The sequence below is a fragment of the Vibrio hepatarius genome, assembly GCF_011806575.1.
Lineage (GTDB): Bacteria > Pseudomonadota > Gammaproteobacteria > Enterobacterales > Vibrionaceae > Vibrio > Vibrio hepatarius_A.
Map to the genome: position 1 here is coordinate 1 of NZ_JAATOO010000001.1, position 344,553 is coordinate 344,553.

General features: G+C 45.6%; 298 protein-coding genes, 2 tRNA genes, 1 other RNA gene, 2 pseudogenes and 1 other annotated feature. Of the genes and pseudogenes, 128 read left to right on the top strand and 175 right to left on the bottom strand.

What is annotated here, in order from left to right; translation table 11 throughout:
• From HCZ42_RS00005 to HCZ42_RS00020, 4 genes and pseudogenes are all read left to right on the top strand, one after another.
• Positions 1-100, top strand: a pseudogene (locus HCZ42_RS00005) (molybdenum cofactor guanylyltransferase MobA); the annotation flags it as partial.
• The gene (locus tag HCZ42_RS00010) at positions 97-1,875 is read left to right on the top strand and encodes a bifunctional molybdopterin-guanine dinucleotide biosynthesis adaptor protein MobB/molybdopterin molybdotransferase MoeA (RefSeq protein WP_167418751.1); all 1,779 of its coding nucleotides are present in this window, start codon (positions 97-99) and stop codon (positions 1,873-1,875) included. The pseudogene HCZ42_RS00005 and the gene HCZ42_RS00010, both read left to right, overlap by 4 nt.
• Positions 1,876-1,937: 62 nt before the next feature.
• A complete protein-coding gene (locus HCZ42_RS00015; protein WP_167418752.1) occupies positions 1,938-2,204 on the top strand; it encodes a DUF2960 domain-containing protein in 267 nt (88 codons plus the stop codon).
• A gap of 259 nt (positions 2,205-2,463) precedes the next feature.
• Positions 2,464-4,938, top strand: a complete 2,475-nt coding sequence (locus HCZ42_RS00020; RefSeq protein WP_167418753.1) for a putative bifunctional diguanylate cyclase/phosphodiesterase — start codon at positions 2,464-2,466, stop codon at positions 4,936-4,938.
• 50 nt (positions 4,939-4,988) lie between these two features.
• On the opposite strand, the gene HCZ42_RS00025 is transcribed toward HCZ42_RS00020, so the two are convergent.
• From HCZ42_RS00025 to HCZ42_RS00035, 3 genes are all read right to left on the bottom strand, one after another.
• Positions 4,989-5,468 carry a GNAT family N-acetyltransferase gene (locus HCZ42_RS00025; RefSeq protein WP_167418754.1) on the bottom strand — a complete coding sequence of 160 codons (480 nt, stop codon included), beginning with the start codon at positions 5,466-5,468 and terminating at the stop codon, positions 4,989-4,991.
• Between the two features lie 67 nt (positions 5,469-5,535).
• Entirely contained in the window at positions 5,536-6,444 is a 909-nt protein-coding gene (nagK, locus tag HCZ42_RS00030) for an N-acetylglucosamine kinase (RefSeq protein WP_167418755.1), read from the bottom strand.
• Between the two features lie 145 nt (positions 6,445-6,589).
• A complete protein-coding gene (locus tag HCZ42_RS00035; protein WP_175579338.1) occupies positions 6,590-7,336 on the bottom strand; it encodes a tRNA-uridine aminocarboxypropyltransferase in 747 nt (248 codons plus the stop codon).
• A gap of 76 nt (positions 7,337-7,412) precedes the next feature.
• Between HCZ42_RS00035 and HCZ42_RS00040 the strand changes: the two genes are divergently transcribed.
• Positions 7,413-8,201, top strand: coding sequence for a sterol desaturase family protein (locus tag HCZ42_RS00040; RefSeq protein WP_167418757.1), 789 nt, complete (start codon positions 7,413-7,415; stop codon positions 8,199-8,201).
• A 12-nt stretch (positions 8,202-8,213) separates the two neighbouring features.
• On the opposite strand, the gene HCZ42_RS00045 is transcribed toward HCZ42_RS00040, so the two are convergent.
• Positions 8,214-10,253, bottom strand: a complete 2,040-nt coding sequence (locus tag HCZ42_RS00045) for a methyl-accepting chemotaxis protein (protein WP_167418758.1) — start codon at positions 10,251-10,253, stop codon at positions 8,214-8,216.
• Between the two features lie 95 nt (positions 10,254-10,348).
• On the opposite strand from HCZ42_RS00045, the gene HCZ42_RS00050 reads away from it, so the two are divergent.
• Entirely contained in the window at positions 10,349-10,843 is a 495-nt protein-coding gene (locus HCZ42_RS00050; protein ID WP_167418759.1) for an NlpC/P60 family protein, read from the top strand.
• A 14-nt stretch (positions 10,844-10,857) separates the two neighbouring features.
• Here the strand turns inward: HCZ42_RS00050 and HCZ42_RS00055 are convergent, their stop codons facing one another.
• Positions 10,858-11,202 (bottom strand): DUF3802 family protein, encoded by a 345-nt coding sequence (locus tag HCZ42_RS00055; protein ID WP_053408542.1) that lies wholly within the window; start codon positions 11,200-11,202, stop codon positions 10,858-10,860.
• 346 nt (positions 11,203-11,548) lie between these two features.
• Between HCZ42_RS00055 and HCZ42_RS00060 the strand changes: the two genes are divergently transcribed.
• Both HCZ42_RS00060 and HCZ42_RS00065 read left to right on the top strand, forming a co-directional pair.
• Positions 11,549-12,415: a fructosamine kinase family protein gene (locus HCZ42_RS00060; RefSeq protein WP_167418760.1), complete on the top strand. Its 867-nt coding sequence runs from the start codon at positions 11,549-11,551 to the stop codon at positions 12,413-12,415.
• A gap of 189 nt (positions 12,416-12,604) precedes the next feature.
• Positions 12,605-12,808: a CPXCG motif-containing cysteine-rich protein gene (locus HCZ42_RS00065; RefSeq protein WP_167418761.1), complete on the top strand. Its 204-nt coding sequence runs from the start codon at positions 12,605-12,607 to the stop codon at positions 12,806-12,808.
• A gap of 54 nt (positions 12,809-12,862) precedes the next feature.
• On the opposite strand, the gene HCZ42_RS00070 is transcribed toward HCZ42_RS00065, so the two are convergent.
• A complete protein-coding gene (locus HCZ42_RS00070; RefSeq protein WP_167418762.1) occupies positions 12,863-13,474 on the bottom strand; it encodes a riboflavin synthase subunit alpha in 612 nt (203 codons plus the stop codon).
• A gap of 144 nt (positions 13,475-13,618) precedes the next feature.
• On the opposite strand from HCZ42_RS00070, the gene HCZ42_RS00075 reads away from it, so the two are divergent.
• Positions 13,619-14,989 carry an MATE family efflux transporter gene (locus HCZ42_RS00075; RefSeq protein WP_167418763.1) on the top strand — a complete coding sequence of 457 codons (1,371 nt, stop codon included), beginning with the start codon at positions 13,619-13,621 and terminating at the stop codon, positions 14,987-14,989.
• A 105-nt stretch (positions 14,990-15,094) separates the two neighbouring features.
• On the top strand, positions 15,095-16,093 hold the full coding sequence (locus HCZ42_RS00080) for a DUF3080 domain-containing protein (protein WP_175579340.1): 999 nt from the start codon (positions 15,095-15,097) through the stop codon (positions 16,091-16,093).
• Between the two features lie 105 nt (positions 16,094-16,198).
• Here HCZ42_RS00080 and HCZ42_RS00085 read toward each other — a convergent pair whose 3' ends face one another.
• A complete protein-coding gene (locus tag HCZ42_RS00085) occupies positions 16,199-17,044 on the bottom strand; it encodes a DNA ligase (RefSeq protein WP_167418764.1) in 846 nt (281 codons plus the stop codon).
• A 340-nt stretch (positions 17,045-17,384) separates the two neighbouring features.
• Between HCZ42_RS00085 and HCZ42_RS00090 the strand changes: the two genes are divergently transcribed.
• From HCZ42_RS00090 to HCZ42_RS00100, 3 genes are all read left to right on the top strand, one after another.
• Positions 17,385-17,461, top strand: a tRNA-Val gene (locus HCZ42_RS00090).
• A gap of 35 nt (positions 17,462-17,496) precedes the next feature.
• Positions 17,497-17,573 (top strand) — tRNA-Val (locus tag HCZ42_RS00095).
• 205 nt (positions 17,574-17,778) lie between these two features.
• The gene (locus HCZ42_RS00100) at positions 17,779-17,958 is read left to right on the top strand and encodes a DUF2986 domain-containing protein (protein WP_167418765.1); all 180 of its coding nucleotides are present in this window, start codon (positions 17,779-17,781) and stop codon (positions 17,956-17,958) included.
• Here the strand turns inward: HCZ42_RS00100 and HCZ42_RS00105 are convergent.
• Complete coding sequence (locus HCZ42_RS00105; protein WP_167419021.1) at positions 17,944-18,426, bottom strand: LabA-like NYN domain-containing protein; 483 nt, start codon at positions 18,424-18,426, stop codon at positions 17,944-17,946. The genes HCZ42_RS00100 and HCZ42_RS00105 overlap by 15 nt on opposite strands.
• 318 nt (positions 18,427-18,744) lie before the next feature.
• On the opposite strand from HCZ42_RS00105, the gene HCZ42_RS00110 reads away from it, so the two are divergent.
• A complete protein-coding gene (locus HCZ42_RS00110) occupies positions 18,745-20,292 on the top strand; it encodes a methyl-accepting chemotaxis protein (RefSeq protein WP_167418766.1) in 1,548 nt (515 codons plus the stop codon).
• 336 nt (positions 20,293-20,628) lie between these two features.
• On the top strand, positions 20,629-21,660 hold the full coding sequence (locus tag HCZ42_RS00115; protein WP_167418767.1) for a GGDEF domain-containing protein: 1,032 nt from the start codon (positions 20,629-20,631) through the stop codon (positions 21,658-21,660).
• A 79-nt stretch (positions 21,661-21,739) separates the two neighbouring features.
• Here the strand turns inward: HCZ42_RS00115 and HCZ42_RS00120 are convergent, their stop codons facing one another.
• The 3 genes from HCZ42_RS00120 to HCZ42_RS00130 form a co-directional block, all read right to left on the bottom strand.
• Positions 21,740-22,402, bottom strand: coding sequence for a DUF2726 domain-containing protein (locus HCZ42_RS00120; RefSeq protein WP_167418768.1), 663 nt, complete (start codon positions 22,400-22,402; stop codon positions 21,740-21,742).
• Between the two features lie 120 nt (positions 22,403-22,522).
• Positions 22,523-23,215: a response regulator gene (locus tag HCZ42_RS00125; RefSeq protein WP_167418769.1), complete on the bottom strand. Its 693-nt coding sequence runs from the start codon at positions 23,213-23,215 to the stop codon at positions 22,523-22,525.
• Positions 23,212-24,831 carry an ATP-binding protein gene (locus HCZ42_RS00130; protein ID WP_167418770.1) on the bottom strand — a complete coding sequence of 540 codons (1,620 nt, stop codon included), beginning with the start codon at positions 24,829-24,831 and terminating at the stop codon, positions 23,212-23,214. The genes HCZ42_RS00125 and HCZ42_RS00130 overlap by 4 nt, the downstream gene beginning before the upstream one ends.
• Before the next feature lie 336 nt (positions 24,832-25,167).
• On the opposite strand from HCZ42_RS00130, the gene HCZ42_RS00135 reads away from it, so the two are divergent.
• Complete coding sequence (locus HCZ42_RS00135; protein WP_167418771.1) at positions 25,168-25,392, top strand: hypothetical protein; 225 nt, start codon at positions 25,168-25,170, stop codon at positions 25,390-25,392.
• Positions 25,393-25,427: 35 nt separating this feature from the next.
• On the opposite strand, the gene HCZ42_RS00140 is transcribed toward HCZ42_RS00135, so the two are convergent.
• The 9 genes from HCZ42_RS00140 to HCZ42_RS00180 all read right to left on the bottom strand — a co-directional run bounded on the left by HCZ42_RS00140 (position 25,428) and on the right by HCZ42_RS00180 (position 33,331).
• Complete coding sequence (locus HCZ42_RS00140) at positions 25,428-26,603, bottom strand: tetratricopeptide repeat protein (RefSeq protein ID WP_167418772.1); 1,176 nt, start codon at positions 26,601-26,603, stop codon at positions 25,428-25,430.
• Positions 26,600-27,226 carry an energy transducer TonB gene (locus HCZ42_RS00145; protein ID WP_167418773.1) on the bottom strand — a complete coding sequence of 209 codons (627 nt, stop codon included), beginning with the start codon at positions 27,224-27,226 and terminating at the stop codon, positions 26,600-26,602. Before HCZ42_RS00145 ends, HCZ42_RS00140 begins: the two co-directional genes overlap by 4 nt.
• On the bottom strand, positions 27,226-27,630 hold the full coding sequence (locus HCZ42_RS00150; RefSeq protein WP_167418774.1) for an ExbD/TolR family protein: 405 nt from the start codon (positions 27,628-27,630) through the stop codon (positions 27,226-27,228). Before HCZ42_RS00150 ends, HCZ42_RS00145 begins: the two co-directional genes overlap by 1 nt.
• Positions 27,627-28,184 (bottom strand): MotA/TolQ/ExbB proton channel family protein, encoded by a 558-nt coding sequence (locus HCZ42_RS00155; protein ID WP_167418775.1) that lies wholly within the window; start codon positions 28,182-28,184, stop codon positions 27,627-27,629. Before HCZ42_RS00155 ends, HCZ42_RS00150 begins: the two co-directional genes overlap by 4 nt.
• Before the next feature lie 2 nt (positions 28,185-28,186).
• A complete protein-coding gene (locus tag HCZ42_RS00160) occupies positions 28,187-29,521 on the bottom strand; it encodes a MotA/TolQ/ExbB proton channel family protein (protein ID WP_439848976.1) in 1,335 nt (444 codons plus the stop codon).
• 9 nt (positions 29,522-29,530) lie between these two features.
• Positions 29,531-30,289: a DUF3450 domain-containing protein gene (locus tag HCZ42_RS00165; protein ID WP_167418777.1), complete on the bottom strand. Its 759-nt coding sequence runs from the start codon at positions 30,287-30,289 to the stop codon at positions 29,531-29,533.
• A gap of 278 nt (positions 30,290-30,567) precedes the next feature.
• Positions 30,568-31,344 (bottom strand): MBL fold metallo-hydrolase, encoded by a 777-nt coding sequence (locus HCZ42_RS00170; protein WP_167418778.1) that lies wholly within the window; start codon positions 31,342-31,344, stop codon positions 30,568-30,570.
• A 100-nt stretch (positions 31,345-31,444) separates the two neighbouring features.
• Positions 31,445-32,398 (bottom strand): lactate/malate family dehydrogenase, encoded by a 954-nt coding sequence (locus tag HCZ42_RS00175; protein WP_167418779.1) that lies wholly within the window; start codon positions 32,396-32,398, stop codon positions 31,445-31,447.
• Positions 32,399-32,458: 60 nt separating this feature from the next.
• Positions 32,459-33,331 carry a DMT family transporter gene (locus tag HCZ42_RS00180; RefSeq protein ID WP_167418780.1) on the bottom strand — a complete coding sequence of 291 codons (873 nt, stop codon included), beginning with the start codon at positions 33,329-33,331 and terminating at the stop codon, positions 32,459-32,461.
• 142 nt (positions 33,332-33,473) lie between these two features.
• Between HCZ42_RS00180 and HCZ42_RS00185 the strand changes: the two genes are divergently transcribed.
• The 3 genes from HCZ42_RS00185 to HCZ42_RS00195 all read left to right on the top strand — a co-directional run bounded on the left by HCZ42_RS00185 (position 33,474) and on the right by HCZ42_RS00195 (position 36,199).
• Complete coding sequence (locus HCZ42_RS00185; RefSeq protein ID WP_167418781.1) at positions 33,474-34,178, top strand: glycerophosphodiester phosphodiesterase family protein; 705 nt, start codon at positions 33,474-33,476, stop codon at positions 34,176-34,178.
• A 308-nt stretch (positions 34,179-34,486) separates the two neighbouring features.
• Positions 34,487-34,882: a SulA-like leucine-rich domain-containing protein gene (locus HCZ42_RS00190; protein ID WP_167418782.1), complete on the top strand. Its 396-nt coding sequence runs from the start codon at positions 34,487-34,489 to the stop codon at positions 34,880-34,882.
• A gap of 213 nt (positions 34,883-35,095) precedes the next feature.
• The gene (locus HCZ42_RS00195) at positions 35,096-36,199 is read left to right on the top strand and encodes a phosphoribosylaminoimidazolesuccinocarboxamide synthase (RefSeq protein ID WP_167418783.1); all 1,104 of its coding nucleotides are present in this window, start codon (positions 35,096-35,098) and stop codon (positions 36,197-36,199) included.
• A gap of 48 nt (positions 36,200-36,247) precedes the next feature.
• Here the strand turns inward: HCZ42_RS00195 and HCZ42_RS00200 are convergent, their stop codons facing one another.
• Positions 36,248-36,718 carry an EF-hand domain-containing protein gene (locus HCZ42_RS00200; RefSeq protein ID WP_254868854.1) on the bottom strand — a complete coding sequence of 157 codons (471 nt, stop codon included), beginning with the start codon at positions 36,716-36,718 and terminating at the stop codon, positions 36,248-36,250.
• Positions 36,719-36,991: 273 nt separating this feature from the next.
• Here HCZ42_RS00200 and HCZ42_RS00205 point away from each other — a divergent pair, with 273 nt between their 5' ends.
• Positions 36,992-37,213, top strand: a complete 222-nt coding sequence (locus HCZ42_RS00205) for a VF530 family DNA-binding protein (protein WP_167418784.1) — start codon at positions 36,992-36,994, stop codon at positions 37,211-37,213.
• 212 nt (positions 37,214-37,425) lie between these two features.
• On the opposite strand, the gene HCZ42_RS00210 is transcribed toward HCZ42_RS00205, so the two are convergent.
• Together HCZ42_RS00210 and gyrA are read right to left on the bottom strand one after the other, a co-directional pair.
• Positions 37,426-39,309 (bottom strand): methyl-accepting chemotaxis protein, encoded by a 1,884-nt coding sequence (locus tag HCZ42_RS00210; protein WP_167418785.1) that lies wholly within the window; start codon positions 39,307-39,309, stop codon positions 37,426-37,428.
• Between the two features lie 240 nt (positions 39,310-39,549).
• On the bottom strand, positions 39,550-42,255 hold the full coding sequence (gene gyrA / locus HCZ42_RS00215; protein ID WP_167418786.1) for a DNA topoisomerase (ATP-hydrolyzing) subunit A: 2,706 nt from the start codon (positions 42,253-42,255) through the stop codon (positions 39,550-39,552).
• 286 nt (positions 42,256-42,541) lie between these two features.
• Here gyrA and ubiG point away from each other — a divergent pair, with 286 nt between their 5' ends.
• The 4 genes from ubiG (at position 42,542) to yfaE (ending at position 47,494) form a co-directional block, all read left to right on the top strand.
• Positions 42,542-43,249 carry a bifunctional 2-polyprenyl-6-hydroxyphenol methylase/3-demethylubiquinol 3-O-methyltransferase UbiG gene (gene ubiG / locus HCZ42_RS00220; protein WP_167418787.1) on the top strand — a complete coding sequence of 236 codons (708 nt, stop codon included), beginning with the start codon at positions 42,542-42,544 and terminating at the stop codon, positions 43,247-43,249.
• A gap of 468 nt (positions 43,250-43,717) precedes the next feature.
• A complete protein-coding gene (gene nrdA, locus HCZ42_RS00230) occupies positions 43,718-46,000 on the top strand; it encodes a class 1a ribonucleoside-diphosphate reductase subunit alpha (protein ID WP_167418789.1) in 2,283 nt (760 codons plus the stop codon).
• Between the two features lie 82 nt (positions 46,001-46,082).
• Entirely contained in the window at positions 46,083-47,216 is a 1,134-nt protein-coding gene (gene nrdB / locus HCZ42_RS00235) for a class Ia ribonucleoside-diphosphate reductase subunit beta (RefSeq protein ID WP_167418790.1), read from the top strand.
• Complete coding sequence (yfaE, locus tag HCZ42_RS00240) at positions 47,216-47,494, top strand: class I ribonucleotide reductase maintenance protein YfaE (RefSeq protein WP_053408511.1); 279 nt, start codon at positions 47,216-47,218, stop codon at positions 47,492-47,494. The genes nrdB and yfaE overlap by 1 nt, the downstream gene beginning before the upstream one ends.
• A gap of 63 nt (positions 47,495-47,557) precedes the next feature.
• Here yfaE and HCZ42_RS00245 read toward each other — a convergent pair whose 3' ends face one another.
• Together HCZ42_RS00245 and HCZ42_RS00250 are read right to left on the bottom strand one after the other, a co-directional pair.
• Positions 47,558-47,809, bottom strand: a complete 252-nt coding sequence (locus HCZ42_RS00245) for a 30S ribosomal protein S6 modification protein (protein WP_167418791.1) — start codon at positions 47,807-47,809, stop codon at positions 47,558-47,560.
• A 223-nt stretch (positions 47,810-48,032) separates the two neighbouring features.
• Positions 48,033-49,277: a CinA family nicotinamide mononucleotide deamidase-related protein gene (locus HCZ42_RS00250; RefSeq protein WP_167418792.1), complete on the bottom strand. Its 1,245-nt coding sequence runs from the start codon at positions 49,275-49,277 to the stop codon at positions 48,033-48,035.
• A 169-nt stretch (positions 49,278-49,446) separates the two neighbouring features.
• Here HCZ42_RS00250 and HCZ42_RS00255 point away from each other — a divergent pair, with 169 nt between their 5' ends.
• Together HCZ42_RS00255 and HCZ42_RS00260 are read left to right on the top strand one after the other, a co-directional pair.
• Positions 49,447-50,343 carry a DUF3943 domain-containing protein gene (locus tag HCZ42_RS00255; protein WP_167418793.1) on the top strand — a complete coding sequence of 299 codons (897 nt, stop codon included), beginning with the start codon at positions 49,447-49,449 and terminating at the stop codon, positions 50,341-50,343.
• A gap of 185 nt (positions 50,344-50,528) precedes the next feature.
• A complete protein-coding gene (locus tag HCZ42_RS00260; protein ID WP_167418794.1) occupies positions 50,529-51,041 on the top strand; it encodes a glycine cleavage system protein R in 513 nt (170 codons plus the stop codon).
• Between the two features lie 43 nt (positions 51,042-51,084).
• On the opposite strand, the gene nspC is transcribed toward HCZ42_RS00260, so the two are convergent.
• From nspC to HCZ42_RS00280, 4 genes are all read right to left on the bottom strand, one after another.
• Positions 51,085-52,218, bottom strand: a complete 1,134-nt coding sequence (gene nspC / locus HCZ42_RS00265) for a carboxynorspermidine decarboxylase (protein WP_167418795.1) — start codon at positions 52,216-52,218, stop codon at positions 51,085-51,087.
• Positions 52,219-52,332: 114 nt separating this feature from the next.
• Positions 52,333-53,586, bottom strand: a complete 1,254-nt coding sequence (locus tag HCZ42_RS00270) for a carboxynorspermidine synthase (RefSeq protein WP_167418796.1) — start codon at positions 53,584-53,586, stop codon at positions 52,333-52,335.
• Between the two features lie 15 nt (positions 53,587-53,601).
• Positions 53,602-56,490 (bottom strand): pyridoxal phosphate-dependent class III aminotransferase, encoded by a 2,889-nt coding sequence (locus HCZ42_RS00275; protein WP_167418797.1) that lies wholly within the window; start codon positions 56,488-56,490, stop codon positions 53,602-53,604.
• A 518-nt stretch (positions 56,491-57,008) separates the two neighbouring features.
• A complete protein-coding gene (locus tag HCZ42_RS00280) occupies positions 57,009-59,495 on the bottom strand; it encodes a VCBS domain-containing protein (RefSeq protein ID WP_167418798.1) in 2,487 nt (828 codons plus the stop codon).
• Between the two features lie 334 nt (positions 59,496-59,829).
• Between HCZ42_RS00280 and HCZ42_RS00285 the strand changes: the two genes are divergently transcribed.
• The gene (locus HCZ42_RS00285) at positions 59,830-61,095 is read left to right on the top strand and encodes a TolC family outer membrane protein (protein ID WP_175579351.1); all 1,266 of its coding nucleotides are present in this window, start codon (positions 59,830-59,832) and stop codon (positions 61,093-61,095) included.
• A gap of 1 nt (position 61,096) precedes the next feature.
• Complete coding sequence (locus tag HCZ42_RS00290) at positions 61,097-61,711, top strand: OmpA family protein (RefSeq protein ID WP_167418800.1); 615 nt, start codon at positions 61,097-61,099, stop codon at positions 61,709-61,711.
• Positions 61,712-61,778: 67 nt separating this feature from the next.
• Here the strand turns inward: HCZ42_RS00290 and nhaA are convergent, their stop codons facing one another.
• From nhaA to HCZ42_RS00315, 5 genes are all read right to left on the bottom strand, one after another.
• The gene (gene nhaA / locus HCZ42_RS00295; protein ID WP_167418801.1) at positions 61,779-62,930 is read right to left on the bottom strand and encodes a Na+/H+ antiporter NhaA; all 1,152 of its coding nucleotides are present in this window, start codon (positions 62,928-62,930) and stop codon (positions 61,779-61,781) included.
• A 256-nt stretch (positions 62,931-63,186) separates the two neighbouring features.
• Complete coding sequence (locus HCZ42_RS00300; protein ID WP_254868864.1) at positions 63,187-64,221, bottom strand: lipocalin-like domain-containing protein; 1,035 nt, start codon at positions 64,219-64,221, stop codon at positions 63,187-63,189.
• Between the two features lie 89 nt (positions 64,222-64,310).
• Positions 64,311-66,764, bottom strand: a complete 2,454-nt coding sequence (locus tag HCZ42_RS00305; protein WP_167418803.1) for an ABC transporter permease — start codon at positions 66,762-66,764, stop codon at positions 64,311-64,313.
• Positions 66,745-67,416, bottom strand: coding sequence for an ABC transporter ATP-binding protein (locus HCZ42_RS00310; protein WP_167418804.1), 672 nt, complete (start codon positions 67,414-67,416; stop codon positions 66,745-66,747). Before HCZ42_RS00310 ends, HCZ42_RS00305 begins: the two co-directional genes overlap by 20 nt.
• A gap of 124 nt (positions 67,417-67,540) precedes the next feature.
• Positions 67,541-68,911, bottom strand: a complete 1,371-nt coding sequence (locus tag HCZ42_RS00315) for an MATE family efflux transporter (protein WP_167418805.1) — start codon at positions 68,909-68,911, stop codon at positions 67,541-67,543.
• Positions 68,912-69,019: 108 nt separating this feature from the next.
• Between HCZ42_RS00315 and HCZ42_RS00320 the strand changes: the two genes are divergently transcribed.
• Complete coding sequence (locus HCZ42_RS00320) at positions 69,020-70,444, top strand: DUF2867 domain-containing protein (RefSeq protein WP_167418806.1); 1,425 nt, start codon at positions 69,020-69,022, stop codon at positions 70,442-70,444.
• A gap of 82 nt (positions 70,445-70,526) precedes the next feature.
• Here the strand turns inward: HCZ42_RS00320 and HCZ42_RS00325 are convergent, their stop codons facing one another.
• The 3 genes from HCZ42_RS00325 to rsuA all read right to left on the bottom strand — a co-directional run bounded on the left by HCZ42_RS00325 (position 70,527) and on the right by rsuA (position 73,248).
• On the bottom strand, positions 70,527-71,186 hold the full coding sequence (locus tag HCZ42_RS00325) for a DUF2913 family protein (RefSeq protein WP_167418807.1): 660 nt from the start codon (positions 71,184-71,186) through the stop codon (positions 70,527-70,529).
• Positions 71,186-72,391: a Bcr/CflA family multidrug efflux MFS transporter gene (locus HCZ42_RS00330; RefSeq protein ID WP_167418808.1), complete on the bottom strand. Its 1,206-nt coding sequence runs from the start codon at positions 72,389-72,391 to the stop codon at positions 71,186-71,188. Before HCZ42_RS00330 ends, HCZ42_RS00325 begins: the two co-directional genes overlap by 1 nt.
• 155 nt (positions 72,392-72,546) lie before the next feature.
• Positions 72,547-73,248, bottom strand: a complete 702-nt coding sequence (rsuA, locus tag HCZ42_RS00335) for a 16S rRNA pseudouridine(516) synthase RsuA (protein WP_167418809.1) — start codon at positions 73,246-73,248, stop codon at positions 72,547-72,549.
• 73 nt (positions 73,249-73,321) lie between these two features.
• Between rsuA and HCZ42_RS00340 the strand changes: the two genes are divergently transcribed.
• The 6 genes from HCZ42_RS00340 (at position 73,322) to HCZ42_RS00365 (ending at position 80,128) form a co-directional block, all read left to right on the top strand.
• The gene (locus HCZ42_RS00340) at positions 73,322-75,064 is read left to right on the top strand and encodes a DEAD/DEAH box helicase (RefSeq protein WP_167418810.1); all 1,743 of its coding nucleotides are present in this window, start codon (positions 73,322-73,324) and stop codon (positions 75,062-75,064) included.
• A 119-nt stretch (positions 75,065-75,183) separates the two neighbouring features.
• On the top strand, positions 75,184-75,522 hold the full coding sequence (locus HCZ42_RS00345) for a PepSY domain-containing protein (RefSeq protein WP_254868865.1): 339 nt from the start codon (positions 75,184-75,186) through the stop codon (positions 75,520-75,522).
• Between the two features lie 12 nt (positions 75,523-75,534).
• Complete coding sequence (locus HCZ42_RS00350; RefSeq protein WP_167418812.1) at positions 75,535-76,194, top strand: response regulator transcription factor; 660 nt, start codon at positions 75,535-75,537, stop codon at positions 76,192-76,194.
• On the top strand, positions 76,184-77,530 hold the full coding sequence (locus HCZ42_RS00355; protein ID WP_167418813.1) for an ATP-binding protein: 1,347 nt from the start codon (positions 76,184-76,186) through the stop codon (positions 77,528-77,530). Before HCZ42_RS00350 ends, HCZ42_RS00355 begins: the two co-directional genes overlap by 11 nt.
• Positions 77,531-77,809: 279 nt before the next feature.
• Entirely contained in the window at positions 77,810-78,088 is a 279-nt protein-coding gene (gene rplY, locus HCZ42_RS00360; RefSeq protein WP_167418814.1) for a 50S ribosomal protein L25, read from the top strand.
• Between the two features lie 405 nt (positions 78,089-78,493).
• The gene (locus HCZ42_RS00365; RefSeq protein ID WP_167418815.1) at positions 78,494-80,128 is read left to right on the top strand and encodes a methyl-accepting chemotaxis protein; all 1,635 of its coding nucleotides are present in this window, start codon (positions 78,494-78,496) and stop codon (positions 80,126-80,128) included.
• Positions 80,129-80,198: 70 nt separating this feature from the next.
• On the opposite strand, the gene HCZ42_RS00370 is transcribed toward HCZ42_RS00365, so the two are convergent.
• Positions 80,199-80,564, bottom strand: coding sequence for a PilZ domain-containing protein (locus tag HCZ42_RS00370; protein ID WP_167418816.1), 366 nt, complete (start codon positions 80,562-80,564; stop codon positions 80,199-80,201).
• 272 nt (positions 80,565-80,836) lie between these two features.
• On the opposite strand from HCZ42_RS00370, the gene rarD reads away from it, so the two are divergent.
• Entirely contained in the window at positions 80,837-81,727 is an 891-nt protein-coding gene (gene rarD / locus HCZ42_RS00375) for an EamA family transporter RarD (protein ID WP_167418817.1), read from the top strand.
• Positions 81,728-81,769: 42 nt separating this feature from the next.
• Here the strand turns inward: rarD and HCZ42_RS00380 are convergent, their stop codons facing one another.
• The 3 genes from HCZ42_RS00380 to HCZ42_RS00390 all read right to left on the bottom strand — a co-directional run bounded on the left by HCZ42_RS00380 (position 81,770) and on the right by HCZ42_RS00390 (position 84,553).
• Complete coding sequence (locus HCZ42_RS00380) at positions 81,770-83,182, bottom strand: basic amino acid/polyamine antiporter (protein ID WP_167418818.1); 1,413 nt, start codon at positions 83,180-83,182, stop codon at positions 81,770-81,772.
• A 589-nt stretch (positions 83,183-83,771) separates the two neighbouring features.
• Positions 83,772-83,993, bottom strand: a complete 222-nt coding sequence (locus tag HCZ42_RS00385; protein WP_053408484.1) for a hypothetical protein — start codon at positions 83,991-83,993, stop codon at positions 83,772-83,774.
• 83 nt (positions 83,994-84,076) lie between these two features.
• Positions 84,077-84,553 (bottom strand): Dps family protein, encoded by a 477-nt coding sequence (locus HCZ42_RS00390; RefSeq protein WP_167418819.1) that lies wholly within the window; start codon positions 84,551-84,553, stop codon positions 84,077-84,079.
• A gap of 210 nt (positions 84,554-84,763) precedes the next feature.
• On the opposite strand from HCZ42_RS00390, the gene HCZ42_RS00395 reads away from it, so the two are divergent.
• Complete coding sequence (locus tag HCZ42_RS00395; RefSeq protein ID WP_167418820.1) at positions 84,764-85,630, top strand: patatin-like phospholipase family protein; 867 nt, start codon at positions 84,764-84,766, stop codon at positions 85,628-85,630.
• A gap of 47 nt (positions 85,631-85,677) precedes the next feature.
• Here HCZ42_RS00395 and HCZ42_RS00400 read toward each other — a convergent pair whose 3' ends face one another.
• From HCZ42_RS00400 to HCZ42_RS00435, 8 genes are all read right to left on the bottom strand, one after another.
• Complete coding sequence (locus HCZ42_RS00400) at positions 85,678-86,280, bottom strand: 2OG-Fe(II) oxygenase (protein WP_167418821.1); 603 nt, start codon at positions 86,278-86,280, stop codon at positions 85,678-85,680.
• Positions 86,281-86,384: 104 nt separating this feature from the next.
• Complete coding sequence (locus tag HCZ42_RS00405) at positions 86,385-86,723, bottom strand: DOPA 4,5-dioxygenase family protein (protein ID WP_167418822.1); 339 nt, start codon at positions 86,721-86,723, stop codon at positions 86,385-86,387.
• 56 nt (positions 86,724-86,779) lie between these two features.
• Positions 86,780-87,418 carry a response regulator transcription factor gene (locus HCZ42_RS00410; RefSeq protein ID WP_167418823.1) on the bottom strand — a complete coding sequence of 213 codons (639 nt, stop codon included), beginning with the start codon at positions 87,416-87,418 and terminating at the stop codon, positions 86,780-86,782.
• Positions 87,411-88,766, bottom strand: a complete 1,356-nt coding sequence (locus HCZ42_RS00415; RefSeq protein ID WP_167418824.1) for a cache domain-containing protein — start codon at positions 88,764-88,766, stop codon at positions 87,411-87,413. Before HCZ42_RS00415 ends, HCZ42_RS00410 begins: the two co-directional genes overlap by 8 nt.
• An 89-nt stretch (positions 88,767-88,855) precedes the next feature.
• Positions 88,856-90,139, bottom strand: a complete 1,284-nt coding sequence (locus HCZ42_RS00420; protein ID WP_167418825.1) for a TRAP transporter large permease — start codon at positions 90,137-90,139, stop codon at positions 88,856-88,858.
• A gap of 9 nt (positions 90,140-90,148) precedes the next feature.
• Positions 90,149-90,688 carry a TRAP transporter small permease subunit gene (locus HCZ42_RS00425; protein WP_167418826.1) on the bottom strand — a complete coding sequence of 180 codons (540 nt, stop codon included), beginning with the start codon at positions 90,686-90,688 and terminating at the stop codon, positions 90,149-90,151.
• Between the two features lie 114 nt (positions 90,689-90,802).
• Positions 90,803-91,903 (bottom strand): TRAP transporter substrate-binding protein, encoded by a 1,101-nt coding sequence (locus HCZ42_RS00430; RefSeq protein WP_053408475.1) that lies wholly within the window; start codon positions 91,901-91,903, stop codon positions 90,803-90,805.
• Between the two features lie 392 nt (positions 91,904-92,295).
• Positions 92,296-92,667, bottom strand: a complete 372-nt coding sequence (locus tag HCZ42_RS00435; protein ID WP_167418827.1) for a MarR family transcriptional regulator — start codon at positions 92,665-92,667, stop codon at positions 92,296-92,298.
• A gap of 218 nt (positions 92,668-92,885) precedes the next feature.
• Here HCZ42_RS00435 and HCZ42_RS00440 point away from each other — a divergent pair, with 218 nt between their 5' ends.
• Positions 92,886-93,554: a DUF2982 domain-containing protein gene (locus tag HCZ42_RS00440; RefSeq protein ID WP_167418828.1), complete on the top strand. Its 669-nt coding sequence runs from the start codon at positions 92,886-92,888 to the stop codon at positions 93,552-93,554.
• 59 nt (positions 93,555-93,613) lie between these two features.
• On the opposite strand, the gene HCZ42_RS00445 is transcribed toward HCZ42_RS00440, so the two are convergent.
• The 17 genes from HCZ42_RS00445 to HCZ42_RS00525 all read right to left on the bottom strand — a co-directional run bounded on the left by HCZ42_RS00445 (position 93,614) and on the right by HCZ42_RS00525 (position 110,994).
• Positions 93,614-94,270 carry an MBL fold metallo-hydrolase gene (locus HCZ42_RS00445; protein ID WP_167418829.1) on the bottom strand — a complete coding sequence of 219 codons (657 nt, stop codon included), beginning with the start codon at positions 94,268-94,270 and terminating at the stop codon, positions 93,614-93,616.
• A gap of 75 nt (positions 94,271-94,345) precedes the next feature.
• Positions 94,346-94,888 carry a YcbK family protein gene (locus HCZ42_RS00450; RefSeq protein ID WP_053408471.1) on the bottom strand — a complete coding sequence of 181 codons (543 nt, stop codon included), beginning with the start codon at positions 94,886-94,888 and terminating at the stop codon, positions 94,346-94,348.
• A 180-nt stretch (positions 94,889-95,068) separates the two neighbouring features.
• The gene (locus HCZ42_RS00455) at positions 95,069-96,622 is read right to left on the bottom strand and encodes a L,D-transpeptidase family protein (RefSeq protein ID WP_167418830.1); all 1,554 of its coding nucleotides are present in this window, start codon (positions 96,620-96,622) and stop codon (positions 95,069-95,071) included.
• Positions 96,623-96,729: 107 nt separating this feature from the next.
• Entirely contained in the window at positions 96,730-97,821 is a 1,092-nt protein-coding gene (locus HCZ42_RS00460) for a DUF1513 domain-containing protein (protein WP_175579342.1), read from the bottom strand.
• Positions 97,802-98,830 (bottom strand): imelysin family protein, encoded by a 1,029-nt coding sequence (locus HCZ42_RS00465; protein ID WP_167418832.1) that lies wholly within the window; start codon positions 98,828-98,830, stop codon positions 97,802-97,804. Before HCZ42_RS00465 ends, HCZ42_RS00460 begins: the two co-directional genes overlap by 20 nt.
• Positions 98,831-98,839: 9 nt before the next feature.
• Complete coding sequence (locus tag HCZ42_RS00470; RefSeq protein WP_167418833.1) at positions 98,840-100,228, bottom strand: di-heme oxidoreductase family protein; 1,389 nt, start codon at positions 100,226-100,228, stop codon at positions 98,840-98,842.
• 112 nt (positions 100,229-100,340) lie between these two features.
• Positions 100,341-101,603, bottom strand: coding sequence for an imelysin family protein (locus tag HCZ42_RS00475; protein WP_167418834.1), 1,263 nt, complete (start codon positions 101,601-101,603; stop codon positions 100,341-100,343).
• A gap of 167 nt (positions 101,604-101,770) precedes the next feature.
• Positions 101,771-102,367, bottom strand: coding sequence for a GTP cyclohydrolase II (locus HCZ42_RS00480; RefSeq protein ID WP_167418835.1), 597 nt, complete (start codon positions 102,365-102,367; stop codon positions 101,771-101,773).
• 198 nt (positions 102,368-102,565) lie between these two features.
• Positions 102,566-102,742, bottom strand: coding sequence for a hypothetical protein (locus HCZ42_RS00485; RefSeq protein WP_167418836.1), 177 nt, complete (start codon positions 102,740-102,742; stop codon positions 102,566-102,568).
• A gap of 381 nt (positions 102,743-103,123) precedes the next feature.
• Positions 103,124-103,597: a DUF2947 domain-containing protein gene (locus HCZ42_RS00490; protein ID WP_167418837.1), complete on the bottom strand. Its 474-nt coding sequence runs from the start codon at positions 103,595-103,597 to the stop codon at positions 103,124-103,126.
• A gap of 25 nt (positions 103,598-103,622) precedes the next feature.
• Positions 103,623-104,210, bottom strand: a complete 588-nt coding sequence (locus HCZ42_RS00495; protein WP_167418838.1) for an HD domain-containing protein — start codon at positions 104,208-104,210, stop codon at positions 103,623-103,625.
• 4 nt (positions 104,211-104,214) lie between these two features.
• Positions 104,215-104,790, bottom strand: a complete 576-nt coding sequence (rimJ, locus tag HCZ42_RS00500) for a ribosomal protein S5-alanine N-acetyltransferase (protein ID WP_167418839.1) — start codon at positions 104,788-104,790, stop codon at positions 104,215-104,217.
• Complete coding sequence (tyrR, locus tag HCZ42_RS00505; protein ID WP_167418840.1) at positions 104,791-106,335, bottom strand: transcriptional regulator TyrR; 1,545 nt, start codon at positions 106,333-106,335, stop codon at positions 104,791-104,793.
• Positions 106,336-106,436: 101 nt separating this feature from the next.
• A complete protein-coding gene (locus tag HCZ42_RS00510) occupies positions 106,437-107,486 on the bottom strand; it encodes a YcjF family protein (RefSeq protein ID WP_167418841.1) in 1,050 nt (349 codons plus the stop codon).
• The gene (locus HCZ42_RS00515; RefSeq protein WP_167418842.1) at positions 107,483-108,859 is read right to left on the bottom strand and encodes a YcjX family protein; all 1,377 of its coding nucleotides are present in this window, start codon (positions 108,857-108,859) and stop codon (positions 107,483-107,485) included. Before HCZ42_RS00515 ends, HCZ42_RS00510 begins: the two co-directional genes overlap by 4 nt.
• Positions 108,860-109,167: 308 nt before the next feature.
• Positions 109,168-109,353, bottom strand: a complete 186-nt coding sequence (locus tag HCZ42_RS00520) for a hypothetical protein (RefSeq protein ID WP_053408459.1) — start codon at positions 109,351-109,353, stop codon at positions 109,168-109,170.
• A 117-nt stretch (positions 109,354-109,470) separates the two neighbouring features.
• Positions 109,471-110,994: a fumarate hydratase gene (locus tag HCZ42_RS00525; protein WP_053408458.1), complete on the bottom strand. Its 1,524-nt coding sequence runs from the start codon at positions 110,992-110,994 to the stop codon at positions 109,471-109,473.
• Positions 110,995-111,150: 156 nt separating this feature from the next.
• Between HCZ42_RS00525 and pabB the strand changes: the two genes are divergently transcribed.
• The 4 genes from pabB (at position 111,151) to HCZ42_RS00545 (ending at position 116,351) form a co-directional block, all read left to right on the top strand.
• Positions 111,151-112,554: an aminodeoxychorismate synthase component 1 gene (gene pabB / locus HCZ42_RS00530; RefSeq protein ID WP_167418843.1), complete on the top strand. Its 1,404-nt coding sequence runs from the start codon at positions 111,151-111,153 to the stop codon at positions 112,552-112,554.
• 200 nt (positions 112,555-112,754) lie between these two features.
• Complete coding sequence (locus HCZ42_RS00535; RefSeq protein ID WP_167418844.1) at positions 112,755-113,363, top strand: CoA pyrophosphatase; 609 nt, start codon at positions 112,755-112,757, stop codon at positions 113,361-113,363.
• Between the two features lie 290 nt (positions 113,364-113,653).
• Complete coding sequence (locus tag HCZ42_RS00540) at positions 113,654-114,907, top strand: aromatic amino acid transport family protein (RefSeq protein WP_167418845.1); 1,254 nt, start codon at positions 113,654-113,656, stop codon at positions 114,905-114,907.
• A gap of 82 nt (positions 114,908-114,989) precedes the next feature.
• Positions 114,990-116,351 carry an L-serine ammonia-lyase gene (locus tag HCZ42_RS00545; protein ID WP_167418846.1) on the top strand — a complete coding sequence of 454 codons (1,362 nt, stop codon included), beginning with the start codon at positions 114,990-114,992 and terminating at the stop codon, positions 116,349-116,351.
• A 51-nt stretch (positions 116,352-116,402) separates the two neighbouring features.
• Here HCZ42_RS00545 and HCZ42_RS00550 read toward each other — a convergent pair whose 3' ends face one another.
• Positions 116,403-117,563 (bottom strand): amino acid permease, encoded by a 1,161-nt coding sequence (locus HCZ42_RS00550; protein WP_167418847.1) that lies wholly within the window; start codon positions 117,561-117,563, stop codon positions 116,403-116,405.
• A 481-nt stretch (positions 117,564-118,044) separates the two neighbouring features.
• Positions 118,045-118,407: a 6-carboxytetrahydropterin synthase QueD gene (gene queD / locus HCZ42_RS00555; protein ID WP_167418848.1), complete on the bottom strand. Its 363-nt coding sequence runs from the start codon at positions 118,405-118,407 to the stop codon at positions 118,045-118,047.
• A 291-nt stretch (positions 118,408-118,698) separates the two neighbouring features.
• Here queD and HCZ42_RS00560 point away from each other — a divergent pair, with 291 nt between their 5' ends.
• The 4 genes from HCZ42_RS00560 (at position 118,699) to HCZ42_RS00575 (ending at position 122,559) form a co-directional block, all read left to right on the top strand.
• Positions 118,699-120,312 (top strand): methyl-accepting chemotaxis protein, encoded by a 1,614-nt coding sequence (locus tag HCZ42_RS00560; protein ID WP_167418849.1) that lies wholly within the window; start codon positions 118,699-118,701, stop codon positions 120,310-120,312.
• A gap of 182 nt (positions 120,313-120,494) precedes the next feature.
• On the top strand, positions 120,495-121,895 hold the full coding sequence (asnS, locus tag HCZ42_RS00565; RefSeq protein WP_167418850.1) for an asparagine--tRNA ligase: 1,401 nt from the start codon (positions 120,495-120,497) through the stop codon (positions 121,893-121,895).
• Between the two features lie 119 nt (positions 121,896-122,014).
• Positions 122,015-122,257 (top strand): hypothetical protein, encoded by a 243-nt coding sequence (locus HCZ42_RS00570; RefSeq protein WP_167418851.1) that lies wholly within the window; start codon positions 122,015-122,017, stop codon positions 122,255-122,257.
• Positions 122,258-122,364: 107 nt separating this feature from the next.
• Positions 122,365-122,559 (top strand): hypothetical protein, encoded by a 195-nt coding sequence (locus HCZ42_RS00575; protein ID WP_167418852.1) that lies wholly within the window; start codon positions 122,365-122,367, stop codon positions 122,557-122,559.
• Between the two features lie 52 nt (positions 122,560-122,611).
• Here HCZ42_RS00575 and HCZ42_RS00580 read toward each other — a convergent pair whose 3' ends face one another.
• On the bottom strand, positions 122,612-122,821 hold the full coding sequence (locus tag HCZ42_RS00580) for a hypothetical protein (protein WP_167418853.1): 210 nt from the start codon (positions 122,819-122,821) through the stop codon (positions 122,612-122,614).
• Positions 122,822-122,888: 67 nt separating this feature from the next.
• On the bottom strand, positions 122,889-124,301 hold the full coding sequence (locus HCZ42_RS00585) for a PLP-dependent aminotransferase family protein (protein WP_167418854.1): 1,413 nt from the start codon (positions 124,299-124,301) through the stop codon (positions 122,889-122,891).
• A 372-nt stretch (positions 124,302-124,673) separates the two neighbouring features.
• On the opposite strand from HCZ42_RS00585, the gene HCZ42_RS00590 reads away from it, so the two are divergent.
• Both HCZ42_RS00590 and HCZ42_RS00595 read left to right on the top strand, forming a co-directional pair.
• Complete coding sequence (locus tag HCZ42_RS00590; RefSeq protein WP_167418855.1) at positions 124,674-126,167, top strand: HD-GYP domain-containing protein; 1,494 nt, start codon at positions 124,674-124,676, stop codon at positions 126,165-126,167.
• A 220-nt stretch (positions 126,168-126,387) separates the two neighbouring features.
• On the top strand, positions 126,388-127,578 hold the full coding sequence (locus tag HCZ42_RS00595) for an amino acid aminotransferase (RefSeq protein ID WP_167418856.1): 1,191 nt from the start codon (positions 126,388-126,390) through the stop codon (positions 127,576-127,578).
• Positions 127,579-127,672: 94 nt separating this feature from the next.
• Here HCZ42_RS00595 and HCZ42_RS00600 read toward each other — a convergent pair whose 3' ends face one another.
• The 3 genes from HCZ42_RS00600 to HCZ42_RS00610 form a co-directional block, all read right to left on the bottom strand.
• The gene (locus HCZ42_RS00600) at positions 127,673-128,308 is read right to left on the bottom strand and encodes a porin family protein (protein ID WP_167418857.1); all 636 of its coding nucleotides are present in this window, start codon (positions 128,306-128,308) and stop codon (positions 127,673-127,675) included.
• Positions 128,309-128,473: 165 nt separating this feature from the next.
• Positions 128,474-128,851: a transporter gene (locus HCZ42_RS00605; RefSeq protein WP_167418858.1), complete on the bottom strand. Its 378-nt coding sequence runs from the start codon at positions 128,849-128,851 to the stop codon at positions 128,474-128,476.
• A 202-nt stretch (positions 128,852-129,053) separates the two neighbouring features.
• Positions 129,054-131,399: a helicase-related protein gene (locus HCZ42_RS00610; RefSeq protein WP_167418859.1), complete on the bottom strand. Its 2,346-nt coding sequence runs from the start codon at positions 131,397-131,399 to the stop codon at positions 129,054-129,056.
• 155 nt (positions 131,400-131,554) lie between these two features.
• On the opposite strand from HCZ42_RS00610, the gene HCZ42_RS00615 reads away from it, so the two are divergent.
• Genes HCZ42_RS00615 through HCZ42_RS00625 form a run of 3 tightly spaced genes read left to right on the top strand, consistent with a single transcriptional unit; the run spans position 131,555 to position 134,421 of the window.
• Positions 131,555-133,243 carry an NAD-dependent malic enzyme gene (locus HCZ42_RS00615; RefSeq protein WP_167418860.1) on the top strand — a complete coding sequence of 563 codons (1,689 nt, stop codon included), beginning with the start codon at positions 131,555-131,557 and terminating at the stop codon, positions 133,241-133,243.
• 54 nt (positions 133,244-133,297) lie between these two features.
• The gene (locus HCZ42_RS00620) at positions 133,298-133,621 is read left to right on the top strand and encodes a DUF3392 domain-containing protein (protein ID WP_167418861.1); all 324 of its coding nucleotides are present in this window, start codon (positions 133,298-133,300) and stop codon (positions 133,619-133,621) included.
• Positions 133,594-134,421: an ElyC/SanA/YdcF family protein gene (locus HCZ42_RS00625; RefSeq protein ID WP_167418862.1), complete on the top strand. Its 828-nt coding sequence runs from the start codon at positions 133,594-133,596 to the stop codon at positions 134,419-134,421. Before HCZ42_RS00620 ends, HCZ42_RS00625 begins: the two co-directional genes overlap by 28 nt.
• Here the strand turns inward: HCZ42_RS00625 and HCZ42_RS00630 are convergent.
• Complete coding sequence (locus HCZ42_RS00630) at positions 134,402-135,715, bottom strand: GGDEF domain-containing protein (RefSeq protein WP_175579343.1); 1,314 nt, start codon at positions 135,713-135,715, stop codon at positions 134,402-134,404. The genes HCZ42_RS00625 and HCZ42_RS00630 overlap by 20 nt on opposite strands.
• A 359-nt stretch (positions 135,716-136,074) precedes the next feature.
• Between HCZ42_RS00630 and HCZ42_RS00635 the strand changes: the two genes are divergently transcribed.
• The gene (locus tag HCZ42_RS00635; RefSeq protein ID WP_167418863.1) at positions 136,075-136,899 is read left to right on the top strand and encodes a DUF2797 domain-containing protein; all 825 of its coding nucleotides are present in this window, start codon (positions 136,075-136,077) and stop codon (positions 136,897-136,899) included.
• 39 nt (positions 136,900-136,938) lie between these two features.
• Here HCZ42_RS00635 and HCZ42_RS00640 read toward each other — a convergent pair whose 3' ends face one another.
• A complete protein-coding gene (locus tag HCZ42_RS00640; RefSeq protein ID WP_167418864.1) occupies positions 136,939-138,171 on the bottom strand; it encodes a cysteine desulfurase-like protein in 1,233 nt (410 codons plus the stop codon).
• On the bottom strand, positions 138,155-138,814 hold the full coding sequence (locus HCZ42_RS00645; protein ID WP_167418865.1) for a 2OG-Fe dioxygenase family protein: 660 nt from the start codon (positions 138,812-138,814) through the stop codon (positions 138,155-138,157). The genes HCZ42_RS00640 and HCZ42_RS00645 overlap by 17 nt, the downstream gene beginning before the upstream one ends.
• A 381-nt stretch (positions 138,815-139,195) precedes the next feature.
• Between HCZ42_RS00645 and trxB the strand changes: the two genes are divergently transcribed.
• From trxB to cydC, 3 genes are all read left to right on the top strand, one after another.
• Positions 139,196-140,158, top strand: a complete 963-nt coding sequence (gene trxB / locus HCZ42_RS00650; protein WP_167418866.1) for a thioredoxin-disulfide reductase — start codon at positions 139,196-139,198, stop codon at positions 140,156-140,158.
• 110 nt (positions 140,159-140,268) lie between these two features.
• Positions 140,269-142,056, top strand: a complete 1,788-nt coding sequence (gene cydD / locus HCZ42_RS00655; protein WP_167418867.1) for a heme ABC transporter permease/ATP-binding protein CydD — start codon at positions 140,269-140,271, stop codon at positions 142,054-142,056.
• Positions 142,049-143,770 (top strand): heme ABC transporter ATP-binding protein/permease CydC, encoded by a 1,722-nt coding sequence (cydC, locus tag HCZ42_RS00660; protein WP_167418868.1) that lies wholly within the window; start codon positions 142,049-142,051, stop codon positions 143,768-143,770. Before cydD ends, cydC begins: the two co-directional genes overlap by 8 nt.
• 126 nt (positions 143,771-143,896) lie before the next feature.
• Here cydC and rluB read toward each other — a convergent pair whose 3' ends face one another.
• From rluB to rnm, 3 genes are all read right to left on the bottom strand, one after another.
• Positions 143,897-144,844, bottom strand: a complete 948-nt coding sequence (gene rluB / locus HCZ42_RS00665) for a 23S rRNA pseudouridine(2605) synthase RluB (protein WP_167418869.1) — start codon at positions 144,842-144,844, stop codon at positions 143,897-143,899.
• Between the two features lie 105 nt (positions 144,845-144,949).
• Positions 144,950-145,570, bottom strand: a complete 621-nt coding sequence (locus HCZ42_RS00670; protein ID WP_167418870.1) for an L-threonylcarbamoyladenylate synthase — start codon at positions 145,568-145,570, stop codon at positions 144,950-144,952.
• 73 nt (positions 145,571-145,643) lie between these two features.
• Positions 145,644-146,504, bottom strand: coding sequence for an RNase RNM (gene rnm, locus HCZ42_RS00675; RefSeq protein ID WP_167418871.1), 861 nt, complete (start codon positions 146,502-146,504; stop codon positions 145,644-145,646).
• An 82-nt stretch (positions 146,505-146,586) separates the two neighbouring features.
• Between rnm and HCZ42_RS00680 the strand changes: the two genes are divergently transcribed.
• The 11 genes from HCZ42_RS00680 to HCZ42_RS00730 all read left to right on the top strand — a co-directional run bounded on the left by HCZ42_RS00680 (position 146,587) and on the right by HCZ42_RS00730 (position 157,724).
• Entirely contained in the window at positions 146,587-146,712 is a 126-nt protein-coding gene (locus HCZ42_RS00680; protein WP_053408428.1) for a Trp operon leader peptide, read from the top strand.
• Positions 146,659-146,763: a sequence feature (Trp leader region), on the top strand. It overlaps the preceding gene by 54 nt.
• A 127-nt stretch (positions 146,764-146,890) precedes the next feature.
• On the top strand, positions 146,891-148,453 hold the full coding sequence (locus HCZ42_RS00685; RefSeq protein ID WP_167418872.1) for an anthranilate synthase component 1: 1,563 nt from the start codon (positions 146,891-146,893) through the stop codon (positions 148,451-148,453).
• Between the two features lie 5 nt (positions 148,454-148,458).
• The gene (locus HCZ42_RS00690; protein WP_167418873.1) at positions 148,459-149,052 is read left to right on the top strand and encodes an aminodeoxychorismate/anthranilate synthase component II; all 594 of its coding nucleotides are present in this window, start codon (positions 148,459-148,461) and stop codon (positions 149,050-149,052) included.
• Between the two features lie 11 nt (positions 149,053-149,063).
• Positions 149,064-150,062: an anthranilate phosphoribosyltransferase gene (trpD, locus tag HCZ42_RS00695; protein WP_167418874.1), complete on the top strand. Its 999-nt coding sequence runs from the start codon at positions 149,064-149,066 to the stop codon at positions 150,060-150,062.
• Between the two features lie 24 nt (positions 150,063-150,086).
• Entirely contained in the window at positions 150,087-151,514 is a 1,428-nt protein-coding gene (gene trpCF, locus HCZ42_RS00700) for a bifunctional indole-3-glycerol-phosphate synthase TrpC/phosphoribosylanthranilate isomerase TrpF (RefSeq protein WP_167418875.1), read from the top strand.
• Positions 151,515-151,571: 57 nt separating this feature from the next.
• A complete protein-coding gene (gene trpB / locus HCZ42_RS00705) occupies positions 151,572-152,762 on the top strand; it encodes a tryptophan synthase subunit beta (protein ID WP_167418876.1) in 1,191 nt (396 codons plus the stop codon).
• Complete coding sequence (gene trpA, locus HCZ42_RS00710; RefSeq protein ID WP_167418877.1) at positions 152,762-153,568, top strand: tryptophan synthase subunit alpha; 807 nt, start codon at positions 152,762-152,764, stop codon at positions 153,566-153,568. Before trpB ends, trpA begins: the two co-directional genes overlap by 1 nt.
• 458 nt (positions 153,569-154,026) lie before the next feature.
• The gene (locus HCZ42_RS00715) at positions 154,027-155,283 is read left to right on the top strand and encodes a dicarboxylate/amino acid:cation symporter (RefSeq protein WP_167418878.1); all 1,257 of its coding nucleotides are present in this window, start codon (positions 154,027-154,029) and stop codon (positions 155,281-155,283) included.
• A gap of 181 nt (positions 155,284-155,464) precedes the next feature.
• Positions 155,465-156,145, top strand: coding sequence for a CDP-alcohol phosphatidyltransferase family protein (locus HCZ42_RS00720; RefSeq protein ID WP_167418879.1), 681 nt, complete (start codon positions 155,465-155,467; stop codon positions 156,143-156,145).
• Positions 156,138-157,070: a phosphatidate cytidylyltransferase gene (locus HCZ42_RS00725; RefSeq protein ID WP_167418880.1), complete on the top strand. Its 933-nt coding sequence runs from the start codon at positions 156,138-156,140 to the stop codon at positions 157,068-157,070. Before HCZ42_RS00720 ends, HCZ42_RS00725 begins: the two co-directional genes overlap by 8 nt.
• A gap of 9 nt (positions 157,071-157,079) precedes the next feature.
• Positions 157,080-157,724 (top strand): lysophospholipid acyltransferase family protein, encoded by a 645-nt coding sequence (locus HCZ42_RS00730; protein WP_167418881.1) that lies wholly within the window; start codon positions 157,080-157,082, stop codon positions 157,722-157,724.
• 55 nt (positions 157,725-157,779) lie between these two features.
• Here HCZ42_RS00730 and HCZ42_RS00735 read toward each other — a convergent pair whose 3' ends face one another.
• The 3 genes from HCZ42_RS00735 to HCZ42_RS00745 form a co-directional block, all read right to left on the bottom strand.
• Positions 157,780-158,277: a porin family protein gene (locus HCZ42_RS00735; RefSeq protein ID WP_053408417.1), complete on the bottom strand. Its 498-nt coding sequence runs from the start codon at positions 158,275-158,277 to the stop codon at positions 157,780-157,782.
• Between the two features lie 101 nt (positions 158,278-158,378).
• Positions 158,379-162,314 (bottom strand): ATP-dependent RNA helicase HrpA, encoded by a 3,936-nt coding sequence (gene hrpA / locus HCZ42_RS00740; protein ID WP_167418882.1) that lies wholly within the window; start codon positions 162,312-162,314, stop codon positions 158,379-158,381.
• A 122-nt stretch (positions 162,315-162,436) separates the two neighbouring features.
• Positions 162,437-163,765 carry a MipA/OmpV family protein gene (locus tag HCZ42_RS00745; RefSeq protein ID WP_167418883.1) on the bottom strand — a complete coding sequence of 443 codons (1,329 nt, stop codon included), beginning with the start codon at positions 163,763-163,765 and terminating at the stop codon, positions 162,437-162,439.
• 109 nt (positions 163,766-163,874) lie between these two features.
• Between HCZ42_RS00745 and HCZ42_RS00750 the strand changes: the two genes are divergently transcribed.
• The 3 genes from HCZ42_RS00750 (at position 163,875) to HCZ42_RS00760 (ending at position 166,676) form a co-directional block, all read left to right on the top strand.
• Positions 163,875-164,240, top strand: coding sequence for a hypothetical protein (locus tag HCZ42_RS00750; RefSeq protein WP_167418884.1), 366 nt, complete (start codon positions 163,875-163,877; stop codon positions 164,238-164,240).
• 3 nt (positions 164,241-164,243) lie between these two features.
• Positions 164,244-166,148: an alkaline phosphatase D family protein gene (locus HCZ42_RS00755; RefSeq protein WP_167418885.1), complete on the top strand. Its 1,905-nt coding sequence runs from the start codon at positions 164,244-164,246 to the stop codon at positions 166,146-166,148.
• A gap of 75 nt (positions 166,149-166,223) precedes the next feature.
• Entirely contained in the window at positions 166,224-166,676 is a 453-nt protein-coding gene (locus HCZ42_RS00760; RefSeq protein WP_167418886.1) for a TerB family tellurite resistance protein, read from the top strand.
• A gap of 74 nt (positions 166,677-166,750) precedes the next feature.
• On the opposite strand, the gene HCZ42_RS00765 is transcribed toward HCZ42_RS00760, so the two are convergent.
• The gene (locus HCZ42_RS00765) at positions 166,751-167,281 is read right to left on the bottom strand and encodes a 3'-5' exonuclease (protein ID WP_167418887.1); all 531 of its coding nucleotides are present in this window, start codon (positions 167,279-167,281) and stop codon (positions 166,751-166,753) included.
• An 89-nt stretch (positions 167,282-167,370) separates the two neighbouring features.
• Positions 167,371-168,933, bottom strand: coding sequence for a CHASE domain-containing protein (locus HCZ42_RS00770; RefSeq protein ID WP_254868857.1), 1,563 nt, complete (start codon positions 168,931-168,933; stop codon positions 167,371-167,373).
• 286 nt (positions 168,934-169,219) lie between these two features.
• Between HCZ42_RS00770 and HCZ42_RS00775 the strand changes: the two genes are divergently transcribed.
• The 6 genes and pseudogenes from HCZ42_RS00775 to HCZ42_RS00795 all read left to right on the top strand — a co-directional run bounded on the left by HCZ42_RS00775 (position 169,220) and on the right by HCZ42_RS00795 (position 176,565).
• A complete protein-coding gene (locus HCZ42_RS00775) occupies positions 169,220-169,852 on the top strand; it encodes a DUF2760 domain-containing protein (protein ID WP_167418888.1) in 633 nt (210 codons plus the stop codon).
• On the top strand, positions 169,852-171,795 hold the full coding sequence (locus tag HCZ42_RS00780; protein ID WP_167418889.1) for an Hsp70 family protein: 1,944 nt from the start codon (positions 169,852-169,854) through the stop codon (positions 171,793-171,795). The genes HCZ42_RS00775 and HCZ42_RS00780 overlap by 1 nt, the downstream gene beginning before the upstream one ends.
• A gap of 51 nt (positions 171,796-171,846) precedes the next feature.
• Positions 171,847-174,654 (top strand): Hsp70 family protein, encoded by a 2,808-nt coding sequence (locus tag HCZ42_RS00785; protein ID WP_167418890.1) that lies wholly within the window; start codon positions 171,847-171,849, stop codon positions 174,652-174,654.
• Between the two features lie 358 nt (positions 174,655-175,012).
• Positions 175,013-175,699: pseudogene (locus HCZ42_RS22165) on the top strand (PAS domain-containing protein); the annotation flags it as partial.
• Between the two features lie 129 nt (positions 175,700-175,828).
• Positions 175,829-176,233: a methyl-accepting chemotaxis protein gene (locus HCZ42_RS22170; RefSeq protein WP_439848977.1), complete on the top strand. Its 405-nt coding sequence runs from the start codon at positions 175,829-175,831 to the stop codon at positions 176,231-176,233.
• Between the two features lie 188 nt (positions 176,234-176,421).
• Entirely contained in the window at positions 176,422-176,565 is a 144-nt protein-coding gene (locus HCZ42_RS00795) for a hypothetical protein (protein ID WP_167418892.1), read from the top strand.
• Between the two features lie 35 nt (positions 176,566-176,600).
• Here the strand turns inward: HCZ42_RS00795 and HCZ42_RS00800 are convergent, their stop codons facing one another.
• Positions 176,601-176,786 (bottom strand): hypothetical protein, encoded by a 186-nt coding sequence (locus HCZ42_RS00800; RefSeq protein WP_167418893.1) that lies wholly within the window; start codon positions 176,784-176,786, stop codon positions 176,601-176,603.
• Positions 176,787-176,902: 116 nt separating this feature from the next.
• On the opposite strand from HCZ42_RS00800, the gene HCZ42_RS00805 reads away from it, so the two are divergent.
• Entirely contained in the window at positions 176,903-177,604 is a 702-nt protein-coding gene (locus tag HCZ42_RS00805; RefSeq protein ID WP_167418894.1) for a DNA-3-methyladenine glycosylase I, read from the top strand.
• Between the two features lie 93 nt (positions 177,605-177,697).
• Here HCZ42_RS00805 and HCZ42_RS00810 read toward each other — a convergent pair whose 3' ends face one another.
• On the bottom strand, positions 177,698-178,156 hold the full coding sequence (locus HCZ42_RS00810; protein WP_167418895.1) for a MarR family winged helix-turn-helix transcriptional regulator: 459 nt from the start codon (positions 178,154-178,156) through the stop codon (positions 177,698-177,700).
• 114 nt (positions 178,157-178,270) lie between these two features.
• On the opposite strand from HCZ42_RS00810, the gene HCZ42_RS00815 reads away from it, so the two are divergent.
• Positions 178,271-178,693, top strand: a complete 423-nt coding sequence (locus tag HCZ42_RS00815) for an organic hydroperoxide resistance protein (RefSeq protein ID WP_167418896.1) — start codon at positions 178,271-178,273, stop codon at positions 178,691-178,693.
• Positions 178,694-178,765: 72 nt separating this feature from the next.
• Here the strand turns inward: HCZ42_RS00815 and metE are convergent, their stop codons facing one another.
• Positions 178,766-181,060: a 5-methyltetrahydropteroyltriglutamate--homocysteine S-methyltransferase gene (gene metE / locus HCZ42_RS00820; protein WP_167418897.1), complete on the bottom strand. Its 2,295-nt coding sequence runs from the start codon at positions 181,058-181,060 to the stop codon at positions 178,766-178,768.
• A gap of 292 nt (positions 181,061-181,352) precedes the next feature.
• Between metE and metR the strand changes: the two genes are divergently transcribed.
• A complete protein-coding gene (metR, locus tag HCZ42_RS00825; RefSeq protein ID WP_167418898.1) occupies positions 181,353-182,264 on the top strand; it encodes an HTH-type transcriptional regulator MetR in 912 nt (303 codons plus the stop codon).
• A 58-nt stretch (positions 182,265-182,322) separates the two neighbouring features.
• Here metR and HCZ42_RS00830 read toward each other — a convergent pair whose 3' ends face one another.
• The 3 genes from HCZ42_RS00830 to HCZ42_RS00840 form a co-directional block, all read right to left on the bottom strand.
• Complete coding sequence (locus HCZ42_RS00830; protein WP_053408399.1) at positions 182,323-182,523, bottom strand: DUF4250 domain-containing protein; 201 nt, start codon at positions 182,521-182,523, stop codon at positions 182,323-182,325.
• Between the two features lie 71 nt (positions 182,524-182,594).
• Positions 182,595-183,275 (bottom strand): hypothetical protein, encoded by a 681-nt coding sequence (locus HCZ42_RS00835; protein ID WP_167418899.1) that lies wholly within the window; start codon positions 183,273-183,275, stop codon positions 182,595-182,597.
• Positions 183,276-183,382: 107 nt separating this feature from the next.
• The gene (locus HCZ42_RS00840; RefSeq protein WP_167418900.1) at positions 183,383-185,842 is read right to left on the bottom strand and encodes an EAL domain-containing protein; all 2,460 of its coding nucleotides are present in this window, start codon (positions 185,840-185,842) and stop codon (positions 183,383-183,385) included.
• A 263-nt stretch (positions 185,843-186,105) separates the two neighbouring features.
• Here HCZ42_RS00840 and HCZ42_RS00845 point away from each other — a divergent pair, with 263 nt between their 5' ends.
• Complete coding sequence (locus HCZ42_RS00845; protein WP_167418901.1) at positions 186,106-188,412, top strand: YgiQ family radical SAM protein; 2,307 nt, start codon at positions 186,106-186,108, stop codon at positions 188,410-188,412.
• Positions 188,413-188,525: 113 nt separating this feature from the next.
• Here HCZ42_RS00845 and serC read toward each other — a convergent pair whose 3' ends face one another.
• Together serC and HCZ42_RS00855 are read right to left on the bottom strand one after the other, a co-directional pair.
• Positions 188,526-189,608, bottom strand: coding sequence for a 3-phosphoserine/phosphohydroxythreonine transaminase (gene serC, locus HCZ42_RS00850; protein ID WP_167418902.1), 1,083 nt, complete (start codon positions 189,606-189,608; stop codon positions 188,526-188,528).
• A gap of 126 nt (positions 189,609-189,734) precedes the next feature.
• Positions 189,735-191,003: a DUF945 family protein gene (locus tag HCZ42_RS00855; protein WP_167418903.1), complete on the bottom strand. Its 1,269-nt coding sequence runs from the start codon at positions 191,001-191,003 to the stop codon at positions 189,735-189,737.
• Between the two features lie 169 nt (positions 191,004-191,172).
• Between HCZ42_RS00855 and HCZ42_RS00860 the strand changes: the two genes are divergently transcribed.
• From HCZ42_RS00860 to HCZ42_RS00870, 3 genes are all read left to right on the top strand, one after another.
• The gene (locus tag HCZ42_RS00860; RefSeq protein WP_167418904.1) at positions 191,173-193,098 is read left to right on the top strand and encodes an ATP-binding protein; all 1,926 of its coding nucleotides are present in this window, start codon (positions 191,173-191,175) and stop codon (positions 193,096-193,098) included.
• A 20-nt stretch (positions 193,099-193,118) separates the two neighbouring features.
• On the top strand, positions 193,119-193,616 hold the full coding sequence (locus HCZ42_RS00865) for a response regulator (protein WP_167418905.1): 498 nt from the start codon (positions 193,119-193,121) through the stop codon (positions 193,614-193,616).
• Between the two features lie 166 nt (positions 193,617-193,782).
• Positions 193,783-194,331, top strand: a complete 549-nt coding sequence (locus HCZ42_RS00870; RefSeq protein WP_167418906.1) for a hypothetical protein — start codon at positions 193,783-193,785, stop codon at positions 194,329-194,331.
• Between the two features lie 106 nt (positions 194,332-194,437).
• Here HCZ42_RS00870 and HCZ42_RS00875 read toward each other — a convergent pair whose 3' ends face one another.
• Positions 194,438-195,025 carry a TfoX/Sxy family DNA transformation protein gene (locus HCZ42_RS00875; RefSeq protein ID WP_167418907.1) on the bottom strand — a complete coding sequence of 196 codons (588 nt, stop codon included), beginning with the start codon at positions 195,023-195,025 and terminating at the stop codon, positions 194,438-194,440.
• A 352-nt stretch (positions 195,026-195,377) separates the two neighbouring features.
• Here HCZ42_RS00875 and HCZ42_RS00880 point away from each other — a divergent pair, with 352 nt between their 5' ends.
• From HCZ42_RS00880 to HCZ42_RS00910, 7 genes are all read left to right on the top strand, one after another.
• Positions 195,378-196,298, top strand: coding sequence for an HDOD domain-containing protein (locus HCZ42_RS00880; protein WP_167418908.1), 921 nt, complete (start codon positions 195,378-195,380; stop codon positions 196,296-196,298).
• Positions 196,299-196,314: 16 nt separating this feature from the next.
• Positions 196,315-197,220 carry a lysine exporter LysO family protein gene (locus tag HCZ42_RS00885; RefSeq protein WP_167418909.1) on the top strand — a complete coding sequence of 302 codons (906 nt, stop codon included), beginning with the start codon at positions 196,315-196,317 and terminating at the stop codon, positions 197,218-197,220.
• Between the two features lie 111 nt (positions 197,221-197,331).
• A complete protein-coding gene (locus HCZ42_RS00890) occupies positions 197,332-197,844 on the top strand; it encodes a hypothetical protein (RefSeq protein ID WP_167418910.1) in 513 nt (170 codons plus the stop codon).
• A 142-nt stretch (positions 197,845-197,986) separates the two neighbouring features.
• Positions 197,987-199,633: a pyridoxal-dependent aspartate 1-decarboxylase PanP gene (gene panP / locus HCZ42_RS00895; RefSeq protein ID WP_167418911.1), complete on the top strand. Its 1,647-nt coding sequence runs from the start codon at positions 197,987-197,989 to the stop codon at positions 199,631-199,633.
• A 285-nt stretch (positions 199,634-199,918) separates the two neighbouring features.
• Complete coding sequence (locus tag HCZ42_RS00900; protein ID WP_053408385.1) at positions 199,919-200,773, top strand: MurR/RpiR family transcriptional regulator; 855 nt, start codon at positions 199,919-199,921, stop codon at positions 200,771-200,773.
• A 268-nt stretch (positions 200,774-201,041) separates the two neighbouring features.
• The gene (locus HCZ42_RS00905; protein WP_010448562.1) at positions 201,042-201,308 is read left to right on the top strand and encodes a GrxA family glutaredoxin; all 267 of its coding nucleotides are present in this window, start codon (positions 201,042-201,044) and stop codon (positions 201,306-201,308) included.
• Between the two features lie 243 nt (positions 201,309-201,551).
• Positions 201,552-203,234: an aspartate:alanine antiporter gene (locus HCZ42_RS00910; protein WP_167418912.1), complete on the top strand. Its 1,683-nt coding sequence runs from the start codon at positions 201,552-201,554 to the stop codon at positions 203,232-203,234.
• 202 nt (positions 203,235-203,436) lie between these two features.
• Here HCZ42_RS00910 and HCZ42_RS00915 read toward each other — a convergent pair whose 3' ends face one another.
• From HCZ42_RS00915 to HCZ42_RS00930, 4 genes are all read right to left on the bottom strand, one after another.
• The gene (locus HCZ42_RS00915) at positions 203,437-204,114 is read right to left on the bottom strand and encodes an ABC transporter permease (RefSeq protein WP_167418913.1); all 678 of its coding nucleotides are present in this window, start codon (positions 204,112-204,114) and stop codon (positions 203,437-203,439) included.
• Positions 204,115-204,117: 3 nt separating this feature from the next.
• Positions 204,118-204,858, bottom strand: coding sequence for an ABC transporter permease (locus HCZ42_RS00920; protein ID WP_167418914.1), 741 nt, complete (start codon positions 204,856-204,858; stop codon positions 204,118-204,120).
• Positions 204,859-204,939: 81 nt separating this feature from the next.
• Positions 204,940-205,710, bottom strand: coding sequence for an ABC transporter substrate-binding protein (locus HCZ42_RS00925; protein ID WP_167418915.1), 771 nt, complete (start codon positions 205,708-205,710; stop codon positions 204,940-204,942).
• A gap of 66 nt (positions 205,711-205,776) precedes the next feature.
• Positions 205,777-206,547, bottom strand: coding sequence for an ABC transporter ATP-binding protein (locus HCZ42_RS00930; protein ID WP_167418916.1), 771 nt, complete (start codon positions 206,545-206,547; stop codon positions 205,777-205,779).
• Between the two features lie 667 nt (positions 206,548-207,214).
• Here HCZ42_RS00930 and HCZ42_RS00935 point away from each other — a divergent pair.
• The 3 genes from HCZ42_RS00935 to HCZ42_RS00945 all read left to right on the top strand — a co-directional run bounded on the left by HCZ42_RS00935 (position 207,215) and on the right by HCZ42_RS00945 (position 212,454).
• A complete protein-coding gene (locus HCZ42_RS00935; protein ID WP_167418917.1) occupies positions 207,215-208,762 on the top strand; it encodes a DUF3360 family protein in 1,548 nt (515 codons plus the stop codon).
• A gap of 297 nt (positions 208,763-209,059) precedes the next feature.
• Positions 209,060-211,336 carry a formate C-acetyltransferase gene (gene pflB / locus HCZ42_RS00940; protein WP_167418918.1) on the top strand — a complete coding sequence of 759 codons (2,277 nt, stop codon included), beginning with the start codon at positions 209,060-209,062 and terminating at the stop codon, positions 211,334-211,336.
• 122 nt (positions 211,337-211,458) lie between these two features.
• Positions 211,459-212,454 (top strand): lipid A deacylase LpxR family protein, encoded by a 996-nt coding sequence (locus HCZ42_RS00945; protein WP_368484163.1) that lies wholly within the window; start codon positions 211,459-211,461, stop codon positions 212,452-212,454.
• 5 nt (positions 212,455-212,459) lie between these two features.
• Here the strand turns inward: HCZ42_RS00945 and HCZ42_RS00950 are convergent, their stop codons facing one another.
• On the bottom strand, positions 212,460-214,340 hold the full coding sequence (locus tag HCZ42_RS00950) for a methyl-accepting chemotaxis protein (protein ID WP_167418920.1): 1,881 nt from the start codon (positions 214,338-214,340) through the stop codon (positions 212,460-212,462).
• 225 nt (positions 214,341-214,565) lie between these two features.
• On the opposite strand from HCZ42_RS00950, the gene pflA reads away from it, so the two are divergent.
• The 6 genes from pflA (at position 214,566) to HCZ42_RS00980 (ending at position 221,954) form a co-directional block, all read left to right on the top strand.
• Positions 214,566-215,306 (top strand): pyruvate formate lyase 1-activating protein, encoded by a 741-nt coding sequence (pflA, locus tag HCZ42_RS00955; RefSeq protein ID WP_167418921.1) that lies wholly within the window; start codon positions 214,566-214,568, stop codon positions 215,304-215,306.
• Positions 215,307-215,417: 111 nt separating this feature from the next.
• Positions 215,418-216,038 (top strand): energy-coupling factor ABC transporter permease, encoded by a 621-nt coding sequence (locus HCZ42_RS00960; RefSeq protein ID WP_439848978.1) that lies wholly within the window; start codon positions 215,418-215,420, stop codon positions 216,036-216,038.
• A gap of 125 nt (positions 216,039-216,163) precedes the next feature.
• On the top strand, positions 216,164-216,664 hold the full coding sequence (locus HCZ42_RS00965) for a YfbU family protein (RefSeq protein WP_167418923.1): 501 nt from the start codon (positions 216,164-216,166) through the stop codon (positions 216,662-216,664).
• Between the two features lie 393 nt (positions 216,665-217,057).
• Complete coding sequence (locus HCZ42_RS00970) at positions 217,058-218,992, top strand: PrkA family serine protein kinase (protein ID WP_167418924.1); 1,935 nt, start codon at positions 217,058-217,060, stop codon at positions 218,990-218,992.
• 141 nt (positions 218,993-219,133) lie between these two features.
• Positions 219,134-220,405, top strand: coding sequence for a YeaH/YhbH family protein (locus HCZ42_RS00975; RefSeq protein WP_167418925.1), 1,272 nt, complete (start codon positions 219,134-219,136; stop codon positions 220,403-220,405).
• Between the two features lie 10 nt (positions 220,406-220,415).
• Entirely contained in the window at positions 220,416-221,954 is a 1,539-nt protein-coding gene (locus HCZ42_RS00980; RefSeq protein ID WP_167418926.1) for a SpoVR family protein, read from the top strand.
• Between the two features lie 40 nt (positions 221,955-221,994).
• Here the strand turns inward: HCZ42_RS00980 and kdsB are convergent, their stop codons facing one another.
• The 5 genes from kdsB to HCZ42_RS01005 are packed head-to-tail and all read right to left on the bottom strand — an operon-like array spanning position 221,995 to position 227,937.
• On the bottom strand, positions 221,995-222,747 hold the full coding sequence (gene kdsB / locus HCZ42_RS00985) for a 3-deoxy-manno-octulosonate cytidylyltransferase (RefSeq protein WP_167418927.1): 753 nt from the start codon (positions 222,745-222,747) through the stop codon (positions 221,995-221,997).
• Positions 222,747-222,926, bottom strand: a complete 180-nt coding sequence (locus HCZ42_RS00990) for a Trm112 family protein (RefSeq protein ID WP_005474972.1) — start codon at positions 222,924-222,926, stop codon at positions 222,747-222,749. Before HCZ42_RS00990 ends, kdsB begins: the two co-directional genes overlap by 1 nt.
• Positions 222,907-223,914 carry a tetraacyldisaccharide 4'-kinase gene (gene lpxK, locus HCZ42_RS00995; protein WP_167418928.1) on the bottom strand — a complete coding sequence of 336 codons (1,008 nt, stop codon included), beginning with the start codon at positions 223,912-223,914 and terminating at the stop codon, positions 222,907-222,909. The genes HCZ42_RS00990 and lpxK overlap by 20 nt, the downstream gene beginning before the upstream one ends.
• 2 nt (positions 223,915-223,916) lie before the next feature.
• Positions 223,917-225,665, bottom strand: coding sequence for a lipid A ABC transporter ATP-binding protein/permease MsbA (gene msbA / locus HCZ42_RS01000; RefSeq protein ID WP_167418929.1), 1,749 nt, complete (start codon positions 225,663-225,665; stop codon positions 223,917-223,919).
• A 31-nt stretch (positions 225,666-225,696) separates the two neighbouring features.
• Positions 225,697-227,937: a DNA internalization-related competence protein ComEC/Rec2 gene (locus tag HCZ42_RS01005; RefSeq protein WP_167418930.1), complete on the bottom strand. Its 2,241-nt coding sequence runs from the start codon at positions 227,935-227,937 to the stop codon at positions 225,697-225,699.
• A gap of 8 nt (positions 227,938-227,945) precedes the next feature.
• Between HCZ42_RS01005 and HCZ42_RS01010 the strand changes: the two genes are divergently transcribed.
• On the top strand, positions 227,946-228,476 hold the full coding sequence (locus HCZ42_RS01010) for a DUF2062 domain-containing protein (protein ID WP_053408364.1): 531 nt from the start codon (positions 227,946-227,948) through the stop codon (positions 228,474-228,476).
• A 112-nt stretch (positions 228,477-228,588) separates the two neighbouring features.
• Here HCZ42_RS01010 and lolE read toward each other — a convergent pair whose 3' ends face one another.
• Genes lolE through lolC form a run of 3 tightly spaced genes read right to left on the bottom strand, consistent with a single transcriptional unit; the run spans position 228,589 to position 231,722 of the window.
• Positions 228,589-229,833, bottom strand: a complete 1,245-nt coding sequence (gene lolE, locus HCZ42_RS01015; protein WP_167418931.1) for a lipoprotein-releasing ABC transporter permease subunit LolE — start codon at positions 229,831-229,833, stop codon at positions 228,589-228,591.
• A gap of 1 nt (position 229,834) precedes the next feature.
• The gene (gene lolD / locus HCZ42_RS01020; RefSeq protein WP_167418932.1) at positions 229,835-230,521 is read right to left on the bottom strand and encodes a lipoprotein-releasing ABC transporter ATP-binding protein LolD; all 687 of its coding nucleotides are present in this window, start codon (positions 230,519-230,521) and stop codon (positions 229,835-229,837) included.
• On the bottom strand, positions 230,514-231,722 hold the full coding sequence (gene lolC / locus HCZ42_RS01025) for a lipoprotein-releasing ABC transporter permease subunit LolC (protein ID WP_167418933.1): 1,209 nt from the start codon (positions 231,720-231,722) through the stop codon (positions 230,514-230,516). Before lolC ends, lolD begins: the two co-directional genes overlap by 8 nt.
• Positions 231,723-231,886: 164 nt before the next feature.
• On the opposite strand from lolC, the gene HCZ42_RS01030 reads away from it, so the two are divergent.
• From HCZ42_RS01030 to HCZ42_RS01045, 4 genes are all read left to right on the top strand, one after another.
• Positions 231,887-232,453, top strand: coding sequence for a PilZ domain-containing protein (locus HCZ42_RS01030; protein ID WP_167418934.1), 567 nt, complete (start codon positions 231,887-231,889; stop codon positions 232,451-232,453).
• A gap of 11 nt (positions 232,454-232,464) precedes the next feature.
• Positions 232,465-235,926, top strand: a complete 3,462-nt coding sequence (gene mfd, locus HCZ42_RS01035) for a transcription-repair coupling factor (RefSeq protein ID WP_167418935.1) — start codon at positions 232,465-232,467, stop codon at positions 235,924-235,926.
• A gap of 54 nt (positions 235,927-235,980) precedes the next feature.
• Positions 235,981-236,754: a peptidoglycan binding protein CsiV gene (locus HCZ42_RS01040; protein WP_167418936.1), complete on the top strand. Its 774-nt coding sequence runs from the start codon at positions 235,981-235,983 to the stop codon at positions 236,752-236,754.
• 77 nt (positions 236,755-236,831) lie between these two features.
• The gene (locus HCZ42_RS01045) at positions 236,832-237,368 is read left to right on the top strand and encodes a GNAT family N-acetyltransferase (RefSeq protein WP_167418937.1); all 537 of its coding nucleotides are present in this window, start codon (positions 236,832-236,834) and stop codon (positions 237,366-237,368) included.
• 47 nt (positions 237,369-237,415) lie between these two features.
• Here the strand turns inward: HCZ42_RS01045 and HCZ42_RS01050 are convergent, their stop codons facing one another.
• From HCZ42_RS01050 to hinT, 7 genes are all read right to left on the bottom strand, one after another.
• The gene (locus HCZ42_RS01050; protein WP_167418938.1) at positions 237,416-238,705 is read right to left on the bottom strand and encodes an NAD(P)/FAD-dependent oxidoreductase; all 1,290 of its coding nucleotides are present in this window, start codon (positions 238,703-238,705) and stop codon (positions 237,416-237,418) included.
• Between the two features lie 408 nt (positions 238,706-239,113).
• A complete protein-coding gene (gene ycfP, locus HCZ42_RS01055; protein ID WP_053408356.1) occupies positions 239,114-239,656 on the bottom strand; it encodes an alpha/beta hydrolase YcfP in 543 nt (180 codons plus the stop codon).
• A gap of 100 nt (positions 239,657-239,756) precedes the next feature.
• Positions 239,757-240,611 (bottom strand): phosphotransferase, encoded by an 855-nt coding sequence (locus HCZ42_RS01060; RefSeq protein WP_167418939.1) that lies wholly within the window; start codon positions 240,609-240,611, stop codon positions 239,757-239,759.
• Between the two features lie 19 nt (positions 240,612-240,630).
• On the bottom strand, positions 240,631-241,221 hold the full coding sequence (gene lpoB, locus HCZ42_RS01065; protein WP_053408354.1) for a penicillin-binding protein activator LpoB: 591 nt from the start codon (positions 241,219-241,221) through the stop codon (positions 240,631-240,633).
• Between the two features lie 66 nt (positions 241,222-241,287).
• A complete protein-coding gene (locus HCZ42_RS01070; protein ID WP_167418940.1) occupies positions 241,288-241,677 on the bottom strand; it encodes a YcfL family protein in 390 nt (129 codons plus the stop codon).
• On the bottom strand, positions 241,674-243,068 hold the full coding sequence (locus HCZ42_RS01075) for a COG3014 family protein (protein ID WP_167418941.1): 1,395 nt from the start codon (positions 243,066-243,068) through the stop codon (positions 241,674-241,676). The genes HCZ42_RS01070 and HCZ42_RS01075 overlap by 4 nt, the downstream gene beginning before the upstream one ends.
• A 99-nt stretch (positions 243,069-243,167) precedes the next feature.
• On the bottom strand, positions 243,168-243,518 hold the full coding sequence (gene hinT, locus HCZ42_RS01080; RefSeq protein ID WP_167418942.1) for a purine nucleoside phosphoramidase: 351 nt from the start codon (positions 243,516-243,518) through the stop codon (positions 243,168-243,170).
• A gap of 227 nt (positions 243,519-243,745) precedes the next feature.
• Between hinT and HCZ42_RS01085 the strand changes: the two genes are divergently transcribed.
• Positions 243,746-245,737 carry a methyl-accepting chemotaxis protein gene (locus HCZ42_RS01085; RefSeq protein WP_167418943.1) on the top strand — a complete coding sequence of 664 codons (1,992 nt, stop codon included), beginning with the start codon at positions 243,746-243,748 and terminating at the stop codon, positions 245,735-245,737.
• 135 nt (positions 245,738-245,872) lie between these two features.
• Complete coding sequence (locus HCZ42_RS01090) at positions 245,873-247,045, top strand: DUF1887 family protein (protein ID WP_167418944.1); 1,173 nt, start codon at positions 245,873-245,875, stop codon at positions 247,043-247,045.
• A 67-nt stretch (positions 247,046-247,112) separates the two neighbouring features.
• On the opposite strand, the gene fadR is transcribed toward HCZ42_RS01090, so the two are convergent.
• On the bottom strand, positions 247,113-247,952 hold the full coding sequence (gene fadR / locus HCZ42_RS01095; protein ID WP_167418945.1) for a fatty acid metabolism transcriptional regulator FadR: 840 nt from the start codon (positions 247,950-247,952) through the stop codon (positions 247,113-247,115).
• Positions 247,953-248,640: 688 nt separating this feature from the next.
• Here fadR and nhaB point away from each other — a divergent pair.
• Positions 248,641-250,230: a Na(+)/H(+) antiporter NhaB gene (gene nhaB, locus HCZ42_RS01100; RefSeq protein ID WP_167418946.1), complete on the top strand. Its 1,590-nt coding sequence runs from the start codon at positions 248,641-248,643 to the stop codon at positions 250,228-250,230.
• 93 nt (positions 250,231-250,323) lie between these two features.
• Positions 250,324-250,842: a disulfide bond formation protein DsbB gene (gene dsbB, locus HCZ42_RS01105; RefSeq protein WP_167418947.1), complete on the top strand. Its 519-nt coding sequence runs from the start codon at positions 250,324-250,326 to the stop codon at positions 250,840-250,842.
• 72 nt (positions 250,843-250,914) lie between these two features.
• Here the strand turns inward: dsbB and HCZ42_RS01110 are convergent, their stop codons facing one another.
• Both HCZ42_RS01110 and lrp read right to left on the bottom strand, forming a co-directional pair.
• Positions 250,915-253,890 (bottom strand): DNA translocase FtsK 4TM domain-containing protein, encoded by a 2,976-nt coding sequence (locus HCZ42_RS01110; RefSeq protein ID WP_167418948.1) that lies wholly within the window; start codon positions 253,888-253,890, stop codon positions 250,915-250,917.
• A gap of 135 nt (positions 253,891-254,025) precedes the next feature.
• Entirely contained in the window at positions 254,026-254,520 is a 495-nt protein-coding gene (gene lrp / locus HCZ42_RS01115; RefSeq protein WP_004414493.1) for a leucine-responsive transcriptional regulator Lrp, read from the bottom strand.
• Positions 254,521-254,688: 168 nt separating this feature from the next.
• Between lrp and ald the strand changes: the two genes are divergently transcribed.
• Complete coding sequence (gene ald, locus HCZ42_RS01120; RefSeq protein ID WP_167418949.1) at positions 254,689-255,813, top strand: alanine dehydrogenase; 1,125 nt, start codon at positions 254,689-254,691, stop codon at positions 255,811-255,813.
• Positions 255,814-255,881: 68 nt separating this feature from the next.
• On the opposite strand, the gene yfbV is transcribed toward ald, so the two are convergent.
• Entirely contained in the window at positions 255,882-256,334 is a 453-nt protein-coding gene (yfbV, locus tag HCZ42_RS01125) for a terminus macrodomain insulation protein YfbV (RefSeq protein ID WP_053408077.1), read from the bottom strand.
• 363 nt (positions 256,335-256,697) lie between these two features.
• Between yfbV and HCZ42_RS01130 the strand changes: the two genes are divergently transcribed.
• Positions 256,698-257,894, top strand: coding sequence for an acetate kinase (locus tag HCZ42_RS01130; RefSeq protein WP_167418950.1), 1,197 nt, complete (start codon positions 256,698-256,700; stop codon positions 257,892-257,894).
• A gap of 117 nt (positions 257,895-258,011) precedes the next feature.
• Complete coding sequence (gene pta, locus HCZ42_RS01135; RefSeq protein ID WP_167418951.1) at positions 258,012-260,156, top strand: phosphate acetyltransferase; 2,145 nt, start codon at positions 258,012-258,014, stop codon at positions 260,154-260,156.
• Between the two features lie 76 nt (positions 260,157-260,232).
• On the opposite strand, the gene HCZ42_RS01140 is transcribed toward pta, so the two are convergent.
• From HCZ42_RS01140 to HCZ42_RS01230, 19 genes are all read right to left on the bottom strand, one after another.
• A complete protein-coding gene (locus tag HCZ42_RS01140; protein WP_167418952.1) occupies positions 260,233-261,507 on the bottom strand; it encodes an MgtC/SapB family protein in 1,275 nt (424 codons plus the stop codon).
• A gap of 130 nt (positions 261,508-261,637) precedes the next feature.
• Entirely contained in the window at positions 261,638-262,582 is a 945-nt protein-coding gene (locus HCZ42_RS01145; protein WP_167418953.1) for a glutathione S-transferase family protein, read from the bottom strand.
• Positions 262,583-262,813: 231 nt separating this feature from the next.
• Entirely contained in the window at positions 262,814-263,806 is a 993-nt protein-coding gene (oppF, locus tag HCZ42_RS01150) for a murein tripeptide/oligopeptide ABC transporter ATP binding protein OppF (RefSeq protein WP_167418954.1), read from the bottom strand.
• Positions 263,803-264,774: an ABC transporter ATP-binding protein gene (locus HCZ42_RS01155; RefSeq protein ID WP_053408083.1), complete on the bottom strand. Its 972-nt coding sequence runs from the start codon at positions 264,772-264,774 to the stop codon at positions 263,803-263,805. Before HCZ42_RS01155 ends, oppF begins: the two co-directional genes overlap by 4 nt.
• A gap of 27 nt (positions 264,775-264,801) precedes the next feature.
• Complete coding sequence (gene oppC, locus HCZ42_RS01160) at positions 264,802-265,704, bottom strand: oligopeptide ABC transporter permease OppC (RefSeq protein WP_167418955.1); 903 nt, start codon at positions 265,702-265,704, stop codon at positions 264,802-264,804.
• Positions 265,705-265,719: 15 nt separating this feature from the next.
• Positions 265,720-266,640, bottom strand: a complete 921-nt coding sequence (gene oppB / locus HCZ42_RS01165; protein WP_167418956.1) for an oligopeptide ABC transporter permease OppB — start codon at positions 266,638-266,640, stop codon at positions 265,720-265,722.
• Positions 266,641-266,771: 131 nt separating this feature from the next.
• A complete protein-coding gene (locus tag HCZ42_RS01170) occupies positions 266,772-268,448 on the bottom strand; it encodes an ABC transporter substrate-binding protein (RefSeq protein WP_167418957.1) in 1,677 nt (558 codons plus the stop codon).
• A 624-nt stretch (positions 268,449-269,072) separates the two neighbouring features.
• Complete coding sequence (locus HCZ42_RS01175; protein ID WP_167418958.1) at positions 269,073-269,468, bottom strand: DUF2391 family protein; 396 nt, start codon at positions 269,466-269,468, stop codon at positions 269,073-269,075.
• A gap of 38 nt (positions 269,469-269,506) precedes the next feature.
• Positions 269,507-270,061: a mechanosensitive ion channel domain-containing protein gene (locus tag HCZ42_RS01180; RefSeq protein ID WP_167418959.1), complete on the bottom strand. Its 555-nt coding sequence runs from the start codon at positions 270,059-270,061 to the stop codon at positions 269,507-269,509.
• Positions 270,061-270,996, bottom strand: a complete 936-nt coding sequence (locus HCZ42_RS01185; RefSeq protein WP_167418960.1) for a CorA family divalent cation transporter — start codon at positions 270,994-270,996, stop codon at positions 270,061-270,063. The genes HCZ42_RS01180 and HCZ42_RS01185 overlap by 1 nt, the downstream gene beginning before the upstream one ends.
• Positions 270,997-271,241: 245 nt before the next feature.
• The gene (locus tag HCZ42_RS01190; RefSeq protein WP_167418961.1) at positions 271,242-273,662 is read right to left on the bottom strand and encodes a sensor histidine kinase; all 2,421 of its coding nucleotides are present in this window, start codon (positions 273,660-273,662) and stop codon (positions 271,242-271,244) included.
• 16 nt (positions 273,663-273,678) lie between these two features.
• Positions 273,679-274,812, bottom strand: coding sequence for a response regulator (locus HCZ42_RS01195; RefSeq protein ID WP_167418962.1), 1,134 nt, complete (start codon positions 274,810-274,812; stop codon positions 273,679-273,681).
• A 425-nt stretch (positions 274,813-275,237) separates the two neighbouring features.
• Positions 275,238-276,728 carry an efflux transporter outer membrane subunit gene (locus HCZ42_RS01200; protein ID WP_167418963.1) on the bottom strand — a complete coding sequence of 497 codons (1,491 nt, stop codon included), beginning with the start codon at positions 276,726-276,728 and terminating at the stop codon, positions 275,238-275,240.
• Positions 276,725-279,787 carry an efflux RND transporter permease subunit gene (locus HCZ42_RS01205; RefSeq protein WP_167418964.1) on the bottom strand — a complete coding sequence of 1,021 codons (3,063 nt, stop codon included), beginning with the start codon at positions 279,785-279,787 and terminating at the stop codon, positions 276,725-276,727. The genes HCZ42_RS01200 and HCZ42_RS01205 overlap by 4 nt, the downstream gene beginning before the upstream one ends.
• Before the next feature lie 10 nt (positions 279,788-279,797).
• Positions 279,798-280,883 (bottom strand): efflux RND transporter periplasmic adaptor subunit, encoded by a 1,086-nt coding sequence (locus tag HCZ42_RS01210; RefSeq protein WP_167418965.1) that lies wholly within the window; start codon positions 280,881-280,883, stop codon positions 279,798-279,800.
• Positions 280,884-280,988: 105 nt separating this feature from the next.
• Positions 280,989-281,870 (bottom strand): LysR family transcriptional regulator, encoded by an 882-nt coding sequence (locus HCZ42_RS01215; RefSeq protein ID WP_167418966.1) that lies wholly within the window; start codon positions 281,868-281,870, stop codon positions 280,989-280,991.
• Positions 281,871-282,060: 190 nt separating this feature from the next.
• Entirely contained in the window at positions 282,061-282,483 is a 423-nt protein-coding gene (locus HCZ42_RS01220; RefSeq protein ID WP_167418967.1) for an N-acetyltransferase, read from the bottom strand.
• A 41-nt stretch (positions 282,484-282,524) separates the two neighbouring features.
• A complete protein-coding gene (locus HCZ42_RS01225) occupies positions 282,525-282,839 on the bottom strand; it encodes a cupin domain-containing protein (protein ID WP_167418968.1) in 315 nt (104 codons plus the stop codon).
• A gap of 245 nt (positions 282,840-283,084) precedes the next feature.
• Positions 283,085-284,398 carry a 6-phospho-beta-glucosidase gene (locus HCZ42_RS01230; RefSeq protein WP_167418969.1) on the bottom strand — a complete coding sequence of 438 codons (1,314 nt, stop codon included), beginning with the start codon at positions 284,396-284,398 and terminating at the stop codon, positions 283,085-283,087.
• Positions 284,399-284,512: 114 nt separating this feature from the next.
• Here HCZ42_RS01230 and HCZ42_RS01235 point away from each other — a divergent pair, with 114 nt between their 5' ends.
• Positions 284,513-285,457 carry a LysR substrate-binding domain-containing protein gene (locus HCZ42_RS01235; RefSeq protein ID WP_167418970.1) on the top strand — a complete coding sequence of 315 codons (945 nt, stop codon included), beginning with the start codon at positions 284,513-284,515 and terminating at the stop codon, positions 285,455-285,457.
• An 86-nt stretch (positions 285,458-285,543) separates the two neighbouring features.
• Here HCZ42_RS01235 and HCZ42_RS01240 read toward each other — a convergent pair whose 3' ends face one another.
• From HCZ42_RS01240 to HCZ42_RS01285, 10 genes are all read right to left on the bottom strand, one after another.
• Positions 285,544-285,879 carry a GYD domain-containing protein gene (locus tag HCZ42_RS01240; protein ID WP_053408101.1) on the bottom strand — a complete coding sequence of 112 codons (336 nt, stop codon included), beginning with the start codon at positions 285,877-285,879 and terminating at the stop codon, positions 285,544-285,546.
• Between the two features lie 3 nt (positions 285,880-285,882).
• On the bottom strand, positions 285,883-286,287 hold the full coding sequence (locus HCZ42_RS01245) for an OsmC family protein (protein ID WP_167418971.1): 405 nt from the start codon (positions 286,285-286,287) through the stop codon (positions 285,883-285,885).
• Between the two features lie 9 nt (positions 286,288-286,296).
• A complete protein-coding gene (locus tag HCZ42_RS01250) occupies positions 286,297-287,586 on the bottom strand; it encodes a TRAP transporter large permease (RefSeq protein ID WP_167418972.1) in 1,290 nt (429 codons plus the stop codon).
• A 1-nt stretch (position 287,587) separates the two neighbouring features.
• Positions 287,588-288,094, bottom strand: a complete 507-nt coding sequence (locus HCZ42_RS01255; protein ID WP_167418973.1) for a TRAP transporter small permease — start codon at positions 288,092-288,094, stop codon at positions 287,588-287,590.
• A 14-nt stretch (positions 288,095-288,108) separates the two neighbouring features.
• Positions 288,109-289,119, bottom strand: coding sequence for a TRAP transporter substrate-binding protein DctP (dctP, locus tag HCZ42_RS01260; protein WP_217702277.1), 1,011 nt, complete (start codon positions 289,117-289,119; stop codon positions 288,109-288,111).
• A gap of 242 nt (positions 289,120-289,361) precedes the next feature.
• Complete coding sequence (gene dgcA / locus HCZ42_RS01265) at positions 289,362-290,348, bottom strand: N-acetyl-D-Glu racemase DgcA (RefSeq protein WP_167418974.1); 987 nt, start codon at positions 290,346-290,348, stop codon at positions 289,362-289,364.
• Entirely contained in the window at positions 290,341-291,363 is a 1,023-nt protein-coding gene (gene dgcN, locus HCZ42_RS01270) for an N-acetyltransferase DgcN (protein ID WP_167418975.1), read from the bottom strand. Before dgcN ends, dgcA begins: the two co-directional genes overlap by 8 nt.
• Before the next feature lie 82 nt (positions 291,364-291,445).
• Entirely contained in the window at positions 291,446-292,165 is a 720-nt protein-coding gene (locus tag HCZ42_RS01275) for an ABC transporter permease (protein WP_167418976.1), read from the bottom strand.
• Between the two features lie 10 nt (positions 292,166-292,175).
• On the bottom strand, positions 292,176-292,892 hold the full coding sequence (locus HCZ42_RS01280; RefSeq protein ID WP_167418977.1) for an ABC transporter permease: 717 nt from the start codon (positions 292,890-292,892) through the stop codon (positions 292,176-292,178).
• Between the two features lie 61 nt (positions 292,893-292,953).
• Positions 292,954-293,733 (bottom strand): ABC transporter substrate-binding protein, encoded by a 780-nt coding sequence (locus HCZ42_RS01285; protein ID WP_167418978.1) that lies wholly within the window; start codon positions 293,731-293,733, stop codon positions 292,954-292,956.
• Positions 293,734-293,927: 194 nt separating this feature from the next.
• Here HCZ42_RS01285 and HCZ42_RS01290 point away from each other — a divergent pair, with 194 nt between their 5' ends.
• Entirely contained in the window at positions 293,928-294,911 is a 984-nt protein-coding gene (locus tag HCZ42_RS01290) for a LysR family transcriptional regulator (RefSeq protein ID WP_167418979.1), read from the top strand.
• 33 nt (positions 294,912-294,944) lie between these two features.
• Here the strand turns inward: HCZ42_RS01290 and HCZ42_RS01295 are convergent, their stop codons facing one another.
• Positions 294,945-295,949, bottom strand: a complete 1,005-nt coding sequence (locus tag HCZ42_RS01295) for an AraC family transcriptional regulator (RefSeq protein ID WP_167418980.1) — start codon at positions 295,947-295,949, stop codon at positions 294,945-294,947.
• Positions 295,950-296,169: 220 nt separating this feature from the next.
• Here HCZ42_RS01295 and HCZ42_RS01300 point away from each other — a divergent pair, with 220 nt between their 5' ends.
• The 3 genes from HCZ42_RS01300 to HCZ42_RS01310 all read left to right on the top strand — a co-directional run bounded on the left by HCZ42_RS01300 (position 296,170) and on the right by HCZ42_RS01310 (position 301,335).
• Complete coding sequence (locus HCZ42_RS01300; RefSeq protein WP_167418981.1) at positions 296,170-297,627, top strand: coniferyl aldehyde dehydrogenase; 1,458 nt, start codon at positions 296,170-296,172, stop codon at positions 297,625-297,627.
• A gap of 22 nt (positions 297,628-297,649) precedes the next feature.
• Complete coding sequence (locus HCZ42_RS01305; RefSeq protein WP_217702278.1) at positions 297,650-299,374, top strand: GMC oxidoreductase; 1,725 nt, start codon at positions 297,650-297,652, stop codon at positions 299,372-299,374.
• 77 nt (positions 299,375-299,451) lie between these two features.
• Positions 299,452-301,335, top strand: a complete 1,884-nt coding sequence (locus tag HCZ42_RS01310; protein ID WP_167418982.1) for an acyl-CoA synthetase — start codon at positions 299,452-299,454, stop codon at positions 301,333-301,335.
• Between the two features lie 111 nt (positions 301,336-301,446).
• On the opposite strand, the gene HCZ42_RS01315 is transcribed toward HCZ42_RS01310, so the two are convergent.
• The 4 genes from HCZ42_RS01315 to HCZ42_RS01330 all read right to left on the bottom strand — a co-directional run bounded on the left by HCZ42_RS01315 (position 301,447) and on the right by HCZ42_RS01330 (position 308,319).
• Positions 301,447-303,414: an alkyl/aryl-sulfatase gene (locus tag HCZ42_RS01315; RefSeq protein WP_167418983.1), complete on the bottom strand. Its 1,968-nt coding sequence runs from the start codon at positions 303,412-303,414 to the stop codon at positions 301,447-301,449.
• 113 nt (positions 303,415-303,527) lie between these two features.
• Positions 303,528-304,442 (bottom strand): LysR family transcriptional regulator, encoded by a 915-nt coding sequence (locus HCZ42_RS01320; RefSeq protein WP_167418984.1) that lies wholly within the window; start codon positions 304,440-304,442, stop codon positions 303,528-303,530.
• Positions 304,443-304,704: 262 nt separating this feature from the next.
• Entirely contained in the window at positions 304,705-307,077 is a 2,373-nt protein-coding gene (locus HCZ42_RS01325) for an arylsulfatase (protein WP_167418985.1), read from the bottom strand.
• A gap of 15 nt (positions 307,078-307,092) precedes the next feature.
• Entirely contained in the window at positions 307,093-308,319 is a 1,227-nt protein-coding gene (locus HCZ42_RS01330; RefSeq protein ID WP_167418986.1) for an anaerobic sulfatase maturase, read from the bottom strand.
• Positions 308,320-308,451: 132 nt separating this feature from the next.
• Between HCZ42_RS01330 and HCZ42_RS01335 the strand changes: the two genes are divergently transcribed.
• On the top strand, positions 308,452-309,375 hold the full coding sequence (locus HCZ42_RS01335; RefSeq protein WP_167418987.1) for a LysR family transcriptional regulator: 924 nt from the start codon (positions 308,452-308,454) through the stop codon (positions 309,373-309,375).
• 604 nt (positions 309,376-309,979) lie between these two features.
• Here the strand turns inward: HCZ42_RS01335 and HCZ42_RS01340 are convergent.
• On the bottom strand, positions 309,980-310,927 hold the full coding sequence (locus tag HCZ42_RS01340) for a hypothetical protein (RefSeq protein ID WP_167418988.1): 948 nt from the start codon (positions 310,925-310,927) through the stop codon (positions 309,980-309,982).
• Positions 310,928-311,080: 153 nt separating this feature from the next.
• On the opposite strand from HCZ42_RS01340, the gene HCZ42_RS01345 reads away from it, so the two are divergent.
• A complete protein-coding gene (locus tag HCZ42_RS01345; RefSeq protein ID WP_167418989.1) occupies positions 311,081-311,572 on the top strand; it encodes an Lrp/AsnC family transcriptional regulator in 492 nt (163 codons plus the stop codon).
• Between the two features lie 262 nt (positions 311,573-311,834).
• On the opposite strand, the gene accD is transcribed toward HCZ42_RS01345, so the two are convergent.
• Complete coding sequence (accD, locus tag HCZ42_RS01350) at positions 311,835-312,701, bottom strand: acetyl-CoA carboxylase, carboxyltransferase subunit beta (protein WP_167419027.1); 867 nt, start codon at positions 312,699-312,701, stop codon at positions 311,835-311,837.
• A 107-nt stretch (positions 312,702-312,808) separates the two neighbouring features.
• Between accD and HCZ42_RS01355 the strand changes: the two genes are divergently transcribed.
• Positions 312,809-313,699: a LysR family transcriptional regulator gene (locus HCZ42_RS01355; protein ID WP_167418990.1), complete on the top strand. Its 891-nt coding sequence runs from the start codon at positions 312,809-312,811 to the stop codon at positions 313,697-313,699.
• A 689-nt stretch (positions 313,700-314,388) separates the two neighbouring features.
• Here the strand turns inward: HCZ42_RS01355 and HCZ42_RS01365 are convergent.
• Together HCZ42_RS01365 and HCZ42_RS01370 are read right to left on the bottom strand one after the other, a co-directional pair.
• Positions 314,389-315,258 carry an amidohydrolase family protein gene (locus tag HCZ42_RS01365; protein ID WP_167418991.1) on the bottom strand — a complete coding sequence of 290 codons (870 nt, stop codon included), beginning with the start codon at positions 315,256-315,258 and terminating at the stop codon, positions 314,389-314,391.
• 58 nt (positions 315,259-315,316) lie between these two features.
• Positions 315,317-316,210, bottom strand: a complete 894-nt coding sequence (locus HCZ42_RS01370) for an alpha/beta hydrolase (RefSeq protein WP_167418992.1) — start codon at positions 316,208-316,210, stop codon at positions 315,317-315,319.
• Between the two features lie 154 nt (positions 316,211-316,364).
• Here HCZ42_RS01370 and HCZ42_RS01375 point away from each other — a divergent pair, with 154 nt between their 5' ends.
• Complete coding sequence (locus HCZ42_RS01375) at positions 316,365-317,321, top strand: GlxA family transcriptional regulator (RefSeq protein ID WP_167418993.1); 957 nt, start codon at positions 316,365-316,367, stop codon at positions 317,319-317,321.
• 28 nt (positions 317,322-317,349) lie between these two features.
• Here the strand turns inward: HCZ42_RS01375 and HCZ42_RS01380 are convergent, their stop codons facing one another.
• From HCZ42_RS01380 to HCZ42_RS01405, 6 genes are read right to left on the bottom strand one after another with little or no spacing between them, the layout of a single operon-like run.
• Positions 317,350-318,696 (bottom strand): MmgE/PrpD family protein, encoded by a 1,347-nt coding sequence (locus tag HCZ42_RS01380; protein WP_167418994.1) that lies wholly within the window; start codon positions 318,694-318,696, stop codon positions 317,350-317,352.
• 17 nt (positions 318,697-318,713) lie between these two features.
• On the bottom strand, positions 318,714-319,550 hold the full coding sequence (locus HCZ42_RS01385; protein ID WP_167418995.1) for a nitrilase-related carbon-nitrogen hydrolase: 837 nt from the start codon (positions 319,548-319,550) through the stop codon (positions 318,714-318,716).
• A gap of 4 nt (positions 319,551-319,554) precedes the next feature.
• Positions 319,555-320,436 (bottom strand): glycine betaine ABC transporter substrate-binding protein, encoded by an 882-nt coding sequence (locus HCZ42_RS01390; protein WP_167418996.1) that lies wholly within the window; start codon positions 320,434-320,436, stop codon positions 319,555-319,557.
• Between the two features lie 35 nt (positions 320,437-320,471).
• Complete coding sequence (locus HCZ42_RS01395) at positions 320,472-321,206, bottom strand: ABC transporter permease (RefSeq protein ID WP_167418997.1); 735 nt, start codon at positions 321,204-321,206, stop codon at positions 320,472-320,474.
• Positions 321,203-322,372, bottom strand: coding sequence for an ABC transporter ATP-binding protein (locus HCZ42_RS01400; RefSeq protein ID WP_167418998.1), 1,170 nt, complete (start codon positions 322,370-322,372; stop codon positions 321,203-321,205). Before HCZ42_RS01400 ends, HCZ42_RS01395 begins: the two co-directional genes overlap by 4 nt.
• A 24-nt stretch (positions 322,373-322,396) precedes the next feature.
• A complete protein-coding gene (locus HCZ42_RS01405) occupies positions 322,397-322,999 on the bottom strand; it encodes an ABC transporter permease (protein WP_439848979.1) in 603 nt (200 codons plus the stop codon).
• 570 nt (positions 323,000-323,569) lie between these two features.
• On the opposite strand from HCZ42_RS01405, the gene HCZ42_RS01410 reads away from it, so the two are divergent.
• Entirely contained in the window at positions 323,570-323,908 is a 339-nt protein-coding gene (locus HCZ42_RS01410) for a cytosolic protein (protein WP_167419000.1), read from the top strand.
• 169 nt (positions 323,909-324,077) lie between these two features.
• Here HCZ42_RS01410 and HCZ42_RS01415 read toward each other — a convergent pair whose 3' ends face one another.
• The 3 genes from HCZ42_RS01415 to HCZ42_RS01425 form a co-directional block, all read right to left on the bottom strand.
• Positions 324,078-324,800 (bottom strand): NYN domain-containing protein, encoded by a 723-nt coding sequence (locus tag HCZ42_RS01415; RefSeq protein ID WP_167419001.1) that lies wholly within the window; start codon positions 324,798-324,800, stop codon positions 324,078-324,080.
• Between the two features lie 272 nt (positions 324,801-325,072).
• An RNA gene (gene ffs / locus HCZ42_RS01420) (signal recognition particle sRNA small type) lies at positions 325,073-325,169 on the bottom strand.
• A 179-nt stretch (positions 325,170-325,348) separates the two neighbouring features.
• Complete coding sequence (locus HCZ42_RS01425; protein ID WP_167419002.1) at positions 325,349-326,089, bottom strand: hypothetical protein; 741 nt, start codon at positions 326,087-326,089, stop codon at positions 325,349-325,351.
• A 51-nt stretch (positions 326,090-326,140) separates the two neighbouring features.
• On the opposite strand from HCZ42_RS01425, the gene HCZ42_RS01430 reads away from it, so the two are divergent.
• The gene (locus HCZ42_RS01430; RefSeq protein WP_167419003.1) at positions 326,141-326,443 is read left to right on the top strand and encodes an MGMT family protein; all 303 of its coding nucleotides are present in this window, start codon (positions 326,141-326,143) and stop codon (positions 326,441-326,443) included.
• Positions 326,444-326,476: 33 nt separating this feature from the next.
• On the opposite strand, the gene HCZ42_RS01435 is transcribed toward HCZ42_RS01430, so the two are convergent.
• Positions 326,477-326,902 (bottom strand): YbaY family lipoprotein, encoded by a 426-nt coding sequence (locus HCZ42_RS01435; protein WP_167419004.1) that lies wholly within the window; start codon positions 326,900-326,902, stop codon positions 326,477-326,479.
• Positions 326,903-327,110: 208 nt separating this feature from the next.
• Here HCZ42_RS01435 and tesB point away from each other — a divergent pair, with 208 nt between their 5' ends.
• Complete coding sequence (tesB, locus tag HCZ42_RS01440) at positions 327,111-327,971, top strand: acyl-CoA thioesterase II (protein ID WP_167419005.1); 861 nt, start codon at positions 327,111-327,113, stop codon at positions 327,969-327,971.
• 21 nt (positions 327,972-327,992) lie between these two features.
• On the opposite strand, the gene HCZ42_RS01445 is transcribed toward tesB, so the two are convergent.
• Positions 327,993-328,466 carry an Lrp/AsnC family transcriptional regulator gene (locus HCZ42_RS01445; RefSeq protein ID WP_175579349.1) on the bottom strand — a complete coding sequence of 158 codons (474 nt, stop codon included), beginning with the start codon at positions 328,464-328,466 and terminating at the stop codon, positions 327,993-327,995.
• A gap of 120 nt (positions 328,467-328,586) precedes the next feature.
• Between HCZ42_RS01445 and HCZ42_RS01450 the strand changes: the two genes are divergently transcribed.
• Positions 328,587-329,654 (top strand): PLP-dependent cysteine synthase family protein, encoded by a 1,068-nt coding sequence (locus HCZ42_RS01450; protein WP_167419006.1) that lies wholly within the window; start codon positions 328,587-328,589, stop codon positions 329,652-329,654.
• Positions 329,655-329,733: 79 nt separating this feature from the next.
• On the opposite strand, the gene HCZ42_RS01455 is transcribed toward HCZ42_RS01450, so the two are convergent.
• A complete protein-coding gene (locus HCZ42_RS01455) occupies positions 329,734-330,054 on the bottom strand; it encodes a DUF1244 domain-containing protein (RefSeq protein ID WP_167419007.1) in 321 nt (106 codons plus the stop codon).
• Positions 330,055-330,165: 111 nt separating this feature from the next.
• The gene (locus HCZ42_RS01460; RefSeq protein ID WP_167419008.1) at positions 330,166-331,041 is read right to left on the bottom strand and encodes a Tim44 domain-containing protein; all 876 of its coding nucleotides are present in this window, start codon (positions 331,039-331,041) and stop codon (positions 330,166-330,168) included.
• Positions 331,042-331,234: 193 nt separating this feature from the next.
• On the opposite strand from HCZ42_RS01460, the gene HCZ42_RS01465 reads away from it, so the two are divergent.
• The 3 genes from HCZ42_RS01465 (at position 331,235) to HCZ42_RS01475 (ending at position 334,761) form a co-directional block, all read left to right on the top strand.
• Positions 331,235-331,825 (top strand): TetR/AcrR family transcriptional regulator, encoded by a 591-nt coding sequence (locus HCZ42_RS01465; RefSeq protein ID WP_167419009.1) that lies wholly within the window; start codon positions 331,235-331,237, stop codon positions 331,823-331,825.
• 28 nt (positions 331,826-331,853) lie between these two features.
• A complete protein-coding gene (locus tag HCZ42_RS01470) occupies positions 331,854-333,725 on the top strand; it encodes an MFS transporter (RefSeq protein WP_167419010.1) in 1,872 nt (623 codons plus the stop codon).
• A gap of 112 nt (positions 333,726-333,837) precedes the next feature.
• Positions 333,838-334,761 (top strand): YeiH family protein, encoded by a 924-nt coding sequence (locus HCZ42_RS01475; RefSeq protein ID WP_167419011.1) that lies wholly within the window; start codon positions 333,838-333,840, stop codon positions 334,759-334,761.
• On the opposite strand, the gene HCZ42_RS01480 is transcribed toward HCZ42_RS01475, so the two are convergent.
• From HCZ42_RS01480 to HCZ42_RS01510, 7 genes are all read right to left on the bottom strand, one after another.
• On the bottom strand, positions 334,758-334,931 hold the full coding sequence (locus HCZ42_RS01480) for a hypothetical protein (protein WP_167419012.1): 174 nt from the start codon (positions 334,929-334,931) through the stop codon (positions 334,758-334,760). The two genes, HCZ42_RS01475 and HCZ42_RS01480, sit on opposite strands and share 4 nt — an antisense overlap.
• A 97-nt stretch (positions 334,932-335,028) precedes the next feature.
• Positions 335,029-336,396 (bottom strand): o-succinylbenzoate--CoA ligase, encoded by a 1,368-nt coding sequence (gene menE, locus HCZ42_RS01485; RefSeq protein ID WP_167419013.1) that lies wholly within the window; start codon positions 336,394-336,396, stop codon positions 335,029-335,031.
• Positions 336,396-337,382: an o-succinylbenzoate synthase gene (gene menC, locus HCZ42_RS01490; protein WP_167419014.1), complete on the bottom strand. Its 987-nt coding sequence runs from the start codon at positions 337,380-337,382 to the stop codon at positions 336,396-336,398. The genes menE and menC overlap by 1 nt, the downstream gene beginning before the upstream one ends.
• A 112-nt stretch (positions 337,383-337,494) precedes the next feature.
• On the bottom strand, positions 337,495-338,361 hold the full coding sequence (gene menB / locus HCZ42_RS01495; RefSeq protein WP_167419015.1) for a 1,4-dihydroxy-2-naphthoyl-CoA synthase: 867 nt from the start codon (positions 338,359-338,361) through the stop codon (positions 337,495-337,497).
• A 37-nt stretch (positions 338,362-338,398) separates the two neighbouring features.
• Positions 338,399-339,187, bottom strand: coding sequence for a 2-succinyl-6-hydroxy-2,4-cyclohexadiene-1-carboxylate synthase (menH, locus tag HCZ42_RS01500; RefSeq protein WP_167419016.1), 789 nt, complete (start codon positions 339,185-339,187; stop codon positions 338,399-338,401).
• Positions 339,177-340,901 (bottom strand): 2-succinyl-5-enolpyruvyl-6-hydroxy-3-cyclohexene-1-carboxylic-acid synthase, encoded by a 1,725-nt coding sequence (gene menD / locus HCZ42_RS01505; RefSeq protein WP_167419017.1) that lies wholly within the window; start codon positions 340,899-340,901, stop codon positions 339,177-339,179. The genes menH and menD overlap by 11 nt, the downstream gene beginning before the upstream one ends.
• The gene (locus tag HCZ42_RS01510; protein ID WP_167419018.1) at positions 340,902-342,242 is read right to left on the bottom strand and encodes an isochorismate synthase; all 1,341 of its coding nucleotides are present in this window, start codon (positions 342,240-342,242) and stop codon (positions 340,902-340,904) included.
• 186 nt (positions 342,243-342,428) lie between these two features.
• Between HCZ42_RS01510 and HCZ42_RS01515 the strand changes: the two genes are divergently transcribed.
• Positions 342,429-343,643, top strand: a complete 1,215-nt coding sequence (locus HCZ42_RS01515; protein WP_167419019.1) for a pyridoxal phosphate-dependent aminotransferase — start codon at positions 342,429-342,431, stop codon at positions 343,641-343,643.
• 73 nt (positions 343,644-343,716) lie between these two features.
• Positions 343,717-344,316 carry a 5'-deoxynucleotidase gene (yfbR, locus tag HCZ42_RS01520; RefSeq protein ID WP_053408129.1) on the top strand — a complete coding sequence of 200 codons (600 nt, stop codon included), beginning with the start codon at positions 343,717-343,719 and terminating at the stop codon, positions 344,314-344,316.
• Positions 344,317-344,553: the final 237 nt, after the last annotated feature.

A 344,553-nucleotide genomic window follows, 5' to 3' on the forward strand; every position in this document is an offset into this window, starting at 1 on the left:
GTGCAACACTAGTTACGTTGATTTCAGTGATTCTCCGGACTGCTTTGTCAATCTCAATACCCCAGAAGAACTCGCACAATTTGGAACATTATCGTCATGAAACATTCACTTCCTATCCCACTTTTAGGTTTTGCCGCATACTCGGGTACAGGCAAAACAACGCTTCTGGAAGCCCTATTACCTAAATTGACTGAGGCAGGTCTGCGTATTGGTATGCTTAAGCACGCACACCACAATTTCGATGTCGATAAAGAAGGGAAAGATAGCTATCGTCTAAGAAAAGCGGGTGCATCGCAAATGCTGATAGCCTCTCGTAATCGTTACGCGCTGATGACTGAAACGCCAGAAGCAGAGTCTGAATTCGATTACCTGCTTGGTCGTTTTGATTGTGACAAACTTGACGTTGTTCTAGTCGAAGGCTGCAAAAATATCGCCTTTCCTAAAATTGAGTTGCACCGCGAAGCGATCGCTAAGCCTTGGTTGTACCCAAATGACGACAACATCATTGCCATCGCATCAGATTCACAGTTAAGCGATACTCTACTTCCGCAAATGGACATCAATGACCTAGACGCCATCGCGCACTTTGTGATTGAGTACGTTAAAAGCAATGCTCAGTCGACCAAAACCAAATCTGAGGCTGCCTGCTGCGATACTCTGTCCCCCGCTTTCCTTTCTGTAGAGCAAGGCCAGGAGAAAATTTTATCTCTGGTTCATCCAGTTGAAGAAATCGAAGCCTGCCCTGTAGAGTCAGCGTATGGCCGCGTACTAGCAAAAGATGTAATTTCTCCAGTGAACGTGCCCCAATACACTAACTCAGCAATGGATGGTTATGCGATTCGCGGTGATGATTTAGACCGCAACTGCTATCAAGTTGTCGCTGAAGTACTCGCAGGACATGCTTACGATAAGCCTCTTCAAGTCGGTGAAGCGGTTAAGATCATGACTGGAGCCCCAACACCGGTTAACGCTGATACCGTGGTAATGCGAGAACAAGCCTCACAGCAAGGTGACAATGTCACATTTGGCGAGGCTAAAATCAAAATTGGACAAAACGTTCGCCAAGCCGGAGAAGACTTAGCCATTGGTAGCGAAGTCTTTAGCCAAGGTAAACGAATTTCATCGCCAGAAATGGGCATGATTGCCTCTTTGGGATACGCAGATTGCCAAGTTTTTCGCGCCCTCAAAGTGGCGGTGTTCTCCACAGGCGATGAAGTCCAAGCGCCCGGCACAAAGCAAAAATCGAATTCGATTTATGACTCAAACCGCTACACGCTCATTGGGTTATTGGAAAGCTTAGGTTGCGAAATCTTGGATTTCGGCATTATTGAAGATAATGAAGACTTGATGATAAAAGCGCTTGAAGACGCATCCGCTCAAGCCGATGTTGTACTCACCTCTGGGGGAGTATCCGTTGGTGATGCAGACTACATCAAGCTCGCCCTCGACAAACTTGGACAAATTGATTTCTGGCGTATCAATATGCGCCCAGGTCGTCCACTGGCGTTTGGTCAAATCAGCGGTAAGCCGTTCTTTGGCTTACCTGGTAATCCGGTGGCGGTCATGGTCTCATTTATTAATTTTGTTGAACCTGCACTGCGGAAAATGCAAGGTGAGCAAAATTGGCAGCCACTTAAAGTAAACGCGGTCGCCACAGAAAACCTACGCTCTCGTCAAGGACGTACTGAGTTTAGCCGCGGTGTCTACCAACTGGATAGCAACGGGCAACTAACAGTTCGTACAACCGGAAAACAAGGCTCTGGCATCTTGCGATCAATGAGTGAAGCGAATTGCCTTATCGAAATTTCACCCGCGGTCGATACAGTAAAAGTCGGTGAAAGCGTGACAATCATCCCGCTTCAAGGCAGAATCTAGCCCATAAAGACTGAGGCCAGCATCGCTGGCCTCTTTATTTTGAACTGATTGAGAAACAATTCATGGCTCGTACCATTCTATATACTTACAAAGGTGAAGATAAGACTCTAACCTTTTCGTACCAACAACACCGCAATATCCATGAAGCAGTAGCGGAAGCAGAAGGCATCAATATTTCTGATTACTTGCGTATGGAGCAGCAAATCGAAGCGGTTTCAGATACCAAAGCGGTTCGTAATTACCGTGACAATCACTTTAGAAAGTTAGGTTTCGATAAAATTACCCTACAACAAAAAGATAATCTTGGCGTAGGCAAAAAGAAATCTTAGCGACATCTGACACGCTCTCTATCTTAGGGAGCGTGAGCAAACTATCATTTTGAATCCCTTCGTTCTCACCAACATACATTCCTTCTCCTCCCCAAACACACTTCTAAACTAAAGTTGCAATTTTATTGCATAACTTAATACGAATGTTTACTAAACCGTATACACGCACTAAAAATACTGTTAATTTACCGCCAAGCTATATGCTACAAATATAATAATTAAACTAAATTGACTATAAATTCGGAATGTAAGCCTTTTTATGGAAGCCCTAGTAAGAAAGATAATCAACGCTCAGGATGGTGAGGAGTTCTGTCTACGTTGTTTAAAGGAAATCTACGCCCGTTACAGCCCCGAGCACTGCTTTGTCGCGGAGTATGACCTGATAAAAAACATCGCCACGACTCGTGTCTATCTCGCCGACGGCGTACAAGCAGCGAACATGGCTTATGAACTAAGGGGGAGCCCTTGTGAGAAGGTCATTAACGACAACGTGATGTGTTCGTTCTCGCAAGGCATTCAGCAAAGATTCCCTGAAGACGTAGCGTTACGTGAATTGAATGCAGAAAGTTACATCGGTATACCGCTCCAAGCACGCAACGGCCAGATTGTCGGCGTGCTCGCTCTGCTCTATTCTTGTCACCTTGATACTAGCCAATTTGATAATGACTGGTTACTAACTTTGGGCTTCCTGATTGGTAACTCCCTACTTCAGGAAAGGCTAACTAACCGCAATGACAAGTTGCTGCAACAATTCGACCGTTCAGAACAGATCACCGATACGTCGTCTTGGACTTGGCGTGTAAAAGAAAAACAATTCTATTGTTCGCAGAACTTAGGGCGGATGTTTCAACTTGGGGCATTGCATAACTTAAGCTTCGATGATTTTTTCCGCCATCATGTATTTAAACGTGATGATCAATTCCGAGATTTCCTTGATAAAGCAACATCTGATATTGGTATCTCACGTCTCGTTGTTCGACGAGAAGATTGCATCGCAGGTATGCAGCTGGAAATCAGCTGCTCTAAGAGCTTTGACTCTCAGGGACAGCTCGAGCGCGTAGAGGGCAATATTAAGAACGTCACGCGCATCACCAAATTGCTCCATGAGCGTACAATAGCGGATCAATTAATCCAGCTATCTGACCGCGGTGTGATGCTCACTGACCGCCACAATCGTATCGTCAAAGTAAACTCTCGTGTGGAAGAAATTACTGGTTATTCGAGTGAAGAATTGATTGGTAAAAAGCCACAAATTTTTAGTTCAGACATTCAAGACAAAGAGTTCTACGCTGAAATGTGGCACAGCATTAACACGCTGGGTCACTGGTCAGGCGAAGTTTGGAACAAAACCAAAGCGGGCGCGATTTATCCTGAGAAACTGCAAATCTCTGTCGTCGAAGATATGAATGGTGATGTCTCAAGCTACCTTGCAGTTTTCGAAGACATCAGCACCACCAAGATGATCGAAAGCCAATTGGATCGCTACAAGAACAAACGCGATTTCACCGGTCTTATTACCCGCTCTAAATTTATTCAGTTGTCTGATGCAGACGACCAACAAACGGTTATTCTTATCGACATTTGCCGTTTCTCGGCGATTAACACCATTTATGGTGAAGTGTTTGGCAATAAAGTTTTGCGTCACGTAGGTAAGTTACTGCAAGAGTATTTCTCGAACGTATCCACCAGCATTTGTCGCTACGGTGCGGATCAGTTTGCGATGACGGTTCCACAGCAAAACACCGATGCGTTAGCTCAAATCACTGAAAAATTGCGTTCATCGATTGAAGCCGAGTTTACTATTGATAAGCACAAGCTGAAACTGTCAGTCAATATTGGACACTCTAACCCTGATCAGCAAACGTCAAACACGCACCCTCTCACGCAAGCCTACTACGCTTTGGATGAAGCCAAGACAAAACCAATACCAAGCACAGTTATGTACTGCTATCCGCTTGAAGAGAGTATCAGCCGTAAACACCGTTTAAGTGTGTTACTCAAGCATGCCATCGCTGAAAAACGTATCCACGTCGAATACCAGCCGATTTACGATTTAGACAACAACAGAGTTGTAAAGTATGAAGCGCTGGCGCGTTGGGTTGAAGACGGTGAATCCATTTCCCCGTTTGAGTTTATCCCTATCGCGGAAGAGCTGGGCTACATCAAAGACCTTGGCCAACTTGTGCTAGAAATCGCCTGTCAGGATATTCATAAGCTCAAGCAACTGGGACATGACGACATCGTTATCTCAGTTAATCGCTCGATCGACGAATTGATCAACGAAGATCCTGATAACTGCTCAATCATTAACACGATTCAGCAATCTGGACTCTCACCAGAAAACATCATTATTGAAGTGACCGAATCTGTGCCACTGGAAGACAAGCCCGATGTGCAGAAGTTGTTGGATAGCCTGCGCGCCAAGGGCTTGAAGCTCGCATTGGATGATTTTGGCACTGGCTTCGCGTCTTTTTCGAACTTAATGAAGAATACGGTAGATATCTTAAAAGTCGACCGCTCACTGATTAGAAATATCGACAGCAATAAAAACAATGCAGTTTTGGTTGAGTCCGTGAACCTATTGGCAAATCAACTGGGTTTGGATGTTATTGCAGAAGGCGTCGAGACTGAACAACAGTTGCAACTGCTCAAGTCAATGGGATGTCGTTACATTCAAGGTTATTACATCAGCAAGCCGGTACCATTTGAACAAGCTGTAGGCTTAATTAAATGATGATTTCGGTCAAGCGCGATCCTATGGTTTGGATCGCGCTACGAAGTGCTTCACCGCTCTAACCTCAAATCCATATAAATCAGCTCCCAACTTTGTCCATTAAACGCTCTTGTGCCCTGCTCTCTTTTGGTTTCTTCAAAGCCCAACGCTTCATAACAGCGAATCGCAGCAGTGTTCTGACTAAACACGCAAAGATTGAGTTTTGCGTAACCTTGTCGTTTGGCGACGTCGATTAGTTCAGTCAACATTTGTTTTGAACTCCCTTTACCTCGAAAGTCAGGGTGAATAAACACGCGACAAATACGCGCCACGCTTTCATCTACTTCAAACAGTTCAACGTATCCAGCCCGCTCACCGTGATGTAAGTAGAAAAATGCTTGGCATTGAGGTAAGGAAACGTGCACTTCGATTTGTGAGGCGTTAAGGGGAAAAGTAAATGTTGGACCACCCCAAAGGTAGTTCAGATCTGGAGAGTCGATCCAATCGACGATCTGCTGATAATCGTTAACTTGAAATTGCGTGAGTGCCATCCTAGCTGCCTCAAAATAAAAAAGAGCTTGCCTAAGCAAGCTCTCAAATTACCAACAACAAATCAATCTATTTGATGTTTAAGAACGCCGCGCCGCGTACGCCGCCTGAATCGCCGTGTTTTGCTTTGATAATCTTCGGACACTTAGCTACAGACAGAAGGTACTTAGGCACGCGCTTTGGCATTTCTTCGTAAATCAACTCAAAGTTTGATAGACCGCCACCTAGTGCAACAACATGAGGGTCGTTAGCCGTAAAGATATTGCCGAAGCAGATCGCTAATAACTCGAGGAAGCGCTCAACGTGCTCAGACGCTTTGGCTTCGCCTTCCGCATGCGCTTTAATAATGTCGATCGCTTTCTTTTTCTCACCGAAATAGTGTTCGTAGATCAGTTCAAAGCCGCGACCAGACAAGTAGCTGTCCAGACAACCTTTCTTACCACAACCACAACCCAACAGTGGCGCGTTGTCACCTAAGTGGAACCATGCATCCAGCGGTAAACGCATATGACCTAGTTCACCCGCAACGTGGTTACGCCCAGAGAAGACTTTACCTTCATAAACCAGCCCGCCACCAAAACCGGTGCCTAGAATTAAGCCCATTACTGAAGGTTCATCTTTAAGTTCTTCGTCCCACGCTTCAGAAAGCGCAAAACAGTTAGCATCGTTTTCGATTTTAACGCTACGACCAATTTTTGCTTCTAAGTCTGCACGTAGCGGCTTACCTTTCGCTGCTGGAACGTTCACAGTCAGCACAGTAGCATCGTCCGCATCTTCCATACCTGGCAGACCTAGACCAATTTTCCCTTCACAAGAAAACTCTTTGTCATACTTCGCAACTAAACCGGCAATCGTATCCACCAATAGTTGGTAATCTTCTGTTGGTGTTGGTACACGTTCCGTCGCAACACGCTCTAATTTCTCGTTAAATGCACCAAATTCAATCTTAGTGCCACCAACGTCAAAGCCGTAGTACATTGACTCTCTCCCTAAAATACAAAATATAAAAATCGAAAAACGGACTTATTATCCATATACCTAAGCCTACAGTCCGTGATGTGCGACAAGTTTACCCTTAAGACAAGCTTAACTGCGCGTAGATTCGACGAAAATCGAATTAGTTTTAGACTGGACTCGCGTTTTCTGTTTGCGCGATAAACGCTTGCAGTGCGGGACGCTGTTCGTCCACTTTGCCGCGACTTTTGCTTAACAGGTAGCTTTCCTTAAACGCTTCAAACCAAAGTTCCAGCGTTTTTGCCGCTAAATCCTCTTCTAGTTCTCGCAATACCAAGCTCGCAACTTCGGCAGTGGCCAAATGCTGCTCGTTGTCCGAACGTCGCATAATGTAATTTGATACCGACTGCGGTGAAATAGATAGGACTGGTAAGCGGTCTAAATAAGGTGATTTGCGAAAGATGCGTCTGGCCTCACGCCAACTGCCATCTAAAAAAATCAATAGTGGCTTTTTACCGTTGCAGAATGAGCGTGGAGCTTCACTTATCAGTCGAGCAGGATCTTCAACATAATCTTCAGGAAACACGACTATCGGTTGATAGCGCTCATCTTCAAGTAAATCCAACATTTGGGGCGCCGGTTCGGTGCGGTTCCATTGGTATACGTAACCTTCTTTAACCGTGTCGAGGATCAAACGCCCGGTATTGCTTGGTTTGAAGACTTCGTTTTCCGACACCAATAGCATCACCGCCACATTGCTTTCAATATCTGGTTGGTGTTGGCAAATGCAGTGTGTTTGCGACACTTGGCAATATTGGCAACGTATAACCTTACAACCACGTGCGTTAAACGGCTTGGTCGATTTTTCTAAGCGCTGTTGATAAAGGTGGTGAAAAGCGTGGACTCTCATCGTCATTCATTGATAATGGCAAAGGACGGCAAGTTTACTCTCTGATGGATGAGTTGCAAGTAGAAACAAGGTGTATTTCGTCATGCAAAACCCTGACTTTATTCGATTAAGTTTTTTTCTTTCAGTATTGGTGCTATGCGGTCTCTGGGAATGGTTGACCCCGAGAAAACAACTCACACAAAACAAGCTGTTTCGCTGGCTAAATAACCTCGGGTTGATCGCGTTTAACTCACTTTGTTTGAGTTTACTGATGCCGTTTCTCGCATTTGAAGTGGCCATTCGTATCGGACAAAGCAACATCGGCCTTTTTAACCAAATCGACATGCCATTCGCTTTGGAAGTGTTCCTTTGCGTCATTTTGTTGGACCTTGCCATCTATGCTCAACACTTAGTGTTTCACCGCGTGCCTTGGTTGTGGCGCTTACATCGCATGCACCACGCGGATCAAGATATCGACGTCACGACCGGTGCACGTTTTCATCCGATTGAGATTATCTTGTCGATGTGGATTAAAATTGGTTTGATCGCCATATTGGGCATTTCACCATTGGCGGTTTTGATCTTTGAAGTGGTGTTAAATGCGAGTGCCATGTTTAATCACAGCAACGCAAAACTGCCGCTTACGCTCGACAGACATTTGCGCAAGTGGGTCGTGACACCGGACATGCACCGAGTTCACCATTCTGTAATTGCTAAAGAAACTCACTCCAATTTTGGCTTTTGTCTTTCCATTTGGGATCGTATGTTTCACACCTACATCGTCCAGCCAGCACTGGGAGACGATAACGTCGAAATAGGTTTACCATTGTTTCGCAAACCAAACGAACAACGGCTGGATAAAATGCTTACCCAGCCGTTTCGTCAGCAATAATTTCGTGTATCTCTAAACTTGCTGGTGTAGCTCATATTTATGAAGCATGGCTTGTTGGTGGCCCGCGATTTCGGCCACTTGTTCGGAGCTTTCCACCATTGAGTCAACCTGTAGCTTGGTCTGTTCGCCTTGCTCAGTAATGTAACTGATTGAACGGCTGACGTCCGCGGTTGCTCGTTCTTGTTCTTCAGTTGCAACGGTAATTTGCTCGACTCGGGTACGAATGTGTTCGACCGCATTGGCGATGTCGGCAAACGTCTGTTTTACCTGCTCACTCGATTCCAGCGCATACGTCATTTCTGTTCGAGTGCTTTCTACCGCTGAACGTGATTTTTCAGCCGCCGCGACTAACTCACTCATTCGCTCACGAATGTTTCCGGTTTGATCTGATGTGTCGCGCGCGAGTTTACGAACCTCGTCCGCGACCACTGCAAAGCCCCGCCCTTGTTCACCTGCTCTTGCGGCTTCAATTGCCGCATTTAACGCAAGTAAGTTTGTGCTGTCAGCAATACCGGCAATCATGTCGACCATTTCACGGATTTGTTTAACACGACTGTCCAGTTCCAGCATCGATTCTTCATTAATGTTCAATGTGTGCTCTAACGAATGCAAACGAACTTGGTTCTGTTCTATTGCTTCAACGCCAGAAGATGAATGCTCAGCAGCAAGATTGGATTCGCAGCAAGACTCATTCGTCACAGTCGCAATCTCTCGTATGGAAGCTTCTAGTTGAGTAACGGTTGTAACCATGCTGAGTAACGATTCATTCTGCTTGGTCAGGCTTTGATGGGTAATTTCCGCCGCACCATGGCTGATTTCTGCGGTTTGATAAAGTGTCTCGCAATTACGTGTCACGGTCGAAATGGAATCTCTGGTTGATTCAATCACTTGGTTTAATTTACGAGCTACTTCTTTGAGTTCAAATGGGCCTCGTAACTCTAAAGACTGGGTAAAATCGTGTTCGGTCAGTCGGCTTAAGTGAGATAGCACATTAACCAAACCGGTTTTGATCCAAGCGCGCAGCGCGACCCAGCTACAGACAATAATAACGACAATCACCAAACCACCAATAATCAACATCAGATCAATGTTAGTTATCGTACTGCTCACCACTGACTTGCTGTCGTCAATCAGCGATTCTGCAGTGTGAGACACGCGACTAAGCAACTCAACAGTTTCATTGGCGGTGATCGCAGTGGTTGCGACTTGTCGCTTTAACTGCTGTGCCAGCTCCAACTGAGAAAGCAGCTGTTTGAGAACCCCCTCATCAGAAAAGCCGCCTTTCACCATTTCATAAGGTGCGGTTAAGCTAGCGAACTCTTTGACGTCGGGATGCCACTCTGCGAAGTCATCAAACGCGAGATTGATACCAGCGATTCGATTGCGCATCTCTTTGTATTCCTGCATCGCTTTGTCGATGTCGGTTTGCATCATCAATACGAGAAAGGTGCTTTCCATTGAACTTGCACTGGCAGAAAAACGGTTGGCCGCATCTTGTGAAACTGGATTATCACCGGACAAAAACGAACTGATACGATTCATTTCAGGACCAATTGAGCTCAAACCATAGCGAAACTCACTGACCGCACCGTCGATACGTTCTTGCATATTGAGCAGTTTGGCTTGGTCTGCAAGGATATTTTGTGTTTGGTTCGCCAACGCGGCGATATTCTTTTTTAGTTGCTTTTCTTGCTGTGGAGTGAGTGCTGAATCAAAGTCTGCAGCAATAGAAAATACGGTTTCCATCAACTGAGTATTGCGGGCAATAAGCGAATCCGTTTCAGTTTGGATTTTTGTTAATTCTTCCAGCGATTCGACTTGGGTACCATAACCGAGCTGTTTGATTTGTTCTAATATCGACTGGGTGAGTTTGGCGTTAGTCATCGCAAGCGGCAGCGCTTTATCTGATAAACCATTAAACTGATTCTCAACTTGCTCTAAGCCTTTGATACTGGTGACAGATAAAATAATCACCAGTAAAGTAATACTGATGAAAACAGTGCTGATAGTTTGAACGAGAGATAAAGACGAGCTGTTGTTTTTCTTATTCATTAGATTGGAACTGACATCATACAAAAGTTTATATGCACTGAATTCTATTTAGGGAACATTACATTTAAATGTCATTTATTATTCAAAAATGTGTCATGAAAAATGTACCTGGCCTTCCCCTTGCGTTGATCTTGACGGCCCTAGTTGGCTGTTCATCGTCTCCAGACTTTAGCCAATCAATTGAACGCGAAGAACCCACGGCTGAACACCTCGCGATTAAGCAGTCTTTCATGGATGTATATAAACATTGGCAAGGCGTACCTTATCGCCTTGGCGGTAACTCGTTCTCTGGTGTTGATTGTTCTGCGTTTGTCCAAATCGCTTATCGCGACGCAATGCGCTTTGATGTACCGAGAACCACTCACCATCAAGTTTTACTAGGTAAAGAAGTACCTTATGAGGAAATACAAATTGGCGATTTAGCGTTTTTTAAAACGTCATACAAAGTCAACCACGTCGGAGTGTATATCGGTGATAAGCAGTTTATGCACGCTTCAACATCTAAAGGAGTGATTATATCGAGGTTGGATAATCCCTATTGGGCATCCAAGTTTTGGCATTTCAGGCGAGTCGTCAATTCGCCTGAGTAAAGTATGAAGAACAATTAGTCGTATTTCGCGACTGCTGAATCGAATAGGTTTTTCATCAGCGCAATATACTCATCCAGAAAAGCAATCTGGCCATTGGTTGCTGGCTTTGCCCAAACGCCGGCTAACACTTCACCAAGGTCATCTACTACCGAATCTGCTTCTTTCAACAACTTAAAACGGACACTAGCGTGCAACTCAGGGTTCTGATCAAAAATCGCCATTATATTGCTCGCGACCATATCAGTAACCACATCTTCCACGCTCTGTGGACCTATATCTCCGTCATCTGACGTAAATACGTCCATATTGAAGGCTAAGTGTTCGATTAAAGCTAAATAACCATCGGTATCTACAACCACTGCGTACCTCCGTAAATTCATGGCGTCTTAGTAGTTGAATACTATGACATATCGAATAGTTTAGACAACTTTTCACCGTACGATTGCTGATAAAAACCGCAATAACTACCAGTTATGTGACTTGCGACCTGCGCCTAGTTGATGAATGAGCTGTGTTTAAGTACGTATTTTATCCGTTCGTTAACGACTTACGTTAATAGAATGAATTATAAGCGATTTAGCTCACATTTTATTAATCAGGTGAATATTTTTAGTTAAATGATTGAAAAATTTGTACTCTAGTTCAGAACCAAGACAACGCATCTTCTACAATAAGGTTAAAGCGCAAAGTTCGGGGATTTAAAGTATGTGGTCAGCCATCTCACAACATCTTTCAGACACGCTCATGTTTTCTTATCAAATCACCGAGAAGACAAAACTCTCCGGCGGAGATATAAACGAATGCTATATGGTTTCTGACGGCGAACAACGTTACTTTGTCAAAATAAACAGCCGTGAGTTTTTACCTAAGTTTGAAGTCGAAGCAGAAAACATCCGTATACTGCGCGAGACCGATACCGTATCAGTCCCAGAACTGGTGCTTATTGGTCAGTCAAAGCAAAATGCTTTTATCATTCTCAATTACCTGCCTACCAAACAGCTCGACGATGACAAAAATAGTTATCTATTCGGCCAACAGCTAGCGCGTCTTCACCAGTGGGGAGAGCAAAAAGAGTATGGTTTTGACCAGGACAACTATATTGGCTCTACGCTACAACCCAACAAGTGGGAACGAAAATGGGCACGTTTCTTTGCAGAGCAACGCATAGGTTGGCAATTGCAATTAGTAAGAGAAAAAGGCGTTAATCTCGTTGATATCGACGATTTCACTGAGGTTGTGCACGAACGTCTAGCCTCACATCAACCAACACCTTCATTATTACACGGCGATTTATGGCACGGAAACACGGCAAATTCGGTGTTTGGACCTATTTGTTTTGATCCGGCCTGCTATTGGGGGGATCGTGAGTGTGATATCGCGATGACCGAATTGTTTGGCGGCTTCCAACCAGAGTTTTACCAAGGTTATGAAAGCATCCTGCCACTGGATTATCGCTATTCAGAGCGCAAAGATATCTACACTCTTTACCATTTGCTCAACCACTACAATCAATTTGGTGGACACTATTTAGAACAATCACAAAAACTCATCGACCGCATACTAACTTATTGATATAAGGGATGTATTTAAACTTGTACGTTCACAATTTGTTGCAAAAATCACCTAATAAAATGGTTCTAACTACAGTTATTGAGTGAATTTTATTAACCAATTCAAAATTTACACTTAATTTACGTCTAATAGTAACTTCTGGACTTAAGCTTAGGCTAGATGTCTCATCGAGAAGTAAGGAAGAGAATTATGCGTAACTACACCGAAAAATTCGTCACCTGCCCTCATTGCGGGCACTCCATCAGTATCACGCTGGACGCATCCAATGGTGACCAAGAGTTTTATGATGATTGTCCTGCTTGTTGTAACGCGATCCACCTTAATATGATGGTTAATGAACAACTAGACACGATTGAATTGTTTGTTGACGCCGACGACGAACAGATTTTCTGATCACTCGTTCAGGTTAAACGCCGGATAGTGTTGAAACTTATCCGGCTGCAGCAGTTATAGATTCTTCGCAGCGAGTACTCGCTCAACGGTTTCAACAATGGCTTGGGTTTGTGGGTCAAACTCAACGTTTATCATTTCTCCAACAATACGTTGGCCAAATAGAGTTCGTTGTAATGTCTCTGGAATAAGGTGTACCGAGAAGCGGTTTTCTTCCACTTCACCAATGGTCAATGAACAACCATCGAGTCCAATGTAACCTTTAGCTAATACGTACTTCATACTAGTTTGTGGCAGTTCAAACCAAATTGTACGGTTGTTTGGCGTATCGATCACATCAACGATCTTACCCATAACACTGATATGGCCAGACATACTGTGACCACCGATTTCATCACCAAACTTTGCTGCTCGTTCGATGTTAACCAAATTGCCTACTTTAATTTGACCAAGGTTAGTTAATTTGAGTGTCGCTTGCATCAAGTCAAAGCTGACAAGTTCCCCATCGAGTTTTGTCACCGTTAGACAACAACCGTTGTGAGCAACAGAAGCGCCAATTTCTAGCCCTTCCCTCATTGCGCCTGTCAAGCGTACAGTATGAGTTTGAAAATCTTGTTTTCTATCAATAGCGACGACTTCTGCCATCCCTTGAACGATTCCGGTAAACATAGAGAGATCCGTTAGTTTTTAATGGTGCTTAGAGATACATTTCATTATCATGCCACAGAAAAGCGTCAGCTTATATTTATAGTTATTTCGTCTCGCGCATTCCCCTTTTTTGCGTAGAGACACATCGTATCTTGGAGTACAAACGTGCATCGATATAAAGAAGAAGCCAGTAAGTTAATTAAACTGGCAACCCCGGTACTGATCGCATCCGTTGCGCAGACTGGTATGGGGTTTGTAGATACGATCATGGCTGGTGGAGTAAGCGCAACTGACATGGCTGCCGTGTCTATTGCATCGAGTATTTGGTTGCCAACGATTTTGTTTGGCATTGGCTTGCTTATGGCTTTGGTGCCAGTGGTGGCACAGCTCAATGGCTCTGGCCGTCAGAAAACGATCCCGTTCGAAATCCAGCAAGGGATTGCGATGGCATTGTTCATTTCTATCCCGACCGTGTTCGTCTTATTTCAGACCAAGGTTATACTCGGTTTGATGGATGTTGAGCCTATTATGGCGGAGAAAACAATCGGCTACATGTACGCCGTGATGCTAGCTGTACCCGCGTTTCTATTATTCCAAGCATTACGCAGTTTCACCGATGGCATGTCTTTAACACAGCCAGCAATGGTGATCGGCTTTGTCGGCTTGTTGCTAAACATTCCATTAAACTGGATTTTTGTCTACGGCAAATTCGGTGCGCCAGCATTAGGCGGTGTCGGCTGTGGCGTTGCAACGACCATCGTTTACTGGATTATGTTTGTGATGTTACTGGTTTATATCATCACATCCAACCGTGTTGCCCACATCAACGTTTTCGGTACTTTCCATAAGCCTCAGCTTAAACCACTTCTGCGCTTATTTAAGCTCGGCTTTCCAGTAGCGGCTGCGCTATTTTTTGAAGTAACACTTTTTGCAGTAGTTGCCTTAATGGTCGCCCCACTAGGCCCACTCATTGTTGCCGCTCATCAGGTCGCGATTAATTTCTCATCTTTAGTGTTTATGCTTCCTATGAGTATCGGTGCTGCGGTCAGTATTCGCGTTGGACACCGCTTAGGTGAAGGAAGCGTCCAAGGCGCAACTATTGCCTCTCATGTCGGTTTGATTGTTGCGGTGGTCATGGCGTTTGGTACTGCAATCCTTACGGTACTTTTCCGCGAACAAGTTGCGCTGCTATACACAGACAACCGCGCGGTAATTGAAGTAGCTTTGCAGTTACTGCTACTCGCCGCCATCTACCAAGTCACCGATGCTATCCAGGTCGTTGCCGCTGGCGCACTACGTGGATACAAAGATATGTCTGCGATCTTCAACCGTACTTTTATTGCTTACTGGATACTAGGCTTGCCAAGTGGTTATATTTTGGGGATGACGGACTGGATTGTTGAGCCGATGGGTGCGCATGGCTTCTGGATGGGCTTTATCATTGGTTTATCGTCTGCCGCACTGATGCTGGGCTTAAGATTACGCTGGATGCACAAACAACCAGACGAGTCTCAACTTACGTTCGCGTCGCATTAAAGTTAACCGTTAAAACCAATACGTATTACTTAAAAAGGTCAGTTATCTGACCTTTTTTCGTTTATAAGCGTACTATTAAAAGAGTTCACGACTGATCACTATTTCATGCGCATTATTACGATTCTATTCATCACCTTCGCAATTGCTGGTTGTAATTGGTTTAAAAGTCCTATCGATGACAAATTTGATACCTACCTAACGCGAATCGCTAATGTCCAAGATTCACAAGCGTTTCAATTTGAACCGAACATCAACATTATCGTACCAGACAAGCGACAACTCGCGATCGCAATACCCACTACAACGATTGGCTTGCTCGACAGCTACGAACTGAGAAAGTGTGATCTGTTCAATCTAATTGCAGAAAGAAACTCAGTATTGGGAAAAGTACAGGACCAATTTCGTAATTTCGATTATCAAATACAGGTTATCGAAGGCATTGAGAAGTGCTTAGCGCACCCTTCTATCTCAGTTGGTTTAAAAGAACAGTTATCAGAATTGCTTTCCATCAAGCGAGAACAAATTGGCGCTCACTTTACTAACTTAGTTTTTACCAGCGAAGCGATGCGCGCTCAACTGATCGGCTATGAATGGCTAGAAGAAAATCGTACGACACCAAGTCCGCAATTAGTACAGGCGTTAGAACATATCAATGCGGCGTACCATGATGCAGACAATAAAGTATCAGCGAAAAGTCTTAATCTAGTCACTCCTTTTCAGGAAGTGATAGAAAAGGAGCGATTCCTTGGCGTTATGAGCTTTTCTATGCTTAACGCGTCACACAAACTCAGGACCGTTACAAAACAATTGGAGACGTTTGACACGCAAATCGTCTGCGGACAATCCAGGGATACAACTAAGTTCCGGTATCTGAAAAATGTATTCCAAAACTATTACATTGACGGTCTTCAGCCTTACCTAGCAAAACTGGATAGCAGCTTTATGCAGCTCGAACCCACCTTGGGCTTCTTAGCTCCAAATGGTTCTGGCTATCACTACTCGATTCATCAGTACCATAGTGACTTTCGCCAAGCCATTCTGCAGCACGTCGATTATTGGAAGTCGCTATTTAAGCGCTGTGGAGCAAACCCTGCTCGCGATTAAATAACCTGAAATTTGAACAAGATAGGATTTAACTCTCTGATTTTAGATAGGTTAGTCGCTAAAAGAGCTGCACTAAGAGGTTTAGGTTGTGTTCAGGTTAAATCGTTACTCAGGTCGTTCACGCAAGAAACGAGCGAACTTAGGTACACCATTTTGCGTAAACCCGTTGTATCGAAAAGTAATGGTGGAACCCAACTCCGGTGGCTCTTGTCGGAGTTGATCGCTAAAGCCACTGCCAATATAGAATTCAACGCCTGATTCTAACCTAACCAGCAGCGCTCCCATCAAGCCTTGATACTTTCCTTTACCAACTTTGTAGCCAATGACTTGTGCTTCATCGTCTTGGTGTTTCTTTAATTTTAATAAATCACTGCTTCGTCCCGCTTGATATCGACTGCTGATCTTACGCAGCATTAAGCCTTCACCTTTGTCGTCTACCGCACGATCGAGATAAGCTAAGAGTTCGGAATCAGAGTGAATCGGTGAATGCTTAACGTACTTGATATGTTCTTCGTGTAACTCTCGAACTAGATCCATCAAATTGTAATAGCGCTTTTGATAGTCACCTGCAGATTCGGGTAAATCAAACAACATGTAATCAATCTTACGCCACGCCGAATCAACCGGGGATTGGTCGAGCACGGTCTGTTGCACCAGATGAAAATTCCCTCGCCCTGCCCACAGCTCACCTTCTAACGGATAATTTGGTAGAGAACGGGTAAACCAGTTGGGCGCGTGAATCTGTGTTCCATTACGCGTTAATAGCTTTGAACCGTCCCAAATCGCGCGTATACCGTCCAATTTCTCGCTTACCCAGTACTCGAGAACATCCACGCTATCCTGGTAGCTTTGCGCTAATACGACAGGTATTGGTGTACTTTGTTGTTGAGAGTAACAGAGTACAGGAAAGCAGATTGCAGAAATGGCAATCGAGATCTGATTTAAACGCATAACATACCAAAAACAAACAATTCACAATACCGGCATTGTGTTCACTGCCATTTGTTCTGAGCAACGTGTTCGATAACGCAATTCGAGTGATATCGCTTAGTTATACTGCTAGTAATTTTTGAGGTAATAGAGTGTGCGAACGCTGTCACACTGATTACTTAAACAGATATACCCTCACCGAAACGATAAACAAGTGTGTGATTTGAAGCACATTTATTAATTCATTGAGGATAAAACTACGCCAATTCGCTTAGATATAAAGCAAACGCGTTAAAATCCGCAAAATTGCTCTTGCACGACTAAATAACTCTCGGTAATATCCATCTCGTTCTCAAGGTATGGGTCCGTAGCTCAGTTGGTTAGAGTACTACCTTGACATGGTAGGGGTCGGCGATTCGAGTTCGCCCGGACCCACCATTCCTTAAATGCTTTTCGCAGAGAACAATAAATTTGGGTCCGTAGCTCAGTTGGTTAGAGTACTACCTTGACATGGTAGGGGTCGGCGATTCGAGTTCGCCCGGACCCACCAAATTTAGTTCACTATGAACAAAACGCAAAGCCCGCTAATCAGCGGGCTTTGTTGTTTCTGCGAACGTCTAAATTATCTAGTCCTCTAGACTGGTTCACAAATGCACATCTCAGTTTGTAATTGATTAAATGTGTAAGAAGCAATGCGAGTTTCACTCAACTCTGGTAACATCCGCGCTCAAACATTCAGTTAGACGTTACAAACCATGAATCGTAAAAAGAAAATCAATCAGATTTTGAAGTCGAAGCAAAAGAAGATGAACGCGAAGCTACATAAGAGTAATAAGCCTCGCTACATCTCAAAAGCGGATAGAGCCAAAATGGAAGAGCAAGAGCAACTTGCTCAAGAAAATAATGAAGCAAATACTTCGTTAGAATCGCTTTAGCAACAAAGACTCTTCGATTGGAATAAACTTATCGCACACGTCTCTCAATGCTTGTGCGGTAAGACCTGGCACACCGAATACATCCACTTTAGTACCAAACTTTTGTTGGATTCGAGTCACTAGGACCTCAAAGTCGCCATCGCCGGATAATAAAACGATTCGATCGACCATTGGCGCAGCTTCATAAACATCAAGTGCGATTCCCACATCCCAATCCCCTTTCGCGCTGCCATCTTGTCTCTGAATATATGGCTTTAACTTCACATCAAAACCAATTCCGCGCAAGATATGATGAAACTGGCGCTGTTTAGGGTCGGTGGAAGCAATAGCATACGCATGAGCGTTTAGCACCTCACATCCTTCTGTCGCTACATACCAAAAGTGGTTGTAGTCGAAGTTGGCTCCGTACTTGTCTCGGGTTGTGTAGTAGATGTTTTGCACATCCACGAAAATCGCAATCTTTTCCATCATGTCTATACTTCTTAAAAGCTTCTATTGTAACAGTTTCGAGCTTCAACAGGGGTAACAATCAGTTATCGGTAACCAAATAACAAAAATGAAGAAAAATCATGATGTAATGTAATTGTCATGTAATTATTCTCAACGTCGCTTTAGGCTATCTACTACCAAAGTAGTATTTTATTGATAATGTTAATAATTTAATCGCAATCGTTTGTCAGACATTAGTCTGATAGATACGATAAATTTATGACATTAACAGTAATAAGGGAGTAGACCTTTTATTAAGCCACTGATTGCATTGCCATTAGAGCGAGAACAATAACAATGACAAAGAACCAAACTCATAAAGATTATTCTGCGAGCGCCAACTTAATTTCTACCACAGACCCAAAAAGCTATATCACATACGCTAATGACGATTTTTGTGATATCGCCGGGTACAGTCGAGAAGAATTACTGGGTAACCCTCATAACATGGTCCGCCATGCTGACATGCCAAAACAAGCATTTAAGCAGCTTTGGGAGTATTTAAAGCAAGGCCAAAGCTGGATGGGCTTAGTCAAAAACCAATGTAAGAATAGCGGCGAGCATTACTGGGTAAGTGCTTTCGTTACACCGATCAAAAATGAATCAGGCGGAATCATTGAGTTTCAATCGATACGTTCTCAAGCCACTCAAGAACAAATCAAACGTGCGGAGAGCATGTATCGCAAAATGCGCAGTAATCAGCGTATTAACTCGATGCGAGTCCCCTTTCATAAGTTGTCTATTGTGTTTGGTGTTTTGCTTACCACATTGGCGACTACTGCCTCACTCACCTCCCCCAATTACCTGATTTTTGCACTTTTATTGCTGTCTCTCACCTCTACTGTTTTTTCCATTCTACAGAACAAGCGATTCGAAACGTTGAAATCTAGTGCTGAAGAAGCATACGTAAATCCACTTATGGAGCAAATTTACACAGGCAAATTCGATGACTTTTCTCAAATAGAGCTTGCTCTGATGAAACGCAAATCTGAACTGAGAGCCGTCGCAGCGCGAGCAACAGATACCGCTAGTGCCATTCATTCGGCGGCAGAGCGAGAACTCAACAATAGCGTGGGAATAGAACAAAGCCTGAATAAACAGTGCCAAGAGACGGAACAAGTGGCTGCTGCAGTCGAAGAGCTCACCCACTCTATTTCTGAAGTAGCTTCCGCTTCGTCGGTAGCTTCAAATCTAGCGAGCGACGCTGATACTCAAGCGGTTAAAGGAATGGAGAGCATCAACTCTACCATTTCAGAAGTTGACGATTTAGCCGAAGAGTTAGGCCAAGCACAGAGCATCGTGAACCAGTTGTCTCAAGACAGCCAGAAGATCGATAGTATTTTAGAGGTCATCACAGCGATCTCTGAACAAACTAACTTGTTGGCATTGAATGCGGCTATCGAAGCTGCGCGAGCTGGAGATGCGGGGCGAGGTTTTGCGGTCGTGGCAGATGAAGTCCGCGATCTGGCGTCAAAGACAGCAAATTCCGCGAATGAAATCCATACGATGATCAAGCAGTTTAAAGAGACTTCTCAAAATGCCGTCGTTGCAATGGATAAAGGCATGTCACTGTCAGATAACTGCAAAGTACGCGCGCATGAAACAGGTGAAGTACTGGCAGTGATCTCTGAAATCCTCAACCGTGTCGCCGACAGTAGTGTGCAAATTACAACTGCCGTTGAGCAACAAGCGACGGTCACCCAGGAAGTCAATCAGAACGTGTCAAATATTAAAACGCTTGCTGATGATACTTCCCTAGCCTCAAAAACTTCTTTAGACAGGACGACGGAACTCGTTCAGCAGCTAGAAGGACTTGAAAGATTGATGAAACAATTTCAGTCCTAGCTTTACATGATTATTCTCCCTCTTGCGTAGAGGGAGAGTAGATTGAGCTATTTATAGCTAAGTTAATAAAGGTAGAAACTTTAGAGATGACGGAAACTAATATAATTCCACTGATCATTGAATACCTACCTTGCACCAATATAAACCTAACGCAAACTCCCTTTTAAAATACAAAACTATTTCTAGTTTAGAAAAATCACCTTCTTTGAGTAAAATGCAATCAAGTAACCCTCTCAAAATGAGAGATTGATTCAATTTGTTTCTTGATTCCGACCATGAATAGAATAATATTGGTTGATGGTGCAGTTTGGCGTTCAGAACAAATAGGCGAATAGCATGGAGCTAGACATTTTTAATCCTTCTCGACAGATTCGAGGCGCGGTTTTATTCTGGATGAGTATGTTACTAGCCATCATGTGTCTAATTGCCGCTGCTATTAATATCGCGACCTCTTACTACGTACTGGCCTTCTTTGAACTTTCTTTTTCCACACTTTCTCTGTATGTCGCTTTTCGAGGTTATAAGAACCAAGTCTCTTTAGCTCTATCCAATAGCTATTCATATGCCGTCGTTGGGATCATTTATTTATCGTCTTCGATTCAATCAATTGAAAACGGTATCTTTATGTGGAGCTTTTTGTATCCGGTTCTTTTCTACCTCATTTTGGGTAGAAGAAATGGTTTCTTAGCAACGGCTGTAGGCTTTCTAAGCCAAATAAGTCTGTTCATGCAAAAGACTACTGACGCCTATGTTCTGAATGATTTTGTATTCAATCTTAATTTCATTCTCGCTTATCTGTCGGTTTGGCTTGCCTCTCACATCCTAGAAGTGAAGCGTAAGACATCAGAAGCTTCACTTGGGCAGTTGGCTTCTCGCGATGCGTTAACAGGCGTATATAACCGCCACGCACTAATTCATAACTTTGAACGCTACCGAAATGAAAGCGTAAAATTACCCCTTTCATTACTGATTCTTGATTTGGATTACTTTAAACAAGTCAACGATGACCATGGACACGATATTGGCGACAAAGTATTGATTCAAACCGCTGCGTTAATTGACGCGCTGAGCGATGAACACCTTGTATATAGAATTGGCGGCGAAGAATTTTGTATTGCGCTTCACAACGCCAATGTGGCGCAAGCTACGCGTAAAGCAGAGCAAATACGAAGTGCTATCGAGAAGTTTAGTTTTAATGACAGCACGACCCCAATATCACTGACAACAAGTATTGGCGTTTATCAATGTGACCATTACAAAGATCTGGAAAGTGTATTGAGAAAAGCGGATAAAGAGTTGTATAAGGCGAAGAAAAATGGCCGTAATCAAATCATGGTTTGTAATCAAACCGCTGTAAATCCGACTTAGTTAGCCATTGAATAAATAAAATCAAACAAAAAGCCCAGTTTCTACAACTGGGCTTTTTGTTTCAGAGTAATAAAATGTGCTATTCCGGAGAGTTTTCTTCAAATACGACATTATAGTTTTCGGTATACGTACAATGTGGTTGTCGGCTACAGGTAAAGAACCTTCGGCCCTTGTGTTCTCCTGAACTGGCGGTTTTTATCACCATCGGACTGCCGCAACGTTTACAGAAACGAATTTCTTTATCAGGCTCGATAAGGTCAATATGAGCGGCCAACAATCGACGCAGACGGCCAACCTGATAGCTATGTTTAATCGTCGTACCAATTAAAGGGATGCCTGCCGATTTACACACATGCATAAGCAGCTTATGACGCTCAATCTTCCCCTTATCGAGTTGCTTACCATTATCAAATTCAATCGCAACTCTTGGCTCTAACGTTCTTGGATCGCACACCACATAATCAAAATAGCTTTTTGCAATACGGTTGTTGGCAATGAACCAGTGCTTTTTATTTGTTGCGACTGGCGCAACCACATTTGACATACTGACTTTCGTTAGGACAACGCCGTGTTCTCCAACTGCTGTTACCAAGGCATTATAAAAAGCCGACTCTTGCATGTTTAGCAAGGCTCCCCTCTTTTTATATTCGCTGTCTTTAAGTTCTTCTTGTTTGAGGAAACGTTTCTGTACAACAAAAAAGAACACAACCAGCACAACAACAACGATAAAAACACTTTCCATCAGGCATTCACCATGGTTTAGAAACTATAACTGTTTAATTTTATACACTTAAATGAGAAAGTCGTTATTATTTTTCCGCTCGCAGAAGTTTTCCATCAGCTTTGAAGAATAAATGTGACATCAGTTTTTACTGGCTGCCTTTTTATAGCTACGCTCTGGTCGTCCTACAGTGCCATAGTTCAAATCGGCTTCTAACTCACCTGTGCTAATCAAATACTCTAGGTAACGGCGCGCTGTGGTGCGACTAGCGCCGATTTTCTCACCAGCTTCATCAGCAGTTAAACTTTCTGGTTGGCTAAACAACGCTTTGATCTTTTCTAAAGTCACACCGTCGATTCCTTTCGGTAGACGATTGACCGTCGATTCCTGTGACGAGGAAGAGCGAAACATACGATCAACGATTGTCTGGTCCAGATCGTTGGCATGAGTAAACTGATGCTTCTGCGCCACATACTTTTTCAATGCGGCTTCTAGTCTTGGAAACATCACTGGTTTCAAAAGATAATCCACAACGCCACCACGCATTGCCTGTTGTAGCGTGTCCACATCTCTCGCTGCGGTAATCAGAATGACGTCACAGCTTAAGTTTCTAGACCTCAACTCTTGTAAAATTTCCAACCCGGAACCATCCGGCAGATGGACATCCAACAACAACAATTCTGGATTTAGAATATCTAATTGAATATTTGCTTCCATACGACTGGTAGCGATGCCAATTACCTCATAACCTTCGATTTGTTCTAGGTATTTTTGGTGCAATTGTGCGATGGCGATATCGTCTTCGATAATCATCACCTTGGTATTTATCGTCATACCAGATCTTCCTTAGGTAGATAGACTGTCATTCTGGCTCCATACTCCTTGTTATTCGCCATTTCTAATTCGCCTTGATAGCGCAACGCTAATTCACTCACTAAATACAACCCGACGCCGCGTGTTTGATTATCTTTGCTTGAAACACCACGTTTCACCAGTGCAGTTACGCTCATGTTTTCAGGTAACCCGCAACCTTGGTCAATCACTTCAAGGATCACTTCGTTTCCAAAATCACCGATAGAGACTTCTATCTTGCGCCGCGCAGGCGAAATAAGTGCGTCTTTTGCAATCGCTTCGCGGGTTGCATCGAATGCGTTGTCAATTAAGTTACCGAGAATCGTCACCAAATCTTCAGCATTAATCCTGTCTGGTAACGGTTCAAGACGCGAGCCCTCTTCAACCACCAGCTCAAGTCCTAACTCTCGTGCTCTCTCGGTTTTGCCAAGTAACATACCAGCTATCAAAGGCTCTTTGATGGTTTCACGTAAGAATTCTATCAATGACTGATAGTGCGCGGTTTCTTGTCCAATTAGATTTTGTACGGCGTCTAACTCACCCATCTGTACCATACCGCTGATGGTATTAAGTTTATTGCGGTGCTCGTGGGTTTGTGACCGTAGCATATCCGCATATTCTTTGGTTTTCGCCAACTGTTCGGTGAGTTCAGTAAGATCATCGCGTAAGCGGAAACTGGAAACGGCACCAACGACTTTGTCATCAACAATAATTGGGCTGCGGTTGGCGATAAGACGTTGCTGGCTTAAATACAAGTTTATGTCGTGGTCTGTACGTGCCGTTTGTAAAACGACGTGTAAATCGCTTTCAGGCAAAACTTCACTGAGTGGTCGATTTAGGCACTCAGCTTTATTTAACCCAAGGATCTGACACGCGCTCTTGTTTATTGAACGTAGTCGTCCATCACCATCAATACTCAGAATGCCCTCTTTTAGGGTTTCCATGGTTACGTCTAGTTCAACATAAAGTCGACCGATCTCTTCAGGTTCAAAACCTAATATCGCTTTCTGGAATCGTCTCGACGCGTAACTCGACACCACCGCGTTCGCAGCAACCACTATCAGTGCCATTACAATAAGAAAGTAAAGGAACGGCTCAATTCGGTCTTGCAGTCTGTCGATAAGATAACCGACGGAAACAACACCAATGATATTACCTTGAGAATCAAATACAGCTGCCTTACCCCGTACAGAGTAACCTAGCGAACCTTTTGCTGTTGAGATATAAGCTTGTCCGTCAACCAACGCGCGCTTGTTGTCGCCACCTTTCATCGGCAAACCAATTCGCTCATCAACTGGGTGAACTAAACGGATCCCTTCTTTATCGCCAATTACGATAAACGCCGCCCCTATCAACTCAGTGAGGCTACGATAACGGTTTTGATATTCCGGAGTCACGCCAGTTTGAATCATTTCAATGACGTACGGTGACTTAGCAAGAAACGAAGCAACGCCAAGCGCTTTATGCCCCATCTCTTCTTCTTGAGCGTGTTTGATATAAATAAAACCGGCTGTCGCAAGCAATAGCAACTCTATCAGTCCGGATAAAGTCATGATAATCAGCATTCTTTTGCGAAAACTGATACTACTCCATTTCATACTTTCTCCTTGTTAGCACTATAGGCTATCACTCTTATGAATGGGCAACGAGCTTGCGAGTAACGAATTGTGAATGAAGTGTACTTATAATTCTCCTATTTTGACTTTTTTGTAACATGAGTTGTGCAACTAACGGAGTAGAAAGGCGATTTTTAGAATAGACATAAACATTGATTTTGATCATACATTTGATCGGTTATTTCTCGGGCTAATGCTGCGTCCATATCGTATAATTATTGAGCAATGGTGAAAATGTATAATGTCTTTGGCTTAGCGGTTAAATAAAAATACTACGAATGACCGCCTCTAAAGGAATAGAGGGAGGAAATGAACAAAATGCAAAAGGATACTTTAGGCATCTGCCTTTCTAAATCTATGCTGTCGAGTAACTTATCTGGAACGTTTACTCACGTAAGGGCTTACGCTAAATCACAACGAAACGAAGATCTTGAGGTTATGCATGCTTTTCCGCAGCTCTCTGGTCGCGAAGTGTTAGATAATATGGAATCGAAAAAAGCGCTATTCTGGCGTGCTGAGTTCGCTTGCTTAGTCCAGAAGTAACGCTGATTTAGTCGTCATAGAGGGATTTAGATCCCTCATTTTATTTTTACTGGTGAAGATTCACGTGCAAGCTTCACCTTTTCAAGAAAGGCTATCCAGTTTTCTAATTGGACGTCCGGCCTATTCTCCATTGTTGCTTTGGCAACGCTTAGTGCCTGCTCCACCTTATCCAACGAATACAATATTTGGACCTTCAACAATGCAGTTTCTGTCGTTGGATTTCGCACCTTATCGATAAACTGCAACGCTTGTTGCCACTTGTCTTGATAAGTTAATACCAACACGTACTGCCAATAGTATTGACCATCTATACGTGCTGCTTTGCGCCATAACTGCTCGGCGGTTTCCAACTCTTTGGCGGTCTGCCAGTACTTTGCTTGCTCTATGATTAACTCAAGTTCAGGGTCTGCGTACTCGATTTGTTCAAGTGCTGCGGCTGCACGCTCAGGAGCGCCGTTATGCGCGTATAGTGAAGCTAAAAGGCGCCGCTCTTGTACGGTTAATTCAATTTGTTTGTCTGCCAGTGTCAACGCATCTAACGCTTGTTTGGTGTTACCAGCACGTAGCTCGATATTAACTAATTGTCGCCACCAAATGTCGTTGTTCGGCTCAAGAACCAAGAGTCGTTTCAGTACGCGGCTGGCTCGCTGCCATTCCTTCTTTTCCACTAACGCTGCCAACTTCATCGAAAGCGGGTCAATTGGTTTAGCAGAGCCCGCATCCAATGAAGAAGGGGATGCGGTGATCACTTCGTTCCATTGTTTTAATTGATAGTGCGCCTTGGCAATATTCAGCCACAATTGGGCTGTTGAACTCTTGGTTGCTTTTGCTCGCACCAACACGTAGTACTGTTCGAGCGCCTCTTGGTATTGCTGCTGGTTGAATAAAAGACTAGCGAGCATTTGGCGCGTACTTCGCTGTTGTTGGTCGCTCAATACGTCGTAATTAACGGTCAGTGTTAAGTGCTGAATAGATTGTGCCAGTTCGCCAGCTTTCCAGTAATATACACCTAAACTTTGGTGCACATAGGCAGCATCGTATTCCCGCGGAATCTCGACACTTCGTAACACGTTTATCGCACTCTGCAAATCACCGGAGGATTCGTACTTTTGCGCTTGTTGCAGTTTAGACGCGGTGTAGCGGCTTAGATCGGCTGCATTGGCTGATCCAAACAACAAAACGACTATTAGCGTGATTGCGTATTTATTCATTTCGGTTGTCGAAACTCCAGCTTCACCGTCTGTCCATGCTGAACCACCGCTTTGCCAAACTCAAGTTTAGGTTGGTATCTCCATTGCTTAAGCGCCTTTAGCGCCTCTTGTTCAAACAAGCGCTTAGGGTTTGCATCAATGACTTCCAAGTCGATCGGTTTCCCCTGTGGGTCAATATTAAACTTTATGATCACAAATCCCTCTGCACGGCGTTTACGCGCTTTTGCTGGATAATTGGGGTCAACACGATACAAAGGCATAGCCTGCTGACTGCTACTTACCTGTGCAATTTGAGGAGCCAGAACATCAACAGTACCAATATTGATATTAAGACCTAGAGATCCCGTATCAATAGACACATCCATTGATGGGATAGAAAGAGGTTGCGGCGAATCAACAAAGGTTTGTGGCGCTTGAGTTGGTGTCACTTTGGGCTCTGGAGGTAAAATACGTGAACGAGTTCGCGCTTCATTCTCTTGCTCAGAAACCAGATAGCTTACTTTGGTCACCTCCATACTGTACTGCTGAGTTTGTTGCGGAGTGTTAACGAGCCAAGCCATAAGACTAAACAACACTATCGCTAAACACCCTGCGATAGGCAGAGCGAGCACAAATCGGAGCATTACGACTTCTCCGCGGCAATCGCGATCTTTTCGATTCCCGCGCCTTTTGCTGCGTCCATCACTTGTATAACCGTGCCACTAAACGCTCGTTCATCGGCCTGAATGACGAGTGAGTTTTCAGGCTTATCAAGCAACATAGCTTCAAGCACTGCTTGCACTCGCTCGATATCCACCATTTTTTTGTCTATGTAGACATCATTGTCTGCGGTAACTGCAATAAAGATTCCAACCTCTTTTTGGCTAACGATGTTGGTCGCTTGCGGTTTATCGACTTCAATCCCGGATTCGCGTACAAAAGTGCTGGTGACGATAAAGAAGATCAGCATGATAAAGACAATATCGAGCATCGGCGTTAGATCAACCTGAGCTTCTTCTTGTCTGTGCGAACGTCGCCCTAGCCTCATTGCTGACTCCTCAACTGTTGTTCTAGCGAGTATGAGTAATTACGACACAACTTAACTAATCTTGCATGGACAAACATGCCAACCAAGGCTGCAACCATGCCAGCCATCGTTGGTAAAGTCGCCATAGCAATGCCCGCCGCCATTTGCTTAGGTTCACTGTTACCTTGTAACGCCATCACGTCAAATACCGCTATCATTCCCGTGACTGTTCCTAACAACCCTAACATTGGGCAGAGTGACACCAGTAACTTTATTGTGTTGGTGTGCTGGAACAAATTGATTCGAGCTTGGGCAAGCCATCCATCGCGAATCGAACGCGAGTGCCATGAATGATGATCACTTCGCCTCGCCCATTGTGCTAACCACTCAGATTTATGCTTAGGGTAGTGAACAAACAGATAAATCATGCGCTCTACAACAAGCAGCCAAAACAACACCACAACCGCAAACAAGCACCAAAGCACTATGCCGCCTTGCTGCATAAATTGGGCAAAGTTGCGCACTCCTTCAAAGTGGCTCAGTAGTGTTTGCAATATATGGCTCAGCTCAGTCATGTTTAAACACTCTCGGAGACTGGCTTTGAGGTATTTTTCTCGGCAAGTTCTGCCACTAGCGCAATACCTTGCTTCTCTAAAATATTGCGCAGGTTTTCAGCCTGCGTCGATAAAAGATTGTGCGCCAGCAGCAATGGCATCGCCGCGACCAACCCCATCACTGTGGTCACCAGCGCGGTGGATATCCCGCCAGCCATCACTTTCGCATCACCGGTACCAAATAAGGTGATCACTTGAAAGGTTTCAATCATACCTGTGACTGTACCTAGTAAGCCGAGCATTGGCGCAAGTGCCGCCAATAGCTTTAACATCGAAAGGCCTTGTTCTAGCTTAGCTTGTTCGTCCAGGATAACTTCCAGAAGCCGCAATTCTAACGCTTCAACAGTGTGCGCTTTGCTATCGCTATAAACTGCTAACACGCGGCCTAATGGATTATCCTTGGGCGTTTCCGGTGTTTTTAATTGAGCACGAATGCTTCTTGAAACACTCAATACCGTTATGCCTCTAACCAGCGCGATTAGAAGGCCAACCACCAGCAAGAAAATAATCACTCCGCCAACAAGCCCACCTGCCTCAATACGATTGGCTAAACTCGGTTGGCTTGCGTACTGCTCAAGTACGTTACCACGGGTAGGATCGAGCTCAATTTCGACCGGCTCAACATTGGTTGACGTAGTGAACTGGTCGAGTGTTGGAACATTCGCGGGTTGTTTAATGTAGGTTGAAGCCTGATGACTGTCGCTATTCCACATTGCATAACCTTCACTGCCAATCAAAGCAATAGAACCTAAACGCAGTAGCGGTTGCTGGCTAATCTTGCCTTCGCCATCGACATAGTTAAGCTGCTGAATAGTGTTTGAGCCGCTCAGTGTCACTTCATTTTCGAGCGCTCGCCACAGTGCCGTTAGCTGTTGAGTATTGGGAACTTGTTGCTGTTCAACAATGGGCGTTAATGATTGCAGACTGGCTTGTGCGCCCGCGCCAGAGATGCTCGATTCCAGCTGTTCTGTTAACGACTTAGCGTTTTGACGTGCCACGGAAAACACTTCGCCTAAACTTCCCGACTCTAAACGTAGTGTGTTTTCTAATTCCGCAAGCTGTTGCTCGTTTTGAGTAAAAGATTGGCTAAGTTGATCGTTTTTGGCTTTGAGCGACTGTTTTTCAGCAATCAACTGGCGCTTTTGTTCGAGCAGTTGTTGCTCCAGCTGTTGGAATCGACGTTCACGCTCAGCATTATGGCTCTTGAGTTCGGTTTGCTCGGTTTGTGCCTTGGTGACAATGTCTGCTGAGACTGGCAGAGCGAGACAAATTGAAGCAAACAACGTCGCGATATGCAGGGCTCTCATTTACTTCACCTCCGCAATCGAAACAGGCAGTGTAAGCATTTCAGGGCTCAAACGCTGTTTTGCTACGTCGAATGCTTTAGCAATTTCATGAAAGGAAGATGACGGAACCTCTTGCCAGCTCGCACGGTTTTTATCCCAGCTCCAATAGAGACGCTCATCAATACTGCGCGCCACTAACACGACGCGCCCTAAATGCAAAAGTTCTGCCTCTCGGGTAAATCCACCGGCAGAGATCGTATCGCGGTACACGCCAAGTTTACTGCCGTACGCTACTTCGATTTGGTAAGCGTCGAGTATCATCCGGTACTTTTCTGCATCACTGACATCCGCGCGAACCATTAATTGTTCAAGCTTCTCAATGCGCTGCTGCCTTTGGGTATGTTGCAGAGGGATGTCGTTTGTAAGTGTCTGTTTAAGCCCATCCAGCATCTTATACATCAATGGCACAAGATCTTGTCTAGTTTGTTGAATATCACTTAGCTGTTGATTCAAGCTTTGAGTTTCTTGTTCTTGATTGGCCACCAGTTTGGTCAAATGTTTTTGATAAACATCGAGGTTTTCCACTTCCGCCTCAAGCTGTTTTATTTCAGCTTTAAGTCGTTGTATACGCTCGTCACTCTGATCGATTCTTTCTTGGCTTTCTATTGCAGCACTATTTGTCGCTTTTTGAACATTTAACGCCTGTTCGATACCAGATGCAGTCACGCTTGCGCTCACTGCGAAGGAGCAAATTACCGCGGATGTTTTTAGAAAGTTCATGGGCTTCTTTTAGGTTGGTCAAATCAGAGAAAACACTGAATAGCTAAGCATCACATAGTAATGAGATTAAGGCAAAGTTCAACTTTCTGATGGCGGGAGAGATTTTACCATTAAGTTATTGATAGAAATAAACTTAATTATGTGGAAGCGATAAACACCGTTTTGTTCCCAAGCAAATATCGAACGCAAGCAATAACGTTGATAAGTCCGAAGTGCTTTATTGAATGTAAATTAATGACTTATCAACGTTGAGTAGCGATGTTGTTTAAGGTGGAGAGTTACTTACTGGTTGCGAAACCAAACGCCCAGATTGCACCAAGTAAGCTCTTGATTTTTATCTTAGTCGCACGCCAATGCGTCGATGGTGTTCGTGGCGCAGTTTGGACAAGGTATTGATATGCTGACTCATCTAGCGTTACTTCTCCACCATGTGCGATGAGTAAGGTTTTCGGGCGCATATTGAAAACCCTCTCGATTGAGGAGCGATATTGATTTGGATAGAACACAGGGAAAGGCGAAATCAGCTTGTTTTTGACCTTAACAATCAGGTCGGCAACATAAAGCACATCTTGTTCGGCATGATAGAGCGCTAAGTCTCTGTCGGTATGCCCGGGTACGTCCAATACTTGCCAGTCTTCAAATATTGGAATGGTATCACCGTCGTTAAGTTTGATGTCAGGAAGCAATTTTCGAGAATACCAAAGTAATCGCTGTGGCTTTTTCATTCGGCTCGCTACCCATTTTGCCAAAGCAATATCGGTGATGTGCATCAATACACCATGCAAGCCACCATACCAGTGCGTACTTTTGTTGGCCGAGATAATGGTACAGCCAGTCTGCTCTCTCAGTTTGTGAGCCGCACCTGCGTGGTCCGGATGCATGTGGGTTACCACGACGGCCGTCAATGAGTTAAAAGGTCGATTCAACGTATGCGTAATAAAATGCTTTAAATATGGTATGTCCGCCCTGCTCGCGCCGTCCAACAAAAGAAGTTTGTCTGGATATTCTGCAAGATACATTTTCTGTATGTAACCATCGATCTTATGGATTTTCATTTTCTCGCCATATTAACAAATCATTTACATTTATAAATTTAGCAATAAGCTCAAAAAACAACAGAGTAATAACTCTAAGATGTGACGCTGATGCACGCTCTTACACACTTAATCCAGTCTTTGTTGCCACTTGTTCGGTAATCGTGCGCACGTTTTTCGCTATGAGCATCAAAGTGTTAACCTCTTCTTCAGTAAACGGATGGTTCAAAATTGATTCGGCTCCGTTTCTGCCAACTACAGTCGGTAAACTTAGTACCACATCCTTTAGTCCGTATTGACCATTGAGCAGAGTTCCTACCGGTAATACCGAGCGTTCATTGATCATGATTGCCTGAATTATGCGAAACACACTCGCCGCTATTCCATGGGTGGTATTACGTTTACGCTTAAAGATCTCATAACCCGCTTTCTTTACAGATTCCAACAACTCGCTTGAGCAAATTAGCCCCAGATTATGAGTATCACAATAGTAGTCCGCTGGTTGTCCTGCGATAGAAATGAGGCTCTTTGGCGTAAAACAGTTGCTTCCGTGCTCACCCAGTACATAACCAAAGATGTTCTTAGGATCGATATTGACGCGATTGGCGACGATGGTCATCAAACGCGCGGTGTCGATGACACAGCCGCTGCTTATGACACGGTTGTTTGGGAATTTGGTGTTCTTAACAATGAAGTGCGTGACAATGTCACAAGGGTTGGTGACTACGATTAATGTCGCAAGCGGTGCAACACGCTCTATTTCTTTTGCTATCTGCACACCGATTTTGCTATTGGTTTCCGCTAGGTCAATTCGGGTTTGTCCTTGCTGAAGTTGTGCTCCGGCGGTTATTACTACGATATCTGAGCCAATTAATGTCAGGTAGTCGTCTGTCGGAACAATGTGGGTGTTTTTGGAAAAAGTCAGTGCCGCGGTGTGTCTAAAATCAAACACCTCTCCTTCTGCTCGTTCTAGGTATTTATCCAAAAGCACGAGCTCACTAATGCTGCCAAGCATCAGTAGGTAGTTGCAAATACCAACCCCAACGGCCCCAGCCCCAACCACTCCGATTTTCATTCCGATATCCCTATCAGCGCACTGAAGTTGAGATTTTACTTTGACTTATATAACTTAATTTTAGTATCTCATTTTAAATATGCGTCCATCGGTGCGATAGAAAATCAGCGCGAGCAGGATTAAGCCGCAACCAATTAACTTATTCGTCGATAGCTGCTCTCCGTACCAAGTAATGCTCAATACCACTGTCCAGATTGGTTCTAGTAACATGATCAACGCTGCATTCGCTGGATTACTCCCTTTTTGCCCAAGGGTTTGCATCACATAACGTAAGCTGGTGGCCAGCAAAGCACTGGCGGCAAACCAGCCCCAAATGGAAGATTCAACGCTCTCTGGAAATGTCTCAAACATAAGCGATGCTATTAAGGCGATTATCCCTGTCGCAAAAAGTTGAATGCAGGTAAGTAGTAAGATCGGCATCTTGTGTGCAAGCTTACTATTCACGTTAAAGTGTAAAGCAAGCAAACACGCGTTAACCAGGAACCAAATCTGACCAATGGAGCTATTCCAGCCGTCTGTGAGTGACAACATGGCTAATCCGGATACCGCAATCGGCATGGCGAACCAGAACGCTCTTTTTGGTCTTTCTTTAAACAATAACCACGCAACAATCGGCACGATGATCATCGACAAGCTAACGATGAACGCCCCTTCACCCAATGTCTCACTGATTGAAATTGCATGAATCCAAGTCAGCAAAGCCGCCGCTAAAATAGCGCCAGCACCTACCGCTTGCGCCAGTAAACTGAGTGTTAAGCCCTTGAGATGTCTAAAACACAGCGGTAGCAAGAAAACCGAAGCAACAAGGAATCGCAATCCAACGAAACCAAAAGGCGGCAAACCTTGAATCGTCTCTTTGGAAAAAATCCACCCCAGCCCTGCTATCCCCGTCGTTGCAACGAGTATCCATGCAGCTTTACGTTCAGCGTTCACAATTTCGTTCTCTTAATTTTATTTTTGTAATTTGTCAGTGATCGATAGTGTCAGATTTAGCCAATGAACGCCAAGAATTATCTGTCTGTTTGGCTGCTTTCAGAGTAATCTAAACGAGTCATTTTTATAGAGATATACTGTAATGATTGTTGTAGGTCACCGCGGCGTTGCTGGCCATTTTCCTGAAAACAGCAGAGCAAGTATTTTGGCCGCCATTGAGCTTGGCTTGGAGTGGGTTGAAGTCGATATTCAACCGACGCTCGATAATGTCTTGGTTGTGTGTCACGATCATACCGTCGAGCGCTGCAGTAATGGTACTGGTCGTATCGACGAGTTAACACTCAAGCAACTAAGAGAACTCGATTTCGGCCGTTGGTTTGACGCGAGTTTTGCTGGTGAATCCATTATGACACTGGAAGAATTGTTGAAGCTCGCGCAAGAGAACAACCTAAAACTCAATCTGGAAGTAAAAATTGACCGCCATAATGCCCTAGCCGTCTGTGAGTTGGTCAAACAAACATTGGATAAAGCCGAGGTAAGCAAAGATAGTATTCTGCTCTCGAGCTTCAGTGCCGATGTCATTCGCCATCTACATCAGCTAATGCCTGATTATCGACTCGGAGTGCTCTCAGAGCGACTTACAGGAAAAGTGAAAAAATTGCTAAGTGAAGTTGATGCATTCAGCTGCAACTTAAATCATCTTTGGACAAACAAAAAGCACGTCGCGACGCTTCAAGCCGAAGGTTATCAAGTTTGGTGTTACACAGTAAATAACCCAAGACGACTAAAACACCTTTCCAATCTCGATGCTATATTTAGCGACTTCCCTGCCCGTTTTCAGCTTTAAATATCACGGTTTTTAAATCACTGACAGTTCTTCATAACGCTGTCAGTTTAAAGTCACTTTCCTCTCCAAACAGTAAACCACTGTATAAGACTGTATATCTACTTGTGTTGTCGCTCACAATTTCTCATACATTCATCTTTAATCCCTAAATCACCCACAAAGAAATTTATATAAAACAATCAACAGCTTAAAATCACATTGAACTAAAAAACGATTTAAAGCGACTAAATTTCACACAAAAAGTTCTTGATCAGAGGGGATAAACAAACTACTGTATAGACATACAGCATGTATGAAAGGACAGTATTATGATTCAGTTTCAAGCACAATCTCGTTCAGTATCAAGATTCAACGTTCTCGCACAACCAACGCAACCAATGAACATTGAAGATACAACACTTGCTCGTTTAGCTGGTCTATCTAATCAAGATCAATGGATCTTATTTACTGCAGAGTGTCCACGCCCTGACTTTTCCCAGTTCTCTTCATACAAAGTGAGTTGTCAAAAAATCATCCAAATGAAAGCGTCTCAAACTCAATCTGAGCTTGAGATAGTGATTAAAGCCATCAAGTCTGGTAATGCGAGCGCTGTTGTAGCATCAAACAATATTACCAGCATCGATCAGGTGTTACTTCGCAGCTTGGCTCGTCAACATCAATGTGAAGTATTTTTCGTCGAGGGCAGAGCAAACCAGTTCCATTAATAAGCTCGACGATAACACTGTCTTTAGGCCTCTTTACTTGAGAGGCCTTTTCTTTTTCCTCTCAATATTCTTCACTTAACCTAACATGCCAAAAAATTAAGCAAACGTTTGCTTTTTCTCTGGCAGCGTAAAATAGTTCTGGTATCATGCTCAGCAAATCGATGGCCTAATTAGGGGCTTTCACCCATTTTTGACAAAGATAGGAATGTCTAAATGAGTCTCGCTGATCAAGTTCTTGCCGTTAATGACGATCTACCCATTCGCACTGATAAACCCGTTCACAGCGGTAAAGTGCGCTCTGTTTATTGGTTAACTGAAGAAGACAGTAAACGCCTAATTCAAGAGAAAGGTTACGACGTCGCACCTGATGCTCCTTTAGCTATCATGGTAATCAGTGACCGTATTTCAGCGTTTGACTGTATTTGGCACGGTGAAGGCGGCCTGAAAGGTGTTCCTGGTAAAGGCGCTGCGCTAAACGCCATCTCTAACCATTGGTTTAAGCTGTTTAAAGAAAATGGTCTAGCTGACAGTCATATATTAGACATCCCTCACCCATTGGTTTGGATCGTACAAAAAGCGAAGCCAATTATGATTGAGGCAATTTGTCGCCAATATATTACTGGTTCAATGTGGCGTGCTTATGAAAAAGGCGAGCGTGAATTCTGTGGTATTGAGCTTCCAGAAGGTTTGCAAAAAGACAAAGCACTACCGAATCTGCTAATGACCCCTTCAACCAAAGGCATTCTAAAAGGTATCCCTGGCGTGCCTGAAGCCGACGATGTGAATATTACTCGTAAAAATATCGAAGATAACTTTGCTGCTTTTAACTTTTCTAAAGCAGAAGACATCGCACAGTACGAAAAACTGTTGCGAGAAGGCTTCGGTGTGATCAGCAATGCACTGGATGCTGTCGAGCAGATCTTTGTCGATACTAAATTCGAATTTGGTTACGTGACAGACGCGGCTGGTAATGAAAAGCTTATCTACATGGATGAAGTTGGTACACCAGATTCATCACGTATCTGGGATAAGCAGCAATATCAATTAGGTAATATCGTTGAAAACTCGAAAGAGGGTTTCCGTCAGTTTTTGCTGAACCACTTCCCTGACCCAGATATCCTGTTGAACAAAGACCGTATGCCAGAGCGCGAAGCATTAGCACGTGAAAACGAACTGCCGCTTGAAGCATTGATGGATATCTCTAAAACCTATACTGGAATTGCAGAGAAGATTACAGGACAACCAATTAACCTAAGTGATAACCCTAAGAAAGAAATTATCGATATTCTTAGCTCACAATACGGCTTGGTTGACTAACACAAAAAACGCCCTTATTTAAGGGCGTTTTTTTGCTATCGAGTAAGGCTACTTATCTTTACCACCTTTGTTTCCACCTGAATTTCCGTTATCCCGGTTGCCACCTTTATTTCCTTTGTCACTTTTGTTGCTTCGGTCACTCATGTTGCTGTTTTTCTGCTTGTCGTCTAACAGGGTGCCAGTACCATTACCAGGGTTAGAATACTTGGCGTGAGCCGCCAGTTCATCTTCGGTCACGACTCCATCTTTATTCTTATCAAACGAGGCAAACGCACTCATCTTGTCGTGGTGCATTTCGCTTTCTTCTTCCTCTTCAACTTCACCCATCATCATGTTGTCACGGTAGGCATCAAACTCTTCTTGAGTAACCTCGCCATCACCATTGCTATCCATCATGTCCATTGAAGGTGGCGATTTTGAACCATGGTTCATCATCATACCGTCAGATTCTTCTTCGCTGGCACTAAGTGGTAGCGACACCAATAAACCGACCAGCATTAAACTTGTTAGCTTTTGCAAAGTAGCCTCCTAGGTTTCTATTGCGCACACTGCTTCCTAAGTTTAGACCATGGTCGTTAATTCGATAAATTGTCACTGAAAAACACCCAAATTGAGTCGTGCCAAATAAAAGGCTTCTCTCAATGTGAAGAACACAAAACTTGAACCTTTCTCTACTCTCTAAATAAAAACGTTCGTTCTACATAGGTTTTCGATTGGCGAAAATCTGAAAATGTTCAGCTGCATTCTGGTAAACTCAGCGTTTAAATTGAGATACTGTAGGAACCGCCAGAAATGAGCCAAGAACAACCCAACAACCCACTACACGGTTTAACCTTAGAAAAGATCCTTGTGCGTTTACAAGAACACTATGGTTGGGAAGGCTTAGATGCAGAAATTCAAATCAACTGTTTCTACAGTAACCCTTCTATCAAATCATCATTAAAGTTTTTGCGTAAAACTCAATGGGCAAGAGACAAGGTCGAAGCGCTATATATTAAGACTTTCTGCCAATAAGAAAAATCGCATAGCAAGGCGTTTAAGAGGGACTTCCTACGCTTGGCGGTTTTAGTTCAAAGTTTAGCTTATGTGTTTATTTGATAAGGATCTGAGTACAAAGACTATCGTTTCAGTTGGACGAACTTCGGCAACCAACGTTTTCGAAAGCGGCCTGCCAAATAAATACAAAAACGCCCAGCATAAAGCCGGGCGTTTGCAATAAGGTTCCGTTAAAGCTTAAAGCGTTGGATCTCTTGTTCAAGCTCGTAAGACAGCTCTGAAAGCTGCGCGGCTTGCGCTGCTGCTTCGTGTGCTTCATCGGCTAAATCATTCGATACATCACGAATACCAACCGTGTTGCGGGTAATCTCAGAAGTAACAGAAGCTTGCTCTTCAGCAGCCGAGGCAATCTGAGTTGCCATATCACTGATACGTTCAACCGCAGTCTGGATTTGTGTCAAACTTACCGCCGCAGAATCGGCATCAGCCACACTGGTTTCAGCCAGTTGACGACTATCACCCATAATACCTACCGCTTTCGCAGTCGTACCTTGAAGCGTTTCGATCATTTGCTGGATTTCTTGCGTAGATGCGTGTGTTCTTTGACTTAGCACTCGAACTTCATCCGCTACCACCGCAAAACCACGACCTTGTTCGCCAGCACGTGCGGCTTCAATTGCTGCATTCAGCGCTAACAGGTTGGTTTGCTCTGCGATACCTTGAATAGTCGAAAGAATCGTATTGATGCTGTTACCGTGCGCTTCAAGCTCTTGAATAACACCCGTTGCTACTTGCACTTCTTGCGCTAGGTTCTGGATCGAGCTCTGAGTTTGCACCACTTGCTGGCCACCATAAACACACGACGATACTGCTTCTGATGAATTTTGTGCGGTATGGTCTGCGTTACCAGCGATTTCTTGTGTTGCCGCCGCCATTTCATTAATCGCAGTAGCCACCATGTTGATTTCGTCTTGCTGTTGACGGATACGCGAACTGCGTTCTTCCGCGTGTTGCGCAGTTTGTTTCGCTTGCTCAGAAAGTGATGCCGAAACCATACCTAACTTAGACACCATCGCGTGCATGTTGCCAACAAAGGTATTGAAGTTGTTTGCCAGTTGCCCTACTTCATCGTCGCTACGCGGCTCTAGGCGCTGAGTCAAATCACCTTCACCTGATGCGATTTCTTCTAGCGCCGCAGACACTCGGCCAAGGTCGCGGAATAAGAAGCTTACTAACCATGACACCATCGCTACTACGATCAAAGTAATCACGATTGCAGTGATGATCAGGTCACGTAGCAATTCGGTATGCGCGGCTAGTTCGGTCTTACGATCCATTTCAATCGCAAAAATCCACTGTGTACCCGGTACTTCTTGGAAGTAATAAAGCTTCTGCTCACCAGCACGTTCGATTTGCTCTACCGAACCGTTGTCTGCTGCCTTCGCGATGTTGTTCATCGTTAGCTTGTTAGACAAAGTCGTTACTGGTTTAAGTAACAGGTCTTTATTCGGATGCGCTAGGAAAGTGCCATTTTGAGTATCAATCAGCATAGCGTACGCGTTTTTACCCGCATCTAGATTGATAACATCGTTGATTAGCTGGTCGATAAGTACATCGGCACCCACTACACCGATAAACTGACCGTTACGACGAACAGGTTCTGCGATGGTTACCAATAGTGCATTGGTGATAGCATCTTGGTAAGCCGTCGTGATGATTTGTTTACCTGCATTATTTGCATCTTTGTACCACGGGCGAGTACGAGGATCGTAATCCGCACGATTTCGCTCAGGATGCGAACGGTACATACCACCGTAAGGTGTACCTAAGAAGATATCGTCAAAACCACCCGCTACGCGAGCTTGCTGTAAGTAAGGAACAACATCGGCTTCTTCACTGTAGTCGTTAAATGCAGACGCGATATCTTTACGGATAGAAATCCAATCAGAGATCCCTTCCGATGCCGCCGTTGCCAAGCTAGAAACGCGAGCTTGAACACCATTGCGTGTTTGAGTCAGTAGCTGATCCGCAGATAGCCAAGTTAGTGCACTCGCCATTAGCACAACGGCTAATAAGCTGGCACCGATTAATTTATGCTTGAGTGATAATTTCATTTCTATGTTGTTGGTTGTAGAACAGACAGTGGGGAGTCTATAGATAAGAAGTTGCTTATGCACGCTATTTTCAGAAATTACTGACAGATTAGGAATCAAGGCACGCAGACACGGTATAAGTGATTAAAAAGTCGCCACAACGCCAGTAATGACAAGGGGTTGAACATTAAACAGTAATATGGGCTAAACACAAAAAAGCCAGGCATAATGCCTGGCTTTATCTATCAAAGAGATGAGAAATTACTCTTCAGTGCTGTCTTTATCTTCGCTGACTTCAGTTGAATCTGTCGCTTCTGATGCTTCTGCTGTTACTTCAGCATCTTCACCTTCTGCTACGAGTTCTTCTTCAACTTCTTCAATACGTTGTAGACCAACCACTGATTCATCTTCAGCTGTACGGATGAGTGTCACACCTTGAGTGTTACGGCCTACTTGGCTAACTTCTGCAACACGAGTACGAACCAGAGTACCAGCGTCGGTGATCATCATCATCTCGTCGCCTTCTTCTACTTGTACTGCACCTACAACCGGGCCATTACGCTCAGAAACCTTGATAGATACAACGCCTTGAGTACCGCGCCCTTTCGTTGGGTATTGTTCAAGTGAAGTACGCTTGCCGTAACCGTTTTGAGTCACAGTTAGGATATCGCCATCATTCGATGGAATGATCAGCGATACGACTTGGTCATCATCAGCTAACTTCATACCACGTACACCAGAGGCAGTACGTCCCATTGGACGAACACCCTTGAACTTAATTTCTGGGTTACCATTCTCATCAAGAACAGGTTTACCGTCTTCATCAAGTACAGGAATTTCTTCTGCTTCTTTAAAGCGAACCACTTTACCCGCTTTCGAGAACAGCATGATTTCATTCTCACCGTTAGTGATATCAACACCAATCAGTGAATCATCATCACGTAGGTTAACCGCGATTAGGCCGTTTGAACGTACATTCGCAAACTGGTTAAGCGGTGTCTTCTTAACAGTACCGTCACCAGTAGCCATAAAGATGAATTTATCTTCAGAGAACTCGTCAACACGCAGAATAGCCGTAATACGCTCACCCTCTTCCAGTGGAAGAATATTCACGATTGGCTTACCACGAGCTGTACGGCTCGCTAATGGCAATTGGTAAACTTTCAGACGGTATGTCTTACCGCGAGTAGAGAAACATAGAATGTTGTCGTGGGTATTCGCCACTAGAAGACGCTCAATGTAGTCTTCGTCCTTCATTCGAGTTGCACTCTTACCTTTACCACCACGACGCTGAGCTTCGTAGTCGCTTAGGATCTGGTACTTAACGTAACCTTCGTGAGAAAGTGTCACAACGACGTCTTCACGAGCGATTAGCTCTTCCATGTCGATGTCATGGGTTGCTGCGGTAATTTCTGTACGACGAACATCACCAAATGCATCGCGAACGGTTTCTAGCTCTTCACGAATCACTTCCATCAGACGCTCAGTGCTAGCAAGGATATGCATTAGCTCTTTGATTTCATCTAATAGTGCTTTGTATTCATCTAGGATCTTTTCGTGCTCTAGACCAGTCAGTTTATGTAGACGTAGATCTAGAATCGCTTGCGCTTGTGTTTCAGTCAGGTAGTACTGACCGTCACGAATACCGTATTGCTCTTCTAACCAATCAGGGCGAGCCGCATCAGTACCTGCACTTTCAAGCATTGCTGCTACGTTGCCAAGATCCCAACCACGAGCGACTAAGCCCGCTTTTGCTTCTGCTGGTGTTGCTGCGTTACGAATCAACTCGATGATCTCATCGATGTTCGCAAGTGCAAGAGCAAGAGCTTCTAGGATATGGGCACGGTCACGTGCTTTTTTCAGCTCAAAGATAGTACGACGAGTCACGACTTCACGACGGTGGTCGACGAAACACTTCAGCATATCTTTCAGGTTGAACAACTGTGGCTGACCATTGTTCAGCGCAACCATGTTGATACCGAAAGTTGTTTGCAACTGAGTGTTCGCGTATAGGTTGTTTAGAACCACTTCACCAACTGCGTCACGCTTACATTCAATAACAATACGCATACCGTCTTTATCTGACTCGTCACGTAGTGCACTGATGCCTTCAACTTTTTTATCTTTTACTAGCTCAGCGATCTTTTCGATCAAGCGAGCTTTGTTCACCTGGTATGGAATCTCAGTAACAATGATGGTTTCTTTACCATTCTTGTCTGCTTCCACTTCCGCTTTCGAACGCATGTAGATCTTACCGCGACCCGTTTTGTACGCGTCTACAATGCCTTTACGACCGCTGATAAGTGCAGCCGTTGGGAAATCAGGACCAGGGATGTAATCCATTAGCTCATCAATAGTGATTTCTTCGTTATTGATGAACGCAAGACAGCCATCAATTACCTCAGTCAAGTTGTGCGGAGGAATGTTGGTTGCCATACCTACCGCGATACCAGAGGCACCGTTAACCAGTAAGTTAGGAATTTTAGTTGGGAGAACTGCTGGGATTTGCTCTGTACCATCGTAGTTTGGTACGTAATCCACTGTTTCTTTGTCTAGATCAGCTAGAAGCTCGTGGGCGATTTTCGCCATGCGAACTTCGGTATAACGCATTGCCGCTGCTGAGTCGCCATCGATAGAACCAAAGTTACCTTGGCCATCGACAAGCATGTAACGTAATGAGAACGGCTGAGCCATACGTACGATAGTATCGTACACAGCGCTATCACCGTGTGGGTGATATTTACCGATTACGTCGCCAACAACACGGGCAGATTTTTTGTATGGTTTATTCCAATCATTGCCTAGTACATTCATCGCGAATAGAACACGGCGGTGTACTGGTTTTAGGCCATCACGCACATCAGGAAGAGCACGACCAACGATAACTGACATCGCATAGTCTAGGTACGAACCTCGCAGCTCATCTTCAATGTTTACGGGCGTGATCTCTTTAGCTAGATCGCTCATAGAGCCATTATCCCTCTATTTATAGATCGTATGTACAATACGTTTAAGGTGCAAAAATATAACACACAAATCAACACTTCGGCATTACTTTCCCTCACCTTTTATCAGGTTGTGAGCTTGGTTGCGATTCAAATGCCGAGAATTTACACACTCTTGATTTATCCTCCTGATTAATGGCTACATTTTAGCCAAATCCGCATAAAACTGAGCAGCTCTATGGTTTGCCCAATATTAGCGCTATAATGCCAACCATCTTTTACGGAAGTCCTATAGATACAGAGTAGTTATGACCCAATCACAGAATGTCGATCCGAAGGAAATTAAGAAGTTTGAGGAAATGGCCTCACGCTGGTGGGATCTTGAAGGCGAATTTAAACCGCTTCACCAAATTAACCCACTGCGCCTGAACTACGTGTTAGACAACGCAGATGGCCTATTTGGCAAAACTGTGCTTGATGTCGGTTGTGGTGGTGGCATTCTTGCAGAAAGCATGGCGAAAGAAGGCGCAAATGTAACGGGTCTAGATATGGGTAAAGAGCCGCTCGAGGTCGCGCGCTTACACGCTCTAGAAACCGGTACTAAGCTTACTTACATTCAAAGCACCATCGAAGACCACGCTCAAGATAACGCAGGCAAATACGATGTTGTGACCTGTATGGAAATGTTAGAGCACGTCCCTGACCCACTTTCGGTGATTCGCTCTTGTGCTGCACTGGTGAAGCCCGGCGGTCACGTTTTCTTCTCTACGCTTAACCGTAACTTTAAGTCTTACCTATTTGCGATTGTTGGCGCAGAAAAACTGCTGCGTATCGTGCCGGAAGGTACACACGACCATGATAAATTCATCCGCCCTTCCGAATTGATCAAAATGATCGATCAAACAGATCTTACTGAAACGGGCATTACTGGTCTGCACTACAACCCGCTAACGGATACCTACAAATTGGGTAACAACGTTGACGTAAATTACATCGTACATACGCAAAAGTTTTAACACCATTCACAATATCCAATCACTGATCACTTTCAAGGCGGTAGCACAAGATTTCCGCCTTTTTTAGTGCATTTTTAAACAAATTCTGGGCTCCTGTTCTCAATTTAACCAAGCGGTAATCGGCACTGAATTTTATGCAAAGATCAAGAAATTTTTTTTTGTTTGTGGTTACTTATAAACCGATCCTCAACCGGTAATTTTATACAATCTTGTGCGCTCTATTTTCATCGGTTAGTGGTTACTTACAGTTTTTTTTAATTTTGTAAGTTATCCACAAGTCATCCAAGATCTGTACCTTGAAAACCACCTTAGATAGCACTATCTTGTAACCCGCACTAAGATGCACCCCTATATGTTGTGTTTGAACTACAATATATAGATAGACTTTGATCACAGAGCTGGAACGAATTTTACAAGAATTACACAATAATCTAGCTTTAATCAGTTTTGTTAGGGAAATAAAGCAGAATGAACCAACAACTAACCGTTACTAAACGTAATGGCCGCAAAGAAATTATCGATCTTGAAAAGATCCACCGAGTGATTACCTGGGCCGCTGAAGGCCTAGATAACGTTTCTGTATCTCAAGTAGAATTGCGCGCTCACATCCAGTTCTATGATGGCATCACAACAACTGATATCCATGAAACAATCATCAAATCTGCGGCAGACTTGATCTCAGAAGAGACTCCAGATTACCAATACTTAGCAGCACGTTTGGCAGTATTCCACCTACGCAAAAAAGCGTATGGTCAATATGAGCCACCTACGCTGTACGACCATGTTGCTCGCTTGGTTGATATGGGTAAATATGACAGTCACATTCTGGAAGACTACACCAAGGCCGAGCTTGATGAGCTGAACAGCTACATCGACCACAAGCGTGACTTGGATTTTTCTTACGCGGCTGTAAAACAGTTAGAAGGTAAGTACTTCGTACAAAACCGTGTATCAGGTGAAATTTACGAAAGTGCCCAGTTCCTGTACATCTTGGTTTCTGCATGTTTATTCGCTAACTACCCTAAAGAAACTCGTCTTGATTACATCAAGCGTTTCTATGATGCGACGTCTACATTTAAGATTTCTCTACCTACACCAATTATGTCTGGTGTACGTACCCCTACTCGTCAGTTCAGCTCGTGCGTACTGATCGAGTGTGGTGATAGCCTAGATTCAATCAACGCAACAGCAAGCTCAATTGTTCGTTACGTTTCTCAACGTGCTGGTATCGGTATCAACGCAGGTCGTATCCGTGCGCTTGGTTCTGAAATCCGTGGTGGTGAAGCATTCCATACTGGTTGTATCCCATTCTACAAATACTTCCAGACAGCAGTGAAATGTTGTTCTCAAGGTGGTGTGCGTGGTGGCGCGGCAACGGTATTCTACCCGCTATGGCACGGTGAGTCTCAAGCTCTAATGGTTCTGAAGAACAACCGTGGTGTTGAAGAAAACCGTGTTCGTCATATGGACTACGGTGTACAGCTAAACCGCCTGATGTACCAACGTTTGGTAGAAGGTGGCAACATTACTCTGTTCTCGCCATCTGATGTTCCTGGTCTTTACGACGCGTTCTTCGAAAACCAAGACGAATTTGAACGTCTGTATGTGAAGTACGAAAACGATCCTTCAATTAAGAAAGAGACCGTTAAAGCAATCGAGATGTTCTCTATCTTGATGCAAGAGCGTGCGTCTACCGGCCGTATCTACATTCAGAACGTTGACCACTGTAACACTCACAGCCCGTTTGATTCAGAAGTGGCACCAGTTCGTCAGTCAAACCTATGTTTGGAAATCGCGCTGCCAACTAAGCCGCTAACAAACGTTGAAGACGATTCTGGTGAAATTGCGCTATGTACGCTATCTGCGTTCAACTTGGGTGCGATTAAGTCTCTGGATGATTTCGAAGAGTTATCTGACCTTGTCGTTCGCGCGCTTGACGCTCTATTGGATTACCAAGACTACCCTCTTCCAGCGGCGTACAAATCAACGATGAACCGTCGTACTCTAGGTGTGGGCGTCATCAACTACGCATACTACCTAGCGAAGAATGGCGTGAAATACTCAGACGGTAGCGCGAACGGTCTAACTCACCGTACGTTCGAAGCAATGCAGTACTACTTGCTGAAAGCATCTGTAGCACTAGCAAAAGAGCAAGGTAAGTGTCCGTCATTCCACGAAACAAACTACGCGAAAGGCCTACTGCCAATCGACACTTACAAGAAAGATGTCGATCTAGTTTGTGACGAGCCATTGCACTACGACTGGGACGGTCTACGCGAAGAGATCATGACTCATGGTCTGCGCAACTCTACGCTAACAGCATTGATGCCTTCAGAGACGTCTTCGCAGATCTCAAACGCAACCAACGGTATCGAGCCACCACGCGGCTACGTATCAGTGAAAGCGTCTAAAGACGGTATTCTTAAACAAGTAGTGCCTGATTTCATTAATTTGAAAAACAACTACGAGCTGCTGTGGAACATTGGTTCAAACGATGGTTACTTACACCTTGTAGGTATCATGCAGAAATTCGTGGACCAAGCGATCTCGGCAAACACAAACTACGACCCAACGCGTTTTGAAAGTGGCAAAGTTCCAATGAAAAAACTGCTACAAGACCTGTTGACTGCGTACAAGTACGGTGTGAAAACACTTTACTACCATAACACTCGTGACGGCGCGAGCGATGACCAGAAAGACGCAGTACAACCTCAAGACGACGATTGCGCAGGCGGCGGTTGTAAGATTTAATCCATAACCCAGCTCGGGTTATAACGGCTTAACAAATTATTCGCCCCTCAAGATTGAGGGGCATAAAAGGAATTGAGGCATCATGGCTTACAGTACTTTTAACCGAAACAAAAATGACCAGCTAAAAGAACCAATGTTCTTGGGTCAGTCAGTAAACGTTGCTCGCTACGACCAACAGAAATTTGAGATTTTCGAAAAACTAATCGAAAAGCAACTATCGTTCTTCTGGCGTCCGGAAGAAGTCGATGTATCAAGCGACCGTATCGACTACAACAAACTACCAGATCATGAAAAACACATCTTCATTTCGAACCTGAAGTACCAAACGCTGCTGGATTCAATCCAGGGTCGTAGCCCTAACGTAGCGTTGCTTCCATTGGTTTCTCTACCTGAAGTTGAAACTTGGATTGAAACTTGGTCATTCTCTGAAACGATTCACTCTCGTTCGTACACGCACATCATCCGTAACATCGTGAACGATCCAGGCATCGTGTTTGATGACATTGTTGAAAACGAGCACATCCTAAAGCGTGCAGAAGACATTTCTCACTACTATGACAAGCTGATCCAACTGACCAACGACTACCACCGTTACGGTGAAGGTACGCACCAAATCAATGGTGAAGAAGTGACAGTGACTCTGCAAGGTTTGAAGAAGCAACTTTACCTTTGTTTGATGTCAGTGAACGCGCTTGAAGCTATCCGTTTCTACGTAAGTTTCGCTTGTTCATTCGCGTTTGCTGAACGTGAACTGATGGAAGGCAATGCGAAAATCATCAAGCTAATCGCTCGTGATGAAGCCTTGCACCTAACCGGTACACAGCACATGATCAACTTGCTACGTAACGGTCAAGATGACTTTGCGTTCATGCAGATTGCCGAAGAGTGTAAACAAGAATGTTTTGACCTGTTCAAAGCAGCGGCTGAGCAAGAAAAAGAGTGGGCAGAATACCTATTTAAAGATGGTTCTATGATCGGTCTGAACAAAGATATCCTTTGTCAGTACGTTGAATACATCACTAACATCCGTATGCAGGCTGTTGGTCTAGGTATGGCTTACCCAGAAGCGACAACAAACCCAATTCCTTGGATTAACGCATGGCTATCTTCTGACAACGTTCAGGTCGCACCACAAGAAGCTGAGATTTCGTCTTACCTTGTTGGACAAATTGATAGTGACGTTCGTGCGGATGACTTCAAGGACTTTGAACTGTAATGCCCAGCATAAAAATCAACGGTATCTCTGCGATTCAGTCCAATCCTTCCAATACCATTTTGGAAACGATAGAAAATGCAGGCATGGAACCTGAGTATAACTGCCGAGACGGCCACTGCGGCGCATGTCGCTGTAAGCTGGTATCAGGTGAAGTGGAATACGTTGGTTTTGCTATGGCTTACACTCAAGCCGATGAAATCCTACCTTGTATATGCAAAGCAAAGTCCGACGTCGTGCTTGATGACGTTAACTACTCTCTGAAAGAGAAGCGAGCATAACAACATGAAAAACCCGGCACATTGGCCGGGTTTTTATTTTGTTTCAATTACACGAACATATTACTAAACGGGCATATTTCGTCCTGAAAGAAATGCATCCGCTGTCAGCATAGAAACCGCTTTTCCAGCGATTTCCCTACCATCATCATCGAACAGAGAAATTCGATAACCTAATGATGCCGCCTGTTCACCCTCCTCTGGTGCACTTAGCCACATCGAAATCGCATCCAAACTATGATCATTCACCGCCTCACCTAACAGGATCTTTTGGCTAGCTACCTGATACCAAACCAGTATTTTTGAATGATGGAACATCCTTATTCCTCCCAACAAATCCGCGCCGAATATTTAGTTTAAGACTGAATTGTGAAAAAACTTGAGACACTAAAGCTATAAAACCAGCTTCCTATGAAAATCATTGGTTTAAGCATTAGACAATTTTTTTATAACTAGGTAGGAATATAGGGAAAAGATAATAAGCATACAATTCATATACTTATTATCTTATTTATTCGCTAATGAGAGCGATTTCGTTTCTCTACTTAGCCGTCAACGCACTTTGAGGAACAAACATGTCTTTCTCACGAGTCAAAGAACTGTAATGTGGGAACATCGGTTTAGAACTTAAGTAGCGACGCAGCATATCTGCCGCTACAGTGGTAATCACTAGCACTCTGTCTTGGTTTGAATAAGTGCGATTGAAAGACAAAGTCTGCCCCCACTCGCCCTCTTTGGTTGCAATAGCCACTGAGAAGCTCTTCTCTTTGACTCTGCCGGTCACAATTGAAATATCTGTGCCACACTTATCTTTCGTGGCTCCCGCGAGCGCAAACGCGGCTGCGAGCGCATCATGCTCATTTTGGCCGACATCTAAGCGGCTGCCCAGCACCCATCCGTGACCGCAATACTCTGCGGCTTCCGCATCTGCGTGTAGCCAACTGGAGAGCTGACCTTGGGTCGATTGCTCTGCGGTTGAAATAGATTGCTTATTTTCGATAACCAAATGAGCAACATGCTGTTGCATCGATTCATCGACACTGACCACATGTTCCTCAATCAGCTTGAAGATCAATTGCAGCAACTTAACGCGTCGCTCCATATCCTCCTTTGGACCAAACAACTTCACTTCGATGTAGGGAAGGTAAGAGCGATAACCGAGGAAATACCCTTCTGGCAGTTCAAGTTTATCGAGTTTGTCAGACAGCGCAGACTCCGAAGTCCCAAATGTGTGCAGCTTACTGCAATCCATACCCACTTGGTTCGGATAGTGTTTCTTCAAGTCAGGGATAATTTGGCTTTCAACCATTAGCTTAAATTCGCTCGGTACACCCGGCGTAAAATAGAAATCGCACTGATTAATCGTTACTTTGAATCCACACGCAGTGCCAATGGGATTATCAATTATCACTGAACCTTGCGGTAACATTGCCTGTTTGCGATTGCTTTCTGGCATTTTCACGCTGCGTGCGGCAAAGAAGGCTTCAAGCTTTTCGGTCCACTCTGGATACTCAACCAACTCCAGTTCCCCAGCCAGCGCTGCGGCTTCCGCACTTAAATCATCGGTGGTTGGTCCTAGGCCGCCATTTACAATCACAACATCGCTATTGAAACTGAGCATCATCAACTCTTCCACCAGCGAAGACTTTTCATCGCCGACTGTTGAACGCTTCGATAACGAGAATCCGTTTTCAAAAAAGAGCTGAGAAAGCCAAGCGGCGTTGGTATCTACAATGTCGCCATGAAGAACTTCTTCGCCTGTGCTTAGCATTGCGATTCTTAACATAGATCGTCCTTACTAGTGTACGCTTAGTCTACTATTGCGTTATTATCTTTGCTTTATATCGATTCAAATTCGGTAAATCATTAGAATCATTTAAATTCTGGTTTCTATTCGTCTAGCTTTATTGGATAATTGTGAGCCTGATCATTAAAAAAACGCAGTGGAGTTATCCGTGTTAAAACAAAGCATTACCGCTTTATTCTTGTCAGCCTCAAGCCTAGCGAATGCAAGTATGAGCAACTCTAACCAACATATTGAGTTTTCGTACACGGTTGATCAAGCTGAAATTGACACGTTGTACTCATATTCCAACGCAATCAGACCTACCACTACCTACAGCATGGGGTTAACCGAGACAACGCTGCAGCTAGAAGAAGAGCCAGTCGCCAAATACCTCACTATCCAAGAAGAAAAAGATTGGGATTACCTTAAAAGCCAAACTTACACTATTTTGGGTTTAAGTGTCGCAACCGTCGGTCTGATGACGATGCTGCCTGAATCGATCACTAAGTGGGATGAAGAAGACCGCAGTCTGAGCCAAGTTGGGCAAAAATGGAAAGACAATGTCAGCGATGGCCCGGTATGGGACCGCGACGAACATTTCCTAAACTACGTGATGCACCCCTATTTTGGCGGTGTTTACTACACTGCGGCGCGTCACGCTGGCTTTAGCGAGTTTGAATCGTTTTTATATTCTGCGTCTATGTCGACGTTCTTCTGGGAGTATGGCGTTGAAGCATTCGCGGAAGTGCCGTCTTGGCAAGACCTGTTTATCACACCATTTTTTGGCGCGGTTGTTGGCGAAATGATGCTTGAAGCAGAGCAAGACATTGTCTCATCAGGTGGCGAAGTGCTCGGTTCTGAAACCATGGGTGGCGTCACCCTATTCTTCTTAAACCCTGTTGGCCATATCCATGGTTGGGTCAGTGAAGCGTGGGACGGCAGCGCTGAATTCCAATACAGCAGCAGTCCATGGTTTGGTAACCAAGACGCAGCGAAGTTTGCCCTAGACGCGGGTGCAGAATACGACCGAGCTTTCTATGGCGTTGAAATGAAAATCACTTTCTAATCGGCAAAGCAAAATTCTACTTAATATAAGCGACGTTACCACGTCGCTTTTTTGTGCTCAGGATAAAATAAACTTAATCTGAACAAACAATTAGGTGAAATTCTTGACACGTGTCAAACCTATTTCAAACGGGAATTCCTACACTGCAATAAACCCTTCCTCTCATTCCGTTTAGGAGGCCCAAAGTGAACAGCACATTTATTGTCAACTTTGTTGGTAAAGCGACACCCTCTACTATTAAGCAGCTTGCTGCAATCACACATGAAAATGGCGGTAAGTGGCTGATCAGTAAAGTCAACTTCATCGAAGACCAAGTGGCAGCCGTCATTAAGGTTGAGGTACCGTCAAATAAAGTCGATATCGTTCAAGATGCATTTGATAGTCAACAAGGTCTGTTAGTACAGATTGTTGATTCACAACCTCACAGCCATAACGCAGATACAATCTATCAATTGCGTTTGGATGCGAATGACCGCGCGGGGATCGTGAATGAAATTACCCATATCTTAGATAGCCAAGGCGTCAGCATTCTTGATATGGACTGCCAGCGTGTATTTATCGCAGGTGGCGGTGGTGTGAGCTCTAGCCTCTTTACCGCGAATATGGCGATTCGCTTGCCAGCGGAAGTGGCGATTGACGACATCGCCAACGAGCTAGAATCTCTCAGCGAAGATACTCGAGTGATGCTCGATTCATAATGGCTAAACTTAAAATAAAAAGAGCAGCCGAAGCTGCTCTTTTTTATTTTACCGACCACTGAGACAGTGAGCGTTTAAAGTCTGAGTAATCAAACTCGTTGAGTTTTTGAATCTCACCGCTTGAGCGCTCACAGTAAACCGACGGCATGCGTAGACCGTTAAACCAGTTCAGTTTCACCATGGTGTAACCCGCACTATCAAGAATATGCAGGCGTTGGCCAATTTCTAGCGGCTGTTCAAAGTTCGCCACACAAAACTGGTCACCAGCAAGACATGAACACGAACCGATCACGTACTCGTGCTCACCACTCTCTGATGCTTCTAGAATCGACGCAGGCTCGTTATAAATCAACGTATCAAGACGGTGCGCTTCTGTTGCTGAGTCCACAATCGCCGTTTTCTTTACGTTCTCAACGATATCAACCACAGTGACCACAAGGTCAGTCGTCTTAGTGATGATCGCTTCGCCCGGTTCTAGGTACATTTGCACACCGTGCTTTTCAGCAAACGCTTTCAGCGCTAGGCCAAGCTTTTCGATGTCATAGCCTGGCCACGTGAAGAACACACCGCCGCCCATGCTAACCCAATCCAGCTTATCTAGGTACTCACCAAACTGCTCTGAGATTGAATCAAGCAAACCGATAAACGCATCTACGTCTTTGTTCTCACAGTTCATGTGGAACATCACGCCGTCAATCCCTTCAAAGACTTCTGGCTTGATGTGATCGGCCTGAACACCAAGACGAGAAAACTGACGAGCTGGGTTCGCTAAGTCTTGACCTGCGTAGCTAACGCCAGGATTCAAACGAAGACCAATCGACGCTTTACCTTCCACGATATGGCGGTAAGCAGCGAGTTGTGACTGTGAGTTAAAGATCATCTTGTCACAAATATCGGCGACTTCGCGCACGTCATCTTCGCTGTAGCCCACGCTGTACGCGTGCGTTTCGCCACCAAAGGTTTCGTAGCCAAGTTTGACCTCAAACGGACCCGAACTTGTCGTGCCATCAAGGTAAGGTTTGATGATGTCGAATACACCCCAAGTTGAGAAACACTTCAGTGCTAACACTAGCTTCACACCAGAGATTTCTTTTAGCAGTTTCGCTTTCTCTAGGTTCTCAATCAACTTGTCTTCATTGATCATGAAGTACGGAGTTTTAAGTTCGTTGTGCTGCATTTAAATACCTTAAGCTCCCTCGCCTAAACGAAGACACTATAAAACCGAACAAAGCCGACGCAGATGCATCGGCTTAGATTTTAATTAATTCAAGACTAGCCCGAATTTAACTACTTATTTTTTAAGCTCGTGGATAACTGGTAAGCCTTGACTTGGTTCTAACTCCTGAACGTGCCAGTCCAGACCGATAGAAGGCATTGTTTCTAGGAACGGATCTGGGTCTAGCTGTTCCATGTTGAACACGCCCTTGTCTGCCCACTTGCCACGGAAGAATTGCAGTGCTGCAGTGATCGCTGGTACACCCGTAGTGTAAGAGATCGCTTGGTGCTCTACGTCTTCGTATGCCACTTCGTGATCAGCGTTGTTGTAGATAAATACGCTACGATCGATGCCGTCTTTCTTACCTTGTACCCAAGTACCGATACACGTTAGACCGGTGTAGCCCGGTGCGAGTGACGTTGGGTCTGGGAGTAGAGCTTTCAATACGTGTAGCGGCTGTACCACTGTACCGTCGTGTAGCGTTAGTGGGTCTGGGCTTAGTAGACCGATGTCACGCATTACGTTGAAGTAGTTTAGGTAACGGTCGCCAAAACCCATCCAGAACTCGATACGTTTTGCTGGGATGAACTCTTTCATTGAACGAACTTCATCGTGCGCCATTGAGTACACTTTGTGTGAACCACAGTTCGGGAAATCGAACTCAAGCATACGTGAATGACAAGGTACTTGCTTCCATTCGCCATTCTCCCAGTAGAAAGAATCGCCTTGGATTTCCAGCATGTTGGTTTCTGGGTCAAAGTTTGTCGCAAACTTCTTACCGTGGTCGCCAGCGTTAACGTCCATTACGTCGATAGTATCGATTTCATCAAACAGGTGCTTCACAGCGTATGCTGCGAATACAGATACTACGCCTGGATCGAAACCCGCACCTAAGATACCTGTGATGCCCGCTTCTGCGAACTTCTCACGGTAGCCCCACTGCCAGTCGTACGCTTGTGGTACTTGTTGGCCTTCTGAACATAGGTCAACCGCCACTGACGTATCCAAGTAAGATACTTTTGCCTGGTAACATGCTTCCATAATTGGCATGTTTACCCACGGAGGACCTGCGTTGATGACTAGGTCAGGCTGAACTTCTTTAATTAGAGCAACCAATGAATCTACGTCGTCAGCATTTACTGCTCGAGCTTCTAGCTTCTTAGTTGAGTCTTTCAGATTGTTTTTCTTCTGAATAGACTCGATGATTTTCTCACACTTACCGATGGTACGTGATGCGATTGTGATATCACCCAGTACGTCGTTGTTTTGAGCTGCTTTATGTGCAACTACCCAGCCAACGCCGCCTGCACCAATCTGTAGAACTGCCATAGTTATTCGTTACCTTTATTTAACTAGCTCAGCCGCTAGAGTGTTAATTTTATTAAGTAAAGATTCGAAATCCGAAATCTTCAAACATGGGTTTAGGATAGTGAATTTCAGCGCAGATTTGCCGTCCACTACCGTTTCTCCAAGCACTGCAACGCCGCGAACCAGCGCTTCCAGTCTTAGAGCTTTGTTGAGTTCATCTAAATCCACAGCCTCGCTGTTTACCGCGCGAAACAGCACTGTAGAAAGTGCAGGCTCAGCCAATAGTTCAAAGCCTTCACTATTACGGACAAGATTCGCAACTTGCTGTGTTTGACCAAGCAAGTGATCGTACATTTTACCTAGTGTGTTCGGCCCTACGTTTTGCATCGTCATAAAGACTTTCAAAGCATCAAAACGTTTGGTCGTCGCGATAGACTTGTCTACCAAGTTTGGTAGCTCGTCATGTTCGCGGTTCAAGTAATCCGCATGGTGAAGTAAGAACTTGAAGTTGGCTTTATCGTTAACCAACAACGCACCACAGCTGATTGTTTGGTAGAACAACTTGTGGAAGTCAACGCTAACAGACTCGGCACGCTCAATGCCTTTCAGGCGGTTTTTGTGGCTGCTTAGAATCAACGCACCACCATAAGCACCGTCGACGTGCATCCACATCTGGTGCTTTTGAGCCATATCCGCGATGAAATCTAGATCGTCGATGGCACCGTGGTCGGTCGTACCTGCTGTACCTACGATAGCAAACGGAATTAGTCCTTCAGATTTCGCTTGTTCAATCACAGTGTCTAGCTTGCTTACATCCATTGTACCGTCAGCATTGGCATCGACTGCAAGAATCGCTTTCTCACCCAGCCCCATCCAAGAAGCTGATTTTTGTACCGTGAAGTGTGATTTCTTCGAACATACGATACGTAGCTTATCTGCGTAATCAGGAAGGCCGAGCTTTTGGATAGAGTGACCGCTTAACTTATCTGCAATCCAGTCACGAGCTAACATCAGGCCCATTTGGTTACTCTGAGTACCACCACTAGTGAAAATACCGTCTGACTTCTCGCCTAACTCGTACTTATCACATAGCCAATCAACCACTTTTTGCTCCACATAAGTCGCAGAAGATGCTTGATCCCATGAATCCATTGATTGGTTTAATGCAGCGATCATTGCTTCTGCCGCCACGGCTGGCATCAACGGTGGAGTATGTAAGTGTGCGATACAATCTGGGTGCTGAACAAAGATAGAGTTCTTGGCAACTAAGTCTGCAGTTTCACCGATAACATCAATCAGTGGTGCGTTCTTGTTGTCTAGGTCAACCGCGTTGATAGCATGTTCTAAGAGCTTTGGTTCAAGACCTGAGTAAGGTGCTTTCACTTGCTCGAATACTGATTTCATCGCTGCCGTTGTGTGGTTCATCACTTTAGCAAACTCAGCACTGCCCATTTCACCTGTATGGATGAAATGCTGCTTCCAGCTCTCGTTCGCGTGTTCTGCATCAACCTTGTTGCCACCAGCGACTAGAATTGCTTCTTCTAAAACGCGAAGTGCAAAGTCAATCTGCTCGAAAGAGATGATTAAAGGAGGTAGAAAACGGATAACCGAACCTTCACGACCGCCTTTTTCAACCATTAGACCACGCTCAAGCGCAGCACGTTGAATTTTCAGTGTCAGTTCACCATCCGCAACAGGCTCACCAAACTTGTTAAGTTCGCTGCCCGGTTTACGGATTTCTACACCTAACATCAGGCCTTTACCACGAACTTCTGCAATGCAGTCTACGCGTTTTTGCATTGCTTCTAGGCCATGACGTAAGTATTGACCGGCGATGTTTGCGTGCTCAACAAGATTATCGCGTTCGATGATTTCCAACGCTTTCGCGCCAGATACCATGGCAAGTTGGTTGCCACGGAACGTACCTGTGTGCTCACCTGGCTTCCATGTATCGTGCTGTTTATTGATCACTAGCAGTGACATTGGCATACCGCCGCCGATCGCTTTAGACAAACACAGTACATCTGGCACAATGCCCGATTCTTCGAAAGCGAAGTTGTAGCCAGTTTTACCTACACCACACTGGATCTCATCAAAGATCAGTAGGATTCCGTGCTCGTCACAGATACGACGAAGTTCACGCAACCAGAATGCTGGTGCAGGGATAACACCGCCCTCTCCTTGTACTGGTTCAACGACGATCGCTGCAGGCTTCATAATGCCCGCTTCGTCATCGTTTAGAAGACGTTCGATGTAACGAATGCTCGCTTTCGCGCCTTCGTCACCACCAAGGCCAAACGGACAACGTAAATTGTATGGAAATGGCATAAAGTGTACGTCTGACATTAAGCCAGTACGACGCGCTTTAGTGCCAAGGTTGCCCATCATACCCATCGTGCCGTTGGTCATACCGTGGTACGCGCCACGGAAAGCAAACATGGTGTTTCGGCCTGTCGTTTGTTTCGCTAGCTTGATCGCTGCTTCTACGGCGTCAGCACCAGAAGGACCACAGAACTGGATTACGCAGTTGTCTGCCAGTTGCTGGGGTAAGAAATTCTTCACAGCATGAATGAAGTTGGTTTTTGCTTTGGTCGCAATATCAAGCGTCTGATAAGGTAAACCGCTGTCTAACTGGTCTTTTAACGCTTGGTTGATTTCCGGGTGGTTGTAACCCAGCGCCAACGTGCCTGCGCCTGCAAGACAGTCTAGAAACAGTTGACCACGTGTATCTTCAACTAAGGCACCGTAGGCTTGCTTGATGGCAATCGGCAAGCGGCGTGGATAAGAGCGAACTTCAGATTCGTGCTGCTCTTGATCCAATAGAATTTGGTCTGGAGTAAGGTCGTAAGTACCTTCCAACAAAGGAATTTGTGTAGAAAATGGAGTCGCGATAGTGTTGTTATCGACTTCAAAGGCTGTGCTCATGATTTAATCCCTTGAAATAGTTAAAGCCCTTCCTATCGGCAGCAAAGCAGTTTGGAAGGTATAGCAGGCCATAACACGGTTCCGCTGGAAAACGTGTACGACAAATTGCTCCATCATTTAGATGGACTAAAAATCAAAGGGTTAATCAAGGTTCAGTAATGCAACTGTCTTGTAAAACAGGGCATTCAGGAAGAACTAAGCTGATTATTGTGTGTTTGTTAAGTGAGTTCAATGTTGGGTTTCCCATTCACTTGCCGCAACGCGACAACAGTATCCCGTCTATCGATAAAAGGACTTATCGATACCTACCCTACGTGATGTTCACTCAGCCCGAATGACGTCACGCGTATCCCCCAGAATCGTAGTTTTCGAATCACTTCCGAGATTGCGCGCGAACATATCACAAAATAAAATATTCTCGCAACAACTTTTCATCTTTGGTTATTAATTAATTAGTCATTAATCAAAAAGCTGGCACTTTGGCCAGCTCTATTTTGAGTGGTTTGGCGCGTTTTCCACTAATCCGTTTTTAGCACCTGCGCCAGCATAGCCGCATCATCTAACACATTGTTCTCTATTAGGTTCGCACCTTCGAATGCTTCCGCAACACCCTCAAGTACAATGGTTTGTTCTTTACCATCATCAGAGACCGTTAAGATAACGTCACCATTGTCCGAATCGAGCGTTGCTGACACTTTGCCGATCAAATCGCTGAGCGCAACGTCGTCGCTACTATCAAGGATGCCCCTTAAATCGATCTGGTCGCTGTTAAGGACAAAGTTATCGACGATATCGGTGCCGTTATCCAAAGTGGAATCGAGCCAAACAAACAAGTTGTCGTTCTCGTCCCCCAACATAAGCTGATTACCGAGCTGCGCATTGATCTCGTCACCTTGCTCTGGCGACAGCACTTCATATCCGGAGGTATCAGAGATATCGATGGTAACCTTGGCTTCTTCACTTTCCGCTAGGTTAGAGTCGACAGCAATGTAGTCGAAGCTATCTTCATTGCAGTTCTCCAAGCCAGAAATGTAGTTGAGAACCCAGTTACCGCCAGTAGAAGAGAATTCCATGTAGGTAATCGGATTGTTTGGGTCTGGTGATTCGAATGTGAACTCATAAAAGAACTGATCGTTCCCCGTGTCACCTTCATCTTTCTGGTATTGCTCAACGTATTGGGTACCATCCGCCAGAGTGAACGTCACCTCGACCACGACTTTGCTGTGAGTATTAAACGCTGCACCCATACCGTCTAAACCAAATGACACCACGTTAAGCGGGTTATTGATTAAGTCAATGTTCAACGTTTCAGGAGAATTGAGTCCGGCTCCGTCAGCGTCACCGAGACCACAACCAAAATGATCTGGCCCGTCGAAGTAGTGCACCAATGGCATGCCATTATTGTTGGTTATGCTGATGCCTATCGTGTTGCCATTTGATAGCGTCACCAAGCGCTCGGTGTCACTGATAAACACACCCCAGTTGATTAAGCCATCGACACCGTGCGGCAGTTCTCCGCTACAACCGATTTCAAACTCTTCACTTGGCGCAGGAACGTAACTGATATTGTCTGGGTTGAGCAGCTTGCTCGCGTCAATATCGCTTCCCGGAACATGCAAGTCATCTTCAGTCAGCACACGAGTTTCACCGAACTCATCGGTATACAAAAGTACGCCATGTTCAGGCAAACTCGTGATCATGACACTCAGTTGAACGCCAGCGAGGTCATCTTCTACATCGGAGATGTAGTCTAGGTCTTCATCCTCATCGTCGTTAAATTTAATCGGAATGACAGGTTGATTAGACCCATCAATCTCAAAGCACTCAGCAACCGGTGGAAGATTGTTGTTTCCGCCAGGGACACTAAAATAGACGTTCACCGTCGCCGTATGGGGCTCGTCACAATCGCCTAAGATCTGGTCGTCAGGGACATCGAGTGTTTTTACGGTGACTTCAATGCTGTGCTGTTGCATCAGCGGCTCAAAGCCATCACTGTACGCTTGCTCGCCAAACTCTGTTAATCCGATCTCGCCAGTATTTGGGTCAATCATATACAAGTCGTTACCCTGACCATCTTGAACGTTTTGGCTGATTTCGTATTCGTGCTGTTGATTGTCAGGATCGACAAAACCAACCTGACCAACTTTATCCCCTGCTTGGCGATCTTCGTCATAACTAAAGCTGTAAGCCTCTGCTTTAGTCTCTGTCAGCTCCCCTTCATCGTTTAATTGCATGAATTCCGGTTGATCGTTAGTGCCGTCAATGTAAACATTCACAACCGTCGCCACACCATCTTCATCGTAGACAGTAAATTGGTCCTGTAGGCTTTCACCCGGCGCGAGCTGGTCAAATGCTTCATAAGCCATATATGTCCAACTGCCGTCTATTGCTAAGTTGAACGTCCCATGAGCCCCTTGAATGTTCGACTGGCTGACAAACGCCGACTCGGATTCTAGTTGGCCATTTAACTGAATATCTTCGTCTGTTTCGCAAGCTCGCACGTCCATCTCAGCGTCATCTGAACGAACAGGCGTATCAATTTCTTCGATGGGTGCGGTAGTAACGTTTTCCTCGACCAGTTCAAGCAAGGTTACGCTCTGAGTTCGAGATAAACCTTGAGCTTCAAGTCCTGCCGTTTCAAAAGCGGTTGCAGCGAGCGTCTCCGCACCAGTTCGCTCAATCGAACCACTGTTGGTTAGACTCGAACCACCTTGTTCCCCTGCTGCGGTCGCTAGGTCTTCATTTTGTGTTGGGTCGGCACCTTGCTCAATCTGCTCCAAAATAGCCGCAATTTCGTTGTCGAGATTGAGAGCGACTAAAGCGCCCTGCTCAGACACAACCTGAGCTTGAGTGTCTGTTGCGGCAGTGGCTCCTTGACCAAGTACAACGATCACCTCCCCCGGTCCTGGAACTTCTCCGGGTAACAGTTCTCGAATCTGTCCATTGATGTCGATAACAACGGTGGTATTGGCTAGAGCGAGTGTCGCAAGTGTATTCATATTCATAGTTCACTTCCGAATTGTATGAATTTCGAAGACCACTTTTCACCAATAGTCTTCGCTTAGCGCGTACTTGTGCACACTATAAAGCTAGTTTTATTCGTCATCCTCAGCCAGTTAATGACATAAAAGTCCTAACGAAAATTGATACTTTTATAAGTTCGGTTGGAAAATCTATACAAGCTCCGATCACTTTTTTGTTCTATAAGCTACGCTTTTCTTAACTGTTTTCGCCTTTTAAGTTTTTACTCACCTGACTTTAATTGGTTTGTTTCCAGTTAAGGAGGCTACTTTGAATTTGAAGAGAACGATATTGGCTAGCTGCGTAGTGGTCGCGAGTATGAGCAGTCATAGCCAAACCCTTGAACAAGCCGTCGCGATTACTTTAGCTACCAACCCAGAAATCAAAGCGGTGTACAATGAATTCCAAAGCGCGGTACAAGAACACTCAGCGTCTGGTGGTGCTTACTTACCTAGCCTAGACTTGGATGCCGGGATAGGTTACGAGCGAATAGACCCCGCAGACTCGACCGGACGCGATACCAGCGACCTAACACGGAAAGAAGCCAGTCTGACCTTAACTCAATTATTGTGGGATGGTTCTGCCACCCTAAACGATATTGACCGAACCGCTGCGGAAGCAGAATCGATTCGGCTGCAACTATTAGCCGACGCTTCAGACTTGGCTCTTCAAGTGACCAGTGTTTATTTGGACGCAGTGAAAGCAACCGAAGTATTAGCACTGTCCGAGAGTAACTTGGCGGTACATAAGAAGATCTACAAAGACATTCAACGCCGCGCTGAATCGGGTATTGGCTCGACAGCTGACGTATCACAAGTCGAGGCGCGGATTGCCAAAGCACATGGCAATCTACTCGCCGCGCAAAACAACCTAATCGACACGCATACGCAATTTCGACGTTTGGTTGGGCAAGAGCCGCTCGGGCTCAACTATCCAAGAGCAGATATTACCAAGCTACCGCTGTCGTTATCCGACGCGTTAGTAGAGGCATTCGATAAACATCCTGTGATTCAAGTGTCGAGAATCGATGTCGACTCAGCACGCTTTCAATACAAACAATCTAAGGGTAATTACTACCCAACCTTCTCGATTGAAGCGAGCCAAACTTGGCGTGACGATGCCGGTGGTGACGAAGGACGCAGCGACGAAACACTTGCGATGCTGCGCATGCGCTACAACCTTTACAACGGTGGCAGCGACAGCGACCTATCTGAAAAAGCCGCTTACCAACTCAACAAAGCAAAAGACTTACGTGATAACGCTTTCAGACAAGTTGAAGAAGGCTTGCGACTATCATGGAGCGCTCTGGATCTCACCCTGCAACAAAAGAACTTCCTCGCAGATCATGTAGACTCGGCATCAGAAACTGTGATTGCCTACGAGAAGCAATACCGTATTGGTCAACGAACTTTGTTGGACTTGCTTAACACCGAAAACGAGCTTTTTCAGGCGCGTAAAGATTATCTAGACGCACATTATGCCGAGCAATACGCGAAATACCGCGTAATGAACGCGACAGGTAACCTGCTAGATGCACTGTTGGTCGACACCCCAGAAGATTGGACAGCAAACGTGGAGTATTGATATGAAATATGGATATGTAATTCCACTCTCAGCAATAGCTCTTGCAATGTCTGTTCAAAGCTATGCTGAGGACGAGTACGAATACATGGAAACCCCAGTCGCAGAGCAAATCGCTGACCTAGAAGATGACGACAATGATGGCGTCGTTAACGCCCGCGATATCTGCGCAGATACACCGATAGGGGCGCAAGTTGATAATGATGGTTGCGGTGAAGTAACTAAGGCTGAGGAGCAAAGGCAGCTACACATCTTGTTTGCCAATGACTCCTACGAGATCAACCCAATCTTTGCCGATCAAATCCAAACTATGGCCGACTTCCTCAAAAAGTACGAGTCCGCATCGATTCAGATTCAAGGCTATGCCAGTCGCGTTGGTCAAGCTGACTATAATCTTGAACTGTCGAAAAAGCGTGCACACGCGGTGCAAGATAAGCTGCTCTCTTATGAGATAGAACCGAAACGAGTTGAGATCGTGGGTTATGGTGAAACACGAGTGGTTGCAGAAGGCGATGACGAAACAGCCCATGCACAAAACCGTCGGGTAACCGCAACGGTAGTCGGTTTGACTCAGCAAGTCGTGGAAGAATGGACCATCTTTACCACTCTTGAGAAATGAACGCGATAAGCCCTCTAAAGCAAAACGCCCCTTCAAGTGAAGGGGCGTTTTATTATTGTTGTTGGGATTACGCTGACTGCTTGTTTGGCAGCGATAATCTTAACAAGATGTAGCCGGCAATTGCTGCAGTGGTCGACCCCATCAAAATACCAAGACGCGCGTAAGTATCGAACTGAGCATTGGCTTGGCCAAACGCTAGTGATGAAATGAATATCGACATGGTAAAGCCGATACCACACAACACAGACACCGCGAAGATATGTTTGAAGTTAATGCCTTCAGGTAACTTAGCAACGCCCGACTTAACCGCAACCCAGCTGAATGAGAAGATACCTAGCGGCTTACCAATTAATAGACCTAATGCGATACCCAGTGGCAACATAGATGTCAAACCTTCAACTGAAACGCCTTCCAACGAGATACCTGCGTTAGCAAATGCGAACAGAGGTAGGATGAAAAACGCGACGTACGGATGCAATGCGTGCTCCATATGTTTCAGTGGTGAGCGCTCTCCCGCATTCCCTTTCAGTGGAATAGAGAAACCAATGACCACACCTGCCAGAGTTGCGTGAACACCTGATTTCAGTACCGCTACCCACAAGATGAAACCAACGATCATGTAAGGCGTCAACTTGGTAATGTGTTTCGAGTTAAGTACAAACAACGCCGCTGTCATCGCGAAACCAACCGCCAATGCGGATGTGGACAGTTCACCGGTGTAAAACAGCGCGATGATAACAACAACACCTAAGTCATCGATGATCGCCAATGCGAGCAAGAATACTTTAAGGCTGGTCGGAACGCGCTTACCTAGCAGCGCCATGATACCCAAAGCAAATGCAATGTCTGTCGCTGCTGGAATTGCCCAACCTTGGACCGCTTCAGCGTTGCCCGCGTTGAACATAACGTAAATTAGCGCTGGAGCCAACATACCACCTACCGCTGCAATCGCAGGGAAGATAGCCGTTTCTTTTGACTTTAACGCACCCTCTAATAGTTCGCGTTTTACTTCCAAACCAATCAACAAGAAGAAGACCGCCATCAGACCATCATTGATCCAATGCGAAATAGACATACCAAAAACGTAAGTGTGCAGACCACTTTGGTAAAGCTCGTTTAATGGTGAGTTAGCAATTGTCATCGCGATGGCAGCTGCAATCACTAGCAAAATACCACCAGCAGACTCCATTTTGAAAAAATCGCGAATTATATCACTCATGATATCGTCCTTTTATTTATTATGTTAATAAACGATTAACAAAGAATAGTACCGAGTGTATAGACATCCAATCAGAAGGGAAAATCGCTTCTTTAGATGTTTCACTTCGGTATTTCCGATAATAACCCCTTTAAAGTCCTCTAATTTCCTTATCCAATTATAGGCAACTGCGAGCAATATCTTGTTAAATGCAAAAAAGCAGCTCCTTTTGCATAAAGAAACTGCTTTTGTGGATGTTCAGTAAACGAGTCTTACGTTAATAGCCTGTTAACTGCATGAATCCTTTTGCACTGTGACTCCCCGTTGCTTTAATCGGTCCTTCCCAATAGGGGATGACAAACGGTAGCCAAAGGTCAGCGTTCATTGCTCGCGTACTTAAATTGATATTGTACTTCGGAATACGAATAAACCAACGCGTAGGAACCTGTTTCCCGTTTTGCATTGCCTCAGGCTGAATCGGCTCCATGACAATCTCATCAGATTTAATCTCGTAGACTTTGCCATCATTAGTAGACAGTGTAGCAAACATATAAGGCAATTGTTGATTATGACGATATCGACTTACCGAAAGTGTTTTGTCATCGTCAAGACGCAGTACAAACCAATCCCAACCTTTTTGGCCTTCCGCCATTAAGCCGCTGCCCCACTCTTTGCTCATCCAAGCATTGCCCGTCACCGATACATGCTTGCCATCACCAAGATCTAGCGTGCCTTTCACGCGTAAAAACGGAGCGGTAATGTTGTAAGACGCCACTGGCAGTAAATCATGTTTTTGCTGGTAGCCTCGCTCTCCCGGGATGACATAAGGTCCTCGGGTTACAGTCTTTAGCTCCAGCGCAAAGGTGTCTGTTGCCGCAACAAGTTGGCCGGGAAACGGTGTGCGTCCTAATGAACGCCAGTACCAGTTGTCGATCCAAACTCTGAACGGCTGGTTAGTCATCCCCGCTTGGCCAATCCCGCCGCGCGCGATACGCTGTTCTCTCCACACTTTATCTTTGCTGGATATAACCACGTGGGAAACGAAAATCTGTGGACTCAACCACCCAGACATGTTGCTGTCGTTCGATGCAATACGGAAGTAACTCCACTGCACGCCATATTCTTCGCCGTTTTCATCAGTGACGTTAGCAAAGAAGTGCCACCACTCGTGCTGAAACGCATTATGGAATGCAAAATCACCAGGTAATCTCACTGGCGAATCGGGTAATACAGGGTCGAAGACTTGATTAGATTGAGCGGTGAGTATGTCGCTAATCTCGTTAATTTCTACTTCAACTGACGCGCTTTGCAGCTTATCGAAATACACCGCGACGAGTAGTGCAGCAACAATACACAACGCAAGTACCGAGATACCGACTCTGATATATTTGCTCTTGGTAATCACAGCGAATCCCTCAATGACTTCATCGGCGTGTTTCTCACCATTCTCAATACTGGAACTGCGCCAGCGATCATCAATGACAACATAGTAAGTGACGCGGTTTTAATGTATTCAAAAGGAATTAGTTGCAGCTCTAGCGTCCAGCCAAAAGACTGTTTGATGACAATATCAACAACCAGCCTCGCCAATGCCAATCCAAGCGGCATCGCAATCAAAATTGAAATTGCACCAAAGACGAATAGCTGCAAACTGCCCATCAAAATCAGCTCTCGACCAGACATACCGACACAGCGTAGCAACGAAATGTGTTTCTGCCGCGAGACTTCCCCCGCTACGGTAGCGAAGAAGATACCAAATATCGCGATCACCAACGTGATGTTACCCAGTGTATCGGCGATCGAGAACGTACGGTCAAACACCCGTAATGCTTGCTGGTGGATATGACTATTGTCAAAGATCCGGTCCGAGTCGATTCGGAACACAGATTCCATACGATGCCGGAGACTCGCCACACTCACGCCGTCGCTTAATACCGCACCAAGTGCCACACTTCCGCTGCCGGCATACGCGTAAAGCCAGTTACGGTGTGACAACAGAACTTGGTTATACGGGTTGCCGTAATCATAATAGACGCCAACCACTCGCCAACCCGGACCTAACTCTTCCGGTAAATCGATCGCGTCACCCGGGCGAATACCTAACTTAAGTGCCATCGACTCACTGACCATCACACCTTTGGATTGATGCAAATGGTACCAGTAGTTAGGAATACCCAGTTTAACCGTCAGCGCGTCAAGCTCACCTTCAGAGCCACCCGTACTAACAACCTGTAGCGCTCCACTAGAAGTCATGACTTCTTTTTCCCAACGCCACCAAACCGACTCGACCTCTGGCTGTTTCGTTAGCCAAGAGCTGATTCGCCCTGCTGAACTGGTATTTGGATAAACGTACAAGTCTGCCGCTAAGCGCTGAGTCAACCATTTATCAGTGGTGTCGCGGAAGCTGCCAACCATAGTTTCAACACCAATATTAGCCGCCATAGCAAGCATGAAGCCCATTGTTGCAACGCCGCGGTAGCTCATGCTCGCCGCCGCATCCGCAAAGAACCAACGCACTTTCACCCAACGCAATGAGTAAGAAAACATACCGAATACACGCCAAATGATATACGGTGTGAAAAGCGCGACGCTTAATAACATCAGAGCAATAATCGCAAAGCCAGATTCTTGAGTTTTTGGCGCTTGGTAAATCGCAATCGCTGCGACACACAAGGCACATGCAATCAAAGCTTGAATCGTAAATTCAGTACCCGCAAAACGAACCAATGAAAGGCGCGTAGTTAGTCGAATCGGTTGCGAGCGCAGCAAACGCACCAAAGGCCAAGCACACGCCACCGCTGCGCCAATTAATGTCAACATTAAGCTGTACAAGCTGGCATCCCAGCGCCAGCCGATGGCCAACCCAACATTCGCGTTGTATAAATCGCTCAAACTTGCTGAGACCGATGGTATTAGCTGATTCGCAAGGAACAAACCAAATGCGTTACCGCACAGCCAGCTAGCAAGTACCAAGAAGAACAACTCGAGCATCAGCGCTTGGGTTAATTGCCAGCCTGATACCCCCATCTGTCTTAAAATCCCGACCAGCAATTGTCTCTGCACCAACGATAGTGACATTGCTTGATAGAAGATGAATAAGCCAACCAAAAACGCCAACATGCCCATCGCGCTCAAGTTGATGTGGAAAGCTTGGGTGAGTGATTCAAGCTCTTTGCGTGAACTGCGGCTAAGTTCCATCCCATTGGGAAGGTAAGATTTCAATCGCTGCAGTTTCTCTGGTGGCATCTCGCTACACGCGATAACCGAAATACCAGAGCTTCTCTCCAACATTCTTAACAGCGCGATATCAGCCAGGATACGAGTACCGTTCAGCATCCCTTGCGTATCAACGACGATAGGGCCGAGTTTGCTGCCGTCTTCCAACTCAATTGAATCGCCATTACGCCACTTTTTGTGTTTGGCAAGATCTTGGCTCACCAGTATAGGGTATGGCGGTTTCATTAGTGCTAGTGAAGCAGCGTCACTAAGTAGTGCTCCCGGCTGTAACTTGAGCATTGAAGCTGGGTCGATACCCACTAACGTCAGGTCACTGTCATCGGCAGTACGAATACGCAAGTGTTCAAACGGCGCACATTGATTGAATCCGTCACGGCGTAATTGAACGTAGAAACCTTGAGGGATTTTACTGGTCGCGTGTTTCGGACGGATGCGATAAGGAAGAGGATTGGAGAACAGTTTTTCGCCGTGCTCATAACTTTGACGAGCATGACTGTTGATCGAACTAACACCAACAAGTAGTGAAACACCTAACGTCAAACCAAGCCAGACAAGAATGATTTGAAATGGGTAGCGTCTGTAGTGGCCAAGTAGCGCTCTAACTACGGGCCATAACATGCAACTGCCCTCCTTGCAGACGGATTTTACCTTCCATATGGTCAGCAACGCGTTGGCTGTGAGTCACCAACAACAAGGTACATTCTAGTTGCTTGGATAACGTGGTTAGCAATCTCATTACTGCTTCTGCATTACGCTCATCAAGGCTACCGGTCGGTTCGTCAGCAAGGAGAATCTTTGGTTCCATGTACAGAGCACGCGCAATCGCAGCACGTTGTTGTTGTCCACCAGATACTTCTTCAGGATAACGACCGAGCAGAGGCATAAGGTCAAGTGCAGAGAGAATTTGTCGCCACAAGCCGTGATCTTCAGGCAGCCCTTTGAGCTGACGACAAAAACGGATATTGTCCGCGACATTCAGTGTAGGTAACAGATTGAATTGCTGGAAGATAAGACCGATATTGTTGCGACGATAAACGGTACGTTTGCTCTGCGAGACATCGTGCATAGAAAAATGAGGAAAGTGGATCTCACCAGAATCTACTTTATCCAACCCTGCGATAAGGTTGAGCAGCGTACTCTTGCCTGAGCCACTTTCCCCCATCAGAGCGACTTGTTCGCCTTGACTTAACGACAACTCAGCACCTTGCAAAACTGGATGAAATTCATCACCATCTAGATAGCCTTTACACAGGTCTGTTAGTTGAAGCATTAATACTCTCGCAAACAATAAAAATTTGGACTGTGAATCTACACTAAATCGATGGCAGTAGGAAGTATTTTGGATACTAGATCACAAGATATGCACCAAAATGCATCAATTTAACGTCCGAGTTCTAATTTTCAATCAAATTTCGAATCCATTTGCGCGTATTCATACGATAAAGTGAGCCTACCCACTTAATCGCTTCTTCGGTCAAAAACAGCATATATATCCATTCTGGCTGCCAACCCAACCCAATCGCAGCGAACGCAGCAAGCGGGATGCCGATCATCCACTGTGCGACTAGGTCTTGGTACAAACAGAATTTCACATCACCGCCTGCACGGAGCACACCGACGATCGTCATCATGGGAACAGAGCGAAGGATAATCGCCACGCACAGTACCAACATGAACTTCTCGGCTAGAATGCGAGTGTCATCGGTCAGTGCACTAAACGCATTGAGAACCAAACCTTGGGTAAAGTACAACACAATCGCGACAGCAATACCGACAAGTAGACTGAGTACTGTTACACCTATCGCTTGATAGTACACTTGCTCATAGTTCTTAGCGCCAATTTGGTTACCCACTAACACTGCTGCTGCGTTAGACATACCGATCAACAATGCCAACGAGATTGACTCGACTGGCGTCATCACCGATAACGCCGCTAGGCCTTGAACACCAGATTGTCCCATTATCGCGTGGTAGGCGAACAGCCCCCCCGCCCAAGCGAGAAAGTTAAACGTTGTCGGTAGAGAAAGTTTAAGAAAACGCACCACTCGATGCAGATCGAGTACTGCTTTAATGTCAGCAAAGCTAAACGCCAGCAAGTGCTTTTTGAAATACAGATAGCCATACAAGGTGCCTACCTCAATTGCACCGCTTAACACAGTCGCAATTGCCGCACCTTTAATGCCCATTGGCGGCACGCCGAACTTACCGAAAATAAAGATCCAGTTAAGAAATACGTTGGACAGAATACCAATGCCACTAAAGAAGGTACTGATGCCTGGTTTATGCATCGCACGCAGGCCGACCGACATACTGGCAACGCATGCAACCGCGAACATACTTACCGATGTAATCACCAAATAATCAGCACCGAGCTGAATAACGTTATCTGACTCCGTCGCCAACGACATGACTTGTGTTGGGAAAAGAATAAATAGAAAAGCCGTCAATCCAGCAAATAAACTTGCGACAAACCACGTCAGCGCCGTACTTTCACGTACACCTTGTTTATTACCTGCTCCCCAATACTGCGCAGTAAGTAACGCACCACCCGTAGTAACACCCACTAGCATGATGGTCGTAACAAATGTCGCACGCGCTGCCACACCCACTGCCGCGATTTCTGCTTCACCAAGTTGACCGAGCATGAGAACATCGACCAAACTGCGGCTAGAGAACATAATACTTTGCAACGTAATCGGCATCGCAATAGCCACTAGGCGACGGAAAAAGTCTCCTCGAGTGTGATATAAGATCTGAGAAATCATAAAGAACGACTTACCTCTAGCGACAACAGGCTGAAAATTAGGAAAAAATTGACTGGTCATTATATGATCAGGCGCATATATAAACCATCAAAATAACCGAGGTCATGGATGAAAAAAGTGCTGGTTTTAGGGGCTTCTGGCTACGTTGGTTCGCAACTGTTATTTCAGTTGTGCGAACAAGGCTATCAAGTCACGGCCGCCTCAAGACAAATTGATTACCTGTCCGCTAGGATAACGCCCCACCCTAACCTCACGATTACCTACCTTGATCTTGCGGATAAGCAAGCAACGTTAGAATTGGTCCCACAATTTGAGCTGGTGTATTTTCTGGTACATGGTATGGCTCATGGCCATGATTTCCTCGACTACGAACTCTCGCTTGCGGAAAACTTCTGCGACGCTTTATCAGTCAGCTCCGTCAAGCACGTTATCTTTTTAAGTGCCCTACAGCCACAAACTGCCAACTCTGAGCACCTTAAAGCGCGTAAAATGACAGGTGAGATCATCCGTAAAGCTAATGTACCCATCACCGAGCTACGTGCTGGCGTCATTATTGGCGCAGGTTCGGCGGCATTCGAAATCATGCGTGATTTTGTCTACAACATGCCGATTCTTATCACGCCCAAATGGGTGGATTCAAAAGCGAACCCAATCGCACTCGAGAACCTGAATCACTATTTACTCTCACTCGCCGAAGAAACACCCACAGAACATACTCTCTATGAAGTGGGCGGCCCTGATACGCTAAGTTATCGTGAGCAATTTAAAGTCATCAGTGAAGTGGTCAAAAAGCCGATTACTCTCGTCTCGACATCGTTGCTGACACCAAAGTTGGCGTCCAAATGGTTAGCCTTGGTCACCTCAGTACCATCCAGCATTGGCGCGGCGTTGCTTTCAGGGCTAGAGCATGACTTTATCGCTCAATCACAAGATATCCGCACCAAATACCCGCAAACACTTATCTCGTTCCGCGATATGGTTAAAGACAGTATCGCAGCGGAAGGCACTTTTGTTCGCAGTGAAGTCTGGGGCTTTGACCCAGCGGCATTAAAGCGTTGGCAAGCGGGATACGGTTACTATCCTAAGCAGACTGGCGCAACCATAGAAACGCAATCCAGCAACGAACAGTTGTGGCAAGTCGTAAAACAAATTGGTAGTCGTAAAGAAGGATACTTCTTTGCAAATGCACTTTGGCGTACGCGAGAGTGGCTGGATATATTTTTCGGCGGCGGTAAGCCCGTTAGACGCTCCCCACCAGGACCAGAGCTCAAAGTTGGAGACTTTATCGATTCGTGGAAAGTCATCCGCTGTGAGGAGTCGCGCTTTTTATCGTTATTATTTGGTATGAAAGGACCGGGACTCGGACGACTGGAATTTACCATTGAGGATTTGGGCGACAGACGTCGACTCAACGTGACGGCATGGTGGCATCCACAGGGTTTACGCGGCTTGTTGTATTGGTTTGCGATGATGCCCGCTCACCTGTTTATCTTTAAAGGCATGGTTAAAGCGATCGTTAGAAAAGCCAAATAACAATGAAAACACGAGCAGTAAAGCCTTATATGCAAAAAGAGCTTCCTTATATGGAAGCTCTTTTTAATATTATGCCCAGAAACTAGATCTGAAAGCTGAGCGGAATTTCTGCCAAATGCTGACCACGATTACCAGGATAAATCAGGTATTCACCGTGGTACTTAACATTAGACTTATAATCTGTCACTTTGTGAACCATAAAGCCCGCTTGAGTTGCTTTCTCTACGAACTGAGCGTGGTGCCCACGTACAAACCAACTCATCGGTTTAACCAGCAACTCACCATCAAAACAGCTGTCGCATTGGTCTGCACACAGCCCCAACGAGTTCTGTCCTTCAGTGTAAAGCTGCACTTTGCCGCACCCGACTAACGGCTCAGAAGTTGAAACTTCCCAACCTTCGTTTTCCATCATATCGAGAAACGCTTCAACGTCGCTGTCTTTTATGATTCGCTCAGGTTTGTCTTGCGCGAAAAATTCGCCGTAGAACTTACTGATGCGTTGAAACGTGAACATCAATCCTGCGTCGTTGCCTTTCGAACGCCCTGCTTTTTGCCAACGCGTTAAATCATCTACCACACAACGTGGGAAACGCTGTGATTTCAGCGCTTTGGTCACCCAACGCACCAAGTAATGGTTATTCGCAACTGGTGCGTTAACCGCTTTACCAGACTTGTGTTCCGCCGCAAGCTCATCAAGCGCGGCATTAACTAATTTTTGAATCTCAATTGTATATTCAGACATTAAGCCTTTCTTCCAAATATCCAGTAAAACGCGGCAGACAAAATCGAACATGCCGACATAACGGTAATCATCGGCCAAGTGGCACCGCTTGGCAGCATGGCAACAACTGCACCGATAATCGACCCCGTACCGAAACGTAGCGTACCCGCCAATGAAGAGGCGGTTCCTGCCATAGTAGGATAACCACTCAGAAGCAGTCCCATGGAGTTGCTACCGATCGTCGATAACGTGCCGATAAATAAGACCACGAAAGGTACCGTTCCCCATAGCCCGAGGTCAAGCATCCAAGTGATGAAAAGCCCTAGACCGGCGAATAACTGTACGGCTAAACCAAATCGCAGCATTGCATGTGAACCGACTTTCTTCACCAATCGACCATTGACACTGGTCATAATGATCATCGCCACGATGTTAAGACCAAACAAATAACCAAAATGATCTGGACGGACACCGTAAATATCAATGTAGACAAACGAGCCAGCGGTTAAGAAAGCAAACATGCCCGAAAACGAAAACGCGCCAGAAAAGATCAGCCCCATCGCAACAGGGTTGGCACACAAACGAGCATAGTTTCGAATCGTGGTTCTAAAGCGTAGTGGTTGCCTCTTTTCTGCGGTCAGGGTTTCTGGGATTTTCCAAAAAACTAACGAGATAACCACAGCAGCAAAGATCGCTAATACCCAGAAGATAGAACGCCAGCCAAACCAAATCGCTAAGTGACCACCGATCATCGGCGCAACAAGCGGCGCAATAGTAATCACCAAGGTGACGAACGACATAGTACGAGCGAAGTCTTCACGGTCAAACATATCACGTACAACTGCTTGAATGATGACAGCCGCAGCGGCACCCGCAAAACCTTGCGCCGTACGCACATAGGTTAACGCTTCAATGCTGGTTGTTGTCGCGCTCACTAAAGACGCGATACCGAAAAACAACACGCCAAGGATCAAGATTGGTCTACGACCATAACTGTCCGCCAACGGACCATGAAGAAGCTGACCAATAGCAAAACCTGCGGTGTACGCGGTTAAGGTAATTTGCACTGCACCGTCTGCCACGCCTAAATCGTGTGCGATATCTGGCATCGCCGGCAAATACATGTCAATGGCGAGAGGCGTCAGAGCACCAATGGCTCCCAGAATAAGGAACAAAAGAAAAGTGATTTGCGGAGCTTTGGTTTGCTCAATTGCAGAACTAGACATAAATCTCCTTCTTGATGGCGTTAGACTAGTTGCCTCCTTGCTACCGACTAACAGAAACAAAAGACCCGCATCTGCGAGCCTTGTGCTTATATTCATTCAATTAATGAAAAAAGACTAGTTCCCATTAGGAACTAAACTATTTCCTGTGGTTATGATTAGTTCCAAACAGAATCAATTTCATCTTGAGTTAGATAGCGATATTCACCCGGTTCTAGTGCTTCATCTAACTCAATCGCACCGATACGTTCACGGTGAAGATGCTCTACCTTGTTACCTAACGCGGCAAACATGCGCTTCACTTGGTGGTATTTACCTTCCACTATGGTCAGTAATACTTCATTTTCGCTTTCGTCTACAATGTCCAGTTTAGCGGGTAACGTCGCTTCTTTCTCATTGCGCAGCTCAATACCTTCAGCAAACTTCTGTTTGTAGTCCGCTCCGATTGGGTCGGCGAGCCACACACGGTACGTTTTCTCACATTTGTGCTTTGGTGACGTAATACGATGAGACCATTGACCATCATCAGTGATCAAAACCAAGCCTGTTGTATCAACGTCTAAACGACCTGCGAAATGAAGGTCTTCCATTTTCACTTCATCCAGTAAAACAAACGCCGTATGGTTGAAACCGTCTTCATGCGAGCAAACATAACCATCAGGTTTAAAAAGCATAATGTAACGAGGACCCGGTTTGGCGATTTCTCGACCTTGCCACTCAACGACACATTCGTCCGTTACCTTGTATGAACCGCTTTTTTGTACGATGTCATTGACAGTGACATCGCCACTCTTAATGATTTTTGTCGCTTCTTTACGTGTCGCACCTAGTGCATCACACAAATATTTATCTAAACGCATGAATACCTCATCTTTGTCAGGTGAGGTATTATAGTGCGACTGAATCAAATAGTTGAGCTATTTCACACATTTTATGTATACACTCCGTCCCTATCAGGCCGACTCAGTAAAAGCCGTTATTCATTACTTTCGTAAGCATTCCTCTCCCGCGGTTCTAGTACTGCCTACTGGCGCAGGAAAAAGCTTGGTGATTGCCGAGTTAGCGCGCCTCGCCAAAGGTCGCGTGCTGGTGCTTGCGCACGTTAAAGAGTTGGTTGAACAAAACCATGCAAAATACGAAGGCTATGGTTTAAAAGGCGCAATTTATTCGGCAGGATTAGGACGCAAAGAAACCGACCAACAAGTGGTGTTTGCTTCGGTTCAGTCTGTGGTGCGTAATCTGGACGATTTCAAAAATCAGTTTTCTTTGTTGGTCATTGACGAGTGCCACCGAGTACCTGATAACAAAAACACCAGCTATCAAAAAGTCATCAGTCACTTAAAAGAACTTAATGTCGGCATCAAAGTGCTCGGTTTGACCGCGACGCCGTACCGTCTCGGCATGGGATGGATCTACCAATACCATACGCGTGGACTGGTACGCACAGAAGAGCCACGTTTTTTCCGTGACTGTATTTTTGAGCTCCCAATTCGCTATCTGTTGGATGAGAAATTCCTCACCCCTGCACGAATGATGGACGCCCCAGTATTGAGCTACGACTTCTCTCAACTTACGCCTGCGTCTACTGGTCGTTACAAAGAAGCGGAACTCGACATGGTAATCGACAAAGCCAAGCGCGCCACTCCGCAGATTGTCGAGCAAATCGTTCACCTCGCCAAAGACAAACAAGGCATTATGATCTTTGCGGCCACCGTCCGTCACGCACAAGAGATTTTCTCATTGTTGCCAGAAGGCCAAACTGCTTTGGTCATTGGTGATACACCCACAATTGAACGTGACCGCATCATTCAAGACTTTAAAGACCGCAAGATCAAGTATTTGGTCAACGTTTCAGTATTAACCACGGGCTTTGACGCCCCACACGTTGATTTAATTGCGATCCTACGCCCGACAGAATCCATCAGCCTTTACCAGCAAATCGTTGGTCGCGGTTTGCGTCTCTCACCAGGGAAAGAAGAGTGTTTAGTCCTCGACTATGCGGGCAACAGCTACGATTTGTATCAACCGGAAGTCGGCAATCCTAAACCGGATTCAGACTCAGAAATTATCACCATTCCCTGCCCCGCTTGCGGATTTAACAATAACTTTTGGGGCAAGCTCGACAGCAATGGCTTTTTGATTGAGCACTTCGGCCGCAAATGCCAAGGTTTTTTTGAAGATGACGAAACCGGAGAGCGTGAGCACTGTAACTACCGCTTCCGAGCCAAATATTGCGGTGAATGCGGAGCGGACAACGATATTGCCGCGCGTATTTGTCACGAGTGCGACGCTACTCTGGTCGACCCAGACAAAAAGCTCAAAGAGGCACTCAACCTGAAAGACGCACTGGTGTTCGAATGCAAAGATATGGATCTCAGCGTACATAAAGACGAGAAAGGCAAAAGTAGCCTCAAAGTAACCTACATTGGTGACAATCAAGCGCAGGTACACGAGTTTTGGCCACTCACAACCAAAAACCAGAAGCAACGCTTCAAAGATCACTTTGTTCGTCCCCATCTTGCCGACAAGCACCGCCCTTTTGACGAAGCTTCGCCGACTAAAGTGGTCAACAACCAGCATCGTTTTCGACTGCCACAGTTTGTCATTGCACGTAAGGTTGGTCGATTCTGGAAAATGCGCGATAAAATATTCCAAGACGAGCTGACCAGCGGATAACAAGGTTATTCACTTAGTGTTCAGATAACGTTAGTAATATAGAGATTAATTGGTTCAACTTGGGGAAAGTCATGCTCAAACCAGCGTTTATTTTATGCCTTTCAACTGCAACGGCTTTGATGCCTCTGCAACCAGCGCTTGCTCAGAAAAACGGGCACGCGTTGGTGCAAGACGTTTATAAGCCAGGCACAGAAATTGAGTTCGATGAAGATCAAGACGAAGTCTATCAAGCGGTAAAAAAAGGCGACATTCGTCCATTCTCAGAAATGTATGCAGCGGTTGAACGAGATCTGCACGGGCGTATTATTGAAGTAGAGCTTGAAGAAGACGACGGTATTTGGGTTTACGAACTCAAGCTCAACCACAATAACAACATCATCAAAGTGGAATATAACGCGCAGACCTTCGAAATGCTGGAAATTAAAGGTCGAAACTTCACTAAAGCCCTCAAGAAATAGAAGACAAAGAATATGAAAATACTGGTTGTTGAAGACGAGCCACGCTTGGGCGAACAGATCATTGAAGCATTAGAACAAACAGGCTGGGTACCTGAGCTTTCTCAGGATGGCATTGACGCACTCTACCGTGCAACATCAGAAGAATGGGATGCGATTGTACTGGATTTGGGGTTGCCAAAGCTGGATGGCTTGACGGTACTGAAAAGCATCCGTGACGAAAACATTAACACACCAGTAATCATCTTAAGTGCGCGTGATGGCTTAACGCAGCGTGTCGAAGGCCTTAATGCGGGTGCCGACGATTACCAAACGAAACCGTTCGAGATGGTTGAACTGATCGCGCGCATACGCGCTCAGCTGCGACGCGCATCCGGTAATGCTTCGCCGATAATTCAAATCGGCAATCTAAGCCTAGACACGCGCAGTTCAAAAGTGATGTGGCAAGGTAATCCCATCAGCTTAACCGCGTTGGAGTACAAAGTCGTCGCGTACTTTATGCACAACCCTGAAAAGGTCATTTCGCGCACTGAACTGGTCGAACATATCTACAAACAGGATTTCGACCGCGACTCTAATACCATCGAGGTGTTTATTGGCCGTATTCGCAAGAAAATCGCCCCAAAAGTGATCAAAACGGTTCGAGGCTTGGGATACCAACTGAATGCCGAATAGTAAACGTCATTTACTAAAACGTTTAAGCTTACGCAGTCGCTTAGTATTAGCGGCTGTGGTCTGGTTGACCGCAATGATCATCGCCGCGGGCATTACCGTCCCTCAGCAAGTTTACAGTTACATGGTCGATGACACTAAAGAGCAGCTCTCTTTGTATTTAGACGAGTTATCGGCGGCAATTGATGTCAATGAAAAAGGCCAACTTCACCTTAGTGCACAACTCGCCGACCCACGCTTTTATCAACCTTATAGCGGCCTATACTGGTCAGTAGAAACTGCGAATGACTTACTACGCTCACGTTCTTTATGGGACCAGCGCATAACGTATACGTCACTCGAGAAGAAACCGCTCGGTGCGAAATCAGAACACCTCATTCTGCTCGAAACCTCGCTCTATTTTCCTGATTACGATGGTCCAATCAAAATACTGGTTGGCATTGATGAGCAACCGATAAAAACCACCGTGTCCAAATTAATGAATCAGCTGTGGGTGATCTTAGCACTGCTCTACTTCGGCATTCTGTTTATCATTATGATCCAGATTCTGTGGTCGCTTAGCCCATTGTCAAAAATGCGCAAGGAGTTATCGCAAATGCGCGCTGGTGACAAAGAAAGACTCGATAACGAATACCCAAGAGAAGTCGCACCTGTGGTCGATGACCTCAATGCCCTGCTCTTTCACTATCAAGAGTTGCTTGAACGGGCACGAAACCACTCAGGCAATCTATCCCACGCACTAAAAACGCCACTGTCTGTGATTCGCAATGAAATTTCTACACTAGACGATGAACAGATCAAACAACGGTTCCAAGAGCCGATAAACCAAATCCAAAATCAAATAGATTATCACCTTGGGCGCACCAGAATGGCGGGAGCAAAACACATCCTAGCGGTTAAAACCAAACCGAGCGAAAGGATAGACGCAATCTCGATGGCGTTCGACAAAGTGTATGCTTCACGTGAGGTCACACTGATTAACGAGCTTGACTCAGAGATTGAAATTGCTGTCGAAAACACTGACTTTGACGAGATGGTCGGCAACTTATTGGAAAACGCTTACAAGTGGTCGAGCAGTATCATTCGCGTACATGCCGAACAGTTAGACAACGGACGCATCGCTATTGCCATCGAAGATGATGGACCAGGCATTCCCGATGACAAACTCCAACAAGTGACGCGCAGAGGCGTTAGATTAGACGAAACGACTCCAGGCAGCGGATTAGGGTTAAATATTGTCAGTGAAGTTGCGCACAGCTACCGTGGCGAGCTCTCTTTATCCAGAAGCGCATTAGGCGGCTTGAAAGCCAGTTTGTCGTTCCAAAAACCGCAAGCATAGCCGGATCGATTCTCTCTGGTTGATAGCTGAATTTCGTTCAAACGAATGAAATATAACCGCAGGGATCATGGGCGATGTTAAATTCGCTAACTAATTGAATAGATTTAATCAAAAGATAGTCGCTTAACACTATTATCTATTGCCCGAAAGCCAAGACAGTGTTAGTATCCGCGCTCGTTTTATGAGTTACTACCAATTACTCGTAAAGCGTTATATACATTCTGGCAAGGTCGCATTGCTGGATGTGAAGTTAATTTATTCATATTTGAGAGTAATACTATGAAATTTGAAGCAGTAGTACGTACTGAACTAGGTAAAGGTGCGAGCCGCCGCCTACGTCACACTGGTAATTTCCCTGCTATCGTTTACGGTGGTTCAGAAGCGCCAGTATCAATCGTTCTTAACCACGACGACGTTGTTAACCAAATGGACAAGCCTGAGTTCTACGAAGGTATCGTTCTAGTAATCGACGGCGCTGAAGTAAAAGTTAAGCCACAAGACGTTCAACGTCACGCTTACAAGCCAAAAGTTGAGCACATGGACTTCATCCGCATCTAATTCCCTACCAAGGAATTATTCGGATTAAATCCTAGCCTTTTGCATATTAAGAATATCGGCCTTACCATCCGAGACTTCTAAAAAATTCGAAACCCCAGAGACTTACCACCTCTGGGGTTTCACCTTTCTGGTCATTCGAAAACTCATTTCCTCTTTCCAATCTCCAACACCCTGATTTTTGGCTATTTTTTAAGCAAAAATAATCTCTGCGCCTCTCCCCAAGTTGGATGTTCGTCTAAATTATCAACAATTGTGACAATAATGACTCATATAATTTTATTTTTACCATACGACACACTTGATAATAAATACGCTATATAGCAAGCTGCAATAAGTAACTAAGCACATTCCCTTATAATAAACCTGTAATAATTTTTGATTAAAATCAATTGTTTAGGATGCACTATGCTAAATAGCCTTAAAATAAAACATAAGCTTGCTCTACCTATTGTGCTACTCGCTACGGTGATTGCCAGCACAACCACCCTCAACGTGATTCAAGCTGACCGCCAAGAATCTCTTAACGATCAGCTAAACAATGAAGTACAACCCGTGATGGATAGCTTGGAAGATGGTTATCGAGACCTCTATCAAGTCATTACCGCGGCACAGGGAGTGATGTTAGCTAAGACCCAGGCTGACATTGACTACAACATTGAAGAATTTAAGGACAATGCCTACAAAGCAGTCCCCCGATTGAGTAAAGCCAGCGTACTGGTGGAAGCGGGACACCTTTCCCCTGAGCAGCAACGAGAAATTGATAAAATCGCAGCTGCCACCACCGCATGGGTAAAACTCTACGAGCCGATGTTTGAAAACCCATCTCAGGCTATTTCATACTATGAACAAAACCGCGAGAAGTTAGATAACGAGTTCCGCATCATCCGCGAACAACTCACTACCATTCGTGAGCAAGTAGAACAGTTGCAACTTACGCTGCGCGAAGAATCCGCTTCTTCTATTGAATCGAGTAAGTTGGTGCTTGAGCTAAGTGCACTGATCGCAGTGGTGTTGGTAGGTTTCTCGTTCTGGGTTTCTAATAAACTGATCCTCAGCCCAATTAACCGCATCAATAGCGCCATGAAAGACATCGCAACAGGTGATGGCGACCTATCACAGCGTATTGAAGTACAAAGTACAGATGAATTAGGTCAGCTATCGAAAGCATTTAACCAGTTTGTAGAGCGAATCCATTCCACAGTGAGCCAAGTGATCGTCTCCTCTAACGCGGTACGCGCAGAGATGGAGAACATTAAGTCGCTCACACAATCTGTCGCGGATTTCTCTGGTCATCAGCAACAAGAAAGTGAAATGGTCGCAACAGCCGTCAATGAAATGCAAGCGACCAGCGAAAGCGTTGCTTCTAGCGCTGAGGAAGCAGCTCTCGCAAGTACTAATGCAAACGACGAGGCTTCTAACACAGGTCTAGTGCTTAACAGTACTGTGAACTCAATTGAGACACTCGCTCAAGAGATCGATAACGCAAGCGTCGTCATTCACAACCTAGACACAGACGTTGGTAACATCGCTTCTATCCTTGATGTGATTCGCGGTATTGCTGACCAAACCAACCTTCTGGCACTTAACGCAGCGATCGAAGCCGCTCGTGCAGGCGAGCAAGGTCGAGGATTCGCGGTAGTTGCTGACGAAGTACGTTCATTAGCAGGCCGCACTCAAGAAAGCACCGGCGAGATTCAGACGATGATTGAGAAGCTTCAGGAAGGTGCACGTGAAGCCGTCACTGTCATGGAAGCGAGTAAAGAAAGCGGACAGCAGACAATTGTAACGGCAGGAAGCGCCTCAGATTCACTGAAAGAGATCATGGCGTCTATCGCTAAAATGAATGAAATGAATACCCACATTGCTACTGCAGCAAGCGAACAAAATAGCGTGAGTGAAGAAGTAAACAACAACGTGACGCGTATTCTCGACAACAGCAAGCAAATGGTCGAAATGGTCAATCATTCTGAAAGTGCGTGTCAGGCGCTGTCTGAACAGTGTGAAAACTTAGATAGATTGGTCGCCCAATTCAAAGTTTAAAACCTATCACCAGAAATGAAAAAACCCACCGAATGGTGGGTTTTGTTTATTTCACTATCGTGCTAGCTAGTTAATTCGAGTCATATATCCCGCTGCGGACACGTTCAAAGTAAATCGGATAGTTATTACGAATATTACGTTGTTCATCCACCATATGTTTAAACGATGGACCTTTATCAAATTGAATCACTACTTCTTCACCAGCAAACCTCAACACGGTTCCTTCAACGGCAATTTCACAGCCGTTATGTAGTGACAACAATCCTTTCATCTCAGTTCCGACCTGCAATTTGGTGAAACCGTTCATAACGATGCGCATTCCACCCTCAGACAATTCGCTAACACGGAACCTCTCTTGAGAAAAACGAACGCTTGGCATCGCTCGTCTAGGATATTTTAGGCGGTAGAATTCGCGTCGTTGTTCTACTGCGCTCATGAGTTACTCCTTTTAATCATAAGCCTTGAACAATCTAAAAAACAAACCTTCATGGTTTCAAGCTACAAAGCGGGCTTAGATTATTGCTCTTTAATAACAGTTTAACGGCTGAATATAGATAAATATGTCGATATTTTCCAGCTAAATAACTTCGCACTGAAATAATTGATATAAAGGCGAAGCTAGAAAAGCACTTATGCGACGTAAAACACTTTACTTTGCTAATCATAGCACGTAAATTTCGTTCAATTTCCATTCAATGTGATGCACTTATGTCTGAGCAACGTCTAGGCAATTGGATGGCTGCACTCTCCTTTTTTCTCTGGGGAATCCTGCCTCTCTATTACCAGTTTTTACCGAATGCGGCGATGGATGAACTCTTGCCAGTTCGCCTACTCGCATCAATTCCCTGCTGCCTATTGATCTGTTTGGCAGTCACTCGCAAGTTACCTAACTTGAAAGAAGCTTGGGCGGATAAACGTTCGTTAAAGCTGACGTTTATAGGTACGGTGGTGATGTCACTTTCATGGACAGCGTTCATCTGGGCACTTACCCACAACCGCGTCATTGATGCGAGCTTAGGGTTCTTTATTACTCCTTTGATGATGTGCGCACTAGGTGTGATGGTATTTGGTGAAATCTTGTCACCCGGAAAGAAAATCGCCTTAACGCTCGCGACCATCGGCTTGAGTTACCAAATCATTCAATATGGTGAAATGCCGTTTATTGCTTTGATCATGGCGATATTCTTTTCACTCTATGGTTTGTGCAAGAAAAAGATCGCCTACAGCTGGAGTACTTGCTTATTTATGGAAGCGTTGCTGCTTGCTCCCTTTGCGATTGGGTATTTGCTATTTAAAGAGCTCACGGTTGGTAGTGTTATCGTTCAAGCGGATCTAAATACGCTGTTATTGTATATGGGCGCGGCGCCAGCAACGTTAATTCCGTTAGTGTTCTATTCGATTGCGATTCGATTAACCAGCATGTCGACCGTTGGCTTGATGCAATATATCGAACCATCCATTCAGTTTCTGTTGGCGATTTTTCTATTTAATGAAATGTTTGATGAAGTCAAAGCCATCAGCTTTGGATTGATATGGATTGGGTTACTGCTAACGATTTTAGAAACATCACGTAATCGCTATGCATTAAAACGGCTGTGACGCGATATAAAAAATCCCCTCATGTGAGGGGATTTTATTATTCTATACCGCGAGCATTCCATTCCACAGCATTCCAACAGCCACAACAGCGACTAAGCTAAGAGCGCAAGCCCCTAACCGCTCTTTCCCTTGGAACGGATTAATGCCCAGCTCTTTCTTCGCTTGGATGTAAAAGTACAAGCCAGGTACATACAAGATTGCCGATAACATCAGGTAATTCAGACCAGACGCGTAAAGCAGCCAAACACCATAAACAGCTGCACCTAAGCCGATCATCAACAAGCTGCCACGGTTTCTTTCTTGCAAAGCGATTTTCAGTACAAACGCCCCAACGAGGAAATACGGCACTAAGATCATTTCCGATGCAATAACTAACAAGGTGTCGTAAGTGCTCCCCGCAAACATCACCACGATAAGCGATACCTGAATCCAGATGTTGGTCAATGTAAGCGCTTTAACCGGGCTTCCTGCCGCATTGAGTTTACCGTAGGCCTTAGGAAACATCTTTTCCTTGGCGCACAGGTAAGGCGCTTCCGCAGCAAGGACTGTCCAGCTTAAGAAAGCGCCGCATACAGAAATCAATAGGCCAACACTAATGATGTACTGCCCCCATGGACCAAGAATATGCGTCAACACTTTTGCCATCGACGGGTTTTGGAACTCCGCAAGTTCGGTTGGCTTAATAACACCCATCGATAACAATGTGACAAAGACATAAATCGCAAGTGCTGTCAGCAGACCAAGAATTGTCGCTCGGCCGATATCTTTGCGGTCGCGAGCGCGACTTGATACCACCACAGCGCCTTCAATACCAATAAATACCCATACCGTAATCAGCATGGTGCTCTTAACTTGTGACAGCAAATCGTGCTCTTCGCCGAAATGCAAACCAGTAAAGTCGAGCGTAAAGGTGTCCCAACGAAACGCAATAAAGGTACATATGACAAAGATTAACAGCGGGATTAACTTAGCAAACGTCGTCACCATGTTGATCAGCGCTGCGGTTTGCACCCCTCGTAACACCAACGCATGCACCATCCACAATAGACAAGACGCGCCAGCAATCGAGATCCAAGTATTACCTTGACCAAATAACACAGAGTCTGGTGTATCGAAAAGCATCCCCAAAGTGCTGAATACGATCACCAAGTAAGAGACGTTTGCGAGCATAGCACTGAGCCAATATCCCCACGCCGAACAGAATCCGACGAAATCACCAAACCCCTCTTTTGCATAGCCGAATACCCCACTATCGACTTCAGGGCGGTGAAACGCCAATTTTTGGAAAGAAAGCGCCAGAAAGATCATCCCAATGCCGGTGATTGTCCAGCCAATCATCACCGCAGCTGGGCTCGCAACAGAAGCCATGTTTTGCGGTAAGCTAAAAACCCCTGCGCCAATCATCGAACCAATGACGATCGCGGTCAGAGAGCTAAGACCTAATTTGTTATCCATTATAATTATCCGGTGTACCAGGTTTTCTATATTTTAGGAGACGCATTTTACGCTGAAACCAATGCAACAGGCAGAGCTCATGTGAGCTATATCTCAGAGATCGGCGAGAAAACCTAACTTTCATTGTTACCGATCAAACCTCGGGCGGCATTATAATAATTTCGCTCCAATAAAATAAAACTAAATAGCAAATAACTGCCGCATAAATTCATAATTGTGGGATATTTCACCAAAAAACAACTAAATTACCACACAAATTAAACTTACAATTATTGAGGATTAGTGACTTTTTATCCTAATGAAGATGACATTTATCCAAGCTTCCTTCGTCTCATCCAGTGCATGCTCGAAAAGTGGTCTACACTAAGTTTATCTTCTCCCAAGAAGATACTGAGTAAAAATTACTTCCTGTGGTGAGACCACTTTCAAGCCTTGGCCAATGCTTTGCATATCGGGCTTTTAAAGTGGTCCTTTTTTTGCCTGATTTTCTAGCAGAATAAATACAAAAAAAGCAGCCACCGTGGCTGCTTTTTATCGTTTTAAGAATTGTGTTTGTTAGTCGTTGATAAGGTAAGTTACGTTGCAAGAATCAATGATGGCGATCATCAGGTTGCTCTGAAAAATCGACCTGTTTATAAATATCAGCCAGAGACTTCGCTTTGGCTTTCTTACCACGTTTATTCTGGGCGACATAACCGTCTTCTTGGTCTTTTATCGCCCTTTCATGGGCTTTCGCCGATTGAATAAACTCCGGGTCTGACAACGCCTTTTGACGTAGGCGGTTAACGCGTTCAATGGTTTCCCATATCATATGCTACCTCCTTTACCTGTTTATATAAACAGTATAGTTACTCAAACCAATTCGTCAAGTTTTCTGTATGTCCATACAGCTACTTATTGAAGATAAGCGTTAAGCATCCACATCAACTTTTCTTGTTCACGGATGTAATCACCCATCAAAGCTGCTGTACCCTCATCGTTGGCTTCACTGGCACGCTCAAGAATACTGCGCTGCTTAACAAGCAAAGTGCTGAATCCGCTAACCAGACCACGTACGCAGTCAATACCTTGGGTTGCGTTGCGATGTTCTAGGATTGAACTGCCTTCAAGGTACTGGCTAAAACTATGATCTGGTGTAAAGCCAAGCGTCAGGATTCGCTCTGCAAGTTCATCAATCTTAACCTGGAGATCGGTATAAATTTCTTCAAATTTAGCGTGTAGCTCAAAGAATGCCTGACCTTTGATGTTCCAGTGATAGCCACGAGTATTCATGTACAACACTTGGTAATGTGCAAGTAGATGGTTCAACTCATTTGCCAGTTGTTGTGCGTCATTTTGGTTCAAGCCAATTAGGTTTACATGTGTCGTCATAATCTTTGCCCTCAGATTTTCGTTAACATCTTTTGTGTCTGTGGGATTAATTTAACGTGGGCAGATAAATAGTTAAATCCGATTAAAACTATCAATTTGATAGGCGTTATTTATTTAAGGTAACACCTATCTCAACGATTAATACAACCGATTATCATGAGTTCAACGAGTTCAGTACGCTATAAAAAAAACAGATACGAATGAGAACAAATGAAAGCACTAGTAGTAGAAGGCGGCGCAATGCGCGGCATATTTGCAGCGGGCGTACTAGACACCTTTATTCAGCAAGATTATTACCCTTTTGACTTTACAGTGGGCGTTTCAGCAGGCGCTTCGAATCTGATTGGCTATCTCTCAAAGCAACACAAGCGCAGCTACGATGTTATTACGACGCTCGCCACTGACAGCGCCTTTTTTAATCCAAAACGCTTCCTTAAAGGCGGCAACTTAGTCGATGTAAAGTGGTTGGTATCCGAGTCTCAACGCCAATATCCGATTGATGAACAAGCATTCCAGCAAAGTCCACCAATGCTTGCGGTAGCAACGAATGTCGAAACCGGTAAAGCAGACTACTACAGCGTGAACCGCCACAACCTTAGCGATGTGATTGAAGCAACCAGTGCGCTGCCATTAGTTTACAAACGCACTCCTTGTTTCTCCGGCGGATGCTACACCGATGGCGGCGTTGCGGATTCGATTCCGGTCATTGAAGCTTATCGCCGAGGAGCACGTGACATTACGGTGGTTTTGTCTCACCCGCTGAGCTATGAGATGCCAAAAACGCGCCATTCTTGGCTGTTGGAACGCTTGCTAGCGAAACATCCGAAAATTGCAGAGGCGATGAAAAACCGCGCCGAGAATTACAATCAATCGTTGCAGTTTATTCGTAATCCACCAGCCGATGCAGCCATTCGAGTGATTGCACCTAGCGAGGACTTTGACGTGAAACGCCTGACAATGAACAAAACGATTTTGGATAAGGGTTATCAGATGGGGTTGGAAGAAGGTCAGGCCCACCTAGCGATTCGCAGAGGTCAATTTGGTCTCAACGAAGAAAACTGCCATTTCTGTGTCTAAACAATAACAAGCTCACCAGCGTGCTTACTGGTGAGCTTTTCATTGAATCAGTTGGCGATATCTAGGTGGTTTTCGGTAACGCCGTTTACACGAAACCACCCTGCAATGCTGTAACGCTTTCTGTTCGCTGGCAGAACTTCATGGGGAAACTGTTCTGAAAAGAACACCGCTAAACGCCCTGCTTGCGGAGAGATCTTGGTTAGTAAGTTGTCGTCGAGATCGTAAACCACTAACTCACCGCCATCGCTTTCCTGCCAATCATCATTTAGGTAGAAAACGATTGTCAGCCTACGGTTGCGGTTATGTTGAAAACTATCGAGGTGCTTTTGGTAAAAATCGCCTTGTTCGTATTTGGCAAAGTGTGCTTCAAACTCAAACAAGCCCAAGAAAAAATGGCGATTTGTCTCCAGTCGTATTTCTTCCATTCGGTCTAAGAAAGACTCGACTGACTTGCCCATGGTCGGCTCTAACCATTGGATTTTATCGCTACGAATAGAAGCTTCTCGAATGGCTTCTTCACTACGACCAATACGAGCTTTGTTCCATTCACTTGGCAGATGTTCTCTCAACTCAGCGACTTCATCTGGGGTTAAAAAGTTGTCCCAGACGTAGTATCCGTGGGTAAAAAGAGCATCAATAAGCTGGTTCATTAGTAGGGAGAGTCCAGAATAACTTTAAACAAGCCTTATACAGAACTCTCACCTATCGTATCAAATCAGCCTATTTGTCATTACGATTAATAATGCTAATAGCACTACAGCCGAGTCAGGTTTAACTCAACTTCAGAACCCAGCCAGTAGGCATAATCGGTGTGATCTTTGTAGTCGTCATCGGTAACGGCATGAACAAGTACAGACAGGTCTGCTCGCGCTTTATCGAGCCAAGGGATCAGCAGGTCAAATTGTTCTTGTTTGAACTCGATGGCAAAGCTCCAACGCAGATGTGGCCCTACCAACTTCTGGTGAAAATTGCCCACAGCGAAGCCGAGTTCACTCTGAATTCGCTCACGTAGCTCAAAAGAGAAATCGCGAGTTTGCTCATCAAAGTAAATGTGAGCATGGTAGTCTTGGTGTTGATTGACTGGATATTTCATTGTCTTAGTTGCATAGAAGAAAACGAGGCCATACTAACATTAATTCTCATTCTCGCCTAACTCACTAGCCCTTTTTCCACTGCGTATTTGGCTAATTCCGCCGTGCTGTGTAAATCCAATTTGTGTTTGATGTTTTGACGGTGAGTTTCGACGGTGCGATAACTGATATTCAATAGCGAGGCGACTTTCTTACTGCTGTTGCCTTGGGCAACTAGCTTGAGTACAGCCTCTTCTCGACGACTCAACGGATTCGGTTTTTGCGCTGCCGGCGTCACTTCCTGAGAAAATAGCGTTTGCGTCACTGACTCACAAAAGTACGTTGAACCTTGGTTGACCGTTTTGATCGCCTGAACCATTTTTTCCGCGCTGATTTCTTTTAGCATGTAACCGACCGCGCCCACCTGCATTACTTTCATAATGTATTCGCGGTTATCATGCATGGTCAGCATCAATACTTTTGCACTCGGGTTTTCTTCACGAATTACACTGGTGGCTTTTATGCCGTTCATTACTGGCATGCTTACGTCCATCAATACAACGTCTGGCTGTAACTCCCTTACGACGTTAATCGCTTCCAAGCCGTTACTTGCCGTGCCGATGACTTCAATACCCGACTCCATTTGCAACCGCGCAATAAATCCATCCAAAACTACTTGGTGATCATCTGCAATGACCACGCGAATTGTTCTATCCATAAACCAATCCATCCAATTGCAACAACACGGTTATTTCCGTTCCAAACCCAGGTTCACTCTCGATTTCGAAGTCACCACCAATAAACTCTACTCGCTCACGCATATTGCGTAACCCGATTCCGCCTTTTCGCATCGCGCTATTGACGTCAAAGCCGACGCCATCGTCACGAATAATTAACTGCAACATATTACCCATCTGCTGCAAGATGACACTCACTTTTGTCGCATTGGAATGTTTCTCAATGTTAGTGAGCGATTCCTGAGCCACACGATATAAGGTTGTCGCGGCCTCTGAATGCAAACGTCCAGGCTCAGTAGACAACGACGTTTCAATTTCTACGCCCGAGTGCGCTTTATAGTCTTGAAGTAAGCTGTTCATTGCCGCTTCCAGACCAATATCGTCTAGCGCACTTGGACGCAATTGATGCGAGATATTGCGCACTTCATTAATCGCGGTCATCAAAGAGTGCTGCGATTTCGATAAGTATTTTTGCAGCTCAGGCTGCTCAATTTTACTGCTGAGTAAGTCCAAGTGACACTTGCTTGAAACCAGCAGTTGGTTGATTCCGTCATGCAGTTCCCGAGCGAGATGTTTTTTCTCGTCTTCTTGAAACATCACCGTTTTATGCGCCAATTCTTTCAGGCTACGGTCTGCGAGCCTGTGTTCGTGTAAATTAACCGCTAAGGTGATCACCACGATCACCGCTACCGTGACAATCACAATCACAACCACAGTAAAAAATGTGGTTTCGATGTTTTGATTTATTTCTGACTGCAACTTGGCAACCTCGGTCGATACATCTTCCATGTAAAGACCAGTACCGATCATCCACTTCCATTTGTCGAGCCAAGCAGCGTAACTGAGCTTAGGAACGTTTTCGCCTGTTGAGGGTTTTTGCCATAAGTAGCTATGAAAACCACCGCCGCTCTGCGCCTGATACAGCAAAGCTTCAATCAGAAAATCACCGTTTTCATCCTGCAGACTCAATAAGTTTTGTCCGATTAGCTCAGGGATAATCGGGTGGACAAGGTTTGTGCCGCTCTCATCGTAAACAAAGAAGTAACCATCTTTGCCAAAGCGCAAGCTATCGACGATCTCTTTCACTTGCTGCTGCGCGACGTCTTGCGGCAAGCTCGGATCGTTATAGATATGAGAAATTGCGCCAATCACCAGCTCAACACGGTCTTTCAGTGCGGTCTCTTTCGATTGAATCAACCCTTCCTTGAATAGCTTGACTTCGTTCTCACCTAACGCCTGAGTTTGGTAGATAGATATCCAGCTGGTGATCGCAGTCACCAGCAATAACGGCAATAAGCTCAATAGTATGAGTTTCGCTTGTAGATGCATTTCATTCCCTTTAATACAACAAAAGCTGCTTATCTTTCGACAAGCAGCTTCACTATATCAATAGTTGCTAATTAACTGTAATTAACTGGTCACATTCCATAAAATCCTGGGAATATCAGCAAGCTAGCGAGTACCAATATCTGGATGGCGATAAACGGCATCACTCCGCGGTAGATGTCTCTGGTCGTCACGCCTTGTGGCGCAACACCTTTAAGGTAGAACAAGCTAAAACCAAATGGTGGCGTGAGGAACGAAGTCTGTAAGTTCATCGCAATCAGAATCGCGAACCAAGTCATGTTGATGCCCATAATCTCTGCGATAGGTGCAAGAATTGGTACGATGATGAAACAGATTTCAACGAAGTCGATAAAGAAACCCAACACCAAGATAACCAACATGGTGACAATCAAAAAGCCCCATTTGTCGCCCGGCAGTTGAAGCATCCACTCTTCAACCAAGTAGTCACCACCCGTGTAGGTAAACGCCATTGAGAATGCCGTCGCACCCAGCAGAATCGCAAATACCATCGCGGTCACTTTGACGGTCTCTTTAGACGCATCGTAAACCATCTTCCAGCTAAATTGCTTATACAGAAGTGCTAGAACAATCGCACCAGCACCACCTAACGCGGCAGATTCGGTTGGTGTGGCGACGCCCGCAAAGATGGAACCCAATACCACAACGATCAACGCCAGCGGTGGAATCACCGCTTTCAGAGCAGTAATCACTTCTTCTTTACGGCTGACCAAACCATCACTTGGAATAGGTTGAGCCGCTTCTGGGTTCATTTTTGCGTAGATAAGAATGTAAACCACGTACGCACCAACTAGAACCAGACCTGGCCACACTGCGGCTTGGAACAGATCACCAACTGGCACGCCCAGTACATCACCAAGTAAGATCAATACGATTGACGGCGGGATTATTTGTCCTAAAGTACCAGACGCACAAATGGTGCCACACGCTAAGCCTTTATCGTAGTTGTACTTCAACATCACTGGCAAAGAGATAAGCCCCATGGCAACCACGGATGCACCGACAACGCCTGTAGATGCCGCAAGCAACGCGCCAACCAACACCGTAGAGATCGCGATACCACCGTGCACGCCACCAAACAACTTGCCCATCGATTCAAGCAACTGTTCTGCAAGACGTGTTTTTTGTAGCACCAAACCCATGAAGACAAACAGCGGCACTGCCATTAACACCGTGTTCTCCATGATGGATTGAATGCGATATGGCATAAAGGCAAACATATCAAAACCTTCTGCCCAAACACCAAATATCAGCGCAATACCACCAAAGGTAAACGCAACCGGAAAGCCAAGTAGCAAAGCAAACAAGGCGACGAAAAACATTACTATACCGACCATGATTTGCTCCTACTTCTGCTCGCCGTTATTGGCGTGTATCAAATGGGGATTGACGATTTTATTGAGCGAATGCAGTAATAAACCGATGCCGCTGATCGCCATAAAGAAGAAGGAAAGAGGAATCATAGCCTTGATGATCCAACGGTAAGGTAAACCACCCGGATCGCCAGAAGTTTCACCTAATGCGTAGCTTTCTTTCGCAAAGTCGATGCCGTACCACGCGACCAACAAACAAAATGGGAATAGGAAAAAGAGTGTGCCAAGCAAATCGATCACGGCTTGGGCCTTGTGTGACAGCCTTTCATAGAACAAATCAACTCGCACGTGTCCACCCGCTTTAATCGCATAAGGGACACCAAGTAAAAATACGGCTGAGAACAAATGCCATTCCATCTCTTGGAACGCAATTGACACATCGTTAAACGCGTATCGCATCACTACGTCATACACAACGTTTGCGAGCAGCAAAATAAACAATATGCTGGACAACCACCCTAGAAAGTCGCCAAAACGATTAAACAATCGCTCGATATAAATCAGACTTCTCATTCCCTACTCCATGGAATTCTTGATGTACGCCACTCAATTGAGTGGCGTTATATTGAGTTTTCTTGAGCTTCCCCACTACGTGACATTGTCACTACGAAGGGATTAATTTAATTATTATTTAGTTTCTTGTGCAGCTTGGTTGTTCAAGTAAGCACGGTGTGAGATATCCGTCCATGCACGCACTTGTTTTAGGTAGTCAGCTTGAGATTTTTGAATCTCTTTCGCCAATTCGTCTTCCGCTGCGTGTTTTGCTAGTAGACGAGCGTTTGCGTCACGCATTGCTTGCATTACTGCTGGTGGGAAGTCTTTTACCTGAACATTTGGGTATTCTGTTTTGATAGAAGCCCAGTTCTTACCGCTTTCATGCGTTGCTTGAGTGTACATATCGTAAGCTGCTGTACGCATTGCTACGCGTAGAATTTCACGTAGGTCTTCAGGTAGACGCTGCCAAGTGCGTTTGTTCACTAGGAATTGCAGCTCTGAACCTGGCTCATGCCAGCCTGTGTAGTAATAAGGTGCGATTTTGTGGAAACCCATACGCAGGTCAAGTGACGGACCCACCCACTCTAGTGCGTCGATAGTGCGGCGCTCTAGCGAGGTGTACAGTTCACCCGGTGCAATGTTGGTAGGTTTCGCGCCTAGCTCCGCTAAGATTTCACCCGCAAAACCCGGAATACGCATCTTCAGACCTTGAAGGTCTTCAACTGTATTGATTTCTTTTTGGAACCAGCCACCCATCTGAACGTCGGTGTTACCACCAGGGAAAGAAAGCAGGTTATGTGGAGAGTAAACTTTCTCCATCAGCTCCATACCACCACCGTGATAGAACCACGCGTATTGCTCTGCGGGTGTCATACCGAAAGGCATAGAAGTAAAGTAAAGCGTGTTTGGCACTTTGCCTTTCCAGTAGTACGAACCTGAGTGGCCCATGTCGTACTGACCAGATTTCACCATATCAAAAACGCCAAGCGGCGCTTTGTGTTTGTTTGCTGAGTCAATACGGATCTGTAGTCGACCGTTCGACATTTTCTCAGCCATTGCCGCCATATTCTTGGTTGCGTCACCAAATACTGGAAAGTTTGGTCCCCATGTTTCCGCCAGTTTTAGGCGGTAAACTTTTTCTGCCGCATTCGCAGATGTCGCCATAACAGCTAACGCAGCTGCCATCGCGGTTCCTTTCAATACACGTTTCAAAGATTGCTTGATTAGACTCATGTTCACGTCCTTTGTTTAACGACATACCTTCAATAGGTAGCTTCTGTTTCGCATACAGAATGAAACAGGCGCCGCCAAGAAAAAATCAGCGAGAACACGGAACAATGTTTACATAAATTTGACTCATTCGACCAAAGCCTTACGTATAACTACGTAATATAAATTGAGACAAAACTCATATAGCTTTATTAATCATTGAGTTAAGAGTTAGGATATTTACTTAAAGAGTGAAAAATACTTAGTTACTTTTCGATAGTAGGCTTGTATTAGAATTGTAATAAATGTGATAGATATAAAATTAATTGCTCAGATTTTGCGTTCAAAAAAGCCCCGAACAAGTCGAGGCTTTCTAAAGCTATCTACTGATTGATTCAATCAGGATTTCGCGGAACTTAAATGGCTTTGTAAATAACTTTGTTGCCCGCTAGCTGCTCTTTCACTACTAGGTTTTCTTCTAGAAGTTTTTTAAGAGCACCTGTTGCCCATGAAGCTGCTTTTGCGTCTTCTTGACCAGCAGCTAGGCCGATACCTTTAGGGTTGATACCTTCAGCGTTTGCTAAAACGATATCAAGAACTTGTTGCTGTTTTGGCGTTAAAGCAACGTCAGTTGCTTTCGCTACTACAACTTTCTCCGCTGCTGGCGCTACAGCTACTTTTTTCTCAACTACAGGCTTAGCTTTCTTTGTTGCTTCTACATTTGCAACTGTCGCTTTAATGCGTTTTTGCAGTTTCATCTGCACTTTACGCTTATGAGCAAGTCTCATCGAGTATTTCTCCAGTTCACTGCATACGGAGCAGTGGTGAAAATTTGAAGCGCGTTTTATACCAAAATTTTGCGGTCATTTACAGGGTAAGCCACGCTTATTCGGCCAAAAATGCGCGATATGCGGTTATAAGACTACAATTTAATCAAGGGGAGCTAAGATACTTTCTAGACTACTGAATATATAAACAGAGGTTTTTACGTTTAAGAGTACGTCGTATGCAAACGCAACATCTGACCAATCAACCCATCAATCTCAAGTCACCAACCATGAAACTTTTTGGGTGGATTATGGCGATCGCTCTAATTTTTTTGGTGATGTATTCTCCGGGTTGGCAGCAAGCACTACTCACACTCGTAGTGATCACTTCGGTACTTGGTTTTGCGTATTTAATGATAAAAAAGGCGACGGTCGCTTATACCCTCACTCCTACACACTTTCAGCAACATCTGTTTAAAGGCGGCTGGGTTGTAAAGTGGACTAACATCAGCAAAATCGGCATCTGCCAATACGACCAAGATGGTTGGCAACATCCTCTACCGTGGATTGGCATCAAGCTGAAACACTATTCACCTTATCTGATGAGTATCTGTCCAAGGATTGCCACTGAAATATTGCTGAGCCAGCGCGCGCTACTTTACTTAGGCGCCAAGCAGAATCAAGAAGCCACCGCATTTGAAGATATTGTCTTAGATTCCAAACCCTATAAAAACTCGAACGGCGAAGAATTTAAAGGGCTACAGGCGATGTTAGCCAACCGTATGATGCACCAAAGAAGCTACTACGATTACGATATCTTCATTTCCGTTCACGACTTAGATCGATCGCCAGAAGAGTTTGTCGGCCTAACGAGAAGATATCTCGCGGCGGCTGAGCCAGAAGAGTAGACTTCCAAGCACTAAAAAAGGCCGCGAAAGCGACCTTTTTATTCATCTTTGCCGGAGAGCTAGTAAAGTGGCATTTCGTCTGCAACAAATGGGTTTGAAGCACGTTCGTGGCCAAACGTCGACTCAGGACCATGGCCCGGAACAAAACGAACATCTTTACCTAATGGCCACAGTTTAGACTTGATAGAGTTGATTAGCGTATTGAAGTCGCCTTTCGGGAAGTCGGTACGACCAATAGAGCCATTGAAAAGAACATCACCAACAAAAGCCAGTTTCGCTTCTTCACTAAACAGTACAACGTGACCAGGTGTGTGGCCCGGCGTATGAATCACGTCCATCACTTGCTTACCAAAGTGGATCTTGTCACCTTCTTCCAACCATTTACTCGGTTCGAACGCTTGAGTCAGTGGGAAACCAAACATCTGGCTCTGACCTTCCAGACCTTGTAGCCAGAAGTTATCGTCTTTGTGTGGACCGACGATGTCTACACCACCCAGTGCTTGCGCCAAAGGCTCTGTACCACCTACGTGATCAAGGTGACCATGAGTCAGAACAAGGTTGACGACTTTAACGCCAAGCTCATTAATTAGCATTTCAAGTTGTTTTACGTCGCCGCCCGGATCAACCACGATGCCCTCCATGGTTTCATCGCACCATACGATAGAGCAGTTTTGAGAAAACGAGGTAACTGGAACGACTTGATACTTCAGCGACATAAAAAGACCTTATTAGAAATCATAACTGGCAGAACTATGACATCTGACAAGGTCTTTGACAACCGTCTGTTGGTGCTATGCCCAGTAGCGAACCGGACCAGTATCGATATGGATAAAGTTACTGCGAGGATAATAACCGACCCCACCAGCTTTAAGACTGATCGCAGCGTCGCGAACCTGCTTTAAGTTAACGCCGTCTAAGCGGAAATCAATTGCCTGCCCCAGCATATGATAACTCTTTTTCGCCACGCCACCAGACTTGGCACGCAGCGCTTCGTTAGTCGCTGGCGAGCGGTAACCGGAAATCACCAACACTTCTGACTCAACACCAAGTTCCGCTTGTATCAAAGAAATTTGGTCAAATAGATACTTGTCCATCGCGTGAACTTCATTGCGACGGTAATCTCTGCACAAATGGTTAAGTCGAGATAACTCATTTTTGAGGTAGTTTTTGCCATCAAAATAGCAAGTTTCGAGCGCTTCCCCCGTATTAAGGTTATTAAGCGCCAATTCTCTAGGTTTATCCGGGTATGATGCAAATGCTAATCCCGGAGCACAACTTGCTACCACCAGCCCACTGCCGGTTAACTTTAGAAAATCTCTTCGAGAAAAATCCACCGCGAATTGCCTTCATTCTTGTTAATTCAAATGTCAAAAAGCGACATTACCCAACTCTTATATGAAGTGCAAATGCATAAAACGTGCTAAAAAAGCACAAATTGTGGTCATTTTGTGCTTACTTATTGACGGGATTAATAAAATACTCGAAATCACCTCAACGTCATTTTTCGGTAAAGCTCACCCTTTGCCGCTTGCGAGGTTATCTAGGTGGTAAACATCTTCCCTATAATGTGTTTTGCCGCCTTCATACCACGCGGTTTGATAAATGATATGCACCGGGATTCTCTGGCGCAGTGGAATCGCTTTATTAGACAGATCTCGTGACTCCGATACTTGTTGTGCAGAAATACCTTGTGACTCGAGTATACGGTCAGCAAATACGTCTGCATGTTCAACTCGAATACATCCCGAGCTAAACGCACGTTGCTCGCGGTAGAAAAGTCCTTTGCTCGGCGTATCGTGGAGGTAAATAGCTCTGGCATTGGGTGTGTTGAATTTGTACAGCCCTAGTGCATTTTGATAACCCGAACGTTGAGTCATGCGGTATGGGAACGCTTTTGGATTGACGCTCGCCCAATCAATTTCTTGCGGATTGATTCTATCTGGAGAACCCCACTTAGGTAAAATCTCAAAATTATGACGACTGAGATAACTCGGGTCTCGCTTTACTTTTGGAATGATATCTTCGACCATGATTTTCCATGGCACATTCCAGGTCGGGTTGAGGATCAACGCATTCAGATTAGTTCGCATCACCGGCGTCGGTCTTGCTTTGCGTCCCACTACCACTTTCGATTCAAATACCGTTTCGCCATCTAACCAATACTTCATATCGTAACTTGGTACATTGACAACAATGATGGTATCGCGCTCTGTCGGCCAATAGCGCGTGCGCTCTGCATTAAGCGCCAGTTTACTTAGTCGCGATTCAATCGGGAAATTAAGCCATTTCAAAGTCGAAGGACCAATCACACCGTCGGCTTTCAGGCCATGCAAACTTTGAAACTGTTTCACTGCGCCTTCTAAGCTGGCGTCATACCAAGTCACGTCACGACGTACATCGCTTAAATCAACATCAACAATCGACATGCGCTCAAGCAATAGATTACGGTTATCGAGCGTATCACCGACTCGTTTCAAACCCGTTTGTTTATAGCGAGGGATGTAGTTTTTTTGATAGCGCACCAAATTCAGGTATGTATCAATTAAACGTTGGTAGCTGTCATTGTCAGGAGTATAAGTATCAATGAGTGCAGCAAGCTGTTGACTCGCAACCGCGCGTTTGAGTGCGATAATCGTGCTTTCAAGCGGTGGTGTCAGTGGCTCAGTCAGCTTTTGCTCAAAGAACCAATAACGGCCTTCATTTTTGGCTTTCTCAGCATAGTTTAGGTACAGAATCAGGGTGTCTGTCGCCAGCAAGTCGTACTCGTGCCAACGATTACTCTTACGATAGTATTGGAGAAAATTAAGTTGACGGGTAAATAGAGGACTGAAACCGGCACGCTGAATTACCTCTAGACGAAACTCTAAGTTACTGCCTAGCTGTAAGTCATACCAAATTAGCTGATCATCGTTATCTTGGTATATCTGTTCCAGTAATTCAGGGTAATGAACTAACTTATGAATTTGGTCATCTTGCGATGTCCATCCCAGCCGTTCAAAATAGCCTGACGCTGCCGCTGGTAAAGGAAACAAGCACACCAGCAACAGATAAATTTTCCAATTCCCCATCACGACAACCTTATTCTTTTCTTTATCGGATAAAGTATGGCAGAGAACTGAGAAACTGATGTGACTTGTTTTTAAGAATTGAAAAAACGTTGCTAATATTCAATATGTTAATTATGAATCGACGCCCAGTGATTGTCCCACTGCACGCCAGAGGCAATGGCCTTCTTATCACCCGGCTGATACTGCGTAACCACACTCCCACTGCCTGAACTCACTCGGAAAAATCCATCATGGGTGACGACACCAGAAGCATCTGCCAGCGGCTCGAGTTCCACTAACTTTCGTGTGTACTTAGACCAAATGCCGTAGCAGTTACCGCGTGGTGACGTCGCGAGTATCCAATCCTCGGTTGCCGCAATACTGGCGATGTAATGATTGAACCTCGCCCACTGTTCCGGCTCGGCTTCCAAAGAGACCATTTCGCTACCGCGCGTATGCATCGCCAATAACGACGGGTATTCATCTGGCTCACCGCGATACTGTTGGCCACATAATACCGTTTCACTGCCGCCGTGCGCTAAGTGGCGAATACTCAAGTGGTGGTCAGCTAAAGAGACTTGATCGAGCAACTCGCCATTGGCGTTTAAATAGCTCAAACTCGGTGACATAGTCTCAAGGTTTAGTGGCTTACGACCCTTGGTATGCACGCCACCGACACCAATTACGATGGAGTCATCCGGCATAACAATCACTTCATGCGGGCCGATACCAAAGCCGGTAAACTCAGCGACTTTGTTGTAGCCCGCAATAACGTCATAAACACCAATAATCCCTCTGCTGGTTCGACGTTCGCCTTCTGTCACATAGAGCCATCGCCCATCGTTGGAATACACGCCATGTCCGTAATAATGTCGCTCCGGCGTCGCGGGTAAAGCTCGCACCACTTCTCCTGTCGTGTAATCAAACACCACAAAGAAAGTACCCGGTCTCCTGGCAAACGCTACAGCATGATTCATGATCGCATTCACCGCGACGCCGTGCCCACGTGCAGGCAGAGCGATCTGGCGGATTGGACGGCCAAACTCATCGGCGACAACAGCAGAATACTTGTCGCGCCCGCTGATTGAGCATCCAATTAATGCCGGAGTTTGCGCTTGGCGTACAGACGCGCAACCAAACGGCAAGGCAGGAACAGCAGCGCTAAACAGCGCAGCTTTAAGTAGTTTACGCCTTGTTTGATTAGTCACCATCGGTTGCATTGAATCCTATAACGACACCAAGTTCGACAGCCACTTCTTCATGGATCAGGTATTTTAGCTGTTCCAGTTTGTTGTACTGCGCGTATGCTCGCTGATAACCCTGCTTGGTTTGCAACATCTCAAACAAGCTTTGCTCCGCAGGCCAAGTTTCTCTCGTCATTGCAAATTGCTGCTTAACGCGGTCTGCGAGTGACGATTCACCGCGCGCTCTAAGTATGGCGTCAAGGCCGTTACCCTGCGCAAAGTAAAGCACTTCCATCGCTTGGACATTATCCGCTAAGTTCTTCATCGACGTTTGCGAGCGCCAAGACTCGGCGAAATATGGTCGCGGATGACCAAAGTTCGCCAACGGTCGACTAAGCTTTTTCATACTGTATTCAAGCTGGTTAGAAAGCAGCGCGATGTATTCCGTCAGCCACGTTTTCTCATCCAGCTCTTTCCAAGGGTTTTGTTGCCATGCCGCTGAAATGCGCTGGGCGTTATTAGCTAAATTGCGACTGATAGACACGCCAGTGTCACACGTTTGAGCCGTATTTAAGTCCGAAGCTTCGTCATACAGCAACCACTCAATCGCCCCCAAACCTTGAACAGTCACGCTTTGCCGCGCAATTTCCTCGGGCGTCCAAGCTTTATTTTGCTTGGCTAATGCCATCATTTTTCGGCCTGTGGTATTTTTTTTATCTGGCCAGAATTGCACATTCCAGCTTTGCGCCAATGCTTGTTCTGGTCCACGTTCCTGACCTTGAAGCGCCATCCAACTCGCCATCGTCGTATGCCATTGGCTTTGCAGCTCTTCCAATGATGCAGACGATTGGCAGTAGTCACTAAACGTGGCATTGAGCTGCTTGGTCTTCGCAGCGAATCGTTGCGCTGAGTCGAACTCGACTTGATAAACGCTTTGACTCGCGTGAGAGGTTTGTTCTGCTTGCACGTTATGCTCACCCGTCGACTGACAGCCGAGCAATGTGGTAACTGATACAGCAAGCAAAGATAGAGAAACTTTGTTCATCATCATGCCTTACAACGAGTTCAAGAAAGCGATCAGTGCACCGCGCTCTTTTTGGTTAAAGGTCAACACCTTACTCTTTGCTCGCTCAGCTTCTCCACCATGCCACAGCACCGCTTCCATCAAGTTACGCGCGCGGCCGTCGTGTAAGAAATAGGTATGGCCATTTACTTCTTGCGTGTAACCAATGCCCCACAACGGTGGCGTGCGCCATTCGGTGCCGCTAGCAAGATACTCAGGACGATGATCCGCTAAGCCCTCTCCCATATCGTGCAACAACATATCGGTGTACGGGTGGATTGTTTGTTCAGAAAGCGCAGGGAAGCCTTCTCGCTTCGCAGTCTTCACATTGGTCTTATGGCAACTTTCACAACCTGCAGAGACAAACAGCTTTTGTCCTAATACAACTTGCTCATCGTTGACATTGCGACGAATTGGAACCGCTAAGTGTTGTGAGTAAAACTCAACAAAGTTCAGGATCTTATCGCTGACTTCTGGCTGTCCGCCGTTTGGCAGATCGTCACACAAGCTTTGGCGGCTAGTACAGTTCTCATTCGGGAATAGACGACTGGTTAAGCCGACATCGCCATTAAATGCCGCCGCGTTTTGCTGCATCAAAGTAGGTTGGCCTGCTTTCCAGCCAAAGCGACCGATCGCAAAATCATTTTTTTGTACGTCCCATACGCGATTTGTCTTACCTGAAATGCCATCAGCATTTTTATCTTGTTCGTCCGCCCACGCTTCTAGCGTTGCATCAGGAATACTCTCTAATAAGCCAAGGCCAATCATTGGTGGCGCCACGCGCGCGGAGAACTGAGTATCTGGGTGGATGTCACCATAACCTAAGTCAATGATTTCTAGCTTAGGTTTACGAAGTACCACTTCGGTTCCATCAGTGAATTTGACGGGAATATCGGTGTAAGTAATTTTGATCTGTCCTTCAGGCGTTTGATCTTGCAAAGCAAAATCTTGTAGCTGACCGCCGTACGTTGGCTCAGGGATCACACCGTCTTTGATATAAGCTTTTTTCTGCTCTGGTGTCATTGCTGGAATGCTCAGGCGCACCAACATGGAAACAGCATGAGTATCGTTCGCTTCAGGAGGGTGTCCGCGACCATCTTTGATATGACAGTTCTGGCAGCCATTGGTATTGAACAATGGCCCTAATCCGTCACGAGCATCCGTTGAAGCAGGAGCTTGAACCCAAGGATTGCGGAAGAAGCTGTTGCCTACGCTAAAGTCTAAGCGCTTGGTCATCGGCAGGTTTCCAGAAGGCAGCGAGTAAGCATTTGGGCCTTCTTTTTTCACGGAAGTATCGCCACCGGACTTTACGTCGTAAGCGAGCGCAGAAGTACTGATTAGCATCAGTGCGGTCAGAATTGATTTTGTATACAAGTTCATCTTAGAGCTCTAAATAAAGCCTTGCTTAAATGAGAAAATTTCCCATTAAATATAAGGGTATGAAACCAGCAAAAGGGCTCGTCATAGAGCCCTTCTAGAATTCAAGTAAAGATTAGAATTCGTGGTCAGCTGTATCAGGGCTTAGGTTAGTGATACCTACAATCTTCGCCGCACGTTCAATCGATTCGGTCTGCGCAACCAACGACATGATGGTTTCATTCACCAATGCATTACCTTGTGTGTTGCCTGACGCGATCAATTGGTCAAAGAACTGACCGTTTGTCTCTGCAGATGTCACCAATTGACCAACTTGAGCACGTGTCACGTCAAACTGCTTTTGGATTTCTTGCGCTGCTTGTTGGTCTTTTTGTGCGACTAAATCATTGAGGCTTGGGCCTGACAGCAGTGAACCATCTTGACGCTTGTAGATGCCCGTGTAGACGTTGTAGATGCCTTGCTCATTGTAGTAATGAGAGTTGTGAGTGTTGTCTGAGAAACAGTCGTGCTCATCTTCAGTTGAGTTCGCTTCTAGTGCGACTTTCATCCGCTCACCAGCTAATTCACCCAAAGATAGTGACCCCATGCCAAATAGCATCTTACGCAGGCCGTTCTCCGCCGAACCACTCACCAACTCTTCGCGATAGTTGCCTTTTTCATTCGCAGACCACTGCTTTTCCATCCACTCTAAGTCTTGAATGAGAAGCTCAGCTGCGGCTTTCAGGTACTCACCACGACGGTCACAGTTACCGTTTGTACATGCATCGCCAACCATAAAATCTGTGTACGCACGAGCACCCGCACCAGCATTAGTACCGTTTAGATCTTGTCCCCAAAGTAGGAACTCAATCGCATGGTAGCCTGATGCCACGTTTGCTTCAGAGCCACCCACTTCGTTTAGGTCAGCAATCGTTTGTGGCGTTAGCTTCGCGACATCTAGTGTCGTTGCGCCAATTTGTAGTTGTTTATTCGCTACGATGTTTGCGTTTGCGCCTTCATTGCCCAATTCGTATTGGTAATCCGCAGAAACGTAATCAATCAGGCCTTCGTCTAGTGGCCATGCGTTTAGCTGCCCTTCCCAATCGTCGACAATCGCATTACCAAAACGGAAAACTTCAGACTGTTGATACGGTACGCGAGAGTCTAACCATGCTTGTTTCACTTCTTCTAACTTAGCCGCAGAAGGAGTAGAGAGGAAAGATTCGATAGATTGGTCAAGTACCTTAGCCGTCGTTAACGCATCAGCAAATACTGCGTGAGCAATATCTGCATAGTGCTCAACAACTTGTTCTTGAGTCACGTTGGCTGCCATTGCTGAGCTGCTAGCAATAACCAAAGAGGTAGCTACTGACTGGGCTATTAGCGATTTTAAGTTCATGGAAGGCGTCCTTGTTGATGATAATAATCGTTCTTAATAGTTAGTGCTAATTATTCTCATTTGCACTATTGGACGCAAATAATACAAAGTTACAATTTTTTTTCAACCTATATACAAAAAAAGCCTCACGAAAGTGAGGCTTCTATCAACATTGTTTACAAGAGGCTTTATAGTTTTAAATCATGCTTACCATGAGAGACTTTGGCTTTGAGGTAGCCTTCATTCCCATCTTTTAAGTGAGCTGAGGTATTGACAACGCCTTTAATTTCAATGCCGTGTTCACTGAGCTCTTTGATCTTTTTCGGGTTATTTGTCACCAAACGGATCTGATTTACGTTCAACGCTTTAAGCATTTGTGCCGCTTCAGTAAAGTCTCGCAGATCATCACCGAAACCAAGGTGGTTATTGGCTTCGTAGGTATTCATCCCTTCGCTCTGCAGCTTGTAGGCATCAATCTTGTTATAAAGGCCAATACCGCGTCCTTCTTGACGAAGATAAAGAATGATACCGCCCGACTCGGCCATGCTATTGATGGTCTCATCCAACTGCTCTCCGCAGTCACATCGAGATGAATGGAAAACGTCGCCCGTCAGGCACTCAGAGTGCATACGAACTAAAGGAATGTCTTGAGTTTTGTCAGCTTGTTTGAAAATGACGGCAACGTGTTCTTTATCGGTTTTTAGACCTTTAAAAGATAAAATCTCAGCGTCAATATTGCTTTTAGCACCGACTTTAAAATCTACTCTGGCTCTTACTTCCGCCATATCTCTACTCACTTGAATCTACTTCTATGTCATTTCTATCTTGGTAGAAATCTCTGATGTCACTAACTATGGGGATTCACAGCTGATAAATCAATGGTTAGTTAACAATTGTTATAATATAACAATTTAACACGAAGACAATAAAAAACCTCAACGACTTAACATCGTGAGGTTTCTAGAATTTATTCAACATTGGGGTTAGTGGTTTTGTTTGATTTTCCAAACAGAATGCTCAACCCACATCGCCTCAAGTTCTTGTAGCTCTTCTTCTGTTAGCAGAGAAAGTGTTGGCTTGGTCTGCGGCAACGTGTAAGCCTGCAGATGACTAATCTGAGCGTAAAAGTCTTTTCGCAGTTGTGATTTGTTCGTTTCCACTACTTTCCCTGTCATCTGAATATATTGAATAGATACAAATTTATTTTTCTTTTGTCTAGAAAATGATACCAAATTACATAATCCACGCAAAAAGTAATGTTAAAAGTGAGCATAAAATCACAATTTATTTAACATCTTACACTTTACAATTCATATTATTCTTGGATCCAAAAATGATCCATTTAATAGTCATAACAATTGATTGGATCATTCTTTTTAAAATCGCGCATATTCAGTAAAACCACAACTCATTTTAAAACAATGAGTTACAAATATGCTCTCGCGTTCATATGTAATGGAAAAATAAAATGAATAGATCTAAGTAATATTGTTTATTGGATCCACAAAGCAAGGATAAAAAAGCAGGCTTTCGCCTGCATTTTACTTTCTATAACCTAATTTGACGTTGCCGTGAGAATCAAACCATAAGGCTTCAGTACGTCTGCGACCAATTAATATTGGCCCATCGTCGTAGAACAAAAAGTTTTTCCAATGCTTCTTAAACGTTGACCATTTAGTTTCGATCACATTGTACTTCTCGTAACAGAAATAAACCGTTACATCGTCTTGCCAATCCATAAATGCTAACACTTCTTCAGGCAATGACTCGTCGTCTGATTCCCATGCTGCCATCCAGTCTACGGTTTCTTTCCAGTTAGACTCTTTCATTGGCCAATCGCTTGAACTTAAACGGTCCGCATCAGGGCTTTGCGCACTGATGTTCTCTTTCCACAACTGCGATGCGCGCGCTTGCGTCATCGGTTTGATCGCTTCCAAGTCACTTTCTGGGACTGGCATCGACTGGTGAGTAAAAATCCATTTTCTTTGGTATTCATCCAAAGTTAAATACGACATTCATTTTCCTCGTAGTAACTGGCAATCAAGCCTTGAGCCAGCCTTTTTCTGTAGCTTCTGCGATCACTTGTTGGGCTTTCTCCCACAACACCTCAGAACCTAATCCAATTCGTTTGTTGATCGTCAAGGCTTGCTCACGCGTGACTGCGTGCTCTTGCCAGCTTTGACCATCGTTGTGATAGTTAAGCAGCATTGGGATCAAACGATCCAACGCTTTAGCGAACTTCGCATCCGCTGATTCCGCCGCTTCAAATTCTAACCAAAGCTCAAACAGTGATTTGCCTTGCTCTTCAGGCAACATACCGAATAACCTTTTTGCAGCAGCCAGTTCTTTCTCTTCTTGCTCAGCAGAGGCTACCGCATCATAAACAAAGGTGTCACCAGCATCGATTTCAACAATATCGTGGAGCAGCAACATCTTCACTACTCGCGCGATTGATACTGGTTCATTCGCGTGCTCTTCCATCAGAATCGCCATTAACGCGACATGCCAGCTGTGCTCTGCGGAATTTTCCAATCGCCCTTCCGCACTCTTAACTCGAGTACGGCGTAAAACAGATTTAAGTTGGTCTAGTTCGATTAATAAAGCGAGCTGCTGTTCTAGACGACTCATTGTGTTATCCCTTCCAATTGGCGTTTGTCAAAGACGTTAGAACATGGTCTTCCCATTTGCCATTAATGAGTAAGTAATCTTTTGCGAGACCTTCTTGGGTAAATTCAAGACGTTTTAGTACCGATTCACTCCGCTTATTTCTTGGCATGTAACCTGCCATGATTCGATGAAGGTTCTGGATGTTAAACATGTACTCCACAGCCATTCTCAGTGCGCGCGTCATCACTCCACGACCCTGTGCTGTTTGACTCAGTGAATAACCAACATTACAGGCATGAAATGGGAAACGAGATATGTTACTAAAAGAAATGGTTCCCAGCATCTCTCCGCTGTTGCTATCAAGAATAATCAAGTAATAGCCCAGCCCCATGCGGTGCAACTCGTTCAACTTAATCAGTCGTTGAGTCCAACCTGCTTCGCTAAAGAACGCATCCTCACGCTTAGGTTCCCACTCTCTGAGAAAATCTCGGTTGGCAATAAAGTAGTCTGAAATCAGTTTCCCGTCCGTAGGTTCAGCCGTGCGCAGAATGATGTCATCATCCTGTTCAAACACTTGAACTGGTGTGCTTACTCTTTCCATTTAGTTCTTTCTGATCCCGTATTCACGTAGTTTATTTGCCACAGAGGTATGCGAGACATTCAAACGCTTCGCCAGTTTACGGCTTGACGGGAATGACTGATACAGGCGTTCAAGTACTTGTGATTCGTACTCTTTCATAATTTCGTCTAATGAACCGTCCAGATTGATCGACGGTAGATTACCTGACGTAGATTCTAACTGCGGTAAGTGGAACAGATCCGGCGTAAGTACGTCGGTTTCAAGCTCTGTGAGAGCTCGCAATACCATGTTTTCTAACTGACGCATGTTGCCCGGCCACTGATAGCTGATCAGTTGTTCGATCAATTCATCACTCAGCTCTGGCTTGTTGATGCCAAGTTGTTTGACGTATTTAGAGACGAACAAATCAAGTAACGGTGCAATATCATTAGACCGCTCACGTAGTGGTGGAATAGCCAACGTGAGTACGTTCAAACGATAGAAAAGGTCTTCACGGAATGTGCCCGACTCCGCCAAATCCGCAAGGTGGTGTCTGGTCGAAGCAATCACTCGCACGTCAACGTGAATTTCGTCTTCTTCGCCGACTCGACGGAACGTTCCGTCTTGCAGCAAACGCAACAATTTGATTTGCAGGTGTGGACTCATCTCGCCGATTTCATCGAGGAATACAGTGCCACCGTTTGCCTGCTCAAAAATGCCTTTGTGGCCTTGTTCATGGTTAAACGAACCTGGCGCGTGGCCAAACAATTCTGTTTCTGCCACATCATCAGGCATAGACGCACAGCTAAGAACCAAGAATGGTTTCCCTGCACGGTTTGAACGATTGTGACACGCGCGCGCGAGCATCTCTTTACCCGTGCCCGTTTCACCTTGCACCAGCAAAGGTTGGTCTAGCATAGAGAGTTTCTTCGCTTGGCTAATCAGCGCTTTATGGCGGTTAGATATACCGACAAAGTGTTCAAAACCGAGGTTGTTGTGCAGCGGTAACGTGTCATCAAACAGATGTTTTTCTTGGATAGAGCGAATCATCATTACCGTGCTTGCAAGAATCGACTCGTTGGTTTCATCGGTGATATACACCGGCATCACCTCAAGCACGTAGTCTAATCCACCAAGGACGATGTTTTCTCTTAGGCGTGAAATCTTGCCCTCACTCCATTTGGTAAAATTGAAGCTAGGTACAAGGCTAGAAATCTGGTGACCGATGACCGCGTCTTGCTCTGAATTGAACAAGCTCAGCGCTGCATGGTTTGCCATATCGACATTGCCCTTTAAGTCGATACCAAGTACCGGCTCTGGCAGGCTGTTGAGCAAAGAGATAAGCTCGGTGTTATGCCTTTCAATTGGCATAAACTGAATCTTGCGCACATCATTAACGCCAGAGATTCTACGTATCTCCGCCATAAGCTCGCTGAAGGTATCAAAATCAATATCTGGGCAGTTGAGATAAATAATGCCGGAGATATCAATTTCAATACCGCGTAAATCGATATTCTTTGAAGCTAAGATATCGAGCAGTTCACGAGTCAGACCCAGTCTGTCCTCACAGAATACTTCTAGACGCACTAATGAATTCCTAACGTAAGGTGTCACGAAAAGTTGACAGTAGTTTCCCTTAAGCCTAGATCCCCGTCAAGCAAACGGGTAATACTTGCTTCACATTCGCGTTATTTGATTGTAATGGCGGCGATTTTTTCTACTATCTGCTTGCGGATTGAACCGAGTTTGACTTTGCGATCCTGGTGCCAAGGAATCGGTCGCAACAGTGACATCGCTTTAATACCCAGCCTAGCGGTAAGAATACCAACCCCTAAACCCTGCCCTGCGCGAGCTGACAACTTGCCCGCAAGATCCATCGACATCAGGTCCATGCTGGCATCGATCGCCAGTTCACTCGCCCCCGCCGCGGCCATATTGATTAAGGTCGATTTAAATAGCTTCAAACGCGACCAATAACCCAACTCTACGCCGTAAACCGCCGCAAGGTTATCGATCATTTTAAAGTTACGCCAAGCGACTAACATCATGTCTGCTAACGCTAACGGGCTAATAGCAACCAAAGCGGCTGACTCCGTCGCGTGTTGCGATACGATTTTGCTCGCGAGTTTGTCTTGCTCTGCGACCACCATCGCATCGTACATATCGAGCACTTCCGCGTCACTGTGCGACGCGTTGACACTGTTATTCCAGCGATCGTAACTTGGCGATTCAGGCTGGATACCACTTTGCTTGGCTAAGTTTTCACAAAACGCTTTGCCTTTGCCAACGCTGTTGGCTTGAATCAAGGCTTCGCTCTGCTCTTGCACACTAAAGTGACGTCGTAACGCTCTCAGTTTCCACAACTCTTTGCCCAGCGCACCAATACCCAAGCCAGCAATGGTAGAAATAAAACCGGCCCACCCTAGTGTGAGCCAATCGCCGCTTTGCAGAGCAGTGATTACCGTATCGATCGCCTGCCAACCCACCAAGCCAGCAAATGCAGAAAGTAATCCGGTTGCCAACCATTTGGGACCTTTACTTGGTCGAATGACTTGTTCTAAGTTCGCTTCTTGGGTGGTCTCGGTATCTTTGTGTTCAATCTCAACCGGAACAAAGGCGTCTGCAGTTTCAAACTGTCTCTGCGCCGTCAGTTCTGGGGTTTGTTGTTCGCTATCCGAGTCCAACGGTTGCTCAAAGACTTGCTTTTGTTTTAATGCGACTTCTTTCGCTTTATTCATTTCAGCTTGTCTCCAATTAAATAATCTAACGCCTTATCCATACGAATATGTGGCAACGGATCGTCTTGCGAGACGATCTGCGGTCTGAACGCGGTAAACTCAAATCCTTGCTTTTCCCAGTACGCTTCACCCGGCAGTTTTTTCGGCACGTCTCCCGGAAAAACGGTAATCGCATGCTCATCCAAAGTCACACCTTGCAGCGCCGGGATAGATTGGCCGTCCTGATTGATATAACCCGTTTTCGTCGCCTGAATCGATGCCATTGTCATACAACTCATATCGATGTTTTCATACGATGCATTCTGCCAAGCCGGGTGTACCATCTGTTGCAACAACGACACTAAATTAGGGTGTTGTTCAGGTGTCACGTGGTCCGCTTTGGTCGCAGCGAACAGGACTTTATCGATCCTCGGTGCAAACAAGCGTTTTAGCATATTGCTGCGCCCATAGCGGAAGCTGTGCATTATCTGCTCGAGCGCATGGCGCATATCATGAAACGCTTCGTAGCCAGCGTTCAATGGCTGTAAGCAGTCCACCAAGACGATTTGTCGGTCAAAGGTGGAAAAGTGATGCTTGTAAAACGCTTTCACCACCTTGTTTTGGTATTGGCTATAGCGCGCATTGAGCATTTCCAAGTTCGAACCTTTGACGAACTTAGCCTCTTCGCTAAAACGACAAGGGAAAAACTGCAGCACAGGCGCACCGTCTAACTCTCCCGGCAACACAAAACGCCCCGGTTGCACCCAATGCAAACCTGCCTGCTTACACGCATACAGATATTGAGTGTAACTTTCAGAGACTTCCGCTAGTTTCTTTTCATCCAGCGGCGCGTCTAGGTCGAGTGCGTCGAGTTTCGCCAACCAATCTTGCGCCAGCTCCTTGCGCTTACCTTTGAGCGCTGAAAATTGCGATGCCGACCACTGGTGAAAATTCATATCCAGCAGCGGCAAATCCAGCAACCACTCGCCCGGGTAATCAATAATGTCGACATGAAGCGTCGAAGTGCTGCTAATCAGCTTCTTGGTTTTGCTCTTTGGTTTGTATTTTATCGCCAGACGAATTTCACTGACATCTCGCGTTGGCTCTGGCCATTTCGGTGGTTGCTGTTGCGTGTGCTCCATCGCTTCGTCATAGGCGAAACGTGGCACCATCATGTTCGATTGAGGCACACGCTTAGCGCCAATTAAGCGCTTATCTCTGGCTGCTGCAAGCAGAGGAAGGTTGTCATGTGTTGAAGTATGAAGAAGCTGATTCACCAATGAGGTGATAAACGCTGTTTTACCCGCTCTGGAAAGTCCGGTTACAGCGATACGCACATGCGTATCCATGCTACGGTTGATAAAATCGTTCACTTCTTGAGTAATTTTCTTCATTCACATTCTCTTATCTAGGGATTGCTAATACCAATCACAGTAAGTAAATGGTCAGAGATAGCACGGGAAAAACGCTTGAGAACAAGGCGAAATTTTCGATAAGTAGTTATTCTACAATCAACTTACTTTGAAACGAAAAGTCAACGCAGTTATCGAGTGTTTTAACAAGCTAGAATGAACAGTTATTTACTACGATTGGTATGTTAATGCTACTGGATGTAATCTTAATCTTAGATGAACGAAAAAGCCCCTGATAAAAATCAAGGGCTTTCAAGATGATGCTTCACATCGCCGAGTGGCGTTGGCATTTAATCGTCTTCAATCAGTTTGTAGATTACGAATAGCGCAATTTCAACCAATACAACTAGCACACAAGTGATAGTGACGTATTTCTCATCAAAAATACTAATGCCGTGAAGAATGAGGTCGTAACCCACAAAAGCACCTACAACGACCGCAATAATCAGTTGTAGAATTTGAACAAAACGAGGCATGAGCGCTCCTGACGTATAATAAAGTTGTAGAATATATAAATTAAAGGTGCGACTGAACCGCACCTTTGTCAAATGTTTGCCAATTAAATCAGCAGTTTCTCACAGTCTGTAGCAAACTTAAGCCTGTTGTTCCATTTCTTGGATTTTTACTTTCCAAGTGTCTGGACCAATTTGGTGAGCATTCGCGCCGTTTGAGTCAACTGCAACCGTTACTGGCATATCTTCTACTTCAAATTCGTAGATTGCTTCCATGCCTAGGTCTTCAAACGCAACGACGCGTGCTTTCTTGATCGCTTTCGCTACAAGGTATGCCGCACCGCCTACAGCCATCAAGTAAACCGCTTTGTGTTTCTTGATTGACTCGACTGTCGCTGGGCCGCGTTCCGCTTTACCGATCATACCCATAATGCCGGTCTCTTCTAGCATCATGTCAGTGAACTTATCCATACGAGTTGATGTTGTTGGGCCCGCTGGACCAACAGCTTCATCACCCACTGCGTCGACTGGGCCTACGTAGTAGATAAACTTGCCTTTGAAGTCAACGCCTTCAGGTAAGCCTTCACCATTTTGTAGCATAGTTTGGATGCGTTTATGTGCCGCATCACGACCAGTAAGGATCTTGCCAGAAAGAAGAACCGTCTCGCCTGTTTTCCACTGTTCCACATCGGCTTGTGTTACTTCGTCTAAGTTAACACGACGAGTATTTGCGCCCGCTTCCCAAGTAATATCTGGCCACTCTTCAAGTTTAGGCGGCGTTAAGTCAGCCGGACCTGAACCATCTAGAGTGAAGTGTACGTGACGTGTCGCCGCACAGTTAGGGATCAGACATACCGGCTTAGATGCCGCGTGCGTTGGTGCTGTTTTGATCTTCACATCGACAACCGTTGTCAGACCGCCAAGACCTTGCGCACCAATACCCAGTTTATTGACACGGTTGAAGATGTCTAAACGTAGTTCTTCTTCCGCGTTTTGAGGACCACGCTCGATAAGCTCTTGGATATCGATGTGTTCCATTAGTGATTCTTTCGCGAGTACTGCGGCTTTTTCAGCCGTACCGCCAATGCCAATGCCGAGCATACCCGGTGGACACCAACCTGCACCCATTGTTGGTAGTGTCTTCTCTACCCACTCAGCAATGTCATCTGATGGGTTTAGCATCACCATCTTGGTTTTGTTTTCACTACCGCCGCCTTTCGCCGCGATCTGAATTTCAACTTTGTCGCCCGGAACCATGTTGATATGAACAACAGCTGGCGTGTTGTCTTTGGTGTTAATACGTTTGCCCGCAGGGTCCATAAGAACCGATGCACGTAATGGGTTGTCCGGGTTGGTGTACGCTTGACGAACCCCTTCATCCACCATTTGCTGGACTGTCATGTCGGTAGCGTCCCACTGGACACCCATACCAACGTTAACAAAACAAGTCACGATACCTGTGTCCTGACAGATAGGACGGTGGCCTTCAGCAGACATACGCGAGTTAATTAGGATTTGAGCAATAGCGTCTTTTGCCGCTTGGCTTTCTTCCTTGTGGTAGGCTTTTTCTAGGGCTTGGACAAAGTCTAAAGGGTGATAGTAGGAGATGTACTGAAGTGCATCAGCAACGCTGCTGATCACATCTTGCTTACGAATTACCGTCATTGCATGCCTCGTTATAGTTATGCTTCCTTATACAGCCACCAGCAAAACGTTTGCTTATCTAAGCGTTTGGACGAAAAAAACAACGCTATTTTATTGTTAAACGCCTTGTAGCGGCTTTGGTTGGCAATATGATACTCTTGCTTTCCCTCTGTTACCATGCAGCGAACGATCTCTTTGTCACAAATTAAACAAATGAATAACAACGCACCAAATAGCTTAGAAATCAAACCGATTACGTACCATTCAGAGCTTGCTCAACAACTGTTTTCTCGCATCGAATCTTTACCTTGGTCGATTTTGTTGCGTTCTGCTTCGACGTCACATATTGATAGCCGTTTCGATGTGTTGGTAGCGAATCCGGTAGCGACATTAACCACGACTGGTCAATCAACCAAAGTGGTCAATCATCAAGAAACTTTCCTCTCCGATGAAGACCCCTTTGCCCTACTCCAACAACAGCAAATGCGTTGGTTGCCTGAACTGGACTACGAAGGTGAATTGCCTTTTGTCGGTGGTGCTCTCGGTTACTTTGCTTACGATTTAGGCCGCCGTGTCGAGCAACTACCTGAGCTAGCTGAGCATGACCTGACCACTCCCGATATGGCAGTAGGTCTTTATGATTGGGCGGTTGTGGTTGACCACCAACAACAGTCGGCGTTTGTCGTGGGCTCTCAGGTCGGGGCGCACTACGCATGGTTACTGGAGCAAGCACCACAAGAGCACGCTGATTTCGCGCTGCAAGGCGATTGGCAATCGAACATGAATAAAGCGAGTTACAGTGAGAAATTTGCTCAAGTTCAGGAATATCTGCGCTCTGGCGATTGCTATCAAATCAATTTAGCGCAGCGTTTTTGCGCGGAATATGCTGGCAGTGAATGGCAGGCTTACAACATGCTTGAGTCGGTCAACCAAGGTCCATTTTCAGCTTTCGTCCGTACTGAACAAGGTGCCATTTTAAGTGTGTCACCTGAACGTTTCCTCGAAGTGAAGCAACGCACGATCGAAACAAAGCCGATTAAAGGTACACGACCAAGATACAGCAACCAAGAGCAAGACCAAGCGGCGGCCCATGACTTAGCTAACGCTGAGAAAGATCAGGCCGAAAATCTCATGATCGTTGACCTGCTACGCAATGATATTGGACGGGTAGCTAAGCCAGGCTCGGTGCATGTACCTAAGTTGTTTGAAATCGAAAGTTTCCCTGCGGTTCACCATCTTGTCAGTACGATTCGTGCCGAGCTTGACGCACAGTATAGCGAAGCCGACCTACTCCGAGCGTGTTTCCCTGGTGGTTCAATTACTGGCGCACCGAAAATACGTGCGATGGAAATCATTGAAGAACTAGAACCACATAGACGCAACGCGTACTGTGGGAGCATCGGCTATATCAGTCGTCATGGTCGTATGGACACCAGCATTACGATTCGAACGTTAGTCGCTGAAAACAACAGGCTGTATGTTTGGGCGGGTGGTGGTTTGGTCGCGGACAGCCAATGCGACGCTGAATACCAAGAAACCTTGGATAAACTGAGCCGAATCTTACCCGTATTAGAGCGCTGAATCTGCAGACGACCAGCCATTAGAGCTCAAACACAACGGCTCATTTTATAAACGGCGTGGAGCAAGCTCAGTTTCATGCCCTCTTCTGACCTTTTCACCCAAACCAGAGAAACCCGCAAATTTACGCTATCCTTATTGATATAAGTAAGTTACAAATAAATAACAAATCTTACGTTGTACCAATCAGTTAGGGAGTTTGCGTGTCACCAGCTTTCAGTAAAGAGAAACTTATCCAGAATTTTCAACTGCATCAAACGGTGAATTATCATCAGGATGCGTTAAAGCGCGTTGCGCATTTGGAAACGACTTCTCTGCGTAAGGCATCTGTCTTAATCGGCTTTGTTGAGCGAGGAGACGGACTGAACGTTATCTTTACGCGACGCGCTAAACATCTAAAACACCATCCCGGGCAAATTAGTTTTCCTGGTGGGAAGTTTGAACCGACCGATATGACACTCGCCAACACCGCACTACGTGAAACGTTTGAAGAGATCGGTGTCGATAAAGAACAGATCAATATCTTCGGTAAAATGCCCGAGCTAGTCACCATCAGTCGATTTAGCGTCACTCCTTTTCTTGCCTTTGTGGATGAGCACTACGAGTCTCGAGTGGATCCTAATGAAGTCGATGAAATCTTTGAAATTCCTGCGCGAATAGTTTTGGACAGATCTCGACTACATAGTCAAAAGTTCGTGTTCAACGACTATAACCATCGCGTGTTTGGACTCTCTTACAAGCACCATTTTATCTGGGGAATGACCGCGCAAATCATTCAAGCAATGCAACATCACATTATGCATCGGCATTAATATTATTTATCATCATTCAATATTCGCTCACATTACTTATATTAACCATCAATAACGCAAACGGTTACGCGTGAGACACGTCTAAATATTTTCAAGCAAAATTAGAAAAACTAATCCGTAGGATTAATATAACTCAGCAGTAGCACACCATTTTCGTGACAAAAAACCGGTTTTTGAAATATCATGTAATAAGTCATATCAATTCGTGATTTAGATCTATTTGTTGTCTAAGATTTTTATGCAGAATTGCGCCCGACTTATTTCCTGTTCCCAAAAATGAGTATCACAAAATGAATACTACTACTTCCGCGGTTTCTACCGCACAATCGTCTAGTAAGTTTACTTACCAAGACTTCACCTGGTGTCTGTCTCTTTTCGGCACCGCTGTAGGTGCTGGTGTACTTTTCCTTCCTATCAAAGCTGGTGCGGGCGGTTTCTGGCCATTAGTTATCCTAGCGCTAATCGCAGCACCTATGACTTGGTTTGCTCACAAATCTCTGGCGCGTTTCGTTCTTTCTGCAAAAAATCCTGAAGCAGATATTACTGACACTGTTGAAGAACACTTCGGTAAGACAGGCGCAAACCTTATTACTTTCGCTTACTTTTTCGCTATCTACCCTATCGTTCTAATCTACGGCGTTGGTATCACAAACACCGTTGATTCTTTCCTAGTCAACCAAGTAGGTATGGAATCTATTCCACGTTGGTTACTTTCTGGTGCACTGATCGCAGCAATGACGGCGGGTGTCGTGTTTGGTAAAGAACTGATGCTTAAAGCGACTTCTGCAATGGTTTACCCATTGGTACTGGTTCTTTTAGCACTGTCTTTCTACCTAATTCCAGAATGGAACACATCAATGATTGAAGTAGCACCAGACTGGTCAGCAATGCCGACTGTTGTATGGCTAGCGATTCCAATCATCGTGTTCTCTTTCAACCACAGCCCAATCATTTCTCAGTTCTCTAAAGAGCAACGCCGCCTACACGGTGACAATGCAGTACAGAAAACTGACTCAATCACTGCGGGTGCAGCGATGATGCTAATGGGCTTCGTTATGTTCTTCGTTTTCTCAGTTGTTCTATCTCTGTCTCCAGAGCAACTAGCGATGGCTAAAGAGCAAAACATCTCAGTACTTTCTTACCTAGCGAACGTTCACGAGTCTCCACTTATCTCTTACATGGGTCCTCTAGTGGCATTTGCTGCGATCACTTCTAGCTACTTTGGTCACTTCCTAGGTGCGCACGAAGGTCTAGTTGGTCTGATCAAATCTCGCTCAAAATCACCAGTAAGCAAGATTGAAAAAAGCTCTCTAATATTCATCGTTATCACTACTTGGATTGTGGCTATTGTTAACCCAAGCATCCTTGGCATGATTGAAACAATGGGCGCACCAATGATTGCGGCAATTCTATTCCTAATGCCAGTTTTCGCGATGCAGAAAGTCCCTGCGATGGCGAAGTACAAAACTTCTGCACCTGTACAGATTTTCACAACAATATGTGGTCTTGCAGCAATTAGTTCTGTAATCTACGGCGCTCTTTAATCACTAGTGATTAAAACCAAAATATAACGACTATAAATGAGCCTCCCTACCCCCTGGGAGGCTTAGTTTTGAGGTAATCGATATGATTAGTGTTTTCGACATCTATAAAATCGGCGTTGGCCCTTCAAGCTCACACACTGTTGGTCCGATGAAAGCGGGTAAAGAATTTATTGATGAATTACGCTCAATGGGAAAATTGCGCGACATCACTAAAATCACCGTTGACGTTTATGGATCGCTATCACTGACAGGGAAAGGTCACCACACGGATATCGCAATCATCATGGGTCTTGCTGGCAACACTCCTGAAAAAGTAGATATCGACTCTATTCCGGGCTTTATCGCTCGCGTAGAAGAAACTGAGCGCCTTCCTGTTGGCATGCACTGTCATACAGTATCGTTCCCTAAAGACGGTGGTATGAACTTCCATACGACTAACCTTGAGCTGCACGAAAACGGCATGCAAATCCACGCGTGGATTGATGACGAAGTTGTATTCTCAAAGACTTATTACTCGATTGGTGGCGGTTTCATCGTTGACGAAGAAAACTTCGGTAAAGAAAAAGCGAACCCAATCCAAGTACCTTACCCATTCACTACTGCCGAGCAACTTGTTGACCAGTGTAAGCAAAGTGGTCTGTCTATCAGTGCGCTAGTGATGAAAAACGAGCACGCACAGCACTCAGACGAAGAAACTCGTACTTACTTCGCGAACATCTGGAAAACGATGCGCGAGTGTATGGAACGCGGCATGAACGAAGAAGGCATCCTTCCTGGACCTCTACGCGTACCTCGTCGTGCAGCAGCACTTCGCCAGCAACTGTTAACTTCAGAGAAAACATCAAATGATCCAATGTCTGTTGTTGATTGGGTGAACATGTTTGCGTTTGCAGTAAACGAAGAAAACGCAGCAGGTGGCCGCGTGGTTACAGCACCAACAAACGGTGCATGTGGCATCATCCCAGCGGTACTTGCATACTACGACAAGTTCATTCAGACAGTGACTGAAAAAGACTACATCCGTTATTTCGCAGCGTCTGGTGCAATTGGTGGTCTTTACAAGCGTAACGCGTCTATCTCTGGTGCTGAAGTAGGCTGTCAGGGTGAAGTTGGTGTGGCATGTTCTATGGCTGCAGCAGGCCTTGCAGAGCTTATGGGCGGTAGTCCAGAGCAAGTCTGTATGGCGGCTGAAATTGCAATGGAACACAACCTAGGTCTGACGTGTGACCCTGTTGCCGGTCAGGTACAGGTTCCATGTATCGAACGTAATGGTATTGCGGCAGTAAAAGCGATCAACTCTACTCGTATGGCGCTACGTCGTTCATCGGCTCCAACTGTTTCTCTGGATAAGGTTATTGAAACCATGCTAGAGACAGGTAAAGACATGAACGCAAAATACCGCGAAACTTCTCAAGGAGGCTTGGCAGTTAAAGTTATCTGCTAATCCTACTGATAAAATCAAAAAGCCCGAGCAAATGCTCGGGCTTTTTTTTAACTAAACGAGTTGCGAGGCAAGTAAAAACACACCAAACAGTAATGAGAATACCAACATAGGCATGCCTCCTTCTGCGGTGTAACGCTCTGCGCTCTCGGAACTTTGTGACTGTCTTAGCTTGTAAACCATCGCTAGAGGGACAAACACCGCTAATAGCACCAATATAATGCCAGCGTACCCCAATACCGCTAGGAACTTATCGGCCGCAAACAGAGAACCAACCAGAGGCAAGATAAAGGTCAGAATGTATGTAACAACGCGATTCTTATTGAACATGTCGCGATTCTGGTTGTATAGAGACATCGCAACGCCGAAAAACGAAGTCAACAACGCTAAACCCGTAAACACCGCCAGCAATGAACCAATCCAGCTAGAGTGGTGCTCAAACGCCGCGATAAGATCGCCGACACCTTTCAACTCGCCCAATTGTGTTGGGTTTAAGTTACCAACCACCGCAAACAACCAACACAAGTAACATACCAGTGGGATCAGCGAGCCGACGATCACCATGTTTCTCAGCTGCCTATCTGTCGCTTCATGGTTATAAGCCACCAGAGATGGAATGACCACCATGAAGCCAAAACTGGTGAATAACACCGCGCTGGTTTTGATTAACTCAAGGTGATCATTGTTAATCACACGCGCAAGATTGTTGGCACTGAAGTTTGGCATCAAAAATATTAAGGTGGCTGACAAACTCGCGATCATTACAAAAAATAGCGCTCGATTAAGTTTATCAATAATCCCAGTACCTGCAGCAATCACCAAACCAGAAATCAACGTGAATCCGATTTGGCTTTGGGTATTCGTGATTTCAATACCTAGCTTTGACGCCATTTGACCAAACAGATCTGCTGCACCAAGAATGTAGGCCATCAATAGGCAGATAAGTAACGCATACAGCAGGCCGTTGGAAATCAGTTGTCCGCCTTTACCCAGCGTTTTGCGTGCGATGGAATTCAGCCCTAACCCACCCCCCGCTTTTACCGTTGCTTCGAGCAGCAGCAATGCTGCGTAAGTCGTGCCGAAACAAATAAAAATCATTAACAACGTCCCGTACCATAGGCCAAACTGAGCCAGTACCATCGGGATCGCGAGCATGCCAGCACCGAGCGCTGTGCCAGAGATAATTAGGGAACTCCCTAAAAGTTTCGTGTTCATAGTGTCGTATTCTATTTTCGATTGATAAAAGATTTAGATGCGCGTGTGCCTAGCGCGATGGCTAACAATCAAAAGGAATACGAACAGCGGGCTTTAATAGAAAAGAAGCGAGGGAAAGCAGAGAGATAAAACGCAAATGGGCTATGTGAGCCAATAAGATGAGAAAGAGTGGTTGAAGCTTGGTGTGGCGACCCTTCAGTCGGCTCAATAATTGGGGTGGTGATTTTGAAAATCATGAAAATATCCATTACAGCTAATCAATCCATAAATAACACATCGCACCCCTTGTGCGATCTACCTCTCAAAGCAAGAGGTCATTTCATATTATCTATTGAAAGCTCGATTGCAACGGAAAAATTGGACAAAATTCCACTTATGTAGATTTATTAACCATGTTCTAAGCGAAGTTATGGTTATTTATGTTATTAAAAAAGCGAAGCTAAGGGCTTCGCTTTTTTTGCATTTTAAAGACGGAATCGAGTTACTCGCCTTTGTAAACACAACCTGCAGTACACGTTTCTTTGATTTCTACTTTGCTCAGCAGCGGTAAGCTCGGTTTGAGCTGTTGCCAAATCCATTTTGCAAGCACTTCACTGGTTGGGTTTTCCAGACCTTCAATATCATTAAGGTAGTAATGATCTAAGCGGTCATAAATCGGCTTAAACGCGCTTTTGATTTCTGAAAAATCAATAACCCAGCCTGTATGTGGATCCACTTCACCTTCAACATAAAGGCGAACTAAGAAAGAGTGACCATGTAGGCGACCACATTTATGACCTTCAGGAACATGTGGCAATCGGTGTGCCGCTTCAAACATGAATTCCTTGTAAAGTTCGGTTCTCATAACGATTCTCGGGCATTGCAAAAGACACGCAATACTAAGGAAATTGTGATCTAGTGACAAGTTCCTCGTCACGATAAATTGATTTCATTGTTATCTGTCCCGTATTAGACCTTTGTAGCACGCCGAAAAAATGACGACGCGTCAAAGATTTGATTACACGAGTCCCACATCACATTTACATAATCCACACTTAAAACATGGTCACAATACGCCGTTCAGTTGGTTGAGTTATATAACAATTTCGTCATTATACGGACGTCTATTCCAATTCTAATAATTAAGCATTTACAAATGAGCTCAACGATCACTGCGAAACTACTAGTCACACTAGTTACCGTATTTTCTCTCGTTCTCGCCTCCTCGACTGCATACCAATATTGGCAGCAGAAAGAACTAATGAATTCGGTTCTGAGTGAACAACTCCACGATAAAGCGAGTAACTATTTCGACAGTCTTAATATGATGATGCTAACCGGCACTATGGCGCAAAAAGAAACCTTGCGTCAAAAAGCGTTAGCTCAAGATGGTATTGAACAAGTAAAAGTGCTACGCGCTGATGCCGTCAGTAAACTTTATGGCCCTGGTCAGGACAACCAAAAACCCAGTGACGACATCGATCAACGTGCGTTAGCTGGCGAGTTAGTGATCGAACCAATTCAAGCCGATTGGGGTAACGGCATTGTTGTCGCCTTACCGATGAAATCGAGCGAAAACTACCGCGGTACTAACTGTGTATCTTGCCATATGGTACCGGAAGGTGAAGTGCTTGGTGCGATTCGTCTTGAGTACAACCTATCTCATCTAACCAGCATGATCAGCCAGCGCACCTTTATTGCTATCACTATTATGGCAACGTTAGGCTGTGTTGGCTTCTTGCTGACTCTGTTCTTGATCCGCAAATTTATCGTTCGCCCGATTCAAAAAACCGCTCACTACATGCAAGGTGTCAGCGAGAGTAAAGACCTTACTCGTCGTCTTGAACATGAAAACAAAGATGAAATCGGTCAGCTCGCGGTAGCGATTAACTCGTTTATGGACACGGTTAGCAGCAGTCTGGAAAAAGTTCAGGATACGTCGCACAACTTAACTGGCTCTGCCGCTCAACTGACCAACGTTGCGATGGTGACGGACCAAGCAGCGCACAACCAACAAAATGAAACCTCCGACGTACAAAGCAATATTGAACAAATGCAGTCGCAACAGCTGCAAGTTGAACAAGCGACTGAGGACGCGTCTAGTCTGATTAAACACACCACCAGTGTGGCAGAACAGAGCGCTAGCCAAGCTCACAGCGCCAGCTCAGACATCAAGCACCTTGTCTCCGATATCGAGTTGGTGAAAACCAATATCGCAGAGCTCAATGAGCAAACTTCGGAAGTCTCAAGCATCCTTGAAGTGATTAAAGGTATTGCTGACCAAACCAATTTACTGGCGCTGAATGCGGCTATTGAAGCAGCTCGAGCGGGTGAACAAGGACGCGGTTTTGCGGTGGTTGCGGATGAAGTTCGTCAACTTGCAAGCCGTACCTCAGAAGCCACTGGCAGTATCGAAACCATCATCGCTCAATTCCAACGCGACAGTGAAACGTCTTTGGTTTCGGTTGATAACGTTTGCAGCACTGCGCACCAACGCTCAAATGAAGTGGAAGCCCTGTCTGTTGCTATGTCCGACGTTGTTTCTGAGATGCAGCAAGCCTTGCACCATGCGGAAAGCATCCAACGTCAAACCAGTAACACAACGGAAATTAGCCAAGACGTGCAACGTAAAGTTGAGATCATCACTGAGCATGCAAACGACACCTCTAAGTCGGCGGCTCAAACGCGTGAAATCAGTATGAATCTTGAGCAACTTTCTGAACATTTGGAGTCACTTATCAATCAGTTTTCACTTTCGCGTAAGAATTAAGCCGATTTGGACATTTTTTGCCTGCGGAAACGACAATAAAGGTTGAAGCATAATAATTGAAAGGTAATATGTTCCATTGAATATGTAGAATTCTACCCAACCCAATGTTTGCTCATTATTCAAACAGTGAGTAGTACAAAAACATTGGGTTGTATTTTTACTCAATGGAGAATATTTAAAACATGACTTACGCGCCTGTAAAAGACGTACTAAGCGGTAAGCTAGCAGTAGACAGTGAAGTGACTGTTCGTGGCTGGATCCGTACACGTCGTGATTCCAAAGCTGGAATTTCTTTCCTTGCCATCTATGACGGCTCTTGTTTCGACCCGATTCAGGCCGTGGTCCCAAATAATTTAAATAATTACAATGACGAAGTGCTAAAACTGACAACAGGTTGTTCAGTTGAAGTGACTGGTAAAGTTGTTGAATCTCCAGCTTCTGGCCAAGATTTTGAGCTAGCAGCGACTGACGTAAAAGTAGTCGGTTGGGTTGAAGATGCAGACACTTACCCGATGGCAAAAACTCGTCACTCTATCGAGTACCTACGTGAAGTAGCGCACCTTCGCCCACGTACAAACGTGATCGGCGCGGTAGCACGTGTTCGCAACTGTCTTTCTCAAGCAATCCACCGTTTCTACCACGAGCAAGGTTACTTTTGGGTATCGGCTCCACTAATCACGGCGTCTGACGCTGAAGGTGCGGGCGAAATGTTCCGTGTTTCTACGCTAGACATGGAAAACCTACCTCGTACAGACGCAGGTAACGTGGATTACAACGAAGACTTCTTCGGTAAAGAAACGTTCCTAACCGTATCTGGTCAGCTAAACGCAGAAACATACGCTTGTGCGCTAAGCAAAGTGTACACGTTCGGTCCTACTTTCCGTGCAGAAAACTCAAACACCAGCCGCCACCTAGCGGAATTCTGGATGGTTGAGCCTGAAGTCGCATTCGCGGAACTAGACGACGTAGCGAAACTAGCAGAAGACATGCTGAAATACGTGTTCAATGCCGTGCTTGAAGAGCGTCGTGATGACCTAGAGTTCTTCGCACAGCGCATCGACAAAGAAGCAATTACTCGTCTAGAGCAGTTCGTTTCTTCTGACTTCGCACAAGTTGACTACACTGACGCAATCCAAATCCTATTGGATTCTGGTCGTGAATTCGAATTCCCTGTTGAATGGGGTATCGATATGTCTTCTGAGCACGAGCGTTACCTAGCGGAAGAGCACTTCAAAGCGCCAGTAATCGTGAAGAACTACCCGAAAGACATCAAAGCATTCTACATGCGTCTGAACGAAGACGGTAAGACAGTAGCGGCAATGGACGTACTTGCACCTGGCATCGGTGAAATTATTGGTGGTTCTCAGCGTGAAGAGCGTCTGGACGTGCTAGACGATCGTATGCGTGAGATGGGTATCGACCCTGAGCACATGGGCTGGTACCGCGACCTACGTCGTTACGGCACAGTACCTCACGCTGGCTTCGGTCTTGGATTCGAGCGTTTGGTTTCTTACGTAACAGGTATGGGCAACGTACGTGACGTAATCCCATTCCCACGCACTCCACGCTCTGCAAACTTCTAATCCAAAGTTTGTAAATAAAAACCTCCACTTGTGGAGGTTTTTTTATGCCCATATATATTGGAAGCTCACTCAAACGTCGGCTAGTTTTAATGAGTGTAATTTGAGTATGAGGTAACAAGATGAAAGTATTTAAAATTGAAGATCTTTCCTATAACGGCGTTCAAAATGGTGTGCACAGTTGGATTCATCCTCAAGGTCAGCAACCTTATTATTGGCATCCGGACTGGTTACACATTGCCGAAGATATTACCGGGCTTCATGGACGTAAAGATCTCGACCTCAAAGTGGGAGAAACCGCCAACGAAGAGCATGCTAAGCAAGCCATCATCGACCAAATGAACGATCAGGACAAAGACAGCTAAGCGCCTATTTCTGCAAATTGGCTTTGCATATTAGTAATACGCAAACTATCAATAATTCAACCATACTTATTCTGAGCTAAGGTGAGTTTTCTAGCGAGGAGGTAGGTATGAGAGTGTTTAGACTTGACGACTTATCATACTGTGGCAGACACGAAAGACCGATAGAATGGGATCACCCAAGCGGTACGCAACCCTATTATTGGCATCCAGACTGGCTACAAAATGCCGAGGATCAATTGGGGCTCTACCCAGATGAAGCCGACCCGTGTGGTATTCATCTTAAAGATAAAACGTCGCCATAACATCTGCTATTTGGGTTTAGAGAGTCCATCATTGACCTCTAAACCCTTTCATTCATTCGCCTAAGTCCACCTTAGATGCGTAACGGATCCCGTAGAGACACAGGGCAAACATCAGAAACGGAATCGCTGCGGCGGTATATTCCAATAACGGCATGTTGGAAAAAGATTTTGACAGGATAAGGTGACCAATCACCACCAGCAACGCACTGACAATCGCGACAGCAATCAAGCGACATTCGTGTTTCGAACTCTGCTTTTCCATAAACAACCTCTGCAATAGACAATCTGTCGCCATTAAACGCCACTTCCCTACTTTCAATGCAATACAGTTACACCGAAAAATCACCAAACAGTTCATTTTCAATAAGTTTTGCTAGCTGTTTCAAAGCTTGCTCAACTTCCGGCGTCAGTTCATACGACACGTTTAGTCTTAAACAGTGTCCAAACTGCGATGAAGTGCTGAACAAATCACCGTAGGCGACAGAAACGTCACTGAGCAAAAGTTGCTGATAAATCTTATGCGTTTGAATAGCTTTGGGTAATACCAACCAAATAAAGTAACCACCATCAGGCACGTGCAGTGTCGCTTCTTCCGGTAGCACTTGTTGAAGAAATGCCACTAACTTGGTTTGTCTTTGTTTAAGATCTTTGCGCAGTTTGCGCAGGTGGTTATCCAAGCTTTCATATTGCAGATAATGTGCGATTCCGCTTTGGATTGGTGAGCTGCTGGATAAGGTTGATAGCAGTTGCTGTTTCTGTAACCGTTCGCTCAACGTGCGATTAACAACCCAGCCGATACGATAACCTGGACACAATGATTTTGAGAACGAACCGCACAGCAACACTCTGTCTTGCGTATCCCAGTATTTTAGTGGTTTAGGTTTTTGCTCACCGAAATAGAGCTCAGCATAGACATCATCTTCTATCACCATCACATCGTATTGGTTCGCTAATGCCATCACGGCTTGCTTACTTTCGTCATCCAATAACGAACCTGTCGGGTTGTGATAATTAGGCATTAGCCAGCAAGCTTGAACGTCCTGTTGCTTAATTGCCCGCTCTAGTTCAACCAAATCAACACCTGACTCTGGATTCACGCCAACTTCAATCAACTTCAGGCCTCTACGCTTAGTCGCTTCTATTGCGCCATAAAACGTTGGCGCTTCAACGACCACGTTGTCCCCTGCTTTCGTTACAACTTGGAGGCTTAGGTTCAACGCTTCCATCGCACCCGAGGTAATAACGATATCGTGATGAGAAACAGAGATACCATTGGCTATATAGCGCTGAGCGATACTACGACGCAAAGATTCGTTACCTGGTGGCAAGTTGTGCAAAACACTATCTGCGGGCAACTTTCTTCCTGCACTCGCTAAATGACGATTTAGCAGTGACATGGAAAACAGATCAGACGAAGGGAACGCCGCGCCCAATGCCACATCTGATTGGTTGCAGGTCTTGAGGTACTCATACAACGCATCATCGTATGGTATCGGTTTTGGCGTAGCAGAGGCGTTATCTCTCGGGGCGACTAATGTTGAGGTAACAAAGTAACCTGACTGCGGTTTCGCGGTTAACCACCCTTCACTTTCCAGCGGTTGATACGCTTGTAAAACAGTGGCCGCGCTGACCGAGTAGCTCTTACTCGCTGCGCGAATAGACAACACTTTTTCCCCTGAGCGCCACACCTGTTGCTGGATTTGCGCTTTGATTGTCTGGGCTAATTGTCGATAACGGCTCATAACGTCCTCTGGTTAACTGCGTCACCATATCACAAGTAGTTAAACTCGGTGCCCACCAAAAAGGTTTGATAATAATTGTTTTTAACCAGCATTTAGAGGTGTTTACACTCAAAATGCGAAGCTAGATGTCCAATCATTGAGTGTCACCATCGATTATAATCACTTCACATCAAACCATCATTGCTTGCTCAGACGAGAACCAGCTGTTTTGCTCATCATAAAATTAGCGCTAAAGTCGCAAAAATTTACAGACGCGTGCAATAAACCTATATTATCAAGGGTCTTGCATTCAACACATGAATGATTTGATATTCTCTTCCTTTGTTACCAAATCATACTTTAGTAATACCGTATAAGGATATAGGTCAAAACATGACACATTCACATTACAATGCCTCATTAACTTTCAATCTTTATGCGTTAGCGGGCGTTGTATTTGGTATCTATGCAGGCCGCGTATGCCCAATGTTAGATACCCTTTCTTTCACTCAATTGTTTAGTCATATTGCTTCGACGTTCGGCATAACCTTTCTGGTCAGGCACTTCCTGTTACGTGACCACTACCTCGTCAAGCAACAACGGCAGGCACGTCTAGACTCTCTACTCATGTTTTCTGCTAGCGTACTGCTCGCGTCGTTTTATAACCTTCACTATGACTTTACCCTCGACAGCAATCTCAAAGTCCTATTTGGCATGACACTTTTCGGCTTCTTTACCGGATTGATTTTGCAACTCAAGGCAAAGACTGACTGCTTTGACAATTTTGACCAGCAGCAACGTGCTCAGTTTGAACTTAGTGGCCAACGCCAATCACTTATCAAACAACTCGTTTTCTTAGTCAGTGTGTTATTCGTCGCCTTAACTGCAACTTTAACCATGGTCGCGGTCAAAGATATTTTCTGGCTTGAGCACAACCCGCAACGCGTACTTGATGGTACTGGCATAATCAGCGTGATTAAGGAATTTATCTTTATTGCTATTGTGCTTGGGGCGTATGTTGTTGCCATAATGACACTTTGGATCAAACTAATGCGTCGTGTGCTGCTCTCTCACGAGTGTTCTTTGATGGAAGTGACACAAGGTAACATCTCAACACGTCTGCCTATCTTCGAGCATAACGAGCTCGGCTCTATGGCGTCATTGACCAACCAAATGCTCGACAGCCTCGAGTCGTCACAAAATGAAGTCAAGACCACGCGAGATGTGGCGATTGTCAGCCTGTCTGCTTTGGCTGAGTCTCGTGACAACGAAACAGGCGCTCATATTCTGCGTACTCAAGAATATGTACGTGCACTAGCATGCTACCTATCGCGCTTTGAACAGCACCAAGACTTGTTGACCGAAAGCTATATCGAACTGCTCTACAAATCAGCGCCTTTACACGATGTAGGCAAGGTAGCAATCCCAGACAATATTTTACTTAAGCCAGGCAAATTAACTGATGAAGAGTTTGAAGTGATGAAAAAACACCCCGAACTTGGCGCAAAAGCGTTATCAATGGCGGAAAAACAACTTGGTAGCAACTCATTCCTGAAACTGGCTAAAGAAATTTCACTCACCCATCATGAAAAATGGGATGGTTCCGGCTATCCAAATCAGTTAAAAGGCGCAGAAATTCCACTTTCAGGACGATTAATGGCGTTAGCTGATGTTTATGACGCACTTATCTCAGAGCGCGTATACAAGAAAGCATTCAGTCACGAGAAAGCCAAAGCCATTATTTTGCAAGGCGATGGCAATCACTTCGACCCACAAGTCGTAGAGGCCTTTATAGCTATAGAAGATGAGTTCGTAGCCATTGCTGATAAATATCGCAGTATGGAAGCGAAAGAAAACGCATTGGAGGATGGTGTTGTTCTCGCATAAGCGACACTACAAAATCGCGACGACATTCAAAACAAACTCCCTCAACTCGATCTAATTTCAGGGACTTTTTATATGGAAATCTATGTTAGAAGACAATCCGTTATAATTTGCGATTATTTTTAAAACATTCTTTGCTTTGAGTGTTGTTTCGTTCACTTTAGAAAGGTATAAATAACGGAGTTACTAACTATGTCCCCGTCGACTAACATGGATGATCAATATGTTTGAAAAAGTAGTAGCTGCTCCGGCAGATCCTATCCTTGGCCTTACTGAAGAGTTTAAAAAAGACGCTCGTACTGACAAAATCAACCTTGGTGTTGGTATTTACAAGAACGAGCAAGGTGAGACCCCTGTTCTTGCTACCGTTAAAAAAGCAGAAGCTGCTTTGGTAGAAACTGAGAAAACAAAGTCTTACCTAACTATTGAAGGTACGGCAGAGTACGGTCTGGCTGTGCAAAAGCTACTGTTTGGTGCAGATTCTGAAATTGTTGCTAATAAACTGGCAAAAACGGCACAAGCACCTGGTGGTACTGGCGCACTTCGCGTAGCTGGTGAGTTCATCAAGCGCCAACTTGGCGATGTGAAGATCTGGATCAGCAACCCTACTTGGGCAAACCACAACGGTGTATTCACCGCTGCAGGTATCGAAACCGCACAATACAGCTACTATGACGCGGAATCAAAAGACAAAGATTTCGCTGCGATGCTGTCTGATCTAGAGAAAGCATCAGAAGGTGACGTGGTTCTTCTACACGGCTGCTGCCACAACCCAACGGGTATCGACCCAACTCTGGAAGAATGGGAAACACTAGCGAAACTTATCGCAGAGAAGAAACTACTGCCTCTATTCGACTTTGCATACCAAGGTTTTGCTAAAGGCGTAGAAGAAGACGCAGCAGGTCTACGTGTATTCGCGAAATACAACAAAGAGATCCTCGTTGCTAGCTCTTTCTCTAAGAACTTCGGTCTGTACAACGAACGTGTTGGTGCATTTACATTAGTGGCTGAGTCAGAAGACGTTGCAACGACTGCATTCTCTCAAGTAAAAGCTATCATTCGTTCAATTTACTCTAACCCACCAGCACACGGTAGTGCGGTTGTTACACACATCCTGAACAACCCAGAACTGCGCGCAGAATGGGAACTTGAAGTTAAAGAAATGCGTGACCGTATCCAACAGATGCGTGAACTATTTGTAGCAACACTAAAAGAGCAAGGTGTTGACGCAGACTTCAGCTTTATCGAACGTCAAAACGGTATGTTCTCTTTCTCTGGTCTAACTAAAGAACAAGTTAACCGCCTGAAAGAAGAATTCGGTATCTACATCGTAGGTTCTGGCCGTATTAGCGTTGCAGGTATGACTCGTTCAAACATGCTTCCGCTATGCCAAGGTATTGCTGCCGTAATGTAATCAGTTTACCGTAAAGAAAGAGCCAGCATTTGCTGGCTCTTTTTGTTTGACTGGTTGGAGAGTCGGTATCGATGCATAGACTGGCTTTACTCACTCAATAGAAAAATCGTACTGACACGCCGCCTTCGTTACTGGTGGCAACATCCTTATCTCTATGGGTGTAATAACCACCAAACGCAATACGCGGTGAGGTAAAGTAATCGACGCGAGCGGTATACACTTCTTCGTCTAACACATCGCTGCGTCGAACCTCAGCGACACCTGATGCCTCTAAATACTCATTAAATGCATAACGAACAGTAATATTGCCACCCCACATAAAATAACTGTCCTTTTCAATCGTCTTGTCGGTATCGTTATCGGTTTGGCTTGTCCACAACAGCCCCGCAATCCCGCCTGCGACAACATCTAAGTTATCAAGAATACTATAGCGGTAGGCGACACCCGGCAATAACGTGTAAATACGTGTCGTCGTTTGTTTGGGATGAATAAAGCGCGCTTCGTATTCACCAGTCAATATCAAATCAGACAAGAGGTGATAATTACCTCCAACGGCGAGCGCTGTGACATTACTGTTCTCACCAATATTTTCATCCAGAGAGCCACCAGCAACCTGCCCATAAAAATACCCGTAATCAAGCTTTTGGCTTGCATCAGTATCTAACGCCAATGTGACGCTAGAAAACGCCAATACCACAGGGGTAAGTAACCAAGAGGGTTTCAAATCCATTTAGACCTCGCGTGAAGTATTGATTGACAGCATAAGAATTGCTTTAGATATAATTAACTTAATATAGTTGAAATTTAACAACTTAGCTTTCGACTTCATCGCAAGTCGATAAAAATATCAAGAATTGAAGGTGGGAAAAGAAAAGGCCTCTTACGAGGCCTCCATTTACAAAGTAATGATAAGTTCATCTTGTTGCGATCGTTGGACGTCCGCATGAGTTTTTATACTTACTCTTTGTATTTGTTCGCTATCAAGTTCGTAAGGCATCACCAGCTTTAGTTCTGCCAAACCTTCACTTTTTGCTAACTCAACCAGTGTAACAATATTCGATTCGTCACTTCTGTTTGCAGACAAAGATTTCAATGCCTGATCCCATAGTCGATCTTCAACCGATATCGTTTCTTTTATCGTATTTTTCCAAGCCAAACTAAAGATTGGCGCAAAGGTACTCATGGCCTCTAAGAATGTCCATTTCTTAGTGCATGACGCTCCGAGAAAAGAGGTATAGTCAAATACCACACTTGTCTTGCCTTGATGCTCCATATCAGCCCCCGTAATTTCGGCAACACAGTGTTCTAAATATCCGACAACCTCTTACATATAGCAATAGGATATAAAACAATCGTCTTTTATGCCCCTTTCCCGTTTTAAAAAGCTATATAAAAACCAATCTAGTAACAAAGTATGAACAATAAGATCCAATAGAAAACCAGTTGCTTAATATTTTATCGAATGAATAATTTCATCATTTAACGTCAACGATTCGACTCGCTTTCTTGTACTGCACTCGCCAACCTGTCCATTTGGGTAGTTCCCATCGTTTCGGATCGGTTTTCCGCAACCCATCTCGATAGACAACGTAAACCAATTTCTTCGCCGCAATGTATTCAACGTCTAAGTTGAGTTCTCCAAGGCTTAGCTCAAATGGGTAGCTTTCAGCGAAATCTTCATATTCCCAATATGGGATACCCGGAAATTCAAAGTCTGAGTCAGAAAACAGCTCTAATTCACTTGGCTCGCTCAGCTCTAACATGGTCAATTGTTCGCTAAACCAGCTATCAAAACTGACATCCAGATCTTGAGGTTCACTCTCTGCCAATCCGAGTGCAACGTACAATTTCCAGTGTTCGATTTGTTGATGGCGCAGTTTTGCAAAACCCGGTAGGTATTGATTCGCTTTCACCGCTTCCAATATCGGTTTGAGCGCCAACTCACCTAGCGCCGCTTCACGCGTAGTCACGACCACTCGCCCAGCGTATATAAGCTGCATTTCTAAGTACGGTAGATCATCAACCGTCACCACGTCACCTTGTTGCCACTGTCCCAACTCCAGAGCTTCAATCAGTGCAAGATCTGTCGGCATTACAAAGGTCGCTAAATTGAGGGTCTGTTTTACTCCTCGGCCGGGAAGACTATGCGTGTCTAAAACCAGAGCGACTTGGTTACTCGGCTTGACGCGACTGTTGCGACCAAACACAACTTCCATCTCACCATTCGCAAGAGCCTCTTGACGTCTTTCTCGACGTACAAACACCAGCTCCGGATGAAGCCGTGCGATGTTCTCAATCAATTGCTGTCGGTTATAGCGCGACGCCACCTCGAGTTGAGGCAGTTCGAACGCTTCTCTCATCTGGGCAGACAAACGCTGAGCTTCTAGCAACACATCTTTATCAACGTTCACTCCAGCGAATTGTTCACCGCGTAAAAGACGAATCGCCACTTGAGCGTCACAGCCAAACGGTTCTTCTTGTGCCAATAATTCGAGCTGCTCTTCGTTGCTCGAGTAACGATACAAAGCAGCGGGGGTCGCGAGCACCGCTGTTAAATCGACCATTGCTTCTTGAAGCGCCTTGCTTGGCATACGCGTGACCAAATCTGCGTACAATGCATCAATCGGTAGCGGGTAGATTCGACGCCCATGCTCAGTAGCTAAGCCTTCCGCAGTGATGGCATCCATACCCAACAAGATTGATTTAGCCTGTTGTAATGACTTTTCAGGCAGAGGATCAACAAAACTGAGATTTTCTAGAGAGACACCACAACTCGCAGCGGCAAGCATGGCTTCGGTTAACGCTTCCCGATGCATCTCTGGCGGCGTGACTTCTGAGAGCGCGGCATGCTCACCGAATAACCTAACGCAGATGCCATCCATCACGCGTCCTGCACGACCAGCCCTTTGTTTGGCACTCGCTTTGGATATATGTTTCAGACTCAGTGTGGTTTTACCATTCCGCTGTTCTGTACGACGCTCTAGCCCTGAATCAATCACAGCGCTGATATTAGGAATGGTGAGCGATGTTTCGGCAACATTCGTCGCCAATACAACCTTCTTGCTTGTCTGAACGTTGAGCGCAACATCGCGCTGAGCGTCAGAAACCGACGCGTGTAACGGTGCAACAACCACATCATCAAGTGCAGACAACATAGATTGGCATTGAGCTATCTCTTTTCTTCCTGGGAGGAAAACCAAGATGTCCCCTTCCATATCCAACAACGCAGTCACTTCTTGCTTGATGCGTTGTTCAAGGTTACGGGAATCTGGCAGTTGGCGAGAGTCAGTCGCTCGGTGCGCAACCGCAACATCAAAGTTTCGACCTTCTGCGTACAAACGTTCAGCGCCTACGTACTTCGCCAGTTTTTCACCTTCGATCGTTGCTGACGTGAGAACAATACGATGCGATTGTCGCTGCTTTAATAGCGCAACCAGTAGATCGGTATCCCAACGTCTTTCATGGAATTCATCGACGATGATGGTGGTAAAATCTGCCAATCCTGTTTCAGACAACCACCTCAGCGCGACACCGGGCGTCGCAAATACAATCTGGGTATTTTCATCGCAGCGATTTTCCAGCTTAATCGAATAGCCAATACTCTTACCCACCTGCTCGTCTTTTTGCTGAGCGAGAAACTGCGCTAAAGAGGTACAGGCAATGCGTCTTGGCTCGACGACCAGTACTCTACCCTGCTCTGCAGCCCAGACAGGTAAACGGGTTGACTTACCCGAACCTGTGTCAGCTTCAACAATTAAATCAGAGTGAGAAAGGTGGTCCAGAAAGCGCTTTTTGAGAGGATCAATCGGTAAGCTAGTCATCGTTTGCGTAATGTTGTCGGTTTAGCGCGAAAGTATATATGGAAACGTGTCGAGATTGCAGGAATATCAGTTTACAACGCGACAGCGAATCCCTATCATTTTCAGGTTCCTAGTTCCAAAGGTCTAATGACCATTTACCCTACCGAAGGCATGTGATGAATAACGATAAACGCCCTTTATATATTCCTTATGCGGGACCCGCACTTTTAAGTACACCGTTACTTAACAAAGGCAGTGCATTTACTGCAGAAGAACGTAGCTCCTTTAACCTAGAGGGTTTGCTACCAGAAAATACTGAAACGATTCAAGAACAGGTTGAACGTGCATACCTACAATATTGCAACTTCGAAAGCGATATGGATAAGCACATCTACCTGCGTAACATCCAAGATACTAACGAAACGCTATTCTACCGCCTAGTTCAAAACCACATTTCAGAGATGATGCCAATCATCTACACACCAACGGTAGGTGCTGCGTGTGAGAACTTCTCAAACATTTATCGTCGTGGCCGTGGCCTTTTTGTGTCATACGCGAACCGCGACCGTATTGACGACATCCTAAATAACGCATCAAACCATAACGTAAAAGTTATCGTTGTAACGGATGGTGAGCGTATTCTTGGCTTGGGTGACCAAGGTATCGGTGGTATGGGTATTCCTATCGGTAAGCTAGCGCTATACACCGCGTGTGGTGGTATCAGCCCAGCTTACACATTGCCTATCGTTCTCGATGTGGGTACCAACAACCCGCAACGCCTGGCAGATCCAATGTACATGGGTTGGCGTCATCCTCGAATCACTGGCGCAGAGTACGACGCGTTTGTTGAAGAGTTTATGCAAGCGGTTCAGCGCCGTTGGCCAGAAGCGCTAATTCAGTTTGAAGACTTCGCACAGAAGAACGCAATGCCGCTACTAGAGCGCTACAAAAACCGCGTGTGCTGCTTCAATGATGATATTCAAGGCACAGCAGCGGTTACCGTTGGCTCTCTACTTGCTGCATGTAAAGCAGCAGGCAGCAAACTGTCTGAGCAACGTATTACTTTCTTGGGCGCGGGGTCTGCAGGTTGTGGTATCGCGGAAGCAATCATCGCGCAAATGGTATCAGAAGGTATTTCTGATCAGAAAGCTCGCTCTCAGGTTTACATGGTTGACCGTTGGGGTCTGCTCCAAGAAGGCATGCCTAACCTACTCGATTTTCAGCAGCGTTTAGTGCAAAAACACGCTAACACAGCGAAGTGGAAAGCAGAAGGTAACGGCTACTCGCTACTAGATGTTATGCGTAACGCAAAACCAACGGTACTGATTGGTGTCTCTGGTGCGCCGGGTCTGTTTAGCGAAGAAGTGATCACCGAGATGCACAAACACTGCCCTCGTCCGATTGTCTTCCCACTATCGAACCCAACGAGCCGTGTCGAAGCGACACCAAACGACATCATCCGTTGGACAAATGGTGAAGCATTGGTGGCAACAGGCAGCCCGTTTGACCCTGTAGTACACGATGGTAAAACTTACCCAATCGCGCAGTGTAACAACAGCTATATCTTCCCGGGTATTGGTCTTGGCGTGTTGGCAGTTCAAGCGAAACGCGTAACGGACGAAATGTTGATGGAATCAAGCCGTGCGCTAGCAACGTGTTCACCGCTAGCGATCAACGGTCAGGGCGCGCTACTTCCACCACTAGAAGCTATCCATTCGGTATCGAAGAAAATTGCTTTTGCTGTAGCGAAGAAAGCGATCGAACAAGGCGTTGCGTTGGAAATCACCGACGAAGCACTAGAAGAAGCGATCGACAACAGTTTCTGGCAGCCGGTTTACCGCCGCTATAAACGCACAGCGTTCTAATTCAGACTCTAATCTCAGCCCCGTAATTGGGGCTGAATTACTTTCAGGATGATCATGTTTGAATATCTAGCCCCTGCCGGGCGATACCTTGTCCCTTACCTGCCAGAAATTTCAACGGCACTGATCGCGTGTTTGCTCGTGATGGGTGGTGGAGAAATAAACGGTTTCTTAAGGCGTGTTCTTAGAAATCAGAATTTCGTTGTTCGAACGGTAGCCTTTGTCTTGGTTAACGCATTTGGTTACGGATTAATCATCGTAAAAGCAACACCTTACCTAACTCGGACATTAAGGAACATCGACACTGGCATGATGTTTTCAATTGTTATTGTTAGTTTTATCCTTATAGGAACATGGGCGCAGCGGAACCGACAAATTTAGTGAAGTATCCAAATCTACATAAACCCAATCGCCGTAATTCAACACTGTTCGTGAAGGTCTTCAAGTACCTAGCACTGACTGTGATTGCTGTGGCTATCGCACTGCTTATGATTGACCGATGGGTCTCATATCAAGCCAGTGACCAAGTGTACATGTCGCAAGCTGAAGTAGAAAACGTCGATGTTGCGGTCGTGCTGGGGACCAGTAAATACTTAGGGAAAGTGCTCAACGAATATTATACCCAACGTATCGATGCCGCCATTTCTCTCTACCAAGAAGGTAAAGTCGCCAACTTTTTATTAAGCGGTGACAACGCCCATCGTTCATACAACGAGCCTTGGACGATGAAACGCGATTTACTTAAAGCTGGCATACCAGATGAGAAGATTTTCTTAGATTATGCGGGCTTTAGAACCCTTGATTCGGTAGTCCGTGCCAAAGAAATTTTTGATACCGATGATTTTTTGATTATCTCGCAGAAATTCCATTGCGAACGCGCGTTATTTATCGCCAATTTCCACGACATTAACGCTAAGTGTATTGCGGTTCCGGGACCAACTAGCCATTCAGGTATCAAAGTACGTGTACGTGAAGTATTTGCTAGAGCGAAAGCAGTATTGGATTTATATATCACCAATGCACGCCCTAAGTTTTTAGGTCCTAAAGAGCCAATCATTACCACAGAGCCAACACCAGAGCAGATTGCCGAAGAAGAGGCGTTTAACCAAGCGCAACTCACTGACCTTGTCACTGACGCCCCCCAACCTGCAATGTCAGCCGCTACACCAGTGGCTGATTAACGACAACTCGGTTGCGACCTTGATGTTTCGCCGCGTATAACGCTTCGTCTGCACGTGCGAGCATTTCACTCGTGCGTTCATTATCCGCTAATGACGTCACACCAATACTGGTGGTGACTCCCCCGCCATGCACCCACTGGTGCTTTTCAACGTTAACGCGGATAATCTCAGCAAGACTGCTCGCTTGATTCAAATCTCGGTTTGGGCAAAAGATAACAAACTCCTCACCACCCCAACGAACTAAACGGTCTTCCACACTCAAGCAGCTCAGCACCACCATAGTGAACTCTTTCAGTACGTCGTCTCCAAGTAAATGACCATAGCTGTCATTGATCGATTTGAAATGGTCTATGTCCAGATAAAGAATCGACAGTGTTCTCGGCTCTTCTAAGCGACTGTTGTAATTTTGCTCCAACCAATCACGAATTGAATGCCGATTCATTGCTCCTGTGAGCGCATCCCGGTTGGCAATTTCCGCAAAGTTAACATTTTGCTGTTTTAGTTCACGGTTGAGTTCACGTAAATGTTCTTGCCGCTGCTGCGAGTATCGGACCAAACGTCTTGCATTGCGAATCTCTAGAATGCTGATTGCCAATGCGGTCGCGATCCAGACCATAAGTAACGCCAGCATTAAATGCTCACCAGAGACATAGTGCCCAATCAATTCCACTTTTCTCACCGTCATTCGATACTGGCCCGAGTAATGCCCCGACCCACTCGCAAGATCGATGCGGCTTACATTGGTGTATTCTGGCGCAGAGTGCTCCAGCGGAATGTAGTTATCCGCTAGCCACCAGGTCAACACCTGTAAGTTGTTGATTGGAATATCCAAATCACCATTACCCGTGCCTGGCGTGTAAGACAAACCATTGTATTTGAGACTGTACTCAACACCGGACGTTGAGTAAGCAGGATTGAAGTTTCGCAGATAAAAGCGTAGAGACGGTGTTTCGTCACTGTCTAGCTGTTCAAAGTCTACGTTGAGGCGAATTGTGTGAAACTGTGAAAAGTCGATCCCTTGAGAGTCAGTATCGCCAAGCAGAATAGTGATGCCACAATACGGCCAATCGTAGTTATCGGATTTGCTTAGATTACAATTGAGTGTCGCCAAACGGTCGTCCAACGCTAAGTCGGATGTCGATATCCCGCCTTGCTCTCTATCATCGGTAGCAATATAGCTGAAGTGGTCGGGAGAAATTTCATATACACGCGTACTGCCGAAATTCCAGTACAACTGGATAACCACAAGCGTGATAACAATCAGACCTAATATAACTTTGTTCGCTGCTTTCAATCTTTATCTTTACCTATGCCCAAAACATAACTAGTAACAGAATGGTAGACTATTAATTTTATAACCTTACTTCCAAATACACCTAACCTTATTGATAAGTTACATGCAAAAACTCGAGCTGGATAAGGTTCACGCACGGTTTTGATCGGAACTTTCTTACCCATAATCTCTGAGGCGGACTTTAACAAAGCGTGATGTTTTATTGTTATACTCTCCTACCAAGTCGCTGTGATTACATCCGTCATACTGAGCATTCTGTTGAAAGTTGCATAATTGCCACAATCGTCAGCAATCGTTCAGCGTTTTCAGATTGAGTTCAAAAAAGCGAACGTTTTACAATTACTAAAAAGAGCAATGTCATGTCTTTAATCGCGAAAGGTACGCTAAACAAAATGCGTGCTTCTTTGGACGGTGAAGTCCATTACCGTTTACCTGTTGGCGATGAACTGGTAGACCTAAAACCTTTCATCGGCAAAACACTGACTTTAACCCACACGGGCAATATCTATTGTTGCTCTTGTGGTAAGAAAACTAAGAAAAGCTATTCTCAAGGTCACTGCTTCGTATGTATGAAGAAACTCGCGAGCTGCGATATGTGCATTATGAAACCTGAAACCTGTCACTACGATCAAGGTACCTGTCGTGAGCCACAGTGGGGCGAAGAGAACTGCATGGTCGATCACTATGTCTACCTATCCAACACGTCGAGCTTGAAAGTGGGCATTACCCGTCATACTCAAATTCCTACCCGTTGGATTGACCAAGGCGCGACGCAAGGTTTACCTATCTTTAAGGTAAAAACACGTCATATTTCAGGCCTGATTGAGGTGGAACTGGCAAAACACATTGCGGATAAAACCAACTGGCGCACCCTACTTAAAGGGGATGGCGAGCCAATGGCGTTAGAAGAGAAATTCGCAGAATTACTGCCGTTAGTGGAAGAAAAAATCGCGGAGATTAAACAGCAGTTTGGCGACGATGCTATCGTGGTCTTAAACAGCGAAATTACCCCGATTAGCTACCCTGTGAACCAACACCCGACCAAAATCACTTCGCACAACTTCGACAAAAATCCAGAGGTGACTGGCGTCCTACACGGTATTAAAGGTCAGTACATGATCTTTGACACTGGCGTTATCAATATCCGTAAGTTTACCTCTTACGAAGTTGAAGTCAGCGCCTAATAAAAAAGCTCCCAACCGGGAGCTTTTTTGATCGTGGCTTTAGTTGAGAATTCTCTTCAACTCTTCAAAGAAAATGTCTACTTCTTCTAGCGTGTTGTAGTGCATAAAACCGATACGTACCACGCCGCCTGACTCTTCTAAGTTCAATTGACGAACCAAGCCGAGCGCATAGAAATGGCCATTCCAAACGCAGATATTTCGCTCACCGAGCTTTTTCGCGATTTCACCTGGAGAGTGATTGTCAAACGTTAAGGCAAAGGTAGGGGTGCGTAACTCACTGTCAGCCTCCTCTCTGCCCCAAAGTTTCACCCCCTCCAACTCATCCAACCGTTTCAGGAAACGTTCACTGATTGCAGACTCATGGTTGTTGAACTGCTGGAACGAGTCGACTAAACGCGCTCGCAGTGAATCGCCCTCTTTGCCCCACTGAGCAAGATACTTAACCGCAGAGATCACACCGGCCAAGCCCTCAAAACTCTGTGTGCCCGTTTCGAAGCGCCCTGGTCCAAGGTTTGTCGCTGGCTCAACTTTGTACGGTTGCAGCGTTTGCAGCCATTTCGGCGCAATGTAAGCAATACCAACGTGCGGTCCGAAGAACTTATATGCAGAACACGCGAGGAAATCACAGCCCAGCTTTTGCACATCAACAAGATGATGAGGCGCGTAATGTACGGCATCAACGTATACCATCGCGCCCACATCATGTGCCGCATCAACCACACGTTTGACGTCTACAATCGAACCTGTTGTGTTAGACGCATAAGTCAGCGCCACTAACTTGGTGTTGGCGTTGATGAGCGATAACAGGTGATCAATATCCAACGTGCAGTCAGACTCAACGACGCGTGCCTGATGGACGGTCACACCTTTATCATCGGCCGCTTGTTGCCAGCTTGAGACATTCGAATAGTGATCGAGTGAAGTAACAATGACTTCATCACCCATTTCCCAGTCTCGGCTGTTCGCACGACTGAGCTGGAAGGTCAATGATGTCATGTTCGCGCCAAACACGATGTTGTCGCTCGATTCAGCATTTAACAGCGCGGCAGCGTGTTCACGAGCTTGCAGCATTAGCGAAGTCGTGTGCTGGCTCGAAAAGTAATGTCCGCCAAGGTTCGAGTTAAAATGGCCTAAGTAATCCGTCATGGACTCCAATACAGACTGAGGCACCTGTGAACCGCCGGGTCCATCAAGAAACATTACTGGCAAATCATTATGAGTTTGCTGCAGAGCGCTAAATTGCGCTCTGACTAAATTAGGAGTGAAGTTCATTCACTGCTTCCTTTGCGGTTAGTACAAATACATCCATATAGCCTTCTTGGCCATCAATCACAGATTTGATTGGTGTCGCGTTATGCCACAACTTATTGTCAGCCAGCATAGCGATTTCACCGTTTTGTAGCACTTTGCGGAAGAAAGGCGCTTCGTTGAAGCTGTTGTAAAGCATGATGTCGCCACCTTCCACGTTATGGCGTCCCATGCCAATCAGTGCGATGTGTTCAAAACCATCTTGGTGTACACCCTCTGGTGCGACTTGCGTTTCATCATAAATTGCTGAGATACGGATCTGATGGATCTCGATTTCTTGACCGTCGCTCAGTTTGTTTGCCTCAACAAACACTTGGCAGATCTCTCGCATCCCTTCGCATTCTAATGTGGATTTTTCGACTGGTTCAAATTGGCGAACAACGTTACCTTGAAAACGGTTGATATCGTCGGTCTGCATAAACTCGTTTTTTTGCAGGTCGATCACTTGGCCACCCTTAAACTGGATGACAGAGTAACGGCGTAAACGGTATTTCCCGTCCGCATGCTCTGTACTTGGCAGCTTGCTGAATGATGGCGCTAGCTGTGAAATCGCGTTTTCACTTAACTTGGTGAGTTGAAGGGTTGTTTCGCGGTTATGTAACATCATCTGCTCCTTAATGAATATACATATGTGTTATCGAATTAACATATTTTTCACAATCATTATTTGCGCATTTATATCGCGAGATCAAATGATTTTAGGATTTACATCCAACAAAAATATAAATACAACACATATAACCATTAACTCAAGAATAGGAAGTGATACATTCCAGACAAGAAAGCTAGATTCTTCAAAAACCAGTCAACTTGACTGCTCAACCACACATTGCCAATATCATTCAACAACTTAGATTATCAACGCGTGAACGTTTGCGTTCTAACCTATAACCATTTATTACACTTCCTGCCCTTGTGAATACGGTTGATAGACCCATATAATCGTTAAAGTTAAAAATAAATACGCGTCACCGCTAATGGAGCACAAATGAGCGACGTTAAACACAGCAAATTACTTATTCTTGGTTCAGGCCCAGCAGGCTACACAGCTGCCGTCTACGCAGCTCGCGCGAACTTAAATCCTGTTCTTGTTACCGGTATGCAGCAAGGTGGCCAGCTAACCACCACAACCGAAGTAGAAAACTGGCCAGGTGACCCAGAAGGCCTGACAGGGCCAGCTCTGATGGAGCGAATGAAAGAGCACGCTGAGCGTTTTGAAACCGAGATCGTGTTTGACCATATCAACGAAGTTGACTTCAGCCAGCGCCCTTTCCGTCTAAAAGGCGATAGCGGCGAATACACCTGTGATGCATTAATCATCTCAACCGGTGCTTCTGCCAAATATCTAGGCCTTGAGTCCGAAGAAGCGTTTAAAGGTCGCGGCGTTTCAGCGTGTGCCACCTGTGACGGTTTCTTCTACCGCAACCAGAAAGTTGCCGTTGTTGGCGGTGGTAACACAGCCGTTGAAGAAGCGCTTTATCTGTCAAACATCGCGTCAGAAGTTCATCTTATCCACCGTCGCGACAGCTTCCGTGCTGAGAAGATTCTAATCAATCGCCTGATGGATAAAGTAGAAAACGGTAATATCATTCTTCACACTGACCGCACCCTAGAAGAAGTGGTTGGTGATGATATGGGCGTGACTGGCGTACGAATCAAAGACACTCAATCTGACAGCATTGAGCAAATCGACGTGATGGGCGCATTTATCGCCATCGGCCACCAACCAAACACCAGCATGTTTGAAGGCCAATTGGAAATGAAAGACGGCTACATCGTGGTGAAATCCGGCCTAAACGGCAATGCGACGCAAACCAGTATTCCTGGCATTTTTGCAGCAGGTGATGTGATGGACCACAACTACCGTCAAGCGATCACTTCAGCCGGAACAGGCTGTATGGCGGCACTTGATGCGGAGCGTTTCCTCGACTCACTTTCAGACGCTGAATAATATTTTTCATTTTTAGCTCAAATCCTTAAAGCCCTGCGGTATTCCCGTGGGGCTTTCTTTTGTATAATGCCCCGCTCAAATTCCATAATAATTATCATTAAGCCTTCACGATGGATAAAAAGAAACAGCGCAGCTTGAATAAGTGGCTGAAGCAGCAGAGTAAGTTAGCGAAACGCTGGTTAATGTTTGCTGTCGGCCTTGGCGTACTTTCAAGCGTGTTCTTGCTGGCTCAAGCGGCCTTGCTCGCCAATATTCTTCATTCACTGATCATTGAACAAGTCGACAAATATGAGCTCATTCCCTATTTCGTCGGTCTAGCAGTAATTATCGCCATTCGCGCCCTTTGCTCATGGGGACGCGAGATCGCGGGTTATCGCTGCGGTGAACAAATTCGCATATACATTCGTCAACTAATCTTGGATAAGTTGCGCGAATTAGGACCTGCTTACATCAAGGGCAAGCCTGCGGGTTCTTGGGCAACCTTGTTGCTTGAGCAAGTGGAAGATATGCATGATTTCTTCGCTCGTTACCTACCACAAATGTCATTGTCAGTATTGGTGCCCTTCGTGATTCTGGTGGTGGTCTTTCCGGTCAACTGGGCTGCTGGACTGATTTTCCTGCTTACCGCCCCTCTTGTGCCTATGTTTATGGCGCTGGTCGGCATGAAAGCAGCCGACGCAAACCGAAAGAACTTTAAGGCATTACAGCGTTTATCAGGTCACTTCTATGACCGCCTACAGTCGATGACAACCATTCGCTTATTTGACCGCACTAAAGCGGAAACCGAAGTGATGCGTGGCGCCTCGGAAGTCTTCCGTACCCGTACCATGGATGTGTTGAAAATTGCTTTTCTCTCTTCCGCCGTACTGGAGTTTTTCACTTCTATCTCCATCGCCCTAACCGCGGTTTACTTTGGCTTTGCGTTTATCGGTGAACTTAACTTTGGTGATTACGGCTTAGGCGTCACTCTATTCGCCGGTCTGTTTATTCTGATTCTAGCACCAGAGTTCTATCAGCCTCTGCGCGATTTAGGGACGTTCTACCACGCCAAACAACAAGCCGTTGGTGCCGCAGAAAGCATCGTAGAATTTCTTGAAACCGACGTCAGCACCGTTCGTTCAGGCGAGACGAAACTGGCAGGCGACGACCACATCACCATTCAAGCTAAAGATCTGGAAGTGTACTCTCCTGAAGGTACCAAATTGCTTGGCCCAGTCAGCTTTAGCTTGAATGCACAACAAACCACCGCCTTGGTTGGTCCGAGTGGCGCGGGTAAAACCAGCCTTATTAACGCTATCCTTGGTTTCTTACCGTATAAGGGGTCTTTGACGATTAACGGCATTGAGCGCACTGAGCTTGATCTCGAAAACTGGCGTAAAAACATCAGTTGGGTCGGCCAGAACCCACTACTCCTGCACGGTTCGATTCGTGACAACATCACGCTAGGCAAAGATCAAGTCAGCGACAGCCTAATTGAAACAGCGCTCGCAGAGTCATACTCTAAAGAGTTTGTTGATAATCACGGCCTAGACTACCTAGTGTCTGACCGTTCAGGCGGCCTGTCTGTTGGTCAAGCTCAACGCCTTGCGCTAGCACGAGCTATGGTTCAAAACGGTAAATTTTGGCTGCTTGATGAACCAACCGCGAGCTTAGATGCTCGTAGTGAACGCCTAGTGATGGACGGATTATCGGGTCAAATTCAAGGCAAAACCACACTAATGGTGACGCACCAATTAGCACCACTACAAAACGTCGAGCATATTTTGGTGATGCAAAGCGGTGACATTGTGCAATCAGGCACATTCGCTCAGCTCTCGACACAAGATGGTCTTTTCCAACAAATGCTGCAATCCAACCAAGCATTAACACAAGCGAATAAGGGGAATCTTGATGCGTGATTTAATTCCCTACCTAAAACTGTATAAAAAACACTGGTTCGGGCTTTCACTGGGCATGCTGCTCGCCTTCCTAACGCTGTTTGCGTCTATTGGTCTATTGACGCTGTCGGGCTGGTTCCTATCAGCGGCGGCGATTGCGGGTTTGACTATCGCCCGAGAGACCTTTAACTACATGCTACCCGGTGCGTTTGTACGCGGTTTCGCTATGGGTCGTACCGCGGGTCGTTGGGGAGAGCGCGTTGTCAGCCACAACGCAACGTTCAAACTGCTTACAGACCTACGTATTTTCTTTTTCTCGAAGCTGGCACCGTTGATTCCAGGTCGAGTATCGAACCTGCGTGATGCGGACTTACTCAACCGCTTGGTGGCAGATATCGATGCGATGGACCATGTCTATTTACGACTGATTAGCCCTATGATCGTCGGTACACTCGGCATCGCTGGCTTAACCGCGGTAGTGTGTTGGTTTGACGTTGAACTTGGTTTAACACTCGGCGCTATCTTACTAGTATTGCTGCTCACATGGCCGCTACTGTTCTACAAACTAGGTAAACAAAACGGCAGTGAACTGACGCAAAACAGAGCAGACCTTCGTATTGCCACCTTAGATTGGCTACAGGGATACAGTGAACTGACGCTATTTGGCGCCGAAAAGCGTTACCGCAGCGCGATTTTCACCATGCAAGAACGTCTGCTAAAGAATCAAATGTTCAATGCTCATTTTGCTGGATTGGCTCAAGCACTGTTAATGCTGGCAAACGGTTGGACATTAGTACTAATGCTTTGGTTAGCGGCGGACGGTGTGGGTGGTAATACGCCAGACCCGATGATTGCTTTGGTGGTATTCGCCACAATGGCGAGTGTTGAACTGTTGATGCCAATTGCAGGCGCATTCCAGCACCTGGGCCAGACATTAACCTCTGCACGTCGCCTGAACGAAGTCATTCTTGCTGAACCTGACGTGCAATTCCCAGCAGACGAAACCCATCACAACGCTGAGTACTCCATCGAATATCGCGATATGTCATTCCACTACCCTGATGGTGACGCCCTCGTTGTAAAAGGCATCAATCTTCACATTCCAGCACAGCATCGCATCGCCATTGTAGGCCAGACTGGTTCGGGTAAATCTACCCTACTGCAACTGCTCAATCGCTACTGGGATGTTCAGCAAGGCGAGATCCTAATCGCGGGTCAACCGATTCAAAACTGGAGCGAAAGCCAACTACGCCAAGCAATCAGTGTGGTTAGCCAACGTGTCGACATTCTAAATGGCTCACTACGCGATAACCTGTTAATGGCGAGGCCAAACGCTGACGATGCTGCGCTCAATGACGTATTGAACAAAGTCGGACTAGCTAAGCTGCTTGAAGGGCAAGGTCTGGACACATGGCTAGGTGACGGCGGTCGTCAGCTATCTGGTGGTGAAAAGCGCCGTGTAGGCATTGCGCGAGCACTGCTGCATAACGCGCCGATCCTGCTGCTGGATGAACCAACCGAAGGCTTGGATAAACAAACCGAGCAGCAAATCATGCAGCTGTTCGAAACTCACTTTGAGGACAAGACCGTGGTATTCATTACCCACCGTCTAGTTGATCTCGATAAGATGGACTCAATCTGTCTTATTGAGCAAGGTGAAATTGTCGAACACGGTAGCCATTCTGATTTACTAGCACAGAACGGCCGCTACTTCGAGTTAAACCAAACTTTGTAACCGCAAGCCGTTGAACGAAAAGCCGACGCATTCAGCGTCGGCTTTTTCGTATTTACTTGTCTCGTTCGAAATGCGCGAAATAAAAAAGCAGCCCAGTGGCTGCTTTTTCTCTAATGCTTAGTCGTATTAACGCTGGCGCTGCTGCTTGCTGCGCGCACCATGTTCGCCAGCACTTTTCTTCGGCTTGCGACGTGATGGGTTGTTGCTGCGACCACCACCGTTGTTCATACGCTCTTCGTGACGTTTCACTGCGCGACGGATTTTTTGACTACGAGAACGCTCACGTTTACGTGATGTGTTCGCTTTATCTTCATCCAACAATGTTTCTTTCTCTGGGCGAAGGTCAACCATCTCACGAAGGTAGTTCACTTGCTTCAGGTCCAGCTCCATCCAACCGCCACGAGGCAGTTTCTTGTCTAGATAGATATCACCGTAACGCACACGCTTCAGGCGGCTTACCGTAGTATCTTGAGATTCCCATAGACGACGGACTTCGCGGTTACGACCTTCGTTGATCGCTACGTAGAAAGTGTGGTTCATACCATCACCGCCTGCGTATACAACGTCTTCGAAACGCGCCATACCATCTTCAAGTTCAACACCACGAACCAAGTTTTTCACTTTCTGTTCGTTAACTTCACCAAACACACGCACTAGGTATTCACGTTCTACCTGACGGCTTGGGTGCATCAGACGGTTTGCAAGTTCACCATCCGTTGTGAAAAGTAGTAGACCGGATGTGTTCGCATCAAGACGGCCAACTGAAATCCAGCGAGAACCGCGGATTTTCGGCAAACGGTCAAATACAGTGCGGCGACCTTCTGGGTCATGACGAGTACATAGCTCACCCTCGGGCTTGTAGTACGCGAGTACGCGACAAACCACTTCTTCCTGCGCTTTAGCAGAAACAATGTGTCCATCGATACGAACTACGGCGTTCTCATCTTCTAATCGCTCACCAAGCTTAGCAACCACTCCGTTCACGCTCACGCGACCAGCTTTAATCAAAGCTTCTAGCTCGCGACGCGATCCGTGACCAGCTCGTGCTAATACTTTCTGTAATTTTTCGTTCATTTATTTACCTATGTGTCGTCTTCTCAGACGTCGAATAAAATGTGCGACCCAAAATCGCGGTCGCACATTATCGCAAATACTGTGTCTAAAATCACGTATTTTTGATTACTCGAACGGTTGGGGATCACCCGCACCAATACGTGCCACAACTGGCTCACCGTCACTGAAATCAATGACTGTGGTTGGTTGTTCACCTAAATAGCCACCGTTAAGAATGCAGTCTACCGCGTGCTCTAGTTTGTCACGGATATCTTCCGGATCCGACTCAGTCACCTCGTTCCCTGGTAGAATCAATGACGTTGACATCAACGGCTCGCCTAATGCTTCCAGCAAATCCAACGCAATACGGTTATCCGGAACACGGATACCAATGGTCTTACGCTTAGCGTTCATCAGACGGCGTGGCACTTCTTTTGTCCCCTTGAAGATGAACGTGTATGGCCCCGGTGTGTTGTTCTTTAGCAAGCGAAATGCTGAATTGTCGACGCGTGCGTACAGTGAAAGCTCTGATAGATCTCGGCAAAGCAGAGTAAAATTGTGTTTTTCGTCTAAACGACGAATCTTACAAATACGCTCTAAAGCCTGCTTGTTTTCTAGCTGACAACCAAGTGCATAGCCTGAATCCGTTGGGTAAATCACTACCCCGCCATTACGAATGATTGCTACAGCCTGATTGATCAAGCGAGCCTGTGGGTTTTCTGGATGAACGTAAAAAAACTGGCTCATTGTAATTCCTCATTAATGGGTCATTAGACCCTATCGAATCTCGCGACTCTATATTTCGATGTATTGATATAATTCAAATAGATACGTCTGTTTGTGAAGGCTCAATACCCCAATCTTTCCAGACAGGTTCAACACCTGACGGCAGCCAAAGGTTTCGACCTAATTCCATCCAAGGGGACGGATAATGAAAGTCACTGCCCTGGGAAGCTAATAGTTTGTATTGTATAGCATAATCAGCCAAGTTGCGTCTTTCTTGTTGCCCTTGTTGAGGTTGAGCCACTTCCATAGCATCACCGCCCACTTCAACAAACGCTGAAATCAGTCGTTTGAGCCACTTAGCGGTCAGATCATAGCGTCCAGGATGAGCTAACACCGCCTTTCCGCCAGCAGCATGGATCGCTGTAACCGCCTCTTCCATTGAACACCAAGTCGGTGGCACATAACCTGGGTTATTCCGCGTCAGGTACTTTTTAAACACCATCTGCATGGTTTTCGCGTAACCGTTGTCCACCAGCCATTTAGCGAAATGAGCACGAGTGATAGGCGCATCTCCCGCTATCAACTTAACTTCGTCCAACACCCCTTCACGGGTTGCTTTGCTCAAACGGTGGGCAATCAATTCTGCTCTGCCTTGCCTGTGGTCTTTTTGTTGATGGATCAGCGCATTTAAAGCCTCAGACTGTGGGTCAATATTCAAACCAACAATATGAATATCTTTATTCTGCCAAACCGTCGAGATTTCAATGCCATTAATTAGCTTTAGCGCATAACCTTGCTGTGCAATATAGTCTCGAGCTGGTTGCAATCCATCGACGGTGTCATGATCTGTGATAGCCAAAACATCGAGGTCAAAGCTGACAGCACGCTCGATCAACTCGTTTGGAGCTAGTCGTCCATCAGAAGCTGTCGTATGGCTATGTAAATCAATTCTCATAAATATCTTTTTTTAGTTGACTTTTTACCTCTGCACTAGTTAACTAGTACATAAATACGAAGTACCTGAATTAAGGCTCACCATGTTACAAGAAATTAACCAAAACCAGAAAGTGAAAGTTGCAGCTTGCTCGACGAGTCAAAGCTCAATTGATCTATCTTGGTGGCGCACTTGGACAAGTTCTTGGTGGGCTAACGTGTACTTCTAGATTATAGAATTAATGTTACTAAAGCCCGCTTATCTCAGCGGGCTTTTTTTGTTTTATCCTCTTCCACACGTTTAAGTGCTCAAAGAACCACCAGTTTGGAAAAATTCCGGATTGGGCATGACCAAACTTTATGCGAGTATGTGTGAAAGGAAGAAATTATCTATGGAAAGGAGGTCTTGTGAACAAGGCCATTGAAATCAGAAAGCTAGGCGAACTGGAAGTGATTCACACTTCAGCGCCATATGCACAAGACCCGACTCGTCTGTTCCATACTCTTTGTGCAGACAAAACGGATAGCTTGTTGTTAGAGTCTGCTGAAATCGACTCGAAGCAAAACCTCAAGAGTTTACTTATCGTCGACTCAGCGGTTCGTATCGTATGTTACGGCCACGAAGTCACCATGACTGCGTTGACAGAAAATGGTCAACACCTTCTGACGCACCTGAACCAAAATATTCACGCGCAAGTAAATAGCGCATTTGATGGCACAGTACTTCACCTTAAATTCGAAGCGCCATGCGACACTCTTGATGAAGATTCCCGCCTACGCGAAGCATCATCATTCGACGCGCTGCGTTTGGTGCAACATAGCTTCAACCTAGAAGACCAGCACAAACATGCTATCTTCTTAGGCGGCCTGTTTGCCTACGATTTAGTAGCGAACTTTGAACCGTTAGGCGATGCCGAACAAGCCAACCAATGTCCTGATTACGTTTTCTACGTTGCCGAAACCTTGTTGGTTGTTGACCACCAGCGTGAAACCTGCGACCTGCAAGCGACACTGTTTGCTAACCAAGAGCAAAAAGCAACGCTGCAAACGCGTATTGATTCTATCGCTCAGCAGTGTTCAAACCTTACCGCGCTACCACAAGCGAACAAGCTAAAAGACGTCGAGGTGGCTCCAAGTGTCTCTGACCAAGACTTCTGCCAGATCGTGCGTGATTTGAAGCAGTACGTCGTAAAAGGCGATATTTTCCAAGTTGTACCATCTCGCCGCTTCACTTTACCTTGTCCTTCTCCGCTAGCAGCATACAAGGAACTCAAGATCAGTAACCCAAGCCCATACATGTTCTACATGCAGGATGAGTTATTCACTCTGTTCGGCGCTTCCCCGGAGAGTGCTCTGAAATACGAGACTGACACCAACCAAGTTGAAATCTACCCGATCGCCGGGACACGTCGCCGTGGCAAACGTCCAAATGGCGCGATCGATTTTGACCTAGACAGCCGTATCGAGCTAGAGCTGCGTAGCGACAAAAAAGAGAACGCAGAACATATGATGCTGGTCGACTTGGCTCGTAATGACGTTGCACGTATTTCTCAGGCGGGGACTCGTCACGTCGCTGATCTTCTCAAAGTAGACCGTTATAGCCACGTGATGCATTTGGTTTCTCGTGTTGTTGGTCAGCTCCGCAATGACCTTGACGCGCTGCACGCTTACCAAGCATGCATGAACATGGGCACGTTAACAGGCGCACCTAAGATTCGTGCCATGCAGCTTATTCGTGATGTTGAAGGCGCTCGACGCGGCAGCTACGGCGGCGCAGTTGGCTATCTCACCGGCGAAGGGACGCTAGATACCTGTATCGTAATCCGCTCAGCTTACGTTGAGAATGGCATCGCTCAAGTACAAGCTGGTGCGGGGGTTGTATTCGACTCAGACCCGCAATCCGAAGCAGACGAAACTCGCGGTAAAGCGCAAGCCGTTATCTCTGCCATTCAAGCCGCGCACAAGGAGTAGTAGAGATGGCGAATATTGTATTTATTGATAACTTCGACTCGTTTACTTACAACTTGGTCGACCAATTCCGTTCATTGGGCCATGAAGTCACAATTTACCGTAACCACATTGCCGCTGAGGCGATTGAAAACGCGGTTGCCGAGTTAGATAACCCTGTCGTACTGCTTTCTCCAGGCCCTGGCGCACCCTCTGAAGCGGGGTCAATGCCTGAAATCATTCAGCGTCTGAAAGGTAAAGTGCCAATCATCGGCATCTGCCTTGGTCATCAAGCGATTGTTGAAGCGTATGGCGGCACAGTCGCTGGCGCCGGAGAAATTATCCACGGAAAAGTTTCCATGATGGAGCACCAAGACCACGCCACTTACGCTGGTTTACCGTCGCCACTTGCTATTGCGCGTTATCATTCACTGGTCGCAACTTTTGTTCCTGAAACACTGGCCGTAACGGCGGAAGTTGATGGATTGGTGATGTCTGTCGTGCAAGAGCAAGACAAAGTATGCGGATTTCAGTTCCACCCAGAATCAATCATGACTACGTATGGTGCCACTCTGTTGGCTAACGCTATTGACTGGGCATTGGAACCTCAAGGGAAAGAATAAGGAAATTTATCATGGAAACGATCATCAATAAGCTCTACGAGCAACAAGACCTGACTCAAGAAGAAAGCCAGCAGCTGTTTGACGTGATTATTCGTGGTGAACTAGACCCAATTCTAATGGCGTCTGCACTCACCGCGCTAAAAATCAAAGGTGAAACACCTGATGAAATCGCTGGTGCAGCAAAGGCACTACTAGCCAACGCGAACCCTTTCCCCCGCCCAGATTATGACTTCGCCGACATCGTTGGTACAGGTGGTGACGGACACGACACAATTAACATCTCAACCACCGCCGCGTTTGTGGCTGCGGCTTGCGGATTAAAAGTGGCGAAACACGGTAACCGCAGCGTTTCGAGCAAGTCGGGGTCTTCTGATCTGCTGGACTCATTCGGTATCAACTTAGCAATGAGCGCGGAAGATACGCGTACTGCGGTTGACCAACTCGGTGTTGCATTCCTATTTGCCCCGCAATATCACGGCGGCGTGCGACACGCGATGCCTGTGCGTCAAACCATGAAAACGCGCACCATCTTTAATATTTTAGGTCCGCTTATTAACCCAGCTCGTCCTAACATTGAGCTGATGGGTGTGTACAGCAAAGAACTCGTACGTCCAATCGCGGAAACAATGCTGCAAATGGGCATGAAGCGCGCTGCAGTCGTGCACGGAAGCGGTCTAGATGAGGTGGCGATTCACGGTGAAACCACCGTTGCTGAGATCAAAGATGGCAAAATTACTGAATACACCTTAACGCCAGCAGATTTTGGTGTTAATACTCATCCTTTAGAGGCGATTAAAGGTGGCGATCCGGAAGAGAACAAAGCCATCATCACCAACATCCTGACGGGTAAAGGGACAGAAGCTCAATTGGGCGCAGTCGCGGTAAACGTGGCACTACTGATGCGTCTATTTGGACACGAAGACCTCAAAGCAAATACCCTGCAAGCAATCGAAGCGATGAACTCTGGTAAGGCGTACCAGTTGGTCAAACAATTGGCACAACACGCGTAACCCGTTCCGCTATAGGTAAGTAAGATGACTCAGAAAAAAGACAATTTATCCGAACACGTCTCTGTGAAAGAAGCACAGATGGCGGAAGTGTTGGCGAAAATCGTTCGCGATAAATACCAATGGGTAGCTGAGCGCAAAAAAACTCAGCCATTGGAAACATTCCAAGCGGATTTAACGCCGTCAGACCGAAGCTTTTACCAAGCGCTTAGCGGCGATAAAACGGCATTCATCATGGAATGTAAGAAAGCCTCACCGTCGAAGGGCCTAATCCGCGCTGACTTTGACCTTGATTACATTGCATCGGTATACAACAAACACGCCAGTGCTATTTCGGTGTTGACTGACGAAAAGTATTTCCAAGGTCAGTTCGAGTTTTTGCCGCAAGTTCGCAATCAGGTATCTCAACCTGTGCTGTGCAAAGACTTCATGATCGATAGTTACCAAGTCTATCTGGCTCGTCACTATTTTGCAGACGCGATTTTGTTGATGCTTTCGGTATTGAGTGACGAAGAGTATCAAACGCTCGCTGAGGTCGCTCATTCGCTCGATATGGGGGTTCTGACCGAAGTGAGTAATGAAGAAGAGTTGCACCGCGCAGTGGCATTAGGAGCAAAAGTCATTGGCATTAATAACCGCAACCTACGCGATCTCAGTACGGATTTGAATCGCACCAAAGAGTTAGCACCTACCATTCGTCAGTTAGCCCCAGAGGCAGTGGTAATTTCCGAGTCTGGCATCTATACCCATCAGCAGGTTCGTGATTTAGTCGACTATGCCGATGGCTTCCTGATTGGCAGCTCTTTGATGGCAGAAGACAACCTTGAGCTAGCGGTACGCAAAATTACCCTTGGCGCAAACAAAGTCTGCGGCCTGACCCACGCTGACGATGCAGCCAAAGCGTATCAAGCTGGCGCGGTTTTTGGCGGCCTTATTTTTGTCAAAAGCTCACCGCGTTATGTTGAACGTGAAAATGCAAGACTAGTCATGAGTGGCGCGCCACTAAACTATGTGGGCGTATTCCAGAACGAAGAAGTGGATTTTGTGGTCGAGGCAGTCAAGGAACTGGGACTAAAAGCGGTGCAATTACACGGCAATGAAGATCAAGACTTTGTCGATACACTAAGAGCGAAACTGGATAGCGATGTCGAGATTTGGAAAGCTTACGGTGTGCGCGACCAACAGCCAGCTCTATTGACCGCAAACGTTGACCGCCATCTCCTCGATACCAAGATTGGTTCTCAAACTGGCGGCACAGGATTGGTGTTCGACTGGAGCTTGATTGGCGACCCGTCAAAGGTGATGTTAGCGGGTGGTATTACTCCATTCAATGCTCAGAAAGCATCGCAACAAGGCTGTCTTGGATTGGATCTTAACTCGGGCGTTGAAAGCTCACCGGGTAAAAAAGACGCCACGAAATTGCAACAAGCTTTCGCTGCAATACGCGACTACTGATTAACGAATTTTACTGGTGTGAATCTTCGTACCAATACAGATTAAAGGAATGTAAACATGGCAAAACTAGATGCCTACTTTGGTGAATACGGTGGTCAGTACGTACCGCAGATCTTAGTTCCGGCTTTAGAGCAGTTAGAGCAAGCGTTTATCGACGCACAAGCTGACCCAGAGTTTCGTAGCGAGTTTATGGGTCTGCTACAAGAGTACGCAGGCCGTCCGACTGCGCTAACACTGACGCGCAACCTGACAAAAGGCACCAAAACCAAACTGTACCTAAAACGTGAAGACCTACTTCACGGTGGCGCGCACAAAACTAACCAGGTTCTTGGTCAGGCATTGCTCGCAAAACGCATGGGCAAAAATGAGATCATTGCTGAAACAGGCGCAGGCCAACACGGTGTAGCTACGGCACTGGCTTGTGCACTGCTAGGTTTGAAATGTCGCGTGTACATGGGCGCAAAAGACGTTGAACGTCAAAGCCCGAACGTGTTCCGTATGAAACTGATGGGTGCCGAAGTTATCCCAGTACACTCAGGATCTGCGACGCTTAAAGATGCGTGTAATGAAGCGCTACGTGACTGGTCAGGTAGCTACGAGGAAGCGCACTACCTACTAGGCACGGCTGCTGGACCTCACCCATTCCCAACAATTGTACGTGAGTTCCAACGTATGATCGGTGAAGAAACCAAGAATCAAATCCTAGCACGTGAAGGCCGTCTACCTGATGCGGTTATCGCCTGTGTCGGCGGTGGTTCGAACGCGATCGGTATGTTTGCAGACTTCATCGAAGAAGAATCAGTTCGTTTGATTGGCGTTGAACCTGCAGGCAAAGGTATCGATACCGACCAACACGGCGCGCCACTTAAACACGGTAAAACGGGTATCTTCTTTGGTATGAAAGCGCCATTAATGCAAGATAATAATGGTCAAGTTGAAGAGTCTTACTCCGTTTCTGCTGGTCTTGATTTCCCGTCAGTCGGTCCACAGCACGCTCACCTCAACGCCATTGGTCGTGCTGAATATGACAACGTCACCGACGACGAAGCATTGGAAGCTTTCCAAGAACTGGCTCGTAGTGAAGGAATCATTCCTGCTTTAGAATCCTCTCACGCTTTGGCGCACGCTCTACGTATGGCGCGTGAAAACCCTGAGAAAGAACAATTACTAGTGGTGAACCTATCGGGTCGCGGTGATAAAGACATTTTCACTGTACACGCCATCTTAGAAGAAAAAGGAGTGATCTAATGAGTCGTTATGAAGCTATGTTTGAGCGCCTAAATGAAGCAAAACAAGGCGCGTTCGTACCGTTCGTAACGGTTTGCGATCCTAACCCAGAACAATCGCTGAAGATTATGGAAACCTTGGTTGCTGCTGGCGCCGATGCACTTGAACTAGGCATTCCGTTTTCTGACCCATTAGCAGACGGACCAACCATTCAAGGGGCAAACATTCGTGCGCTAGATTCAGGTGCAACGCCAGATATCTGTTTTGAGCTTATCGCGAAGATCCGTGCTAATAATCCAGATTTACCGATCGGTCTATTGATGTACGCTAACTTAGTGTTCGCACGTGGTATCGATAACTTTTACCAGCGCTGCGCTCAAGCCGGGATTGACTCTGTATTGATTGCAGACGTCCCGACCAACGAAAGTGGCGAGTTTGTCGAAGCGGCGAAAAAACATGGTATTGAGCCTATTTTCATCGCTCCACCAACCGCGTCTGATGACACGCTTCGTTCTGTTGCAGAACTTGGCGGTGGTTACACTTACCTACTTTCTCGTGCAGGTGTGACTGGCGCAGAAACCAAAGCCAATATGCCCGTGGGTGACATGCTGAGTAGACTCAACCAATTTGACGCTCCGCCGTCGCTGCTAGGGTTCGGTATTTCTGAGCCGCAGCAAGTTCAACAGGCTATCCAGTCTGGTGCCGCAGGCGCAATTTCCGGCTCTGCAGTAGTGAAAATCATTGAAAGTCACGTCGAGCAACCTGAGCAGATGCTAGAGAAACTGTCTGAGTTTGTTTCTGCAATGAAAGCGGCGACGGGTAAATAAAACACTCAAACAAATAACTCAATGCCTAGGCGCCCAACAGGATATTTCTGTTGGGCGCTTTTCTTTTATCCAGCATTGGTGGGCCTTAACAACCTTGAATAAAAAACGACCTACCCAATAGTTTGAAGCTCAACTGGACACATACTCCACTGCACGCTCAATAATCTATCTCAATTGAACAAATTGTTAACATTAACCAGATTTTCACAAAATCAAACTCATCCATCTCAATAGCGTTTTTAGGCGCAAATCATTAGCAAAACAAATAGCAATCGTTTGCCAACGAACAAAAAGTTAGCACCTGTCAATGAATCATCGATTTATTTATCAATAACCCCCGTACTGATATTGCCAATTGTAAAAATTACGTGTACAAAGCAAGACGAAATTATCATCCGAATTTGAGTTTTTGTTCAGTTGGTAATTCTGGAAATTTAAATTTTATTAGCACAGAGGTTATGGAAGTGTTACAAAATAAGAGTTTACTAAGCAACATTGGCGTGCAAGTCGTTATTGCTATGATCGCGGGTACTGCCGTTGGTGCCTTCATGGGTCACAGCGCATCGATGTTTGCACCGTTAGGCGCAATTTTTATCAACCTAATTAAAATGCTGGTTATCCCTTTGGTTGCAGTAGCACTGATTTCTGGTGCAGCAGGTCTGGGTAATAGCCAATCAGCAGGTAAAGTTGGTCTAACAACACTAGGCTACTTCGGCCTAACTTCCGCACTAGCAGTAGCACTAGCGCTATTGATGGGCGAAGTATTCCAACCGGGCACAGGCATTGACGTTTCTGGCGTTGAAGGCATGTTCTCATCTGAGTACGCTTCAAAAGGTGAACTACCAAGTTTCTGGGCGACCATCACTGGCATGATCCCAACCAACGTTTTCCAATCACTGAACGAAGCAAACATCCTACAGATCCTAGTATTCTGTATGTTCTTTGGTATTGCGATTTCTAAGCAAGCGAAAGAGCGTCGTGAACCAATCATCAACGGCGTTAACTGCATCGTTGACGCGATGGTTTGGATGATCAACAAAGTCATGGTCATCGCACCCATCGGCGTATTTGGTCTGATGGCAGAAGCAGTTGGTACATTCGGCTTTGGCGCACTCATGGTAGTGTTTAAGCTATTCGTTGTTTACGTTGCCGCTATTCTTATCTTCGGTTTTGTGGTTTACCCACTGATGGTGCACATATTCACTAAAACCTCTGCGAAGAAATTCCTAACTGCGATGAAGAAGCCACAAGCAGTTGCACTGTCTACCGCATCTTCAATGGCAACACTTCCTGTTACAATGGATACGTGTGAGAAAGAACTAGGCGTGAGAAACTCTACTGCGTCATTTGTTCTGCCTTTAGGCGCGACAATCAACATGTCTGGTAACGCGATTTACTACGGTTTAGTCGCAATCTTCTTTGCACAGCTGTTTAACATCGACTTAGGCATGGGCGCGTACATCGCGATTATCGTGACTTCGACTCTAGGTGCCGTTGGTCAAGCAGGTGTCCCTGGACCTTCTTTCCTAGTGGTAGCAGTACTACTAGCGGCTGGTATTCCAATCGAAGGTCTGCCACTACTGTTCGCACTTGACCGTATCTTCGATATGATTCGTACGGCGCTAAACATCACTGGTGATGCTGCGTGTGCGGTAATCGTTGACTCTTTGATTGAAGAAGAAGCGCAAGCTGCACCAGCAAAGCAAGAAGCATAATTTCCTGCGAATACTTTGAATAACAGAGCCACTTTTACAGTGGCTCTGTTTTTATTTCGCTTTGCAAAAACTACTTGCCTTCCAGATCCGATACAACTCACTGATTTTCTGAACCTTCGTCGTTACCTTTTGATATGCAATGCTTATAATAGCTGCAGACTTAGAATGGAGCCGTCACGTCATGGAACAGAATGAAGAAGCGAATCGCCGCCCACTGGCAGTAAGAAACCTTTCCCTCACCAAACGAATTGCCGTCTGGATTTGTGATAAAAACATCACACCAAACCAGATCTCTTTACTAAGCATCCTATTTGCCGCGCTCGCCTTGTTATTTGGTGCGCTGTATTTCAGCTACTCCAACATGATTTGGCTATTACTCTTCCCCGTTGCAATTCAGATGCGTCTACTGTGTAACTTGTTTGATGGCATGGTTGCGGTAGAAGGTGGCAAACAGTCCGCTGCTGGTGAACTGTTTAACGACGCCCCTGACAGGCTCGCCGACCTATTGATTATCTTAGGCGCGGGCTGTATCGCTTTGAATCCTTACGCAATTCACTTAGCTTGGCTGACGGCTGTTTTGGCTGTATTAACTGCCTATATCCGCGTGCTAGGCGTCAGCATGGGCTGCCCAGCTGATTTCCGCGGCCCGATGGCAAAACAACATCGCATGGCACTGCTTACCTTTACCAGTTTGATTATGTTCGCAGACCAATTCTTTAGCTTTATCAAACTAGAAACGTTGAACCTGATGGATATTGCACTCATGATTATGGCGCTTGGTTGTCTCGTGACTTGCTGGCGCAGATTGATTCATATTTATCAGCTTAAAAATGGCGCACTCGCGGAGAAGACCAATGACTAGTGTTCCTGCTCATTCTCTGCATATGATGGCGACGATTGTCTTAGCGCTCATCATTGGCACTCTTACATATCTATTCCTGTCACGCAAAAATCCGGACAAGGATTACCACGAGCTAAAACTACGTATTCGCTCTTGGTGGTGGATGGTTGGGATTGTTTTCGTTGTGCTTGCTCTGCCGCTTCAATATACGCTGGTTTTCGTCGCCTTTCTTAGCTTTATGGCGCTTAAAGAATTTCTCTCCATTGTGCCAACACGCATGACCGACCGCAGAATTATCTTCTGGGCGTATTTATCGATCCCGTTCCATTACTACTGGCTTTCCATCGGTTGGTACGGCATGTACATCATCTTCATTCCAGTTTACATGTTCCTGTACTTACCTATGGTGGCGGTGTTGATTGGTGATACCAAGGGCTTTATTCGCTCTGCGGGCATCATTCATTGGGCGCTGATGTTGACGGTATTCTGCGTCAGCCACATGGCGTATTTACTGGTGTTGCCGAGTAAAAACCCCGATGCAGGCTCAATGGGTATGTTGCTGTTTTTGTTGGTGTTCACTCAGTTTAACGACGTGTGCCAGTACGTATGGGGCAAGAGCCTTGGCAAACACAAAATTGTGCCTAAAGTCAGCCCTAATAAAACATGGGAAGGGTTCATCGGCGGCGCGGCAACGGTTATCGCTGCCAGTTATTTCTTCGCCCCTTACCTTACGCCATTAACGTCGCTTGAAGGTATCGTTGCCGGGATGATCATCGCGTTCAGCGGCTTTATCGGCGACTTGGTTATTTCATCAGTTAAACGCGACCTTAAGATCAAAGACACCAGCCAGTTTATTCCGGGTCACGGTGGGATTCTGGATCGTATCGATAGCCTGATGTTTACCGCACCGCTGTTTTTCCACTACATCTATTACCTTTACTATTAAGAGGACGAAATGAAGTTACTTAAGATTCTGTTTGTCCTGCTATTCGTAAAGCCATTGGTCTTTGTTGGCTTAGGGCTGAATATTATCCACCGCCAACATCTACCAGAAAAAGGACCGGTTGTGGTTGCCGCCAACCACAACAGCCATTTAGACACCTTGGTGTTACTCGCACTCTTCCCTATTAGCTTGGTGCATAAAGTGCGCCCCGTCGCGGCGGCGGATTACTTCCTCAAGAACAAACTGACCACTTGGCTATCGCTGAATGTACTGGGGATCATTCCGATTCGCCGCTCTCCGTCGAAAAGCGAACGAGACGCTATCTTCGATGAATGCCATCGCGCGTTAGAAGATGGTGATATTTTGATTATCTTTCCAGAAGGCAGTCGTGGCGAGCCTGAAGTAATGAGTGGTCTTAAAAAAGGCATTTACCATCTGACCAAAGAGCACACTAACTGCCCTGTTGTTCCAGTGGTAATGCGAGGACTAGGCCGCGCTTTGCCGAAAGGGACGGCAATGTTTGTTCCGTTTAATTGTGATGTCGTCCTTGGAGAGCCCATCGAGCAGTTTTCGGATGCCGATGACTTCCTTTGCAGCATGCAAAAGCAATATGTTGAGCTCGCGCAGCAGTGCATCGTGACCAATTACGACGAGTAAATCCACACAAAAAAGCCCAGCAAATTGCTGGGCTTTTCATTAAAGACTTTTCACATTATAGGAAGTGGAAAGTGGCGTTTAGAGAGAAGTTCTCGATTTCGTCTTCTTCTAACGTGTATACGTTGTAGCTAGCACCTAAAGAGATTGGGCCCATCATAAAGTATTCAGCGCCTACACCGTACATAGTATTGATTTCTTCTTCTTTAAAGCCAGCGCTCTTATCTTCTAGCTTGTAAGAGTGAAGACCTGCTTTAGCGTAAACATGTAGAGGACCGAAGTCGATGCTTGGCTTTGCAGCAAAGTAAACCGCTGAACCGTCAAGGTCTAGCGTTTTGTTGTCGTATTTCGCATTATCAAACTCGCCAAATGTCTGGTAACCCGCTTCCAAACCGATGAATGGAAGAATACCAGTACCCACGTGCACGTTGTATGAAGATGCTGATTCACCACCTAGGTCAGCTTGGCCGACACTCGCGCTACCATAAATCCATGAGTCCGCAGAAGCTGTTGCTGATGCGCCAATCAGAGCTAGCGCTAATAGTGTCTTTTTCATAATGAACCTTCTCTAGTTACTCGGCAGCAGCTTGTGCGGCAAACTGCTGCCTATCAAGTCAATTTACTTAATGATTATTTATAATTATGCAATTGTTATGCCTAACAGGACTCAATTGCGTTTTTAACTCGCTTGTCGGAGATTGGATATGGCGTACCCAATTGCTGAGCAAAGTAGCTCACGCGCAGCTCTTCCAACATCCAACGAATTTCTTTGACGTTTTCCGGTACCGCAACGCCTTTTGGAATCTTGTTCAGCAGCTCTTTGTAGTCGTTGGCGACTGACTCAATCTTAAGCATGTGCAAGCGATCTTTGTTCGGATCGATTGGGAGTTTTTCCATTCGACGCTCAATCGCTTTCATGTAACGCAGAATATCCGGAAGACGCTTCCAACCACATTCCGTCGCAAACCCTTTAAAGATAAGCCCTTCAATTTGCGCTTTGATGTCAGAGAGCGCAAACGCCATCGTGAAATCGATTTTTCCTTTCAGCTTCTTATTGATGCTAAAAGCCGTCGTTAGGATCGTTTCTACTTGTTTTGCGATATCAACAACCGTATCACCTAATTCTGCGCGAACATGCTCTTTTAACGCTTCAAATTGATCTGGCTGCCACACTAAACCGCCCTGCTCTTCGATCAGTTTATCGACACCACAGGCGATACAGTCATCAATCAAGTCAAGTACCTTACCGTAAGGGTTAAAATACAAGCCTAGTTTTGACTTGTTCGGTAAGTTCGCGTGTAAGTACTTAATTGGCGATGGCACGTTAAGTAAAACCAGACGACGCTGACCTGCTTTCATCGCTTGAAGCTGTTCTTGCTCGGTCTCATAGAGCTTAATCTCAACGCTATCTTTGCTGTCAACAATCGCAGGGAACGCTTTCACATCGTAGCCACCGCGCTTTTGTTGGTAAACTTTTGGCAGTTCACCAAAGCTCCAAGTGTGTAGCCCTTGTTGTTCAATATCGTCATCGGCGACTTTAGACAGCGTTTCTTGAACCTTATCTTTCAGGCTATCTTTCAGCTCGTGCAAATCACGGTGCTCTTTCAGCTTACGATTACGATGGTCTACCGCACGGAACGTGACTTTTAGGTGGTCAGGTACCTGCTCCAGATTCCAATCTTCACGCAATACCTCAACCCCCGTCATGCGGCGAAGCTCTTTTTCCAATGCATCAAGCAGAGGCGCTTCCATCGGCGTCACGCGCGCTAAAAACGCATCCGCGTAGTTCGGCGCTGGGACAAAATTCTTACGAATGGTTTTTGGCAACGATTTAATCAGGCTAACTACTAACTCGTGACGCAAACCTGGGATCTGCCAATCAAAACCTGCTGGCTCAACCTGATTTAAGATTGGCAACGGCAAATGTACCGTGACGCCATCGTTATCTTCGCCAGGCTCGAACTGGTAGCTCAGCTTTAATTTAAGACCGTTTTGATGCCAAAAGTTAGGATAGTCTAAATCGGTGACATGGCTTGCGTCACCTTTAAACAGCATCTCTTTTTCAAAATTGAGCAATTCGCTGTTTTCTTTTGACGCTTTCTTCCACCATGTATCGAAGTGACGGCCTGAAACCACTTCAGTGCTCACACGTTGGTCGTAGAATTCAAACAGCTCATCGTCATCCACTAGGATATCGCGACGACGAGACTTGTGCTCAAGCTCTTCCACTTCTTGCAGCAGTTTGCGGTTTTGCTTGAAGAACGCGTGCTTGGTTTCCCACTCACCTTCAACCAACGCACTGCGAATAAAAATTTCACGGCTTACAGCTGGATCAATGTTGCCATAGTTGACCAAACGCTTAGGCACGATTGGCACTCCGTAAAGCATCACTTTCTCGTAGGCCATAACAGCCGCGCGCTTTTTCGACCAATGCGGTTCGCTGTAGCTACGTTTAATCAAATGCTTCGCCAGTGGCTCAATCCATTCCGGCTGAATTTTGGCGATGATACGTCCCCACAGCTTTGAAGTTTCCACCAGCTCCGCCGACATAATCCATTTCGGCTGCTTCTTAAACAGGCCGGATGCCGGGAAGATATGAAAACGAGCATTTCGGGCGCCTTGGTATTCGTTTTTCTCTTGGTCTTTGATACCGATATGAGATAGTAAACCTACCAAGATTGCACTGTGTACTCCCTGATAACTCGCTGGCTCATCATTGAGTTTGAAGTCCATTTCACGCATGGCTTGGTGAAGCTGGAAGTAAACATCCTGCCACTCACGGATACGCAAGTAGTTAAGATATTCCTGCTTACATTGCTTGCGGAACTGGTTGCCCGTCAGCGCTTTTTGCTGCTTCTGAATATAATCCCACAGGTTCACAAACGTCAGGAAGTCCGACTCTTCGTGGAAGAAGCGGCGATGCTTATCATCTGATGACTGCTGTTTGTCACTCGGACGCTCGCGCGGGTCTTGAATCGATAACGCAGAAGCGATGATCATCACTTCTTTCAGCGCACCGTATTTCGGCGCTTCGAGCACCATACGCGCTAAACGCGGGTCAATTGGTAAACGCGCAAGTTGACGACCGACGGCCGTCAGGCGCTTTTTCGGATCTTTGGCGTTTTCATTAATCGCGCCTAGCTCTTCAAGCAAGCGCACACCGTCTTGAATGTTGCGCTTGTCTGGCGCTTCGACAAACGGGAACGCCTGAATATCGCCAAGACCGAGTGCCGTCATTTGCAAGATAACCGACGCCAAGTTGGTACGTAGGATCTCAGGATCGGTAAACTCAGGACGTGATGCGAAATCTTCCTCAGAGTAGAGACGAATACAGATACCTTCTTCAACACGACCACAACGACCTTTACGCTGGTTGGCACTTGCCTGCGAAATTGGTTCGATTGGGAGACGCTGAACTTTGGTTCGGTAACTATAGCGACTGATACGCGCCGTACCAGGGTCGATAACGTACTTAATCCCCGGTACAGTCAACGAGGTTTCAGCCACGTTGGTCGCCAAGACGATGCGTCGACCTGCGTGCGGCTGGAAGATTTTATTCTGCTCACCCGCAGAGAGGCGCGCGTATAGTGGAACGATCTCGGTGCTTTTCAGATTGCGTTTCGACAACGCATCCGCTGTATCACGAATCTCACGCTCACCATTCATGAAAATCAGAATGTCGCCTAAGCCTTCGTCACATAGCTCGTCAACCGCTTCAAAGATACCTTCAAGCTGGTCGCGGTCATTGTCGTCATCACCACTTAGTGGGCGATAACGTGTCTCAACCGGATAAGTACGACCAGAGACTTCAATGATTGGTGCATCATTAAAGTGCTGAGAAAAACGCTCAGGGTCAATGGTTGCTGAAGTGATGATGACTTTCAGATCGGGACGACGCGGCAGCAGTTCTTTTAAGTAACCGAGAATAAAATCGATGTTCAGGCTGCGCTCGTGCGCCTCATCGATAATGATGGTGTCGTATTGGTTAAGAAAACGGTCGTGTTGAATTTCCGCCAGCAAGATACCGTCGGTCATCAACTTGATTTGGGTATTTTCCGAGATTTGGTCGTTAAAACGGACTTTATAACCAACAAACTCACCCAGCTTGGTTTCCATCTCTTCGGCGATACGGTTAGCTACCGAACGCGCGGCAAGACGACGTGGCTGAGTGTGACCAATCAGGCCAAACTTGCCTCGGCCAAGCTCAGCGCAGATTTTAGGCAACTGAGTCGTTTTACCCGAGCCTGTTTCACCTGCGACGATAACCACTTGGTTCTCTTCAATCGCCTTAGCAATATCCGCTTTTTTCTGACTAACAGGAAGAATTTCTGGATATTCGATAGTCGGTTTAAAGCTATCTCTTTGTTCCGCTTCCATCATAGATTTGGCGATATCCAACGCGATTTCGTCAAACACGGCATTACGCGAAGCTTCTTTCTTGATTTTACTTGCTCCGGAAATACGTTTGTTCAGACGAAAGCGGTCACGCAGCATACATTGTTGTAGGGCTTTGCGTAACGAAGCGGGCGTGTTTGCCTGAACCTGTTGTTCAGTCGCCTTAGAATCTGTTCTTGGGGGCTGTGACGAGGTCAAAGCGTTTCCTATTCATTTGTATCGATAAAACTGCGCGGATTGTAACATAAGCTATGGGTGCGATTTAAATAAAAACGCCCACAACCAAATAGCCGTGGGCGTTGTTTAACCAATGTTGTTTCTTAGAAGTGGTACTGAAGATAGAGCGTGTTGTAGTTACTGCCACCTTTTATACGGCCAAATTGAGACGCTTTTTCGAAGATCGCACTGCGATGATGGAGTGAATACCCCAGCCACACGTTCTTCAAGTCAGAGACATTAATCAAATCACCAACATTCACATCTACAGAAAAGTCTAGATAGTTCAGTAGGTTGCTTGGCGTGTAACCTTTCTCATCCATTTCCGTCTGCTCAATGTTAGTGATGCTGTCGATGTATGACACCCCTTCTGCAACACCGAATCGCCACTGCGTCGGCCAGTTAAAGGTATAATAGGCCTTCATTGCCACCACATACTCGGTCGAACTCGACTGAGAATCCGACGACCAATGATGCGCCACGCCCGGCGTTAAATAAATGTCGATTGGTAAACCAAAAAGCTCGTCGGTTAACGGGTAGCCATAAAACACCGAGCTCATCTGGTTGTTTTCCGGGTCGGTTTCACTTTGGAACTTAAAAATTTCACCGATGTTTGACGGCGTTGCCCAACCATGCGCAAAACGCAGATAAGACTTGTTTGAAATCTGACACTTTCGCTCGGCGGTTTTGTCATTAAAGAAGCCGAAACCAACAAACATTTCGCCTTGATAGCGGTCGTTCATCAGCGGGGAGTCGTAAGCGTTGTCATCAAAACGGGTTACGCTCGTCGAACCAAGTAAATAAAGGTTTGATACTACGTGATAGCGCGCGTCTACCCCAAGTTTTACGTCAACCCCCGCGCCAATGCGGTCACCAGTTCGGTCTGAAAACGCGTAGTAAGCGCTATTAAAATCGGCTTCTTTATACCGCAGGGTTAAATGTGGCTTCACGTTCCAACTGCCCTGCTCAAACTCACCGGCAACTTTAAGATTACCGTGCAATCGAAACTCCGAGTCTGTCATCAACTCAGTGTCTGCATGCCAGTTGTCGTCAAACTGATAGCGAAGCTGTAAACCGAAATCGGAAGAGTCACCTTCATTGGCGTTCTGTACATACGCTGGCAGGTCAACATATCGGAGTCTTGCGAGCGTATTAAGCTGCCATGTTTTGTCTTCGCTATCGAATAGGTGTAAACCACCTTCTGTGCCGTCTAAAAACACATATTGATTGTCAAAGAAAATCATCGGAACAAACGTGCTGACCGTTTGATCACCATCGTCGGTATCGAACGGAATTGACGCAACGCGATACATTGCTGCAATTCCCCATTCCTGTTCATCTGAGTCAAGTAACTCGGTTGCTGATGATTGAGATGCAAAGCAAGCAACGCACATCCCTACTACGAAGCGAGAAAAGTCCCACTGTTTTGTCATTTTTTGCTTCCAACAACTCAGTTTTTAACCAACTGAGCGTCTTAATACTTATGTTTCTTGGTACTAAGCCGTTAATATAAAAGCGTATAATCTACTAAAGCTGACGATTGTGAAAGCATCTGAATTAAAGAACTTACTGAATTCACTTAATATTGACACTGATCCTGAGGTGGTTTGCGGTGAATACTGGCTACCAGAACGATTGGTTAACGTGCAACAAGAAAACGACCTGCTCTTTCTTGAGTTTGACTCTGCGCCTGAGGAAAACCAAGGCGAAGAAGAAGGACGAGGCTTTGTCGAGCACGAAATAGAACTTATTCGTGAACGCGTAAAACAAATCCTAGAAGAAGGTTCAGATACAAACGCCAAAGCAGATGCTATGCTTGCACTTTTCTTAATGGGTCACGAGCGTTCTAGTTCGGAAGTCATTGAGTTACTTGAAAACCCTGAACTGATGGAAAAACCAGCTGATTAATCAATGACATCACAAACGATTCCTTTCCTCATCGCAGGTCCAATACTGCGTAAAACGACATCAAATCAGCTGGTCTTTTGGCTCGTTACCCGCGAGCCAATCCAAGGCGCTTTCAAACTTTACCGACACCAAACAAAGCAGGAAATATTCAGTGCTGACCTAAACCACTGTGAGTCCATTCAAGTGGGCGAACACGCGGTGGTCACACTGGCGAACTTCACGGGTGATTTCCCACTTAATCAGCCACTTGAGTACGAGTTTGAGACGCAACACGGCGCGATATCGACGCTCTCTCCTGAGCTTTTGTATGAAAACGAAAAACGATTAACCATCGTGATTTCTGACAAGGCCGACTACGTGCTACATGGCTCTTGCCGTAATCCACATCATTCCAGTGCAGATGCGCTCGTTGCTGCCGACAAAAAGGTCGCACAATTGCCGTTTGAAAAGCGTCCGGATTTATTGATGATGAGTGGCGATCAGATCTACGCAGACCATGTGGCAGGAGCAACATTAGACGCAATCGATCAGGTAATTGACTTGCTCGGATTGGCCGGGGAATCGTTTCAAGATGCACCGATTGCAAACAGTGACGAACTGCGCGCGCATCCAGACTACATCTATGGGCGCGATAAGATTTTGCCCCACTACGTTGATGATGGTCGCTTAATCACCAAACTTATCCCTAAGTGGAATGTACCGATATTTAGTTCTAAAGAGTGTGAAAACCACTTGATTACCTTCGCTGAATTTTTTGCCATGTATCTGCTGACTTGGTCACCTGTGTTGTGGAAACTGGTAAACCCAAGTCGTTTACTTGACCAGGGCTTTGAGTTCAACGGTAAGCAGATAGAACCCAATTGGCAGCAAGTCTGGCGTGAAGAAAAACACAACTTAGACGGATTTATTCAAGGCTTACCCAGCAGCCAAAGGTTAAGCGCCCACATCCCGACCTATATGATCTTCGATGACCACGACGTCACCGATGATTGGAATCTGACGATCGGTTGGGAAAAAGCCGCTTACACCAACCTGTTTTCCAAACGCATTATTGGCAACGGGTTGATCGCTTACTGGTTATGCCAAGGTTGGGGGAACGAGCCGGATAACTTTAACGACGAGTTCTTTGACTTCGCGCGCGCCTATTTCTCGCAGCCAAACAGCGATACTCAAGACGAATTTATTCAATACCTGTATAGCTTTGAGAAGTGGCACTACACCATTCACACTTCACCGAAAGTGGTGGTGCTCGATACAAGAACACGACGCTGGCGTTCAGAATCACGCATGAACAAACCATCCGGCTTGATGGACTGGGAAGCATTGATCGAGTTTCAACAAGAGCTAATGCATCAAGACAAAGTGATTGTCGTTTCAGCCGCACCGATTTTTGGTGTTAAGTTCATTGAAACCTTACAGCGGGCGATGACCAGCATTGGTCATCCTCTGGTGGTCGATGCAGAAAACTGGATGGCACATCCGGGCAGTGCCAATACTCTGCTGAGTATCTTTACTCATACCAAAACCCCGACCAACTTTGTGATCCTTTCCGGTGATGTTCACTACTCCTTCGCGTACGACATTAAACTGCGTTTTCGCAAAAGTAGCCCAAACATCTACCAAATTACCTGTAGCGGTTTTAAAAATAATTTCCCTGAGCCTTTATTGGCATTTTGTGACCATGCAGACCGCCTGCTCTACTCACCCCGCTCGCTACTAAACTTCTTCACCAAACGTAAGCGTTTGAAGATCAAAAAGCGTGACCCGAACACGCCAGGTAGGCGTCGCTTGGTGAACATCAGTGCAATTGGCGAGCTAAAACTGGACAGTCAGGGAAAACCTCAGCGCATTTCAATCTTGACTGCCGATGGGCAAGAAATCGATTTCCCGCCGATAAGTGAAAAGTAAGTGTTGTGTAAAGCCACTTGTGATCCCAACCATTAATCACTATCTATAAAGATAAAGGCGTAAGAGATACACGATATGATCAATTCGATAACTAAATTATTTAAGCAGTTGCTGGACGGTAATGATTTAGGTAAACAATCGACCGCAGACCCCAACTTAGCGATTGCTTGCCTATTGTCGGAAGTCGCGGGGGCAGACTACCAAGTTGACGAAGCGGAAACGAAAGCCAAATTTAGTCTGCTAGGTAAATTACTTGGGCTCGACGAGGCTGCTGCACAAGGATTATTGGATCGCGCTCAAGTGGCTCGCAGCAACTCCGCATCGCTATACGAGTTTACCTCACAGCTGAGAGAGCTTAGTCAGGAAACGCGTTTTGCGTTGATACAAGCGATGTGGGAAGTGGCCAATGCGGACGGAAAAATCGACCCGCTAGAAGATGCGGTGATCAGAAAGACAGCAGAATTGCTCTATGTCGACCACAGTGAGTTTATTCGCGCTAAACTGTCAGTGACCAATCCGTCGTCTTGAGACTTGCTACACCAACAACCAGATCGCAAAAAGGGAGCCTCAGCTCCCCTTTTTTATGTTCAGTAGGTCTTAATTTACAGCATGGTTAATGCGAGCTTCGCCAGATTGTAGGCGTCCACATATCCAGAATGCTGGCGTCCTTCCCATTCAATACCTTTGGCTTCTTGAGCCGCTTTGTGGCCAATGCGTTTATCTTTAAGACGATTTTGCACTCGGTAAAGTGTTGCCAAGTTAATGAACTCTCTAAAGGGCATCTCAATACCTTTTTGCTCGCACTCTTGTGCCAACACGATGTCGTCCCGCCCCCAAGAGGCGTAAATCTTATTCGCACCGCCGAAGTTTTTGATCATAGATTTGATCACTCCAGCCAACGGACGACCTTGTTTTTCGATTTTCCTTGGCGTGATACCCGTTAATTGAGAACAGAACAGCGAAACCTCATCTTGCTCTGGCCTAACATAGTATTGTGCACGCTTGACGATCTCGCCTTTTACTAGGTCGATTTCAGCCAAACCGACTTCGATGATTTCACCAGTGGTACCGACCCCGTTTTCATTCCAGCAACACATCTCTAGATCGAAGCAAACTATACGGTTATGGTTCATCACTCGCCTTTCATTGTCATTATTTCGAAAAGGCGGGATTCTACATCAGAACTCAGCACAATTCGAATTTTGCCGCGTTAGGTGCTTAGTTATTCTGCAACCGTAACGCTGTTGCGACCTGCTTTCTTACTCTTATATAGCTGGGTATCGGCCATTTGCACACTATCTTCGGCGTTTTCCGTTGTTCTGACGACTCCACCGATACTAAGCGAGCTGCGCACTTTTAAGTTGCCAAATGACAAATAAGACGACGATACCGCACGACCAATATCATTTAAGTGCTCGTACAGCTCTTTGTAATCGGTGATATTAGAAATAATATTGAACTCGTCGCCGCCCGTGCGGAAAAAGAGCTCATCCGGACGCAGATGCTTTTCCACCTCGCGTGCAATGTGGACCAACATTTCGTCACCGGTCGTATGACCGAAACTGTCGTTAATCTGCTTAAAGTTGTCGATATCAAAACTTGCCAAAGCAAAAAGCTTGTCATCCATCACTCTCGCCTGCAGTTCTTCGTTAAACGCGCGGCGATTAAGTAGCCCCGTCAACGCATCGTGATCCACCATAAATTGCAGCTCTTGTGTGCGCTCATCAAGCAAAACTGACAAGCGCTCTTTACCTCTGACTTGCAGAAATACGATGTAACTAAACAGGCACGCGATCACCAAACCGCCTATCCATACGCTGCGTTGGACTAATAAATCGTTGTTGGTAAAGCGCTCCGCGAGCTTGAAATCCACAATCCATTCGCGGTTAGGCAATTTGACGGTTTTGCTGATCTCCATCCCTTGAGTTTCTTGCCAGCCTTCACTTTGATAGAGCACAGGATCATCTTCGGCATCAAACCCCATGTCAGTGACCTTGATCAGTAGGTCCTGACCGGAAGCGGTTCGAGTCACTAAGTTCTTAAAGTAATTGGTGGTACGAATCACCCCTACCACAACGCCGATCAGATTCTGCTCTGACTCTTGGTCAAACACCGGGTGATAAACCAACAAGCCTGTTTTCTCTAGCGAACGGTCTAAGCCATCTTGCAATAAGCGCACCTTATCAGACACGCTTGGTTGGCCCATTGCACGAATCCCATCCAGTACCAGTTGGAAGCGAACGCGAGAAGAATAAAAACCCAATAAACCGATATTGGCGTCACTCATCGGGTAGATATCCGAAACCACATAAATTGGTTCGTTATGCGGCATGATATAGCCAAATGTCTTCGGTCCGTCTTTAGGGACGGTATAGAGCGTAAAGTCAGGATAAGCCTCGCGCATTTCGGCGGTATATTTAGGTAGCTGATGCGGCTCTACCCTGCGCATCCACTGTAAACCGATTAAGGTATCTGAGGACGACAGTAGCGTTTTAGCAAAGACAGGAAAGGTATCCCAATTCTCTGGTTTGGTGGAGTGGAAGTAATTGGCACCTGTGCCGATGAAGTGCAAGTCACTTTCCAACACTTCCTGTAAATTCCCCGCTTGTTGTTCAGCAAGATTATTAAACAGATCGCTGGCGTATCTTAACTGCGACTGGAAGGCAAAATAAACTAAAACCGCAGTTACCAGTACGGTCGATAAGAAAGCCAAAATTGGATAAAGAATCTTTCTCGGAATCGGGATTCGCATAAACCTGTAGTAAGCCGTTTTATTCTCATTCATCTTAATCTTATAGTCAGATAATCAGCAACATAAAGCGTTTCTAAACTTTTGCATGAAAAAACGGCGCAGAGTTCACTGTCTAGATTAAAATCATGACAAAAAGCGCATAAAAATACATCAGTCAACTGACAAATCAGGGCGCAAAGCTAGATTTCTACAAGCGTGAAAGATTGAATGTGATACTATTTGCCCCAATTTATTATCATAATTTGGCCTCCTATTGCAGGGATAGCCAATCTAGAGATTGAGTCAATCTCTCCAGAATAGTAACCATAAGAGAAATGTCATGACGTTCGATTTACAAATGATCCCTCAAACGTTCGATATGCTACATGCTGGCTTAGCGGCATCTAGTGTTCTTTTGCTGCTGATTGCAGTTTCTCGCAAATCTAAAGTTATCGAGAAAGTCGTAGAAAAGCCGGTTGAGAAAATCGTTGAAGTAGAAAAGCCTGTCGAAAAGATCGTTGAAGTTGAGAAAGTTGTCGAAGTAGAAAAAGTGGTAGAGAAAGTTGTCGAAGTGGAATCTAAACTTGCAACCGCATCTACTGACTCAGCAATGCAACTGCTATCTATCATGCAGCAAGAAGCGCGCTTAATTGATTTCCTTAAAGAAGACCTAACTTCATTCTCAGATGACGAAGTGGGCGCTGCGGCTCGCGTTATTCACACTGGTGGTCAAAAAGTCCTAAACGACTACGTAACGCTTGAGCATATTCGCAACGAAGACGAAGAAACTCGTATTACAGTGGAAGCAGGCTTCAACCCTCAAGAAATTCGCTTGACGGGTAACGTAACGGGTCAGGCGCCATTTAGCGGTACGCTAGTACACAAAGGCTGGAAAGCGAGCGCGATGAACCTACCTAAGCTGGCTGAAAACTACGATGCGTCGGTTATCGCTCCTGCAGAGGTTGAGCTGTAATGGAACATCAAAACCCAGTGGCTGAGCAGCCACAAACACCTAAATTCAGCGTTGGTATCGACTTAGGTACCACGCACTGTGTCATGTCTTACGTTGATACTCACGATGAAGACGCACGCGTCGAAGTGATGCAAATTCCGCAACTTACTGCACCTGGCACAGTAGAAACGCGTAGCCAGTTAGGCTCGTTCTTGTACCAACCACACGAGCACGAAATGAACCCGCAATCACGCGTATTGCCATGGTCAAGCGAGCCGAAAGCATTAGTGGGTGCAATCGCTCGTAACCTAGGTTCTAAAACGCCGATTCGTTTGGTGGCGAGTGCGAAATCTTGGCTTTGCCACGGTGGTGTTAACCGCCGCGATGCATTTTTGCCAGCGGGCAGCCCAGAAGAAGTCGAGAAAGTATCACCACTTCGCGCAACTGAACTGTACTTAGAGCACCTAAAAGATGTCTGGAATCATGCTCATCCAAATGATTCTCTGTCTGATCAAGACGTAACGATTACCGTACCAGCGTCGTTTGACCCAGCGGCACGTGACTTAACAGCAGAAGCTGCTCGTAACGTTGGCTTGGTGCATTTGACTCTCTTAGAAGAGCCACAAGCGGCACTGTACAACTGGATCGATAATAGCAACGACAAATGGCGCGACGAAGTGTCAGTTGGTGATATCGTGCTGGTGGTTGATATCGGTGGCGGTACCACGGACCTTTCTTTGGTCGAAGTGACAGAAGACAACGGCAACTTAACCCTTAACCGCATCGCAGTAGGTGAGCACATCCTGCTTGGCGGTGACAACATGGACCTTGCGCTTGCATACCGCTTGAAAATGAAGCTCGCGCAAGAAGGCAAAGAGCTACAGCCATGGCAAGTTCAGGCGATGACACACGCTTGCCGAGATGCAAAAGAAGCGCTATTGAATGACAGCGAATTGCAATCAGTGCCAATCGTTGTTCCTAGTCGCGGCTCTAAACTGCTTGGCGCAACGTTAAAAACGGAACTAACACAAGAAGAAGTTCAGCAAACTCTGGTTGACGGTTTCTTCCCTAAAATCGCGGTTACTGAGCACCCAGTTCAACGTAACCGCGGAGCACTAACGCAAATGGGTCTGCCGTACGCTCAGGATGCGGGTATCACTCGTCATATCGCGGCGTTCTTGTCTAAACAAGTGAATGCTCTTTCTATTGCTGGAAATAACAGCGAATCGGCAGCAACGCAAGATTTCAATCCATTCGCAAATATGCCGGGTATGCCTGGTGGCGAAGCGCGATCAGCTGATTTCATCAAACCAACGGCGATTCTATTTAACGGTGGTGTACTTAAGTCACAACTGTTGTCTGATCGTCTTGAAGACACCATCAATGAATGGCTTATCGACGCTGATTGCGAAATGGCAAAACGCTTAACGGGCGTTGACCTTGACCTTGCGGTTGCATGCGGCGCATCTTACTACGGCTCTGTACGTCGTGGTCAGGGCGTGCGTATCCGTGGCGGTATTGCATCAAGCTACTATGTTGGTATTGAAAGCGCGATGCCTGCAATTCCGGGCATGGCGCCACCAATGGAAGCACTTTGTGTCGCTCCGTTTGGTATGGAAGAAGGTTCGAGCGTTGAAGTCCCAAGCCAAGAGTTTGGTTTGATCATCGGTCAACCTGTTAACTTCCAGTTCTTTGGTTCTACGGTTCGTCGCGATGATCCAGCTGGTACACACCTAGACCACTGGGGACAAGACGAGTTGGAAGAGTTACCAGAGATTCAGGTAACACTACCCGTTTCTGAAGGTCGCCGAGAGGGTGAAGTAGTCCCTGTCACTCTGGCTTCTCGCGTTACTGAACTAGGTACACTTTACCTAGAGGCGATCGCAGCCGACAACGGTCAGAAATGGCACGTTGAGTTTGATGTCCGCGAAGACAACAAACAAGATTCAAACGAAGAACAATAAGTAAATTCAAACGGCATCCTTTGGGGTGCCGTTTTTAAATAAGGTTTTGTCATGGCATCCCCTCGTTTCCTTGTCGGTATCGACTTGGGCACCACCAATACGGTTGTCGCCTTCTGTGAAATTACCGACGATTTACAACAATCCAAAGTATCCCTATTCGACATTGACCAACTGATTGGCCCAGGAGAGGTAGTACGTAAACCCCTACTCCCTTCTTTCCGCTACCATCCAGCAGAAGGTCAAATATCACCAAACGACCTCACACTACCTTGGGACGAACAACCTGTCGAAGGCGACATCAAACACTTGATCGTCGGTGAGTGGGCACGTGAGCTGGGCGCAAAAGTAGAAGGTCGCCAAGTATCCAGTGCGAAAAGCTGGCTCTCACACCAAGCGGTCGATCGCAGCTCAGATATCTTGCCATGGGCAGGCGCGAGCGATGTCGACAAGGTTTCTCCGGTTATCGCCAGTGCGAGTTATCTTAACCATATCCGCCAAGCATGGAACTATCGCAACCCAAGTAACAAGCTTGAAGACCAAGAAGTCGTGGTTACGGTACCTGCATCGTTTGATGAAACCGCACGTAAACTGACACTAGAAGCGGCGCAACTCGCAGGCCTACATAAGATTGTCTTACTCGAAGAACCACAAGCCGTGTGCTATGACTGGTATGCTCGCCACCAGCAAACGGCGGCAGATGAGCTAAAAGACCTGCCATTGATACTTGTTTGTGACGTTGGTGGTGGTACCACTGACTTAAGCCTGATCGAAGCTAAGTTCAATCAAGGTGAACTTGCGCTTGACCGTATTGGCGTTGGTGAGCACTTGATGCTTGGTGGTGACAACCTTGACTTAGCCCTCGCTCACTTGGCGGAAAGCCGATTCAGTCAGAGTAAAAAGCTCAACGCCGCTAGCCTTACCAAACTTATCCAACAAACCCGCAAAGCTAAAGAGCAGTTACTCTCTTCTGGCGCACCGGATGAAGTGAAAATCACGATGCTAGGCAGCGGTTCGAAACTGCTCGGTGGCACTAAGAGTATCGGCCTAACCAAGCAAGAAGTTCATCAGATTGCGCTGGATGGGTTCTTCCCGCTTTCCGACTTCTCACAAACACCAGATAAACGTCGTAGTGCAGTGGTTGAGTTTGGCCTCCCTTATGTAGCAGATCCAGCGGTGAGCAAACACGTGGCCGAGTTTTTGGGCTTACACCAACAAGTGTCCTACGCAGCACTTGGTCAAGACGATACTAGCAAACCGGCTATCCCGGTCGGTGTACTTCTTAACGGTGGTGTGTTTAATAGTGACCTTGTCACGGAACGAGTCACACAGTTACTCTCTAACTGGCGCGGTGCTCCTGTCACGGTGTTAGACAACCCTCACCCAGATTGGTCTGTGGCGTTAGGTGCCGTAGCATTTGGTAAAGCGCGCCGTGGTGCGCAACTCAAAATTGGCGGTGGTGCCGCTCGTTCGTATTTCTTGCATCTTCAAGAAAAGAACAAAATGGGCAAAGCACTTTGTCTACTCGCCAAAGGAACTGAAGAAGGTCACGAGATCCGTTTAAGTGGTCGTCGCTTCTCGTTAACGCTTGGCGAACCAGTACGCTTTAATTTATTGACTTCAACACATGACACATTAACCAACGACACCCAGATTCAAAACGGCGTCATGGTCGACGTTGACCCAGATATATTCGCCCCGCTGCCACCTTACATCTCCACCTTGGAAGGTGAAGGAGCCGAGCTTCAAGCCAACCAAAAGGAACGCGTTGAGGTCCAACTAGCGTGTCAGTTAACGGAAGTCGGCACACTGAAAATGGAATGCGTCAGCGTCGATAACGACGCGAAACGCTGGGCACTTGAATTCGAGGTACGGAACCAGAAAGCAGAACAAGGCGAAGAAGAAGTGCTCTCCCCTCGCCTTACTGAATGTAAAGAGCTGATCACACGCATCTACAGCGGCAATAAGAAGAGTGCCGATTCAAAAGAGATCAAAACGCTAGCCAAGGATCTTGAGAAGAAGCTCGGTAAGCGCGACGAATGGGACTTTGCAACGCTGCGCCAGTTGTTCGATGCCTTTGCTCAAGGTCGCAAACGCCGTCGCCGTTCTGAGCAACACGAAAAAAACTGGTTACGTTTGGCAGGTTTCTCATTGCGTCCCGGTTTTGGTGACGCAACGGACTCTTGGCGTATCGAGCAAGTTTGGGGGCTCTACCAACAAAGCATTCAATTTAAAAACCATCAAGGTTGGACCGATTGGTGGGTGTTCTGGCGTCGCATCGCCGGTGGTTTGAACCAAGAACAGCAAGAAACAATCCTAGCTGATATCGCAAAGTATCTTCATCCAGGTGCGATGAAAAATCCTCAGTCGGCAAAAGCGGCTCAGGAGATGGGTTACGAGTCGATGGTACGTCTTGCGGCCTCACTAGAACATCTGGAAGTCGAAGACAAAGTGTTGCTGTCTAGCTGGTTCCTAAATAAAGCACTCAACTCTAACCAGTTTGAACAAGCGCACTGGTGGGCTTTAGGTCGCTTGGCTTCACGCACGCCACTTTACGGTAGCCAACACAATGTTATTCCTCGCGAGCAAGCAGAGCAGTGGTTGCCGAAACTATTGGATAAGAATTGGCAGAAAGAGCCAATGATCGCCTTTGCTGCGGTGATGATTTGCCGTAAAACAGGTGATAGATTATTCGATATTTCCGATGAGTTTCGCAATCAAGTATTGGAAAAACTTAAACAAAGTAAAGTTTCACCTTCTTGGGTGACGCTTGTCGAAGAAGTGTCAGAACTTTCTGAAAGTGAGTCGAGACGCGTATTCGGAGATGCACTGCCAAGTGGTCTAACTCTGGTTAACCATTGATGATAATGCGATTTGTCAGCATTTCATGTACTGACAAATCGCTCTTAATACCCAGCTCAGAACTGGCATTTTCAACGATTTCCTGTCACCTCTCTTGCTCCGCCAAACATTAACAAAATGTAACCTGATCCAACTTTTTGTATCACATCGTATATAGTGATTAATGTTGATAAAACGATTACGATGTAAAACATCCTATCAAGTTTCAGCTTGTCGCTGCTCAACACTGGTATTCCATTAACAACAATAAAAATAGGATCTATACATGTTTTTCAATCGCTCTTTGCTGCAAGAAAACCAAAATTTAAAAGAGAAGTTACACGCTCTAACACAAGTTAGAGAAAGTCTTGAACTCGACATGCTGGGAATTTCTCTCGACCCACGCGGCCAAGTGGTTTCAGTTAATGATAAGTTTTGTACAGAATTAAACTTGCCCGAAAGTAAGCTTCTAAACCGACACATCACGGAACTGGTTCCTGAATTTGCTCGTAATACCGAACACTTTAGACTAATGAAAGCTGCAGTAGCCGAGGGTAAACACTGGAACGGTGCGCTGCAAATTGCCAAAGAGAATGGTGAAGAAGCGTGGTTACGTGCGATTGTTCAACCAATCCGCGATATCAACAGCAAGCTGTTATCTATTGTTGTGTTTGCCTCTGAGTTGACTCGCACTATTCAAAATTCGCGCGAACAAGAAGACATGCTCAAAGCGTTGAACCGCTCCACAGCAGTGATCGAATTTACCCTGTCTGGTGAAATCATTCGCGCAAACGATAACTTCCTAAATACCATGGGTTACACCAGCGAGCAGATAGTCGGTAAACATCACAGTATGTTTTGTGATACAGAAGAAGCCAACTCTCCTGAATATCGAGAGTTTTGGAAACGACTCGCGAGTGGACAGTTTGTATCCGAGCGTTTTAAACGAATTGACAGCCGTGGTCAGGTCGTTTGGTTGGAAGCATCGTACAACCCAATCCACAACGACCGTGGTGAACTGTACCGAGTGGTTAAGTTCGCAACCGTCATTACTGACCAAATCAATCAAGAACAAGCGGTAGCTCAAGCGGCTCTGATCGCACACGATGTTTCGCAAGAAACTGGTCAGCAGACAGAGCAAGGTCGTGAAATTGTTAGCTCAACCATTGAGCGCATGACAGCGTTAACCGAGCAGATGAGTCAGGTCAGCGAAAGTATCGAAGCATTAAGCCAACACTCGCAAAAGATCAATGGGTTGGTGAACAGCATCAGTGATATTGCAGACCAAACCAACCTTCTGGCGTTAAATGCTGCTATCGAAGCCGCCCGGGCTGGTGAACAAGGTCGTGGTTTTGCGGTAGTGGCTGATGAAGTAAGAAACCTTGCCTCAAGAACCAACTCAACCACAGAAGAGATTGGTAGCGTCGTTGCTGAAAACGTTCGTAGAATGGCGGAAGCAGTCGAACTTATCGCTAAGTGCCACGCTCAAGCGGGTGAAGCGCTGGCACTGTCTACCGAAGCAGGCCAGACCATGGAAGATATCCAAACAGGTGCGAACAAGGTGGTCAACGCGGTTAATCAGTTCAGCCGAAACCTCTGATTAATTCTATTGAAAAAATCGTTTATTGAAGCGGCTTACGAAAGTGAGCCGCTTTTTTGTTTTTCGCCATTTTTGTTAGTTTCACAAAATTAACCTTGAGAATATATATGCATAATTTTAGAATGCGCACGCAAAATTAAGTACATCATTTTGCATAACAATAATTATATTTAAGGTCAGCCAAAGCAATGAAACTAAAAGTGTACTTTCCAACTGGGAAAACAGTAACTTACCACAACAATCTAGAGCACCTGATGAAGTCGTTTGACATCGCAGGGATCAGCTACCAGCTCGTTGATGGTACCAATGCACTAAAGCACTCTCCACGCTAACGCTAAGAGACAGGCCAGAGTCACTCTGGCCTGATTTAGCAATTGCCCTTCTTTGCTTGTCCTGGTGGACAAAACGAGCGTCGACCTTTGCGCTTATAGTCGTAGTCAGACCCCTTAGTATTGAGTTTAACTTCAACGTCTTGGTATTCCCCTTCTACTCGGGTCAACTGACAACCAGACAACAATGCCCCCATCACCAGTGCAACTAAAATACTCTTCATGAATCAACATCCTCCATATATGTCGCAGACTTTAAGCGCTGAGCCATTTAGAATGTCATTGACTGGTTATCTTTTGTTTAGACAATGTTAAACCCAACAAGATGGAGAACAGCACCGTGGTTTTAGAAAAATACGAAGACATTTATCATCGAGCTGCCGAGCGTAAAGGCGGAGAAGCCAAGCTAGAAGCTCTTCTTTCTACACCACTAACTAAAGAGCAGGTTGCTGCAATCCCTAATGATCGCTGGTTATCCGCGTTTAGCATGAAAATTTTCCAAAGTGGCATATCTTGGAGTGTGGTAAGAAACAAATGGCCAAACTTCGAAGAAGTGTTCTTTGAGTTTAAAATCGAACCTTTGTTAATGCTGTCTGACGAACAATGGGACAATAAAGCCGCAGACACGCGTATTATCCGTCATCACGCGAAAGTGAAGTCAATTCAGGCGAACGCACAAATGATTCATGAAGCTTCATTAAAGCACGGTTCATTCGGCAATATGGTTGCCAACTGGCCGAGTGAAGAGATCACCGAATTATGGGCGCACCTCAAAAAACACGGTAACCGTTTGGGCGGGAACACTGGCCCTTATTCGTTGCGCCAGTTGGGCGTAGACACCTTTATCCTATCGGGTGACGTGGAAGCGTATTTACGTAACTGCAAAGTGATTGAAGGTGGTCGAGATACTCGACGTTCGCTTCAAGCGGCGAGCAAGGCTTTTGCTCAGTGGCAAAAGGAAAGTGGGCGTAGCCTAACGCAAATCAGTCAAACTATCGCCTTTAGCTCGGGAGACAACCGAGTGCTAAGCCCTATTGAATAAACACGCATTTTTAAACGGGTGGCTTTTCTTGCCTCGAAGCGTGGGCGTCATCTCCTGACGCCCAATCATCAAAACTGATTCAAGTACAATTCTTCAGTCGAGCTTAGTCAGAATTTTTTTACACAAGCGCTTAAGCTCGAGCATTTCGTCCAGTTCAATATCAACCTTGCACTTAATCGCATTCGGCACTTGCTGCGCTCTCAGTTTTAACTCTCTGCCTTGCTCGGTGAGATTTAGCACTCTCACACGCTCATCCTGAGTACTGCGTGCTCGCTCCACATACCCTTTGACTTCTAAACGTTTTAACAACGGTGTTAGCGTTCCTGAGTCGAGATGCAGACGATGTCCCACATCTTTAACACTGACACCATTTTGCTCCCATAACACCATCATCACTAAATATTGAGAATAAGTCAGGTCAAGCTCATCCAGTAATGGGCGATAAGCTCTGATCACCGCATTCGCGGCGCTATATAACGGAAAACAGACTTGGTTATCCAAGCGCAATTTTTCATCATCGCGTAATTGGGAAGCCCCTTGGCATTGATTCATTAAACATCACTCACAAAATAAATTGCGCACAATATACTTGTGTTACTCGATTATTTCGATATAAGATTGCAAGCAATTAGATTGTACGCAATATAAATTATTGAGGAATACCCAATGACAACACTATACAAAACTCAAGCTACTGCTCTTGCTGGTCGTAACGGTCAAGTTAAAACTGATGATGGATTACTGGATGTCGGTTTGTCTTATCCCAAAGAAATGGGCGGTAATGGCCAAGCAACTAACCCAGAACAATTGTTCGCAGCTGGTTACGCCGCGTGTTTTTCCAACGCTATTTTACACGTAGCACGTGAAGCGAAAGTGGCATTGAAACAAGCGCCTGTGACGGCTGAAGTCGGTATTGGTCCAAATGATAAAGGTGGGTTTGCACTTACTGTCAGCCTTGCTGCTGAGCTTGAACTGCCAATCGAACAAGCGATTGAACTGACGCGTACTGCTCACCAAGTGTGCCCATATTCAAACGCGATACGTGGCAACATCGATGTTCAAGTTACCGCCAACGGTGAAGCGATTTGACTGGTTTCATTGCCCCAAACAAAAAATGCCGACCTAACTAGGTCGGCATTGGTCGTTAAACGTAAGTGAACGTTATGCTTGCTCTGCGAACTCTTTACGCAGCTTTTTCGCCGCAGAAACCATGTTCGCTAGAGACGCTTCCGTTTCAGCCCAGTTACGAGTCTTAAGACCACAGTCTGGGTTTACCCAAAGACGCTTCGCAGGGATCTTTTCAGCGGCTTTGTTGATAAGACCTTCAATCCAGTCTTCACTTGGAATGTTTGGCGAGTGAATGTCGTAAACGCCAGGACCAATCTCGTTCGGGTAGTTAAACTCTTCGAACGCTTTCAGTAGTTCCATGTTTGAACGTGAAGTTTCGATGGTAATCACGTCTGCATCCAACGCGGCAACTGAATCGATAATCTCGTTGAACTCTGAATAGCACATGTGCGTGTGGATCTGTGTTTCTGGTTTCGCACTCGCCGCAGAAATCTTAAATGCGTTAACTGCCCAGTTTAAGTATTCCGCGTGGTCACGTTTTTTCAGCGGTAGACCTTCACGAATTGCAGGTTCATCAATTTGAATAATGTTGATCCCAGCATCTTGTAAGTCAGAGACTTCGTCTCGCAACGCTAGAGCAAGTTGGTCGGCAATTTCTTTGCGTGAGATATCTTCACGTGGGAATGTCCAACACAGAATCGTTACAGGGCCAGTCAGCATGCCTTTCATTTGCTTTGAAGTTAGCGACTGAGCGTAAGTGGACCATTCAACTGTCATTGGTTTTTCACGCTCGATATCCGCGACAACAATGGCAGGTTTCACGCAGCGAGAACCGTAGCTTTGTACCCAACCGAATTTGGTTGTTTGGAAGCCCGCTAAGTTTTCTGCGAAATATTCCACCATATCGTTACGTTCCGCTTCGCCGTGTACAAGAACATCCAGATCCAGCGCTTCTTGACGTTTTACTGCGTCTGCAATGTGACCTTTCAGCGCTTCGACGTATTCGCTTTCAGAAAGTTTACCTGTACGGTACGCACTGCGCTGCACGCGGATTTCACTTGTTTGTGGGAACGAGCCAATTGTCGTAGTCGGGAACAACGGTAAACCAAGCACTTCGCTCTGGTGAGCCGCACGCTCTGCGTATGGCGCACTTCGCTCGGCCAACGCTTGGGTCACCTTGCTTAAACGTGCCTGAACTTGAGGTTTGTTCACTTCTTTCGAAGTCTTACGTGCCTGAATCGGCGCACTGTAAGTATCGCAAGCTAGGATAGCTTCTTGGTCACCTTCTAGTGCTTTACCTAGTAACGCCACTTCCGTCACTTTCTGTTTGGCAAAAGCAAACCAGCTTTGTACATCTTCAGATAAAGACGGCTCAAGGTCGAGGTCTACCGGGCTGTGAAGCAGTGAACACGAGCTTGCAACCCAAAGCTTGTCACCCAATTTATCTTTAATTGGCTGCAGTGTTTCGCGTAGTGTCGTCAAGTCTGCGCGCCATACGTTACGACCATTAACGACACCTGCTGACAGTACCCAACCTTCAGGCAGTTTATCTGCTACTTGTTGTAATTGCGTTGGCGCCGCTGATAAGTCCACGTGCAGACCGTCAACATCCAGCTCAATGATTTTGTCGAGTGAATCGGTTACCGAATCGAAGTAAGTGGTCAGAAGAACTTTTACATCACTACGGATCACTTGGTATGCCAGTTTAAACGAATCTAGCCACGGTTTTTCCAATTCAAGAGACAGAATTGGCTCGTCGATTTGTACCCATTCAACGCCCTGCTTCGCCAGTTTTGCTAGGATCTGTTGGTAAGCCGTTAGCAAACGCGGCAGCAGCGTTAAGCGATCAAATCCTTCTTCAACTTCTTTACCCAAGTACAGGTAGCTGATAGGACCTAATAGTACTGGCTTAACTTTGTGGCCCGCTTTAGTCGCTTGATTCACTTCTTCAAACAGCTGCGGCCAACTGACTTCAAAGCTGTCGTCTTTGCTAAACTCTGGCACGATGTAGTGATAGTTGGTGTTAAACCACTTAGTCATGTCTGATGCAGCGCTGCCTGCACTACAACCACAACTGGCTTGAGATTGTCCGCGACCAACTTTGAACAGCGTATCTAAGTCAGGGAAGCCATTGCGGTGACGCTTTGGCACGTGACCAAGTAGCAATGTGGTTGTGAGTACATGGTCATACCATGCGAAATCGCCAGCGGTAACAAAGCTAAGTCCTGCTTGAGCTTGTGTATCCCAGTTTTTTTGACGCAGGTCTGAACCAACATTTTTTAGTTCAGCCTGGTCAATTTCACCACGCCAGTATTTTTCTAGAGCAAATTTTAGTTCTCGTTTTTCGCCGATGCGTGGATAGCCAAGAATGTGCGTTGTTATAGCCATGTTCATAATCCTTTTTAGAAGTCATTTATTGTTCGGTCAGACTACGCTTCGACAGTGTAATGTTATTACCGAAGATGTCTGGATGGCCAAACTATCTCGCTAAACCCTGCTCACTACAACATCCAATTACTCAACTTGTTTATTAAAAAAATTCATGTCAGCTAATCTATACATTAGCTACTCAAATAGTCACACCTTAAAAAACAATTAGACGTCTAGATGTTTACACATCTTAAAATACGGGTTAAGTTAAGAGTTCTTCATAAAGAATGGACAAGGTTGAAAGGAATTCATGATAGAGCTTAAACATCTAAAAACGCTAAATTCATTACGCGATACCGGCTCCTTGACTGCGACCGCAACCTCGTTGCATCTCACTCAGTCGGCGTTATCCCATCAAATAAAGGACCTCGAGGCACGAATTGGTGGTCAGTTATTTCTGCGTAAAACCCGTCCGGTGAAATTTACCTCTGAAGGCGAAATATTATTGAAGCTGGCGGATGAGATACTGCCTAAGTTAGCCAAGGCTGAGAACGAACTCGCAAGTCTGAAAGAAGATGTGAATGGCCGGCTGCACATGGCAATTGAGTGCCACTCTTGCTTCCAATGGTTAATGCCTGCGCTGCGCGAATATCAAGTCGCGTGGCCTAGCGTCACGCTCGATTTCTCTTCTGGTTTTGGTTTTGAGCCACTGCCAGCGCTAATGAATGGTGAACTCGACTTAGTGATCACCTCAGACATTCAACCTCGTTCAGAAGTCCACTATGAGCCGTTATTCGACTTTGAAATGCGCTTGGTTACAGCGACCAATCACCCATTAGCGAATAAAACGTACATTGAGCCGCAGGATTTAAGCCAAGAAACCATGCTCTCTTACCCTGTTCAGAAAAATCGCTTGGATGTAGTTAAGCACTTCCTGCAACCCGCGGGAGTAGAACCTGCAAAGTGGAAACAAGCCGACAATACCTTGATGCTCGTGCAGATGGTCTCCGCTGGGCTGGGCGTTGCCGCGCTACCTAACTGGGCAATCAGTGAGTTTTCCCGTCAAGGTTTGATCACCAGTATTCCATTAGGGGACGGTTTGTGGCGCAGACTGTTTGCCGCCACTCGTCATTCAGACCGCAACAAACGTTATCTACAGGCGTTCTTTACCACCGCGAGACAACAATCCAAGAGCCACTTGGAAGGGATAAAGACGGTTTAATCGAAAACGAAAAAAGGAGGCTCATGGCCTCCTTTTTGTCTATTCCAGCAACAGAACGTTATCTGTCGTAAGATTTAAACTGATTGGTGAGCGGGTCATATTGATAGCCGAGAACGTCTAACTTACCGACCACGCTTTCAACATCCATTTCGTACATGCTCGCCAGCTCTTCGAAGCTATCGCATTCTAGTCGCAGTTTCTCATTGACGATGCCTAATAGGATGATGCTATCCAAACTGCCTACATTGCTCAGATCCATAGCTGCACTCCTCTGCTTACCTTATACAAACAAGCGTAGCTACAAATCGCTAAATTTAAAGTGAGTCAGTTCTAAAGAACAAACAATCCTTGGTTAAACGTCGTCGCAGCCAACATAACCACCAGCGCGATAGACAGTTGTACTTTCTGGATCTCTTTTGACATCAACATGTGCCAGCACCAGATAACAATTGCTGAAAGCAGCAGTGCAAGGCCAATCAACAATGGCTGTGTTGCACTCATCAGCGCTTCGTCACCCAAACCCGAGGCTTTAAGTAATATTGCTAACGACATCAGCATTGCCGCTACAACACCAGACACTGGCAAGATTCGGTGGAATGCTTGTAAACGGGTTCTGGCGATAGTCAGCAATAAGTGAGCAAAGAGCGCGCCCAGCAGTAGCACCTGCACTAAAACACTTAACCCAGCAGCGATACTCTGTTGCTCCGCGACCACAATACCGACATACGCTAATGCCAGACCATTGGCCAAATACATCACCCACATTGGTCCTTGGTCACGGGTTTTCTTGGTTTGAACCTGAGAGTAAAAGTAAGCGATGGCAAACACCACCATCATCGCTTGTATCTTCAGTGACGCGACAGCAAGCCAAAGAATGGCAATAGCTGGGAGGATTTTGTGAATGCGCCCACGTTGACCCGGACAGATGTCACCTTTGATAAGAATAAGCGTCAAGATGAGTTGCGCGCCGAGTAACATCGGGGCGAAAACGGCTAACAGTTGCTGAACCATAGTGTAAGTGTTCTGTTTTACTTTTTAATGGCTGCGGATAATAACAAACTTCATCTGACTACGTAAGTTGTCGCCGCAACAAACCGATAGTTTGGATTAGATTGACACTATGACGTTTCGCGTTTTAGTAGATAGCGCAATGCCGCATGTTGGTCAATCAATCCCAAGTAGTTACCAGTTTCACTTACCACAACCGCAGGCAGCAAAAATCCGTCTTTGAGCAGAGCGGTAAATTCGTCCAGAGAGACTTGATAGGAAATGGTTTGAAAGTCATTGTTCACTGTGTCAATCAATGAGCTTTGCCCTGCCCCCTTCGCTTGATAGAGCCGTGAAGCCCGCACTAATCCGATACACCTTTTCCCTTCCAATACGGGAAGCACTTCCAATTCGTTGCCATTACGCAGTATCTGCAGTGCCTCATCGACGCTATTTTGTATTGAGATGCAAGGTGCGTTGGTATCGGTAATACTAAGAAGTCCTGAGCGCCTGACTTTGTGGTATCCCCAGTCAGATTTTCTCAACCTTTGTTTAAATCGCAGCGCATTTTGTAATTGATCCAACGTCAGCGGCTCAGAGATAAAGTAACCCTGAACTAAGTCGATGCCCAGCTCACACAACGTTTCGAGTTCAGCTTGTGTTTCGACACCCACAGCCACCACCTTGGTATTCAACGCATGCGCAAGCTCAACAATCGCTTTGGTTGCGGCATAATTTTCACAACCGGGAGCGATACCCTGAATCAGATGTCTGTCGATTTTGATCTGGTCAAAATTTCCTTTTGCCAGCGAGGTCAGGCAACTGTGACCAGAACCAAAGCGGTCGATAGAAAAGTGCAAACCGCTTCTCTTCAGGTTGCGCAGAAGCGGCGACTCTTGGTATTCACAATTGAAGTAGTCGCTTTCAGAGAGTTCAACGGTAACGCTGGAACGGTTTATCGAGGATTGTTCAACCATAGTGCGCAAACTTTCCAATACCTCGTCCACTTGCAACTTGGAATTCAGTGAACGGTTAATTGCCACCCCCACATTACGACCAAATTGACGCTGTATATCGCCAACATCTTGCAGCACTTTTCGCCCAACATACCAATCTAAGTCTGCAATTAAATCCAAATCTTCTGCGACCATAATCGCTTCAGCGGTATTCAGCAGTTGCCCCCGCTCACCTCTGAAACGGCACAATGCCTCAAATTGAACGACTTCCCAGTGAGTCACGTCGACAATCGGTTGGTAGAACGTTTCTAAATTTCTATCTTTAATTAGATCACTGATTCTGTTTTCGAGCTTAGTAATCTGCATGGTTTGTTGATTTAGCGCACCGTGATAAAAGCTAATCGCCCCTTTACTTTGATCAACTTGAGCTAACGTTGCCTGAACAGCATGGGGCACTAAAAGCTTTGGGTTGTGAGTATCCAACTTATACACCGACACACCGATTTTTCCCGACATTAAAGTACGATACAAAGACAGCCCCGCACTTCGGCCTATGTCATTACACAAGCGGCGTATGGTTTGATGGATGTTTTCTGTCTGTTTTGCAGGGTCAACATCGCTACTCTGCAACAACACGGAAAAATGATTGTTACCAAGGTAACCGACCGACTTCACAAGCGGGCTTTCCGCTAAAGCCTCAGCCAAAGCAGACTTTTGCTCGATTTCATCACGCTCAGAAAACTGCGGTGTAAACACAACCACAAAACTCAGACATGGCAGGTCATTTTCTAGAGTTGACACAACTAACTGAGTGAACTGACTTTCGCTCGGCAGCTGAGTTTTGATATCCAGCCCATCATTCTCGATATCTTCTATTCGATAGAGTTGCTTCGACAAATCATAAAACAACACTAATACCAGTGATTGACCTGTAAGTTGGATACGTTTAATGACGACCTTTTGCGGGTTGTTTACGCCTGTGGCATTAGGCACCAGCACAATTCCAGACCAATAGCCACTTGCCGCAAAGCGTCGCCATATCTGTTGATAAAAGGCCTCACTGTGCTTTTGGGAAGCCAACATTTCCAGCGAATGATTGAGTAGTTGCGTGCGTGAGTATCCCGTTTGAGATAACAACATGGAGTTACATTGTAAAATACGGCCGTTGTCATCTGCGACAATCACGCCGCAATCGGGGATATCCAGCAGTTGCGATAACAGATGTCTAACTGTTATCGAATCTGAGCAAAGGCAGAGCATTGGAGTGAGTTGCCCTGTCACGGCTCCTGACTTTGTGGCTGAAAATGACAGCAACACCCAATAAGCTCGGCCATCTTCCAAGTTCATACAACATGAATAAGCTCGAGGTTGTAGATCACTAACCGCGGCGCCGATCATCGAACTCAATTGGCATTGATCTTCGTAGCTCAAATAGGACAGCAGTAAGTTGCCTGAGACATTCGGCAATGTGGTCGATAGCAAATGCTCCAACTCGGCTTTGTCGATCTGCAATTTATGTTGCTGTATGTCCCAAACCCAATCGATTGAGTTGAGCGGCTGCTTTTGTTCAGCATCCCGATGAGAAGTAACAAGCATCTGCTGCGCCTCTTTGTCTCGAGCTAATTGACGACCCATGATTTAACTGTAGGACAATAACGAACTGAAGGCAGGCAAATGCAACTTATCGCCCGTAAGAGCCACTTAACCGAAGTTTTTACTGCATGACCAACTATAAAGATCATGTCACTGTCCAGTCAGTAGATAAATAGACGATGACTAAACTATCATCAATGGCACGCTGAACCGCAAATTAACCTAAACAAACTAGGGATATGTTGAGGTAGATAGATGAGCTGCAAGCCGCTATAATTCGCGCTCCTTGAATCAGAGAACAAAATATGTACAGCGAAATCACTCCTATTCACGAGCATAAGAAATACTGGGCAGAATGCTTTGGCACTGCACCTTTTCTTCCAACCAGCCGCAAGGAAATGGATGCCCTTGGATGGGATAGCTGTGACATTATCATCGTAACTGGTGACGCATACGTCGACCATCCAAGTTTTGGCATGGCGATCATCGGCCGCCTACTTGAAGCACAAGGCTTCCGCGTTGGTATTATCGCTCAGCCGGAATGGAGCAACAAAGATGCCTTTCTGTCGCTAGGCAAACCGAATCTATTTTTTGGTATCACCGCCGGCAACATGGACTCGATGATCAACCGCTACACGGCCGACCGTAAACTTCGCCATGATGACGCGTACACACCAAATAATGAAGGTGGCAAACGTCCTGACCGCGCAACTTTGGTGTATTCGCAGCGTTGTCGTGAAGCATACAAAGGCGTGCCTATCGTTTTGGGCGGAATCGAAGCGAGTTTGCGTCGTTTGGCTCACTACGATTACTGGTCTGACAAAGTACGTCGTTCAATTTTGTTCGACGCGAAAGCCGATATTCTGTTGTTTGGTAACGCGGAACGCGCGTTAGTTGAAGTGGCTCACCGCTTAGCCAATGGCGAGGAGATCAGTTCGATGACTAACGTTCGCGGTACGGCAGTTAACCTACCCGCCGAGCCAGAGAGCTACACGATCATCGACTCTTCACGCATTGAAAAGCCGCGTAAAGAAGCTTTCATTCCGCCTAACCCATACGCGGTGGAAGAACAGTGTGACACCAAAGCAAAAACAGAAGAGCCAGAAGCGAAACCGATTACGATTCGTCCTTCTCGCCATGACGCCGCGACTACCGCCGTTCGTCTACCTCCTTTCGAGAAGCTGAACAACGACCGAATTCTTTACGCGCACGCTAGCCGTATCATGCACCTTGAGACTAACCCATACTCAGGACGTGCACTGATTCAACGTCATGGTAACCGAGAGCTTTGGGTAAACCAGGCGCCGATTCCATTGACTACTGAAGAAATGGACTATGTCTTTGGTCTACCGTACGCGCGTGTACCACACCCGATGTATGGCAAAGCGAAGATTCCTGCGTATGACATGATTAAGACATCCGTCAACATCATGCGTGGTTGTTTTGGTGGCTGTTCATTCTGTTCGATTACCGAACACGAAGGTCGAATCATCCAAAATCGTTCTCAAGAGTCGATTCTTAACGAACTGGAAGAGATCCGCGACAAAGTTCCGGGCTTTACTGGCACCATCTCAGACTTGGGTGGACCTACGGCGAACATGTATCGCCTTGGTTGTAGCGATCCAAAAGCCGAGATCAACTGCCGTCGCCCTTCGTGTGTCTTCCCAGGGATCTGTAACAAGCTGAACACCGACCACAAGCACACGATTGATCTGTACCGCACAGCTCGTCAGGTGAAAGGCGTTAAAAAGGTGATGATCGCGTCAGGTGTGCGCTATGACTTGGCGATTGAATCACCTGAGTACGTGAAAGAGCTAGTGACGCACCACGTTGGCGGCTACCTAAAGATTGCACCGGAGCACACGGAAAAAGGCCCTCTCAACCTGATGATGAAACCAGGTATGGGTACCTATGATCGCTTTAAAGAGATGTTTGAAAAGTACAGCGCTGAAGCAGGCAAGAAACAATACCTTATCCCTTACTTTATCTCTGCGCACCCGGGTACAGAAGACGAAGACATGCTTAATCTTGCATTGTGGCTAAAGAGCAACGACTTTGAGTGTGACCAAGTACAGAACTTCTACCCATCGCCGATGTGTAACGCAACGTCGATGTACTACTCAGAAACAAACCCGCTTAAACGCGTGAAGTACAAACAGCGTGAAGTGGTACCTGTCGCGAAAGGTGAACGTCAACGCCGCTTACACAAGGCACTGCTGCGTTACCACGATCCAGCGAACTGGCCGATTATCCGTGAAGCTCTGATCAACATGGGCAAGAAACACCTTATCGGAGACAAGCCAAGTTGTTTAGTCCCAGCAGAAGACGCTGACATGCTGACACCAGCTCAACGTCGCAAGTCTGGCCGTCACGGCTCAAACCGCTTTGCGACGAAACATACCAAGAGTCAGCCTGGCTTTGAAAAAATGAATGGCTCAGGACGTAAGTCTGGAACTAAGCCAGGTAATCGCAAACCAAGCGGTAACAGCGCGAATCAAAATTCTAATGCGTCAGGCAAGCCAAAGCATAAACAAGGCGGCAAGAGTCAAGGTGGTCGCCCAGCAGCTCAAGGCAATAAGCCAACGACGAACAGACAACCGAAACGTCGCTAAAATGAAAAAATCGCAGTCATCGCTGCGATTTTTTATTTCCAACCTCATACTTCAAATACAAAAAAAGCTTAGCCCATACGGACTAAGCTTTTTTGCGATAAAATTAAGGTAAACTACGCGTTGTTTGCTTCAAACTCTTTCATAAAGTCAACTAAAGCCTGAACACCTTCAACCGTCATTGCATTGTAGATAGAGGCACGCATACCACCAACAGCACGGTGACCTTTCAACGCAACCAATCCACGCGCTTCAGCTTGCTCTAGGAACAATGCATCCAGCTCAGGTTTAGCTAGTTGGAATGGCACGTTCATGCGTGAGCGATTTGCTGGGTAGATATCGTTCTTGTAGAAACTAGAGCTATCGATGTAACCGTAAAGAATTTCTGCTTTCTCACGGTTAGTTTGTTCCATTGCTGCCACACCACCCTGCTCTTTCAACCACTTAAACACTAGACCTGATAGGTACCACGCAAACGTTGGTGGTGTGTTAAACATTGAATCTTTTTCAGCAAGGACCTTGTAACTGATGAAACTTGGTAACAAATCGCTCGCGAGGTCTAGCAAATCATCACGAACAATGGCAATACAGATCCCAGCAGGACCAATATTTTTCTGTGCACCTGCGTAAATAACGCCGTATTTCGATACATCGATTTGACGAGAAAGGATGTTTGAAGACATATCCGCAACGATTGGCTTATCTGTCACTGGCAGATCTGAGATTTCAATACCGTCGATAGTTTCATTTGGACAGAAGTGAACGTACGCTGATTCTGGGTCAATTGTCCATTCGCTTGCGTCCGCAACGGCTGATTTACCGTCTTTTTCTACTTTCGCGTCGTAAACGTCAACTTCACAGTATTTCTTCGCTTCTTTGATAGCGCTTTCAGCCCAGTAGCCCGCATCGATGTACGTTGCTTTCTTTGCGCTTCCAAGTAGGTTTAGTGGCACAGCTGCAAACTGAGCACGAGCGCCACCTTGGCAAAACAGTACTTTGTAGTTATCAGGGATATTTAGCAGATCACGCAGATCCTGTTCTGCTTCTTCCGCTACCTTAATAAATTCCTTACTACGGTGACTGATTTCCATCACTGAAGTGCCCAGTCCATTCCAATTGATGAACTCTGCCTGCGCTTTTTCCATAACCGCTTTTGGCAAACCCGCAGGGCCAGCACTAAAGTTGTACACATTATCCATTCCGACTTTCCTTGCTCATGCTTTAATTAAACAACTAACAGGATTAATACCATGTTTTCCGACGTATAAAAAGCAAGAAATGAGGTCTTCAGACCTCATTCCCCGATTAACATGAAAAATTCTAACTTATTGCTGCATCATCGCAGGCAGAAGTAGTGCCAGTAGAGGGATTTGCTGACCGTTAGGGAACACCAAACTACCATCTTTTAGCTCTGCTTTGACTTCATAACCTTTCTCAATTTTCTGAACAAATCCGGCATCCATTGCGCTGTCCACTTCCTGTTCGATAAATGGATACAGCTCAACTAAGCCGTCAGAGAAGAAGGTTTCGAGGTTACCTGTCATCACGGTCATGATGCTGTCTGGGCTTTGGCTAATGTTGTCTGTACCTTCTGGAATTTGCAGCTTCCACTTACTTTCGAACTCACCTTTGCCACCAAAAGTTAGCGACATCTTATTCATCGCAAGGTAGAAACCTTTCGAAAACAGTGTATCAATGTATGGTAAAGCGCCTTCAATATCGGCTTGCGTAAGCTGAGGGTTATCTTGGTACAAGTTGACCAAATATTCGAATGAATCTGCGTCTAGATCACCCAGTTCAAAGTCCACCATTAGATTATCCGCTTCGCCTTGTGGCATAACGACATTGTCAATCGTCACAACATGCTGGCTGTTTACACGCTTTGATACTTCTTCAAGCGCAGATGAAAAAGCGTAGCGCGCATTTTTCATCGTCAAGATTGGCTGTTGAGATGTTTCCACCACAGAGGTGTCGGCGATACTCATCTCTTGCTCACCAAGCCAAAAGCCGTTTTGCATCCGACCATCACCGGAACCCGTAACCCCAGACACCAACAGTTTCTCACCAGACACAAAATCCACTTCTACGGACGGCATTGTCAACTCATAGGTCATTTCACCTAGAACCGTGACATAACCTTTCAGCTCTGACGCGGACACTGACACCATGGCACCATCAGAACCGTTTATCGCCGTATTCCAGGTATCTAATGTCAAGGTGTAGTTAGTATTCCCGTTTAGCTGGGTCACCGTATCAAGTTGCAGCGGAAAATCACTGACGTTTTCAAGAACAGACTTCGCGCTAACGTTAAACAGACCATGTGTCACATGGCTATTGACGATGTACTCGCTTGGTAAGCCATCAAGCTCCAACTGGTACGCTAAATCAGGGTCAGAGACAACATAACGTGTTTGCACTTCAGACGAGAGATAACCTCTGTCGTAACTCACGACTTCTGCCGTTACAGCGGGAGTATTCAGGTGCTCAACGCCATCACGAATAACGTTTTGGCCAATCTGACCAACGGCTAAGGGCCAACATAAGACGAGTGATATAGCGCCGCCAATAGCGCCAATTTTTTTAAGCTGCTGCATGAGAGTTCTTCTTTGAGTGTTTTGTCCAGTTTACACCAAAAAACATTGAGATAAATCAGAGTATTGTCTTAATACAGAAATCCACAAAAATTCTAAAACCTAGCTCCCAATAAGTTATTTGTATCCCTGTTACAGTAACCTGTGTGTATATGCCATAAGTGACGAACAAGTGAATCAATTCGCCATACTCTGTTTAGACAATAATCCAATTAGTATCGAGCAACTGCGCAAAGAGCTGACGCTTTTTGCCTCCCGCTTTGATCTCCATACCGCAGACTCTTTTGAAGACGCCGCCGCTGCGCTGGACTACTGCTCGGAACAAAAACAAGTTGTGGCACTGGTGATTGCGAGTCATCACGAAAACTTTAACGGCGCCGACTTTTTGATCCAATTGGATAAAACGCCACATACACAAAGTGCCCGTAAGATATTGATCAGCTGTGGACAGGACATTCAAGCTATCCTCTCTGCGGTCAACGACGGACGATTGGACCACTGCCTCACCAAACCTCTTCAGGACAACTTAGTCAGGCAAACCGCGCAAAAAGAATTAACTACTTTTATTCTAGAAAATGACAAAGAAAACCTGCTGATTTATAGCCAAATTCTCGATCAGCAGCGACTGCTGCGAGCACACATCGACCAGAAAATGCGGAGCTACCGGGAAGGTTTCATCACCGAACAGCACCGTTTATCTGACCAAGAACTCGCACAACAAGTTACAGACGCACTGTTCGGTTTCTTCGCTGATAAAGACGAAACCCGAGCCTGCCGTACGTATTCAGCCGATCACCTGCTAACAAAAGAAGGCGAAGAAAACCGCTTTTTATGGTTTATCACCAAAGGCGAAGTTGCACTGTATAAAAAAGACGATGCCGGTGTTCAACGTGAGGTTGTACGTTACACGCAAGGTAACATCGTCGGCGGGATGTCATTTGTGACTGGCGAACCCTCTTTCTCAACCGCTCTAACGCTCACTGCGACTGAAGTGATCAAGCTAGACAGAGAAGTGTTTGCCAAGGTCATGCACTCCAACACAACTCTACTGCCTCTGTTCACTAACTTGCTACTGCGCCACTTTAACCGCAGACTGCAACGTAGCATCACAACCAAGCTTGAACTGCAGAAGACTCTAGAGTCTTTAGAAAGCGCTCAACTCCAACTGATAGAGCGCGAAAAAATGGCCATGCTCGGCCAACTGATTGCCGGTGTCGCCCACGAGCTGAACAATCCAATCGCCGCGATACTGCGCGGGACAGAAACCTTAACAGAGAAAATCCAAACCTTGGTGGAAGCTCCGCATTCGGTGCCCAATAGCCAAAGTGTTGCGATTTTAACCAGCGCATTGATTTCGAAACCACGCTCGACTGCCGCCGAGCGAGAGTTAGTCAAAGCGGTGGACGAGCATGTCGGTAACCGACGTATTACCAAAAAACTTGTCAAGCTCGGTTTGGACAATCAGCCTGAATGGGTAGAAAGAGCACGCAATCAAGATACTCAGCTGCTTGAAGAACTCGAACAGCTAGAAAATTATCAACTCGCTGGTGCGACTTTACGTTCAATTAATGTCTGCGCACAACGAATAGCAGACTTAGTAAAAAGCCTGAAAGGTTACGCGCGTAGCGATGACGAACGCTTCCATACCACGGACATCCACGAAGGCATTGAAGATACGTTGGTCATTTTCGAAAACAAACTCAAAATGCATAACGTCGAAAAATGCTACGCAGAGTTGCCCCCTGTGCGCTGTTTACCTACTGGGTTACAACAAGTTTGGACCAACTTGATTTCCAATGCGATCGACGCTTTTCCAGAAAAAGGTCAACTCACCATCACTACACAACAGGTGAGCAAATACGGTAAACCATGGGCTGTGGTGTCGATTGAAGATAATGGACACGGAATCCCAGAGAACTTGCAACAACAAATATTTGAACTCAACTTTACTACCAAGAAAGAAGGGAATTTTGGATTGGGCATTGGACTGTCCGTTTGCCAACAAATTGTTCATCAACATGGTGGCCACATAGAAGTGGCTTCAGAACAAGGTAAGTACACGCGCATGTCAGTCTGGCTACCTTTGGGCCATTCCTAATTCACGACGAGGAAATCACAATGAGTAAATACCTAATCTTATGTGTCGATGATGAAAGAGAAGTCCTAGATAGTGTTGTTCAGGACCTTGATTGCTTTGAGGAGCACTTTGTCCTCGAAGCAGCGGAGTCTGTTCAGGAAGCGAAAGACATCCTTGAAGAAGCTAAACAAGACGAAACGAAACTCGCACTAATCCTGTGTGACCATATCATGCCCGATCAAACTGGCATCAGTTTTCTTATTGAGTTGAACAAGGACCCTGCCACTCAAGCAACTAGAAAACTGCTGTTAACAGGGCAAGCTGGACTAGAAGATACGGTGGAAGCCGTGAATCACTCTTGTCTAGATTTTTACATTGCTAAGCCTTGGAAAGGTGATGCGTTACGAGCGACGGTAAAAGAGCAATTAACTCAATATATGATCGCAAATGAACCAGAACTGATGCCTTGGGCTTCAGTTTTGGATACCGAGAAAATCTTCGATGCGCTAGCAAAGAATCGAGTAAATTTTGGCGAATAAGCACTCAAAGTGCGATTTACTGACCAAAGACTCGCTAAAACTCGACAAAACAACGACATTTTCTATAGTGACAACCGCTGCGATGCATTATCATGATAGGTCAATGTCCATGGCGCATTGTCGCTTAAGACCAAGGAATTTAACAAGATATAGGTTTATCGTCCGTATGCGTAAAACAATCTTAGCTGCTGCACTCGTATTAGCATCTGGCCAAACTCTTGCTCAGGTTGACCCAAACAGTCCAGCGGTAATGAGCAACTTTAGTTATGACTACATTGAAGCTCGTATCGGTGCTAGCCCTGTGACTTTCGGTACCGCATTTAGCAAAACTATCCACCCGAACGCGCACCTAATCGCTCGTATCGATTCTGAGTTTGAAGGTGACTACGATGCAGGCGCTGGTTTTGGTTTCCACGCTCCTATCAACAACTGGGCAGACTTTACTGGTGAAATGCTTTTCCGTTTAGTCGATGGTGAAGACACTTCTGGTACAGATTCTGGCCTTGAGCTCAACCTAGGTGTGAGACAGTGGCTTGGTCCTCAACTAGAAGTTGGTGGTAAAGTCGGTTACGTATCTATCGATGACGATGATGACTGGTTGGGTTCTGTGTACGCACGTTTCCACTCTACAGAGCTTTTCTCAATCGGTGTTGAAGGTCGTATTAACGATTTCTACGGCGAACAAGTCATGTTTACTACACGCTTTAAGTACTAGTTGCCGAGTAAGTGTTAAGGGTAGTTTTGCGCTACCCTTTCAGAGCAATAAAAAAACCGAGGTCATTGCCTCGGTTTTTTTATTGCTTGTAAATACTGGTTCAAAATTACTCACAGTTTGCCAATAACTGACGCTTACGCGGTTCTTGAATCAGTTTCCAGTGGATGCCATCGATCGCACCTGCAAACTTCCACAGCAGTTTAACATCGACATCACTACCGTATGTCTCTTTCACACGAGAGAACACGGCTGGCGCACCTAATTCAACAAATGTTTCTACGTCGTCAATACCAGCTTTTTTAACCATACGCTCTAAAGTGAGTTGCATATTGGGTAGGTCGCGTAATCTGCGGTTAGCGGCTGAACGCTTAAATTGACGCTCTGATACAGAATATTTAATTGATTGCTCGACCAACTCATCAATACGTGAATTGCGTGCTTCAAACATCTCTGTAATATCGTAGTAGTTTACTGTGGCAGTAGTTTGCTTTTTAACGTGGCGGTATTTTTCACATCCAAGCTTGGTCAGTTCGTTATCTAGATGTTCACCACCACGGATAAAAATTTTCTCTGCACTAATTAAAGCGAACATGGCATCGTCTCTGAACAACCCCGTGCCACCAAACATAGAACGTTTTTGGAACGTCCCAAACTTGTTTACGTATTGTATAAAATGTTGCTCTGTCATATCCATTGATCCTTCAAATCATATAACCCCGATTATTTGTGATCACCAGATAGCAGCAGTTTTAAGCGAAAAGTCTTTAAGTAATATAAATTTATTAGTAAAAAGTGAGTAAATCACCTAATTGAACTAAATAATAATTAATGATTAAAAATAAGTCTGTGCATACGTCACAACGTGCGAAATAAATTCACATTTATATGCGACATGTATCACGCCCATAAGATAAGAAATTAGTATATTGCTTACCTTTGATACATATATTTAGTTGAAAAAAATATCATTATTTTATTGCTAGTAATTGCCTATATATCAATATAAAAGTTAAACTAGCTAAGGCAACTTAAACTTCTAATACTTTATGAATCACTTATCATTTTACTGGCTTCCCCAAAACAACGACCTATTAGTTAAAGGTATCGAATCCGAGTTTTCGCAATTAGTGGAACACGCCGTTTCTAGAAAAAAAATTGCCCTACCTCCTATTCCTGAAGTCGTATTAAAGATTCAAAAACTATGCACGCAGGATAATACTACTGTTTCAGATGTGGCAGATTGTCTACTCGAAGACCCTGGCCTAGCCGCCATTGTGATACGTGTAGCCAACTCCGTCATATTCAACCGTCGAAACATCACCTGCACAGATTTGGTCACTGCCGTATCTCGTTTAGGTATTCTAAGGGTGCGTGATATCGTGACTGCCCAAGCCATTGAGCAGTTAAAGCACTCAGTGAACCTAAGCAGCGCTTGTAACCGTATCCTGATGAACAGCGCTATTAACTCACGTGAGCTTGCAGCAACAATGGTGATGGTTGTGCGAGGTTTTAGAGATAGTGGTTCAGAGGCTTACCAAAACCTAGAAGCAGACAAAGCATTACTAACTGGTTTACTTGCAGACATTGGACTGTTCTGTATCGTCAACGAATACCATTGTTACTTGGAACAAGGTAACTATCTGGCTGAAGACATTGCTTTCCAAGTGTTTAACCGACTCTGCTCGAATGCCAGTGAGCTAGTGCTTGATAGCTGGGGCTTCGATGAGGACTTCATAGAAGTGGCATCTAATAAGTTCCGAAATCGTTCCAATGTTGCGGTCAGTTATTTGGATGTAGCACGTATCGCCAACCACATCCTATTATTCCGTCGCCAAGACGATACAATAGACGATCATTCGGTAAAATTTGATGTAACAGGTGCCGATATACTGTACAAACTCAGTAATTTAAGTGATATTGAGTTTAATGCGCAAGTCGATGAACTCATGAGCGCAAGCGGATTATAACGATACAGGATGTACCATGTTCTCAGGGATGTTATTCATTTTTACCCCACTTGTTGTGGGGTATTTAATATCTATTGCAAATAAGTCACTACTCGACAAGATCAACACCACCACATCGAACTTAATCTACGTCATTTTAGCTTTGATGGGGTTGAGTTTAGCCGCTCTCGATAACTTAGGTGAAAATCTACAGATCATCCTAAAGTTTACTGCAGTTTTCTTCATTTGCCTTGGGCTTGCCAACTTAGCGGTGTTGCCATTTGTCGATAAGCTGATGCCTATCAAAACCGACAACACTCACACTAAGCTACCGCTCTCTAGCATGGCGCTTGAATCAGCGAAACTAATTTTGGTCGTTGGTGGTGGTCTAGTTGCGGGACTACTGATCCCTATCGACCTCAGTTGGGTGGATACCGCCAGCGAATGGATTCTTTTCCTATTGCTGTTTTTTATCGGAATCCAGCTTCGCAACAGCGGCCTGACACTTCGCCAAATTTTGCTCAACAAACACGGCATGGTCATCGCGCTGCTGATTATCGTCAGTTCTATGGTTGGCGGCGTTATAGCGGCGATGATTCTCGATATTGACCTCTACCGCGGATTGGCGATGGCATCAGGTTTCGGCTGGTATTCTCTGGCAGGCATTTTAATGGGTGATGCATTTGGTCCTGTGTATGGTGGCGCTTCGTTTATGATTGAACTGCTGCGTGAACTCATCGCTTTAGTTCTAATTCCGCTGTTTATTCGTACTAAGCCTTGCACGGCGATTGGATACGCGGGAGCGACTGCGATGGACTTTACATTACCCGTCATACAAACCACTGGCGGTGTACGTTGTGTGCCGATTGCAATAGTCAGTGGCTTTATTTTAAGTCTGCTTGTCCCGGTAATGATGTTATTCTTTGTCTCACTTGCAGGCTAGATCGCATGATTCTGTGCTCAAATTCACTATATTAAGCAGCAGTCATGATTTAAGATTTAGCGAAAGCTAATATACAGCCCATATAATAACTATTCTTCAAAAGGATTCATTATGAAACGCCTAATTGTTGCACTTTTGCTAGGTGCTTCGTCTTCCATGGTTGCCGCAGCAGACAACGCATGTCTTTCCAAGAAATACGACGCATATATCGATGCCTCACTTCATTGGTATGAAGACCTAACCAAATTGACTAGCGAGCAATACCCAGATCTTAAAGAAGTGAGCGAGTGGTTCTTGGAAGGCAGAAAAAACCATTTCGAACTAAACCGCGCCGCGGTGCACTATTACTTAGATAAAGACGCAACCAAAGTCGCAACTGAACAACCAGTAGAAGCTTGGCTGCAACTTGAGCAGAAAGACATTAAAACTCTCGCGTCCCGTAGCGATGAGCTTGGTCAAATTGCACAAGTGACGTTCAATGATCGCCAATCCAAACCACATGAAAAGAACTACGAGTTACGCTCAGCGTTTGCAGATTTACTTAGCCACCCAACTAAAATCGACTCAGCACTTAAGCGCTACAATCAATCGATCAAAGAGTTAGAATCGATTTCCTGTCAATAGTTGGTAACAAGAACTTTACGGGATAGCTAAACAAGCTTCACTTAGGTAAAACTAAGATTCGATAATTAAAGACGGGACTTTGTTCCCGTTTTCGTTTAGATTGTCGAGCCTGCAACAAAAATGATTAGAGCAATATAGCTGCATGGTATCTGAACATAGAACGGCTGATGTGAACTTCGAGAGCTTACTTCGAATCTTCACAGTACCTGAAGGGCCAGACTCAACGCTAACCCAAATCGAAGAAAAACTCTCTCGCAATCTTAACCAGTTTCTTCGCGAACACATCGTCGCAGAAGAAAAGCCGCTGTTAGAGATAGAGAAAGACTTCTCCAACGCTTCGATTCCAGAGCAACCTGAGTTTGTTTCAGACCACACTCAACACCTGCTTGATACGTTGGTATCTCACTCGGTTCATACCTCTGCACCAAGCTTTATTGGTCATATGACGTCGGCACTTCCCTACTTTTTGATGCCGCTGTCAAAAATCATGATCGCGTTGAACCAAAACTTGGTCAAAATCGAGACTTCAAAAGCATTTACTCCGCTTGAACGTCAAGTGATCGGCATGCTTCATCGTCTGATTTATCAACGTGACGATACTTTCTACGCTCAGTGGATGCACAGTGCTAATCACTCACTTGGCGCTTTCTGCTCAGGCGGTACCATCGCAAACATTACGGCACTTTGGGTCGCGCGTAATAATGCACTGAAAGCTCAGGGTGAGTTTAAAGGCGTTGAAAAGGAAGGCCTATTCAAAGCAATGAAGCACTACGGCTACGAAGGATTAGCGGTACTGGTTTCTGAGCGCGGACACTACTCATTGAAGAAAGCGGCGGACGTTCTGGGTATTGGCCAAGAAGGTTTGGTAGCGATCAAGACCGATAACGACAACCGTATTTGTCCCGCTGCGCTAAAAGAAAAAATCGCTGAACTTAAGCAGCAAAACATCAAACCATTCGCAGTGATTGGTGTTGCCGGTACAACTGAAACCGGAACAATTGACCCTCTTCAAGAAATGGCGGCTATCTGCCAAGCAGAAGACTGTCACTTCCATGTAGACGCAGCTTGGGGCGGCGCGACGTTGATGTCAAACAACTATCGTCATCTTCTAGCTGGAACTGAATTGGCAGATTCGGTAACAATCGACGCACATAAACAGCTTTACATCCCAATGGGTGCTGGCATGGTGTTGTTTAAAGACCCCGAAGCTATGAAGTCGATTGAACATCACGCACAATACATTCTGCGTAAAGGCTCTAAAGACCTGGGTAGCCATACACTGGAAGGTTCTCGCTCTGGCATGGCGATGCTGGTTTATGCGGCAATGCATATCATTAGTCGCCCGGGCTACGAATTGCTCATCGATCAGAGTATCGAAAAGGCCAAATACTTTGCCGAGTTAATCGAAGCTCAACCCGACTTCGAACTGGTTTCTAAGCCTGAGCTGTGTCTTCTGACATACCGCTACTTACCTGCACATATTCGACAAGCGCTGATGGCAGGTAATTCAGAGCAAAAAGCAGAACTCAACGAACTGTTGAATGAATTGACGAAGTTTATCCAAAAACGTCAGCGTGAAACGGGTAAGTCATTTGTATCGCGCACACGCTTGAACCCGATTCATTTAGATAGATTAAACACCATCGTATTTCGTGTTGTGCTTGCCAACCCGTTAACCGGCAAAGATATCCTTGGTTCGGTACTGGAAGAACAAAGACGCATCGCGGCACAAGCACCAAACTTGATGGGCAAAATCGAACAAGTTGCCGAGAAAATCAACGCAAGTTGAAAGTTTCTTTCTCTAGAACTGTAATTTGACCAAAAATATTCGTCTCAATCTTCACAATAAACCGCCTATTGGTGCGGTTTTTTGTAGTTTTCATAAAATTTAGTTTGAGGCTTGTCATATTCTCATTAAATTAAGCAGAGAAAAGTTATAGTAAACCTTTGCCTTAGGTTTATACTGACTCAATGGCGCTGGATTGAGAGTACCTTTTAGGAAACATCTTGTTTTCTCTCGAATTAATCCGATTGGTACATCCAGTGAGATGTTCTCTATACCCTCGTGAACACTATGAACACATTAGAAAAAATTCAGAAAAATCTAGAGAACTTCAGTAAGTCCGAACGTAAAGTCGCTGAAGTTATAATGGCCTCTCCTCAGACGGCTATTCACTCTAGTATCGCTACACTGGCTAAAATGGCTGATGTAAGTGAGCCTACTGTTAACCGTTTTTGCCGCCGCCTGGATACAAAAGGTTTTCCGGACTTTAAACTTCACCTAGCTCAAAGCTTGGCGAATGGTACTCCTTACGTTAACCGTAACGTTGAAGAAGATGATGGGCCAGACGCATACACGCATAAGATTTTCGAATCGACAATGGCGTGCTTGGACGTGGCGAAAAATAGCTTGGACCCAATGCAGGTTAACCGAGCGGTTGATCTACTGACTCAAGCAAAACGCATCTCTTTCTTTGGCTTAGGAGCATCTTCTGCGGTGGCTAAAGATGCACAAAACAAGTTTATTCGATTCAATATTCCAATTACTTGTTTTGAAGACATCGTGATGCAACGAATGAGCTGCATTAACTGTACAGACAACGACGTGATCGTGCTGATTTCTCATACTGGTCGCACTAAGAGCCAAGTTGAGATCGCCAACTTAGCACGTGAAAACGGCGCAACTGTTATTGCGATTACAGCAAAAGACTCACCACTGGATAAAGCGAGTTCGTTGTCGATCTCTCTAGACGTACCAGAAGACACCGACGTGTACATGCCAATGGCAAGTCGCGTTGTTCAGATGACGGTGATCGATGTATTGGCAACAGGCTTTACTCTGCGTCGTGGTACGGGTTTCCGTGAGAACCTTAAGCGCGTAAAAGACGCACTGAAAGATTCTCGCTACGACAAGCTATCTCAGTTTTAGACATCGAAATCGTTAAAAGAAAAGGAGCAATAATTTGCTCCTTTTTTTGTCTTAAAACGCCTGACTTCTCTTGTCGTTGAGGATAAAAAACTCCCAGCTTTCGCCCCACTCCCCTACCAATACCACGGCAACCATTTCTCTTTCTTAGCGCAGCAAGTGCAAATTTTCATCAATAGGTTTTCTCTATCGGAACAAGTGCCAAATGCTTCTTTATTTCCGCCACTGGATCGGGCATAGTGGCAACTAACAAAATAAAGGAGAAAGACATATGTTCGTAGTTATCTTTGGTCGCCCAGCTTGCCCATTCTGTGTTCGTGCAAAAGAACACGCTGAAACGCTAAAAGCGAAACGTGATGACTTCAACTACCGCTACGTAGATATTCACGCAGAAGGCATTTCAAAAGCTGACCTTGAGAAAACTGTAGGTAAACCAGTAGAAACTGTTCCTCAAATTTTTATCGACCAAGAGCACATCGGTGGTTGTGACGATTTCGAAGCATATGCGAAAGAGCACCTAGGTCTATTTGACGAGTAATCGCCAGCCTAATATTTTTAAGAAGCCGCTTTATGCGGCTTTTTTGTCTCTTGAACACCAGAGAAAACGTCTTTGCTATTCGTTATTTAGCACACAGCCCCCCAATAGCGGCTAAAATGGTGCTTTATAATTGACCTACGTAAAGTAATAGTAAATTCTAAAAAATTTCACTATTCATTTTGTAGCATTCAGATACAATTCGCCCACTTATACATTCTCCCGACACAGAACAAGAACTGCCCTGTGAACATCGACGTCGTACTTTTACTCGAGCAAAACCCTATCCTTCTTATTTTTGTGGTTCTCGCCATTGGTCTCGCCATTGGCAAAATCCGCTTTGGCAACCTCCAGTTAGGTAATTCCATCGGCGTACTGCTGACCTCTCTCGTGATGGGCCACCTCGGCTTTGCCTTCAACGCAGACGCATTAACTATTGGTTTCATGCTATTCATTTATTGCGTAGGTATAGAAGCTGGACCGAACTTTTTCGGTATTTTCTTCCGTGATGGCAAGCACTACTTCATTTTAAGTATGGTGGTTCTCTCGACTGCGTTGATGATCACCTATTTTGCTAGTCATTACTTCGGCTTAGGATTCGGGCTTTCTGCCGGCATGATGGCAGGTGCGTTAACGTCGACACCGGTGTTGGTAGGTGCCCAAGACGCATTAACATCCGGCTTAGCTGAAGTCCCGCGCGGTATGGACTTTACGTTAGTACTGGAGAACCTTTCGGTTGGTTATGCGATGGCGTATTTGGTCGGTTTAATCAGCATGATTATGTTTGCTAAATTGATGCCTAAGCTGCAAAAACACAATCTGTCTGATTCGGCACAACAAATCGCGCAAGAGCGCGGTTTAGGTAATTCGGGCCAACGTAAGGTCTACTTACCTATCATTCGCGCATACCGTGTAGGCCAAGAGTTAATTAACTGGATCGACGGTAAAAACCTACGTGAGCTGGGTATTTATCGCCAGACTGGTTGCTACATCGAGCGTATTCGCCGCAACGGTATCCTAGCCCACCCAGATGGTGACGCTATTTTGCAAGAAGGTGATGAAATCGCACTCGTCGGTTTCCCAGATAGTCACGCTCGTCTTGACCCTAGCTTCAGAAACGGCAAAGAAGTGTTTGACCGCAACCTACTTGACCTACGCATTGTCGAAGAAGAGATCGTGGTAAAAAGCGACGCCATTGCTGGTAAGCGTCTGTCTGACCTTAACCTTTCTGAGTACGGCTGTTTCCTTAATCGAGTAGTCAGAGCTCAGATTGAAATGCCGATGGATCTAGACATCGTATTGGCGAAGGGTGACGTGCTTCAAGTGAGCGGGGAGAAAAGTCGCGTTCACGGCCTTGCTGAACGTATTGGTTTCATTTCAATCCACAGTCAAATGGCCGACCTTCTAGCGTTTTGTAGCTTCTTTATACTTGGCTTGTTATTCGGTTTGATCACCATGACGTTTGGCCAGATGTCGTTTGGCTTAGGTAATGCGGTCGGTCTGTTGCTGTCAGGGATTACACTTGGCTTTTTACGTGCCAACCACCCGACTTTTGGTTACGTTCCTCAAGGCGCGCTGAACATGGTTAAAGACCTAGGGTTGATGTTCTTCATGGTAGGCATCGGCTTAAGCGCAGGCGGCAAGATGTTCGAGCACCTTTCCCAAGTTGGTCCACAAGTCCTTGGTTTAGCATTTTTGGTCAGTGTGGTTCCAGTTGCGCTTGCATACTTGGTTGGTGCATACGTTCTAAAGATGAACCGTGCTCTGCTGTTTGGTGCGATTATTGGTGCAAGAACCTGTGCACCTGCAATGGATATCGTGAACGACTACGCGAAGTCGACGATTCCAGCTTTGGGATATGCAGGTACTTACGCTATCGCCAACATCTTGATGACGCTGACGGGTACCGTTCTCATAATTCTGAGCTGACCACCTAGACTCATTGCTATTAACCATAACGGCATGCACAGTGGTATTGCTGATTTATTCGTGCTTCTTACACTAATACCGGTAATTGCAGGAAGTCTAATAAAACAACGAGTTAGAGTAGTTACCCTTGGAGCGGGTTATTGAGCTTTCGGTAGCGAATGAAAAATATAGATGAAAACGGCACCTTTCGGTGCCGTTTCACTTAACTTAGAGGACGAGAATACGCAAGGAATCGCTTTTCTGCATGTTTGAAACACCACAGAATGATGAATGTCAGTCCCATATAGAACAAACCAGCAGTTAAAAACGACTCAAACGGTGCGTAATAGCGAGAGTTAACCAGTCTCGCTGCGCCAGTAAGATCCAAGATAGTAACAATACCCGCGACCGCACTACCGTGAAGCATAAAGATCACTTCGTTACTGTATACCGGAAGAGCGCGACGCAATGCGCTCGGTAAAATGATACGACGATACGTTGCGAACTTACTCATGCCATACGCTTTTGCCGCTTCGACTTCACCTTTCGGCAAACCGTTGATCGCACCGCGAATGATTTCCGCAGTGTACGCAGAGGTATTTAACACGAATGCCACCAAGGCACAGAACCAAGCATTTTCCCAAAGTGTATCTTTTACTGGGAAAAACTGATCCATGCCGTAGTAAATCAGATACAGCTGAACCAACAAAGGTGTACCACGGAAGAAGTAAATAAACGCCCAGCTAGGTCCTGAAATAAAGAAGTTGTGACTATTTCTCGCCACAGCCAGAGGAATCGCGACGCTCAGACCAATAACTAACGCCAAACCAACCAGCCAAACCGTTGTCCACAAACCATCAAGGTAAATTGGTAAACTTTCTACAATCAATGAAAAGTCCATAACTTACCTCGCGTGAATACTGAATTTACGTTCAACGACTTTCAATAAGCCCGTTGAGATACTGGTAAACAATAAGAAAATAATGGCGACAACCATGTAGAAGGTAAATGGCATCTTAGTTGAGCCAGCAGCTAATGAACTGACACGTACCATATCTTCTAAGCCAATAATCGAAACCAGTGCGGTTGTTTTAAGCAATACTAACCAGTTGTTACCAAAGCCAGGTAATGCGTGACGAATCATCTGCGGAAGCAAAATTCTGCGGAAAGACAATGTCGCACTCATTCCGTACGCCTTAGCAGCTTCGAGCTCGCCACGATCAACCGCCATAATCGCACCACGGAAAGTTTCAGCCATGTACGCGCCAAAGATAAACCCAATCGTCAATACACCAGCAATGAAAGGGCTAACGTCGATATAATCGGGTAGGTAAGAGACCCACTCATGGTTAGGGTCGCTCGAAGCGAACCATTCATTAAGTGACTCGTTGATGGAATAAAGACTGTTATTCAGTAGAATCTGACCACCAAAGAAGATAAGCATCATCAGAACGAGGTCTGGAATACCACGAATAACCGTTGTGTAGAGTGTTGCAATAGCACGGGCCCAACGATAAGGAGCCATTTTTGCTAATGCGCCAAGCATGCCTAAGATTACCGCCAGCAGTAATGATAGTAGTGCCACCTCGATAGTGACTATGGCCCCTTTTAAAATAGAGGCTTCGTATCCTTTTAGATCTAGCATAGGTGAGTTCCTAATCCCTAAACTCATAAGATCGACCGTTAGCTACTTCTAGGAACAAGCCAACGGTCGCTTAATTACGACTTACTCGCCGTATACATCGTATTTGAAGTAACGTGCAGCAATCTCTTGGTAAACACCTTTGTCACGTAGAGATAGAATCGCAGCATCCAGCTTCTCAGTCAGGTCTTTGTCTTGCTTACGTACCGCAATACCAAAACCGTCGCCAAACCATTTAGGATCAGTTAGAGAAGGACCAACAAACTCGTAGCCTTCGCCACCTTCTTTGTTTAGAACACCTTCTTCCAGTGCCGATGCATCACCCAGTACAGCGACAACACGGCCGTTTGCTAGGTCTAGGTAAGCTTCATCAAAAGAGCCGTAACGTACGATTTCTACTTTGTCACCGTAGTTATCAGTTAGGTATTTGTCGTGAGTCGTTGCACGTTGAACCGCGATTTTTTGACCGTCTAGGTTATCGAAATCTAGGTTAGCACCTTTCTTCGCGATGAACTTGTTTGGGATAAGTGCGTATTTACCAGTGAAATCGACTTTCTTTTTACGCTCTTCAGTAATTGACATCGCCGCGATGATTGCGTCGTATTTGCGGGCTAATAGAGATGGAATGATACCATCCCAATCTTGTGCTACGATTTTACACTTCACTTGCATCTCTTCACAAAGTGCGTTGGCCATGTCAACGTCAAAGCCTTTCAGAGAGCCGTCACCTTCTGTCCAGCTAAATGGAGGATAAGCGCCTTCAATACCGAAACGAACTGTTTTCCATTCTTTCGCTTGGGCAACGCCTGTCACTGCTGTTGCTGCTAATGTTGCTGCTAATAACCACTTTTTCATTTCCATACTCCTGTGATTTTTATACTTCGATTAATGTTGTGTTTGCCGCTTATTGTTGGTTTGCGACTAGTAAATAGATGATACGAACTGTTTTAAGCGTTCCGAATCTGGGTTAGTAAATAGCTTTGAAGGATGACCTTGCTCTTCAACCAAACCTTGGTGCAAGAACATAACGTGGTTTGATACATCACGGGCAAACGCCATTTCGTGTGTCACCACCAGCATGGTACGGCCTTCTTCTGCCAAGTCACGCATAACGCCAAGGACTTCACCAACCAATTCCGGGTCAAGTGCGGAAGTTGGCTCGTCAAATAACATAACTTCTGGGTCTACTGCGAGCGCTCTTGCAATCGCCGCACGTTGTTGCTGACCACCTGAAAGGTGACCTGGGTAGTAATCTTTACGTTCGTACAAACCCACTTTTTTTAACAGCATTTCAGCGTTTTCAATTGCCTGTGCTTTAGGCACACCAAGTACATGCACAGGTGCTTCAATGACGTTTTCCAATACCGTCATGTGTGACCATAAGTTAAAACCTTGGAATACCATCGCAAGACGAGAACGGATTCGTTGTACTTGCTTTTCGTTTGCGGGTACAGCCTCCCCTTGGCGGTTATTCTTCATTTGAATGAGCTCACCATTCACCCAGATTTCGCCAGCGGTTGGAGTTTCGAGAAGGTTAATGCATCTAAGAAAAGTACTTTTACCCGATCCTGATGACCCGATAATTGAAACGACGTCCCCTTTGTGGGCTTCTAGTGAAATGCCCTTTAAGACTTCATTTTGTCCGAAAGTTTTGTGTAGTTCTTTTATATCTAGCGCTGGTACTTCATTCATGCGCCTAACTCCCTGTTATTATTTTGTCCCACTATTTTCGAATTTTGATGGTGGGTTTGTTGCAGGTCTCCACCTACATTGCGATACAAACTAGCACTACAATTTATAACATGCAACAAATTATTAACCTACAAACAGAGGATATTTAGCCATATTATATGACTATACATTCACTTTTCAGTTGTTTTTTCTTTTAATCACGCATAAAACGGTTCAAACACCGATATCTTAACCTGAAAATGAATTTTACATTTTTATAAAAATAAGATCTGTCTCAATATTCAATTTATCTTCTTCTATTTTTGGCGTTTTATTATTAACTTAATTTCATAGCAACCTGATTATGTAAATTTATTTCAGACAAAATTGCTATTATCTCGACATGCGACGCTTGTTGTGTAGTTTTCTTTCACATTCTTTCATATAGTGATCTAAATCAATCACTCCTTAGGGTTAGCAAGCTAAACTCGCCCCAAAGAATAAGCCTAAATTACGCAAGTTTTAGTTTCTTTTCGCTTCTCATCTTTAGCACGTAGGGTTTGAGCCACAGATGAGTGCTTATGGACCAACAAGCAGGACGCTAAAAAGGTTTTAGAGATCGTCACCGCACAATAACTAATGACGATTCAATAAAGATTCATTAACTTTTTTAATATATGAGGAATCTATGTCAGACGCAGTCAACAAATCGCACTCTGATTCGGATATAGAGAATAAGAGTTATCAAGAGCTGCACCGCCCGGCCTCTGAGTTTGCCAGCCGCAGTGATTACCTTGACCACGAACTACAGATCATGAAGCCTCGCCGCTTTGGTCTAAACCTTCCTGGTCGAGATTTCCGTTTCGAATTAGAAGACTTAGTACCCGCTTTAGCAGGTACCATCGGCATCATCGCAATGTACTCAGCGGTTATGATGTCTTGGGCTGATGGTCTTTCAGCCGCTTGGGATCACGTAAACCTTGGAAAAGAGTTTGCGATAGAAGTTGCTCGAGTAGAAATGCTTATCCCTGCCCTTCTTTTCTGTATTCTGTCTTCAGGTATCTTTAACCCACGCGCCAACCTTGCAGGTAACCACGGACCAATGATCCCATTGATCGGTTCAATTGCCCTTGCAGGTGCCCACCCTCTTGCTCTTGCCATTTTACTTGGCGTGTTCGGTCTGCTGTTAAGTTACTTTAAAGGTGGTTCCAAGCTGGTTAACCTCACCTCGGAAGGTACCGCAGGTGGCTTACTTATCTTCTTGGGCTTCACCGGTACCATGAGCCAAATCGGTTCGATTCAGTCTTGGGCTACTGGTCTTCAGTCTGCAGATATTGCAGCTGGCAGCATGGGCTATGTTGGCCTGATTGTTTTAGGCATCACTATCGCGATCTACGCATTCTTGGCGAAAATCAACATGCGTTGGCTTGCCATCCCGGTATGTGCGTTCACTGGCCTACTAGTTGCCCTAGTACTTGGCACAGGTTTTGACCTTCAGTTTGAAACAGAAATGGGTCTACCAAACCTAAACCCTGTTTACTGGTGGGGCAGCACTGAGCAAGGTTGGCAACTTGGCCTACCAAACTTAGAGCACTTTATTGCGTCACTCCCATTTGCGATTCTGGCGGTAGCAATGTGGTCTCCTGACTTCTTGGGCCACCGTATCTTCCAAGAGCTAAACTACCCGCGTAAAACTGAAAAAGTACTGATGGACGTAGATGACACCATGACCATGTGTTCTATCCGTCAGATGGTTGGTACAGCAGTCGGCGGTGGTAACATTACTTCGTCTTGGGGTACTTACATGATCCCAGCTGCTATCGCGAAACGTCCAATCCCTGCAGGTGCAATTGTTCTAGGTACGCTGTGTATCATCGTTGCTATCCTTGGCTTCCCTATGGACGTAGCGGTATGGCCACCAGTTATGCGTGTTGCTCTGTTGGTTGGTGTATTCCTTCCTTTATTAGAAGCGGGTATGCAAATGGTGCGTGATACGAAAGATTCACAAGCTGCAGGTATCTGTATCTTTGCATCAGTGGTAGCAAACCCTGTACTTGCTTGGGCACTAACCATGTTCCTAGATAACAACGGTCTGATTGGTGATAAAGAACGTGCATCTCGCCTCTCTTTCGCTGACAAGATAGTAATCCCAGTAGGTGTCTTTGTTATCTGTTTGGTTGCTATGCTTGCAGTTGGTATGCTAGAAAGCCAATATGGCATCAAAGCTTGGCTATAATAGAGAAATCCGTTTGGGTGGCGTCAATGCCACCCAAATTTTATTGCAACTTTTGAAGATTTATTGATTTAGTTTAAGGTTTGCAATTTTTTTTTAATTTATCCTAATAATCAAGTTGAGGGATTTAGCTTTAAAGACAGTAACAATATCTATGTTTTTATGACTGCTTTCGGTGATTGGGTTTTAAGACTATACATATTGTTATTCATTAAGAGTGTACCAAACCAGTAATGGGAGTCTGACTGGCTCAACGGTCTGACAGGTACGTGTTTTTACTACTAAAAAGGTAGGTATGTCATGGCAGAGCAATTTGCTAAAGCTTGGGAAGGTTTTGCTGCAGGTGATTGGCAAAACGAAGTAAACGTTCGTGATTTCATTCAAAAGAACTACACACCGTACGAAGGCGACGAATCTTTCCTAGTTTCTGAAGGTACTGAAGCGACCAATAAGCTTTGGGCTAAAGTAATGGAAGGTATCAAACAGGAAAACGCGACTCACGCACCTGTTGATTTTGATACTTCTGTTATTTCTACCATCACTGCTCACGATGCTGGCTACATCGAAAAAGACCTTGAAACAATCGTAGGCCTTCAAACTGAAGCACCGCTTAAACGTGCAATCATCCCTAACGGCGGTATCCGTATGGTTGAAGGTTCGTGCAAGGCATATGATCGTGAGCTTGATCCTCAAGTTAAGAAAATCTTCACTGAATATCGTAAAACTCACAACGCTGGTGTTTTCGATATCTACACTCCAGACATCCTTGCATGCCGTAAATCTGGTGTACTAACTGGTCTTCCAGATGCCTATGGCCGTGGTCGTATCATTGGTGACTACCGTCGTGTTGCACTTTACGGTATCGACTTCCTAATGAAGGACAAACTTGCTCAGTTCAACTCTCTACAAGAGAAGTTTGAAAACGGCGAAGACCTTCATATGACTATGCAACTTCGTGAAGAAATTGCAGAGCAGCACCGTGCTCTTGGTCAAATCAAGCAAATGGCTGCGAAATACGGTTTCGATATCGGTCGTCCAGCTGAAACGGCACAAGAAGCTATCCAGTGGACTTACTTCGGCTACCTAGCCGCTGTTAAGTCTCAAAACGGTGCGGCAATGTCTCTAGGTCGTACTTCTACTTTCCTAGACGTGTACATCGAACGTGATATCGCCGCAGGCAAGATCACTGAAGAACAAGCTCAGGAAATGATCGACCACTTCGTAATGAAACTACGCATGGTTCGTTTCCTACGTACTCCTGAGTACGATGAACTATTCTCTGGCGACCCTATCTGGGCTACAGAATCTATGGGTGGTATGGGTCTTGACGGTCGTACGCTAGTAACGCGTTCTAACTTCCGTTTCCTAAACAGCCTATACACTATGGGTCCTTCTCCAGAGCCAAACATCACTGTACTTTGGTCTGAGCAGTTACCTGACGGCTTCAAACGTTTCTGTGCGAAAGTATCTATCGATACTTCATCTATCCAGTACGAAAACGACGACCTGATGCGCCCAGATATGGAGTCTGATGACTACGCTATCGCTTGTTGTGTATCTCCAATGGTTGTTGGTAAGCAAATGCAGTTCTTCGGTGCTCGTGCAAACCTTGCTAAGACAATGCTATACACCATCAACGGTGGTATTGATGAGAAGTTAAAACTTCAAGTTGGTCCGAAAATGGACAAGATTACTGGTGAGTATCTTGACTACGATGAACTGTGGGAAAAAATGGACCACTTCATGGACTGGCTAGCTAAGCAATACGTGACTGCACTAAATTCAATTCACTACATGCATGACAAGTACAGCTACGAAGCATCACTAATGGCTCTACATGACCGTGATGTTAAACGTACTATGGCATGTGGTATTGCAGGTCTGTCTGTTGCAGCTGACTCACTATCAGCAATCAAGTACGCAAAAGTAAAACCAATTCGCGATGAAGACGGCCTAGCGATCGATTTCGAAATCGAAGGCGATTACCCTAAATTCGGTAACAACGATGCTCGCGTTGATGACATCGCTTGTGAACTAGTTAGCGTATTTATGGGCAAAATCCGTAAACTGAATACGTACCGTAATGCTATCCCAACTCAGTCAATCCTAACGATCACTTCAAACGTGGTATACGGTAAGAAGACTGGTAACACTCCAGATGGTCGTCGTGCAGGTACTCCATTTGCACCAGGTGCTAACCCAATGCACGGACGTGATGAGAAAGGTGCAGTAGCATCATTGACTTCAGTAGCTAAACTACCGTTTGCTGATGCTCAAGATGGTATCTCTTACACATTCTCTATCGTACCTAACGCACTAGGTAAAGATGAAGGTTCTCAACGCGCTAACCTTGCAGGTCTAATGGATGGTTACTTCCACCACGAAGCTGGCATCGAAGGCGGTCAACACCTGAACGTTAACGTTCTTAACCGTGAAACTCTAGAAGACGCAGTTAAGCACCCTGAGAAATACCCTCAGCTAACAATCCGTGTATCTGGTTACGCTGTACGCTTCAACTCGCTAACAGCAGAACAACAGCAAGACGTTATCGCACGTACATTCACTGAGTCTCTATAATCTCAGTCAATTATTGAAAAAGCCCCGCATAAGCGGGGCTTTTTTTGTTCGGGTCTGGAACAACGGTATACTAATTGCTACATTGATACCGACTCTCCTTCTTTTGCAGTAACATAATGAAAATAAAACCGATTCACTTGGTACCTCTTTGCCTATTGTCGCTTAATGTTTTTGCGTCAGAGCGTGCCACGCTCTCATTTACCTTGGACAATGACGGTGTGTTCGGCGTTGACCAAGACTACACCAATGGCGTATTTTTTAACTTTGCCACCGGCGCTATTAATCCATACCCTATCTTTAGCCCCCTAAGCCTGTCTTACTGGGGCGGAGCGTCTTTAGATAAGTTCGAGTTCGCTCTTGGGCACAAGATGTATACTCCCTCGGATATTGAAACAAAAGAACCCCTCATCAATGACCGTCCATACGCAGGCTACTTACATACCGAGTTCAATTACATCAGCTTACACCCGCAGCAGGCACAACGATTTAACCTAACGCTGGGTACAACAGGTGAGAGCTCTCTCGCTGACGAAGCGCAAAACATTGTGCACGGTATCACGGGTTCTGATGAACCGAATGGTTGGGAATACCAAGTAGAAGATAAATTTATCGGTAGCGTGGGTTATCTAAGTCACTTCAACATTGCTCGTATCCGCTCTATCGCTAATACCGATTGGGAAATCTCAAACATCTCCGAGGTCAATGTTGGTAATTTCCGCTCTGATGTGTCTACTGGTTTCATGTTGCGCTGGGGAGCGGATCTCGCAGGAAGCATGGGCGCTGCAAACATCGACAATGAAAACCCGTTTCGCGCAAGCATGTTAGGTGCCTCAAAATCAGGCTGGTTCTTATACGCGGGTGTCGAAGGTCGTTATCGCTTTAACGACTTTACTGTGGAAGGTGACCGTCCAGGTATCGAGGACAACCCATCAATTTCGAACCCCGATGCCTACGATGTATCGCTGCAAAATCTGCAAGCATCAGGTGTGGCAGGCTTCGCAATCTATAGTCACAGCTTTGGTGCTACGTTAAGTGCCACCGTGAAAACTCCAGATTATAAACACGCGCCGGAGTCTGTTTACGGTACGGGTAGTCTTTCTCTATATGCGTTTTTCTGATTGCGCTAAATAGTAAACTTCTGGCAGTCTTTATTGAGGCTGTCAGAGCGCTGTTCTACAACACCACTAATACTGCGAAGGAGTTCATTGTTCTCTTCTAACTCTTTCATTGCAGATGAAATCTGCGTCATGTTGTCTGCCATTGACTGGCTGGTCGTCGCCAACTCTTTAATTGAGGTAAAAATAACCTCGGTTTGGTGAGACGCTTCATCCGCTTTTTCTGTAATGAGCTTAAGCGCCTCCATCGCCTCATGTCCTCGTTCACGACCAGTGTTCATTGACGACTCAGATTGTCCTATGTATTGAATGACCTCTGCACTCTCTTTTTTCATCGTATCTATAGTGCCGGAAATCTCAGAAACGGCATCAACTGTTCTTACCGCAAGGCTGCGTACTTCATCAGCAACGACGGCAAAACCACGCCCTTGCTCACCGGCCCTTGCCGCTTCAATTGCCGCGTTCAACGCCAATAAGTTAGTCTGCTCGGCAATGCCATTGATAATGTCCATCACTGAGTCAACTTTCGATGACGCTTCTTCTAACTGCTTAATATGGCCCGCTGCTGAAGTTAATATGGCCCCGACTTCCTCTAAAGAACCGATCGCTGAACCAATCACTTTCGCGCCTTCTTCTGCTGCCTGAGTTGAAGAGCGGCTGATGTCTGCGACAAATTCTAACGAGTTAGAGACTTCTTGAGTCGTGACACTGACCTCTTCGGTCGCCGAGGCAAGTAGTTGAGTTTGTCCCAACACTTCTGACTGGTGATGCGCGAGTTTATCTAAGCCTTGATTGAGTTCTACCGCGTTACTACTCAACGCTAAACTGCTCGTCTGAACCCCCGATACCAACTCACCGAGGTTAATACTGCTCTGGTTGATACTCGCGGCTAATTGATTGAACTCATCATTCGGATTTTGACTTTGCTCCATACGCTGCGATAAATCGCCTTTCGACAAGCTATGCAAAATCTCTTTAGTACGATTGAGCGAACGTGACAATGAAACGTTTTGCATCGCAAAGATTGCGATAGTGAAAACCGCCAGTACCACACACGCAATCATAATCGACCATAAGGTCTGCTTGGATGAGCGCTCTGCAACATTTTGATATTCAGTACTAATACCGCCTAGTTCAGCAGTAATCGAACCAATCAGTTGCGTCATAGTTGCTTTCGTTGCCGCTACTTTTTGCTCAATCGAGGTCAACTGCTTGGAAAGGTCACTGACAGTTTGAAATGTCTGTTTGTATTGCTCGATTTCTTTTTCGTACAATTCCAACATTGCGTAGACATTCGACATACTTTCAAATGCACCCATTGCCCGGTTAAACAGCTTCAGGTTCTCTTCCGTCGGTTGCAGTAGGTAATTTTGCTGCGCTTTCACCATCGCCTGAAAGTCGGAGTTCAATGTCACCATTCCTGTCTCAGCGATTTTCTGCTCTATGATGGTTGCGAGTTGCTTTAATTGTCCAAGCTTACCCTCGTCAATGCTGAATCCGAGTTCCTGTTTCATCGACAACCATGGCGATACCGCTTGTTTAAAGTCACCCACACTCCTGGAGAGTTGTTCTCCCTGAGTGACTAGCCCAACCTGACTCAAAAACTGTGAGTCTTTGCTAATCGCGGTAACAATCTCCTCGATGCGTACCTGGGTGTCCGACACCTTAGTACCAGTCATACGATCAAGCTCACCACCTAAAGTCAGAATTTGACTTTGAGTTTGATAGATTGACAACGATCCTGCCGCAATATCAGCACTGCTTTGATATTGGCTTGTCATTTGCGACAAGCGTTCAGAAGTGAAAAAGGCGAGAGAAGCAAATCCTATCGTCAATACAAGCAAAAACAGTGTGACTTTCTGTTTCTGCGAAAGTGCAAGCATATCCATATAAAACGTCCTTCAGCAACAATCAGATGTTTAACACCTTGCCTGACGGTGAACATTGTTTGTTATTCTTATATATGTCATTTAACACTTTTATAACATAAATTTTAGTCCGTAAGTTTAATTTTTCTTATTTTCTGTTTTCTTGCCACCAAAGCCGAGAAAACCTATTTTATCCCTACCATTTGTAATAAAATAACACGCAAATAACTAAGACGAGATGAGCACATGTCAACAACTGGTCGTATTCATTCTTTTGAATCCTGCGGAACGGTAGATGGACCTGGTATTCGCTTTATTGTCTTCATGCAAGGCTGCCTAATGCGTTGTATGTATTGCCACAACCGCGATACTTGGGATACTCACGCTGGCAAAGAAGTCACAGTTGAAGAAATTATTAGTGAAGCAAAAAGCTACCGCCATTTTATGAATGCATCAGGTGGTGGTGTGACGTGTTCAGGTGGCGAGGCAATGCTTCAGCCAGAATTCGTCCGAGACTTTTTCCGCGCGGCTCAAGCTGAAGGTATTCATACCTGTCTAGATACAAATGGTTATATCCGTAAGCACACAGAAGTCATTGACGAAGTGCTGGATGCGACAGATTTGGTCATGCTCGATATCAAACACATGAAAGATGAGATTCACCATGACTTCATTGGGGTATCGAATAAACGTACGTTAGATTTCGCACGTTACTTACATAAGATCGGGCAAAAAACTTGGATTCGTTACGTCGTCGTGCCTGGTTACACCGACGATGAAGAAGCAGCGCATATGCTTGGCGAGTTTATTAAAGATATGGATAACATCGAAAAGATCGAGCTATTGCCTTATCACAAACTGGGCGCGCACAAATGGGAAGCCTTAGGCCATGATTACCCACTCGATGGTGTCAATCCTCCAAGCAAAGAAACCATGGATAAAGTTGTTTCGATTCTTGAGCAGTATCACTCAAATGTAAAATACTGATACCATCGCATTACCTTTTCGTAAAAAATACCAGTCGTTATCGGCTGGTATTTTTTTGGAGTTAACGTGCTGCTCAAAGAGTTGTTTGCATTCGTCTTGGTTTTATTGTCACTGGGGTCAATCTGGAAAGATGTAACCAAGGTATTTCTACCCAAGCTAAAAAATGAGCGTACGTTTCAACATCTAACCTTTGCTGCCATTTTTGCCTTAACCACACTGTGGTCGGCGCAAGCCAGCGTAAAAGAAGGCTTGGCGATTCATTTCCTCGCCCTCACCACCTTAACGCTTATGTATGGCTGGCGAAGCGCTTATGCGTTATCAATCGTTATCTCCATTGTATTGGCGATCATAGGCACTATTGAGTTCAGCCAACTGCCTGAGTATCTATTATTTTCTTGCTTGTTACCTATTTGGGTTAGCTATGCGGTTTTTCTCCTCAGTTACCGTTTTTTACCTCGCAATATTTTTGTCTTTATCTTTGTCGCCGGTTTTTTCAATGGCGCAATAACGGGCAGTACACACCTTCTTTTCAATAGCCTATACATCGCTTGGCATGGAACCTACGACTGGCCGACAATTATCGACAACTACTTGGTATTTGTTCCCCTGCTCGCCTTCCCCGAAGGTTTGCTGAATGGTATGTCTTTAGCTATGTTTTCAGTGTTTAAACCGGAGTGGCTAAGGGTCTTCTCTGACCGAGACTATATCTACAACCATTACCACAAAAAATAGGCTGTTTTTCTGCTGAATCTTTGTGCTTTTCATATTAAATATGTGTTGAGATCATGTTTCACTCCCGCTTGAACAGATAACCTAAGCACATTAAAAATGTATTAGATTCTTTTAGTGAGGCCACCATGGAAATGACCAATGCTCAACGCCTGATCCTATCAAACCAATACTACTTGATGTCTCAGATGGATCCGGAAAACGCAGCAAAATACCAACGCTTACAAACGATTGTTGAGCGCGGTTACGAACTACAAATGAACGAACTGAACAAAGACTTTGGTCGTTTGAGTGACGCAGAATGTAGACAAGTTATTGATATCATGGAAATGTACCATGCAATGCAAGAGTCTAACAAAATGTTGGAAGACGCTGAGCGTAAAGATGTAGACCAACGTCGACTACAGTTTCTAGGCTTTGATATCGCAACAGAGTGTCAGTTAGTGAACTACGTGCGCTTCCTTACTGACTCTGAAGGTTTGTATCCTCAATTTGATAAAGCAGACCACCACTTCAACGCACAAATGCCGATGTTAGAAAAATATCGTCGTATGCTAGCAACGTGGCGTAACTGCCCTCGACAGTACCACTTGTGCGCAAATGAATTAAGACAAATTTTTAACGCTTAAATAAATAAGCAGGCCACCAAAGAAGGTGGCCTGTTTACTTTCATAACCATGACTATCCCAAAAATCGCACTCTTACTCTAATTCCCTTCACCATTCGCCAAAAAAGACACATCCGCTGTTTACTTCTCAAGCAATGACCAAATAGCCACTGAGATATTCACCTTATAAATGTATAACTTCTCATTACCCACTCTTCGAGTTATCCAACCATAATTAGTTATCTATCAACCTCTTTGTTGGTCACTGCTGACATTCTGTGGTTCATCACAATTTGCAAATAAACACATATTTTTTAAGCAAAATTCGAAAAACAAACTAGTCTTAATTAAGAATGGAATAGCTTTTTCTATGCGGGTTGATTGCCGTTAAGGCAAGTTCAGAGGGGAATTCATTATGAGTATTTTTGACCATTATCAAGCACGCTATGAAGCAGCCAAGGATGAAGAGTTATCTTTGCAAGAATTCTTAGCACTTTGTCGGGATGATAAGAGCGCGTATGCCAATGCCGCCGAGCGTTTGCTGATGGCGATTGGAGAACCCGAGCTCATCGATACTTCGCATGATCCACGCTTGAGTCGTATTTTCTCTAACCGGGTGATTTCTAGATACCCAACGTTCAAAGACTTCTACGGTATGGAAGATGCCATTGAACAAATCGTTTCGTATCTAAAACACGCTGCTCAAGGGTTAGAAGAACGTAAACAGATCCTTTACCTACTTGGTCCTGTGGGCGGTGGTAAATCATCACTTGCTGAAAAACTGAAAGCGCTAATGCAGCAAGTACCTATTTATGTTCTGTCGGTTGACGGTGTACGAAGCCCCGTAAACGACCATCCATTCTGCTTGTTTGACGTCAATGAAGACGGCGAACTGCTTAAACGCGAATACGGTATCGATCAACGCTACTTACGCTCAATCATGTCACCTTGGGCCGCGAAGCGACTTCATGAATTTGGTGGCGACATTACTAAGTTCAAGGTCGTAAAAGTTCGTCCATCTATCCTCGATCAAATCGCGGTAGCCAAAACAGAACCTGGTGACGAAAACAATCAAGATATCTCATCATTGGTTGGTAAGGTTGATATCCGCAAACTCGAGCACTATTCACAAGACGACCCAGACGCATACAGCTACTCTGGTGCATTATGTCGTGCCAACCAAGGTTTGATGGAGTTCGTAGAGATGTTCAAAGCGCCAATTAAAGTGCTTCACCCTCTACTGACTGCAACTCAAGAAGGTAACTACAACGGTACCGAAGGCCTTTCTGCCCTACCGTTTGAAGGCATGATTCTCGCCCACTCAAATGAATCCGAGTGGCAAACCTTCCGTAATAACAAAAACAATGAGGCATTCCTAGACCGTGTTTACATTGTCAAAGTGCCATACTGTTTGCGTGTATCAGAAGAAGTTAAGATTTACCAAAAACTACTCGACCATTCAGAATTGGCCAAAGCGCCATGCTCACCGAGCACATTGGAACTCCTTTCCCAGTTCAGTATTCTGTCTCGTCTGAAAGAGCCTGAGAACTCGTCTATCTTCTCTAAAATGCGTGTATACGATGGTGAAACATTAAAAGACACCGATCCAAAGGCAAAAAGCTACCAAGAATATCGCGACTTTGCGGGTGTTGATGAAGGTATGTCCGGGCTATCGACCCGTTTTGCCTTCAAGATCCTGTCACGCGTCTTCAACTTCGACCAAACCGAAGTGGCGGCGAACCCAGTTCATCTATTCTACGTTATTGAACAGCAAATTGAACGAGAACAGTTCCCACAAGAAACCGCAGAGAAGTATCTTGAGTTTTTGAAAGGCTACTTAGTACCGCGCTATGTCGAGTTCATCGGAAAAGAAATCCAAACCGCCTACTTGGAATCTTACTCTGAATACGGACAAAACATCTTCGACCGCTACGTCACCTACGCTGACTTCTGGATCCAAGACCAAGAATACCGCGATCCAGAAACCGGACAGCTATTTGACCGCTCTGCACTAAACAACGAATTGGAGAAAATCGAAAAAACAGCTGGCATTAGCAACCCTAAAGATTTCCGTAACGAAATCGTTAACTTCGTCCTACGTGCCCGTGCAAATAACAAAGGGCAAAATCCGGCGTGGACCAGTTACGAGAAACTACGCACGGTTATTGAGAAGAAAATGTTCTCCAATACCGAAGAGCTACTACCCGTCATCTCCTTCAATGCGAAAACGTCTTCTGAAGACCAGAAAAAACACGATGACTTTGTCGCTCGTATGATGGAGAAAGGATATACCGAGAAACAGGTTCGCCTACTATCCGAATGGTACTTACGCGTACGTAAATCTTCATAGTAATGAGCCTCAACTCGACTACGCTAATAAATAGAGTAGTCGAGTACCCAAGATGTCCCTGCCAGAGCTGTTAGCTCTGGTAGAGGCGGGATGCACGATCAACATTAGTGCTTAGGCTGCGTGTACGAAAAGGGGTGACTCATGGCGCAATTTATTGACCGACGACTAAACGGCAAGAATAAGAGTGCGGTAAACCGCCAACGATTCTTGCGTCGTCACAAGGAACAAATTAAAGAGTCTGTTGCAGACGCGGTAAATCGTCGCTCAATTACCAATACCGAGACTGGCGAGGATGTCTCGATCCCTCATAAAGACATCAAAGAACCTGTTTTTCATCAAGGTCGAGGCGGCCTTAAAGAACGTGTTCATCCAGGTAACGACCAATTCATCACAGGCGACAAAATTGAACGCCCTAAAGGTGGCGGTCAAGGCGGCGGTTCAGGCGATGGCGACGCAAGTCCTGATGGCGAAGGCCAAGACGATTTTGTGTTCCAAATTTCAAAAGATGAATATTTGGATATTCTCTTTGAAGACTTAGAACTCCCTAACCTAGAAAAGAATCAAATCAATAAGATTACCGAGTGGAAAACGCATCGTTCGGGCTATCAAACCGCTGGTGTGCCCGCCAATATCTCTATTGTAAAGTCGCTCCAACAATCGCTGGCTCGTCGCACCGCGATGACGGCTGGTAAAAAGCGCTTCCTCCATGAATTGGAAGAAGAACTCGAACGCATCAAAAATAGCGAGCCCGCCCAGCTACTCGAAGAAAAACGCCTCAAAGCGGAAATCCAAGAACTGCGCGAGAAAATTGCTGCAGTCCCGTTCATTGATACCTTTGACTTGCGCTTCAAAAATTACGAGCGTCGCCCTATTCCATCTAGCCAAGCAGTGATGTTCTGTTTGATGGACGTCTCTGGTTCTATGGACCAAGCAACCAAAGATATTGCCAAGCGTTTCTACGTTTTGCTCTATTTGTTCCTAACTCGAACTTACGAGAACGTCGAAGTCGTATTTATTCGTCACCATACCCAAGCTAAGGAAGTGGATGAACATGAGTTTTTCTACTCCCAAGAAACAGGTGGTACGATTGTTTCCAGTGCTCTAAAACTCATGAAAGAGATCGTCGCAGACCGATTCCCAACCGGTGAGTGGAATATCTATGCGGCTCAAGCCTCAGACGGTGATAACTGGGCGGATGACTCGCCTCGCTGCCGTGAACTGTTAACCAAGCACCTACTGCCAAACTGTCAGTACTTTTCTTATATAGAAATTACGCGCCGCTCTCATCAAACGCTGTGGCACGAATATGAAAAACTTGAGGGTAGTTACGACAACTTCGCGATGAAAAACATCCGTAGCGTAGAAGATATCTACCCGGTATTCAGAGAGCTCTTCAGAAAGGAAACAGCATAGGGAGGCCGCTATGGCGACAACAACTAAAAAGCCAACCAAAGAGAAGATGCTGCCTGATGGACCAGATTGGACCTTTGACCTGCTCGATCGTTACCACGTTGAAATACAACGTGTTGCCGAGCACTATCGTCTCGACACCTATCCAAATCAGATTGAGGTCATCACTTCTGAGCAAATGATGGATGCTTACTCCAGTATTGGTATGCCGATCAATTATAACCATTGGTCATTCGGTAAAAAGTTTATCCAAACCGAGCAAGGGTATAAGCACGGGCAAATGGGGTTAGCGTATGAGATCGTGATCAACTCCGACCCGTGTATCGCTTATTTAATGGAAGAGAATACCGTTGCGATGCAAGCCTTGGTGATGGCTCACGCTTGCTACGGTCACAACTCTTTCTTTAAAGGCAACTACCTATTCCAGACTTGGACGGATGCAAGCTCCATCATTGACTATCTATTGTTTGCGAAGAAATACATCGCAGAGTGCGAAGAGAAGTACGGTGTCAAAGAAGTTGAGGAGTTGCTCGATTCCTGCCACGCGTTAATGAACTTTGGCGTGGATAGGTACAAACGTCCTGAGAAAATTTCAATCGCGGAAGAGAAACTGCGCCAGGAAGAGCGCGAGGCTTATTTGCAGTCTCAAGTAAATGATTTATGGCGCACCGTTCCTAAGTCCAAAATCGCTCAAGAAAAATCTAAGCAACGTTTTCCATCTGAACCTCAGGAAAACATCCTGTATTTTATTGAAAAACACGCACCTCTGCTTGAACCTTGGCAACGTGAGATTGTAAGAATCGTACGTAAGATCAGTCAGTATTTCTATCCACAGAAGCAGACTCAAGTCATGAACGAAGGCTGGGCAACATTCTGGCACTACACGATTCTCAATCATCTTTACGATGAAGGGTTGGTAAGTGAACGATTTATCTTAGAATTTCTTCATAGCCATACCAGTGTCGTCGCGCAGCCAGCGTATAACAGCCCCTATTTCAGTGGTATTAACCCATACGCATTGGGCTTCGCGATGTTCCGTGATATTCGCAGAATCTGTGAAGAGCCTACCGACGAAGATAAAGAATGGTTCCCTGAGTTAGCGGGCTCCGACTGGCTGGAAGCGGTTCACTTTGCGATGCATAACTTCAAAGATGAAAGCTTTATTAGTCAGTACCTTTCACCAAAACTGATGCGTGATTTTAAACTGTTCGCAATCACCGATGATGACAGAAAAAACTATATCGAAGTCACCGCAATCCACGACGATATGGGCTATCACGCGATCCGAGAAAAATTAGCCGCGCAGTACAACCTGAGTAATCTCGAGCCGAACATTCAAGTCTACAACGTGGATGTTAGAGGAGACCGCTCGTTAACGCTCCAGTACGTACCTCACGATAGAATTCCGCTCGATGAGAGCTACGATGAAGTACTTAAACACCTTTACCGTTTATGGGGTTTTAGCGTGGTTCTGGAAGAGGTCAAAGAGTCGGGACATCGTGAAATTTTATCGACCTGTCCGAAGAGAAATGAATACGACGGAAAAATCTAAACACAATAGATCGAAAAAGGCCCACAATGGGCCTTTTTCTTTATTGGTTAGCAATGATGTTTCTCACTACTTCCAAATCTTCTGGTGTGTCTACACCCGCAGACGGCGCTTGTTTAGCGACTTCAACATGGATTTTCTCACCGTACCAAAGCACTCGAAGCTGTTCCAAACACTCGATTTTCTCAAGTGTTGTCGGCTCCCAGTTGATGTAGGTGTTGATGAATCCAGCGCGGTAAGCGTAGATACCGATATGACGCATTAGTGGTTGAGCGATCGTCTTGCCACCGTTTGCAAAATTATCACGGTCCCAAGGAATCGTCGCGCGGCTGAAATACATCGCGTAACCGTCTTTATCTGTCAACACTTTAACCGCATTTGGATTAAACACTTCGGCTTCGTCTTCGATTTCTACTGCCAATGTCGCCATCGGTGCTTGGCTTGCCGCAAGGTTATTAGCAACTTGAGAGATGATCGAAGGCGGGATAAGCGGCTCATCACCTTGAACATTAACGATGATGTGGTCATCAGGAATGTTCTTTAACTTAACCACTTCTGCCAAACGCTCAGTGCCAGACTCATGGTCAGGAGATGTCATACAAACGTCGCCACCAAAAGCTTTGACGGCTTTTTCCACACGCTCATCATCCGTTGCGATGATGACCTGATCCGCGCCAGCTTGAATCGCTTGTTCGTAAACCCACTGAACCATCGGTTTACCACCAATATCCGCCAGCGGTTTACCCGGCAAACGTGTGGACTGATAGCGCGCTGGAATAACGACTGTAAATGACATTATCGTCCCTCATCCATGCTCATTTGACGAGCTTCAGGTTCCAATAGAACAGGAATACCTTCCTTGATTGGGTACGCTAGGCGGTCCAGTTTGCAGATCAGCTCTTGCTTATCTTTATCAAAAGTTAGCTTACCTTTACATACTGGGCATGCGACGATTTCAAGCAGACGGTGATCCATATTTTTCCTTAACCTCTTTTATTTTGTTCAAAATACGCTGCTCATCTTGTTGATTAAAGCTCGCGGTAACGGGTAAATACCACCAGTTATCTTTCGCATAGTCAGCGCATTTTACTGCATCTTTCTCGGTCATTATCAGGTGCTCGCCACGCTTGGACAAGGCCTCTAACTCTGCCGGTATAAAATCTTTATGATCAGCAAACCCTTGGGCATAGTTTAGTTTAGCCCCAAGCTTTTCTAATGTATTGAAAAAGCGTGGTGGATGCCCTATCCCCGCCATAGCGACCAGATTGCTTAGCTGACTAACTGGCACTTGCTGACGGTTCTTTAGGTTCACAGCAAAACTTGGTGAGAGCGACATAGCAGCTTCACCGCCGTGCGCTTTACCACCGTTGGTAATAATGAAGTCAACTTCATTGAGGCGCTCGACACTTTCACGCAATGGACCCAGTGGTATCAATGATTGGTTACCAAATCGACGTTCACCGTCAACCACCACTAGCTCAATATCGCGTTGTAGTGCATAGTGCTGTAAACCATCATCGGTAATGATGATGTCAACGCCAAGCGGCAACAACGCTTGCACCGCTTCGCTACGTATCGGTGATACCGCTACTGGTGCCCCAGTTCGTTTGAAAATCAGTTTAGGTTCATCGCCACAGTGTTTGGTTGACGTGGTATTGTCTACGACTAATGGGTAACTTGGTGCTTTCGCTCCGTACCCGCGAGAAACCACACCCGGTTTGTAACCCAATTTCTGCAGATGCTCGACCAACCAAATCACCACCGGTGTCTTGCCATTACCACCAGCGGTAATATTACCTACTACGATAACAGGCACTGGTGCGCGATAGCTTTCTTTCGCTCCTGATTGATATTTGCTACGTCTTGAACGACTGATCACACCAAACAACACACTCAGTGGCCAAAGCAATGGCCACAGAAGATATTTCATCGGGTGATTTTCGAACCAGATTTTTTCAATCACGCTTAGCCACCAAACTGAATGCGGTGTAACTGCGCGTAAGCACCATCTTTTTCGATCAGCGTTTGATGATCGCCACGCTCTACCACTTCACCTTCATCGATTACCAAGATTTCATCAGCATTTTCGATAGTCGATAAGCGGTGTGCTATCACAAGTACTGTCTTATTTTTCTGCAACTCGTCCAGCGCTGACTGAATCGCTTTTTCTGATTCCGTATCCAGAGCCGAAGTGGCTTCATCAAGGATAAGTACAGGGGCGTCTCGCAACAGAGCGCGGGCAATCGCGATACGCTGTCTTTGACCGCCAGATAAGCTTGCGCCGTTCTCACCAATCATAGTATCTAAACCGTGTTCCATTGGTTCGATGAAATCCATCGCGTACGCTAGGCGTGCCGCTTCTTCGATTTGCTCGCGGGTGTATTTATCTTCTGCTGCGTATGCAATGTTGTTGGCGATGGTGTCGTTAAACAGGTGTACGTTCTGCGACACTAAAGCGAAATGAGAACGCAAGTTCAGTAGTTTGAAATCACGAACGTCATGATCGTCGAGCATAATGCTGCCAGAATCGACGTCGTAGAAACGGGTGAATAGGTTTGCAATGGTACTCTTACCCGAGCCAGAGCGACCGACGAGCGCCACGGTTTTCCCTTGAGGGATCTTGAAGCTTACGTTGCGAAGCGCCGGTTTTTCTTTACCTTGATAGGTAAAGGTCACGTCTTTCACTTCAATCTCACCACGGACATGGTCAGTTTCATAAGTGCCCGTATCTTTTTCAGTTTCAAGATCCATTAGCGCGAACAGGGTTTGGCTCGCTGCCATACCACGTTGGAAGTCAGAGGTTACATTTGTCAGCGCTTTAAGTGGGCGCATCATACCGAACATCGCAGAGAATACGACGGTAAACGTCCCCGGAGTCAACTGGCTACGAATTTCTTCAAAGCTTGCCAAGAACAGTACGACAACCAACGCAAATGAAGCAATCAACTGAATCACAGGGTTAGCAATCGACTTAGCCGCCACCAATTTCATAGACTGTTGACGCATGCGGTTACTGACTACATCGAAACGCTGGCTTTCGATGTTTTGACCACCGTAGCTGAGTACGACTTTATGGCCTTTTAGCATTTGTTCTGCAGATGAAGTTACGCGCCCCATCGAGTCTTGCATATTCTTTGAAATCTTACGGAAACGCTTAGAGACAAAGCCAATCGCCCAAGCGACGACAGGAGCAATGACGATCAGAACCAGCGAAAGTTGCCAACTGTTCCAAAACATCAAAATTAGCAGACCGATAATGCTCGCACCTTCACGAACAATGCTGACTAACGCGCGACTTGTAGCACCTGCAACCTGTTCTGAATCATAAGTAATTCGAGAGAGCAAACCACCCGTTGATTCTTTATCGAAGAATGCAACAGGCATGTGCATAAACTGCTTGAAGATGCTGCGACGCATCAACATGACTACGTTGCCGGATACCCAGCTCAAACAGTAGGAGGAGACAAATCCACTTAAACCGCGAATAACCATCATGCCGAGAATAATCAATGGGAGTACACGAAAGAAGTCAGACTCAGCGTTACCAAAACCTTCATCAAGAAGTGGTTTAAGTAAAGACACCATGTAAGTGTCTGCGGCAGCGTTAATAATCAGAGCAACTACGGCAACCGCAAGGCCCGCTTTGTACAGGCGGATATAGATCCACAAACGCTTAAATGTTTGTAAAGTAGTTTCGTCTTTATTCAGTGACATAGAACTGCTTATTTTTCTTACAATAATCCGCCTATTCTACCCCCTTACGTAGCATCTGCCTATACCAAGCGCCGCCTTTGCTCACCCTAAGTTGGTTCACTGAATAATGTTCTGAATAAAAGCTCACCACTATTTGCCCTGAAGTTCCGGTATCAAGCCACTCAACTTGCTGGTTTTGGTAGCGTGCAACCACCGCTGGATGAGGCAATTCCCATCGCCCGGATTTTGCGGTCGAAGCAATCGCAACTTCGGGAGAGACAGCTTCGATAAACTTCGGTACAGAAGAAGTTTTACTGCCGTGATGAGGGACAAGCAAAATGTCCGCATCCAACCCACGCTTGCCCTGTAAGAGCAGCCATTCAGAAATCGCATCGATATCACCCGGCAACAATACCGAGTAAGGGGAGCCTTGATGACGTAACTTGATGACGCAAGATTGCGGATTATAAGCACGCGGCACACTTTGTGGAGGCCAAAGCACATCAACAGCAATTGAGCGCCATTGCCACTCTTCCCCTCCGACACACTTGGTATTTCCTACTTCTCTCTGGCTGGTAACAAAACGTTGTGTCCCCATACGATTTACCACCGCTTGCCAATCTCCTGCGTGGTCACTATCAAAATGACTGATCACGAAGAAATCGAGTTGGCGTACACCTTTATTAATCAAGGTTGGCAATAGCACTTGCTGAGCGATACTCGAATCTCCCCAAGCGACGCCAGTGTCATAAACCAAAGCATGCTGCTCCTGTACGGCAATCACCGACAAACCATGTCCAACGTCTAGTACAATCAACTGCCAAAGCGGCTTGGGGTTCCAGTCGTATCTTACGCATACTAAGACAACAACCTGCACAATCAGCGCCTTATGTGTTAACCATCGACTAAGAAAAACGATCAGCACCGAACAGATCAACAACTCCACTTGAGTAGCAGACAATTCGAACCATGTATGATCAGAAAGCGACGCTAGGTAAGCAACTGGCTCAAGACTAAGATTCACCAGCGGCCAAAGAAAGTTCGACTCCGAAAACAACAGCGAACCCAGCAAGCCAAGAAAACTAAGCGGAACCACAACAAAACTAAACCAGGGTACGAAGATAAAGTTGTAAGCGATAGCACTGAGGCTGACACCATGAAATAGCAGCGCAATCATGGGCGCCATCGCAGTGACGATAAATACTTGGACTTCTAGCGCCATTTTCCAACCGCTGCGCCGGTGTGTGTTTAACCCTAGATAAACAAAGATAATGCCGACAGCGGTCATAGATAACCAGAGGCTGACGTCCACACTGGAAAATGGCGATACCACCAGCAAAATACATAGGATAATTAACCACTTTAACGGCATCGGAATTTGCCGCTGGCTAGTTTGGAGCAAACAAAACAGTACACACATTAATAATGCACGGCGCGTGGGAATTGAGAACCCTGCTAGCCAGGCATAAGCAACGGCAAAGGCCATCGCACAAAGCAGCGGCATTAAGTAATACCGAGCGTTTACGACAAGTGCGATACGTCCAAGCCCCCAACCAAGAGTAAACATAATCCCAATATGTAGCCCTGAGATCGCAATCAGATGGCTAAGTCCACTGGATTGTAAATTTTGCCACGTTTGCTGAGATATGTTGTGCCGCACTCCAAACAGTAGCGCTTCTATCAACCCCCTGTGTTGCAAACTTTGAATATCACTGACTAAGCGATCATATAACGTCTGTCTCAGCGAAGACTGATTAACGATAAAGAAACTGGTGGAAGGTTTGATCGACGCTCTTGCAACAACTGAACGTGAAAGCGCAAACTTTTCTGCGTCAAAGCCAACATTGTTCATTAAACCAGCAATTGGTTTCAATGAGACTTGGGTGGTGACTTGATCGCCTATTTTCAAAGGATGTGGAGAGGTAAGCCACAAAGTTGGACGTTCAAACATGCTCAATCTTCGTCCATTGATTGATCTAACTACAACTCTGCCCTGAAAGCCGTGACTTATTTGCTTAAAAAAGCTGTCAACCTCCGCATTTATGATAATATCCGAACCAGTTTTAAAAAGCTTATCTGTTTGGTGGCGCAGAAGATTTCCATGAATGAGTATGACTCCACATGCGAAAGCTAAACCAATACAAACTCTTAGCGTTTTGACTTTTAGTGAAAGTGCGATTAAACCAATACAGGGAGCAATCCAACCCCAGTTTGGCAATGTAGGCCATGTGGGGGCGGTAAAAATAACGATCGCGAACGACACAAGCGTCCAATAAATTAAGTAGAGAGTCATTTTCCCCCATGCCAAGAAAGTTCATAAAACGCTTTATGCCTGACCACGAAGTAATCAAGCGTCAGAAGGCATTAAAGATTTTTGGCAATGTGCTATACAACCCCAACTTATGGTGTCTGAACCGCCGTTCAGCGGCTGGTGCATTTGCTGTTGGGTTATTTATGGCGTTTGTACCGCTTCCAAGCCAAATGATCATGTCAGCCGGGCTAGCTATTGTGTGTGGCGTAAACCTACCTCTCTCCGTCGCGCTAGTTTGGGTCAGCAACCCAATCACCATGCCAGTCCTGTTCTATTTTGCGTACAAGATTGGCGCCTGGGTAATGCACGTACCACCGCAACCTTTCCACTTTGAGCTTTCCTGGGAATTTATCGTCCAACAAATGAACACCATTGGCCCACCGTTTTTACTCGGGTGTATGATTTGCGGTTTGGTTTCCGCCATGCTGGGCTATTTTGGCATTAAAGCACTATGGCGCTACTCAGTGGTTCGTAGTTGGCAGAAACGCAAAATCAGATTAGGCGGACTGCTTAAGAAGTAAAGTTGGCGCTGTATAGATTTGAGTTGAGTTAACGTCAGAGTGTAACTGAGCTGATAAACAAGTATGAAAAAAGGACCGTGATGGTCCTTTTTGCGTTTTGAGGTGGTATGCGTTACTTGGAACTAAGTACCGCAGCCGGGTTAAGCTTACTCGCTCGAGAGGCAGGATACCAAGTCGCCAGTAGACTAAGAACAATCGCAGTCGAAGAGACCAACACCACATCTGCCACATTGACTTGAGACGGTAAGAAATCAACAAAGTATATGTCACCAGACAAAAACTTATGCCCGATTAAACGCTCCAATGCTGAGATTATCTGCGTCAGATTCAACGCAACCGCGACGCCAATCACACTACCGACCAAACTGCCGAGTACACCCGAGAATACGCCTTGCCAAACGAAGATTCGTTTCACCAGACCGTCCGTTGCGCCCATTGTACGTAAGATGGCGATTTCAGATGCGCGGTCTTTGACAGCCATCATCAGAGTTGACACGATATTAAAACTCGCCACTCCGATCACCAGCACCATGACTAAATACATAATGGTTCTTACTAACTGAATGTCTCGGTACAAGAACCCGTACTTCTGCTGCCAGCTACGCAGATAAACATAGACATCTAGAGTGTTGCCCGACTCGCGTATAATTTGTGTTGCATTTAGCACGTCAGAGACTTTCAGCGATACACCCGTCACGCCTTGGTTCAACTTCGCGTATTGCTGAGCGTCTGCCAACGGCACTAACGCAAGGTTGTGGTCAATCTGGCCATTTAACGTCAACAATCCTGCGACTTGAACTCGCACACGTTTTGGTGCTTGAACCTTGCTGGTTGAGCCCATAGAAGGAATCATCAAGGTTAGATAATCCCCTTGTTCAACACCCAATAAACTCGCCACGCCTTGACCTAGAATGACTTGCTTAGATCCCGCAGCGAAGTTATTCCACACATCACGTTCGATGTACTGGTTGAGATTAGAGACTTTTTCTTCTTGCGCTGGGTCAACGCCACGCACCTCGATCGCTTTAAGTTGTGAGCCTTTCTCTGCCAAAGCCGTCAACCTGACATAAGGTGCCGCCGCTTCGACCTCTGGATGCTTTTCGGCTTGATTGACGACCGACTGCCAGTCAAGAATCGGTTCTTTCACACCTTCAAACTCACCATGTGAAATGACCGAGAGCACACGGTCTTTCAGCTCACGCTCAAAGCCATTCATCGCAGAGAGACCGATGATGATCACCGCGACGCCAACCATAATACCCAACGTAGAAGAGAGCGAAATGAACGACACCATTTTGTTACGCTGTTTCGCGCGACTAAAACGTCGACCGATAAATAATGAAAGAGAAGAGAACAACTTACGCCTCCCCTACATTGAGCAGCAACCCATCTTGCATATGTAGTTGTCGGTCCATCTTCGCTGCTAACTCACCATCGTGGGTCACGACTAAAAAGGCAGTCCCAGACTCTTTATTCAACTCACGCATCAGATCGTAGATCGCTAGTGCTGTTTTGTGGTCCAAGTTACCAGTCGGCTCATCTGCTAGTACCAATGCTGGGCTATTCACCAGCGCGCGTGCAATTGCCACTCGTTGTCTTTCACCGCCTGATAACTCTGATGGACGGTGGTCGATTCGATGACTCAAACCCACTTTATCCAACAGGACTTTGGCTTTTTCTTTCGCCGCTCCTGTTCTCATGCCACCAATCAATAGTGGCATTGCAACATTTTCTAGCGCGCTGAAGTCAGCCAAAAGATGGTGGAACTGATAGACGAACCCCAAGTGTTGGTTACGAATCTTTGCCTGTTTATTAGAACTTAGCGCCGACAACTCATCGCCAAGAAAAGTGACATGACCTTCGGTCGCATCATCAAGCGCACCTAAAATATGCAGTAAGGTGCTTTTGCCCGAACCCGACGAGCCGATGATCGACGCCAACTCACCTTCTTTCAGTTCAAAACTCACACCTTTTAATACCTGAGTATCGAGTGTCCCTTCGCGGTATGTTTTACAAATATTGTGACACTGTAGAAGGTTACTCATATCTCAAAGCCTCAGCTGGTTTTACAGAAGATGCACGGTAAGAAGGAAAAAGTGTCGCGAGTAAGCTAAGTGCAATTGCCAATACTACGACCACCACGATTTGAATCGGGTTAATTAAAACAGGTAGTTGTCCGCCAACAGAGAATAGTGCGACACCCGCACTTTCCAGTAACGTGTTGAGGTTGTTCGCCAAAAGCACTCCCAGCGTGCCGCCGATCAATGCGCCCATCACACCACTACTCGCGCCTTGAACCATAAAGATGGCAAGAACTTGTTTGTCCGTCATGCCTTGAGTTTTTAATATCGCGACTTCTGCCTGCTTCTCCATCACCACCATGATAAGCGCAGAAATGATGTTAAACGCAGCAACCCCGATAATAAGTCCCAGCATCAGCCCCATCATGTTCTTCTCCATACGTACAGCCTGGAAAAGTTCGCCACGTTGGTCACGCCAGTCTTGCCACTTCCAACCTTGAGGTAAATCGGCTTCACTCAACTCAGAAACTACAAACGGGTCAGCGAAAAACAAACGCCAGCCCGTCATCGTGTCACTTTTCAGTCTCAATAAGCGCGCTGCATCGTCGATATGCGTCAGCATTAACTGGCCATCCACATCGGAGCCCGTATTGTAGATGCCAGCAACGGTAAACATACGTTGGCTCGGGATTCGCCCTAACGGTGTAAACTGGCTGGCGCTGGTTACCATCAGCCTGACTTTGTCGCCTATCGACACCCCCATATTGCGTGCCAAAGTATGACCAAGAAACACCTGATATTTACCCGCTTGCATGTTCGTCAATCGGCCAGCAATTAAGTGCTGCTCAATGGGGTCATGGTCGCTAGGCTTAATCCCAATCAGCAAACCTGCCGTTAGTTGTGATGAGCTTTGAATAACGGCTTCACTCTGAACTATAGGTTCAGGATGCGCCGCGCTCGATAAGTTTTGTATAAACTGAGGCGCTTGTTCCGTTCTCGTTGTTTTGCCGCCCTCTTGAGAAACAATCGCTTGTGGAAGTACGCCGAGGATGCGTCCTTTAAGCTGCGCTTCAAACCCATTCATTACCGATAGCACGGTAACCAGAGACATCACCCCGATGGTGATACCCGCTGTAGACATATAAGAAACAAATCGACTGAATCTATCACCGGAACGTCCACGCAAATAACGTAGCCCGATAAAAGCCGAAATCGGATGAAACATAAAATAGACCGTTAACGTTTGATAGCTGCTAATGTACCGATTTATAACGGGTGGGTGTAGCCCTTATTTGCTAATTACACGTCAAAATGTGTGATAAACAATGACATACCTTGATTAGTTGCTTCGTATGGCGATAATCAGAAGATTAAAGAAGGAAATTTCACATGTCTGATCAAGAATACTTTAGCGTCCACCATAAAATGACGATTAACGTCGAACCATTAGCAATGGGCGAGTCATTCCCTTCTTACGATCAGTTTGAAAGTGAAATACCCGCCCCTTTCTTGGTTGCGAGTGAGTTCAGTAATCTTGATTTACTCAACGACAAAGCACGCGCCGAACTCAATAGCGGCGAACTAAAACACGTCATAGAGCTACTTGATACACAGAACGCCAAGTTGAACTTACTGCTGACCTTTATGCTGTCACAACAAGACGACGCAACACTTAGATTTAAAACCACTTCATTTGGTGCGAGTCAATTTAGTTTCCTCGCTCAAGAGCCGCTGCCTGTTGATGCTAAAGTCCGCTTAAAATTGTTTTTAGACCGACCAGCCGCAGCCATTTATAGCTACGGCCATGTCATCGCATGCGAAGCTCAAGACGAACAACATCTAGTGACCGTGAAATATGACCTGTTACGAGATATGGATGAAGACCTGTTAATTAAAGCCGCGCTTTACCAACAGCAAAAAATCCTACGTCAGCGTTCACTAAACCGAGACAAATAAACCTGTTTTCTATGTCCGATACTACTCTTTTAAAACTGGCGAGCCCAACAGGTGTTGGCGACAAAAAATTCGTCGGTAATCTCCAAGGCGCAAGCCTAGCGTTGGCCATTGCTGAATTAGCTGACCAACATTCAAGCCATACCTTACTCGCGGTACCTGACCCACAAACTGCGCTCAAACTGTTGCAAGAAATTGAACAGTTTACACACCAAGAAGTCGCGCTTTTCCCTGACTGGGAAACTCTGCCGTACGATAATTTTTCTCCGCATCAGGAGATCATTTCTGACCGTATCGCCAGATTATATCAACTGCCGACGCAGACCAACGGTATCACGATAGTCCCGGTCAGCACCCTACTACAGCGCCAATCGCCGCGTGAGTTTCTGATGCAGCACACTTTGATGGTCAAAGTGGGCGACTTGTATTCGCTAGATAAACTGCGCATTCAGTTGGAGAAATCAGGCTATCGACACGTCGACCAAGTGTTTGGTCCGGGTGAGTACGCAAGCCGTGGTTCAATTTTAGATCTATTCCCGATGGGCTCGAACGCTCCCTTCCGCATCGACTTCTTCGATGATGAAATCGACACCATTCGTACTTTTGATCCTGAGAACCAACGCTCAATCGACGATGTAAAAGAAATCCGTTTGCTACCAGCGCACGAATTTCCAACCAGTGAAGCCGCAATTGAAGATTTCCGAATCCGTTGGCGTCAACGTTTCGAAGCTCGCCGAGAGCCTGAATCCGTCTATATGCAGGTTTCCAAAGGCACATGGCCCGCAGGTATTGAGTATTGGCAACCGCTATTTTTCGAGCAAACCGAAACTCTATTCGACTACATTACCGATGACAGCCAGCTGATTACCGTCGGTGATATTGAAGCATCGATTGACAACTTCTTAGCCGACGTCGATTACCGTTACGATCAACGTAAAGTTGACCCGCTACGCCCGTTACTTCCACCAGAAGAACTGTGGCTGAAAAAAGATGAGCTGTTCGGTAAATTCAAATCACTGCCACAGTTACAGCTTTCGATTGAGCCTATCTCAGAGAAGCAAGGCCGCAATAACGCCAGCATCCAAGCACTTTCTGACCTTGCCGTTCAACACCAGAACAAAGAGCCGATGGCGGCACTGAGAAAGTTCAGTGAAAGTTACACCGGTAAGATCATTTTTTCAGTCGAATCGGAAGGTCGACGCGAAGCGCTGTTAGAGCTATTGCAACCGATTAAACTGCGCCCTAAAGCTTGCGATGACTTTACCTCAGCACTAAAAGCCAAAGATAAGTTCACGCTTATCCTCGGTGCTGCGGAGCACGGTTTCTTATACGGTGATGATCACCTTGCATTGATATGTGAAAGTGATTTGCTCGGTGACCGCGTCATCCAACGCCGCAGAAAAGACCGCAAAGCGACTAACAGCGATGCGGTTATTCGTAACCTTGCAGAGCTAAAGCCAGGTCAACCTGTAGTGCATATCGACCACGGTATTGGTCGCTACATTGGTTTACAGACATTGGAAGCGGGCGGCATGACAACCGAATACGTCACGCTCGAATACCAAAACGAAGCGAAACTTTATGTCCCTGTTGCCTCATTAAACCTGATTAGCCGCTATTCTGGTGGGGCAGAAGACGCTGCACCTATTCACAAACTGGGTGGCGAAGCATGGGCAAAAGCACGACGTAAAGCGGCGGAAAAAGTACGCGATGTGGCAGCGGAACTGTTAGACGTTTACGCCAAGCGCGAACTCAAACCGGGCTACAAATTCGCGCTCGACAGGGGTCAATACGCGACATTCAAATCGGGTTTCCCATTTGAAGAAACCGACGATCAGTCAATGGCGATCAACGCCGTCATGTCAGACATGTGCCAAGCCAAAGCCATGGACCGTTTGGTTTGTGGTGATGTGGGCTTTGGTAAGACCGAAGTGGCGATGCGCGCGGCATTCTTAGCGACCGACAATGGTAAGCAAGTCGCGGTGCTTGTCCCGACCACACTACTCGCACAGCAACACTTTGAGAACTTCCGTGACCGTTTTGCCAACTTGCCTATCCGAGTCGAAGTGCTTTCACGCTTTAAGTCTGCAAAAGAGCAAAAGCAAGTCATGCAGGATGTTGAAGATGGCAAAGTGGATATTGTCGTAGGTACTCACAAGTTGCTGTCAAACGACATCAAGTTTAAAGATCTTGGCTTGTTGATCGTCGATGAAGAGCATCGCTTTGGCGTACGCCAAAAAGAGAAAATGAAAGCAATGCGCGCCGACGTCGACATTCTCACGCTGACAGCGACGCCAATCCCAAGAACGCTGAATATGGCCATGAGTGGCATGCGAGACCTCTCGATTATTGCCACTCCACCAGCGAGACGTTTAGCAATCAAAACCTTTGTGCGTCAGCGAGAAGACGCGGTAATTCGCGAAGCGGTACTGCGTGAAATCATGCGTGGTGGTCAGGTTTACTTCCTGCACAACCAAGTCGAAACTATCGACAAAGTGGCGGCAGATTTGGAGAAGTTAATCCCTGAAGCGCGTATTACGGTAGCGCACGGGCAAATGCGTGAGCGCGAACTAGAGCGCATCATGAACGATTTCTATCACCAACGCTTTAACGTTCTGGTTTGTACCACAATTATTGAAACTGGTATCGACGTACCAACCGCCAATACCATCATCATGGATCGCGCAGATAACCTTGGTCTGGCTCAGCTACACCAATTGCGTGGTCGTGTGGGTCGTTCTCACCACCAAGCTTACGCCTACCTACTCACGCCACATCCGAAAGCGATGACTAAGGACGCAATTAAACGTCTTGATGCGATCGCCTCTTTGGAAGACCTAGGCGCAGGGTTCACGCTCGCAACACACGATCTAGAAATCCGCGGTGCAGGGGAACTCCTTGGCGACGAGCAGAGCGGCCAAATCCAATCGGTCGGTTTCACCTTGTACATGGAGATGTTAGAGCAAGCGGTAGAAGCGTTAAAAGAAGGGAAAGAACCGTCACTAGATGACCTGCTGCGGGAGCAGACGGAAGTCGAGATGCGCTTACCTGCTCTACTGCCTGACGATTATATCCCAGACATCAACACTCGTCTTTCGATGTACAAGCAGATTGCCAGCGTCGGTGATAAACAAGAGCTCGATGACCTCAAAATCGAGTTGATTGACCGCTTTGGCCTGCTGCCGGATGCGACCAAGAACTTACTCACGATTGCAGAGTTAAAACTGCAAGCGGCAACGCTCAAAGTGAAGAAGATTGAAGCGCACGAAAAAGGCGGATATATAGAGTTCTATCCAGATGCTGACATAAACCCGATGTATTTGGTTAAACTATTGCAGTCTCAACCACAAAAATTCGCAATGGATGGGCCAACTAAGTTCAAGTTTACGGTACCATTAGTCGATAGACGTAAGAGAATTCAATTCGTTGCTGACATGTTGGGTGAATTCCAACAAAACCTTTTACCTAAAGCCTGATAGGTTCAGGCTGATTAATTATCCACGGTGAGACCACCTGGTTATGGAGTTGTAATGAAAAAGCTGATCCCACTATTACTCTTGTTTGTTGCCCTACCATCTTGGGCGCAGCGACAATTTGATATAGAAGTGATCATTTTTAAGCGTGATGTAAATCCAGAGCAAACTGAAGAGTCATGGCCAAACACCTTACCGAAAATTGAGTTGGAGAAAGCGGGTACGTTTGCTGATTCTGATTTTCGCTCGCGTAAAGGTGTACGCATGCTTCCGTATTCTTCATACCAGCTAACGGACGACGCACAAAGACTCAAACAGCACGCTGGTTTTAACGTTCTATTCCACAAAGCATGGCGCCAGGGGGACCGTGGCCGTTTGTCAGCACCAATCTTCCATATCCAAGCGGGTAAAGAGTTCTCTGACGCGTTCAATGCTGACGGTTCGGCAAAAGGATCTCGCCAAGGCGCAGAAGTCATCGATGGGGTGCAAGAGCAAAACGTATCCAACTCTCTATATGAACTGGACGGTACGTTCCAAATCTACGTTGAGCACTACTTGTACGCAGATGTAAAAATGGACCTTAAAGCACCAAGCGTACGTGAAGTCGTGCTGCAAGAACCAGTTGAGCTAGAATCAGACAAAGCAACCACAATGCCTTCAGACAGTGTCGTTCAAGCTGGTTTGATGGAAGAAGTTCAACCAACGGTTGAAAAACAAGAGTTTCTTAAGAGCTACCGTATCGACCAAAAACGTCGTATGAAGAGTTCTGAGACGCACTACCTAGACCATCCGCTAATGGGGATGATTATTCAGGTTCGCCGCGTCAATTAATCCGCCTATAATTATATGTAGCTCTCTATTTAATTTAAGCAGCCCAACTTGGGCTGTTTTGCTATGCAGGCTTTAGAATGACACCCGACTATAAGATCATCACGCCTAGACTGGAACTGAAACTGATCCCAAACGAAGACGCTCAGCAGCTACGTGAATGCGTCAACCATTCTCCAACCCTACACCGTTGGATTGATTGGTGTACACCCGACTTTACTCTGGAGCAATCAGAGCGTTTTCTCCTTGCCACCCGCTTAAATTGGGTCAAGTCAGAAGCGTACGGGTTTGGCGTGTACAGACGCTATGACGAAGAACTGATCGGTATGGTCGCCATCAACGAGCTTTACCATACCTTCAATATGGTTAGCTTAGGCTATTGGATTCGAGACAGTTTCCAAGCGAATGGCTATGGAAAAGAAGCGCTGGAAGGACTGATTAACTTTTGTTTTGAGCAACTCAAAGTGACTCGTGTTGAAATCGTCTGTGATCCAGACAATCTACCCAGCCAAAAGCTTGCCGAACGTTGTGGTGCGGTATTTGAAACCAAAGCACGAAATCGTTTTATCTATGATGGAAAACCTAAAGATGGCATGGTCTACTCCATCATCCCATAAAAAAAGAGCGCCTAAAGCGCTCTTTCTTATAGATAAACTCGACCGAATTAGTGTAGCTTCAAGTTTGGACGTAGAACGCGGTTAATACGTCCCATTAAAATGATCAGTGCAGTTTTGAACACTCCGTGCAATGCCATTTGGTGCATGCGGTAAAGCGAGATGTAGACCACGCGAGCAATGCGCCCTTCAACCATCATCGAGCCTTTCGTCAGGTTACCCATTAGGCTACCCACCGTTGAGAACTGGCTTAACGAAACCAAAGAACCTTTGTCTTTGTATACATAAGGTTTAAGGTCACGGCCATTTAGCTTCGCAACGATATTGTAAAACGCACGGCTTGCCATTTGGTGCGCAGCTTGTGCACGTGGCGGAACAAACGAACCGTCAGCTTGAGTACACTGCGCTAAATCGCCGATAACGAAAATGTTGTCATCGCGCGTGGTTTGCAGCGTATCCTTCACGACTAATTGGTTGATGCGGTTTGTTTCTAAGCCCGCGATGTCTTTAATAAAGTCTGGAGCTTTGATACCTGCGGCCCAAACCATGATCTTCGCAGGGATCTTCTCGCCGTCTTTGGTTGTCAGGCCATCCGCTTCGGCTTTTGTCACCATAGTCGCAGTGCGAACATTTACCCCAAGCTTAGTCAGCTCTTGGTGAGCTGCACTTGAAATACGTGGTGGTAGCGCTGGCAGAATACGTTCACCCGCTTCGATCAGGTTTACATTCAGTTTGCTCGAATCTAAATCATCAAAACCGTATGAACGCAGCTCTTTGATCGCGTTATGCAGTTCAGCAGACAGTTCAACACCCGTTGCACCTGCACCCACAATCGCAATATCAACCGTACCATTACCGTTGTTCGCATGAAGCTTCATGAACTCATTATTCATCTCTGTACGGAAACGGTGTGCCTGCTCTGGGCTATCTAAGAAGATACAATGTTCGCGGACACCAGGAGTGTTGAAATCATTCGAGGTAGAACCAATCGCCATCACCAGAAGATCGTACTCTAGTTCTCGGCTTGGGATAAGCAGTTCGCCGTGTTCATCAGTGAGCTCGCTTAGCTTAACAATTTTACGCTCACGGTCGATATCTTCGAGACTGCCCATTTGGAAATCAAAATGATGGTTTTTAGCGTGTGCGCGATAGCTTAACGCGTCAACGCCTTCATCCAGTGAACCGGTTGCGACTTCATGCAAAAGTGGCTTCCATAAGTGGCTGGCTTTACGGTCAACAAGAGTGACTTTAGCTCTTCCCTTTCGTCCAAGTGTACGACCAAGTTTGGTTGCAAGCTCAAGACCGCCTGCACCGCCACCTACAACGATAATTCGTGTCACAGCAACATTCCTCAAAAAGTAAATAAACGTGTTTCAGCTCGATTGTTCAAGCCGATAAAATTCTGTTCTTTTCATGGTCAGACTGCTGGCACGGTTGAGCTCAGTCTTACGTACACTGACCGGTAGAGGCTTCAATTGTGTTTCGACACACTTACTGGATAAAAGCGAGCCTTTAGGCTCAAGTTCAACTCTATTTTAGAGTGATTATTCTTGGACAAGCTTTGTGCCTGTTCTCAATTTATTTGATTGATATCAAATTTTTTCATGCTTCGAATATTATAAGGAGCAAAAACCGCATCGCAACCAAAGAATGCACACAACATATTAAAACAGGGTGCAGATGCGCAAGAAAAAAGCGACGTGGCATAACCACGTCGCTTTATACAGTTCATTGCACGTTTTAAATGTCTAGTTTGCTTCTTTAAACGCCTTAATTGCCTGCAGATGTTGTGAGATTTTCTTAAACTTATGGGTTTGAGTATCGTCCCAAATAACCTCGTAGTAATCTTCCAGCTCTTCTGCCGTTTTGTTGTTGTCGTGCACTTCGTCTTCTTTCGACAAAATAACAAGGCAACGGCCATTGTTCTTCATTCTGAATTGCTCAATGCACTTAGTCGCAATATCTTCATACTCTTCAGGGCGGTCAATACGCCCCTGCATATTGCGCTCAGGATGAAGATTTGGGTTAAAGATAACCTGCTTGATACCACATAAGAAACCAACGCGTTCGGACCAGAAACCACCCAAACCAACCCCACAAATCACTGGGTCTGGGTCGTCCGACTGCTCAATCACCTTTTGCACTTCCTTGAGCAAATGTTGCATATCGTGTTTGGGGTGCAATGTGCTGTAATTGATAAAGCGCACATCGTCATCGATGAACTGCAATTGCAAGACTTTCTCATGGTTACCAGGGCTGGTTGAATCAAAGCCATGTAAGTAAATAATCATTCTGTTTCCCCCACTCCTTCTCGTTTAAATCTATCACGAAAACTAGGGTTTAAAAGCGCACATTCTAAGAATCCTATTTTCGATATTTGAAACAGTGATCTTAACTGCAAAATGTGTCGAGTATTTTTTCCGCTTGGGTTAAGTATTGTTCATCTCCCCATAATTGGTAAGCGAGCAAATACCATAACATCGCCATCATGGTGGCACGTGGCTTCCACGCCATAACACCTTCAACCCAATCATCAACACCGTCAATGCCACGCAACTTGCAGTATTGATAAACCACTTCGAGTGGAGACGCATCCATCACATCGATACTCAGAGTGAGGTCAAGCCTTGGGTCTGCCAGCGCGGCGTATTCCCAGTCGATGACTTTGTTGCCTTGCTCAGTTTTCACCATGTTATAGCCCGCCAAATCAAAATGGCACAGTGTGGTACCCACATCGGCGAGCACTGGGGCTTTTCGCCATCCTTGATAAACATCATGGTAAGGTTGGGTTTTCAAGTCTTCGCGCAGCAGCATCCAGTAGTGGTCGACTCTGGCGGTGAAGTTGAACGGTGCGACAGGAATTCGCTGTGTGTTGAGATTGTGGATAGCTGCCATGGTTTCCAAAAGCGAATCAACATCTAACGACGCCGTCAATGACTCGCCTTCAACCCACTCGACTAATAAACCTTGGTCATTGATGAAAATAGGCGCTGGAGATAATTGCGAATCACGAATCGCAGATAAGATCTGGTATTCCTGAAAACGGGAAATGGAAAAGGCTTTGGTGATTGGGGTAGCAGGTCGCCAGACATAAGCTTCACCGTTTGATGAAACCACTTTCCAACATCGGTTTGTCAGGCCTCCAGTCAACGTCTGTGCGTAGTCTGGAGGCACTGAAAAGAAGTGATCGAGTGACAACAATGAACTGTCGAGTTGACATGCTTCACTCCATGACATCCTTGCCATACATCACCTCTCGATAGGATTACAAGCCTAAAAGGCTTTTTGACTCTTGTTTACGGATTTCTGTTTCATCTGCCCATTCGATAAGGCCTGACTCCAAGTCCATAAGACGCATGGTCATTTTGTAGTACACGTCTTTGTCGCTACCCGCGTTTTTCGCGATGCTCGATAGGTTGCCGTATAGCATGTATTGTGCGCCAACCATTTTACCAAACTGAATCGCGTTGCTCTGGTTCACTAGCTGGTCGTTGTTTTGGAAGTTTAGCTGTTCACGTACCGCTTCTACGCGGTCCATATCAACAAAACGGAATTTACCAGAATTCAGCATCTTAGTGCTGATTGTGTCAGTAATTGACTCCGTATCGATGTGCTCGCTGGTTTTGTTTTTGATACGTTCAACAAACACGATTGGTCGAGAGTTGCGAGTAATCGCCGCAACTGAACCAGACATCATCATGCTATCGACCATGTCGCCCGCAATCTTTTGCAAATCTGTCGAACCGAAATCGATCGTCGTCGTTTCCACTGCTTGCGCATCACCATAGCTTACTTTATTCGAACAACCGCCTAAGATGACAGCTAAGCCAAGGAGTGCAATAACACTTTTTTTCATTCTTGGATCCTCAAGATTCTCTTGAATTTTTACTCTATGACTAAAGAAATAACGCTTTAGTTCGGATTAATTATCGTTTTCGCGAATTTGTACACGGAACTGAGTGCCTTTTGGGTTTACCGATACTTCAGAAATAACGATGGTCTCCATGCCTCTCACGATAGCCTGACGCCAAGGTCCTAGTTTTGTATTCACTTCTAGACCTTCATCGTCGTACCAGTAAAAACGGTATTGAATCGCTTGGTCACCTTTGTACTGGCTCTCAAGTCGAACAAGTCCGCGTGCACGTCCGTCAACATCGTTTGTCGATATATCGTCAATCTTCAAACGGCCTGCAAGGACGTTGTCACCAAACAATACAGTTTGTGTCGCGCCATCAATGCGCAATCCAGCGGTATTGTCCGCACAACCCAATAGCGTTAATGCGGTCAAAGCCGCGATAGCCCATTTTTTCATCGGATATTTCCTAATTGTTTATGCCAAAGTGTAGCATTATCGCCTTGGCGAGAAACCCAAACCAACACTGTGTCACCAGCATTAACATTAAAATCAATACGTTTGTTACCCACCGACAAAGACTGCTGCCCCGCTTCCACCATAACACTGCTACTGCGGATTTCACCTGGAAGTGTCAACCAACTGCGAGTATCTGGTTGCTCAGTCAGAACGTTCCAGACATTGAAAATCAAGTTACCAACGTCGTCTTCTTTTGCGGCTTGACGTCTGAGCTGATCTTTTGCCCACACGCGTAACGCTTGTCGGATGATAATACTTGGCAAACGCTCAGACAGGTCCTTTTGCGCCATCAGGTTGACATCCGTCAGCAAATCGCTAGAGACGCTTTGCTGATTAACAAGCAACGGCGGGAAGCTTGGTTTACTTACACTCGGGTAATAAGGTAATGAAATAGAATACCAAACGCCCTGCCCCCGACTGTCAAACAACGGCAAAGCTTGTTTCCAGCCTTGCATGCTCTGCACTACTCCTTGTTCTTGAAGAACAATAACGCGTGCTTGATTAGGTTCGAGTCGTTTCACTTTGCCATAGCGCTTCTCGAGTAGACGTAAGTCCTCGCTCATCCCCAAGCGCTGAGCAACACGCTTAGCGCCGTTAATCACCTGTTGGTTGTCAGGCATTACCGCGAGCGCACGGCGATAGTCAACATACGCACTGTTTAAATCGTTATCAGCTTCATACAGCAACGCGGACAAATACATCAAGTAACCGTTCTGTACCGCTTTGAGCGTATCTCCGGCGTCAGGGTACTGCGATAAGATACTGCCAAGGTTAGGAGATAAGCCTTGCTCCTGCATATCTTCTTGAGCTGACTCGAGTTCCTTTTCACGATCTTTTTTTGCCCTTTCTTGAACTTGATTGGCACGGCGCATTTCGACCAACGCCCCTTCTAGGTCATTGCCTTGAAGGTAGTTCAAACCGAGATAAAGATGGAGAAAACCGAGTTCATAGTCAGCGGGTTGGTAGATGTTCAGGTTATCGTTGACCGCTAAGGCACTTAAACTGGTCGCGGAATCCGAGACAGAAATGGTCGCTTTATCTTGTTGCTCACGAACAGCGCCATCACTCAACTGAAAGGCACTTTGACTTTGCTCGTACTGCCCATTCAACAAGTGAACTCGACCTTTTTCAAAGTTATCGAGTATCGGTCCAGCAATATCTTCTGGGAGGGATTCTTCCGCTTGTTGGTACTGTCCGCTCTGGACAGCCTGGTAAAGCTCCTGATTTTGCGCACTGTAATGGCTAAATAAATTGCCAGCAGAAAAGTTGGCGCATGCAGAAAGATATAAGGAGCTAACGACAATGAATGCGAGTTGAACGTTTTTACGCACCTCGTACCCCGGGAATCTGAATAAATAAGTAATAATGATGGCTATTAGTGGTTCGAGTCGGAGAAAAGTTCCACCGACTCAAACATTTATCGTTGCTTGTTAGTTCATCAACATCGGGCCTAGAGGACGGCCGCCGACAAGGTGCATGTGTATATGGTAAACCTCTTGGCCACCGTGAGAGTTACAGTTAACGATGAGACGATAGCCATCTTCATCAATGCCCTCTTCTTTCGCCAGTTTGCGCGCAACCACAAACATGCGCCCCATCAACGCTTCATCTTCGTCAGCAATATCATTCACCGTTGGAATGAGCTTATTTGGAATGATCAAGATATGGCTCGGTGCACGAGGGTTAATATCACGAAACGCCGTCACCATATCATCCTGGTAAACAACATCTGCAGGAATTTCTTTGCGAATAATTTTACTGAAAATGGTTTCTTCGGTCATGAAGCGCTCCGTCATCTTGTCTTTTAAAAATTGTCTCAACTGCCGAGTATGCGCCAAGCTGTACAAAATAACCAACTAAAAACAATCGTTAAGTTTAAATATTGGCATTTACAGCAAGTCGTACGCTTTGTTTTTGAGCTGTGAGTCGTAAAAGCCCCCAGCCACTATCAATACATTACTCTTTTTTTGTTATTTTTTGTCAATAATTATGTCTCAGGGAGATGTCTATGAAAGGCTCTGTCATACGGCGAATGTACGCTGGTTTTGCATTGATCTTAGTAATGTTTATTATCACCACAATCGTTACCACACGTGGTATGCAATTGATTCACGACAACTTCGAGAGTGTCTCTAATCGTTCTTTACCACTAGTTTCTCAATCCAATCACACCAGTGTTTCTCTCCTTTCTGCGGACAAGCTCTTTAAAGACTTTTTAACGACACAAAGCTTCGAGCGCATGGACGAACTTTCTGCACATTTTGCCGACGCCCAAGCTGACTATCACCAAGCGCTGGCTGACTTAGAACAAGCGACCTCCTCGATTGAAGAGCTTGAACAACAAATCGTCCAGCTTAAAGAAAAGGAAACCAGCTATTTCGAAGAAGCAAACAAAGCGATGGCAAACTACCGCGCTATGTTTGAAGCACAGGCCGAAGTACAGCAATCGACGCGACGTTTTCAGCGCTTACATGCAGAGCTAAGTAGCGGCATGAAAGATTATGTGGATGAGCAGAGCAAAATCTCCGTCAAAGTGATGGCCGAAAGCTACTTCATTAAGCTAAAAGACGCTGAGGTGATCACGTCGGACGCTCTGGCTAGCAGCAATATTGAGTTTGTTGCCAAAGCCGTCACCAATAACAAAAAAGCAGTCACGCACCTTAACTATGCGTATCGTGGGCTGACCGCACAAATGCCAGAGCTCAAACAAGTCTTTGATCAACCTGTGGAACAGTTTACTGTCGACATCGGCAAAAAAGGCGGCGTTCTAGACCAGCACAGTTCTTATCTGCAAGCTAAAGAAGCGTTGTATCAGAACATCGCGAACTTGACCGCTGAAGTTGACCAAACTATGGCGATATTAAACTCATTCAGTGACGTCGCTGAGCAAGGACTACACGCCTCCTTATTGGAAGCAGGTGAGGTTTATCAACAAGGCCTCACAACATCGATCATTATTGGTGGTGTGGTGGTTGCGCTTGCTCTCGGTATCGGCTATCACATTGCCCATAGCGTACGTGAACCTTTGACTCGCATTCTGAAAACGTTGGAATATCTGACCGAAGGCGACATGACCCATCGGATTGATATTCGTTACAACAACGAGTTCAGCCGCGTCAGCGGGCACATCAACACCCTCGCCGATAGCCTGCACAACATTTTGGTCAAACTCAACGATGCGTCAGACAACCTGACGAAGACCGCCGATTCCAACCAGAGCACTTCGTCGCAAGCACAAGAGCAATTAAGCCAGCAAAGAGAACAAACCGCGACGGTTGCGACAGCGATGACAGAAATGTCTCATTCCGTGCAGGAAGTCGCGCAGAATGCGCAGAACTCGCAGCACATGGTCGAGCAAGTCGAAGTCGCATCGGAATCCGGTCGACAAATCATGAGCACCAACATCTCTACCATCAATCAATTAGAAACTCGGTTGTTGCAGTCGGTGGAGGCAGTGAAAGATCTGCAAAGCATGAGCAGTAAAATTGGTTCGATTCTCGATGTTATCCGCAATATCGCAGAGCAAACCAATCTACTAGCGCTGAATGCAGCCATAGAAGCCGCACGCGCCGGTGATCAAGGAAGAGGATTTGCAGTGGTTGCCGATGAAGTACGCGTTCTGGCCCAAAGAACCACGGCGTCTACGAGCGAAATCGAAAACATGATCAGTAGTTTGCAATCAAGCTCGTCTTCAGCAAGCCAAGTGATTCAAAGTTGTATGGCAGAAATGGAGCAATCTGTTGAACAAGCGTCCAACGCCAATAGTGCAATGGAGGAGATTCAAGCACTGATTATTGAGATCAGCCGTATGAGTGGACAGATCTCGCAAGCGGCGACTGAACAAAGCGCAACTTCAGGTGATATTGCGCGCAATATCGAAGAAATCAACCTGATTGCTGAGCAGAACTACCAAGCGATGGCACAGATCGCCAAAACCAGCACAGACTTAACTATTCTCGCCAACCAACAAGGCGAATTGGTTCATCAATTCAAGTTATAACAACAACTAAACTTATGCCAAGGGCGACTAATTTTGTTAGTTGCCCTTGTTTTTTTTAACCCATGACATTATATGGGTAATAGGCTTGCCCGTTTTCTGTCACACTTTTTTGCAAGCCATACTTGAGGAACAGTTATGGCAATTCATGTTGGCATCATAGACAAAGACCCAATTCGCTTGGTAACCCCGCTATTAGACAATCGGACGATCAGCAATCACATCGTTTTCATCGGTGTAAAAGCTCAAGAAGAAATTTACACCCGCCTTCACAACGTATTAGCAAAACGTCAAATCACCTCCGAGTTTTTCGAAATCCCTAACGTTGCCAATCCGACCAAGATAAAACAAAGCATTTGCGCTCTCGCCAAAGACTTAAAACAACGTGCTGAAGACGTAAAGTTAAACGCAAGCTGCGGTTTACGTCATCGCCTGCTTTCCGTTTACGAAATATTCCGTAGCTATCATTGGCCAATCTTTGTTGTCGAGCCAAGTAGCGACCGCTTGTGCTGGCTCTACCCAGACGGCAAAGAAGATACACAGGTTCAAGACCGCATCACCATTGATGACTACTTGACGATATTCGGCGCGCGTGGAGAGTTCAGCGAACATGAGATCTCTCCCCAACTTGACCAACAGCTTTATGAACTTGGCGAGCGCTGGGCAAGCAACGCACTGGAACTTGGCCCAGGCTTAGCAACGCTGAACTACCTAGCCACCACGTGTCGTAAAGAGCAGAAACTTGATGTTGAACTCACTGAGAAACAACAAGGCTACCGCGAGCTCAATATGCTGATCACCGACTTGGTGGATACTGGCATAGCGACTTATGAAAACGGCACCTTAACCTTTGCTAACGAGGACGCGCGTCGCTTCTCGAATGGCGAATGGTTAGAAACGTTAGTTCACAGCACGGTACGCCAAATTCAGACAAGCATGCCTACGATTCAAGACCGTTCTTTAAATGTGCAAGTTTATCGACAACTGGGCGAGCGTGAAGTGCGTAACGAGCTCGATGTCGCGTCTGTGGTTAACAACAAGCTGCACATTATTGAGTGTAAAACCAAAGGGATGCGTGATGACGGCGATGATACCTTGTATAAGCTCGAATCGTTGCGTGACTTACTAGGTGGCCTACAAGCACGCGCGATGTTGGTGAGTTTCCGTCCGCTTCGCCACAATGACATTACCCGCGCAGAAGACCTAGGCCTTGCTCTGATTGGACCTGACGAACTCAAAGACCTTAAGACGCACCTAACCAACTGGTTCCTTGAAGCAGGCGGCAATGACGACGAATGTGCCGATTGCTAACCTTATAGGTAAACAGTTTCTAAATACAAAAAAAACCGCCTTTCGGCGGTTTTTCTTTTAATCCAGATTAGCTGTCGTCTTCCGTAAAGTTGGTCGGCAGAGTCATCTTCATCTTATTCCAGATTTGGGCACTTTCCATACCGTAGTTACGTACTACGATCAGGATGCGTTCACGGTCACCTGTTTCACATACATCTAACAGGTCACGGTAGAACTTCAGTGCCAAACTACGCGCTTCTGGGTTCGAGAAGTAGTAGCTACCAACACGGTCGTACAGTTTTTTCAGACCGTTAAAGATCAGGCCGTAAATCTGGTTACCAGAATGAAACGCTAAGCGTTGGAACAGCATGTAATCGTAGAAGTTGAATGTTTTTGCAACCAAAATCGACTGACGAATCGCTTCGTCTTTTTCGCCGTCATCTTTCACATGTTGCAGAATTTTATCTGCGTAAGCTGAAGACTGCATAAACGCATCCCAAGAGTCAGCGGCAAGCAACGCTTCACAGGACTCGATAACCGTTGAGATGGTTTTCTCTGAGCTCTCTTTGTTTGCTTTAAACGCATAGCGCATAAAAATTGGGCTGATATTGGTACGTGCTGCAAGTAGATCTTCTACAATCGAAGTGGCGTTTCCAGCGTCCAACGTCATGAGTGTATCGAGGATATGCAAACCTGACGTTTCCATAAACTGATTCACTCGAGTGGGTTTACCGTGTTGGATCGTCAACCAACCGTCGCGCGCCAAACGCTGTAGTACTTCACGCAAAGTTGTTCGTGTTACTCCGATAAGTTCAGAGAGCTCTCTTTCTGCAGGTAAGATAGAACCAGGAGGAAAGCGTCCTTTCCAAATGCTTTCAATAATATATTTTTCCGCAAATCCAGCTGGACTCTTTGCCTTTATGACCATTTATGTCTTGTCCACTATTTGTATTTTTATGGGTATATTGCAACTCATCATACCACTAGTTAAGTTATATCGGAAACCAGAACCAAGTAAACTTGCAGTCAAACAACAATTGAGTATTAACTCTAATTGTGAAACGAGCATTTTGCATATTCACATCAATGAATAACCCGATTATTTTCAAGTTTAATAAAAATTTAACACAACAAAGCCCCAGAAATAAAAGGGAAAGCTCACAAATCCTAAGTGTGACTATTTACAGAAAACTCTTTGATTTCCATTCAGAACATTCACCTATTCTCTGTTATTCTTACACTTCGACTCCGTCACGGCACTAAGTGCAGGTTTTCGCAACTATCTACAGATATTTACGCCACTCAGATCGCGTTTTTAGACAAAAATGAATGAATATAATTGCCTAACTCCACTTTATGATTGACTAAATTTTGCTGGAGAGTAGAGTGGCGACCGAAGTAAGGAGTGCTTGTCTTTCTCAGGGAGTGACTTGGCAAGGCCACATTCAATCTCTTAATGTTGTTTTTCTAAGTCACTGTTGGATCGGGTTTAATACCCAAAATATCAATAAGAATTGCACTAAACCAAGAGTGCAGCTTTTGTTTGGTATTGCTCCGATTTATGAAGCAAGCACGTTCAGTGTCGATTCATAACAACTTATAAGAGTATTACGATCATGCCGATTTCACTCGGAAATGCGTTTATTAAGAACTTTCTTGGTAAAGCCCCAGATTGGTACAAAGTTGCCATCATTTCTTTCTTAATCATTAACCCTCTAGTTTTCTTCCTCGTAAACCCATTCGTAGCAGGCTGGCTATTAGTCGCAGAGTTTATCTTTACTCTGGCAATGGCATTAAAGTGTTACCCACTTCAGCCAGGTGGCTTATTGGCGATCCAAGCGGTTGCCATTGGGATGACGAGCGCAGAGCAAGTCAAACATGAGCTGGTCGCAAACATCGAAGTACTGTTACTGCTAGTGTTCATGGTTGCGGGTATTTACTTTATGAAGCAGCTACTGCTGTTCATTTTTACCAAGATCCTGCTAGGTATTCGCTCTAAATCAATGCTATCTGTTGCGTTCTGTTTCGCAGCAGCATTTTTGTCCGCATTCTTAGATGCACTAACGGTTATTGCGGTGGTGATTAGCGTAGCGGTCGGCTTCTACGCGATTTATCACAAAGTAGCATCAGGTAAAGGTTCAAGTACTGCCCACGACCATACACAAGACGACCACTTATCTGAGCTGACTCGTGATGACTTGGAAAACTACCGTGCGTTCTTGCGTTCTCTGCTAATGCACGCTGGTGTGGGTACTGCACTCGGCGGTGTAATGACCATGGTGGGTGAACCACAAAACCTGATCATTGCAGACCAAGCGGGTTGGCAATTTGGTGAATTCATCATTCGTATGCTGCCTGTAACTCTACCCGTATTCATTTGTGGTTTGATTACTTGTGTGTTAGTCGAGAAGTTTAAAGTATTCGGTTACGGCGCTCGCCTACCTGATAACGTTCGTCAGATCTTGGTTGATTTCGACAACGAGGAGCGTAAAAACCGTACTAACCAAGACGTCGCGAAACTTTGGGTTCAAGGTTTAATCGCGGTATGGTTGATCGTCGGCCTAGCATTGCACCTTGCAGCGGTTGGTCTAATTGGCCTATCGGTAATCATTCTCGCAACAGCTTTCACCGGTGTGATCGAAGAGCACTCATTGGGTAAAGCGTTTGAAGAAGCGTTGCCATTCACTGCCCTACTCGCGGTTTTCTTCTCTATTGTTGCAGTTATCATCGACCAAGAGCTATTTAAGCCAGTTATCGATGCAGTACTGCACGTTGAAGACAAAGGCACGCAGCTCGCGCTTTTCTACGTAGCAAACGGCTTGTTGTCGATGGTGTCGGACAACGTATTCGTTGGCACGGTTTACATCAACGAAGTGAAAACAGCTCTGATTGAAGGCATGATCACCCGCGATCAGTTCGACCTACTTGCTGTCGCTATCAACACCGGCACTAACCTACCTTCAGTTGCAACGCCAAACGGCCAAGCTGCGTTCCTATTCTTGCTAACGTCTGCACTGGCGCCACTTATCCGCTTGTCATACGGACGCATGGTCATCATGGCACTGCCTTACACCATCGTTTTAGCGTTAGTTGGCTTAGCTGGTATCGTCTTCTTAGTCGACCCAATGACAACTTGGTTCTACGATGCAGGCTGGATCTCACACCACGCTGGTGACGCTGTTCAAGCGGTATCTGGTGGTCACTAACTCCAAATATTGAAAAGTTTTTATTGCTACTGAAACTTTTACACGATAAAAAGCTCTGATTAGTCAGGGCTTTTTTATTTTCAGGACACTGTTGTGAATTTACTTTCCACACTTAAAACATTTTCCCAAGGACGTCTTTCTTGGTTCCTTCTTCTTGCATTTATCGTGTTCTTTGAAGCGTGCGCGTTGTTTTTCCAGCACGTTATGATGCTTTCACCTTGCGTGATGTGTATCTACGAGCGTGTCGCGATGCTAGGGATTGGCGGTGCTGCGTTGATTGGACTGATTGCTCCGAATAACCCAGTGTTTCGCTGGTTGGGCTTAGCCGCTTGGGGCGCTAGCGCGTACAAAGGCCTTGCACTATCAATGCAGCACGTTGATTATCAGTTTAATCCATCCCCATTTGCGACTTGCGATCTATTTGTCACATTCCCAGATTGGGCGCCACTTAACCAATGGGTTCCGTGGATGTTTGAAGCGTATGGCGACTGTAGCAAGATAGTTTGGCAATTCTTAACCCTATCAATGCCGCAATGGTTAGTGATCATTTTTGCTGCAAACCTTATCGCTTTAGCGGTAATTGTGATTTCTCAGTTTGCCAAAAACAAATAACTTGGCTCTTTTCTAGAGACTAAAAAGCGCAGGTCATACCTGCGCTTTTGTTTTTATCTTCGTTCGTTTTGATTAGTTCATATCACGACTTGGGGCTGGAGCTAATACCTCGCGGTTCCCATTATGGCCTGGCGCGCTGACAATACCTTGTGCTTCCAACTGCTCAACGATACGCGCGGCACGGTTGTAACCGATTTTAAAGCGACGCTGAACACCAGAAACCGAACCACGTCGAGACTGAACCACGTGCTCAACCACTTGGTCAAATAGCGGATCCATCTCTTCATCACCTTCTGGCTTTTCACCCGGCAACAGCGCTTCTGGGCCTTGGTCACCATGCGTAATTTCATCGATGTAATTTGGCTTACCACGCGCTTTCCAGTTATTCACTACCGCGTGAACATCGTCGTCCGAAGCAAATGCGCCGTGAACACGGATTGTGTGGCTTGAACCCGGCGGCAAGTAAAGCATGTCACCCATACCCAATAATGATTCAGCGCCGCCCTGGTCTAGGATAGTGCGCGAGTCGGTCTTAGTCGAAACGGTAAACGCAACTCGAGTCGGAATATTGGCCTTGATCAGACCCGTAATAACATCAACCGAAGGACGCTGGGTCGCTAGAATCAAGTGGATACCTGCAGCACGTGCTTTTTGAGCTAGGCGAGCAATCAGCTCTTCCACTTTCTTACCAACCACCATCATCAGGTCAGCAAACTCGTCCACCACCACAACAATGTACGGCAGTTTCTCGAGTAGTGGTGGCAGCTCATCCATACTGTCGCCTGGTTGCCACAATGGATCGTGGATTGGGTGCCCAGCTTCTGCTGCCATCTTAAGCTTATCGTTAAAACCTTTGATGTTTCGCACACCAAGCGCTGACATCAGTTTGTAGCGGCGTTCCATCTCACCCACACACCAACGTAGTGCGTTTGAGGCATCTTTCATGTCGGTCACAACTTCAGACAATAGATGCGGGATACCTTCATAGATAGAAAGTTCGAGCATCTTAGGGTCAATCATGATGAAACGTACATCTTCTGGCGTCGCTTTATAAAGCATACTCAGAATCATTACGTTCACACCGACCGACTTACCCGAACCTGTAGTACCTGCCACCAACACGTGTGGCATCTTCGATAGGTCTGCAACCACTGCTTCGCCAGCGATGTCTTGGCCTAGCACGACTGTCGTTGGCGATTTCGCATCAATAAACTGAGGACTGCCTACCACATCTGAGAAGTATACGGTTTGACGGCTCATATTAGGCAATTCTAGGCCGACATAAGGTTTACCCGGAATCACCTCTACGACGCGTACCGCCATTGCAGACAATGAACGAGCCAAGTCCATTGAAAGTCCAGAAATACGGCTTACTTTCACACCCGGAGCCAGATCTAGCTCAAACCGAGTAATGACAGGTCCAGGGAATATGTCCACAACTTCCGCTTTGATTTTGTAATCCGCCAGTTTTGCTTCTACCAAGCGCGCGATCTCTTCCAATGCTTCACGGTCGATGAAGTTTTCACGCTTTTCTGGATGGTACAATAGCTCCAACGTCGGCATTGGTTCTTTTGGTTTAGGCAGGTTCGTTTCTTGTTGCACCAAGAATGGATTTTGCTGTGCAGCGACTTTTGCCTGAGCATCAGAAACGATGTTTTGGAATGCCGCGACGTCTTGGTCTTCTGGGTCGACTTCTTCGACGTCTGCCATCACAGGTTGTTGCTCATCGTCGTCCGCCACATCAAAGGTGGAAATGGTCGGTTCTTGATGGTCCGATTCTGGCTCAATTGACGCCGAGATGTCTTCCAATTGCTCGGTTTGCAGCGCAGGTTGAGTGAGCTCTTCTTCCGCCGCTTCTTCAGCATTGTTCCATGGGAGGTTTTGCTCTACAGACACTTGCTGTTGAGATTGTTCGTACTCATAGATTGTCTGGAAGTCATTATGAGGTTCAACTGGGTTTTCGTCGGCCGCTTGTTGAGCAAAGTCATCTTCACGCTGCGCTGCCGCTTCTAATTCTTCAATCGTTGCACCCAACTGGCGCGTACGCTCTACCTGCGGCTCATCTTCATGATCTGGCGCAGGTTGTGGTTTAGCCGTTGCCACAACAGGTTCAGGAGCAACAACTGGCTCAGGTTGAGCTTGAATAGGTTCAGGCTGACGAGGCGGCGTTTGCGTCGATTTGTCTTCAAACACAGGTTCATCAACGCTCGGGGCTTCAAAGAGTGGGTCCGCACTAATAACAGGTTCTTTGCGTGCCTCAGGCATGTGAATGTTGAAGCGACGTTGCGGCTCGGCAGCGTCTTCCGCCATTTCTTTAGCAGCAAACGGCAATTCTTCACGCTCTAGATCATGCGGAGCTGAATTCGCCATCGCCAGTTGGGCTTCGAGGATTTCTTCTTGTTCACCACGAATCTTGTTCAACAAACCGGTGAATGCAGATATCGCCAACGCGCCTAGTTTATCAACGATCGTTAGCCATGAAACGCCCGTGAGTAAGGTTAAGCCTGCGCCCCAAAGGAACAACAGTACCAAGGTCGTCCCCAGTACATTTAGCGTTGGCAGAGCGAGGCTGGTAAGCACATCACCAATCACGCCACCTGAAGAGAAATACCAAATATCGTCAAAGTTAATATCGGCAAGACCACAGCTGGTGAGAATAAGTATGGTTAGACCAAGTAGACGCGTGCCCCAGAGCATCAAATCTAAAGGCTCGTCTTCATCACGGTTACGCAGAAATACCCATGCTGTGACCGTAATAATAAACGGAATTGGGTATGCCAAAGAACCAAAGGTAAAAAATAGCGTATCCGCCAGCCAAGCACCGACGAGGCCACCAGCGTTTTCAACATCAACTCCCCATGCGGTTTGAGACCATGAGGGATCAGCAGGACTAAAAGTCAGTAGTGCGACAGACAGCAAAATAGAAAGCAGCACAATCACAATAAGTGTGCACTCCTTGAGACGTTGCGGACCTGTCAGGCGAGAAGGCTGAGGCTCTTCCCCTGTTTTGATTATTGTTTCAACTTTACTTCTGTTCTCTTTGAACATAACCAACTTATCTTTGTAGCGAAAAAAAATAGCCCGAGCAGCTATGCTACTCGGACTATCGATTTAACCATATAAGGGCCTAAAACCCAATTGCCTAAAGTCAGAATATCGAAAGGTATTCAGACTTATACGCAATTATCGAGTTTTGATAACCAATTGGTTCGTTTGCTTAACTTCTTCCATTACCACGTAGGTACGTGTGTCGTTTACACCTGGAAGGCGTAGCAGTGTGTCACCTAACAGTTTACGGTACGCACTCATATCTGATACTCGCGTTTTCAACAAGTAGTCAAAGTCGCCCGATACTAAGTGACACTCTTGAATATCATCTAGTTTCTGAACTGCAGTATTAAACTGCTCAAACACGTCTGGCGCACCACGATTTAAAGTGATTTCAACGAAAACGAGTAGTGATGCATCAAGGTACTGTGGGTTCAGTAATGCTGTGTACCCAGTAATGTAACCTTGTCGCTCAAGACGACGAACACGTTCTAGACATGGTGTAGGAGAAAGACCCACACGCTTGGACAGTTCTACGTTTGATATGCGACCGTCTTTCTGCAATTCATTAAGAATATTGCGATCGATACGGTCTAGATCCTTGGACGGCTTCTTATTGTTGTCTGCCATTTTTTATTCCACCTTGTTACTTCCTTGCAAAAAAATATACTACAATCTTTTAATATTTAGTATCAAATATTATTACATCCTGTCTATACTAGACGTTAATTCGAAGATTTACCCTACACTTAGTTATTCAAACCAGATTTCACAACCAAAATAGAATAAGGAGTCAGGATGATCATAGGCGTACCTAAAGAGATCAAGAACCACGAGTACCGCGTAGGCATGATCCCAGCAAGCGTTCGCGAGCTAGTGTCTAAAGGCCACCAAGTTTTTGTTGAAACCAATGCCGGCGTAGGCATTGGTTTTTCAGACGACGATTACATCGCTGTAGGCGCATCCATTCTTCCTACTGCTGCAGAGGTTTTCGCAACAGCTGAGATGATTGTCAAAGTCAAAGAACCTCAAGCTGTTGAGCGTGCCATGCTCCGCGAAGGGCAAATTTTATTTACATATTTGCACCTAGCACCAGATTTTCCACAAACTGAAGAGCTAATCAAGAGCAAAGCTGTCTGCATAGCATATGAAACTGTAACAGATAATATGGGTCGTTTGCCACTACTAGCTCCAATGTCTGAAGTCGCAGGACGCATGTCTATTCAAGCTGGTGCACAAACCTTAGAGAAATCTCACGGTGGTTGTGGACTTCTTCTTGGCGGCGTTCCAGGCGTTGAACCAGCTAAAGTTGTCGTCATCGGCGGCGGTGTCGTTGGCGCCAATGCTGCTCGCATGGCCATCGGTCTTCGCGCGGATGTCACTATTCTTGATCGCAACGTTGATACACTACGTCGTCTAGACGAAGAATTCCAGGGTCAAGCAAAAGTTATTTACTCAACTGAAGATGCAATCGAAAAACACGTCCTTGAAGCTGACCTAGTCATTGGCGCAGTGCTTATCCCTGGTGCTGCGGCTCCTAAACTTGTCACCAAAGAACACATTGCCAAAATGAAGCCTGGTTCTGCGGTCGTTGACGTAGCGATCGACCAAGGTGGTTGTTTCGAAACTTCACACGCAACCACTCACGCGGAACCAACTTACATTGTTGATGATGTAGTTCACTACTGTGTTGCGAACATGCCAGGTGCTGTTGCTCGCACTTCTACTTTCGCCCTTAATAACGCAACACTACCTTATATTATCAAACTAGCCAACAAAGGTTATCGCGAAGCGCTTCTTGAAGACAAAGGTTTCCTAGAAGGTCTGAACGTTATCCACGGTAAAGTGACGTGTAAAGAAGTCGCAGAAGGCTTTGGTCTGGAATACATCGAACCAGAAGCCGCGATTGCGATGTTTAACTAATTGGCTAAAAGCCCATCAATGACAAAAGCGCCTTATAAAAGGCGCTTTTTGTTTGCTCTGATAACATTTTAGAACCAACGTTCTAGAGATGATTTGTCGAGTTGTCTGAAGGCGCTATTGAGAATGCGTGCCAACTCTTTGTATCTAGGGCGAGATTTAATCGGCTCGACCGCACTGCCACTTTCCACAATCTTTTGATGAATTTCTCGATACCAACCCGCTAATGATGGAGGCAACTGGGTGTTCGCCCTATTGCCCAACCACCAGATACCTTGAATCGGCATACTGATCGCAAACAGAGCGATGATGACCGATTGAGGCATTGAGCTGTAGTTATCAAAAGCCATCTGAGTCAAAACACTGATGGCGGCGATCGCTGGCATTACTTTTACCCCAAAGCGAGTCGCTTTGATGATGCGCTGCTCAGGAAACAATAAGTTGAGCTCTTTGCGCATAGGCCAGGTATCCATGTACTTCTGCCCATCTCGTAGGCTATGAACTAATCCGACTTTATTACTCATACGACTCTCTCACTTAATAGCTTCAGGCCTTGATTAAAATTTAATTGAAACATTCAACTTTAAACGCAAAAAAATGATAAAAGTTAATATTCTTTCAAATTTTTTTTGTTATCATTAGCGCTTATCGCTATTCTTTGCAGACCTACAATCTCATTGTTGCCGTTATTTACCAGATAAGCAACTCTTGAGACCTATCTGCAAGGATGCAAACGCGGTGACTTGGAATCATCACGTTCATAATTATACGGAATTCGAAGTTTTTTTGACCAAGATTAGTACACGCTATTTTCAGCATCGTCTATTCTTGTGATTAATTTTCATCCTTACTGATTTTGTAATCAGACGAATAACAGGTAGTCATACATGTCTAAGCTAGTTTTAGTTTTAAACTGCGGTAGTTCTTCTCTTAAATTTGCCGTTGTTGATGCCGAGAACGGCGACGAGCACTTATCAGGTCTTGCTGAGTGTCTTCACCTTCCTGAAGCTCGCATCAAGTGGAAACTTGATGGCAAGCACGAAGCTCAACTAGGCGAAGGTGCAGCTCACGAAGAAGCACTCGCGTTTATGGTAGAAACTATTCTTGCTTCTAAGCCAGAGCTTAAAGCTAACCTAGGCGCAATCGGTCACCGTATCGTTCACGGTGGCGAGCAGTTCACTCAATCTGCACTAATTACTGATGAAGTTCTAAAAGGTATTCAAGACGCTGCAACATTTGCACCTCTTCATAACCCTGCGCATATCATCGGTATCGAAGCGGCTAAGAAAAACTTCCCTGAGCTGAAAAACGTTGCTGTATTTGACACTGCATTCCACCAAACAATGCCTGAAGAGTCTTACCTATATGCTCTTCCTTACAACCTATACAAAGAGCACGGTATTCGTCGTTACGGTATGCACGGTACTTCTCACCTGTTCATCACTCGTGAAGTCGCTGGCCTACTAAACAAGCCTATGGAAGAAGTGAACATCATCAACTGTCACCTAGGTAACGGCGCATCTGTATGTGCAATCAAGAACGGTAAATCAGTAGACACTTCTATGGGTCTAACTCCGCTTGAAGGTCTAGTAATGGGTACTCGCTGTGGCGACATCGACCCTGCGATCATCTTCCACCTACACGACGCTCTAGGTTACTCAGTTGATCAAATCAACACGATGCTGACTAAAGAATCTGGTCTTCAAGGTCTAACTGAAGTGACTTCTGACTGTCGTTTCGTTGAAGACAACTACGGTGAAAAAGAAGAAGCAACACGTGCAATGGACGTGTTCTGCCATCGTCTAGCTAAATATGTAGCAGGTTACACTGCTTCAATGGACGGCCGTCTAGACGCAATCACTTTCACTGGCGGTATTGGCGAGAACTCAGGCCCTATCCGTGAAATGGTTCTAAACCGTCTTGGTATCTTCGGTATCGAAGTAGATAGCGAAGCAAACCTTAAAGCACGTTTTGGTGGTGAAGGTACTATCACGACTGCAGAAAGCCGTATCCCAGCAATGGTTATCTCTACCAACGAAGAGCTAGTTATTGCAGAAGACACTGCACGTCTAGCAGCTCTTTAATTGACTCAACCGGTTGGCACTGAGCCAGCCGGTTCTCTTTAGTGGGGCTTAACTCCTATTCCACGCCAAGGAATACGCAGTTGAGCTTTTATCCCAATAGCAAAAGGTACTCTACGAATGTCTCGTACTATTATGCTTATCCCTGCAAGTGCTGGTGTTGGTCTTACTAGCGTAAGCATGGGTGTTCTTCGCGCTATGGAGCGCAAAGGCGTTAAGGTTTCTTTCTACAAGCCTATCAGCCAGCCACGCAGCGGTGGCGATCAACCAGATCTCACTTCAACCATTATCGGTGTTAACAGCGATATCAAGATCGGTCAACCTATGCCGATGTCAGTTGCAGATTCTCTAATCGGTAACGACAAAATGGATGAGCTGTTAGAAACAGTGGTTGAGCGTTACAACCAAATCAACAAAGATGCAGAAGTAACACTGATCGAAGGTCTTGTACCAACTCGTAAGCACCCATTCGCTAACCAAGTGAACGCGGAAATCGCTGCGACACTTGGTGCAGAAATCGTATTGGTTGCAACTCCGGGGACTGACAACCCAGCTCAACTTAAAGAGCGTATCGAAGTAGCATGTTCTAACTTCGGTGGTACTAAGAACAAAAACATCTCTGGCGTTATCATCAACAAACTGAATGCTCCAGTCGATGAAGCAGGCCGTACTCGCCCTGACCTCTCTGAAATCTTTGACGATGCAGATAGCGCGAAGCAGAACGAAATGAAAGTGATGGAGATCTTCAATACATCTCCAATCCGCGTTCTAGGTTGTGTGCCGTGGAGCATCGACCTAATCGCAACTCGTGCAATCGACATGGCGAAACACCTTAAAGCGGAAGTCGTTAACGAAGGTGAAATCAACACTCGTCGTATCAAGAGCATCACATTCTGTGCACGTTCTCTACCGCACATGATTGAGCACTTCAAGCCAGGTTCACTACTTGTAACTTCAGCTGACCGTCCAGACGTTATCGTTGCCGCTTCTCTAGCAGCAATGAACGGTGTAGACATCGGTGCAGTATTACTTACTGGTGGTTATGACATCCCTGAAGAGATCGCTGGCCTATGTAAGCCTGCTTTCGACACAGGTCTACCAATTTTCAAAGCGAACGGTAACACATGGCAAACGTCTCTGAACCTACAGAGCTTTAGCCTAGAAGTACCAGCTGACGATAAAGAGCGTATCGAGTTTATCAACGAGCACGTGGCAAGCCACATCGACGGTAACTGGATCGAGTCAATGACGGAAGGCACTCAGAAGTCTCGTCGTCTAAGCCCACCAGCATTCCGTTACCAACTAACTGAGCTTGCTCGCAAAGCTGGTAAGCGTATCGTGCTTCCTGAAGGTGATGAGCCGCGTACAGTGAAAGCAGCCGCTATCTGTGCAGAACGTGGTATTGCAGAGTGTGTGCTTCTTGGTAACCCAGCAGAAATCAAACGCGTTGCAGCACAGCAAGGTGTTGAGCTAGGTGCTGGCGTTCAAATCATCGACGCTGATGCTATCCGCGAAAACTACGTTGCTCGTCTAGTTGAGCTACGTGGCGCAAAAGGCATGACGGAAGTGGTTGCTCGCGAGAAACTACAAGACTCTGTATTCCTAGGCACTATGATGCTTGAGAATGACGAAGTTGACGGTCTGGTTTCTGGTGCGGTTCACACCACAGCGAACACTATCGTTCCTCCGTTCCAAATCATCAAGACTGCACCTAACGCGTCTATCGTATCATCAGTATTTTTCATGCTTCTGCCTGATCAAGTACTGGTTTACGGTGACTGTGCAATCAACCCAGATCCAACAGCTGAGCAGCTGGCTGAAATCGCGATCCAATCTGCAGATTCTGCAGCAGCGTTCGGTATCGACCCTCGCGTTGCAATGATCTCTTACTCTACTGGTGAATCTGGTAAGGGTGCAGACGTTGATAAAGTACGTGAAGCGACCAAACTGGCTCAAGAGAAACGTCCTGACCTAATCATCGACGGTCCTCTTCAATACGATGCTGCGATCATGGAAAACGTTGCTGCTTCTAAAGCGCCAAACTCTCCAGTAGCAGGTAAAGCGACCGTATTCGTATTCCCAGACCTAAACACTGGTAACACGACTTACAAAGCGGTACAGCGCTCTGCAGACCTAGTATCTATCGGTCCAATGCTGCAAGGCATGCGTAAGCCTGTAAACGACCTGTCTCGTGGTGCACTAGTAGACGACATCGTATACACAATCGCGCTAACAGCAATCCAAGCGACTCAAGAGCAGAAGTAATCCTCTCTCGATTGGATAAAATAAATTGAAAGCCCTCGACTTAGTCGAGGGCTTTTTTGTATCACTCGCATACCAGTTAAACCATCAAAATAAACACCGTGGCCCCCGTCAGAACGCTCAACAACATCGCAGGCGCAATTCTTCGCGCCAAAGACTTATCACCTAATACCACCACCATACCCATTTTGACCAAAGTATTTACCGAAGCGGCAATCACAATGCCGAGAGCAGCAGTAGGTAGCGAGAGCGTTAGCGGACTTTGCCTCGCTAGCGCAAGTGATATGGCGTCCACATCAGTGATCCCTGAAAGCGCAGACAGAATCAGCGTACCGGCGTCACCAAACCACTCAGACAACGCATGTGAAAGCAGCATTATCATCGCCAGTACAAGACCAAAAAATACCGCGGATTGCAGTGCAAGTGGGTTCTTCTGCTTGTTGTCCGGCTCAATGTTTTCGATATCGACTTCGCGCCATATTCGCCAAGCCATAAAATACATCGCTACCATCATCGATAAAATGATTGGCCACAGCAGTTTCACCAACGGTGGATTTAACACCGTCAGTACCACGATCAACCTTGGAAACATGGTGCCGCAACTGAGTAAGATTCCGCTCGCTAACAGCGGACTGATTCGGGGTTGTTCTTTGGAAAGTTGAGAAAACTGCAAGGTAAGCGCGGTCGAGGAGCTGAGCCCAGCAAACACCGATGTGAAGAGAATTCCTCGCCGTTCGCCACCAATTTTTATCGCAAAGTAACCAACAAACGAAATGCCGGCGATCAACACGACCATCCACCAAATTTCGTAAGGGTTTAGCGCATTCCAAGGACCATAAGTTTGGTTCGGCAGCATTGGCAATAGAACAATCGAGATCAGCAAAAGCCTTAACGCCGCATCCAGTTCGTACTCTTGAAGCTTTTGCAGCGCGTCGTGCAGTTCTCGCTTATTATCCAGCACTAAGGCGGTAATCACAGCGGCAGATGCCGCTAAGACGGCCTGCCCCGATGCCGCAAGGCTACCAATGACAAAGGTAATTAATAGGCTGACTACGCCAGTAATACTCAGATCTTCACTGATTCGCTGGCGTACAACAAACGCAACCCCTGCGAGACAAACAAGCGCGATAAGGGCAAAACCGAGCAATAAAGGCGTATATAATTGCGAAAGCACAGCGACTAAACCGCCGAGTAATCCGACTAACGAAAAAGTACGAATACCAGCGACTCGGCTGCCTTCGACACCGTGACGCATCACCCAACCCCGCTGAGTGCCGATAATTGCACCTAATAGCAGTGCGATAAGCAGATTCCAGATGTGATTGTCACCGCTGACAAACTCACTGATGTCCATGTTCCACCAAAAGTTATAAGCCTAATCATAAGTTTAAGCGCTTTTGGCGATTTATCTGTGAATCAGGCAAAACAATTGTGATTAAAAAAAGCCCAAAGCAGTTTTCACTTTGGGCTTTCTCCAATTGGGTTTAAACCTTATCTCGGCCGTGTGGGGAGTCGAGGTCTAATTCCGGGCCGACTGGCACAATTTGCGTCGGGTTGATTCCAGTATGGCTGTAGTAATAATGGCGTTTGATATGGTAAAAGTCTGTGGTCTGTTTGACCCCTTTCACTTGGTACAGTTCTTTTAGATAGCCCTGCAAGTTGGCGTAATCTTGAATGCGTTTCTTATTACACTTGAAGTGACCGACATAGACTGCATCAAAACGGATCAAAGTGGTAAACAAGCGCCAATCAGCTTCTGTTAGCTTATCGCCTACCAAGTATCGGTTTAGCGCCAAGTGGCTATCTAACTTGTCGAGAGCTGAGAACAACTCCTCAAACGCTTCTTCGTAAGCGTCTTGTGAAGTTGCAAAGCCACAGCGATACACACCGTTGTTAATGTTCGGATAGATAAACTGGTTCCACTCTTCAATCAAACCATGCAATTCCGCTGGATAGTAGTCATCGGTATTCCCGGTAATATGGTTGAATTCCGAATTGAACATGCGGATGATTTCCGACGACTCATTGCTGACAATCGTGTTGTACTTTTTATCCCACAATATAGGCACAGTCACCCTGCCCGTGTAATCTGGTTTTGCGTGTGTATAGAGTTGGTGTAAGCGCTTATAGCCAAACAGTGGTTCAGGCAGGCCCATTTGCCAGCCTTCGCTCAACATATCCGGACATACAACCGTAACATCAATGTGCTCTTCCAGACCCTTCAGTGCGCGGAAAATCAACGTTCGATGCGCCCATGGACAAGCTAATGACACGTAAAGATGATAGCGCCCCGATTCCGGTTGGAATTTGGCGTCAGGTTCATTCTTGATCCAATCACGAAAACCGGCGTCTTCGCGAATGAATTTACCACCTGTGGTTTTTGTGTCGTACCAGACATCATGCCAGATGCCTTCTACTAACTTACCCATCTCGTTCACCTCGTTAGATTTTAATTTAGAGTAAGTATAAAAAAGATCGCCGCACTCTAGCCCCAAGTCTTTTGTCTTAGTTGTTCGAATAATCTGAATGACAAAAGCACATTGTGTTTTCCGATTTATTCTCATTGAAAAACAGCTAGTTAAAATCGAAGTTTTGTAGGGACATAAAAAAAGCGCGGTCCCGAAGGATACCGCGCTTAAGCCCGTCACAGGCTGAATGGTTTACACTTGTACGTGCAGACAAGATACCGCGTGAACGTCGTTACCTTGTATTGTCGGCTTGGTCTTCGCACACTCTTCCGTTGCTTGTGGGCAACGAGTGCGGAATACACAGCCCGACGGTGGGCTGATTGGTGATGGAAGATCACCTTCCAGCATTTGGATTTTCTTGCTGCGCTCGATCTTTGGATCTGGAATCGGTACAGCCGACATCAGCGCGCGAGTGTAAGGGTGTTTTGGATCAGCAAATAGTGCGTCCGCTTCACCCAGCTCTACTGCGTTACCTAGGTACATAACTAGGACGCGGTCAGAGATGTGTTTTACCACTGACAAGTCGTGTGCGATGAAGACCAGAGAAAGCCCCAACTCTTTTTGGATTTCTTTCAGCAGGTTCACGACCTGAGCCTGAATCGAAACATCGAGCGCCGATACTGGTTCGTCACAGATGATCATCTTAGGCTTAAGAATAAGCGCACGTGCAATACCGATACGCTGACACTGACCACCTGAGAATTCGTGAGGGTAACGGTTGATCACGTTTGGTAGTAGACCAACTTTTGCCATCATCTCTTTAACGCGGTCTTTTACTTCCTGCTTAGACAGCTCAGGATAAAAGGTTTCTAGCGGCTCAGCGATGATGTCACCGACAGTCATACGCGGGTTAAGCGATGCCAATGGATCTTGGAAAATCATCTGGATTTCTTTGCGCGTTTCACGGCGCTGCACGCTTTTCATTTTTGTCAGGTCTTGACCCAACCAAACCACTTCACCGTCGGTTGCTTCAACCAAACCGATGATAGCGCGAGCAAACGTCGATTTACCACAGCCTGACTCACCTACTACGCCTAGCGTTTCACCTTCGTAGAGACGAACGTTAACGCCGTCGACTGCTTTAAGGTTTGAAGGCTTCGACCAAGGCCATGCCGATTTTGATGCGATGCTAAAGTGAACTTTAAGGTCTTTAACATCTAATAGTAACGATTTATCTGCACTCATTTCTTCCAAGCCTCCCATTCAGAAAAACATGCGCGCTGACGACCATCACCAAATGGCGTCAGGATTGGCGCTTCTTGCTTACAACGGTCCATCACGCGGTGGCAACGTTCCTGATAAGGACAGCCAGGTGGTAGGCGAAGTAAGTTAGGCGGGTTGCCCGGGATAGTTGGCAGAATTTCACCTTCTGTATCAAGGCGAGGGATTGCTTTCAACAGACCTTCCGCATATGGGTGGCTTGGGTTATAGAAGATTTCATCAACCGTGCCGTATTCCATTGTACGACCAGCGTACATCACTAACACTTTGTCACATGAACCCGCAACAACACCTAGGTCGTGCGTGATCATGATGATAGCTGTGTTGAATTCGTCTTTTAGCTCGTTCAGCAGGTCCATGATCTGCGCTTGAACCGTTACGTCTAGTGCCGTGGTAGGTTCATCCGCAATCAGCAGTTTAGGACGACATAGCAGCGCCATTGCGATCATTACACGCTGACGCATACCGCCCGAGAACTCGTGCGGGTACATGGTAATACGCTTACGTGCTTCAGGGATTTTCACCGCTTCGAGCATGCGTACTGATTCTTCAAACGCTTCCGCTTTACCCATGCCTTTGTGCAGCATTAACACTTCCATCAACTGGTCACTGACTTTCATGTAAGGGTTCAGTGACGTCATTGGGTCTTGGAAGATCATCGCAATCTGTTCAGCGCGAACTTTGTTCAGTTCTTTCTCAGACAGGTTTAGGATTTCTTTGCCTTCAAACTTTGCGCTACCAGAGATAATACCGTTCTTAGCCAGTAGACCCATGATAGCGAATACTGTCTGAGATTTACCTGAGCCCGACTCACCTACGATACCTAGGGTTTCGCCTTGCTTCAGAGAGAAGTTCAAATCATTTACTGCGGTTACAATACCATCTTGAGTGGTAAATTCGACGCGCAGATCTTTGACATCTAATAAGCTCATCATTGATTCCTTAATCTTATCTTTTAATTATCTGTCTTTTGGATCCAGCGCGTCGCGCAGACCATCACCAACGTAGTTGAAGCAGAATAGAGTCACAACCATGAACGCTGCTGGGAATGCCAGCTGCCAGATTGCCACTTCCATTGTCTGTGCACCTTCTTGAAGAAGTGCGCCCCAACTTGTCATTGGCTCCTGAACACCAAGACCAAGGAATGATAGGAATGATTCCGTCAGAATCATGCTCGGAATAAGCAGCGTTGAATATACCGCTACGATACCCAATACGTTCGGTACGATATGGCGAGTAATGATCTTCCAGTTACTTACACCACAAACGTGTGCCGCTTCGATGAACTCTTTGCTACGTAGGCTTAGTGTCTGACCACGTACGATACGCGCCATATCCAGCCATGCGATTGCACCAATCGCAACGAAGATAAGAATAATGTTACGACCGAAGAAGGTGACTAGTACGATAACTAGGAACATGAACGGTACTGCGTAAAGGATCTCAAGAATACGCATCATAATGCGGTCAACTTTACCACCAATGAAGCCAGATGCCGCGCCGTAAAGCGTACCAATCAGTACCGCTACGAATGCGCCCATCACACCCACCATTAGCGAGATACGACCACCAATTAGCGTACGAACGTACAAGTCACGCCCTAAGCTGTCGGTACCAAACCAGTGTTCTGCGCTTGGCGCCACGTGCATCGCGTACCAGTCAGTGTCGTCAAATGTGTACGGTGCAATCATCGGCAGAATAACCACTGCCAATGTCATTAAAACAAGGATGAATAAGCTCACCATCGCCGCTTTGTTACGCATAAAGCGGATACGAGCATCTTGCCAAAGACTACGACCTTCAATCTCTAAGTTCTCAGAGAATTTTTCAATCGCTTCTAGGTTTTCTTTTTTCGTCAACATAACCAAACTTCCCTGTTAGTAGCGAATTTTCGGGTCAATCATTGCAAGTAGAATATCTACAATCGCGTTGAATAAGATAAATAGGAAACCAATCAGAATGGTCACACCCATTACTAGCGAGTAGTCACGGTTAAATGCAGCGTTCACGAATAGCTTACCGATACCTGGTAAACCAAAGATGGTTTCGATAACAACTGAACCCGTGATGATACCTACGAATGCAGGACCCATGTAAGAAACAACAGGTAGTAGTGCTGGTTTTAGAGCGTGCTTGATGATGATGTAACGGTAACTTAAACCCTTCGCACGAGCGGTACGGATAAAGTTACTGTTCATCGTTTCAATCATCGAACCACGCGTAATACGTGCGAATGTTGCGACATAGAGTAAAGACATACCAATAACTGGCAGAACTAAGAACTTAGCACTACCGTCTTGCCAGCCACCCGCTGGGAAGATATTGAGATGCAGAGAGAATAAGTAGATTAGCGCTGGCGCTAATACGAATGATGGCATTACCACCCCGAGCATTGCGGTAGACATAATGGTGTAGTCTACCCAGGTATTCTGCTTCAAAGCGGCGATCGTCCCAACCGTTACCCCCATAATGACGGTAAAGATGAAAGCAATAAAACCCACTTTTGCAGAAACTGGCAATGCAACTGAGATCAGCTCATTTACTGAGTAATCTAGGTACTTGAATGATGGTCCGAAGTCACCTTGGACAACGTTAAACAAGTAAGTCGTGTATTGCTCGAACACTGGCTTATCTAGGCCATATTTAGCTTCGATGTTCGCCATAACTTCTGGTGGTAGAGGACGCTCGCTCGAGAATGGGTTTCCCGGCGCAAAGCGCATGAGAAAGAAAGATACGGTGATCAAAACCAACATAGTTGGGATCGCCTCAAATATCCTTTTTGCGATGAATTTAAGCATAAACTCACTCTTTCAGTCTGTGACAATATTAATTAAAGAGAATAGTCCAAATTTGTTTGGACTGAACATAGGCGCTACATGCAATTTCTCACATGTAGAGCCTAATTTTTATAGTTCTATCGAGTTAAGAGTTACTCTGTGATGTATAGATCTTTAGAGTAAATTTTCTCTTCTGGGTTGTTAGCTGGGAAGCCACCAACTTTCGGAGACAGTAGACGTGACTTCACGTACTGGTAGATAGGTGCGATAGGCATATCTTTAGCCATTAGCGCTTCTGCTTCTAGGTAAAGAGCGTTACGTTCTTCTTCAGAAGTAGAGTTAAGCGCTTTGTCGATGATCTCATCGTAAGCTTTGCTATCGTAGTGGATACCGCCAGTGGTGTTGTTGCTCTTCATTAGAGTTAGGAATGAAGATGCTTCGTTGTAGTCACCACACCAACCTGCACGAGCAACTTCAAAGTCACCAGAGTCTTTAGTTGATAGGTAAGTTTTCCACTCTTGGTTTTCTAGAGTTACGTCAAGACCCAGTGTTTTCTTCCACATAGAACCTAGAGCAACCGCCACTTTCTTGTGGTTCTCTGAAGTGTTGTATAGAAGGTTAAATTTCAGTGGGTTGTCTTTACCGTAGCCTGCTTCTTCTAGAAGACGTGCCGCTTCCGCGTTACGCTCTTCCTGAGTCATCTTACCGTATGCTGGCATTTCTGGGTTGAAGCCCGCAGTGATTTCAGGAGTTAGGAAGTAAGCCGGTTTTTGGCCTTGGCCCATGATCGCGTCACTTACGATGTCACGGTCGATCGCGTAAGAGATCGCTTTACGTACGCGTACATCATCAAATGGTGCTTTCTTAGTGTTGAAGATGTAGTAGTAAGTACATAGGTTACCCACTACTGACAATGATTCTGGGTGCTCTTTCTTCAGACGTTTGAAGTGCTCTACTGGCACGTCGTAGCTGATGTCGATTTCACCCGCTAGGAAACGGTTCATCTCTGCAACTTGGTTTTCGATCGGTAGGAACGTAACCTTGTTTAGAGTGGTGTTTTCGTTATCCCAGTATTGTTCGTTACGCTTAAGAACTAGACGCTCATTCACAACCCAGTTGTCTACAACAAACGCACCGTTACCTACGAAGTTCTCTGGTTTCGTCCATTGATCACCAAACTTCTCAACTGTCGCTTGATGCACAGGCTTCACTGTCGTGTGACCCATCATCATCACGAAGTAAGGTACTGCTGTATCCAGCTCAACAACCAATGTGTTGTCGTCTACCGCTTTAACACCTAGCTCGCTCTTGTCTTTCTTACCAGCAACGATGTCTTTCGCATTCTTCATCTTGGTGTATTCCATGTACCAAGCATATGGAGAAGCGGTTGCAGGATCGACTGCACGCTGGAAGCTGTATACGAAATCGCCAGCAGTTACAGGGTCGCCATTTGACCATTTAGCGTCTTTGCGTAGGTGGAAAGTAAAGGTTTTGTTATCCGCCGTTTCCCAAGATTCAGCAACACCAGGAACGGTATTACCGTTTTCATCTTGGTTAACTAGACCTTCAAGAAGATCACGAATTACGTGAGACTCTGGAACACCTTGAGATTTGTGTGGGTCAATTGTCGCTACCTCAGTACCGTTACCACGCACAACTTCTTGAACTGCTGCTAGTTTTGGTGCTTGAGAATCAGACTTAGCTTCTGGTGCAGGAGCTGGGGCTGGTTGAGTTGCTTGCTTTTCTTCTGGTTTATCACCACAACCAGTAAGAGCTAGAGAAAGGCCCGCGCCGATAAATAACGTGCGCGTGATTTTGTTCTTATACATGCGTAAAACTCCAAGTTTTTCATTTGCATCCATGACTTCTTTGCAGGTTCACTAGAACGGACAGTGATTTAGATTTTTTTAGCACAAAAAGTAGGCATAAAAAGCTAAAACCATACAAAGATTGCGGCACACATTATCAATCATTGAAGCAATTTGCCATAAAAATGTAGCAAAAAGTCGTATAATCCACCGATAACTTCAACATTTCAGATGATAATGTCAATCAGATTGTAAAAATTAGTATATCTGATTAGCTCACACCCTGGAGATAGAGCGATGCACCACATTATCTAAAAAGACGCCGCATTTTAGCATCTTGTGCTATAAATTATGCAAAAAAATTAACAATAACTGTGCACAACCGCTAACATTTCGCGACATTCATCTCATCTGACGTGGTTTTTTGTGACCTTTATCACTGGAACGAAACGGCGTTTTAATCCAAATATTCAACAATAGAAATATCACTATAGATGCAGTTCTACACTGTGATTTTGTAAAGTGAAACGTCAGAATTACACCAAATATGCAATGACAGAAACGGACGACACGGCGAAAGTCGTAGTTCCATTTATCGAAGCGATTTCGGGTAAATAAGGGAAGATTTAACTCAGTTTGAGTTAATTATTCTTTGTCGAAGCTGTCTACCACGATCGCTCCCATTGAGGCAGGCATTGAAATCACGATGATTCGTTTGAAAGCGACTAGAGGCTCGCTAAACAAAGGAAGTTTATCGAGACAGAGCAAAACCAGCGCAACAACGAAGGTCGTCATTAGGTAAGCTATGAAAATTCTGAAGAAGAACACCCAATGCCGAGATTCAATGTTCTTCTGAAACACGCTTTCATACGTATAAAGACCAAGAAAAGTAATCGAGAGAGTGAACAGAAGCGCGAGATTTGACGGAGCAAGCGTCTCCCCCAACCTCCACGCTTCTTCAGAAAATGAAATCGGCACAGCGAGTGCAAACGCACCAACAAAGATTTGGCTGGCATCTTCGATATTAAAACTTAACTTCATAAATGCACTCGCTTAATTTATCTGATGATCAAGTCTTACTACTTTGCTTCCTGTGCAGGGCTAGACACTTGAGTTGACGACTGAGCCACCAACTTAGTCACGCCTTTCTGTAAGATCAAGTTGTTAGGGTAAGTAATGATGTTACCGCTACTATGACGAAGAATAACGTGAAACATAGTGATATCGATGATTACCCCGCTGATGTCTTCGTCTTTTTCCGCGACTTTAACGCGATCACCAATACGATAAGGAAAGACAAAGAATATCAGCACACTAGCGGTCAAGTTGCTCAGTATTGACCACTGAGCAAACAACGCGACACCTAATACAGCGAAAATCGATGAGAGGAATATCGATACATCTCCAAATCCGACATCCAAAATAATCAGAAAAAAGGAGATGAACAGGCCAAACGCAATAACATTAAACGCCTTAACGACAAACTGAGTACGCTTAAATGACACTCTTTTGTTGTCTGCTAAAGCTTCTATCCAGCGACGCCCTAGCCTCTTAATAACGAGATAACCGAGAATCAGCAAACAACCGAATAAAATCTGTTTAAACAACATGTTGGTTTGAATAAACTCAACCATCAAATAAACCTTAACTTCTTAAGAATCACAACTTCAACCGCCACGATAGCCAACAAGCTTACACAGAACAGCGCAAACGCAAATGGGCTTTCTGTTCCGGGAATGCCACCAATATTGACCCCAAGCAACCCGGTAAAGAAACCCGCCGGTAAGAATATCCCCGCAATCACAGAAAACAAATACGTGTTTCGATTCATTTTTTCCGTTTGCTGCTGATTGAGGTTCATTAGATACACTTCAATCTGGTCAATGTAAAACTCTACCGACTCGTTAATACGCGCCATCATATCCAAACAGTTTTTCAATTCATTCTGTTTGTTGTCCATCACTTTAGGATGCGTTGCTAAGATATCTTCCAACACATACTTCTGCGGCTTTAGGTAGCGTTTTAGACGCAGCAGGCGGGTGTGTACCGAGTTTAAGCTTTTTAGCTCAAGGTCTGAATCCAAACTTAGCGAGTCCAACATTTCTTCAACTGGAGCAAGAAACTCTGAAATGTTGTTATTGATTCGGTTAACCATAGCCAAAATCAAATCTTGTAACGTATTTGGCCCCTGCCCTTGTTCAAGCTGATTAATCAACGAAGTCACGGCTCTTGAAGGTACTTTTCGGGTCGAGATCACCGCACCTTTATACCAAAGAATACGCAGACTGAGCATATCATCCGGTTCTGCGCCTTGGTTAAAGTTGATGCCGCGCAAGATGATCAGAAAACAATCTTCGGCATACTTTTCAAAACGTGGTCGAGTATCGTCAGCAAGTAAAGAATCTACAATGGCATTGGAAACACCATTTCGGCTCAGCCACTCTTTTAAACCTGATGCATCACGTTGGCAGTGATACCAAATCGCAGGCATGATCGAATCATCACTTGGCTCATTTTTCTCCACCTTGTCGGTGCCGAAACGCCAACTCGTAATCAAAAACTCTGCCATATCCTGACCTTATTTCTTTTGTTGTGTGTGAACACGGTTTCACTTTTATATTAGCTTAATTTATCAGAGGTTTACGTAGCACTCTATCGAATAAGCGGTTAAAGCTTCATACAGTACAAGCGCTGCACTCATACTCTGAGTGCGGCGAATAATCAACGAGCTTCAATAGATTAGAAAGAAAAACATTATGATGTTAACGATAGAAATTTTTTATGGATTGTAGACAAGGTGATGCGGCAACGTTGTTAGGCTACCGCGTGTTTGTGTTCGTCAATTTTCTCTTTGACTTGTTCAACCAACGCTAACGCGCGGTCGAAGTCATAACTTGAAACGGCGTCAAACAACTTGCTGTTTAATTCTGGGCTAAGTTGCTCAAAACAATGCTGGTGCTGTGAATAGAATTGCTCTGATTCTAAATCGCTTTCTTTTAGTAAGATTTCCAATTGCAACACTCTTTGTTCAAACTCGTGCAAGTTCTCTGCATTGCATTCCATCACTTGATGAACTTGGTGCACAGAGTCGCTCTCTGAAACCTCTTTGCTTCGCGCAGGCGCACTCACGCCAGAATGATCGATGCTGAGCTCAATAGTGAACAAGAACGTACTGCCAATACCACATTCACTTTCAACTTCGACTGTCCCCCCCATAAGAGCCGCAATACGCTTACATATCGTTAACCCTAAGCCTGTACCACCATATTTGCGCGTTGTTGATGCATCGGCTTGCTGGTAACTCTCGAAGATTTTCGCCTGTTCATCGAATGATAAGCCAATGCCTGTATCCGCGACACTAAATTGAATCCGAGCTTTGTCGTTAGACTGGCTTAGCAACTCTACATTCAGTGCGATTCCACCTTCTTCGGTAAATTTAATCGCGTTACTCACGTAGTTGAGCAAGATTTGCTTGATTCTGAGTGGGTCGCCGACCAGCACTGGAATCTCACTCTCAATACTGGCGACGAAAGAAATACCACGCATACTCGCTTTATAGTCGAACAGGTCATACACGTCCTGTATCAAGGGCTCGACCTCAAACGGAATGTACTCAATATCGACTTTGCCAGCGTCCAGTTTCGATAAGTCGAGAATGTCATTAATCAGAGACAACAGGTGTTTGGCAGATTTATCGATCTTCAGTAGATGACTTTTGTGTTCGTCACTCAGGTTGGAGTTGAGTAACACGTGTGATAAACCCAAAATCGAGTTCATCGGCGTTCGCACTTCGTGGCTGATATTAGAGATAAACTGGCTCTTCGCGACGTTTGCTTTCTCAGCTTCAAGTTTTGCGTGTTTCAGCTCCGTCGTAAGGGTATCTAATTCTTCCCCCATTAGAATGATTTCGTTGGCGGTTTCATTAAGTTCCGTAAGTCGGAATCCATCGTGGGAGAGCTTGAAATCACCGATACTCGCCCTATGTACCATGTCTTGGATTTGGCTAAGCGGCTCGGCGATAAAATCACTCATCTTCTTCGAAGAGACCCAAATAAAGATCAAGAACAAGGTATAGAAAGCTACCAAGCCCGCAATCATCAGATAACCGATATTCTGATACTTATCTTCTAGCTGTCTAGATGCCGCGTACATCTTGTTCTCATCTACGATCAGTAGTAATCGCCACTGAGTTTCTGGAATGGTTGACCAAGCGACTAATTTGTTCGCATTATCCAGTTGTAATTGCATCAAACCATCAACACTGTTTAACAGACTTTGGCTTAATGTTTTAGTGTCTTCGCGTTTTAATAAGTTAAACGCTTCGGGTTTGAATATTTCTTCGGTAATCGCTTGCTGGTAGCTGTAATCGGTTAACTCTTTTAGGCCAAAATCCTGCTCCCCTTGGGGTGGCAGCGCCATAATAGTGCCATTCGCGCTGGCGAGCACCGCATACCCTCCCCAAGGTACGGCGAGGCTTTGAATACTATCGACAATCGCACTCACAGTAACATCGAGTCCGACAACACCTTCTAAAACACCATTGTTATATACAGGTGCAATTGATGATGCCATCCAACCATTCCCAGCAGGATCAATGTAAACATCCGTCCAAACGTTTTGTTGTTCTGGATTGTGTTTCTGGTCCGCTAGGTAATAGAAATTATAATCTGGGATCACCATGTCGGTCGGATATTGCTCCAAGGTGTTAAACCAAGGATAGATTCGGTTGTAAGAGTCCCAACTGTTGAAATACGCCGATGCAACCAAGTCATTATTATCGACCAGTTGCTTCATTAACGGATCAAGACGGGACAACTTGCTGACTTTATCCCAATCTTTATTCTCTGTATGAGCAGAGTAAAAAGACGCCGCACCACCTAAGTTTTGTTTTGAGTACATGACACCACTCTCGCTCATAGCAAGGTTGGTATGCTCCTCCGTGGTGTTAGATAGCGGCTCCTGAAGAATTCTGGCGGTTTCGTTGCGATAAAGCGTCGTCATACCTGCTACCGATTTAAGCTTCTCGCGGATAACACCAGACTCTCGAACCGCGGAAATTTTCAGTTCTTCATCCACTTGGGTACGAATGTACTGCATGTTGTCTCGGTTGATGAAATGGTTGCTGAGCAAATAGGCCGCGATAAGTACCGATTCAACTAAGATCAGAGGAATGATTCCGGTTTTAACCATTGAGCGCCATACCCAAGCGCGAGTGGTTATCTTATTGGCTCGCATGTTTTGTCCAATCAATTTAACTAAAGTCATGCTCTTTCAGGCTCATGTTTTGCTTCGCAACTTGATAAAGCTCGTCGGCGATATCAATAAAGGCATCAATGATTTCTGGGTCAAACTGAGTACCTTTGCCAGACAAAATGATTTGTACCGCATCCTGGTGAGTAAAAGCGGGTTTGTAGATTCTTCGGCTAATCAAGGCGTCATACACATCCGCAATCGCCATTAAACGAGCCGAAAGAGGGATTTCATCACCGACAAGCCCTTGCGGGTAACCTTTCCCATCCCAATGCTCGTGGTGAGAATGGGCAATCTCTTTGGCATATTTAAGAAAGTCCATTTGCTGACCACTGACCTTTTCCGCATTGCTGATCGCGTCGTAGCCAATCGTGGTGTGGGTTTTCATGATTTCGAATTCGTCTTCAGTCAGGTGGCCTTTTTTCAGCAAGATATAATCGGGAATACCGATTTTACCAATGTCATGCAACGGTGCCGATTTACAAATTAGCTCAATAACATCATCACTTAACTGATTCGCATAACTCGGGTTTTGACGAAGTTTTTCGGCTAGGTGTTTTATGTAGGTCTGAGTACGTAAAATATGATTGCCAGTGTCGTTATCTCGCGTTTCAGCCAGAGATATCATCGCATAGAACGCCACGTCCTGAATTGCATGCAACTCTTCTTGTTGTTTGATGGCTTCACAAGTCCGGCGCTGGACCTCTTTCTCCAACGCTTCATTTTCTCCTTTTAACATGTCTGACGAGAGTTTAAGCGACACATGCGTTTTGACCCGAGCTTGGACAATTTCTGGATTGACTGGTTTGGTAACGTAATCTGCCGCTCCTAGCGCCAGGCCTTTTTGTTCATCGATTCGTTCAGATTTTGCGGTTAAGAAAATAATGGGAATATCGCGGGTAGACGGTTGGGATTTGAGTCTTTGACATACCTCATAACCATCCATCTCGGGCATCATAATGTCGAGAAGAATTAAGTCTGGCTTTGCAGACTCTGCTAAAGCGATACCCCGAGCCCCACTGTTTGCACCTTTTACACGATAATCATCTTTTAATAGCTGATACATCAGCGTTAGGTTTTCCGGGATATCATCAATAACGAGTATGATTGGCTTGGAAGACGACATTGCGTACATCCTCTCCTCCTTGAACATCCAAAAGCATCCGTTTTAGATATCTAGCATTCACTATAGCTTCAACAGCAAAAGTAGTATTCTTTTGCCTAATTATTATTTTTCTAGTTACTACTAATGTAGTAGAGGCTTAAATAAAAATCAGCGCATTAATTTAACCAGACTAACTTTATTCAGTAACCTCCAGTTAAACTAATCTAATAATCCACTGAATTACAAGGACAAAATAAGGTTAAGCAGAACTTTTGACTACTTTCTCAACCTTGAAGAACTGCCGCTGAAAAAGTGAGATAAAGATTTCGCCAGAATGTGACGGGAAAATGCTCTACGCCGTTGTGATTGAAGTCAGTACTGAACTGCGAGAACAAAAGAATCGCCCACAGGATGCAGGCGATTGAGTGTGAACTTATATAGAGCGGACGGTTGGTTTATCCAGCTTGCTCGGCGTCTTGAGCAATACTCCAATCCCCGCCAAGCGATTTATACAACGCGATGGTTGCCTGTGCTGTTTGCAGCTTCGCCGCAACTCGCTGGTCTTGCATCATTCGTTGCTGGCGCTGTGCATCTAGCACAGACAAATGATCAATGAGTCCCGCGCGATAGAGTGATTTTGCTTTACTCACCGCTTTATCGGTCGCGATCATCGCTTCATCAATACGGCGCTGATTTTCCTGACTTCTGCCATAGGCGAACAGCGTCGATTCCGTTTCCGCTAACGCAGCGTCAACCGTGTGTTGATAAGACAGTTTCGCCGAATCAAACCGCGCTTGATTGATCGCCTCCATTGCATCCCCACGACCGCCATCGAACAGGTTCCAACTTACACCTGCTGCGCCCATCCAACCAAAAGAATCACTACTGAATAGGTCATCAAAGCTAGATGCGGATAAATTAGGTGCACCCGTTAAGAAGAACTTAGGGTATTGGTCTGCAATACTCGCTGCCAGTTCTTCATTCAACGCAGCCATTTCACGCTCAGCCAAACGAATATCGGTACGACGCTTGAGCAAATCAGACGGTAATCCCACTGGTACCATATCTTGCATCGCAGGTACGCCCTGAGTCTGCGCCAAACGAATCTCTACTTTTGTTAGCGGCTCACCAAGCAATACCGCTAAACGGTGCTTATGTGTCTGCTGCGCGATCTCGAGTTGAGGAACGATCGATTCCATCGCCGCCAACGTCGCTTTTGCCTGTGCTAAATCGAGCTCTGAGCCATACCCGCTGCGCACAACTTTCTCGACCAAATCTAGCGTACGTCTTTGGTCTTCTAGATTCGATTTCGCTATCTCAAGGCGCTCACTCGCGCCTTGGTATTGCAGATAGTTGTGAATCAAATCAGCAGTAATCACTGTTGTTAGACCGCTTTGATAAATCTCCGCTTGTTCGATCCGAATCTGCGCTGCGTTTGCCTGACGATCAATACGACCAAATAAGTCGATTTCCCAAGCGATACTTGCACCTGCGAACACACCATCGTGCTGGTTGTCCATCAAAGTGATGTTACCCACTTGCGGTGGCAAACCAGATACCGAATCGCTTAACGGATTCAATATCGGGCCAAGTGAAGAGTCGTTCTTACTCATTTGATAGTTCACATAGCCAGCCCCCAAATTCACTGTCGGAACTTTGAATGACTCCACCATGGTCTTGTAGCTGTTGGCCATTTTCACGCGTTCAGCGGCGACTTTCAGTGGAATGCTCTGGCTCTGCATATCTTGAATCATCTGATTCAGAATTGGATCTTTAAACTCTGTCCACCAATATTCATTTTGCTGCGCTTCAGTACTCAGCCCGGATTCTTCCGCATTCAAGTAAGTTTCTGCCATGCTGGTACTCGGCTCTTGGTAATCAGGACCGACCGCACAACCGGTTAAACTCAGTGCCAGAACGACTGGCGCTAGGATGAACTTTTTCATGATGACGCCTCCTCTAACTTAGCGTTTGTTTCAGTTGATGGTTGTTCGTCTTTGTACGCTAAGCGATACAATGCTGGCATCACAAACAGAGACAATACCGTAGCCGCTGCCAAGCCACCGATAATGGTTGCTGCCATTTGGTCAAACAACAGGTCCGTCAGCAGTGGAATCATACCCAGAGCAGTAGTCAACGCGCCCATAGAGATCGCCATAGTACGGTTAACCGTCGCCTCTTTAATCGCATCAGACAAACTCATGCCATTGGCTCTTTCCAGCTCGATTTGGTCCATGAGTACAATACCGTTTTTAATGATCATCCCCGTCAGCGTGATGGCACCGATAATCGCCATGAAACCGAACGGTTTATCAAACCCAAGCAAAGCAAACGCTGCGCCTGACGCCGCTAGTGGCAAGGTCGCCAAGATAATGATTGGCTGCTTAAAGCCGTTAAACATCGCCACCAAGATGATCACCATGATTAACATCGCTTTCGGCTGCTGCTTCATAATGTCAGTGACGGACTTGTTCTCATCATAATATTCACCACCCCACTCCATGCTGTAGCCTGCTGGTAGCTCGATGGCTTCAATTTGATCTTTAATCGCGTTTCTTACGTTTGCTGGTGTCGTGTCGCGACTAACACCTGCCTGTACTGTGATGGTTTTCACTCGGTCACGACGCCAGATCATGCTTTCTTCGGTCACCAATTCAAATCCGTCAACGACCTGACCTAGTGGCACACTGTTAAAGCCAATCAGAGAACGAACAGGCAGTGTTTCCAGCGATGCCATGTTCTGTGACGTAGCACGTAGGTGGATTGGGATAAGCTCATCGTTAAGATTCATTTGTCCCAGTGGCATACCGTCTGACGCGCGTTTTAGTGCAAAGGCAACATCGGCACGGTTAATACCCGCGTGGCGCATCTTGTCTTGGTTTAAGATTGGCTTGAGCACTTTGCTCTCTTGGCGCCAATCATCACGGATGTATTTTGCATCGGCTTGTGAAGCAAAGATTACTTTCGCTTGTGCTGCTAACTCATGCAGTACGGCTTCGTCAGGCCCAGAGAAACGTGCTTCAACCGCAAACTTGTCTTTTGTTGCCAACTTCAGAGCACGGAAGCGTGGCTCTGCGTCAGGAAACTCTTGCTTTAACCATTCATCACCACGGGCAACCAAAGTGCTGATGCTCGGGTAGTCGACGGTATTAATCAACACCTGACCATAAGCAGGATCTAGCGGCTCTGGTTCTACCGTTACCGAGAAACGAGGTGCGCTCGTACCAACATAACTAGAGATATTTTTCACCTCTGGCTGCGCTACTAACCATTCTTCGACTTTGCGCATATCCGCTGAAGTCTGTTCAATTTTTGCGCCATTCGGTAACCAGTAGTCTAAGAACACGATCGCGCGGTCTGATTGCGGAAGAAAGTTCACCGCAACGGCAGGGATCACCAATGCTGTGGCAATGATTAACGGAACCAAAGCCGATAACGCTCTACGCGGATTATCCACCGTCCAGAAAACCAGCTTCTTGTAACGACTCGGTTTTACTTCTTCATTGACCGCTTTAGGTTTAATGAACATCCAAGACATCAGCACGGTGAACGTCATCGCCACAATCCAAGAGAGCAGCAGTGACGACGCCATGATGTCGAAGACGGAACTCGCAAATTCAGCCGAGTCTGTTTTAGAGAACAATACCGGGCTCGCACCCATGATCGCGATGACTGTTGCACCGAGTAACGGGATGGCAGTTTCTTTAACCGAGTCAATCGCAGCTCTCGTACGTTCGATACCTTTGTTGAGCTTCACTATCATCATGTCGGTAATAACAATCGCGTTATCCACCAGCATGCCGAGAGCCAAAATGAAAGTGCCGAGAGAAACACGGTGCAAGTCGATACCCGCAATGTTCATGTAGCTTAGCGTGAGCAAAATAGTCAGCAGCAAACTCGCACCAACAATTGTCGCACTCTTAAAGCCCATAAACACCAGTAGGACAACGAACACGATCGCGACACTTTCAAGCAGGTTTCCGACAAAAGCATCGATAGACTTTTGGACTTCTTCCGGTTGGTACGCGACAGCAGAAATATCGACACCTAGTGGTAGCGTCTGCTGAAAATTCGCGATGATTTCTTGAATCGTATCGCCGAGAGAAACAACATTGATACCTTGTACCGGACTGACCGCCAAAGTAACCGCAGGTTCACCGTTGTAACGATTTTCCGACAATGCAGGCGTTTGATAACCCATTGAGATATCCGCGATATCCCCTAAGCGAATTAAACCAGAACCTAAGTCACCCGACCCACCATTGATTACCAGATTACGAATATCTTCCAAAGACTGAAATTCACTGGTTTGCGCGATACGAATACGTTCAGTACCCGCATCGAATTTACCCGCTTCAAACGTAGTATTTTGCGAGTTCAACTGGTTCCAAACTTGCGCGATAGACAAACCGTACTGCGCCAAACGTTCATCAGGCATGTCGATGTTGACTACGCGTGGTTGAACACCGTGTAACTCGATTTTCTTAATCCCATCTACGGCTTTGATCTGGCGTTGTAGCTCTTCCGCGTAACGGCGCAATTCTTCTGGCGCGGCGTCTTCACTATGGATAGAGAAAAGCATGCCATACACTTCTGAGAACTCGTCTTGAACGATGCTGATCTGCGCCGATGACGGTAATTGCAGTTTTACATCGTCCACTTTGCGTCTTAGCAAGTCCCACTGTTGGGGCAATGCTTTGGAGTTGAGACTCTCTTTTAAGTCAACAAACACCATCGACATGCCCGGACGCGACAACGAACGCAAACGTTCTAACTCTGCCATTTCTTGCAGTTTCGTCTCGACGGTGTCCGTCACTTGTTGTTCGACTTCTTCGGCAGAGGCGCCCGGATAAAGCGTCACCACAACCGCTGTCTTAACCGTAAAGCTAGGGTCTTCCAATTTACCCAGGTCAAAGTATGAATAAACGCCAGCAATCGCGCTAAGGACGATAAAGAACAATACGAACTTGCGCTGACGAATAGCGAATTCAGCTAAATTGATCATGGATTCGCACCTACAGGGTCTTAATGGTTAGATTTGGGGTGAAATCACCCTCACTCAGGTAGTGACTGCCGCTGATGACAACATAATCACCTTGAGCAAAATTACCGGTCACGCAGGCTTGGTACGCATCGATAGACTCAAGGTTTACCGATTCTTCATGCACGACTTCATCACGTACAACGTTGACGTGTAAGCTGGCTTTTTCACCAATCAGAGCAGAATATGGGAAACAGTGGCTAGACGCGTGCGGCGCAAACTGCGTATTGACCGTCACCGCTTTACCGTTGAAAAGTTCAGCAGATGCGGAATCAACATCTAACGTGACAGTGTAGGTTTGTTTTAATAGATGTTTCTTAGGTGCGATTTCACTCACCACCGCTTGATACGGTTGATCTGAGCCGTACCATGTTAGTGAAGCACTCTGACCTAGCGTGAAATCTTGGATCATATTTTCAGGTACATCGATATCGACTTCCCAGTTACCGTCTTGTTGCAGCGTAACGACCGAGAAACCCGGTGAGGTTTGCTCAAACTGCTCGACATTCACTTCACCGATAATGCCAGAGAACGGCGCGCGCAGCTCGGTATACCCCAACGCATCTTTTGCACGCTGGATATTCTTCTCGACCACTTTCACTGCCGATACACTGCGCTCGTAACTGCTGATTGCACGGTCTAAGTTCACGCTTGCAATCGCATCATCTGACGTCGCTTGCTTTACGCGCTTCAATTCGGCTTTCGCTAACTTGTAAGAAGATCTCGCTTCTAACATGCGCGCCTCAAGCTCATCGAGTGACACTTGATAATCATGTGGGTCCAAACGAGCAATGACTTGCCCACGCTCCACATAGTCGCCTTTGTTGACCAAGACGCTTGATACAGTACCCGGTACACGGAAAGAGAGTTCGGCGATCTCTTTTGCTTCAACAATCCCGCTGAATGATTTGTTTAGTGCGCGGTTGTCGCCATCAACTTCAATCACTTGGATTGGACGTGACGCAGTCGTTGAGTCTTCAAGAGGCTCTTGTGTTTGGTTACAACCAAACAAAGCGAGTGCAACGGTACTTAGCGCTGCTGTTTTTATAATGTGATTCATAAGATAGCTCCATAAGTTCGGCGCTATCTTATAATTGTACAGTGTTCAAATAATTACTCTTCTACATGAATCACTGTCATGAATACTATGACAATAAAATTTAACCTAAACGAGTTTGGGGATTTCTTCGATGAGCTTTTTGATCAGCAAGCGGCTAGCTTGGCTAAGCGTTTTAGGTTGTGGGTAGAGTAACCATCCAGGCTCTTGTGTTAGGGTCAATTCGGTAAGTATTTGCACTAACGCGCCACTTTCAAGCTCTTTGCGGATCAGCAATTTGGGAACAAAGCTAATACCACGGTCGAGCACCGTCGCGTTCTTTACAAAACCGATGTTATTGGAAATCAGTTTAGGGTGCAGTTCAACACTCTCTTCCTGAAACTGCCAAACATTGTCGACTTCACCACTCGGCCAGCGAGAACAAACAATATGATGATCTTTCAACTCTTGAACGGTTTTAGGTTCACCAAACGTTTTTAGATAATTTGGCGACGCGACGATACATTTATCCAACATCAATAGTTTGCGCGCGACTAAGTCAGAGTCAAAAAGCTCACCGCCATGAAAGGCGATGTCCAGCCCCTGTTTGAACATATCGGTGAATCCATTATTGATATTGCGAATATCGAGTTCAACATGAGGATACTTATCTTGGAAATTGAACAATATCGGCTGCACCAGTTCATAGGTTTCTGGTAATAGGCCGATTTTAATCTTGCCACGAACTTCGTTGTTTTTGTTGCTCACTTGCTCATTGGCAAAGTCCAAAAGATCAACGGCTTTTTGCAGGTTCTCAACATACCCTTCTCCGCTAGTCGTTAACGACAAGCTACGCGTTGTGCGATGGAACAATGGCGTACCCAGTGATTGTTCCAGCTCACCGATACGTCGACTTACGTTTGCCCGAGGGAGATCTAGCGCGTTTGCCGCCGCGGTAAAGCTTCCCAGTTCAACCACTTTCAAGAACAACTTGAGGTCATCTACTTTCATTTAATTATCAACCTGTAGATATAAGTTGGCATAAATGTGAACTATTCGTTTTGTTTTAGCAAGGTGACAGATCGATTGGTTTAGTGATTGATGAAAAATGATACAGCGCGACAATACGAACAATCTGATGTGCGTGTTAACTATTCGACGGACAGAGCAAGGGCAATAACAGACATTACGCCTGCTATGGTTAACCAAAGCTCATTGTGTATTCTGGTTGGTTGGTGTGCTCATCGGCTTGCTCACTAATCACTGTGAAGCCCTGAGACAAATAGAACTGGTAACTGGCGTGGTTTTGTTTGTAGACAGACAGCGTAAGCTGATCTCGTTGTTGCTTGGCATGGTCGAGCAATTGCTTACCAAACCCTTGCCCTTGACGCTCAGGCGACACGAATATCGCTGCCAAGTTACTTTCATAGAGCGCGTAAAAGCCAACAACTTCACCTCGATATTCAAACACATAAACATCAGAAGCAGGTAGATAGATTTCGCGCATGCTACCGAGTTGCGATTGCCAAAACTCTGCTGACACAAAGTCATGCGCTTTCACTGACGCGGTCAACCATATATTTAATACAGATTCAGTATCATTCTCGGTATAGTTTCTAATCATGGTTTCGCTCTGAATTACCTGTTGCCGTTAGGGTGTGTTGACTAGCTATAAAACACAGCCAACCAAACAGTAATCTCGCCTGGTGCAGTGCTCTGGACTTTGTGTTTGACGCCAGCGTTGATATTGATGTGGTCACCTTCGCAAAGCGTCACCGTTCGTCCATCCTCAAACTCTAAAACGCCTTGCCCTTTCAGTACCAAGACCCACTCATTTTCACGTTGGTCATACCAACCGACGTCAGGTGAACTATGACCATAAGAAAGAATCCGTTCTATACGAAGATTACCTGTAGAAACAATATCTTCAAATATCTCGTCGGGAAGTGATTCTGGCAGGTTAGCGTAGAGGTTCGTCAAAACGTCCTCCCTTGTAATTGACAAAAACGTACTCGTTTTATACCAAATATAACCTTAGGCAACCACCTAACAGTAAAAACGCAACGGCTACCCAAACGGCAGATGTCAGCGACAATATCCAAGTACGGCTGTACTTATAATTGAAAAAGTAGGCTGCAATTAAATCCCCGCATAAGGCGCTACACGCCAAGCAAATAAAAAGCCGCGTTCAGGTTGAAAGGCGGCTTTACAACTAGACTCGACAATTAACGAAATTGTGGCATGTAATCTAAATTAGCTTCGATGGTTTCTTGTAGCGCCTTGTCCAGAATTGTACCCGTAGTCACTAATGGATTTAGTATTAATGCCCGGTGTGCTGCATTTCGATCACCAGTTACTGCGGCTTCTACTGTCAACGACTCAAACTCTTTCATCAATTGAATCAAACGCAACGTGTCGGTTGGAAACGGTGCTACGCTAAGTGGCACTGGCCCGGCCTGAGTAATTATACAACTCACTTCTACCGTGCAATCATCTGGTAAACCGCTTATCGAACCGTTGTTGAGTGTATTGACATGCATAATAGTGCGTTTGTCATTGTATATAGAACTCATCAACTCACACGCTGCTTCTGAATAATATTGTCCGCCTCGTTTTTCTAGCTCTTGCGGCTTTTCATTCAGCTCTGGGTTGCGATAGATATCGAATAGACGCTTTTCCATCGCCTTCACCACTTCACCACGCGTACCTTCGCCATTCGCTTCTTCCATTTCCTGCTGCATAATATCTTCGCTGGTGTAGTAATAACGTAGGTATGCACAAGGGATCATCCCCATGTTGCGAAGCAGTTCCGAAGGCCACTCAAATGGCGGAATATTCTGTGGTACCAATGGGTCATTGCCGGACAAGATCTCTTCCACTACCTCTTGCAATTTATCGCGACCGTCATGCAAAATCTGACGCGCCCAAATAAAATGGTTAAGACCTGCCACCTGTAAGACAAAGTCTTTTTCATCCGCATTTAGCATCTCCGCGATACCTTTTTGCATGATCACCGGAACGTTACACAAGCCTACCGCTTTGACTTTCGTGTGTTTCAAGATAGCTTCTGTCACCATGCCAGACGGGTTAGTAAAGTTCAGCAACCAGGCGTCCGGACACAATTCTTCCATTTCTTTGCAAATCTCTAAGGCAATAGGAATCGTACGACATGCGTTTGCAAACCCACCAAGTCCATTCGTTTCTTGTCCTATCATTCCGTACTTAAGTGAAATTCTTTCATCACGAATACGTCCTTCAAGGCAACCCGCGCGGAACTGAGAACAAACAAAATCCGCACCTTCTAAGGCAGGCTTACGTTCCAGAGTGACATGGACATCAATATGGGACATGTTGTTTTTTGCCAACATTCGACGGGTTAAGTCACCGATGATGCTGACTTTTTCCGCACCATCTTCGATATCCACCAGCCAAAGCTCACTGATAGGCAACTCGTGATTACGTTTGATCAGGCCTTCAATAAGCTCCGGGGTATAGCTTGAGCCTGCACCAATGATAGTAATTTTTAGATTCTTGTTCATTGTGATGTTTCTCGTCATGGATAAGATAATTTGATTTAAAACCACCACCATAGACTTCACAAACGAAAGGAATCTTGCTATGCATTAGCTAGATTAATCTATAAAGAGTACCTCATGGACCGCACACAACAAATACTTGCTAACATGTATACTTTCTCCGTCGCAGGTAAATGCTTAAGTTTCACTAAAGCAGCGGAAGAATTGTTCATCACTCAGGGAGCGGTCAGCCAACGCATTAAATTGTTAGAGAAACAGCTTGGGTTTAGTTTGTTTGTTCGTATGACACGTAAACTCGAACTGACCAAAGAGGGTGAACGATTACTGCACGCTTTAAACCAATCATTTGACATGATTTTTTCTGAGCTGGAAGACATCAAATTTAATGAGTTGCGCGGAGAGTTATACATCGGCGCCGCACCAACGTTTGCACAACGCTGGCTTTTGCCAAAGCTGCCTGAGTTCCAAAGATTATATCCCAACCTGAATATCAAGCTTAGAGTAAAAGCGAGCAGACTCGACTTCCAACACGAACCCGTAGACGTCGCGATTTACTATAGCGGTAGCGAACATCCGGGCTTTTATCACCAAAGGTTGTTTGATGAAGTACTACTTCCTGTGTGTAGCCCTGAGTATTTCAAAGTCCATTTAGCCAGCAAAGATCAGATAGCAGACCAATTAGCTATCGCAACGTTTATCCATTGCACAGAATCTTTGGAAGCAAGTGAACCCAGTCAAGAATGGAAAATTTGGCTAGAAAACCAAAACAACGAAGGCTTAAAGTCACTCAATGTGATGAATAAGACCTACATTTTTAACCACGCCGACATGGCAATTATCGCCGCAAAAAATAACATGGGTATTGGCATCGCACGTGAGTCTTTGGTTAGAGACAGCCTCAACGCTGGCGAGTTAGTCGCCCCGTTTGAACCGGTCAAATCAGGACGAGGTTATGACTTAATTTGTCTTAATGGACAGCAACTCAGACCGAAAAATGCTGCGTTTATTGAATGGCTGAAAGAACAACTCACTCAGGACATACAGGCGATGAACGCTCATTAAACCGCATTGTCCAGATTAAAGTGCCCTATCACAAAAAAGAAGCGACAATAGCCGCTTCTTTTTGTTCAAGAGTTTTGTGAGCTTGTTTAGTCTTCTTGAGGCGCTTGATACGCCAAGGAGCCTGCTAGCTTCATCGCTTCGACACCTTTTTCGAATGAGATCATTGGCGTTATATGGAAATGACGCAATCCACCACCAGCCATTGCCGCCATGGAAAACGCTTTGATGTGCACGTGGTCTGGCATTTCAATCACCGCGATTGAATCATACTCACCAAACGAGATCCAACTGCCAATGAACTTACCGCCCATCTTTTCCACAATGGGAATCATACTGCTTAGACGATTCTCAGGATGTTTAACCAAACCCGCCATCGCTTCTGCAGTAAAGGCCACTTGAACCAAATAGGTTTCTAACGCCATCGCTTACTCCTTCTCTTTCAAACTAAGTTCAAAAGTGCCTGACATACTGTTACTGATGGTGCAAATGGCTTTCGCATCTTTCAGCAACTTCTGGGCAACCTCTACGTCTGGGTGAATATCGCGACTAAGTGCGATTTCGTAATGAGCGAAATGCGCCGGAAGTTCAGTACCTTTGTGGCCAATCACTTCAAACTGAAACGGTTCGATAGCAATCTTTTTACGCTTGGCAACCATCTGAAGCGACAACACCATGCATGACGCAATCGAATAGAGTAGTGTCATCGCTGGACTTTCCAATGATGGCGACGCGGTGAAATCGCTGTCAGCAGAAGCAAACACCAATGCGCCTTCATCATTAGCTTTAGCGAACACGGGTCCGTAACTGGCTGGTTTGACTTTGATTGTCATACAAATCCTCTAAAAAATCGCATTAGGCAAAATCAGCACCACACTTGGAACCAAGGTAATGATGCCGATAGCCAATAATAAAATGCCCCAATATGGGATGGTGGCTATCGCGGTACGTCCTAAACTGATTTCACCATTAGTAATTGCCGTTAGTACAGAAAGGTTGAGACCAACAGGCGGTGTAACCTGCCCGATTTCAATTAAGATGGTGATCATCACACCGACCCAAATCGGGTCAAAACCGAGCCCAGTTAGCAACGGAAAAACAATCGGTAGCGTCATCACCATCAAAGACAAACCATCGAAAACGCAGCCGAACATAACGTAAATCAAAACGATCAGCAGGAAGATACCGTACTTACCTAAACCGCTGTCGATCGCTGCTTCAAGAATCGCCTGCGGGACACCAAGAATGCTGACCGATTGGGATAAAATGGCTGCGCCAAGGACAATAAAACCGATCGAAGCGAACATCAACGCACTACGATAGACTGATTCACCTAGCCCTTTAAGCGTTAGATCCCCCCAGATAAAAGAAATCACAATCGCCACTGCCACACCAACGCCTGCTGCTTCCGTCGGGGTTGCTACACCAAACATAATGCTACCCATGATCGCCAGAATCAGCAGTAAAATCGGCCACACGCGCAGCATGCCATGTAAGATGAAACCTAAGCTGTAAGCGGTATTGTCTCGCGGAGCAATCGAAGGGTTGTTCACACTGCGCAAGAAGATATACAGCATAAACAGGGCACTGACCATCACACCCGGGACAATGCCTGCGGCGAACAGTCTGCCGATCGAGGTTTCCGTCAGTGCGCCGAAAATCAGCAATGACAAGCTTGGTGGGATCAGTAATCCCAACGTACCTGCGCCCGCTAAACTTCCGACGACGGCTTCTTTGTTGTATCCACGTTTACTCAGTTCTGGATACGCGACCGAGCCAATTGCTGCTGCGGTAGATAAGCTTGACCCACTGACCGCCCCAAACAAGGTACACACGGCGACGTTTGAATGTAACAAGCCGCCAGGGACTCGAGCGAAAATCGGCGTAAACGCTGCATAAGCTCGTTCACTGATACCGCTTCTTAGTAAGATTTCACCCAGCAAGATAAACATTGGCACAGCGCTAAGGGTAAACGAGTTGAAAATACCCCAAATGGTATCCACCGCCAGATAGGCAGAACCATAGTTAAAGAAGTGCAGCAGGATAAGACCAGTAAAACCGAGTGCAGCACCTAATGCGATGCCACTGCTTGCACTGGCGACTAATACAGAGACGAGGGTCGTCCAAAACATCTTAACGTTCCTCTAATTTGATAAAGCCGAGTAGCCTTGCGAAATAGATAATGCAGCACAGCGCCATCGATACCGGAACCACAGACATTAATGGATACAGCAGGATTCGCGCGGTTTCAGATTTAAGCTCTCGCTTAATCGCAAACTCCATCCACGGAATCGCTTCCCAAAGGATCCAGCCACAGAAACCGAGCCCAACTAAAAGGCCGAGCGTAGAAATCGCTTTCGCCAAAAATGGCGCGCGGGCTTTTATTGAATCAATTAGCAGCGTGACGCGAATGTGTTGCCCTTTGATTGTTGCCATCGGCAAGGCTAAGAACAGACTGGCGCTCATCAGCAAGCCGACCAACTCTTCTGCGAAAAACAGGGGCGCGTCAAAGAACTTACGCAAAACCACGCTCGCCACAATGACGACAAGAATCGCCACTAACGAGAGTGCAGACAGAATGGCAAGAAAAAGGGCTGAACGTTTCAGCCCTTTATCAATAAATGTTGAAACTAAACTCATATTGACATCAGCAACTATCGACCAAGCGCTTTTAGCACGCGCTCACGATATTCCGGCGCTTTGCCGCCAGCTTCTTTCGCTAGATCGCCCCATACTTCAGTGATCGCAGCGGTAAACTCTTGGCGGTCTTTTTCAGGGAAGTCATCCAGCCAAGTCACGCCGCCTTCAGCCAGTTTCGCTCGCGCATCAAGCTCTTTCTGGTGGTCGTCTTCGTAAGAGTTGGTGCGTTGCCATACCGCGTCGCCAGCTTCGGTTAACGCTTGCTGGTGCTCTTTTGACAACGAGTCCCATTTATCCTGAGACATACCAAGAATGTATGGACCTGACGCCATCGGGTATAGGTACGCAGCGTACTTCGAGACTTCTTGCAGCGACACTGTGTGAGCGTAAAGCGCTGGATAAACCGCGCAATCGACTACGCCAGTCTTCATTGCAACGTACATCTCTTCTTGAGGAATGATTTGCGCTGAAATACCAAGTCGACCAAAGGTATCTACTTGGTCTTTTGCCCAAACACGTAGCTTTTTACCACGTAGGTCGTCGAGTGAGTTAATTGGGTCTTCACGGCAGAAAATAGACGCTTCCAGCATAGGTAACGCGACATAACCTGTGATCGCCACGTCCCAATCAGAGAACTCTTCTTGGTAGATTTTCTTTACTTCAGGCAGCGCAGCGTTCAACTCTTCTACGGAACCAATCGTGCCCTGAACCATAACTGTACTTAAGCTTTCTGCATCACGACCTAAATAGTTCGCCCAAGCAAGGCTCATATCCACGGCGCCACGCGGTAGAAAGCGTAATACGTCGGTGTTTTTCAGGCCTAAAGAACCACCACTGAAGACTTTGATATCGATTTCGCCATTGGTTTTAGCTTTCACGTCCGCCGCAAACTGCTCGAGCTCTTTCGTCTCTGGGCGTGTTTCAGGCAGGAAGTTATTGAATCGCCACTCTTGAGCTTGAGCAACAGACATAGACAGCAAGCTTGCGCTTACTCCCCCGAGGATAAATTTGGTCAGATTTTTCACTTAGAACAGTTCCGTGTTGTTATTTTTTTCGACGCTTAACTATAAATTAATCTATCAATTGCTCATAAACCAATTGGTTATAATCTATAACTGCGATGCACCATAATTGTGCAGACAAAAATCCGCTGCAGTTAAGCATAGTCAATTTTCGAGCCTTCCCGCTTTGCGTGACGCCACAGTTTTGCCACCGAAATGAAAAAGCCATGGTGTTATTCCATGGCTTGACTGGCAATGAACTGTGGTTACCCCCACACCCCTTGTGTCGGCTCAACGTCACTCTGACGATAGTTCAGTGCTGGCGTTCTATCTTCTGAGAGCAGCAACGGGCCATCAATATCCACCCAACGCGCTTGCTGAGCTAACAACAGCGCTGGCGCCATCGCTAAAGACGTACCAATCATGCAACCGACCATAACTTCAAAACCCATCTCTTGCGCGTCTTTAAGTAGCGCTAAGGCTTCGGTCATACCACCAGTTTTATCCAACTTGATGTTCACTGCTTGATAGCGCCCTTTCAACGCTGCTAGAGAGCTGCGGTCGATACAAGATTCGTCGGCGGTGATCGGCAGTGCTGGCGTAATGGTTTCCAGCAAATGCTCTTCTTCGAACGACAACGGCTGCTCGACCATTTCCACGCCCAACTCGGCCAATGCAGGCAAGTAATCAACTAACTGGGCAAAGCTCCAACCTGTGTTGGCGTCGATAACAAGGCGTGTATTGGGCGCGGCTTCACGCACTGCGCGTACGCGCTCTAAATCACCATTTCGACCAAGCTTAAGTTTAAGGATTGGACGATGTTTTTGCGCTGCCGCCGCTTTCGCCATGTTCTCTGCGCTATCAAGAGACAAAGTAAACACGGTCGTCACGGGTTGTGGTTCGTGAGCAAAGCCCGCCATTTGCCAAGCGGGTTGTTGGCTTAGCTTGGCTTCCAGTTCAAACAATGCACAGTCAATAGCGTTGCGCGGCGCGGCGGACGGTAGCAAGTCACGCAGTTCTTCACGGCTAATGCCCGCTTCAACTGCGGCAACGGCCGATTGTACTGTCGCTAATACGTCATATGGATAGTCAGGTTCAAAGACATCCATGCGCTCACACTCTCCGCGCCCAACATAGCCGTCTTGTTCTATCTCAACCACCACCACTTCACCGTGTAGCATGGGTTCCATACGAGAAATGACAAACGGCTCATGCAGCGGCCATTTCTCGACACGCACACTCATTTTACGCATAGCACACCTCGGTAAGAGCATCGACGATTTTTGACACGCCAGTACGTACTGGGTCAACGACAGGGACACCAAATTGTTTCTCGATACGTGCGATCTCTGCCAGTGCTTCTTCTTCACTTAGATTGACCGTATTTAACGCAATGCCGCCCAAACGAATATCTGGATTGGTGACGCGTCCCATCGTTAAGTTGATATCGATGGTAGTTTGCAGATCAGGCACAGTGAAGCCTTCCATTTCATCCATCTGAGTGCGACCAGCTTCGTGGCACACGATAATCACGTCCGCTTGCGCGCCATGCAGTAGACCTAAGCTCACCCCCGCGTACGCTGGATGAAGCAGTGAACCTTGGCCTTCAATGATGTCCCAATGGTCAGGCGCGTTATCCGGAGACAATGTTTCAACCATGCCGGAAATAAAGTCCGACACGACCGCATCCACTGGCACACCGCTGCCTTCAATAAGAATGCCGGTCTGCCCTGTCGCACGAAATGTGGCTGGAATACCGCGCAGTTCCATCTCACGATGAATCGCCAAGGTTGTGAACATTTTACCGACGCAGCAGTCAGTTCCGACGCTAAGCAGGCGTTTACCACTGCGAGGAAGCCCAGTTCCGCAAACCATCGGACCTTGAGGTACTCGCACATCCAACAACTTTTGACCTGTACGCTGCGCTGCGGCAACCAGTTCAGGAATATCATTCAAGCGCATGTGCAAACCACTTGCGACATCTAGGCCAGCTTCCATCGCTTCAATCAGAATATCAACCCACGCCACTGGCAAGGTTCCACCAACCGGAGCCAGACCAAGAATAAAGGTTTTCGCCCCGCACGCTGCCGCTTCGCGCGGTGACATCTCTGCTAAGCCTAAATCGGCTTTTGCGCCTGGCAGTCGATATTGTGCCAGACATTTTTCTGGTCGCCAGTGCGCCACACCTTTGGCTACTTTTGCCATCAGAAGATCATTTGCATCGCCGAGAAACACCAAGTAAGGCGTTTTCAATTCAATCTTATTCATTATATTGATCCTTTTTTAAGTCAAACGAGCCCACAAGAGCTCGAGCTCCTGTTGCCAACAGGTTGTGGTTTGGGTTTAAAAACTAGCTTGCTGCGACCGCGACGGACTTAGCGCCCGGCGTTCGCTGGATTTGGTGACGGTATAAGTAACGCTCAACCTGACGCCAGGCCATGACGAACAACGTGGCGATCACTAGGTACATTGCCGCCGCCAAAAAGTAGGTCGAGATATCAAACGTTTGTGAGAATGCGCGACGGGTTTGTCCCATCAGATCCATCACGGTAATCACACTCGCTACCGCGCCCCCTTTAAGCATTAAAATGCATTCATTGCCCAGCGCCGGAAACGCGATTCGATATGCCAGTGGCAGAACAATATGACGGTAAAGCAGACTGTTTTTCATACCCATCGATTTCGCCGCTTCAATCTCACCTGCATCGACAGACTGAATCGCCCCGCGCAAGATCTCCGTCTGATACGCTAATGAGTTAAGGGTAAACACCAACAACGCGCAGTTCACTGGGTCACGGAAAAAGTGCCACAACCCCATATCCATCAACCAAGGGCGAAACTGACCAGAGCCGTAGTAGAGTAAAAACAATTGCGCAATCAGAGGTGTGCCACGAAAGAAAGAGATAAACAGTTGCACCGGCCAACGGTACACACGTGACGGCTGGATACGCAGTATCGACATCGGTAAAGCAAATAATGCCGCCAATGAGACCGAGATAAAGGTTATTTTTAGCGTCATCCAAGTACCGTCGAGCAACATTGGCGCCACTTTCGCAATAAAATCCGTCATTAGCTTCTCCTTAGCGACTCACACGAATGCCACGTTTCGAGTGTTGTTCCATTGCCGCTAGCAGTCTTTCACAGCACACACATACCGCCCAGTAGGCGAGACATACCGTTAGATAAAACAGAAACGGCTTTTTGGTCGCGCCCACAGCAATGTTGGCTGCGCGCATCAAATCATCTAGAGCAATCACCGATACCAAAGCGGTATCTTTGAGTAGGTTGATCCAAAGGTTACCTAACCCAGGTAGAGCTAAGCGCACCAATTGCGGACGTTCGATGAACCAAAATATCTGCAGGCGAGTCATCGCCAGCGAATACCCTGCTTCACGCTGGCCTTTGTCCATCGCTTTCCAAGCGCCGCGCAGAACCTCTGCGGCATAGCCGCTAAATACGAGGCCTAGAGCGATTACACCCGCGCCGAAGGGATTGAGTTCGAAAAAGCCATTACTTGGGTCAATCCACTTAAGCGTTTTGTTTATCAGGAGCCCGACGCCGTGATAGATGATGAACAACGTCAGCAGCTCAGGTAGGCCTCTCAATACTGTGGTATATACATTGGCAAACCAGCGATGGCTTTTACGAGCGCTAATTGACAGCCCGGCCACACCGGTGCCTAAAATCAATCCCACAGGTAACGCGCAAAGTGCCAACCCTATCGTCACCGCTAGACCTTTGAGTAGTTCATCACCCCAGCCGCTGTCACCCAGACTCAAATACGTCAGATAATCCATCGCGTTGCTCTCTCTTTTATCTACAACTTAGTGGCGACCATCGCCGCCACCATCAGCCAGCTTATTTCAGTGTCAGCAGGTTGATTGAGAAGAACTCGTCGTTGATTTTCTGATACGTGCCATCTTTGATGATGTTCGCCAACGCCTTATCGATGCGCTGACGCAGTTCTTGGTCTTCTTTACGCAGTGCAATTCCGACACCATCACCAACGTAAGTGCGGTCAGTGATCAGTTCACCGGCTTTTTCGCAGCACGCGCCGTCTTCAGAACTGAGCCAATCGGTCATTGGCATAATATCGCCGGCTTGCGCATCAATACGGCCGCTGACCAAATCAAGGTTCACTGCATCTTGAGTCGGATAGAGTCGAATTTCTGAGTCTGGATATTTTGCTAATAGGTATTCAGCCTGTGTCGTCGAGCCTTGTGCACCAATGATCATGCCTTTCATCGCTTCTGGCGACACGTCCTTAATGCCTGATTGCTTATCCACAACAAACGTCATCGCAGAGGCTTGATAAGGTTCACTGAACGCCACTTGTTGTTTACGCGCATCGGTAATAAACATCGATGCGAGAATCATGTCGTATTTGCCCGCTAATAGCGCAGGAATGATGCCGTCCCAGTCTTGCGCGACAAACTCGCACTCGACTTTCATCTCACTACACAACGCTTTGCCAATTTCGATATCGAACCCAGCCAACTGACCGTCAGCGGTGTAATAGTTAAATGGAGGATACGCGCCCTCGGTGCCAATTCTGATTGTTTCAGCTTGGACACTCGCCGAGGTAGCGACTGCAACTGAGGTAGCAAGCAAAGCGCCTAATAGTTTTCCTTTTGCCATCATGGATTCCCTTCTACTTTTGTTATGGTTTATTTCGGTTTATCGCTCGCCATGAAGACAACTCCCTTCTACCTCGGCAAACGATCACAAGGACACTATTGAGTATGTTAAAAATTGGTTAATATCCATAATGATGAATAAGTATGATATACATAGCCTGTCGCTATGGATAAAAGATTCAAGGAAAGAACTTCATGCTCAACGCCAAAGACCGCCTGCTGCGTAATCTTGATTGGAACTTGCTGTACACGTTTTTAACCATCGTCAATGAAGGTGGGATAAGTGCCGCTGCACGTAAGCTATCACTGAGCCAGCCGAGTGTGAGTAACGCACTCAAACGACTCGAAGAGCACGTCGATAAGCAACTCATCTTGCGTAAAAAAGGCGTCTTTTCTCTGACTCTGCACGGGATGCGAGTCTATGAATATGCGTCGTCAGCCAGCCGGATTATCGGCAATATGGCCGATCAATTTGTCGACCAAGCGGATAATATTCAAGGTGAACTCACGATAGAGATCGCCAGCCACCTGCAATGTCAGGCGTTTGATGCGACATTAGCGCAGTACCATTCGCTGTTTCCCAACGTGATTTTTAACGTCAACACACACCCAAGCGCAGATATTGTCAGCCATGTTGCCGATGGTCTATTGAGGATTGGGTTGAGTAATAAAAAGATCGCCAAAACCGGGATTCGTTGTGATTTTCTCGGCTACGAACAAATGGGCTTTTATTGCGGCCGAACGCATCCATATTTTGGACGCGATGACTTAACCCTCGAGGAGATTAAAGGCTTGCCGTATATCTCATTTGAGAGCGATCAGCCCGGTGAAGGATTGGATGCGATTGCACACTTTCGCGAGCAGCAGCAGTTTTGGGGCAAGTTGGTCGCGGTATCGTCCAACCTAGAAGAAGTACGCCGCATGATCATGGCTGGAATTGGATTTGGCGCGTTAACCGTAGAGAGTGCCAAACCTTACGTTGCACAAGGTATGCTGTGGCCTTTGCCACCCTATGAATCACTGCCAGTCACGGAGATGTATCTGGTAACACCTGAAACGGTCTCACTGAACAATATAGAAATTCAATTTGTCCGCTTGCTCAAACAACAGACTCAAGAGCTAGTGCGTGATGCATTGAATGCCATACAAAGCGCTCACCATCAACCGACAGGTGAATAAGATCACCAGACGAGAATGGAAAGCAACTAAAACCTAAATGGCATCTTTCCATTCAGAGGGGGAAACGCCAAACCATTTTTTAAAGGTTCGACTGAAAATGGCCAGTTCTGAGTAGCCCAACCTTAACGCCAACATTGTGACATTGACGTGGCGTTTCCCAAGCTCTTTCAACGCTTCTTTTTTTCTCACGTTTTCAAGAGTTTCCCGATAAGATGTACCTTGAACGCTTAGGAGTCGCTGTAACTTTTTAGGATGGAGCCCCATGCACTTAGCAATATTGTCTTTTGAGCAATCCCCTGTTGGGAGTAACGCTAAGATAGTTTGTTCAATACGCTCTATATTAGTAGTCTGAGCATTTACTGGCGCTTGTGAGGTCATTTCGTTATATAACCATTGATTAATCAATGATTCATCTAAGCGCGGTTTTAGCCTTAAAAAATGGCTTTGGAAACACAGCGAATCCTGTAATGCATTAAACTCAATGCGGCACCCAAAAAAATCTTCTACTTCATTTACGTCAAAGTTTACGACAGGTTGGCGCAAACAAACTTTATCAGCACGCCAAGTTGGACCGACAAGATCCTTTATTATCTGGTAAGCGGTTGACAATGTAATTAATACTTTTTGCGTTGATAAATCATATATTGTATTCGTACTACGCACAGTCAAAGCGCAACTATTTTGACTCGTTGTATCGATCATTAATTGGATGGCATCTGCATGCAAATAAATAAACTTTTGAGCGACGTTTAATGCATCAAGCAGTGTTGACTGCCTGGCCATATAAGTTCCCATGATACCTAACGTTTTAATACTTTGACTTTTACCTAGCCTCAACCCAAACAATGGATCCTGGCAATGAGTAACAGCCAATTCAATAGCCTTTAAATACGCATCATACTGAATAAAGTTATTGGGCTCGCGTAGCTGCGATTCAACAATCCCTGCTTGTGCAAGAAGGTCATTTGGATTGACTTGATAACTTCTGACTAATTCTGAATAACCATTTAAGCTGGCGGTACGTATATAACAGTTCATAACTCTTTCTATGGTGACTAAAGCTCTGCAAACGGTATGAATCTAATAATGGCGTACAGAGATATGAATCGACCATCGCCAAATACGTGACTCACACTAAACTCTTATCGAATTGATGTCCCAAAATGTCAATCGAGTGTACCAAATCGTCAAGATCACGACCACTAAAAGTGCAACATTAACCAAACAAATGTTTAACATTGCTATTACCGGAGGCAATATGAGTCAAATTTTTCAAGAGTCACCTCAAGTGACCGTACTCAATCGTGGCAATTATTCTGATTTAGACACTTGTTTGTCACTACAACGTCAGAGCTTTCTGACAGAGGGCCAAGAATCAAAGTCCGTGCGCAAAAATCATTTACTCAATCTGAAAAGAATGCTGAATGAAAATCGTACAGAGATTATCAATGCAATAAATAGCGATTACGGGAACCGCTCTTACCATGAAACTTTGTTAGCCGAAGTCATAACAGTAACGGACGATATTAATCAGAATATCAAGCACCTTAATAAGTGGATGAAAGTACAAAAGAGAAAAGTCGATAAATCTATGTACTTTGGTGCTAAAAATCGAGTCGTCCCTCAAGCTTTAGGTGTTGTCGGACTTATTATCCCTTGGAATTTCCCTCTCAATCTGAGTTTTGTCGGATTATCCGCCGCCTTTGCTGCAGGCAACCGAGCAATGGTTAAAATGTCTGAAAATTCCTATCATTTGTGTACTTTGCTTCAGCAACTTTCTCCAAAGTATTTTCCAAGAGAAAAATTGGCTTTCTTTACTGAAACAGGAAACGTCGGTGTAGAGTTCTCAAAACTACCTTTTGATCACTTGATGTTTACCGGCTCTGGAACAACGGGCCGAAAAGTGATGGCATCCGCTGCTTCAAACTTGACGCCAGTTACACTGGAATTAGGTGGTAAATCGCCAGCAATCATTGACCCAGAGTTCCCACTAAAAACTGCAGTCGAGAGAATAATGTTTGTTAAGCAATTTAACGCAGGACAAATATGCACCACCGTTGACTATGCGTTTGTTCATGAGGATCAGATAGATGGATTCGTAAATGAAGTTATGGCGTGGGTGAACAAACACTGCCCAAGTATTATGAGTGATGATTTCACGTCCATCATTGATGATAAATCGTTTGAGCGGTTGAATGAAACAATTAAAGACGCTGAGCAAAAAGGTGCTCAAATCATCAACGTAAACGATGAATCTCCCAATCAAGAAAAGAGAAAGTTTCCTATTTATCTCGTTTTAAATACGACTGATGAAATGATTATCAGCAAGCGAGAAACTTTTGGCCCAATTTTAATGGTCAAAACCTATAAAGAACCAGATGACGTGATTGAATATATCAATTCAAAAGACAAACCTTTGGCCATGTATCCATTTAGCAACAACAATCAATTAGTTGATCGCTATATAAACTCTATTCTGTCCGGCGGCGTTTCGGTCAACGACGCGTTATTTCATGTTGGTCAACACGACCTTCCTTTTGGTGGTATAGGCGCAAGCGGCATGGGCCATTACCACGGATATGAAGGTTTCCTCACTTTTTCAAAGCTGCGCCCAGTCTTTTATCAGGCTCGCTTTTCTAGCATGAAATTCCTTATGCCTCCATACGGAAACTTTGCAACAAAGACTTTGAATTTTCTTGCGAAATTAAAATCGTAGAATGTAAATGGAGACGATTATCATGGAAGATAATTATGATTTTGACCAAGTAATTATTGGGTCTGGATTTGGTGGTTCTGTCAGCGCACTAAGGTTGACGGAAAAAGGCCATCGAGTTTTGATACTTGAAAAAGGAAAACACCGCAAAGACAACGAATTTCCAGAAACCAACCTAGATAAGCCCAATTACCTATGGATGCCTAAGCTTGGATGGAAAGGCATACTTCAATTTTCGTATACGAGTAAAGCGACCATATTACATGGCGTAGGTGTCGGCGGCGGTAGCCAGGTATATGCTAATGTCCACTTAGTGCCAGACGATGAAGTGTTTCATTCACCATCTTGGAGCCGAATTCGTAATGACTGGAAAGAAGTATTAACACCATTTTACTCTCTCGCCCAAAGAATGTTAGGGACCACCCAAAATCCTTATACCAACATCGCAGATGAAACACTTCGTCAAGTAGCAATTGATATCGGCACAGAAGACTCTTACAAAACCGTCACTACTGGTGTGGTATTTCCACAAAGTGATGGTATCAAAGGCAAAGCGATACCTGATCCCTACTTCAATGGTGATGGACCAGAGCGTAAAACATGTAACTTATGTGGTAGCTGCTTAATAGGATGCCGAAACAACGCTAAAAACACATTGATGAAGAACTACCTCTACTTCGCGCAACGAAATGGGGCAGAAATTAGAGCCGAGTCTGAAGTACTAAAAATTGAACCTATCTCAGTTAACGGATGTAGTAACGGAAAGAACGGATACGTTATTACAGTTAAAGATACGTCTGGTACCTCCCCGAAAATTACTCAGATAAAAACCAGAGGCGTTGTTGTTTCGGCAGGTGTAATGGGCACAGTCCCGTTACTGCTAAGAATGCGAGACCAGCATAAAACGTTACCTAACATTTCGTCATTGCTCGGTCGGCAGGTTAGAACTAATTCAGAAACGTTGACTACTGCGAATGATATGGACGCAAATGTTAGCGAGGGTTTATCTATCAGTTCATTTATTTCGGTGGATAAAGTCACGAACATGGAGATTAACCGCTTTCGCGAAGGCGCTGATGGAACGTGGATGTATCTGCCTTATGTACCAATGGTTACTGGAACCGGCGTTGTACGCATTCTAAAACTGGTACGTAATTCCGTTCTTCATCCAATTAAGACATTTAAGGTATTAAACCCGAAAGGAAAAGCAGCTCGTTCTATCCTTTTTTTGGTGATGCAAACGTCAGATTCATTTATTCATTTCGAATGGCGACGTAAATGGTATCGTTTGTTCAAGAAAGACATTACCACCGTTCAGAATAAAGAAGATACTCCTTTAACAGTCTCGTTTCCGGCTGCAGAAAAAGCGACTCAACTATACGCCAAGAAACTCGGGGGAGAAGCCGGTTCTTCACTTTCGGAAATATTGACGGGTGCACCTATGACTGCCCACATTATGGGAGGAGTGGCGATTGGAAATAACGAATCAGAAGGTGTAGTGAATCAAAGCGGCGAAGTATTCGGATACGAAAATCTACGCGTTATTGACGCAACGATCATTCCTGGAAATTTAGGTGTTAACCCTTCATTAACGATCACTGCTCTTGCTGAGTTTGCAATGAGTCAGCTTCCAGTATTTAACAAAATGCGAGCAAAAAAAATAAAACCTATCCATTTTTCTCCGCCAGTAGAAGGACAGGTTTCTATATTAGCCAACTCTGACAGCATTATTAATGCTAACAATGCATAAAGTTTAATTTTCACTTAATTTAGAAACATAAGTGTGCAGATTTCAAAGAATAAAGAATATTACAAGCGAGCATTCCCATGGGTCTAATTTCAAATAATTCCATAGCAACACTAACTGACATTCAACACATCGAAAAAACACCATTTTCTGAACAAAATTTACCTGAAAGCACTTATAGTCTATTAAAAGAATCAGCACAGAAGTTTGGTGAGAAAACAGCGTTACGCTACCTTTCGAGAGGAACCTTGGATGAAGCAACTACCTGTTATAGCTATAAAACCTTATTTCATCGTGTAAACCAAACTGCAAACGCATTTATACAGCTGGGAGTGACTAAGCATGATGTTGTATCGATGATTATGCCTAATATTCCTGAAGCGCATTTTACAATGTGGGGGGCCGAAGCTGCCGGTATATTTAATCCAATTAATCCGCTACTTAACCCAGAGCACATTATTTCATTGCTTAATGAAGTGAACGCAAAAATATTAGTTACATTATCACCAGGATGTGACCAGGAATTATGGAATAAAATCACTCTAGTCAAAGATCGAATTCCTTCTCTGAAATACATTATTACAGTAGGTGACCCACATATCATCGATGAACATCTGGGTGAATCAATTCTCGATTTTATTTCATTAGTGACGCCACAAAATCCATACGCATTGAATAATGGGCGAGTCATAAAAAGACAAGACATTGCATCAATGTTCCATACGGGTGGCACTACAGATACACCTAAATTGGCTCCACACAGCCATGAGAATGAAATTGCCTGCTGCTTTCAAATCGTTATGGCAGGTGACTTACATAAAGAAAGCCGTTCATTCTGCGGACTGCCGTTGTTCCATGTAAATGCGGTGTTTGTAACTGGCCTTGCGTCTTGGCTAGTCGGAGGTGAGGTCATATTGGGCACGGCATCTGGTTTTCGCTCTCCACAAGTCATTGAAAACTTTTGGGGACTCGTAGAGAAATATCGTATTTCATTTTTTAGCTGTGTTCCCACGATACTCATGATACTCCTTGAGCAACCAACAACTGGGCATGATTTAACGTCATTAGATGTGGCGCTTTGTGGAGCTGCTCCTTTATCGACAAGCCTTATGGAAAGCTTTGAAGCTAAGACCGGAATTCGCCTATTAGAAGCTTATGGGCAAACGGAGGGAGCCGTTGGGACAACATGTAACCCAAAATATGGGCAAAGGAAAGTCGGTTCTGTTGGATTACCCTTACCCTACATGAACATTCGCATTGTTGAAGTAGATGATGAAGGAAACATTGTTCGTGAATGCGGCGTAAATGAAGTTGGCTGTGTAGCAATTTGCGGCCCAAACGTGTTCAGTGGGTACCATTTGGAAAAACACAACAAAGGTCTTTGGATCGACAAACAGTGGTTTAATAGTGGTGACCTCGGTCGATTAGATGAAGATGGCTATTTATGGTTAACAGGTCGAAGTAAAGACTTAATCATTAGAGGAGGACATAACATTGACCCACAAGTGATCGAAGATGCGTTCTACAAACACCCTGATGTTGCTCAGGTTGCTGCGATAGGCAAACCCGATAAGCGCGTAGGAGAGGTGCCGGCAGTATGTATACAACTTAAAAAAAGTGCAACTGGTGTCTCGATTGATACCTTACTTGATCATGGTGCGCAACATATTCATGAGTGCGCGGCTCGCCCTAAAGATATCTTTATCGTCGAACAAATCCCATTAACAGCTGTTGGAAAAGTATTCAAGCCAGAGCTAAGAGACTGGATGACGAAAAATGTCGTTGTCGAAGAGCTCACCAACGTATCGCTGAACTCATTTGATGTACACGTCGAGCAAGATAAGCAGTACGGACAGCTTGTCAGGGTCCAATGTCAGCCTGAGCAGAGCGAAACCGTACTCAGCGCATTGGAAAAATACGCTTTTAAGCTAAATGTCGACGTTCAACAAACGACGACTAACTAGAAAATACGCGAAGTGATCATAATAAAAGAAGGAATTTTTTATGTATAAAAACAAAAGCCCGTGGACTAGACGGGCTTTAGTATGGACAACAGTTTCTATCTTGGAATTAAATTATGGAGTGACAACACCAAACCACATATCAAATTTCTCGAACACGGACATCAGCTCACTAAACTCGGCTTGATCAGAGACGCTAAAGTTACCTGCTTTGATTTCATCCTGAAGCGTGAATTGTTTAGTCAGGATATTTTCGAACGCTTGACGAGTCATTGAAATTGTCAGGTCTGCATCATCAAACTGCTTGTCGGAGTATGATTTCAACACAGAGTTGCTTAGGTTCAGCGCATACTGACCGTCCCCTTTCACATTGATATTCACTTTAATATCTAATCCTTTCGCCGCTTCTGGGTTCACCGTTACACCTAAGTAATTCATGAATTGATCAAACGGCATATTCTTCGCAATTGCAGCCGTATCTACTGTTGCTGTTGGTGTAATACCCTGACGAAGCTCTTTCGCTCCCCCTAGGTAGTAGTTGCGCCAAGGGCCAGACTCCGCTTGATAACCAAGTTGTTCCATTGCATCAGCTTCAAGATAACGTGCATCCATATTCTCAGGATTTGAGAAAGTGACATTATTAAGTAAAGTCACTGCCCAACGATACTCACCTTTTTCAATCGCCGCTTTTGCTAACGCAATGACTTTATCCTCACCCCCTATCGCCTCAACGTACTTCGTACCTTGCTCAGTTGGTGTCAACGGATTGAGGTTAGCTGGATTACCGTCCCACCATGCGCCAAAGTAGAAATCGTAGGTCGCACGTGCATTGTGCGATACCGTGCCGTAGTAACCGCGGTTGTACCATTCTTTATTTAATGAATCTGGCAACTTAATCGTCGCTGAAATCTCGTTGGGTGTGTAACCCTTATTCGCCAAACGCAGTGTTTGATCGTGTACAAACTTATACATGTCACGCGTTTTTTCTAACTGGCTCGTGATTTTTTCTTTTCCAAAAGTTGGCCAGTGGTGCGATGCGATCATCGTATCGGCTTTGTCACCGTATGCTTGTAACGCTTCATCTACGTATTTTGCCCAGGAAGAAGCATCTCGTGTCTTAGCACCGCGTAATGTTGAGATATTATGAATGGTACGAGTCATGACTTCCGCGCCCATCAAGGTTTTGTACTGAGGGAGGTAGAACATGAATTCGGATGGAGCTTCTGATTCTTGAGCCATGACGACCTCAAGCTTAACACCATCAACTTCCATCTCTTGACCAGTAACATTCGCGATATGCGTTGGTTTAACAATACCTGAAGATCCCGTAGAGGTCGTCTTACCTAATCCACCGTCGACTTGACCGATACGACTCGCTTCTAACAAGTTTCCGTACATGTATGAAGCGCGACGTGACATGGTATTACCTGCCATAACATTCTCAGCAATTGAGCTTGAGAAGAAACCTTCTGGGGCAAGAATATCAACCTTTCCTGCATCGATATCAGCTTCACTAGTGATACCTAAAATGCCGCCGAAGTGGTCTACGTGCGAATGGGTAAAGATAACGCCTGTTACCGGTAAATCTTCCACGTTATCACGTAGTAATTTTAAACCGGCGGCAGCCGTCTCGGGAGAAATCAGAGGGTCAATAACAACCCAACCATCATTTCCACGGACAAATGACATCACCGAGAGGTCAAATCCACGAACCTGATAAATGCCATCTTTAACTTTGAACAAACCGTCAATATTATTTAGCTTCGCTTGACGCAATAGAGACGGATTAACAGTATCAAGGTTTTTATCTTTTTCCACGAAGTCGTATTTAGTGAAATCCCAGACCACTTTACCGTTCGCATCTTTGATGTTGTCCTCAGGCCAAGTCGCAATAAACCCACGTGACGCATCTTTAAAATCACTTTGGTTAGTGAAATCAAGATATTGCTTAAGTTGTTCGTTTTTCGTAATCGTAAAGCTTGAAGCTTCTTTAGGGGAGTTTGTGATTGAGGCAGCAAAACTAATTGCCGGAGAAAACGTGGCAAGAATTGCCAAAGATACGATCGAGTTTTGTAGTTTCATAGTTATCTCTCTTATTACAAGGCGAACGGTTATACGTGTCTCGGTAGAGAGATATTAGAAATAATGAATTTAGCGATCCATAGACTCAAACTTAAATGTAAATTTAGTTTTATTTAATCCACAAGCAAATTGCGATGTAAACTCGTGACTTCTAGCAATGACTGCTTAAGCCATTGGTGTCCCGTATCTTGTTGCTGAGACTGATGCCAAGTCATATAAACAGGTAAAGTGCTCAACTCGAAAGGCACAGGTAATACTTGTAGCGGGTGTCCTGGAGTGAGCAAATCAGCGTGCCATTGACTCGTAACGCATAACCAATCCGTCTGAGCCGCAAACATGACAGCATTACATATCGAGTCTGTTTTATAGACAATGTTTCGATTTGGCTGAGGGTCACTTGCTAATGAGTCCACGATGTCTCTATTAAGACGTTGCGTTTTCCACAAAATATGCCCCTCGGAAAAAAATTGCGAGTGGCTCAAAGTATTTTGAATACGCGGATGATTTTTCCGACAAACAACGACGAGCGGCAACTCAAGTAACAGTTCGTTAAAGTAACCATGCTCCTCAAGCGGTGTCGTCGTTAGAATGAGGTCCACCTTACGCATTCGCAAATCTGCGTGTCGATTACTTTCGTCAATATGTTCAATATCAGCTCTGAACTTGACTTTGGGAGCATGCTGGTCACGAAAATGGACAAGTGATGGAATAATTATTAGGTCAAGGTCTTTATGACTTGAAAGGCGAAAAGTACGTTGACTGGATTGAGGATTGAATTGTTGACGTGACTTAGCACCGTTTAGCAGTAGGTTGAGAGGAGCTTGGATCTCTTCGTGCAACTCGATAGCAAAGTTGGTTGGCGCAATACCACGACCTTTTCGAATAAAAAGTGGATCTTGATATTGTTCTCGCAGTCGATTAAGAGCATGACTGACAGCTGGCGCTGTAATCCCCAAACTCTCTGCAGTGGCATTCACACTACGTGTTTTCATTACAACATCGAATGTTTTTAAGAGATTGAGATCCATACGAGTCCTATTCACCCCGGCATTTTTACTATGTTACGGCCGCATAATATCTGTGTTAGTTAAATTAGGATACATTGAGATAACGAGAAATAGAACTACTGCCACAGAGGCTAAGCGATTAATCGCATTAAGTTTTTTAATCAGCCGATCGGAAAATAAATAGCAATGAGAATGTTCAGATAGAAAAAAGCCATATCTAAGATATGGCTTTATGAATGACACTAACCGAAATTAATCATTGAGAGTGCCTCTCAACGCAACACTACTGAACAATAGAAGTCGTTACTTTTTCTATTTTTTGGTTGAACTCAAATGGAGCTTGGTAGTCTTTACTTACTGCGCCACCTTCATCTTCACCAATACCCACACCGTCATCGAGTGAGAATAAACGAGAGATGGTATTCGGTATTAGCTTCTTATTCACAAGCTTGCCGTTAACGTATAAGTAAGCATTACCACCTTTACCAGCACCAGCAGCGTTGCCTTTACCGCCAACACCATCTTCATCATAGCGGAACTCCACTTTGATCTCATTGTCGCCTTTCTTCAACTTATCGCCAGTCACTTTCGTGTATTCATAGGTTAGCCAGTTGTATTCAAATGTCGGAACACCATTTTTTACATACAAAGTCCAACCAGCAAAATTACCACCTTGAGCGATAATAACACCATTGGTGTTTTTCACATCATCTGTAGAAATGTTCGCGACTAAATCAAACGATTTATTTTTGATATTCAAGAAAGAGTTTTCAGGTATACCTTTAGCGCCTTCGTACAAAGTTAGGCTCTGCTTACCAAACATCGCATCTGGTCGGCCTGCGACTTCGGCGTTCATACGCTCAAGAGTACGATCATCAATTGGGTACACATGATTATCTTCTGCTTCTTTATCGAAGAGTTTCTTCATTTCTTCCAATTTTTCAGGCTGTTCTTTCGCTAAATCTTTAGATAGCGACCAGTCTTTAGTGGTATCAAACAACTCCCACTCATCCTTTTGCAAGGTTTTGAACTTCGCTGATGTTTCGGTTAATGCCCAATGTGTAACCCTTGCTAACCAACCATCTTTGTAAATTGCGCGGTTACCTGCAAGCTCAAAATATTGGGTTTTATGCTTAGTTTCTGCTTTTGGATCGGTAAATGTCTGAGCAAAACTCACACCCGCCATTGGTATTTGTTCAACACCTTCGACTTGCTTTGGTTCTGGAAGGTTAGCTGCTTCTAACACTGTTGGTGCAATATCGACGACATGAGACCATTGACTACGAATAGTTTGACCGTTCTTTTTAATGCCATTAGGCCAACTTACAACCATCCCATTTCGAGTACCGCCATAGTCCGACGCCATACCCTTCGTCCAAACAAATGGTGAATCACCCGCGACAGCCCATCCTGAAGCATAATGGCCAAAGCTCTCTGGTCCACCGAGTTTGTCAATGTTCTTAAGTGCATAAGAAGGGTCTTCTTCAATGCCGTTATAAAAAGCAAGTGAGTTCAAGCTGCCGTTTCTATTCCCTTCCGCACTCGCTCCGTTGTCGCCGACAATGTAGAAAATGAGCGTATTGTCGTACTCGCCATTTTTCTTAAGCGTATCAACGATTCGCCCAATCTCATAATCCGTGTGTGCTAAAAACCCTGCATAAACTTCCATTTGACGTTCGAATACACGCTTTTCATCTTTAGTCAGTGAATCCCAACGAGGAACGAAGTCAGGCATTGGTGGCAGTACTGTGTCTTTCGGAATAATCCCATTGGCCTTTTGACGCTCGAAGGTCTCTTGCCTTAACTTATCCCAGCCCATTGAGAACTTGCCTTTAAACTTATCAATCCATTCTCGCGGCGCTTGATGAGGGGCATGAGCAGCGCCAGGCGCATAATAAGCAAAGAAAGGTTTATCGGAGTTGTAACTGTGTTCCAGGTTTAACCACTCGATGGTCTTATCGGTCATATCGGCAGTAAAGTGGTAGTTTTCTTTACGTGGCGTTTTAATGCGTGTATTGCCATCAATCAAGACCGGTTGGAACTGATCAGTTTCACCGCCAAAGAAACCATAAAACTTATCGAAGCCAACTTGTTTTGGCCATAGCGTTTGGTCACCTGCTGGGCCTGTTTCCCAAGGTGGGATCTCATGGTTCTTACCAAACATTGCCGTGCTATAACCATTGTATTTTAGGATCTTTGGTAAAGCCGCAATGTAGTTAGGCCTTACACCAGTATTGCCTGGAAATGCCGTCGCAGTTTCAGCAATCGAACCCATATTGTTTTGGTGATGATTACGCCCTGTCAGTAAAGCGGTACGAGTTGCAGAGCTAACACCAGTGGTGTGGAATTGGTTATACATCAAACCTTGTTTAGCCAAAGCATTCAGCGTTGGCATCTCAATGGCCCCACCAAACAGTGATGATTGGCTAAAGCCAACATCATCTAACAAGATGACCAAGACATTGGGCGCGCCCTCTGGCGCTTTTACACGTGAAGTTGGTTCTGGACGTTGTACATCTCTTACATCTAATTGAGAATATGTTTGAGGCTCTACATCTGGAATAGGAAGCTGAGTTCTGTCTGGTGCTCCTGCGGCTGTAACCAAGCACGGAGCCAGTGCACCGGTGAGGGTGACCGTCGCTTTCAATAAAGTCATTTAATTTTCTACCTTCTACTTTGACGTGGTTAGGATCAATGGGCCATTTAATGCTTGCATGACGTAACTCGCTGGATAACCGTTCGCGAGTAGTGTTGTCATAGCCTGCAAATACTTGTGTATTGAATTGAAGAAGAAGTAATAACCGTCACAAAGAACGTTTTCATACTCTCCAGAATCAGACAGATAACGGTGTTTTGGGCATCCACCATTACAAAGTTGTAAAAATTGACAGTTTGTACATCGCTGAGACAGACGAGATTCTTTGTTAAATACGTTTTTATTGTCATCTTTAATCTCTTTGAGATCTGTTGTGACGACATTTCCGATTTTGGATTCTGGGTAGGCTACATGATCACAAAAGTAAACATCACCGTTAGCTTCAACAGCGTATGACGATCCACAGTTTTTCGCATGAATACAATTGGGGGATGGATTACCAATGTGTTGGGTCAATGCTTGCTCAAAATTAGCAATGAAGACTTTACCGACGTCTTTAGCAATCCAAAGATTAAAAATATCCACCAGAAACTGGCCGTATGCTTTTGCATCTACCGCCCAAGAAACCGGGTTATATCTGTGCTCATCTAGCTTAGCGGTTGAAAAAATCAAGTTGCTTCCAAAGTGCTGCCCACGCGACTGCTCAACTTCTGTGGGAGCCGACTCCACCAGCGGTGAAAATTGAATGTGTTTAACTTTATGCTTGCGAAAAAATGTGTAAATAGCCTCAGCATGCTGACAATATTCTTTGCTTACACATGCCAGCACATTGAACTCAACGTTCATTTTTTGGAGTAGCTTCAAAGCTTTCATTATTTCATCGAAGGCGCTTTTGCCTTGTTTCGTTCGGTATTTACCTTGAAGCCACTCCGGACCATCAAGGCTTAATCCAACAAGGAAGTTGTTTTCTCTGAAAAATCGACACCATTTTTCATCTAATCTTGAACCATTAGTTTGAAGTGTATTTTTAATAATTTTATTGCCAGCGTATTTTCGTTGGAACTCGACAGCCTTCTCGAAGAAGCCAATCCCCGCTAACGTAGGCTCTCCACCATGCCATGCAAATTCAACTTCTGGCGTACTCTGGCTACTAATATAATTTCTAACATAAGCCTCAAGGGTATCCAGGCTCATCGATTTGTGTGAGTTGAGAAGAGATTCTTTTTCTAAATAGAAACAATATTGACAGTCATAGTTACATTTTGAACCAACAACTTTTACCGTCGTATGCAAGCCTTTCATAAACATGCCGTTTATCTGAACATTGTTGCTTTATTGTAGTCCAATTTGTAGGTGTCACAATTGTTAATTATGATACTTGATAGTTATCACTTATGATAACATTGAGCCATATCGATATTAGAGAGCTTTGTAATGGAATTTAATTACAACTTGTTGAAACCACTCGCTTTACTACTAGAAAATCAAAGCATTACCGAAACCGCGAAGCAAATGTCTACAAGTACTTCTGCCATCAGCAGAACGCTCAAAACATTGCGAGAGATATTTAAAGATGAGTTACTGATACGAAAGAACAGTGGGATGGAGTTAACGCCAAAAGCCGTGTCTCTACGCCCTAAAGTCAATGCTATTGTTAACAATATAAACAGTTTGTCTGAAGAGCTGTCTTTTGAGCCATTAACGGCTCAATTAGAACTAAACATCGCTATGAATGGCTATATTGCTCATTGGCTTGCACCAGCGATTATCCAATATTTGGCTCAGTATGCTCCTAATATCGAGTTGACCATCGAAGATTGGAATGAACTAACCCCAGAGCGTATCAATACTCAACGGGTCCATTGTGGTATCCATTACTTTCCTTTGGATCTAAACAAAAACTTAGTACAAAGAAAGATAGGTGAAGATAAATCGGTGATAGTTTGCCGCAAAGACCACCCAATCGTAGATCAACCGATAACAATGGAAACGATAGCTGCCTATCCTCTCGCGATCCATCTACAAAAACACTGGAATGAACGCCAAGATCAGCTGTCAAAGCTGCTACAAAATCACGGTATAGATTTCAACGTTAAGCTAAAGACGACACACGTTAATGTCATCATCAACGCACTAGAAACAACAGATCTACTGTTCCCCTGTTCGATTTACTTAGCGAAACAACTTGACGAAAGATTAACGTATATAACGTCAAATGATGAAATGTTATCGACAATACAAAATAAAGAGTTTGCGTTTATTTGTGATAAAACTCATAGAGGTGCTCCTTTCATGATTTGGTTACAAAATGTGATTTCTAATTTAATGAAGAATATGCCTCAAGAATTGAATCAATAACTTTGTTCTTTAAACGCAGAGGGCTGGTACATGAAGCTGCACAAGGAGGTTGTTTGTTTATCAACTCGCACCAACGAGCACTGAGTTAGTACCATTACAAAAGATGAGTCATTGAAAAAATAAGTTATTGATTTAAAGAAGATTGCATAGCAAAAAGCCGCTAATAAAAGCGGCTTTTTTAAATGGTAATGTTTGCAACATAAGTATTCATAAGACTAACCTACGTTCAAACAGTTAGGGGTAGAATTGCATCATTAGTTCTCAGAACTTTGCATCAAAAGATTTCATATCCAGATGAGGTTTTCAATTTGAGGTTGAAAAGATCAAATGTATATCACACACCGTAAATTGGCTTTGTAATTCATTATTGGACAATAGTTTGTCAGTGTCTTTGCTAAATTAGCCATTTATGAATAACTACAGATATGGTAAGTCGCTTAACTTAGTGTCCATATTGATGGTGCAGTTTCAGAGAGCAGAGTGCTTGGTTTAAGAAGGATCGGGGCATCCGTGAGTCAGCTAAGTACAGAGGTGTGGCACGTAGATAAATATGGCACACCTCTAGACAACAGCGAAATTAGCGACTTGCTCCTAATTCTGACATTTATTGAGAAGCTGTTGCGCTTTTTTTGGTGACCACCGTTAGATAGACCTGAGAGATAACAGTCATTGCAACAATTGAGAAAACTATCCTAGCCCACAGAATCATATTTAGGTCAGCGCCAAGTAACATAATCAAAGCGGTATCTTCAAATACACTATGAACCAAGTTCAGAAGTAACACTGTGATTACCGCATCATGTTTCGCGAGACGCCCTTTTTGGGATTCATTGATAATTAAACCACCACCATAGGAAAGGCCCAATGTGATGCCGATAACAGCCAAGTTTGCCGCCTCCCGACTGACTCTTAGCACCTTCAAAAAAGGCACCATCAACAACGACATTAAATGCTCGATTCTAAAGAGCTTTAACAATCTCAGCACCACGATAAGAACAGATATCACACAAAAGATGGCAACGAGATTTTCAATCTGACCTAACGTCCATTCATAGTAATTGGCATAACCCTCTGTATCATTGCTCCATAGGATCTGAGCAAGCTCTTGGCTTTGTTCTGTATGTGCGTAGTAGATAGCTTGTAGCCACGCAAATAATAAACCACCACCAATTCTCACCGCTAACGTTGCCCACACTGGCACGCCAGCTCGCTTAGAAATCATCCCTTCAACGGGAAGGCCATGGCAGACAAGTAATAGGCTGCCAAGAACAGTTACTTGAGCAACACTCAAAGCAACATCGGTATTAACTAGGACTAGCAAGCCAGCGTACAAGTTGGTCAACATGGTTGTTGCCCATACAAGAGCCATCGAGCTAGGTAGCCCCAACACACTCATCAACGGCTCTAACAGCTCACTAAGAAGCTCCACTCCACCTAACTTATCTGCTATTTCAACCAGAATAATCATAGGGATCATCACCTTAAATAGTGTCAATGTTGTTGACACTATGTCTTTGCATAGCTGTTGGATCTCTGCAAACACTCTCTTCATTTCAGTACCTTGGGAAATGTGATTACTTGGTGAAAATGATAATACGAACGTTAATTAATAATTCCCTCTATTTATAGCAATAGAGTGGAGACATATTTTGTATTTTTGCTATATTTTACGAATTATTTCCCAATTGACCCGCTGTAGGAAATTATGGAAATCGACCGTATTGACCGTAGCATCCTGATGGTATTGCAAAAAAATAATCGTATTCCAAATGTTGATCTCGCTGAGCAGGTAGGGCTGTCTCCGCCAGCTTGTCTCAAAAGAGTGAAGCGTTTGCGAGAGGCTGGTGTTATCATTGGGGATGTATCGATCATCAACCCTGAACTTGTGGGGAATCGTATTACATTTGTTGTTTCGATCGAAATGGATAGTGACCGAGGTGATGTCTATAAGAGTTTTCGTCAGTCTATATTGAAATACCCAGAGGTAACACAGTGTTATCAAATATCGGGAAGTTATGACTTTCTACTGATTGTGCAGGTGGAAAGTATTCCTGTATATGAGCGTTTTATCGAGGGTTCATTACGAAGAGACCTAAATATACGCAAATTTCACACCTCGATTTCGTTGAGAACAGTGAAGTTTACTACAGAAGTAGCTCTAAGCACGCCAAGTTGTGGTCTAGACAAACTCTTCTGATGTAACTTACTTCCTACCTGGTCGAATTAATCAGTATTGATGTTGATTTGAGTTGCTATCATCCATTACCAAAAGTGTGGCATATCAATTAGATATTTTAATCAATCTAAAAAGAGGTCGAAACTCATTTTGGGGCAAAAGTAAGTTTTATAACGAAAGTTGCGTAACTGAACCTGCATGATTGATTTGTAATGCAGAGAGGAGCAAATTTAAGTAAACCTCTCTGAGTTAGTTAGATCGGCTTCGTGACAGAACCTATAAGCTATACATCAAACGAAATAGTGGTATTTGTCATTTTCGCAATTAGCCCACTTACTCTTTTGCGCATCTCCCGTCTATCAACAATCATATCGAGTGCACCATGCTCTAAAAGAAACTCACTTTGCTGAAAGCCTTCAGGCAATTTTTCCCGAACCGTTTGTTCAATAACACGACGCCCGGCAAATCCGATTCTGGCTCTAGGCTCTCCAATATTGATGTCACCTAGCATAGCCAGACTAGCTGAAACACCACCATATGTCTGATCTGTGAGTACGGATATATAGGGTAACCTAGCGATTGACAGTTTATTTAAAGCAGCACTGGTTTTAGACATTTGCATCAAAGACATAAGCGACTCTTGCATGCGAGCCCCACCACAAGCAGAGAAGCATACTAACCCGCAATTAGATTCAATTGCAGCGTCTACAGCCTTAACGAAACGAGCACCAACAACGGAACCCATCGAGCCAGCCATAAAAGAAAACTCAAATGCACAGGCAACAATAGGTAAACCCATTAAGTTTCCTTTCATCACAACTAACGCATCTTTTTCTCCTGTGCATTTCTGTGCCAAAGCAAGGCGTTCCTTATATCGTCTAATATCTTTAAAGTTCAACAAATCTTTAGGCTCATGCTCTAGGGCAATTTCCATGCGTTCGCTCTTATCCAGAAAGGTTTCTAAACGACGGCGTGCCGCCATCCTCATATGATGGCTGCATTTGGAACAGACGGATAAATTCTCTTCCAAGGCAATACGATACAGAACCTGATCACATGATGGGCATTTGGCCCACACCCCCTCTGGAATCGACGCTCTACGTGTCGCGTTCAACTTGTTCTTATCTAATAACTTTTCTAACCAACTCATAGCAAACCTTTGCAGACCATTTAAATTTACAACCATTGTATAAGCCTGTTTTTGGTAATAAAGTCACTTGTATGGGTTTAATAATCCAACAAAATGGGATTAAAGATATGTTTGATAAGATTGACCAGCAGTGGCTAAAAAGTTTTCACTGTGTCTATGAGAACGATAGTTTTAAACGAGCCGCGGAATTTCTCAGTTTGCCAACCTCAAACGTCAGCCGCCATATCGCTTTACTGGAAGATAAACTAAATACGCGATTATTCGACAGAACCACACGACAAATCGCTCCAACAGATGCAGGAGACCATCTTTATCTACGTACTCAACCATTAATCGAAAGACTGGATGATGCGCTTGAGGAAGTAGCTCAACATTCTCAGGAAATTATTGGGCAACTGAGAGTTTTGATGCCCGATTCACCACATTTAGCTCAAGCTGTGGTTTCTTTCTGTGCCCAACACCCCTCCATATCATTATGTTGCGATACCAGTATAAACCCAAAGGAAGACTTCCTAGATGGTTTCGACATCATCTTAAGTTTTCACCGAGGAAAGCTCGACGACAACAACTGGATAGCGAAAGAGATCAAACGTTGGACAAGTTCTGTTGTGGCATCCCCCAAACTCATACAGAAGTATCCCAGACCTTTTAAGATTACCGATTTAAAACATGTTCCATGTATCAATACCTTTACCGCGTTAAATGGAACACCATGGATCTTCAAAAATGCTGAAGGTGCGCTGGTTACTCAAAAGGTACAGTCTTCATTTAAAATTAACAGTGGATATCTAGCTAAATCAGGCGCATTAGCTGGGTTGGGGTTCGCGATACTACCAACCGAATCCTGTCGTAATGAGATAGAAGCTGGTTCACTGGAAATAATAGAAATGGAATACGAACCTGAAGATTTGGTGTTATATGCCTTTTACGCTTCAAGAAAACACTTGGCAAAAAAGATCCCAACGTTTATTGAACACCTAAAGCACCAAGCACATTAATATAAAAGCACATATACAGACGAACAACGGCTGTAAAAAGCTTAGTCTGAAACGCGCATTTTAATTTAGGTGATAATCTACTTAAATTGGTTACTACTCGGTATCCGTGGAAAGTCAATTCTGAGAGTTTTAGCATCACATTCTAGTTCCCAGACATAAGGAAAAGTTCGATGATTACGATCGAGCGCTCTAAAATCAGGCACATCAACTCTAACAGGACATTGACTCGCACACGCTTTGCACGCTAGGCAGCCATTCATCACCTCATGAACTTCATGCGATAGATCATCAGATGCGGGGCGAAATATCAGTTGACTCAGCTTCTGAGCCAAAAGCTTGACCGACAACGTTTGATTGAGAAGTTGTTGTTCGTTAGCGAGCAAATCGAAACCACTGTCATTAAGGCGACGCAACCATTCACGCATTATCCCAGCCCTCCCTTTAGGAGAGTGGCGATGATCGGCTGTTACTTTAAATGAGGAAGTTGCTGGTAGACGCTGTTATCAGTCGCCATACTCAATCGAGTGGTATAGCGAGCATCAGTATCCCCCTTGAAACCAAGCTGTTTAAGGGTGTTAAAGAACTTGATAACCACAGGATCAGAGGAAACCTGTAGCGGAAGTGCAGGAAGCATAATTTGAATCAGTGCCTTACAGTTGTCTTTCTAGGTTGGTAACATGAATGCAGAGTTAAAAGCGGTAGAGGCGCTTGGGGTTATCGACCAGAATCTTGCCAAACAGTGTCGTATCTTGCGTCCAGTGCCACAAGGTATCTAACAACTGGCCATCATTTGGCATCTCAGCATCGAAGCATGGGTGAGGCCAATCCGATCCCCAGACACATTGCTCTTCATTCGCTTCTAGTAAAGCTTGAGCAAATGGAGAAACGTCATCATAAGGCGGCGATTGAGGCGACAAACGATACGGCGCCGACAGTTTTGTCCACACTTTCCCGTCGGCCTTAAGCTTCAATAAGGTTTGAAAACCAGGATGAGAAATAAGCTTGCTTGTTGGCATATGTCCAAGATGATCAATCACTACGGGCACTGGTAAAGCCCTTAATCGGTGATATAAGTGATCAAACTGCGAAACATCAATTAAGCATTGAAGGTGCCAGTGTCGCTCTGCAAGGCGAGCCGCTAAACGTTCAACATCACGCCACTCAATACCACCTTTAAACAGCAAATTCATCCGTACACCACAAAATCCGGCTTCTTGTAGCTCATCCAGCGTTTGCTCGGAAACATCCGCATCCACGACTGCGACACCTTTGTAGTCGTAACCTTGCTGGCGCAAATACCTTAGCGCATCAAGATGCAACTGGTTGTCATTGCCATACACACTCGGCTGAACCAACACGCCATGACGGATACCTAACTGCTGGTGTAAATGCAGGTACGCGCCGACGCTGGCATCGGGTGGCGTGTAGGTTCGCGTTTCACAATACGGATAACGTGAAGAAAAAACGTGGGCGTGACAATCAACCGCGCCTTCAGGAATCGCGATTGTCGGTTTATTTACAAATGGGTCAGCCGCTTCACAAAATGGAATTATGCTCATCGAAAATCATCCTGTCAGAAAGGTAGAGGTGCCATCAACGAAAGCACCTCTTGTAAACTTAACTGAAGTTCTCACTCAACCAGTTCGCGATCACGCCAGAGAACTGAATAAACTTAGGGTCGTCGTCCAACATCCACTCGGTGTGACCACCTTCCGGCAGTAGGAAAAGAGATTTAGGCCCAGGGTATTTCGCGTACAGCGACTTTGCTTCGGTCACTGGGTGAAGGTCATTTTCTGCACCGTGAGCAATTAAGATTGGCGCGTCTGCAAATCGCTCGTCCAGTAGAGCTTCCGGTTTGAAATTGATTAGAGAGTCCGCAAAATCCAGATCAGATGTCACGCCGTAGCCCGGCGCTTTGACCAGTTCAGTGAATACATATTCGCGGCTTACTGGATCAAGCGGGTAGATTTCAAACGGATCAATCCCCTGCTTTTCTCCACCAAGAGCAAGACGTGTACGCTCTTCTAGCATAAATTGACGGAACGCTTTCCAACCGTGCTCGCCACGTTGAGCAACCTGAACACGTACCGCATCATAAAAGCCATTCATGGAGATAAGGCCATCAATCGCATCTTGGCAAACGCGGTAAGCATCAAGGATTAATCCACCTGCCATGCCCCAGCCAGCCAGTACGACTTTACGTCCTTCCTCGTTAGCGCGCTGTTTCACAACCGCAACTGCATTGGCGATGTCTCGTACTTGTTCATCCAGGATAACTCGCTCACGAATCCCCTCAGATTCACCAAAGCCACGGTAGTCAAACCCGAATACCGTAAAGCCCTTCGCAGTTAAGGCTCTCGCGTAACGTTCTGGGTGAATATTTTTTTGCCCAGTAAAGCCTGAGCAGACAATAACGATCGGTAAGTCTGGGTTGTTAACGTTCTCGTCAGTAAAAAAAGCGCCATCAAGGCGTAGACCATCACTAATTACTGGGGCTTTTTGTTCAATCATAATTATCTCGTCCAAATGAATGTGTATGCTCGACAAAGAACTCCTTGTCTTAAGTCACATCATGTGCGAATTCCGATAGCAATAATTTAACAATTACGACATTCTTATCCAGAAATACGACATAAACGAACTGCCCACTTGGTGACCACTGAGAATGAAAACGACACACACGTATCGCATTGGTTTTTTCCTTATTCCTGATTTTTCGATGCTCTCTTTTTCGGCGGTTATCGAACCTCTTCGAATGGCCAATCGCCTCGCTGGTTGCGATTTGTATCAGTGGGATATTTATGGATTCGAAGATAAAGAAGTGTCGGCCAGCAATGGCGTTTCATTCTCGCCAACACAGTCAGTCAATAACATTGCTCATTTAGACTTGCTGCTGGTTGTAGCAGGTATTGGCGCCCATGTTGCTGCCGCAAGTAGCTCGATGAATCAGTGGTTAAAGCAAGCGCTTCGTCAAGGTATCGCCGTGGGTTCGACTTCGACAGGCAGCGTATTGTTAGCAAAAGCTGGGCTATTAAAAAACAAAACGTGTACGGTGCATTGGGAGTCCGCCAACAGTCTGGCAGAGGAGTTTCCAAACATTAAAGTGACCAGTGAGTTATACGAATTCGACCCACGCACACCAACTTGTTCGGGCGGCTTAGCAGGTTTGGATATGATGCTTCATTTAATTACAAACCAACATGGGAGTGACTTGGCGAATCAAGTAGCTGAGCAATGCATTCACCCCGCGATTCGACCGGCGCATGATAAACAGCGCATGTCATTAATTCGTAAACACAACATCCGCCACCCGCGCCTGCTCGACGCTGTAGAGATCATGGAAGCTAACATGGAAGAGCCGCTAAAGTGCTATGAAATTGGTAAGCAAGTCGGGTTATCGGTCAGGCAGATGGAAAGGTTATTTTTGCAATACTTGCAAGACAAACCAGGCAATTACTACCTTCAATTGCGCTTAGAACGCGCTCAACATTTGTTGTTGCAAACCATGTTGTCCATCACCCAAATCAGCACCGCTTGTGGGTTCAGTTCTACATCGTATTTTGCTCGCTGCTACAAAAAACGCTATGAGAAAACGCCGCGCGAGGAGCGACGTTTAGCTTAAGATTAAGTAAAAGAAAAGAAGTTCGCTCTCATCTTGACGTTTCAGACGACTTGTCAGACAAAGTGCCTTGGTAAAGCAGTGATAGCCAAGCAAGCACCTGCTCTTTACTCGCTTTATCAAGTTGCAAACAACCCTCTTCTATCGCTGACACGCGCGAAGCGGACAATTCCTTCTCTGCCAAAGTGCGAAACTTACTTCGCATCTCGTCTCGACTGAGAGGATTTTCAGGATTACCTCGCGCAATACAGGGAGGCGAAGTCAGTTTGTCGCCATTTTTCAACATCACCACGACATACGCCCAGCGTTCAGCTGGAAACTTATCATTGTAAGCGGGCTCTTCAATTAACCTCATCCGCTCCGTAAGTGCCAAGCGAGCCGGATGTTTCAGTCCTTTGGTGACGGCTTCTACCGTGACCGTATTATCCATGACCGCACTCGCGACTGAAAACGGCAAACTGTACTGAGCCTGCTCGGTTGTCTCTGGACGCTTGGTATGCAGACACACAGCCTGGTGAAAGCTATGAACTTCGATAAGTTCAACCTCATCAGGTTCTAGTTTATTTTCTTGTTGCAGCGCTCTCACTGCTTCAACTGCGGGTTGAGCCCAGCGACAGACCGGGTACGGTTTAACGTATTGCTCCAGGATATACCAGCGCTGCCCTAAATCTGCCCACAAAGCATGAGTTTGTTGGCCCAGCAGAGTTACGGCTGGCGCGCCAGTAAAGCCCTCTCCTGCTAGCTCTGCACTGGCGAAACCCGCCATCGCTCCCCAACCAGAGCCGTCTTTGAGCATGGTTGGATGTTCAATACAACGCATCATTTGGCTGCGCGGACCATAAAACTCGGCAATGCCGAGCGCGTGCTCTGTTTGTGAATCCGTTAAGCCTTTCCTTCTTGCAGACACCGCGGCGACGCCCAACGCATTCCAAGCACCAGAAGTATGGTAATCACAAGCGGTTTGATGCAGAGCAATTCCGGCGCGAGTTGCTATTTCGTAGCCAATGACGAGGGACGTTAATAACTCTTCTCCCGTGATCGCTGACTCATGCATACTGGCGAGCAGCCCCGGCAAAACAGCGACGCCAACATGACCTTTTGTCAACACTTGGCCGTCGTGCGCGTCCATACTATCAATCAACATGCCGCCATATAGAGTCGACCCACAACCACTGGCCGTGTGATCAGAAAACAGCATCGGCGTATCACCGGCAAACTGCTTCTGCGTGAGTTTGGCTACCATGTTTTGCAACTGCGTCGCTTTACCGGCTGCGGCGACACCTAACAGATCCAAGACACAATATTTAGCCTGTTCAATAACGTCAGCAGGAAGCTGTTCAAAGGTCAATTCGTGAATGAATCGATGAATAGATTGCATCGTCTATTGCTCCAGTTTTAGCGTTTTGCCTTCGACAATAGCGTTGTGATCAATGGTGTATTGCTGTCTCGCACGGTAGGCAGCTCGAATCTGGCTTTGTCAATATCGTCCAATGACAAGGTTGCAGTTATCAAGGTTTCACCGTCTTCTGCCTGTGCCAATAGCTCACCCGTTGCAGACAAAATACAGCTTCCTCCCCAAAACCACGCTTCGCCCTCTGTCCCGTAACGATTGGCCATCAAAACTGGGGTTCCGTAGAGCACCGCATAAAATTTAACGTTAACCAGCCAGTTGTCTTCATTGGAAAAATCTTTACTGACAATACTGCTGGCCGAGTTGATCGGCGCGAGCAAGATTTCAGGCTTATCGAGTAGCGCGCAATGAACCAAAGGTGGGTTCCACAAATCGGCACAGATTAAAACCGAGCCTCGCCAATTATCATCAAGAGAAACACTGGTGGTTGCGTCTCCCGAATGAAACCACTTGCCTTCTTCAAGCCCACCATAGGTTGGTAAATTAACTTTGCGATGCACAGCAACCACCGTGCCACCGAGCAACCAAGCCATCGCGTTGTAGTACTCTCCCGGAGCAGCCTGTTCAACAAAGCCGACAATCACGGACATCTGCGGTGCAAGTTGCGCAAGCTCTTTAAGCCGAGCATCATCACGCTTCATGGCAACTTCACGCACTGAGGATTGGAGCTGGTATCCGGTCAAGGAGAGTTCAGGAAACAGCAATAACTGCGACCCCAAGGCCGCAGCTTGCTTTATGTAATCCTGATGAGTATTCAGATTGGCATTCACATCGCCTAACTGGGCGTTGATTTGGGCCACACTGACTTGCAGGATAGCCATGGTATTACCCCAAGTTATGCTCAGATAAGAACTGGCTTGCGACTTCTGAAATCGAACGTCGCTCAACATCAACTTGTTGATTCAATGTCGACATCGTATCGCCATCAATCGCCGCAGAAAGCGCGTTCATTTGCTCGGCAAGTTCTGGGTTCGCATCTAGCGTTTCTTGGCGAACGACAGGAGTGATCGCATAATCAGGGAAGAACTGTTTGTCATCCGTTAAAACGGTAAAACCGAATGCTTTGATACGACCATCTGTTGCAAATACGAGCGCAGCATCGACTTCTTTCCCTTTTAGCGCATCATAAGTTAACCCCGTATCCATACGTTTCACTTGATCTCGTGAAGCTTTGAATTTGTAGGCTTTCTGTAAAGGTCGGAAGCCATCTTTTCGAGCATAGAACTCTGCATTCAAAGCAATGGTCAATGGCGGCTCTTGGCGCATTCGCTCGGCAAAGTCGGATAAGGTTGAGATGCCACGTTGCTTCGCATCGTCACTGCGCATAGCGAGCGCGTAGGTATTGTTCGCCTTTGAAGGGTTGAGCCACACTAGGCCTTTCTTCGCATCCAGTTCCTTAACGCGTTGATACACTTGCTCTGCTGGGAGCTTTTCTTTGACTTTGTTGTAAATGATCAGTGATGTGCCCGTATATTCCCAATAAAGATCAATCTGGCCGTTTTCTTGAGCTTTACGCAAAACCGCACTGCCCATGCCCGAACGCTTATCAACGTCGTAGCCTTTTTTGGTTAAATATTGAGATGTAATCTCCGTTAAAAGCTGTTGTTCTGTAAAGTTTTTACCACCTACGACGATTTCCGCAGATGCGTGAAAACTTGAAAGCAGTACACCAACGGCCAGCAAGCGGCGAGTAATTTGCTTCAACATGTTTGACTCCTGTCTGTGTTCAATTTTTAGGATTGTTATTGTCTAGCTCTAATAGGGTTACAGCCTTTAGGTACAGTGACATAGGAAACGGCTCCTACCACACTGTCGATAACGATAGCCAGCATCGCTGTAGGAATAGCGCCTGCCAGCATCATGATGGGTTCATCCAGATCAATACCGGTAAAAATGAGCTCCCCTAACCCACCGCCACCAATTAAGAAAGCCAGTGGAACGGTGCCCACGTTGACAGCTAACGCCGTTCGGATACCGGCAAAAATGACGAACAGCGCATTAGGAATTTCAACCTGAAACAACATTTGCAACTCGGTCATACCAATGCCTGACGCCGCTTCTTTTAAATGAGCAGGCACTTCTTTCAGTCCAATGTAGGTGTTTCTGACAATCGGCAACAACGAGGCAATCGTCAGTCCAAATACCGCAGGCACGGTGCCAATGCCAAGAAAGCTCATTGCCAGCGCGAGAATAGCTAAAGTAGGAATCGTGGTCCCCACATTCAAAACCTGCATCGCCGATTCTGCGACTTTCTGAAAACGAGGACGGCTGAGCAATACGCCGACGGGAATCGCGATTAAGATCGCCAATCCACCAGACAGCAGCACCAGTTCAATGTGCTGAACCGTCAAATAAACAATGTCTTCTTGATAGTAAAGAAAATCATCGATCGTGCCCGCGCCTTGTAAATAAACACCCAACGCAAAGACACACGCCAATAAAACGAAATAGTAGGTTTGTTTTAGCTGGTTGGTCACGATGCCTCCTTAGCCTGATGCAATGGTTGTGGCTGGCTAGGAGAGGTATCGCGCTGATAAGTTGCGCCTAGATAATGGGTAATGCCGCGCTGTGTGACTTCGCCCACTAAGCGGCCATTCTCGTCAACACACGGCATCCAAACAATGTCGTGCGTGAACATTTTAGACGCCACCTTACGCAGATCATCCGTGGTTCGGGCTATCGTTTTCAGACCGACATAATGTTCGCCGCAGTACCCCTTCATATTGATTGCGGTAGCTTTTGGCACATAACCAATAGGTTGGTGTAGGTCATTCACTAATATCACGGCGTCGCGATACCCATACGCGTCAATTTTGGTTAGAGCCTCGGCAAGCGTATCGTTAGGTTTCACGTACGCGAAGGTGGTCTGCATGACGGATTCAGCCGTCACTAAGCGAAGACGTTTAAGTGCGCGATCATCTCCGACAAAGTTTTTCACGAAATCATCTTTCGGGTGTGCAAGCAAATCGTCAGGCGTATCGTACTGAACCAGGTGACCATCACGGAAAATCGCAATTCTATCGGCCATTTTGACTGCTTCATCAATGTCATGACTGACAAACATGATGGTCTTGTTGAGCTCTTGCTGCATTTTAAGGAACTCATCCTGGATTACTTCACGGTTGATCGGGTCAATCGCGCCAAATGGTTCATCCATCAGCATGACCGGAGGATCCGCCGCTAGCGCTCGGGCAACACCAATTCGTTGCTGCTGTCCACCAGACAACTCATTTGGATAACGATTAAGGAAGATACTAGGATCAAGAGCCACCATCTCCAATAGCTCTTTGGCGCGCGTCATGTACCTTGCCTTATCCCACCCTAATAACTTGGGAACCACCGCGATGTTTTCGCTGATCGTCATGTTGGGAAATAAGCCAATTTGCTGAATAACATAACCGATGTTGCGGCGCAGAGTGACCGTATCCATACCGGAGGTATCTTCACCACCAAGATAGATCTTGCCCGATGTCGCGGGAATAATTCGGTTGACCATTTTCAGCGTGGTGGTTTTGCCACAACCAGACGGGCCAAGTAACACACAAATTTCACCACTGGGAACTTCCATCTCAATGTGATCTACGGCAGTCACCGGGCCATTAGGTGTTTCAAAAATTTTAGTTAGCTTGTCAATTTTGATCATTTGAATGTCCCTATTATTTGTCCTTTATCGAGCAGCGGTGAGGCCCGGTGGCGTTAATCTTTTTTGTAATCGAATCAATCCATAATCTGTGATGATAGCCAGAAGGCTGACGGCGATGGCACCAACGATCAGTTGTCGAGGATCACTTTGCGAGATGCCACGGCTGATAAACACGCCCAGTCCTCCCGCTCCGATATACGCGGCGATCGCCATAACGCCAATATTCATTACTACTGCTGTTCTCACACCCGCCATAATCACCGGAATAGCCAACGGAATTTCCACCATTTTCAAACGCTGAAAAGGTGTCATCCCGATGCCGCGAGCAGCCTCTCTGAGTGACGGTTCTACGTTGTGAATGGCGGTATAAGTGTTGCGAATAATAGGCAGCTGAGAATAAAGCAGTACAGTAATCACGGCGGGCACGTAGCCAATCCCATGACCAATGGTCGATAAGAGAGGAATCATCAAACCAAACAGTGCGATTGAAGGAATGGTGATAATGATGGACGCTACGTAAAGCACCACTTTCGCAATGCGCTCATTTTGTGTGATAAGAATGCCGATAGGTACGCCAGTTAAGATGGCAAGCCCAACAGCCAGAGCGACCAAAGAGATGTGCTCCATGGTAAGCGTACCTAGCAGCGCTAAGTTATCTATGGTGAAATTTAGTAAGTCCAAGTAGGTCTCTCCCCAACTGTGATTCGCAACCAAGTTAACAGGAGATCAAATTACGCTACTTTTTATTAACAGTGTTGTAAAATAGCGACACGTTGAGATAGAAATACGAAATATTAATAATTAAACTTGGCGTTGTTGATCAAATCAGCGTCAAGTTGAACGAACCATATACCTGTTCAACTTGAAGATGTAGGTTTCGGTAGTTGAAAATTATCCGTAATTCGAGATATCAGCGAGCCTTGTGCACTTTTGGTAACGTCACATCAAAAAATTCGTTGCTCTCAGATATCCTTCTACTTTACTGAATTCAGGATGCGTGGAATCCATATAGGTTTGGGGCTGAACCTTCTTAGCCGATCTTCTTACACAACACGTCTCTGGACAGAAATGTGTTTAAAGTTGGTCTAGTGAATGTCAGGAAATGGAATAGAATTACCGCCCCCAGCCACTAAATTTCTACTACGCTCTGCACCTGATAGTGATAGAATCTTCGCACCAAAATTATCGAGCAAATCTATGTTTATCCATCATGTTAACGGCATCGACTGGCTGGTGATTACAGCTTTTGAAGAACTGAAACCTATATTCATCGAAGACGCTGGTGAGATCCCCTCTTGCTTCTCTATCGACAGCGCTTTGAACCTGATTGATCAAGCCAAGCGTGCTTATGGATATTTGCCAACACTCAGCGGCGTGATCACAGATACTGGCACGTTTCAAAGCCAAGGTAACGAAGAAGATTTAAACCCACAGCTAGCATGCCTAGTCGAGGGGCGTGGTCGGGTGTTTATCTATCACGGCGGCTTTGTAGCTTTTGTGGATGATGATCAAACCTTTATTACACGAATGGACTGAAAGTTATTCAATAAGAAAGGCAATGCTGCCATTAGCATGCGAGGTGCATCACTAGCAAGGAATGGGACTTTTTTGAGCTAGAAAGTGCCACGGGTAAAGATTATACCTATGAAGGTTCTAGACAATTTTGAGTTACCAAATTCGTTTGAACCTCAGTGAAGACAGCAAATCATTTTTGTTTGCTAGCCTTCGTTATTAACTGAAACTCCATACCAGAACGTTTAGTGTTACGGGTTTTATAGCGCGTAGGATACTTATCGAAAAAGTCAGACAACTTCTTTAATCCGTAATTTCGAGGGTCAAAATCTGGTTTCAATCTCTTTAAATATTTGCCAATTTCACCTAGTTTTGCCCAACCCGATTCATCTCTATAGTTCTGCCAAGCTTGATGCATTAATCGCCATAATTCTCGCTCTGCGTCTTGATTAGAGCTTGATTGTTCCTCCCCAAGATCAACATCAGCGTTTAAGTTCTCTATAGCTACAAAATCGTCACAAGCGTTTTTAAACGAGGTCGGCGTCGTCGCTTTTCCAACACCGATGACGTGTATCTCCGACTCTCTTAATCTCGTAGCAAGACTTGTAAAGTCACTATCACTGGATATCAAAGCAAAAGCATCAAACCTTTGGCTGTACAGGAGATCCATTGCGTCAATAATCATTAAAGAGTCTGTCGAATTTTTTCCAGACGTATAAGCGAATTGCTGTTTAGCTTGAATCGCTAGCTCATTTAGAGGCTGCTTCCAGTTTTTTAGTTGTTCAGCAGAAAAATCACCATATGCACGTTTAACGATGATCTGCCCAAAACTAGATAGCTCTTCAATAATCAGGTTTAGCTTTGAGTGTGGAGTGTTTTCTGAATCAATCAATACAGCGATTTTTCTGTTGCCCATAATCCGTGCGTGACCATTTTTATGTAGTTAGTTGCACTATATAGGCATTAGTAATATTTGTTCAAATGGGAGTTATTCATAAATGTTATGAGTAACAACTCTAAACAGAAAAGGGGCACAAATGCGTTGACCCGTTTGTGCAATAGACTCTTGCACAATTGGCGAAGTAACTAAGCCCATGAGCCAACCTTATTAAAAAAACAATGCGATATGAAAAACTGAGGGGCAGATAGCAAAAAGCCGCTAATAAAAGCGGCTTTTTAAATGGGTGGAAGCCCCAGCCACATCCCGGCACACAAGTCACTCGCTGCGGCTGCTTCCTTCCGGACCTGACCGAGTTCACGAGCTATTGTTGCGGGAGGACCAGGGCCTCCATAGATTCGTTTTCCTTAGCATCGCTAAGGAGTGGGAGGATTATCAAGCATCCCTGTGAGTATTTCAAGCGATAAACCAAATAAAACTCGCGTTTTAGGTTTAACTGCTCAGTGAGTAACCATGAACTTGGTCGTTTGCATAATTCATCGTCGCTCACCGCTACGCTTTTGTTTTTATACGTCTTGTTCTTCCTCGACGCTTTTCAGGATGTAATCCGTCATCCAAGCCGTGGTGAGTAAACATAACCAAACAACAAACACAGGATTAGGCACATCGATGTTTGGCGAAACAACCAAAGCGGCGAAACCTACCGTCGGCAGTGTCCAACAAAGTAACTTGCTCCACTTAAATGTTTTTAGCCGCGATAAGCTTTCCATCGAAGCGATAATCCCAGTGACCGACAATGCCACTAACGCCGCATAAGAAAGGTCAGCCAACCATAGAGGAAGAATCAACCCTAACACCCACCAGCTGTGTTTGCTTGACGTTCGCCATTTGTTAGCCGTCCACCAAATCACCATCACCGCCAGCGTTTGCACTACCGTCGCGAGAGGTTCGCCTTCTAGTTTTCCGCCAGATTGCGTCACCATGATGCCGACTTGAAGCGTTACGACGATCAATGCCGCTACCGCCAGCACACCGATACTACTGCGTCTTGAGAATACCACCATCAACAAAGGGAACAATATCCATACGCTGACAGAAAGCGCGATAGGTTGATGTGGCAGCGTTAATCCGTAGGTCACCATAGCGGCCATTAGGATAAGCCCTTTCACCCCACCTTGAGGAAGTACCCACAATGCGGGTATAAGTAATGCGAGGATTGGAATATCACCTTCGCTCAAGCTGATAGCTCGCGCACAAACCACCGCGAGTAGAGTTGTCACTAAGAACTGAAATGTAGAAAATACCATGCCCTCTCCTTATCCCTTCCATGGAAAAATTCGAACTAGGACAACGTCATTATGGACCAGTTTTTAGCGCAAATCTTTGCTGTAATTCACCAAATTCCAGCTGGAAAAGTAACAACTTACGGTGAAATTGCCAAACTTGCGGGCTACCCAGGGTATGCGCGTCATGTTGGTAAGGCGCTAAGCAACTTACCCCAAGGAACACAATTGCCCTGGTTTAGAGTGATTAACAGTCAAGGAAGAATCTCTTTGAAAGGAGAAGATCTGGTGAGACAGAGAGAAGAAATGATCGCCGATGGCATCGAAGTAACGAGAGATGGCAAAGTGAGCTTGAAAAAATACAAATGGCAGCCGTAGCTGCCATCATAAATAAACCTTGAGGACGGCTTATTAGTTTACAGAGATCAAACGTAGGTTTACGTTGTCCGTGTTGTTCTCATCGGTAATGACCGCGTAGTTCATATCGGTAATGAAGCGAAGCTTACCGTCAACTTCGATACGAGCACTTACGCTGTAACGGTGACGCGGTTCAATTTTGTTTGCGTCATACGTTAATGAAAACTCAAAAGGAACTTGCGCACCATTGGTTTCGAAGCGATGGGTTGAAATCACTTTCGCTGGAGCATCTGCGAGTGAGATGTCTTGAAGTGACACTTCAACAACCGCGTTGTCTGGTAGAGCAATACGCTCACGGTACGCGACCGTACCTGTGATAGAGTCATTTTTCACTTCTTCAACTTTCTCTTCTGAAGCTTGGCAACCCATTAAAACCGCGCCTAATACAACTGACGTTACAAGTGCTAGTGCCTTTTTCATAAAGCCTCTCTTAAATCATTAAATTCACAATGATTATAGGTAGGGAATATGCAAATGTCATTGCAGGCAACCTAGTGTTGACAGGTTTTTTACCTACAAGACGTTTAATGACACTACGCTTATACAGATGTTTAAATTATCGCTAAACCACGTAGAATAACTCGACATATTGAGCTAAACAGAACAATAACTAAGCTAGGGAGGATGAATGAGTAAAGCACTGAGCGAGCTGTTAAATCTGCTGCAATTAGAAAAACTAGAAGAAGGCCTGTTTCGAGGTCAAAGTGAGAATTTAGGCTTGCCACAAGTGTACGGCGGTCAGGTGATTGGCCAAGCGCTTTCTGCTGCGCGTTACACGGTTGACGCAGACAGGACCGTTCACTCATTTCACAGCTACTTCCTTTACCCTGGGGATCCAGAAAAACCGATCATCTATGACGTAGAAAACCTTCGCGATGGCCGCAGTTTCAGTACTCGCCGCGTCAAAGCGATTCAAAATGGTCGCCCAATTTTCTACCTCACCGCTTCTTATCATGGCGAAGCGCCAGGTTTTGAGCATCAAAACACTATGCCAGATATTCCTGGACCAGAGAATTTTGCTTCCGAATCTGACTTAGCGGCGCGCATAGAGCACGTTCTGCCAGAAAAGCTCAAACGTACTTTCTGTGGTGAAAAGCCAATTGAAATGCGTCCTGTGAATGTGGTTAATCCGCTCAAGCCAGAAAAGACCGAAGCGAAGCAATATCTGTGGATCAAAGCGAACGGCGCGGTGCCAGATAATCAATTGATCCATCAATACCTGCTTGGTTACGCTTCTGATTGGGGATTTTTGGTGACAGCATTGCATCCTCACGGCGTGTCGCTAATGACACCAAACTTCCAGGTCGCGACGATCGACCACTCAATCTGGTTCCACCGCCCATTCAAGATGGACGACTGGTTGCTTTACGCTATCGATAGCCCAACTGCGAGTAATACTCGCGGATTGGTGCGCGGTGAAATTTACAACCGCCAAGGCCACTTAGTAGCGTCTGCGGTTCAAGAAGGCGTGATGCGCTTCACCAAATAATCGATATCCATTGGCGGAGGACTACTCTCCGCCAATTGGTAGCGCGGTTGTGTACTTCAATGGTTCCATCGCAAACGTCGAAGTCACATTCGAAATGCCCGCAACCGAGTTCACCAACTTTTTATAAAAACGGTCAAAACACGGCATATCTTTGACCAATACCTTCATCATATAGTCGTATTCCCCCGCCATGCGATAAAACTCCATCACTTCGGGAAACTCGGCCGCTGTCGAAACAAAGTGGCTATACCATTCATGGGAATGATCACTGGTCTTGATCATTACAAACGCGGTAAACGACAAATCGAGCTTTTCAGGATTGAGTAGCGCTACGCGTTTTTCAATCACTCCTGCTTCTTCAAGCTTTTTCAGTCTTTTCCAGCATGGTGTGGTTGTCAGGTTGACCGCTTCGGCTAAATCGTTCAGTGAGAGCGTTCCGTCTTGCTGCAACAGATTGAGCATTTTTCGGTCAATTTTATCAAGTTCAATTTCCATATCTTTTATATCGTAGAAATATTTTCTCCAAATAAAGCAAATCGAAGCAAAAATAGCAAAGTTTTTCTCTAGGTGAAGCGCTACATTGTCAGCATAACAATTCTAAGGAGTTCCCTACCCATGTGTACTGACCACAATTGGATTAACGACGCAGTGCGTAAGATTGAAGCGGACTATCAGCGCAGTGCCGATACCCACCTAATTAAACTTGATCTACCCAGTGTCGATGGTATCGATATCTATCTCAAAGATGAAAGTACACACCCGACAGGCTCGCTGAAACACCGTTTAGCACGTTCACTGTTCTTATACGCGATCTGTAATGGCTGGGTAGGACCGAATACACCGATTATTGAATCCTCTTCTGGTAGCACCGCAGTTTCTGAGGCCTACTTTGCTCGTTTGTTAGGTCTACCATTTATTGCTGTAATGCCAAAGTGCACCGCACGTAAGAAAATCGAACAAATCGAATTTTATGGTGGTCAGGCACATTTGGTCGACCGCTCAGACCAAATCTACGCAGAGTCCAAACGCCTCGCTGACGAGTTGAATGGCCATTACATGGACCAATTTACTTACGCGGAGCGAGCCACCGACTGGCGCGGAAATAACAACATCGCCAACGCTATCTTCAGTCAGATGGAGCTAGAAGATCACCCAGTACCAACTTGGATTGTCATGAGTCCTGGCACAGGGGGTACCTCGGCAACGATCGGGCGCTTTATCCGTTATCAAAAACACGACACCAAATTGTGCGTGGTGGACCCAGATAACTCAGTATTCTTTGATTACTTCCAATCTCGCAATGCGGATTTAACCGGCGACTGCGGCAGTAAAATCGAAGGTATTGGTCGCCCACGTGTCGAACCAAGCTTTATTCCTGGTGTGATAGACGAAATGCGCAAGATCCCAGATGCCGCCTCTGTCGCGACTGCGCACTGGTTAGAGAAAATTCTTGGCCGTAAAGTGGGCGCATCGACGGGTACTAACTTATATGGTGTGTTGCAGTTAGCCAGTGAAATGAAATTGAAAGGTGAAACAGGCTCAATTGTCACATTGTTATGCGATAGTGGTGAACGTTACTTAGATACCTACTACAACCCAGAATGGGTCAAAGAGAACATTGGCGACTTACAACCTTATTTAGCCAAGTTAGAAGGCTTTGAAGCGACAGGTCATATCGCCTAACGAGATAATAAATAGCAACGTCAGCTAGAAAAAAACGCCACCCACTTAGTCAAAGTGGGTGGCGTTATTATATACAGCGTTATTTTTTGTTTTGGCGCTCTTCAAATGCAGCTAACTGCTCTGGTGTCGCTGCTGGCTGGTGGTTTTGTTTCCACTCATCGTAAGTCATGCCGTAAACACGTTCACGCGCGTCGTCGATGTCCAGTTCCAAACCTTGGCTGTCAGCTTCCGCTTTGTACCATTTGCTGAAACAGTTACGGCAGAAGCCAGCCAGAATCATCAGGTCAATATTTTGCACGTCTTTGTTGTCGTCTAAGTGCGCAAGCAAACGACGGAACACCGCTGCATCTAACTTGTCTTGTTCTTCCTGAGATAAATTTTTGTATTTAAATTCAGCCACTTTACTTACCTTTTTATCTTGTTTGTTTTAATACTACCAAGTATACGAACATAGAAACAATACAAAAACGCCCGAGCATCAGCTCAGGCGTTTATTTCATTTCGGCTTATCTTAACCTTGAATACCAACAATCAACCATGGTGCATTTGGTGTTGTCAGGTCACGCTCCAAGTGCCAGATATCTTCGATGTTCTCTTCGATACCTTCAACCGCATCACGGTAGCGACCGCTAAACTGCAGGCTAAGTTGAGCTTTAGACGCATCGTAATCTGCACGTACGATTTCTGCATCTACGTACATTACGTCAGTGTGTTGCTCGCCTTCTAGTTTCGCACGCTCTGCTTGCAGATCAGCAAACAAGCTTGGAGAAACGTACTCTTCAATCGTATTCAGTTGGTTATGGTTCCAAGCGCCTTGCAGGATTCGGTAGTGCTCACGCGAACCGTTGATAAATGCGGCTTGATCAAAACCCGGTGGGTAGTTGTGTGGAACGTCTGTTTGAGTACCGAAACCAAAACCACCTTGTGCATTATTTTGAGGTTGCTCGAAATTATGAACATTTGGTTGTTCAAATTTAGGTGCAGAACCGCCGAATGCAGGCTGCTGACGATGCTGGTTCATACTGCCCTGCTTTGCTCCGAGAAGCCCACGCATAAGCTTGAAGATGAGGAACGCCAGTAGACCAAGGATTAGGATATCCATAAATTGGATACCTTCGAATGCGCCGCCGAAGAAAGCCGCCAACAAGCCACCAGCAAGTAGACCACCTAACAAGCCGCCCATTAGACCTTTCTTACTTGAACTTTTAGCACCTGCGGTCTGATCCTTACCAACCGTGCTGGTATTTTGGGTTTGCTGCTTAGGTGCCGGTGCCGTCTTGTAGCTCTTACCAAATGACTTACCGCCACCAAACTTCTTCGCTTCTGCAATCGGCGTGATCGCCACAGAGACCATTAGCAAAGCAACAAGTGAAAACAATCGCTTCATATTTATCCTTTCAGGGTTCTTTCGAGATGTTAGATTCTAGTTATACTTTCATAATAATGGTTCATTCACCTTAAGCAAACTAATTACTCGTGTGCACTTGTATCAGAATATTGCAATTTCTCATTTGCCTAAGTTGACGGTGCAGAGAGTCACTCATAGAATATTGAACGTTGTTCATTTTATATTGATTACCATGGCCAGACGAAACGATCATACGAGAGAAGAACTTATCGCCCTCACCCTAGATACGGTGAAGGAGTTCCTCAAAGAAAATTCATACCACGACCTAAGTTTGCGCAAAATCGCGAACATGATTGGCTATGTGCCAAGCACTTTGGTTAATGTGTTCGGCAACTACAACTTGTTATTGCTTCACGCAGTGGCACAAACCTTAGATGAACTTTCTGCAGAGGCCCGCTCGTCTGTGTGCGAAAACGATGACCCGAAAACAGCGTTATTTAAACTCGCCTACTGCTACCACGACTTTGCTCATAAGAATCCATACCGCTGGCAGTTGATCTTCGAACACAACATGAACGGTGAACAGTTACCTGAATGGCAAGCAGAGCGAATCAATCGAATGACGGGAATGCTTGAGTACTTGCTTAAAGTCTTGGCACCAGAGCGCACTGACGTAGAAGTATTGGAAGCAAGCCGCGTACTTTGGTCTGGTGTTCATGGCGTGACGCTTCTGAGTGTCGACGACAAGTTCTTCGCTTCACTACCTATCGACGGTAAAGAGCTGATTGACAACCTATTGACCAACTATCTCGCCAACTGGTAATCGACGCCCGTAAGGAATTTAGGTAATCATGCCAAACAGCCAAACTTCTCTGTTAGGGCAGAAACGTTTTCTGCCCTACTTTATCACTCAATTCTTCGGCGCATTTAACGACAATATTTTCAAAAACGTTCTTCTGCTCTTTGTCGCTTTTGCTGGCGCGGGTTTACTTCCTGTCTCAAGCAATCTCTTCATCAACCTAGCTGCTGGCTTATTCATTTTACCTTTTTTCCTTTTCTCAGCCTCAGCAGGTGTACTCGCCGATAAATACGAAAAGTCTTGGTTCATCCGCAAGGTCAAGTTGGCCGAAATCGGCATCATGTGTTTAGGTGCGATTGGCTTTATCACTGAGAGCTACTTAATTCTATTGTTGCTGTTGTTTTTGATGGGGACACAATCGGCATTTTTTGGCCCGGTGAAATACGCCCTGCTTCCTCAGCAGTTGAAACAAGAAGAGCTCGTCTCTGGCAACGCGCTAGTCGAAACCGGCACCTTCCTCGCGATCTTACTCGGCACTTTAGGCGCGGGTGTAATTGCATCTGCCGAGAGTGCGAAATATTGGGCAGCCGGTTCGGTGATTGTATTTGCGCTATTGGGTTATATTGCGAGCCGCTCGATTCCAGAAGCGCCAGCCGCAGCGCCAGAGCTTAAATTCCGCTGGCAGCCAATTCGACAAACGAAACAAACCATCGCTATCGCCAAAGCCGACCGAACCACGTTTCAATCCTTAATGGCGATCAGTTGGTTCTGGTTTCTAGGTGCGGCATACCTTACCCAGTTTCCGAACTTTACCAAGGTCTACCTCAACGGTAGCGAAAGCGCAGTGTCGTTCTTGCTGGCGCTGTTTTCTGTCGGTATCGCCGTCGGTTCATTGGCTTGCGACAAGTTATCCAACCATCGGATTGAAGTCGGCATCGTACCCATCGGCAGTCTAGGTATTACGATCTTTGGTTGGCTAATGGCAAGCTCAGTGCCTGAAACGTTGCCCAAATTTGAAAACTTTGCTGATTTCATTGCTTACCAACCCTTATGGTCAGTATTTGCTTATTTATTATTGCTCGGCGCTTCTGGTGGGATATTCATTGTTCCTTTGTACGCACTGATGCAGCAACGTGCGAAACCGTCCGAGCGAGCACAAGTTGTCGCTGCACTTAATATTTACAACTCATCTTTTATGGTCGGCAGCGCTGTACTAGGCATTGTCTGCCTGAGCCTGATCGGCATGACAATCCCACAGCTGTTTATGCTGCTGGCAGCGTTGAACTTGATGGTCGCGGTGTATTTATTTATGCAACGACCAATCTTTGTCGTCCGCTTCTTGGTTTGGGTATTAACCCATACCATGTATCGAGTGAACCACAAAAACTTGCATTACTTGCCGAAAAAAAGCGGCGCGCTGATAGTTTGTAATCACGTTAGCTATATGGATGCTCTGCTACTTTCCGCAGTTTGCCCACGCCTGATTCGTTTTGTAATGGAAGAAGATTATGCCAACCTGCCACTATTACGTCGCTTCTTGAAACGTGCGGGGGTGATCCCTATTTCGGCCAGCAATCGTAACTCTATTCGCCGTGCGTTCAATGAAGTTGAGCAAGCGCTAGCGGAAGGCCATATCGTGTGTATATTCCCAGAGGGTCGCTTGACGGCTGATGGCGAAATGAATGAATTTATGCGCGGAATGGATATCATCCTTAAACGCAGCCCTGTTCCTGTCATTCCACTGGCATTGAAAGGTCTATGGGGAAGCTACTTTAGCCGTTACAAAGGTCGCGCCTGTCAAGGTTTGCCAACACGTTTCTGGTCTAAACTAGAAATCGAAGCTGGCGAGCCCGTTTCACCAGATATCGCCACCACCACATTAATGCACGAAAAAGTGTCCACGCTACGCGGTGATTGGCGTTAAGTAAATCAACACCTGTTCAGATTTTCTGAACAGGTGTTAAGTTGATTCAATTATCTTTATCAAACCAAGTCGCCTACACTATGGCCTTTTCTGGTATTAAGCTGTTGCAATAATGAATAACCTAAAAAAGCAATTTCCATTTTGGCTTGCACTCGTAGTCTGTCTGTTTCCCTTTATTTCTTCACCAACCGCGCTGGTTATTGGCTTTTTCCTTGCCTCTTTAGGTTTTGTTCCTACGCATCTCAACATCGCCAAAATCACCAAAAAACTGCTCGCTTACTCGATTGTTGGCTTAGGGTTTGGCATCCAATTTCAACAAGCGTTAGCCGTTACAGCTGATGGGATTGGCATCATCATTGTCACAATTTTAGGCACATTAATTGTCGGTTGGTGGGTAGCCAAAGCGATCGGATTGAACAAGCAAACCGGGTATTTGATATCAGCAGGCACGGCGATTTGTGGCGGTAGCGCAATTGCAGCCGTATCGCCGGCAATCAAAGCCAGTGACGAGCAAATCGGCCTTTCGCTGGCAACGGTGTTTGTACTGAATTCCATTGCGCTGTTTATCTTCCCCGTGATCGGCCATGCGCTGAATTTAGACCAACATACTTTCGGTACTTGGGCGGCGATAGCGATTCACGACACTTCATCAGTGGTTGGAGCAGCTTCTGCCTACGGTGAGGAAGCACTCACAACGGCAACCACACTTAAACTGGCGCGTGCTTTATGGATCATTCCGGTTACGCTATTTAGCGCCTTTTTGTTCCGCAATGAGTCCAAAAAAGTCACCATACCCTACTTCATTTTGTTTTACTGTATTGCGATTGCGTTTAGCGATTTACTGCCACAATTCGAGGTGGTTTACCAAGGAATCTTCGATGTCGCGAAGCGAATGCTGGTGGTGTGTTTGTTCTTGATTGGTTGCGGCATTTCTATCGAAAAACTGAGAACAGCAGGCGCTAAACCGCTGATATTTGGCGTGAGTTTGTGGGTATCGATATCAACGCTCTCACTCGTGTGGCTGACGCTGAGTTAAAGCTCTTCTGGTTCAAACGCGGCCTTTTTGTGTCGCGTTTTCTTTATGCTGAACACTAACCCCAACACCAATAGAAATGCAGACAGCTCAGCTAATGAGCGTGTTAATCCTTCGCTCTGCGTCGCTAAAATCACCTGAAGCACAATCGCCAAAATCAATATTGCTTTCATCGCTTCGTCTTATACCCATATCCATAATTGAACCAGAACATTATGAATTAGAGTTATAAGCAGGTTAAATTCTCTTTTGGACTATGAAATCGCAAATTTAACTAAGTTGGGATGTTAGCCAATGCACGACTTTACTTCTTGACACTTTTATCCCTTCTGCCAGCAAGGCTTCCGGTATCGAATAATAACCGACTGGCCATTTGAATCGCGTCAATGATCCAAGCGCGGTTTCTACCTCTGTTTGCGATAGCTCTTTGCATGTTTGGATGACGGCAACGGGGCGATGCCCAAACTCGGCATCTTCAACAGGCACGACAATAGACTGAATGATCGCAGGGTGCTTGTTGAGCTCAGCTTCGATCTCTTCGCAATGGATGTTCTCTCCGCCTGAGATAAACAGGTTGTCCGCTCGGCCGATAATTTTCAGCTCGTCGTTAACCCATTCACCTAGGTCTTTGCTGTCAAACCAACCGTCTTGTAGCAATGGAGTCACTTGGCCTTGGTAATAGTAGCCTGACGCCAGTGTTTCACCGCCAATGAAGATACGCTGTCCTTTTAGCATTACTTTACGTTTAGGCAGCACGCTGCCAGCACTGTAATGTTGGTCGATTTGTTTCGCGGTCACCGTTGATGCCGCTTCCGTCATGCCATAACCCAGCCAAGTTTCAATCCCTTGTACTGCCGCCTGCTGACTGAGTGCCAAAGGCACATGACTGCCACCAAGCAACACATGCGTGAGTGATAGAGTTTGCTTACTTTCCAACAAACGCTTGAGTTGCGTTGCAACCAAGGAAGCATGGCTAACGCCGCAAATGTCTTTTTGTAGCTCACCGCTACCCACTTTTAAGCTCGCGCCCGCTTGTAGCCAGCGATAAACGATCGCTAACCCCGACACGTGATACATGGGTAGGCTCAGTAACCAAGTTTCTCCTTGTTGAAAGCGAAACTTCTCCAATAAGCCCGATGCGGAAGCAAGGTGTTGCTCACTGGTGTGCGCGACCGCTTTCGGCACGCCCATTGAACCAGAAGTAAATACGATGGACGCAATGTTCTTCGGGTCGTAATCGGATTCAGCTTGGTTAGAGGATTGTTCAGAGAAATGAATCGTCGCAAATTCGCTAAGCACGGCGTTGTGTTGGACTAACCACAATTTGCGTGCATTCACCTCTGCGTAGAGCGCTTCGAGTTTTGTTTCCAATTCCGCTTTTGTTTGTGGCATTGTCAGCGCACATATGGCGCCAATTTCCATACAGGCGAGATAAGTAAAGACTAACTCCGCGCTGTTCTTCCCAACACAAGTCAGAACCTGATTTTTTACTATGCCTTGAGCACGCAAAGAAGCGGTAACGCGCTCGACTTTCGCCGCTAACTGCTGCCAAGTGTATTGCCCCTCAGGAGTCGATAGAGCTAACAAAGATGGGCTCTCTTGAGCCCATTTTTTAAGTGGTGAAGCTTGACTTGTCATCAGCACTGCCAAATCAGCGACTGATCAGCTAAAGATGCTACTGGCAGTTCACAACCCGGCCATGCGACTTCAAGCTGCTGAGCAAACAAACCAACAGTATCTAACCCTGGAACTTCTTCAGGTAGCTGCCATTGAGCCAATCGGGCAAGTTGAGTCAGACCTATACTTGATTCAATACTTGAGCTGATTATCGCTTTGATTCCCAGCGCCTTAGCTTTTTCCATCAAAGCGATACAACGCTCGACTGAACCAATCAGTGTCGGCTTGATGATGATCGCTTTAGCACCGTTAAGATCTTGCAGAACAAAGTCATCTTTACGAATCGCATGTTGCAGTGTTTCGTCCCAAGCAATCGCAATCCCCGTATTGATAGCAAACGAGAAGCTGTCTCCCGGCACTTGGCAAGGCTCTTCAATGAACGCAATACGTTGACGCAACGACGGCGCAATTTTCTTGGCAAACTGTTGCGCTTTTTCCGCTGTCCAAGCTCGGTTTGCATCCAAGCGAAGCGATAGGTCCGGAATGGACTCTAAGAATAGATTGACTAGCATGCCGTCGCGGATTGGCTCGTACAGGCCGACTTTGATCTTCGCGACTTTCTCGCCTTGCATTGCATTGAGCTTAGGTAATAGCTCATCTGGGTCGCCAGAGCAAAGAGGCGCCGCTTGGTAACGACCTTCTTGTGGCAAGATGTTATCCAGTTCAAGTTGAGCCATCGAAATACCGAAGGCAACTGATGGGTAAAGCTCATCAAGTGCTAATTCTTCACCGCGCTGCCACTTAGCCAATTGCTCAACCAGCTGCGAGTAGACGTCATCCAACGACTCAATACTAAACCCCGGCAGCGGAGCAACTTCGCCTCTACCTAGTTGACCATCTTGTGCAAGCTCAACGATGAAACCCTCACGAACTTTCAACCGTTGTTCACGCAGTATCACGCCACTGTCCATCGGCAACTCATAGCGATACAGTTTGGCAGATCTCATACCAATATTCCCTTTCCGTTATCTAGATAAAACAAGCGTTGATTCAAATACGGATTCGATGTCAGGCAGCAATCACATCTTGCTGCCTAAATTGAATACGTACGACGACGCTTTATGGGTTACGAGGGAACTTATTAAAGTCTGGACGACGTTTCTCGTTGAATGCGTTGCGACCTTCCTGGCCTTCTTCGGTCATGTAGAACATCATCGTCGCGTTACCCGCTAGCTCTTGCAGACCCGCCTGGCCATCACAGTCCGCGTTTAATGCCGCTTTAAGACAACGCAATGCCATTGGGCTGTGTTGTAGCGTTTCACGACACCAACGTACCGTTTCTTTTTCTAGATCTTCTAGCGGCACAACGGTATTGACTAGCCCCATGTCTAATGCTTCTTGTGCGTCGTAGAAACGGCATAGGAACCAAATTTCGCGGGCTTTCTTCTGGCCGACAATACGCGCCATGTAAGATGCGCCCCAGCCACCGTCAAAAGAGCCCACTTTAGGACCAGTTTGGCCGAATTGCGCGTTTTCAGCCGCGATCGTTAGGTCACACATCATATGCAGAACGTGACCGCCACCGACAGCCCAACCCGCAACTGAAGCAATCACAGGCTTTGGACAAGTACGAATCTGGCGTTGGAAATCCAACACGTTTAGATGGTGCGTACCTGAATCATCTTGGTAGCCGCCGTAATCGCCACGGATTTTTTGATCGCCGCCGGAGCAGAATGCTTTTTCGCCTAAACCTGTCAGAATGATCACGCCAACGCCTTCATCATAACGAGCGTCTGCTAGAGCGTTGATCATCTCTTTTACGGTTTGAGGGCGGAATGCATTACGCACTTGCGGGCGTGCAATCGTGATTTTCGCAATGCCATCTTCTGATTTGTGGTACTGAATATCTTCATATTCACCTGAGCAGTCATTCCAGTAAACTGGAGCGTAGAGTTCTTCTTCTGAGATACCGACTGTTTTTGACATGGTGATTCCTGTTTGTTTCTCTAGCTAACTCACCCAACTAAGGTGTTAAGTGAGTTTCGATTTGATTGGAAATAATCTTCGCGAACGCTTGGGGTTGCTCTCGGTGAGCATTATGACCCGCGTGCGCCACTTGGCTAAAAGACAAGCCGCTTTGCTTGGCTAACTGGCTAAACTTGCTGTCTTCTTCGCCACAAATGTAGTGTGTTCTTACACCCGCCTCTTTCATCGAGTCGAGTAAATATTCTTGTTTGGCGAGCGATGTTGCCATCAGCATGTTCGCCACCGCAGGGCCAAGATTAGCACTGCGCTTAGCCACCAGTTCTTGTCTTTGCTCATGCTTTAGTGAGCTAAATACCGGCTGCCGATACCAATCGTTCAAAACCTGTTCAATTGGCTCATTGCTGAATCTATCCGCCCAGCGTGCATCATTTTTCAGGCGAGCTTGTTTATCCGCTTCTGATTGCAAACCAAAGTTGCCCCCTTCAACAATCAACTGTTGAATATTCAACGAAGGAAAGTACTGCTTGGCAACACCTGTCATGGCAATGCGAGATCCAAGCGAGTAGCCAACTAATACTATAGGACGATGCGGAGCAATTTGGGTAAGTAAGGTGTCAGATATTTGATTGCAACAATCTCGAAAGTCATTGCACGACTGTAAAGCACTAAGGCCATGAGCGGGTAAATCGATGGTGATATTGGGCAAGTCGCCGAGATGTTGCAATGGCGCATCCCAGTCTTCGCCAGAGCCGAGTAAACCGTGGAGGAAAACTACCACGGGTCCAGGAGTGCTATTGAGATTGGCGCTTGTTCGACTATAAAGCATAAACTTGTTCGGTAAACTCTTTGAGTTGTTGAGACGCTTGCTCTGGCGGAGTCTGAACTTCGATCAGTAACGTGCCTTTGCCTTGTTCTAAATGCTCAGTCAGTAAGTGTTGATACTCAGCCACCGTTTCAGGTTTTGCGTAAGCGAGGTTGAACTGCTTGGCAGCAAATTCAAACTCAAAACCGTGCGGCATTTGATACAACGCCTGCTTTTGTTGCTCAGGCACAGGCAGCAGGTCGAAGATCGCACCGCCGTCATTGTTGGTCACAACAATCGCCACCGGTACAGTCACTCGGCTAAGTAGCGCCAAGGAGTTTAAATCGTACAGTAGCGAAGTATCACCAATGTAAATAACCAGTGGCTGCTTATTGGCATTGACAACACCGGAGGCGGTCGCGATTAAGCCATCAATTCCCGACGCACCACGGTTGCTGTAGACCTCGTAACCATCGACACGACTGAACATATCGACCAAACGGACAAACAGACTGTTGCCAAGGAAGATTTGTGTCTCTTTCGGCAGTTGGTTGAGTGTCAACGCCAACGCAATTTCGGTCAGCTTGGTATCGGTCGACAGATGCAGCGACGCTAACTCGGTCAACTGGTTTGCTAAAGAGATAAGTCCATCGCCCCAACCAGACTGCTGCTCAGCCAGCACTGGCACAGCTTTGCTGAACGCGTTTAGCCAAGCTTCAATGTCACACTCATGATGGGTTTGCATTAAGTGGGCTTGGTTATTGCGGTCAACATTGGCTGCGACGTAATGATACTCAGCGCCACGGCCTTCAACTTGTTTTACCAACCATTGGTTTAAACGCTTCGAGACAATACGAGAGCCGATCTGAATCACTAGTTCACATTGGTTAAGTCGCTCAGCCTTATCGGCGTTTTGTAGCCAAAGATCATAATGTGCCCACCCAGAGGTTTGTCCTGATTGCGGGTCACACAGAAGCGGCCAACCGAGTTTGTGTGCTAAATGCTTAGCTTTGGTTGCTTCTTCTAACGTAATACTGCCAACAATGATCACGCCTTTCTTATCGATAAATTCCGCGACTTGAATATTTGGTGTGTTCGGAGCCGATAACTTGCGAGTATAAATTTCTGAGCCTTGCCACCAGCGAGCAACACCGTCGAGATAGTCTTGATAAATCGCTTTGGATTCTGCGCTGTATAGCGGCTCTGGAAACGGGCAGTTGATGTGTATTGCGCTGCCCTTTTGCGCTTGCTCGAACATGACTTGATCGACCGACGTTAGCAGCCACTTTAGCGGCGTTTGTAGACTTGGACTTGGCAGTTCAAGCGTGGCAGACACATGCTCAGAAAAAATGCCTGACTGATTGATGGCCTGATTGGCACCGCACCCGACTAACTCGATTGGGCGATCAGCCGTTAACACCACCAATTTTTCTCCGGTGAGTTTCGCTTCAGCAATCGCAGGCAATAAATTCGCGACCGCCGTACCAGAGGTGACGACAATCGCAACAGGACGCTTTGACGCTTTAGCCATACCGAGCGCCAGAAAGCCTAAACCACGCTCGTCAAAATGGGTATGTAAGGTCAGTTTGCTGTTTTCGTCTGCTTCAAGTGTTAGCGGTGTTGAACGAGATCCCGGCGCGACACAGATATCTGTCACACCAAAGCGACTTAATTCTTCTAAAATTGTCTGAGACCAAATTCGATTGATAATAGCCTGATGAATTGGATGATTACTCATTTATGATGCCACCCCAAGTGGCGCATGATCAGAGATCAGAGACAGTAGCGTCGACATTTTCTTATCCAGCTCTTGCCATTCATGTTCCGCAACCGACCCAGGGACAATCCCAGCGCCAGCAAATAGCTGCACTTCGTCACCGAGAACCAACGCACTACGAATCGCAACACAGAACTCTGCGCGCTGATGGCTAATAAAGCCCATTGAGCCCGCGTACCAACCACGAGCAAAAGGTTCGTGTTTTTGGATAAACGCCATCGACTCTTTGCGCGGTAAGCCCGCAACGGCAGCCGTTGGTTGCAAGGCGCTTAACAATTGCACCCCATTGACACCCTGCTTTAAGTTGGCGTGAATGCTGCGCTTGAGGTGCTGCACTTTACGCAGGCGCACCAAACGCGCTTCCTCTTCCACGCAGACGTCGTCTGAATGCGGAGTCAGGCGTTCAATGATGTCATCAACTACATATTGGTTTTCATTGAGGTTTTTCGCGTCGTTCGCCAACCAATTAGACAGCTCCATATCGTGACTGGCGTTTTTGCCACGGCCAATCGTGCCCGCAAGCGCCTCGGTATACAATTCTTGGCCTTGTCTCGCGTACAATCTTTCCGGTGTTGAACCGATGAAGCTATGCCCTTTGTCGAGTGACACCATAAAGTGGAAGCTATGATGATTCTGCAGGTAACTCGCTTTTAAGAATTGAGAAGCGCACAGAGATTCATCCAGCATTACCGAGGTTTTACGCGCCAGCACCACTTTCTTAAATTCATCGTTTTCAATCCCAGTGAGCACTTTGGCGACCAAATTACTCCATTCTTGCTTACACGGCGTGTGTTCGATGTGCTGCACATGCGCAGACACTGGTGACAGCGTGCTAACGTCAAATTGCAGTTTGTAGAGCGCGGCTAGCGTACGGTTCTTTTCGGCGGTAAGGTTCACCGCCAGAGATAACTGGTCGTCAAATCGAATCAGCTCGATTTGTGGTAAGAAGAAAAACGAAGACATGCAGCGGCGATTTTTATCGGTATGACCGTCGAATGAGCGACCGCCCCAAATGCGTTGCTCGCCAGAAAGAATCGCATACGCCGGTGCCGGGTCGACAAAGGTATGTAACTGACCCAGTGCGACAACTTCTTCACGAGTGTCACGAGACTGCCAATAGAACTTAGGAAATAGCGGCTGAGATTCCAGCCAATCGATAAATGTAAAGTCCGGTTTTTCCTCAAGAATTTGAACTAGACGGCGTTCTCCGTCTCCCGCATTCTTTACACGCTCAATCAGTTTCGTAACGGCTTGATGAAAATATGACAAATCAGCCTCGTATGCATGGGGATTGTTATTCATTTTAAACCGCTACTCTATTAATAGACCCTATCCAAATCAAGGTTGTCGCAAATGTTTTGCATAATCCTGTGATAATGCGCGTGCTACAAAGGTTAAATATCTTTATTCATTCCAGATTTTTATTCTAAAGAATCTATTTTTGATGTAGTTTAATAAAGAAACGCAATTAAATTTAGGTTTTATTCAATGCAAAATATCGGGATGTCGTCAAAACTCGACAATGTCTGCTATGACATTAGGGGTCCTGTACTCAAACATGCTAAACGCATGGAGGAAGAAGGGCATAAAATACTAAAGCTGAACATTGGGAACCCCGCCCCATTTGGCTTTGACGCCCCTGACGAAATCCTGGTCGATGTAATCCGTAACCTGCCAACTTCTCAGGGTTACTGTGATTCGAAAGGCATCTACTCGGCTCGTAAGGCTGTCGTTCAGCACTATCAACGTAAAGGTATCCGCTCGCTGGATGTAGAAGACGTATACATCGGTAATGGCGCATCTGAACTGATCGTCATGTCGATGCAAGCCTTGTTGGACAACGGCGACGAAATGCTAGTACCAGCACCGGATTACCCACTTTGGACGGCCTCGGTGTCTCTGTCTGGTGGTAAAGCGGTACATTATCTGTGTGATGAGGAAGCAGATTGGTACCCAGATCTTGATGACATCAAAAAGAAAATCACGCCAAAAACGCGCGGTATTGTTCTGATCAACCCGAACAACCCAACAGGCGCGGTGTACAGCCGTGATTTCCTATTGGAAGTGGTCGAAATTGCGCGCAAACACAAGCTGATCATTTTCGCCGATGAAATCTACGACAAAGTGCTTTATGACGGCGCAACGCATACCTCTATCGCGACGTTGACCGAAGACGTACTGGTTGTGACCTTCAACGGTCTGTCCAAAGCGTATCGCGTTTGTGGTTTCCGTGGCGGCTGGATGTTCCTGACAGGTCCAAAACATCAGGCGCAAGGTTACATTAACGGCTTAGAAATGCTCGCCTCAATGCGTTTGTGTGCCAACGTACCAATGCAGCACGCAATCCAGACGGCTTTGGGTGGCTACCAGAGCATCAACGAACTGATTCTTCCAGGTGGACGTCTACTGGAACAACGCGACCGTGCTTATGAGCTGATCACCCAAATCCCTGGCGTTTCTTGTGTGAAGCCAAAGGGCGCGATGTACTTGTTCCCGAAAATCGACACTAAGATGTACAACATCAAAGACGACCAGAAGATGGTGCTCGATTTCTTAATTCAAGAAAAAGTGTTGTTAGTACAAGGCACTGGCTTCAACTGGCCAAAACCAGACCACTTCCGTATCGTGACATTACCGCACGTTGAAGATCTGGAAATGGCGATTGGACGCTTCGAGAGATTCTTGTCTACTTACCGCCAGTAGTAATTAGCGTCTAACTTTCATATGCTTAAAGGGTACTCATTGAGTACCCTTTTTCGTTTTCAGGGAGTCGTTTATGTCAGAAGAAAAGCCAAAAGAAAGTCACTTTTTTGCCCATCTAGCACGTATGAAGCTCATTCAACGCTGGCCGTTGATGCGTTCGGTATCGACAGAAAACATTTCCGAGCACAGCTTACAGGTTGCCTTTGTCGCCCACGCATTAGCCGTTATTAAAAATAAGAAGTTTGGCGGTGATCTAAATCCAGAGAGGATTGCACTGCTTGGCATGTATCACGATACCAGTGAGGTGCTCACTGGTGATTTGCCAACACCGGTCAAATACTTCAACCCAGAGATTGCAAAAGAGTACAAAAAGATCGAAGCGATCGCCGAAAAGCGCCTGCTCTCGATGCTACCGGAAGAACTCCACGAAGACTTTGCGCCGTATTTGGTCTCTGACGCTACACATCCGGAAGACGCCGCAATCGTCAAGCAAGCCGACACGATTTGCGCCTACCTTAAATGTTTAGAAGAACTGAGCGCGGGTAACCACGAGTATGCATTGGCGAAAAAGCGCCTTGATGTCACGCTCAAGGAACGCCACTCGCCAGAGATGGAGTACTTTTTGACGATATTTGCCCCAAGCTTTGAGTTATCTTTAGACGAAATCAGTTAATCATGTTCAACTAGTGGCGGATAATAATAAGTAATTCAACGCCATCTCTGACATGCAACCGCGTAAAAGTTTACGCACAAACATGTATTTTAAAGAGTAAGTATTAAGAGTATTTCTGGAAGCCTGTTTATGACGTTTAATATCAGCGATTTATGGTACGAACGCCACGACGACGAACACAAGATTCGCCGTGACGACCATCGTAGCCCTTTTCAGCGCGACCGAGCGCGTATTCTT

Excerpts from the sequence above, each read along its gene's own strand:
- HCZ42_RS00010 (WP_167418751.1), top strand. The coding sequence starts at position 97 with ATGAAACATTCACTTCCTATCCCACTTTTAGGTTTTGCCGCATACTCG.
- HCZ42_RS00015 (WP_167418752.1), top strand. The coding sequence starts at position 1,938 with ATGGCTCGTACCATTCTATATACTTACAAAGGTGAAGATAAGACTCTA.
- HCZ42_RS00020 (WP_167418753.1), top strand. The coding sequence starts at position 2,464 with ATGGAAGCCCTAGTAAGAAAGATAATCAACGCTCAGGATGGTGAGGAG.
- HCZ42_RS00025 (WP_167418754.1), bottom strand. The coding sequence starts at position 5,468 with ATGGCACTCACGCAATTTCAAGTTAACGATTATCAGCAGATCGTCGAT.
- nagK (WP_167418755.1), bottom strand. The coding sequence starts at position 6,444 with ATGTACTACGGCTTTGACGTTGGTGGCACTAAGATTGAATTTGGTGCA.
- HCZ42_RS00035 (WP_175579338.1), bottom strand. The coding sequence starts at position 7,336 with ATGACGATGAGAGTCCACGCTTTTCACCACCTTTATCAACAGCGCTTA.
- HCZ42_RS00040 (WP_167418757.1), top strand. The coding sequence starts at position 7,413 with ATGCAAAACCCTGACTTTATTCGATTAAGTTTTTTTCTTTCAGTATTG.
- HCZ42_RS00045 (WP_167418758.1), bottom strand. The coding sequence starts at position 10,253 with ATGAATAAGAAAAACAACAGCTCGTCTTTATCTCTCGTTCAAACTATC.
- HCZ42_RS00050 (WP_167418759.1), top strand. The coding sequence starts at position 10,349 with ATGAAAAATGTACCTGGCCTTCCCCTTGCGTTGATCTTGACGGCCCTA.
- HCZ42_RS00060 (WP_167418760.1), top strand. The coding sequence starts at position 11,549 with ATGTGGTCAGCCATCTCACAACATCTTTCAGACACGCTCATGTTTTCT.
- HCZ42_RS00065 (WP_167418761.1), top strand. The coding sequence starts at position 12,605 with ATGCGTAACTACACCGAAAAATTCGTCACCTGCCCTCATTGCGGGCAC.
- HCZ42_RS00070 (WP_167418762.1), bottom strand. The coding sequence starts at position 13,474 with ATGTTTACCGGAATCGTTCAAGGGATGGCAGAAGTCGTCGCTATTGAT.
- HCZ42_RS00080 (WP_175579340.1), top strand. The coding sequence starts at position 15,095 with ATGCGCATTATTACGATTCTATTCATCACCTTCGCAATTGCTGGTTGT.
- HCZ42_RS00085 (WP_167418764.1), bottom strand. The coding sequence starts at position 17,044 with ATGCGTTTAAATCAGATCTCGATTGCCATTTCTGCAATCTGCTTTCCT.
- HCZ42_RS00100 (WP_167418765.1), top strand. The coding sequence starts at position 17,779 with ATGAATCGTAAAAAGAAAATCAATCAGATTTTGAAGTCGAAGCAAAAG.
- HCZ42_RS00105 (WP_167419021.1), bottom strand. The coding sequence starts at position 18,426 with ATGGAAAAGATTGCGATTTTCGTGGATGTGCAAAACATCTACTACACA.
- HCZ42_RS00110 (WP_167418766.1), top strand. The coding sequence starts at position 18,745 with ATGACAAAGAACCAAACTCATAAAGATTATTCTGCGAGCGCCAACTTA.
- HCZ42_RS00115 (WP_167418767.1), top strand. The coding sequence starts at position 20,629 with ATGGAGCTAGACATTTTTAATCCTTCTCGACAGATTCGAGGCGCGGTT.
- HCZ42_RS00120 (WP_167418768.1), bottom strand. The coding sequence starts at position 22,402 with ATGGAAAGTGTTTTTATCGTTGTTGTTGTGCTGGTTGTGTTCTTTTTT.
- HCZ42_RS00125 (WP_167418769.1), bottom strand. The coding sequence starts at position 23,215 with ATGACGATAAATACCAAGGTGATGATTATCGAAGACGATATCGCCATC.
- HCZ42_RS00130 (WP_167418770.1), bottom strand. The coding sequence starts at position 24,831 with ATGAAATGGAGTAGTATCAGTTTTCGCAAAAGAATGCTGATTATCATG.
- HCZ42_RS00135 (WP_167418771.1), top strand. The coding sequence starts at position 25,168 with ATGCAAAAGGATACTTTAGGCATCTGCCTTTCTAAATCTATGCTGTCG.
- HCZ42_RS00140 (WP_167418772.1), bottom strand. The coding sequence starts at position 26,603 with ATGAATAAATACGCAATCACGCTAATAGTCGTTTTGTTGTTTGGATCA.
- HCZ42_RS00145 (WP_167418773.1), bottom strand. The coding sequence starts at position 27,226 with ATGCTCCGATTTGTGCTCGCTCTGCCTATCGCAGGGTGTTTAGCGATA.
- HCZ42_RS00150 (WP_167418774.1), bottom strand. The coding sequence starts at position 27,630 with ATGAGGCTAGGGCGACGTTCGCACAGACAAGAAGAAGCTCAGGTTGAT.
- HCZ42_RS00155 (WP_167418775.1), bottom strand. The coding sequence starts at position 28,184 with ATGACTGAGCTGAGCCATATATTGCAAACACTACTGAGCCACTTTGAA.
- HCZ42_RS00165 (WP_167418777.1), bottom strand. The coding sequence starts at position 30,289 with ATGAACTTTCTAAAAACATCCGCGGTAATTTGCTCCTTCGCAGTGAGC.
- HCZ42_RS00170 (WP_167418778.1), bottom strand. The coding sequence starts at position 31,344 with ATGAAAATCCATAAGATCGATGGTTACATACAGAAAATGTATCTTGCA.
- HCZ42_RS00175 (WP_167418779.1), bottom strand. The coding sequence starts at position 32,398 with ATGAAAATCGGAGTGGTTGGGGCTGGGGCCGTTGGGGTTGGTATTTGC.
- HCZ42_RS00185 (WP_167418781.1), top strand. The coding sequence starts at position 33,474 with ATGATTGTTGTAGGTCACCGCGGCGTTGCTGGCCATTTTCCTGAAAAC.
- HCZ42_RS00190 (WP_167418782.1), top strand. The coding sequence starts at position 34,487 with ATGATTCAGTTTCAAGCACAATCTCGTTCAGTATCAAGATTCAACGTT.
- HCZ42_RS00195 (WP_167418783.1), top strand. The coding sequence starts at position 35,096 with ATGAGTCTCGCTGATCAAGTTCTTGCCGTTAATGACGATCTACCCATT.
- HCZ42_RS00205 (WP_167418784.1), top strand. The coding sequence starts at position 36,992 with ATGAGCCAAGAACAACCCAACAACCCACTACACGGTTTAACCTTAGAA.
- HCZ42_RS00210 (WP_167418785.1), bottom strand. The coding sequence starts at position 39,309 with ATGAAATTATCACTCAAGCATAAATTAATCGGTGCCAGCTTATTAGCC.
- gyrA (WP_167418786.1), bottom strand. The coding sequence starts at position 42,255 with ATGAGCGATCTAGCTAAAGAGATCACGCCCGTAAACATTGAAGATGAG.
- ubiG (WP_167418787.1), top strand. The coding sequence starts at position 42,542 with ATGACCCAATCACAGAATGTCGATCCGAAGGAAATTAAGAAGTTTGAG.
- nrdA (WP_167418789.1), top strand. The coding sequence starts at position 43,718 with ATGAACCAACAACTAACCGTTACTAAACGTAATGGCCGCAAAGAAATT.
- nrdB (WP_167418790.1), top strand. The coding sequence starts at position 46,083 with ATGGCTTACAGTACTTTTAACCGAAACAAAAATGACCAGCTAAAAGAA.
- yfaE (WP_053408511.1), top strand. The coding sequence starts at position 47,216 with ATGCCCAGCATAAAAATCAACGGTATCTCTGCGATTCAGTCCAATCCT.
- HCZ42_RS00245 (WP_167418791.1), bottom strand. The coding sequence starts at position 47,809 with ATGTTCCATCATTCAAAAATACTGGTTTGGTATCAGGTAGCTAGCCAA.
- HCZ42_RS00250 (WP_167418792.1), bottom strand. The coding sequence starts at position 49,277 with ATGTTAAGAATCGCAATGCTAAGCACAGGCGAAGAAGTTCTTCATGGC.
- nspC (WP_167418795.1), bottom strand. The coding sequence starts at position 52,218 with ATGCAGCACAACGAACTTAAAACTCCGTACTTCATGATCAATGAAGAC.
- HCZ42_RS00270 (WP_167418796.1), bottom strand. The coding sequence starts at position 53,586 with ATGGCAGTTCTACAGATTGGTGCAGGCGGCGTTGGCTGGGTAGTTGCA.
- HCZ42_RS00275 (WP_167418797.1), bottom strand. The coding sequence starts at position 56,490 with ATGAGCACAGCCTTTGAAGTCGATAACAACACTATCGCGACTCCATTT.
- HCZ42_RS00280 (WP_167418798.1), bottom strand. The coding sequence starts at position 59,495 with ATGAATATGAATACACTTGCGACACTCGCTCTAGCCAATACCACCGTT.
- HCZ42_RS00285 (WP_175579351.1), top strand. The coding sequence starts at position 59,830 with ATGAGCAGTCATAGCCAAACCCTTGAACAAGCCGTCGCGATTACTTTA.
- HCZ42_RS00290 (WP_167418800.1), top strand. The coding sequence starts at position 61,097 with ATGAAATATGGATATGTAATTCCACTCTCAGCAATAGCTCTTGCAATG.
- nhaA (WP_167418801.1), bottom strand. The coding sequence starts at position 62,930 with ATGAGTGATATAATTCGCGATTTTTTCAAAATGGAGTCTGCTGGTGGT.
- HCZ42_RS00305 (WP_167418803.1), bottom strand. The coding sequence starts at position 66,764 with ATGTTATGGCCCGTAGTTAGAGCGCTACTTGGCCACTACAGACGCTAC.
- HCZ42_RS00310 (WP_167418804.1), bottom strand. The coding sequence starts at position 67,416 with ATGCTTCAACTAACAGACCTGTGTAAAGGCTATCTAGATGGTGATGAA.
- HCZ42_RS00315 (WP_167418805.1), bottom strand. The coding sequence starts at position 68,911 with ATGATTTCTCAGATCTTATATCACACTCGAGGAGACTTTTTCCGTCGC.
- HCZ42_RS00320 (WP_167418806.1), top strand. The coding sequence starts at position 69,020 with ATGAAAAAAGTGCTGGTTTTAGGGGCTTCTGGCTACGTTGGTTCGCAA.
- HCZ42_RS00325 (WP_167418807.1), bottom strand. The coding sequence starts at position 71,186 with ATGTCTGAATATACAATTGAGATTCAAAAATTAGTTAATGCCGCGCTT.
- HCZ42_RS00330 (WP_167418808.1), bottom strand. The coding sequence starts at position 72,391 with ATGTCTAGTTCTGCAATTGAGCAAACCAAAGCTCCGCAAATCACTTTT.
- rsuA (WP_167418809.1), bottom strand. The coding sequence starts at position 73,248 with ATGCGTTTAGATAAATATTTGTGTGATGCACTAGGTGCGACACGTAAA.
- HCZ42_RS00340 (WP_167418810.1), top strand. The coding sequence starts at position 73,322 with ATGTATACACTCCGTCCCTATCAGGCCGACTCAGTAAAAGCCGTTATT.
- HCZ42_RS00345 (WP_254868865.1), top strand. The coding sequence starts at position 75,184 with ATGCCTCTGCAACCAGCGCTTGCTCAGAAAAACGGGCACGCGTTGGTG.
- HCZ42_RS00350 (WP_167418812.1), top strand. The coding sequence starts at position 75,535 with ATGAAAATACTGGTTGTTGAAGACGAGCCACGCTTGGGCGAACAGATC.
- HCZ42_RS00355 (WP_167418813.1), top strand. The coding sequence starts at position 76,184 with ATGCCGAATAGTAAACGTCATTTACTAAAACGTTTAAGCTTACGCAGT.
- rplY (WP_167418814.1), top strand. The coding sequence starts at position 77,810 with ATGAAATTTGAAGCAGTAGTACGTACTGAACTAGGTAAAGGTGCGAGC.
- HCZ42_RS00365 (WP_167418815.1), top strand. The coding sequence starts at position 78,494 with ATGCTAAATAGCCTTAAAATAAAACATAAGCTTGCTCTACCTATTGTG.
- HCZ42_RS00370 (WP_167418816.1), bottom strand. The coding sequence starts at position 80,564 with ATGAGCGCAGTAGAACAACGACGCGAATTCTACCGCCTAAAATATCCT.
- rarD (WP_167418817.1), top strand. The coding sequence starts at position 80,837 with ATGTCTGAGCAACGTCTAGGCAATTGGATGGCTGCACTCTCCTTTTTT.
- HCZ42_RS00380 (WP_167418818.1), bottom strand. The coding sequence starts at position 83,182 with ATGGATAACAAATTAGGTCTTAGCTCTCTGACCGCGATCGTCATTGGT.
- HCZ42_RS00385 (WP_053408484.1), bottom strand. The coding sequence starts at position 83,993 with ATGATATGGGAAACCATTGAACGCGTTAACCGCCTACGTCAAAAGGCG.
- HCZ42_RS00390 (WP_167418819.1), bottom strand. The coding sequence starts at position 84,553 with ATGACGACACATGTAAACCTAATTGGCTTGAACCAAAATGACGCACAA.
- HCZ42_RS00395 (WP_167418820.1), top strand. The coding sequence starts at position 84,764 with ATGAAAGCACTAGTAGTAGAAGGCGGCGCAATGCGCGGCATATTTGCA.
- HCZ42_RS00400 (WP_167418821.1), bottom strand. The coding sequence starts at position 86,280 with ATGAACCAGCTTATTGATGCTCTTTTTACCCACGGATACTACGTCTGG.
- HCZ42_RS00405 (WP_167418822.1), bottom strand. The coding sequence starts at position 86,723 with ATGAAATATCCAGTCAATCAACACCAAGACTACCATGCTCACATTTAC.
- HCZ42_RS00410 (WP_167418823.1), bottom strand. The coding sequence starts at position 87,418 with ATGGATAGAACAATTCGCGTGGTCATTGCAGATGATCACCAAGTAGTT.
- HCZ42_RS00415 (WP_167418824.1), bottom strand. The coding sequence starts at position 88,766 with ATGCATCTACAAGCGAAACTCATACTATTGAGCTTATTGCCGTTATTG.
- HCZ42_RS00420 (WP_167418825.1), bottom strand. The coding sequence starts at position 90,139 with ATGGTCGGTATAGTAATGTTTTTCGTCGCCTTGTTTGCTTTGCTACTT.
- HCZ42_RS00425 (WP_167418826.1), bottom strand. The coding sequence starts at position 90,688 with ATGAGAAGTCTGATTTATATCGAGCGATTGTTTAATCGTTTTGGCGAC.
- HCZ42_RS00430 (WP_053408475.1), bottom strand. The coding sequence starts at position 91,903 with ATGAGTCTAATCAAGCAATCTTTGAAACGTGTATTGAAAGGAACCGCG.
- HCZ42_RS00435 (WP_167418827.1), bottom strand. The coding sequence starts at position 92,667 with ATGAGACTTGCTCATAAGCGTAAAGTGCAGATGAAACTGCAAAAACGC.
- HCZ42_RS00440 (WP_167418828.1), top strand. The coding sequence starts at position 92,886 with ATGCAAACGCAACATCTGACCAATCAACCCATCAATCTCAAGTCACCA.
- HCZ42_RS00445 (WP_167418829.1), bottom strand. The coding sequence starts at position 94,270 with ATGTCGCTGAAGTATCAAGTCGTTCCAGTTACCTCGTTTTCTCAAAAC.
- HCZ42_RS00455 (WP_167418830.1), bottom strand. The coding sequence starts at position 96,622 with ATGGGGAATTGGAAAATTTATCTGTTGCTGGTGTGCTTGTTTCCTTTA.
- HCZ42_RS00460 (WP_175579342.1), bottom strand. The coding sequence starts at position 97,821 with ATGCAACCGATGGTGACTAATCAAACAAGGCGTAAACTACTTAAAGCT.
- HCZ42_RS00465 (WP_167418832.1), bottom strand. The coding sequence starts at position 98,830 with ATGAACAAAGTTTCTCTATCTTTGCTTGCTGTATCAGTTACCACATTG.
- HCZ42_RS00470 (WP_167418833.1), bottom strand. The coding sequence starts at position 100,228 with ATGAACTTGTATACAAAATCAATTCTGACCGCACTGATGCTAATCAGT.
- HCZ42_RS00475 (WP_167418834.1), bottom strand. The coding sequence starts at position 101,603 with ATGAACTTAAAATCGCTAATAGCCCAGTCAGTAGCTACCTCTTTGGTT.
- HCZ42_RS00480 (WP_167418835.1), bottom strand. The coding sequence starts at position 102,367 with ATGGCGGAAGTAAGAGCCAGAGTAGATTTTAAAGTCGGTGCTAAAAGC.
- HCZ42_RS00490 (WP_167418837.1), bottom strand. The coding sequence starts at position 103,597 with ATGTCGTATTTAACTTTGGATGAATACCAAAGAAAATGGATTTTTACT.
- HCZ42_RS00495 (WP_167418838.1), bottom strand. The coding sequence starts at position 104,210 with ATGAGTCGTCTAGAACAGCAGCTCGCTTTATTAATCGAACTAGACCAA.
- rimJ (WP_167418839.1), bottom strand. The coding sequence starts at position 104,790 with ATGGAAAGAGTAAGCACACCAGTTCAAGTGTTTGAACAGGATGATGAC.
- HCZ42_RS00510 (WP_167418841.1), bottom strand. The coding sequence starts at position 107,486 with ATGAATAAAGCGAAAGAAGTCGCATTAAAACAAAAGCAAGTCTTTGAG.
- HCZ42_RS00515 (WP_167418842.1), bottom strand. The coding sequence starts at position 108,859 with ATGAAGAAAATTACTCAAGAAGTGAACGATTTTATCAACCGTAGCATG.
- HCZ42_RS00520 (WP_053408459.1), bottom strand. The coding sequence starts at position 109,353 with ATGCCTCGTTTTGTTCAAATTCTACAACTGATTATTGCGGTCGTTGTA.
- HCZ42_RS00525 (WP_053408458.1), bottom strand. The coding sequence starts at position 110,994 with ATGACGGTAATTCGTAAGCAAGATGTGATCAGCAGCGTTGCTGATGCA.
- pabB (WP_167418843.1), top strand. The coding sequence starts at position 111,151 with ATGCAGCGAACGATCTCTTTGTCACAAATTAAACAAATGAATAACAAC.
- HCZ42_RS00540 (WP_167418845.1), top strand. The coding sequence starts at position 113,654 with ATGAATACTACTACTTCCGCGGTTTCTACCGCACAATCGTCTAGTAAG.
- HCZ42_RS00545 (WP_167418846.1), top strand. The coding sequence starts at position 114,990 with ATGATTAGTGTTTTCGACATCTATAAAATCGGCGTTGGCCCTTCAAGC.
- HCZ42_RS00550 (WP_167418847.1), bottom strand. The coding sequence starts at position 117,563 with ATGAACACGAAACTTTTAGGGAGTTCCCTAATTATCTCTGGCACAGCG.
- queD (WP_167418848.1), bottom strand. The coding sequence starts at position 118,407 with ATGAGAACCGAACTTTACAAGGAATTCATGTTTGAAGCGGCACACCGA.
- HCZ42_RS00560 (WP_167418849.1), top strand. The coding sequence starts at position 118,699 with ATGAGCTCAACGATCACTGCGAAACTACTAGTCACACTAGTTACCGTA.
- asnS (WP_167418850.1), top strand. The coding sequence starts at position 120,495 with ATGACTTACGCGCCTGTAAAAGACGTACTAAGCGGTAAGCTAGCAGTA.
- HCZ42_RS00570 (WP_167418851.1), top strand. The coding sequence starts at position 122,015 with ATGAAAGTATTTAAAATTGAAGATCTTTCCTATAACGGCGTTCAAAAT.
- HCZ42_RS00575 (WP_167418852.1), top strand. The coding sequence starts at position 122,365 with ATGAGAGTGTTTAGACTTGACGACTTATCATACTGTGGCAGACACGAA.
- HCZ42_RS00580 (WP_167418853.1), bottom strand. The coding sequence starts at position 122,821 with ATGGAAAAGCAGAGTTCGAAACACGAATGTCGCTTGATTGCTGTCGCG.
- HCZ42_RS00585 (WP_167418854.1), bottom strand. The coding sequence starts at position 124,301 with ATGAGCCGTTATCGACAATTAGCCCAGACAATCAAAGCGCAAATCCAG.
- HCZ42_RS00590 (WP_167418855.1), top strand. The coding sequence starts at position 124,674 with ATGACACATTCACATTACAATGCCTCATTAACTTTCAATCTTTATGCG.
- HCZ42_RS00595 (WP_167418856.1), top strand. The coding sequence starts at position 126,388 with ATGTTTGAAAAAGTAGTAGCTGCTCCGGCAGATCCTATCCTTGGCCTT.
- HCZ42_RS00600 (WP_167418857.1), bottom strand. The coding sequence starts at position 128,308 with ATGGATTTGAAACCCTCTTGGTTACTTACCCCTGTGGTATTGGCGTTT.
- HCZ42_RS00605 (WP_167418858.1), bottom strand. The coding sequence starts at position 128,851 with ATGGAGCATCAAGGCAAGACAAGTGTGGTATTTGACTATACCTCTTTT.
- HCZ42_RS00610 (WP_167418859.1), bottom strand. The coding sequence starts at position 131,399 with ATGACTAGCTTACCGATTGATCCTCTCAAAAAGCGCTTTCTGGACCAC.
- HCZ42_RS00615 (WP_167418860.1), top strand. The coding sequence starts at position 131,555 with ATGAATAACGATAAACGCCCTTTATATATTCCTTATGCGGGACCCGCA.
- HCZ42_RS00620 (WP_167418861.1), top strand. The coding sequence starts at position 133,298 with ATGTTTGAATATCTAGCCCCTGCCGGGCGATACCTTGTCCCTTACCTG.
- HCZ42_RS00625 (WP_167418862.1), top strand. The coding sequence starts at position 133,594 with ATGGGCGCAGCGGAACCGACAAATTTAGTGAAGTATCCAAATCTACAT.
- HCZ42_RS00635 (WP_167418863.1), top strand. The coding sequence starts at position 136,075 with ATGTCTTTAATCGCGAAAGGTACGCTAAACAAAATGCGTGCTTCTTTG.
- HCZ42_RS00640 (WP_167418864.1), bottom strand. The coding sequence starts at position 138,171 with ATGAACTTCACTCCTAATTTAGTCAGAGCGCAATTTAGCGCTCTGCAG.
- HCZ42_RS00645 (WP_167418865.1), bottom strand. The coding sequence starts at position 138,814 with ATGATGTTACATAACCGCGAAACAACCCTTCAACTCACCAAGTTAAGT.
- trxB (WP_167418866.1), top strand. The coding sequence starts at position 139,196 with ATGAGCGACGTTAAACACAGCAAATTACTTATTCTTGGTTCAGGCCCA.
- cydD (WP_167418867.1), top strand. The coding sequence starts at position 140,269 with ATGGATAAAAAGAAACAGCGCAGCTTGAATAAGTGGCTGAAGCAGCAG.
- cydC (WP_167418868.1), top strand. The coding sequence starts at position 142,049 with ATGCGTGATTTAATTCCCTACCTAAAACTGTATAAAAAACACTGGTTC.
- rluB (WP_167418869.1), bottom strand. The coding sequence starts at position 144,844 with ATGAACGAAAAATTACAGAAAGTATTAGCACGAGCTGGTCACGGATCG.
- HCZ42_RS00670 (WP_167418870.1), bottom strand. The coding sequence starts at position 145,570 with ATGAGCCAGTTTTTTTACGTTCATCCAGAAAACCCACAGGCTCGCTTG.
- rnm (WP_167418871.1), bottom strand. The coding sequence starts at position 146,504 with ATGAGAATTGATTTACATAGCCATACGACAGCTTCTGATGGACGACTA.
- HCZ42_RS00680 (WP_053408428.1), top strand. The coding sequence starts at position 146,587 with ATGTTACAAGAAATTAACCAAAACCAGAAAGTGAAAGTTGCAGCTTGC.
- HCZ42_RS00690 (WP_167418873.1), top strand. The coding sequence starts at position 148,459 with ATGGCGAATATTGTATTTATTGATAACTTCGACTCGTTTACTTACAAC.
- trpD (WP_167418874.1), top strand. The coding sequence starts at position 149,064 with ATGGAAACGATCATCAATAAGCTCTACGAGCAACAAGACCTGACTCAA.
- trpCF (WP_167418875.1), top strand. The coding sequence starts at position 150,087 with ATGACTCAGAAAAAAGACAATTTATCCGAACACGTCTCTGTGAAAGAA.
- trpB (WP_167418876.1), top strand. The coding sequence starts at position 151,572 with ATGGCAAAACTAGATGCCTACTTTGGTGAATACGGTGGTCAGTACGTA.
- trpA (WP_167418877.1), top strand. The coding sequence starts at position 152,762 with ATGAGTCGTTATGAAGCTATGTTTGAGCGCCTAAATGAAGCAAAACAA.
- HCZ42_RS00715 (WP_167418878.1), top strand. The coding sequence starts at position 154,027 with ATGGAAGTGTTACAAAATAAGAGTTTACTAAGCAACATTGGCGTGCAA.
- HCZ42_RS00720 (WP_167418879.1), top strand. The coding sequence starts at position 155,465 with ATGGAACAGAATGAAGAAGCGAATCGCCGCCCACTGGCAGTAAGAAAC.
- HCZ42_RS00725 (WP_167418880.1), top strand. The coding sequence starts at position 156,138 with ATGACTAGTGTTCCTGCTCATTCTCTGCATATGATGGCGACGATTGTC.
- HCZ42_RS00730 (WP_167418881.1), top strand. The coding sequence starts at position 157,080 with ATGAAGTTACTTAAGATTCTGTTTGTCCTGCTATTCGTAAAGCCATTG.
- HCZ42_RS00735 (WP_053408417.1), bottom strand. The coding sequence starts at position 158,277 with ATGAAAAAGACACTATTAGCGCTAGCTCTGATTGGCGCATCAGCAACA.
- HCZ42_RS00745 (WP_167418883.1), bottom strand. The coding sequence starts at position 163,765 with ATGACAAAACAGTGGGACTTTTCTCGCTTCGTAGTAGGGATGTGCGTT.
- HCZ42_RS00755 (WP_167418885.1), top strand. The coding sequence starts at position 164,244 with ATGACATCACAAACGATTCCTTTCCTCATCGCAGGTCCAATACTGCGT.
- HCZ42_RS00760 (WP_167418886.1), top strand. The coding sequence starts at position 166,224 with ATGATCAATTCGATAACTAAATTATTTAAGCAGTTGCTGGACGGTAAT.
- HCZ42_RS00765 (WP_167418887.1), bottom strand. The coding sequence starts at position 167,281 with ATGAACCATAACCGTATAGTTTGCTTCGATCTAGAGATGTGTTGCTGG.
- HCZ42_RS00770 (WP_254868857.1), bottom strand. The coding sequence starts at position 168,933 with ATGAATGAGAATAAAACGGCTTACTACAGGTTTATGCGAATCCCGATT.
- HCZ42_RS00775 (WP_167418888.1), top strand. The coding sequence starts at position 169,220 with ATGACGTTCGATTTACAAATGATCCCTCAAACGTTCGATATGCTACAT.
- HCZ42_RS00780 (WP_167418889.1), top strand. The coding sequence starts at position 169,852 with ATGGAACATCAAAACCCAGTGGCTGAGCAGCCACAAACACCTAAATTC.
- HCZ42_RS00785 (WP_167418890.1), top strand. The coding sequence starts at position 171,847 with ATGGCATCCCCTCGTTTCCTTGTCGGTATCGACTTGGGCACCACCAAT.
- HCZ42_RS22170 (WP_439848977.1), top strand. The coding sequence starts at position 175,829 with ATGAGTCAGGTCAGCGAAAGTATCGAAGCATTAAGCCAACACTCGCAA.
- HCZ42_RS00795 (WP_167418892.1), top strand. The coding sequence starts at position 176,422 with ATGAAACTAAAAGTGTACTTTCCAACTGGGAAAACAGTAACTTACCAC.
- HCZ42_RS00800 (WP_167418893.1), bottom strand. The coding sequence starts at position 176,786 with ATGAAGAGTATTTTAGTTGCACTGGTGATGGGGGCATTGTTGTCTGGT.
- HCZ42_RS00810 (WP_167418895.1), bottom strand. The coding sequence starts at position 178,156 with ATGAATCAATGCCAAGGGGCTTCCCAATTACGCGATGATGAAAAATTG.
- HCZ42_RS00815 (WP_167418896.1), top strand. The coding sequence starts at position 178,271 with ATGACAACACTATACAAAACTCAAGCTACTGCTCTTGCTGGTCGTAAC.
- metE (WP_167418897.1), bottom strand. The coding sequence starts at position 181,060 with ATGGCTATAACAACGCACATTCTTGGCTATCCACGCATCGGCGAAAAA.
- metR (WP_167418898.1), top strand. The coding sequence starts at position 181,353 with ATGATAGAGCTTAAACATCTAAAAACGCTAAATTCATTACGCGATACC.
- HCZ42_RS00830 (WP_053408399.1), bottom strand. The coding sequence starts at position 182,523 with ATGGATCTGAGCAATGTAGGCAGTTTGGATAGCATCATCCTATTAGGC.
- HCZ42_RS00835 (WP_167418899.1), bottom strand. The coding sequence starts at position 183,275 with ATGGTTCAGCAACTGTTAGCCGTTTTCGCCCCGATGTTACTCGGCGCG.
- HCZ42_RS00840 (WP_167418900.1), bottom strand. The coding sequence starts at position 185,842 with ATGGGTCGTCAATTAGCTCGAGACAAAGAGGCGCAGCAGATGCTTGTT.
- HCZ42_RS00845 (WP_167418901.1), top strand. The coding sequence starts at position 186,106 with ATGTACAGCGAAATCACTCCTATTCACGAGCATAAGAAATACTGGGCA.
- serC (WP_167418902.1), bottom strand. The coding sequence starts at position 189,608 with ATGGATAATGTGTACAACTTTAGTGCTGGCCCTGCGGGTTTGCCAAAA.
- HCZ42_RS00855 (WP_167418903.1), bottom strand. The coding sequence starts at position 191,003 with ATGCAGCAGCTTAAAAAAATTGGCGCTATTGGCGGCGCTATATCACTC.
- HCZ42_RS00865 (WP_167418905.1), top strand. The coding sequence starts at position 193,119 with ATGAGTAAATACCTAATCTTATGTGTCGATGATGAAAGAGAAGTCCTA.
- HCZ42_RS00870 (WP_167418906.1), top strand. The coding sequence starts at position 193,783 with ATGCGTAAAACAATCTTAGCTGCTGCACTCGTATTAGCATCTGGCCAA.
- HCZ42_RS00875 (WP_167418907.1), bottom strand. The coding sequence starts at position 195,025 with ATGGATATGACAGAGCAACATTTTATACAATACGTAAACAAGTTTGGG.
- HCZ42_RS00880 (WP_167418908.1), top strand. The coding sequence starts at position 195,378 with ATGAATCACTTATCATTTTACTGGCTTCCCCAAAACAACGACCTATTA.
- HCZ42_RS00885 (WP_167418909.1), top strand. The coding sequence starts at position 196,315 with ATGTTCTCAGGGATGTTATTCATTTTTACCCCACTTGTTGTGGGGTAT.
- HCZ42_RS00890 (WP_167418910.1), top strand. The coding sequence starts at position 197,332 with ATGAAACGCCTAATTGTTGCACTTTTGCTAGGTGCTTCGTCTTCCATG.
- panP (WP_167418911.1), top strand. The coding sequence starts at position 197,987 with ATGGTATCTGAACATAGAACGGCTGATGTGAACTTCGAGAGCTTACTT.
- HCZ42_RS00900 (WP_053408385.1), top strand. The coding sequence starts at position 199,919 with ATGAACACATTAGAAAAAATTCAGAAAAATCTAGAGAACTTCAGTAAG.
- HCZ42_RS00905 (WP_010448562.1), top strand. The coding sequence starts at position 201,042 with ATGTTCGTAGTTATCTTTGGTCGCCCAGCTTGCCCATTCTGTGTTCGT.
- HCZ42_RS00915 (WP_167418913.1), bottom strand. The coding sequence starts at position 204,114 with ATGGACTTTTCATTGATTGTAGAAAGTTTACCAATTTACCTTGATGGT.
- HCZ42_RS00920 (WP_167418914.1), bottom strand. The coding sequence starts at position 204,858 with ATGCTAGATCTAAAAGGATACGAAGCCTCTATTTTAAAAGGGGCCATA.
- HCZ42_RS00925 (WP_167418915.1), bottom strand. The coding sequence starts at position 205,710 with ATGAAAAAGTGGTTATTAGCAGCAACATTAGCAGCAACAGCAGTGACA.
- HCZ42_RS00930 (WP_167418916.1), bottom strand. The coding sequence starts at position 206,547 with ATGAATGAAGTACCAGCGCTAGATATAAAAGAACTACACAAAACTTTC.
- HCZ42_RS00935 (WP_167418917.1), top strand. The coding sequence starts at position 207,215 with ATGTCAGACGCAGTCAACAAATCGCACTCTGATTCGGATATAGAGAAT.
- pflB (WP_167418918.1), top strand. The coding sequence starts at position 209,060 with ATGGCAGAGCAATTTGCTAAAGCTTGGGAAGGTTTTGCTGCAGGTGAT.
- HCZ42_RS00950 (WP_167418920.1), bottom strand. The coding sequence starts at position 214,340 with ATGGATATGCTTGCACTTTCGCAGAAACAGAAAGTCACACTGTTTTTG.
- pflA (WP_167418921.1), top strand. The coding sequence starts at position 214,566 with ATGTCAACAACTGGTCGTATTCATTCTTTTGAATCCTGCGGAACGGTA.
- HCZ42_RS00965 (WP_167418923.1), top strand. The coding sequence starts at position 216,164 with ATGGAAATGACCAATGCTCAACGCCTGATCCTATCAAACCAATACTAC.
- HCZ42_RS00970 (WP_167418924.1), top strand. The coding sequence starts at position 217,058 with ATGAGTATTTTTGACCATTATCAAGCACGCTATGAAGCAGCCAAGGAT.
- HCZ42_RS00975 (WP_167418925.1), top strand. The coding sequence starts at position 219,134 with ATGGCGCAATTTATTGACCGACGACTAAACGGCAAGAATAAGAGTGCG.
- HCZ42_RS00980 (WP_167418926.1), top strand. The coding sequence starts at position 220,416 with ATGGCGACAACAACTAAAAAGCCAACCAAAGAGAAGATGCTGCCTGAT.
- kdsB (WP_167418927.1), bottom strand. The coding sequence starts at position 222,747 with ATGTCATTTACAGTCGTTATTCCAGCGCGCTATCAGTCCACACGTTTG.
- HCZ42_RS00990 (WP_005474972.1), bottom strand. The coding sequence starts at position 222,926 with ATGGATCACCGTCTGCTTGAAATCGTCGCATGCCCAGTATGTAAAGGT.
- msbA (WP_167418929.1), bottom strand. The coding sequence starts at position 225,665 with ATGTCACTGAATAAAGACGAAACTACTTTACAAACATTTAAGCGTTTG.
- HCZ42_RS01005 (WP_167418930.1), bottom strand. The coding sequence starts at position 227,937 with ATGACTCTCTACTTAATTTATTGGACGCTTGTGTCGTTCGCGATCGTT.
- HCZ42_RS01010 (WP_053408364.1), top strand. The coding sequence starts at position 227,946 with ATGCCAAGAAAGTTCATAAAACGCTTTATGCCTGACCACGAAGTAATC.
- lolD (WP_167418932.1), bottom strand. The coding sequence starts at position 230,521 with ATGAGTAACCTTCTACAGTGTCACAATATTTGTAAAACATACCGCGAA.
- lolC (WP_167418933.1), bottom strand. The coding sequence starts at position 231,722 with ATGTTTCATCCGATTTCGGCTTTTATCGGGCTACGTTATTTGCGTGGA.
- HCZ42_RS01030 (WP_167418934.1), top strand. The coding sequence starts at position 231,887 with ATGTCTGATCAAGAATACTTTAGCGTCCACCATAAAATGACGATTAAC.
- mfd (WP_167418935.1), top strand. The coding sequence starts at position 232,465 with ATGTCCGATACTACTCTTTTAAAACTGGCGAGCCCAACAGGTGTTGGC.
- HCZ42_RS01040 (WP_167418936.1), top strand. The coding sequence starts at position 235,981 with ATGAAAAAGCTGATCCCACTATTACTCTTGTTTGTTGCCCTACCATCT.
- HCZ42_RS01045 (WP_167418937.1), top strand. The coding sequence starts at position 236,832 with ATGACACCCGACTATAAGATCATCACGCCTAGACTGGAACTGAAACTG.
- ycfP (WP_053408356.1), bottom strand. The coding sequence starts at position 239,656 with ATGATTATTTACTTACATGGCTTTGATTCAACCAGCCCTGGTAACCAT.
- HCZ42_RS01060 (WP_167418939.1), bottom strand. The coding sequence starts at position 240,611 with ATGGCAAGGATGTCATGGAGTGAAGCATGTCAACTCGACAGTTCATTG.
- lpoB (WP_053408354.1), bottom strand. The coding sequence starts at position 241,221 with ATGAAAAAAAGTGTTATTGCACTCCTTGGCTTAGCTGTCATCTTAGGC.
- HCZ42_RS01070 (WP_167418940.1), bottom strand. The coding sequence starts at position 241,677 with ATGAAAAAATGGGCTATCGCGGCTTTGACCGCATTAACGCTATTGGGT.
- hinT (WP_167418942.1), bottom strand. The coding sequence starts at position 243,518 with ATGACCGAAGAAACCATTTTCAGTAAAATTATTCGCAAAGAAATTCCT.
- HCZ42_RS01085 (WP_167418943.1), top strand. The coding sequence starts at position 243,746 with ATGAAAGGCTCTGTCATACGGCGAATGTACGCTGGTTTTGCATTGATC.
- HCZ42_RS01090 (WP_167418944.1), top strand. The coding sequence starts at position 245,873 with ATGGCAATTCATGTTGGCATCATAGACAAAGACCCAATTCGCTTGGTA.
- fadR (WP_167418945.1), bottom strand. The coding sequence starts at position 247,952 with ATGGTCATAAAGGCAAAGAGTCCAGCTGGATTTGCGGAAAAATATATT.
- nhaB (WP_167418946.1), top strand. The coding sequence starts at position 248,641 with ATGCCGATTTCACTCGGAAATGCGTTTATTAAGAACTTTCTTGGTAAA.
- HCZ42_RS01110 (WP_167418948.1), bottom strand. The coding sequence starts at position 253,890 with ATGTTCAAAGAGAACAGAAGTAAAGTTGAAACAATAATCAAAACAGGG.
- lrp (WP_004414493.1), bottom strand. The coding sequence starts at position 254,520 with ATGGCAGACAACAATAAGAAGCCGTCCAAGGATCTAGACCGTATCGAT.
- ald (WP_167418949.1), top strand. The coding sequence starts at position 254,689 with ATGATCATAGGCGTACCTAAAGAGATCAAGAACCACGAGTACCGCGTA.
- yfbV (WP_053408077.1), bottom strand. The coding sequence starts at position 256,334 with ATGAGTAATAAAGTCGGATTAGTTCATAGCCTACGAGATGGGCAGAAG.
- HCZ42_RS01130 (WP_167418950.1), top strand. The coding sequence starts at position 256,698 with ATGTCTAAGCTAGTTTTAGTTTTAAACTGCGGTAGTTCTTCTCTTAAA.
- pta (WP_167418951.1), top strand. The coding sequence starts at position 258,012 with ATGTCTCGTACTATTATGCTTATCCCTGCAAGTGCTGGTGTTGGTCTT.
- HCZ42_RS01140 (WP_167418952.1), bottom strand. The coding sequence starts at position 261,507 with ATGGACATCAGTGAGTTTGTCAGCGGTGACAATCACATCTGGAATCTG.
- HCZ42_RS01145 (WP_167418953.1), bottom strand. The coding sequence starts at position 262,582 with ATGGGTAAGTTAGTAGAAGGCATCTGGCATGATGTCTGGTACGACACA.
- oppF (WP_167418954.1), bottom strand. The coding sequence starts at position 263,806 with ATGAGTGCAGATAAATCGTTACTATTAGATGTTAAAGACCTTAAAGTT.
- HCZ42_RS01155 (WP_053408083.1), bottom strand. The coding sequence starts at position 264,774 with ATGAGCTTATTAGATGTCAAAGATCTGCGCGTCGAATTTACCACTCAA.
- oppC (WP_167418955.1), bottom strand. The coding sequence starts at position 265,704 with ATGTTGACGAAAAAAGAAAACCTAGAAGCGATTGAAAAATTCTCTGAG.
- oppB (WP_167418956.1), bottom strand. The coding sequence starts at position 266,640 with ATGCTTAAATTCATCGCAAAAAGGATATTTGAGGCGATCCCAACTATG.
- HCZ42_RS01170 (WP_167418957.1), bottom strand. The coding sequence starts at position 268,448 with ATGTATAAGAACAAAATCACGCGCACGTTATTTATCGGCGCGGGCCTT.
- HCZ42_RS01175 (WP_167418958.1), bottom strand. The coding sequence starts at position 269,468 with ATGAAGTTAAGTTTTAATATCGAAGATGCCAGCCAAATCTTTGTTGGT.
- HCZ42_RS01180 (WP_167418959.1), bottom strand. The coding sequence starts at position 270,061 with ATGGTTGAGTTTATTCAAACCAACATGTTGTTTAAACAGATTTTATTC.
- HCZ42_RS01185 (WP_167418960.1), bottom strand. The coding sequence starts at position 270,996 with ATGGCAGAGTTTTTGATTACGAGTTGGCGTTTCGGCACCGACAAGGTG.
- HCZ42_RS01190 (WP_167418961.1), bottom strand. The coding sequence starts at position 273,662 with ATGCGAGCCAATAAGATAACCACTCGCGCTTGGGTATGGCGCTCAATG.
- HCZ42_RS01195 (WP_167418962.1), bottom strand. The coding sequence starts at position 274,812 with ATGTACGCAATGTCGTCTTCCAAGCCAATCATACTCGTTATTGATGAT.
- HCZ42_RS01200 (WP_167418963.1), bottom strand. The coding sequence starts at position 276,728 with ATGAAAAAGTTCATCCTAGCGCCAGTCGTTCTGGCACTGAGTTTAACC.
- HCZ42_RS01205 (WP_167418964.1), bottom strand. The coding sequence starts at position 279,787 with ATGATCAATTTAGCTGAATTCGCTATTCGTCAGCGCAAGTTCGTATTG.
- HCZ42_RS01210 (WP_167418965.1), bottom strand. The coding sequence starts at position 280,883 with ATGAATCACATTATAAAAACAGCAGCGCTAAGTACCGTTGCACTCGCT.
- HCZ42_RS01215 (WP_167418966.1), bottom strand. The coding sequence starts at position 281,870 with ATGAAAGTAGATGACCTCAAGTTGTTCTTGAAAGTGGTTGAACTGGGA.
- HCZ42_RS01220 (WP_167418967.1), bottom strand. The coding sequence starts at position 282,483 with ATGATTAGAAACTATACCGAGAATGATACTGAATCTGTATTAAATATA.
- HCZ42_RS01230 (WP_167418969.1), bottom strand. The coding sequence starts at position 284,398 with ATGAACAAGAATCTAAAAATTACTATCATTGGTGCAGGCTCAAGCTAT.
- HCZ42_RS01235 (WP_167418970.1), top strand. The coding sequence starts at position 284,513 with ATGGACCGCACACAACAAATACTTGCTAACATGTATACTTTCTCCGTC.
- HCZ42_RS01240 (WP_053408101.1), bottom strand. The coding sequence starts at position 285,879 with ATGGCGTTAGAAACCTATTTGGTTCAAGTGGCCTTTACTGCAGAAGCG.
- HCZ42_RS01245 (WP_167418971.1), bottom strand. The coding sequence starts at position 286,287 with ATGACAATCAAAGTCAAACCAGCCAGTTACGGACCCGTGTTCGCTAAA.
- HCZ42_RS01250 (WP_167418972.1), bottom strand. The coding sequence starts at position 287,586 with ATGTTTTGGACGACCCTCGTCTCTGTATTAGTCGCCAGTGCAAGCAGT.
- HCZ42_RS01255 (WP_167418973.1), bottom strand. The coding sequence starts at position 288,094 with ATGAGTTTAGTTTCAACATTTATTGATAAAGGGCTGAAACGTTCAGCC.
- dgcA (WP_167418974.1), bottom strand. The coding sequence starts at position 290,348 with ATGCGTAAAATGAGTGTGCGTGTCGAGAAATGGCCGCTGCATGAGCCG.
- dgcN (WP_167418975.1), bottom strand. The coding sequence starts at position 291,363 with ATGAATAAGATTGAATTGAAAACGCCTTACTTGGTGTTTCTCGGCGAT.
- HCZ42_RS01275 (WP_167418976.1), bottom strand. The coding sequence starts at position 292,165 with ATGACGGATTTTATTGCGAAAGTGGCGCCAATGTTGCTCGACGGTACT.
- HCZ42_RS01280 (WP_167418977.1), bottom strand. The coding sequence starts at position 292,892 with ATGGATTATCTGACGTATTTGAGTCTGGGTGACAGCGGCTGGGGTGAT.
- HCZ42_RS01285 (WP_167418978.1), bottom strand. The coding sequence starts at position 293,733 with ATGGCAAAAGGAAAACTATTAGGCGCTTTGCTTGCTACCTCAGTTGCA.
- HCZ42_RS01290 (WP_167418979.1), top strand. The coding sequence starts at position 293,928 with ATGCTCAACGCCAAAGACCGCCTGCTGCGTAATCTTGATTGGAACTTG.
- HCZ42_RS01295 (WP_167418980.1), bottom strand. The coding sequence starts at position 295,949 with ATGAACTGTTATATACGTACCGCCAGCTTAAATGGTTATTCAGAATTA.
- HCZ42_RS01300 (WP_167418981.1), top strand. The coding sequence starts at position 296,170 with ATGAGTCAAATTTTTCAAGAGTCACCTCAAGTGACCGTACTCAATCGT.
- HCZ42_RS01305 (WP_217702278.1), top strand. The coding sequence starts at position 297,650 with ATGGAAGATAATTATGATTTTGACCAAGTAATTATTGGGTCTGGATTT.
- HCZ42_RS01310 (WP_167418982.1), top strand. The coding sequence starts at position 299,452 with ATGGGTCTAATTTCAAATAATTCCATAGCAACACTAACTGACATTCAA.
- HCZ42_RS01315 (WP_167418983.1), bottom strand. The coding sequence starts at position 303,414 with ATGAAACTACAAAACTCGATCGTATCTTTGGCAATTCTTGCCACGTTT.
- HCZ42_RS01320 (WP_167418984.1), bottom strand. The coding sequence starts at position 304,442 with ATGGATCTCAATCTCTTAAAAACATTCGATGTTGTAATGAAAACACGT.
- HCZ42_RS01325 (WP_167418985.1), bottom strand. The coding sequence starts at position 307,077 with ATGACTTTATTGAAAGCGACGGTCACCCTCACCGGTGCACTGGCTCCG.
- HCZ42_RS01330 (WP_167418986.1), bottom strand. The coding sequence starts at position 308,319 with ATGAAAGGCTTGCATACGACGGTAAAAGTTGTTGGTTCAAAATGTAAC.
- HCZ42_RS01335 (WP_167418987.1), top strand. The coding sequence starts at position 308,452 with ATGGAATTTAATTACAACTTGTTGAAACCACTCGCTTTACTACTAGAA.
- HCZ42_RS01340 (WP_167418988.1), bottom strand. The coding sequence starts at position 310,927 with ATGAAGAGAGTGTTTGCAGAGATCCAACAGCTATGCAAAGACATAGTG.
- HCZ42_RS01345 (WP_167418989.1), top strand. The coding sequence starts at position 311,081 with ATGGAAATCGACCGTATTGACCGTAGCATCCTGATGGTATTGCAAAAA.
- accD (WP_167419027.1), bottom strand. The coding sequence starts at position 312,701 with ATGAGTTGGTTAGAAAAGTTATTAGATAAGAACAAGTTGAACGCGACA.
- HCZ42_RS01355 (WP_167418990.1), top strand. The coding sequence starts at position 312,809 with ATGTTTGATAAGATTGACCAGCAGTGGCTAAAAAGTTTTCACTGTGTC.
- HCZ42_RS01365 (WP_167418991.1), bottom strand. The coding sequence starts at position 315,258 with ATGAGCATAATTCCATTTTGTGAAGCGGCTGACCCATTTGTAAATAAA.
- HCZ42_RS01370 (WP_167418992.1), bottom strand. The coding sequence starts at position 316,210 with ATGATTGAACAAAAAGCCCCAGTAATTAGTGATGGTCTACGCCTTGAT.
- HCZ42_RS01375 (WP_167418993.1), top strand. The coding sequence starts at position 316,365 with ATGAAAACGACACACACGTATCGCATTGGTTTTTTCCTTATTCCTGAT.
- HCZ42_RS01380 (WP_167418994.1), bottom strand. The coding sequence starts at position 318,696 with ATGCAATCTATTCATCGATTCATTCACGAATTGACCTTTGAACAGCTT.
- HCZ42_RS01385 (WP_167418995.1), bottom strand. The coding sequence starts at position 319,550 with ATGGCTATCCTGCAAGTCAGTGTGGCCCAAATCAACGCCCAGTTAGGC.
- HCZ42_RS01390 (WP_167418996.1), bottom strand. The coding sequence starts at position 320,436 with ATGTTGAAGCAAATTACTCGCCGCTTGCTGGCCGTTGGTGTACTGCTT.
- HCZ42_RS01400 (WP_167418998.1), bottom strand. The coding sequence starts at position 322,372 with ATGATCAAAATTGACAAGCTAACTAAAATTTTTGAAACACCTAATGGC.
- HCZ42_RS01405 (WP_439848979.1), bottom strand. The coding sequence starts at position 322,999 with ATGGAGCACATCTCTTTGGTCGCTCTGGCTGTTGGGCTTGCCATCTTA.
- HCZ42_RS01410 (WP_167419000.1), top strand. The coding sequence starts at position 323,570 with ATGTTTATCCATCATGTTAACGGCATCGACTGGCTGGTGATTACAGCT.
- HCZ42_RS01415 (WP_167419001.1), bottom strand. The coding sequence starts at position 324,800 with ATGGGCAACAGAAAAATCGCTGTATTGATTGATTCAGAAAACACTCCA.
- HCZ42_RS01425 (WP_167419002.1), bottom strand. The coding sequence starts at position 326,089 with ATGGTATTTTCTACATTTCAGTTCTTAGTGACAACTCTACTCGCGGTG.
- HCZ42_RS01430 (WP_167419003.1), top strand. The coding sequence starts at position 326,141 with ATGGACCAGTTTTTAGCGCAAATCTTTGCTGTAATTCACCAAATTCCA.
- HCZ42_RS01435 (WP_167419004.1), bottom strand. The coding sequence starts at position 326,902 with ATGAAAAAGGCACTAGCACTTGTAACGTCAGTTGTATTAGGCGCGGTT.
- tesB (WP_167419005.1), top strand. The coding sequence starts at position 327,111 with ATGAGTAAAGCACTGAGCGAGCTGTTAAATCTGCTGCAATTAGAAAAA.
- HCZ42_RS01445 (WP_175579349.1), bottom strand. The coding sequence starts at position 328,466 with ATGGAAATTGAACTTGATAAAATTGACCGAAAAATGCTCAATCTGTTG.
- HCZ42_RS01450 (WP_167419006.1), top strand. The coding sequence starts at position 328,587 with ATGTGTACTGACCACAATTGGATTAACGACGCAGTGCGTAAGATTGAA.
- HCZ42_RS01460 (WP_167419008.1), bottom strand. The coding sequence starts at position 331,041 with ATGAAGCGATTGTTTTCACTTGTTGCTTTGCTAATGGTCTCTGTGGCG.
- HCZ42_RS01465 (WP_167419009.1), top strand. The coding sequence starts at position 331,235 with ATGGCCAGACGAAACGATCATACGAGAGAAGAACTTATCGCCCTCACC.
- HCZ42_RS01470 (WP_167419010.1), top strand. The coding sequence starts at position 331,854 with ATGCCAAACAGCCAAACTTCTCTGTTAGGGCAGAAACGTTTTCTGCCC.
- HCZ42_RS01475 (WP_167419011.1), top strand. The coding sequence starts at position 333,838 with ATGAATAACCTAAAAAAGCAATTTCCATTTTGGCTTGCACTCGTAGTC.
- HCZ42_RS01480 (WP_167419012.1), bottom strand. The coding sequence starts at position 334,931 with ATGAAAGCAATATTGATTTTGGCGATTGTGCTTCAGGTGATTTTAGCG.
- menE (WP_167419013.1), bottom strand. The coding sequence starts at position 336,396 with ATGACAAGTCAAGCTTCACCACTTAAAAAATGGGCTCAAGAGAGCCCA.
- menC (WP_167419014.1), bottom strand. The coding sequence starts at position 337,382 with ATGAGATCTGCCAAACTGTATCGCTATGAGTTGCCGATGGACAGTGGC.
- menB (WP_167419015.1), bottom strand. The coding sequence starts at position 338,361 with ATGTCAAAAACAGTCGGTATCTCAGAAGAAGAACTCTACGCTCCAGTT.
- menH (WP_167419016.1), bottom strand. The coding sequence starts at position 339,187 with ATGCTTTATAGTCGAACAAGCGCCAATCTCAATAGCACTCCTGGACCC.
- menD (WP_167419017.1), bottom strand. The coding sequence starts at position 340,901 with ATGAGTAATCATCCAATTCATCAGGCTATTATCAATCGAATTTGGTCT.
- HCZ42_RS01510 (WP_167419018.1), bottom strand. The coding sequence starts at position 342,242 with ATGAATAACAATCCCCATGCATACGAGGCTGATTTGTCATATTTTCAT.
- HCZ42_RS01515 (WP_167419019.1), top strand. The coding sequence starts at position 342,429 with ATGCAAAATATCGGGATGTCGTCAAAACTCGACAATGTCTGCTATGAC.
- yfbR (WP_053408129.1), top strand. The coding sequence starts at position 343,717 with ATGTCAGAAGAAAAGCCAAAAGAAAGTCACTTTTTTGCCCATCTAGCA.